This is a genomic window from Luteimonas yanweni (genome assembly GCF_039548475.1).
In the GTDB taxonomy this organism is placed as follows: Bacteria; Pseudomonadota; Gammaproteobacteria; order Xanthomonadales; family Xanthomonadaceae; genus Luteimonas.
Genome location: NZ_JBCLVC010000008.1, coordinates 284,592 through 640,265 on the forward strand (window position 1 = coordinate 284,592; position 355,674 = coordinate 640,265).

The following is a 355,674-nucleotide window of genomic DNA, read 5'->3' on the forward strand; positions in this document are numbered from 1 at the left end:
TCGTCTCGTCCCCAAGGCGCGTCGTTGCGGCACTTCGTGCTGGTCGCGCGCACGCCTGCAGGGTGGAATCGCCGTCTCCCGAACAGGTCCAGGAACATGACGCGACGCCACGACATCGATGCCCTGCGGGTGATCGCCTTCGGCCTGCTGATCGCCTACCACGTGGGCATGGTCTACGTCGCCGACTGGGGCTACCACGTCAAGGCCGGGCAGCAGGCGCACTGGCTGCAGTGGCCCATGATCGCGGTGAACCGCTGGCGGATGCCGCTGCTGTTCACGATCTCGGGCATCGCCCTGGGCCTGGCGATGACCGCCCACCCAGCCCGGTCGCTGATGGGCTCGCGGAGTTGGCGCCTGCTGCTGCCGCTGGCGTTCGGCATGCTCGCCATCGTGCCGGTCCAGGCCTACTGCGAAGCATTGTCGAACGGCACGATCGCGCCGGGCTTCGGCCCCTTCCTCATGCGCTACCTGCAGCTGCGACCGTGGCCCGGCGGCGGCTGGAGCGGCGCGCAGTACGGCGTGACCTGGAACCACCTGTGGTACCTGGCCTACGCCTGGACCTACACGGCGGTGGTGCTGGTCCTGGCCCGCGTCGCGGGCACGGCCCGCGCGGGGCGCTTCGGGGCATGGGCCTGCAGTCGCAGCGCCGCCTGTTGCGTGCTGGTCCCGGCCGCGTGGCTCTTCGCCTGCCTGTGGTGGCTGATGCCGCGGTTTCCGGAAACCCATGCCCTGGTGGGCGACTGGTACGCGCACGCCAAGTACTTCGCCTTTTTCCTGGCCGGCTGGCTGGTGGCATGCGAGCCGCGGTTCTGGGAGCGCGTAGAGGCGGCGCGCGGCCGGATGCTGGTCCTGGCGCTCGGTGCGATCACGGTCGAGCTGGGGCTGCGCGCGGCCGGGCGCAACCTGCACCCCGCCGACATCCCGGCGTGGGCACTGCACGTGGACTGGGCCATGGTCGAACGCATGGCGCGGGCGCTGTATTCGTGGACGGCGCTGCTGGCGCTCTTCGGCTGGGCACGGGCGCTCCTGGACCGACCCTTCCGCTGGCTGCCCTACGCCAGCGAAGCGGTGTATCCCTGGTACATCCTCCACCAGAGCCTGATCGTGCCGCTGGCGTTCGTGGCGCCGGCGCTGGCGCCGCACTCCTGGCTGGAGCCGGTGGTCGTGATCGCGGGAACGGTCGCCGGCTGCCTGCTGCTGCACGAATGCCTCATCCGGCGAGTGCGCTTGCTGCGACCCCTGTTCGGCCTGAAGCCCCGGCGCGAAAGGGCGCTCGAACCGCGACCACCCGGCAGCGACTCCAGGCTGGATTCGCACCCGGCGTAGCCGCCGCTGCACGCGCGGCAGCGTAAGCTTCGGCGCCTGCCGTCCGGCCGTCCCGGGGAATCCGAATGTTCGAAGCCGATCCGATCCTCTGGCTGCAGGGGCTGAGCGCGCCCTGGTTCGCCTGGTGCATGCACATGATCAGTGGGCTCGGCGATGGCCGCGCCTACGTGCCGGCCGTCCTCGTCCTGCTGTTCGGGGTACGCCTGCGGCCGGGACTCGGGGTGCTGCTGGCACTGATGCTCGTGGTGGCCGCGACCGACGCCGCCAAGCACGGGTTCGGGCTGCCGCGGCCAAGCGAAGTGGACGCGCGGATCCTCGACGAGGGCGAGGCAGGGCGGCACCTGGTGGGCGATGGCGCCGCGGACGGCTTCTGGGCGCTGCCCTCCCCGGCGGCCATCACCGCGGCCCGTGCCCGGCGCGACGCAAGCTTCGGCTTCGTCAGCGGGCACACCAGTGCCGCGACCGCCTTCGTGCTCGCGATGGCGTTGCTGTTGCGCGCCCGGCGGGCGTGGGTCTGGGGACTGGTGGTCGCCTGGCCGCTGCTGATGGGCGTGTCGCGGATGTACCTCGGCCGCCATTTCCTTGCCGACGTGCTCGGAGGGCTGGTGGTCGGCGTCGTGGGGTCACTGCTTGCGGTGGCGTTCATGCGCAGGCTCGAGGCCGGCGGCCAGGGCGCGTGGCGGGCGTGGCTCCTGGGCCTGGCCGGAACCATCGGCCTGGCGCTTGCGAGCGGCTTCGTGCCGTGGCTCGACCCCGGGCATGCCGGCGGCGTGGCGGGCACGCTGCTTTGCATCGGCGTGCTGATGCGCACCGGCTTTCCCGACGATGCCGGCGGGCCCGTCGCGCGCATGGCACGCGTCCTGATCGCCCTGGCACTGGCTTACGGGATTCTTTCGCTGCTCGAAATCGCCTACGCGGCCGGCGGCTGGCCGTCCCGGCATGTCGCCGCGTTCGTAGCGGCCGCGGGCGGCTACGTCGCGGTGATCATCGGCGCGGTCGCTCTGCTGCGCGCGCTGCGGCTCTACCGCCCCGCAGCCACTGCGACGACGGGCCCGGCCACGGGTTGATCCACGGCGGCGGTGGCGTGCTCCACGATCAGCTGGATCGCATCGCCGCCGCGGTAATCATCGGGCGCAAGCCGGTAGGCAAGATGCAGGCGCGACGGCGGCGGCTCGTTGCGCCAGCCGCCGAAATGGATCGCCGCCAAGGGCGTCCGCGCACCTGCGCAGCGCAGCCCAAGCTTGAGGTGGCGCTCGCCGACCACGCGCCACTCGACCACCTCGAACTCGCCGTCGAACAGCGGCTCCGGGAAGCCCTGCCCCCAGGGTCCGCCGTCGCGCAGCGCTTCGGCGTGGGCACGGTCGAATTCGGCGGGCGCCAGCGCGCCGTCGCTGTCGATGGTCGCCTGGAGGGTGGCGGCGTCGAGGGTGGCTTCGGCATGGGCGAGGAAGGCCGCTTCGAAGGCCCCCAGGTTGCGCGCGTCCAGGCTGAGCCCGGCCGCCATCGCATGCCCGCCGAAGCGTTCGATCAGGCCCGGGTGGCGCGCATCAACGGCGGCCAGTGCATCGCGCACGTGGAAGCCGGGGATCGAGCGCGCCGACCCGCGCAGCGCGCTCGCGCCCGGCTCCGCCGGCGCGAAGGCGACCACGGGCCGGTGCAGGCGTTCCTTCAGCTTGGATGCGACCAGGCCGACCACGCCGGGGTGCCAGCCGGCGTCATAGGCGCAGATGGCGGCGCGGACGGCGCCGCCCTGCCCGATTCCGTCAAGGGCCTGCACCGACAGGGCGCGCTCGGCCTCGTCCAGCATGCCTTGCTGCACGGTCCTGCGTTCGCGGTTGATCGCGTCCAGGCGCTGCGCAAGTTCACGCGCGCGCGCCGGATCGTCGCAGAGCAGGCACTCGATCCCCAGCGACATGTCTTCCAGCCGCCCGGCGGCGTTGAGGCGCGGGCCGACCGCGTAGCCGATGTCGCCCGCGCCCATGCGCGACGCCGTGCGACCCGCCACGTCGATCAGCGCCGCCAGGCCCGCGCAGCCGCGACCTGCACGCAACCGCCGCAGGCCCGCGGCAACCAGCGCGCGGTTGTTGGCGTCCAGGGGCACGAGGTCGGCCACGGTGCCGACGGCGACCAGGTCCAGCAGGGTCGAGAGATCCGGCCCCTTGTCCTCCAGACGGCCTTCCGAGCGCATCCGCGCGCGCAGCGCCAGCAGCACGTAGAAGATGACGCCGACGCCGGCCAGCGACTTGCCGGCAAAGCCATCACCGGTGCGATTCGGATTGACGATCGCGTCCGCGGCCGGCAGCTGCTCGCCGGGCAGGTGGTGGTCGGTGACCAGCACCTGCCACCCGAGCGCCTTGGCGGCATCGATGCCCGCGTGGCAGGCGATTCCGTGGTCGACGGTGACCAGCAGGTCCGGTTGCAGCGGCGCCAGCTCGGCCACCAGCGAAGGCGACAGGCCGTAGCCGTGGGTCACGCGGTTGGGCACCGCGTGCAGCACTCCGCGCGCGCCCAGCATGCGCAGGCCACGCACGGCGACAGCGCAGGCGGTGGCGCCGTCGGCATCGAAATCGCCGACCACGAGGATGCGGCGTCCCTCGGTGATCGCAGACGACAGCAGCTCCGTGGCGCGATCCAGGTCGAGCAGGCCATCCGGCGGCAGCAGGCCGGCCAGGCGCGGGCGCGCGGAATCGATGTCCATGGCCCCGCGCGCGGCGTAGATGCGGCGCAGCAGCGGCGGGATTTCCGCCGGCCAGGCAGCGGCGCCCGACCCTGCACCCCGGGGAGCGGCGTCCGCCGGCGTCCGCCGCCGGATGGTGCGCGGCGTCGTCACGTTGCCGGCCACGACGCGGCGCCGCGCCAGAAGCGCAGCAGGTGCCGGCGGCCCAGCACGAGGCGCCAGCCATCGCCGTCATCCAGGCACAGGGTGCCGATGCGGCCCGTGCGCAGCGCTCCCAGCGCGGGCAGCAGCCACTCGCGCTCGATCCACTGCAGGTCGCGGGTGCCTTCGATGTCGTAAACACCGGGCTCGCCCATGAACCGCGCCGGCAGCGCCGCGCCGCGTCCGCTGGCGGCGGCCAGTGCGCGCGCGGTGTCATCGTCGCTGAAGCCCGTCGCGCCATCCTTGCCGCTCGCCGAAGGCAAGCGGCCGCCGCCCCAGAACCACAGCGCATTCACCGGCGCCTGGCCGCGTGCCACCCGCCGTGCATTGAGCGGATGGTTGTGCAGGGTGACCTGGGCCTCGCTTTCCAGGTTGCGCCAGCGCCGGCCCTCGGGGCTGATATCCAGGTGCTCGAAGACGTCCTCGCCCAGGGCGTCACCGGGATCCGAGAACTCCGGCACCTTCGTGTCCTTCGGCAGGCGCAGGTACCAGCGCGCCGGATCGGGCGCATCGAGTTCGAAGCCCGCATCGCCGAACAGCGGGCGCAGGGCGGGCAGCAGCTCGTCGCACTCTTCGCGCGTCAATGCCAGTGCCTCGCCATGCGCGAGCAGGCGCACGCCGTTGATGTCTGGGCGCAGCCACACCGGGTCGGCGCGCAGCCAGGCGGACCCGACGGCGTCGCCGACCTCCGCCTGCCGCGACAGGGCGGCGATCGGCCAGCCATCGCCGCGCAGCGGGAAGTGCCGCAGCAGTTGCGCGCGTCGCCCGGCCATGCCATCGGCCAGGCGCGTCCCGCGGCCAAGCGGCTTCGCGCTCGCAGCGGACAGGCGTTGCCGCCCCAGCCGGGCGGCGGCGGGGAGCAGCAGGATGATGGTGTCGGGCGCCGGCATCGCCGGATCAGCCGTAGCTGACCTCGACGATCTCGTACTCGCTGGTGCCGCCGGGCGCCTCGATGGTCACCACGTCGCCGGCATGCTTGCCGATCAGCGCGCGCGCCACCGGCGACGAGATGGCGATCATGCCCATCTTGATGTCGGCCTCGAGGTCACCCACGATCTGGTAGCGCTTCTCTGCGCCGCTGTCCTCGTCGGCCAGCAGCACGGTGGCGCCGAACACCACCTTGTCGCCCACCTTGAGCGTCGTGACGTCGATGACCTGCGCGTGCGAGAGCTCGCTCTCGAGCTGCTTGATGCGGCCCTCGATGAAGCCCTGCTGCTCGCGCGCGGCGTGGTACTCGGCGTTTTCCTTCAGGTCGCCGTGCGCACGCGCCTCGGCGATCGAATTGATGACGGCAGGCCGCTGGACGCTCTTCAGCTCTTCCAGCTCCGCGCGCAGACGCTGCGCACCCTGTGCCGTGATCGGAGGTCTCATGTCTTCTTCAACTCCTCGTGCAGTTCGTGCAGCGCCCACACCGGGCCGCTGCCGCGATATTCAAGAGAATGCAGCAAGGCCTTCGCACCGGCAATGGTGGTCGAGTAGGTCACCCGCTGCTGCAGCGCCTCGCGGCGGATCGAGAACGAGTCCGCGATCGCCTGGCGCCCTTCGGTCGTGTTGACGATGTAGGCGATGTCGCCGTTCTTGATCAGGTCGACGATGTGCGGCCGGCCTTCGGCGACCTTGTTGATCGACTCGCAGTCCAGGCCATGCTCGCGCAGCCAGTTGGCCGTGCCGGACGTCGCGACCAGAGAGAAGCCGCGGTCCAGCAGCGCACGCGCGACGGGCAGCACCCGCCGCTTGTCCGGGTCGCGCACCGAGACGAAGGCCTTGCCCGGCTCGGGCGCCCTGATCCCGGCCGCTTCCTGCGCGCGCGCGAACGCGGCGCCGAAGTCGTGGCCCACGCCCATCACCTCGCCGGTGGAGCGCATTTCCGGGCCCAGGATCGGATCCACGCCCTGGAACTTGGCGAAGGGAAAGATCGCTTCCTTGACCGAGTAGTAGCCGGGCACGACCTCTTCGGTCATGCCCTGGTCGGCCAGCGTGCGCCCGGCCATGCAGCGCGCCGCGATCTTGGCCAGCGGCACGCCGGTGGCCTTGGACACGAAGGGCACCGTGCGCGAGGCCCGCGGGTTGACCTCGAGCAGGAAGATCGTGTCCTGGCCGTCCTCGTCGGACTGCACCGCGAACTGGGTGTTCATCAGCCCGACCACGCCCAGTGCGCGCGCCATCGCGGTGACCTGCTCGCGCAACCGGGCCTTCGTGGCCGCGGACAACGAGTACGGCGGCAGCGAGCAGGACGAATCGCCGGAGTGCACGCCCGCCTCCTCGATGTGCTCCATCACCCCGCCGATCAGCACCTGGCCGTCGGCATCGGCGATCACGTCGATGTCCACTTCCACCGCGTTGTCCAGGAAGCGGTCGAGCAGCACCGGCGAGTCGTTGGACACCTTCACCGCCTCGCGCATGTAGCGCTCGAGGTCGGCATCGGCATGCACCACTTCCATGGCGCGGCCGCCAAGCACGTAACTCGGGCGCACCACCAGCGGATAGCCGATCTCGCGCGCCAGCACCAGCGCCTGCTCGGCGCTGCGCGCGGTGCGGTTGGGCGGCTGCTTCAGGCCGAGTTCGTCGACCAGGTGCTGGAAGCGCTCGCGGTCCTCGGCCAGGTCGATCGAGTCCGGCGACGTGCCGATGATCGGCACGCCGTTGGCTTCCAGGGCGCGCGCAAGCTTGAGCGGCGTCTGGCCACCGTAGTGCACGATCACGCCCTTCGGCTGCTCGAGCTCGACGATCTCCAGCACGTCCTCGAGCGTCACCGGTTCGAAGTACAGGCGGTCGGATGTGTCGAAATCGGTCGAGACGGTTTCCGGATTGCAGTTGACCATGATGGTCTCGTACCCGTCCTCGCGCAGGGCGAGGGCCGCGTGCACGCAGCAGTAGTCGAACTCGATGCCCTGGCCGATGCGGTTGGGGCCGCCGCCGAGCACGATGATCTTCTCGCGGTCGCTCGGCGCGGCCTCGCACTCTTCCTCGTAGGTCGAATACAGGTAGGCGGTGGTGGTTGCGAACTCGGCGGCGCAGGAATCCACGCGCTTGTACACGGGCTTGATGCCGAAGGCGCGGCGCAGGGCGCGCACGGCCTTCTCTTCCACGCCGACCAGCCGCGCCAGGCGGGCGTCGGAGAAGCCCATGCGCTTCATCGCGCGCAGGCGCGACGCGTCCAGCGCCTCCACGCCACCCGCCTCGACCTCGCGCTCGGCGGCCACGATGTCCTCGATCTGGTCGAGGAACCAGGGATCGATCCAGGACAGGCCGAACACCTCGTCCACGCTCATCCCGGCGCGGAAGGCGTCGGCGACGTGGAACAGGCGCTCCGGGCCGGGCTCGCGAAGTTCGCGGCGCAGCGCGGACTGGCCTTCTCCACTCTCCAGGTCAAGGCCGGTGGGATCCAGGCCGACCTTGCCGGTCTCGAGCCCGCGCAGCGCCTTCTGCAATGATTCCTGGAAGGTGCGACCCATGGCCATCACCTCGCCCACCGACTTCATCTGCGTGGTCAGGCGCGAATCCGCCTGCGGGAATTTCTCGAACGCGAAGCGCGGGATCTTGGTGACGACGTAGTCGATCGTCGGCTCGAACGAGGCCGGGGTCCTGCCGCCGGTGATCTCGTTCTTCAGCTCGTCGAGCGTATAGCCGACCGCCAGCTTGGCCGCGACCTTGGCGATCGGGAAGCCGGTGGCCTTCGACGCCAGTGCCGACGAGCGCGACACGCGCGGGTTCATCTCGATCACCACCACGCGCCCGGTCTCGGCGTTTATGCCGAACTGCACGTTGGAGCCACCGGTGTCGACGCCGATCTTGCGCAGCACGTCGATGGAGGCCTGGCGCAGGCGCTGGTACTCGCGGTCGGTGAGGGTCTGCGCCGGCGCGACGGTGATCGAGTCACCGGTGTGCACGCCCATCGCGTCGAGGTTCTCGATCGAGCAGACGATGATGCAGTTGTCCGCGGTGTCGCGGACCACCTCCATCTCGAACTCCTTCCAGCCGAGCACGGATTCCTCGACCAGCACCTCGTTGGTCGGCGACAGCTCGAGGCCGCGCTTGACGATCTCCTCGAACTCTTCCTTGTTGTAGGCGATGCCGCCGCCGCTGCCGCCAAGCGTGAAGCTGGGCCGGATGATGGTCGGATAGCCGACGGTCGCCTGGATCTCGACCGCCTGCTCGAACGTCTTCGCGACCGCCGCCTTCGGGCACTCCAGGCCGATCTCGCCCATGGCCACGCGGAACAGCTCGCGGTCCTCGGCCATCATGATGGCCTCGCGCCTGGCGCCGATCAGCTCGACGCCGTACTTCTCGAGCACGCCGTTGTCGGCAAGATCCAGCGCGCAGTTGAGCGCGGTCTGGCCGCCCATGGTCGGCAGCAGCGCGTCCGGGCGCTCCTTGGCGATGATTTTCTCGACCATCTGCCAGGTGATCGGCTCGATGTAGACCGCATCGGCCATCTCCGGGTCGGTCATGATCGTGGCCGGGTTGGAGTTCACCAGCACCACGCGGTAACCCTCCTCGCGCAGGGCCTTGCAGGCCTGGGCGCCGGAGTAGTCGAACTCGCAGGCCTGGCCGATGACGATGGGGCCGGCGCCGATGATGAGGATGGTCTTGAGGTCGGTGCGCCTGGGCATCAGTGCGCCTCCATCAGCGCGACGAATTGGTCGAAGAGCGGGGTCACGTCCTGCGGGCCGGGAGCGGCCTCGGGGTGTCCCTGGAAGCTGAAGGCCGGCGCGTCGGTGAGCGCGATGCCCTGGTTGCTGCCGTCGAACAGCGAGCGGTGGGTGACACGCACGTTGCCGGGCAACGTCGCCTCGTCGACCGCGAAGCCGTGGTTCTGCGAGGTGATCATCACCCTGCCCGATTCGAGGTCCTGCACCGGATGGTTGGCGCCGTGGTGGCCGTTGGCCATCTTCAGCGTCTTCGCGCCGACCGCCAGCGCCAGCAACTGGTGCCCCAGGCAGATGCCGAAGGTGGGCACCTTCGCGGCCAGCACGTCGCGGATGGCTTCGATCGCGTAGTCGCAGGGCTCGGGATCGCCGGGGCCGTTGGAGAGGAACACGCCGTCGGGCTTCAGCGCCAGCGCCTCGGCGGCGGTGGTGCGCGCCGGAACCACGGTCACGTGGCAGCCGCGGTCGGCGAGCATGCGCAGGATGTTGCGCTTCACGCCGTAGTCCCAGGCCACGACGCGGAAGCGCGGCGCCACCTTGCGGAAGGTGCCGGCATCAAGGTCGAGGCCGCCCTCGTTCCAGTCATAGCGGGCGTCGGTGCTGACCACGCCGGCCAGGTCCATGCCCTTGAGGCCGGGGAACTTGCGCGCGGCCTCGACGGCCTTGTCGATATCGATCTCGCCGGCCATCACCGCGCCATTCTGCGAACCGCGCGCGCGCAGCAGGCGGGTCAGGCGGCGGGTGTCGACGCCGGCGATCGCGACCACGCCGCGGTCGGCCAACCATTCCGGCAGCGCCGCGCGGCTGCGCCAGCTGCTGGGGCGGCGCGGGACGTCGCGTACCACCAGGCCTGCCGACCAGACCTGTCCGGACTCGTCGTCCTGGGCGGTGCAGCCGGTGTTGCCGATGTGGGGATAGGTCAGGGTGACGATCTGGCGCGCGTACGAGGGGTCGGTCAGGACCTCCTGGTAGCCGGTCATCGCCGTGTTGAACACGACTTCGCCGACCGAAAGGCCGGGCGCGCCTACGGAAACGCCTTCGAAGACGGTGCCGTCTTCAAGCGCGAGGATTGCGGGTGGGGTCACTGGCGGTCGCCTACGTGGGGTTGCAAGACACCGCCGGCCCGGCATCGGCCGGCCCGGAGGCAAGTGGTTCAGGCGAGCGGGAATGATACCGGCGCGGCCCCGCACGCGCCAGCACGGCGCACGCCGACGCTGAACGTCACGGCGCCTGCAGCAGGTCGCGCAGGCGCCAGGCGCCCGGCCCCATGGCCCGCAGGCGCGAGGCCGCGAGCAGGGCGCCGCGCGCGAACACGTCGCGACTGGTGGCGCGGTGGACCAGTTCGATTCGCTCGCCGGGGCCGGTGAACTGCACCAGGTGCTCGCCGACCACGTCGCCGGCGCGGAGGCTGGCATAGCGCGGCCCGGCTCCGGCCTGCTCTGCGGCGGCCCCGAGGGCCAGCGCGGTGCCCGAGGGGGCATCCTTCTTGTGCACGTGGTGGGTCTCCACGATGTCGCAGTCCCAGCCGGCCAGGGTGCCGGCGGCGCGCTCCACCAGCTCTTCCAGCACGGCCACGCCGAGGCTGAAGTTGGCCGCCCAGAGCACGGGGATGCCGGTCGCGGCGTCGGCCATCGCCTGCCGCTGTTCCCCGGACAGCCCGGTGGTGCCGGAGACCAGCGCCGCCCCGCGCTGCCGGCACAGGGCCAGCAGCGGATCGAAGCCCTCGGGCAGGCTGAAGTCGATGGCCACGTCGAACCGGGGAACGCCGGACAGCTCGCTCGTGGAGAATTGGGGCACGCCGTCGACCACGCGCTGCGGCGGCCGGCGCGAAACCGCCGCGACCACGGTGCAGCCGGCCGGCACGCCTTCTGCGCAAAGCCGCAGCAGCGCGCGGCCCATGCGGCCGCTGCCGCCGTGGATCAGGAACCTGACTGGATCGCCCATGCAGGCAAGGCTAGCGACGCGGCACGGCGCCGACAAGCACGTTCATGCGCATCACGCACTCGAACGCGCTCCGCATCCCGGCGTCAGGACGTCATCCGCTCCCAGAAGCCCTTCACGCCGTCGACGAAGGTGCTCGAGCGCGGTGAATGGCGGCGTGCGCCCTCGCCGGCAAACGTGGCCTCGAACTGGTCCAGCAGCTCGCGCTGCGCGGGAGTCAGGTTGACCGGCGTCTCCACCACGACCTTGCAGTACAGGTCGCCGGGGGCGCGACTGCGCACGGACTTCACGCCCTTGTCGCGCAGGCGGAAGACCTTGCCGGTCTGGGTCTCGGCCGGCACGCGGATCTCGGCCTCGCCACCCAGCGTCGGCACGCGCACGGTGTCGCCGAGCGCCGCCTGGGAAATGCGGATCGGGACCTCGCAGTGCAGGTCGTCGCCGTCGCGCTCGAAGATGTCGTGCGGACGCACGCGCACCTCGACATAGAGATCGCCGGGCTGGGTACCCGCGGGGCCGGCCTCGCCCTCGCCTGACAGGCGGATGCGGTCGCCACTGTCGACGCCGGCGGGCACCTTGACCGACAGCACCTTCTCCTCCTCCACGCGGCCGTTGCCGCGGCAGGCCGGGCACGGGCTCTTGTAGGTCTTGCCGCGGCCGTTGCACGACGGGCACGGCTGCTGCATCGAGAAGATGCCGCGCTGGAACCGGACCTGGCCGTGGCCCTGGCAGGTGTCGCAGGTCTCGAGCTGGCCGTCCTCGGAGCCGGTGCCATCGCAGGGCTCGCACTCCACCAGGGTCGGCAGCTCGATGCGGCGCTCGACGCCGGCGACGGCATCCTCCAGGTCGAGCTCCATGACGTAGCCGATGTCGGCGCCGCGACGCGGGCCGCGGGAGCCGCCGCCACCGAAGATGTTGCCGAAGATGTCGCCGAAGATGTCGCCCACGTCCGGGCCGCCGCCGAAACCGGGACCGGCGTTCCCGCCGCCCATGCCGTGCTCGAAGGCGGCGTGGCCGTGCTGGTCGTACATGCGGCGCTTGCCGCCGTCGGACAGCACCTCGTAAGCCTCCTTGCACTCCTTGAACGCAGCCTCGGCGGCGTGGTCGCCGGGGTTGCGGTCAGGGTGGTGCTTCATCGCGCAGCGGCGATAGGCCTTCTTCAGCTCGTCCTCGGTGGCGTTGCGGCCGACGCCGAGGACTTCGTAGTAATCGCGCTTGCTCATCGATCAGGTCCGTGCTGCCTGGTGGACCCATCGGTACGGGGTCCGGATACGCGGCGGGAACCGGAGTTCATCCGGTCCCCGCCACGGCGTGGCCATCGCGGCCATGGCCGCTCCCACATTCGAGTGGCCATTGCGGCCATGGCCGCTTCACTGGCTCAGGGGCGGTCAGGCCTTGCTGTCGTCGTCCTTGACCTCGGTGAACTCGGCGTCGACGACGTCGTCCGCCGCCTGGCCGGCGGGATCCTGGCCCGCATCGCCCTGCGCGTCGCCGCCCTGGCCGGCGGCACCGGCCGCGGCGAACAATGCCTGGGCCGCTTCCTCCAGCGCCTTGGTCCTGGCCTCGATCTGGCCCTTGTCGTCGCCCTTCATCGCGGTCTCGACGTCGGCGATGGCGGACTCCACGCGGCCGATCACGTCACCCGGCACCTTGTCGCCGTTGTCCTTGATCGCGCTGCGGGTGCCGTGCACCAGCGCATCGGCCTGGTTGCGCGCGCCGACCAGCTCGTGGAACTTCTTGTCGTCCTCGCGATGCGCCTCGGCGTCGGCGACCATCCGCTGGATCTCGTCATCCGACAGGCCCGAGCCGGCCTTGATCTCGACCTTCTGCTCCTTGCCGGTCTTCTTGTCCTTGGCGGTCACGTGCACGATGCCGTTGGCGTCGATGTCGAACGACACCTCGACCTGCGGCATGCCGCGCGGCGCGGCGTCGATGCCGCTGAGGTCGAACTTCGCCAGCGACTTGTTGTAGCGGGCCTGCTCGCGCTCGCCCTGCAGCACGTGCACGGTCACGGCCGACTGGTTGTCCTCGGCGGTGGAGAAGGTCTGCGAGGCCTTGGTCGGGATGGTGGTGTTCTTCTCGATGATCTTGGTGAACACGCCACCCAGGGTCTCGATGCCGAGCGACAGCGGAGTCACGTCCAGCAGCAGCACGTCCTTGACGTCGCCGGCCAGCACGCCGCCCTGCACCGCGGCGCCGATGGCGACCGCCTCGTCGGGGTTCACGTCCTTGCGCGGCTCCTTGCCGAAGAACTCGGCCACCGCAGCCTGCACCTTGGGCATGCGGGTCTGGCCGCCGACCAGGATCACGTCGTTGATGTCGCTGGCGCGCAGGCCGGCGTCGTTGAGCGCGGTGCGGCAGGGCTCGATCGTCTTCTTGACCAGGTCTTCGACCAGCGCCTCGAGCTTGGCCCGGGTCAGCTTGATGTTGAGGTGCTTCGGACCGGATGCGTCAGCGGTCACGTAAGGCAGGTTGACCTCGGTCTGCTGCGCGGTCGAGAGCTCGATCTTGGCGCGTTCGGCGGCGTCCTTCAGGCGCTGCAGGGCCAGCGGGTCCTTGCGCAGGTCGATGCCCTGGTCCTTGTTGAATTCCTCGACCAGGTAGTCGATGACGCGCTTGTCGAAGTCCTCGCCGCCGAGGAAGGTGTCGCCGTTGGTGGCCAGCACCTCGAACTGCTTCTCGCCGTCGACTTCGGCGATCTCGATGATCGACATGTCGAAGGTGCCGCCGCCGAGGTCGTACACGGCGATCTTGCGGTCGCCGCCGTCCTTGTCCAGGCCATAGGCCAGCGCGGCCGCGGTCGGCTCGTTGATGATGCGCTTGACGTCGAGGCCGGCGATGCGGCCGGCGTCCTTGGTCGCCTGGCGCTGCGAGTCGTTGAAGTAGGCCGGCACGGTGATGACGGCTTCGGTGACCTTCTCGCCCAGGTAGTCCTCGGCAGTCTTCTTCATCTTCTCGAGGATGCGCGCGGAGACTTCCTGCGCCGAGAGCTTCTTGCCGTCGCTGGTCTGCACCCAGGCGTCGCCGTTGTCGTGCTCGACGATGGCGTACGGCACCAGGCCAAGGTCCTTCTTGACCTCGGCATCGGTGAACTTGCGGCCGATCAGGCGCTTCACCGCATAGAAGGTGTTCTTGGGGTTGGTGACGGCCTGGCGCTTGGCGGACGCGCCGACCAGCACTTCGCCGTCCTTGGTGTAGGCGACGACCGACGGGGTGGTCCGGTCGCCTTCGCTGTTCTCGATGACGCGGGCCTTGCCGCCGTCCATGATCGCCACGCAGGAGTTGGTCGTGCCGAGATCGATGCCGATGATCTTTGCCATGGGAATATGCCTCTGTGTCTGGATTCGGGGGGCGGCGATGCCGCCGATGACTGCTATCTGGGGATGGGCCGCCGTGGCTTCAAGCGCCGGCGGCCATCCGGTGCGGCCTGCACTCAGTCGGCGCTGGATACCGCGACCAGGGCCGGGCGCAGCAGCTGCTCGTTGAGCCGGTAGCCCTTCTGGAACACCTGGGCCACCGCGCCGGCGTCGACGCCGTCGGCCTCGATCACGCTCATGGCCTGGTGCAGGTCCGGGTTGAATGCATCGTTCGCGGCCGGGGCGATCTCGTACAGGCCGTGGTTGCCGGTGACCCGCCGCAGCTCGCGCAGGGTCAGCTCGATGCCCTCGCGCAGGGGCCCGTTGCCCCCCGCCGCGGCCAGCGCCGCGTCCAGGCTGTCGAACACGGGCAGCAGGTCGCCAAGGATCTGCTTGTTGGCGAAGCGGCAGGCGTTCTGGACGTCGCGCTCCAGGCGGCGGCGCTGGTTCTCGAGATCGGCCCGGTCCACCAGGGACTGCGCGCGCACCTGTTCAAGCTCGGCGCGCAGGGATTCGATCACATCGTCCAGGGGAAGGTCTTCGGCGGGCGCCTCGGCGGCGTGGTCGGGCGTCGGTTCGGTGGTCATCGCTCTTCTTGGTCCGGAATGGCTCGGTCCGGAATCAGTGGGGATGGCGCGTCGGGATTCAAGGCGCCGCCGAGGACCTGGGCGGTGGCCTGGACCACCGGGATCACCCGCTCGTAGGCCATCCGGGTCGGCCCGATCACCCCGAGCACCCCCAGCACGCGGCCGTCGGCGCCGTAGGGAGCGGTCACCAGCGACATCCCGGCCATGGACGCGACCCCGGTCTCCTCGCCGAAGAACACGCGCACGCCCTGGGCCTTCACCGTGCGCTCGAGCAGCTGCAGGATCTCGCGCTTCTCGGCGAACGCCTCGAACAGCTCGCGCAGGCGGTCGAGGTCGGCAAGGTCCTGCAGGCCCAGCAGCCGCGCCTGACCGGCCACCACCATGTCCTCGCCATCGGGCACCAGCACCTGCCCGGCGATCTCGGTGGTCGCCCGCAGCAGGCCCTCCATTTCGCTGCGGGCGCCCTTCAGCTCGCGCAGCAGGGTCGCGCGGATGCCGGCCAGCGGCTGGCCGGCGAAGTGGGCGTTGAGGTAATTGGCCACCCGCTCCAGCTCCCCGGCGTCGTAGGCGCGGCGGGTCTGCACGATGCGGTTCTGCACCTCGTTGTCGGCGAAGACCACGATCGCCATCACCCGCTGCCCGTCCAGCGGCAGGAAATCGATCTGGCGGAAGGCGAACTGCTCGCGCCCCGGCACGCTGACCACGCCGACGAAGCGGGTCATCGCCGACACCAGCTCCGACGCGCTTCCCAGCAGCGACTGCGTGCCGCCACCCGTGGCCAGGCCACCGCGGAGGCGGTCGAATTCGGCTTCGCCCAGCGGGCTCAGCTGCAGCAGCGAATCCACGAACACCCGGTAGCCGCGCGCCGTGGGCACCCGCCCGGCCGAGGTGTGCGGCGCGGAAAGCAGGCCCACTTCCTCCAGGTCGGACAGGATGTTGCGCACCGTGGCCGCGCTCACGTCCAGCCCGGCGTGGCGGACCAGGGTCTGCGAACCGACCGGCTCGCCGTCGCGGATATGGCGTGCGATCAGGGTGCGCAACAGCTGGCGGGCACGCGGGTCGAGGGGATCGGAAGGGCGTCGGGACATGCCGCGGGTATACGTCCGACGGACGCTCGTCGCAAGCTGCGAGATTGGTCGATGGCAGGCTGCGCGTCTCCACGGCACAATTCGCGCACCATGCTCAAGCGCCTATCGATCAAGGATTTCGCCGTCGTCTCCGCCACCGAGCTCGAGTTCGGGCCGGGGCTGACCGTGGTCTCGGGCGAAACCGGCGCGGGCAAGTCGCTGATCGTCGATGCGCTGGGCTTCCTGTCCGGCCTGCGCGCCGACTCCGGCATGGTCAGCCACGGTGCCCAGCGCGCAGAGCTCAATGCCGAGTTCGACCTCGCCGATTCGCCGCTGGGCCTGGACTGGCTGCGCGAACAGGAGTTCGACGACGGCCAGGCCTGCCAGCTGCGGCGCACCCTGCGCGCAGACGGCGGCTCGCGCGCGTGGATCAACGGCCGCCCGGCGACGCTGTCGCAGCTGGCCGCCCTGGCGGCGCTGCTGGTCGAGATCCACGGCCAGCACGAACACCAGGCGCTGCTGTCGCGCGGCAGCCAGCTGGCGCTGCTCGACGCCTTCGGGCGCCACGAGGCCGAGCTGGCCGCGGTGGCCACGGCGGCGAGGGCCTGGTCATCGCTGCTGCAGGAGCGCGAGCGCCTGAACGCCGCGGGTGACGTCACCGATCGCATCGACTTCCTCGGCCACCAGCACGGCGAACTCGAGCGCGAGATGCTGGAGCCCGACGCGATCGCGGAGCTGGTCGCGGCCCACCGTCGCCAGGCCCACGGCACGGAGCTGGTGGAGGCCTGCGACATCGCACTTGAGCGCCTGGGCGGCGACGGCGACGCCCTGCCCGGCGCCGTGCAGCAGCTGCGCAGCCTGCTTGGCCGCATGCAGGCGCACGAGCCGCGCCTGGCCGGTGTCGATGCGATGCTCGAGGGCGCCGCCATCCAGCTCGACGAAGCCGCGGTGCTGCTTGACCGCGTCCGCGCCGACCTCGACATCGATCCCGAACAGTTGCAGGAGCAGGAGCGCCGCCTCGCCCGCCTGCACGAACTCTCGCGCAAGCACCGGGTCGCACCGGACGAGCTGGCCGCGCAGCGCGATGCGCTGGCCGCCGAGCTCGAATCCCTGGTCGGCTCCGCCGATCGCCTGGGCAGGCTGGAAGGCGAAATCGAGGCCGCCGCCGGCGCATGGCGCTCTGCCGCCGCGGACCTCGCCAGGGCCCGGGCCAAGGCGGCTTCCGCGCTGGGCGAGGCCACCACCACGCTGATCGCCGAGCTCGGCATGGGCGGCGGCCGCTTCGAAGTGGCGCTGGAGCCCACCGCCGGCGACGCACCGGACGCCCAGGGGTCCGAGCGCGCCGAATTCCTGGTCACCGCCAATGCCGGCCAGCCGCCGCGACCGCTGCGCAAGGTGGCCTCGGGCGGAGAACTGTCGCGCATCTCGCTGGCGATCGAAGTCGCGGCCCTGGGCCTGGACGCGGTCCAGACCATGGTCTTCGACGAAGTGGACTCGGGCATCGGCGGCAACGTGGCCGGCATTGTCGGCCGCAAGCTGCGCGACCTCGGCAGCCGTCGCCAGGTGCTGTGCGTGACCCACCTGCCGCAGGTCGCGGCCCAGGGCCACGCCCACTACCGCGTCAGCAAGGCCGAAAGCGCGGGCATGACCCAGAGCGCGGTGCGCCTGCTCGACGACGCCGGGCGCCAGGAGGAGCTGGCGCGGATGCTGGGCGGGATCGAGGTCAGCCGCGAGGCCCGGGCGGCGGCCAGGCGCCTGCTGCGCGAGGCCGGGGAAGCCGCCCTCGGCTGACGGGCCCCGCGCCGGTTGGACGGCCCGCTCAGCGCTTCTTGCGCACGTAGAGCACCAGCGAATGCTCTTCCAGGATGTACCCGTGCTTGTCGGCGACCTCGTGCTGCAGCGCCTCGATCTCCGGGCTCTCGAACTCGATGATCTTGCCGGTGTCGACATCGACCATGTGGTCGTGGTGGCCACCGCGGTCGATCTCGTAGACCGCGGTGCCGCCCTCGAAGTTGTGCTTGAGCACCAGGCCCGCGGCTTCGAACTGGGTGAGCACGCGGTAGACCGTGGCCAGGCCGATCTCGTCGCCGCCGTCCAGCAGCTGGCGGTAGATGTCCTCGGCGGACATGTGGTGGTGCGAGGTCTCCTGCTCGAGCAGCTGCAGGATGCGCATGCGCGGATGCGTGACCTTCAGCCCGGCCTTGCGCAGCTCGTTGGTTTCCATGCGTTTCCCGTTCATTGGCGATTGCAGCGCCAGCTGCCGTGGACCGGTCGCGGCGGCGCGGCGAGTGTATCATCGCCCCATGACCGTCCCGACCTGGCCACCGATGCGCAACCTGATCGTTCCCGTCCTCGCCGCCTGCCTCTGCGCGGGCTGCAGCTTCGTCTACAAGCAGCCCGTCTACCAGGGCAGCCTGGTCTCGCCCGCCAACGCCGCGCAGCTGCAGGCCGGGATGAACCGGCAGCAGGTGTCGGCGCTGCTGGGAACGCCCTCGATCCAGGATCCGTTCCACCACGACCGCTGGGATTACACCGCCACCGAACGCGTGGGCCGCGCCGGCAAGACCAAAGTGCACAACCTCGTGCTGTTCTTCGAAGGCGACTCGCTGCAGCGCTGGGAGGGTGACTACTTTCCCGACCGCGACAAGGAGCTGATCGGCAACGTGCGCCGCCAGTTCGGTCCCAACCTGCCGCGCCAGGACGCCAAGCGCCGCCGCTGAGGTCCGCGCGCGCTCAGCCTTTGGCCGCCCTCGCGGCGCGGCGGCGGCGCGCATCCTTGGGATCGACCACCAGCGGCCGCAGCAGCTCCACCCGGTCGCCGTCGCGCACCGGCGCGTCACCCGCCACCCTTACGCCGTACACCGCGTAGGCGTCGATGCCCTCCAGCGGCAGGCCGCTGGCCGCCACGGCGTCGGCGACAGACGCGGGCGCGGCCACGTCCACCACCACCGCGCGATGCGCGCGGGGCAGGGCCAGGACCACCTCCACACGCACCGTTCAGTTCCCCGCGTCGGCGACGCGCACGAAATCATCGACCATGCGGTCGGCCAGCCCCTGCAGCCCGAGCTTCAATGCCGGCAGCAGCAGGCGGCTGCGCGGTTCGAAGTCGAGCTGGAGCGTCACCTTGCACGCGGACTCGTCGAGCGCGTGGAACTCCCAGCGTCCCGCCAGCTTGCGGAACGGGCCGTCACGCAGCTCCATGTCGATGCGCTGCGGCGGGAGCAGCTTGTTCTCTGTGGTGAACCAGGTGCTGATGCCGCCGATGCCGAGTTCGAGCCGGGCCAGCATGCGCTTGTCATCGGCTTCCAGGACCTGCGCCCCGCTGCACCAGGCGAAGCGCCGCGGATATGCGGCAACGTCGTTGACCAGCGAGAACATCCTGGTCGCGGAGTGTTGCACCAGTGCGGTCCGTGTGATGGTGGGCATGGGGGGCGTGCATCCGTTCCTATCGCGCCCGGCGCCGTGGGACAATGGCGCGATGGGCAAGAGCGCAAAGGATAAGGGAAAGGCCAAGGCCGGGGGCACGATCGCGCTCAACAAGCGCGCGCGCCACGAATATCACCTGGGCGACCGATACGAAGCCGGGCTGGCACTGCAGGGCTGGGAACTGAAATCGATCCGCGCCGGCCGCGCCAACATCGGCGAGAGCTACGCCGTGGTCCGCGGCGGCGAACTGTTCCTGTTCGGCGCCCAGGTCACGCCGCTGATCCAGGCGTCGAGCCACGTGGTTGCCGACGAGCGCCGCACCCGCAAGCTGCTCCTGCACCGGCACGAGATCGACAAGCTGGTCGGCCTGGTGCAGCGCGACGGCTTCACCATCGTGCCCACGGCGCTGTACTGGAAGGCCAACAAGGTCAAGATCGAGCTCGCGCTGGCCAAGGGAAAGCAGTCGCACGACAAGCGCGACGCCGCCAAGGACCGCGACTGGCAGCGTGACAAGCAGCGCGCAATGCGCCGCCACAACCCGAACGCCTGACGCGCATCCGGCGCAGGCCGGGGACCGGCCCCGCACGGGGCCGCCTCAGGCGCTCGCGGGTTCGTCCGGCAGGGTGAACCGGAACCGCGCGCCGCCTCCGGGAACGCCTTCGCCGGTGATTGTGCCGCCGTGGCGCTCGATGATGCGCTTCACCGAAGCCAGGCCGATGCCCTCGCCGGCGAACTCGTCGGCGGCATGCAGGCGCTGGAACGGACGGAACAGCTTGCCGGCATAGGCCTGGTCGAAGCCGATGCCGTTGTCCGAGACCTCGAACCACTCTTCCCCGCCCTGCTCGACCCGCCGGAAGCCGATCCGCGCGGGGCTGGTGTCGCGGGTGAACTTCCAGGCGTTGCCGAGCAGATTGCCCAGGAGGTTGCGCACCAGGGTGCTGTCCCCCGACGCCACCATGCCCGGCTCGATCGCGAGCTCCACCTGGCGCGCGGGTTCGCCCTGCGCCAGCTCGCCGACGATGTCGTGGGCCATGGCTGACAGGTCCAGCGGCTCGCGCCTGAGCTCGCTGCGCGAGACCCGGCTCATCTTCAGCAGCGCGTCGATCAGCTCGCTCATGCGCAGCGTGGCCGCGCGCACCCGCGCCACGTAGCCGCGGCCGACGTCGTCGAAGGCGTCGGCGTGGCGCTCGGCGGCCATGCGACTGAACCCGTCGATCGCGCGCAGCGGCGCGCGGAGGTCGTGGGAAATCGTGTAGGCGAAGGATTCCAGCTCTTCGTTGGCGCGCGTCAGTTCTCGGGTACGCAGCGCGACACGCGTCTCCAGGGTGCGGTTCAGCGCCCGCACCTGGGCCTCGGCACGCAGGCGGTCGGTGATGTCCTCCACCTGGACCAGGCTTGCCAGGTCCTGGCCCTGCTCGCCCGGCACCTGGGCATAGGTCAGGTGCACGTGGCGGATGTCGCCGTCATCGCGGTGGAGGTCGCGGGTCACCCGGTAGACGCTGCCCGAGGCGGCCCGCCCACGCGCCTCTGCGGCGTTGTCGCCGCCGGTGAACAGGCTCCCGAACACGCGCCCCATCAGCTCTTCCGGCGACGTGCGCACGACGTCGGCCAAGGCGAGGTTGGCATCGATGATCCGGCCGTCGCGGTCGAGCAGGGCCTTGCCGATGGCCGAGAACCGGATCGCGCTGCGGAAGCGGAGTTCGCTGCGGCGATAGGAATCGCTCATCCGCGCCGCGATGTCCTGGGCACGCGACTGGGTGCGCGCCAGGATCATGGCCAGCGCGAACAACAGCAGCGAGGCGAGCACCCCCAGGGCGATCGTCCCGGCCGGGCCAAGCAGGCCACCGCCGCCGCCTGTCCGCGCCTGGTGGAAGTCGAGGCGCCAGCGGCGGCCATACACCTGCTCGACCAGGCTGTGCCGCACGCCATCGGCGTCGGCATCGGGGAACGCCGCGGAGTCGAGCGGGAACACCGGCAGGTCGTCGGCTTCGGCATCGTCCTCGCCGATGTCGACGATGCGCACAGACAGCCCACCGCCACCGGCCGGCAGCGCGGAGGCGACGAACGGATCGATGCTGAAGGGTGCGCAGACCCAGCCCGACAGCGCGGCCGGCCGTGCCGCCGGGTTCGCGGGCACGATGCCCGAACGGTAGACCGGCGCGTAGATCACGAGGCCCGACCCGGCACCCTCCTGCATCATGGGCAGTGGCGCCGTGATCCGCGCGGCCGCACTGCTCCGCGCGGCTTCCATCGCGACCGCCTGCACCGGCTCGGTCAGCATGTCGAAGCCGACGACATCGGCGTTGGCCATGGTCTGCGGTTCAAGCAGGATGATGGGACCGTACTCGGCGCGCGCGCCCGCGGGATCCACGCGAAACAACTGGCGCGATGTCGCGCGCTGTTCGAGCTGGAAATCCTGCAGCTCTGCCGGGGACATGGCCGCGGCGTAGCAGAGCCCCAGCATTGCCGGGAACCGCTGCGACAGGTCGAGGCCGTCGGTGTAGTTGCGCCATTGGCGTTCGTTCGGGCGCTGGATCGCGGCCAGCAGGGACACACCGCCGCGGGTGACCAGCTCATAGGTCAGCAGCTGCTGGCGGAGGCGCGCCACGACCTGGTCGGCCTCGGCGGAGAGCCGCGCTTCGGACATCGCGCGCTCCCGGGTGCCGGCACCGGTCGCGTAGATCGCGACCAGGGTCAGCGCGGCCACCAGCACCAGCACGGCAAGCACGTATCCCTGGCGGGCCGGGAGGGGTTCGCCGGGGGGCGTGTCGTCTGGCATGGCCATGGGCGACGAGCATACCGCTTGATGGCCGGATGCCGTTCAGCGCGGTGACCGGCCCTGCTGAACGCGCGGTGCGGCTGGTGTACGTGCTCACTTGCGGTCGCGGCCGCCGTCCCTATACTTGGTCTTGTCACGCGCGTTCACTGCCACCCGGCAGGCGCCAGGTTTCCCGGAACACGGGGGTGCACTGGCTTCGACGGGGGTCGCGAAATCGCCTGGTGCATGCCGAGGGGGCGGCTTTCCTCGTTAATCCAGCAGCAAACTTCTAGTTGCCAACGACGACAACTACGCTCTCGCCGCTTAAGGCGTAAGCCCCGAACCCACTTGTTCCCGTGCTCGTGGATGTAGGGTCATCATCACGGGAATCCAGCCGCGGCGGCCGCCTGTCTGCCGCGGTTGAACTCACAGGCTGGTTTCCTGGTGCGCTTCGCACGCCGTGCTGTCAGGGAACGAGATCCAACGGCGGGCTAAGCATGTAGGACCGGGGATGGAGTGCCTTCGGACGGCGGTTCGATTCCGCCCACCTCCACCACCGCAAGACCAGGAAGCCCGCAGCGATGCGGGCTTTCTGCCGTCTGCAGGGCGGCACCGCTCCCCGCCAGCGCCGATTGCGGCATCCTAGGCACATGCCGCACGCCGCGTCCCCTCCCCTCGAACCCGTCACCACAACCGGTAGCGTCCTGCGCCCCGTCGAACGCTGGCGGGACGGCGCCCGGCAGCTGCTGGACGACCACATTGCCGAAGAAGTGCCCGTGGCCTTCGTCTACAACGACGAACCCTTCGCCGTGATGATGGCCACGCCGGCGGACCTGTCCGACTTCGCCACCGGGTTCGCGCTCAGCGAGGGCATCGTCGAAGCCGCGGGGGACGTGACGATCGAGCGCATCGAGGAGTTCATCGAGGGCATCGAGATCCGCCTGCGCATCCCGGCCGCGCGCGCCGACGCACTGGCCCTGCGCCGGCGGAGCATGGGCGGGCGCAGCGGCTGCGGCGTCTGCGGCAGCGAACTGCTGGAAGCCGCGCTGCGCTATCCGGCGCCGGTCGCGATTGAACCGGTGGTCGACACCGGCGCGCTGCGCCGCGCACTGCGCGGCCTGCGCGCCGCGCAGGCGATCAATGCGCGCACCGGCGCCGTCCATGCCGCCGGCTGGGCGTCGCTGGACGGCACGCTGCTGCTCGCCCGCGAGGACGTGGGCAGGCACAACGCACTGGACAAGCTGATCGGGGCCATGCAGGCCGCGGGGCGGGATCCGGCCGCCGGCTTCCTGGTGGTCACCAGCCGCGCCAGCTACGAAATGGCGATGAAGGCGGCCAGCGCGGGCATCGCGCTGATGGCGGCGATATCGGCCCCGACCGCGCTGGCGATCTCGCTGGCGGACCGCGCCAACCTCACCCTGGTGGGATTCGCACGCGACGACGGTCACGCGGTGTACACGCACGGGCGGCGCCTGGTCGCCGGATCCGCGGGCGATGCGGTCGGGCACGGCGACGCGCGCGACCACGGGGACGACGCCACATGAGCGACAAGGGCACGATCCGGACCTACGACGGGCCGGCCGGCGGCTGGGACGCGCTGAAGAGCGTGGCCCGGCAGCTGGTGAAGGAAGACGTGGGCGTCGGCGGCGCCCGCACCCTGCTGCGCACCAACCAGCCCGACGGCTTCGACTGCCCCGGCTGCGCCTGGCCCGACCGCGACCACGCCTCCACCTTCGAGTTCTGCGAGAACGGCGCCAAGGCCGTCGCCGCGGAGGCCACGCGGCACCGTGCCGGCCCGGAGCTCTTCGCACGCCACAGCGTCGCGCAGCTGGCCGGGTACAGCGATCATTGGCTCGAAAGCCAGGGCCGGCTGACCACGCCGATGCGCTACGACGCGACCAGCGACCACTACGTACCGATCGGCTGGGACGAGGCCTTCGCGCTGATCGCGCGGCACCTCAACGCCCTGCCCTCGCCCGACGAGGCGGTCTTCTACACCTCGGGACGGACCTCCAACGAGGCCGCGTTCCTGTACCAGCTGTTCGTGCGCGAGTTCGGCACCAACAACTTCCCCGACTGCTCGAACATGTGCCACGAATCGTCCGGCACGGCGCTCAACAGGCAGATCGGCGTCGGCAAGGGCACGGTGTCGCTGCAGGATTTCGAGCAGGCCGACTGCATCCTGGTGTTCGGCCAGAATCCCGGCACCAACCATCCGCGCATGCTCGGCGAGCTGCGCGACGCCGCCAGTCGCGGCTGCAGGATCGTTGCGTTCAATCCGCTGCGCGAGCGCGGCCTGGAGCGCTTCGCCGACCCCAAGGACACGCTGGAAATGGCGCGCGGCGGATCGACGAGGATCGCGTCCGACTACTTCCAGCTGAAGATCGGCGGCGACCTGGCGGCGCTCAAGGGCATGGCCAGGCACGTGCTCGAGCGCAATGCGGAGGCGATCGCCAGGGATGGGGTGCCGCTGCTCGACGAAGCCTTCATCGCCGCGCACACCGTGGATTTCGATGCCTTCGCGGCCGACGTGCTGGCTGAATCCTGGGACACGATCACCGCCGAGTCCGGCCTGGACGAGGCCCAGCTGCGCCAGGCCGGCGAGATCTACCTGCAGTCGGACCGCGTCATCGCCTGCTGGGGCATGGGCATCACCCAGCACCGGCACTCGGTGGCGACCATCCACATGATCGCCAACCTGATGCTGCTGCGCGGCAACATCGGCCGTCCCGGCGCCGGCCTATGCCCCGTGCGCGGGCACAGCAACGTGCAGGGCGACCGCACGATGATGATCTGGGAGAAGCCGCCGGCGGACTTCCTTGACCGCCTGCGGGACGTCTTCGGCTTCGAACCTCCGCGCGGGGCCGGCCATGACACCGTGGGTGCGATCGAGGCGATGGTCGATGGCCGCGCGAAGGTGTTCTTCGCCATGGGCGGCAATTTCGCCCTCGCCACGCCCGACACCGAAGCCACGGCGCGCGGCCTGCGCGGCTGCGCGCTTACCGTCAACGTCACCACCAAGCTCAACCGCAGCCACCTCGTCCACGGCCGGGAGGCACTGATCCTGCCCTGCCTGGGTCGCACCGAGATCGACATGCAGGCCTCGGGGCCGCAGGGCGTGACGGTCGAGGACTCCATGAGCATGGTGCACCTGTCGGCCGGCATCCATGCGCCGGCCTCGGACACGCTGCCGTCGGAGCCGGCGATCGTGGCGCACCTGGCGCAGGCCACCCTGGGCGCGCGTTCGAAGGTCCGCTGGGCCTGGCTGGTCGAGGATTACGACCGCATCCGCGACCTCATCGCGCGGGTGTTCGATGATTTCCACGATTTCAACGCGCGCGTGCGCGTCCCGGGGGGCTTTCGCCTCTCCAACGGCGCGCGCGACCGCAGCTGGGCGACCATCGGGGGCAAGGCGCGTTTCATCACCGCCGCCGTGCCCGTTGACGGCCCCATCCACCGCGCCCGCCGCGAGCGCGGCACGCAACCGGTATTCACCCTGACCACCATCCGCTCGCACGACCAGTACAACACCACGGTGTACGGGCTGGACGACCGCTATCGCGGCGTGTTCGGCGAACGCCGCGTGCTGTTCGCCCACGCCGCCGACATCGCTGCGCTGGGCCTGGCGGCGGGCGACCGCGTCGACCTCGAAAGCCTGGGCGACGACGGCACGCGGCGCTGGGCCAGGTACTTCCAGCTGGTCGAGTACGACATTCCGCGCGGCTGCCTGGCAGCCTACTACCCGGAGACCAATCCGCTGGTGCCGCTGTCAAGCTTCGCCGTCGGATCCCGCACGCCGACCTCCAAATCCGTGCCGGTGGTCGTGACCGCGCACCAGCCCGGCGCCGGCATGCCGCGCCAGCGCGACATCCACGCCGCCCTTGCCGACTGAGCCCGCGCCGGCGGTCGACGCCGCCCTGCTGCACGCGCTGCTGGCCGAACTGGCGGCGCATCCCGGGGGCCTGTCCACGGCGCGGCTGTGCAAGCGCCTGGGCCTGCGCATGAGCCTGCTGCTGCGCGCGCTGGCCTGGATGGGCGAAGGCAGCATCGGCGGCGTACCGGGGCCGGGCTGGGTCGCCACGCGCCGGGATGGTGCACGCGTGATGGTGGTGCTTACCGGGACCGGGCGACGGCTGCTGGATTCACTCGCCCCGTAGACGCGCGGGCGCCCGGCGCACCGCCCTGTGCGATGCTGTCCGCCCCCTCGAACCGGCCCGAACGCCTTGCCGCGATGAACCGCGACGCCACCGCATCCAACGCCGCCGCGCGGTCCGGGCCGGACGTGCTCGTGGTCGACGACGACCTCGAGATCGCCGCGCTGATCGAACGCTACCTGGGCCGGCACGGCTTTCAGGTCCGCACCGCGCACAGCGGCGCGGCGATGCACGAGGCGCTTGCACGTGGCGCCCCCGACGTCGTCCTGCTCGACCTCGGCCTGCCCGACGCCGACGGCCTGTCGCTGTTGCAGCACCTGCGCACGCACTGGCAGGGTCCGGTGATCGTGGTCAGCGGCCGTGGCGAAGCGGTCGAGCGCGTGGTCGGGCTGGAGCTGGGCGCCGACGACTACGTCGCCAAGCCCTTCGATTTCCGCGAGCTGCTGGCGCGCATCCGCTCGGTGCTGCGCCGCGCGGCGCCGCTGGAGCCACCGGCGGTGACCGCGCCACCGCGCCGCCTGGCCTTCGCCCACCTCGTCATCGACCTCGGTGCCAGGAGGCTGCACGATGCCGACGGCAGCGAGATCCCGCTGACCACCGGCGAGTTCGACCTCTTGCGTGCCCTGCTCGAACGGCCCAACGAGGTCCGCAGCCGCGACGAACTCATGAACGCCCTGCATGGCCGCGAGGCCGGGCCCTTCGATCGCGCGATCGACGTCGGCATCGCCCGCCTCCGGCGCCGGGTCGAACTCGACCCCGCGACCCCCGGACTGATCCGGTCGGTGCGCGGGATGGGCTACCTGCTCGCGGCGGACGTGCAGCCGGCATGAGTGGCGGCCCGCTTCCGCCCCTCGGCATCCCCGGACTGTTCGAAGCGGTGCCCGACGCCCTGGTCGTGATCGGGGCGGATGGCCGCATCATCCACGCAAATGCCCACACCGAGGCCCTGTTCGGGCACGCCCGCGGCAGCCTGGAGGGTCGCGAGATCGAGGACCTGGTGCCGGCCGGGGCGCGCGTGCGCCATCGCGCCTACCGCGACCGCTACATGGAGCAGCCGCACGTGCGCCCGATGGGCGCGAGCGGACAAACGCTGGTCGGCCTGCGCAGCGACGGCAGCGAGTTCCCCATCGAGATCGCCCTCAGCCCGCTGCAGTCGCCGCAGGGTCCGCGCTACCTGGCATCGGTCCGCGACATTTCCGGTACCCAGCGCGTGCGCCAGGCGCTGGCGCGCGCGCGCCACGACGCGATCGCGGCGCGCATTGGCCAGCTGGCGCTGGAAACCAGTGCCGAGCAGGAGCTTCTGGAGATGCTGCCGCCGCTGCTGGCCGAAGCCCTGGGTGCGGAATCGGTGGCGGTCATCGCGACCGTGCACGAATCGCAGCGGGCCGAAGTGCGCGCGGCGGCGGGGCCGGCCTGGCAGGTCGGCAGCACGCCGCCCCGGCCGTTCGCGGGCCAGCACCGCGAAGCGTGGACCATCGACGACATCGCCGCGGACCCGTCCGCGGCCGCGCTGTTCCCGCTGCCGCTGCCGCGCTCGGGCAGCGCGGTGATGGTGCCCGTGCTGGAGCGCCACCAGGTCTTCGGCGCCCTGCTCGCCACCGCGCGCGATCCGCTGCGCTTCGACCACGACGCACGCCACCTGCTGCAGTCGACCGCGGCCACCCTCTCCGCCTTCGTACGCCAGCGGCGCGCCGAGGAGCAGCTCGCCCACGCGCACCGGCTGGACGCGGTGGGCCAGCTGACCGGCGGCATCGCGCACGACTTCAACAACCTGCTGACGGTGATGTCGGGCAGCCTGCAGCTGCTCGAGGAGGAGGTCGACACGGAGCCCGGCCGCGAGCTTCTGGCCAGCGCCCTGCGCTCGGTGGGCCGCGGCGCCGAACTCACCGCCAAGCTCCTCGCCTTCGCCCGCCGCCAGCGGCTGCTGCCGCGCGAGGTCGACGTGCCGGCGCTGCTGCGGGACGTCGAGCGCGTGCTGGGCCGCACGCTGGGCGATGACGTGCGCCTGCGCGTGGACGTCGCCGACGGCCTGTCCACCGCCTACGTCGATGCCGGCCAGCTCGAGGCTGCGCTGCTGAACCTGGTGCTCAACGCCCGCGACGCGCTGCTCCACGGCGGCTCGATCGTGGTCGCCGCCGGCGAGGAGCAGGTCGCCGCCTCCCGCGCCGGGCTCGCACCCGGCCGCTACCTGCGCGTGAGCGTGCGCGACGACGGCCGCGGCATGTCGCCCCACGTGCTGGCGCGGGCGATGGAACCCTTCTTCACCACCAAGCGTGGAGAACGCGGCAATGGCCTGGGCCTGAGCATGGTGTACGGCTTCGCGCGCCAGAGCGGCGGCGACCTCGAGATCGACAGCAGCCCGGGCGCCGGTACGGAGGCCCGGCTCTACCTGCCGGTGGCCGATGGGTCCGGCACTGCGCCATCGGCCACCGCCGGTGCAGCCGCCGTGGCGGCGGCCACGTCCGGCCGTGGCCAGCGGATCCTGGTGGTCGAGGACGATGCCGCGGTGCGGTCGATCACCGTCGCGTTCCTGCGCGACGCGGGCTACGCCGTGGACGCGGTGCAGGACGCGGAGCAGGCGCTCGCGCGCCTGGCCTCCGACGCCGGCGTCGCACTGTTGTTCACCGACGTGACCCTGGGCCCGGGCATGGACGGCAAGGCGCTGGCACGCCGCGCTCGCGAGCTGCACCCGGGGCTTCCCGTGCTGCTGACATCGGGCGACGAAAAGCACGTCGCCGATGCGGAGGGCACGTCCGGGCTGCAGCTGCTGCGCAAGCCCTGGCGGCGCGAGGACCTGGTCGACGCGGTGCGCGGCGAACTCGCACCGCGGGCGTGATCCGGTGCCCCGGCGCGCGTCCGAGCCTGGCGCCGGCCGTCAGGGCCAGCGGTCGCCGTCGCCCGCGAGCACCTCGCGCAGGCCCGCTTCGTCGATGATGCGGATGCGGCGGCCGCTGACCTCGATCATCCCGCGCGACTGCAGGCGCGACAGCGCCCGGGTCACGGTTTCAAGCGTCAGCGCCAGGAAGTTGCCGAGTTCGGCGCGGGTCATGCGCAGCAGCAACAGCTCCTGGTCAAGCCCCATGGTCGCGAAGCGCGCCGACAGGTCCAGCAGGAAGGCGACCACGCGCTGGTCGGCGCCAAGCGTGCCCAGCGCCAGCATCCAGCGCCAGTCACGGCGGATCTCGCCGGCGAGCATCGCGGTCACCCGGACCTGGATGTCGGGCAGCATGTCCTGCAGGTTCGCGCAGGGCAGCTCCCAGACCTCGGCCGCGTCCAGCGCGACCGCGTCGCAGGCGTGCGCAGGCATGTCGACGGCGTCGAGCCCAAGCAGGTCGCCACGCATGCGGAAGCCGGTGATCTTCTCGCGCCCGTCCTCGCTCAGCACGCTGGTCTTGAAGCAGCCAGAGCGGACGTAGAAGAGGGAGGCGCGCGGCTGCCCCGCGTGGAACAGCGCCTGGCGCGGCTCCAGGCGATGCACGCGCGGCGGCCAGCGCAACAGGAGCGATTCCAGCGCCGGCGCGGCGTGCTGGCGCCGGTCGTCCGCCCAGTTGCCGGCGCTCGCGGCGCGGTCGGGGACGTGGCTGGTCAGCGCGTTCTGGAACATGGTGCGACTCCGGATCTCCTGCGATGCCCCACTCTATTCAGCCGTGTCCTGCGTACGGGCAGCCCCCGGTAACGGTTGGTAACGGAATGTAACGGGGCGCCTGCGGCACGTGACCTTCCGGCGTGGCGACCCGTGCCGTCTTGCGTCAAGCTGCGTCGCGACGCCCACCGGAGAGACCCATGCAACGCCGCGACTTCCTCGTCCTTGCAGGAACCACCACCCTCGCGCTCGCACTGCCCGGCGGGCGGGCCATCGCCGCCGCCGAACTCGCGTCCACGCTGGATCCCGCGCTCAAGCGCGCCCTGGCCGACGTCGCGCTGCAGGCCGCGCGCGACGCAGGTGCGAGCTACTGCGACGTGCGCATCGGTCGTTATCTCAGGCAGTCGTTGTCCACGCGCGAGTCGCGGGTGCAGAACGTGGTCAACAGCGAGTCCACCGGCGTTGGCATCCGCGTGCTTGCCAACGGCGCCTGGGGCTTCGCCGCGACCAACGCGCTGCGTCCCGATGCCGTGGCCCGGGCCACCCGGCAGGCGACGGCGATCGCGCGCGCCAACGCCGGCATCCAGGACAGTCCCGTCCGACTTGCGGCCGCACCCGCCCTGGGGGAGCGCAGCTGGCGCACGCCGCTGCGGCGCAACGGCATGGAGGTGCCGGTGCAGGAGAAGATCGAGCTGCTGCTGGGCGTCAATGCCGCGGCCATGGCCGCAGGTGCGGACTTCGTCGAATCCAACCTGTTCCTGGTCAACGAGCAGAAGTACTTCGCTTCCACCGACGGCAGCTACGTCGACCAGGACATCCACCGGATCTGGGCGCCGTTCACGGTTACCGCGGTGGACAAGGCCAGCGGCCGCTTCCGCACCCGCCACGGACTGGGCGCACCGGTCGGCATGGGCTACGAGTACCTCGACGGCGATGCCTCGGGCAAGCTGCAGCTGCCGGGCGGCGTGGTCCAGTACCGCGACTCCTACGACATGCGCGAGGACGCGGTGGCCGCGGCCGGCCAGGCGCGCGAGAAGCTGCGCGCGCCCTCGGTGAAGCCGGGCCGCTACGACCTGGTGCTGGACCCATCCAACCTGTTCCTGACCATCCACGAGTCTGTCGGCCACCCGCTGGAGCTGGACCGCGTGCTCGGCTACGAAGCCAACTACGCCGGCACCAGCTTCGCCACCGTCGACAAGCGCGACGCGGGTTTCCGCTTCGGCAGCGAGCGGGTGAACTTCATCGCCGAACGCACCACCCCCGGCACGCTCGGAGCCGTGGGCTACGACGACGAGGGCGTGCCCGCCAAACGCTGGGACCTGGTGCGCGACGGCGTCCTGGTCGATTACCAGGCCACCCGCGACCAGGCGCACATCCTGGGCAAGGACGAATCCGACGGCTGCTGCTATGCCGACTCCTGGGCGAGCGTGCAGTTCCAGCGCATGCCCAACGTGTCGCTCGAGGCCGGGCGCGACGGGCTGTCGGTGGCGGACATGGTCAAGGACGTGGAGAACGGCATCTACATCCACGGCCGCGGCTCGTACTCGATCGACCAGCAGCGCTACAACGCCCAGTTCGGCGGCCAGCTGTATTACGCGATCAAGGACGGGGCGATCACCGGCATGGTCGAGGACGTCGCCTACCAGATCCGCACGCCCGAGTTCTGGAACGCATGCAGCGCGATCTGCGACGCCCGCGACTTCAGGCACGGCGGCTCGTTCTTCGATGGAAAGGGACAGCCGTCACAGGTGTCGGCGGTGTCGCATGGCTCCAGCACGACGCGCTTCGACGGCGTGAACATCATCAACACCGCACGCAACCTGGGTTGAGCGCGGTAACCGTGCCATTAGTTCATTGACCCCCCGCTGCGGACACCGCAAGAATCGGCGGGTCCCGTGGCTGCGCACGCGTGCGCACCTTCCGGAACTTCCAATCCATGCGCACACACCGGGGAGCCAGCCTTGGACAGACGTGATTTCCTGACTTTCAGCAGCATCGGCCTGGGCGGCCTGATGGTGCCCTCGCTGTTCACCCGGGCAATCGCCGCGGAGGACCTCGCCACCTCCATCGACGTCGTGCGCAAGAAGGCGCTCGCCGACGCCGCGCTGTCGGCGGCGCGCGAGTCCGGCGCAACTTACGCCGACGTCCGCATCGGCCGCTACCTGCGCCAGTTCGTGGTCACCCGCGAGGACAAGGTGCAGAACGTGGTCAACACCGAATCCACCGGCGTCGGCGTGCGCGTGATCGCCGGCGGTGCCTGGGGCTTCGCGGCCACCAACGACCTGAGCGCCGACGGCGTGGCCGGCGCCGCGCGCCAGGCCGCCGCGATCGCCCACGCCAACGCGAAGATCCAGACCGCGCCGGTGCAGTTCGCCGCCGCGCCAGGCTACGGCGAAGTCTCCTGGCGCACGCCCATCCGCCGCAATGCCATGGACGTGCCGGTCAAGGACAAGGTCGAGCTGCTGCTGTCGGTCAATGCCGCGGCCACGAACGCCGGGGCCGACTTCGTCAATTCCACCCTGTTCGCGGTCAACGAGCAGAAGTACTTCGCCTCCACCGACGGCTCCTACATCGACCAGGACGTGCACCGCATCTGGGCGCCGATGAACGTCACCGCGATCGACAAGTCCAGCGGCAAGTTCCGCTCGCGCTCGGGGCTGTCCTCGCCGATGGGCCTGGGCTACGAATACTTCGATGGCGACCCCTCGCAGAAGTACGTCTCGCCCAACGGCGTGGTCAACTACGGCCATTCCTACGACATGGTCGAGGATGCCGTGGCCGCGGCGAAGCAGGCGCGCGAGAAGCTGTCAGCGCCGACCGTGAAGCCCGGCCGCTACGACCTGGTGCTCGATCCCTCGCACACCTGGCTGACGATCCACGAATCGGTCGGTCATCCGCTGGAGCTCGACCGCGTGCTCGGCTACGAGGCCAACTACGCCGGCACCAGCTTCGCCACCCTCGACAAGCGCGAGGAAGGCTTCCGCTACGGCAGCGACGAAGTCACGATCTTCGCCGACAAGACCCAGCCTGGCAGCCTGGGCGCCGTGGCCTATGACGACGAAGGCGTGAAGTGCAAGCGCTGGGACCTGATCCGCGACGGCATCCTGGTCGACTACCAGACCATCCGCGACCAGGCCCACATCGTCGGCAAGACCGAGTCCGACGGCTGCTGCTATGCCGACTCCTGGTCGACCGTGCAGTTCCAGCGCATGGCCAATGTCTCGCTGGCGCCGGGCAAGCAGACGCTCTCGGTCGCGGACATGGTCAAGGACGTCGAGGACGGCATCTACATCGTCGGCGACGGCTCGTTCTCGATCGACCAGCAGCGCTACAACGCCCAGTTCGGCGGCCAGCTGTTCTACGAGATCAAGGACGGTGCCATCACCGGCATGGTCGAAGACGTGGCCTACCAGATCCGCACGCCGGAGTTCTGGAACGCCTGCGTCGCGGTCTGCGACGAGTCCGACTACCGCCTCGGCGGCTCGTTCTTCGACGGCAAGGGCCAGCCCTCGCAGGTGTCGGCGGTCTCGCACGGCTCCAGCACCGCGCGCTTCAACGGCATCAACGTCATCAACACCGCCCGAAACCTCGGCTGACCGGACACAGGAACCCACAACATGCCCATGCTCACCGAAGCCCAGGCCAAGGCCATCCTCGACAAGGTCGTCGCGCTGTCGACCGCCGACGAATGCACCGCCACGCTCAGTGGCTCGACCGCCGGCAACATCCGTTTCGCGCTCAACAACGTCTCCACCAGCGGCATCGTCGACAACACCGAACTCGCCGTGCAGGTCGCGTTCGGCAAGCGCGTCGGCACCGCCAGCATCAACGAGTTCGACGACGCCGCGCTGGAGCGCGTGGTGCGCCGCGCCGAGGACCTCGCCCGCCTGGCGCCGGAGAACCCGGAGTTCATGCCGGCCATCGGGAAGCAGGAATACCGGCCCAGCGCCACCTGGGACGACGCCACCGCGGCGATCACGCCCGAGTACCGCGCGCAGGTCGCCGCGGATTCCATCGTCCCCAGCCGTGCCGACAAGCTCATCGCCGCCGGCTTCCTCGAAGACAGCCGCGGCTTCACCGCGTTCGCCAACAGCAACGGCAACTTCGGCTACCAGACCTCGACCAGCGCCGACTACACCTGCACCGTGCGCACCGAAGACGGTACCGGTTCGGGTTGGGTCGGCCGCAACGTCACCGCCATCGGCCCCTTCAACGCCGGCCGCGACGTGCGCACCGCGATCCGCAAGGCCAGCGCTTCGGCCAACGCGCGTGCACTGGAGCCGGGCAAGTACACCGTGATCCTGGAGCCGCACGCGGCAGCCGGGCTGATCTCGTTCATGATGAACTTCTTCGACGCCCGCCAGGCCGATGAGGGCCGCAGTTTCCTGTCGAAGAAGGGCGGCGGCAACAAGCTGGGCGAGCAGGTCTTCGATCCCCGCGTCAGCATCCACGCCGATCCCTGGGACCAGGACGCACCGGTCATGCCCTGGGACGGCGAAGGCCTGCCGCGCACGCGGATCCCGGTCATCGACCAGGGCAAGATCGCCAACCTGCTGTACTCGCGCTACTGGGCCAAACAGCAGGGCCGGCAGGAAGTCGCGCGACCGGGCAACCTGATCATGGCCGGCGGCGACGCGTCCACCTCCGACCTGGTGCGCGGCACCGAGCGCGGCATCCTGGTCACCCGCACCTGGTACATCCGCATGGTCGATCCGCAGACCGTGCTGCTCACCGGCCTGACCCGTGACGGCACCTTCTACATCGAAGACGGCGAGATCAGATACCCGCTGAAGAACTTCCGCTTCAACGAGTCGCCGGTGATCATGCTCAACAACATCGACGAGCTGGGCAAGCCGGTGCGCGTCAGCGGCGACGAGTCGCGCTTCAGCATGATGATCCCGCCGATGCGCCTGCGCGACTTCACCTTCACCTCGCTCTCTGACGCGGTCTGAGGGCGGAGGCCGGGACGACGTGGACCGCCGCGGCGCCCTGCGCCTGCTCGCCGCCGCGCTCGCGGCCTCCGTCCTCCCGGCGATTGCTCGCGCCAACGCCGGTTACGACTTCTGGTTCACCCGCCTGAAGTACGACTCCGGCAACTGGGACGTCGACCAGCGCATGCCGGCCAACCTGGCCACCGCGCTGGTCGACTACACCAGCCTGCGGGTGGACCCGAAGGAGCACGTAGTCGCGCTGGCCGATCCGAAGATGCTGCTGGCGCCCTTCTGCTACCTCGCCGGGCACAAGCTGGTGGAGTTCAATCCGGCCGAGCGACGCAATTTCGAGCGCTACGTACGCAACGGCGGCTTCGTCTTCGTCGACGACTGCAACCACGACATCGACGGCCTGTTCGCGAAATCCTTCGAACGGCAGATGGTCGACATCTTCGGCGGCGACGCCCTGCGGAAGCTCCCGGACAGCCATCCGCTGTACTCGAGCTTCTTCCGCTTCCCCGACGGCCCGCCCGCGACCAGCTACGAGCTCAACGGCTGGGGCGACGACCTGGTGCACGACTACCTCAAGGGCATCGAGATCGACGGCCGCCTGGGCGTGCTCTACAGCAACAAGGACTACGGCTGCGAATGGGACTACGACTGGCGCAACAAGCGCTTCCTGGCCGAAGACAACACGAAGTTCGCGGTGAACATCGTGGTGTATGCCCTCAGCGCATGACACCCACCGCGACGCCACGCCGTGGGAGCAGCGACAGCTGCGACCCGGTCCGCCAGATTTTTTTTTCCCCATGTCATTCCCGTGGCCGCACGATCGCAGCTGTCGCTGCTCCCACAGTCCAGACGAAGAACCGGAAGTGATTTGCCAATGAACGCCACGCTCGACGAATCCGGGATCCGCGAACAGATGGCCCGCCTCGACGCCCTGCGCGCCGCCATCGCCCAGGCCGTGGTCGGCCAAGAGGCGGTGGTCGAGCAGATGCTGGTCGCCCTGCTCGCCGGTGGCCACTGCCTGCTCGAGGGCGTGCCCGGCCTAGGCAAGACGCTGCTCGTGCGCTCGCTTGGGGAGGCCCTCGACCTCGGCTTCCGCCGCATCCAGTTCACCCCGGACCTCATGCCAAGCGACATCCTCGGCACCGAGATCCTGGAAGAGGAGCACGGCACCGGCCGGCGCAGCTTCAAGTTCCAGCGCGGCCCGGTGTTCACCCACCTGCTGCTGGCCGACGAACTCAACCGCACCCCGCCGCGCACCCAGGCGGCGCTGCTGGAAGCGATGCAGGAGCGCACCGTCAGCTACGCCGGCACCACCCATGCCCTGCCCTCGCCCTTCTTCGTGCTCGCCACCCAGAACCCGCTGGAGCAGGCCGGCACCTATCCGCTGCCCGAGGCGCAGCTGGACCGCTTCCTGCTGCACGTGCGCGTGGAGTATCCGGACGAAGCCGGGGAGCGCGAGATCCTGCTGCAGACCACCGGCAGCGCCCGGCCGGTCGTCCCGAAAGTGATGGACGGCGACGACGTGCTGGCGCTGCAGGCGCTGGTGCGCGAAGTGCACCTGGGCGAGGACCTCTTGGCCTGGATCACGCGCCTGGTGCGCGCCAGCCGCCCGGGCCCGGATGCGCCGCCGGCGGTGCGCGACTGGGTGCGCTGGGGCGCCGGCCCGCGCGCCGGCCAGTCGCTGGTGCTGGCGGCCAAGGCGCGCGCGCTCCTGCAGGGGCGCTACGCGGCCACGCGCGAGGACGTGCATGCCATGGCCGCGCCGGTGATGCGCCACCGCCTGCTCCTGTCCTTCGCCGCCGAAGCCGAGCAGAAGGACGCCGACGACGTGGTGGGGGCCCTGCTGCAGGCCGTGCCCGCACCGGCCGCCTGAGCGCCCGCGCGATGCCCACGCCCGGTTTCCTGCCGGCCGATGTACGCGCGCGCCTGCGGCAGATCGCGATCACTCCGCGACGGGCCCGGGGCGATCGCGGCTTCGGCCAGCACGCCAGCCACAGCCGCGGCGCCGGCATCGAGTTCGCGCAGTACCGCCCCTACGAGCCGGGCGACGAGCCGCGCCAGGTGGACTGGAAGCTCTATGCGCGCTCCGACCGCTGGTTCGTGCGCGAAGCCGAGCGCGACAGCCCGCTGGCGATCTGGATCCTCATCGATGCCAGCGCGTCGATGGCGCAAGCCGATCGTGCGCGTCCCGACTGGACAAGGCTGGATGCCGCTCGCGGACTTGCCGCCGCGGCCATGGACATCGCACTTCGCCAGGGCGACCGCTTTGGACTGGCCATGGTCAACGGCGAGGGCCTGGCGATGCAGGCGGCTTCGGCAGGCGCGCGGCACCGCGACCGCTGCCTGCTCGCGCTCGATCGCCTGCGCGCCGGCGGCAGCTGGCCGGCCACGGGCGCGCTCGCGCCGCTGCACGGGCGTATCGCCCCGCGGGACCTGGTGCTGCTGCTGACCGATGGCTTCGATGCGGAGGCGCTGGCGCTCGGCATGCGCCTGGCAGCGGCGCAGCGCGAAGTCTTGGTGATCCGCCTGCTGACCGTGGAGGAGCGTGACTTCCCATTCGAACGCGGACACGTCTTCCGCGACGTCGAAGCCGGCACGGAGCTCCGCGGCGACGGCGCCGCCATGCGCGCGGACTTCCTGCAGCGCTTTGGCGCCGCGCGGCGCGAGCAGACCGCCCGCCTGGCCGCCGCCGGTATCCGCCAGGTGGAATACGTGCTCGACGAGTCACTCGACCTGCCGCTGCGGCGCCTGTTCGACGGGAGCGCGGGCGCCGGAGGCGGCGCACCGTGAATCCGAGCCTGCTGCTGCCCGCCGGCCTTGCCGCACTGCTCGCCCTTGCCGTGCCGCTGCTGCTGCACCTGGCGCGACGGGACGAGCAGCAGCCGGTCGACTTCGCAGCGCTGCGCTGGCTCAGCACGCGACTGCGCCCGCGCAAGCGGCTGCGTTTCGAGGAGCGGCTGCTGCTCGTGTTGCGGCTGCTGCTCATCGTCCTGCTGGCGCTGCTGCTGGCACGTCCTGTGCTGCCGCTTGCCGGCGGCGGCGCGCCGTGGATCGTCGCAGCGCCGGGCGTGGGTGACGACGCGCTTCGCGATGCCGTGTATTCCACTGCGGACGCTGCTGCAGCGGATGCGGGCGGCGATCACGGCGGCGATCAAGATGTCGCTTCCGCCGACATCCAACGTCGCTGGCTTGCCCCGGGGTTTCCATCACTGGACGAAGCTCCACCACCGCCCGACGCACGCACGGGCATCAGCCTGCTGCGCGAACTCGACATGCAGATGGAGACCGGCGCAGCGCTGGTCGTGCTCGTACCGCCCGTTCTGGAAGGCGTCGATGCCGAGCGCCCACGGCTGTCGCGTCGGGTGGAATGGCGCGTGCTTCCCGATGCGGGCGCGTCGCCAGCCGGCGCGCTGGAGGGAGCCTCCCCGGCATCGCCCGCGCCGCGGCTCATCATCGAGGATGCAGGGACCGGTGACGGCGCGCGCTACCTGGAGGCCGTGGCCGTCGCCTGGCGGGCCACTCACGGCGGCGACGACCAGGACGAGCCGCGCAACAGCAGTGACCAGGCCGGCGAAGACGCCGCCGACGGCACCAACGGCACCAACGGCACCAACGGCAACAGCGGCAACAGCGGCAATAACGGCAATAACGGCGACGACACGAGTGCTGCCAGCGACGCCGATACCAGCGTCCCGACCGGCCTGGAAGTTCGCGCCTGGCTCACGCAGGGGGCGCTGCCGCCGGAGGCGATCGCATGGATCGAAGCCGGCGGCACCGCGCTGCTCGCCCACGACACGCTGCTGCCTGCGCTGGAACACGCCACAACCGCGTGGGTAGACGAACAGGGCATTCCGCTGCTGCGCGAAGCCACAATCGGCCGCGGTCGCACCCTGCAATGGACGCGGGCGCTGGCCCCCCAGGCGCTCCCGGTCCTGCTGGACGCCGACTTCCCGCACCGGCTGCGCATCGCCCTCGAGCCGCCGCCTGCGCCCTCGCGCGTGCTCGCCGCCGAACATGCGCCGCTGCTGGCGGATGTCGGCCCGTGGCCGCAGGCCCTGCGCGAGCTTTCCCCCTGGCTGGCGCTGGCCATCGCCCTGCTGTTCCTGTTCGAGCGCTGGCTGGCGGCAGGACCGCGCGGGGAGCGCGGGGCATGAGCAGGGACGCCTTCGCGCAGTTGCTGCGCGCCGCACGGCGTCGCCGGTTCGCGGCCACGCTGGCGCCCGCCCTGCCCTGGGTGGCCGTCGCGGGCGTCCTCGCCTGGCGCCTCGGCGATGGACGCGCGGTACCGACGCTGGGCACCGCAGTTGTCACCATGCTCCTGGCGATGGCGATGGCCCGGTGGTCTTCCCGGACGCTCGACCGCACCTGGCTGGAGCGCCATCTCGACGCGAACCATCCACAGCTCGAAGACAGCAGCGGCCTGCTCGCCGCCGAGGCGTCACGCCTGCCGCCGCTGGCGCGCCTGCAGCGCGATCGCATCCTGCAGCGCCTGCCCTCCGCCGAGGTCGCCGGCGTGCGCGCACCCTGGCCACTGGCCCGCATCCTGGCCAGCGTCGCGATCGCCGCCCTGCTGATCGCAGCCATCCTGCTGTGGCCCGCCCGATCGACCGTCGATGCTTCGGCGGGCAGGAGCGACTCCCACGCCGCCGCGGCCGCCGCGTCGGCCGCGACCGGGCTGGTGGAACACCGCCTCGGCATCACCCCGCCCGCCTATACCGGCCTGCCAGCCCGTGAGGACACCGCGCTGGACGCGAAGGTCCCCGAGGGCACGACGCTCGCATGGACGCTGCGCTTCAACACCCTGCCGGACGCGGTGGCGCTGGAATTCGTCGACGGCCGCCGGATCGCGCTGGAGCATGATGGCGAACGCTGGCACGGGGACGCCGTCGCGGAGCAGCCCGGCCTCTATCGCATCGTCGCCAGCGCCGCGCGGCCATGGCGGGACGAAACCCTGCACCGCATCGACGTCACCCGCGACCTGCCACCAACGATCCGGGTCACCGCGCCGGCTCACACCCTGAGCCTGCGTACGCCCGGGCAGCGGCGCTGGACGCTGGCCTTCGAAGCAGAGGACGACCACGGCCTGGCCGCCAGCGCCGACATGCACCTCACCATGACCGAAGGCAGCGGCGAGAACATCCGGTTCCGCGATGAGGTGCGGCGACTCGGCGGTCGTGGCGACCGCCACCGCCGGCGGTTCACTCAGCAGCTCGATCTCGATGCGCTCGGCCTTGCCGAAGGCGACGACCTGATCGTCTATTTCGAGGTGCACGACAACCGCCCCGGGCGCGCGCAGTCGGCGCGCAGCGCCAGCCACATCCTCCGCTGGCCGATGCCGCAGGCGCGCGACGACGATGGCATGGACGGCGTGCTGCAGAAGGTGCTGCCCGCCTACTTCGCCAGCCAGCGCCAGATCATCATCGATGCCGAAGCCCTGATCGCCGAACGGCCGCGACTCCAGGACGAGGCCTTCGGCGCGCGCTCGGATGCGATCGCGGTGGACCAGCGCCTGCTGCGGCTGCGCTATGGGCAGTTCCTGGGCGAAGAGAGCGAGAGCGCCCCGACGCTGCCGACCCGCGGACAGGTCGATGCCGACGACCTGCCGCCGCCGCCCATCCTGCTGCCGACCAGCGACGCCGAGGACGAAGCCGACGCATGGCGCGAGATGGTGTCCGCCGCGCAGGAGGAGGCCCGCGAACACGACGGCGTCAACGACGGCGGGCATGGCGGAACCGCGACGGCGGACGGACCCGGACACGACCATGCGTCAGGCGATGCCCCTCCACCGGGCGAACCCGGCCGCAGTGGATTCGGCGAGGCCGGCGACGTGCTCGAGGAATTCGGCCACGTCCACGACATCCCCGAGGCGGCGACCCTGCTCGACCCTGGGACCCGCGCCCTGCTGCGCCGCGCGCTGGGCGAGATGTGGCAGTCCGAACTCGCCCTGCGCCAGGCACGCCCGCGTGACGCGCTGCCGCCAGCCAACCGTGCCCTGGTCCTGGTCAAGGAGATCCAGCAGGCCGACCGCATCCATCTCGCACGCACCGGCACCGGGCTGCCGCCCGTCGACTTCAGCCGGCGACTTTCGGGCGATCGCGCGGGAATCGCCAGTCGGCGCGCCCCGCTGGCGCGCGCCCGGCTGGACGAAGACGTCCCCGCCGCGCTCTGGCGCGCACTCGCCACGCCGCCCGTCGATGACGGCATCGACCTCGGCGCACTGCAGGCCTGGCTGGCCACGAACAGCGAGCGGAGCAGCGACCCACTGGCCGTGATGGCCGCAATCGATGCGGTGCAACGCGACCCCGCCTGCGACGACTGCCGTGAGCGCCTGCGCGCCCTGCTCTGGCCGCTGACCCGGCCGCCAGCCGCGGCGCCGCTCCAGCGCACGCGCCCCGATGCCATCGGCAAGGCCTACCTCGATGCGCTGGAAAAGGACGACAGCGAATGAGCCTCGCCACGACCATCGCGCTCGTGCTGGCAGTGGCGGCAGTGGCCGGATCGCTGCGCCGCATCCTGCGCTGGCACCGCCTGCCGGCAGGACGGCGGCCGGGCGCAGGGCGCCTGGCCGCCATGCTGCTCCTGCAGTGCGCCTGCGCGGCCCTCCTGTATGCAACGCTGCTTCCACCCGGGCGCCCGGTCGGACCGGCCAGCCTGGTGCTCATGACCGCCGGGACCGACGCGGCGCAGGCGCGCCAGGCCGTGCGTGACGGGGCCCTCCTCGTCGCCCTGCCCGAAGCAGGCAGCGATGCGGTCCACGCCGCGGCGGCACAGCGCGTGCCCGACCTGGCCACGGCGCTGCGCCTGCATCCGCAGGTGGGCCACCTGCACGTCCTGGGCAGCGGGCTGGCCACACGCGATCGCGAGGCCACGCGCGGCCTGCCGCTCATCTTCGATCCGCAGCAGCTGCCGCCGGGCCTCGTCGAGCTGCGTGCGCCCGCGCGCGTGGCCAGCGGTGGCGTGCTGCAGGTTTCCGGCCGCGTGCAGGAGGCTGCGGAAGGCGCCGTGGAATTGCTGGACCCCGCCGGTACCGTCCGGGACCGCGCCACGCCGGACGACGCGGGCCGCTTCAAGCTGCAGGCCCCCGTGCGGGCATCCGGCCCCGCGATCTACAGGCTGCGCCTCCCGGGCAAGGTCGAAGCCGAAGCTGAAATCCCGGTCGACCCGCGCCCTGGCGACGGCGCACGCCTGCTGCTCCTCTCCGGCGCACCCAACCCGGAGCTGAAGTACCTGCGGCGCTGGGCCAGCGATGCCGGCCTGTCGCTGCACAGCCACATGTCACTGGGCCGGGGAGTGGCCACGGGCGACGCGCCGCCGACCTTCGACCCGGAGAGCCTCTCGCAATTCGACCTGGTCATCGTCGACGAGCGCGCCTGGAACCGGTTGGGAGCACCCGCGCGCCGCGCCGTGCTTGCCGCGGTCGAACAAGGCCTGGGCCTGATGCTGCGCCTCACCGCCGCGCCGGACGCCGCCACGCGCGACGCCCTGCGCCAGCTCGGCTTCACGCTCGGACGCGCCGATCCCACGCTCGACGCGGACGTGCTCCTGGATGCAGGCAAGGCGTCGGGGGCCACCGCCTCCACCACCGCTGCCGCTGGCAGGGCCGCTCCCGTCCCTGTCGACGACGCCACCGACGAAGCACCCCCTCCGCTTGCACGCCAGCCCTATCCGATCCTCGCCGACGGCTCGCTGTCCCTGCTAGACGACGCCTCCGGCACGTCACTCTCGCGCTGGCGCCCGTCGGGACTCGGCCGGATCGCGATCTGGAACCTCGACCAGAGCTTCCGCCTCGTGCTCACCGGCCATGGCCAGGGACACGCGCGTCTGTGGAGCGAAGCAACGGCCACGCTCGCGCGCGCCGGCGCCGCCAGGCGGCCGCGCTTCGACGGCATCGCACGCGCCGGCCGGCTCGCCACGCTGTGCGACGTGACGCCCGGCTCCGCCCTGCTGGCCCCGGATGGCAATCGCCTGCATCCGCAGGCCGACCCGCTCGCCGGCGGCTGCGCAGCGGTCTGGCCGCGTGACAGCGGATGGCACCGCATCGGCGAAGGCGACACCGCTCCCATGCTGTACGTGCACGCGTCCGATGCATTGCCGGGCCTCGCTGCGCGAGCCCGGCGGGACGCCACGCTGCGCCTGGCCCGGACCGCCACGCCCGACGCGTCCGAGGCCGCGGCCGAAGGGAATGCCACGTCAACCGCCGACGCCGGCCCGCGCTGGCCATGGTTCCTGGCCTGGCTGCTGGCCGCGGCAGCGCTGTGGTGGCTGGAGCGCGCCGCACGCCGAAGCGAGGCCGCGACGCTACCGCCCGACCGCTCAAGGCGCGCCGGACCATGAAAAAGGGCCGCATCCCTGCGGCCCGTCGTACTCGCAACGCCCGGGCTGAAGATCAGCCCTGCAGCGGCACCACGCGGATTTCCACGCGCCGGTTCAGGGCGCGGCCCTGCTCGGTCGCGTTGTCGGCGATCGGCATCGTCTTGCCGAAGCCCACGATCTCGAAGCGCTCGCGCTGCAGGCCCTGGCCGATCAGGTAGTTGCCCACCGAGGACGCGCGCTGCTCGGAGATGCGCTGGTTGACCGCATCACCGCCGACGTTGTCGGTATGCCCCGCAATTTCGACGATCGTCTGGTTGTAGTCAGCGAGCGTGGCGGCGACGTTGTTGAGCGCCGGGTAGAACTGCGGCTTCAGTTCGGTCTTGTTGAAGTCGAAGGTCACGCCGTCCGGCAGGTTGAGCTTGATGACGTCGCCCTCGCGGTCGACCACGATGCCGGTGCCCGCGGTCTGGCGGCGCAGTTCGGCTTCCTGGCGATCCTGGTAGGCGCCGACCGCGCCACCGGCGAGGCCACCCACGCCGGCGCCGACCATGGCGCGCTGGCGGCGCTCGGTCGCGTCGGAACCGCTGAGCAGGCCCGCGACCGCGCCGATGCCGGCGCCGACCAGGGCGCCGGTGCGCGTCCGGTTGGGGTCATTGGGATCGCTGGTCTGGCCGGTATAGGTGGCGCAGCTGGTGAGCATGGCCGCGCCGGCGGCCAGCGAGACGAGCAGGACTCGGGGAGAAGTGCGCATCGGGAAGGACTCCTGTGGCGGGCGGCGGGGCGCCCTGTGTGAATGGACGCGGCCAAGCTACCCGCGTTCGCGTCCGCAGGGAGTGACGGCTGCCGGGCCTATTCAGGGTCCAGATAGGCGCCGAGGTGGACGCGCGGGATGCGCTCGTTGAGCCCGACCAGGACTTCGTAGGAAATCACGCCGGCCGCAGCCGCCACCTGCTCGACGCTCAGCGCGGCGTCGCCCTGGCGGCCGATCAGCACGACCTCGTCCTCGTTCCAGGCGCTGTCGGAGCCGATGTCGACCATGAACTGGTCCATGCAGACGCGGCCCACGATCGGGTATTCCCGCCCGCGGACCAGCACCTTGCCGCGCGAGGACAGCGCACGCGGATAGCCGTCGCCATAGCCGATGGGCACGGTCACCACCCGGGTGTCGGACTCCGCGGTCCAGGTGCCGCCGTAGCTGACCGTGTGCCCCTCTTCGACGACCTTGAAGTAGACCACCCGCGAAACCAGGGACAGCGCCGGCTGCACGGGCACTGCCGGCCGGGAGTCGGGTCCCGGCAGCACGCCGTACAGCAGGATGCCCGGGCGCACCATGTCGAGCCGGGTCTCCGGGAAATGGAGGATGCCGGCGGAGTTGGCGATATGCCGCGGCGGCACCGGCACGCCCAGGCGCGCGAAATGCGCGCAGGACTCGTCGAAGCGTTCGAGCTGCAGGGCGGTCATCGGCGACGCCGGATCGTCGGCACAGGCCAGGTGCGAGTAGATGCCGGCCAGCGTGATCCAGCGCGACGCGACCGCGGCCTCGATGAAGGGCCCGGCGCTCCAGGCATGCACGCCGATGCGCTCCATGCCGGTGTCGACCTTGAGGTGCACGGTGGCGCGGCGCCCCAGCGCCTCCGCCGCCGCTTCGACCTGGCGCAGCTTCTCCAGCGAGGACACCGTGATCGCCAGGTCGTGGCTGATGTACTGCGCGACCTGCGGGCCGAAGATCCCGCCCAGCACCAGGATCGGCACGGTGATGCCGGCGCGGCGCAGGGCGATGCCCTCTTCCGGGAACGCGACGCCCAGGTGCTCCACGCCCCGCTCCTGCAGGTACCTCGCCACCGGCACCAGGCCGTGGCCGTAGGCGTTGGCCTTGACGATGGCCATCACCGGCACGCCGGCGTGGGCGCGGATGGCGCGCAGGTTGCCGACGATACGGTCGAGGTCGACCAGGATCCGCGTCGGGCGCTCGGCGAGGTGCAGGCTCACGCGGCTACTCGAAGCTGCCGACCGAATCGTGGGACAGGTTGTCGAAGCGGGTGTATTCGCCGAAGAACTTCAGCTTCACCGAGCCCGTCGGACCGTTTCGCTGCTTGCCGATGATCACCTCGGCCAGGCCCTTGTCCGGCGAATTTTCCTTGTTGTAGTACTCGTCGCGGTAGATGAAGACGATCACGTCCGCGTCCTGCTCGATGGCGCCGGACTCGCGCAGGTCGGCCATCACCGGGCGCTTGTCGGTGCGCGTTTCGAGGGAGCGGTTGAGCTGCGACAGCGCCACCACCGGCACGTTGAGCTCCTTGGCCAGGCCCTTGAGCGATCGCGAAATCTCCGAGATCTCGGTGGCGCGGTTCTCGTTGTTGCCGGGCACCGCCATCAGCTGCAGGTAGTCGATCACGATCAGGCCCAGGCCGTGCTCGCGCTTCAGCCGGCGCGCCTTGGCGCGCAGCACGTCCGGCGACAGCGCCGGCGTGTCGTCGATGAAGATCTTGGTTTCCTTCAGCAGCCGGATGGCGCTGGAAATGCGGCTCCAGTCCTCGTCCTCGAGCTGGCCGGTACGCAGGCGGGTGGCGTTCACCCGGCCCACCGACGAGATCAGGCGCAGCGCGAGCTGGCTGGCCGACATTTCCATCGAGAACACCGCGACCGCCTTCTTGGTCTTCATCGCCGCGTACTCGGCGATGTTGAGCGCCAGGGTGGTCTTGCCCATGGCCGGGCGCGCCGCGAGGATCAGCAGGTCGGTCGGCTGCAGGCCGGCGGTCATCTCGTCGAACTCGACGTAGCCCGTGGGCAGCCCGGTGATGCCGCCGCCATTGGCGTAGCGCGTCTGCAGCACGTCGAAGGCCTCGGCCATGGCCTGGTTCACCGCGGTGAAGTCGCTGCGCCCGCGGTTGCCCGCCTCGGCGATCGCGAACACCTCCTGCTCGGCCTTGGCCAGCAGTTCGGCGCTCTCGCGGCCCTCGGGCTGGAAGCCGTCGTTGACGATCTCAGTGCCGACCTCGATCAGCTGCCGCAGCACCGCCTTGTCGCGCACGATTTCGGCATAGGCGACGATGTTGGCGGCGGACGGCGTGGTGCTGGCGAGCTCGACCAGGTAGGCGCCGCCGGCGACGAGCTCGGAATGCCCCTGCGACTCGAACCACTCGCCCAGGGTCACCGCGTCGAAGGGCCGGCTGCGATCGGCGAGCTCCTTGATGGCGCGGAAGATCAGCTGGTGGTCGCGACGGTAGAAGTCCGCCTCCACGAGCTGGTCGCCAACGCGGTCGTAGGCCTCGGGCGACAGCATCAGGCCGCCAAGGACGGCCTGCTCGGCCTCGACCGACTGCGGGGGCACGCGGAGCTGTTCGATCCGGCCTTCGCCGCGACCCTTGAAGTCGCGGTCCTGGTGATGGAAGCCGGCTCGTGCGCTCATCTGTATCGGGACTCCCCTGCGGGGCCCGTGGGTACGGCCCCCTGTTTTGTGTCGGACTGCCATCGTAGTCGCCTCGACGCCCTGAGCGTTGCAGACAACCCTGTGGATAACCGGTGGGCATCGCAGCGGCTGCGACCGCGGCCACCCCGAAACGACGACGGGCGCCCTGGGGCGCCCGTCGCGTGACTCCGGCGAAACGCCCGGATCAGTTGGCTTCGGGCTCGATCACCACCTTGACAGTGGTCTCGACGTCCGCGTGCAGGTGCACGATGACCTCGTACTCGCCGATGGCGCGGAACGCACCCTCGCCCATCACCACCTCGGACTTGTTGACCGGCGTGCCGGCCTTCGTCAGTGCCTCGGCGATGTCGCGCGGGCCGACGGAACCGTAGAGCTTGCCCTCGGTGGACGCGTTGGCGTAGATCGTGACGCTGGCGTCCTCGAGCGCGGCCATGCGCTTGTTGGCATCGTCCAGCTGGCCCGCTGCCTTGGCCTCGTACTCGGCGCGGCGCGCCTCGAACCCGGCCATGTTGGCTTCGGTGGCCGGCACGGCCTTGCCCTGCGGCATCAGGAAGTTGCGGCCGTAGCCAGGCTTGACGGTGACCTTGTCGCCAAGGTTGCCGAGGTTGATGACCTTCTCGAGAAGGATCAGATCCATGGGGTATCTCCGTATTCGTTAGCGGCGCGCAGGCGCGCCGCAACCGGTGCTGTCCGAACGGACGGTGGCCGGGCCGCCCATGCAGGGCGGCCGCGGGATCAGATGTTGTGGTTGTCGGTGTACGGAATCAGGGCCAGGAAACGCGCGCGCTTGACGGCGGTGGCGAGCTGGCGCTGGTACTTCGACTTGGTGCCGGTGATGCGGCTGGGAACGATCTTGCCGTTCTCGGTCACGTTCTGGCGCAGGGTGTTGAGATCCTTGTAATCGATCTCCTTGACGCCCTCGGCGGTGAACTTGCAGAACTTGCGGCGGCGGAAGAACTTGGACATGTCGGTGATCCTCAGGCGGCTTCGGAGTTGTCGTTGGACTCGGCGGCGGGCTTCTCGCCCTCGCCCTCGCCCGCTTCGTCGTCACGGCGGCGGCGCTCGCCGCGCTCCGGACGGTCGGACTTCTCCGGCTTCTCGTCCTTGTTCTTCATGATCAGGGACTGCTCGGTCTCGGCCTCTTCGCGGCGGACCACGAGGTGGCGCAGGACGGCGTCGTTGAAACGGAAGCCTTCGATCAGCTCGTCGAGCACGGCCTGGCCGACCTCGATGTTGAGCATCACGTAGTGGGCCTTGACCAGGTTGTCGATCGGGTACGCCAGCTGGCGGCGGCCCCAGTCCTCGAGGCGATGGATCTTGCCTTCGGCACCTTCGATCAGGGTCTTGTAGCGCTCGACCATGGCCGGCACCTGCTCGCTCTGGTCCGGATGGACCAGGAACACGATTTCGTAATGACGCATGTGTTGTTCCTTGTGGATATCGGCCGCGCGGCATGCCGCGGGCCCGGATAGCCCCCGGGACGGTCCAGGCGGACGCCGTGGGGCAAGGGTCTCCCGCAAAACGGGAGCCGGACATTGTTGCATTGTCCCGAGGTCCCGACAAGTCGCAGGAGCGGCTGCAGCTGCGAGCCACCCAGCCACCGGCCATTCGCTGGTCACGTAACTTCGCCGTGAATGCGAGAGCTGTTCCCGCAGGCGCGCGGTACGGCGACTGGCGGGTACTCCGTGGGCTGTCCCGCCTCGCGGGCCTTTATGCCACTCCGCAGCCCCCAGCCGCCTCGCAGCGCTTGACCGCAAGCCGCCAAAAGAGCAAAAGCGGGGCGCTTTCCCGCTATCTACCCGCCGCGGAAACGTCGAAAAAGCGACGCGCTCCTGCACTCCCTACCAATTCACCCCAGCGCTGGCAGCAGAGGGTGGGCGGGTACTCCGCCGGCAATAAGGAGCAGCTCCACCGCGACGCCGGCGGAGTACCCGCCCACCCTCAGCCCCGGCGAATCCGCAATGAGCACTCAGCGATCAGCGATCCAGGCCCAGCCCCAGCCCCGCAACCCCCTCAGGCCGCCTTGTCAGCGTCCGTGGTAAAGCTCTCGCCACAGCCACATTCCGCAGCCGCCTTCGGATTGCTGAACGTGAACTGCTCGTTCAGCCCCTGCTTCAGGAAGTCCATCTCGGTCCCGTCGACCAGCTCCAGGCTGTCGGCATCGACAAAGATGCGCACCCCGTCCTGCTCGAACACCGTGTCCCCGGCCTGCTCATCGCGCGCCAGGTCCACCGCATAGCCCCAGCCCGAGCAGCCGGTGCGGCGCACGCCAAAGCGCAGCCCGAGGGCGTCGGGTGCCGAAGCGAGATAGCCCTTCACGCGTTCAAGGGCGGCGGGAGCAAGAGTGATGGCCATGGCGTCGATTGTACTCCGAAGGGGCAGGTACGCCCGGGATGCGTCCGGTAAACTGCACAACAAGTATCGGTCCCCTCCCCAAGGATTCAAGGCATGACGGTGGTCAGCGTCGAACATGCGCTCTCGGGCAAACTGCCCGCCGGCGGCGAAGTCACGGTCCGCGGCTGGGTGCGCACCCGCCGGGACTCCAAGGCGGGCCTGAGCTTCGTCAACGTCAGCGATGGCTCCTGCTTCGCCCCCGTGCAGGTGGTCGCCCCCAGCTCGCTGCCCAACTACGAGGACGAAGTGAAGCGCCTGACCGCCGGCTGCTCGGTGGTCGCCACCGGCATCCTGGTGGCGTCGCAGGGCCAGGGCCAGGGCTTCGAGATCCAGGCCACCGCGATCGACGTGGTGGGCTGGGTAGACGACCCGGAAACCTACCCGATCCAGCCCAAGGCGCACTCGCTGGAATTCCTGCGCGAAGTCGCACACCTGCGCCCGCGCACCAACCTGTTCGGCGCCGTCACCCGGATCCGCCACTGCCTGGCGCAGGCCGCGCATCGCTACTTCCACGAAAACGGCTACTTCTGGGTCAACACCCCGATCATCACCACCTCCGACGCCGAAGGTGCCGGGCAGATGTTCCGCGTGTCCACGTTGGACATGGCCAACCTGCCACGCGGGAAAGACGGCGCGGTCGACTTCAGCCGCGACTTCTTCGGCAAGGAGACCTTCCTCACCGTCTCCGGCCAACTCAATGTCGAAGCCTTCGCGCTTGCGATGAGCAAGGTCTACACCTTCGGCCCGACCTTCCGCGCCGAGAACAGCCACACCACGCGCCACCTGGCCGAGTTCTGGATGATCGAACCGGAGATCGCCTTCGCCGACCTCGACGACACCGCGCGCATCTCGGAAGAGTTCCTGAAGTACCTGTTCCGCGCCGTGCTCGACGAACGCGGCGACGACATGGCCTTCATCGCCGAACGCGTGCAGAAGGACGCGGTCACGCGCCTCGAGGGCTTCGTCAACGCGCCGTTCGAACGCATCGAATACGGCGATGCGATCACCCTCCTGCAGAAGTCCGGGCACAGGTTCGACTTCCCGGTCGAGTGGGGCCTGGACCTGCAGACCGAGCACGAGCGCTGGCTGACAGAGCAGCACGTCGGCCGCCCGGTGGTGGTCACCAACTACCCCGAGCACATCAAGGCCTTCTACATGCGGCTCAACGACGACGGCAAGACCGTCGCCGCGCTGGACGTGCTGGCGCCGGGCATCGGCGAGATCATCGGCGGCTCGCAGCGCGAAGAGCGGCTGGACGTGCTCGACGCGCGCATGGACCAGTTCGGCCTCGACCGCGAGCTGTACGACTGGTACCGCGACTTCCGTCGCTACGGCACCGTGCCGCATGCCGGCTTCGGCCTCGGCTTCGAGCGCCTGGTGGTCTATGTCTGCGGCCTGTCCAACATCCGCGACGCGATTCCCTACCCGCGCGCGCCCGGCACCGCGGAGTATTGAGGCCGTGCTTCTTTTCTTCGCCCTGTGCTTCGTCGGCGTCGCCATCGCCGGCGCCTGCGCCTACATCATCTTCTGGCCGCTGTCGCTGGTGCACCTGCGCGACCGCCATCCCGATGTACGCGCACGCCTGGGCGACGGCGCCTTCCTGAAGCCGGCAGTGATGTGGTGGCTGCTGGGCGGCGAATACCGCGACACGCGCGACCCGACCTTCACCGGCCTGGCCACGCCCGCGCGCATCGCGCTGTCGACCGTGATCTTCGGCCTGGGTGGCGCCGCCATCATGTGGCTGTGGTCGGTGGCGCTGTCATGACCGGCCCGACGGACGCGGGACAGCGCGACGAATGGTGGCTGGCGAGCCTGGGGCGGATCGTGATCTGGGCGCGGCTGCGCGTGCGCGAAGCGGGCACCGCCGAAGTCCTCGACAGTGACGGCAACACCCTTGTCTACGACAGCGAGGACACGGCGCGCGCGATGCTGCTCGACGCCGAGTTCGTGGCCTTCGAGGGCATCGACGATGCCGACGCGGCCGAACGCGGCTTCATGCTCGACGAACTCGCGCCACCGAAGGGCGACGACGACGCCGTCCTGCAGGCCGGCATGGTGCAGACGCTGCGCGGCGGCAACGCCTGACCGGCACGATCACACGGCTTCAACGGAGGACAGCATGGATCTCGATCTCAAGGGGCGTCATGCCCTGGTCTGCGGCGCGTCGGAAGGCATCGGCCGCGCCACCGCTGTGGAGTTGGCCGCGCTTGGCGCCAGCGTCACCGTGCTGTCCCGCCGCGAAGACGCGCTGCGCGAGGTGATCGACGGGCTCTCCGCGGGCGGCGGCCAGGACCACCGCCTGGTCGTGGCCGACAGCGCCGACACCGATGGCCTGCAAAAGGCCGTGGCCTCGGTGGTCGCCCGGCGTCCCGTGCACATCCTGGTCAACAACACCGGTGGCCCGCCGGGAGGCCCGGTCGCCGACGCGCCGCTGGCGGCCTTCGAGGAGGCCTTCCGCCGCCACCTGCTCGCCAACCAGGTGCTGCTGCAGGCCGTGCTGCCTGGCATGCGCGACGCGCGCTGGGGGCGCATCGTCAACGTTGTCTCGACCTCGGTGCGCGAGCCGATCACGGGCCTGGGCGTGTCCAACACGACCCGCGGCGCGGTGGCCTCCTGGGCCAAGACCCTGTCGCGCGAACTCGCTCCCGACGGCATCACCGTGAACAACGTGCTGCCCGGCTTCACCGAAACCGGGCGCATCCGCCAGATCATCAGCGACCGCGCGGGCAAGGAAGGCCGCAGCGAGGACGACATCCGCCGCGACATGGAGGCTGCGATCCCGGCCCGCCGCTTCGCCACCGCCGACGAGACCGGCGGCGTCATCGCCTTCCTGTGCTCGCCGGCCGCCGCTTACGTCAACGGCGTCAGCCTGGCGGTGGACGGCGGTCGCATGGCGTCGATCTGAGGTCGTGCCGGAAGGCCCGGAGATCCGCCGCGCCGCCGACCGGCTGGCTGCGGCGGTGGTCGGTGCACCGCTGGTCCGCGTGGAGTTCGCGTTTCCCGGGCTGAAGCGCTTCGAGCGCGAGCTGGTCGGCCATCGCATCGAGTCCATCACCGCGCGCGGCAAGGCCCTGCTCACCCGCTTCGACCAGGGCTGGACGCTGTACAGCCACAACCAGCTGTACGGCGTCTGGAAGGTCGCAGGAACAGGCGAGCGCCCGGAGAGCAAGCGCTCGCTGCGCGTGGCGCTGGAAACGGCCGGGAGCGCGATCCTGCTCTACTCCGCATCCGATGTGTCGATGTGGCGCAGCGACGAGGTCGAGTCACACCCCTTCCTGCAGGGACTCGGCCCGGACGTGCTCGACACCGGGCTGGATGCCGCTGCGGTGGCCGCGCGATTGCAGTCCACGCCCTTCCGCGGCCGCGCGCTCGGCGGGCTGCTGCTGGACCAGGGCTTCCTGGCCGGCATGGGCAACTACCTGCGCTCGGAGGTGCTGTTCGCCGCCGGGCTGCGACCCGCGCGGCGTCCAAGGGAGCTTGACGCAACGGCGACCGCGCGCCTGGCCCGGGCCCTGCTCGACATCCCGCGCCTGAGCTACGCCACCCGCGGCATCGCGCCGGCCGACCGCATGCGCGACGACTACCTCACCGACACGCCGGACGCGTACCGCTTCCAGGTCTTCGGCCGCGAGGGTCAACCCTGCCCCACCTGCGGCAGCGCCATCGAGCGCGGGATGGTCGGGTCCCGCCGCCTGTACCTGTGCCCGCGCTGCCAGTCCTGACGTCTCCGGCCCGCGCGGGTAAGCTTGCGTGATGCGACGCCATACGCACGTCATCGGCAGCGGTCCCCGCGATGCCGCCCCCAGCGCGCGCTGGCGCGAAGTCTTCGACCCCGCCACCGGCCTGGGCCACGCGGAAGTCGCCGACGGCGATGCCGCCGATGTCGACGCCGCGGTCGCTGCGGCATCGGCCGCCTTCCCCGGCTGGTCGGGCCTGCGCAACAGCGAGCGTGCCGGGCACCTCGAGCGCTTGGCCACGGCCCTCGAGGCCCGCCTGGATGACTTCGCCCACGCAGAGGCGCAGGACGGGGGCAAGCCCTATGCCCTGGCGCGCGACGCGGAGATCCCGCGTGCCGTGTCGAACCTGCGCTTCTTCGCCCACGCGGCCACGCAGTTCTCCAGCGAATCCCACCACGGCGAAGCCGGGCTCAATTACACCCTGCGCCAGCCGCTGGGCGTGGTCGGCACGATCTCGCCCTGGAACCTGCCGCTCTACCTGTTCACCTGGAAGATCGCGCCCGCGCTGGCTGCCGGCAACACCGTGGTCGCCAAGCCGTCCGAGGTCACGCCCGCGACCGCGACCATGCTCGGCGAACTGGCGCTCGACGCCGGTCTGCCGCCTGGCGTCCTCAACGTGGTCCACGGCAGCGGCCCGGACGTCGGCGAAGCGATCGTCCGCCACGCCGCGGTCCGGGCGATTTCATTCACCGGCAGCACCGCGGTCGGGAAGCGCATCGCCGGTATCGCCGGACCGCTGCTGAAGAAGGTGTCGCTGGAGCTCGGCGGCAAGAACCCGACCCTGGTCTTCGCCGACAGCGATTGGCGCGACCACCTCGACACCATCGTCCGCTCCGCGTTCCAGAACAGCGGCCAGATCTGCCTGTGCGGCTCGCGCATCCTGGTCGAGCGCACGGTGTACGCCGAGTTCCGCGAAGCCTTCGTGGCGCGCACGCTGGCGCTGCGACCGGGAGATCCCATGGACAGTGATGCCAACTTCGGGCCGCTGGTGTCGCAGGCGCACTTCGACAAGGTCGTCGCCGCGATCGCGCGCGCCCGCGACGAGGGCGGCCGGCTGCTGTGCGGTGGCATGGCGCTGGAGCGCCCGGGCTGGTTCGTGGCGCCCACGGTGTTCGAAGGCCTGGGCCCCGACTGCGTCAGCAACCGCGAAGAGATCTTCGGACCCGTCGCCACCCTGCAGCCGTTCGACGACGACGAGCATGCGCTGGCGCTGGCCAATGCCGGCGACTACGGCCTTGCGGCCTCGGTGTGGACCCGGGACCTGGCTCGCGCGCACCACTTCGGCGCACGGCTGCGCTGCGGCATCGTCTGGATCAACGCGTGGCTGCTGCGCGACCTGCGCACGCCCTTCGGCGGCATGGGCCAGTCGGGCCTGGGTCGCGAAGGCGGCCTGGAAGCCATGCGTTTCTTCACGGAGCCGCGCAACGTCTGCATCGCGACCTGAGCATCGTCTCCTTCTTGGACCCCACTTCCCCGCCCCCACGGATTCCCATGTACAGACTGCACGACCTCCTCGAACGAAACCGGATCTGGGCCGAACGCGTCGAGGCCGAGGACCCCGGCTTCTTCACCCGGCTGTCGAAGATCCAGAAGCCGAAGTACCTGTGGATCGGCTGCTCCGACTCGCGCGTGCCGGCCAACCAGATCATCGACATGAACCCGGGCGAGGTCTTCGTCCACCGCAACGTCGCCAACGTGGTGGTGCACACCGACCTCAACTGCCTGTCGGTGATCCAGTACGCGATCGACGTGCTCGAGGTCGAGCACATCCTCATCGTCGGCCACTACGGCTGTGCCGGCGTGGGCGCCGCGCTCACCGGCCAGCGGGTGGGCCTGGCCGACAACTGGATTCGCCACGTCAAGGACGTCAAGCACAAGCACCGCGCGATCGTCGAGGCGATCGAGGACGACGGCATACGCCACGACCGCCTGTGCGAACTCAACGCGCTCGAGCAGATGATCAATGTCTGCGAATCGACCGTGGTCCGCGAGGCGTGGGCACGCGGACAGAAGCTCGCGGTGCACGCCTGGGTGTATTCGCTGCGCGACGGCCGCGTGCACGACCTCGGCCTGTCGATCGATTCGGCGGCCGCGCTGCCGGAGCAGTATGAACCGGCGCTCGAGCGCATCCGCGACGACCGCGAGGACCGCTGAGGTGGCTGACCATGTCGTCCAAGCCCACAGCGCGCCCAGGCCGGTCGGCGCCTACCCGCACGCACGCCGCGTGGGCGAGCTGCTGTTCCTGTCCGGCATCGGCCCGCGCGACCCGGCCACCGACGCGATTCCCGGCAACGACCATTTCGCCGATGGCCGCGTGCGCGATTACGACATCACCGCCCAGGCCCGCGCCGTGTTCGCCAATGTCCGCACGGTGCTCGAGGCCAGCGGTGCGCGCTGGGACGACCTGGTCGACGTGACCGTCTACCTCACCGACATGGCGCGCGACTTCAAGGCCTACAACGCCGTCTGGGCCGAACACTTCCCGGACATCGCCACCGCGCCCTGTCGCACCACGCTGGGCATCACCGCGCTGCCGACGCCGATCGCGATCGAATTGAAGTGCGTCGCCGCGCTGCCGGCGGCGCGCGCCTGAAGCCTCCACGGGAGACCGAGCATGATTCCCGCACCGCTGAACTTCCAGAAATGGATCGATGACAACCGCCACCTGCTGAAACCGCCGGTGGGCAACAAGTGCATCTACGACGGCGACTTCATCGTGATGGTGGTCGGCGGCCCGAATGCGCGCACCGACTACCACTGGGAGGAAGGCCCGGAATGGTTCCACCAGCTCGAAGGCGAGATGGTGCTGCGCATCCAGGAGGACGGGAAGGTGCGCGACGTGCCGATCCGCGCCGGCGAGACTTTCCTGCTGCCGCCGCGCGTGCCGCACTCGCCGCAGCGCGCCGAGGGCTCGATCGGCCTTGTGATCGAGCGCCGCCGCCTGGCGCACGAGGACGACGGCCTGATGTGGTTTTGCGAGGTATGCAACTCGAAGGTGTACGAGGAGTTCTTCCACCTCGAGGACATCGAGCAGGACTTTTTCCGCGTGTTCGAGAATTTCTACCGCTCCGACGAACTGCGCACCTGCAGGGCCTGCGGGCACCTCAATCCGCGCCCGACGCGCTACGAGATGCAGGCCGACTCCCAGGCCGACATCACCTGACCCGCCCAGCCTGCTCCCCTGTGGGAGCGGCCATGGCCGCGACTGCACCTCCAAGGACAGCACATTGCTGAAAATCGACATCCACGCCCACTACCTTCCCCGCGACTGGCCCGACCTCGCGCGCAAGTACGGTGACGAACGCTTCCCCGTCATCCACCACACCGACGACGGCCGCCATCGCATCTACAAGGACGGGCGATTTTTCCGCGAGATCTGGTCCAAGACCTGGGACGCACAGGAGCGCATCGACGATTACGCCCGTTTCGGCGTGCAGGTACAGGTGATCAGCACGGTGCCGGTGATGTTCAGCTACTGGGCGAAGCCCAACCAGGCGCTGGAACTGCACCAGGCGCTCAACGACCACATGGCCGAAACCTGCCGCGCACATCCGCGCCACTACGCCGGCATCGGCACGGTGCCGCTGCAGTCGCCGCGGCTGGCGGTGCAGGAGCTCGAGCGCTGCATCGACGAGCTGGGCCTGCAGGGCGTGCAGATCGGCTCGCACATCCAGCTCGCCGGTGGCCAGCACTGGAACCTGGACGCGCCGGAACTGTTCCCCTTCTTCGAGGCCGCCGCCGACCTTGGCGCCGCGATCCTCGTGCACCCCTGGGACATGATGGGCACCGACTCGATGCCCAAGTACTGGCTGCCATGGCTGGTGGGCATGCCGGCGGAACAGTCGCGTGCGGCCTGCTCGCTGGTGTTCGGCGGGGTGCTGGAGCGGCTGCCGAAACTGAAGATCTGCATGGCGCACGGCGGCGGCAGCTTCCCCTACACCATCGGCCGCATCGAGCACGGCTTCAACATGCGTCCGGACCTGGTGGCCACCGACAACCCGCGCAACCCGCGCGAGTACCTGTCGCGCCTGTACTTCGATTCCTGGGTCGCCGACCGCCGCGCGCTCGAGTACCTGATCGAGACCTGCGGCGTCGACCGCGTGATGCTCGGCACCGACTACCCCTTCCCCCTGGGCGAACAGGAACCCGGCGCCGGCATCGACGCCCTCGAGCTTGACCCCGCCGGCCAGGCCCGCCTCTACCACGGCACTGCCCTGGAATGGCTGGGACTGCCCCGGTCGAGATTTTCCTGAAGAGTGTTTTGGCCACGGATTTACGCGGATAAACGCGGATCAAGCGAAATGATCGGATGCATCTCCCCTACCATCTGCTTTTGCCCTATCCGCGTTCATCCGCGTAAATCCGTGGCAAAAAAGGCCTTTCCATGACCGACCAGTACACCGACCAACACGCCGAAGCGCTCGACGCCGCCGATCCGCTGCGCGGGCTGCGCCAGGAGTTCCACGTGCCGCGGCACAGGGATGGCGAGCAGGCCTACTTCGTGGGCAACTCGCTGGGCCTGCAGCCGAAGTCGGCGCGGGCGCACGTGGTGGATGTCCTCGATAAATGGGCCACCGAGGCGGTGGAAGCGCACTTCACCGGCACCACGCAGTGGATGCCCTACCACGCGCTGCTTCGCGAGCCGCTGGCGCGGGTCGTCGGCGCGGAGCCCGAAGAAGTGGTGGCGATGAACTCGCTGACCGCGAACCTGCACTTCATGCTGGTCAGCTTCTACCGCCCCACCAAGGAACGACCTGCGATCCTGATGGAGGCTGGCGCGTTTCCGTCCGATCGCTATGCGCTGGAGTCGCAGCTGCGCTTCCACGGTTTCGATCCGGCCACCGACCTCATCGAACTGCAGCCGGACCAGCCGGAGGGCCGGTTCTCGATGGAGGCGATCGCGCGTGCCATCGAGCAGCACGGGCCGCGGCTGGCGCTGGTGCTCTGGCCGGGCGTGCAGTACCGCAGCGGGCAGGCCTTCGACGTCGCGGAGATCACGCGCCTGGGGCACGCCGCCGGCGCGGTGGTGGGCTTCGACCACGCGCATGCCGCCGGCAACCTGGCGCTGCGCCTGCATGACGACGGCCCGGATTTCGCGGTCTGGTGCCACTACAAGTACATGAACGCGGGGCCCGGCGCGGTGGCCGGCTGCTTCGTGCATGCGCGCCACGCGCGTACCGACCGCCCGCGCTTCGCCGGCTGGTGGGGACATGACGAGGCCACGCGCTTCCGCATGGAGCCGCAGTTCGAGCCGACGCCGGGGGCCGATGGCTGGCAGCTCAGCAATCCCCCGATCCTTGGCCTGGCGCCGCTGCGTGGTTCGCTGGAGCTGTTCGACCGCATCGGCATGGAGGCGCTGCGCACCAAGTCGCGCTCGCTGACGGGCTATCTGGAAACCCTTATCGAGCAGCGGCTGTCGGAATCGCTGGATATCGTCACTCCGCGCGACCCGGCCCAGCGCGGAGCGCAGCTTTCCCTGCGCGTGCTCGAGGGCCGCGGGCTGCGCGGCCGCGACGCCGGTCGCTCGCTGTTCGAGTCGCTCTCCGCGCAGGGCGTGCTGGGTGACTGGCGCGAGCGCGACGTGATCCGGATCTCGCCGGCGCCGATGTACAACAGCCATGCCGACGTGCTGCGCTTCGTGCGCGCCACCGAGGCCTGGCGGGAGGGCCGCGCGTGACCACCGCAACCTCCGCAAGCAGCGCCGGGCAGGGACAGCGCGAAGCCACCATCGTCGGCGCCGGGCTCGCAGGCGCGCTGATGGCCACCCTGCTCGCGCAGCGCGGCTGGAAGGTCGAGGTCTACGAGAGCCGCGGCGATCCGCGCGTGCACGGCTTCGCCGGCGGACGTTCGATCAACCTTGCGCTCGCCGAACGCGGCCTGCATGCGCTGCGCGCCGCCGATGCGGACCGCGACGTGCTGGCGCAGGCGGTGATGATGCGCGGGCGCATGGTGCATCCGCTCCAGGGCGCACCGCAGCTGCAGCGCTATGGCCGTGACGACAGCGAAGTGATCTGGTCGGTCAGCCGCGGCGAGCTCAACATCACCCTGATCAACGCCGCCGAGGCCGCAGGGGCGGAGCTGCATTTCGACCGCCGCCTGGAAGCCGTGGATTTCCCTGCGCGACGCGCCTTCTACCGCGGCGACGGCGAGCTCCATCGCGTGGGATTCGACACCCTGATCGGATGCGACGGCGCCGGCTCCACGCTGCGCGCCCAGATGCAGCAGCATCGCGAACTGGGCGAACGCACCGAATGGCTCGGCCACGGCTACAAGGAGCTGGAAATCCCGCCCGCGGCCGACGGCGACTTCCGCATCGAACCCAACGCGCTGCACATCTGGCCGCGCGGCCGCTATATGTGCATCGCCCTGCCCAACGACGAGCGCACGTTCACCGTCACCCTGTTCATGGCGATGGAGGACGAAGGCCACGGCGACCCGAGCTTCGAGACCGTCGTCGATGCCGCCGCTGCGCGCGCCCTGTTCGAGCGCGACTTCGCCGACACCCTGCCGTTGATCCCCGAGCTCGAGCACGACTTCGGGGCCAACCCGATCGGCAGCCTGGGCACGCTGTACCTGGACCGCTGGCATGTGGGCGGCGATGCGGTGCTGATCGGCGACGCCGCGCATGCGATGGTGCCCTTTCACGGCCAGGGCATGAACTGCGCCTTCGAGGACTGCGTGGCCCTGGCGACGCAGCTTGATGCCTCGCCGGACCTCGCAGCGGCCTATGCCGCCTTCGAGGCCGAGCGCATGCCCGACGCCGCGGCGATCCAGCGCATGGCGCTCGACAACTACATCGAGATGCGCGATCTGGTCGATGACCCGGATTTCCTGCTCCAGCGGGAACTGGAGCTGGCGCTGCAGGCGCGGCACCCGACCCGCTTCATCCCGCACTACGCCATGGTCACCTTCATGCGCATCCCCTACTCGCTGGCGCTTGCGCGCGGCGAAGTCCAGCGGCAGATCCTGGAGGACGCGACCCGCGGGCTTTCCACGCTGGAACAGGTCGACCTCCCGGCCCTGGACCCGGTGGTCGAACGTGCGCTCCCTCCGCTGGAGGCCACCCAGTGACCGCGACCGCAAGCACCAGCGGAAGCGGCTACAGCCGCGATCGCCGCACCTGTGGGAGCGGCTACAGCCGCAATTGCACACAAGTGAACGCCATCGCGGCTATAGCCGCTCCCACAGTGTGCAATGAGGTCCCCAAGGCATGAGCGACAGCTTCCTGTTCTACGATCTCGAGACCTGGGGCACCGATCCGCGGCGCACGCGCATCGCGCAGTTCGCCGCCATCCGCACCGACGCGGAGCTGCGTGAGCTGGGCGAGCCGATCGACTTCCTGGTCCGTCCCGCGAACGACCTGCTGCCCTCGCCCGGTGCCTCGATGGTCACCGGCCTGGCGCCGCAGGACACGCTGGCCACGGGCCTGTCGGAGACCGAAGCCTTCGCCCGCATCGTCGATGAGATGGGTCGCCCCGGCACCTGCACGCTGGGCTACAACTCGCTGCGCTTCGACGACGAATTCGTCCGCCATGGACTGTTTCGCAACTTCCACGATCCCTATGAGCGCGAGTGGCGCAATGGCAACTGCCGCTGGGACCTGCTCGACGTGATGCGGCTCGCGCACGCGCTGCGCCCCGATGGCATCACCTGGCCCACGCGCGAGGACGGCGCGACCTCCTTCAAGCTGGAACACCTGGCCGAAGCCAACGGCGTGCGCACCGGCGACGCCCACGAAGCGCTGTCCGACGTGCGTGCGCTGATCGGCCTGGCGCGCCTGTTCCGCGATGCGCAGCCGCGGCTCTGGCAGTACGCGCTTGCGCTGCGCAACAAGCGCCACGTCGCCGGCATGCTCGACCCGATCGCGATGACACCGTTGCTGCACATCTCGCAGCGCTATCCAGCGGCGCGGATGTGCGCCGCCCCGGTGGTGCCGATCGCGGTGCATCCCCGGATCGGCACGCGGATGATCGTCTACGACCTCGACACCGAGCCCGACGCGCTGTTGTCCCTGTCGCCTGAAGAGATTGCCGCGCGCCTGTACGTGCGCTCGGCGGACCTTCCCGAAGGCGTGGCCCGGGTGCCACTGAAGGAGATCCACACCAACAAGTGTCCGGCGCTGGTCCAATGGGATCACCTCCGCGCGCCGGACTTCGAACGTCTGGGCATCGATCGCGACGTCGCCGAATCGCGCGTGGAACGCATTCGCGCCCACGGCCCCGAGCTTGCCGAAAAGGTCCGTCGCGTCTTCGCCGGCGACCGCGCTGGCGACCGCACGCCTCCCGACGTCGATGCCGCGCTCTACGACGGCTTCATCGGCGATGGCGACAAGGCCCGGCTGGCCAGGGTCCGGGCCACACCGGCCGCAGAGCTCGGAACGCGTGACTTCGGCTTCCAGGACCCGCGGCTTCCGGAGCTTCTGTTCCGCTACCGCGCCCGCAACTGGCCCGACACCCTTGATGCTGCCGAACGGCTGCGCTGGGACGACTACCGCCGCCGGCGCCTGTGCGACGACGCGAGCTTGTCGGAATGCGTCTTCGACGACTACTTCGCCGACATCGCGCGCCTGCGCGGCGAACATGCGGGCAGCGACGAGCGCGTCGCCCTCCTAGACCGACTGGAACGCTGGGGTCGCGACCTGGCGGATGACCTGGCTCCCGCGAGCGCACCCCCCGCGGCTGTAGCCGGCTCCGACCACGAAAACGACAGCTGCAACATTTTCACGACGCCCGACAAGCGCGCTGCAGACCGATGAGCGCCTACTTCAGTGACAGGACCTTCCGCTTCTTGCGCGCCCTGGCGCGCAACAACGCGCGCCCCTGGTTCCATGAGCACAAGCAGGACTACGAAACGCACGTGCGCGCGCCCCTGCAGCAGCTCATCACCGACCTCCAGCCCGACCTGGCCGAGGTGAGCCTGCAGTTCCGCGCCGATCCGCGCACGGTGGGCGGATCGCTGTACCGGATCCAGCGTGACACGCGCTTCGCCAACGACAAGCGGCCCTACAAGACATGGCAGGGCGCACGGCTGTTCCATGCCAGGCGCAAGGAGCTGGCATCGCCGCTGTACTACCTGCACATCGAGCCGGGCAGTTGCTTCGTCGGCGCCGGGATCTGGCGGCCGGAGTCGTCCGTGCTGCGCCAGCTCCGCCAGTTCATCGTCGATAACCCTGCCGGCTGGAGCGCCGCCGCGCACGCGCCCGCATTCAAGTGCCGCTATGCGCTGGACGACGGGGACATGCTGGTGCGCCCGCCGCGCGGCTTTCCCGCCGATTTCGAATTCATCGACGACCTGCGGCACCGCAGCTTCGTTGCGTGGCGCGCGCTCGATGACGCCACCGTGACCGGACCACGCCTGCGGCAGACGCTGGCGAAGGACCTGCACAACCTTGCGCCCCTCGTCGACTATCTCTGCGCCGCGCTGGACCTGGAGTTCTGACCATGGCAACACGACGCGAGCTTCGCTGGCTCCCCTGGGCCGCCACCGCGCTGTTGCTGGCGCTGCTGGCCTGGGTCGGCAGCGGCCCATGGCGCACCATCGAAGGCATCCGCCAGGCGGTGAAGACCGAGGATGCGCGGGCGTTGGCGCGGCACGTCGACTTCCCCGCGCTGCGCGCCAGCCTCAAGCCCCAGCTGCAGGACCGGATCGTGCGCGCAGCCGGCGCCGAGGCGCAGTCGGGCCCGTTCGCCGCCTTCGGCCTGACCGTGGCCACGGGCCTGGCGGGCGGACTGGTGGATGCGATGGTGACGCCGGCCGGCCTGGGTGCGCTGATGGAAGGCCGCAAGGTCTGGAACCGGGTCGGCGGCATCCCGCCGCCCACGCGCAGCGACACCGGCGCGCAGCCGGAGCCGATACCTGATCCGCGCCTGCGCTTCGAGTCGCTCTCGCGCATGTCGGCCACAGTCACGCTGGACGACCGCAGCGAGCTGGTGCTGGTGCTGACGCGCAAGGGCACGCGCTGGCGACTTTCGGAGATCCGCCTGCCGGCACCGGACGCCCCGCCAACGGCGGCACCCGGCGGCCGGAACTGATCAGGCGGACTCGCGCAACAATTCCGGAACGGGCACGGGCGCGCGTTCCGGACGCAGCTTCGGCATCACGCCAGGCGGCGCGGCCACGGCACCGTTTCGAGGTTCGCCGCGCGCCGCGCCCTGCGCTTCGCCCGGCTGCGCTTCGCCCGGCGCTTCGCCCTGCCCCAGGAACGCCTCCAGCGAATCATCCATCGCCTCCATCCACGGCGTGTGGTGCGGCGGTGCGAGGGTGCCGGTGATGGCTGAGCGATAGCTCCTGTTGCGGTAGTCGAGGATGCCCGCCTGCTTGTCGCGCAGCCATTCCTTGAACATCTGCGCAACGCCTTCGATCGCGAACTCCGGATAGTCGGTGCGGTCGACGAGGTCGCGCACATAGGCGGCCTGGAAGTCGATGTCTTCGTCGGCGCTGGTCGTGGCGTTCTCGCGCGCGAACCATTCCGCGCTGTCGGCGCGCATGGCCTCCGCGTCCGGCAGTGGCGTGCGCCCGAGGATCACGTCGCGCGCGAACCACGCCTGGGCGTCGAACATGTTGAAGGTGTAGTACTGGTCCTGCATGCCGAGGTAGATGAGCTTCGGGTTGTCGATCCAAAACACGCCCTTGTACAGGCCTTGCGGGTAAAGACGGTTGCCGGTGCGCAGGGTCAGTTCATCGGGCAGGAACGGGAAGTGGTGCTGGTAGCCGGTGCACAGGATGATCGCGTCGACCTCCTGGCTGCTGCCGTCGACGAAATGCGCGGTGTTGCCCTCCACTCGAAGCAGCAGCGGACGCTCGCTGAAGGCTTCAGGCCAGTCGTAGCCCATCGGCGCGCTGCGGTAGCTGAAGGTCACCGACTTCGCGCCGTATTTGTGGCACTGGGTGCCGATGTCCTCGGCCGAGTAGCTGCTGCCGACGAGCAACAGGTCCTTGCCGGTGAACTCGCAGGCGTCACGGAAGTCGTGCGCATGCAGCACGCGGCCCGGGAATTGCGACAGGCCTTCGAACGCGGGCGCATTGGGCGTGGAGAAATGACCGGTGCCGACCACCACCCAGTCGAACTCCTCGCTCACCATGCGGTCTTCCTCCAGCTCGCGCACGGTGACGGTGAACTTGCCGGTGTCCTCGCTGTATTCCACCGAATGCACGGCGGTGTTGAAGCGGATCTGGTCGCGCAGGCCGCTGCGTTCAATCCGCCCCATGATGTAGTCGCGCAGCACCGGCCGGGGCGGATACGACGCGATGGGCCGGCCGAAGTGCTCTTCGAAGCTGTAGTCGGCGAACTCCAGGCACTCCTTCGGGCCGTTCGACCACAGGTAGCGGTACATGCTCGCGTGCACGGGCTCGCCGTGCTGGTCCAGGCCGGTGCGCCAGGTGTAGTTCCACATTCCCCCAAGATCGGACTGCTTCTCGAAGCAGACGATTTCAGGGACCTCGGCACCCGCGCGGCGGGCGGCATCGAAGGCGCGAAGCTGGGCCAGGCCGCTGGGGCCGGCGCCGAGTACGGCGATACGCTGGGTCATGTGGTTTGTCATCTCCTGTCAGGGGCACGCCCAACCGGAGCGTGCCCACGCGCGAAAGGCGCGAAGCACCGGCCGGGGATGGAAACCACGCCGACCGGCGTGCGAAGGCCCGCTCTGCGGGCGACACGCGGCGGACCGCGCGAAAAATCGTGGAATGCCGGAGGGAGGCCGCCCGGAGCCCGGCGGATGCCGGACATGCACGCGGGCTGCGGAATCCCCTTCGACGGCACGCGTAAAATCATCGAAACAGACGCGATCTGCCGTCATCTGCACGAAATGCCGCGCAATTATAACACGCACGCACAGCCGCCACGGTGGCGGCTTCAACCGGCGTTCGAGACCCCGTGCGGAACATGCCCCGTTGTCACGTGCATGCGTGCCGAGTCGATGTTGTGCAGCGAGTCATCGAAGAAGATGTCGGCGCCGAACACGTCCAGGAACGGGCCCTTGGCGCGCCCGCCGAGGAACAGCGCCTCGTCCAGGCGCACGCCCCATTCGCGCAGCGTGCGGATCACGCGCTCGTGCGCAGGAGCCGAGCGCGCGGTCACCAGCGCCGTGCGGATGGGAGACGCCTCGCCCGGTGGATACGCCGCCTGCAGGTGGTGCAGCGCGTCGAGGAAGCCGCGGAACGGGCCGCCCGAAAGCGGCTCACGCGCACGCTCCACTTCGTGGAGGTGGAAGGCCTCGATGCCGGATTCGCGCGAGACACGCTCGCCCTCGTCGCCGAAGATCACCGCGTCGCCATCGAAGGCGATGCGCAGCTGGTCGTGGCGGTGGGCGGGAGCCTTGGCCGGCAGGATGGTCGCGGCGGCCACGCCGTTCTCAAGCGCTGCGCGCACCGAATCCGGGTTGGCCGACAGGAACAGCTGCGCGCCGAAGGGCCGGATGTAGGGCCAGGTCGGCTCGCCCGACGTGAAGGTGGCGCGCGAAATCGCCAGCGCATGGTGCTGGATGGAGTTGAAGATCCGCAGGCCGGTATCGGCCGAATTGCGCGACAGCAGGATCACCTCGACCCTGGGCGCATCGGCTGCCGCGCCGTCGTTCAAGGCCAGCAGTTTGCGCACCAGCGGGAAGGCGATGCCGGGCTCGAGGATCTCGTCCTCCTTGGCGCGCTGGTGCTCGGCGTAGGCGTCGATGCCATCGCTCTCGAACAGGGCGTGGCTGTCCTCCAGGTCGAACAGCGCCCGGGAGGAAATGGCAACGGTCAGCGGCGGCAGGACATCGGAAGGCATGCGCCGAGTATGCGCGATGGCGGTCGCAGGGCGCGAGACGCGCGCCGGGCCGGCCGCGACTCAGGTTTCGAACTGCTCGCTCAGGATGCGCTCTTCAAGATTGTGCTCGGGATCGAACAGCAGGGTCACGGTGCGCTCGCGCGACTCCTGGATGGTGACTTCGACCACGTCGCGCACCTCGTGCGAGTCGGCCGTCGCGCTCACCGGCCGCTTGTATGGATCAAGCACGCGGAAGCGGACCACAGTATCGGCCTTGAGCAACGCACCGCGCCAGCGCCGCGGGCGGAACGGCGCGATCGGCGTCAGCGCGACCACGCTGGACCCGAGCGGCAGGATCGGCCCGTGCGCGGAATAGTTGTAGGCGGTGCTGCCGGCCGGGGTGGCCAGCATCACGCCGTCGCAGACCAGCTCGTCCAGCCGCACCTGGCCGTTGAGTTCGATCGAGACGTGCGCGGCCTGCCGCGTCTGCCGCAGCAGGGAGACTTCGTTGTAGGCCAGTGAACCGACGCTGGCGCCCGATTCGGTCGCGACGACCATCTCGAGCGGCCGCAGCACCGCCGGCTCGGCGGACTCGAGCCGCGCCATCAGGTCCGGCAGCACGTCGCCGCGCTGGTAGTGGTTCATCAGGAAGCCCACGCTGCCCAGCTTCAGGCCGTACACCGGCTTGCCAAGCGCACCGTGCCGATGCAGCGTCTGCAGCATGAAGCCGTCGCCGCCGAGCGGACAGAGCATGTCGGCCTCGTCAGGCGTGCACTGGCCGTGGCGCGCGGTGAACTGCGCAAGCGCGGCCTGCGCCTCCGGGGCGTTGCTGGCAAGAAAGGCGATGCGCGGCGATCCGGTCATGCCCGGAGCATACCGCGCAGGCGTTGCCGATGAAGCCTGTCCGCGCGTCCATCGCGCGGACAGGCCGGCCGATCGCCCCTCCCCCTGACCCACTGCCCGGGAAAGGGAGGCAGGCCGGGGCCCGGCTAGGGGCCCTGGCTCAGCTGGCGCTGGCGAGCTGCCCCAGCCGGCGCACCGCCACCGATGCCGTCGGATAGTCGAGCGTCTTCTGCGCGGCCAGCTCGTCGAGCATGCCCAGCGTGAACTTCAGCGCCGCATCGTCGCGACCGATCCACTGCGCGACCTTGGCGTCGGCGTCGCGGCCCGGCATCGACAGCACCTGCGCGACCAGGGCGCGGTGCTGCGCGGCAAGTTCGTCGCGCAGCGCACCGTGGGCGACTGCGTGCCAGCGGCCGTCGACCACCAGCGAATCGATCTGCTGGAACAGCCACGGCAGGTTGAGCGCGTCGGCCAGACGGAAGTGCACGCGTGCCACGTCCACAGGCTTGCGCCTGCGCTCACGCGCCAGCTCGATGATGTCCGGGCTGGCCTCGAGGTAGGGCAGCGCCGCGAGCTGGCCACCAAGCGTGTCCGGAACGCCCCTGGCGCGCCAGTCGGCAAGCGACTGCTCGTAGGCCGGGCGCTGCGCGGCGGTGAGGATGTCCTCGCCGGCATGGATCGCCTGGAAGCCGTCGTGGTAGCGGTCGACCGCGCTGGTAATGGTGGGCAGCGCACCCGGCCGCGCCAGCAGCCAGCGGGTGAACGAGCGCTGCAGCGCCCAGATCACCTGCAGGGCATCGATCTGCACCGACTCGTGCACCTTGCCGTCCAGCGCGTCGATCTGCGCCCACAGCGAGCGCGCCTCGAGCGTCTCGCGGGTGACCGTGTAGGCCTTGGCAACCTCGGCCGGCGTGCGCCCGCTGTCTTCCTGCATGCGCAGCAGGAAGGTCGCGCCCATCCGGTTGATGGTGGAGTTGGTGACCGCGGTGGCGATGATCTCGCGCTTCAGGCGGTGCTGCTCCATCGCCTTGGCGTACTTCGCCTGCAGCGGCTGCGGGAAGTAACGCTGGAGCTCGCGCGACAGGTACGGATCTTCGGGGATGTCGGAATTGAGCAACTGCTCGAATGCGACCAGCTTCGAATACGACAGCAGCACCGCCAGCTCCGGCCTGGTGAGGCCCTGGTTGCGCGCCTTGCGGTCGGCGATCTCGGCGTCGCTGGGCAGGTATTCGATCTGGCGATCGAGCAGGCCCTGCGACTCCAGGGTGCGGATGAAGTGCTGCTTGGAGCCCAGGCGCGGCACGCTCATCCGTTCCATCAGGCTGATCGCCTGGTTCTGGCGGTAGTTGTCATTGAGCACCAGGCCGGCGACCTCGTCGGTCATGGCCTTGAGCAGCTTGTTGCGCTCTTCGATCTTCAGCTTGCCGGCCTGCACCTGCGCGTTGAGCAGGATCTTGATGTTGACCTCGTGGTCGGAGGTGTCCACGCCCGCGGAATTGTCGATGAAGTCGGTGTTGAGCAGCACGCCCGCCTGCGCGGCCTCGATGCGGCCGCGCTGGGTCATGCCGAGGTTGCCGCCCTCGCCCACGATGCGGCAGCGCAGCTCGCCGCCGTTGACGCGGATGGCGTTGTTGCCGCGGTCGCCGACGTCGGCGTGGGTCTCGCCCGCGCCCTTGACGTAGGTCCCGATGCCACCGTTCCACAGCAGGTCGACCGGCGCCTTCAGCACCGCCGACATCAGCTCGTTCGGGGTCATGGCCGTGGTGCCTTCCGCCAGGCCCAGCGCTTCGCGCATTTCCGGCGAGACCGCGATCGACTTGACGCTGCGCGGGAACACGCCGCCGCCCTTGCTGATCAGCGACTTGTCGTAGTCGTCCCAGCTCGAGCGCGGCACCTTGAACAGGCGCTGGCGCTCCTTGTACGACGTCGCCGAATCCGGGGTCGGGTCGACGAAGATATGGCGGTGGTCCATCGCCGCGACCAGACGGATGTGCTTCGACAGCAGCATGCCGTTGCCGAACACGTCGCCGGACATGTCGCCGATGCCGACCGCGGTGAAGTCCTGCTTCTGGCTGTCGTGGCCGAGCGCGCGGAAGTGGCGCTTGACCGACTCCCATGCGCCGCGCGCGGTGATGCCCATGCCCTTGTGGTCATAGCCCACCGAGCCGCCCGACGCGAAGGCATCGTCGAGCCAGTAGCCGTAGTCGCGGGAAATGCCGTTGGCGATGTCGGAGAAGGTCGCGGTGCCCTTGTCGGCGGCCACCACCATGTACGGATCCGGATCGTCGTGGCGCACCACGTCGGCCGGCGGCAGGATGTCACCGTCGATGGACAGGTTGTCGGTGACGTCCAGCAGGCCGCTGATGAAGCGCCTGTAGCAGGCGATGCCTTCGGCCTGCACGGCGTCGCGGTCGCCGCCCACCGGCGGGCGCTTGACAATGAAGCCGCCCTTGGAGCCGACCGGCACGATCACGGTGTTCTTCACCATCTGCGCCTTGACCAGGCCCAGAACCTCGGTGCGGAAATCCTCGCGGCGATCCGACCAGCGCAGGCCGCCGCGCGCCACCGGGCCGAAGCGCAGGTGGGTGCCCTCGACGTGCGGGCCGCAGACGAAGATCTCGCGGTACGGGCGCGGCTTCGGCAGGTCCGGCACCGCCGCGGAGTCGAACTTGAAGGCGATGTAGTCCTTGGCCGCGCCGTCGGCGCCGGACTGGTAGTAGTTGGTGCGCAGCGTGGCCTCGATCACGCCCACGAAGCCGCGCAGGATGCGGTCGTCGTCAAGGCTGGCGACGCCTTCCAGCATGCCCTTGATCGCGGCGTTGGCCGCGGCCATGGCGGCCGGCCGGCCCTTGTCGGCGGCCGGATCGAAGCGGGCCTGGAACAGCTCCACCAGGCCGCGTGCGAGCAGCGGATAGCGGACGAGGGTTTCTTCGACGTAACTTTGCGAGAACGGCACGCCCAGCTGCAGCAGGTACTTGCAGTAGCCGCGCAGCATCGACACCTCGCGCCAGCCGAGGCCGGCGGCGGCGACCAGGCGATTGAAGCCGTCGTTCTCGGCATCGCCGTGCCAGATGCGCGCGAAGGCCTCTTCGAACGCGGCCGGGTTCGGCTCGGCGCCGCCGACCACTTCAACCTCGAAGTCCTGGATGTACACGACCCGCTGGCCGGCGTCGCCGGTGGCCGGGCCGAGCAGGCGGTGCGGGTGCTCGGCGATCACGCGCAGGCCCATGTTCTCCATCATCGGCAGCACGTCCGACAGCGGCACGTCGTGGTCGGCGCGATACAGCTTGAGCCGAAGCGCGCTCTCGCCCGGTTGTTGGAGCGCGGAGCGCCGCAGGCTCAGGCGCAGGTCGTCGGCACCAGCCAGGGCGTCGAGCTGGGCAACGTCGGCGGCGGCGACCGCCGGGGTCGCGCGTTCGATATAGGGCGCAGGCAGCGCCCGGCCCCAGCCGGACGCCAGCGCCAGGCCCTTGGCCTCGCCGTGGTCGCCGATCAGCGCCTCGCGCAGGTCGTCCTGCCAGTTGCGCACGATCGACGCCAGCTGCGCCTGCAGCGCGGCCTCGTCGACCTCGATGGCCTCGCCGGTGCGCGGGCGGACCAGCATGTGCAGCTGCGCCAGCGGCGACTCGCCCAGGGTGACGTTGGCATCGACATGGTCGGCGCCCAGCGCGTCCTTGAGCATGGCCTCGACGCGCAGGCGTACCTCGGTGTTGTAGCGGTCGCGTGGCACGTAGGCGAGCACGGAGTAGTAGCGGCCGTAGTGGTCGCGGCGCAGGAACAGGCGGCTGCGCACGCGCTCCTGCAGGCCCAGGATGCCGCTGGCGACCCGCTGCAGCTCACCGCTGGAGGCCTGGAAGAGCTCGTCGCGCGGGAGGGTCTCGAGGATGTGCTTGAGCGCCTTGCCGCTGTGGCCGGTGTCGGCCAGGCCGGACGCGCCCATGACCTGCTCGTGGCGGTCGCGCACGATCGGGATGTCCCAGGGCCGGCGGTTATAGGCGCTGGACGTGTACAGGCCGAGGAAGCGCTTTTCGCTGACGGCCTTGCTGCCGCTCCGGTCGAAGCCGAGCACGCCGATGTAGTCCATGTAGCCCGGGCGGTGGATCGTGGAGCGCGCGTTGGTCTTGGTCAGGATCAGCGGTTCGACGGTGCGGTCGGTGCGCTGCGCACCCACCGTGCGCAGCAGGCGCGGCTTGCCGACGTCGCGGCCACGCAGCAGGCCGAGCCCGCTGCCGTCGATCGCCTGCAGCACGTCGTCGCGGCCCTTGCGGACCACTTCGTACTCGCGATAGCCGAAGAAGGTGAAATGGTTGTCCGCGGCCCAGCGCAGGAACGCCTGGATCTCGGCGCGCTCGGCGTCGGACACCGGCAGCGGCCCGTCCGACAGGCCTTCGGCCACCTGCTCCATGCGCGCGCGCATCGCGGACCAGTCACCGACGATGCTGCGCACGTCCTCAAGCACGCGGCGCACGGCGGCCTCGACGCGGGCGCAACCTTCCGGCGACTGGCGGTCAATTTCCATGTGCATCAGCGATTCGGTCGAGCCCTCGCCCACGCCCTGCAGCTTGCCGGCGCGGTCGCGCCTGAGCGACACCACCGGATGGCCCAGCACGTGCACGCCAACCCCGAGCTCGGCCAGCGCCATGGTCACCGAGTCGACGAGGAAGGGCATGTCGTCGTTGGCGATCTGCAGCACGGTGTGCTGCGTCTCCCAGCCGTGCGTGGCCAGGGTCGGGTTGAACAGGCGGATGCTGGCCGTGCCCGGCTTGCGCTTGCCGAGGAACGCGAGGAAATCGGCCGCCAGCGCGGCCCAGCCGTCGGCCTCGTGCACGCCGATCTCGTCATCGCCCATGCGCTCGTAGAAGGCCGCCGCGAACGCGCTGGCGTCGTCACCGCCGGCCTTGCCAACGCGCTTGCGCACGGCGGCGAGGACCGGGTCGAGCAGCTTGCCGCCACGCGCCTGGCCGCGGCGTTCGCTGACGGTGCTGGTGGCGTTGCCGGCCCTGGGGGCCTTGGCGTTCTCGGCGGTCGTGGAGCGTGCGGGGGCCTTCTTGCGAACAGTCATGTCGTCATCCGGATGCAATGAGGCCCGCACACAAGGCGCGGGCCGGGGGGTTATCGGGGTACCGCGGACAGTCCGGCGCCCGGCAGGGGAACCGGCTCGGGACGCGGGCAATGGCAGCTCTTCGGCACGTACTTCGGCCTGGTGGCGTCAGCGCAGCCCGGTCTCGTTCCGGGCAATCACCAGGCGTTGGATCTCGCTGGTGCCTTCGTAGATCTCGGTGATCTTGGCGTCACGGAAGTAACGCTCGATCGGCATTTCCTTCGAGTAGCCCATGCCGCCGTGGATCTGCAGCGCCTGGTGGGTGATCCACATCGCGGCCTCGGAGGCGGTGAGCTTGGCGATCGCGGCCTCGTTGCTGAAGCGCTGGCCCTGGCCCTTCACCCACGCCGCGCGCAGCGTCAGCAACAGCGATGCGTCGAGCTTGCACTTCATGTCGGCGATCTTGGCCTGGGTCATCTGGAACGCGCCGATCGGCTGGCCGAAGGCCTTGCGCTCCTTCACGTACTCCAGCGTCGCTTCATAGGCCGCGCGGGCGATGCCGATGGCCTGGCTGGCGATGCCGATGCGGCCGGCATCCAGCACGCCCATCGCGATCTTGAAGCCCTGCCCGTCCTCGCCCAGGACCTCGTCGGCCTGGACCACGTAGTCGTTGAACTCGATCTCGCAGGTCGCCGAGGCGCGGATGCCGAGCTTGGGCTCGGTCTTGCCACGGCCGAAGCCGCCGCGGGCGGTGTCGATGATGAAGGCGGTGATGCCGCGTGCGCCCTTGTCCGGATCGGTCATCGCGAACAGCACGATGTACTTGGCCACCGGGCCGGAGGTGATCCAGCTCTTCTTGCCGTTGACCACGTAGCTGCCGTCGGCCTGCTTCACGGCGCGGCAGCGCATGGCGGTGGCGTCAGAGCCCGACTGCGGCTCGGTCAGCGCGAACGCGCCGATCTCTTCGCCCTCGGCGATCGCGCGCACGTACGTCTGCTTCTGCGCCTCGGTGCCGTGGGTCAGGATGCCGTTGCAGAACAGCGAATTGTTGACCGACATGATGGTGGAATGCGCGGCGTCGGCCGCGGCAATCTCGACCATGGCCAGCACATAGGCGACCGGATCCATGCCGGCGCCGCCGTAGGCTTCCGGCACCTCGATGCCCATCAGTCCGTTCTGGCCCAGCAAACGGATGTTTTCGAGCGGAAACTCGCCGGTCTGGTCGTGGTGCTCGGCGCTCGGCGCGATCTTCTCCTGCGCGATGCGCCGGGCGACGTCCTGAAGCATCAACTGCTCTTCGGTAAAGCTGAAATCCACGCGCGGCTCCTGGTCGTGCCGCACATGCGCGCGGCAGCTGTTGGCAAGACCGCCATTCTAGCCTGCCTGCCGCGCCGCTTCGAGGGTCGGGCTCATGGACCGCGCGGCGGGCGTGCATGCCGCACCTGCTTGACCCTGCCCGGATCACGTCGGACAATGCATCGCTATATCGCGATGGGAAGATATATATGGATCTGGAAGCCTGGTCGAGCCACCTCAAGGTGCTGGCCGACGCGACCCGGGTGCGGCTGCTGGCGCTGCTGGACGGCGAGGAGCTCACGGTTGCCGAGCTGTCCGCCATCACCCGCCTTGCCCAGCCCCGCGTATCGACCCACCTGGCGCGCCTCAAGGAGGCCGGCCTGGTACGCGACCGGCGCGCCGGCGTCTCCGCCTATTACCGCTTCGACGAAGACCGCCTTGATCCCGCCCAGCGCGCGCTGTGGCAGACCCTCCGCGAGGGCAGCGACGACCCGCTGCTGCGCCAGGACGCCGAGCGCGTGGCCGGCGTGCTGGCGATGCGCGCCGCGGACCAGAACTGGGCCGATTCGGTCGCCGGTGACATGGAGCGCCATTATTCGCCCGGGCGCACCTGGGAAGCCATGGCGCGCTCCGCGCTGCCGCTGCTGGAGACCGGCGACGTGCTGGACATCGCCTCGGGCGACGGCGTCCTGGCCGAACTGCTGGCGCCGCACGCGCAGCGCTATGTCTGCATCGACGCCAGCCCGCGCGTGGTGGCCGCGGCGCAGGAGCGCCTGAAGCGCTACCGCAACGTCGAGGTGCGCGAGGCCGACATGCACGCCCTGCCCTTCGCCGACGGCAGCTTCGACCTGGTGGTGCTGATGCACGCGCTGACCTATGCGGCCAAGCCCGCGCTGTCGGTCGCCGAGGCGGCGCGCGTGCTGCGCCCCGGCGGGCGCCTGCTGCTCAGCAGCCTGGCGCGCCACGGCCATCGTGCCGCCGTCGAGGCCTTCGGACACATCAACCTGGGCTTCACCGAGAAGGAGCTGCGCCGCTTCGTCGACAAGGCGGGGCTGGCGCTGCAGTCGTCCGAAACGGTCACCCGCGAGAAGCGCCCGCCGCACTTCGAAGTCGTCTCCCTGATCGCGGGCAAGCCGTGAGCGGGCGTCCGTGGCTCCATCCCGCGCGCATGGCCCTGCTCGAGGCCGCACTGGCCGAACGCATCCTCGTCATCGACGGCGCGATGGGCACGATGATCCAGCGCCATCGGCTGGAAGAGGCCGGCTACCGCGGTGAACGCTTCGCCGGAGGCTTCGACAGCCTGCACCCGGGCGACGGGACCGGCCATGACCTGAAGGGCAACAACGACCTGCTGACCCTCACCCGCCCGGACATCATCGCCGGCGTGCACGCGGCCTACCTGGACGCCGGCGCGGACCTGGTCGAAACCAACACCTTCAACTCGACCGCGGTCAGCCAGGCCGACTACCGCCTGCCGCACCTGGTGCGTGAGCTCAACCTTGAGGGCGCGCGCCTGGCCCGCGCCTGCTGCGACGCCGCGGAAGCTGCGTCGCCCGGCAAGCCGCGCTTCGTGATCGGCGTGGTCGGGCCGACCAGCCGCACGGCCTCGATCAGCCCGGACGTCAGCGACCCCGGTTTCCGCAACACCAGCTTCGACGCCCTGCGCGAGGACTATCGCGTGGCCATCGACGGGCTCATCGACGGCGGCGCCGACGTGCTGATGGTGGAGACCATCTTCGATACCCTCAACGCCAAGGCCGCGCTGTTTGCGATCGAGGAAGCCTTCGACGCCCGCGGCGCGCGCCTGCCGGTGATGGTCTCCGGCACCATCACCGACGCCTCGGGGCGCACGCTCTCCGGCCAGACCGCCGAGGCCTTCCACATCTCGGTCTCGCATTCGCGGCCGCTGGCGGTGGGCCTGAACTGCGCACTGGGCGCAAAGGACCTGCGCCCGCACGTCGAGACCCTGGCACGGGTGGCGGACTGCTTCGTCAGCGCCCATCCCAACGCCGGACTGCCGAACGCCTTCGCCGAATACGACGAGACGCCGGAAGAGACCGCCGCCACCCTGGAAGAGTTCGCGCGCTCCGGGCTGTTGAACCTCGTCGGCGGCTGCTGCGGCACCACCCCCGACCACATCCGCGCCATCGCCGAAGCAGTCCGGGGACTCCCGCCGCGCCGGTTGCCCGGGCTGCTGGAGGATGCGGCATGAGGCTTTTTGCCCTGAACCGCGCGAATCCGTGGCAAAAAAACAGCGAGGTATCGCGATGAGCACGCCCAGGTACACGCGGCTCTCGGGGCTGGAGCCGCTGGTGATCACGCCGGAGCTGCTGTTCGTCAACGTAGGCGAGCGCACCAATGTCACCGGCAGCGCGAAGTTCAAGAAGCTGATCAAGGAGGATCGCTTCGAGGAGGCGGTCGAGGTTGCGCGGCAGCAGGTGGCGAGCGGCGCGCAGATCCTCGACGTCAACATGGACGAGGGGCTGATCGACTCGGCCAAGGCGATGACGCGCTTCCTGACGCTCATCGCATCCGAGCCCGATATCGCGCGCATCCCGGTGATGGTCGACTCCTCGAAGTGGGAAGTGATCGAGGCCGGGCTGAAGTGCCTGCAGGGCAAGGGCGTGGTGAACTCGATCTCGCTCAAGGAGGGCGAGGCGCAGTTCGTCGAGCAGGCGCGCAAGGTGCTGCGCTATGGCGCCGCGGCCGTGGTCATGGCCTTCGACGAGGACGGCCAGGCCGATACCACCGAGCGCAAGGTCGCGATCTGCACCCGCGCTTACCGGATCCTGGTGGACGAGGTCGGGTTCCCGCCCGAGGACATCATCTTCGACCCGAACATCTTCGCGATCGCCACCGGGCTGGAGGAACACAACAACTACGCGGTGGATTTCATCGAGGCCACGCGCATCATCCGGGCGACGCTGCCGCACTGCCATGTCTCCGGCGGCGTCTCCAACGTCTCGTTCGCGTTCCGCGGCAACGAAACCGTGCGCCAGGCGATCCACTCGGTGTTCCTGTACCACGCGATCGCGGCCGGCATGGACATGGGCATCGTCAACGCCGGCGCGATGACGATCTACGACGACATCGATCCCGAGCTGCGCGAGCACGTCGAGGACGTCGTGCTCAATCGCCGCCCCGACTCCACCGAGCGCCTGCTGGCATTGGCCGAGCGCTACAAGGGCAGCAAGGGCAACAAGCAGGAAGAGGATCTTTCCTGGCGGGACCGGGACGTGCGCGCGCGCCTCAGCCATGCGCTGGTGCACGGCCTCGACCAGTACGTGGTCGAGGACACCGAGGAGGCGCGGCTGCTGTCGACGCGCCCGCTGGACGTGATCGAGGGCCCGCTGATGGACGGCATGAACGTGGTCGGCGACCTGTTCGGCGCCGGCAAGATGTTCCTGCCCCAGGTGGTGAAGTCGGCGCGGGTGATGAAGAAGGCCGTGGCCCACCTGCTGCCCTTCATCGAGGCCGAGAAGCTGCGCACCGGCGACACCGGCAAGAACAATGGCAGGATCGTGATGGCGACCGTCAAGGGCGACGTCCACGACATCGGCAAGAACATCGTCGGCGTGGTGCTGGCGTGCAACAACTTCGAGGTGATCGATCTCGGGGTGATGGTCCCGGCGCAGAAGATCATCGATACAGCGGTCGCCGAAAACGCGGACATGATCGGCGTGTCCGGCCTGATCACGCCCTCGCTCGAGGAGATGGGCCATGTGGCGCGCGAGATGCAGCGCCAGGGCCTGACCATCCCGCTGATGATCGGTGGCGCCACGACGTCGCGCGCGCACACCGCGCTCAAGATCGACCCGCATTACAAATCGCCCACGATCTGGGTCAAGGACGCCTCGCGCGCGGTGGGCGTGGCGCAGTCGCTGGTCTCGCCGGAGCTGCGCGCGCCGTTTGTCGCAGCGAGCGAAGCCGACTACGCCGAGATCCGCCAGCGCCACCGCAACCGCGGCGACGCCAAGCGGCTGGTGTCGCTGGAGAAGGCGCGCGCGCAGCGCTTCGATGGTGGCTGGGGGGGCTATGTCCCGCCGCAGCCGGCCAAGCCGGGCATCACCGCGTTCGACGACTACCCGATCGCCGACCTGGTCGACACCATCGACTGGACGCCCTTTTTCCAGGCCTGGGAACTTGCGGGCCGCTATCCGGCGATCCTGACCGACGAGGTTGTCGGCACCGCCGCCAGCGAGCTGTATCGCGACGCCCGCGAAATGCTCGACACCATCATCCGCGAAAAGTGGCTGACCGCGAAGGCGGTGTTCGGCCTGTTTCCCGCCAACAGCATCGGCGATGACGTCGAGCTGGAGCTGGCCCCGGGCGAGGCGACCATGGTCCCCTTTCTCCGCCAACAGGTCGACAAGCCCGTCGAACGCCCCGATTTCTGCCTGGCCGATTTCATCGCGCCCAAAGACACCGGCCTGCGCGACTGGATGGGCATGTTCGCGGTCACCGCCGGCATCGGCATCGAGCCGCACCTGGAGCGCTTCCGCGCCGACCACGACGACTACCGCGGCATCCTGCTCAAGGCCTTGGCCGACCGCCTGGCCGAAGCCCTGGCCGAGCACCTGCACCGCCGCGTGCGCTCGGAGTTCTGGGGCTATGCGCCGGATGAAGCGCTGGACAACGAGGCCCTGATCGCCGAGGCCTACCGCGGCATCCGGCCCGCACCCGGCTACCCGGCCTGCCCCGACCACAGTCCCAAGGAACAGCTGTTCGCACTGCTCGATGCCACCGGCAACGCCGGCATGGAGCTGACCCACGGCTTCGCGATGCTGCCGACCGCCGCGGTATCCGGCTATTACTTCAGCCATCCCGGGAGCAAGTATTTCGTGGTCGGGCGCGTGGGCAAGGACCAGGCGGCCGACTACGCCAGGCGCCGTGGCGTGCCCCTGGCCGACGCCGAGCGCTGGCTGGCCTCCAACCTCGACTACGATCCGGAATAACCCGGCCCACGGCAGCGCGATGACCCCGGATCCACGCACGACCGCGACCGTACCGGCGGTACGGCTGTCGAGTTTCTATTTCACCTATTACGCGGCGCTGGGTGCGTTCACGCCGTACTGGGCGATGCACCTGCAGTCGCGCGGCATGTCCATCACCACCATCAGCGTGATGATGAGCCTGTGGTACGCGACGCGCGTCCTCGCGCCCAGTGCCTGGGCAACACTTGCCGCCACCTCGCCTCGCCCGATCCGCTGGCTGCGTATCGGCAGCGTGCTGACGGCTGCAAGCTTCGCCTGCTTCCTGCCACAACAGCCGGAATGGACGCTGTTCGGGGTAATGGTCGCGTTCTGCTTCTTCTACAACGCGGTGATGCCGCAGTTCGAGGCGATCACGCTCGGCCACCTTGGCGCCGAGGCCCACCGCTACGGCGCGATCCGGGTCTGGGGCTCGATCGGCTTCATCATCGTCACCACCAGTTTCGGCTGGCTGATCGAACACTACGGCGCAGCGATCCTGCCGTGGGCGATGCTGCCCCTGTTCGTGCTGATGGCGGTGAGCGCGTTTGCGAACTCGGACGCCGGCCACGTCGGGCCGAGGGGACGCGCGGGTCCGGACTTCTGGAAGATCGTGCGCCAACCTCGCGTTGCGGCCTTCCTGGTCGCCTGCTTCCTGGAACAGCTGTCCTTCGGCCCGTACTACACCTTCTTCTCCGTCTACATGGACAGCCTCGGCTATGCGACCTCCACCCTGGGGCTGATGTGGACCGTGGGCGTGGTGTTCGAGGTCGCGGTGTTCTTCACCATTTCCGCCGTGTTCCGGCGCTGGGACCCCAGCTGGCTGCTGCTGGGCTCGATGGCCAGCGCCGTGCTGCGCTGGTGGGCGACCGCACTCTGGCCGGAAAGCATGCCGGTGATGCTGGTCGCCCAGGCCACGCACGCGCTGAGCTTCGCGGCCTTCTTCGCGGCGGCGATGCAGCTGCTCGCACGCCACTTCCCCGGCCGCCTCAACGGCCACGCCCAGGGCCTGTTCTACGGATTCTCGTCAGGCCTCGGCGGCGTCCTGGGCGCCCTCATCGCCGGCCAGCTCTGGCCCTACGGCGACGGCCGCGTTGCCTTCCTCGCCGCGGGCTGCTTCGCCCTGGTCGGCTGCGTCATCGCCTGGATCTGGGTCGTGCCCGGGCGGGTGCGCGCCCGGTAGAGCAAAAGCTCTTGCCAAGGATTTACGCGGCAAAAAAGCTCTTCAGCCCTACCAGATCAAGTCGTCCGGCACCTGGTACTTCGGATCGGCATACGGGTCGTCGGCGGCCGGCGCGTCCGGGTCGACCCTCAGGGCCACCGCCTTCGCGAACACGGCCTCGGCTTCGGCCAGCGTGTCGAGGGTCACCACGAGGTAGCGGCCGTTGAGTTGCACGACGCCGAGCTCACCGGCGTTGATCGCGCGCAGCTGCGCTTCGGTCACGTGCACGCGCTTGATCTTGCCGCCGTATTCGAAGTGGCGGACGTGTTCCGCATCGGCGACGTTCAGGCCCTTGCCTTCCAGCAGTGCGGCGAGCTTCGCCTGGGCTTCGCGACGCTGGCGCGCGGCTTCCTGCTTCTCGCGCTCGGCGCGGATGCGATCGTCCTTCTCGCGCTGGGCGCGGATGGCGAAGGCCTTGGCGAGGTCGATGTCGCCCTCGGGAGCCGCGGCGCGGCGACGCCCGCCCTCACCCGGCCCCCTGCCGCCCTGCGGGCCTTTCGCACGCTGCGGGCCCGTACCGGCACGCGGGCCGCGCTCGTCCTGCGGGCCCTTGCCGGCTTGCGGACCCCGCCGGTTCCTGTGCTGTGCGCCAGGCGCGGCCGCGCCGCCACCCCTGGCATCCCGGCCGTCCTTCCCGCGGGGGCCCTTGGGCCGGTCTGGAGCCGGGGCCGGCTTGAAGCCCAGGCCCAGCAACTGGTCTTTCAGCGAATCGCTCATCGTTCTTCAGTAATGCGGCGGGGGTGGCTCATCGGCGGGATCGCCGGTCACCCCGGGACGGTTGGCGTGCAGTTCGTCGAGCGCGCGGCGCAGCAGCGCGTCGTTCCGGGCCAGTTCGCGCCGGGCGTCGGCCAGCGCATCGCTGAGCTCGGTCAGTGCATGCTCCTGGAAGGCCAGGCGGGTTTCCAGCTCGACGACGCGTGTTTCAAGGCCTGCGGACACCGGTCAGGACGCCCGCACCGAACGGCCGCGGCCAATGCCGTAGTAGGCCAGGCCCACGCCCTCGGCGTCCTCGGGACGGTAGATGTTGCGGCCATCGAACACCACCGCGTCGGCGAGCCGGGCGCGCACCTGGGCGAGGTCGGCGCTGCGGAACTGCTTCCATTCCGTCACCACCACCAGCGCGTCCGCGCCCTCGAGCGCCTGCTGCGCGGAATCGCAGAACCGCAGGTCGTCGCGCTCGCCGAAGATCCGACGCGCCTCGTCCGCCGCCTCGGGATCGTAGGCCTGCACCCGCGCCCCGGATTCCCAGAGCTGGGCCAGCAGGCGGCGGCTCGAGGCCTCGCGCATGTCGTCGGTGTCGGGCTTGAAGGCCAGGCCCCAGACCGCGAACGTCTTGCCGGCGATCCCGGCCTCGCCGTAGTGGCGCTGCACCAGCTCGTGCAGGTGGCCCTTCTGGCGTTCGTTGACCGCTTCCACCGCGTCCAGCAGCAGCGGCTGGTGGCCGACCTGCTGGGCGGTGCGCGCCAGTGCCTGCACGTCCTTGGGGAAGCACGAACCGCCGTAGCCGGCGCCGGGATAGATGAAGTGCCAGCCGATGCGCGGGTCCGAACCGATGCCCTTGCGCACCATCTCGACGTCGGCGCCGACCTTCTCGGCGATGTTGGCGATCTCGTTCATGAAGCTGATCTTGGTCGCCAGCATCGCGTTGGCCGCGTACTTGGTCAGTTCGGCCGAGCGCACGTCCATCACCACGAACCGGTCATGGCTGCGGTTGAACGGCGCATAGAGGCGCTTGAGCCGCTCTACCGCTGCCGGGCTGTCGGCGCCCAGCACGATGCGGTCGGGGCGCATGCAGTCCTCGACCGCGGCACCCTCCTTCAGGAACTCGGGGTTGGACACCACGTCGAACGCGATGTCGACGCCACGCGCGGCCAGCGCCGCTACAATGGCTTCGCGCACGCGGTCCGCGGTCCCGACCGGCACCGTGGACTTGTCGACCACGATCACCGGGCGCTCCATGTGTTCGCCGATGGTGCGCGCCACCGCGAGCACGTACTGCAGGTCGGCGCTGCCGTCCTCGTCGGGCGGCGTGCCCACGGCGATGAACACCACCTCGCCATGGGCCACGGCGCGCGCGGCATCGGTGGTGAAGTCCAGCCGGCCGGCGGCGTGGTTCGACTTCACCAGCGGCTCGAGGCCCGGCTCGTAGATCGGGATGATCCCCTGGCCCAGCCGCTCGATCTTGCCGGCGTCGACATCGACGCAGACCACTTGATGCCCGACCTCGGCCAGGCAGGTCCCTGTCACCAGGCCGACGTAGCCGGTGCCGAAAATGCTGACGCGCATGCCTTACTCCGCCGGGGAATCCAGGATTTCGAGCAGTTCGACTTCGAACACCAGCGCGCTGCCCGGGGCGATCGGACCGCCCGGGGTGCCCATGTCGCCGTAGCCGAGGTCGCTGGGCAGCCACAGCATGTACTTGCTGCCGGCCGGCATCAGCTGCAGGCCTTCCTGCCAGCCCGGGACCACGCTGGACAGGGTGAACACGGCGGGCTCGCCGCGGTCATAGGAGCTGTCGAACACGGTGCCGTCGACCAGCGTGCCCTTGTAATGCACGCTCACCCGGCTCTCGGGTCCGGGCTTGGGGCCGTCGCCCTGCTCCAGCACCTTGTACTGCAGCCCGGATGCGGTGACCTGCACGCCTTCCTGCCCGGCGTTGGCGGCGAGGAAGGCCTCGCCCGCCTCGCGGTTGCCCGAGGCCATCTTCTCCTGCATGCGCTGGCCGAAGGCTTCGAAGGCCTGGCGCGCCTGGGCTTCGTCCATCAGCGCATCCTCGCCGTTCATCGAGGTCCGCATGGCCTTGACCAGGGCGTCGAAGTCGACCTCGTCCTTGATCTCGGACAGCGTGGCGCCGATCTGCAGGCCGATGGCATAGCCCGCCTGGTGCTTCTCGGTCGGCAGGCCCTTGATCTCGAGGGTCGCGGGCGTCGCGTCGTCGGCGGCAGCGGCCGTTTCGGCCCCGGGCTCGATCTTCTTGCAGGCGGCCAGGGCGACAAGGAGCGATGCGGCCAGCAGGCTGGTCGCGATGGTGCGGGCGGCGGTATTCATCGGTGTACCTCGGGAAGGGGACGGAGCGCCGCGATCAGCGGAGCTGCAGGAGTTCGACATCGAAGACCAGGGTGGAGTTGGGCGGAATGCCGCCCGGCGAGCCGTTGCGGCCGTAGGCGAGATCCGATGGGATCCAGAAGCGGTACTTGGCGCCCACCGGCATCAGCTGCAGGCCTTCCGTCCAGCCGGCGATCACCTGGCCGAGGCCGAAGGTGGCCGGGTCGTTGCGTTCGTATGAGCTGTCGAAGACGCTGCCGTCGAGCAGCTTGCCCTCGTAGTGCACGCGCACCTGCGAATCAGCGGTCGGGCGCGGGCCCGAGCCCTGGCGCAGCACCATGTACTGCAGGCCGGAAGCCGTGGTCACCACGCCCTTGGCGGCCTTGTTGCCCGCCAGGAATTCGGCGCCAGCGGCGCTGTTGGTCTGCGCGGCGGCTTCGCTTTCGGCACGGGCGCGTTCCTGCATGCGCTTGCCGAAGGCCTCGCGGACCGTAGCCAGCTCGCCGTCGGCCAGGAGCGGCGCGCTGCCGTCGAACCGCGTGGCCACGCCACGGGCGAACATCGCCATGTCGAGCTCGTCCTTCACCGGCGCGAGCGAGCGCCCGACGTCGGCACCCACGATCAGCCCGACCTTGTCGCGGTCCACCGCCGGCGGCACGCTGCCCGGCGCCATGCCCGGGATCTGCTGCCCGCTGCGCGCGGCCACCCGCTGCATCAGGGTGGGAGCGATCGTGGCCGCCTCGGCCTCGGTGACGAGCGGCTCGCCGCCGTCGAGGGCGTGGGCCACCGCGCGCATGAATGCGTCGCGGTCGATGTCGGGGCCGACGGCCTCGATCGACTGCCCCACGTCCATGCCGATCATGTAGCTGTTCTTCTCGCGTTCCGTTGACGGCACTGCGTTCTCCTGTGCGATTGCCGGGGCCAGCGCTACGGCCGCGGCGAGGGACAGCGCGGCCAGGCCGCGCAGCGTGGAATTCATCGGGGAGGCTCCTGGACTCTGGCCGCGGTCCGTGGCGGCGAAGCGCCTATTGTCGCGGGCGCGGGCTGTGGCGGCAATCGCGGCGGACCCTGCCATCAGTTGGGGTCGCGGGGGCTTGATCCTGCGTGTGGTGGTGTTATAGTTGCATACAACACCAGTCTTCCAGAGCAGGACGTTCGTCATGGACCGCAAGCTCAACCACACCCTCACCGCGCTCTCCGCCACGGGCCTGCTGCTGGCCGGTTTCCTGCTGGTGGCGGATCCCGTCGGGCACACGGCCCGGACCGCAGGCACCCCGGGAACCGCCGCGGACGCCGTGGACCCGCCTGCTGACGACGCCGCCGAACCCCGCCGTCGCGAGGGCGGCGCCGCGAAAGGCGCGCGACGTGGACTGGCGCTTCCCTATTTTTCCTTTGCCCACGGCATGCGCCGTATCGGAGGCTGAGCCATGTCCGGCATCCAATGGAGCGATGGCGCTCCCATCTACCGCCAGCTGAAGGAGCGGGTCATCGCGATGATGCTCGATGGCCAGCTCAAGCCCGGCGACGCGCTGCCCTCGGTGCGCCAGGTCGCGGCGGAATACCAGCTCAACCCGATCACCGTGTCGCGCGCCTACCAGGAGCTGGCCGACGAGGCCCTGGTCGAGAAGCGCCGGGGCCTGGGCATGTTCGTCACCGAGGAGGCTTCGAGGAAGCTGCTCGGCAACGAGCGCGACCGTTTCCTTACCGAAGAGTGGCCGCAGGTGCTGGAGCGTATCCGGCTGCTCGGCCTCTCGCCCGAAGACCTCCTGCGCGAAGGACACTCTGCATGAACGCACACGACACCGCCGTCATCGACGCCCGCGGCCTGCGCAAGGCCTACAAGGGCAAGCCGGCCCTGGACGGCGCCAGCTTCCGCATCCAGCCGGGCCGCATCGTCGGCCTGATCGGCCCCAACGGCGCCGGCAAGACCACGGCGCTCAAGGCCATCCTCGGGCTGGTCCCCTTCCAGGGCGAGCTCTCGGTGCTCGGCGGCGACCCGAGGACCGGACGCAACCTGCTGATGAACGACGTCTGCTTCATCGCCGACGTCGCCGTGCTGCCGCGCTGGATGCGGGTGCGCGAGGCGATCGCCTTCGTCGAGGGCGTGCATCCGCGCTTCGACCGCGCCCGCTGCGAGCGCTTCCTGGCCAACACCAAGCTGACGCCCGACATGCGGGTGCGCGAAATGTCCAAGGGCATGATCGTGCAGCTGCACCTGGCCCTAGTGATGGCCATCGACGCCCGCCTGCTCGTGCTGGACGAGCCCACGCTTGGCCTCGACGTCCTCTACCGCAAGCAGTTCTACCAGCGGCTGCTGGAGGACTACTTCGACGAGGAGAAGACGATCGTCATCACCACCCACCAGGTCGAGGAGGTCGAGCACATCCTCACCGATGCGCTGTTCATCCGCGACGGCCGGATCGTGCTGGACGCGCCGATGGACGACCTCGCCCAGCGCTTCACCGAGGTGCTGGTCGACGCCGGCCGGGCCGAAGGCGCGCGCGCGCTCGGGCCGCTGGACGAACGCGCCCTGCCATTCGGCAAGACCGTGATGCTGTTCGACGGCGCCGATCCGGCCGCCCTGGCCGCCTTCGGCGAAACCCGCACCCCGGGGCTCGCCGACCTCTTCGTCGCCACCATGAAGGGAACCTACTGATGAACGCCACGACTGACAGCCTGCCGGTGGCACGGACCCCGGCGCGCGGCACCCGTCGATTCAGCCTGCTGCTCCGGCGCGAGTACTGGGAGCACCGGGGCGGATTCCTCTGGGCACCCCTGATCGCGGGCGCGATCTCCCTGCTGCTGACCGCGGTGCTTTTCGTCATCGCCATGGTCGGCATGCGCAACGCCGCCAGCGATGCCGAGATCCACCTGGACGACGGCAGCACGATGTCCATCAACGGCCTGGACCTGGGCCTGCTTGCGCAGCAGATGAGCGCCGACGACAAGGCGCAGCTCGCCAGCGGCATCGACCTGACGATGATGCTCGCGTCGGCCTGGCCCTACATCGTCATGGTCTTCGTGATGTTCTTCTACTGCCTGGGCGCGCTGTACGACGAGCGCAAGGACCGCAGCGTGCTGTTCTGGAAATCGCTGCCGCTGTCTGACGGCGAAACCGTGCTGTCGAAGGTGGCCAGCGCCGTCCTGGTGATCCCGCTGATGGCAACGCTGGCCGCCATCGCCACCATGTTCGGCTTCCTGCTGCTGCTGAGCGTCACGGTGATGATCCACGGCGGCAGCCCCTGGGAGCTGATCTGGGGCCCGGGCAACCCGCTGGCGATCTCGCTGTCGGTGCTTGCGGCGATCCCGGTGTACGCCCTGTGGGCCATGCCCACCGTCGGCTGGCTGATGCTGTGCTCGGCCTGGGCGCGCAGCGTGCCCTTCCTCTGGGCGGTCCTGGTCCCGGTGCTGGCCGGCGTCTTCGTCAGCATGTCCAGCGTCACCCGGATCTTCGGCGTGGAGTCCGATTGGTTCTGGAGCAACATCGTGGCCCGCATGCTGCTTGGCGTGGTGCCCCTGACCCGGCACGACATCAGCCGCCTCGGCCACGCCGACATCGAATCCCAGGGCCTGCTGCACATGATCCAGCCCTCCGCCGTGTATTCGAACCTGATGCAGCCGGAGCTGTGGATCGGCGTCGCGGTCGGCATCGCCATGCTGTTTGTCGCCACCCGCCTTCGCCGCTGGCGCGACGAAGGCTGACCCAGATGACCACCCCGGGAGGAATACCGATGACGATCAGGATGCGCGCATCCCACGCCCTTTCAGCCGCCCTGCTCTGCGTGCTGGCCGCCGGCTGCAGCCCGGCACCGGACGCACCGCCCGCCGCGGACGCACCGCCCACCACCGGGGCCGAGGCCGGCAAGACCTTCATCGGTCGCCAGGCCGCCAAGGCGATCGCCAAGGCAGGCCAGGCGCTGCAGGCGGAGAACCTGGACATCGGCGACGGCTTCGCGATCACCATCGACGGGCGCAGCTATGGCGGCGGACAGGACGCCAAAGGACTGCCCAAGGCCGAACTCACGCCCGACGGCGAGCTGCTGATCGAAGGGAAAGCGGTTCCCACCACCCCGGAACAGCGTGCCCTGCTGGTTGCGCACCGCCGCCACCTCGAGGGCGTGGCGCTGGCCGGGCTGGCCATCGGCGCCCAGGGCGCGGACGTCGCGGGCACCGCGCTGACCGGGATCGGCGACGCGCTGTTCGGCGGCGACGCGGGGCGCCAGGCCTACGAGGCACGGATCGAGGCCGAAGCCGACAGGATCAAGGACGAGGCGCTCAAGCTCTGCGCGCTGTTGCCGGCGCTGTACGACAGCCAGCAGTCGCTCGCCGGCGCGCTGCCGGCCTTCGCCCCCTACGCGACGATGACGCCGCGCGACATCGAGGACTGCGGGAACCACGCCGGCGACGACGCTCCCGCTGCCGACGCAGGCGAGACCATCACTGCCTGATCCGCCCATCAACCGCGCCCACCGCGCGACCCGGGCTCTCCGGCCCCTGCAAGACACGAGGTCATCCATGCGCATTCCAGCCACCACGCTCTCCCTCGCCCTCCTCTCCCTGGCGGTCGCGTCGGCCCCGGCCCTGGCCGACGGCGACCGCGCGTGCAAGCACAGCGCCCCTCAGTCGCTCGCACTCGACCTCGGCGATGCGCGCCTGGTGGAGTTCCGCGTCGGCGCCAGCAAGCTGCGCCTGGACGGCGCACCCGGGCGCGCCGGCAGCCTGCAGGGTCGCGCCTGCGCCTCGAGCGCGGACGACCTCGCCCGGCTGAAGCTGGAGCAGGCGCGCGAGGGTGACCGCCTGGTCGTGCGCCTCAACCGCGAGGAGCGCAGCGGCTGGTCGTTCTTCGGTGACCACTACGCATATTTCGACCTGTCCGGCACCGTGCCCGACGGCATCCCCGTGGAAGTGACGGTCGGCTCCGGCGATGCGTGGCTGAGCGGCCTGTCCCGACTCGGCCTGATCGTGGGCTCGGGCGATGCCGAGGTGCGCGGCATCCGCGGCGAGGCCAGGGCGACGGTCGGCTCGGGCGACATCTCGCTGCAGGACATCGGCAGCCTGGACGGCGGGTCGGTCGGCTCCGGCGACCTCTCGGCCCGTAAGGTCCGCGGCGACGCGCGCGTAGGCAGCATCGGCTCCGGCGACGTGGAACTGCGCGACGTGGGCGGCGGCGTCGAGCTCGGTTCGGTCGGCTCCGGCGACGCAAGCCTTGAGCGCATCGGCGGTGGCGTCGAAGTGGGCTCGGTGGGCTCGGGCGACATCGAAGCCCGCGTGATCGGCGGCGACCTGCGCGTGCGTTCGCTGGGCAGCGGCTCGGTTGACCACCAGGGCGTGGCCGGCCAGGTCGACATTCCGCGCAAGCGCTGAGCCGCGGCGGCGTGCGTTGTCGCGGCCGCGTACCGGCCGCGCACCGCAACCGGACGCCTCGACGGCCTGCGGCTAGACTCGGATGGACACGCCGCAGCGACGCGAGGCCACAAGCCACATGAGCGACATCGTCTGGAAGCGCGGCGCGCCGCGCGCCATCCTGCTTGCCACCGACCTTGACGGTCGCTGCGACCGCGCCCTGGACCGCGCCGTTGCGCTTGCGCGCGCATGGCGGGCCAGGCTCGTGGTGCTGACGGTAGTCGAGCCCACGCCCGCGCCGCCGCCGCGCCGCGACCTGCCGCCGTCGCCACAGGCCAGCCAGGCCGCCCTGCGCGCCGCCGCCCGCCTGCGGCGCGACGTCGGCCCGGTCGGTGACGGGCTCGAACTGGAACTGCTGGTGCGCGAAGGCCAGGTCGGCAGCTGCGTCGAATCCGTGGCCACCGAAACCGGCTGCAGCCTGGTGGTGACCGGCATCGCCCACGATGCCCTGTTCGGACGCCACCTGCTGGGTTCGACGGTCACCTGGCTGTCGCGCCACGGGCACCTGCCGCTGCTGGTCGTGCGCGACCGCGTGCATGCACCCTACGCGCGGATGGTCGTCGCCAGCGACTTCTCCACGTCCTCGGCGCATGCGCTCGATGTCGCGCGCGGCTTCTTCCCCGAGACCGCCGCCAGCCTGTTCACCGCCTTCGAACCGCCCTACCTCGGCCTGCGCGACGGCGACCGCGAACGCGGCGTGGGCGACATGCACGAAGCGATCATGCAGAAGGCCCGCGATTTCGTCGCGGCCCACGGTCACGCCGGGCTGCCGGTCGCCGCCGCGCACGGCGATGCCGCGCGCCGCATGGCCGAGCACGCCCTGGCGATCGATGCGGGCCTGGTGGTGGTGGCGACCCACGGCCGCGGCGCCCTGTTCCACCTGCTGATCGGAAGCGTTGCCCGTGAAGTCCTCGACGCCAGCCCCTGCGACACGCTGCTGGTGCCCGAACCCGGGGCGCGCCGCCAGGACCAGCCGTAGCTGCGGCTGCCGCACCTGCGGCCACGGCATCAACCGGCGTCGTGGATCCCGCCGCGGGTCAGCGCCAGCGGATCGAGCAGCGCACGCAGCTTCGCCTCCGGCATGCCCGTGGCCCCCATCGCCACCTCCAGCACCGGCCGTCCCTCGCGATAGGCCTGCTTGGCGATCGCCGCGGCCTTCTCGTAACCGATCACCGGATTGAGCGCGGTCACCAGGATCGGGTTGCGTTCCAGCGCCGTCCCGACCACGTCGCGCCGCACCTCCAGCCCGTCGATCACCCGGTCCGCCAGCAGCCGCGACACCGCCGCCAGCAGACCGACCGAGTCCAGCAGGTTGGCCGCGATCAGCGGCAGCGCCACGTTGAGCTGGAAGTTGCCACTCTGTCCCGCCACCGTCACCGCCACGTGGTGGCCCATCACCTGCGCGCAGGCCATCACCGTCGCCTCCGGGATCACCGGATTGACCTTGCCCGGCATGATCGAACTGCCCGGCTGCAGCGCCGGCAACTCGACCTCGCCCAGCCCGGCCAGCGGCCCGGAATTCATCCATCGCAGGTCGTTGGCGATCTTCATCAGCGCCACCGCCGCCGCATTGAGTTGGCCCGACAGCTCCACCGCGTCGTCCTGCGAGGCGATGCCCTCGAACTTGTCGGCGGCGGACTCGAATCGCGTGCCGGTGGCATCGGACAGCGCCTTGGCGACCGCTTTCCCGAAGCGGGGATCCGCATTGATGCCGGTGCCGATCGCCGTCCCTCCGATCGGCAGCCGGCGCAGGCGCTTGAGCGTGTCGGCCAGCCGTGCTTCGGCCGACGCCAGCTGCGAAGACCAGGCTCCGAACTCCTGAGCGAACGTCAGCGGCATCGCGTCCATCAGGTGCGTACGACCGGTCTTCACCACCTTTCGCAGCGAGCGTCCCTTCCGATCGATGCTCTTGCGCAGGTGCTGCAGCGCCGGCAGCAGATCTTCCACCACCGCCAGCTGCGCCGACACCCGCAGCGCCGTGGGCACCACGTCGTTCGAACTCTGCCCGAGATTGACGTGGTCATTGGGATGCACCGCCCGCTTGCCCGCGCGCGTCGCCAGCGTCGCGATGACCTCGTTGGCATTCATGTTCGACGAGGTACCTGATCCCGTCTGGTAGACATCGACCGGAAAGTGCGCGTCATGTTCGCCGGCCGCGACCTCGTTGGCAGCCTTGCGGATCGATGCCGCCAGGCCCTTGGGCAGCAGCCCGAAGCCCGCGTTGGCCTCGGCCGCCGCGGCCTTGAGCAGCCCCAGCGCACGGATGAAACCACGCGGCATGGGCCGCCCGCTGACCGGGAAATTCTCCACTGCGCGCTGCGTCGACGCGCCCCAGAGTGCATCGGCGGGCACTTCCAGCTCGCCCATGCTGTCGTGTTCGATCCGGAAATCCTTGGCAGCCATGACGTCCTCCACTAGTGATGCATTGGAGGATACGCCGGCGATCGTAGGCTCCCTGATGACGGGGAGGGGCATGGCAATCCCTGGATGGCGACACCGCCTGGATGACGGCATTTGGATGGTGTGCGCCGCGGGAGGGGGCTGGCGGGGGGAGTGCTCCGCCCCGCCGCCAGCCATCCATGGCTGGAAGCAGGGGCGTGGGCCATCCATGGCCCACTCTCCGCACTCCCCCCGCCAGCCCCCTCCCGCACGACCGTCGAGGGTTTGCTGGAAGATGGCCGGCCCAGACCCCGCGATCGAGTGTCGCCGGCAAGCCCAGCTTCCGTGCGAAAGGCTGCGTGCTCTGCGCCCCGAAGCCAACTGATCGCGAAAACCCGCGAAGCGCGGCGCTGCGGGGCGGCGACACGCTCCCGCCCGAAGCCGCGCGACCACAACCCGCCGAAGCCGTGGCGCCCAAAACTGGCAGAAGCGTGCTCCTGCGAGGGGGGGTATGGACAGCGCACATGGATGTGCGCGGTAGGCGATTCAGCCAAGGATGGCTGCGTCGCCGGTCCATGCACCCGCCGGGTAGAATGTCCGGCCGCACACGACGAAAGCCCGCCATGCCCGCCCTCGACCCGCTGCTCGCCCTCTCCCCCCTGGACGGCCGCTACGCCGGCAAGGTGGAGGCGCTGCGACCGGTGTTCTCCGAGTTCGGGCTGATCCACGCCCGCGTGCGCGTCGAGATCGAATGGCTGCTGGCCCTGGCCGCCGAACCCGGCATTCCCGAACTGGCCCCCTTCGACGAAGGCGCCACCGCCAGCCTCCGCGCCCTGGCCGATGGCTTCTCGCCCGCCGACGCCGCGCGCGTCAAAGAGATCGAACGCACCACCAACCACGACGTCAAGGCAGTCGAATACTTCATCAAGGAACGCCTGGCCGACGACGCCGCGCTGGGCCCCGCGCTGGAGTTCGTGCACTTCGCCTGCACCAGCGAAGACATCAACAACCTCGCCTACGGCCTGATGCTCGACGCCGCACGCCGCGAGGTGATGCTGCCGGCGCTGGACGGCGTCACGGCCACGCTGCGCGGCATGGCGCACGAATTCGCCGCGCTGCCGATGCTCTCGCGCACCCATGGCCAGACCGCCTCACCGACCACGGTCGGCAAGGAGCTCGCGAACGTGGTCGCGCGGCTGGAGCGCCAGCGCGCACAGCTGGTCGCGGTGTCGCTGACCGGCAAGGCCAATGGCGCGGTCGGCAACTACAACGCGCACCTGGCCGCCTATCCCGACGTCGACTGGCCTGCGTTCTCGCGCCGCTTCGTCGAATCGCTGGGGCTGGACTTCAATCCGTACACCACCCAGATCGAACCGCACGACTGCATCGCCGAGATCGCCGACGTGCAGAAGCGCATCGCGACCATCCTCATCGACCTGTCGCGCGATGTCTGGGGCTATATCTCGCTGGGCTATTTCAAGCAGGCGGTGAAGGCCGGCGAAGTCGGCAGCTCGACCATGCCGCACAAGGTCAACCCGATCGATTTCGAGAACGCCGAAGGGAATTTCGGCATCGCGGTGGCACTGTTCGAGCACTTCGCCACCAAGCTGCCGGTCAGCCGCTGGCAGCGCGACCTCACCGACTCCACCGTGCTGCGCGCGCTCGGCACCGCCTTCGGCCATGCCCTGGTCGGCTTCGATGCGCTCGGGCGCGGCCTTGGCAAGCTCAGCGCCAATCCCGAGCGCCTGGCCGCCGACCTCGACGCGTCCTGGGAAGTCCTGGCCGAAGCCGTGCAGACGGTGATGCGCCGCCATGGCCTGCCGAGTCCCTACGAGCAGCTCAAGGCGCTGACCCGTGGCCAGGGCATCACCGCGGACTCGATGCGCGCGTTCATCGCCGGGCTGGAGTTGCCGGACGACGCGAAGCAGCGCCTCCTCGACATGACGCCCGGCGGCTACACAGGCCACGCGAGCACCCTTGCCCGCGGGATCTGACCGACGCACCCCACATCGCGAACCGCACGAGACCCGCACCATGACGACCCGCAAGGCACCCCCCGGACGCAAGGCCTCCAGCAGCGGGAAAGCGCCCGCCAGCCGTGCCACGACCCGCCCTGCCGATGCGTCACAGCCCACCGGCGCGGCGTCCCCGGTCGCCACCCGCGAACTGCCGCTCGAGATCGACGCCAGCGGCAAAGGCCTGCTGGGCATGCCGCCCGCCGATTTCCTCCGCGGTTACTGGCAGAAGCGTCCGCTGCTGATCCGCAACGCGATTCCCGGCTACGTCTCGCCAATCGCACCGGAAGACCTCGCCGGCCTGGCCTGCGAGGACGGCGTGCTGGCGCGCATCATCGAGCATGATCGCGCGGCCGACGCCTGGACCGTGCGCCAGGGCCCGTTCCCCGAAGACGTCTTCCCGGCGATGCCGCGGCAGGACTGGACCTTGCTGGTGCAGGACGTGGACAAGTGGGATTCGGACATCGCCGGCCTGCTGCAGCACTTCGGCTTCCTGCCGCGCTGGCGCCTGGATGACGTCATGGTCTCGTTCGCCGCGCCGGGTGGCTCGGTCGGCGCGCACGTCGACCAGTACGACGTCTTCCTGCTGCAGGCGCTGGGCCATCGCCGCTGGATGATCGACGCCAGCGTGGCCATGGGCGGGGCGGAGCCGCCGCTGGCCTTCCGCGACGACGTCGACATCAAGCTGCTACGCGAATTCACGGCCAGCCACGACTGGGTGCTCGGTCCTGGCGACATGCTGTACCTGCCGCCCAACGTGCCGCACCACGGCGTGGCCGAGGACGCCTGCCTGACGTTTTCGGTCGGCATGCGCGCGCCGTCGGCGGCCGAACTGCTCGGCGATTTCGCCGACAGCCTGCTGGCCGATGCCGACGACGACCTGCGCTACGCCGACCCCGACCTGACCCTGCCGGGCGACCCGGCGGAAATCGACGCGGCGGCGATGCTGCGCGTGGCCCGCGCCCTGGAGCTGCTGCGCAGCGACGATCCGCAACGCCTGGGCGACTGGTTCGGCGGCTTCATCACCCGGTACCGGAACGCCGGCGAGGTCGCCCCCGGTGACGGCGAGGAGCCGCCGCGCTCGCGCATCGAAGTCGAATGGGACCTCGAGCACGGCGCGGAACTCCACCGCCATCCCTACTCGCGGATGGCCTGGCGCCGCGCCGACGTCGATGCGCGGCTCTACGTCAACGGCGAAGCGCACCCGCTGCCCGCCGAAGACGCCATCACGATCGCCAATGCGGCGGTGATCGGCGGCGATGCGTATACGACCCTGTCCGCCGGCGCGCGCGGCTGCGTGCTGGCCCTGCTCGAGGCCGGCCATTACCAGCTGGTGCTGGAAGGCCACGGCGACGGGGACGACGGCGACGACGGCGACGACGACGGGACGTAGGCACATGGCCCAGGCGCAGGCATTCCACATCCAGGCGGCCGGTTACGAAGCGGGCCTGCCCGACCTGCGCAGCGTGCGCGAAGCGGTGTTCGTCCGCGAGCAGGGCGTGCCGCTGGCGCTGGAATGGGACGAACTGGACCCGGCATGCCACCACGTCATCGCCCGCGACGACGCCGGCAACGCCATCGGCACCGGCCGGCTGACGCCCGCACGCAGCATCGGCCGGATGGCGGTCCTGCCGGCGTGGCGGGGGCGCGGTGTCGGCGATGCGCTGCTGCAGGCCCTGCTGGAGCAGGCGCGGGCGCTGGGCTGGCCCGAAGTCACCCTCCACGCACAGGCCGCGGCGGTCGGCTTCTATGCGCGCGCCGGCTTCCTGCCCGTTGGCGATCGCTTCCAGGAAGCCGGCATCGAACACCAGGGCATGCGCCTGCTGCCGGGCGCGCTCAACCTGGTCGACACGCGCGCCGCGGCGATCGCGGCCACGTCGGGCGTCATCGCGGGCGCCCGCCGCCGTCTCGACATCTACAGCCGCGAGCTCGATCCGGGCCTGTTCGACCAGCCCGAGATCGTCGCCGCGATCCGCCGCCTCGCCACCGGTGGCGAGTGCGCGATCCGCATCCTGCTGCAGGAGCCGGCCGTCCCGCAGCGCGCGCTTGCGCCGCTGATCGCCCTGGGCCAGCGGCTGCCCAGCGCGATCGCCTTCCGCGCGGTGGAAGAACAGGTCGATCGCGCCTATGCATCGGCCTTCGTCGCCAACGACCGCGGTGGCCATTTCTTCCGGCCCCTGGGCCAGCGCTGGGAAGGGGAGACCCGCCTTGACGGTCCCGGCCGCGCGCGCCATCTGCACGGGGTGTTCAATGCCTTCTGGGAGCGCGCCCGCGCCTGCACCGAATATCGCGCCCTCGGGATCTGAACGTGGGCGCCCGCGCGCGGGGCCGGGCAACAATGCGTTTCACGCCCGCCGCAGGCGCCTCAATCGCGCCCGGAGGGCTATAATTGTCCGGATCGCGCGCCTGAACAGGGCCCGCTCCCGCGCATGCGGAACATCCCTCCCCCATTCCTGAGCTTTCCTACGCCATCGTGGCCAATCTATTGAAGCAGTTTGCGCAGTCCTCCCAGCTCGGCGCCAATGCCGCCTTCATCGAGGACCTGTACGAGCAGTATCTCGTTGACCCCGACAGCGTCGGCGACACGTGGAAGGCCTGGTTCGACGGCTTCAAGGGCCGCGAGGCGGGCGACGTGCCCCACTCGGTGGTCATGGACGCGGTCGCACGCGCCGGCCGCGAGGCCAAGGCCGGCGTGGTGGTGGCGCCCGGAGGCGGCGGTGACGTCGACGCCCAGCGCAAGCAGGGCTCGGTGCTGAAGCTGATCACCGCCTACCGCTCGCGCGGCCACCTGCAGGCGGATACCGATCCGCTGGCGATGGCCGAGAAGATCGACGCCCCGGACCTCGAGCTGCCCTTCCACGGCCTGTCCGACGCAGACCTCGACACCGAGTTCGCGACCGGGCCCGCCGCCGGCGGCACCAGCACCTTTGGCGGCGCCCCGCGCATGCGCCTGCGCGACCTGCTCGCCCTGCTGCGCGCGACCTACGCCGGCCCGATCGGCGCCGAGTTCATGCATATCCCGCAGGCCGACCAGCGCCGCTGGATGTACGAGCGCATGGAGCAGGCCGGCGGCCGCTACAGCCTGACCGCCGACGAGCAGCGCCGCATCCTCGAGCGCCTCACCGCCGCCGAGGGCCTGGAACGCTACCTGCACACCAAGTACGTGGGCCAGAAGCGCTTCTCGCTGGAAGGCGGCGACTCGCTGATCCCGCTGCTCGACACCGTGATCCGCAACGCCGGCAAGGACGGCGTCAAGGACATCGTGATCGGCATGGCCCACCGTGGCCGCCTGAACGTGCTGGTCAACACGCTGGGCAAGAACCCGCGCCGGCTGTTCGACGAGTTCGAGGGCAAGTTCGAGCACAACGAGCTCGCCCACGCCGGCGACGTGAAGTACCACATGGGCTTCTCCGCCGACGTCGCCACCGAGGGCGGCCCGGTGCACCTGGCGCTGGCCTTCAACCCTTCGCACCTGGAGATCGTCGACCCGGTGGTCGCGGGCTCCGTGCGCTCGCGCCAGGAGCGCCGCCAGGACACGGCCCGCCGCAAGGTGATGCCGATCCTCATCCACGGCGACGCCGCGTTCGCCGGCCAGGGCGTGGTGATGGAACTGTTCCAGATGTCGCAGGCGCGCGGCTTCGCCGTCGGCGGCACGCTGCACGTGGTGGTCAACAACCAGGTGGGCTTCACCACCAGCGCCCGCGAGGATGCACGCTCCACCCTTTACTGCACCGACGTGGCCAAGATGATCGGCGCGCCGGTGCTGCACGTGAACGCCGACGATCCGGAAGCCGTGGCCTTCACCGCGCGCCTGGCCTACGACTTCCGCCAGGAATTCAACAAGGACGTGGTGATCGACCTGGTCTGCTACCGCCGCCACGGTCACAACGAGGCCGACGAGCCGGCGATCACCCAGCCGGTGATGTACCAGGTGATCCGCAAGCACAAGACCACCCGCGAGCTCTACGCCAGCCAGCTGGAGTCCGCCGGCGTGCTGCCCGGAAAGGGCGGCCAGGCCCTGGTCGACAGCTACCGCGACCGGCTCGACGCCGGCGAGGTCACGACCGAACTCGCCGAGGTGGAGAAGACCCCGCCGGAGAGCCGCCTGTTCGTGGACTGGGGCGCCCTGGTCGCCGGCACGCTGGCCGACACGGCCAGCACGGTCGTGGAACCTGCGAAGCTCAAGGCGCTGGCCAAGGCGATCACCACGATCCCCGAAGACGTGCAGCTGCACTCGCGCGTGTCGAAGGTCTACGAGGACCGCCGCAGGATGGCCGCCGGTGAAATCCCCGCCGACTGGGGCTTCGCCGAGAACCTCGCCTACGCCACCGTGCTCGACGACGGCTTCGGCCTGCGCCTGGTCGGCCAGGACGTCGGCCGTGGCACCTTCACCCACCGCCACGCGATCCTGCACGACCAGAAGACCGACAGCTATTACCTGCCGCTGCGCCAGCTGGTCGACTCGCCGGAGCGCGCCACCATCATCGATTCGCTGCTCAGCGAGGAAGCGGTGATGGCCTACGAATACGGCTTCTCCACCACCGACCCCAACACCCTGTGCATCTGGGAGGGCCAGTTCGGCGACTTCGCCAACGGCGCCCAGGTGGTGATCGACCAGTTCATCGCCTCGGGCGAAGCCAAGTGGGGCCGCATCAGCGGACTGACGCTGCTGCTGCCGCACGGCTACGAAGGCCAGGGTCCCGAGCACAGCTCGGCGCGCCTGGAGCGCTTCCTGCAGCTGTGTGCGCTCGACAACATGCTGGTCTGCGTGCCGTCCACGCCTGCCCAGGCCTTCCACATGCTGCGTCGGCAGATGCGCATGACCACCCGCAAGCCGCTGGTGGTGATGTCGCCGAAGTCGCTGCTGCGCCACAAGCTCGCCGTGTCGACGCTGGATGAGCTCGCGAATGGCGAATTCCAGCACCTGATCGGCGACGCATCGGCCAACGCGAAGAAGGTCAAGCGCGTGGTGCTGTGCTCCGGCAAGGTCTACTACGACCTGCTGGAGGACAAGGAAAAACGCGGCCAGGACGACGTGGCGCTGGTGCGCGTCGAGCAGCTCTATCCCTTCCCGCGCGAGGCGCTTGTGGCCGAGCTCGGCAAGTACGGCAAGGCCACGTCGGTGGTCTGGTGCCAGGAAGAGCCGCAGAACCAGGGCGCGTGGTACCAGATCCGCCACCACCTGCAGCACTGCGTTCCCGACGGCATGGAGCTGCACTACGCCGGCCGCTCGCGCTCGCCCTCGCCCGCCGTCGGCCACTTCGCCGACCATGTCGCCGAGCAGCAGCAGCTGGTCGCCGACGCACTCACCTCCAAGGCCGGCAGCGTTTTCGCCGCCGACTGACCCCCACACTGCTGACAGCAACGACCAGGACGCATCAAGACCATGGCCACCGAGATCAAGGTACCGGTACTCCCCGAATCCGTTTCCGACGCCACCATCGCCACCTGGCACAAGAAGGTGGGCGACGCGGTTGCACGCGACGAGAACATCGTCGACCTCGAGACCGACAAGGTCGTGCTCGAAGTGCCCTCGCTCGTCGACGGCGTGATCAAGGAACTGAAGTACGCCGAAGGTGACACCGTCACCAGCCAGCAGGTGCTGGCGGTGATCGAGGAAGGCGCCGCGCCGGCCAAGGCCGACGATGGCGACGCTGGCAAGGCCAAGGGCGATGGCGCCAAGGCCGAGCCGGCCGCGGGCGCCCAGGAAGTGCAGCCGAAGGCCGACGCCGCGAAGGCCGAGGCCAAGGCGCCTTCGTCGACCCGCCCCGCGCCCGCCTCCGGCGGCACCGGCGAGCTGCCTCCGGGCGCGCGCTTCACGGCGGTCAAGGACGGCATCGATCCCTCGCAGGTAGAAGGCACCGGCCGCCGCGGTGCGGTCACGAAGGAAGACCTCGTCAACTACGCCAGCGGCAAGACCGCCGGCGTGTCGGGAGGCGCGCGTCCGGAAGAGCGCGTGCCGATGACCCGCATCCGCAAGCGCATCGCCGAGCGCCTGATGCAGTCGAAGGAATCGATCGCGATGCTGACCTCGTTCAACGAGGTCAACCTGGGCAAGGTCATGGCCATGCGCAAGGAGCTCGGCGAGAGCTTCCAGAAGCAGCACGGCGTCAAGCTCGGCTTCATGAGCTTCTTCGCCAAGGCCGCGGCCAACGCGCTGCAGAAGTACCCGGTGGTCAACGCCTCGGTCGACGGCGACGACATCATCTACCACGGCTACGCCGACATCTCGATCGCGGTCTCCACCGACCGCGGCCTGGTCACCCCGGTGCTGCGCAACGTCGAGCGCATGGGTTTCGCCGACGTGGAGAAGGCGATCGGCGATTACGCCACCAGGGCGCGCGACGGCAAGCTGTCGCTGGATGACCTGCAGGGCGGCACCTTCACCATCACCAACGGCGGTACCTTCGGTTCGCTGATGTCAACGCCCATCGTCAACCCGCCGCAGTCCGCGATCCTGGGCATGCACACCATCAAGGAGCGCCCGATCGTCGAGAACGGCGCCGTGGTCCCCGCGCCGATGATGTACATCGCGCTCAGCTACGACCACCGCATCATCGACGGCAAGGACGCGGTGCAGTTCCTGGTCGACATCAAGGACCAGCTCGAGAATCCGCACCGCATGCTGCTGGGGATGTAAGCGACCGCTCCGCGAGGTTGCCCCGGCCTGTCCCGCGCGTGGTTGCCCCCATCCGCCCCCTTCCGGGGCACCTTCCTCCGCCCGGCGCGGGAAGGGATATCGAGGAATAGAAATGGCTGAACAGTTTGACGTTGTCGTGATCGGTGCCGGCCCCGCCGGCTACCATGCCGCGATTCGCGCCGCCCAGCTGGGCATGAAGGTCGCCTGCATCGATGCCGGCGTGGGCAAGGACGGCAAGCCGGCCCTGGGCGGCACCTGCCTGCGCGTGGGCTGCATTCCGTCGAAGGCATTGCTGGACAGTTCGCGCCAGTTCCACAACCTGCAGCACGTGTTCGGCCAGCACGGCATCACGGCCAAGGACGCGAAGATCGACGTCGGCACGATGGTCGGTCGCAAGGACGCCATCGTGAAGCAGTTCACCGGGGGCATTGCGCAGCTGTTCAAGGCCAACAAGGTCACGCCGTACTACGGCTTCGCCACCCTGCACGCCGACCGGCTGGTGAAGGTCGCGCAGCACGAGGGCGGCGAGATCGAGCTCACCGGCACCAACGTGATCATCGCCGCGGGTTCGGACTCCATCGAACTGCCCTTCGCGAAGTTCGACGGCGACACCATCGTCGACAACGTCGGCGCGCTCGACTTCACCGAGGTGCCCAAGCGCATGGCCGTGATCGGCGCTGGCGTGATCGGCCTGGAGCTCGGCAGCGTGTGGAAGCGCCTGGGCGCCGAGGTCGTGATCCTCGAAGCCCTGCCCGACTTCCTGGCCGCGGCGGACGCCGAGGTCTCGAAGGTCGCCGCACGCGAGTTCAAGAAGCAGGGCCTGGATATCCGCCTGGGTGCCAAGGTCTCGAAGGCCGAAGTCACCGGCAAGGGCAAGAAGAAGGAAGTGCAGGTCACCTTCGCCGACAAGAAGGGCGAGGAGACGATCACCGTCGACAAGCTGCTGGTCGCCGTGGGCCGCAAGGCCGCGTCCAAGGGCCTGCTGGCCGAGGGCAGCGGCGTGAAGCTGACCGAGCGCGGCCAGATCGAGGTCGACGGGCATTGCCACACCGGCGTCGACGGCGTCTGGGCGGTGGGTGACTGCGTGCGCGGGCCGATGCTGGCGCACAAGGGCTTCGAGGAAGGCATCGCGGTGGCGGAACTCATCGCCGGCCTGCCCGGGCACGTCAACATGGACACCATTCCCTGGGTCATCTACACCGAGCCGGAACTCGCCTGGGTCGGCAAGACCGAGCAGCAGCTGAAGGAAGAAGGCGTCCCGTACAAGTCGGGCAGCTTCCCCTTCGCCGCCAACGGCCGCGCGGTGGCGATGGTCGAGCCGGCGGGCTTCGTGAAAGTGCTGGCGCATGCGGAAACCGACCGCGTGCTCGGCATGCACCTGGTCGGCGCCAACGTCTCCGAGCTGGTGCATGAGGGCGTGCTGACGATGGAGTTCAAGGGCTCCGCCGACGACCTGGCCCGCATCTGCCACGCGCATCCGAGCCTGTCGGAGGCGATCCACGACGCCGCGATGGCGGTCGACAGGCGCGCGATCCACAAGGCGAACTGAGGGCACGAGCGGGACAGCGCACGCCGTCCCGCCGCACACTCAGCGAACACCGGCGCCGGGCCCTGCCCGGCGTCGTCCTTTCCGGAACATGACACACGGGTTTCAAGGCATGAAGAGTCTCTGCGTCTACTGCGGTTCCAACAGCGGCGCCCATCCCGCCTATATCGAGGGTGCGATCGCACTCGGCACGCGCATGGCGCGCGATGGCATCCGCCTGGTCTACGGCGGCGGCAACATCGGCCTGATGGGCACGATCGCCGACGCGGTGCTGGCCGCGGGCGGCGAAGTGGTGGGCGTGATCCCGAAGCACCTGGTCGACATGGAGGTCGCACACGGCGGCCTGACCGAGCTGGAGGTCGTCGATTCGATGCACCAGCGCAAGTCGCGCATGTTCGACCTGGCCGACGCGTTCGTGGCGATGCCCGGCGGCTTCGGCACGCTCGAGGAAATCGTGGAGATGTTCACCTGGCGGCAGCTCGGCATCAGCGAGAAGCCCTGCGCCCTGCTCGACATCAACGGCTACTACGGGCCGCTGGTCGCGATGATGGACCGCATGGTCGAGGAGCGCTTCCTGCACCCCGGCCAGCGCGAGGACATGTGGACCGGCGACGACATCGACGCGATGTTCGAATGGATGCGCGCCTACCAGCCCGCACAGGCCTCGAAGTGGCTCGACGAGAAGCGCAGCCGCGAACTGCGCTGAAACCGGCCGCGGGAAGACATCGCCGCTGTAGCGGCTCCCACACCTGAGAGCACGTCATGACGATCCCACGAAGCTTCCGCGCCTTCCGCATCCACAACGACGACGCCGGCTATCGCAGCGGCATCGAACAGGTCGGCATCGACCAGCTTGCGCCCGGCGAAGTCGTGCTGAAGACCGCGTTTTCATCGGTCAACTTCAAGGATGCGCTGGCCGGCACGGGCCAGGGCAGGATCCTGCGCCGCTTCCCGCTGGTGGGCGGCATCGACGTCGCAGGCCACGTGGTCGCCTCCAGTGATCCCGCCATCCGCGAAGGCGACCAGGTGCTGGTCACCGGCTGCGGCCTGAGCGAGACCCGTGACGGCGGCTACTCCGAATACGCGCGCGTGGAATCGAAGTGGGCGATTCCGCTGCCGGCCGGCCTGTCGCTGCGCGAATCCATGATCCTCGGCACCGCTGGCTTCACCGCCGCCCTGGCGCTGCTGCGCATGGGTGAGAACCGGCAGCATCCCGCGCTCGGCCCACTGGCGGTCACCGGCGCCACCGGCGGCGTCGGTTCGCTTGCGGTCGACATCTTCTCCAGCGCGGGCTACGACGTGCACGCGATCAGCGGCAAGCCGGACCAGTCCGGCTACCTGAAGGAGATCGGCGCAAGCGAGGTCCTTGGGCGCGACGCGCTCGCGACCACGCGGCCGATGGAGTCCGCCCGCTTCGGCGGCGGACTCGACAACGTCGGCGGCGCCATGCTCGCGAGCCTGCTGGCGCAGACCGCGGCCTATGGCAACGTCGCAAGTGCCGGCCTCGCCGCAAGCCACGACCTCTCCGCCACGGTCATGCCCTTCATCATCCGCGGCGTCTCGCTCCTGGGCGTCGCTTCAGCGGGTACGGCGCGCGACATCCGCGACGAGGTCTGGCGCCGCCTGGGCAGCGACTGGAAGCCGCGCCACCTCGAGCGGATCTGCACTCGCGAAGTGGCGCTCGACGAACTGCCGGGGGTCTTCGAAGGCATGCTTGCCGGCGGTTCCCACGGGCGGACGCTGGTCACGCTGTGAGAACGCGGGCCGCGCGGCGGCCGCCGCTTGCAGGCCAGCCGCCGCGGGCTACAATCGCGGGAACTGAACGGGGAACACCATGGCGCGCATCCTGATCGTCGACGACTCGCCGTCACAGCTGATGGGCATCCGCCGCATCGTCGAAAGCCTGGGCCACGAGGCGCTGACGGCGGAGGACGGCGCCGCCGGCGTCGAGGTGGCGAAGCGCGAGCTCCCCGACCTGATCCTGATGGACGTGGTGATGCCGAACCTCAACGGTTTCCAGGCCACGCGCTCGATCACCCGCGACCCGACCACGAAGCACATCCCGGTGATCCTGGTGACCACCAAGGACCAGGAGACCGACAAGGTCTGGGGCATGCGCCAGGGTGCGCGCGCCTATCTCACCAAGCCCTTCAGCGACACCGAGCTGTCGGCGACGATCGTCGAGGCGATCGCGACCGAACCCACGCCGCCTACCGCGGCCTGAGCCGGCGCGCCGGACGCCGGCGCTGCCGCTGGACCCCGGCTCGCGCCGCGTCCACGCGCCGCCGCGCGGGTGCTACTCGCGTTTCCATTCACCCGAAAACGCTTCGCGCAGGGCCTCGTAGGCCGCCCGTTGCGCATCGTCCCGCGGCACCGGGGCCTGCACCTCCAGCTCCACGATCTGGTCGCCATCGGGCTGCCCGCCGGTTCCCGGCAGTCCGCGGCCGCGGAGGCGCAACCGGCGCCCGGCCTCGGACCCCGCCGGCACCTTGAGCTCGACCAGGCCACCCAGCGTAGGCACGCTGACGGCCGCGCCAAGCGCCGCCTCCCAGGGCGCGACCTGCAGCGCATAGACGATGTTGCGGCCGTCGACCTCGAAGCGGGCGTGGGTGGCGTACTCGACCTCGAGCAGCAGGTTGCTGCCCTGCCCGCCCTGCCCGGCCAGGCGGATCACCTGCCCCGGCCGGATCCCGCGCGGCACCTTGACCTCGAGCGTGCGGCCGTTGACCGAGATGCGCATCGCGCCGCCGCGGTGCACGGTTTCCAGGGGCACGGCCAGGCGTGCGCGGGTATCGCCGCGCGGCGGGTTGCCGAAGCCCGGCCCGCCCCGCTGCTGCTGCGCCTGGCGGCGGAACAGGCTCTCGAAGAAGTCGCTGAAACCGCCGTTGCCGCCGCCGCCGAAGACTTCCTCGTAGTCGAAGTCCTGGGCACCGCCGCCATTGCCGCGGAAGCCTCCCGGCGGCGGATGGATCTCGTCACCGGGCCGGTAGCCGCGCCCGCGCAGCTGGTCGTAGGCCTTGCGGCGGTCGGGGTCGCGCAGCGCCTCGTAAGCCTCGTTGACGGCCTTGAATTTGTCCTCGGCGCCCGCCTCCTTGCTGACGTCGGGGTGGAACTTGCGCGCCAGCCGACGGTAGGCGGTCTTGATCTCGGCCTCGCCGGCGGTGGCCTCGACGCCAAGCACGGCGTAGTAATCCTTGAACTGCATGCGATCTCCACAAGCGCGGCCTTCGCGCCGGCCGCGGCAGGGTAGCAATATCGGGGCGAACGGCCGTGACGCAAGCCCGCGCCGCCCGCGGCATGGCACCATGGTGCGAGCGGCGGCGATTCCCCGCCACCCATGCGAACACGGAGTTAACCCCATGACCATCCAGACCGGCGACGCCATCCCCGAGGTCACGCTGAAGCACATCGACGACGGCGTGCAGACCATCGACACGCCCACCCTGTTCGCGCACAAGAACGTGGTGCTGTTCGCGGTGCCGGGCGCGTTCACGCCCACCTGCTCCGAGCGCCACCTGCCCGGCTTCATCGAGCACTTCCAGGCGTTCCGCGAGCGCGGGATCGAGGTCGCGTGCATGGCCGTCAACGACCCCTTCGTGATGCAGGCCTGGGGCGAAAGCCAGGGCGTTCCGGCGGGGCTGCGCATGCTGTCCGACGGCAACGGCGACTTCGCCCGCGCGCTCGGCCTGGAGATGGACGGCACGGCTTTCGGCATGGGCATGCGCAGCAAGCGCTTCGCGCTCTACGCCGAGGACGGCGTGGTCAGGCAGCTGTTCGTCGAGGCCCCGGGCGAGTTCAAGGTGTCGTCCGCGGAACACGTGCTCGGCGCGATCTGAGGCCTCAACCGCCGACGTCGAAGACCAGGCTGGCCCATGCGCCGCCTTCGGCCAGGGCGGTCAGCTGCTGGTGGCCGGGCTCGCTGAATTCGCGCCACAGCAGTTGGCGGCCACGGGTCTCGCCGACCCAGCGGCCGTTGAGCAACCACTGCACGTCGCCGTCGATGCCAACCGCGCGCAGGGCCAGACGCGGCGGCCTGGCCGAGCCGGGTGCACGCAGCAGCAGCGCGCCATCGTTGACGCCCTCGATGCGCATTGCCACCGCCTGGCCGCGGCCATCGTCACTGCAACCCGTCGCCAGCGGCGGCAGGCGCGAGGCTTCGCGTTCGGCAGCGCCCAGCCACGGTGACGCCAGCGCCGGCCAGCGCGCGACGTGGCGTATGCGGCGCTCATGCGCCCCGGCACAACCGGCGGTGAGCCGGCGGCCCGTGCCGGCATCCACTTCGATCCGCTCGAACGCCGGCGCCCAGCTGCGCGCGTCACGCTCGGGCAGCGTGGGTGGCACGGCGCCATCGAGCACCCAGGCCTGCATCCGTCGATGGCACGCGCCTTCGGGCTGCGCCTCGGCAGCCGTGCCCAGCGGCCAGCAGACTTCGCGCCCGGCGACGCCTGGCGGCGGCGCCAGGGGCGCCCCGTCGCCGGGACGCTGCGGCAGGCTGTCGACCACCTCGAACATCAGCGGCAACGCGGTCACCGCACCGTACTGGCCCGGCAGCGGCGTGCCATCCGGACGCCCGACCCACACGCCCACGGTGTAGCGGCGCGTGGTGCCGAGCGCCCAGGCATCGCGATAGCCGTAGCTGGTGCCGGTCTTCCAGGCCACGCGCGGGCGCCGGCCCGTGTCGAACGTACCGGCGCGCTCGCCAGGGCGCGGGTTGGCGGCCAGGATCCCGTGCACGATCCAGGCCGCGCCCGGCGACAGCAGGCGGCGTTCGACCAGCGGCTCGTCGGCGGAGTAACGCACGCGCCCGGCGATCCCGCCGCGCGACAGCGCCGCCTGCGCGCCGACCAGGTCCTCCAGTCGCGCGCCGGTTCCACCAAGGATCAGGGCGAGGTTCGGCTGCGCTCCGCGAGGGAAACGCAGGCTGATCCCGGCATGGTCCAGGCGCGCGGCGAAGCGCGCCGGCCCGACCCGGTCGAGCAGGTCCACCGCAGGCACGTTGAGCGACAGGCGCAGGGCATCGGCCACCGACACCGGCCCGTTGAATGCGGCATCGAAATTGCCCGGCCGGTAGCCGCCGAACGACTGTGGAGCATCGACCAGCAGGCTTTGCGAATGCACCAGGCCGTCGTCGATCGCCATGCCGTAGACGAAGGGCTTGAGCGTGGAGCCTGGCGAGCGCCAGGCGCGCACCATGTCGACGTGGCCCAGGCGCGCGGCATCGCCGAACGAGGCCGTGCCGAGGTAGGCGCGCGCTTGCATGGTGTCGTTGTCGACAACCAGCAGCGCCGCCGAGGTGCGTTCGGGCAGCTGGGCGACGTAGTTTCCAAGGCGCTCTTCCAGCGTGCGCTGCAGGGCGGCGTCGATGGTCGACTCGATGCGGTCGGCCTGCGGATCGCGCGAGCGCAGCCGCTGCGCCAGCAGCGCCGCGGACAGCGGCGGCTGCAGCGCGCGCGCGACCACCGGTTCGACCTTGGCGTCGTCGACTTCGGCGCGGCTCCAGCGTCCACTGGCGACCATGCGTTCAAGCACCTTGTCGCGCGCGCGCCGCGCCGCCTCGGGCGCGCGGTCGGGTCGCAGCCGCGTGGGCGCCTGCGGCAGCACCGCCAGCAGCGCGGCCTCGGCGTGCGACAGCCGCGCGGCGGGCTTGCCGAGGTAGGCCCAGCTCGCCGCTTCCACGCCTTCGATGGTGCCGCCGAAAGGCGCGCGCTCGAGGTACAGCGCGAGGATATCGCGCTTGGACAGGTGCGCCTCGAGCTGCAGCGCTCGCAGGATCTGTCTCGCCTTGCCCGGCAGCGTGCGCCGGTGCGGCTCGAGGATGCGCGCCACCTGCATGGTCAGCGTCGAGCCGCCCGACACGATGCGGCCGCTGCCGGCTGCCTGCCAGGCGGCACGCAGCAGGGCCACCGGATTCACGCCGGGATGGCGGCGGAACCAGCGGTCCTCGTAGGTGAGCAGCGCATCGACGTACAGCGGCGAGACGGTCGCTTCGGACGCCGGGTAGCGCCACACGCCGTCAGCGTCTGCGAAGGCGCGCAGCGGCGTGCCGTCGCGCGCGGTGACCAGGGTGGCATGGTCACGTGATTCGGGCAGCGGCGGCGGGAATGCGAAGTCGAGCGCCAGCAGCGACAACAGCAACGCCACCGTGCCCCAGCGCAGTACCGCCAACAACCGGACCCTCGCGCCGGCGGACCTCGGCGATGGCACCCCATTCACTGGTCGGATCCCCGCGCGCTATGCCGCGCCCTGCGCCGCTGCGTTCGCAGCTGCAGCTGCCGCGACATCACTGCATGCCGCAGGGCGCCCGCTCACGGCTGCACCACGCTCATCCGCGCCGGCTGGGCGCGGCCCACGCCGCGCAGCTCCGGCCGGTACATGTCCTGCACCATCGGCGGCGGCACGGTGTACTCGCCCGGCGTGACCGCACGCACCAGGTAGAACACGTCTGCGCTGCGCCCGGCGTCCAGCTTGATGGCCGCCACGTAGCGGTCGTCGCGGAACTCCTCGTGCAGCAGTTCGGCGGCGCTGCCGCGCTCGTCAAGGCGGATGCCACCGACCACCACGTCGGCCCACGTGGACGCGTCGCCCAGGTTCATGTTCTCGACCTCGAGGCCCGCCGGCAGCAGGTCGGTGACCAGCGCGTCCGGCATGTCGCGGTCGGCGGTGACGGTGACGCGCACCACCAGCGCCTCGCCCTCGCGCAGCGCACGCGGCGTCCACGCCTTGCCGTCGGTGGTGTACCAGCGACGCTCGACGCGCAGCACGCTGTCGTCGGGCTCGGGCGCGGCACGGGGAATGCCCGCCACGTCCATGCTCGCGTACAGCGGCGCCTCGCCTTCGGGCACCAGGCGCACGCCTGCGGCCAGCGCCTGGTGGCCATAGCTCCGCGAGAACCGGCGCATCGGCTCCAGCGCCTCCTCCAGGCGGCCTTCAGACAGCGTGCCCGCGAACGTGCGCCCCGGCGTGCCGGCCAGCGCACGCCCGAGCCGCGCCAGCGCCGACTGCTCCTGGGTGCTCAAATAGAACCAGCGCGCCTTGCGGCGGGCATCGAGCTCCAGCCCGAGCGTGCGCAGGCCGGCGCTCCGCTTCGGGGTGGCCAGGTCGTGCTCGCGCACCAGGGCCTGCATCAGCGCGGCGTCGCGCAGTGGCGTGCCGTAGTCGCCCAGCCAGCCGGGCCGTTCGCCCTTCCAGGCGAAGGCCGCGTCCAGCGCCTTGCCGCCGCGGGCCGCATCACCCTGCAGCGACAGGGCAAGCCCGAGGTGTGCCAGCGGCATCGCGCTGCGCGCGACCCCGCGCTCGCCGTCGTACAGCGCGCGCAGGGTGCCCAGGGGCGCCCGGTTCACGCGGGCAAGTACGTAGCCCGCGTGCGCCTTGTAGGCCAGGCGCAGGTGTTCGCGATTGTCCCGGCCGTAGAACTGCTGGCCGTCCGAGAGCAGGTCTTCGGACATGCGCGACAGCGCCTTCTGCAGCATCGCGTCCGGCACCTGGAAGCCCCCGTCGCGGGCATCGAGCAGGAACTCGGCGATGTACGGCGTCAGCATCGGCTCGGTGCCGCCGCTGCCACCCCACATCGCGAAATGCCCCGAACTGGACTGCAGCGCGGCCAGCCGGCCGAGCGCGCCCTCCATCCGCCGCTGGCGGTCGTCGCCGGGCAGCGGCGACATGCCGTAGGCCTCGGCGGTGGGCGCATCCAGCATCAGCGCCGCGTAGCCCTTGCTCGCCGTCTGCTCGGCGCAGCCATAGGGATAGCGCAGCGCGCCCTCGAGCGCCGCGGCGAAGGCGATCGGCGGCGTGGCACTGAGACCCAGGCGGGCGTTCACCGACGAGGGCAACATCCCCTCGGCCAGCGCGGCATCCAGCACCACCGGTGCCAGCGGATCAACCACCAGGCTGCGCGAACGCAGCACCTGCGGCCAGGGCGCACGCACCGGCAGGTCGTAGCTGCGGTCGACCGCCACGCCCGGTCCGTCGACCCGCACGCGGACCTTGCCGACCGCATGGCCGTCCAACGCACGCAGCGGGAACGACAGGGTCGAGCGCCCATCGGCGGCAAGCTTCGCGTTGCGCACGCCCTCGTCCACCTCCAGGGGCCCCACGCCCTCCACGCGCACGCGGAAGTCGCCCGGCTTTCCGGTGAAGTTGGCCAGGTCCAGCGTCACCGTGCCGCGGTCACCGGGCGCCATCACCCGCGGCATTCCGGCTTCCGCGACCAGCGGCGCGCGCACCAGCAGCTCCGCGTCACGGTTGCCGTAGGCCTCGTCGCCGAACACCAGCGCCGACACGCGCAGGCTGCCGTTGAAGTCCGGCAGCGTGAACTCGACCGTCGCATTGCCCTTGCCGTCGAGCTTCACCGGCCCCGAGAACAGGTCGACCGTCTGCACCCGCGCGGTTGGCCGGCGCGCCTGCGGCAGCGCCTCCAGACCCTGGTCGCCGCCGAAGCGCAGGCGCGCGGTACCGCCTTCCAGGCTTTCGATCACGCGTCCGTAGATGTCGTAGGCGTCCACGCCCAGCCTGCGCTGGGCGAAGAAGTGGCGGTTGGCGTCGGGTACCGGGTAGCGGGTGATGTTGAGGATGCCGACGTCGACCGCGGACACAGTCGCATGCGCGGCCTTGCCCGCCAGCGCCGGGACCGCGAGCGTCACGCGGAGCCTGTCGCCGGGCCTTGCCTGCTTCGGCAGCGAGAGGCCGACCGCGACCCGCCGGTCGCCGCGCTCCATCGGCACGTGCGCCACGCCGACCGCGCGCGCGGGCGTGACCTTGCTGGCCGCGCTGCCGCCACGGAACACCAGCGCGGTCACGTACACATCGTGGCGCTCCCAGTCGGCGGTCACCGGGATGCGGTAGGTGCTTCCGGCCTTGGCGTCGATCGCCTGCACGTAGAGCAGGCGGTCGCTCTCCACCAGCAGCAGGCCCTTGCCGGCATGCGGCGGCGTGACCGTGACCTCCATGGTGTCGCCGGCACGGTAGCCGGTGCGGTCCAGGGCCAGCTTGACCCTGTCGGGACGGGCATCCAGTCCGCGGTTGTCGTCGTTCCAGCTCCAGCCTGCGTTGAAGGGGTAGCGCGTGACCAGGCCGGTTTCCGGATCACGCACTTCAACGCGGTAGCCGCCCCACTCCACCGGCAGGTCGACGCGAACCGCGGACTGGCCGGCGTCCACGGCCTTCGTTTCGACCACTTCGAAGCGACTGGTGTGGCTGTAGTCCCAGCCCGAGTCCTCGTCGAAGCTCCAGTGGTAGTCGCGGTGCTCGCGCACCAGCTTCAGCTCGAGCCCGGCCAGCGGACGCGGCGTGCCGTCGGCGTCTACGCGCAGGATCTCGAAGCCGGCGCGTGCGTTGGCGTCGCTGCCCTCCCTGTCGTCGAACAGGGGACGTACGCCGACCAGCGCGTCGGCCGGCCAGAGCACGCGCTCCAGGCTGCGGTCCACCGTACGGCCGCCGCTCTCGTACAGGCTGCCGGCCAGCACCACCGACACCGGCGTATCGCCGCGCACCTCGGCGGGCAGCGGCAGCGTCTGCGTGAGCCTGCCTGCATCATCGAGCGTGGCGTCGATCACGTCGCGCGCCTCGCGCGGCAGGGACACGGTGGGATCACCGAAGAAGTAGCCCGGCAGCGAATCGACCGGGTGCTGTTCCACCGCGACCGCGAGGCGTGCCGTGAAGCGGTTGCCGGCGGCCGGCGCACCGTACAGATAGGCACCGGTGGCCTCCAGCCGCAGCGACTCGCCCTTGGCCAGGCGTGCCTGCGCGCTGTCGAGCTCGAGCTTCATGCGCTCGGGCAGGAACTCCTCGATCCGCAGCGCCATGCCCTGGACCGCATCCTTGTCGGCGGGATCGGTGCGGAACTCGATCTGCCATCGGCCAGTGGGCGCCTCGGCGGGGATTTCCCTCTCGAAGCGGTAGTAGCCCTGCGCACCGGCCTCCAGCCGCGTTTCCACGAAGGTCTTGCCGTCGGGCTGCTTCAGGCGCGCGAACAGTGGCTGCGCCTTGCCATCGCTAGCGGCGGACACCGGCTTGCCGTCGGCATCGCGCAGCAGCGCCGAGACGCGCACGGTTTCACCAGGGCGGTACAGGTCACGGCCCGACCACGCGAAGACCTCGAACCAGGCCTGCCGGCGGCCTGCCACCGCGAATTCGGAAAGATCCAGCGCAGGCTGGTTGAACGGCAGCAGCGAGACGTCGTTGCCGCGCGTCGCCACGAGGACCTGGGCGGCGTCGAGCTTGTGCTTCAGCACGGCGTTGCCGTTGCCGTCGGTCCCGGCCTTGAACACGGCCTCGCCCTTGCCGTCGAGCACGCGCAGCTCGACGCCGCCCAGCGCCCCGCCGCCCTGCAGCGACGCCGTGTGCACGAACAACTGGTCGGCGTAGGCGCGCACGTGCAGGCCGATGTCACTCACGGTGAAGAAAGCGGTGTCGTACATGCCCTCGAAGCTGCCGGCGCGCTTCATGGTGGCGAAGTACAGGCCGGGCTGCTGCAGCTCGGTGATGTCCTGCAGCGGCAGGTAGGTGACCGCGCGTTCGTTGCGCTCGCCGCCCAGCACGAAGCGGTTGACGTAGACCGGGTCGGCCATCCGCGCCACGCTGCGATCACCGTTGTAGCGGTTGTCCAGTTCCCAGCCGCTGCGCCGGCCACCACGCTGGTACTCGGAGAAGAAGCGCGCCAGCTCGGAGTCGCGCACGCGCAGGAACTCGACGTCGACCTCCTCCACGTTCACCGACACCACGGGCAGGCCGCGGGATTCGCGCGCGGGCAGAACGCTGCCCTGGGAGGCGAAGCCTGCGGCGGGGTCCAGCTCCCCGGTATGGACCTTCTGTTCGATGTCGCGGCCAAGCGTACTGCCGTCGGCGGCGGTGAGCGCGGCGGAGATGCGCAGCGTGTACTCGCGATCGGCCTGGGCGAAGGGGAAGCGCAGCACGCGGCCTTCTTCGTCCAGGCTCCAGCCGCTGTCGGCCGCCACCGGCTCGGCGAAGGTCAGCAGTTTGTCGAAATCCTGGGTGCCGACCAGCGGCTGCGAGAACTCGACCGCAAGCGCGAGCGCCCCTTCGCCCTGGTCGGGCCAAGCGCGTACCAGGCCGAAGCCCTGCACCTCCGCGCGCTCGGCGACGATGGCCTCGCCGCCGGGGGCGGGCAGCTGGCCGCCTTCATTCCGCTTGCAGCCCACCGGCAGCAGCGTCAGGAACAGCAGCACCATGGCCGCGGCGAAGCGCCGCAGGCCGACCGAACGATTGCTTCCCTTCATTGTCAGCCCGCCCTCAGGAGTCACCGGCAGTATAGAAGCGCCGGCAGTCCCGTCGACAACGCGCCACGGCGCGAAACGGGGTTCCGCCTTCGCCGCAGCTGCCGCCCGCAACAGCGTCGGTGGCAGCCGCTCCTGATGGACTGGCGGGACCGCAGCTGCGGTCCCGACCGATCAACCGGCGTCGCTGGCGCCGTCGCCTTCACCGGCCGCGGGCGCGGTGCCAACGCTTGCGACTGCATCGACGCCAACGTCGGCATCGACATCGATATCGCCGTCACCGTCGCCGTCCACGATCGAGCCGTCCACGCGCTCGATCGCCTGCAGGCGCTCCCCATCGCCCAGGCGGATCAGGGTCACGCCCTGGGTGTTGCGGCTGACCACCGAGATCTCGGCGGCGCGGGTGCGGACCAGGGTGCCGCCGTCGGAGATCAGCAGCACTTCATCGTCGCGGCTGAGCAGCACGGCGGCCACCAGCGCGCCGTTGCGCTCGGTGGTCTGGATGCCGATCACGCCCTGGGTGCCACGGCCCTTGCGCGGGTATTCCGCCAGGCGCGTGCGCTTGCCGTAGCCATTGGCCGTGGCGGTGAGGATGTAGGCATCCGGCTCGCCCTCGAGCTCGCCTTCGACCTCGACGCCCTCGGCGACCACGTCCTCGTCGTCCTGCTCGATCACGTTGTCGGCGGGATCGGCCACGATCAGGCCGACCACGCATTCGCCGTCGGCCAGGCGGATGCCGCGCACGCCGGTGGCGGTACGGCCCATGGCGCGCACGGCGGACTCGTCGAAGCGCACGGCCTTGCCGTTGCTGGCGAACAGCATGATGTCGCGGCTGCCGTCGGTCAGCTCGGCGCCGACCAGGGCATCGCCATCCTCGAGGTTGATCGCGATCTTGCCGCGTTGCAGCCGGTAGGCAAACTCGGTCAGCGGGGTCTTCTTGACCGTGCCGCGGCGGGTGGCGAAGAACACGTACTGGTCGTCGCGATACTCGCGCACCGGCTGCACCGCCTGCACCTTCTCGCCCTCTTCCAGCGGCATCCAGTTGACCAGCGGGCGGCCGCGCGCGCTGGCGCCGGCCTCGGGCAGCTGGTGCACGGGCAGCCAGAACACGCGCCCCCTGCTGGTGAAGGCCAGCAGCGTGTCATGGGTATTGACCAGCCACAGCTGGGCGATGAAATCTTCGTCCTTCGTGGCCGCCGCGTTGCGGCCGCGGCCACCGCGCTTCTGCGCGCGGTAGGCGCTGACCGGCTGGCGCTTGGCATAGCCGGCCTGGGACACCGTGACCACCACGTCCTCGGGCTCGATCAAGTCGAGGATGTCGAGGTCTTCCTCGCTGGCGCGGATCTCGCTGCGGCGCGGATCGCCGTACTCTTCCTTGACGTTGCGCAGCTCGGTGCGGATCACCTCCAGCAGCACTTCGGGATCCTCGAGGATCTCGATCAGGGCGCGGATGGCTTCCAGCAGCTGGCGGTATTCCTCGGTGAGCTTTTCCTGCTCCAGGCCGGTCAGGCGGTGCAGGCGCATCTCGAGGATCTGCTGCGCCTGGACGTCGGTCAGCTGATATCCGCCCTCGAGCAGGCCCACGCCCTTGGGCAGGTCCTCCGGGCGCGAGGCCTCTGCACCGGCCGCGGCAAGCAGGCTTCCGACGAGGCCCGGCTGCCACAGGCGCGCGAGCATGCGCTCCTTCGCTTCCTGCGGGTTGTCCGAGGTCTTGATGAGCTCGATCATCTCGTCGATGTTGGCAAGCGCGACGGTCAGGCCCTCGAGGATGTGGGCGCGGTTGCGCGCCTTGCGCAGCTCGAAGATCGTCCGGCGCGTGACCACTTCGCGGCGGTGGCGCAGGAAGGCTTCGAGGAATTCCTTCAGGTTCAGCAGCCGCGGCCGGCCGTCCACCAGCGCCACCATGTTGATGCCGAACACCGACTCCATCTGGGTCTGCTGGTACAGGTTGTTCAGCACCACGTCCGCGGAGTCGCCACGCTTGATCTCGATGTAGATGCGCATGCCGTCCTTGTCGGACTCGTCGCGCAGCTCGCTGATGCCCTCGAGCTTCTTCTCCTTCACCAGCTCGGCGATCTTCTCGATCATCCGCGCCTTGTTCACCTGGTAGGGCAGTTCGGTGACGATGATCGATTCGCGGCCGTTGTCGGCCACTTCGATGTCCGCCTTCGCACGCATGCGCACGCGGCCGCGGCCGGTGCGGTAGCCCAGGTGGATGCCGCCGACGCCGTTGATGATGCCGCCGGTGGGGAAGTCGGGGCCGGGGATGTATTCCATCAGGCCATCGATGTCGATGTCCGGATCGGCGATGAGCGCGATCAGCGCATCGATCACCTCGCCCAGGTTGTGCGGCGGGATGTTGGTGGCCATGCCGACCGCGATGCCGGCGGAGCCGTTGACCAGCAGGTTCGGGAACCGGGTCGGCATGACCGTCGGCTCCTGCTCCTTCTCGTCGTAGTTGGGCTGGAAATCGACGGTATCCTTGTCGATGTCGGCCATCAGTTCGTGCGCCATGCGCGACATGCGCGCCTCGGTGTAGCGCATCGCCGCGGCGGGGTCGCCGTCGACCGAACCGAAGTTGCCCTGGCCGTCGACCAGCATGTAGCGCAGCGAGAACGGCTGAGCCATGCGCACCAGGGTGTCGTACACGGACTGGTCGCCGTGCGGATGGTATTTACCGATCACGTCACCGACGATTCGCGCCGACTTGTAGTAGGGCTTGTTGCTGTGCGCGCCAAGCTCGTGCATCGCGAACAGCACGCGGCGGTGCACCGGCTTGAGCCCGTCGCGGACGTCGGGGAGCGCGCGGCCCACGATCACGCTCATGGCGTAATCGAGATAGCTGCGACGCATCTCGTCCTCGAGGTTGATCGGGATGATTTCCTTGGCGAGCTCGGCCATTGCGACCCTTTGAAGTGGTTCGGGAAAGCCGCCGGACGGGAGGCTCGGAACACAGCATGCACGCGCCGGCAGAACCTCGGGATTCTACCATGAATCGGGCTGCTTTTGGCCTGCGATTCCGCTGGAAATCAATGGGTTGCAGGACTTCAGGGCCGGCAGTCGCGCCTCGCCGCGTGCGTCGGAAGCTGCGGTGGGAGCGCCATGGCCGCGATCGCGCTGCCGCAAGCCATCGCGGCCATGGCCGCTGCCACAAGCGGGGCGGCTCAGCTGCCGAACAGCGCCTGCATGGAGGGCGCGTCCGGGCGCGCGACGATGCCCTTCTCGGTCACGATGGCGTCGACGAGCTCGGCCGGCGTGACGTCGAACACCGGATTCCATGCCTGCACGCCCTCGGCCACGGTGCGGCTGCCGCCGGCGCCGAGCAGCTCGCCGGGATCGCGCTCTTCGATGTCGATCAGGTCGCCCGAGGGCGTGGCCATGTCGACTGTCGACGACGGCGCCACGACCATGAACTTCAGCCCGTGGTGGCGCGCGGAAATCGCCAGCTGGTAGGTGCCGATCTTGTTGGCGACATCACCGTTGGCGCAGATGCGGTCGGCGCCGACCACCACCCACTGCACACCGCCGCACTTCATCAGGTGCGAGGCCGCGGCGTCGGCGATCAGGGTGGCGTCGATGCCGTCCTGCTGCAGCTCCCACACCGTCAGCCGCGCGCCCTGGTTCCAGGGCCGGGTCTCGCCGGCGAACACGCGATCGATACGCCCCTGGGCAACGCCTGCGCGGATCACACCCAGCGCGGTGCCGAAGCCGGCGGTGGCCAGCGAGCCGGTATTGCAGTGCGTGAGCACGCCGCTGCCGGCATCGATCAGCGATGCACCCAGCACGCCCATGGCGTGGTTGGCCGCGAGGTCTTCGGCTTCGATCGCGCGTGCCTCGGCCTCGAGCGCGGCGCGCCAGTCACTGCCCTCGCCGGCCTGTGCGCGGAACAGCGCGGCGCGCATGCGGGCCAGCGCCCAGGCCAGGTTCACGGCGGTCGGGCGCGCGGCGTTGAGGCGCAGCAGGGCGGGCTCGAGGCGCTCGGCAGCCTGCGCGGCATCATCGGCTTCGATGTCGCGCGAGGCGAGCACCGCACCCCAGGCCGCGGCGATGCCGATCGCCGGCGCACCGCGCACCGCAAGCGCGTGGATAGCGTCGGCCACCGCGTCGCTGTCGGCGCAGGTGACGTATTCGGTGTTGAAGGGAAGCTTGCGCTGGTCCAGCAGTTCCAGCGCGTCGCCGGTCCAGCGGATCGGACGGATGCGGTCGTAGCGGGCGTAATCGATGGGGGTGTCCATCGAGCGAGTTTAGCGCCCCGCGCGGTGCGACCGTCTTGCGGGGACGGGCACTCAGGCCTGCGCGAAGTCGTAGGCCAGCACATCGGCGATGGCGCCGGTGCCGAGCATCGCCATCAGCAGGCGGTCGATACCCAGGGCCACGCCGGAACTGTCGGGCAGTCCGGCGGCCAGCGCATCGAGCAGCGTCTCGTCGATGGGCGGCAACACATCGCCGCGTGACCGGCGCACGTCATGGTCGCGCGTGAAGCGTGCACGCTGTTCGGCGGCGTCGGTGAGCTCGTGGTAGCCGTTGGCCAGCTCGAGCGGGCCGAGGTAGAGCTCGAAGCGCTCGGCGACATCGACGTCATCGCGCCGCACGACCCTGGCCAGCGCGCACTGCGTGGCCGGGTAGTCGTGCATCGCCAGCAGCTGTCCGGCGGGGAACGCCGGCTGGATGCGATGGGTCATCAGCAAGTCCAGCCAGTCGTCGCGTGTGAGGCCCTCCGGGTCGACCTGGCACGGGAACGCCGCCTGCAGTTCGTCCAGCGGCGCGGTCATCGGATCGACGCCGAGCGCCTCGCGGTAGACGTCGCGGAAGGACGCCTTGCGGAGCGTCGCGTCGCGACCGACCAGCGCCAGCGCGGCCTGCACCAGGGCCGCGGTCTCGTCGATCAGCGGATCCAGCGTCCAGCCCACGCGGTACCACTCGAGCATGGTGAACTCGGGGTTGTGGCGACCACCGGCTTCGCCGTCGCGGAACACGCGGCCCAGCTCGTAGCAATCACCGAGACCTTCGGCCAGCAGGCGCTTCATCGGGTACTCGGCGGACGTGCGCAGCCAGCGCGTGCGCGGCGCGCCGTCGGTGCGGCCACCGAACTCGACCGTGAACGAGGCGATATTGGGATCGGTATTGCCAGCGCGCGACATCACCGGGGTCTCGACCTCGAGCACGCCGTGGGTGGCGAAGAAGTCGCGCACCAGGCGGTTGAGCCGCGCGCGCAGGCGCAGCGCCTCGTGGTTCATGCGCCGTCTCCCGCGAATGCACGGCTGAGGATGTCGCGGTCGTCGTCGCGGAAGCCGTGGCGAAGATAGAGCGCCTTCGCGCGGGGGTTGTGGCGGTTCACTTCCAGCCGCGCGAGTTCGGCGCCCTGCCCGCGCGCCAGGTCGCAGGCCGCCGCCAGCAGCGCGCCACCGAGGCCGCGACCACGCGCAGCCGGCTCCACGTACAGCTCGTCGATCAGCATGTGGCGGCCGCCCTGTTCGATGCTGAAGCACCAGCCCAGCACGAGGTAGCCCACGCGCTCGCCGCCGACCTCGGCAAACAGCGCGCCGCCGAGCGAGGCATCGCCCAGCAGCTGTTCGAGCCCGCGACGTACGCGCGGCTCGTCGAGCGGAATCCGGTCCTCGGCATAGAAGCGGCGCAGCATGCCGAGCAGTGCCGGCAGTCCGTCGTGCGTGACCGGTCGCAGCACGAGCGGCGCCCGGGCCGCCGCGCTCACGGATGCTCTCCCAGGAACGCCAGCAGCCGCGCCTCGTCCCAGACCTCGATGCCGAGCTCCGTGGCCCTGGCCAGCTTGGAGCCCGCCTCGGCGCCGGCGACCAGGAAGCCGGTCTTCTTCGAGACGCTGCCCGAGACCTTGGCGCCGAGTGCCTCGAGCTTCGCCTTGGCTTCGTCGCGACCCATCGCGTCGAGCGTGCCGGTGATCACCACCGTCACGCCGTCGAGCGGGCCGGCGGCCGCCACCGCGTCTGCCGGCAGCGCCGCCAGCAGCTCGGCCTGCATCGCTGCGGCAGCCAGCAGCATGCGCTCGTTGGCGTCGTCCGACAGCCAGTCCGACACCGCGTAAGCGGTGTCGTCCGGCAGCCCTGCGCTCACGAAGTTGTGCCGCTCCTGGCCGAGCAGCGTCGCCGCATCGGGGAAGGCATCGGCCAGCTGCTTCGCGCGCAGCGGCGTCAGCTTCGGGATCGCGAAGTCGGCCAGTAGTTGCGCCAGCGTCAGCCCTTCGCGCAGCTTCGGCGACGGCGGATGCGCGTCGGTGATGCGCACGCCGGCGGCCAGCAGGTCGTCGATCACGGCCTGGTTGCCGGGCTGGTCGAGGAAGTGGCCCAGCGCGCGCGCAACTTCGTCGCCGATGTCGGGCACGCGCTTGAACAGCGGCCAGGGCGCGCGGCGGATGCGGTCTAGGTCGCCGAACCAGGCGGCCAGCGCCTTGGCCGTGCTCTCGCCGACGTGTTCGATGCCGAGCGCGAACAGCAAGCGCTCCAGCGTGGTCTCGCGGCTGCGATCGATCGCGGCCACCAGGTTCTCCGCCCACTTCGTCGCGACCTTGCCCGACTTCACCGTTTCCGGCGTAGTGCCGTCGCGCTCGTCGGCGCGCCGCTTCATCTCGACGAAGTCGTCGACGCCCAGGCGGTACAGGTCGGCGACGCTCTTCGCGCAGTCGAAGTCCACCAGTGCCTGGATCAGACGCTCGCCAAGGCCTTCTATGTCCATCGCGCGCCGCGAGGCGAAGTGGAACAGGCCCTGCACGCGCTGCGCCGGGCAGACCAGCTCACCGCTGCAGCGAGCGACCACCTCGCCCTCCTCGCGCACGATTTCCGAGCCGCAGACCGGGCAGTTCACCGGCATGCGCCAGGCCGTGGTCCCTTCCGGCCGGCGCTCCGGGATCACCCGCAGCACTTCGGGGATCACGTCGCCTGCGCGCCGCACGATCACCGAGTCGCCCACGCGCACGTCCAGGCGCGCGACCTGGTCGGCGTTGTGCAGGGTGGCGCGGGTGACGGTCACGCCCCCCACGTGCACCGGCTGCATCAGCACCCAGGGCGTGACCGCGCCGGTGCGGCCGACGTTGACCTCGATCGCCTCGACGATCGTGGCCTCCTCCTGCGCCGGGAACTTGTGCGCGATCGCCCAGCGCGGCGCGCGCGAGACGAAGCCGAGGTCGACCTGCAGCTCGTGGCTGTCGACCTTGTAGACCACGCCGTCGATGTCGTAGGGCAGCGTGTCACGCGCCTCGCCGATGCGGCGGTAATAGTCGAGCACGCCGTCCAGGCCGGTCGCGCACTCGACCAGCGGCGACACCGGCAGGCCGAGGGCGCGGAGCCAGTCCAGCACCCCGGAATGGGTGGCCGGAACGCGCGCGCCCACGACTTCGCCGAGGGAATAGGCGAAAAACGCCAGCGGGCGCTTGGCGGTGATCGAAGGATCCAGCTGCCGCAGCGAGCCGGCCGCGCCGTTGCGCGGATTGGCCAGCGGCTTGGCGCCGTGCGCCAGCGCCCAGTCGTTGTAGGCCTTGAAGCCGGCGCGCGGCATGTAGACCTCGCCGCGCACTTCGAGCACGTCGGGAACGCCGGGCATGCCGTTGGCGCCGCCGCTTTCGCCCGCTTCGGCGCCGTCAGGATCCCGTAGCCGCAGCGGTATCGCCTTCACCGTGCGCAGGTTTGCGGTGACGTCTTCGCCGGTGGCGCCGTCGCCACGGGTGGCGCCACGCACGAACAGGCCGTCCTCGTAGCGCAGGCTGATCGCCAGGCCGTCGAACTTCGGCTCGACGGAAAACACCGGTGCGTCCTCATCGGTTTCGCGCACGATGCGGGCGACGAATTCGGCGACCTCGTCATTGCTGAAGGCATTGGCCAGCGACAGCATCGGTACCGCATGGCCGACCTCGGCGAACTTGCCCGAAGGCAGCCCGCCCACGCGCAACGTCGGCGAGTCGGGCGTCTGCAGCGATGGATCCGCGGCCTCAAGCGCGGACAGCTCGAGCATGAGCCGGTCGTACTCGGCGTCCGGCAGCGCCGGATCGTCGAGCACGTGGTAGCGGTGGTTGGCGTCGTCGATCAGGCGGCGCAGTTCGGCGGCGCGCTGCTGGGCAGTCTCGGGCATGCCCGGATTGTCCCCCGGAAACCGTGGGAGCCGCTACTGGAGGAGCCGCTGGTGTGGGAGCCGCCATAGCGGCGATCGCGGCTGTAGCCGCTCCCACGGGGAATCGCAGCCATGGCCGAACGCTCCACCGTGGGAGCCGCTATAGCGGCGATTGCGCTACGACCCGGCTGCAGTGGCGGGTGTCGGCACGGCCAAGTCGCAGCTATAGCTGCTCCTACCGGGAGGACCCGAGGGCTTACCAGTCGGGGCTGCGGGTGATCGGCACGTCCTGCTCGCGGTCGTAGGTTCGCAGCTCTTCACGCAGGTGCGAGATGCGCTGGCGGCCGAGCGCGTTGCGCTGCTCGTCGAGCAGCACACCGTCGAGCAGTTCGGCCATGCGCTCGGCCGTGGGCAGCATCGCGTCCCAGGCGTCGAGCGCCGACATCGGCGCGGGCAAGGTCAGGAAGAAGGCGATCGCAGGCGTTTCCAGCGCCTGGATCTCCGCCATCTCGAAGCTGCCGGGACGGCGGATATTGGCGACGCTGAACACCGGGCCGCGCTCGGGATGACCGGCCACCAGGCGGTGAAACACATTGAGGTGGCCATAGGTCAGCCCGGCCTTTTCGGCAGCGACCACGATGTCCGGGCCGCGCAGCACGTGGCCCGCGCGCGCCGCGATGTAGAGGGTGACGATCTTGTCGAAGTCATCGCTGACGCGCTGGCCGTATTGGCTGACGGTCGCGCCCGCGGTGCCGCCGACGGCGCCGTCGAGCAGGTCCATCTCGGCCTGCATGGCGTCATCGACCGGCGTCTCGCCACCCAAGCCCAGTTCGCGCTCAAGCTGCGCGCCCAGGGTCGGCTCCAAGCGCTCCTCGCGCGCCGCCGGCGTGGACCTGGCCGGCACGCGGCGTCCCTGCGGACTGCGCGGCCTGGTGCCGAAGTACCAGATCGCGCCGAACAGCAGGACGCCCGCGAGCAGGATCCCGATCCGCAGCAGCCAAACGTCGCTCATCGTGCTCTCCCTTGTTGGTTCAGGCGGCGCCGACCAGGCGTGCGGCTTCCGCAAGATCGACCGACACCAGCCGGCTGACGCCGGGCTCGCGCATGGTAACGCCCGAAAGCTGCTTCGCGGCCTCCATCGTCGACTTGTTGTGGGTCACGAACAGGAATTGCACCTTCTCGCTCATCTCGGTAACCAGCGCGCTGAAGCGGCCGACGTTGGCCTCGTCCAGCGGCGCGTCGACCTCGTCGAGCAGGCAGAACGGCGCCGGGTTGAGCTGGAAGATGGCGAACACCAGCGCCACCGCCGTCATCGCCTTCTCGCCGCCCGACAGCAGCGAGATATTGGACACGCGCTTGCCCGGCGGCCGCGCCATGATCGCGACGCCGGTGTCGAGCAGGTCCTCGCCGGTGAGCTCCAGGTAGGCGTGGCCGCCGCCGAACAGACGCGGATAGATCTCCTGCACGCCAGAGTTGACGCGGTCGAAGGTGTCCTTGAAGCGGCCGCGGGTCTCGCGGTCGATCTTGCGGATGGCGTCCTCCAGCGTGTCCAGCGCCGAGGTGAGGTCGGCGTCCTGGCTGTCGAGGTATTCCTTGCGCTGCGCGGCTTCGGCATGCTCCTGGATCGCGGCCAGGTTGACCGGCTCCAGGCGGCGGAGCTTGGCGTCGAAGTCGGTGACCATGCGGCCCCAGGCGCCGGCTTCGGCATCGTCGGCCAGGCCCGAAACCACGTCGTCGAGGACGAAGCCAGCCTCCACCACGGCGGCGGTCAGCTGTTCGGCGTGGATCACCAGGGCCTGCTGGTCGAGGCGGCGCTGGGCGATGGCCTCGCGCTGGGCGATGGCCTGCTCGTCGCGCTGGTGGCGCACCTGTTCGTTGCCGCGCAGCACGGCGTCGACGGCGTCGAGCGCGGTGCGCGCCTGCGCCAGGACCTGTTCGGCATGGACGCGCTGGGCGAGTGCGGCCTGGCGCTGCTGCTCAAGCTCATCGATCGGGGTATCGCCGGTGGCGAGCTGGGCGCTGATCTCGCCCAGGCGACCGTCGAGCTGGCCGCGCTGGCCGCCCATGCGCTGCAGGGCCTGGCGCAGTCCGCTGGCCTGCGTGCGCTGGGTTTCCAGCTGCAGCGCCAGGGCATGGGCCTGTTCGCGCGACTCACGCGCCGCGGTGCGGGCCTGGTCGCGGGCGGTGGCCAGGCGCGTACGCTCGGCCTCGAATTCCCGGCGCGCGCCTTCGAGTTCGGCCATGCGCGACACCGCCTGCTCGAGCACGCCGCGCGCCTCGCGCGCCTGCTCGCCGCTGCCGGCGATGGATTCGCCGAGCTGGGCGAGCTCGGCATCGATGCGTTCTATGCGGTTGCGGGCGGCGTCGAGCCGGCCCTGCTGGCCCTGCAGCCGGCCGGCAAGCTCCGATACGCTGCGATGGGCGTGGTACAGCTGCCGCTGCGTGTCCTCGCGCGCCTGTTCGGCCGCCAGCAGGCGCTCGCGGCCATTGGCCAGCGCCTCCTCCAGCTCACCTTCGCGGCCCTGCAGCGTTTCGATGCGCTCGCGCAGGGTCTGGATCTCGCGCTCGCGCAGCAGTGCGCCCTGGCGTGCGGCGCCCGAACGCAGCACCCGCAGCCAGCCGGCGCCCAGGCGCTCGCCGTCCTGCGTGATCACCGAATCACCGGGATCCAGTCGCGCCTGCAGTTCGCGGGCCTCGGCCAGCGAGCCCGCCACGTGCAGCCGCGACAGCAGCCGGCGGATCGCCAGCGGCCCGCGCACGCGCGCGGCCAGCGAGGTCGGCGCGAACGCGGCCTCGCCGCCGGCGGCCTGCGCCGACGACACCAGCGCGAGGCGGCCGTCGCCGAGATCGGCCAGCGCGTCGACCAGCGCCTCCGGACTCTCGACCAGCACGCCTTCGATCATCTGTCCCAGCGCGCCCTCGACCGCGTTCTCCCAGCCGGCCTCGACTTCCAGCACTTCGCCCACGCGGGTGGCCGAATCCAGGCCGTGCTGGCGCAGCCAGGCCATGGCCGCGCCCTGCTCCTGCCCCAGCGCCGCGTGCTGCAGGGTCTCGAGCGAGGACAGCCGGCCGCGGGCTTCCTGCGCCTGCTTGCGGACGTCGGAGATCTCCTGCTGGCTGGCACGCTGCTGGTCCTGCAGGTCGAGCGCGGCCTGCTTGCGCGCGTCCAGGCCTTCGTTGAGGCCTTCCAGCGCGAATTTCTGCGCCTCGTGTTCTTCGGCAACGCCGGCGAACGCCTCGGCCAGCGCGTCCAGGTCCAGGCCCGCGCGTTCGGCGGACAGCACGCCGCGGCGGCGATCATCGTCGAGTGACTGGCGGTCGAGGTAGTCGACGCGGGTGCGCTCGACATCGGCCGCGCGCGCGGCCTCGGCGGATTCGCGGCTGTGCGCGTCCCAACGCTCCTGCCAGTCGGCCAGCGCGGCCTCCGCCTCGCGCAGGGCGTCCTGGCGGGCTTCGTCGCTTTCACGCAGGGCGTCCAGCGCCGGCTCGGCTTCGGCGACCGATTCCTCCAGGATCGCCAGTCGCTCCTCGTCGCCGCTGATGTGCTGCGCCAGCTCGGCGATCGCATCCTCGGCCTCTTCGCGGGCGCGCAGCAGGCGCTGCGACAGCTCGCGCTGGTGGGTGATCTGCTGCTCGATGCGCGCCAGCGTGCCGCCCACTTCGTAGCCGGCGGCCTGGGCGCGGTTGAGCGCCTCCATGGCGTCCTCGCGCTCCACGCGGCCTTCTTCGAGCGCGCGCTCGGCCTCGCGCTGCTCGGCGATCAGCTGCTGCAGGCGGGTCTCTTCCTGCGCCAGCCCCTCGCGCAGCACGCCCAGCTTCGCGTCCAGCGCGCGGTACTCCAGCGCCTTCCACTCCGCGTCGCGGATCCTGCGTTCGGCCTGGATCGCGGTGTACTGCTCCGCCTGCCGGGCCTGCCGCGCCAGGTGGCCGAGCTGCTTGCCGACCTCCTCGCGCAGGTCGTTGAGGCGGTCGAGGTTCTCGCGGGTGTGGCGGATGCGGGTCTCGGTTTCCTTGCGCCTTTCCTTGTACTTGGAGATGCCGGCGGCCTCCTCCAGGTACACGCGCAGGTCCTCGGGCCGGGCCTCGATGATCTGGCTGATCATCCCCTGCTCGATGATGGAATAGCTGCGCGGGCCCAGGCCCGTGCCCAGGAACAGGTCGGTGATGTCGCGCCGGCGGCACTTGGCGCCGTTGAGGTAGTAGTTGCTCTGCCCGTCGCGCGAGACCAGGCGCTTGACCGAGATCTCGTTGAAAGCGGCGAACTCGCCGGTGATGGCGTGGTCGCTGTTGTCGAAGATCAGCTCGACGGTCGCCTGCGAGACCGGCTTGCGCGAGGTCGAGCCGGAGAAGATCACGTCGGTCAGCGAATCGCCCCGCAGCCGGCTGGCCGAACTTTCGCCCATCACCCAGCGCACGGCGTCGATGATGTTCGACTTGCCGCAGCCGTTGGGACCCACCACGCCGGTCATGTTGGTCGGCAGGTGGAGGGTGGTCGGATCGACGAATGACTTGAAGCCGGAGAGCTTGATGGTGGACAGGCGCATGCGGCGGTCGGTTGCCTCGGCGGCGCACGGGCGGGCCGTGGCGGCGGTCGGTTGCAGGGACGGACAGGAAGAATGCGGCGCAGGGCCGCATCGCCAGGGAGTATAACGGCAGGCGGCAGGCCCGACCGGGCGGGCGGACCCGGGCAGGCGGGGCCGCCGGGACGGCGCCGGGCCGGTTCACGGAGCGCCCGCCGCCGGATCCACGCCACGCACGCGGACCTACGGCATCAGGAGGGCTGCGCCGATGGCCGAACGCGAGAAGGGCCGATGCCCGCCCCGCGATGCGGCGGCGAGGATCCGTCCATGACACGCCATCGCACCCGGATCCATACGCCTTCAACTGCACCCGCCCGCCTGTTCAGGGCCACCGCCCTTGCGCTGGCGCTGGCCGCGGGCTGGGCGGCCCCGCCACTGGCGGCGCGCGACACCCCGGATGCCCGGCCGGCCGGTCCGGATATCCGCGCGCTGCTGATGCAGGCCACCACGCCGCCTGCGGGTGCCGGCGCCGGCACCGGGCAGCCCGTATCCGAATACTGGGTCAGCGAGAAGCTGGACGGCGTCCGCGGCCGCTGGGACGGACGCCGGCTGTGGACGCGGGGCGGGTTTCCGGTGGACGCGCCTGCCTGGTTCACCGCCGGCTGGCCGGAGGTGCCCATGGATGGCGAGCTGTGGCTGGGTCGGGGCCGCTTCGCGGAGGCGAGCAGCCTGGTGCGCAACCCTCCCGCCGATGACGCACCATGGCGCGCGATGCGCTTCCTGGTGTTCGACCTGCCCGGGCACGCCGGCACCTTCGAGCAGCGGGTCCACGCCATGCGCACGCTTGCCGGCCCGGATACGCCGCCCTGGCTGCGTCCGGTGGCGCAGTCGCGGGTCGCCGATGCGGCCCAGCTGCAGGCGCGCCTGCGCGCGGTGCTCGACGCCGGCGGCGAAGGCCTGATGCTGCAGCATCGCGACGTCCGCTACATGCCCGGCCGCAGCGACGGGCTGCTGAAGCTCAAGCCGCACGACGACGCGGAGGCGCGCGTGGTGGGGCACCTGCCCGGCCGTGGCAAGTACGCAGGCCTCGTCGGCGCCCTGCTGGTCGAGCGCGACGACGGCGTGCGCTTCCGCCTTGGCAGCGGCCTGAGCGACGCCGAACGCGCCGCGCCGCCGCCGCTCGGCAGCCTGGTGACCTATCGCTACAACGGCCTGACCGCCAATGGCCTGCCGCGCTTCGCCCGTTTCATGCGCCTGCGGGAACCGGCTTGGGCCACGGGCCCGGATCCGGTCCCGGACCGCAGCCTCGACTGAGCGCCAGCATCCTGCTGGATCGGCCGTGGTTGCGACCCCGTTGGCACGGACGGCCGCTCGCCCAGCCGCAGCCCTTGCAGGGCGCGTCATTCAACGATGCTGCAGGTCCCCCAGCGGATCCAGCCGCCTCCCGTCGCCGGGGTCGAAGAAATGCAGCTGCCCGACGGCCACCCGCAGCGGCAGCGCTTGGCCGGCACGCGGGAGAGCGCCGGGCGGCAGCCGTGCGACCAGCGCGTGCCCGGCAAGGTCCAGGTTGACGAAGACCTCGCTGCCCACCGGCTCGACCACGTCCACCCGCGCCTCGAAGACGACCCCCATATCGACATCGCCATCGACGGCATCGCCGGCGCGCAGCAGGTGCTCGGGCCGCAGGCCCATGTCCAGCTCCCGGCCCTCCCAGTCGGCGGGGACGCGCAGCCCCGGCAGCGGCACGCACAGGTCGCCATCGCCCAACAGGGCCGGCGCATCGCCAAGGCGCTCCAGGCGGCCCCGGATGACGTTCATCGCCGGACTCCCCAGGAACGTGGCCACGAACAGGTTCGCCGGCCGCTCGTACAGGGCCATCGGCGTGTCGACCTGCTGGATGCGGCCACCGTCGAGCACCACGATGCGCTGGCCCAGGGTCATCGCCTCAACCTGGTCGTGGGTCACGTAGACCATGGTGGTGCCCAGGCTGCGGTGCAGGCGCGCGATCTCCACCCGCATCGCCGCGCGCAGGCGGGCATCGAGATTGGACAGCGGCTCGTCGAGCAGGAAGACCTGCGGCTGCCGCACCAGCGCACGTCCAAGTGCCACCCGCTGCCGCTGGCCGCCCGAAAGCGCCGCCGGCTTGCGCTCGAGCAGGTCTTCCAGGCCCAGGGTTTTCGCGGCGCCGGCGACCCGCCGGGCGACCTCCGCCTTGCCCATGCCGCGCAGCTTCAGGCCGAAGGCCAGGTTCCCGGACACGCTCATGTGCGGGTACAGCGCATAGTTCTGGAACACCATGGCGATGTCCCGGTCTCGCGGGGCGACGTCGTTGACCACGCGGTCGCCGATGGTGATCGTGCCGCCGTCGACCGTCTCCAGGCCGGCGATCATCCGCAACAGGGTCGACTTGCCGCAGCCGGAAGGTCCCACCAGCACCAGCAACTCGCCGTCGCCGGCTTCGAAGCTCGCGTCGTGGACGGCGATGAAGCCGTCGGGATAGACCTTGCGGACCTGTTCGAGCCTGACCTGCGCCACCGCCACTCCCACTCCGGGTTTCCCCGTCGATGCGACAGCGGGGCCTGTGCGTTATCCTCGCAATGTAACCGTTTTCAGCGCATTCCTGCGCGCCGACCCTCCCGGAGCCCCCTGCCCCATGTCCGATTCCGCCGGTCCTGCTCGCGACCCCGTTTTCCCCGATGGTTTCCTCTGGGGCGCGGCCACCGCCGCACACCAGATCGAAGGCTCGCCGCTGGCCGATGGCGCCGGCCCCAGCATCTGGACGCGCTTCGCGCACACGCCGGGCATGACCCTCAACGGTGATACCGGCGACGTCGCCTGCGACCATTACAACCGCTGGAAGGACGACGTCGCGCTGATGCGCGAGCTCGGCCTGAAGGCCTACCGCTTCAGCGTGTCCTGGTCGCGCATCCATCCCGAGGGCACCGGCCGCGTCAACCGGAAGGGCCTGGACTTTTATTCGCGCCTGGTCGACGAGCTGCTGGCCAACGACATCGAGCCGCTGGCCACCCTGTTCCACTGGGACCTGCCCGCGGCGCTGGACGACCGCGGCGGCTGGCTCAACCGCGACTGCGCCGACTGGTTCGCCGAATACGGCACGACGCTCTACCGCGCGCTCGACGGCCGGGTGAAGAAGTGGGCCACGATCAACGAGCCTTGGGTGGTCACCGACGGCGGCTATCTGCACGGCGCGTTGGCGCCCGGCCACCGCAGCCGCTACGAAGCACCGATCGCCGCGCACAACCTGATGCGCGCGCATGGCGCGGCCGTGCAGGCCTACCGCGCGGAGGGCAAGCACGAGATCGGCCTGGTGGTGAACATCGAGCCGAAGCACCCGGCCAGCGACTCGGCCGAGGACGCCGCGGCCGTACGCCGCGCGCATGCGTACATGAACGAGCAGTTCCTGCACCCCGCGCTGCTCGGCCATTACCCGCCGGAGCTGAAGGAGATCTTCGGCGACGCCTGGCCGGACTGGCCGGCGGAGGATTTCGAGCTGATCCGGCAGCCCCTGGACTTCGTCGGCATCAACTATTACACCCGCAGCGTGACCGCCGCCGGCGACAGCTACCCGCTGAAGACCAGCGTGGTGCGGCAGCCGCTGGGCACCTATACCGAGACCTCGTGGGAAGTGTTCCCGCAGGGCCTGACCGACCTGCTGGTCTGGTTCAAGGACACCTACGGCGCGCTGCCGGTCTACATCACCGAGAACGGCGCCGCCTTCTTCGACCCGCCCACGGCCGAGGGTGGCCGCGTGCGCGACCCGCTGCGCATCGACTACCTGCGCAAGCACATCGGCGCGATCCGCGACGCGATCGATGCCGGGGTGGACGTGCGCGGCTACATGGCGTGGTCGCTGCTGGACAACCTGGAGTGGTCGCTCGGATACTCGAAGCGCTTCGGCATCGTGCACGTGAACTACGGCACGCAGGAGCGCACGCCCAAGGACAGTGCGCGCTGGTATTCCGACGTGATCGCCAGCAACGGACGCACGCTCTCCGACCCGCTTCCCTACTAGAGGATCCCGGCGCACGGCATGCATGCATTTTCCAGCCAGCGCCGGGGAGCCGCCGGATGAGTGCGACCGGCGCCAAGGGGGGCATCGAACCGCGCGACGGGGTCGAGTTCCAGGCGTTCCAGGACAGCACGCAGTGGGCCTGGGCGGCGGCCGTGACGCTGGCCGCGGCCCTGCGCCGCAGCCTGGAAGCCGAACCCAGGACGCGCCTGCTGCTGTCCGGTGGGCGCACGCCGGCGCCCGCCTACGCCGCGCTTGCGCGCGCCCCGCTGGACTGGGGCCGGATCGATGTCGCCCTGGTCGACGAACGCTGGCTGCTGCCCGACGATCCCGACAGCAACGCGCGCCTGGTGCGGGAGTCGCTGCTCGCCGACCGCGCCGTCGCCGCGCGCTTCGAGTCGATCACCCGCCCGGGGCGCAGCATCGAGGACGCGGTCACGGCCGCGAACATGCATGCCGCGCACCCGGCCGGAGTGGTCGTGCTGGGCATGGGCCAGGACGGCCATGTCGGTTCGCTGTTCCCGGACATGGCCGGGTTGGCCGCCGCCCTCGCCTCGCCGCGGCCCTACGTCGCCGTGGATGCCACCGGCTGCCCGGGCGCGGGCCCGTGGACGCGCCGCATAAGCCTGACGCCCGCGGGCCTGGCCCCGGCGCACACGCGGCTGCTGCTGATCCGCGGCACGCGCAAGCGCGAACTCCTCGACCGCGTACTGGGCGGCGACGACCCGATGGAATTCCCGGTGCGCATGGCCTTCCTCACGCCCGGCGCGCCGCTGCGGATCCTCTGGTGCCCCTGAGCGGGTATCGGCAGCTGCAGAGCGTCCGGGATACCGACGCGCGGCGGCCACGCAATGGCGCGGCCGGGCGCGCCATTGCGCTGGCGCCCGTCGTCAGCGCCCGCTTGCTGCACCTCCTATTTCGATCCGCGCCGGCACCTGCATGATCCGCAGCTCGCCGCCCTCCCACGAGGCCGGACGTCCGTTGATGGTGGTCGCGCCGGGCGCACCCTTGGCCCACGGCCATGGCAGCACCAGCCCACCGGCCGGTGGCTCCAGCCCGTCTTCGAGGTCCAGCACCAGCACGTCCGCGGTGCGGCGCAGCGAATAGGCCAGCGTGCCCCGTGGCGTGTCCAGGCCGCGCACGCCCACGCCGTCGTCGAGCCAGGCGGCAGGCACGCCGGCGGCCAGCACCAGGCTGTCGTCGGACTCGCGTGCGTAGGCGAACATGTCCAGCGCGGAGCGCACGAAGTCTGACGCCACCCACGCGTGCGGCAGGTCGCCCAGGAAGAACGGCTTGCGCGGCGTCGGCGTGACCACCTCGGCCCACTGGTTCCAGGCCGGCGGCGCGCGATCGTCAAGGAACCACTGCGCTGCGTCCCAGGCGCGTTCGCGCCAGCCCAGGCGCACGAAGGCGCCGACGTTGCGCCATTCGTAGGGCGTGTAGTCCTTCCATTCGCGCTCGCCGTCGCGGCGCTGGGCGAATTCGCGCCAGTAGCGCTCGAAAGTGTTGCGCACGCGATCGGCGGGCAGGTGGGCGAGCTCGCCTCCCGGCGCCAGCGCAATCGTGGTCGAGGTGGCGTCGAAATCGCCCAGTTCGGCCGCGCCGGGCAGGAAATCGATGCCGTGGCGGGCAGCGGCGGCGTCAAGCGAAGCCAGCAGGTCGGCGCGGAAGCGGTCGCGCGATGCGGCCATGCGCGCTGCGTCGGCATCCTTGCCCAGCGCCCGGGCCACGTGCACCGCGTCCTTGTAGCCACGCAGCGCCCAGAAGTTGTCCCAGTACGAGTGCATGGGCTTGGCCGAATAACCCTCGTGGCTGATCGAGGCCGGCATCATCCCGAAGAAGGCGGGATCGATGGCGCGGTTGGCTTCACTGCGTTCGCTCAGCGCCAGCGCCTCCATGTATTCGTGGGCGGCCAGGACGCGTGGCCACATGCGTTCGAGGAAGGCGTGGTCGCCGGTGTAGCGCCAGTACTCGGCGATGTTGAAGATCAATTCGCCATGGCTGTCGTTTTCCGGCACCGGGTCGCTGCCGCGGTCGTCGACGCAGCACGGCACCTTGCCAGTGTCGAACTGGAAGGGCGCGTACCACTCGACGTAATCACGTACGGCGTCGGCACGCCCCATCCGCAGCAATCCTTCGGAAATCATCGCGCCGTCGCGGATCCAGCTGCGCGAGTAGGAGCGCGTTCCCGGCTGCAGCCGCGGACCGACGCGCGAGATCAGCATGTGCGCGAGCGCGGTGCGCAGGCTGTCCGCCAGTGCACGGCCCTGCGGCGGCAGGTCCAGCTGCACCTGGTCGAGCCGGCCGCGCCAGTCGGCCGCGACCCGGTGCTGCAACTCTTCCCCGTCCCACCAGCGCCGCGCCGGGCCGCTGCCGCCGGTCATCGGCACCATCACGTCCACGCTGCCGACTTCGCCCGGCCCCAGCTTCATGCGATAGACCAGCGCCGCCGAGGCCAGGCCCGTCGGGTCGTCGATGACGCGCATGGTCGACGGCAGCTTGCCGGCGGCCAGGTGCTGCACGACATCGCCGGCGTCGAAGGCCGAGGCGAACGAGGCCGTGGGCACCTGCTTGGCGAACACGCGCGGCACGCCGGCCACCGACACCATGCCGCCGTCGACCGCGATGCCGCTGATCCGGCTGACGCCGCCGACGGTATTGAGGAACTGCGACGGCGGATTGACCTGCAGCGGTCGCGTGGCCAGCGCCAGCTGGAGCTCACGTGCGCGCCCGCTGGTATTGGCCAGGTGGTAGCGCAGCACCAGCTGCGAGCGCGCCGGCTCCCCGGCGGCGAACGCGGTGACCCGCAGCGAGAACCCGTCGTGGCGCCAGTCCACGCTCGGGATCGGCAGGTAACCGTCCTGCAGCGACTGCCGGGGTGCGGCGTCCGCCCAGGAGACCAGGCGACCGCCGGCGACCACGAAGGGCTCGATGCTGAAGCCGCCGCGGCCCACTTCGACCGCGCCGTCCTCGCCGATCAGGCCCTGCTGCAGCCCGCCGTCCAGGCCAAGGATGGTCCAGTACGGCTGCTCGCCACTGAAGCCGCGCGGATAGCGGCCGCGCGGCAGGTCCGCGGCCACGGCGCGTACGAAGTCGTTCGGGTGGGCGCTGAAGCCCAGCGGTCTGGCGGTGGCTTCGGCAAGCGCGAATTCCGGTCCCGGACCGGCCAATGCATCCAGCGCCACGTAGCGCGCTTCGGATTCCGGCAGCGCGATCCAGTCCCGGCCGCCGTCACCGTCGGCCACGTCGCGCGCATCCCGCCACGCGACGCCGTCGGCTGACAGCTGGATACGGTAGCGCGCGGCCTGCGCCCCTGGCAGCCAGTCGAGCACCAGGCCACCGAATTCGCGGACGCTGCCGAGGTCGAGCACCAGGCGCTGCCCGCCCGTGACCACCGGCGCGCGCCAGGCGCTGGATGGATCGCCATCGACCGCGGCGCCGGCGTCGCCCGCGGTGGCCAGCGCGGTCGCCGCCAGAGGGCTGTCGTCGGCGGGTGCAAGTTCGCTGAAGACGAGCTCGTCGAAACACACCGAGCCGCGGCCACCGACGCGGTTGTAGACCACGAGCTCCAGCTTCGCGCTGGCGTGCAGCACGGGATCCGGGCCCGGGCCCCAGGCCTTGCCGATGTGGCGCGCCTTGTACTGCGTCGGGGTCCAGCGGGCGGGCGGCTCGACCGAGGCCCGATTGACCCACCACACGTTGTCGCCGCTGGCGTCCACCAGCTTGAACTGCAGGTCGTTGGCGGGTGCATCGCCGCGAAGGCGCAGGTCGAAGCGGTAGTTTTCCGGATACTCCAGCGGCAGCGGGCGTTCGATGCCGGCATGGCCGGAGACGCCGTTGAAGTCGTAGTCCAGGCACAGCGCGCGGCCTTCGTCGCCCCCGGCAACCCGGATCGAGGCGCTGACCTGGTCGGATGCCACGGTGCTCCAGGCGCCCGCGTCCTCGAAGCCGTCCAGGAGTCTCGCAGACAGCGCTTCCTGCGCCGCGGCCGGGCCCATCGCCACGCTTGCCGCCAGCAGCACCACCCTCGCGATGCGACCGGCGTCCCCGCGCCGGCGCCTCTTTCCCTGGCCGCGCCCGCGCTCATGCCCGCCTCCGCAGCCGCCCGACACCGTGGAAGCCATCGTCTCCATCCTCCTCAACCTTTCACGCTGCCCATGAGCAGCCCCTGCATGTACCAGCGCTGCAGCACCAGGAACAGCAGCAGCACCGGCAGCACCGTGACCACGGCGCCGGCCATCATCATCTCCACGTCCATGATGTGCTCGCGCGACAGTGCCGCAAGTGCCACCGGCAGCGTGTACTGCTGCTGCTCGGCCAGCACGATCAGCGGCCACATGAAGTCGTTCCATGCCGCCATGAAGGTGAAGATCGCAAGCGTCACCAGCACCGGCTTCAGCATCGGCAACACCACCTGCACGAAGATGCGCACCTCGCCGGCGCCGTCGATCCGCGCGGCCTCGACCAGCGCGTCGGGGATCGAGCGCGCGTACTGGCGCACCAGGAAAATCCCGAACACGCCGGCCAGCGCCGGCACCACCACGCCGCCGAGGCTGTTGACCAGGCCTAGCTCCTTCATCAGCAGGAACAGCGGCAGCATCGCCACCTGGGCCGGTACCACCAGCGCCGCCAGCAACACTTGGAACAGGCGCTCGCGGCCACGGAAGCGGAGCTTGGCGAAGGCGTAGCCGGCGGCGGTGTTCACCACCAGCGAGCCGAGCGTGATCGCCAGCGACACCACCAGGCTGTTGGCGAAGGCGCGCCCGAAGCCGGTGCGCGCGAAGAGCTCGCGGTAGTTGTCCAGCGTGGTCGCGGCGGGCAGCAGCGGCGGCGGGAAGCGGCTCGCTTCGCCCATCGGCATGAACGACACCGAGACCATCCACGCCAGCGGCGCCAGCGCCAGCAGCGCGAACAGCAGCAGCGCGCCGTTGACCAGCAGCGCGTCCAGCCGCGTGCCACCGACCGACCGGCTCATACCAGGTCCCGCCGGCGCCCGGCGCGCAGCAGCAGCGTGGTCACGCCCAGGATCACCAGGAACAGCATGAAGGCCACCGCCGACGCGCGCCCGAGGTTCCACCATTTGAAACCTTCCTCGAACATGAAATACAGGACGCTCACGGTCGACTGCAGCGGGTCGCCGCGGGTCATGACGTAGGGCTCGGCGAAGAGCTGGAAATAGCCCGACACCGTGATCACCGCCACCACCAGCAGTACCGGCCCCAGCGACGGCAGGGTGATGTGCACCAGCTGCCGCCAGGTGGAGGCCCCGTCGATGCGCGCAGCCTCGTAGAGCTCGCGCGGAATCGCCTGCAGGCCGGCGAGCAGGATCACCATGTTGTAGCCGAAGTTCTTCCAGACCGCGAAGCCGATGATCGTCGGCATCGCCCACAGCGGATCGCCCAGCCAGTCGACCGGGCTGATGCCGATGTGTCCCAGCGCCCAGTTCACCAGGCCGTAGCTTGTGTGAAACAGGTAGCGCCAGATCACCGCCACCGCGACCAGCGTGGTCACCACCGGGGCGAACAGCGCGGTGCGGAAGAACGCCTTTCCGCGCGCGAGCTGCGAGTCGAGCAGCAGCGCCGCGGCCAGCGACACCGCGATTGAAAGCGGCACGCCGACCACCACGAAGTAGCTCGTGTTCCACAGCGCCTTCCAGAAGATCGGCGTGCGCAGCAGGTCGATATAGTTGTCGAGCGCGACGAAGCGCAGGTTCTCCGGGTCGGCCAGCGCATAGAGGTCGAAGTCGGTCAGGCTCAGCAGCAGCGCCGAGGCCACCGGCAGCGCGAAGAACACGCCCAGCACCAGCAGCGCCGGCGCCACGAAGACCCAGCCCGCGGCGTCAGCGCGCATCAACGCGCTCCTGCGCCAGGATCCAGCGGCGCTTGGCGAGGATGGCGTCGACGCTGGCATCCAGTTCGCGCACGGCCTGGTCCTGCGCCAGCCCGCCGCGCACCACGCGTTCGGTCACCAGGCGCATTTCCTGCGCGATGCGCTCCCACTCCAGCACCTTGGGCGTGGGCTCCACGCGCTCCAGCTGGTCGCGGAACGCGGCCGCCAGTGGATCGCCGGCGAGTTCAGGATGCTCCCAGGCGCTGCGGCGCGGCGGCAGGTTGCCGCTGAGAGCGTGGAAGCGGCGCTGCACGCCGGGCCGCGAGAGGTATTCCACCAGCAGCCACGCGGCATCGCCCTGCGTGCCGCCACGCGGCAGCACCAGGCTGGTCCCACCCGCGATGCCCGCACCCGGTCCGTCGGGGCCGGGCAGCGGCATCGTCCCCCACGCGTCCGCAAGCTCCGCCGGCGCGCGCCTGCGGAACTCGCGGATGTTCCATGGCCCCGACAGGTAGAACGCGTTGTAGCCGCGGAAGAACTCGTCCCAGACATTGGAGATCTGGGTCTCGGAAAGCACCGGCGCCCAGCCCTCGTCGAACATCCGCACGTAGAACGCCAGCGCATCGCGGAAGCCGGGGCTGTCGAAATTGCCGCGGGTGCCGCGCTCGCGCAGCAGCGGATCGGGCTGCTGCAGGGCCAGCGACAGCTGCGGCTCGAATTCGTTGAGCGGCAACAGGATCGCGTAGCGGCCCGGCCCGACATGGCGCTTGACCGCGGCCATCGCCGCCGCCCATTCGTCCCAGGTGCGCGGCAGCGCGGCAACGCCGGCGTCGCGCAGGATGTCCTTGCGGTAGAACAGCAGCCGGGTATCGACGTACCAGGGCACGCCGAGCACCGTGTCGTCGATGACGTTGGTGTCGCGGATGCCGGGGAAATAGTCGTCCGGATCGATCGTGCCGGAGGCATCGATCCGCGCCTGCAGGGGCTCGAGCGCGCCGAGCGCGGCGAACTCCGGTATCCAGGTGTTGCCCAGCTGCAGCAGGTCGGGCATGGCGTCGGCGGCATAGGCGGTAAGCAGTTTCTCGTGCGCCGCGCTCCAGGGCACCGCCTGCAGCTCGACGCGCACGCGCGGGTGCTCGCGCTGGAAATCCGGCAGCAGCTGCGCGACGAGTTCGGCTTCGCGGCCCATGGCCCAGAAGCGCACCGTGGTCGTTGCGTCGCCAGCCTCGCGCGCGCAGCCTGCCGCCAGGCCGGCCACCGCCGCCAGCAGCAGGACGACCGCGAGGCCGGTGTGGAACCGCGCCATCCCCGCTCAGCCGGCCGGCGGCGAAGGCGGCGCATCGCGGCCTGCCGGCACCAGGCTGGCATCCGCGGCGCCCTCGCCCGCCGCGCCTTCGCCGGTGGCGGCCCCGTTCGGCGCCTCCGCCCCCGCGCGCGTTGCAGCCTCGTCCTGGGCCTGCAGCTCCGCGAGCCAGCCGCCGGTGAAGCCCGCGCGCTCCAGGCCGGCGCGGATGTATGGATTGCGCTTCATCACGTTCCAGACGAACTCGTGCCGGTAGTTGGCGATGCCGATCAGGATGGGTCCCTGGTCGATGCCGATGTAGTCGCTGGCCACCCAGCCCTTGCCGGGGACGATGCGCCCGGTCTTGAGCGGGATGTCGTAATCGAAGCTGGGGTTGAACGAATCCAGGAAGCCGTAGCTGGAGTAGAGGTATTCACCATGCTGCTCGACCAGCGCCTGCGTGGCCGGGATCACCAGCTCGGGCGCGAAGGGCAGCGAGGCGATCGCCGCGGTCGGCGCGATCGTGCCGTCGTCGAAGGCGACCGCGATGCCGGCACCGCGAGCGCTGTAATGGCGGAACTCGCGCATCACGCCGTCGTACTCCTGGTCGGTGCGCTGCGGCCCGTCGCTCGCCGTCAGGCCCCAGATGTCGGCGCCATAGCCCTTCCAGCCCAACGGGTTCTCGATCGCGTACGAGCGCTGGGCGTAGGTGGCACGCCGCGAATTCTCGAAATAGTCGATGCCGCGGCCGCGCATGTAGGCGTCGCGGATGCCGCGGAAGTCGATCCAGGCGTGCGTGTACTGGTGGCCGAACTGCGGCGCGAAGCTGAGGTACTCCTGGCCCTGGAAGATTCCCCAGCTGTCGTCGTAGGTTCGCGTCCAGGCCTTCCAGGCCTCCGCTTCGATCGGATGCGTGGGCGAGGCCAGCGCCAGGATGTAGACCAGCATCGCCTCGTCGTAACCCGTCCAGTCGTGCTCGATGAAGCCGCGCTCGGGATACCAGCCCATCGAGACCAGCGGCGGCCGCTGCTGCAGCCAGGGCCACTCGATGCGCCGGTACAGTTCGTCGGCGACCTCGCGGATCCGCTGCTCGCGCGGATCGTCGCCGTCGTAATAGCTCTGCGCGAACAGCACGCCCAGCATCATCAGGCCGGTGTCGACGCTTGAAAGCTCCACCCATGGCTCGTAGCGGTGGCCGCTGCGCATGTCGAGGAAGTGGTAGAAAAACCCGCGATGGCCGATGGTGCCGGTCTCTTCCGGCCCCTGCGGCGATTCAAGCAGGAACTCCAGCGTCAGCAGGGTCCGGTCGACCGCCTGGCGCCGGCTGATCCAGCCGTTCTCGATCCCGATCGGATACGCCGTCAGCGCGAAGCCGATCGCCGCCACGCTTGCGAACGGACGCGACGGGAAGCGGTCGGGCGTCATGCCGTTGCGCTCGTCGGTGGTGTCCCAGAAGAACTGGAAGGTGCGCTTCTCGATGTCGTCGAACAGCGGCGGCAGCTGCCCGGCCGCCGGCGGCTGCGCGTCGGGCGGCGGCGCGGTCACCACGACCTCCTCGATCGGCCCCGGCCGCGGCGGCGGCACCTCCGATTCCGGCGCGTCCCGCCCGCAAGCCGCGAACAGAAGCACGGCAAACAGGGGCAGGACGCATTTCAGACGATGGAATCGGTTGGCTCGCATTGCCTGGATCGGCTCCTACCAGTCGAAGCCCAGGGACAGCTTGAACATCCTCGGCGGCCACACGGTGCTGTTGCCGTTGCGGCGGCCGAATTCAGGGTCTGGATTCCCCGGATTGCCGCGGCCGGTGTTGTAGTCGATGTGGTTCTGCCAGTTGAACACGTTGAGCACGTCGCCGCGGACCCGGAACCTGATGTCGGTGCCGGTCTCCCAGACTTTCTGGATCGCGATGTCGAACTGCTTGAAGCCGATCGAGCCATCCGGGATGAACTCGTCGAAATAGCAGTTGCCGGGGACGTCGACGTCGTAGCAGTTGACCGAGTCCTTCGGCGACGGGCTCGCCAGCGTCAGTTTGCTGGAGAAGGTGACGCCGGCCCACTCCGCGATGCCGGTCGCGACCAGGCGATGCTTCGGCACGCCGACCGCGGTCAGGAACCTCTGCCCGGCCAGGTCCGGGGCGTCGAACAGGTAGTGCTCGTCCGCATTGGCCGCGTTGAAGCGGTTCTCCTTCGCGTCGCTGTAGGTGTAGGCGACCGTCAGGCTCCAGGGCGACTCGCTGGTGAAGGGCTTGTCGAGCGAGAACAGCAGCGAGTTCAACTTCGTCTCGATGCCGTTGTCGGCGATGATCAGCGTGCCGTAGCCGGGGATCGGTTGCCCCCAGGGTTGCCCGCCCCAGGTCGCGTCGGGATTGGCCGGGTCGCGGAAGCTGCCGTCCGGCCAGCGGTTGCCGAGGGTGAACAGGATTCCTTCGTAGCTGCGCACGTGGGCGAGCGTGGTCGAGGTGTTCCAGTCGTTTCCGCCCAGCGTGAAGCTGTTGCGGATGCCGATGCTGAGCTGGTCCGAGTACGGCGTTTCGAGGTCGTTGTTGATCAGGTTGACCTCGGCACCCAGGTTCGGATTGTCGGCGACCAGCGCGTAGAGGTTCTGGATGTCGAAGTACGCCGGATCCCACTCCAAGCACGTGGGTCCCGCCGCCGAGCAGTCATGTGCCGGCGTGTCGAAGAAATAGGTGTAGCCGGGGAAGGTGTTCTTGGTCTGTTCCAGCGCCAGGTAGTCGAACAGGTTGCGGTCGTAGGACCGGCCGATGCCGCCGAACAGCACGTGGCGCTGGTCGGCGAAGAGGTCGTACGAGAAGCCCAGCCGCGGCGCCCAGTTGTCCTTGTCGGGGCTGCGGTTGCGCCCGTTGCTGATGTAGTCCTCGATGTCGTAGTCGACATTCGGCCCCTGCAGGTTCGGCCAGGCCCTGAGGGCGGCCGCCAGGTCCGCGGGCGTGACGAAGTCCTCGAACGCGGGCGTCTCCTCGTAGTCGTAGCGGATGCCGGCGTTGAGGATCAGCTTCTCGTTCACCTGCCAGTCGTCCTGCAGGTAGATGCCGAACTGCCTGTTGTCCGAACGCACCGCGCGGTCGTCCACGCCGCCCAGCGGCGCGCCGAACTCCACGCGCCAGGGCACGAACGCGTCGACACTGGTGCGCCCGGCCGCCAGGTTCTCGTAGTAGTCCACCCGGTACTGGGCGTTGTAGGGCTGCTGCTCCAGCGATTCGACATCCACCGACTTCAGCTTGATGCCGGCCTTGATCGTGTGCGCCTCGAATCCGGTGAACGTGAAGTCGTTCTGCAGCGAATGGCCCTTCTGTCCCTTGTTCTGGTAATCGCGGCCGCCCCCCAGGTTGAGGATGGTGTTGCCGTCGCCCTGGCTGACCAGGTTGTTGCGGATGTCCAGACCGGGGCCGATGGTGATCGGCCGCGGGCTCCAGAAATCGTCCTCCGAGGTCAGGTGGAAGTCGTTGATCCAGGTATCACCGGTCCACTGCCAGCGCAGGTCGATGCGGGTGCTGTCGTTGGTCTTGCTGGAGCCGTACGAAGGCGTGTTGGGACCGTCGCCGATTCCCTGCAGCTCCTCTTCGTCGCGGCGCCTGACCGACAGGTCGAGCATGTGGTCGTCGCTGGCATACCAGGTGAGCTTGCCGAAATACATGTCCTGCTGGAACGGGGCGGTGTACGACCCGAGGTTGGCGGCGAGCTCCGGCGTCAGGTGCGCCGGATTGAAGGCCGTGTCCCCGATCCGGACGTCGCGCGGGCGGTCGATTTCCTTGGCCTCGTAGGTGACGAAGAAGAACAGCCGGTCGCGGACAATCGGGCCGCTGAAGGCGATGCCGTACTGCTCCTCGCTCGATGGGACCTTCGCGCCGTCCACCTCCTCGCGCAGGGTCTTCGAGCGCCAGGTGTCGGATGTGTAGTCGCGGAAGAAGCTGCCTTCGAACTCGTTGCTGCCCGAGCGCGTCACCGCGGTGACCGCGGCGCTGCTGATCTGGTCGTATTCCGCCTTGTAGTTGGAGGTGATCACCTTGTACTCGCCGATCGCGAGCTGCGGGAAGGGGTTGCCGCTGGTGGAGTCCTGGCCGCTGACGCCGCCCTTGAGCACGTAGTTCTTCTGGCCGACGCCGTCGATGAAGACGTTGATGCCGTTCGAACTCTGGGCCCCGCCGCGCAGCTTGGTGGAGCCGTCGGACCCGGTCTCGAAGATCATTCCCGGCACCGTGTCCGCGAAGGCGAGGAAGTTGCGCGAGGCCTGGGGCAGCGCCTCGATCTGGCGTTGCGAGACGTACGTGGCGACCTCGGAGGTGCGTGCCTCTAGCAATGCCGGCGCGGTGACGCTGACGGTCTCCATCTCCGTCATTCCGTCCGCGGGGGCGGCTTCGGCGACGCCGCCCGCCTGCAGGTCGAGCGTCGCTGTCTGGCCGATGCGCAGGGACACGTCCTGGCTGCTGGCCTGGCCGCCTGCCTGCACTTCGACCCGGTAGGTGCCTGGCGGCAGGCCGGCCAGGCTGTAGCTGCCGTTGCTGGCCTGCACGCTGCGCGTAAGCCCGGTTGCCGTATTGGTCACCGTCACCGTGGCCTCCGGCGCTGGCGCCGAATCGACCATGACCTGGCCACGCAGCGTGGCGCTGGTCGACTGGGCCATGGCAGGTGCGGACAGCAGCATGGCCGCGGCCAGTGCGCAGCAGAGCAGCGAGCGTCGCGGGCCGCGGTTCCGCGGCTGGTTGTGATGCTGGTTCATGGCGTGTCCCCTCCCAGGGCGGTCTGGCGATTGACGATCGGCGGCCGCGGCCGCGAGCGGATGTTCAGGAACTGTCATGGGAAAGAGCGTGAATGCGGCGTGCAGCACTGGACGCACGCACCACCAGGGTCGGCGACAGCGCGGCGCCAGGCGCGGTGGCGGAACGCGCGGAATCCGCCCCCGGAAACTCCAGCAGCGCCGTCAGCGCACGCCCGCCCAGCTCGGCGATGTCGACCCGCATGGTGGTGAGCGCGGGATGGACGTAGCGCGCCAGGGGGATGTCGTCGAAGCCGGCCAGCGCGACGTCGCCCGGCACGTCCATGCCGGCCGCGGCGAAGGCCTGCAGGCAGCCGACCGCCATCGCATCGTTGGCGGCGAACACCGCGTCCGGCAGGCCTCCTTCCCCCAGCAGCTGGCTGGCAGCGCGCGCGCCCGACGCTTCGCCGAAATCGCCCGGCAGCACCCGCGGCATGCCGCCGGGAACGCTGGCGGCCAGTTCGTCGCCGTAGCCCCGCTGGCGCTCCCGGGCGTCATGGTTGTCCGCCGGGCCGGACACGAAGGCGATCCGGCGATGCCCGTTGGCCACCAGGTGCCGCACCATCGCCCGCGCGCCGGCGTAGCCGTCCACGGCGACGGCAGGCCATGTGCCACCCGGGTCGACGGTATTGATCAGCACGGCGGGCAGCGCGGGCGTCAGGTGTCCGGCAAGGAAGCGTGAACCCTCGTCGGTCGGCGCCATCACCAGCACGCCGTCGACGCGCCCGCGCATCGCCTGCAGGGCCGCGCCCTGCTCCGCCGGGTCGCCGTGGTCGCTGGACACCAGGAGGTGCAGGCCATTGGCGCGCGCCACCTGGCCGATGCCGCGGATCAGTTCGGAGAAGAACTCGCCGTGCAGGTCCGGCAGCACCACGCCCACGGTGCGGGTGCGCCGGCTGCTCAGTGCACGCGCGGCCTGGTGCGGGGCGTAGTCGAGTTCGCGGGCGACCCTGAGCACGCGCTCGCGCACGGCGGGGGCAACGCTGCCCTGGCCGTTCACGGCCCGCGACACGGTGGCCACCGACACCCCGGCTTCGCGCGCGACATCCTTGATCGTGATCGCCATCGACCCTCGCCCCTGCCTGGACCGGATCAAATGTAAACGTTTACATCCCGCGCCGGCAAAGGCCGCGCGTGCTGCGCCGCAGCAGCGGGCCGCGTGCCGCGGCCGGCGTACGGACGCGTCCCGACCGCGGGGTTCAGGGCAGGACGCGCCGGAACGGACGCACTTCGACGCTGCCGTAGACGCCCGCTTCGACATAGGGATCGGCGTCGGCCCAGGCCTTCGCCGCGTCCAGCGACTCGAAGCGCGCGATCACGATGCTGCCGCTGAAGCCGGCCGGCCCCGGGTCTTCGGAATCGATCGCCGGGCAGGGACCGGCCACCAGCAGGCGGCCTTCGTCGCGCAGCGCGTGCAGTCGCGAAAGGTGCGCGCCGCGCGCCGCGGCCCGCCTGTCCAGCACGTCCGGGCCGTCACGCCCTTCGATCGCATACCACATCGGTCACGCTCCACTCGCGGCAATGGCCGACATCCTAGCCGCAACCGGCGATGAAGCCGCGACAGCGCAGGCTGGACAATCCATATTCCCTGCCCGTACCCTGAAGCCCGGTTCCGGATGCCGGAACGCAGCGGCGGCGCGATCCCGGCCCGTCCTGCCCCCACCGGCCGGCCCATGACTTCACTGCCACCGCATCGCCACGGCGCCCGCCGTCGCGCCCGGCCGGAGTGGTCAGGCTGCACTACCCGCGGCTTCCGCTGCACAGACGTGTTCCGCGGTTCCATGCCGGAGCCCGGTGCGTGACGTCCCACAGTTCCAGTGGCCCGGAGGGGGCCGCGACCCGATGACCCAAGCCGGTTCACACACCGCCGCCGCCACCGCGCCCGACGCCCACGCGTCCGGGAGCCATCCGCTGCAGCAGGAAATGCCGCTGGCGATGGTGCACGGCCAGCCGCTGCTCCAGGTGCCGCAGGACCTGTACATCCCGCCGGACGCGCTCGAGGTCATCCTCGAGGCCTTCGAAGGGCCGCTCGACCTGCTGCTGTACCTGATCCGCCGCCAGAACCTCGAGATCCTCGACATTCCGGTGGCCGAGATCACGCGCCAGTACGTCGCCTACATCGACGTGATGCAGGAGCTGCGCTTCGAACTGGCCGCCGAATACCTGGTCATGGCCGCCATCCTGGCCGAGATCAAGTCGCGGATGCTGCTGCCGCGGCCGCCCGCGGAGGACGGCCTGGAGGACGACCCGCGGGCCGACCTCGTCCGCAGGCTGCAGGAATACGAGCGCTTCAAGCAGGCCGCGGAGGACATCGACACCCTCCCCCGCCAGGACCGCGACACCAGCATCGCCAGCGCGCATGTCCCCGAGCGCGCCGAGGTGCGCCTGCCCCCGCCGGTGGACCTGCGCGAGATGCTGATGGCCCTGCACGACGTGCTCAAGCGCGCCGAGCTGTTCACCGGGCATGCCATCAAGCGCGAGGCGCTGAGCGTGCGCCAGCGCATGGGCGAGCTGCTTTCGCGCCTGGGCGACGGCGCCTTCCACCGCTTCGAGCAGCTGTTCGAGGCGCGCGAAGGCCGGCTGGGCGTGGTGGTGACCTTCCTGTCGATCCTCGAGCTCGCCAAGGAGCAGCTGCTCGAAGTGGTGCAGGAGGAGGCCCTCGGGCCGATCTACGTCAAATCGCTGGCCGTGGCCCGTGCCGACGACCCGCCTCTGGAGTTCGCAAGCGAATTCGACGACGCCCCCGGCGCTGCCGCGGACGATGCCCCCGCGGCACGCTGACGCAGCGCCTTCCGCAACAGGACGCACATGGATCCACAACTGATCAAACGCATCGTCGAGGCCGCCCTGCTGGCCAGCAGCCAGCCGCTGACGGTGGTCCAGCTCAACGGCCTGTTCCCGCTGGACGAGCCGGCGCCCGACGGTGGCGTGGCGCGGGCGCTCGAGGCGCTGCAGCAGGATGCCGCCGATCGCGGCGTGGAGCTGGTCGAGGTCGCCTCGGGCTGGCGCTATCAGGTCAAGGCCGACGTCCACGCCTGGGTGGCGCGCCTGTGGACCGAACGCCAGGTGAAGTACACCCGCGCCACGCTGGAGACCCTGGCGCTGATCGCATACCGCCAGCCGATCACCCGCGGCGAGATCGAACAGGTGCGCGGCGTGGCCACCAACAGCAACATCATCAAGGCGCTGGAAGAGCGCGAGTGGATCCGCGTGGTCGGCCACCGCGACATGCCCGGCCGGCCGGAGCTCCTGGGCACCACCAAGGGTTTCCTCGACTACTTCGGCCTCAAGCGCCTGGACGAACTGCCGCCGCTGTCGGAGCTGAAGGATTTCGGCGAGCTGGAGCCGCAGCTACGCTTCGAGCCGGAAGCGAAGGATGCCGCCGACCGCGAAGGCGAGCCCATGCCGGTCGGCGACATCGCCACCGGAACCGAAACTGGAACTGGAACTGGAATCGACACCGAAACCGACACCGAAACCGCCGGAGCCGTGGACGCCACGGACGCCGGATCACGCCTGCCGCACGACGCGGCACAACAACAAGAAGATGCCCTCGCCGTTGACGGCGACAGCACCGGAGTGGAACAGGAATGACACAGGACAAGACGGGCGGCCGCAAGCTGTCGCTCAAGCGCAACACCACCGCGGGCAACGATCCCGCCGCCGACACCGATGCCCCGCGCCTTGAAGAACGCCTGCACAAAGTGCTGGCACAGGCCGGCCTCGGTTCCCGCCGCGCGCTCGAACAGCGCATCGCGGACGGCCTGGTGAAGGTCAACGGCGAAACCGCGCAGGTCGGCATGAGCGTCGGCGGCGGCGACCGCGTCGAGCTCGACGGCAAGACCTTCGTTGCCAGCGCGCTGACCGAACCGGCGCGCGTGCTGCTCTACAACAAGCCCGAAGGCGAAGTCACCACGCGCGAGGACCCCGAGGGCCGGCCCACGATCTTCGACTCCCTGCCCGCGCTGAAGGGCGCGCGCTGGATCGCGATCGGCCGCCTGGACATCAACACCACCGGCCTGCTGCTGCTCACCACCGACGGTGAGCTGGCGAACGCGATGATGCATCCCTCGTTCGAACTCGAGCGCGAATACGTGTGCCGCGTGCGCGCCCCCGAAGGCCATGACACGGTGCCGGAAGGCGTCGTCGACCAGCTCCGGCGCGGCGTCGCGCTGGACGACGGCCCGGCGAAGTTCGACGACATCAAGCGCATCGGCGGCACCGATTCCAACGAGTGGTTCCAGGTGATGCTGAAGGAAGGCCGCAACCGCGAAGTGCGCCGCCTGTGGGAGTCGCAGGGCTGCCAGGTGAGCCGCCTCAAGCGCGTCCGCTACGGGCCGGTCGAACTGCCGCAGCCGCTGCTGCGCGGGCAATCGCAGGAGATGGTGGATGACAGGGTCCAGTCCCTGCGCAGCAAGCTCGGGCTCGAGGACGGCGCCCCGGCCGCGCTGACGCTGCAGCCGGTGATCGGCCAGCGCCGCGCGGCCAAGTCCACCGTGCAGGTGGGTGGCCAGCACCGCAGCCACGGCTATGTCGGTGGCCACACCACGGCCGATGAAGGCCGCGAGCTGCGCCGCTTCGACCACGTCCGCGAAGACCGCGGCCGCCGCGGCCAGCGCAAGCCTTCGGGCGGACTCACGGTCACCGGCGAGGCGGCGGCGCGGCAGTCGCACAACCCGCTGAAGCAGCGCAAGGACAAGCGTGCCCTGCCCGAGGGCAACCCGGCCGCGTTCCGCAGCTGGTACGTGCCCGATGGCGTCGACACCGGCCCGACCGGGCACCGCAACGCGGGGCCGGGCGCAGGCAAGCCCGCCGGCCGCAAGCCGGGGGGCGGTCGCCCTGGCGGCACGGGGCGGCCCGCGCGCGCCGGCAGCCCCTATGGCAATGCGCCGGTGTTCCCCTCCGACCATGCAACGCCGGGCGCCGGTCCCCGTGGTCCCGGCGCGGGACGTGGACGTCCGGGCGGCGCCGCCGGTGCGGGCAGGCCTGGCGGCAAGCCCGGCGGTGCCGGCAGGCCGGGCGGCGGCAAGCCCGGCGCCGGACGCCCGGCGGGTGGGCGCCCGGGTGGCGGCCGCCCCGCGGGCCCGGGCGGCAATCGTGGGCCCCGCGGCGGTGGCGGTGGCGGGCGGCGCGGCGCCTGAGGAAGGTCAGCCGGTCGCGAGGCTGAAGGCGTCGCCGTCAAGCAGTGCCGGGAAATGCTCGCGATGAGCAGCGAGCGTTTCGGCGAGGAGGGTCGTGGTCACCACGACCTCCTCGTCGGCGCATTCGCTGAGCGGCGCGCCCATGAAGTCGATCACGGCGCTGTCGCCGCTGTACGCCAGGCCGTTGCCATCGCGTCCCACGCGATTCAGGCCAGCCACGTAGCACAGGTTTTCGATCGCGCGCGCGCGCAGCAGCGTCTTCCAGGCGTACGCGCGCGTCGCCGGCCAGTTGGCCACGTACAGCTGCAGGTCGAAGGCGGGCCGGCCATCGGCATCGAGCGTGTTGCGCGCGAACACCGGGAAACGCAGGTCGTAGCAGACCAGCGGATTGATCCGCCAGCCCCTGAGCTCCACCACTAGGCGGTCGCGGCCGGCGGCGTAGCGCTCGTGTTCGCGCGCGTAGGTGAACAGGTGGCGCTTGTCATAGTGCTGCAGCCCGCCGTCGGGCGTGGCCCAGATCATGCGGTTGTAGACATCGCCGCCGTCGCGCAGCTGCACGCTGCCGCTTACCACCGCGCCCAGCGTCGCGGCCTGGTCGCGCATCCACTGCACGGTCGGCCCGTCCATGCCTTCGGCCTGGTCGATGGCGTCGTTGCTGAAGCCGCTGGTGAAGGTTTCCGGCAGCAGCACCAGGTCGGTGAGGCCGCGCAGCGATGCGATCAGGCCGCCGTAGTACTCACGGTTGCCGGCGGGGTCGTGCCAGAGCGTTTCGCCCTGGACCAGGGAAATTCGCAGGTTGTCCATGGGGTGATCCTAGTCTGCCCGGACGCCGCGGGCTGCGATGGCCGCAATGTGGGGCTGCGGTCGCAGCGATAGCTGCTCCTACAGGTGGGTGAGGCGGTTGATGGCGGCGTCCAGGGTCGGCTGGGCCTTGGCGAAGCACAGCCGCGCCAGGCGCTGCCCGGGCGGTGGGCTTTCGTAGAACGGCGACAGCGGGATCGACGCGACGCCGTGCTCGATGGTCAGCCAGCGGCAGAATTCGATGTCCGCAAGGTCGCTGACTTCGGAGTAGTCGACCAGCTGGAAGTAGCCGCCGGACACCGGCAGCGGCCGCAGCCGCGTGGCCGCGAGCTGTGCGCGGAATGCATCGCGCTTGGCCTGGTAGAAATCGCCCAGGCCGAGATGGTGCTCCGGCTCCTCGCGCAGCATCTCCGCGAACGCGTGCTGCGCCGGCGCGAAGCTGCAGAACACGTTGTACTGGTGGACCTTCCTGAACTCGAGCGACAGCCCCGGCGGCGCGATGCAGTAGCCGAGCTTCCAGCCCGTGCAGTGGTAGGTCTTGCCGAAGCTCGACACCACGAAGGCGCGCTCGCGCAGCGCCGGATAACGCAGCGCGGACTCATGGCGCGCACCGTCGAACACGATGTGTTCGTAGACCTCGTCGGAAATCAGCCAGATTCCGCTGTCCTCGACGATGGCGGAAAGCTCGGCCATGTCGTCGGCGCCGAGCGTCGCGCCGGACGGGTTGTGCGGCGAGTTGACGATCAGCATGCGCGTCTTCGGACCGATCGCGGCCCGCACCTGCGCCCAGTCCGGGGCGAAGGTGGCCGGGTCCAGCGGCACGTGCACGGCGCGCGCGCCGGCCAGGTCGATCGCCGGCTCGTAGCAGTCGTAGGCGGGGTCCAGCACCACCACCTCGTCGCCGGCGCGGACCACCGCGTGCACGGCGTTGAAGATCGCCTCGGTGGCGCCACTGGTCACGGTGACCTCGGCGTCCGGGTCGGGGCGATAGCCGTACAGCGCCGCGGTCTTGTTGGCGATCGCCTCGCGCAGCGCGGCCACGCCGGTCATCGGCGGGTACTGGTTGTGGCCGGCACGCATCGCCTTGTCCACGCCGCCGACCAGCCGCGCCGGCACGTCGAAATCCGGGAAGCCCTGGCCGAGGTTCACAGCGCCGTGCTCGGCCGCGAGCTGCGACATCACCGTGAATATGGTCGTTCCCACCTTCGGGAGCTTGGTGCCCGGCATCTGCGTCTCCTTCGGCCGGCCACGTGCCGGTGCACGCCGGAGTTTACGCAGGCCTCCAGCTGGCGTTAAATCTGAAGCATGTCGAAGCCCCTGCCTCCCGCCTCCGGCGCCGACCTCCAGCGCCTCGCCACCGCGTACCTCGAGGCGGAATACCGCTGGGGGCGCGACGGTGACTGGCACGACATCCGCATCGGCCTGCCGGTGCCGGGGCTGGAACTGCTGCATCCGCAGGTGCGGAGCTTCGGGCTGCTGTCGGCATGGAATCCGTTTTCCCAGCCGCGCGGGGAGGCTTCCAACCGCCAGGAGGACGCAGCACTCGAAGCCGAGCTCGGCGCGCGTGGCCTGGGCCACCTGCCCGCGTTCTCCTCGGCGACCAACCGCAGCTGGCGCGAGCCCGGCTGGGTGATCTTCGACATCGGCCGCGACGACCTCGACGCCCTCGCCCGGCGCTTCGGCCAGATGGGCGCGCTGTGGTGGCTGCGCGGTGATCCGGTGCGCCTGCGCATGCAGGCTCCGCGCCCCGCGCAGTTCGGGCCCGCGGCCATGATCGACTGGCTAGAATAGCGGCCCTCCGGTCGCCGTCGCGGCCCCGTGCCGCACGATGCCCCCAGCCACCAGCCACGCACCGCTGCTCTCCGCACAGGCCTTGCGCTTCACGCGCAACGAGATGCCGGTGTTCGGCCCGCTGGAATTCGAGGTCGGCGCGGGCGAGGCCCTGCTGGTCCAGGGCGCCAACGGCGCCGGCAAGACCACGCTGCTCAAGGTGCTGGCGGGACTGCTGCGCGCCGACGCCGGCGCGATCCGGCTCCAGGGCCAGCCCGCGCTGCCGGCACTGCGCGCGCGGGTGATCGGCTACCTCGGGCACCTGCCCGGACAGAAGGCGGACCTGAGTGCGCTGGAAAACCTGCGCTTCCTGTGCGGCCTGCACGGCAGCCGCCCCGGCATGTCGCTGGAGGATGCGATGGCGACCGTCGGCCTGGCCGGTTACGAGGACGCGCTCGCGCGCCAGATGTCGGCCGGCCAGCGCAAGCGCCTGTCGCTGGCACGGCTGTGGCTGTCGCCGGCGCCGCTGTGGCTGATGGACGAGCCCTACGCAAACCTCGACCTCGAAGGCATCGAACTGGTGAACCGGATGGTGCAGGCGCACCTGCGCGAAGGCGGCGGTGCCATGGTCACCACCCATGGCGCCTATGCCGCGCCGCCGGTGCGCACCCGGCTGCTGGTGCTGGAGCGGCCGGCGTGATGTGGTCGGCCGCGCGCGCGCTCGCCACCCGTGACCTGCAGCTGCTGTGGCGCAGGCGCGGCGATGCCCTGCAGCCGGCGCTGTTCGCACTGCTGGTTCTCGTACTGTTCGCGCTGGCGCTGGGCAATGACCGGGTGATGCTGGCGCGGGTTGCGCCGGGCGCGCTGTGGGTGGCGGTGCTGCTGTCCGGGCTGCTTGCGCTGGACACCCTGTTCCGCGGCGACGCCGAGGATGGTTCGCTTGAACAATGGCTGCTGGCACCGGTGCCCCTGGCCTGGCTGGTGCTGGTGCGCGTGACCACGCACTGGGCGACTACGGCGCTGCCGTTGCTGATCGCCATGCCGCTGCTGGCCGAGCTGATGGCCCTCCCACGCGAGCACTGGCCGGTGCTGTTCGTGGCCCTTGCGCTGGGCACGCCCCTGCTGGCGCTGCTCGGCGCGGTGGTCGCCGCGCTCACCGTGGGCATGCGCCGCTCCGGGATCCTGGTCGCGCTGCTGGCGCTGCCGCTGTATGTGCCGGTGCTGGTGTTCGGTGCCGGCAGCGTCACCGCCGCGGCGCAGGGCTTCGACCCGGTGGGCGGCCTGTTGCTGCTGGCCGCGGGGCTGGTGGCCACCCTGGTGCTCGCGCCGCTTGCCGCCGCCGCGGCGATCCGCATCGCACTGGAATAGCCGGTGCAACCCCTGCGATGGCGGGGATCGCCGCTGCTGAACCGAGTGCAACGTGCACGGTGCGGCCCGCGGTCCACTTGACCCGGATCAGGTGGTCGCCAAGCCCGCCTCCCTATCATTCTCCTGCAGCAAGTCATCCTCTGTCCTACCAAGGAGTCACCCATGATTCGCAAGATCCTCTTTGCTTCCGTCCTCATGCTCGGCGCCCCTGCGGCCATGGCCGCGGCCTGCTCGGTCGATATCGAAGGCAATGACGCAATGAAGTTCAACGTCGCCAACATCGACGTCAGCAAGAGCTGCAAGGACTTCACCATCAACCTCAAGCACACCGGCCAGCTGCCGAAGGTCGCGATGGGCCACAACGTGGTGATCGCCGCCACCGCCGACATCAAGGGCATCGACGCCGACGGCATCAAGGCCGGCGCGGCCGCGGACTACGTCAAGGCCGGCGACAGCCGCGTCATTGCGCACTCGAAGCTCGTCGGCGGTGGCGAGAGCACTTCGGTGACCTTCCCGGTCGCCAAGCTCGGTGCCGGCCCGAATTCGTTCTTCTGCAGCTTCCCCGGCCACTCGGCGCTCATGAAGGGCACCATCACCCTCAAGTAAGTACCGCTGCGTACCCTCCGCGGAACGGCCCGGTGCCGTTCCGCGTGCTTGGCCCGGGGGGCCAAACCTGAAAGAATGGCCTGCCTGGCCAAGGCCCCCGGCAGGCCTTGAGCCGGCGAACAGCGGGGCCAGCCCCACCTCCTGCCAGCGAAAACGATGTCCGACATGAATCCGGTGATCCGCTGGTTCCACCAGCTTGGCTCACCGCCCTATTTCGACCGCTTTGCCGCCAGATGGTCCCCCTGGGGCTACGCGCTGGGCGCGCTGGTGATGGCCTGGGGCGTGTACGGCGCGCTGTTCCAGGTGCCCGCCGACTACCAGCAGGGCGACAGCTTCCGCATCCTGTACATCCACGTGCCCGCGGCATGGATGAGCCTGCTCGTATTCGGGCTGATGGCGCTCTATTCCGCGATCGCGCTCATCTGGCGGATCAAGCTCTGCGAGATCCTCGCCATGGCCTGCGCGCCCATCGGCGCGGCCTTCACCTTCGTCACCCTGGTCACCGGTTCGATCTGGGGCAAGCCGATGTGGGGCACCTGGTGGGACTGGGATCCGCGCCTGACCAGCCAGCTGGTGCTGCTGTTCCTCTACCTGGGCGTGATCGGCCTGTACCAGGCCATCGACGACCGCCGCACCGCCGCGCGCGCCGCGGGCCTGCTGGCGCTGGTCGGCGTGGTGATGCTGCCGATCATCCGCTATTCGGTGGTGTGGTGGAATTCGCTGCACCAGGGCCAGACCATCCGCGTGTTCGGCGAGTCCTCGATGGACCCGAGCATGCTGCCGCCGCTGGTGTGGATGCTGATCGGCACCAAGCTCTGGTTCGCAGGCTCGCTGCTGGCGCGCGCGCGCGCCGACAACCTGCAGCGCGAGGCCGGCAAGGACTGGGTCCGCCGGATCGCAGCAGCATCCGCGGCAGGGGCACGCGAATGAGCTACCTCGAGTACGTCATCGCCGCCTATGCGGTGTTCGCCCTGATGCTGCTCTGGGACCTCATCGCCCCGCGGCTCGCCATTGCGCGCCAGCTGCGCGCCGCACGCCGGCTCGCGGCGCGCCGCACCGTTCGTCCCGACCGACCCGACCGTTCCACGGAGCTTCGCCGATGAATCCCACCCGCCGCCGACGCCTCTGGTTCGTGCTCGCCATCGTCGCCGCCTCCGCGCTGGTGGCCGTCCTGGTGGCCATGGCCCTGCAGCGCAACGTCGCCTACCTGTTCACCCCGGCCGAAATCCTCGACGGCCGTGCCGGCGCCGACGTCGCCTCCGGCGCCACCCGCTTCCGCCTTGGCGGCATGGTCGCCGACGGTTCGCTTGAACGCACGCCCGGCTCGATGGAGGCGCGCTTCATGGTCAGCGACGGCGATGCGCTGATGCCGGTGGTGTTCTCGGGCATCCTCCCGGACCTGTTCCGCGAGAACCAGTCGGTGGTCGCCACCGGCCGCATGCGCGCCGACGGCACCTTCGTCGCCGAAGACGTGCTGGCCAAGCACGACGAGACCTACGTGCCCAAGGAAGTGGCCGACAAGATGGGCCTGGCGCACGAGAAGCACAACGTCGACGTGCCCGCGCCGCAACCCGAAGGCGCCCTCTAGGTGCTGCCCGAGATCGGCCAGGCGGTCCTTGCCCTGGCACTGGTATTCGCGGTCCTCCAGGGCATCACCGGCCTTGCCGGCGCGGCGCGCGGGCGCGAGGACCTGGCCGCGGTTGCGCGCCCGGCGGCGCTCGCGCAGCTGGTGCTGGTGCTGACCGGCTATGTGCTGCTGACCCTGGCCTTCGTGATGCAGGACTTCTCGGTCAAGTACGTGGCCGACAACTCCAATTCGCTGCTGCCACTGGTCTATCGCTACACCGCGGTCTGGGGCGCGCATGAAGGCTCGCTGCTGCTGTGGGCGCTGATGCTGGCGGTGTGGAATGCCGCAGTCGCGTTGGCATCGGGCCGCATCCCGTGGAGCTTCCGGGCGCGCGCGCTCGGCGTGATCGGCCTGGTGGCGGTCGGCTTCCTGTCGTTCATGGTGTTCACCTCCAATCCCTTCGCGCGGCTGCTGCCGGCGGTCGCCGAGGGGCACGACCTCAATCCGTTGCTGCAGGACCCGGGGATGATCATTCACCCGCCCCTGCTGTACATCGGCTACATCGGCTTCGTGGTGCCGTTCGCGTTCTCGCTCGCGGCGCTGCTTGAGGGCGCGGTCGACGCGCGCTGGCTGCGCTGGTCGCGGCCGTGGACCAACGTCGCCTGGGCCTTCCTCACCGTCGGCATCGCCATGGGCAGCTGGTGGGCCTACTACGAACTCGGCTGGGGCGGCTGGTGGTTCTGGGATCCGGTCGAGAACGCGAGCTTCATGCCCTGGCTTGTGGGCGCGGCGCTGATCCATTCGCAGGCGGTCACCGAAAAGCGCGGCAGCTTCGGCAGCTGGACGATGCTGCTGGCAATCGCGGCGTTCTCGCTTTCGCTGCTGGGCGCGTTCCTGGTCCGCTCGGGCGTGCTGACCAGCGTGCACTCCTTTGCCGCCGACCCTTCGCGGGGTCTTTTCATCCTGGTGTTCCTGGGCGCGGTGATCGGCGGCGCGCTGCTGGTCTACGTGACCCGCGCGCCGCGCCTGGCGCAGGGCAAACCCTTCGCGGCCTCCTCGCGCGAGACCCTGCTGCTGGTGAACAACCTGCTGCTGGCGTCCGCCTGCGCGATGGTGCTGCTGGGCACGCTGTATCCGCTGATCGCCGACGCGCTGGACCTGGGCAAGGTTTCGGTCGGCCCGCCCTACTTCGGCACGCTGTTCCTGGTGCTGATGGCGCCGCTGGTGATGCTGGTGCCCTTCGGGCCGCTGACGCGCTGGCAGCAGGAACAGGCCTCTAAGCCGCTGGCGATGCTCGCGCCCTGGCTCGGCCTGGCCGTGCTTCTGGGCGTCATCGCCTGGTTCAAGGCGCCGCAGGGGGCGCTCAAGACCGGCCTTGGCGTGGGCGCCGCGGCCTGGGTCGCACTGGGCACGCTGCGCTTCGCGTGGACGCGCATGCGCGCCAAGGGCCGCAGCTTCACTCCGGAAATGTTCGGCATGGTGCTGGGCCACCTCGGCGTCGCGGTGTTCGTGCTGGGCGCGATGCTGGTCGAAGCGCAGAACGTGCTGCGCGAGGTGCCCATGGTGCCGGGTGAAACGCAGACCATCGGCCGCTATGCGTTCCGCTTCGACGGCGTCGAACGCGTGCCGGGTCCGAACTACATGGCCGACCGCGGCCTGGTGCAGGTGTTCCGCGACGACAAGCCCCTGGTGCTGCTGCATCCGGAGAAGCGCGCCTACGCCAGCGGCGGCCAGGTGATGACCGATGCCGGCATCCACGCCGGTGTCCGCGCCGACATCTTCGTTGCCCTGGGTGAACCGCTGGGCGGCGACGCATGGGCCGTCCGCCTGCACATCAAACCCTTCATCCGCTGGATCTGGGCCGGCGCCGTGCTCATGGCGCTGGGCGGCCTGGTCACTGCCTGCGACCGCCGCTTCCGCCTGCCGCTGAAGAAGGAAGAGGCGCGATGAACGCGCCGCGGCCTCCCGGCACCGACGCCGACGGCGGTAGCCGCAAGCTGCTGACCGTGCTCCTGTTTGGTGGATTCCTGCTGCTGCTGGTGCTGCTGGGCTGGGGCGTGAGCCGCTCCGACCGCCCCGATCGCGAATCCCTGCCCTCGCCGCTGATCGGCAAGCCCGCGCCCGAGTTCTCGCTGCCGGTGCTGCACGACGCCAGCTACCGCGTCGGTACCGCCGAGCTGCAGGGCAAGCCCTATCTGATGAACGTCTGGGGCAGCTGGTGCCCCGCCTGCCAGGTCGAGCACCCGGTGCTGGCGCGCTACGCGGAAACGAAGAAGATCCGCGTGGTCGGCTACAACTGGAAGGACGAGCCCGAGGATGCACTGCGCTGGCTGGAACAGTTCGGCAATCCGTACTGGGTCGTGGTCACCGATTACGACAGCGACGCCGCGATCGAATGGGGCATCTACGGGGCACCCGAAACTTTCCTGGTCGACGCCGACGGGATCGTGCGCTGGAAGCACGTGGGCCCTCTGACCGACGAGATCATCGATACCGTGGTTGCACCGATGGTCGAAGCCATGGAGACCGGCGGATGAACATGCGCACGACGCTTTCCGGCGGGTTGCTGGCGCTGCTGCTGGTCGCACTGTCGATCGCCCTGGTGCCGGCACCTGCTTCGGCCCAGGCCGCGCGCAACGCGCAGCCCCTCGAGTTCCGCGACCGCGCCGAGGAACGGCGCTTCCACAAGCTGACCCTCGAACTGCGCTGCGTGATGTGCCAGAACCAGTCGCTGGCCGATTCCGACGCGCCGATCGCGTATGACCTGCGCCGCGAAGTCTTCAACCTGATGCGCGAAGGCCGCAGCGACGCCGAGATCAAGACCTTCCTGGTCGATCGCTACGGCGAGTTCGTGCTCTACCGCCCGCAGTTCGGCGGCGGCACGCTGCTGCTGTGGCTGGGACCGGGGATCGTGCTGCTTGGCGGTGCCGTGGTCCTGGTGGTGGTGGTGCGCAAGCGTGCGGCCCGCAACCGCGTCGCGCTGGATCCCGTCGACGACGGACAGGAGTGGTAATGACCGTGGTCTTCATGCTTGTCGTGCTGTTCGGGTCGCTGGTGGCCGCCGCGCTGGTTGCCGCACCGCTGCGCCGTGGCTCGCCGCGCACCTGGCTTGCCGTGCTGGCCGTGGTTCCCCTGCTTTCAGTCGGCCTGTACCAGCTGCTGGGCACGCCCGCCGCGCTTGATCCGAGCGCGCGCGCGCCGGTGGCGATGGCCGGCGGCGATGCAGCCCACGCCGATCCCGCCGAGTTCGCCGAAGCCGTGATCCAGCTGCGCGCCGAGCTCGAACGCAATCCGCAGCAGCCGGAAGGCTGGGCACTCCTCGCCCGCTCGCTGTCGGTGCAGGGCGATGCCGCCGGCGCGCGCGACGCGTATGCAAAGGCGCTCGAGCTGGTCCCCGATGAGCCGGCGCTGATGGTCGAGTTCGCGCAGGCCAGCGCCCAGGCCCATCCGCAGAATCTGTTCGAAGACGAGGCGCTCGCCCTGCTGCAGCGCGCCGCAACGCTGCAGCCATCAAACCAGCGCGCGCGCTGGTTCATCGGCGTTGCCCAGCGCCAGCGCGGCATGGACGCGGAAGCGGTCGCGACCTGGGAAGCCATGCTGAACGAGGTCGATCCCGCCACCGCCGCCAGCCTGCGCACGCAGATCGGAGATGCGCGCGCGGCAGCGGGCCTGCCAGCGGCAACCGGATCCGCCCCCGGATCCGTGGCCGCGCCGCCGGTCGCAAGCGCTGCCGGCCGAGGCACCGGTGCGGGATCTTCGGGCGGCCTGCGCGTACGCATCTCGCTGACCCCCGGCCTCGCCGAACGGCTCGGCGGCGAAGGCATCGTGTTCGTCATGGCGCGCGCTCCCGATGGCCCGCCGATGCCGGTGGCCGCGGAGCGCCACCCCGTGTCCGCACTGCCGCTGGACATCGTGCTCGATGACGCCGACAGCCCGATGCCGACGCAGGTCCTGTCGCAGCTCGACACCGCCCTGGTTTCAGCGCGCATCTCCGCCTCCGGCACGGTCGAGCGCAGCGCGGACGACGTCGAATCGGCCGCCGTCCGCGTCTCCATGCCGGGCGACGAGGTGATCGAGCTGATCCTCGGCACGGAGTGACCTGCGCTTGACATGATTGATGCTGCGCTGCAGCATCGATTCATCCGCCCCGGGAGCATGTCACGCATGAAACATGAATCCTCCGCGGATTTCCTGGCCCGCGTCGAACAGCGCAATCCCGGCCAGCCCGAGTTCCTGCAGGCGGTCACCGAGGTCGTGGACAGCCTCTGGCCGTTCCTTTCCGCGCATCCGCGTTATGCCAGCCAGGGCCTGCTCGAGCGCCTGGTCGAACCCGACCGGACGGTGCTGTTCCGGGTCACTTGGGTCGACGACCACGGCGAAGTGCGGGTCAACCGCGGCTATCGCGTGCAGCACAACAACGCGCTGGGACCCTACAAGGGCGGCCTGCGCTTCCATCCCTCGGTGAACCTGTCGGTGCTGAAGTTCCTCGCCTTCGAGCAGACCTTCAAGAACGCGCTGACCACCCTGCCGATGGGCGGCGCCAAGGGCGGATCGGACTTCGACCCCAAGGGCAAGAGCCCCGGCGAGGTGATGCGCTTCTGCCAAGGCTTCGTTACCGAGCTGTCCCGGCACATCGGCGCCCACACCGACGTGCCCGCGGGCGACGTCGGCGTCGGCAGCCGCGAGATCGGCTTCATGGCCGGGATGATGAGGAAGCTCAGCAACCGCGCCGACTGCGTGTTCACCGGCAAGAGCCTGGCCTCTGGCGGCTCGCTCATGCGGCCGCAGTCGACGGGCTACGGCACGGTCTATTTCGCGCAGGAAATGCTGGCGCGTCAGGACGCCGAGCTCGACGGCCTGCGGGTGTCGGTGTCAGGCTCGGGCAACGTCGCCCAGTGCGCGATCGAAAAGGCGATGGAGGTCGGCGCCAGGGTGGTGACGGTCTCCGACTCCAGCGGCACGGTCATCGACGAGGACGGCTTCAGCACGGACAAGCTGGCCGAGCTCATGGAGGTGAAGAACCACCTCTACGGCCGGGTCAGTGACTATGCCGACCGCGTCGGCGCGCGCTTCGAGGCCGGCATGCGGCCGTGGTCGGTGCCGGTCGATGTCGCCCTGCCCTGCGCCACCCAGAACGAGATCGACGCCGGCGACGCCAAGCGGCTGGTCGACAACGGCGTGCGCTGCGTCGCCGAGGGCGCCAACATGCCTTCCACCCCGGAGGCGGCGAAGATCTTCGAATCAGCGGGCGTGCTCTACGCACCGGGCAAGGCCAGCAACGCGGGCGGGGTCGCGGCGTCGGGACTGGAGATGAGCCAGAACGCGATGCGCCTGGGCTGGAGCGCCGACGAAGTCGACGGGCGGCTGCGGCAGATCATGAGGGACATCCACGCCACCTGCGTCGAACACGGCCGCCGCGACGACGGTACGGTGAGCTACCTCGACGGCGCCAACATCGCCGGCTTCGTGCGCGTGGCCGACGCGATGCTGGCCCAGGGCATCACCTGATCCCGGACGACGCCGGCGCACCACCGACGCCAGATGCGGTCCGTCCCGACCGACACGCGCGGTGGCGGCCGTTAAACTTGTGGCCATGACCGAATTCATCCCGCCCGGCACGCGTTTCATCGGCCTCCCCTCGCCCTTCGCCATGAAGCGCGGCGGCGAGCTGTTGCAGGGCCGCATCGCCTGCGAAACCTGGGGCCGCCGCAGCGCCTCGGGCGACAATTCGATCCTCATCCTCACCGGCCTGTCGCCGGACGCGCATGCCGCGGCCAGCGCGGATAACCCGTCGCCGGGCTGGTGGGAGGCCATGCTGGGCCCGGGCAAGGCGATCGACACCGACCGTTGGCACGTGGTCTGCGTCAACGCACTCGGCAGCTGCAAGGGTTCAAGCGGACCGGCGTCAATCGATCCCGCGACGGGTCGTGCCTATGGCCTGTCGTTTCCGGACGTCGCCATCGAGGACATCGCCGACACCGCCGCCCACGTGGTACGCGCGCTTGGCATCGAACGACTGGCCTGCGTGATCGGTAACTCCATGGGCGGCATGGCGGCGCTGGCCTTGCTCGCGCGCCATCCCGGCATCGCCCGCAGCCACGTCAATGTCTCCGGAGCCGCGCGCGCGCTGCCGTTCTCGATCGCCATCCGCTCGCTGCAGCGCGAGGCCATCCGCCTGGATCCGAACTGGAGCAACGGCGAATACGACGAGGAGTCCTATCCCGAAAGCGGCATGCGCATGGCGCGCAAGCTCGGCGTGATCACCTACCGTTCGGCGCTGGAATGGGACGGCCGCTTCGGTCGCGTGCGCCTGGATTCCGACCGCCGCGACGACGAGGACCCTTTCGGCCTGGAATTCGAGGTCGAAAGCTATCTTGAAGCGCATGCGCGGCGCTTCGTGCGCAACTTCGATCCCAACTGCTATCTCTACCTCAGCCGCTGCATGGACTGGTTCGATATCGGCGAATCCTGTGGCGGCACCACGGCGGAAGGCCTTGCGCGCATCCGTCTCGAGCGCGCGCTGGCGATCGGCGTCCATACCGACATCCTGTTTCCTCTGCAGCAGCAGGAAGAGATTGCCGACGGCCTGCGCGCCGGCGGCGCCGAGTCGACCCTGCTGCCGCTGGAGTCGCCGCAGGGCCACGACGCCTTCCTGGTCGATTTCGCGCGTTTTTCCCCGGCGATCGGCGACTTCCTGGCTGGGCTCTGAGGCTGGGCTCAGCGTCTGCGCACGGGCCCGTGGACCCCGCCGCGCATGCTGCAGCGCGGCGACCCGCCTGCCCGGGCCGTCGTACACTCGGGCCATGACCCGACCCCGCGAACGCGCCCCCGGCGCGCTGCCCGACATTGATTTCCCCGGCCGCGAGCTGCTTGTCGCCGGCATCGACGAAGCGGTCGGCGCAGGCGATGGCCATGCGGTCACTGCGGCGCTGCGCAGCTTCCTGTGCGGGGTGATCCGCGATCCCGCGGTGCGCCTGCCCGCCTTCATCCATGAGCCGGTCACCGACCACTACGCCCGCCGCGAGCTGTATCGCAGCGCCAGGCACGGCTACAGCGTGGTCGCCATGACCTGGGGGCCCGGCCAGGGCACGCCCATCCACGACCATGCCGGCTGCTGGTGCGTGGAAGGCGTCTGGGCAGGCGAGCTGGAGATCAACCAGTACGAGCTGCTCGAGCGCGACGGCGAGCGCTTCCGCTTCCGCTCCGCGGGCGGTATCCAGGCGGGCCCGGGCAGCGCCGGCAGCCTCATTCCACCGCACGAATACCACACCATCCGCAACGCCGATCCGCATGCGATCGCGATCTCCCTGCACGTCTACGAAGCGCCGCTGGAGCTGTGCTCGCGCTTCGAGGCGGTAGCCGGCGAATGGCACCTGCGCCGCGACAACGCCCTGCGCACCGACGCGGCCGCCTGAGCGGCACGCGACCCTCGGCACACGACGCTCGGCAAGCCGCGCACAGCCGCTATACTTGCCGCCCGCGCCGAAGTGGCGGAATCGGTAGACGCAGCGGATTCAAAATCCGCCGGCCTTAAAACCGTGTGGGTTCGAGTCCCACCTTCGGCACCACTACTGCGTGTTCGCGCCGTATGACGCGCAGCCCGCGGCCTTCAGTAGGGGGTAGGAGTTTCCTGACCCTGATTCAGGACCCACGCCGATACCGGCAAGCGCCGCTTGCGGCGATCCTGTGCTGACCGGCAGCACAGCGCACCAACGGATTGGAGCGCCGCCTACACGGAATTACGGCCGTGGCCATTGGCCACGGTGCTGGGCCGGCGCCTCTCTTCAAGCCTCCCGTGCCGCATGCCCGGCGCGGCACCCGCCAGACCTCGCTACCATGGCGACATGTGCCTGATTGCGCTCGCCTGGCGCCAGCATCCCCGCTATCCGCTGGCCATCGCCGCAAACCGCGACGAGGCCCACGCCCGACCGACTGCGGCCGCGGGTCTCGATCCCGACGATCCCGCGGTCTATGGCGGCCGCGACCTGGTACAGGGCGGCGGCTGGCTGCAGGTGTCCACCTCCGGCCGCCTGGCGGCGGTCACCAATGTCCGCAACGGCCTGCAAACAGGCGTGGCGCCGCGCTCGCGCGGCTGGCTGGTGCGCGATTTCGTACGTGGAACCGCAGCCGCACCGGCGTTTGCAGCCGGGATCGACGAACGTCCCGACGAATTCGGGCCATTCAACCTGCTGGCCTTTGACGGCGTCCGCCTGGCATTCGCGAGCAACCGGCCAACAGCTTCCAATATTCTGGTGGCACCGGGCCTGCACGCCATGTCCAACGGCGCCTTCAACGCCGCCTGGCCCAAGAGCAGGCTGGCCACCCGCGCGCTGGCTTCGTGGCTGGAATCCGGACTGTCGAAGCGCGACCCGCTGTCAGATCCAGAGTCGCTGGAACCGCTGTTCGCCGCGCTCGCCGATACCGCGCTGGCACCCGACGACACCCTGCCCGATACCGGCATCGGCCTGGAACTGGAGCGAAGGCTGTCGCCGCCCTTCGTCAGCAGTGATCACTACGGGACGCGCTGCAGCACGCTGGTGCTGGCCGGGGAGGATGGCTTCGTGTTCGCGGAGCGCCGCTTCGGGCCCCGGGCGGTCGTGCTGGGCACCAGCCTCGCCTTCGTGCCGCGACCGCCGCCTTGAAGCCCTTGCGCGTCAGGGCGAGCTTGCGCGGCAGCGCAGTGGCGCATTGTCTTCCAGCCCCTGTTCCCAGCCATTCGGCCGGCGCATGGCGATGGTGTCGTTGATGCAGGCGCGATCGGCCCCCTCGCGCATCGCGGTCGACGGCCCGGGCAGCAGCACCACGCCACCACCGCTGGAGGCACCGACCTCGACCAGCCCCGTCGCTTCGGAATGCATGTCGTCCGTGTCATCGCCCTCGTCTTGATCCGGCTTTGCGACGGCAGCGACCGTCGGCTGCTGCGGCTCCTCTGGAGCGAAGGCGGCACCGGCGACGTGACGGACGATGTCGGCAAGCAGGACTCCGCCCGCCACCGCGAGCAGCATCGGCAGCAGGAACGACCAGGGCGTGACGTCGGCGCGCAGGCGGACAGGACTCATGGGCTTTCGCTCTCCGGTTCGCGGCCAGGCCTGCAATCGTGCGGTCGGTCCGGCCCCATGTCGTCAGACTAGCCCTTCGCCATCCCGGACGCGCCTCGGGAAAACCCGTACGGGGCAGACATATGAAAGGCCCAGTCGTCCAGGTTTCCCTGGTCGGCTGAGCCTTTCGTCGTCGAAGCGATTGCGTACGGGCCGGAGCCTTTCCGCTTTTTCTTCGACGCCTGCGACGATAGCGCAGGGCCCGTTATGCGAACGTCAATCGAGGCGACCGTTCGTCGGCGGTGCCGGCCAGGGCCACCAGCCACGGCCACTGAGCGCATAGCGGTCGGCCGCACGCTCGAAGCGGTTGCGCACGCCAATCCCGCCACACGCGAAGTACAACGGCAGGAACAGGGGACCCAGGACCATGTACTGCAGCACGTGCGCGCGCTCGTGATCGGCAAGCCGCACCGCGGGCTGCTCGCACAGACCCGCGCGATGGGCGTAGGTCATGCAATCGCAGTCGATGCTGCCACCGGTATGCAGTATCACGTTGCCCAGGGTCATCGCACCGCCCGGCCCCCACGGCACGCGGTCGAAGACCAGGGCGAAATCGCGACTGCGCAGGCTGCCGCGCGCGCCGAAAGGAAGCGCGGCAATGCCGACCAGCAAGCCGGCCAGGGTGTTCGGCAGCGTCCACGCCACGCCCGCAGCGCCCACGACCAGCCGAAGCGCCCGCATCGCGGACGCGGTCAGCCGTCCTCGGGCATCAACAGCCACAGCACCAGGTACGCGAGGATGCCCGGGAACGCGATCGACGCCGCAGAGAACACCACGTAAAGCACGCGCAACAGGGTGGAATTCCAACCGAACCTGCGCGCAAGGCCGCCGATCACGCCGGCGAGCACGCGGTCGTCAAGCGGACGGCTGAGGCTGGGCCGGTCCGCGCTCATCGCTGCCCCAGCCACTCGTGGATCGCGCCCGGGACTTCCTTCTGCGCGCGGCCGGACACGTAGATGCCGATGTGGCCGCCGCGGAAGGAGAGTTCGGAATAGTCGCTGGTGCCGACCAGCCCGCCGAGCGGCCTGGACGCCGACGGCGGCACCAGGTGGTCCTGTTCGGCGTAGATGTTGAGCACCGGCATGTCCACCAGGCCCAGGTGCACTTCGCGGCCGCCGATTTCGATGCCGCCATTGACGAAGCCGTTGCCCTGGTAGAACTGCTTGATGAACTGGCGGAAGGCTTCGCCGGCCTGGTCGGGCGAATCGAAGATCCACTTTTCCATGCGCAGGAAGTCCTCCATCGCCGCCTTGTCGTCGAGGATGTCGACCATGCCCACGTACTTCTGCACGAACAGCCGCCAGGGCTTGAGCGTCAGGTAACACATGTTCATGAGGTCGGCGGGTACGTTGCCCAGGGTGTCGACGAACAGGTCAACGTCCATCCCGCGGGTCCAGTTGGACAGCATGTTGTCCGGCGTGTGGAAATCCACAGGCGTGACCATGGTGATCAGGTTGCGCACCTTGCCGGGATTGAGCGCGGCATAGCTGAGCGAGAACGCGCCGCCCTGGCAGATGCCGAGCAGGTTGACTGCATCCAGGCCGTACTCCGCGCGCAGGTGGTCCACCGCGCCGCCGATGAAGCGCTCGATGTAGTCCTCGAGGGTGAGGAAGCGGTCGGAGCGGTCCGGGTAGCCCCAGTCGATGATGTAGACATCCTCGCCGCGGGCGAGCAGCTGGCGCACCAGCGACTTGTTGTCCTGCAGGTCGACCATGTAGGGGCGGTTGACCAGCGCGTAGGCGATGAGCAGCGGCACCTTCGCGGTGGGTGCGCGATCGCCGATGAAGCGGTAGAGGACGACCTTGCCGTCGCGCCAGACCTCTTGCTTGTCGGTGGCGCCGAAGTCGACGTCGTCGACCTGGCGCAGCACCTGCATGCCGGCGGAGAGCTTCTGCTGCAGCCGCATCGCTTCTTCGGCGAGTCCCGCCGGAGTGATGTTGAGCGGACCATACATGTCAGCGCTTCCCCTTCTTCGCAGTGCCGGTCACTGTTTTCCGGGCGACCTTGCCGGGGGACTTCCTCGCCACCGCTTTGCTCGCCTTCTTGGTCAATTTCCTGGCCGCCTTCTTCGCCGCCTTCTTCGCCGTCTTCTTCGCTGCTTTCTTCGGGACCTTCGACGTCGGCCCTGGTTCCGGCTTCGATCCAATCGGCTCCGGCGCGCGCGGCATCGCACCGGCTATTGCGCCGCCAAAACTCCCTGCCGATGACCGCGACGTCCTTTTCGCGCCCTTGGCGGCGGCAGTCGCGGTGCGTTTCACCGCTGGCGTCGCCGCGCTCCTGGCAGCCTGCTTCGGGCTTCCTGCAGCAGCCTTCCTTTTCGGGTTGGCATCGCGCGCCGGCGGCGATGCCGGTGCGCCGGCAGGTACGCGTCCAGCCGCGGTTCCGCCACTGCCACCCTGCGCCCGGGCCACCACGTCACGCAGCGCCCTCACTTCGCGCTCGAGCTGTGCGAGCTTGCGGTGCGCACCATCCAGCTCGCTGCGCGTGGGCATGCCCCATTGCGCGCACGCGTCCTCGACCAGGCGCTGCATGCCGGCTCGCACGCGCATCTGGGCATTGACCAGGCGTCCATAGACCGCACGGAACTCCGGCGACAGCGCGACCACGGCATACGCCTCCTCGGCGGCGTCGATCCACAGGTCGAACAGCGCGCGCGCGGACTGCAGCTGGCGCCCGGGCTCTTCGCGCTCGACCAGCTTCGTTTCGAAGATGGCGAACGCGTCCTGCTGGGCCTTGAGCATCAATGCGCTGTACGCGCCGGACGCCTGCTGGTACTCGGCCATGTGGGCCGCGAGCGCCTGTGCGCGCTCCTGCTTTTCCCGGTCGGCACCGAAGGCCGGCAGCCGCAGCCAGGACAGAGCGTCGTCGCGGATCGAATCCAGCCACGGCGATGCGCCCTCCATCCACTGCTCCAGGCCCTCGAGGCCGTTGCCGCGCAGCGTGCGCAGCATCTCCGGGAACGGATTTTCGCCGGCAGGGCCGAGCGCGTCCTTCCAGGCGCGGGCGACGTCGGCCGCACTCGACTCCTGGCCCGAAAAGCGCGCCGCGACTTCCTGCATCCGGGCATACCACTGCCGCGCCTGGCTGTTGAAGTGCGCCAGGGCGTCGTTGGTTCCGGTGCCATCGCCCTGTGCCAGCCGCGTCCACCAGTCCAGCGATTGCTGCAACGCTTCCGCGCCGGGGATCGAGGCCTGCGGACCGCCCATGCCGGGCATCCCGCCCAGCCCCGGGACTGCGCCCAGCCCGAACATCCCGGCCATGCCTGGAGCTCCCCGCATGCCCGGGATGCCGCCTGCGCCCGGCGTGCCGCCCGGGCCCGGGAATCCTGCCATGCCCGGCGCCCCATCAACGCCCGGCACCGTGTTGCGCAGCGCGTCGCCCAATGCGGCCCAGTAGCGCCGTGCCAGCGATTCGAAATCGTCCCGTGGATTCCCCGACATCACGCGCCTCCGTCTGTTCGCTCCGATCATAGCAACCGCCGGCGGCGGTGCCTGCGTGGCTCAAGGCTTGGGGATGCGGATGGTCTTGCTGATCATCAGCGAACCCGACAGCGCGTACACCAGCACCAGCGGGTGCAGCTGCCACGGCCCGAGTTGCCACTGCCCGAACCACACATCACCGCCCAGCGCACCCTGCCAGGCGGCCACGGCCAAGAGCAGGACGATGCCGACGCTGCTCGGGATCGGCGTGCCTTCGAAGTACTTCACCTTGTCGCCACCGTCGGCCAGGGTCTCGGCGGTAACGTTGTAGCGCGCGAGCCGGCTGACGCCGCAGCCTACGAAGTAGCTCAGGACCACCCAGTCCCAGCCGCCCTGCAGCCCGCAGGCATAGCCCAGCGCCGCCGGAGCGACGCCGAAGGAGATCACGTCGGCCAGCGAATCCAGTTCACGACCGAGCGTCGATGCGACCTTGCGCCAACGGGCGACGCGGCCGTCCAGCGCGTCGAACACGAAGGCCAGCGGGATCAGCGCCATGCCCAGCATCAGGTCGCGGATGCCGTTCGTGCCCGCACCCTCCTGCAGGTAGCGCATGGCCGCGAAGATCGCGCCGGTGCCGCAGACGGCGTTGGCGAGGGTGAACCAGTCGGCGAGGTGGAAGTCGCGGATCATCGAGAAATGGCGCTGGCGGGTCATCGCCGCTCCGTCGCGGGGGAAAGGACTGCCAGCATGCCAAATCCGCCGTTGCCGTGGAGTAGTCGCAACCGGAAGCCCCGAGTCGCGGCCACAGCCGCTCCCGCAACGGCACAGGCCGCTGTACAGGAGCAGCCATAGCTGCGAACGGCATCTCCGATCAATCTCAGCGCGGAATCGCCAGGTGCGAAGCCTCCAGCATCCCGGCGCCGCGCGGCGTCGTGTCAATCACCGCGTCCACCGGCAGCGGGGCGCCGTCGAGGTGGGCATCGATGCGGTCCAGCGCTTCGTACACATAGGGCAGCAGCGGCAGGTAGCGGGCGCCGTAGTCGGGCAGCGGCAGGAAGCCGTCGAAGTGCTGCACGTTGCGCACCTGCCAGTAGCGCACGTCGCGGCCGGCGGCGCGGGCGTGGGCGACGTAGGGCGCGCTGCTGAACGCGACCGGGATCAGGCCGTCGTCGAGGCCATGCACCACGATCACCGGCAGCCCGACCCGCGGCGGCGCGGCGCGGGTCGCCGCGATGCCGGCGCGCACGCGGTCGGCGTCGGCGCCCTCGCCCGTCCACAGCGCGCGCAGGCACTGCAGGCCCTTGAGCGTGAGGTCGGGCGGCGCCATGCCGGCGTCCAGCAGGCCCACGCCCGAGCCCGGGGGGATGCCGCTGGCCTCGGGCCACCATGCGGCGCGCTCGGCGGCCGTGGCCGCGCGCGGCATGAAATCGGCGCCCTGGGCCGCGAACGAGAAGCCACAGGCACCCTCGCCCACGCCATAGCGGCCGTAGGCGCTGGCGTAGGTCGCAGCCACCGCGCGCCACAGGTCGAAGCCGGCGGAGAGCGCGCCGGCGCGCAGCGCCTCATCGCTCCAGCCGGCGCCGCGCAGTGCCTCGTGCGCCGCGCGCGCCTGGGTTGCGGTGTCGGCGCCTGGCAGCAGGCCCTCGGCCGCCAGCGAGGCGCAGCGCGCCGCGTACAGCGGCCGGACCTGGTCGAGCAGCGGCGGCTGCGGCAGGTTTTCCATATCCAGCAGCGCGCAGGGCATCAGCAGCGCGGCCTCGGTGGTGTAGTCGTACAGCGTGCGCGCGCCGGGCGCATCGACGTGGACGTTGGGCTCGCCCGCCACCACGGCGTCGAGCCAGTTGCCTTCGATTTCGGCCGCACGAAGCACCGCGCCGCCGCCATTCGAGATACCGACCGCGATCACCCGCGTGTTGTCGAAGGTGAAGGGCGCCTGCGCCGGCAGCGCCTCGTCCAGGGACTGCAGCGCGAACTCGGCGGCCTGCTTCACGTGCCGGCCCCAGTCGGCCTCCGGGTTGTCCTGCGAATGCGCGTGCTTGAAGGCGACGCCGGTGGCGGCGTCCGCGGCGGCGGGCACGAAGGCGAGGTCGTCGGACGCGCCCTTGGCCACCGCGCGACCATCGGCGCCGAAGCCGATGCCGGCGTCGAGGTCGAAGTAGTCGCTGCCCGCGCCCTTGTCGGTATAGGCCACCGCGCAGCCGCGCGGCAGGCCCCAGGCGCCGGCGACGGCGATCGAGCCGTAGATGCCGCGCGAGCCCGAGGAGGCGGTCACGACCACGCAGCGCTTCGCGGCGTCGAAGGCATCGGGCACCTGCACCAGCACGCGGTGCGGGTGCGTTGCGCCCTGGACCGTGGCGTAGGAGGAAAATTCGCGACCGGGCACCGCCGCGACGCTGCCGTAGAGCTCGCCGTAACCACCGGCCGGGCCAAGGTCGGCGATGCCGCGCCAGTTGCTCCACAGCGCGCGGCGACGGAGTTCGGCGGCGGTCGGCGCTTCGGCATCGGCAAATGCCGGCGGCACCATCTGGCGCAGGCCGTCGATGCCCAGCCCGGCGGTGAGCAGGTCGTCGCCGTCGCGATGGGTGCTGCTGCGCTGGTGTTCGAACATCAGGGTCTCCGTGGTCGCGTCGAGCACCGCCACCGCGTCACGCGTGCCGGTGGAAGCGCAGCCGGCGATGATCGCGGCGGTGGCCAGCGCAGCGAGCGCGAACAGGCGCGTCCCGGGTGCGGTCGGGGTGTGGTCCGGAGTCTTGCGCACGCGCGCCACCTTTTTCAGCAGGGAATGCAGGCACCGTAGCAGCGGCCGGTCCTGCCGGCATCGTACTTTCGTACGCAGTGGCGCGACGCATGGATTTGCTACCGTGGACTTCCCCCCGCCCCGCAAGCCACGCCGACATGACCGACACGTTTCTTTCCGGCCGCACCGCGCTGGTGACCGGCAGCACCTCGGGCATCGGCCTGGCCATCGCCTGCTCGCTGGCCGAAGCCGGGGCCCGCGTGGCCATCAACGGCCTCGGCGACAAGGCCCAGGTGGACGCCGCGCTCGACGCCGTGCGCACAGCCGGCGGCGGCGACGTCCGCCACTTCGACGCCAATCTCCTGGATTCCGAGGCCGTCGCCACGATGATGGCCGACATCGACGCCTGGTCGCCCATCGACGTGCTGATCAACAACGCCGGCATCCAGCACGCGGTGCCGCTGGCCGAGATGCCGGTCGACAAGTGGAACGCGATCATCGCCATCAACCTCAGCGCCGCTTTCCACACGATGCGCCTGGCGATGCCGGGGATGGCGGAGCGAGGCTTCGGCCGGGTGGTGAACATCGCCTCGGTGCACGGCCTGGTGGCCTCGAAGGACAAGGCGCCGTATGTCGCCAGCAAGCACGGCATCGTCGGGCTGTCCAAGGTCGCCGCGCTGGAGTACGCGGCCGCGGGCAGCCGTGACGGCGGCGGCGTGACCGTCAACTGCATCTGCCCGGGCTGGGTGGAGACGCCGCTCATCGAGCCGCAGATCGAGGCGCGCCGCGGCGGCGGCAGCCGCGACGAAGGCGTGCGCGCCCTGCTGTCCGAGAAGCAGCCCAGCCTGCGCATGACCCTGCCCGCCGAGATCGGCGCGCTTGCCACCTGGCTGTGCCGCCGCGAGGCGCACAACGTCACCGGCGCCTCGTTCCCGGTCGACGGCGGCTGGACCGCGCAGTAACGACGACCCCCGTCCCCACGCCAGCATGGCCACCCTGCTCATCGCCGACGACCACCCCCTGTTCCGTGCCGCCATGCGCGGCGCGGCGGTAGAGGTCGAGGCCGGCACCGAAACCCTCGAGGCCGGCACGCTTGACGCGACCGTGGCGGCACTGGAGTCGCGCCCTGACATCGACCTGGTGCTGCTGGACCTGCACATGCCCGGCAACCACGGGCTTGCCGGCCTGGCCGCGATCCGCGCGCAGTTTCCCGCGGTCGCGGTGGTGCTGGTCTCGGCCAACGAGGATCCGCAGGTCGTGCGCCGGGCGCTCGACCACGGCGCCGCCGGCTACATCCCCAAGAGCGCCAGCCTGGACGAGATGCGCGACGCGATCCGCAGCGTGCTGGCCTGCGAGGAGTGGCTGCCGCCGGCACTGCGCGGCGCGGTGGCACGCGCGCAGTCCGCGCCCGGTGATGCCGATCTCGCCGCGCGCCTCGCCAGCCTCACCGCGCAGCAGTTCCGGGTGCTGGCGCTCGTGGCCGAGGGCCTGCTCAACAAGCAGATCTCCGACCGCCTGGACGTGCAGGAGCGCACGGTGAAGGCGCACGTCTCGGCGATCTTCGAAAAGCTCGGCGTGCGCAACCGCACCCAGGCCGGCGTGATCCTGCGCGAACTGGAACTCAGCGATCCCGCGCGCCAGGTCGAGCGCGCGGACTGAGCCACCGCGCTCAGATGCGCGAGAACGCCCAGGACTGCATGCGCCCGTCGCGGTAGGGCATCACGCCATGGAACGCGCGCGGGTCGTCGTCGAACACCAGCGGCACGAAGTGGCGATCGCCCTCCCACAGCGGCAGCTCAAGCACGCGGTCGACGTCGATCCATTCCAGGGTGCCTTCCGGGTTGGACGCCGGAGGCGTGCCGGTGAACTGCGTGACAAGGAAGACGAAGGCGAACCAGTCCTCGCCGTGCTTGCCGAAGCCCGGCCAGCTGATGGTGCCGCGCAGCTGCAGCTGCGTGCATTCGATCGCGGCCTCCTCGCGGATCTCGCGGCGCATGCCGGCCAGCGCGTCCTCGTCGGCTTCGAGCTTGCCGCCCAGGCCGTTGTACTTGCCCAGGTGCTGGTCGCCGGGGCGCGCGTTGCGATGGACCATCAGCACGCGGCGGCGGTCGGGCGAGAGGACGTAGCCAAGCGTGGCCAGGATCGGGGTATAGGGCATCGGACCTGAGAGTGCGAGCGGCCGGTGATTGTAGGCGCTCAGCCCGCGGACCCGGCCGTGACCCGCATCCGGCCAAGCATCGATTTCAGCGCCAGCGGCCGCACCGGCTTCTGCAGCAGGCCCAGGCCGTGCTCGGCGACCTCGCGGCGCACCGCGTCGGTGGCATCGGCGCTGAGCACCAGGGTGGGAACGGCACCATGGCGCGCCGAAAGCTGCAGCCAGGCGCCGATGCCGGTCTCGCCATCGTCAAGGTGGTAATCGAGCAACCACAGGTCGGCGGGATGCGCGGCATGCGCCGAGAGCGCCGCCCCTGCATCGGCGGCCAGGTCGACGCTGCAGCCCCAGCCGCGCAGCAGCGCCGCGAGCGACGCCAGCGCCATCGGGTCGTTGTCGAGCAGCAGCACGCGGGCGCCATCGAGCCCTGCGCGCGCCTTCGGGACGGCGGGCGCCTCGGCAGGCGCCGCCACCCGCGGCAGCGCGATGGCGAACACGGTGCCCACGCCCGGGCGACTGCGCAGCTCGACCCTGGAACCCAGCAGCCGCGCGATGCGTTCGGCGATCGCCAGCCCAAGCCCAAGGCCCTGCCCGTCCACGCCGTCGCCGCGACGGAACTCCTCGAAGATCAGCGCCTGCTGCGTCGGGTCGATGCCTGGGCCGGTGTCGTGCACCTCGATGCGCAGCTGGCCGCCGGCGCGCCGCACCCCCAGCACTACGCGCCCGCGGCCGGTGTAGCGCACGGCGTTGGCAAGGAAGTTCTGCAGCACGCGGCGCAGCAGCTGCGGATCGCTGTGCGTCCAGGCGCCGCTGGCGACATGGTCGAAGCCGAGGCCACGATCACCGGCCAGGGCGCGGAACTCCGAGGCCAGGGGCTCCAGCACTTCAGCCAGCGGGAAATCGCGCCGCTGCGGCACGAGCCCGCCGGCCTCCAGGCGGGCCATGTCGAACAGGCCGGTCAGGAGGTCGGTGGTGGAATCCAGCGCGCCACGGATCTGTCCGAGCGAGTCCTTCTGCCGGCCGTGAACCTGACCGGCCAGCGCGTCGGTGAACAGCTGCGCCGCGTGCAGCGGCTGCAGCAGGTCGTGTCCGACCGCGGTCAGGAAGCGGCTCTTGGCCTCGTTGGCGCGCTCGGCCTCGCGCCGCGCCTGGTCGAGGCTGGCGGTGCGCTCCTCGACCCGCTGCTCAAGGGTCTCGTTGCTGCGCTTGAGTTCGGCCTCGTTGCGACGGAATGTGGTGACGTCGGTGAACGTGGCCACGAAGCCGCCACCGGGCATCGGGTTGCCGCGGATCTCGACGATCCCGCCGTGCGGGAACACGCGTTCGCTGACGTAGGGCGTGCCGGCCTGCATGTGTCCCAGGCGCTTGCCGGCCTCGCCCTCGACCCGCCCGCGGACGTCGCCGGCGAGCCCGCGGCCAAGGTTGTGCAGGACCAGGTCGGCCACCGGCACGCCGATGCGCAGCAGCCCCGGGGGATAGCCGAACAGCTCCGCGTACGGCCGGTTCCAGGCCACCAACCGCAGTTCGCGGTCGACCACGCTGATGCCCTGGCTCATGTTCTCCAGTGCCGCCTGCAGCACGCGCTGGTTGAAGCGCAGGTCCTGCGAGGCCTCGCCGACGATCTCGGCCACGGTGTCGAGGTCGGGGCCGGCCTCGCGGCGCGCGGCATCGAGCAGCAGCCGCGCCGAGGCGCTGCCGAGGACGGCCGCGAGTTCGCGCTCGAAGCGCGCTTCGATCGGTACCGGGACCGGGCCGCTCTGCGGCGCGCCGCGCAGCAGCTCGTCCACCGCCCGGGCCGGCAGGAAGCGCCGTCCCGCCTGGCGCAGCGTGCGCAGGTCGGAGCCGCGCGCCACGTCGCGGTCGGGCGAGGACAACCAGGCCGACAGCACCAGGGTGGTGGCCGCGCCCACGAACAGGCTGGCGCCCACCGCCCGTCCCAGCCGGCTCCAGCCGGTCAGCCCGAACATCGTGTCCGGCGCCAGCCACGCGATTCCCCAGGGGCCCGTGGCCAGCCAGTCGCCGCTGCCGCCGGCGAGTTCGACCTGCATCGGCGCCAGCGTCACCCAGGCCCAGGCCAGGAACCCGGCCAGCACCCCCCACGTGGCCGCGACGGCAGGCGTGCGCGTGCGCCAGACGGCGCAGAACAGAGCCGGGGCGAGCGTGGCCAGGGCCGAGAACGAGACCGCGCCGACGTCGGCAAGCGACTGGCTGCCGCCGATCACCCGGCTGTAGGCCCAGGCCAGCAGCATCACGCCCAGGATGCCAGCGCGGCGCAGCGCCAGCACCGCGCCGCGGCGATCGTCGCCACCGCGCCCGGCCGACCACGCGCCGCGCAGCAGGCCCGGCGTGAACCAGTGGTTGCCGATCATCAGGCTCAACGCGAGCGTGCTCACCACCACCATGCCGGTGGCCGCGCTCAGGCCGCCAAGGAACGCGAACAGGGCCAGGCCGTGGTGGCCGAGCGCGGCCGGCAGCGCAAGCGCATACATGTCCGGGGGCACACTGTCGCCCAGCAGCGCCGTGCCCGCCCGGGCCAAGGGCAGCGTCGGCAGCGCGATCAGCACCAGGTACAGCGGGAACTGCCAGCGCGCGGCCAGCACGTGGCGCTCGTCGCGGCACTCCACCACGCCGACGTGGAACTGGTGCGGCAGGATGAACATCGCCAGCGCGCCCAGCAGCACCAGGGGGATGAAGCCGCCCACCGGCGCCGGCGGCGGCGGCACCCGCGCGACCTCGATCTCGCCCAGGCCGAACCAGACCAGCGCGCCCAGCGACAGCATCGCCACCAGTTTGAACAGCGACTCGAAGGCCATCGCCAGCACCAGGCCGCGGTTGTGTTCGGCCGCACTCGCGCGCCGGGTGCCGAAGGCCATCGCGAACACCGCCATCGCCAGCGCCACGTACAGCGCGCCGTCGCGCCACGGCGCGATCGCGCCCCCGGTCCCGCCGCCCGTGGTGAGGGTGGCGAAACTCATCGTCACCGCCTTCAGCTGCAGCGCGATGTACGGAACCATGCCCAGCAACGCGACCAGGGTGACCACGGCGGCAAGCCACGGATCCTTGCCCAGGCGGGTGGCGATGAGGTCGGCGATCGACGTCGCATTGCTCTCGCGCGCCAGCCGTACCAGGCGCAGCATGAAGGCGAAGGCCACGATGTAGAACACGATCGCGCCGAGGAAGGTCGGCGGCAGCGGCCAGCCGTAGCGCGCGGCCTGGGTGACCGTGCCGTAGAAGGTCCAGGAGGTGCAGTGCACCGCCAGCGACAGCGCATAGACGTGGCGCCAGTGCCGCGCAAGCACGCCGGGGTGGCGTTCGGCATGCACAGCCACGCCGAACAGCAGCGCGAGCCACAGGACCGCGGCCGCGACCACCACGCCGACGCTCAGCATGCCCGCCGGCCTCCCGCACGCGTGTTCCTCAAGCGCCTGCCCCCGATCATCCGGACCCAGAATAACGCAGCGGCGGGCCGAAGCCCGCCGCCGTGGTCACCGCCCGATGCCTGGCGATCAGAAGTTGTAGCGTACCGACATGTACCAGTTGCGCGGCAGGCCGTAATAGGCGGTCTGGATGTTGCCCACGCTTGCGAATTCCTGGCCTTCGGTCTTGTAGACCTCGTCGGTCAGGTTGCGCACGCCGGCGCGGACCTGCCAGACGTACTGCGGCGAGTCCCACACGCCGAACGCGCCCAGCAGCGTGTACGCGCCCTGGCTCAGCACGTCGCGGTTGTCCACCGACAGCCAGGTCCTGCTGCGGTAGGACGCATCCACGCCAACGCCCAGGTTCCCGGCCTCACCCAGCGAGAAGCCCTGCTGCAGCGCGATGCGCGCGGTCAGCTCGGGTGAGAACGGCACGTGGTCGTGGTTGAGGTTGGGGTCGTAGCCGGGATACGCCGGGTCGAGGCGGAAGTCGTCGAAGCGGTCGTAGTCGGCGTCCATCCAGCCCACCTGCGCGCTCAGCACGGTGGCATCGCCAAAGCGTGCGCTGCCCTCGAACTCGACGCCCATGATGTCGAGCTCGGCCGCGTTGAGCACCGGGAAGGTCCCGACGTCCTGCGACACGCGCGCCTGGAAGTCCTTGTAGTCGCTCTTGAACGCCGCGACGCTGCCGCGCAGGCGGCCATCTTCGGAGCTCGCCTTCAGGCCGAGTTCGTAGGTCCAGACATACTCGGGGTCGAACTTCGCGTTCTGGGTGTCGTACACGGTGTTGGCGCGGCCGTTGAAGCCGCCCGACTTGAAGCCGCGGTTGGCGGAGACATAGCCCATCAGGTTGTCGCTGAAGGCCTTCTGCAGGCTCACCGACGGCGTCACCGCGGTCCAGTCGGCCTTGGCCGTGAATGCCACGGTTTCGTTGATGCCGGAGAACGGCGCGCCCCAGAAGGTGCTGGTAGTGCGGTCGTATTCCTTCTCGTCGCGCGTCCAGCGCACGCCGCCGGCGAGGTTCCAGCTCGGGGCGAACTCCCAGTTGGCGTGGGCGAACGCGGCCACGCTGGTGGTGGTGAGGTCGTCGTCGATGGTGCGCAGGAAGGACAGCGGCGCGCCGAACAGCGCGAACAGGTCGTCCGCGTAGGCTTCCTGGTAGGACGGCACGTCCTCCTTCATGTAGTACGCGCCGAAGGTGGCCTGCAGGTTGCCGCCGTTGTCGTACTGGAGCTGGAACTCCTGGCTGGTCTGCTGCTGGTCCAGCGCGACCAGCACGTCGCCGAGTTCGAACTCGCTGGCATCGATGTCGATGAACGAATCCGTCTTCAAGCGGCGGTGCGAAGTGATGCTCTTGAACAGCCACTGCTGGTTGAGGTCCCACTCCATCGAGAGCGAGGCACCGGAATGCTCCAGCTGCTGGCCGTGGCCCGGCGGCAGGAACGAGGTCTGCGAACGGTGGTTCCATTCGCCGGTCTCGCCCGGCTGCAGCACCACCACGCCCAGGCCGAGGTCGGTCTGCAGCAGCGGCGCCATCGGCCGGCCCAGGGTCGGCGCGACATCCTGCTCGGTGTGGTCGAATGAGAGCGTGGCGCTGAACGCGTCGCTGGGCTGGAAGGCGATCTTGGCGCGGATGGCCCGGGTGTCGTCGTTGTTGTAGTGGCGGCCGGTCACCGTGTCCCGCACATAGCCGTCATTGCGGATCGAGGCCGCCGCGACGCTTGCCGCGACGGTGTCGCTGAGCTGGCCACTGGCGTAGCCGCGCACTTCCTGGCGGCCGTAATCGCCGATGGTCAGCTCGGCCGCGCCGCCGCTGTGGTCGAACGGGTCGCGGGTGGTGATCTTGATCGCGCCGCCGGTGGAGTTCTTGCCGTACAGCGTGCCCTGCGGGCCGCGCAGCACTTCAACCTGCTGGACGTCGAACAGCGAGAACATCGAGCCGTTGATGCGCGAATAGTAAACGTCGTCGACGTACATGCCCACGCCCGGGTCGAAGCTCTGCAGCGCGTCCGGCTGGCCGATGCCGCGGATGAAGACGTTGACGCTGTTGGCCGAGCCGCGGCCCTGGACGATGTTGAGGTTGGGCACCGCGCCCTGCAGGCCGCTGACGTCGCTGGCCTGGAGGTCCTTCAGCTCCTCCTCGCCGAACGCGCTGACCGCGACCGGCACGTCCTGGATGGATTCGACGCGGCGGCGGGCGGTGACGGTGATGGCGTCGAGGTCGGTGGCGCTGCTCGCGGGCTGGGCCTGGGCCGGGGCGGAGTCCTGCGCATGCAGCGCGGGCGCGGCCAGGGCCACGACGATCGCCAGGCTGAGGGAAGTGGCGCGGATGTTGGCAGGCTTCATGGTGTCCCCCGGGAAATGCTGGTGGCGCGCGGCCGATTGCCGCGTGGTGCCAAGACTAGGGACGCGGCGCGCGCGGCGGCATCGTACCTTCGGACAATGGGCCGCGACGGCGGCGCGCGGGAACACTGTCGCCCGTGGAGTCGTGCGCCGCACGACCGAAGGGTTGCCGATGTCGTTCCTGATCGTGCTCGCAGCGCTGGTCTTCCTGATGTACGTCGCATACCGCGGCCACAGCGTGATCCTGTTCGCGCCGATCGCGGCCCTGGGCGCGGTGCTGCTGACCGATCCGTCGCTGGTGGCGCCGATGTTCACCGGCCTGTTCATGGACAAGATGGTCGGCTTCCTGAAGCTGTACTTCCCGGTGTTCCTGCTCGGGGCGGTGTTCGGCAAGCTGATCGAGATCTCGGGATTCTCGAAGTCCATCGTGGCTGCCACCATCCGCGTGGTCGGTGCGCAGCGGGCGATGCTGTCGATCGTGATCGTGTGCGCGCTGCTGACCTACGGCGGCGTGTCGCTGTTCGTGGTGGTGTTCGCGGTGTATCCGTTCGCCGCCGAACTCTTCCGCCAGAGCGACATCCCCAAGCGCCTGATCCCGGGCACCATCGCGCTGGGTGCCTTCACCTTCACCATGGATGCTTTGCCCGGCACGCCGCAGATCCAGAACATCATCCCGACCGCGTTCTTCGGCACCGATACCTGGGCGGCGCCCCTGCTCGGCACGATCGGCGGCGTGTTCATCATCATCGCCGGCCTGTCCTATCTCGACTGGCGTCGCCGCGTTGCGCAGCGCGCCGGCGAGGGGTATGGCGACCCGGCCACCCTGCTCAACGAACCGGCACCCTTCGTCGGCGAACGGCTCGCGCATCCCCTCATCGCGCTGCTGCCGCTGGTGATGGTGGGCGTTGCAAACCTTGCGCTGACGCGGCTGATCCCGGGCTGGTACGGCGACAGCCACAGCTTCATCCCGGCGGTGGTCGGCAACCCGGCGCCAGTGGTGCAGGAAGTGGCGAAGATCGCCGCGATCTGGGCAGTCATGGGTGCGCTGCTGATCGGTATCGTGACGGTGATGGTGTTTGCCTGGAAGACGGTGTTCAAGCACTTCGCCGAGGGCACGAAATCCGCGATCGGCGGTGCACTCCTGGCATCGATGAACACCGCTTCGGAATACGGCTTCGGCGCCGTGATCGCGGCGCTGCCAGGCTTCCTGCTGGTCGCCGACGCGCTCGGCGCCATCCCCGACCCGCTGGTCAACGAAGCGGTCACCGTAACCGCGCTGGCCGGCATCACCGGCTCGGCTTCGGGCGGCATGTCCATCGCGCTGGCGGCGATGGCCGACAGCTTCATTGCCAACGCCGAAGCCGCCGGCATTCCGATGGAGGTCCTGCATCGGGTGGCATCGATGGCGTCCGGCGGCATGGACACCCTGCCCCACAACGGCGCGGTGATCACCCTGCTGGCGGTCACCGGCCTGACCCATCGCCAGGCCTACAAGGACATCTTCGCGATCACGATCATCAAGACCATCGCCGTATTCGTGATCATCGGCGTTTTCTACGCCACCGGGCTGGTCTGAGCCCCGGCGACAGCGCGAACCGCGGGCCCGGCGCGTCGATTCGGAGCTGGGAAAGCGGTCACGGTTGGCAGCCCGGCTTCGGGTAGTCTGGACCCGGTTTGGCGGCGGGGTCCCGCCGCCGGGGAGACCGTCCATGAACAGCCAGCTGCCGAACGCCCAGGTGGACGCCCTGCGCGACGCCTTCACGCACCGCTACAAGCTCCGGGGCCAGCCGCGCTACGCGCCGGCACCGGCACCGGCGCCTACCGCGCCGGCGTCCGCGCCAGAGTCCGACCCCGGGTCCGGCCCGATGCTTGCGCCGCCGGGCACCGGTGGTTCGACGCGTCCCGGGGTGATGGTCCCGGCCACCAGGGCGCCGTTCGCGGTGCGGGTGCTCAACAACCTTGGTTACGGTGCCACCCCGGCATCGATCGCCGAGTTCAACGCCCTGGGCGGCAACGACGCCGCGCGGCTCAACGCCTACGTGGACCGCCAGCTGGCCTGGTCCTCGATCGACGACAGCGCGGTCGAGGCACGCCTGTCCGCCGCCGGCTACCAGACCCTGGGCAAGAGCCTGCAGCAGCTCTGGCAGGACCATTCGCAGAACACCACCGACCACAACGTCCGCATGCGCCCGGCCTTCGAGGTGCAGCGCTCGGCGCTGGCGCGCGCCGCCTATTCGCGGCGCCAGCTGCTTGAGGTGATGGTCACCTTCTGGCACGACCACTTCAACGTCATGGTCAGCGACTATTCGGCCGGCCCGGTCTACGTGCACTACCACCGCGACGTGATCCGGCAGCACGCCACGGGCAACTTCCGCGCCATGCTCGAGTCCGTCGCCCAGAGCACGGCGATGCTGTACTACCTGGACAACCTCTCCAACACCCGCTCCGGCCCCAACGAGAATTTCGCCCGCGAGCTGCTGGAGCTGCACACCTTCGGCGCGGAGAACTACCTCGGCTTCATGGATCCCTTCCAGGTGCCGCCCTGCCCGGAGGATCCGTCCTACCCCATCGGCTATACCGACATCGACGTGTACGAGACTTCGGCGGCCTTCACCGGCTGGTCGGTTCGAAACGGCCACTGGCAGTATCCGGGCGAGGACGACGGCGCCTTCACCTACCGCGCGGCGTGGCACGACACCGGACCGAAATACGTGCTCGGCAGCTTCATCTACCCCGAGCAGCCCGCGCTCAAGGACGGCCGCGACATCCTCGACCGCATCGCCAGCCATCCGCGGGTGGCGAAGTTCATCTGCGGCAAGATCATCCGTCGCTTCTTCGCGGACGATCCGCCAAGCGGCCTGGTGGACAGCGCCGCGGCGGTGTTCCGGAGCCACTGGCAGGCGCCCGACCAGATCGCGCGCACGCTGCGCCATGTGCTGACCTCCGACCTGGCGCACAACGCCTGGGGCTTCAAGCAGCGTCGCCCCTTCGAGGCGGTCGCCGCTGCGATGCGGGTGCTCGGCTGCGACTGGACGCCGCGCGTGGGGCACGACGCCTCCGACACCCTGATGTGGCGGATGGGGTTCACCGGCCACCTGCCCTATGACTGGCCGGCGCCCAATGGCTATCCGGATACCTCGAAGGACTGGATGGGCGGCAACCGCTACGCCATGACCTGGAAGCTGCTCGGCTGGCTCACCGAATCCAGCGACGACGGCGTGCCGCTGGCACCGATCCTGGCCACCACGCGCGCCCACATCCCCGCCGGCGAGTGGACCGCGCGGCGCCTGGTGGATTTCTGGTGCCTGCGCATCCTGGGCTACCTGCCCGAGGCCGCGCGCCGGCAGGCGCTGCTGGACTTCATGGCCCGCAATGGCAATCCCGAGACCTATGTCATCACCGATACGGACACGTGGGCCATGAGCGACCTCAAGCGGCACTACAACCAGCAGCGGCTGCGCAGCATGGTATCGCTGCTGTTGATGTCGCCCGAATTCCTGGGCCGCTGAGGAGCCACGACATGTCTTCCATCGAATTCCAGCGCCGCGACTTCCTCAAGGGCTGCTGCGCCACCGCGGCCATCGGCGCCATCGGTCCCGGCCTGCTGTTCTCCCCGGCCGCGCACGCCGCGGCCAACGGCTACGACACGATCGTGCACGTATTCCTGCGCGGCGGCATCGACGGCCTCAACCTGGTGGTGCCGGTGTCCGGCGAGGACCGCGTGCACTACGAGCAGGCGCGGCCAGGCCTGGCGATCGCGGCCAGCGGGGCCTACGGCGCGCTTCCGCTCACGCTGGGCAACGGCAGCGGCACCGGCTTTGGACTGCACCCATCGGCTTCGGGCCTGCACGAGCTCTGGGGCGATGGCCGGCTGGCCATCGTCCACGGCTGCGGCATGCAGACCGCGGTGACCCGCAGCCACTTCGACGCCCAGCTCTACCTCGACCTCGGCACGCCCGGACGCCAGGGCGGCAATACCGGCTGGCTGGCACGGGCTTGGGCCAACCATCCCGGCGCCAGTGAATCGGTTCCGATCCCCGCGCTGGCGGTGAACAGCCGTACGCCGGCGAACCTGATCGGCGCCACCCAGGCACTGACGATGGGCAGCCCGACCGACTTCCGCCTCGACTCCGGGGCCTGGGGCTGGCAGACCTGGCGCGAGGGCATGCCGGCCGGCACGCGCGGGGTCAACGAGACCCTGGAGCTGCTCTGGAACGGCCCCACTTCGCTTGAACTCGGCGGCAAGCGCGCAGACGCGTCCCTGCGCCTGGTACGGCAGCAGGACTTCCAGTCAACGCCACCGGCGGGCTGGCCCACCAGCACCTTCGCACGCCAGCTGTGGACCGTAGCGCAGTCGATCCGCTTCGACCTGGGCCTGCGCTACGCCACCGTCGACCTCGGCGGCTGGGACACGCACGACGGCCAGGGCACCGCCGGCAGCGGCTACCACTACTACCAGAACAAGATCGCCGAACTGTCGCAGGCGCTGGCGGCGTTCTACGCCGAGATGCACGCCGGCGGCGAGGCCTCGCGGGTCACGGTGGTGGTGCAGTCCGAGTTCGGGCGCCGCGTGCGCCAGAACGGTAGCGGCGGTACCGACCACGGTTACGGCAATCCGATGCTGGTGCTGGGCGGACCCGTCGTGGGCCGGCGCTTCTACGGCAGTTTCGCCGGACTGCACCCGGAGATACTGTCGCCGCACTTCGGCGACATCCCGGTGACCACCGACTTCCGCCGCGTGCTGTGGGACATCCTGCAGCGGCGCATGGGGCACACCAGCGCGCAGGCTGTGTTTCCCGGCTACACGGGCCACGTGCCGCTGGGAATCGTGCAGGCCGCCGGCGCCACGGCCATCGCCAACCTGCCGCGCCACCCCGAGCCGGACTACGGCGCGTCGCCATATCCCCGCGGGCCGGCGGCGGACGCCCTGGGCTCGCCGACCGCAGGCCCGGCCGCGGCCAAGCGGCCGGCCGTGCCCAGGCAGCGGCGGCGATCGCAGCCGCTCCCGATGCGCATCGTGCGCTGGCACATGGAATTGCTGCGCCACCTGCTTTCGCGCGCCGCTCCCTGAGCCGTCCGGCCGCCGGACGCGCCCGGCGGCCGGACCGGAAAATGGTGGTTCCGAACGCAGGAGAGCGGGCCGTAGCCCGCTCTCCCGGTGACGCCATGGCGCGCCTTGCGACGCGCCGGACCCGCCAGCCCTTACTCGGCCGGGGTGCCTTCGCCTTCCTCGACGGCCTTCATCGACAGGCGGATGCGGCCCTGCTTGTCGACTTCCAGCACCTTGACCTTGACGATATCGCCTTCCTTGAGCACGTCGCCGACCTTCTCGACGCGTTCGTTGGAGATCTGCGAGACGTGCACCAGGCCGTCCTTGCCGGGGGAGATGGTAACGAACGCACCGAAGTCCATCAGCTTGACGACCTTGCCCTCGTAGATGCGGCCCGGCTCGACGTCGGAGGTGATCTGCTCGATGCGGTCCTTGGCGGCCTTGCCCGCGGCGGCGTCGACCGACGCGATGGTGATCGTGCCGTCGTCCTGGATGTCGATCTGGGTGCCGGTTTCCTTGGTGATCGCCTGGATGACCGAACCGCCCTTGCCGATCACTTCGCGGATCTTGTCGGGATGGATCTTGATGGTGATCAGGCGCGGCGCGAACTCGGAGAGCTCCGAACGCGGCGAGGTCAGCGCGGACTCCATCTCCTTGAGGATGTGCAGGCGACCCTGCTTGGCCTGCGCCAGCGCGACCTTCATGATCTCTTCGGTGATGCCCTGGATCTTGATGTCCATCTGCAGCGCCGAAATACCCTTCTCGGTGCCGGCGACCTTGAAGTCCATGTCGCCCAGGTGGTCTTCGTCACCGAGGATGTCGGACAGCACGACGTAGTCCTCGCCTTCCTTCACCAGGCCCATCGCGATGCCGGCAACCGGTGCCTTGATCGGCACGCCCGCGTCCATCAGCGCCAGCGAGGAGCCGCAGACCGAAGCCATCGACGAGGAACCGTTCGACTCGGTGATCTCCGACACCACGCGGATCGTGTACGGGAAGGCTTCCATCGTCGGCATCACGGCGAGCACGCCGCGCTTGGCAAGGCGGCCATGGCCGATCTCGCGACGCTTCGGGCCCATCATGCGGCCGGCTTCACCCACGGAGTACGGGGGGAAGTTGTAGTGGAACAGGAAGTGCTCCTTGTACTCGCCGGAGACCGCGTCGATGATCTGGCCGTCGCGGGCGGTGCCCAGCGTGACGGCGACGATCGCCTGGGTCTCGCCGCGGGTGAACAGCGAGGAGCCGTGGACGCGCGGCAGCACGCCGACCTTCGAGGCGATCGGGCGCACGGTGTCCGGCGCGCGGCCGTCGATGCGGACCTTGGTCGTCAGGACCGAGTTGCGCATGGTCTGGTATTCCTGCTCGCTGAACTCCTTCGACAGGTCGCCGGTCGCCCATGCCTTCGTCTCCGCTTCGGGGGCGATGGCGGCGAGGATCGACTTCTTGAGGTTGGAGATCGCGTCCTTGCGCGCGAGCTTGTCGCGCACCTGGAAGGCCTCGGCGAGCTTCTCGCCGACAGCGCTGCGGATCGCGCTGACGATGCCTTCGTCGGCGGCGGGCGCGCTCCAGGTCCACTTCGGCTTGCCGGCTTCGGCGACGAGTTCGTTGATGGTGTCGATCGCGACCTGCATCTGCTGGTGGCCGAACATCACCGCGCCGAGCATCACGTCCTCGGACAGCTCGTCGGCCTCGGACTCGACCATCAGCACCGCGTTCGCGGTACCGGCGACGACGAGTTCAAGGTCGGATTCCTTCAGCTCCGACACGGTCGGGTTGAGCAGGTACTGGCCGTCCTTGTAGCCGACCTTGGCGGCGCCGATCGGGCCGTCGAAGGGCGCGCCCGAGAGCGACAGCGCGGCCGAGGCGCCGATCAGGGCGAGGATGTCGCCGTCGACCTCGGGATTCATCGACATCACGGTGGCGATGATCTGGACCTCGTTGCGGAAGCCGTCGGGGAACAGCGGACGGATCGGGCGGTCGATCAGGCGCGACGTCAGCGTCTCCTTCTCGGTCGCGCGGCCCTCGCGCTTGAAGAAGCCGCCCGGGATGCGGCCACCGGCGTAGAACTTCTCCTGGTAGTCGACGGTGAGCGGGAAGAAGTCCTGCCCTTCGCGTGCGGTCTTGTTGGCGACCGCGCTGACCAGCAGCATGGTGCCCTCGCACGAGATCATGACCGCGCCGCCGGCCTGGCGTGCGATCTCACCGGTCTCGATGGTGACCGTGCGACTGCCGTACTGGAAGCTCTTGGTAACTTTCGCCACGTTGGTGATTCCTTGGTGTCTCTAGCGATGAACCGGACGGGACCCTTGCCCCGTACCGGGTGGCGCGCCCGCGGCGCGCCGGAAAAAGAACCGCGGCGCATTTCTGCGCCGCGGCGGGATCCGTATCAGCGACGCAGGCCGAGCTTCTCGATCAGCGCCTTGTAGCGGGCGATGTCCTTGCGGTGCAGGTAGTCGAGCAGGCTGCGGCGGCGGTTGACCATCTTCAGCAGGCCGCGGCGGCTGTGGTGGTCCTGCTTGTGCAGCTTGAAGTGCTCGGTGAGGTGCACGATGCGCGCGGTCAGGAGGGCGACCTGGACTTCGGTGGAGCCGGTGTCGTTTTCGCCGCGCTTGTTGTCTGCAATGATGGTGCTGGTGTCGATGGACATCGTTTCTTTACCTTTCTGGTGATGCGTGGACCGCAGGAACGCTCCCATGCCGTTGGCACGGGCGCACACCACGAGAACCGCCGCTTGCTGTGGGAACGCCTGGCGCCCGTCACGGGCGCCCGAAGTGCTTGGAAAAAGCCGCGAAATTGTACCGCGCCGGGGTATCCCGGACAAGGCGCGGGCTCAGGCGGTACCCGCGGCCTGCGTGGAAACAGGCTGCGCACAGGCCCAGCTGAACATGCGCCGCGGGCGCAGGCCACCCTCGCCGTCGGTGGTTCCGAGCCCGAGGACCCGCGCACCGGGCCCGAACACGGCGACCTCGCCGGCGGCCGCGAATACCCCGTCGAGGCCCTGGCCGTGCGCCAGGCGTGCGGCGCCGGCGGCGTCCACCTCCACCCGCGGCCAGGCGTCCATGCCCGCCTCCACCGGCAGCAGGCAGGCCTCGAGGCTGCGTTCGCCCCGTTCAGCCAGCGCCTCCAGCTCGGCGAAGGTCCACATCCGCGGATTCCTGAACGGGTCCACCCACAGCCGCCGGAGCTCCGCGACGTGGGCGCCGCAGCCCAGCGCCTCGCCCAGGTCGCGCACCAGGCTGCGCACATAGGTGCCCGAACCGCATTCCACCCGCAGGCGCAGGATGTTGCCGGGCGCGATGCCGTCGGTGGCATCGAGCAGGTCGGCGGCCGACAGCAGGCTGAACTCGTGCACGTCGACCGCGCGCGGCTCGACCTCCACCTCTTCGCCGCGGCGCGCCTTCGCGTACAGCGGCTCCCCGCCGCGCTTGAGCGCGGAATAGATCGGCGGGCGCTGCATCACCGCACCCGTGAGCCGCGCAAGCGCGGCGTCGATGGTGGCGATGTCCAGCAGCGGCACCGGGCGCTCGCGCAGCACCTGCCCGTCCGCGTCGTCGGTATCGGTGACCTGGCCCAGGCGCGCGACCGTGTCGTAGGCCTTGCGCGCGCCCAGCAGGCCGCCTGCGATCTTGGTGGCCTCGCCGAAGCACAGCGGCAGCAGGCCGGTGGCGAGCGGGTCGAGGCTGCCGGTGTGGCCGCCCTTCTCGGCGCGGAACAGGTGGCGCGCACGCTGCAGCGCCTGGTTGGAACTCGGTCCACGGGGCTTGTCGAGCAGCAGGATGCCGTCGAGCCTGCGGAACTTCGTTCGCGATCGTTGCTTCATCGGGCCATTGTAGGTGGCGTGCCCTTGATGTGGTGATGCTGATGCGCGCCGCGGAGCTTGTCGCGATCGAGTTCAGGACGATCGCCGAAGCCAACGACCATTGGCGCGACCGCGGTGCCGGCGCCGACTGAGGCGGAGCCGACTGAAGCAGAGGAGGAGAGGCTCCTCCCGGGGTCTAGTCGTTGCCGCTCGCGTCCGGCAGGTCGCGCAGCAGGTTGTCGATGCGTTCGCCGCGATCGACCGAGTCGTCGTAGTGGAAATGAAGCTCGGGCACGTGGCGCATCTTCACCGCGCGCGCCAGCCGGTAGCGGATCTCCGGCGCCACCGCCTTCAGCCCCTTGAGCGCCTCCGCGGCGCGTTCGGACTGCAGGGCGGTCACGAACACCTTGGCGTGCGCCATGTCGCGCGTGACCTCGACGTCGGACACGCTCACCGACGGCAGGCCGTGTTCGGACACCGCCTCGCGGACCAGCGTGCCCAGCTCCCTGCGGAGCTGGGCCGAAACGCGGTCGGTGCGATGGAAGGTCTTCTGCGACATCAGAGCGTGCGCTGCACTTCGACGCGCTCGAAGCACTCGATCTTGTCGCCAGGCTTGATGTCGTTGTAGGCCTTCACGCCGATGCCGCACTCGGTGTTGACGCGCACCTCGTCGACGTTCTCCTTGAAGCGGCGCAGCGATTCCAGCTCGCCCTCGAAGATGACGGTCTCGTCGCGCAGCACGCGGATCGGCTTGTTCCGCCGCACCACGCCCTCGATGACCATGCTGCCGGCCACCGCGCCGAACTTGGAGCTGCGGAACACCTCGCGGACCTCGGCGGTGCCGATGATCTCTTCGCGGATTTCCACGCCCAGGATGCCGGACGCCACCTGCTTCACCTGGTCGATGACGTCGTAGATGATCGAGAAGTAGCGCAGGTCCAGGCCACTGCCTTCGATCACCTTGCGTGCCGACGCGTCGGCACGGACGTTGAAGCCGATGATGGTGGCCTTGGACGCGGCCGCGGAGTTGGCATCGGACTCGGTGATGCCGCCCACGCCCGAGCGGATGATGTTCACCCGGATGTCGTCGTTGGACAGCGCGACCAGCGCCTGGCGGAGTGCTTCCACCGAACCCTGCACGTCGGCCTTGATCACCAGCGGCAGCTCCAGCTGCTGGCCGCCGCCCATCTGCGCCATGATGTCTTCCATGCGGTTGCCCGCGGCCTGCACCAGGCGCAGCTCGCGGCGCTTGGTCTCGCGCTGCTGCGCGACTTCCTTGGCCAGGCGCTCGTCGTCGACGACCACGAAGTCGTCGCCGGCGTCGGGCACGCCCGACAGGCCGAGCACCTGCACCGGGATCGACGGGCCCGCCGAGGGAACCTGGCTGCCGGTTTCGTCGAACAGGGCGCGGACGCGGCCGTACTCGACGCCGCACACCAGGAAGTCGCCCTTGTTGAGCAGGCCCTGCTGCACCAGCACCGTGGCCACCGGGCCGCGGCCCTTGTCGAGCGAGGACTCGATGACCGTGCCGCTGGCGCGGCCCTCGCCGATCGCCTTGAGCTCGAGCACTTCGGACTGCAGGTTGATCGCGTCCAGCAGGTCGTCGACGCCGTCGCCGGTCTTGGCCGACAGCTCCACCATCTGCGTGTCGCCGCCGAACTCCTCGGACACCACGTCGTGGGCGAGCAGTTCGTTCTTGATCCGCGACGGATCGGCCTCGGACTTGTCGATCTTGTTGATCGCCACGATCAGCGGCACCTGCGCCGCCTTCGCGTGCTGGATGGCCTCGATCGTCTGCGGCATCACGCCGTCGTCGGCCGCGACCACAAGCACCACCAGGTCGGTGATCTTCGCGCCGCGCGCGCGCATCGAACTGAACGCGGCATGGCCCGGGGTGTCGAGGAAGCTGATGACGCCCTTGGGCGTTTCGACGTGGTACGCACCGATGTGCTGGGTGATGCCGCCAGCCTCGCCGGTGGCGATCCTGGTGCGGCGGATGTAGTCGAGCAGCGAGGTCTTGCCGTGGTCGACGTGGCCCATGATGGTCACGACCGGCGGACGCGGGGTCTCGTCGCCCTTGATCTCGTCGACGTGCGCCAGCAGTTCGCTCTCGGCGTCGTCGGCGTCGGCGCGCACGGCCTGGTGGCCGAGTTCCTCGGTGACCAGCACCGCGGTGTCGTGGTCGATGGACTGGGTGATCGTGGCCATCACGCCCATCTTGAACAGCGCCTTGACCACGTCGCCGCCCTTCATGGCCAGCTTCTGGGCAAGGTCTGCGACGGTGATCGCCTCGCCGATCGCGACTTCGCGGACCACGGGGGCCGTCGGGCGGGTGAAGCCGGTGCCGGTGCGCGACTGGTCGCGCTGCTGGCCACGCGGCGCGCCGCGCTTCGGGCGCGCGGTGCTGCGGCGCGCGCGGTCGGCGGGCGACAGGTGCATCTGCCCGGCGAAGCGCGCCGCGGCGCCCTCCTCGTCCTCGACGCCGGCGACCATCGCGTGCGAACCGCGGTGCTTGCCCTTGGCAGCGCTGCGATCGTCGCGCGCGGGCGCGGGCTTGGGATGGCCATGGCCATGCGTCTTGCGCGGAGCCGCGTCCTCGGTCGCGACCGCGGCGACCGCGGCCTCGGCTTCGGTACGCACGCGCTCCGCCTCTTCGGCCTCGCGACGCTTGGCTTCTTCGGCCTCCTCCACGCGACGACGGTCGGCGTCGGCGAGGCGCTGCTGCTCGTCGAGGTTGCGCTGGCGCGATTCCTCGAGCTTGCGCAGGATCTCGGCGCGCTCGTCGTCCTCGCCGCCACCGGCGGCGCCTGCCGCACCGGCGGCATCGGGCTTGACCAGGGTGACCTTCTTGCGGACGACCACGTCGACGGTCGGCTTGTTGCGGCCGCCGCCCACGGTGAGCGTGCTCTTGCGCTGCAGGGTGATCTTCTTGGGTGCGACCGGATCCACGGCGGCCTTCTCGGCACGGCCATGGGTGCGGCGCAGGAAGCCCAGGAGCTTCACCTTTTCGGTACTGGTCACGACCTGGTCGGGATCGTTGAACGGCATGCCCGCCTCGGACAGCTGTTCAAGCAGTTTCTCGACCGGTGTGTTCACCAGTGCGGCCAGCTTGCGGATGGTGGTTTGCTGCGACATTCGGATTCCGGTTCCTCTGGCGTCGGCAGGTGCCGCGCTATGGATGGATCAATTCTGGGTGCTTGCCATGCTCGGGGGCCACGACGGCCCCGGCCTGTCAGCCTTCGCCTTCCAGGCGCGCGATCTCACCCGCGCGCGCGGCCAGCACCAGTGCGGCGGCGCGCTCCTGGTCGAGGCCCTCGATGCCGAACTCCAGCACCTCGTCGACGGCCAGGTCGGACAGGTCCTCGGCGGTGCGCACGCCGCTGGAAGCGAGTGCGAAGGCGATTTCGTCGTCCATGCCCTCGAGCGCCAGCAGGTCGTCGGCCGGCACGTTGTCGCCGAGCTCCTCCTCGACCGCGAGCGCGTCGTTGAGCAGGGCGTCGCGGGCCCGGGCGCGCAGTTCCTCGACGATGTCCTCGTCGAAACCCTCCACCGCCAGCAGCTCGCCGACCGGCACGTAGGCGATTTCCTCGACCGTGCTGAAGCCCTCGGCCACCAGGATGCCGGCGATCTCCTCGTCGACCTCCAGCTTCTCCTGGAACAGGGCGCGCGCGGTGGCCTGCTCGGCCTCCGACTTCGCGGTGACCTGGTCCTGGGTCATCACGTTGAGCTGCCAGCCCGACAGGCGGCTGGCGAGACGCACGTTCTGGCCGCCCTTGCCGATGGCTTGGGCCAGGCGGTCTTCGGCCACGGCGAGGTCCATCGAGTGCTTGTCCTCGTCGACCACGATCGACTGCACTTCGGCCGGTGCCATCGCGTTGATCACGAACTGCGCCGGGTTGTCCGACCACAGCACGATGTCGACGCGCTCGCCGTTGAGCTCGTTCGACACCGCCTGCACGCGCGAACCGCGCATGCCGATGCAGGCGCCGATCGGATCGGTGCGGGTGTCGTAGGCGACCACGGCGATCTTGGCGCGGTCGCCCGGGTCACGGGCGCAGGCCTTGATCTCGACCAGTCCCTGGCCGACTTCCGGCACTTCGAGCTTGAACAGCTCCATCATGAATTCCGGCGCGGCGCGGCTGATGAACAGCTGCGGGCCGCGCGGCTCGGTGCGCACGTCGTACAGGTAGCCGCGGATGCGGTCGCCGGCGCGCACGACGTCGCGCGGGATCGCCTTGTCCTTGGGGATGAAGGCCTCGGCGTTGCCGCCCAGGTCGACGAAGACGTTGCCGCGCTCGACGCGCTTGACCACGCCGGTGACCAGCTCGCCGACGCGGTCCTTCCAGGCATCCACGACCTGCTGCCGCTCGGCCTCGCGCACGCGCTGCACGATCACCTGCTTGGCGGCCTGGGCGGCGATGCGTCCGAAGTCGACGTTCTCGATCTGCTCTTCGATGTAGTCGCCGATCTCGACGCCTTCGGCCTCGTCAACGGCGTCCATCATGCGGATCTGGCGGTCCGGCGACTCCATCACCACGTCGTCGGCCACGACCTCCCAGCGGCGGAAGGTCTCGTAGTTCCCGTCCTTGGAATCGATGGCCACGCGGGTCAGCACGTCCTGCTCGAGATAGCGCTTCTTGGCCGCGGTGGCCAGGGCCGCTTCGAGGGCTTCGAGGATCACCGACTCCGGCACGCCCTTCTCATGGGCGACCGCATCGACGACCAGCAACAGTTCCTTGCTCATCTTCTCTATTACTCCGCACGGGACGGCTTCGACGCCGCCGGCTTGTTGTTGGTTGTTTGTTTGTCGCCAGGCTTGCCCTTGCCCTTGCCAGGGCGCGCATCGCGCCCGGAGGCGTCCTTCGCAGGCCCGTAGCCAAGCGCGACCCAGTCGGGCACCAGGCGCGCCTTGTCGATATTGCCGGCGGCGACCGCGAACGGCTTGCCGTCGAGTTCGAACGTGACCGTTCCGTCCTCCACCGCGGAAATCCGCCCCAGCAGCCTGCGGCGCCCGTCCTGCGGCAGCTTCAGGCTGACCTTGGCCTGCTCGCCGAGGAAGCGCTCGAAGTGCGCCGGCGTGAACAGCATCCGGTCTACGCCGGGCGACGACACCTCGAGGGTGTAATTGCTGCTGATCGGGTCCTCGACGTCGAGCTGGGCGGAGACCTCGCGGCTGACCGCCTCGCAGTCCTCGATGCCGACGCCCTGGCCATCGGCGGCGGGGTCGGCGCCGGGGCGGTCGATGTAGAGCCGCAACAGCGCCCCGCCACCGGGCGACGGGAGGTATTCAACGCCAAGCAGTTCCAGGCCGAGGGCGGCAACGGTCGGCGAAAGGAGATCCGCGATGTCGGTCGACTTGTCGGCCACGATGCCTCCTCTGTCCTGGTCCATTGCCTGCCGCGCCGGGCGCAAAAAATAGAAAAGGGCCCGGCGGGCCCCTTGTCCGATGCTGCTGGATCCGGTGCCGGCGCGCCTCGATGCGCACCGCGCGAGCCCGATTCCCGCAATCGAAAAAAGCCTCCTGGGAGGCTCTCCGTCGACCGCGAAAAGCTTGCAGCGGGGCTGGACCGGCGCCGATGGCGCCTGCGATGGTCCGGCAGGTTCCGCTGAGCCGCTGGAGTATATGCCCGGCACCGCCGTATCGCAAGCCGGCCAGCCCGCGCGGCCTCGCGCGCGGACGCATCGGTTAATCTTGCCGCACTCCCACGACAAGCAGGCAGCAGGCCAGATGAAACGTTCCCGGAAGACCGCCCTCGTGCTCATGGGCTCCACGCCACTGCTCCTGGCGGCCTGCGCCGGGCAGCCCGAGGTGCAGACGTCGGAAGGCCTGTTCACCTCGGTCGAGGCCTGCACCACTGAAACCATGAACCCGTCGATGTGCCGCCAGGCCTTCGACCAGGCCCAGGAACAGGCCGACGCCGTGGCGCCGCGCTACGCCTCCACCGCCGAATGCGAAGCCGAGTTCGGCGAAGGCCAGTGCGCGACCCGCCAGCAGGCCGGTGGCGGCAGCTTCGTCGGCCCGATGATGGCCGGCTTCTTCCTGTCGCAGATGATGAACACCCGCGGCGGCGCGATGGCCCCCGCGCCGGGCGCCGGCCCTGCGGCGGCAACGCCGGGCGCCACGCGCGCCGCGCCGGCCTTCCTCTCCAACCAGTCGGGGTGGCTGCGCCCGCAGGCCGGGCCCGGCGGCGCCACCACGCTCGCCCGCACCGGCCTGCAGCCCGACCGCGCGCCTACCGTGCGCCGCGGCGGCTTCGGCCGCGCCGGCGCCGGCCGCAGCGCCGGCGGCTGATGCGCCGCGTCGCGATCGAGCCGCGCCCCGAATGGCGGCGGCGCGCGGAGGACTGCGGCTTCGCCTTCCACACCATCGACGGCGCCGCATACTGGGACGAAAGCGCGTACTACGCCTTCACCCTGCGCCAGGTGGAGGACGACATCGAGGATCCAACCGCCGAACTGCACGCGATGGCGATGGACCTCGCCGGCGAGGCCGCCGGCAGCCAGGAGCTGATGGAGCGACTGGCGATCCCGGCAGACGCGCAGGACCAGGTCGCCGACAGCTGGCGGCGCCGCGATCCACACCTCTACGGCCGGATCGACCTGGCATACGATGGCCACGGTCCGGCAAAGCTGTACGAGTTCAACTACGACACGCCGACATCGCTGTTCGAGGCCGCGTTCTTCCAGTGGGACTGGCTGGAGCAGCAGCGCGGGACGGGTGCCCTCCCCCCCGGTGCCGACCAGTTCAACGCGATCCACGAGACACTCGTCGCGCGTTTCATCCAGGTCGGTGGGCGCCTGCCGCGGCCGCTCTACTTCGCCGCCTCGCAGGACAGCCCCGAAGACCAGGGCACCGTCGATTACCTGCGCGACTGCGCGGCCCAGGCCGGCATCGAATCCGGCTCGGTGGCGATGGAAGACATCGGCCTTTCCGCCGACGGACGCTTCACCGCGGGCGACGACGTGCTGATCGCCAGCCTGTTCAAGCTGTATCCACTCGAGGACCTGTTCGCCGACGAGTTCGCGCAGGCCCTGCCCGGCTCCGGGCTGCAGCTGCTGGAACCCGCGTGGAAGCTGCTGCTCAGCAACAAGGGCGCACTGCCGCTGCTGTGGGAGCGCCATCGTGGCCACCCCAACCTGTTGCCGGCGGAATTCGACGATGGCGGCGGGGCGCTGCCGCCCGGCTGGGTCCGCAAGCCGCTGTTCTCGCGCGAGGGCGCCAACATCGAAATGCACTTCGCCGACGGCCGCAGCCTGCACCAGCCCGGACCCTACGGTGGGCCTTCGATCCGCCAGGCGCTGCACCCGCTGCCCGAACACGCCGACGCGTATCCACTGGTGGGCAGCTGGGTGGTGGGTGACATTGCCTGCGGGATGGGCATCCGCGAAGACGACTCGCCGATCACGCGCGACAGCGCGCGCTTCGTTCCCCACGCCATCATCGGCGAGGGGCGCGGGCAGCGGATGGTGCTGGAAGCCTGAGGCCGACGCGGCAGGCACTGCGGCTGCGGCCGCTGTTGGATGGACGCACAAAAGCAAACGGCGTCCCTGTTTCCAGGAACGCCGCCGCAGGTGTAAATGGTAGCGGGGGCAGGATTTGAACCTGCGACCTTCGGGTTATGAGCCCGACGAGCTGCCAGACTGCTCCACCCCGCACCAGAGCCGACTATTATGGAGCACAGTCGGATTACTTGCAAGCCATCGCCGCACTTCGCGGCATGGCCCCGCTTTCGATCAGGCAAACGCCGCCTGGCACCAGGCCATGACCGGGTTCCAGGCAATGCCCAGCACGAGCAGCGCGATCGCATTTGCGCCGAACAGCAGCTTGAGCGGCCCGTTGTCACGCACTTCGATGGCCACGCCTTCGGGCTCGTCGAAGTACATCACCTTGATCACGCGCAGGTAGTAGAACGCACCCACCACCGCGAACACGATGCCGACGATCGCAAGCCACAGCATGTCACCGCCGATCGCCGCGCGCAGCACCACGAGCTTCGCCCAGAAGCCGAGGAACGGCGGCACGCCCGCCAGCGAGGCCATGATCACCAGCACCATCGCCGCCATCCACGGACTGCGCGCATTGAGGCCCTTGAAGTCGCTGATGCGATCGGCTTCGAAGCCGCGCCTGGACAGCATCACGATCGCGCCGAAGCCGGCGGTGGCCATGATCGCGTAGCTGATGGCATAGAACATCGCCGCGGCATAGCCCTCTGCACCACCACCGGCGAGGCCCAGCAACAGGAAGCCGACGTGCGACACCGTCGAATACGCGAGCATGCGCTTGAGGTTGGTCTGCGCGATCGCGAACACGTTGCCGACCACCAGCGACAGCGCCGCAAGCAGGGCCAGCATCACCTGCCACTGGTCCTGCAGCGGACCAAGCCCGGATTCGAGCAGGCGGTAGGCCATGCCGAACACTGCGAGCTTGGGCGCGGAGCCGATGAACAGGGTCATCGGCGTGGGCGCGCCGTGGTACGCATCGGGCAGCCACATGTGGAACGGCGCGGCGCCGAACTTGAAGCACACGCCCACCACCAAGAACACGGTGCCGGTCAGCAGCAGGGTGCGGGTGCCGCCGTCCACCACGGTCGCCGCGCTGCTGATCGTGGCCAGGTCGAGGCTGCCGGTGGCCCCGTAAACCAGTGACATGCCGAACAGCAGCAGGCCCGAGGCCAGCGAACCGAGCACGAAGTACTTCATCGCGGCTTCGGAGCCGGTCGCGTTGTCGCGGTCGAAGGCGACCAGCGCGTACTGGCACAACGCCAGCAGCTCGAGGCCCACGTAGATCGTGGTCAGGTTCGGCGCGGACACCAGCAGCATCATTCCCAGCGCGGCGAACAACATGAGCACCGGCAGCTCGCCCTTGTACAGGCCGCGCTCGCGCATGAAAGGCCAGGCATAGCCCAGCGCCACCGCCGTCAGCACCAGAATCAGCACCTTCAGCACGTCGGCCATCGTGTCGCGCACGAACATGTCCGCCAGCACCATGCCCTGTCCGCCCACCCCGGCCACGATCATCGACGCCGCCGCCAGCAGCACCACGACGGCGAGGCCATGGGTGACCACGCGGCGGCGCTCGCCGATGAACAGGTCCAGCATCAGCAGCGCGAACGCGCCGATCACCACGACGAGCTCGGGCGCCAGCGGCGCGATGTCGGCCAGCGTCCGGACAGGAAGGTTCAATTCACCAGGCATCATCGCGTCACGTTCCTCAAAGCTTGCTGTTGGCGAGCATGCCCGCCAGCTGCGCGATGGACGGTTCCATCAGGTCGGTCAGGGGCCTGGGCCAGAGGCCGATCAGCAGCACGCCCGCGGCAAAGACGCCCAGCACCAGGGCCTCGCGGCCGTTGATGTCCTTCATTTCCGCGACGTGGGCGTTGCCGACCTCGCCGTACATGACGCGCTTGACCAGCCACAGCGTGTAACCCGCGCCCAGGATCAGGGTGATCGCGGCAACGAAGGCGATCAGCGGATGGCTCTGGAACGCGGCCAGGATGACCATGAACTCGCCGACGAAGCCGGACGTGCCCGGCAGGCCGGAGTTCGCGAAGGCGAACAGCACGTAGAACGCCGCGAACCAGGGCATCACGTTGGCCACGCCGCCGTAGTCACGGATCATTCGCGTGTGCATGCGGTCGTACAGCACGCCCACGCAGGTGAACATCGCGCCCGACACGAAGCCGTGGGAGACCATCTGCACCATCGCGCCCTGCAGGCCCAGGCGCGCCGCTTCCGGGTTGCCCGTGTCGCGCACCAGCGCGAAGGCGATGAAGGTGCCGAGGGTGACGAAGCCCATGTGCGACACCGACGAATACGCGATCAGCTTCTTCATGTCCTGCTGGGCCAGCGCCACCAGGCCGACATAGACCACCGCGATCAGCGACAGCGCGATCACGAGCCAGGCCCACTCATGTCCGGCGTCGGGCGTGATCGGCAGGCTGAAGCGCAGGAAGCCGTAGCCGCCGATCTTCAGCATGATCGCCGCCAGGATCACCGAGCCGCCGGTCGGCGCCTCCACGTGCGCGTCCGGAAGCCAGGTGTGCACCGGGAACATCGGCACCTTGACCGCGAACGCGATGAGGAAGGCGAAGAACAACCACGTCTGCTCGGTCGCGTCGAGCGGCAGCGCGTACAGGTCGGCCAACTGCCAGCTTCCGGACTGCAGGTACAGGTACACCAGGCCGACCAGCATGAACACCGAGCCGAGGAAGGTGTACAGGAAGAACTTCACCGACGCATACACGCGACGCGGCCCGCCCCAGACGCCGATGATGATGAACATCGGGATCAGCATGCCCTCGAAGAACACGTAGAACAGCATCGCGTCCATGGCCGAAAACACGCCGATCATCAAGCCCTCGAGGATCAGCATCGCGGCGTAGTACTGGCTCACTCGCTTGTCGATCGAGCTCCAGGAGCTGATGACCACAAGCGTCGTGACCAGCGTGGTCAGCAGGATCAGCGCGACCGAGATGCCGTCCGCACCCAGGTGGTACTGGATGTCGTAGGCCGGGATCCACTCCCGCGCCTCGACGAACTGCATCGTGGCCACCGCCGCCGAGGCGTCGTAGCCGGTGAACAGGGGGATGCTGATGGCGAACACCACCAGGGTGATCGCCAGCGACAGCCAGCGCGCCGCGCCGGCGCGATTGCCAAGCGCGAGCACCATCGCGCCACCGAGGATCGGCAGCCAGATGAGGATGCTGAGGAGGGGCCAGTTCGACACGTATCGTCTTCCGTCAGGTCCAGTAGTGGATGAGCACGGCCAGGAGCACGATCAGGCCGACGATCATCGCGAATGCATAGTCGTACAGGCGTCCCGACTGCAGGCGGCGGACGACGCCCGCGAGCAGGCCGACGAAGCCGGCGGTGCCATTCACGGCCACCCCGTCGATCACGCGGTTGTCGAGCGCGCTCGACGCCTTGCCAAGCTGCAGGCTGCCGCCCGCCAGGCCACCGATCCAGAGATCGTCGGCCCAGTACTTGTTCTCCAGCACCTTGACGGGCAGCGCGAACGCGCGGCGCGCCTTCGCCGCCAGCTCCGGGCGCCACCAGTACATGATGGTCGCCAGGGCGAAGCCCGCGAACGTCAGCCAGAACGCCGGCGTCATGAAGCCGTGCAGCGCGAACGCCACCGGGCCGTGCCAGAGTTCCGCCGCAACCGCTGCGAGGGTGTCGTTCTGCGGCAGAAGGTCGATGGCGCCGAGGAAGAACGGCATCACCTGCTCCTTGCCCGACCAGTCGGTCCCGAACAGCATCGGGCCAGCGGTGACGAAGCCGATCGCGATCGAGGGGATCGCCAGCAGCACCAGCGGCAGGGTCACCACCCAGGGCGATTCCCTCGGCTCATGCGCGCCGTGCCCGTGGTCGTCATGACCATGGCCATGGTCGTCGGCGTGCGCATCGCGGAAGCGCTCCTTGCCGAAGAAGGTCATGTAGAGCAGGCGGAAGCTATAGAACGAGGTCACGAAGGCGCCCAGAAGCACGGCCCAATAGCCGTAGGTGCCGACCCAGCCCATGCCCTCGGCGCCGAACTTCGCCGCCTCGATGATCGTGTCCTTGGAGTAGAAGCCGCTGAAGAACGGCGTCGCGACCAGCGCCAGGGTGCCGATCAGCATGGTGATGAAGGTCACCGGCATGTACTTGCGCAGGCCGCCCATGCGGCGCATGTCCTGCTCGTGGTGCATGGCGATGATCACCGAGCCCGCGCCCAGGAACAGCAGCGCCTTGAAGAACGCGTGCGTCATCAGGTGGAAGACCGCCGCCGAGTACGCGGACACGCCCAGGGCCACGGTCATGTAGCCCAGCTGCGACAGCGTGGAGTACGCGACCACGCGCTTGATGTCGTTCTGCACGATGCCGATCAGGCCGGTGAAGAAGGCCGTGGTGGCGCCGATGAACAGGATGAACTGCAACGCGGTCGGGCTGAGTTCGAACAGCGGCGACATGCGCGCCACCATGAAGATGCCGGCGGTGACCATGGTCGCGGCGTGGATCAGCGCGGAGATCGGGGTCGGGCCTTCCATGGAGTCGGGCAGCCACACGTGCAGCGGCACCTGCGCCGATTTGCCCATTGCGCCGATGAACAGCAGGATGCAGATCAGGGTCGCGACCGACCAGGCGTGGCCCTCGAAGACCTCGACCACCTGCCCGCCGCCGATGGTCGGCCCGGCGTTGGCGAACACCGTCGCGTAGTCGAGAGTGCCGAACCAGTACGCGACGCCGGCGATACCCAGCAACATGCCGAAGTCGCCGACGCGGTTGACCAGGAAGGCCTTGAGGTTGGCGAACACCGCCGTGGGGCGCTTGAACCAGAATCCGATCAGCAGGTACGAGACCACGCCCACCGCTTCCCAGCCAAAGAACAGCTGCAGGAAGTTGTTGGCCATCACCAGCGCCAGCATCGAGAAGGTGAACAGGCTGATGTAGCTGAAGAAGCGCTGGTAGCCCGGGTCGTCGGCCATGTAGCCGATGGTGTAGATGTGCACCAGCAGCGACACGAAGGTCACCACCACCATCATCATCGCCGTCAGCCGGTCGACCAGGAAGCCGATGTGGATCTCGTAGCCGGCGACCTGGAACCAGGTGTAGATGTTCTCGTTGAAGGGCGATGCACCCTGCCCCACCAGCTGCCACAGCACGTGGCAGGACAGCGCGCAGCTGACCGCGACGCCCAGGATGGTGGCCGATTGCGCCCCGACGCGGCCCACCTGGCGTCCGAACAGGCCCGCCACGATGGCACCAAGCAGGGGCGCGAGCACGATCGCAAGCAGCACCGATTTCGAAATCACGATTTCCATGCCAGGCATTCCGTCAGCCCTTCAGCGTGTCGAGTTCGGCGACGTTGATGGTGCGCCGGTTGCGGAACAGGGTGACCAGGATCGCCAAGCCGATGGCGGCCTCGGCCGCGGCCACGGTCAGGATGAAGAACACGAACACCTGGCCGGCGGCGTCGCCGAACTCGCGCGAGAACGCGACGAAGTTGATGTTCACCGAGAGCAGCATGAGCTCGATGCACATCAGGAGGATGATCACGTTCTTGCGGTTGAGGAAGATGCCCGCGACGCTGATGCAGAACAGCGCGGCGGCAAGCGCGAGGTAGTGTCCGAGGGCGAGGCCCTGGCCGAGGAACTCCATTACTTCACCTCCCCGCCGGTGGCGGCATCGGATGCCGGCGCGTCATCGGCGACATGCACGGAGCTCGGCATGTCCACCATGCGCAGGCGGTCGCCCGGGCGCGTGCGGACCTGCTCGCCGGGGACCTGGTGCTTGGTGCCCTCGCGGCGGCGCAGGGTCAGCGTGACCGCGGCGATCACCGCCACGGTCAGGATCACGGCGGCGACCTCGAAGGGCAGCAGGAAGTCCGTGAACAGCCGGCGCGCGAGCCACACCGTGTTAGGCACGCCCGCGGCCTCGACCGGGTCGGCCGCGAAGGGTGTCTCGACGAAGGCCATGATCCCGATCAGCGACAGCAGCTCCAGCAGCATCACCACGGCCACCAGCAGGCCGACGGGCAGGTAGCGCACGTAGCCCTCGCTGAGCGGGGCCAGGTCGACGTCGAGCATCATCACCACGAACAGGAACAGGACCATCACCGCGCCGACGTAGACCAGCACCAGCGCCACGCCAAGGAACTCGGCGCCGGCGATGATCCAGGTGACCGCCACGGTGAAGAAGGTCAGCACCAGGAACAGGGCCGAATGCACCGGGTTGCGCGCGCCGATGACGCCGATCGCGGCGGCCACCGCGACGGCCGCGAATGCAAGGAATGCGAGCTGTACGAAGTCCATGGCTTACCTGTATGCCGCGTCGGCGGCGCGACGCTCTGCGATTTCCGCTTCGAGCCGGTCGCCCAGCGCCAGCAGCTGCGGCTTGGTGACGATGTTCTCGCCACGGTGCTCGAAGTGGTATTCGTGGATATGGGTCTCGACGATCGAGTCCACCGGGCACGACTCCTCGCAGAAGCCGCAGAAGATGCACTTGAACAGGTCGATCTCGTAGCGCGTGGTGCGCCGCGTGTTGTCCTCGCGCTGCTCGGAGTCGATCGTGATCGCCAGCGCCGGGCACACCGCCTCGCACAGCTTGCACGCGATGCAGCGCTCCTCGCCGTTGGGATAGCGGCGCAGCGCGTGCAGCCCGCGGAAGCGCGCGGACTGCGGGATCTTCTCCATCGGGTACATCATCGTGTACTTCGGACGCCACAGGTACTGGAACGTCAGCTTCAGGCCGCTGATGATCTCGATCAGCAGCAGGCTCCTGGCCCAGGAAACGAACTTGCCCATCACACACCTGCCTCGAACGCGCCGAAGTACGCCATCAATGCCGTCACCGCGATCCATGCGATGGACAGCGGGATGAAGACCTTCCAGCCCAGGCGCATGATCTGGTCGTAGCGGTAGCGCGGGAACGTCGCGCGGGACCAGATGAAGCAGCTGGCGAAGAAGAACATCTTGGCGAACAGCCACCACCAGCCGTCGCCCAGCACCACTGCGAGCACCGGGATGTCCGGGATCCACGCGGCCGGGACCGGCGACAGCCAGCCGCCCAGGAAGAAGGTCGCGGTCAGGATGCTGACCAGCATCATGTTCGCGTACTCGGCGAGGAAGAACAGCGCGAACACCGCGCCCGAGTACTCGACCATGTGGCCGGCCACGATCTCGCTCTCGCCCTCGACCACGTCGAAGGGCGCGCGGTTGGTCTCGGCCACGCCCGACACGAAGTAGATGATGAACAGCGGCAGCAACGGCAGCCAGAACCATTCCAGGAAGCCCGCGTCGCCCGACTGGGCCAGCACGATCTCGCTGAGGTTGAGGCTGCCGGCGGCGACCATCACGCCCACCAGCGCGAAGCCCATCGCGATCTCGTAGCTCACCACCTGGGCAGCCGAACGCATGGCGCCGAGGAAGGCGTACTTCGAGTTCGAAGCCCAGCCGGCGATGATCACGCCGTACACGCCCAGCGAAACCATCGCCAGCAGGTACAGGATGCCGGCGTTGGCATTGGACAGCACCAGCTGGGCGTCGAAGGGCACCACGGCCCAGGCCGCGAACGCCGGCGCCAGGGTGATCAGCGGTGCAAGGATGTACAGCACCTTGTGCGCCGCGGCCGGCCGGATGACTTCCTTGAACAGCAGCTTGAAGACGTCGGCGAAGGCCTGGAGGATGCCGAAGCCGACGTACATCGGCCCGTGGCGCACATGCATCCAGGCGATCAGCTTGCGCTCCCAGACCACGTAGAAGGCGACGGCGATGATCACCGGCATCGCAATCGCCAGGATCAGCAGCACCAGCCAGATGACGGTGCCGATGGCGCCGAGCGAATCGAGCCAGGCGCGGAAGGGTTCGAGCCAGCCGAGGAGCACGGTGCTCGTATTGGTCGTCGTCGTGCTCATGCGGCCTCCACCCGCACCGCGCCGGCGCCGAGCGCCGCGGTGGCGCCATAGCCGGATTCGATCAGGGCGGCGCCGCGGGCCACGCCCGTGCTGGTCGCCACTGGCAGGGTTCCGGTGCCGGTCCCGTTGGCCACGCGCGCCATGGTGCCTTCGCGCAGGCCAAGGGCGGATGCGTCATCGGGATTGAGCGTGATCCGCGGACCCACCGTCAGGGGGTGTGCCTGCAGCGCGGCGGCGCGGCGGGTCACGCCGTCGACGCGATAGATCGCCTGCGAGACCGCCAGCTCGAGGCCTTCGCCCGCGGCCGTGGCGGCGTCTCCACGCACGACCTCGACCTGGCGCGGCAGCATCAGTGCGCGCGCACCCGCGAAGTCGGTGAAGTCGAAGCCGGCCACGCCGAGGAGGCCGCCAAGCGCGCGCAGCGCCTTCCAGCCCGGACGCGCCTCGCCCGGCAGCTTGCCGCCGGCGACGCTGCGCTGGTCGCGCCCGTCGAGGTTGGTCAGGGTGGCATCGAGTTCGGGCAGCAGGCCGATCGGCAGGATCACGTCGGCCACGCGGCGCGTGGACGCACAGGCGAAGTGGCTGAAGGCCACCACCTGTGCGCCGCCCAGCGCCTGCATCGCCTTCGCCTGGTCGGCGAAGTCCAGACCCGGCTCGATGCCGTAGATGACGTAACCGGCGCGCGGCCGGGCCAGCATGGCGCCGGCGTCGAGCGAGACCGGAAGCACGCCATGCCGCGCCAGGCCGACCGCGTTCGCGCCCTGGGGCACGCGGCACAGCGCGGCGTTGGCACGGGCGGCAAACGCGGACGCGGCGGCGCGGATGGCGGCGGCATGGATGCCGCACTCGGCCACCGCACCGACGATCACGACCGGGCGCGACGCGCCCTGCAGTGCCTGGTCGAGACCGGTCGACGCCAGCGCACCGGCGATCGCCGACGGCGCGACGATCGCCTTGTGGCTGATGTCGAAGGTGAACTCGAAGTCCACCGGGTTGACCACGTGCACCTTCGCACCGGCAAGCCAGGCCTTGCGCACGCGCTGGTGGACCAGTGGCAGCTCGTGGCGCAGGTTGCTGCCGACGATGACGATGGCGTCGGCCTTCTCGATCGCGTCCACCGGCATGCCGAAGGCTTCGCCCACGGCGCCGTCGGACAGGTCGTGCTGGGCGATGCGATGGTCGAGGTTGCCGGTGCCCAGTCCCTCGGCCATGCGGGCGAGCAGCGCGCCCTCCTCGTTCGAGGTCGCCGGGTGCACCAGGATTCCGATGTCGTCGGCGGCGTTGTCGCGCAGGACCTGCGCGGCCTTCGCCAGCGCTTCGTCCCAGCTCGCCTCGCGCCAGTCGGCGTCATCGCCGTTGTAGGCCACGCGCAGCATCGGCCGCATGGCGCGGTCGTCGGCGTACATGCCCTGGTGCGAATAGCGGTCGCGGTCGGACAGCCAGCACTCGTTCACCGCGTCGTTGTCGCGCGGCACGGTGCGCATCACTTCGCCGCGGCGGGTGTGCAGGAACAGGTTGCTGCCGAGCGCGTCGTGGTAGCCCAGCGACTCGCGCGCGATCAGCTCCCAGGGGCGCGCACGGAAACGGAACACCTTGTTGGTCAGCGCGCCCACCGGGCAGACGTCGATCACGTTGCCCGAAAGCTCGGTGGTCAGCGGCTTGCCGTCGTAGGTGCCGATCTGCAGGCTTTCGCCGCGCTGCATGCCGCCCAGCTCGTAGGTGCCTGCGATCTCGCCGGTCACGCGGATGCAGCGCGTGCAGTGGATGCAACGCGTCATCTCGCTGGCCACCAGCGGACCAAGGTTCTCGTCGGCCACGGTGCGCTTGCGCTCGGCGAAGCGGCTGACCGAGCGGCCGTAACCCAGCGACAGGTCCTGCAGCTCGCACTCGCCGCCCTGGTCGCAGACCGGGCAGTCGAGCGGATGGTTGATCAGCAGGAACTCCATCACGTTGCGCTGGGATCGCAGCGCCTTGTCGCTGCGCGTCTGCACGCGCATGCCATCCATCACCGGCGTGGCGCAGGCCGGGGCGGGCTTGCCCATCTTCTCCACCTCGACCAGGCACATGCGGCAGTTGGCCGCGATGGCGAGCTTGTCGTGGTAGCAGAAGCGCGGGATCGGGATGCCGGCCTTGTCGGCGGCCTGGATGATCATCGAGCCCTTGGGCGCGGCCATTTCCACGCCGTCGATGAAGACGGTGACGTGGTCGGGCGGCAGGTTGGGGTTCACCGGCTGCGCGCTCATGCCGTGGCCTCCGGGCGTGCGTCGACGATCGAACGGCCGTGCTCGATGAAGTATTCGAACTCGTGCCAGAAATGGCGCAGGAAGCCCTGCACCGGCCACGCCGCGGCCTCGCCGAACGCGCAGATGGTGTGGCCCTCGATCTGGCCGGCGGACTCGCGCAGCATCTGGACGTCGGCCATCGTGGCCTTGCCCTCGACCATGCGGCTCACCATGCGGTACATCCAGCCCGTGCCTTCGCGGCAGGGCGTGCACTGGCCGCAGGACTCCTGCCAGTAGAAACGGGAGATGCGCTGGCACGCGCGGACCATGCAGGTGCTGTCGTCCATCACGATCACCGCGCCCGAACCCAGGCCCGAACCCGCCTTCTGCAGCGCGTCGTAGTCCATGGTCAGGCCCATCATGGTGTCGCCCGGCAGCACCGGCATCGACGAACCACCCGGGATCACGCCCTTGAGCGTGCGCCCCGGGCGCAGGCCACCGGCCATCTCCAGCAGTTCGGAGAACGGCGTGCCGAGGCGGATCTCGTAGTTGCCCGGCTTCATCACGTGTCCGGACACCGAGAAGATCTTGCAGCCGCCGTTGTTCGGCTTGCCCAGGCCCGCGAACCACTCGGGGCCGTTGCGGATGATCGCCGGCACCGAGGCGTAGGTCTCGGTGTTGTTGATCGTGGTCGGCTTGCCGTACAGGCCGAAGTTGGCCGGGAACGGCGGCTTGTAGCGCGGCTGGCCCTTCTTGCCTTCCAGCGACTCCATCAGCGCGGTCTCTTCGCCGCAGATGTAGGCGCCGGCACCCAGCGCGTTGTGGATGTCGATGTCCACGCCGCTGCCGAGGATGTCACGGCCCAGCCAGCCGTGCGCATAGGCTTCCGCCAGTGCCTCTTCGAGATGCTCGAAAGGCTCGTGGTGGAATTCGCCGCGCAGGTAGTTGTAGGCGACCGTGGACCCGGTGGCGTAACACGCGATCGCCATGCCCTCGATCACCGAGTGCGGGTTGTAGCGCAGGATGTCGCGGTCCTTGCAGGTGCCCGGCTCCGACTCGTCGGAGTTGCAGAGGATGTACTTCTGCACGTCGCCCTTGGGCATGAAGCTCCACTTCAGGCCGGTCGGGAAACCCGCGCCGCCGCGGCCGCGAAGGCCGGACTGCTTGACCATCTCGACGACGTCGGCCGGCGGGATCTTCTCGCCCAGGACCTTGCGCAGCGCCTGGTAGCCGCCGGTCTTCAGGTAGTTCTCGTACGACCACGGCTTGTCGAAGTGCAGCGTCGTGTAGACGGCCTGGTGCTCCTTCGGCGCGGGGCCGACGGGGCCGTAGCCTTCGGAGACGTGGGTGTTGTGATGCGCCATGCCTGCGTCCAGCCTCACTTCAGTCCGTCGAGCAGCTCGTCCACCTTCGCGGCGTCGAGCTTCTCGTGGTAATGGCCGTTGATCACGACCACGGGGGCGCCGCAGCACGCGGCCACGCACTCTTCCTCGCGCTTGAGGTAGACGCGGCCGTCGGCGGTGGATTCACCCACCCTGCAGCCGAGCTTCTTCTCGGCATGCGCGACCAGGTCCTCGGCGCCGTTGAGCCAGCAGCTGATGTTGGTGCAGAAGGCGACGTTGTTGCGGCCGACCTCCCTCGTCTCGAACATCGAATAGAACGTGGCGACCTCGTAGGCCCACACGGGCGGGATGCCAAGGTACTTCGCGACGCCCGCGATCAGCTCGTCGGTCAGGAAGCCGCCGTTCTGCTGCTGGGTCGCGAACAGGCCCTGGATCACGGCCGAACGCTTGCGATCGGGCGGGAACTTGGCCACCCAATGGTCGATATGCGCGCGCGTGTCGTCGCTGAGCACCACCAGCGGGTCCACGTTGCGGGCATTCTCGAAGTTGCCGGTCGCTTTCATCGGTCCACTTCTCCGAAGACCAGGTCATAGGTGCCGACCATCGCCACCACGTCGGACAGCATGTGCCCCTTCACCACCGTGTCCATCGAGGACAGGTGCGCGAAGCCGGGCGCGCGCAGGTGCACGCGGAAGGGCTTGTTGGCGCCGTCCGAGACCAGGTAGCAGCCGAACTCGCCCTTGGGCGCCTCGACGGCCTGGTAGGTCTGGCCCGCGGGCACGCAGTAGCCTTCGGAGAACAGCTTGAAGTGGTGGATCAGGGCTTCCATGTCGTCCTTCATCTCCTCGCGGGAGGGAGGGGCGACCTTGAAGTTGTCGACCATCACGATGCCGGGGTTGGCACGCAGCCACTCCACGCACTGGGCGATGATCCGGTTGGATTCGCGCATCTCGGCCACGCGGACCAGGTAGCGGTCGTAGCAGTCGCCGTTGGTGCCCACCGGCACTCTGAAGTCGACCGCGTCGTACTTGGCATAGGGCTGCTTCTTGCGCAGGTCCCACTCGACGCCGGAGCCACGAAGCATCACGCCCGACATGCCCAGGGCCATGCCCTGCTCCGGCGGGACGACGCCGATGCCGACGGTGCGCTGCTTCCAGATCCGGTTCTCGGTCAGCAGGGTCTCGTATTCGTCGATGCGGCCCGGGAAGTCCTTCGTGAAGGCCTCCAGGAAGTCCAGCATCGAGCCTTCGCGCCACTCGTTGAAGCGCTTGAGCTTGTTGCCCTTGCGCCACGGCGATTCGCGGTACTTCGGCATGTGGTCGGGCAGGTCCCGGTACACGCCGCCAGGGCGGTAATAGGTCGCGTGCATGCGCGCGCCGCTGACCGCCTCGTAGACGTCCATCAGCTCTTCGCGCTCGCGGAACGAATACAGCATCACCGCCATCGCGCCGAGGTCGAGCCCGTTGGAGCCGATCCACATCAGGTGGTTCAGGATGCGCGTGATCTCGTCGAACATCGTGCGGATCCACTGCGCGCGCTCGGGCGCCTGGATGCCGAGGAGGTTCTCGATCGCGAGCACGTAGGCGTGCTCGTTGCACATCATCGACACGTAGTCCAGGCGGTCCATGTAGCCGATCGACTGGTTGAACGGCTTGGACTCCGCCAGCTTCTCCGTACCCCGGTGGAGCAGGCCCACGTGCGGATCGACGCGCTGGACCACTTCGCCGTCCATTTCCAGGATCAGGCGCAGCACGCCGTGCGCGGCCGGATGCTGGGGACCGAAGTTAAGCGTGTAGTTGCGGATTTCCTGGCGGGCCTCGGACGGGTTGCTGGCCAGGAGTTCGCTGGGGGGCTGCATGCTCACTTGGCGCCTCCTGCCGGCGCGACGCCGCGCACGGGACCGACCTTCAGGTCGCGCGCCTCGCCGGTTGCGGTCGCGAGGCGGGCGTCGTCGCGGATCACCCGCGGCACCAGCACGCGCGGCTCCACCGAGGTCACGGGCTCGTAGATCACGCGCTGCTTCTCGGCGTCGTAGCGAACTTCGACGTTGCCGATCAGCGGGAAGTCCTTGCGGAACGGATGGCCGATGAAGCCGTAGTCGGTGAGCAGCCGGCGCAGGTCCGGGTGACCCGGGAACACGATGCCGAACATGTCGAAGGTCTCGCGCTCGAACCAGTTCACGCCTTCCCAGACATCGCACAGCGAATCGACGGTCGGAAGCGCGTCGTCGGGTGCGTGGCAGGTCACCCGCAGGCGGCGGTTGTTGGCGATCGAGAGCAGCTGCACAACCACCGAAAAGCGGTTCTCGGGCAGCGGGATCGCGCCGACGCCATCGGGATCGTCAAGCTGCTGGCTGGGCACCTCGCCATAGCGGAAACGGCCAGGGCCCTTGCCCTCGACCCCGCGGCTGAAGCCTTCGGAGGACGTGTTGGTGTCCCATTCGTCGGTGCCGTAGCCCAGGTGGTCCACGCCGCAGAGGTCGATCAGCACCTCGAAGCCGAATTCGTCGCGCAGCACGCGGCAGCCTTCGCGCCACGCTGCGGCGGACAGCACCAGGCCGACCTCGCCGCGCGGCAGCGCGACCTCGACCAGGTCCTGCGGGAAGCGCGCACGCAGGCGCGCGGCGAACGCCGTCGCGGACTCAGACATTGCGCTGCCCCGTCTTTTCATCGCCGAAGTTGCTGGACCGGCGGATCTTGCGCTGCAGCTGCAGGATGCCGTGCACCAGGGCTTCGGCCGTGGGCGGGCAACCCGGCACGTAGATGTCGACCGGGACCACGCGGTCACAGCCACGCACCACTGCATACGAGTAGTGGTAGTAGCCGCCGCCGTTGGCGCAGCTGCCCATGGAGATCACCCACTTGGGGTTGGGCATCTGGTCGTAGACCTTGCGCAGCGCCGGGGCCATCTTGTTGACCAGGGTGCCGGCCACGATCATCACGTCCGACTGCCGCGGCGACGGGCGGAACACCACGCCGTAGCGGTCGAGGTCCATGCGTGCCGCGCCGGCATGCATCATCTCGACCGCGCAGCACGCCAGGCCAAAGGTCACCGGCCACATGGAGCCGGTACGCGCCCAGTTGAGCAGGATGTCCGAGCTGGTGGTGACGAAGCCCTGGTCCAGCAGCGGGTTTTCGCCTTCCGGACGCAGGATGTCGTCGACGCGCCCCTCGGACAGCGGGTTGCTTGCGGCGTTCGCAAGGCTGCGGGCCGCCTGGATCACTCCCATTCGAGCGCTCCCTTCTTCCACACGTAAATGAAGCCGATCAGCAACATGCCGACGAAGATGCCCATCTCGATCAGGCCGAGCACGCCCAGCTCGCGGAACACGGTGGCCCAGGGCACGATGAAGATGATTTCCAGGTCGAAGACGATGAACTGGATGGCGATGAGGTAGTAGCGGATGTCGAACTGCATCCGCGAATCTTCGAACGGGGCGAAGCCGCATTCGTAGGCCGTGAGCTTCTCGGCGTTGTAGAACTTCGGGCCCAGGGCATTGCCTATGACGACCAGGGCAATGCCGATTCCGGTTGCGACAAACAGAAACAGCAGGGTCGGCAGATATTCGGCCAGCACGGTGTTCCCTCGGCTGAGGGGCGCATGCGCGCCCCTTTGCTAGCTGGTGCCAGGCGCGGCCGTGACCGGCCGCGCCTGGCGCTTGTATGGTGCCCAAGGGGGGACTCGAACCCCCACGACCTAAGCCGCTACCACCTCAAGGTAGTGCGTCTACCAATTCCGCCACCTGGGCAAGTTTTTACACTCTCTCCGTACGCTTGTACGAAGGCGCGATATTGTAATCGCTATCAGCCGCCCTGCGGGACTTCCTGCCCCGTTTCCCCCTGCGCGGGGGGCGATGCGGCGGGCGGCTGGGCCTCGGGCGCGGCGGGAACCGCCGATCCGGGGGCCGGGGGCGCCACGGCCGGGGCCGCGGGCACGTCGCCGGGGACGGCAGGCGCCGCCGGGACATCCGACATCACGCCCAGGTCCACCGCGGAGGGGCCGGCCTGGCGTGCCATTTGCGTGGCCTGCCAAGCCATGAACAGGGTCAGCGCGAAGAACACGATGGCCAGCCACTTGGTGGACTTGCTGAGGAAGTTGGACGCGCCGCGCGCGCCGAAGACCGTCGCGGACGCGCCGCCGCCGAAGCCCGACCCGGCCTGTGCGCCCGCGCCGCGCTGCATGAGGATCAGCGCGATCAGCGAGATGGCGACGAGCACGAAGGCGATGTGGAGGATGAGCTGCAGCATGGTTGCGTTCTCTTGAGCCCGGCGGTCAGCGCGCCGCCGCGGCCACGATGGCCATGAAGTCCGTGGCCACCAGCGAGGCTCCGCCGATAAGGCCTCCATCGACGTCGGCCATGGCGAACAGCTCGGCGGCGTTGGCGGGCTTCACACTGCCGCCGTAGAGGATCGGCAGTGAATTTCCAATGGTAGCACTCCGCGCGGCAACCTCGCTACGGATGAACGCATGGACATCCTGCGCCTGCTGCGGCGTGGCGGTCAGGCCGGTGCCGATCGCCCACACCGGCTCGTAGGCCACCACGGCGTTTTCGAAGCCTTCCGCACCCACCAGGTCGAGCACCGGGCGCAGCTGGGCGGCGATCACCGATTCGGTCGAGCCGCCTTCGCGGTCCTGGCGCGATTCACCGACGCACAGGATCGGGCGCAGGCCGGCGGCAAGCGCCGCGGCGAACTTGCGCGCCACCAGCCCGCCGTCCTCGGCGTGGTACTGGCGGCGCTCCGAGTGCCCGACCAGCGCGAAGCGCGCGCCGACGTCGGCCAGCATCGCGGCCGAGACCTCGCCGGTGTACGCGCCGTCGGCATGGGCGCTCACGTCCTGCCCGCCGAAGCCGATGCCGCGCGCGCCCCAGGCGGACACGAGGCCCTCCAGGTAAGTGGCGGGCGGCAGCACCACCACGTCCACCCCAGCGGCCGGCAGGCCGGCGGCGATATCCGCCAGCAGGCCTGCGGCCAGGCTGCGGCTGCCGTTGAGCTTCCAGTTGCCGGCGACGATGCGTGCGCGCATTTTTTCAGACCTCGGGATGGACGGGGGGCCGGAGAGTCTAGGCGTTCGCGCGCATTCCTGCATGCGCGCGCCGCGCCGCCACGCTCAGGCCAGCTTGATCTCGCGCAAGCGCTCTTCGAGGTAGCCGTGGGCGGTGATCGGCTCGGGGTAGCGGCTGGGATTGTCGTCGCTCACGCACGAAGGCAGGACGTCGATCAGGAAGTCCGGGTTCGGATGCAGGAAGAAGGGCACCGAATAGCGCGGCTGGCGCGCGAGCTCGCCCGGCGGGTTGACCACGCGATGGATCGTGGACGGATACACGTGGTTGGTCAGGCGCTGCAGCATGTCGCCGATGTTGACCACGATGGTGTCCGCGTCCGAGGTGAAAGGCACCCACTCGCCCTCGTGCGACTGCACTTCCAGGCCCGCCGCGCTCGCACCGACCAGCAGCGTGATCAGGTTGATGTCGCCATGCGCGCCGGCGCGCACGTTGGGGATGTCGTCGGCGGTGATCGGCGGGTAGTGGATCGGGCGGAGGATGGAATTGCCGACGTCGGTCTTGTCGGCGAAGTAGTCCTCCGGCAGGTCGATGTGCAGGGCGAGCGCGCGTAGCACCTGCGAGCCGAGGTCGTCGAGCGCCTGGTACAGGGCGTAGCCCTTCTCGCGGAACCCCGGGACTTCGGCGGGCCACAGGTTCGGCGGCATGACGTCGCGGTATTTCGAGTCGTCCGGGATCTCGCGGCCGATGTGCCAGAACTCCTTCAGGTCGAAGTGCTTCGAATCCTTCGCGGTCTCGACGCCGAACGGCGTGTATCCGCGCGCACCGCCGCCGCCGGGCACGTGGTACTGCTTCTTGGTGTCCTCGGGCAGCGCGTAGAAGGCCCTGAAGGCCTCGTAGGCGTCGTTGATCAGCGGCTGCGGGATGCCGTGGTTGCGGATGCCGGCGAATCCCCACTCGCGATACGCGGCGCCGAGCTCGTCGATGAAGGCCTGGCGGTCTTCCGGGCTGGCGGGATGGGTGAAGCGGCGGATGTCGAGGGTCGGGATGCGCGGGGCCATGGCTCACTCGGTGGCGGCTCGCCCCCGGACGGGGGCGATGGCCGGCCATGATACCGCCGGGGCCCGGTGGGAGCGCTCAGGCCGCCGACTGGACCGCGGCGGCCAGCGCCTCGAGCGTCGACGCCACCAGCGCCTCGTCGTCGGCCTCGACGGTCACGCGCACCACCGGTTCGGTGCCCGAGGGCCGCAGGAACGCCCTGCCCCGCCCTTCGACGGCGCGCTGCGCCTTGGCGAGCGCGGCCTGCACGCTCGCGGCCTCCGCCGGCCTGGCGCCATTGGCGACGCGCACGTTGACGGTGCGTTGCGGCACCTTGCGCAGGTCGCGCAGCGCGCTGGCCAGGGACACGCCGCGTCTGTGCAGCACTTCCAGCACCTGCAGGGCACTGACGATGCCGTCGCCGGTGGTGGACCGGTCCAGGCACAGCAGGTGGCCGGAGGCCTCGCCGCCGAGGATGCCGCCGTGTTCGACCAGTGCCTGGTGGACGTAGCGGTCGCCCACCTTCGTGCGCATGAAGCCGATGCCGCGCGCGGCCAGCGCCTGCTCGAGGGAGAAGTTGGTCATCAGGGTGCCGGCCACGGGGCCGCGCAGGCGGCCGCTCTCCTGCCAGTCGCAGGCCAGCAGGTAGACCAGGTCGTCGCCGTCGCGCACCTGGCCGTCGGCATCGACGAACAGCACCCGGTCGCCGTCGCCGTCGAAGGCGATGCCGAGTTCGGCGCCCGTCTCGCGCACCCGCGCCGCAAGACCGTCGGGATAGGTCGAACCGACGCCGTCGTTGATGTTGACGCCGTTGGGATCGACGCCGATCGCGTCGACCCGCGCGCCCAGCTCGCGCAGCACCATCGGACCGATCTGGTAGGTCGCGCCGTGCGCGCAGTCGACCACGATGCGCATGCCGTCGAGGTCGAAGCTGCGCGGCACCGAGCCCTTGCAGGCCTCCACGTAGCGGCCGATCGCGTCGCGCGTGCGCACCGCCTTGCCCAGGCGGTCGGAGGCGACGGTCGAAAACGGCTGCTCCAGCGCGGCCTCGATCGCGAGTTCGGTGGCGTCGTCGAGCTTCTCGCCCTCGGCGGAGAAGAACTTGATGCCGTTGTCGTGGTGCGGGTTGTGCGAGGCGGAGATCACGATGCCGCCGTCGGCGCGCATCGAGTGCGTCAGGTGCGCGACGGCCGGGGTCGGCATCGGGCCCATCAGCTGGACGTCCACGCCGGCGGCGACCAGGCCGGCCTCGAGCGCGGCTTCGAACATGTAGTTCGAGATGCGCGTGTCCTTGCCGATGATGACCATCGGCTTGCGCCACTCGCCGCCGGCCTTGACCCGCGCCGTCAGGGCGTGGCCGTAGGCATTGCCCAGGCGCAGCATGAAGTCGGCCGAGACCGGCGTCTCGCCGACCCGGCCGCGGATGCCGTCGGTACCGAACCAGCGGCGCCTGGCGCCCGCGGTCGTGCTGCCCGCAGCGCTCATGGCGCCACTCCCGCGTCGGACTGTTCGGCGGGTGGCGCGGGCTGGCGCATCAGCATCGCCAGCAGCGAAGCGATGCGGCCGCGCAGCTCGCGGCGGTCGCAGATCTGGTCGATGGCGCCGTGCTCGACCAGAAACTCGGAGCGCTGGAAGCCTTCGGGGAGCGTCTCGCGCACGGTCTGCTCGATCACGCGCGGGCCGGCGAAGCCGATCAAGGCCTTGGGCTCGGCCAGGTTGATGTCGCCCAGCATCGCGAACGAGGCCGAGACGCCGCCGGTGGTCGGATGCGTCATCACCGAGATGTAGGGCAGTCCCGCCGCGCGCAGGCGTCCGAGCGCGGCCGAGGTCTTGGCCATCTGCATCAGCGAGAACAGGCTTTCCTGCATGCGCGCGCCGCCGCTGGCGGAGAAGTTCACGAAGGGCGAGCCGATCTCGAGCGCGCGTTCGGCGCCGAGCGTGAAGCGCTCGCCGACCACCGAGCCCATCGAGCCGCCCATGTAGGCGAAGTCGAAGGCGCTGGCGACGATCGGGCTGCCTTTCAAACGCCCTTCCATCGCGATCAGCGCGTCGCGCTCGCCGGTGGACTTCTGCGCCGCCTTGATGCGGTCGGCGTAGCGCTTCTGGTCACGAAAGCGGAGCACGTCGACCGGGCCGAGCGCGGCGCCGATCTCGCGGCCACTGCCGACGTCGAGGAAGGCCGCCAGGCGCGCGCGGGCGCGGATCGCCATATGGTGGGCGCACTTCGGGCAGACCTCGAGGTTTTCCTCGAGCTCGGGCCGGTAAAGCACCGCGCCGCAGCTGTCGCACTTCTCCCACAGCCCCTCGGGCACGCTGCGCTTGCGTGCGGGGCCGCCCTCGGTGCGGATGCGGGCAGGCATGATTTTCTTCAGCCAGGACATGCGTTTGCTGTGATCCTTTGCGGACTGGGCCGCGAACCGGGGGAGTTTAGCCCACTGGCCCGCCGGCACCGGCGTCGAGCGCCTGCCGCAGGGGCGAGAGGAAGGCCGCGGCGGCATCGGCGGCGCGCCCGGCTCCGGCGGCCTGCATGGCCTTGACCAGGGCGCTGCCGACGACCACCCCGTCGGCGTCCACTGCCATGGCAGCGGCGCTGGCGGCGTCCTGGATGCCGAAGCCCACCACCACCGGCACCGGACTGCGCGCGCGGATGGCACGCAGGTGCGCGGCCGCGGCGGCGGTGTCCAGGCGCGCGGAATCGCCGGTCACCCCGGCCATGCTCACGTAGTAAAGATAGCCCTGCGCCAGCCCGCACAGCATGTCCATGCGCGCCGCGTCGGTCGTCGGGGACGCCAGCAGCACGAGCGCGATGCCATGGGCGGAGAAGGCCTCGCGGAACTCGGCGGCTTCTTCCGGCGGAAGGTCGACCAGCAGCACGCCGTCGACGCCGGCATCGGCCGCGGCGGCCGCGAAGACCCCCGCACCACGGATCTCGATCGGGTTCAGGTAGCCCATCAGGGTCACCGGCGTGTCGTCGTCGCGCTGGCGGAACTCGCGCACGCGCTCCAGCACCCAGGCCATGCCGGCACCGCGGGCGATCGCGCGCTCGGAGCTGCGCTGGATGGTCGGGCCGTCGGCCATCGGATCGGAGAACGGCACGCCGAGCTCGATCGCGTCGGCGCCAGCCGCGACCATGGCATGCATCACCGGGACCGTATCCTCAAGCCCCGGATCGCCGGCGGTGATGAAGGGCACCAGTGCCTTGCGCCCGGCTACGCGGAGCGCGTCGAAGCGGCGCGCGATCCGCGGCGCGACTTCGACGACGCTCATACCTCCACTCCTTCGCGCGCGGCGATCGTGTGCACGTCCTTGTCGCCGCGCCCGGACAGGTTGCACAGCACCAGCGCGTCCTTCGGCATGTCGCGTGCCAGCCTGATCGCCTGCGCCACTGCGTGGCTCGACTCCAGCGCGGCGAGGATGCCCTCGGTGCGCGCCAGCAGGTGGAAGGCCTCCAGCGCCTCGTCGTCGCTCACGCCGACGTACTGCGCGCGGCCCGTATCGGCGAGGAAGGCATGCTCCGGGCCGACGCCCGGATAGTCGAGGCCTGCCGAGACGGAGTGCGTCTCGATCACCTGGCCATCGTCGTCGCAGAGCACGTAGGTGCGGTTGCCGTGCAGCACGCCCACGCGCCCGGCCGAAATGGACGCCGCGTGCCGGCCGCTGTCCATGCCCTCGCCCGCCGCCTCGGCGCCGACCAGGCGCACGTCGCGGTCGTTGAGGAAGGCGTGGAAGATGCCGATCGCGTTGCTGCCGCCGCCGACGCAGGCGGTGACCACGTCCGGCAGGCGGCCGTGGCGCTTCAGCATCTGCGCCCTCGCCTCCTTGCCGACCACCGCGTTGAAGTCGCGCACCATGCGCGGGTACGGATCGGGGCCGGCCACCGTGCCGATGATGTAGAAGGTGTCGCGCACGTTGGTCACCCAGTCGCGCATCGCTTCGTTGAGCGCGTCCTTGAGCGTGGCCGAACCGCTGGTCACCGGCACCACCGTCGCGCCGAGCAGCTTCATCCGGTAGACGTTGATCTTCTGGCGCTCGATGTCGGTCGCGCCCATGTAGACCACGCACTCGAGCCCGAGGCGCGCGGCGACCGTGGCGCTGGCCACGCCGTGCTGGCCGGCGCCGGTCTCGGCGATGATCCGGGTCTTGCCCATGCGGCTGGCGAGCAGCGCCTGGCCGATGGTGTTGTTGATCTTGTGCGCGCCGGTGTGGTTCAGGTCCTCGCGCTTGAGCAGGATGCGCGCGCCGCCGACGTGGCGCGACAGGCCCACGGCCTCGTAGATCGGGCTCGGACGGCCGACGTAGTCGGCGAGGTCGGCGTCGAAGGCGGCGACGAAGGCGGGATCGGCACGCGCGCCGTCGTAGGCCGTGGCCAGCTCCTGCAGCGGGCCGGCCAGGGTCTCGGCCACGAAGCGGCCACCATGGCGGCCGAAATGGCCGCGGGCGTCGGGAAAGGCATGGAAATCGGCCGGCATGTCACTCATCGCGCATCTTCTCCAGGGGGGACCACGCCATCATTGTCGGCACGGCCGTCGGCGCGGCGCACCTCGGCCACGAAGGCCCGCATCAGTTCGCCGTCCTTCTGGCCGGGCGCCGATTCGATGCCGCTGCTCACGTCGACGCCCCAGGGCATGGTCGCGACCACGGCATCATGGACGTTGGCGGGCGAGAGCCCGCCGGACAGCAGCAGCGGCCGGGTCAGCGCGCGCGGCAGGGCCGACCAGTCGAACGCACGCCCGCTGCCTCCGTCATGGCCGCCACCATGGCTGTCGAACAGGAACGCCGACGCACCGGGGAACGCGGCCACCAGGGCCGGGCCTTCCACGGGTGTCGCGGCGCCCATGCCCACCGCCTTGAGCCAGGGCAGGCCGAAGCGGCGGCAGAAGGCATCGTCCTCGTCGCCGTGGAACTGCAGCAGGCTGGGCCGCACGTGCTTCACCACCTCGCGGACCTCGTCGGCGGTGTTGTCGCGGAACACCGCGACCGCGTCGACCAGCGGCGCCAGCGCCTCGCGCAGCGCGCGGGCTTCGCTGACGTGGAGGCGGCGCGAACTGCCCCGGGCGAAGACGAAGCCGATGGCGTCGACGCCGAGCTCGCCCGCCAGGCGGACGTCCCCGGCACGGGTCAGGCCGCAGAATTTGATGCGCGTGCGGAACAGGGTGCGTGGCATGTCAGGGTCGTGGCAGGGGCAAGGGGCCGGTCGCGACGCCGGCGGTATCCAGCGTCACCTCGGGCGGAAGGCCGCAGCCCGCCGGATACAGCGGGCCGAGGAAGACCAGCCCGCCCGACGGCGCGGTGGGGCCGGCGCGCCTGCGGTCACGCGCCGCCAGCACGTCCGCGACCCACGCCTCCGGGCGGCGACCGCCGCCCACCTCGAGCAGCGATCCGACGATGTTGCGAACCATATGATGAAGGAAGGCGTTGGCCTGGACGTCGACCACCACCACGTCGCCCTCGCGCGCCACGCTGATCCGCTGCAGGTCCCGGCGCGCGTGCGGGGCCTGGCAGTGCACGGTGCGGAACGAGGTGAAGTCGAGTTCGCCGACCAGGGCCTGGGCCGCCCGGTGCATGGCCCGGGCGTCCAGCGGATGCCGGCTCCAGGCCAGGTACTGGTGGCCCAGCGCGGGCCGCACGGGGCGGTTGAGGATGCTGTAGCGATAGCGGCGCGCGCGCGCCGAGAAGCGCGCGCTGAAATCGTCGGCCACCTCGCGGCACCAGCGCACCGCCATCGACGGCGGCAGCAGCGAGGTCGTTCCCAGCATCCAGCTGCGCGGATCGCGCGTGGCATCACTGTCGAAATGAACCACCTGGCAGCGGGCGTGGACCCCGGAATCGGTGCGCCCGGAGCAGATGGTGGCCACCGGCGCATCGGCCACTTTCGACAACGCCGCCTCGAGCGTCGCCTGCAGGGCCCGCGCCTCTCCGGCGCCGGCCTCTCCCAGCCGCTGCCATCCCAGGAAGTCGCTGCCGTCGTATTCGATGCCCAGTGCGTAGCGCATGGTGTGCAATGACCGGCCGCGCCGCGGACAGCGGCGGCGGCACGGGCCTCAGGCGAGTCCTTCCAGCAGTCGCGAGGCCTCGGCACGCGCGGCAGGATCGCCGGCGTCGGCGACTTCCCGCAGCAGGTCACGGGCGGTATCGGTGTCACCGAGATCGATGTAGGCGCGCGCCAGCTCGATGCGCTCCGCGCCGCCCGGGGACGGGTCGAGCGCGGCAATCACGGCGGCCACCGCGGCGTCCCGTCCGGCAACGGCGTCCACGCCTGGTGCATCGTCCGCGCGGTCAGCCGAAGGCTCCGCCGCGTCCGGGCCGGTCGTGGTCGTGGCCGCATCGGCGCCCACGGCGTCGGCATGCCAGGCGGGGGTGACCGGTCCGGGCGACCGTGGCGCCGCCATCCCGGCGGACGAGGCCCGCTCCTGGACCGGCGGCGCGGCGTCGGCAAGCGAGGCTGCGTCGAAACGCGGTCGTGGCGCGGGCTTCGGTGCACGGCGGATCAGCAGCCAGGCGACTGCGGCCACCAGCAGCAGGCCCAAGCCGATCCACGCCCACGGCAGGCCACCGGCCTCGGCCGGCGCGGCCGGCGCCACGTCGGCGGTGGGTTCGGAGGTTGCCGCGAGGCGCTCCTGCACCGCGGCCAGCTCGCTGTCCTTCATGGTGATGAGCTCGGCCTGCTGGGCCTGCAGGCGCTCGAGGTCCGCGACGCGGGCCTTGAGCTCGTCCACTTCGGCTTCGCGCGCGGCCAGGGTCTCCTGGTTCTGGTGCAGTTCCTGTTGCAGTTCCTGTCGCAGCATTTCGCCCTCGCCACCGGCCTGGATGCCGGATCGTATTCCTGCCTGCTGCCCACCCGCCGCCGATGGCGGCACGATTTCCAGGCGCGCGTCGGCGGTGCGTGCCGCGGCATCCGCCCCCGGAGCGGCCCCGGCCTCGCCGGCCTGCGCCGGCGCGGCGCCAGGCGTCGTGGCGCTGGTGGCCGCGTCGGCGGCGGCTTCGGGCTGCGGAGCCGGGCGCGTCATGTCGCGCCACGCCGCCACCTGCTCGCGCATCAGGGCGCGCGATTCGCGCAGGTCGAGCCCGGCGATCTCGCTGCGCTCGGGGATGCGCAGCACCGCCCCCTCGCGCACAAGGTTGAGGTTGTTGGCGATGAAGGCTTCGGGATTGGCTCGGAACAGTGCCACGATCGCCTGCTCGCGGGTGATGCCATCGCCCGCCAGCTGCCCGGCGATCGCACCGATCGTTTCGCCGGCCTTCACCGGGCCGTACTCGCCGGACGGCGCGGCGGCCTGCGCGACCGGCGCCGGGGAGGCGACGGGCGCGGGCGCACTGCCGGCCGGGGTCGCGGGCACCTCGGCGGGCGCGTCGCCGGCCTGCCCGGCGGAGACGGCATCGGCAGCCGAGGCATCGGCAGCCGCAGGGTCGTCTTCCGTCGCGGCACCGGCGGTCTGTGCGGCATCGCCGGTCGTGTTCGACCCGGGCGCGCGCACGATGGTGTTCGCGGGCGCGGCGGCGGGCGCCTCGATCGCCGGCTGCGCCGGCGCCGCCACGGTCTGCGGTGCGTCGACCAGCGCGGAATACTCGCGCACCAGGCGCCCCTGCCCCCAGTCGACCTCGACCAGGAAGGTCAGCATCGGCTGGGTGACGGGCTCGCGCGTGGTGACGCGGATCACCGGTTCGCCGCGGGCGTCGAGCGCGACCCTGAACTCCAGGCCTGCCACCACGCTGTCCGGCGCCGGCAGGCCGATGCGCCGGAACGTGTCCGGCGAGGCCAGGCGCGCGCGCAGCTGGTCGAGTTCGGCGGAATCGTTGGAGATCACCTGGATCTCGGCCAGCAGCGGCTGGCCGGCGCGCGACTTGACCTCGATCCGTCCAAGGCCCAGCGCAAGCACCTGGCCCGCGAACAGCACCAGCAGCACGCCGCACATGGCGGCCCAGCGGATCGCTCGCATCATTCGCGGTGTCGTGTGCACTCGTTCCCCCGTTGCATCGCGTGGACTCTAGCGGCCCGCGGCCTCGAATGGCAACGCAAGGGCCGCATCAGTGCCCGCCGATCACCAGTTCCGCGACCTGCACCGCGTTCAGGGCCGCGCCCTTGCGGATGTTGTCGGCCACCACCCACAGGTTGAGCCCGCGCGGGTGCGAGAGGTCCTCCCGGATGCGGCCGACAAAGACCGGATCGGCGCCGGAAGCGTGCGTGACCGGCGTCGGGTAGCCCCCCGCAACGCGTTCATCCACCACCTCGACTCCCGGCGCGGCTTCCAGCAGCGCGCGTGCTTCGGCGGCGCTGATCTTTTCGCGGGTTTCGATATGCAGCGCCTCGGCATGGCCGTAGAACACCGGCACCCGCACCGCGGTCGGGTTCACCTGGATGCTGTCGTCGCCCAGGATCCTGCGCGTCTCCCACACCAGCTTCATCTCCTCGCGGGTGAAGCCGTTGTCCATGAATTCGTCGATCTGCGGAATCAGGTTGAAGGCGATCTGCACCGGGAAATGCGCCGGCTCCGCGCCCCGGAACCCCAGCAGCGACGCGGTCTGCCTGCCGAGTTCCTCGAGCGCTACGCGGCCTGCGCCCGACACCGACTGGTACGTCGCGACGTTGATGCGCTCGATTCCCACCTTGCGATGGATCGGCGCCAGCGCCACCAGCATCTGCGTGGTCGAGCAGTTGGGGTTGGCGATGATGCCGCGCGGGCGCTGCTTCACCGCCTCGGGGTTGACCTCGCTGACAACCAGCGGCACGTCGTGGTCCTGGCGGAAGACGGACGAGTTGTCGATCACCACGGCGCCGGCGGCGGCGAACTTCGGCGCGTATTCCCTGGAAACCACAGCACCCGCGGAAAACAGGGCGATCTCGACGCCGGCTGGATCGAAGGTCGCCAGGTCGCGGACAACGACGTCATCCTCGCCGTAGGCGACCGTTCCGCCGGCCGAGCGCTCGCTGGCCAGCGCGACGAGCTCGCTGACCGGGAACCCGCGTTCGACCAGGATCGAGAGCATCGCTTCGCCCACCGCACCGGTCGCGCCAACCACGGCCACCTTGTATCGCCTGCCCATGGACACTCCGTTCATTGAGGGCGCGACCGTTGCCGCGCAGCCCTGCATTATCGCGCGCGGCTGGCGGAATGTGCGGAGCACCGGGGCGCGGCCGCAAGCGCGGTTCACCTGCGCCCTGGCCGCGGCCCCGCACTCGCCGACCCGGGCGGCTCAGGCGGCTCCGGCGGCTCCGGCGGCTCAGGCCAGCGTCGTAGCGTCGTCAGCCGCGGCGCGCAGGCCCGGATCCAGCGCGATGCGCTCGTCGAAAACAAAGCAGCGGCCTTCATATCCGGCGCCGCCCGTGGCTTCGAAGTAACCGAGGATCCCGCCGTCGAGCTGCAGGGCGTTGCCGAAGCCCGCGTCGCGCATCCAGCGCACGGCTTTTTCGCAGCGGATGCCGCCGGTGCAGAACCCGACCACGGTGGCATCGGCGAGCGCCTCGCGGTGCGGCTCGAGGGCCGCCGGCAGGTCGGTGAAGTTGTCGATCGGCAGCGTGAGCGCGCCGGCGAACGTGCCGTGGCCGACTTCCTCGCGGTTGCGGGTGTCGAGCAGTACCAGCCGCCGACCGTCATCGTCACGTCCGCGCGCGATCCAGCGTGCCAGGTCCACGGGCGCCACTGCCGGCGCGCGACCCTCCAGTGGCGAGACCCCATCGCGGCGGAAACTGATGATCTCGGGCTTGTGCTTGACCTTCAGGCGCGCGAACGGCTGCGTGTGGCTGTAGCTGACCTTGGCCTGCAGGCCAGCGAAGCGTGCATCACCGCGCAGCAACGCAAGGAAGGCGCCGATGCCGGCTTCGCTGCCGGCCAGGAACAGATTGATGCCCTCGTCCGCGACCAGCACGGTCCCGAGCAGATCCTGCGCTTCGGCCCAGGCGCGGATACGCACGACAACGGCGGCGGGATCGTCGACAACGACGAAATGATAGGCGGCGATGCTGGTGTACATCGCCTCATTCTACGGAATGCGTGCTGCGGCAGCCGCTGCGCGCGGTTTCAGGCAACGGCTGAAGTGACCGGATTCGGCGGCCGTCCGGCATCGGGGCCGACGCCCATCGCCGCGATCAGGTTGTCCACCGCCAGCGAGACCATCGCGCGCCGCGTAGGCAGGCTCGCGCTGGCGATGTGCGGCGTCAACACCACGTTGCGGCAGGCGGTAAGCCGCGGGTTCACCACGGGCTCGCCCTCGAAGACGTCCAGCCCGGCAGCCGCCAGGCGCCCGCCCTGCAGCGCCTCCGCGAGCGCGCCCTCGTCGACCAGCCCGCCGCGGGCGATATTGGTCAGCGTGGCCCCGGGCTTCATCCGCGCCAGCGCGGCGGCATCGATGATGTGGCGGTTGGCCGCCGTGTACGGCAGCACCAGCACCAGGTGGTCGGCCGCCGCCAGCAGCGCGTCACGCTCCACCCAGGTCGCGGCGCAGTCGCGTTCGACCGCCGCCGGCAGCCTGCTGCGGTTGTGGTACAGCACGCGCATGCCGAAGCCGCGCGCGCGCCGCGCGATGCCCTGCCCGATCCGGCCCATGCCGAGGATGCCCAAGGTGCTGCCGTGGATCTCCGCGCCAAGCAGCTCGTGGAAGCCCCAGCCCTGCCAGTTGCCCGCGCGCAGCCAGTGCTCGGCCTCGGTAATCCGTCGCGCCGCGGCCATCATCAGCGCGAAGCCGAAGTCGGCGGTGGTTTCAGTGAGCACGTCCGGCGTGTTGGTGGCGACGATGCCGCGCGCGGCCAGCGCCGCGACATCGAGGTTGTTGTAGCCCACGCCGACGTTGGCGATGGCGCGCAGCCTCGCGGCGCCGGCGAGTTCGGCCTCGCCGATGCGGTCGTTGAGCGTGACCAGCGCGCCGTCGGCATCCGCCAGCGCGGCAGCGATCGCCTCCGGCGCGTGGTCGGTGACGCGCGCCGTTCGCGTGACGTCGAACCACCGGTCCAGCCGCGCCTCGATGTCTTCGTACAGCGGCTGCGATACCCACACCTTCGGCCTGGTGTCAGCCATCCACGGACCCGTCGCGCGACGCCGGTATGCGCGGTGACACATCACCCACGTCGCCGCACTGCGCGCGGTGGCGCAGCGCCTGGTCCATCAGCTCCAGGGCCAGCATCGCCTCGCAGATGGGGGTCGCGCGGATGCCGACGCAGGGGTCGTGGCGGCCGGTGGTGACGATGTCGACAACGCCGCCCTCGACATCCACGCCCGGCACCGGCAGGCGCAGGCTGGAGGTCGGCTTGAACGCGACCGAACACACGATCTGCTGGCCGCTGCTGATCCCGCCCAGTACGCCGCCGGCGTGGTTGGACAGGAAACCATCCGGCGCCATCGTGTCGCGGTGCCGGCTGCCTTTCTGCGCCACGCTTGCGAAGCCGGCGCCGATCTCCACGCCCTTGACGGCATTGATCGACATCATCGCCGCGGCGATGCCGGCGTCGAGCTTGCCGTAGACCGGCTCGCCCCAGCCTGGCGGCACGCCGTCGGCGACCACGGTGACACGCGCACCGGCCGAATCCCCGGACTTGCGCAGCGCGTCCATGTAGGCCTCGAGCTCCGGAACCTGCGCGGCGTCGGGCCAGAAGAAGACATTGCTCTCGACCGCATTCCAGTCATGAACCTGCGGCACGAGCTCGCCGATCTGCGCAAGGTGGCCGCGCACGTGCACGCCGTGGCGTTCGGCCAGCCACTTTTTCGCGATCACGCCCGCGGCGACGCGCATCGTGGTCTCGCGCGCGGAGCTTCGGCCGCCGCCGCGCGGGTCGCGGATGCCGTATTTGTGCCAATAGGTGTAATCCGCGTGCCCGGGGCGGAACTGCGTCGCGATGCGCTCGTAATCCCTGCTGCGCGCGTCCGAATTGCGGATCAGCAGCGCGACCGGGGTGCCCGTCGTCAGGCCGTCGTACACGCCCGACAGGATCTCGACCACGTCGTCCTCGCGGCGCGCGGAGGTATGCCGCGAGCGTCCGGTGGCACGACGCTCCAGGTCGTGCGCGAAGTCTTCCGCGGCCAGCGCGATGCCCGGCGGGCAGCCATCGACCACGCAGCCGATTGCCGGGCCGTGGGATTCGCCGAAGGTGGTGACGCGCAGCAGCTGGCCGAAGGTGTTCAGGGCCGCGCCCTGCGGCGATCCGGCTGGCCCGCTGGCGCGCGCATCAGAACAGGCTGTCCGGCTCGGTGCCGGCAACGCCCGCGCCCGCTGAGGGCACGCCCGCCGCGATGGCGGCAGCCGCCGCTGCGCCGCCCTCGCGCTCCGCCGCCAGCGCGGTGATGCGCGCGCTGTGGCTCACCAGGTCATGGCGCTCGACCACGAACACGCCCATCTGCCCGACCTTGAACTCCACCCACATCAGCGGCAACTCGGGCAGCAGCTTCGACAGCGCGCGCTCGGCCTCGCCGACCTCGCAGATCAGCACGCCCTCGTCGGACAGGTGCAGCGGCGCGTCGCGCAGGATCTTCAGCACCAGGTCCAGGCCGTCGTCGCCGGCGCGCAGGCCCATTTCGGGCTCATGGACGTACTCGGCCGGCAGCGCGTCGGTCTCGTCGTTGGTGACGTAGGGCGGATTGCTGACGATCAGGTCGTAGTGTTCGCCCTGCAGGGCGGAGAACAGGTCGGACCTGAGCAAGCGGACGTTGTCGGCCATCAGCCGGCGCTCGTTCTCGCGCGCAAGCTGCAGCGCGTCGTCGCTCAGGTCGACGCCGTCGACGTGCCAGTCCGGGTTGTAGTGCGCCATGGCGATGGCGATGCAGCCGGAGCCGGTGCACAGGTCCAGCGCGCGACGCACCTCGCGGCCGGCAAGCCAGGGCTCGAAGCCCGACTCGATCAGCTCGGCGATCGGCGAACGCGGCACCAGGGCGCGGCTGTCGCTCTTGAAGCTCAGGCCCGCGAACCAGGCTTCGCCGCACAGGTAGGCCGCGGGCACGCGTTCCTCGATCCGGCGGATGAACAGCGCGAGCACGTCTTCCTTCTCGGCCTCGGTCAAGCGCGCGGTGCCGTACACCGGGCTCAGGTCGTGCGGCAGGTGCAGCGCATGCAGGGTGAGCTGGGTCGCTTCATCCAGGGCGTTGTCGTAGCTGTGGCCGAAGGTCAGGCCGGCCGCGTTGAAGCGGCTGGCACCGTAGCGGATCAGGTCGATGATGGTCTGGAGCTGCTGGGTCGTCATGGCGCGCATTCACGGCGCTTTCGCCGGGGCGGGCAGTATAGCGAAGCGGCCGCGGACTCCGGCGCCGCCCGTTATCATGTCCGGTCACTCCCGGCGTCCGAGGCACCATGTTCAACCGCACCGTCCTGATCGTGCTCGTGGCCGCGCTTGCCGCCGGCCTCGGCCTTGTCGCCTCGCAGAAGTGGTTCGGCCGCGACCGCGCCCCGGCCCACCCCGAACTCGAGACCGTGCGCCTGTTTCCCCAGGCCCGCGAGCTGCCGCCGTTCGCGCTGCAGCAGTCCGACGGCACCCAGCTGGTTCCCGGTGAACTGCACGGACACTGGACCCTGGTGTTCCTGGGTTTCACCCACTGCCCCGACGTCTGTCCCACCACGCTCGCCGACCTGTCGCGGGCACAGAAGGCCTGGGAACCGCTGCCCGAGGCGCAGCGGCCGCGGGTGCTGTTCGTGTCGGTCGACCCGGAGCGCGACAGCCCCGACCGCATCGGCGAATACGCCGCCTTCTTCCACCGCGACACCCTCGCCGCCACGGCCGACATCCCGGCGCTGGAGGAATTCGCGCGTTCGCTGTCGCTGGTGTTCATGAAGGTCCCGGCCTCGGCTGACGCGCCGGCCGACCAGTACACGATCGACCACTCGGCCGCGCTGGCGCTGCTCGACCCGGCCGGGCGGATGGCGGGCGTGATCCAGGGACCGCTGGACCCGGAGGCGATCGCCGCCGACCTCGCCACGCTGACCGGCTCACCCCGGTGAGCCTGGTCACCCGGCTGAGCTACGCCCTCCCCCATCGCCTGCTCTCGGGGGCGGCGCGCCGCCTCGCGTATTCCGACCATCCACGCCTGCGCCGCTGGCTGATCGACACGGTGGTCAGTCGTTTCGGCGTGGACCTGTCCGAGGCCGCCGACCCCGACGCGGCGGCCTATCCCACCTTCAACGCCTTCTTCACCCGCGCGCTGCGCCCGGGTGCGCGCGTGGCCGATCCCGACCCGGCCGCCATCCTGATGCCGGCCGACGGCCGCATCAGCCAGTGCGGCCCCATCCGCGACGGGCGGATCTTCCAGGCCAAGGGCCAGTCCTTCACCGCCGCCGAGCTGCTGGGCGACGACACCGCCGCCGCGCCCTACGCCGACGGCCTGTTCGCCACCGTCTACCTGTCGCCGCGTGACTACCACCGCGTGCACATGCCCTGGGATGGCCGGCTCCTGCGCACGGTGCACGTTCCCGGCCGCCTGTTCAGCGTCGGCCCGGCGGCCGTGGCCCGCGTGCCGCGGCTGTTCGCGCGCAACGAGCGCCTGGTCTGCCACTTCGCCACCGACTTCGGGCCGATGGCGGTGGTAATGGTCGGTGCGCTGTTGGTATCAGGCGTGGAAACGGTCTGGAGCGGGGAGGAAATCCCCGCCTACGGCGACCGCGTGGCCAGCAAGGATTACATGGGCGAGACGGTGGATCTGGCGCGGTTCGAGGAGATGGCGCGCTTCAACTACGGCTCCACCGTGATCGTGCTGCTGCCCCCGGGCGTGGCCGAACTGGCGCCGGCGCTCGGCGCCGAAACGCCGGTGCGGCTCGGCCAGCGCCTGGCAACGCGCACGTCCTGACGCCGCGAAGGCGCTGCTGCGCGTAGAATCTTCCACCCCGCAGGCCATCCGGCCCACCAGAGGCCGCTTGATGAGTTCCGACGCCCCAACCCCGCTGTTCACCGATCTCGGCCTGCCGCAGCCGTTGCTGCAGGCATTGACCGCCGTCGGCTACGAAGCACCCTCGCCGATCCAGGCCGCGACCATCCCGCCGCTGATGGCCGGCCGCGACGTGCTCGGCCAGGCCCAGACCGGCACCGGCAAGACCGCTGCCTTCGCCCTCCCGGCGATGGCGCGCCTTGACCCGGCTGCGCGCAAGCCGCAGGTGCTGGTGCTGGCACCGACCCGCGAGCTCGCGATCCAGGTCGCCGAAGCCTTCCAGACCTACGCCGCCTTCCTGCCCGGTTTCCAGGTGCTGCCGATCTACGGCGGCCAGGGCTACGGCCCGCAGCTGCAGGCCCTGCGCCGCGGCGTGCAGGTCATCGTGGGCACGCCCGGCCGCGTGATCGACCACATGGAAAAGGGCTCGCTGGACCTGTCCGAACTGCGCATGCTGGTGCTCGACGAGGCCGACGAGATGCTGCGCATGGGCTTCATCGACGACGTCGAGGCGGTGCTTGCGCGCACCCCCGAAACGCGCCAGGTGGCGCTGTTCTCGGCCACCATGCCGCCGCCGATCCGGCGCATCGCGCAGAAATACCTGCGCGACCCGGTCGAGGTCGCGATCAAGTCCTCCACCAGCACGGCGCGCAACATCCGCCAGCGTTACTGGATGGTCAGCGGCACCAACAAGCTCGACGCCGTGACCCGGATCCTCGAGGCCGAACCCTTCGACGGCATGATCGTGTTCACGCGCACCAAGCTCGCCACCGAGGACCTGGCCGCGCGCCTGCAGGCCCGGGGCTTCGCCGCCGCCGCCATCAACGGCGACGTGGTGCAGGCCCAGCGCGAGCGCACCATCGCGCAGCTGAAGGACGGCAAGATCGACATCCTGGTGGCGACCGACGTCGCCGCGCGCGGGCTCGATGTCGACCGCATCAGCCACGTGCTGAACTACGACGTGCCTTACGACACCGAGAGCTACGTCCACCGCATCGGCCGCACCGGCCGCGCCGGGCGCAGCGGCGAGGCCATCCTGTTCATCGCGCCGCGCGAGCGCAACATGCTGCGCTCGATCGAGCGCGCCACGCGCCAGCCCATCGAGCAGATGGAGCTGCCCAGCGTGGAGACCGTCAACGACGCCCGCATCGGCAAGTTCAAGCAGTCGATCACCGATACCCTGGCGGCCGGCGAGCTCGGCCTGTTCCAGTCGCTGGTGGAGGACTACGAGCGCGAATTCAACGTGCCCGCGATCGAAGTCGCGGCGGCGCTGGCGAAGATGGCGCGCGGCGACGTTCCACTGCTGCTCGATCCGCCGCGCGCGAAGCCCGCGTCCGCTCCGACGGCCTTCGGCCAGGAACGCGAATACCGCGAACGCCCTGCCCGCCATGAGCGCGCGGACCGCGGCGAGCGCCCGGCGTTCCCGAAGAAGGAGCGCGTGGCACGCGCTCCGTCGCCGGGCATGCAGACCTTCCGCGTCGAGGTCGGCTACGACCACGGCGTGAAGCCGGGCAACATCGTGGGCGCGATCGCCAACGAGGCCGCGCTCGAATCGAAGCACATCGGCCGCATCGAGATCTTCGAGGACCACAGCCTGATCGAGCTGCCCGAAGGGATGCCCGAGCAGACCATGACCCACCTCAAGGGCGTCTGGTGCGCCGGTCAGCAGCTGCGCATCACCCGCGACGGCGAAACGCCCGACACCTCGGGCGCCAAGGGCCCCGGCCGCAAGCCATTCGAGAAGAAGCCCTTCGCGAAGAAGCCGTTCCCGCCGCGCAAGCCGCACCGCAAGGGGCCGCGGGAGGGCTGAGCCGCCGGCCCCCGCGACGAAGCCACGGCCGAACGGCTGTCGGCTTTACGGCTTTACGGCTTGACGGCTTGACGGCTTGACGGCTTGACGGCTTGACGACTGTACGACCGGACAGCCGGATTCGCGGCGCGCGCCGCGGTCGCGCGCTGCACCTGCCTTTGTGGGAGCCGCTATAGCGGCGAACGCGGCCACGCCCGTACCGAAAACCCACGCGTCGCCCGCAGCGTTGGCCATGGCGCTGCCCGGACGGGGGCCCCTCAGGGGCCGAGGACGTGGATCACTTCCTCGAGCGGTGGCCAGCCCAGCATCGGCGCCAGCCACCAGTAGGCGGCGACCACGATGAGCAGCCACAGCGCGATCTTCAGCACCACGCCCGCGACCTTGAACGCCAGGTAGAGGCCGATGACGATGGCGACCAGGCCGAGCCAGGTCACGTTCGCACCCTGGCGCACTCCGCGCACGCCGCGACGCTGGACGGAAGGTGGTGAGGCTGGCGGATGCAAGCGTGCATCCACGCATTCTACGTGGGCGCTGCGCCTGCGTGCCGACGTGCGCGGGAAAGGGCTGGCGGGCGGCGTACGGAACGTGGGGGGGCGTGATGCCATTGCCGGAGGCTTCGCCGCGCCAGCCCCGGGCTATCCTGTCGCGATGACGATCTCCTGCGACGTGCTGGTCATCGGGGCCGGCGCAGCCGGGCTGATGTGTGCGATGACCGCCGGCCGGCGTGGCCGGCGCGTGCGCGTGGTCGAGCGCGCCAACAGGCCCGGCAAGAAGATCCTGATGTCGGGCGGCGGACGCTGCAACTTCACCAATACCGGCACCGGGCCCGCGAACTTCATCTCGGCCAACCCCCACTTCTGCAAATCGGCGCTGGCGCGCTACACGCCCGCGGATTTCATCGAACTGGTCGACCGCCACGGCATCGCCTGGCACGAAAAGGAACTCGGCCAGCTGTTCTGCGACGACTCGGCCAAGCTCATCGTGCGCATGCTGCTGGACGAGTGCGCCGATGCCGGCGTCGACGTCGACATCGGCTGCGACGTCCATGGCGTCACCCGCACGGACACCGGGTTCCTGGTGGACACGGCACGCGGACAGATGGCCGCCGGATCGCTCGTGGTCGCCAGCGGCGGGCTCTCGATCCCCAGCCTCGGCGGCAGCGGCCTGGGCTATGCGCTGGCGCGGCAGTTCGGGCACGCGGTCCTTCCCACGCGAGCCGGGCTGGCGCCGCTGGTCCTCACCGGCAGCCATTCCGAACGCCTGCAGGGCCTGAGCGGCGTGGCGCTGGAGGTGGCTGCCTCGAGCCGCGGGCAGTCGTTCCGAAACGCCATGCTGGTCACCCACCGCGGCCTCAGCGGCCCGGCAATCCTGCAGGTGTCATCGTACTGGGATGCCGGCGAACCGCTGTCGATCGACCTGCTTCCCGGCACCGATGCGCTGGCCTTCCTGCGCGAACAGCGCGCGGCCCGCCCGGCCACCGAGTTGCGCAACGTGCTGGCCGAGCGCATGCCGCGGCGCTTCGCCCAGCGTCTGTGCGAGCACTGGCTGGGCGACCGCCCGCTGCGGCAGTTCGATGAGCCGGCGCTGGCGCGCGCCGCGGCCGCGCTGTCGGCGTGGCCGGTGGTGGCCAGTGGCACCGAAGGCTATCGCACCGCCGAAGTCACCCTGGGCGGGGTCGACACCGACGGCCTGTCCTCGTCGACCATGATGTCGCGTCAGGTACCCGGGCTGTTCTTCATCGGCGAAGTGGTGGACGTCACCGGCTGGCTTGGCGGCTACAACTTCCAGTGGGCCTGGGCGTCGGGGCGCGCCGCGGGCGGCGTCGCCTGACCAGGCTGCGTCGGGGATCTCCGGCGGCTCAGGCGCCGGATTCGTAGCTGGCCGCGGCGCACAGTTCCGTGTCCCGGGCCGCGGCGGCTGGAATGCCATCGCCCTGCAGCGCGATCAGCTTGACCACGCGCATGTCCTGCTCGACATAGCTGGCCAGCGCCAGGAAGCCGGTCTTCATGCTGCCGCAGAAGCCCTGGCCGTCATCGGCGCGGGTCTCGTCAAGCACGCGCCTGAGCTCCACGGGGTGACGGGCGTCGATCATCATCATGTCCGCGTAGCGCTGCCCCGCGCTGAACTCGTCGCCACCGCGGACGATGGCCACCCGCTCGGTGACGAACAGAGCGCCGTTGTCACCGCGGATCCGCGAATCCTCGATCTCCAGCGCCCCGGTCATCGCGGTGGCCACCCGGTCAGCAGCCACGAAGCGGCCAAGCGCCACCGGCTGCAGCGTGGGCGGCGCGGCGCGCTCGATGGGAGCGTTGGCGGTGTCGGGCTCAAGCGAGGCACGGGGTGCCGGCGGCGGTGCGCTGGTCACCGGCGGCTGGCCCGCACCGGGTCCAGCGGCGACACCCTCGTCGCGCGCGCAGCCGGCCAGCGCGAAGGCCACGGAACAGGCGAACAGACCCCAGGCCAGGGCGGAGCGGCAGGTACAGAGGTTCAATTCGGGGTCCGGCGTTCTGGTGACAGGCGCCGATGATAAGCGTCCGGCGTTCAGCGCGCGTCAGGGGCTGACCCGAGGTCGGGCGGCGTCGGCAGTTCCGGCGTGTTCTCGCTGAGGATGCGCAGGCTTTCCTGCTCGCGGCGGCGACGCTCCGCGGCGGCCTCGGGACCCTCCCCGTCCTGCACGCCATCTCCGCGCACGGGACCGGCCGGCCGCAGCGACGTCCCTGGAAACACGCCCCGCGGCCTCGCTTCGGAAGTTGCCGTCCCGCGCTTGCATTCGGCCTGCACCGCGCCGGCCGCCACCGCGCCACCGGCGACTTCCTGCACGCGCACCGCCAGCCCGGACACGTCGCCGTGCGCGGCCAGCGTCCGACAGGCCACAGCCACCGTCGACTGCGCCGCCCCGCGCCCGGATACCACCAGCAGCACGGTCATGCGATCGACCCAGCCGGCGCCGCGCACGCCCGGCATCGCGGCCAGGTCGCGGCGCGCGGCCTCCCGGCGCACGGCGGCGCCGCGATCGGCCAGCAGGATGTCACGATGGACCTGGGCACCGAGGTCGGCCAAGCGCGCGGTCGCGCCCTCTCCGTCACCGGCACGCGCATCGCGGCCGATCGCCTCGACTTCGTCGGCCACCACCGCGTCCGCTGCGCGGTCGACCGCGGCCGGCGCTGCCGCCACGAGCGGTCGCGCGGCTACCGCGGGCTGCACGACGGCCGCGGCCGGCGCCGCCACCCCCGCTGCCGCCACCGACCCGTCCACAAGCGCGGGTTCCACCGATGGCGCTGCGCCGGGCCCCAGCCAGTCGCGGACCTGCCGGTATCCGAACCACGGCAGCACGAGCACGAGGACGACCACGATCCGGAACGCGAGGCGGCCACGCTGCTTCATGCGATGCGCCGTCCGGTCCGGCCAGTGCGCCGCCTTCGCCGGGCGCTCGGGCTTCACGTCCAGGCGCGCCACAGCAGGACCACCGGCAGCGCCGCCAGCGCAAGCAGTAGCACGATGCCGGCGGCCGCCCGCGCCACGCGGGCCGGCTCATTGCGCAGCACATCGGCGAAGGTCTCCGCGCTGCCCGTGCGCAGCGCTTCCACGCGCTCGGCGCGGGCACGCGCCTGGCGCGCCGCCTGGTACTCGTCCATCAGCTTGCGGGCCCGGGGATAGTCGGCGTCCTCGCTGACCCAGATGCCGCCGTAGGAGATGCCCCATCGGCTGGGCAGGGTCTCGTGGAACGCGATGTCATGGGCATCCAGGAATCCGCGGACGTCGTCCGCTTCGTCGTCCGGAACCATCCTCATGTTGAGCAGCAGCTTGGCCATGGGCGAAGGATACCCGGCGGCCGGCTTCAGCCGTCGATGCCCAGGCGCCGGCGCAGGTTGGCGCGCGCGGCAGCGTCCAGGCGGTCGTGGAAGTACTCGCTCAGGTAGATGCGATCACGGCGCAGCAGCGCGCGCAGGAAACGGCGCCGGTTGATGCGGTACAGCGGGCCCGGCACGGCGTCGCGGTATTCCTCGTCGATGGCCCGGTCGTAGGCGTCGAAGGCCGCGGCGTCGGCGCCCAGGATGGCCATGTCGCAGTCCAGGAAGTGGCGGCGGTCGTCGCCATCGGGGCCCTCGCCGAGCGCCCCGGGCCGGAGGGTCCCGTGGCGCGCGGTCAGTTCGATCAGGTCCACGACATGCTCCAGGTCGACCCCTGCATCGGGCAGCCAGCGTGCGATTTCGCCAGCGGCCAGGCGCGCGGAGCGGGCTTCGTTGTCGCTGCGGCCGGCCTCGTGGATGGCGTCGTGGTAGAGCACCGCCAGCCACGCTTCGACGGGACGCGCCCAGCCGCGTCCAGCGGCCACCTCGTCGAAGTGGCCGAGCACCACCTCGACGTGTCCGAAGTGATGGTAGGCGCGTGGCGGCGATGCATAGGCGGCCTGCAGCCGCGCGCGCATCTCCGGTGGCAGCGCGATCAGCTGGCGCACGCCGGATCCGAGCGCAGCGCGAGTTCGCGCGCCACCTGCTGGAACGCCGGTGCCAGCTCATGCCATCCATCGCCGTCGAGCGCGGCGCGCGCCGCCTGCAGATCCGCATCGTCCCCGCGCGGGCCTTCGCCAAGCCATGCGAACACCACGCGATTGCTCATCTTCGCCTCCTGCACCACCAGGACGCGATCGCCACCGAACACGTCCCTGAGCTGCATGATGTAGGGCGCGCAGCCGTCGCCGTGCAGATTGCTTGCCATCACGCCGCCCGCGGCCAGCGCGTCGCGGCAGGCGCGATGAAAGGCCGCGGTGGAGAGCGCGGCGGGAATGCCGGCGGCATCGTAGCCGTCGACCAGCAGCAGGTCGTAGCGCGCGGGGCGCGCGGCGATGAAGCGCGCCCCGTCGTCCAGCCTGACGTGCAGCCGCGCATCGTCATCCGGGATGCCGAAGGCACGCCGCAGCCCGATCACGCCGGGATGGTTCTCCACCACCTCCAGCCGCGCCTGTGGCAGGTGCCGGTGCAGGAACTTCACCTGCGACCCGCCACCAAGCCCGACGATGCCGATGCACCGCGGCCGCGGCCGCCACAGCAGCGCTCCCAGCATGGTCCGGGTGTAGTCGATCAACAGGCTGTCCGGCGCGTCACCACGCATCCGGCTCTGCGTCTGCCCGCGCCGGAAGTGCAGCGACACATAGCCCTGCCGGCTCTGCAGCCGCGCCGGCGGCAAGCGCACGCCGGTGGGATCCAGCGGGCCGGCCCCGCACAGCCGGGCGCACGCTTCTTTCAGCTTTCCGAACCAGCCGCCGTCGCCCGCCACCCACACCTCCCGCAATCGATCCCGAGAGCGTAGCGCAGCCCGTCCGAAGCGTCAGAAGCGGCTGCAAACGTTTACAGGACATGAAACCTGAACGCGGATCCGCCGAACGGTGGATTATCAGAGCGCGTTAAGCCTCGGCGACGTGAAGTGGACGCGGACGACTCCGGGAGCACCCCCATGACCTTGCATCGAATCTCCATGTTCCTGGCCATCCTGCTGGCCGCAAGCGCGGTTCCAACCGTCGCCGACGCGCAGGAGCGTCCCCGGGCGCGCGATGCCGTCACGCAGCGCGCCGACGACGCCCGCTCCGGTACGCACGATGCGGACCGCAAGGCGCGCGACCAGCGTGCCAGGCCGTCGCGCGCCAACGGCGCGCGCGGAGCGGATCGACGTGACAACCCGCCCCAGCAGCGGCGCCAGGCAGAACCGCAGCGGCGCGACGCACAGGCGCGGCAGCAGCAGCATCAGCAGCAACGGCAACGGCAACGGCATGAGCAGCAGCAGGCAAGGCAGCGCCAGCAGCAGGGCCAGCAGCAGAAGCGCCGGCAACAGGAGGCTCGCGAACGGCGGGACGCGCAGGCACGGCAGCGCGGTGCCGAACAGCCGCGGCAGTCCCAGGCACGTGCGCGCCTGCAGCAGGTCGGGCAGGAGCAGGCTGCGCGGCGTCAGGCCGAGCAGCGCGAGACCCGAGGTCGCCGCGAAGCAAGCCGGCGTCGCGCCGGGGACAACCGCGATGCGGACCAACGCCGCCTGGCCGACCAGCGCCGTGACGCGGAACAGCGTCGCGATGCTGGCCAGCGCCGCGATGCCCAGCAGCGCCGTCTCGCCGAACAGCGCCGGGACTCCGAACGGCACCGCCAGGCGGATGGACGCGACCGTCGCGCGGTCGACCAGCGCGAGCGTGAACGACGCGTCGCCCAACAGCGGCAGCGAGACGCCCGGCACCAGCGCCACCTGCGCGAGATGCGCGACGCCCAGCGCCGCCACGAGCAGCGCCTGGCCCAGCAGCAGCGGCTGAACCAGCAGCGCTACCTGCGCGACTATTACGCCCGGGTGCGCGCACGCGACCAGCGCTGGGGCAGCTACGACCCGGGCTGGTACTCGGCGCCGGTGGCCTACCGCTACCAGCGCGCCGGCAACTACCACGACATCAACCGCTACACCGCCAACCTGCTGCAGCAGGCCGTGGACCTCGGCTACAGGGAAGGACGCCACGCCGGCCGCGCCGACCGCGACGACGGCTGGCGGCCCGACCACCGCAACAGCTACGCCTGGCAGGACGCCAGCTACGGCTACAACGGCTGGTACGCCGACAGCGCCGAGTACACGCACTACTTCCGCGAGGGCTTCGAGCGCGGCTACGAGGATGGCTATTACGAGCGCAGCCGCCACGGCCGTCGTGGCGACAACGGCGAATACCTGATCCTGGCCGCGGTGCTCTCGGCGATCCTGGGCTTCCAGCAGCTCTGACGCGACGATCGGATGGCGCCGGAACATTGGCGCCATCCCTTTTTCAGCGGAGCTGGCTGTCCTTGCTCCCGCGACGGTTGTAGCCCGCCTGCCCCGCCTCTTCCTCGTCCTGCGCGGCCTGGCAGGCCACGCACAGCCGGACACCGGGCACGGCCTTCCGCCGCGCCTCCGGGATCGGCTCGGCGCACTCCTCGCAGTCCTCGCGTCCGGGGCCCGTGCGCAAACGCCTGCGCGCACGCTCGATGGCGTCCTTCACGGTCGCGTCAATCTGGTCCTGCACGGCACCGTCGCCGGCCCAGCCGGTGGCCATTGCTGATTCTCCACGGGAGGATATCGCCTGTTATCGGGGTCCGGGCCGCTCCTTGCAAGTCCATATGCCACATGGCACATGTCTTGCTTACATCGATGGCGATGACCTGCCCGTGCACTCCCGCAGTCGCCCTTCGCCGGCGCCGCCGCATCGTCGCGGCGGCCCTCGCGCTGCTGGCGTGCCTGGGCGCCCGAGCGGAACCCGCCGGCGTGGTCCGCCTCGAATCCCATGGTCCCGAACAGGGGCTGCCGCAGTCGACCGTGAACGCGATGGTCAACGACGACCTCGGCTTTCTGTGGGTGGCGACGCAGGACGGGATCGCGCGTTTCGACGGACACCGCTTCCAGGCATGGCGGGGCGAGGACGAGGCGGCGGACGGCAAGGAGGCACAGCGCATCGTCAGCGGAAGCATCGACACGATGGCTTTCGATGCCGGTACCCGACGTCTGTGGCTGGGCAGCAACGACGCGGGGCTGGAGATCCTGGCGCTGCCCGACTGGTCCCGCGTGCGGATCGACAGGTCGCGGGGCCTTGCCCACCACCACGTCAACCGGCTCGCGCTTGACGGTGCGGGCGGGGCCTGGGTCGGCACCGGCAAGGGGCTGGACCATGTGGTCGCCGCCACCGCGGCGGTGACCCACCTGGGAGGCGACGCCGAAATCGTCGGGCTCGCGCCCCTCGCCGACACCGGCACGGCCCTGGCGCTCGGCCGCGACTGCCGCCTCTGGCGGGCGACCCGTACCCGCCTCGACCTGCTGGCCCGGCTGCCGGCAACCGCCGATGACTGCGTCGCCCTGCAGGTCGGTCCCGAGGGTGCCTGGGCTGCCAGCGGGCGCGATGGCCTGTTCCTGCTGGACACGGACAACGGCCAGGTGCTCCGCAGCCTGCCCCTCCACGCGCTGCTGCCCGATGCGCAGCCGGCCACCAGCCTGCTTCGCCGGCGCGACGGCAGCGTCCTGGTGGGCTTCCGCGGCGGCCGCGTCGCGCAGCTTGCCGGTCCCGCCGCCACCCCCGCCAGGCTGGAGCTGGAACGGCGCCTGGACAGCGCGGTGATCGCGCTGCACGAGGACCCCGCCGGTGCGCTCTGGATCGGGACCTATACGTCCGGGCTCCACTACGCGCGCCCGCTGTCGGCGGTGGTGCGAGCCGGCAGCGCCGAAGCCGGGGCCCCCGGCGGCTGGCCCCGGGGCAGCATGCGCGCGATCCGGCGCGTCGGCGGCCACATCCTGCTGGGTACCGATACCGGCCTGTTCGAACGCCGGCCGGGTGCCGTGGATTGGCAGGAAGTACCGGCATTCGCCGGCCAGTCGGTGCGTGCGATCGCGCCGGCCGGGGACGGCGGCTGGTGGATCGGCAGTTACGACGGTCTCTGGCATTGGCCGGGCCGCGGAGCCGCGCGCGCCATCCCGGGGCTGCCCGACCAGCGCATCGACGCGATGCTGGTCGAGTCGGGCGAAGGCTGGATCGGCACCCGCGGCGGCCTGGCACGGATGCGCGAAGGCCGCATCATCGACGGGCACGCGCTCGAGCCCCTGCTCGGCAGCCAGGTCACGTCGCTGGCGCGTTCCGACGGCAGGCTCTGGATCGGGACCAATGCCGATGGCCTCTGGCAGCTCGACGACGGGGGAGCGGGGACGCCGGTCCGGGTGTCGCCCGGGGCCCTGCACCATTCGTTGTGGTCGCTGGCCATCGAGGGAGGCGCGCTGTGGGCGGGCAGTTTCTCCCGGGGCGTGTACCGCATCGACCTGGGCAATGGCGGCATCCGGCGCTACGGCGTGAGCGACGGGCTCGGCAGCAACGTGGTCTACGCAGTCCTGCCTGACGCGCTGGGCCGGCTCTGGGTCAGCACGAACGACGGGCTGTCCGTGATCGACCCCGCCAGCGACAGCGTCCAGGTCCTGGGGCCGCGCGACGGCCTGGCCAACCGCGAGTACAACAGCAGTTCGGCCTTCCGCGACAGCGACGGAATGCTGTATTTCGGCGGGACCCGCGGCATCGACGTGCTGGATCCCGCGGCACTCCCCCGGCAGAGCCCCGCCGCGCGGCCGGTCCTGACGACGCTGCGCACCACGCCGCTGGACGCCAACGTGGGCGGCCCGCGCGAAACCGACATCGTCTACGCCAGGCAGCTGCAGCTCGCGTATCGCGATCGCATGGTCAGCATCAGCATGGCGGCGATCGACTTCGCCGCGCCGGAGGCGGCGCAGGTGCGCTACCGCGTCCTCGGCCTGCACGAGGACTGGGTCTACGCACACGCGCCCCGGGCTGAATTCTCGGTGACCGACCTGCCCCCCGGGCGCTACGTGCTCGAGGTGGAGGCCGCGGGCCGCGATGGCCGCTTCGGCGAGCCACGCCGCCTGGGACTGGCCATGGCGCCGCCCTGGTGGCGTCACCAGCTGGCGTACACGGCCTACGTGCTCGCCCTGCTCGCGCTGCTGGCCCTGGTCGCGCGCCGCGTCGACACGGCCATGCGGCGCGAGCGCAGGCAGGTGGAGTTGCTCGAGCGCACCGTGGCCGAGCGCACCGCCCAGCTGCAGCTCGCCAACCAGCGCCTGAGCCGCACCAACGCGCAGCTCACGATCGCCACCCGCCGCGACCCGCTCACCCGCATCTCCAACCGGCGCGACCTGCAGGAATGGCTGGGGCGCGAAGCCGCGTCGCTGCTCGGCCGGATGGAGGCCGCCGACGGCGGCAGCGACCGGCTCGTGTTCCTGATGATCGACATCGACGACTTCAAGCGCGTCAACGACATCCACGGACACCAGGCGGGCGACGAGGTCCTTGTGCACTTCGCCGACCGCTTGCGCCTGCTGAGCCGCGACGACGACCTGCTGGTCCGCTGGGGCGGCGAGGAGTTCCTGCTGATCTCGCGCTTCAACTGCATGGAGCATGCGGCGCTGCTGGCCGAGCGCATCCGCGACGTGATCGCCACCCAGCCGATCCGCCTTGGTCGCGGCGTGGCCCTGGACCTGAGCTGCTCGATCGGATTCGCGCCGTGGCCGTTCTCGCTCGACTGGCCGGGCATCGGCGACTGGAGCGCCTGTGTGGGCCTGGCCGACCGCTGCCTGTACGCGGTCAAGCGCGGCCGCAAGAATGGCTGGGTCGGGATCGTGCCGGGCGATGCCCCTCAGCCGGACGCGATCCAGGCGCTGCTGGCCGGCGCGCATCCCGACGACGTGGGCACCGGCACCGCGCGCGTGCTGCAGTCGGATCCGGAACCGCCGCCCTTCGCACGCTGACGCTCCGCTTGGCACGGGCTTCACCATGCCATGCGACCATTGCGGCATGCGCTTGACCCCCACTGTCCATCTCGCTGCACTGCTGTTCCTGTTGCTGACCCTGGCCCCCGATGCGTTCGCACCGGCCTATGCCCAGGCGCCCCCAGCCGAACCGGCGGCACCGGCGATACCCGCGGCGGCGACCGACGCCGCCGACGCCGAGCGCGACCTCGCCGACAGCCGCCGCGTCGCTGCGCGCCTGCAGGAGGCCGACGGCCTGGCCGACGTCACCGTGACCGTGCGCGACGGCGTGGCCGAGCTCCACGGCGTGGTCCTCGCACCGGAAGACCGCGAACGCGCCGCCCAGGTCGCGGAGCAGCAGCCCGGCATCACCCGGGTCGAGAACCGCGTGATGCTGAGCACCCGCATCGCCGACCGCATCGGAACCGCGTCGGCGCTCGCGCTGGACAAGGTCGTGCGCCTGGTGGCCGCCCTGCCGCTGCTGATCGTGGCCATGCTCGTGGTCTGCCTGGCGTGGTGGTTCGGGAAATGGCTGGGCCGGCGCTTCGGCCAGCGCATCCAGCGCCGCAACTGGCAGTCCGAGAACCCCTATTTCGCGAGCCTGGTGCAGCAGCTGGTGCAATGGCTGGTGCTGCTTGGCGGCGTGCTGGTGGCGCTTGACCTGCTCGGGGCGACCGCGCTGGTGGGCGCCGTGATGGGCTCGGCCGGCGTGATCGGACTGGCGCTCGGCTTCGCATTCAAGGACATCGCCGAGAACTACGTCGCCGGCGTGCTGCTGAGCATCCGCCGCCCGTTCGCCCCCGGCGATTCGCTGCGCATCGATGGCAGCCACGAGGGCAAGGTCGCGGCGCTGACGCCGCGGGCCACGGTGCTTGTGACCCTTGACGGAAACCGCCTCACCCTGCCCAACGCGCTGGTGTTCAAGTCGGTGGTGCTGAATTTCTCCAGCAATGCGAAGCGGCGGCTGGACTTCGCGATCCCGGTCGACGTCGCCGAATCGATCCGCTGCGTGCAGGACCTGGCAATGGCGGCGATACGCGACGTGGACGGCGTGCTCGCCGATCCCGGCCCTTCATGGACCGTGGACGCCTACGACGCGTCCGCGATCACCCTGCGCTTCTTCGCCTGGGTCGACCAGCGCAGCAGCGACCTGGGCAAGGTGCGCAGCGAGGCGATCCATTCGGTGCGCACCCGCCTGGCCGAAGCCGGCATCAATACCCCACGCATGATCCAGTACGCGGCTGCGCTGCCGGAGGATGGCGCAGTTGCCCCCCCTGGCCTGGCGGCGCAGGCAGCGTTGGCCGACGAAGCGGCGGCCGACACTTCGGTCAACCGCGACCTCGACGCGCACATCGCCGCCGAGCAGCAGGCGTACGCCAGCGAAGACCTGCTCCCGGTGGATGCATCCACGCCGCCGGCCTAGGCGGCGGGCTGCCGGGCGGTCGACGCGACCCCGGACGTCATCCTGCCGGGTGGCACGTCCCCGGGTCCGGGCAAAGGTTTCGGATTTTTCCTACCCGCGAATCGCCAAGTCGCCGACGGGAAGCCGGGCCGCCCCGGCGCATGCTGTCGGAGCCCCGGCAGCACGGCCTTGCACCGGTCACGGATGCCGCTCAGCAACGGAACTGGCCGCGACCTTGAGCAAGTCGTGAAGCTGGGCCGGGGCTCACCCTCCACCAGGACGCGCCAATGGTCGAGATCAAAGAAGTCACGGCGGGATTCCAGGTTTCCGGAGCGCGCTTCGACGAAGTCTTCCACAGCCGCTTCAAGGCGATGATGGCCGCGCATGCGGTCGCGCTCGGGGACGCCACCGTCTCGGGCCGGACGGTCGCCATCACCATGCCCGTCGACTGGGGCGAAACCGTGCTGGTGGAGCCCGGCACCGCACTCGCTCACGACAGGGGCTGAATCCATCCCGACGCGGCCCCGGGCCGCCAGGCCTGGCGGCCGGCACATCGCCCGCCCCGACGGCTCACAGGCCCGAAGGCGCCGGCGGGGGCGTGCCGGCGGGACGCGCGCAGCCCGGGACCGGGCCGATGCCGTCGATGACCAGCTCGGCCGCCTGGGGGAACACGGCGCCCGACATGCTGTCCTCGCAGGGGCCCGGCGTCAGCGTCACCGAGATCGTCCCGGCATCGTCGCTGGCGTGTACCAGCCTGGCGCCATCGGCCTCGTTGTCGGCATCGATCGCGAATCGCCGGCCCTCGACGTCCGGCCCGCTGAGCACCACTGCACCTCCCTCCACGATCGCCTGCCAGAACGGCTCGTTGGTCAGCACAACGAATCCGGCGGACAGGCCGGGCGCCTGGTCGCCAGGCTGCGCGACACCGGGCGCGGCGCCCGCGCCGTCACCGCCCTCTCCGGGCAACGGTGCGCCCCGTCCACAGGCCGCCAATGGCAGGGCAAGCGCTAGCAGCATCGGAATCAGTTTGCGGTCCATCGTTGTCCTTGTGCGGCACCAGGAGGGGGGACAGCATGGCGCACCCGCGCCCATGCCTGGTTAACCGCCGCGGGCGAGCCAGCGCAGGGCGCCGTACGCGGCCACCCGTGCGCTGGCGAAGCAGGCGGTGAGCAGGTAGCCGCCGGTCGGCGCCTCCCAGTCGAGCATCTCACCCGCTGCGAAGACGCCCGGCCGCACGCGCAGCATCAGCCCGTCGTCCAGCGCCTCCAGGCGGACGCCACCGGCGCTGCTGATCGCCTCCGCCAGTGGCCTCGCGGCGACCAGCCGCAGCGGCATGCGCTTGATGGCGCCGGCGACGGCCGAGGGATCCTGCATGGCGGCCGCGTCGAGGGCCTCGCGCAGCAGGCCGGCCTTCGCGCCGTCGAGCCCGGCCGCGCGACGCAGGTGCTCGGACAGGCTGCGCTTGCCGCGCGGACGCGCGAGCTCGCCCTGCAGGCGGGCAAGCTCGCGCCCTGGCGCAAGGTCGAGTTCCAGCAACGCATGCCCGTCGCGGGCGACAAGCTCGCGCAGGTCCGCCGAAATCGCATAGACCAGGCTGCCTTCGATTCCATGCACGGAGACCACGCACTCGCCCTGCAGCGCGTGGGCGCCGCCATCGGGACCACGCCAGTGGGCAATCACCGGTTTCAGCGGCGCACCCGCGTGGCGGCCGGCGAAATGCGCCGACCAGGCGATATCGAAGCCGCAGTTGGACGGCTGCAGCGCGGCGACGTCTACGCCCTCGTCGCACAGCAGTACCTGCCAGGCCCCGTCCGAACCCAGTTGCGGCCAGCTGCCTCCACCCAGGGCCAGCACCGTGGCAATGGCTTCGAACGCGACCTCGCCATCCGGGGTGGAGAACCGCAGCGCGCCCGCGCTGGTCCATCCGAGCCAGCGATGGTGGACGTGGATTTCAACCCCCTGCCCGCGCAGCCGGCGGACCCAGCCGCGCAGCAGCGGGGCAGCCTTGAGGTCAAGCGGGAACACCCGCCCGGAGCTGCCGACAAAGGTCTCGATGCCGAGCCCGAGCGCCCAGTTCCGCAGCGCATCGGCGTCGAAGGCGGACAGCCAGCGGCCGACCTCGGCGCTGCGTTCGCGATAGCGCGCGGCGAACAGCGGCGGCGGATCGGAATGGGTGAGGTTCAGGCCGCCCTTGCCGGCGACCAGGAACTTGCGACCGACCGACCCCTTGGCTTCGAAGAGATGGACCTCGCAGCCCGCCGCGCGCAGCAGCTCGGCGGCGAACAGCCCGGCCGGCCCGCCGCCGACCACGGCGACGCGGCGACCGCCGGCAGGTGCTGCCGCGGGCATTCCCGGTCAGGCCTTGCGCAGGAAGCAGGTCTTCAGCACGAGGTCGCGGATCCTGTCCGAATGACCCTCGATGTGCTCCGCGTCGTCCTCGACCAGGCGGATGTTGCGGATCATCGTGCCCTGTTTGAGCGGGATCGATGAGCCCTTGACCTTGAGGTCCTTGATCACGACCACGGTGTCACCGGCCTCGAGCGGGTTGCCATTGACGTCGCGCACCACCGTCCCGGCGCCACCCGCGGCCTCGGCGTCGCCGACAGCCCACTCGTGGCCGCAGTCCGGGCACACGTACAGCGCGCCGTCGGGATAGGTGTTTTCCAGCCCGCATTGCGGGCAGGCGGGAATGGCGGACATCGTGACTCCAGGGCGTGCATGGGCCATCCATTGTAGCCAGCGTCCATCGAACGGGCCGCCGGCCACCACCAGGCCTCGCGCGGGCGTCCCGCGACGCTGGTGGCGCGCGGGCAGCGCGGGATGCGCCGGACGCCCTGGTCGCAGTCAAGCCCCGGAACGGCTCCGCGCCGCGGCGTGCACCGCCGGCTCCGCCAGGAAACGCCCGACCTGGAACCAGACCAGAAGCGCGCTGCCGGCGATCAGCAGCGCGCACAGCCCGTTGCCCGGCTGCGCAAGGTGCAATGCCACGGCCACTCCCATCGTCAGCGCGAGCCAGGCCCACGCCTGCCAGCGCCCGACCAGCGCACGCCTGGTTTCACGCCCGATGATCTCCCGTGCCTGCGCCGGGGGAATTCCATACTCCTCGCTGATCACTTGCGGCTGCATTGCGTGCCTGGCTCCTGTGGACGTGCGGAATCGCGTACCTCGTGGATACATGGACGACGTGGGGTGGGTCGATTACGCCACGGATCGGCGCGCGAATAAAGGGCGGCGTCCGACAAAAAAAGAGGGGGCGGAAATCCGCCCCCTCGTTGCTTTACCAGATACGGACCCGATCGTCCGGTGCAATCCACAGCGGATCGCCCTCGGCGACCTCGAAGGCCTCGTACCAGGCATCCATGTTGCGCAGCGGCGCGAACGCGCGGATGTGGCCAGGCGAATGCGTGCCGTTGACCAGCTGCTGGCGCAGCGCATCGTCGCGCCACAGCGTGCGCCAGACCTGCGACCAGCCCATGAAGAAGCGCTGCTCGCCGGTGAAGCCGTCGATCACCGGCGCGTCCTTGCCGTCGAGCGAGCGGCGGTAGGCCTCCAGCGCGATCGTCAGGCCGCCAAGGTCGCCGATGTTCTCGCCCATCGCCACCTTGCCGTTGATGTGCATGCCTGGCAGCTGCGGGAACTCGTAGGCCTCGTACTGCGCGCCCAGCTTCGCGGCCTGGACCTCGAACTTGGCGGCGTCGTCGGCCGTCCACCAGTCGCGCAGCAGGCCGGCGCCGTCGGACTTGCGGCCCTGGTCGTCGAAGCCGTGGATGATCTCGTGGCCGATCACGCCGCCGATGCCGCCGTAGTTCACGGCCGGGTCGGCATCGGGATCGAAGAACGGCGGCTGCAGGATCGCCGCCGGGAACACGATCTCGTTCTTCACCGACGAGTAGTACGCATTGACCGTCTGCGGGGTCATGCCCCACTCGGCCTTGTCCACCGGCTTGCCGATGCGCGCGCGGTCGTAATCCCACTCGAACGCCGCCGAACGCAGGGCGTTGCCGAGCACGTCGCCATCCTTGACCTCCAGCGCCGCGTAGTCGCGCCACTGGTCCGGATGACCGATCTTCAGGCCGAAGCCGGCCAGCTTGGCGCGGGCTTCCTTCTTGGTGTCCTCGCCCATCCATTCAAGCTGGTCCAGGCGCGCGCCCATGGCCGCCTTCACGTTGGCCACCAGGTCGTCCATCTTGGCCTTGGCGTCCGGCGGGAAGTACTGCGCCACGTAGTCGCGGCCGATGGCCTCGCCCATCGCGCCCTCGGCGTGGGCCACGGCGCGCTTCCAGCGCTCGCGCTGCTCGGGCTGGCCGGAGAGGAACTTCGAGCGGAAGTCGAAGTGAGCGTCGACGAAGGCCTCGGACAGCAACGGCGCTGCCTGGTCGGCGACGTGGAAAGCCTGCCAGGCCTTGAGCGTGTCGAGGTCGGCGGCGGCGAAGAGCTTCGCCATCTCCGGAATCGCGCTGTCCTGGCGGACCACGGCGCGCGTGGCCTGGTCGACGCCGGCGGCGGCGAAATAGCGCTCCCAGGCGAAGCCCGGCGCGGTGGTCGCGAAGTCCGCGCGCTCGACCGGGTTGTAGGTGCGGCTGCGGTCGCGGCTCTCGGCGCGGGTCCAGTGCGCCCCGGCCACAGACGTCTCGAAGTCGAACACGCGCTGCGCGCTGCCTTCCGGATCGTCCCAGCCCGCGAGCTCGAGCAGCTGCGCGATGTAAGCCACATAGCGTTCGCGCTGCGGCTCGAACTTCTCGTCCAGGTACATCTGGCGGTCGCCCAGGCCCAGGCCCGACTGGCTCATGTAGAGCGTGTAGTTGTCGGGGTCGCGCTGGTCGTCGGACACGCCCAGGCGGAACAGGGTGGCGCCGGCGCCGCCGGCGGCCTTGCCCATCAGGTCGGCCATGGCGTCCCTGTCGGCCACCGCGCGGATGGCGTCGAGATGCGAAGCGAGCGGCATGGCGCCCAGCGATTCGATCGCGGCTTCGTCCAGGAAGCTGCGGTACAGCGTGGCGACCTTGGCGGCGTCGCCGGTCGCGGCGTTGCCCTGTGCGACATAGCCTTCGACCAGCCCGCGCACGCGCGCCTCCGACAGGTCGCGCAGCACCAGGAACGAGCCGTACATCGACTTGTCCGAGGGGATTTCGGTGGTGTCGGCCCAGGTGCCGCTGACGTAGCGGAAGAAATCGGCGCCGGGCCGCACGTCCCGCGCCATGCCCGCGGTATCGATGCCCCAGGTGCCGTAGCGGGTAGCGGAGACGGTGCCGCCGGCGCCAGCGGCGGAGTCGTCCGCCTCGAACAGCAGGCTGGTATCGCAGGCGATGTCGATGCATTCGCCCGCCGCGCGGGCGTCATGGGCGGACACAGGGGCTGCGAACGACAGGGCAAGTGCCGTCGCCGCGGTGAGAAGGCTGGTCTTCAAGCTGGGAATCTCCGGACTGGATGCGATGGGCGGGCGCCCCGCGGGACGCCAACCCGCCAAGCATACCCAACGGCCGCGTCCTCGCCCCCGGTCGCGCCAGCTTGCCGATCTGGGACAATCACCACCACGACGGCCCGTTGCCGCCGGGGAGTGGTGATGAGCGGACATCTGCCCGTATGGCTGCAGGAGTGGCTGGGGGTGATCGTGCCCCTGGGCCAGGTGGCGCTGATCATCCTCGCCGCCTGGCTGCTGCGCGTGCTGGCACGTCGTGCCGGCGACCGGCTCTGGCAGCGCTACGACGCGCCGCGTGAGCTTGTGCTGGGATCCCGGCGCGTGGTGACGTTCCTGATCTCGGCCGCCGCCCTGCTTCTGGTGCTGCAGCGCCTTGGCGTATCCGGCACGGTGTTGTGGACCGCGTTCACCGGCTTCGCCGCGGTGGCCGCGGTGGCCTTCTTCGCGGCGTGGAGCGTGCTGTCGAACATCTTCTGCACGATGCTGATCCTGGCCACGCGCCCGTTCCGGCTCCACGACCACGTCGAATTGCTGGAGGGCGGCGACAAGCCCGGCCTCGGCGGCCGCGTCACCGACATCAACCTCGTCTACACCACGCTGCAGGAAGTCGACGACACGGGCAAACCTCGTGGCAGCGTGCTGCGCGTGCCCAACAGCCTGTTCTTCCAGCGCAGCGTGCGTCGCTGGCGGAGCCTGGAGGACCGCCAGCGCGCCCTGCAGGCCGGCAGGCGCACGGAGCCGGCCCTCGACCTCTGAGGCTTGACTGCGCCGGGTCGACACAGGGCCTAGACTCGCGGTTCCACCGAGGAGTCCGCCATGAACCGCATCAAGCGCAGCTTTGTACTCGCCGCCCTCGCCCTGGCCTCGGCCTGCTCGCCGCAAGCGCGCGCCACGCTTCAGCCCGGCGACCCCGCGCCCGACTTCACCGCACCGGCGTGGCTTGCCGGCGAAGCGTTCGAGTATTCGCTCTCCAAAGCCCTGCTGGACGGACCGGTGGTCGTCTATTTCTTCCCGGCCGCGAACACGCCCGGCTGCAACATCGAGGCCGCGCTGTTCTCGCAGGCCGTGGACGACTTCCGGGCGCGCGGCGTCTCGGTGATCGGCGTGACCGCCGGCAACACCGACCAGCTGCGCGATTTTTCCGCCGACAAGGCGACCTGCGCCGGCAAGTTCCCCGTCGCCGCCGATGAAGGCGCGAGGATCGCCACCCGCTACGCAGCGGCGCTCGAGCGCAAGCCCGACGTGTCCAGTCGCACCTCCTACCTGGTCGGCAGCGACGGCCGCATCCTGGCGGTGCATTCGGACATGAATCCGCAGCGCCACGTCACGCGCATGCTCGAGAGCATTCCAGCCGTCGACAGCGACGCCGGTAACGCCGGCCGCTGAGCACGGCACCCCGCCCAGGGATCCACGAGGGGGTCGCGGCCTCCCCAAAACCACGCGGCAACGTGCTAATACTCCGCAAAGGGCCCATCGGACGTGGAAGGATGGAAACGGACGGCGAGCGCGGAAGGCGGGGTCGCGCGTTGCGGCGGGGGGTCACGGCAGCGGCCTTGGCACTGCTTGCGGTGTCGCTTGCGGTCGGCGCCGTGGCCACGGCAGGCTCCGGGCACGCCCCGGGCGGAAGCCTGCGCGTTGGCGGCGACGCCAGCTACCCGCCCTATCACTTCATCGATGTCCATGGTCGTGCCGGCGGCTTCGATGTCGAACTCGCGCGCGGCGTCGCGGCGGACCTGGGCCTCGACCCGGTGTTCGAACTCGGCGAGTGGGACGTCGCACTCGAGCGCCTAGCGCGCGGCGAACTCGACGTCGTCCCGATGTTCTGGTCTGCCGAGCGCGAGCAGCGATACGGACTCACCGAGCCGATCCTGCTCCGCCACCACGCGCTGTTCGGGCACTACGAAACACCGACGGTCGCTTCGCTGGAAGGGCTCACCGACGTGCGGGTGGCGGTGCAGCAGTCCGGCCTGGCCTGGGAGGCGATGCGCGAGCTCGCCAAGCCCGGCGTCACCCTGGTGGCGATCGACAACGAGGCCCAAACCCTCGCCATGGTCGCGCGCGGCGAGGCCGACTATGCGTTGACGCCGACGGGCATCGGGTACTACGCGATCCAGCACTCGGGCCTGCGCGACATGGTCGCGCTCAGCCCACCGCTGCTGGAGCGCAAATACGTGTTCGCCGTCCGGCCCGGGGCGCCCGGGTTGGTTGCCAGCATCAATGGATCGCTCGATCGCCTGCGCACCAGTGGCGCGCTGAACCGCATGTACGTCGAATGGCTCGGCAACCCCGCCGCTGGCGGCACGCGGCGCGAAGAGGCCACGCGCTTCGCACGCGCCCTGCCCGCGACCTTGGCGGCGCTTGCCGTTGCGCTGCTCGCCGGCATCGCCCTGTTCGCCTGGCGCCGCAGGACGCGCCGCGCCTCCCCTGCCGCCGCCCGCCGCCACGTCGCCAGCACCGTGCCCGGCGACGACGATCCCTTGATCCTTGCCGAGCTGCGCGCAGCGATCGCCGGCCAAACCCTGGACTTCGCTTTGCAGCCGAAGGTCGAGCTGCGCAGCGGGCGGGTGGTGGGCGCCGAGCTGCTGGTGCGCTGGCAGCATCCGCGCCTGGGGGCGCTGGAACCGGATCATTTCGTGCCGATCATCGAACGCATGCAGGCCATCGGGGAGATGACGCTCTATCTCGTGCGCAACGGCCTGGCCCGGTGCCGCGACTGGCCGGACACCGGCGACCCGCTGCATGTCTCGATCAACGTGTCGGCCAACGACCTGGCCGACCGGAACCTGGTCGACGCGATCATCGAGGCCAGCGGCGGGAGCGGCCACTGCCTCATGCTGGAAATCACCGAGACCGAGGTCATGCGCGAACCCGAGCGGGTGGCCGAAGCCCTGCCGCGGCTTCGCAGGCACGGCATCGGGATCTCGGTTGACGACTTCGGGGTCGGCCATTCCTCGCTGGTCAACCTGCGCCGCCTGGCGCCGGAGGAACTCAAGATCGACCGCTCCTTCGTGCATGCGCTGCTGGCCTCGCGCTCGGACCGCGCCATCGTGCGCGCCACGATCGACCTGGGCCACGAGCTCGGTGCGAGCATCGCCGCCGAAGGCATCGAGAACGAAGCCACGCGCCGATGGCTGCTCGAGGCCGGCTGCGACGTCGGGCAGGGGTTCGGCATCGCCCGCCCCATGTCGCCCGCGGAGTTCATGGCCCTGCTGCGCTCACAGCCATGAGCCCGGCGCTTTCCGCCATGCCACGGCGGAAAGCTGGCGTCAAGTACCCGCGAACACTTTGTTAATGTGCGATTTGTATAATGGACGCAAGGACCTCCGTGCATCCGGCACGTCGCGTCCCCATCCGGCAGTCCCTCCTCCGGCGCGCCTGCAGCAGCAGTCGCGCGGGCCCAGTCGCCCACTGCCCACGACCGCCCTCCGCCGGCCCCCAGCCGCTCGCCTCGCTGGCCGGGCCAACAACGACAGGAGTCGAGATGTCTCGCAGCAGCACCCAGAAGGCCACCACGGCCGCCGCCGCTCCCACGTCCACCACCGCCCCCGCACGCGCCCGCGCCTCGGCGCCGCTTCGCCGGTCATCCTCCAGTCGCGCCAACAGCGCGGCCACGCACCTGACCAGCCAGCGCATCGCCGCCGACCTCGCTTCGTTCAAGAAGTCCGGCGGGCGCATCGAAGTGCTCGGCAACACGCCCTTGCGGCCGTACACCTCGCGCACGACCAGCCGCAAGACCACCGCCGCCGCGGCGCCGGCGGCCAAGGCCAAGAAATCCTGACCGGTCGGTCCTGACCCCAGGATCGTCAGACCCGGCGGCGCGCGATCTTCGCGCGCCGCTTTTGCATCACGCCCCCGGGCCGCTGCCCGGGACACCACCACCGATGGGCGGGGCCGGATCGCCAGGGTCCGCGACCAGCACGTCGCGCCCCGAGGTCGCGCCGCAGGCGGCGGCGATGAACACCACGTCGGTGGACGAGTTCAGTGCCGTCTCCGCCGAGTCCTGCACCACCCCCACGATGAAACCGATCGCCACCACCTGCATGGCGATGTCGTCGCTGATCCCGAACAGTCCGCAGGCCAGCGGGATCAGCAGCAGCGAGCCGCCCGGCACGCCCGAGGCGCCGCAGGCACCCACGGCCGCGATCACGCTCAGGAGCAGCGCCGTGGGCAGGTCCACGGAAATGCCCAGCGTGTGCACCGCGGCCAGGGTCAGCACGGAGATCGTGATCGCCGCGCCTGCCATGTTGATGGTGGCGCCCAGCGGCACCGCCACCGCCGCGGTCTCGCGATGCAGCCCCAGCTTGCGGCAGAGCTCCAGGTTGACCGGGATGTTGGCCGCCGAGGACCGGGTGAAGAAGGCGGTGATCCCGCTCTCGCGCAAGCAGCGCAGCACCAGCGGATAGGGATTGCGCCGGGTCACCGCCAGCACGATTATCGGATTGGCCACCAGCGCCACGAACAGCATCGCGCCCAGCAGCACCCCCAGCAGGTGCGCGTAGTCCAGCAGCGCCGGGAGCCCGCTGTCGACCAGCATCGAGGCCACGATGCCGAACACGCCCAGCGGCGCCAGCCTGATCACCATGCGCACCACGCGCGTGATCGCCTCCGAGCAATCGGACAGCACCTGCCTGGTGGCGCCCCCTGCCTGCCGCAGCGCCAGGCCGCCGACGATGCCCCAGGCCAGCAGGCCGATGTAATTGGCGCTGACCAGCGCATTGATGGGGTTGTCGAACACCTGCAGCACCAGGGTGCGCAACACCTCGCCGATGCCGCCGGGCGCGCTGAGCGCGACGTCGACGGGCACGTCGAGCGCCAGCGTGGTCGGGAACGCGAAGCTTGCCGCCACCCCCGCCAGCGCGGCCATCACCGTACCGGCCACGTACAGCCCCAGGATGGGCCGCATGCGCGAATCCTGCCCCTGGTGATGGCCGGCGATCGACGCCGCCACCAGCACCAGGACCAGCACCGGCGCCACTGCCTTCAGCGCGGAGATGAACACCGTGCCCAGGAGGCCGGCGGCCGAGGCCGCGCCGGGGGACAGCAGCGCGAGCAACACGCCGGCCACGAGACCGATCACGATCTGCGTGACCAGGCTTGGCCGGCGGAGGAAGGTCGGAAGAATGGACATGGTCGTGCTGATCCCGGGAAAGCGGCAGCGCGCATGATAGGGCGCGCGGGGCGTGCGCGCGCCGGCCTGACCCAGGTCAATGCGCATGCCGGCCGCGGATGCGAGCCTGAAACGTGTTCCCGACGCAGTGGAGGACGCCATGGGCGACGCCATTTCCCTTCAGTTGGCCGACCAGCCGGACATCGAGGTCGACGGTGCCCTGGTGGCGCAGGGCCTGGGCCTGGACGTTGTGCGCTTCCGCGAGCTGATGGCGATCCGCAAGATCAGCGTGCTCTGCGAACGTGGCACCGGCGAAGACGCCGGTCTCTACCGCGCCAGTTTCTACCACCAGGGCCGGCGCGTGCGCCTGGTCGTGGACGCGGAAGGGCGCCCAGTCGACCACCCCTCGCAGGCGCCGGCGTTCACGCACGCTGAAGGCCGCTGAAGTCCATCATTGCCCGTATTTCCAAACACAGAGGTGCACGATGAAACTCCATGCTTCCCTGCTCGCGGCCGCCTGCGCCCTGGTCCTGTCCGCATGCGGTGGCGAATCCCCGCCGTCGCGTGACACGGCTGCCGATGCTCCGCCCCCGGCGCCCGTCGCGGCCACGGGCGACGACGCCAAGGTCGACCCGGCGTCGGTGCCCGAAGCTCCGTGGGGCCAGGTGCCGGCGGACGGGACCATGGACGGCGCGGGCGACCCGGGTGACTCGGCCGGCAACGGCGGCGACGGCGATGGCGCGGAAGCCGGAAATGCCACGACCCCCGCCGACGACGCGCCCGGCACGAGCGCCGATGCCGGCGATGCGACGGCCGCGGGCACCGGCTGCGCCGTGGACATAGAAGGCAACGACATGATGAAGTTCAACATGTCGTCGATCACCGTGCCCTCGAACTGCAGCGAGTTCACGATCAACCTCACCCATACCGGCAAGCTGCCCGAGGCCGCGATGGGCCACAACGTGGTCGTCACCGCGACGTCGGACATGGCCGGCATCGCCGCCGACGGGATCTCCGCCGGAGCCTCGTCGGGCTACTTGAAGGCGGACGACGACCGCGTCATCGCCGCCACCGAGATGATCGGCGGTGGTGAAAGCACTTCGGTCACCTTCGATGTCTCGAAGATCACCGGCGGCGGCCCGTACCAGTTCTTCTGCAGCTTCCCGGGTCACGCGGCGCTGATGAAGGGCACGATCAGCGTGCAGTAAACGCGGGCTCGCAGCCGGGTCACGCTGACGAACGGTACGCCGCAGGCCGCGCACCGCGGCGCCATCAGGCGTATGTTTCGACTCCTGTCCCGGCGTCCACGGCAGCCCTTGCTCCGTGGCCGCCCCCGCTGATGCCCGGAGTCACGCATGGCCTACTACACCGGTTTGATCGCAGCCGTCCCGACGGCCCGCAAGCAGGACTACATCGACCACGCCGCCGCGACGTGGCCCATATTCAGCCGCTACGGCGCCACCCGGATGGTCGAGACCTGGGGCATCGACGTGCCCAGGGGCAAGGTGACCCATTTCCATCGCGCGGTCGAGGCGAAGGACGACGAGAGCATCGTGTTCTCCTGGATCGCATGGCCCGATCGCGCGACATCGGATACCGCCTGGCAGACGATGCAGGCGGACGGAGCGATGGAGCAGGCGGGCGAGATGCCTTTCGACGGCAGCCGCATGGTCTACGGCGGCTTCGCACCCGTGTACGAACCGGGCGACGCGGCCCCGGCCGGCTGGTACCAGGGCTTCGTGCTGGCGGTTCCGGAGGCGAATCGCGCCGCGTACATCGACATGGCCAGGCAGGGCTGGGACATGTTCGCCAAGGGCGGCGCGCTCGGCATGGTGGAAGCCTGGGGCGAGGACGTGCCGCGCGGCAAACGCACCGATTTCTATCGCGCCGCCAAGGCGGTTGAAGGCGAGGTGCCGGTGTTCAGCTGGATCACCTGGCCGGACCGCGCCACCTGCGAGGCGGCCTCTAAGGCCATGGAGGCTGAGATGGCCGCTGCCGACATGCCCGAGATGCCCTTCGACGGCATGCGGATGATGTGGGCGGGCTTCGAGCCGGTGTTCGATTCCGGCGCCTGAAAATGAACAGGATGATGCCCGACGGCCGCGCGACCCGGCTCACAGCGTGTTCGTGACCTCGGCGCCACGGGCGGTCAGGAACTCGCTGGCGCGCGCCTGCTGCTCGCGCGACAGGGCGTGCACGACCACCGTGGTGCGCCGCGCATCCATCGCGTCGTGCGTGGCATGGACATAGCGGTCGTGGTCGGGCCGGATCGAGACCAGCCCGCCCAGCAGCAGTCCGCCCACCGCACCGAATGAGATCGTCACCAGGGCGGCCGCCACCGGCGACCGTGCCACGAAGGGAACGCCCATCCACATCATGATGCCGAACGCGAGCGCGCCCGCGACCGCGCCGGCGATGCCCAGGCGCACGTGGGCCACGATGATGGTGTGCCAGATGCCGCGGCCCTCCGGCTCGAGCTTGATGTTGGCGTCGGGCTCGCCGGGTTCGATGACCTTGACCTGCGCAGGCTCCAGGCCGGTTTCGGCGACCAGCGCCGCGGCGGCGTCGCGGGCCGCGGCAACGGTGTCGAACACGGCCGCGAGCTTGCTGTTGGACACTTCGCCGGTGAGTGGATTGTCGGACATGGTGCGGCTCCAGGAGGCCTGGACCGATCATTCCAGACCCGCCGTACTCCGCACGTGAGCAGGCGGAACGCGAACTGTCAGCCGTCCGGCCGCCCCATCCGCCAGCGCGGCCTGATCGCGACGCCGCCGCGCTCGCCCAGCAGCTGCATCTCGCCGTCCTCGATCATCGCGGTCAGGCTCATGCTGCGCTCCAGCAGGTCGGCGGACGCCTCCACCGCCGCGGCGTCCAGGTCCACCACCGCCAGGTTCTTCAGTCGCGACAGCGCGCTTGCGGCCTTGCTCCACCAGACCTCCGCGGCCCCGCCTGCGTAGTTGACCACCGTGACGTCACGGGCGCGGCCGCAGGCCTTGCGGATGCGGCTTTCATCGGGCTGGCCGAGGTCGATCCACTGCTCGACGTCACCGGTGTAGTCGCGCCGCCACAGGTCGGGCTCTTCCTCGTTGCTGAGGCCGCGGCCGAACTCCAGCTTCTCGTGGGCGTAGAGGGCGAACGCGATCACGCGCGCCATCAGTCGCACCGGTGTTTCCGACGGATGCTGGGCCAGCGTCAGCGCATAGCCGGCGTAATGGTGCCGGTCCATGTCGCTGACCTGGAGGTCAAGCCGGTAGATCGTGGCATTGGGAGCCATGTGCGCGCCATCTCGGGGAAGGCGCGATTGTAGACGCTGTGCTCAGCTGCAACCGCCGCAGCAGGTACTGCCGCCGCTGACGTGAAGCTCGTGCACCGCCGGCTGGGCCTGGTAGCCGACCTGCTTCAGCGCGCCCAGGATCTGGGCCTGGCTGGCGACGGACACCACGTCCAGGCGCCCGCTGGCGCTGTCGATGGTGATCCTGGCATCGGGATCGATCGGTCGAATGGCCGCGGCCAGGGTGGTGACGTCGAAGGTTCCGGCGGACAGGTCGAACTGCATGGGGATCTCCTTGGAAAGCCGCCGGAACGTCCGGCCCGGCCATGATGTCGACGCGCCCAGCCGAGGGCCTTGACGCGGGTCAAGCGGGCGCGGCGCGGCGCCTCCGCGATTCCGTTCATGCGCCGCACGCTAAGCTGCAGCTCCCACCGCGTGCGAATCCATGCCCCCCACTATCCAGACCGGCACGCCCGAGGCTCCGGCCAGTGCGGTCGACTGCGCGTCATGCGACGCCGTCTGCTGCCGCATGACGGTCGTGCTGCAGCCCGGCGACAACGTCGCCGAGCACCTCACCGACTACACCAGCGCGGGCCTGCGCGTGATGGCCCGCGACGAGTTCGGCTGGTGCGTCGCGGTCGATCCTGCGGGCGGCGGCTGCTCGATCTACGGGTCCCGACCCGACGTCTGCCGACGCTTTCCGATGGGTGGGCCCTACTGCCGCGCGGTGCGCGAGGACTATGCCGATCGCAACGCCCGCGGGATCCCGCTGCAGATGTTCTGAGCCGGGGCGGTACACTGGGGCCTCCATAACTGACCGGTGACCCATGGCCAAGCCCAATTACTCATTTGAAAAGCGCCAGCGCGAGCTCGCGAAGAAGAAGAAGCAGGACGAGAAGGACGCCCGGAAGCGCGCCGAGCGCGAGGCCGCCAAGGCCGCCGCCGAGCCTGCACCGCCCACGGGCGAGTGAACCGGCCGCCGTCGCCGCCCCGGCGCGACGGTCTCAACGATTCCCGGCGGGCTCCAGCAGGCGCTGCATGTCCGCATCCTTGTCCTGCCACAGCCCGTTCATCCACTGCTGGAAGCGGGCGCGGACGACGCGGTCGTCCTGGTAGCGGGCACCCATGACCTCGGTCGGTATCGGCCGTTGCCGCAGCAATACGCGGACTTCCGGGATGCGCCCTGCCATCAGGTCGACCATGGTCGGGCGCCCCGACGGATAGGCGATGGTGACGTCGAGCACCGCATGCAGCGCATCGCCCATCGCATCGATCACGAAGGCCACGCCGCCCGACTTGGGCTTCAGCAGGTGCCTGTAGGGCGATGACTGCGCATCATGCTTTTCGGGGGTGAAACGCGTGCCCTCGACGAAGTTCATCACGGCGACCGGCATCGCCCTGAACTTTTCGCAGGCGCGCCGCGTGGCGTCCATGTCGCGCCGGCCGAGCTCCGGGTTCTTCGCGATCTCGCGCCGCGTGTAGCGCCCCATGAACGGGAAATCCAGCGCCCACCACGCAAGCCCCAGCACCGGCACCCAGAACAGCTGGCGCTTGAGGAAGAACCGCAGCAGCGGAATCCGCCGGTTGAGCACCTTCTGCAGCACCACGATATCCACCCAGCTCTGGTGGTTGGCGAGCACCAGGTAGTGGCCATCGGCATACAGGGCCGCGTCCCCCTGCACGGTGACGCGGGTGCCGGAAAGCCTGTCAACCATCGCCGAGTTCGCGCCGATCCAGCTTTCCGCCAGCATCGCCAGCACCCTGTTGCAGCCGCGCCGGAAGCCGGCCAACGGCAACACCGCTTTCAGCAGCGCCACCAGCAGCAGCGGCAACGCGTGCAGCAGCGTGTTCAGCACGATCAGCGTCAGCACCAGCGCGGCGCGCAACCTGCCGATCACAGGGGCACCCCGCCGCGCCCGCCCACCGGTGCCGCGTCCGGCCCGGCGTGATGCATGCCCGGAGCCATCGCTCCCGCTGCCCGTGTCCTGCTGCCCGTCATTGTTCCATTCCCGATTCTTGAGCCGCGCACGAACCGCCCTCCGTCCTGTCGCCGAAGGCCGCGCCGCGCTGTGGTTTACCTGTTCACCGGCGAAGTCTATCCTGCGTTCTGGAGTTCCACGCGTCTGCCCACCGGGCGCCGCGCGGCACCCCAGCAAGATGGGTCCACGAACCGACGCCGCCATGCGCCCGCGTGCGCAAACGGCAGACGCGAGCGGACCGTCCAGCCACTTCGACGCGAGGATCGCTTCATGGTCAGCATGAATCGACGGCAGTTCCTCAAAGTCTCGGGCACGGGCCTCGCCGGCTCAAGCCTGGCGCTGCTCGGTGCCAGTCCGGCACCGGCCATGGCCGAAGTGCGCCAGTTCAAGCTGGCGCGCATGACCGAGACCAGGAATACCTGTCCCTATTGTTCAGTCGCCTGCGGCATCCTCATGTACGGACTCGGCGACGGCGCGAAAAACGCGGCCGCCAGCATCGTCCACATCGAGGGCGACCAGGACCACCCGGTGAACCGCGGCACGCTCTGCCCCAAGGGCGCGGGCCTGCTCGACTTCGTCAACAGCCCCAACCGCCTCAAGCAGCCGGAATACCGCGCGCCCGGCTCGGACAAATGGGAGGCGGTGTCCTGGGATGACGCCATCGACCGCGTCGCCCGGCTGATGAAGGACGACCGCGACGCCAACTTCGTCACCACCACCGAAGACGGCAAGACGGTCAACCGCTGGCTCACCACCGGCATGCTCGCGGCCTCGGCCAGCCCCAACGAAGTCGGCTACATCACCCACAAGGTGATTCGCAGCCTCGGCATCCTCCCATTCGACAACCAGGCCCGCGTTTGACACGGCCCGACGGTGGCAGGTCTTGCCCCGACGTTTGGCCGTGGAGCGATGACGAACCATTGGGTCGACATCAAGAACGCGGACGTTGTACTGATCATGGGCGGCAACGCAGCCGAGGCCCATCCCTGCGGGTTCAAGTGGGTCACTGAAGCCAAGGCGCACAACGCCGCCAAGCTGATCGTGGTCGATCCGCGCTTCAACCGCTCGGCATCGGTCGCGGACTATTACGCCCCGATCCGCACCGGCACCGACATCGTGTTCCTGGGCGCGGCGATCAAGTGGCTGATCGACAACGACCGCATCCAGCACGAGTACGTCCGCAACTACACGGACATGAGCTTCATCGTGCGCGAGGACTTCGCGTTCGACGAAGGCACGTACTCGGGCTACAACGCGGAAGCGCGCACCTACGACAAGTCCAGCTGGGACTACGAGCGCGGCGCCGACGGCTTCGTCGCCACCGACCCGACGATGCAGCACCCGCGCTGCGTCTACCAGCTGCTGAAGAAGCACTACGAGCGGTACACCCCGGAGATGGTCGAGCGCGTCTGCGGCACCACCAGGGAAGAGTTCCTGACCGTGGTCGAGATGCTGGCGACCACCGCCACCCCCGACCGCGCCGGCACCATCCTGTATGCGCTGGGCTGGACCCAGCACTCCATCGGCTCGCAGATCATCCGAACAGGCGCCATGCTGCAGCTGCTGCTGGGCAACATCGGCATCGCCGGCGGCGGCATGAACGCATTGCGCGGGCATTCCAACATCCAGGGCCTGACCGACCTGGGCCTGATGACCAACCTGCTGCCGGGCTACCTGACCCTGCCCAACGAGGGCGAGCAGGATTACCAGGGCTATATCCAGGCGCGCACCCAGAACGCGCTGCGGCCCAACCAGCTCAGCTACTGGCAGCACTACTCGAAGTTCCACGTCAGCCTGATGAAGACATGGTGGGGCGATGCGGCGACTGCGGAGAACGACTGGGCCTTCGACTACCTGCCCAAGCTCGACCGCCCCTACGACATGCTGCAGACCTACGAGCTGATGGATGCCGGCAAGGTCAACGGCTACATCTGCCAGGGCTTCAACCCGCTCGCGGCCGCGCCCAACAAGGCGAAGATGAACTCGTCGCTGGCGAAGCTGAAGTACATGGTCGTCATGGATCCGCTGGTGACCGAGACCTCCGAGTTCTGGAAGAACTACGGCAAGCACAACGACGTCGACAGCGCCGCCATCCAGACCGAGGTCATCCGCCTGCCCACGACCTGCTTCGCCGAGGAGGAAGGCGCGCTGGTGAACTCGGGACGCTGGCTGCAGTGGCACTGGAAGGGCGCCGAACCGCCGGGCCAGGCCAAGAGCGACATCGAGATCATGGCCCTGATCCACATGCGGCTGCGCGAGCTGTATGAAACCGAGGGCGGCGCCTTCCCCGACCCGATCCTCAACCTGACCTGGGACTACGCCCAGCCCCGGCATCCCAGCGCGACCGAGCTGGCGATGGAGTACAACGGCCGCGCGCTGGACGACCTGCGGGCGGCAAACGACCCCTCGCGCATCACCCGCCGCGCGGGCGAGCAGCTGTCCGGCTTCGGCGAGCTGCGCGACGACGGCAGCACCGCCAGCGGCTGCTGGATCTATGCCGGTGCCTGGACCCAGGACGGCAACATGATGGCGCGTCGCGACAACAGCGATCCGACCGGCATCGGCCAGACCCTCAACTGGGCCTGGGCGTGGCCGGCCAACCGCCGCATCCTGTACAACCGCGCCTCCGCGGACACGGCCGGCCAGCCCTTCGACCCGAAGCGGCCGCTGGTCTGGTGGGACGGCGAACGCTGGGGCGGCGCCGACGTGCCGGACTACAAGGGCGACGAGGACCCGGCCGACGGCATGGGGCCCTTCATCATGAACCCCGAAGGCGTGGCCCGCTTCTTCGCGCGCAGCGCGATGGCCGAAGGCCCGTTCCCGACCCACTACGAGCCGTTCGAAACGCCGCTGGGCTACAACCCGGTCTACCCGGACTCGCAGCAGGCCACCAGCAACCCGGCCGCGCGCCTGTTCGACAGCGACCGGGCGACGATGGGCACGGTGGCGGACTACCCGTACGTGGGGACCACCTACCGGCTCACCGAGCACTTCCACTACTGGACCAAGCACGCGAAGCTCAATGCGATCCTGCAGCCGGAGCAGTTCGTGGAGATCGGCGAAGGCCTGGCGCACGAGATCGGCGTCGGCAACGGCGACCGGGTGCGGGTCTCGTCCAAGCGCGGCCACATCGAGGCCGTGGCGGTGGTGACCAAGCGCATCCGCGCGCTGAAGGTCGACGGCAAGACCGTGCACCACGTCGGCATCCCGATCCACTGGGGCTTCGTGGGCCTGGCCAAGCCGGGCTACCTGGCCAACACGCTCACGCCCTCGGTCGGCGACGGCAACTCGAACACACCCGAGTTCAAGTCGTTCCTCGTGAACGTGGAAAAGGCATAGGAGACGCGCAATGGCCCTGCAATCGCTCGACATCAAACGCGTTTCCGCCACCACCACCCAGCCGCCGGTCATCCGTGAACCGGTCACGGGCGGGGTCGCCAAGCTGATCGACGCCAGCAAGTGCATCGGCTGCAAGGCCTGCCAGGTGGCGTGCATGGAGTGGAACGACCTGCGCGACGAGGTCGGTGACAACGTGGGCGTGTACGACAACCCGGCCGACCTGACCCCGCACTCGTGGACGGTGATGCGCTTCGCCGAGCACGAGAACGAGGACGGCGGCCTGGAATGGCTGATCCGCAAGGACGGCTGCATGCACTGCGAGGACCCGGGCTGCCTGAAGGCCTGCCCTTCCCCCGGTGCGATCGTGCAGTACACCAACGGCATCGTGGATTTCCACGAAGAGAACTGCATCGGCTGCGGCTACTGCGTCACCGGCTGCCCGTTCGACGTGCCGCGGATCTCGAAGAAGGACAACAAGGCCTACAAGTGCACGCTGTGTTCCGACCGCGTCGCGGTCGGCCAGGCGCCGGCCTGCGCCAAGGTCTGCCCGACCGGCGCGATCGAGTTCGGCACCAAGGAGCGGATGATCGAGCACGCCGCGCTTCGCATCACCGACCTGAAGTCGCGCGGCTTCGAGAATGCCGGGCTGTACGACCCGGCCGGGGTGGGCGGCACGCACGTGATGTACGTGCTTCACCACGCCGACAGGCCGGGCCTGTACAGCGGCCTGCCGGAAGATCCAAAGATCAGCCCGATGGTGGCGCTGTGGAAGGGTGCGGCAAAGCCCCTGGGCCTGGCCGCGATGGCGTTGACCGCCGTGGCCGGGTTCTTCCATTACGTCCGCGTCGGCCGCAACGTGGTCAGCGAAGAGGAAGAGCGCGAGGCCGCGAAGTCACTCGCCGAGGGTCCGCCCGCGGGTAGCCGCGCAGAGGAGCATCGCCATGACTGAGCATCGGCCACCACGCGAGATCCTCCGCTACAGCGCCAACGAGCGCACCAACCACTGGCTGGTGGCGATCAGCTTCGTGCTGGCCGGACTGTCCGGGCTGGCGCTCTACCATCCGGCGATGAGCTGGTTGTACGCGCTGTTCGGCGGCGGTCCCTGGACGCGCATCCTGCATCCCTTCATCGGCGTGTTCATGTTCGTGGTGTTCTTCCTGTTCGCCGCGCGCATGTGGGGCTCCAACCGGATCGATGCGCGCGACCGGCAGTGGCTGCGCCAGATCGACGACGTGGCCGCCGGACGCGAGGACAGGCTGCCTGAGGTGGGTCGCTACAACGCCGGGCAGAAGCTGCTGTTCTGGGGCCTGGTGGCGTGCATGCTGGGCCTGCTCGCCACCGGCGTGGTGATGTGGCAGCCGTGGTTCGCACCCATCTTCCCCGTCACGATCATTCGCGCGGCTTCGGTCGTCCACGCGATCCTGGCCACGGTGATCATCTGCATGATCATCTTCCACGCGTATACCGGCTTCTGGGTCAAGGGCGCGATGCGCGCGATGCTGCAGGGTCAGGTCACCCGTGGCTGGGCGTGGAAACACCACCGTGGCTGGCTGCGCGAACTGGACCGCGACACCGAGGGCAAGTAACACGGGCCGCGGCGCGACCGCGGCTTTGCCCTTGCCGACGGCAATGACCTAACCTGCCCCATCGGGGTCAACGGCGCGCCCTGGCGCGCCGTCCTTTTACTGCTGCCCATGGAGGCACCGTGCCGCGCATCCTGCCGCGAGGCGAGATTGAAAACCTCGACCACACCCGCATTCCCCGCATGCGTATGCCGCAGCGCGCGGGCTTCTTCTCCGATCGCGCCGCGCGCCTGCGCAGCTTGGCCGAAACCAGTGCGGTCGGCGACTACCTCCGGCTGATGGCAAGCCTGGCGGAAGCCCAGCACCGCGCGCTGAAGGGCTTCACGCCGCCGGCACCCGACCCGGACGCGGTCGCATTGGCGAAAACGCACGACATGCCACCGCTGCCGGCCACCAGCCTGGCGCGCGGCGCCGAGTGGCGCATGCTGCTGGCGCTGCTGCTGGATGACGTCGGCGGCCATGGCGATACGCCCGCGCAGGCCGTCGAAGCCTGCACCGCCCTGCGCCGCACGCTCGAGTCCACCCCGCAGCGGGTCGAGGAGATGGCCGATGCGCTCCTCGCCGGCCGCGTCGAAGGCGCGGACGTGGCGCCTGCGCCCTTCGTCATGGCTGCGCTGCAGGTGTACTGGACGGCGATGGCGATCGGGTTCGAGGAGTCGCAGCTGCCCGTTGGCAGCTTCGGCCTTTGCCCCTGCTGCGGCACGCCGCCGGTGGCCAGCGTGATCCGCGTCGGCGGCGCCCACGACGGCTACCGTTACCTGTGCTGCCCGCTGTGCAGCTGCGAATGGCACCTTGAGCGGGTGAAGTGCTCCCACTGCACCAGCACCAAGGGCATCGCCTACCACTTCATCGAGGATGGCCCGGAGGCGATCAGGGCCGAGTCCTGCGACGCCTGCAAGAGCTACCGCAAGATCTTCCACCAGAACAAGGACCTGTACGTGGAGCCGGTGGCAGACGACCTTGGCAGCCTGGCGCTGGACATGCTGATGGGCGAAGAAGGCTACGCCCGCCGCAGCGGCAACCCGCTGCTGTGGCAGGACACCGGGGACTGAGCGATGCGCGCGGCTGGCGATGACGGCGCAGCGGCATCGGCGAGCGATATCCCCTCGCTCGACCGGCTGCTCAAGGACCCGGGGCTGCGGGAGCTGCTGGCACGGCACGGACCGGGCCGCGTGACCGCCGTGCTGCGCACCCGGCTTGATGCCTTGCGCGAGACGGCGCTGGCAGGAACGCTGCCGCGGCACGCGCTGGAACCGGAGGCGCTGGCCGCGGACCTCGCTCAGGCGCTGCAGCGTGATTCGCAGCCGCGCCTGCGCACCGTATTCAACCTCACCGGCACCGTGCTGCACACCAACCTCGGCCGCGCGCTGCTGCCGGACGAGGCCGTGGCCTCGGTGGTGCGCGCGCTCACCGCGCCGGTGGCGCTCGAGTTCGACCTCGAGCGCGGCGGCCGCGGCGACCGCGACGCGCTGGTCGAAGGCCTGCTGTGCGAACTGGCCGGCGCCGAAGCCGCCACCGTGGTCAACAACAACGCCGCCGCGGTGCTGCTGATGCTGAACTCGCTGGCCAATCGCCGCGACGTCGTCGTCTCGCGCGGCGAGCTTGTCGAGATCGGCGGCGCCTTCCGCATTCCCGACATCATGAAGCGCGCCGGCGCGCGCCTGGTCGAAGTCGGCACCACCAACCGCACCCATCCCGCCGACTACGCCGACGCCATCGGCCCGCGCACGGCGATGCTGATGAAGGTCCACTGCAGCAATTACGCGATCTCGGGCTTCACCCGAAGCGTAGGCACCGCCGAAGTCGCGGCGATCGCGCGCGGACACGGCCTGCCCCTGGGCGTGGACCTGGGCAGCGGCAGCCTGGTCGACCCGGCCCGCTGGGGCCTGCCGCACGAGCCCACGGTGCGCGAGACGCTCGCGGCCGGCGCCGATCTCGTCACCTTCAGCGGCGACAAGCTGCTTGGCGGTCCGCAGGCCGGCCTGCTGGTCGGCCGCGCTGACCTGATCGCGAAGATCCGCAGGAACCCCCTCAAGCGCGCCCTGCGCGTGGGCAAGCTGACCCTGGCCGCGCTGGAGCCGGTGCTGGCGCTGTACCGCACGCCCGAATTCCTGCCCGAGCGCCTGACCACGCTGCGCCTGATGCTCCGGCCGCAGGCGGCGATGCAGGCGCAGGCGGCGCGGTTGTCAGCGCCGCTGCAGCATGCGATCGGCGAATCCTGGACCGTTGCTGCCGCCCCCATGCACAGCCAGATCGGCAGCGGCGCGATGCCGGTCGAGGCCTTGCCGAGCTGGGGGCTGTCGCTGCGCTTTGCCGGCAAGGGCAGTCGCGGGCGCGCGCTCAGCTCCCTCGCGAAGGCGCTGAGGGAACTGTCGCGGCCGGTGATCGGGCGCGTTGCCGACGATGCGCTGTGGCTGGATCTGCGCTGCCTGGAAGACATCGACGAGGCCGCCTTCATCAGCCAGCTGGAGGAGCTGCGCGCGTGATCGTCGGCACCGCCGGCCACATCGACCACGGCAAGACCAGCCTGGTGCGTGCACTCACCGGCGTCGATACCGACCGGCTGAAGGAAGAGAAGGCGCGCGGGATCTCCATCGAACTCGGTTATGCCTATACGCTCCTGCCCGACGGCGGCGTGCTCGGCTTCATCGACGTCCCCGGCCACGAGAAGCTGGTGCACACGATGGCTGCGGGCGCGTCGGGCATCGACTTCGGCCTGCTGGTGGTGGCCGCCGACGACGGCGTGATGCCGCAGACCCGCGAGCACCTGGCGATCCTCGGGCTGCTGGGCGTGGCCCGCGGCGCCGTTGCGCTGACCAAGGCCGACCGCGTCGACGCCGCGCGGCTGGATGAGGTGCGTGCGCAGCTCCGGGCACTGCTGCAGGGCGGACCGCTGGCCGATGCACCGGTGTTCGCCGTCAACGCCACCAGCGGCAACGATCCGGGCATCGACGCGCTGCGTACCCACCTGCAGCGGTGCGCGAAGAACCATCCAATGCGCGACGCTGGCGGGCTGTTCCGCCTGGCCGTGGATCGCGCCTTCACCCTCCCCGGCCACGGCACCGTCGTGACCGGCACCGTGTTCGGCGGCCGCACCAGCGCAGACGATAACGGCGCCAACCTGGTGCTCGCACCCGCCGGCCGGCCCGTGCGCATACGCGCCATCCATGCCCAGAACCAGGCCAGCGCCGATGGCCACGCCGGCCAGCGCTGCGCGCTCAACCTTGCCGGCATCGACAAGGGCGCGATCGCACGCGGCGACTGGATCGCCGATGCGCGCGCCTTTCTGCCCAGCCGCAACATCGACGTCGAGCTGCGCCTGCTTGCCGACGCCGGCGGCGCGGTCGGCAACTGGGCGCCGCTGCACGTCCACCTGGGCACGGCGCGCAGGCTGGCGCACGCCGTGCCGCTGTCGATCGGCGAGATCACGCCCGGCGGCAGCGGCCGCGTGCAGCTGGTGTTCGATGAAGCGCTGTGCGCGACGCCCGGCGACCGGTTCATCGTGCGCGACGCCCAGGCCAGCCGCACTATCGGTGGCGGACGGGTGCTCGACCCCAACGCGCCGGCCCGACGCCGGCGCTCGCCGCAGCGCCTGGCCTGGCTGGACGGCATCGCAGCGATGCTTGATGGAGATGGCCTGGCCGCCGTGCTGGACCAGGCCCCGCACGGCGTGGACGAAGCTGCCCTGGTGCGCCTTACCGGCATCCCACCCGAACGCTTGCAGCTGCCCCACGGTGCGCACTGGCTCTCGCCAAGGCTCGCCGCGCGCGTCGCCATCGCCGATGAACACCTGCAGGCGCTGCAGGCCCGCATCGGCCAGGCACTTGCCGACTTCCATCGCGACAGCCCCGACGAGCCCGGTCCCGATGCAGCGCGACTGCGTCGCATCGCCCTGCCTACGGCGCCCGCCGCGCTGTGGCATGCGCTGCTCGACGAACTCGCGGCTGCCGGTCGCGTACGCCGCAACGGCCCCTGGCTGCACCTGCCCGGCCACAGCATCACCTTGGACCCGGCCGACAGCGTCCTCGCCGGCCGCCTGCTGGCAAGACTCGCCGAAGGCGGCTTCGACCCGCCGTGGGTGCGCGACCTCGCCCGCGTCGAGGACGTAGCGGAAGAGCGCGTGCGCCGCCTGCTGCGCACGCTCGCACTGCAGGGGGAGGCCTACCAGGCGGTGCGCGACCTGTTCTACCACCGCGACCGCACGCGCGAGCTGGCCACGCTTGCCTGTGGCATCGCCAGGCGTGACGGCAGCATCGAAGCCGCGCGTTTCCGCGACGCCACCGGCCTTGGTCGGAAGCGCGCGATCCAGCTCCTCGAATTTTTCGACCGCGCCGGCCTCACCCGGCGCGTGCGCGACAGCCACGTGCTGCGCGAGGACAGCGCCTGGCTGCAGGCCCTGCGCGACGAACCGGGGTAGAGTTGCACCATGGAAGGCAAGCGCGCCCGGTGGCGCGGCCGGGCTTCAAACCCGGTTGGGGGCGTCAGCCGCTCCCAGGCAGGTTCGACTCCTGTTGCCTTCCGCCATGCCCCGCCGGCCCCGCCAACGGCTGCCCCGTCCGGATGACCACGCCATGCCCCAAAGCCCCCAGACCCCGGACGCGCCCCGCGTCGACCCGACCGATGCGCCGCGCCTGACCTCGCTGTCCCACGGCGGCGGCTGCGGTTGCAAGATCGCGCCCGGCGTCCTCGCCGACCTGCTCAGGCGCGCGGCACCCGCACCCGTCTGGCCGCAGCTGATGGTCGGCACCGACACCGCCGACGACGCCGCCGTCTACCGCCTAAACGACGCACAGGCGCTGATCGCCACTACCGACTTCTTCATGCCGATCGTCGATGATCCCTACGACTTCGGCCGCATCGCCGCCACCAACGCGCTGTCCGACGTCTACGCCATGGGTGGCACGCCGATCCTGGCACTGGCGATCGTCGGCATGCCGATCAACGTGCTGCCGCACGCCGTCATCGCCGAGATCCTGCGCGGCGGCGAGGACGCCTGCGCCGCAGCCGGCGTGCCGGTTGCCGGCGGCCACAGCATCGACTCGGTCGAGCCGATCTACGGCCTGGCGGCGATGGGCATCGCCCACCCGGATCGTATCCGCCGCAACGCCGACGCACGCCCCGGGGACCTGCTGGTGCTGGGCAAGCCGCTGGGCGTCGGCATCCAATCGGCAGCGCTGAAGCGGGGCCTGCTCGATGCCGCCGGCTACGAGGCGATGATCGCCACGACCACCCGCCTCAACACCCCCGGCCCGCTGCTGGCCGCGCTGCCCGGCGTGCACGCGATCACCGACGTCACCGGCTTCGGCCTGCTGGGCCACTCGCTCGAGCTCGCGCGCGGCGCCGGCCTCGGCGTGCGCCTGCGCTTCGACGACCTGCCCTGGCTCGCGGGCGTGCGAGAACTTGCCGCCGCAGGCGTGGTCACCGGCGCCTCCGGCCGCAACTGGACCGCCTATGGCGACGGCGTGCGGCTCGCGCCCGGGATCGACAAGACGGCCCGCGACCTGCTCACCGACCCGCAGACGTCCGGCGGCCTGCTGGTGTCCTGCACGCCGCAGGCGCTGGACCAGGTCCTGGACGCCTTCCACGGCGCGGGATTCACCGACGCCGCCGTCATCGGCGAGACCCGTGCCGGCCCGCCGCGGGTCGAGGTGGGCTAGGCGCGACGCGCCCCGGGATAGCTTACGGCGCGCCTCGGTTGCGCACGCCGGTCCTGTGGTCCGCCGGTCCCGCCGCCGCGCTTGCGGCATCACCCGGGTCCGCGGCCTCGCGCAATTCGCCCAGCGGCGGAATGACCAGGGTGGTGTACTCCTCGTAACGCGCTCCCGGCAGGTCGGCCAGGCGGAGCCGCTCGATCCGCGGCTGTTCGATCGGCAGCCGCGCCGCTTCATACAGCACCACCTCGTGGTCCGCGGGATACCAGCGCAGCAGCCTGTCGACCAGCGCCTGCAGCCCCTCGCGTTCGGCGTGCAGGCGGGTGCAGCTGAGATCGCCGGACAGCGCGACCTGCCACAGCAGCACCAGGCCGGCGGTATCGGGCGTGCGGTCGTAGACCATGAAGTGGGTCGCTTCCAGCGACTGCACGCCGCGTCGCCCGGGGTCGATGCCCAGGTCCGCGTACAGACAGGCCTCGGCGGACACGCCGGGCTCCATCCGCGCCGGGATGCCTTCCGCGCGTGCCTTGCGGATCACCGCATGCGGCACGTCGGCGAATACGCCGGGATGGCCATAGAACACCGCGCACACCTGCTTGCCGGCACGCACCTCGGCCATGATCGCGGCGTCGATGTCGCGATAGATCGCGCGGCGGTCCTTCCCGGGCAGGTAGTAGGCACCCAGGTTGACCGCATCCGGACGGAAGCTGGTGATCATCGCCAGCGCGAACGGATCGGTCAGGCAGAACACCACCTGCGCCTCGCGGATCTCCGACAGGCAGCGCTCGCTGACGTGGCGTCCGAACTCGATGCCGCTGCCCACCACGACCAGGCCCGGCGTCGCGGGCGCGGCGGCGTCCCTGCGCACGACGCGATCGCGGCCATCGCGCTTGGCGCGATACAGCGCCTGGTCGGCTTCGTGGATCAACTGCTCCAGGCTGTCGATGTGGCCATCGTCCCTGCAGATGCCGGCGCTGAGGTTGAAGCGGAAGGTCTGCCCGAACACCGTGATCGGCTCGATGCGCTCGCCAAGGCGCCGCAGCAGCGCTTCGGCCTCGCCCGCGTCGCCGTCGAGCAGCACCATGAACTCGTCGCCACCGCTGCGGCCGGCGATGCCCTGCCCGGCCACGACCTCGCTGATCCACGACCCCAGCGAACGCAGTGCCTCGTCGCCGGCGGCGTGGCCGTGGCGGTCGTTGACCTGCTTGAACATGTCGATGTCGGCGACGATCGCGGTGAACGGGCGCTGCGCGACGCGAGCCGCCGCGAACGCAGCCTCGCCGAGCTTGCGCACCTGCTGGTAGTTGTACAGCCGGGTCAGGCTGTCGTGCTCCGACTGCCAGCGGTAGCGGCGGCGTTCGCGGGCCGAGCGCCGGAGCAGGCCCCACAGCAGGATGGCGGTGACCAGCAGCCCCACCATGCCGACGGCCAGCAGCAGCTGGGTGCGCTTGGTCGCAGTGACCTGCACCGCCGCGAGCTCCCGCCCGGCTTCGAGCAGAGCGATCTGGTGCTCCTTCAGCCGGGTGTCGAATTCCACCTGCAGGTAGGCCAGGCGGCGTTCGCGGCCGTCGCGCTCCGCGGCTTCGGACGCCGCCATGGCGGTCCGGATATGCGCAAGCGCCGCGCCCAGGTCGCCGCGCCGCTCCGCCAGCCTGGCCAGCAGCTCCTCGGTCTCCGCGATCGCGAAGTGGGAGTCCTGCCTGCGGTAATAATCGAGTGCGTCGTCGAGCAGCTCCTGCGCCTCGCCGAGGTTGCGGCCGGATTCGACCAGGCTTTCCGCCACCACCAGCTTCGCACTCCACGCGCCAGCGGCGAAGCCGGCGCCCTGGAACTCGGCAAGCGCCTCGCGCGCCCAGTCGAGGGCTTCGTCGTGACGGCCCTGGCCGGCCAGCATCTTGCCCACGCCGTACTTGCCGTTGGCCACGAACACCTGCTCGCCGGCGCGGGTGCAGGCGTCGATCTGGCGCCGCCGCCAGGTCTCGGCTTCGCGATAGTTGTGCGCGTGGTCCTCGGCCAGGGCCACGTCGGCCAGGGCCAGGCACAGGGCGCGGCCGTCGCTTCCGGTTTCGACCACTTCCAGCGCGCGCAGCGCGAGTTCGCGCGCCTTGCCGGTTTCGCCCACCAGGGTGTGAAGGTAGCTGGCGACCCCAAGCAGGCCGGCCGCCTCGGAAGGTGCCTCGGGCAGGTGCGACAGGCCCTCGCCCAGCCATGCGAACGCCTGCGGCCAGTCCTCGACGTTGGCGGCCATGCTGATGGCGGTGGCGTAGACACGCATGCGCAGCTGCGGCGGCAGCTCCTGCTCTAGGAGCCTGGTGGCGGCCATGAGCGCGGACGCCTGGTCGCCGGCCAGCCCCAGGTTGCGCAGGCGCACGAACTCCAGGCGCTGGCGCTGCTCCTGCGTGAGCTCACCAAGCCGCGGGGCCAGGCTCCGGATGCGCGCGTTGGACTCTTCCCAGTGCGCGCTGACCGCCAGTTGCTCGATCTCCGCGACGTCCGCCTCGAGCACGTCGGCAAGGACCGGCATGCTGAAGGCCAGCCACAGGAATGCAATGGAGACCAGCCGGTACATGCACGATCGCTCGGCTAAGACCGCACGCCTATTTTTCGTAGGATTTGATGATGTGGTTGGTTGCGAACTGCCCCGCCTCCAGGCCACTCAGGCGCTGGACGGCGCCGTAGTCGCAATCCAGCATCGCCCGGCATTCCTCGGAGGACAGGCCGGCACGCTTGACCACCGTATCCGGGTCCTTGGCATAGTCCGCGGCGAGCGCGGCATCGCTGCCGAGCTTCCTCATCAGATCAAGCAGTTTCGACACGCCCCTCTCCCTATTGAACAGTCACGTCCACCCCATCCGGCGGACATTAACACAGCGTCGTGGCTCCTCGATGGACCCTGGGCAGGGTCAGCCGCCCCACATCCATCACGGACCGGTCATTGCGTGCTTGCGAGCATCGCTTCGCATGCAGACAGACTCCGGACACCACGCCTGGGACATCACCGCGACCAACGGCCCGGTGATGGCCACCGCGATCCACGACGGCCATGCGATCCGCCCCGCCCTTCGCCCGCTACTCGCCCTGCCCGATGCCGAGCGGCTGCGCGAAGAGGATCCGCTCACCGGCTTGCTGACAGCGGTCGGCGACGTGCGCATCCGGGTGCCGACCTCGCGCTTCGAAGTCGACCTCAACCGCCCCCGCGACGGTGCCGTCTATGCAAAGCCGGAGGACTGCTGGGGACTGCAGGTCTGGAACCAGCCACTCCCCGACGACGCGATCGCCGGCTCGCTGGGCGCCTGGGACCGCTTCTACGCCATGGTCACCGAGCGGATCGAGCAGATGCTGGAACGCTGGGAGGCGGTGCTGCTGATCGACCTGCACAGCTACAACCACCGCCGTGACGGCGCCGACGCCGTGGCGGCGCCGCAGGCCGACAACCCCGACATCGAGCTTGGCCTGACCACTGCGGACCCGGAGCGGTGGGCCGATGTCACCGCGCGCTTCGCCGACACCCTGCGCGCTTGGCCGCTGGCAGGTCGCGAACTGGACGTCCGTGCCAACGTGCGCTTTCCCACCGGTGGCCATTTCCCGGAGTGGGTGTATGCACGCTGGGGCGCACGGGTGTGCACCATCTCGCCCGAGTACAAGAAGATCTTCATGGACGAGTGGACGGGCCAGGCCGACATCGCCGCGCTGTACACGCTCCGCGACGGCCTGCAGGCGGCGGTCGATGCGGTTCGCCCCGCGTTCGAGGCGCGGCGATGAGCGCCGGGACGCACGCCACCGCCGCGGCCGCGGCGCCTGCGCTGCAGCCGCTGCCACCGGTCGCCGCCGAAGTCGATGCCGCGCTCGTCGCGATCGATGCCGAACTCGACTGGCTGCTTGCACTGAATCCACTCGACAGCGATGCCCTGTGGGACCACTTCGACGCCAGCGGGCGCACCGACGTGCCGGCCCTGCGCTATGCCGAGCCTGCGAGCGACCTTGATGCAATGCGCAAACAGCTGTTCGCGCTGCCCACGGAGCGGATCGAATCCCCGCTGCTGGCCGGCGTACTGGCGGAGAAGCAGCGCGACCTGGACCGCACGATCGAGCTGGTCCGCCTGCGCGGCACCGACGGCTTCCTGGGCGCCAGCATCGAACTGTTCGGAAACGTCGAGGCCGGGCTGCTGGAACTGGCCAACGGCATCCTCGCCACGGTGGATGTGGGCGACCCGCTGCCGGGCGACCTCGGCGTGGACGCTGTGGTCGCGGCGGTCGAGGACGAAGTGGCGTGGTACTGCGACCGGGCGCCGGACTTCGACCTGCAGGTCGTGGTCGATGCCGACGTCGGTTCGCTGATGATGGTTTCGCACGGCACGCTGTACCTCGACGCGCAGCTGCGCCTGCCCGAGGCACGGCTGCAGCCGCTGGTGCAGCACGAAATCGGCACCCACGTCGTCACCCGCTACAACGGCCTGCGCCAGCCGCTGCGGCAGCTCGCGGTCGGCCTGGCGCAGTACGACCCGCTGCAGGAAGGCCTGGGCGTGCTGGCCGAGTTCCTGACCGGCTACCTGCCCGGCGAGCGCCTGCGCATCCTCGCCGCACGCGTGGTTGCCGCCGACATGGCCATCCATGGCGAGCACATCCCCGCGATCTTCGCCTGCCTGCACGGGCAACACGACCTGCCCACCGACGACGCCTTCGACATCGCCGTGCGCGCGCGCCGCGGCGGCGGCCTGACCAAGGACGCGGTGTACCTGCGCGGCCTGCGCGACCTGCTCGACCATCTCCGCGGCGGCGGAGCCTTCGAGGCGCTGTTCGCCGGCAAGTTCGCGCTGTCGCACCTGCCGGTGCTTGAGCAACTGGCCGATTCGGGCTGGGTGGCGCCGCCCGCGCTGCTGCCACGGTATGCCAGCGCCGACGGTTTCGCCGACGCCCTTGCGCACTGCCGCACGCTCGGCGTCGAAGCCCTCTACCACCCCCACCTCCCCCTGAACTCCCTCCAGGAGCAAGCACCATGAGCGACCGGCCGATGCGCCTGGGCTTCGTCGTCAACGACGTTGCGACCGAAAAGAACAACTACACCACCATCCGCCTGGCGCGGCGGGCGGCGAACATGGGCCACCAGGTTGCGCTGATCGGCCTGGGCGAGTTCCTCTATGACGCCAACGGCACGGTGCGCGCGAAGGCGCACGTGCCGCGCGGCGACAGCTATGCCGACGACGACGCCCTGCTTGCGGAAATCCAGGGCGAAGACGCCGACACCGATCGCATCAACGTCGAGGAGCTCGACGTGCTGATGCTGCGCAGCGACCCCGCCGAGGAACTGGTGGACCGCCCGTGGGCGCCCAACAGCGCGCTGCTGTTCGCACAGCTCGTGACCCATCGCGGCGTGATCGTCCTCAACGATCCGACCCACCTCACCGATGCCTCCAACAAGACCTATTTCCAGCACTTCCCGGAAGCGGTGCGCCCGGTGACCTGCATCAGCCGCGACGCCGACGAGCTCAGGTCCTTCATCACCTCGCACCAGGGCCGCGGGGTGATCAAACCGCTGCAAGGCTCCGGTGGCCAGGGCGTGTTCGTGCTCGACGGCGACGACGGCGCCAACCTCAACCAGATGATCGACGCGGTGATCCGCGACGGCTACGCGATCGCGCAGGAGTACCTGCCCAAGGCCGCCGACGGCGACCTGCGGCTGATCACCCTCAACGGCCGCCCGCTGAAGGTCGAAGGCCAGTACGCCTGCTTTCGCCGCTACAACGACAGCGGCGACGCGCGCAGCAACATCAGTGCCGGCGGCAAGATCGAACTGGTCGAGCCCGACGCCGACGCCCTGCGGCTGGCGGAGCTGGTCGCACCCAAGCTGATCCGGGACGGCATGTACATGACCGGCCTCGACATCGTCGGCGACAAGCTGATGGAGGTGAACGTGGACACGCCCGGCGGCATCAACATGGCCGAGGAGCTGACCGGCGTGGACTTCAGCGGCCATATCATCAGCGACCTCGCGCGCAAGGTCCGCCTGCGCGACCAGTACGGCGGCAGCCTGACCAACGTCGAGCTTGCGATGCTGTAGGCGGGTTCACTTTGGCGCGCCGACCTCCACCCAGGTCGGCGCGTGGTCGCTGGCCTTCTCCTGAAGACGCACCCAGCGGTCCACGCCGGCGGCCTTCAGGCGCTTGGCGAGCACCGGATTGAGCAGCATGTGGTCGATGCGCAGCCCGCGGTCGCGCTCGGCGTGCTGCCGGAAGTAGTCCCAGAAGGTGTAGATCGTTTCATCGCCCGAAACCTGGCGCAGCGCATCGGTCCAGCCCTGCTCCAGCAAGCGCTCCCAGGCGTCGCGCGTCTCCGGCTGGATCAGCGCATCCTTGCGCCAGGCCTTCGGGTCGTACACGTCCTGGTCGGTGGGGATCACGTTGAAGTCGCCCAGGAGCGCCACCGGATGCGGCAGGTCGACCAGAGACTTCGCGTGCCGGCGCAGGCGCGCCATCCACTTCAGCTTGTAGTCGAATTTGGGCCCGGGCTGCGGGTTGCCGTTGGGCAGGTAGATCGCCGCCACGATGACGCCATGCACGGCGGCCTCGATGTAGCGGCTCTGGGTGTCCGCCGGATCGCCAGGCAAGCCGCGCCGGCTCTCCGCCGGGTCGACGCCCCGCCCCAGGATCGCCACGCCGTTCCAGGAGCGCTGCCCCTGCCAGACGGCCCCGTATCCGGCGTCCGCAAGTTCGGCCGCGGGAAACGATTCGTCCTGCGCCTTCAGCTCCTGCAGCGCCACGGCGTCCGGCTGTTCCTTCGCCAGCCAGTCCAGCAGCTGGGGCAGGCGCGTGCCGATGCCGTTGACGTTGAACGTCGCCAATTTGAGTGTCTTTGCGCGTGCCATTGGCGGTTCTCCTCGGCCCCGGGGCCGGTGTCAGGGATTCGCGGTGACACCCGCCGCGCAGCAGGATGCCCCGCCCGCGACCGGCACCGGGCAAGCGACCGCCTGGATGATCTCCGCCAGCAGCCCATGCAGGGCGTCGCGGTGCCCGGTGCGCGCCGACGCCCCGGTGTCGTCCGAGGTCATCGCCACCGTCAGCTCCAGCGATGGCACGACGTACAGCATCTGCCCGCCATAGCCCCAGGCATAGCGCACCGGTTCGCCTGCGATGTCGCGCATGAACCAGCCATAGCCGTAATCGTCGCCGGTGAAGCGCGACTGCGTTCGCGGCTGCCAGGACGCGTCGATCCACGACTGCGACAGCAGCCGGCTTCCGCCCAAGGTCAGGCCGCCGTTTCGATACAGCTCGCCGAACGCGAGCAGTGACCGCGTCGACATCGCCATGTTGTTGCCGCCGAAGTAGACGCCCTGCGGATCGCGATCCCAGCCGGTAATGACGAAGCCCGCCTGCGGACCCAGCCACTCGCGCGCGAGCTCCAGCGTCGAGCGCCCGCTGGCGCGGGTCAGGATCGCCGAAAGCAGGTGGGTCGATCCGGTCGAATACAGCATCGCCCCGCCGGGCTCGTCCACGAAAGGTCTGGCCAGTGCGTCAAGGACCCAGTTGTCGCTGGTGACCCAGCGCCCGTAGTACGGCCCCGACGTGCGCTCGAGCCCCGCCTGCATTGACAGCAGGTGGCCGACGGTCACCTGCGCCAGGCGCGGGTCCGGCTCCGCTGGCAGAACGTCGTGCAGCAGGGGCGCGATCAGCTGGTCCGTGCCTTCCAGCACGCCCTTGTCGATGGCGATGCCCACCAGCGCCGACATCACGGTCTTGGACGCCGACTTGATGTTGGCCGGCGTGTCCGGGCGCGCGCCGCGGTAGCCGCGCTCTGCAATCACCGCGCCGCCTTGTGCGATGACCACGGCCTTCAGCGGCTCGATCACACTCGCCTGATCAAGCAGCGCCGTCATGGCCTGCGCCGCATCGGCCGCGGAAGGCCGCGACAGGCAGGGCTCTTCGACGATGACGTCCGCCCCGGTCACCGGTGCTGCTTCTGCCGGCGTCGACGCAGGCTGCGGCGCCTGTCCGCAGGCCGGACTCACGACCGCCGCCAGGATCAGGAATAGAACTCGCCATGACATGCCTGGATAGTCGCAGGCCCTGTGTCGCGATGACGTGCCCGCCTGGCGGGGCCACCGGCGGCTCGCGCGAAATCTTCGCCGGAGTCAGGTGTGGAGGATTGCATTTCGCACCCCAAAAATGAGAAACCCCGTACCCGCCGCCGCACCCAGTGCGGCCCCGGCCACCACATCCCGGACGGTATGACGATGCAGCGCCAGGCGTGACCACGACACGATTGCCGCCAGCGCCAGCAGGGCCCCAGCGACCCATGCCAGGGGCCACGCCAGGAAGGCGGAGAACACGATGAAGCCGACGTGCAGCGACGCCTTGAACCAGGCCCGCAACAGGTGGCAGGCGCCGACCATGGCGGCTGCCATCGCGAAACCAGTGGAGACCTGCGCATCCTGCCCGGCAGCAAGCAAGGCCATCGCGGCGATCATGAGCGCGATGGCGAGCAGCGGGTTGAGCTGGCTGCGCTCACTGGGAACGGACGCATCGATATGGGCCCACTTCCCGGACCTCACCTGCGCGAAGCTGTACACCAGGGCGCCGACAGCGACTGCCAATGCCGCGAACAGGATGACCCCGACCGCTGCGGGCGTGGCATCCCGCCGGGCTGCAGCCAGCGTGATGGTTGCCGGGACCACGATCGCGGGGTGGCCGGCAATGGACACCGCACGCGCCACGATGGTCCGTGACGCCTGGCTGTCGAAACGTTCAGATGGGCGCATGAAGGAACGCTGGCCCACAGGCAGCTCGTGCTGTCGCAGGGGCCGTCGGAGCAGCGCGCCTGTGCAAAGACAGCCAGCGTCCGGAGCCGGCGAACAGCGCGGGCGATTCCTTGATCAGGTCAAGCGGGCTGGCCATGTCGCATGGATGTTAGCGCGGACTCGGGCTGATGGGTGTGGGCGGCAAGGTCCGGTTGCCGGGCGCTGGATTCTGCGCGTTCACGGAAGCCTTGCAGGCGCGCCAGCGAATCAGCGACCGGCGTGTTGATCGCCTCGATCGTCGACATCCAAGCTCGCCGCTGCGCCGGATCATCCAGCCGCCCCTGAACCACGAACACGCGCTCGCCTGCGGCCGCTCCGGGCGCAGCGCCAAGAAGCACATGGTCGACCGATTGCAGCCGATGCCCGGCCGCGAGCCCCGCCAGTGAGTGGGCCATGCGTTCGCGCTGGGCGTCGGTGAGTGGCAGCCCATCGACGGCGTCGAGCGCGCTGACGCGCCCCCGGATCCTGTCCAACAGGCCATCCTGCGCAGTCGATTGGACACCAGGTGGACCATCGACCACCGGCGGCGGAAGGGTCGGCTTGCCCAAGGTCAGGTCCAGCGCGTGGCGCCAGGTCGGGGCGTCGATATCACCGGACGGGTCAAGCCCATTGTCATGCTGGAACTGCAGCACGGCTCCTTGCATGGACAGGCGGTAGACGCCATCGACCGGGACCGCAGCATCGTGCACGGCACGATAGCCGCCGGCCACCAGGGCACGCTGCACAGCGGCCACCCGTGCACCCGCCTCACCGACGCGCTGTATCCCGTCGTCAACGACAGCGCGGGGCTCCACGCCTGCACGATGCTCCGCCTGCACCGGAAGGCGCCCCTCGACCAGGTCCAGCATGTAGTGGTCGAACTGCTGGTGATAGCGCGTGTCCATTTCGATATGGACGTGCTTGCCGGCGGTTCGCTGCAGGCCGAGATTGCTCTGCGTGCCCAGCGACTGGCCATAAACCACGTCCTCGCCTGCCTCCACGGCAATCGGACCAAGATGCCGGATACGCGCCAACAGGCGACCACCCGCGGGATCACAAATGTCGACGACGCCATTTGGCGCATCGACACGGCCAATGACGCCTGCCATTGGAGCGGGAACATCCACCCGCCGCGTGTTGGCGGCGGTCATGTCGTCGAGGATGAAGTCCTTGATCAGCAGGACCTGGTCGGGCTCGAGACTGCGGTATTTGTCAACGCGCTCGACCATCACCTCCTGGAACTCACCACCCACTACCGCGTATGCACGCGTGGTGATGTTCTCGGCACTTTTCGGCAAGCCTTCCACCAACGCTGCGTGATAATTCCGCTTCGGGTGATGCGTGAACAGGCTTTCGAGATCGTTCACTGCAGCGTTCGGAACAAAGGTCCCTGGTTCTGCCCTGCCGGATTGAGTGACTTGGTACGGGCTCGGATCTGACTGGGGCATCTGACTGTCCTTGTCGGTGCCATCGATTTATTTGCAGCGGATGTAGGTATACGACCGCTCACCGTTGGTAATCGTCATCACATCCTCGCGCAAGACGTAGATGTCTGCTTCGCCCTGGATTTCGGTCGGCGCAGCGTCCGAAATCGTCACCATTCGCCAGGTCGCTGGATCTTCCGCGATCTTCTGAACCGACTTCAGCGCGTCGTTGGTCTCATAACCACCAAGCGTCCGGGCCTCGATCAGGATCCGCATATCGCTGTCGGAGGGACCGTCGTCTATACAAGGCAAGGGATAGGCGTCCCAGACACCGAGGAGCTCGGCCGGGAAACGCAGTTCGACAGGTTCGGAATCGGCCGCTGCCGCAACCGGCAAGAGACACAGCAGGGACAAGGCGACCACGATGGTGCAAATACGCATGACGTCCTCCATGACATTCGACAGCGCTCCGAGCCTAGCATCGCCCACGGCCGGATTGAAGTCGGGGATGGCCGCAAGCGTTGGCGGTTCCCGTCCCGCAGCTTCGACAGGTGCGGTGCCGCTCTGTAGCGACATCGTCGGCCTGACCGCCCAGCACGGCTAGCGCCTGCGCAGCAGCCGCCCCGGGCGTTGTTTGTGTACTTCGCCGTCCTCAAGCGCGGGCTGGCCGTTCACCATCACCAGATCGAAGCCTTCGGCCATCGCGGTCGGGTTCACGTAATCAGCGCGCGCCCGCACGCGCGCCGGATCGAACAGCACCAGGTCGGCCTTTGCACCGGTGCGGATGGTGCCGCGATCGGCAAGCCCCAGGATCGAGGCCGGCAGCGAGGTCGCCCTGCGCACCGCTTCCTCCAGCGTGACGCGTGGCTGCCCGACCACGAAGTCCTCGATCCACTTGGCGAAGGTGCCCGCCCCGCGCGGGTGGCTGCCGCCCGGCGAGCCATCGCTCGCCACCGCCACCCGCGGATCCAGCAGCAGCCGGTCCTGCAGCGCCCGATCCATGACGAAGTGCGCGGCTTGGCCACCGCCGGGGCCGATGTCGAGCAGGACATCGGCGAACGGCATGTCGCGGGCTTCGGCCACCTGCAACAGCGTCTTGCCGGCGTGCGGGCCCTCGCCGAACAGCAAGGCCCCGGGGCCGCCGCGCTGCGTCATGCGCTGCTGCAGGTATGCGCGCAGTTCGTCGCGCCTCGCCGCCAGCACGGCGGCGTAGTCGCTCGGCGGCAGCGCCCATTCCGGGAACAGGATCGAGACCCCGGTGTAGCTGGCCTCGTAGGGATAGGCGTCGGCGGTCAGCGGCTGACCGGGCCCGCGCAGCGACTCAAGGAACGCGAGCAGTTCTTCCGCGGCGGCCTCGCCTTTGCCATAGACCATCTTGAGGTGCGAAACGTGGGCGCGCGCAGGGCCGGCGGCGGCGACCAGCTCGCGGATGGACGCACGCACGTCGTCGACGTCCTCGGAGCGCATATGGCTCATGGCCACGCCGTTGTAGCGGGCGATCACCGGGCCCAGGCCGGCGAGCTCGCGCTGTCCGGCATAGCGGCCGGGTACGTACTCGAGCCCCGTGGACATGCCGAAGGCACCGGCGCGCAGGTCGGCTTCAAGGATGGCCCGCATGCGCGCCAGCTGCGCGTCGGACGGTTGGCGCGTGCCGTCGTCGATGCCGGCGCGGCGGCGCAGCGTGCCGTGGCCGGACAGGGTGGCGATGTTGATGTCCGATGCCGCGCGCTCCACCGCGTCCATCCACGACGGCAGGCTGCCGGCATCGTGGCGCGTGCCCGGCAGCGCGGGACTGCCGCCGTCCTGGCCCAGCACCACGGTCGTCACGCCCATGGCGAGGAACGGCGTGAACGCGGTCTTGAGCGGATCGCCGTGCGTATGCAGGTCGATGAAGCCCGGCGCCAACACGCGGCCGCCGCCCTCGACCACCCGCAGGCCGCGCATGTCCGCGTCTGGCAGGCGGCCGATGTGGTCGATGCGATCGCCGCGAACCAGCACGTCGGTGCGCTGCCCCGGTGCGCCGCTGCCGTCGACCAGCAGCACGTCGCGCAGCACGTAACCCGGCGCCTGCCCGCCGGTTCCCGCGCGCAGGTGATGCAGCGGCAACATCGCGCAGGCAGCGCCCGCCGCCATTGCGCCCAGGAACTTCCGCCTGGAGTCTTTCGATGCACGAGTGCTCATGTCATCCCCGCCAGTTGGCATGCGTGCGCCAGAATTCCACGCTGCGCCGATAGGCCTCGCGGTCCACCGGCACGCCCGAGCCGCCCTCCTCCACGCCCAGCGCGTTGCGCATCATCGTGATCGGCGCCATCGGCGTTTCCTCGGGCTCCGCGGTGTACATGCAGCCGACGACACCCCAGTCGGCGTCGATCACCGTGCCTTCCTTTGCCAGCTGGTCACGGCTGTACAGGATGACGATCAGGTAGTCGGCCACCGGCGGCTCGAGGCCCTCGAACCAGCGCACCAGCACCGGCAGTTCGTCTCGGGTACGGGCCTCGTAGTCCGAGCGCAGCAGATGGCGGTTGGCGTCGGTGACGGGTACCGCCAGGCAGCGGGTCGACGTCCAATTGCGATGCACGTGCAGCTTGCAGAACGGCGCGTAGCCGTCAAGCACCTTGAGCGGCGGCACCGCGTTCAGATGCTGCTCGAACGCCTCGGGCGTCACATCCTGGATGGTGTTGCGGCGGCGTTCGCGGAACAGCCGGCTGCGTGCGAATCCGGTGAGGGCGACTGACATGGGGCGGCAGTCTAGCAGCGGTGCGTGCTGACGTAGCGGCGGCGGCCGCCGTCGATCGGATCATCGAATTCCAGCGCATGCGCGAAGAGCTGCAGCGCACGTGCCGGATCATCGGCACCGCGTTCGAGCAGCTGCGGATAGAAGGGATCGTTGTGGATCGGCGCGCCCAGCGCCGCCATGTGCACGCGCAGCTGGTGCTTGCGGCCGGTGACCGGCTGCAGGCGATAGCACCACGCTGCGGCACCGCGTTCGACCACATCGATATGCGTTTCGCTGTTGGCCTCGCCCGGCGCTTCACGCATGCGGAAGAACGGCTCGCCGCGTTCAAGCCGGCTGCGGTGTACGTGCGGGAACGCCAGCCCGGGCAGCGGCGGTGCCAGGGCCAGGTAGTCCTTGTTGATGCCGCGCTCGCGAAACAGCGCCTGGTAGCGGGCACGGCTGTCGCGGCGCGCGGAGAACAGCACCAGCCCCGCCGTGTCGCGGTCGATGCGGTGCAGCGGTACCAGGTCGGGATTGTCCAGGCGTTCGACCAGGCGGGTCAGCAGCGTCTCGCGCACATAGGCCCCGGTGGGCGCGACGGGCAGGAAGTGCGGCTTGTCCGCGACCACCAGATGCTCGTCGGCGTAAATCACGGACTCGCGAAACGGAATGGGCGCTTCGTCGGCCACTTCGCGGAAGTAGTAGACCTCCGCACCGGGCCGGCAGGCCGCACCGGCGCCAAGCGGGCGGCCATCGGCGTGCAGCACCATGCCGCGCGCGAAGCGCTGCCGCCAGGTGTCGCGATCAATCGCCGGGAAGCGTGCGCACAGCGCGTCCAGCACCGTGGCCCAGGGGCCTGGCGGCAACTGCAGGCGACTGGCGGGGATACCGTTGCGGACCGGGCGCGACATCTGGGTGCTGCGGCCGGTCAGGCCTGGAACACCGGCTCCAGCAGGCGGAACGTGCCGGCATCGGCGTCCATCTCGACCCGGCCGCCCACCGGCACGATGAACTGCTGCCGGATGTGCCCGATCATCGCGCCGCGATACGCGGGGATGCCCAGCGGCCTGATGTAATCGTCGAGGATCTGTCCCAGCGTCAGCGACCCGTAGCCGTCGCCCGGCTCGCAGTCGGTGCATTCGCCGAAGATGATTCCGGCGACCTTGTCCAGCGCGCCCATCAGCTTGAGCGTGCTGAACATGCGATCGACGCGATACGGCGCCTCGGACACGTCTTCCAGGAACAGGATCCGGCCGCTGAAGTCCGGCAGATAGGGCGAGCCGGCCAGGGCCGTCAGCACCGCCAGGTTGCCGCCGACCAGCTCGCCGCGGGCCTTGCCCCCGGCGATGGTGACGGTGCGGTTGCGGCGCTGCACCAGCTCGTCGCCGGCATCGGACACGTTGCGGTACTGCATCAGCTCACGGTCGAAGAACAGGCGCCTGAACTGGTCGGCATTGAAGCGGTTCCAGCTGCCGGAGCCGTTGGGCCCGTGGAACGTGACCAGGCCGGTCTGCGCGTGGATGGCATTGTGCAGCGCGGTGATGTCGGAATAGCCGAGCAGCACCTTGGGATTGGCGCGAATGGCGTCGTAGTCCAGCAGCGGCAACAGGCGCGCGGCCCCGGAGCCGCCGCGCACCGCGATGATCGCCTTGACCTCGCTGTCGGCGAACATCGCATTGAGGTCGCCGGCGCGCTCGTCGTCGGTGCCTGCCAGGTGGCCGCGCCGGGCCGCGTAGTGCGCCCCGGTCCGGACCTTGAAGCCAAGCGCTTCCATGACCTCCTGGGCCAACTGCAGGGTGAACCCGTCGTCGACCGGCGATGACGGGCTGACCAGGCCGACGGTGTCGCCGGCCCTGATCGCCATCGGCAGCAGGCGCCCGCCGGGGGCTGCCGCCATCGCCCCGCGGCCACCCGCCAGCGGAAGCAGCAAGGCCATCAATGCGGCGCGTTCGATGAATGTCCGTCTGTCCACGCTGTCCTCCGGTCAACTAACGCAGGGGCACCAGGCGGTGCGACGGGTCCTGGCAGACCACCAGGCGGCCCTCCCCGGCCGCGGCGCCCACCGCGCTCACGCGCATGCCCACGGCCAATTCCTCCATGTCCACGGACGGCGCCTGGCACAGGTTCCAGCGCGCCGGCAGCTGCACGGCCACGCGGCCGCGGTCAGCCGTGTCGACCTCGATCACGGCGTTGCCGTCGTAGGTCCATGGCCGGGTGTCGATGGAGGCGATCGCACCTTCGACCGAAACCGCCCCCGTCGCTGAGGATGTCGCCGGCACTGGAACACCGGCACAGCCGGCGCTGGCCAGGGCCAGGCCCAGCACCACGGGCATCATCGAACATCGCGGTCTGGACATGGTCACCTCGCTCTGATGGGGAATCACGGACGAAGGCGCGCGCGCAGCCGACCCTGACCCGTTATCGTAACGCCCGTCGCGACCACTCCGTACGAGGCACCAGCGTGAGCAAGCCAGCAACCGGGATCGACACCCATGTCGCTCCGGCGCAGTGCGAGAACTGCGCCGCGGAGCTGCATGGCGAGTTCTGCCACGCCTGCGGGCAGTCGGTGCACAACCCGATCCGGCACGCCGCGCACGCCGTGGAGGAATTCTTCGAGGCGTTCTGGCATCTCGACGGGCGCGTCTTCCGCACCTTGCGCGACCTGATGTCGCCCGGGCGGGTCGCGATCAACTACCTGGCCGGGCACCGCGCGCGCTACATCGCGCCGCTGCGGCTGTTCGTGATCCTGAGCCTGCTCACATTCTTCATCGGCGCGGCGGCGGTGCACGTGGAGGAAAGTCCGGTCAGCATCACCGGGCTCAGCGAGATCGCGGCAGCGAGCACGGTGGCCGAAGTCGAGAGCATCCGCGATCAGGCGGTCGCCGACATCGAACAAGCGCGAGCCGACGCCGGCAACGCGCCCGGAGTCGATCCCACACTGGTAGCGGCAGAGGTGCGGATACGCAGCGCCGCGGCCAATCGCGTGGTGGAATTGACCGGCAGGCCCGCAGCCGGAAGCACCGGTGACACCGCTCCGCAGTCCGAGCGCCGACGCATGCAGATCAACCTTTTCGGCCACAAGGGCGAATGGGACGCCAGGACCAACCCGCTGGTGATCGGCTGGTGGCCACAGTTCGCGAATGACTGGCTCAACCGCAAGGTCGGCAACCTTGAAAACAACATGCAGTCCTTCGACGGCGCCACCATCGACGCGTGGCTGCAGGGGGCAATGGCGGCGGCGCCCTCGGCGCTGTTCCTGCTGGTACCGGTGTTCGCGCTGCTGCTGAAGCTGGCCTATCTGTTCACGCGACGGCTGTACCTCGAACACCTGGTGGTGGCGCTCTACAGCCACAGTTTCCTGCTGATCATGCTGACGCTGGCCTTCCTGCTGTCGGCGCTCGACGGCCTGGTCACGTCCAGGCCGCTTGGAATCCTTCTCGACCTCGCGTTCGCCGCCGTGCTGCTGTGGATGCCGGTCTACCTGCTGCTGATGCAGAAGCGGGTCTACATGCAGGCGTGGTGGCTCACCGTGCTCAAGTACCTGGTGATCGGCAACATCTATTTCGTGATGCTGACGTTCGCCGCGGTGCTGGTGTTCCTGGCCAGGCTCACGTCGGCCTGACGCTCCACCCTGAAGTCGATCGGCTTGTAGCTGAAGTTGTTGGACTGTCCCGCCGAACACGCCGTCATCGCCACCACCAGCGGCATCTCCGCCCGCAGGCGCACGAAGTCGCCGGCGCGGCTCAGGGGCGGAAGCACGGCCACGGCACCGGTCTCGCCGTCCACCGTCACGTTCATGAAAATATTGAAGGCGACCGGAATGCGGTCGATGCCGATGCCATAGGGCTCGAGCGCGGCGGCCAGGTTGCCCTCGCAGCCGGGCCGGCCCTCGGCCTCGCCGTACAGGATCTCGAACATCCGCTTCGAACACGGCGTCAGGGTGAAATCGTGCCGCCCGCAGGTGTCCTCGATGATGGTGAACATCGGCTGGCTGCGGTTGGAATACAGCACGTCGCCGGTACTCAGCCAGAGCTTCGATGCGTAGTCGATCGAGCGGCCGGAGGACAGATACTCGGCAAGATCGTCACGGGCGAATGCCGTCAGGTCGCTGACCTGCTGGCCCATCGGGTCGATGACGATGAGCTCGTCGCCCGTCTCCAGTTCGATCGCGTGTCCCGAGCACGGCTGGATGCGCCGGGTCCTGGTCCCGGCGCTCAACGCGGCGCCCTCACGCGCATCGGACAGGTCCAGTCCGCCTCGACCTTGCGGCCGCTGTACTGCCGTGTTTCGGCCGCCATGCCGAAATCGGAGAGGTTGGGATTGATCGAGCCCTGCAGCGCGATATCGCGCTCGCGCGTGGCCGCCTGCATCTTCCGGTAGCGGCCATCGGCGCGCAGGCGCTCGAACTGGCGGTGGGAATTGAACACCAGCACGGGCCAGCCGAACCGGCGTGCGGTGCGCGACGCGCCCGGATGCAGTCCGATCAGGAAGAACGGATGCCCTGCCAGGCTGAGGCTGAAATTGGCGCTTTCCGGGTTGCGGCTGACGTCATCGGCCCAGCGCGCGCCGCGACGCACGTCAAGATCATGCAGACGCTGCAGCTGTGCCCACAACAGCGCCTCGAAACGACGCTCGTCGGTATCGCGCGGCCCATCGAACACGGCCACGAACGAGTGGACCGTGGATTCCTCGGGATCCGTGGCGTCCAGCATCGCGGCGAAGGCGCTGAGCCCATCCAGCAGCGGCGCGTCGTTGGCACGATCGCCGAGCGGCCCGAATTCATGCGCCTGTATCGCATCGCGCGCCAGCGCGGCCTTGGAACCGACGCAGGGGAACGAAGCACCGCCGACGTGCTCAAGGAATGCGGCAGCGAGAGGGCGGCCGTCGCCTTCAGGTGTTCGCGGGCAGCGGGCAGCTGCCGGCGAACCGTTTGCATCTGTGTAACGTCGCGCAGCGGCGAGGGAATTCATCGGTCGGGGTGCTCCTGTCAGCGGGCGTCGTGGCCGGATCCGGCCATGACGCAACGCTACAGACCCGCCCGGCAACGCCGCGTGCAGGCCGGCCCCTGCGCTGCCGCAGGGCCGCACCCGCGGAAGGGGCCCGTCGCTGCTGCGAGCGACGGGCCGGCCTCGCTCAGAACCTGACTTCGGCGCCCAGCATCAGCGTGTCGGCGCTGTTGATGTTTTCGTAGTCGTAGCCATAGCCGTCGAAATAGGCGTAGCTGGTATAGACCACGTTGAGGTTGAAGTGGCGGTTGAAGTCCACGCCCAGGCCCACGCCGACGTAGCCGCCGTCCGCATCGGCATAGCCCGCTTCTTCGGCGTTGAAGTAGCCCGCGCGAACAAGCGCATACACCGGGCTGGTACGGCCGAAGTTGAAGCGTGCATTCGCACCGATGCTGGCGTAGTCGACCTTGGCATAGGGCACGCCGCGGTCGGTGGTGTTGTCCAGCTTGCCGCCGGCCACTTCGATGCCTACCAGCGTCACCGCGCCGGCCTGCCAGCGGTAGCCGGCATTCACCATGCGCGCGGACTGGTCGATATCGTCATACACCCAGCCCTTGCCACCCTGCACGCCGATGAAGAAGCCGCCGCGGCCTTCCTCATACGAGACACCGGCGGGGGCTGCCGGAGCGTAGGGCTGCGGCGTCGCGTAGGGCTGGGCCTGTGCAGCGGGCTGCGCCTGGACAGACTGCTGCCCGCTCGCCTGCGGCGCATGCTGGTGGGCGGCCGGCGGCGGCACGCGCTTGGCGGGATCCAGCTCACGCGGCTGCGGCGGCGCATTCTGCAGCGGCTTGCTCTGCGCGTGGACGGTGGTGGATGCCAGAACGGCGCTTGCGATCACGGCGGCCAGTGCGGCCGTCGACAGGGTCTTGCTCATGTGTCCTCCTTGATGGACATGACCGGCGCGCTCCTGCGCACCTTCGATCCGGAAGACGGTGAGCAGGTTGCGTGCCACACCTGGAGGCGCTGCGGACGGAGGGATGGAGCCGGCCGGTCGTGCCATCCACGGCGAATGGTGACGCCACGCGTCGCAAGCGGCCCAGCGCCCGGCGCCTGTTGCCCGTTGCCTGTTGCCCTACCATGCGGCGTCGTGCCCGTCCCGGAGTTCACCCCATGCGCCGCGTCCCCGCCCTGTCGTTGCTGTTCGTGCTGGCCACGCTTCTGCTGCCGTCGCCTGCCCGCGCCGCCCCTGCGATGCCGCCACCGCCTGCGTGGCTGGACGACCTGGACACGCTCTACGACAGCCGCATCCGCGTGGCTGGACTCGACGACCGCAGGTTCTCGCCGGAGCAGTGGTGGGACGTCGCCATGCCGCTGGCCTCCGGCGCGGCCGGCTTCCGGACCGAGGCCCTTGGCACCAGCGTGGAAGGCCGGCCGCTGCGCCACGTGTCATGGGGAAATGGCGACACCCGCGTGCTGCTGTGGTCGCAGATGCACGGCGACGAAAGCACCGCCTCGATGGCGCTTGCCGACCTGCTCCATTTCCTCGGCGGCCAGCCGGCGCACCCGCTGGTGCAGCGCCTGCGCGAACGCACCGCGCTGCACGTGTTCCCACTGGTGAACCCCGATGGCGCGGCCCGCTTCCAGCGTCGCAACGCGCAGGGGATCGACATCAACCGCGACGCACGCGCACTCGCCAGCCCGGAGGCTCGCGCCCTGCATGCACTGCGCGAGCAGGTGAAGCCCGCATACGGCTTCAACCTGCACGACCAGCAGGTCGGCTACCGCGCCGGCGACTCCGACCGCGGCACCGCCATCGCGCTGCTCGCGCCCGCCTTCAACGCCTCCCGCGACGTCGACGCCAACCGCGCCCGCGCCATCGAAGTGACCGTCGCCATCCGCGCTGTGCTCGAGCCCTACATTTCCGGCCATATTGCCAAATGGGACGACACCTTCAACCCGCGCGCCTTCGGCGACCTGACGGCAGCGTCAGGCGTATCCACCGTACTGATCGAATCCGGCGGCATCGAAGGCGACCTGCAGAAACAGCAGCTGCGCAAGCTGAACTTCCTCGCCCTGGTCGGCGCGCTCGACGCCATCGCCACCGGCGCGCATGCCGGCCTGCCGCGCGAACGCTATGACGAGCTGCCCGAGAACGGCAGGGTCTGGCCGGACCTGCTGGTCACGGGTGGCACGCTGGCGCTGCCCGGCCAGCCGCAGGCGCGGATGGACCTGCTGGTGGACTTCCAACAGCCGCTCCTCGAGCGCGGCGGCACCATCTCGGATATCGGCGACCTGGGCGAAGTGCGGGCGCGGCGGACCATCGATGCCTCAGGGCTGTACATCGTGCCGTTCAACCCGCCGGGCGAGACCGGGGGCGAGGCGCACTGGATCCTGGCCCCGGACACGCCGGCGTACTTCCACCTCAGCCGCGACCCGGCGGGCCGCGACGTGGTCTGGACGCTGGCGGGCGACGTGGATGCGGCCGGTCCCTGAGCCCAGCGCCGCCCTACTCGCGGAACAGCGGGACCAGGCTCTCGCGCGACAGCGGCACGAACACGTGGCTGCGCTCGCCAAAGCGCAGCGTCACCTCATAGCGGTCCGGTTGCTGCCACAGGGCGTCGTCGATGGCGGCCCTGGCGCCGGTATCGCGGTGGGCGACCGACACCTGCAGCGCCGGGGCGCCGGCCTGCTCGTTGCGGCGCAGGAACGCGATCACTTCATCGCGCTGCGCCTGTGCATCGGATGCCTCGCGCACCCGCTCCCATGCACTGTCGAACTCACTGGCTGTGGTCATGCTGCCTCCGGCTGCCTGGTTCCCGCAGGCTAGCAGCAGGGCCAGTGCGCAGGTGAGTGCGATCGATTTCATGCGTTGCGTCCGCGACGTGCGTCAGGTGTTGTCCTCCACCCAGTCCTCAACGAGGTCAAGGTGGCGGTCGCGCACTTCCATGCCCGAGTTCATGATGCTGTTGTCGTCGCCTTCGTGTTCGTGCCCCTCGTGGTATTCATCGGGCAGGCCGATCATGTGGCCGAACTCATGCGCGGTGCCGACCTGCGGCATGTCCGCGCCCTTGTTCACGGCGCGGTTGTCCTCGCTGTCGAGGTGCGAGATGTTGCCCGGGCCGACCGAGCTACGATGGAAGTCTCCATCGGGGATCCGCAGCACGTTGATGTTGTAGTTCTCGCTCGGGTCCATCACGTCGCGGAAGCGGCCCATGAACCCGCTTTCCTGCTCGCTGACGTCAAGCTTCACGTCCAGGGTGACGTCCATGCCGTCATCGGTGGTGAAGGTGCGCCCGCTCCATGCCTTCTCGACCTCGGCCACGTAGTCGTCCATGAAGGCCTGTTTTTCTTCGGGGGTCCAGTTCAGACCGTCCGCCCCATCCTCGAAGTTGAATTCGATCTTCATGTGCAGCTCGAGCGTGTAGCTGCCGTCCGACTCGCGGTAGAGGTGCAGCTCGTATGCATCGCGATGCCCGCCGACGTCGACGCTGTCCTCGGTCGCCACGAGCTCGCGCTCACCGGACGCTCCGCCCTTACCACCAAACCGCTCCGGGCCCAGGGCATCGGCGACGGCCTTGCCGGCCTCGCGGACCGTGTCGAACATGCGCTCCACGCCGTCAGCCACCGGCGCGCGCTGCAAGGTGGTCTGCATCGCGTCCGGACGCCAGTTCGCCGCCTCGAGAGCGGCGTGGGAGATGCGGCTGGAAAGGTCGACGAAGGTCATGGCGGGCCACGCGGGTAAGGGGGTGACCCGAAACTAGGGGTGACCGGAGGGGCGGACAATCCGGGGCCGACCCTAGCCCGCCCTGATCCTCATTCGCTTTGCGCAGCCTCTTCCGGGCCCTCGTAGATCCCCACCAGCACGCCCTTGTCCACCACGTGGTCCCGCATCGCTCCGAGCAGGGCATCACGGCCTGCACCGGGTTCGACCTCGAGCATGGTGTCCAACGCGAAGACCTGGACGTGATAGCGGTGGATGCCGGTTCCAGCCGGCGGCCTGGGCCCGAAATAGCCGACCGATCCGCGGTCGTTGGTCCCCTGCAGCATGCCGTCCGGCTCGGCCAGGCGTGGATCAGCCGTGAGCCCTTCCGGTAGCGAGGTCACGCCAGCCGGGATATTCCACGCCAGCCAGTGCAGATAGGGCTCGGGCCTGTCGGCGTCGGGATCCTCCATCAGCAGCGCATATGATTTCGCGCCCGCTACCGGCTGCCAGGACAGCGGCGGCGAGACGTCGTCGCCGTACGCGCTGTAGCGGAGCGGGATCGGCTGGCCGTCGACGAACGCCTGCGATTGCAGCGCCAGGGCGGCGGCAGAGGCTGTACGGGTTTCCGCCCGGTCGAAGGCAACCGGAGATTCACCGGCGCCGCAGGCTGCGAAGGTTGTCGCGACAAGCGCGAGCGTGATCATGAAGATGTTGCGCTGGAGCAGGGCAGCCATGGCGTGATCCTCTGGAGATGCAGGTTTGGCACGGAGCCATGGTGTCCGGATGCGGGCAGGCTGTCGAGACACCGGTTGAGCCGCGAACCTGAACCCGCCCACGGCCCGGAATGCCGCGGCTGGCGCATACTGCACACGCCGACTGCAGCCGCAGCCCAGCGCCAACGCGTCGAGGAGACCGAGATGAGCAAGGGACTGGACAAGAAGAAGGAACAGAAGAAGAAGCCGCTCAAGACCATGAAGGAAAAGAAGGCCGAGAAGCGCGACAAGAACGCGTCCAAGCCATTCGCACCGGCGTGAGCATGCGTCGCCCGACAGACGAAAAAAGGCCCGGCATTGCCCGGGCCTTTTTTCATTGGCGGGCCAATGCCACTGGCGCCGCTGGCCCGGCGCGCGCTTACGGCAGCAGCGCGGTCCATTCCGCGGTGGCGAACTTCTCCCGCGCCAGCGCCTCGGCGCGCGCCAGCTCGTCCGCATGCAGCACGTCCGCCACCATGCCACCGTGGCGGCTACGGAAGGTTTCGATCATGTGTTCGATCACGGCGCTGCGCGGCAGGCCGGTTTGCCGGCGCAGCGGATCGACGCGCTTCAGCGCGCTGGTCGTCCCTTTGTCGGACAGCTTCTCGCGGCCGATGCGCAGCACGTCGAGCATCCTGTTCGCATCGATGTCGTAGGCCATGGTGACGTGGTGCAGCACCGCCCCGCGGCGCCGGGTCTGCGCCGCACCGGCGATCTTGCCGTCGCTTGAGGTGATGTCGTTCAGCGGCTGGTACCAGGCCTTGACCCCCAGGCCGGCAAGCGCCTCGATCACCCACTGGTCCATGTGCGCATAGGCCTGCTCGAAGGTCATGCCCGCCACCAGCGTGTCCGGCGCGACGATCGAGTAGGTGATGGTATTGCCCGGCTCGATGAACATCGCACCGCCGCCGCTGATCCGGCGCACCACCTGGATGCCGTGGCGATGCGCGGCCTCGGCGTCGACCTCGTTGCGCAGCGACTGGAAGCGGCCCATCACTACCGCGGACCCGCCCCACTCCCATATCCGCAGCGTCGGCGGGCGGCGCCCGGCGGCCACGTCGTCCAGCATCACATCGTCCAGCGCCATGTGCAGCGCGGGCGCCTGCGGCCCGACATGGATCAGGTGCCAGGCATGGTCCTCCCAGCCGGTGCGCTCCGACCCGTTCAAGACGCGCCGCCTTCGCCTGCATCCACAGCGGCATCCGTGGCCATGGAATCCAGCGCGCGGCGCACCGCGATCGCGACGCCCTCGGCCGTGATGCCGAACAGCTGCGGTTCCGGGCCCAGCGCTCTGGTCACCGCGGCGACAAGCGTCGCCTCGCCGGCATCGACGGGCTGGCCCTCGAGGGCCGCATCGATGTCGTCCAGCGCGCTGGCGGGCTCCAGGAAGAAGTCACCGCTGACCTGGACCGCCGTCATCCGGTCGTCGACGATGGCCAGATCCACCACCACCAGCTTGCCGCCGGGGACCTTGTATTCGCCGTGCGCGGTGCTGTCTGTCTTGTCCATGCGCGCAGTCTATCCAAACTGCCGGCGACCACAGCAGCCAGCCGGCAAATCGAACGGGCCGAACACCGCAAACCGGGGAGGCCGCGAAGGGCCAGGCGGTACACTGCAGTTCCTGTTTCCGCGGCACTGATCCATGTCCGATCCGATCCGCCTGGCCAAACGCGTCACCGACCTCGCCCGCTGCTCGCGCACCGACGCCGAGCAGTACATCAAGGGTGGCTGGGTCTCGGTCGACGGGCGCGTGATCGAGGATCCGGCATATCCCGTGTCGACCGAGGCCGTCGAAATCGATGCCGCTGCACGGCTGGAAGCCGTCGAACCGGCCACCATCCTGCTGCACAAGCCGGTGGGCTACGACACGATCAGCGGCCTGCAGCCGGCGACCGACCTCGTGTGTCCCGAAACGCGCTGGTCCGAAGATCCCTCGGGCGTGCGCCTGCTGCAGCGGCACTTCCACCGCCTGACGCCGCTGGTGCCGCTGGATGCCGAGGCCAGCGGCCTGATGGTGCTCACCCAGGACGGCCGCGTGTGGCGCCGGCTGACCGAGGACCGGGACGAAATCGAGCAGGAATACGTGGTCGAGGTGAGCGGCGAGATCGCGCCCTATGGCCTGCAGAAGCTCAACCACGGCCTGTCCTATGGCGGCCGGGCGCTGCCGCCATGCAAGGTCAGCTGGCAGAACGAGATCCGCCTGCGCTTCGCCCTGAAGGGCGTACAGGGCGGGCAGCTGCGCGACGTATGCGCACAGGTCGGCCTGGAGGTGGTCGCGATCCGGCGCATCCGCATCGGCAAGGTGCCGCTGGCGAAGATGCCGGTCGGCTGCTGGCGCTACCTGCCGGTCGGTGAGCGGTTCTGAGTCCTGGACACCCGGCATAGCCGCCCTTTTTGTGGGAGCGGCTGTTTTTGTGGGAGCGGCTATAGCCGCGATGGCGGCTCGCTATTCGCGGCTATAGCCGCTCCCACAAAGGCAGCGGTACCTGGCTCAAGCACACACTCTTTCGTGCTGGAGCCCTCACCGGCGATGGCGTATCAATGGCCATCCCGCCCCAGAGGAGCCATGACGATGCGCCACACCGGCATTTCCAGCTCGATCCTCGACGCCATCGGCGATACGCCCCTGCTCGAGATCGATGGCGTTTTCGCAAAGCTCGAATTCATGAATCCCTCCGGCTCGATCAAGGCGCGCATCGCCTGGTACATGGTCGAGAAGGCCGAACAGCAGGGCTTGCTCAAACCCGGCGACACGATTGTCGAAGCCACCAGCGGCAACACCGGCAACGCGCTGTCGATGGTTGCCGCCGTGAAGGGCTACAGGATGCTGGTGGTGATGCCCGAGGGGCTGTCGAACGAGCGCGTGGCGATCTCGCGCGCCTACGGCGCCGAAGTGAAGTTCGTCGGCCACTTCCACGTCAATGGCGCGCTGGATGAGGCCAAGCGCCTGGGCGCGCTGCCGGGGTACTTCGCGCCCAGCCAGTTCGAGTCGGAATACAACGTCGAGGAGAACCGGGAGATCCTGGGCCCGGAAATCCTGGCGCAGCTGCAGGGCCGTGTGCCGGATGCGCTGGTGATGGGCGTGGGCACCGGCGGCACCCTGATCGGCGTCGGCCAGGCGTTCCGCGCGGTCAATCCGAAGGTGCGGCTGTTCGCGATGGAACCTTCGGAATCGCAGACCATCCTCTGCGGCGAGATCAGCACGCACCATATCGAAGGCATCTCCGACGGCTTCGTGCCCGGGATCTTCGACCGGCATTCCGAACTCGTGGACTCGACGCTGTCGGTCTCCAGCGAGGATGCCATCGCCGAGATGCGCCAGCTGGCGCGCAGGCACGGCTTGCTCTGCGGCCCGAGCTCGGGCGCCCACCTGCTTGCGGCGCGGCGCGTACGCGAGCAGCATCCCGGGTTCGCCACCGTCGTGACCCTGTTCTGCGACGAGGGCGAGAAGTACCTGCAGGAACACTTCAGCCAGCCGGCGCCGGACGTCGTCGGCGACGCGTTCAACTGATCACCCATCCGGGCCACACATGCGGACATTCGTACTCAGGGCGCGCGCGGCGCCCACCGACAGCCAGGCCCTGCTGGCCTCGGTCGGCCAGGCCGCGCACACCGAAATCCTGGCGCACACGCTGATGAACGCCATCTTCGTGGCCCAGTCGCACCGGCCGGACGTGGTCGTGTACCTGGTGCTGGAAAGCACGCAGGATTTTTCGCGCACCATCCGCTTCGAAGCCAATGCCATGACCGACATCGGCGGCTTCAACGAACGTGCGCTGCTGGGCAAGGTCGCGGCCGCGCTGGACGCGTCCAGGGGAATGGGCAAGGAAGAAACGCGACCAGTGGAGCCCGGCGTCACCGTGCAGACGCTGAGCTTCGAGCGCCTGGTGCAGGCGCTGTCCGCGGACCACCAGCTCTACATCATGGACAGGAAGGGCGCGCCGATCCGCGAGCAGGCCTTCGAGGACAACCCCTGCTTCCTGCTGACCGACCACATCCCGATGCCGAAGAAGGCCCTGCCGGGCCTCGAGCGCATGGGCGCGAAGAAGATCACCCTGGGCCGCACGATGCTGTTCGCCTCGCAGTGCGTCGTGCTGATCCACCACGAACTCGACCAGCACTGAGGTCCGGTCAGGCGCCGCGCACGCGCAGCGTCAGCCCCTTCAGGAAATTGCGCAGCAGCTGGTCCCCGCAGGTGCGGAAGTTCTTGTGCCCCGGCTGGCGGAACAGGGCCGACAGCTCCGGCTTGGAGACCGGGAAGCCCGCATCCGCGAACACCTGGTGCATGTCCACGTCCTTCAGCTCGAAGGCCACCCGCAGCTTCTTCAGCACCACGTTGTTGCTGATGCGCTTCTCCACCGGCCGCGACGGCACGCTTTCGTCCCTGCCGCGCAGATGCACGATCAGCCCGTCCAGGAAATGTGCCAGCACGGTATCGCTGCAGGCCAGGTAGCCGGGTTCGTCCTCTTTCAGCAGGAATGCGCGCGCATCGTCCTTCTCGATGACGAACGCGGGATCGGCCAGCTGGGCGATCTCGACCACTTTGTTGTCGCTCAGGTCGAGCATGTAGCGGATGCTGCGCAGGACGTCGTTGTTGATCATGGGTCCATCATGCGACCAGGGGGCCTGCAATTCTACCGGTGCCGGCGCCCTGCCTACCTGATCGAGCGCTCAACGATGATGCGTTCCGCCAGCCACCGGTTGTTTCCCACCCGACGCGCCTGGACCCGCACCAGGTCACCGCGCTCCAGATCCTCCGGGCGATAGCGGCGACCCCGGTATTCGACCGTGGTGCGGCCGTCGTAGGCCAGCTGCACGCTGTCGCCGTACCGGTCGCCGTCAAGGCGGATCAGCCGCGACCGCGTGTCGACAAGGGCGACCGGGCCGCGCAGGTCATTGCCGTAGTCGTCGCCGTAGTCGTCGCCGTAGCCATTGCCGTAACCGTCTCCGTAGTCGCGTCCGTATCCGCGCTCACGGACGTTGCGCACGACCTCGATCGAACGCGCCCAGAGGTCGCGTCCTGACTCCGTGACATCCATCCGGATCACGTCGCCACGCTCCAGTCCTTCCACCGCGCTCTCGCGCCCCTGGTAAAACAGGCGCGTGCGCTGGTCGTAACGCACCTCCGCCTGTTGCATGCGGCCACTGCGCGGATCGTCGACACGCAGGAGAATGCGCTTGTAGCCGCGATCAACGCTGTCGACGACGCCCTGCAACTGGCCACCGTACTGCGCCGGATAACCCCGGTCCGGTTGCCCATAGTCGCCGGGATAGCTGCCACTGCCATAGCCGCCCGTGCTGGCGCAGCCGGCGAGCAGCAGCACGCTGGTGGCGAGCAGCATTGCAATGCCGCGGATCGTGTGGCGCATCAGATGCTCCCAGGGTCGTTGGAACGTGTCATATGCCTCCAGCGTCCGTGAACACAGGATCAGTGGCCGATGACGCCACGACGTCCGGAGCGTCCGCACTCCGAAAAGAAGCGCAGCATCTGTGCCGAGGCGTCGGGCCCTTGTGGATCGGTGTAGCTGCCACCCGCATCGCCGCCGGACCAGGCGTGGCCGGCGCCGTGGACAACCCAGTGTTCGGCCGCGATGCGGCCATCGGACGTGCGGTGCACGGTGCGGGTCGAGCTGCGCCCGCCGGGCCTGGTGTCGCGCTCGACAGTGCTGGACGTGGGATCGCCCGCTGTCCCGCTACCGCTACCGTCGCGGCTGCCGCTGCCGCCGCCATTGCCGAGGCTCTGCTCCACCACCCCCTGGCCGTTGCCCGGGTGTACCGTCGTATCGCTGTCGCCATGGAACACGATCGCAGGCACGGCAGCCGCGCCAGCAGCACGTGGATGCGAACACCGTCCACCCCCTTTGCGCATCGCTGCGAACGCCGACGGCATGTCGTTCGCCAGTCCGACCGGAAGGCCCGAGTGCACGCCGATGGCCGCGAAGACATCGGGATGCGTGCCGGCCAGCACCGCGGCCATCGCACCACCGGCGGACAGGCCGGCCACATATACGCGACGGGCGTCGAGCCCGTAGGTGGCCACCAGCTGCCGGGTCAGTGCGGCCAGGATCGCGGGCTCACCCTGCCCGCGCTGCTGGTCGCTGCCGCGGAACCAGTTCCAGCAGCGGTTCGGGTTGCGCTCGACCGACTGCGCGGGCCAGGCGACTACGTAGCCCTGCTCGTCCGCGAGCATGTTCATGCGCGTCCCGCGGGAAAAATCCTCGGGCGTTTGCGTGCAGCCGTGCAGCATGAGCAACAAGGGCGCGTCGGTGGTATCGAGGCCTCGTGGAATGTGCAGCAGATAATCCACCTCGCCGGCGTCACAGGAAAAGCGGTGGCGCGCACCGCTGGCACCGGTGCGCCCAAGCGGCGCCTTGGCTGCAGGTGCCTCGGCTGCAGGTGCCCTGGCAGGGGGCGCCTTGGCAGCCGGCGCCTCCGCTGGTCGCGACTTGCCGGCGTTGACCACCCGGAACTCGCCCTCGATGTACGGACTACCTGTGTCATCGCCACGCGCGTCGTGCGCGCGTGGTGCGGGTGCAGGGTCGGCCTTGCCACCGAGCGCATGCTGGATGGTCCGTGTCGCGGCTTGCAGATTGCCGGCCTGCATCAGGCGCATCGCCTGGCGCATGCTGTCGTTGCGAGGGTTCATGGGTGTCCTGTCAGTGGATGCGGCCGGCCAGCGCGGCCTTGACCTTCGGGCTTGCCTGGAGCACGCCAAGCACGGTGACCGACTCGATCGCCTCCAACGCCAGTTCCGGGGTGACGTCTCCGGCGATACGCACCAGGCCCAGGGCCTGGATCCGCAGGCGCTCGCCGGCATCGCGCGCGGCCTCGAGCTCGCGGCGACCGTAGTCCTGCAGTCCCATCACCAGGGTGCGGCGGGCGACGGTGTGCCGCAGCACGTCTCCATGCGCGGTGAGCTGGTTGCGGATGGCGGTGCGGATCAGGTCGGTGCGGTTGGAATAGAAGCCTTCCTGCACCAGCAGGTCGATCTGGCCCAGGTCGACGACTCCGAGGTTGATGGTGATTTTCTCGCTGTCTGCGGTGGTACGGGCACGCGGGTCGGCGGTCACGGGATCGCATCCGGGGAAGGCGGGCGCCATCCTAACACCATCCATATGGATGGTGATGGCCTGCGTCCGGTCCGGATTCGCCAGGGAGCCGTCCACATCGCGCCGGCCGTCCACCCTGGGATCCGGTGTACCTTGCTCCGCCCTGATACCTGGCTCCGACCACGCCGCGCCCATGAAGCCCACGCCACCCGTCCATGCACGCCCGGCCAAGGCGCGTGCCCACCCCGCGCTGCACCCGCGCAACCGGCACCAGGGCCATTACGACTTCGCACGCCTGATGGCGGCGTGCCCTGCCCTGTCCCCACACCTGGTGACCACCCCGCGCGGCGACAGCAGCATCGACTTCAGCGACCCCGCCGCGGTACGCGAACTCAACCGCGCCATCCTCCGCTGTGACTACGGCGTCGCCCACTGGGACCTGCCCGACGGCGCGCTTTGTCCGCCGATTCCCGGGCGCGCCGACTACCTGCACGGACTCGCCGACCTGCTCGCAGAATCCTGCAACGGCGCGATCCCGCGCGGCATGACGATCCGCGTGCTGGATGTCGGCGTCGGCGCCAGCTGCATCTATCCGCTGCTGGGACATGCCGAGTACGGCTGGCGCTTCGTCGGCTCCGACATCGACGCCACATCGCTGCAGGTCGCAGCGACCATCGTCCGCGCGAACAGGCTCGACAAGGCGATCGCACTGCGGCACCAGCCGCGGCCCGGCCACGTGTTCCGCGGCGTGGTGCGCGAGGAAGACCGCTTCGACCTGACCATGTGCAATCCACCCTTCCACGCATCCGCCCGCGAGGCTGCAAGCGCCAACCAGCGCAAGCTGCGCCAGCTCGGCGCGGCCTCGGCGCCTGCTTCGCGAGCGACGCCGGCAGCAACGCAAGCGCAAGCGCAAGCGTCCAACTTCGGCGGCCACGCCCACGAACTGTGGTGCCGGGGTGGCGAACCGGAATTCCTGCGCCGGATGGTCCGCGAAAGCGCCGAGTTCCAGCATCAGGTGCGCTGGTTCAGCAGCCTCGTCGCCCGGTCGGAGCACCTGCCGGCTCTGCGCAGGCAACTGCACCAGGTTGAAGCCGCCGCGGTCCGCGAAATGCCCATGGCCCAGGGCAGCAAGCAGAGCCGCTTCGTCGCCTGGACGTTCCAACGCACTCCCCCGGACAGCTGAGGGAGCGGCAAAGGACGCAACGCTCCGGGCGAGCCGCTGAAGCCGGCGGTTGCCGGCTGATCCATCGCACGCCGGGTCGTGCTTTGAGCGATGATGGCGGCACTCCGCCTGAATTGCCGTCCGCAACGTGCCCTCTTCCAATGCACCACAGCGTCGCGGCCTTGGCCGCAGGCCCTCGATCACCCGCGAGGACCTGATCGCGGCGGCGCTTGCGCTTCTTGGTCCCAACCGCAGCGTGTCCACCCTCGGCCTTCGCGAGGTCACCCGCGAGGCCGGGATCGCGCCCAACAGCTTCTATCGCCACTTCCGCGACATCGACGAGCTGGCGGTCACCCTCATCGATCGCGCCGGCAGTTCGCTGCGTACGATCATCGGCCAGGCACGCCACCGCGCAAGCACCGGGCACGGCGTCGTTCGCAGCTCCGTGGAAGCGTTCTTCGACCGGCTGCGCGCCGACGACAAATTCCTGAACCTGCTGCTGCGCGAAGGCCTGGCCGGATCGGACGCCTACAAGCAGGCGGTGGACGCGCAGCTCCGTTTCTTCGAAGAAGAGCTGCACGTGGATCTCATCCGGCTTGCCGAAGCCACCGGCATCCCGCTGCACGCACCGGAGCTGGTGGCGCGTGCGATCACCCGCCTGGTGTTCGCCGTGGGCGCCAGCGCGATGGACCTTCCGCCCGAACGCGACGCGGAACAGATCGACGAGCTGACGTCGATGGTCAAGATGATCGTTATCGGTGCGCGCGGGATGCACGCCAGCGCGAGTACCGGTGCTTCCGCAAGCGCCGGTTGATCCCCGGACGCAACAGCGCCGGACCTTCATCCGGCGCTGTCGTCTTGCCGCCACCCCGACGCAGTGGCGACCGGGGCCCTGTGGCCTCTACTGCGCGCTGCAGGTCGGCGCGTAGGTCCAGCCCGACCAGTCGTTGCAGCGACCGGAGCTGACCGAGTAGGGCTGTCCCCGCACCGCCCTGACCTGGACCGAAGAATCGTCATGGCAGTTGTGGCGCCCGCCCATCGCGACCGCCCAGTAGCCCGTGGAACAGGTGTGCCCACCCGCATCCGACCGGCGCGAGGGCACGCGGTAGTAGGTCAGGCGCGGACCGGTGAACGTGCACTTGTGGGTCATGGGGCTGGACCCGGCGCAGGTGCCGTGGTTGCAGTAGCTGGTCCAGCCCTGGTGGGTCTTCACGCTGGAGGTCGCGCTGTTGTAGCGCCACTTGCCCACCCGGGTGCCCGAATGCTCGGCGATGACGACGAAGGGCTTGCGCCACACCTGGATGTAGGTCTGGTACCGCCCACCGGCCGCGCGCGTGACATCCCGCTCTGTTGTCGCCTGGTCACGCACGGGCAGCAGATGCGTGGCCAGGCCCTGCGCCAGGCGCTGCAACGAAGCCTGTTCGTCTTCCTGGCTGAGTGCCACGCCTTCGCTCCTGGCGCCGTAGGCCAGCGCATTCAAGGCCGATGCCGCGCGGCCGAAGTCGGCGGCCAGCGCGCTGTGCTCGCGGCGATTGTCGAGTTCCATGGCCTCCGACCAGCCCTTGGGGATCGTATCGCCACCCAGCTCGGTCGCCATGACATAGCCATCGCCCGCCTTGACCATCGAATAGGTGTCGAAGCGACCCATGCGGCCCTCGGCATCGGGTTCGTCGGCGACGAACTGCTGCGAAGCCCGCAGCTCGATGCCGTTGCCGAGGTTGGCCACCAGTGCGCCGTCCGTCTGCCGGTCAAGCGCGACGTACCTTGCCGATTGCAGATAGAAGTCGGACACCTGCGCGGCATCGGGCGCGGCGTATGTCATGACGTCCACGTTCGCGCGCAGCGGGTAGCCCGACGCGCCTGCCGCCTGCCTGGCCACCGCCGCCAACGCGGCCTTCTCGGCCGCCAGCGAGGCATGCAGGTCGGACGCCCCCAGGGCGTCGCCCAACCCGGAGAGCATCCCGGTATAGGCGGAACCGTCCGCTGCCGTGAACTCGCCGGCCTGCGGCGCCCAGTGCTTCGCATACGGCTCGCCGCCCAGCGCCAGGGTGCGCGCTTCCGCGTCGATGACGCGAACGCTCAATGCGCCGGGCGCACCGGTCTTCTCGTCAAGCACCCTGCGCGCTTCGAAATACAGCTCGGTGCCGTTGACGTTGTAAACGCCAACCAGGCCCAGTTCCGGATCCGCCAGGAAGAACTTGACGTTCCCCTCCGGAGATCCGGTGTTGACGCTGCCGGCCGTCCCCACGTTGCCGGCGGCGGCGGTACCGGCCAGGGCCATGCCCGTGGCCAGCGTGATGCAGATTGCGATCCTGCCAATGCGATTCATGTCTGTTTCCCCGAGAGTGTGTTGTTGGACCACTGGAACGCGGACAACCAAGCAGCAACTCGACGCGAGCTTCCCGACATGCCCCGGACTGGCGACCCGCATGGGGGTTCCGGACAGCTCATGCACGACTGTACACAAACTATACATATGTGCATTTTGCATTGCAGCAGACGTGGGAGACGCTCGAACCGCATGCAGGCGCCAGCACGATCGCTCGCGCTGCCAAACGCTAGCGCTGCCGCCAGGCCTCCACCAGCGCCAGCATCCGTTCCTGCTGGGCGGGCGCCCAGCGACGGATCCGCTGCGCCACGCCTTCGTCGCTGCGCCAGTCCGGCTCACCCGCCGCCGCGACGTCGTACCACTGGAGTGCGAGCTCCGACTGGCCGGTGGTCCAGTACAGCAGCGCCAGGCTGTAGGCCGCCCAGAACGGCTCGCCGCCGTGCAGTGCGATCGCACTCTGCCAGTCCGCGAACGTGGCCGCGTAGTCCTCCTGGTCGTAGCTCGCCCAGCCCCTGGACCACAGCAGGTGCCGCTCGTGCGGGCTGCCCGGCTCGGACGCGGCCAGTGCCGCGTCGAAGTCCCGGCGCGCGCGCACCAGGTCGCCACTCTCCATGAACACGTAGGCCCGGCTCGAAAGCGCCACGACGTTGCGCGGATTCTTCTGGATGTTCGCGTTGAGGAGCCGGCGAAAGCGTGCCCGATCGCCGGGCGGCGTGGGCCGGTACCTTGCCGCCCGATCCTCGTCGAGGTAGCTGCCGTCGGGCGCCATGGCAGGCAGCGCGTCAGCCGCGGCGGTGGCGCCGGAGAACAACAGCAGCAGGATCAGTCCAAGGCGATGCGTCATCGCATGTCTCCGGAATGATCCGGCGGGCGCGGCACCCGGCGGGTGCCCACACGCAGAATCACGGGGTGGCTGGAACGGTACGACATGGCTCCGCGGGTGTCAGGACCCGCGCTTGAGCAGGGATTTCAGATCCGCGAACGGCGTGGCCCGGGCGGCGGCCGGCGCGTCTTCCGCGTCGCGCGCGCTGACGCCGGTGTGGTCGAGCTGGCGCGAGTGCTCGTTGTCGTGGCAGTACACGCACAGCAACTCCCAGTTGCTGCCGTCGGTCGGATTGTCGGAGTGGTTGTGGTTGCGATGGTGGACCGTCAACTCCTGCAGGTTGGCGCGGGTGAACTCGCGCGCGCATCGGCCACAGATCCACGGGTACATCTTCAGCGCGCGTTCGCGGTAGCCCTTGGCCCGCTCATCCGCGCTGCGTCGGGCGTCGGCGACGATGCGGTCTAGGCGGGCGTTGTCTGGCGTTGACATGGTCACAGGGTCACGTGGGAGCGGCCGGGACAAGGTAGCACCGGCTGCAACCACCTGAAGGCCCGAATGCGGCACCAGTGCGTCCACCCTATCTACACTCGCGGAATGCGGAGGGAAACAGGCATGCACAAGGGAGGGGCCGGCAGCGGCGGCGCAGGAACGGCAGGCACCGCCGATGACCGCCAGCTGCTGCGTGGCATCCTCGTGCACGATATCCGGCTGGACCTGCGCCGACACCTGCGTCCGATGCTGGCCTGGTACCTGTTGTTCACCGCCTTCGCGACGGTGGCGGCCGCACCGCTGACCACGTGGTCGCTCGCCGCCCTCCTGCACTGGATCGAGCGGCCGCTCGCCGGCGACTTCGACGGCGTCCGCGACAACCTGCTCGCGCTTGCCTGGCTCATGCTCGCCGGTGCGCTCAGCTGGTACGTGGTCATGCTGCAACAGGCCGGCATGCTGCTGGTCTCGGCAAGCCACGGCTGCCGCTACCGCACGGCCGCGGCGGCGCTTGTGGGCATGCTTCGGCGTGCGGGCCCGCTTGCCGTGCTCGCGGCCTGGCAGGTCCTGGCCCATGCGCTGCTGGCCGTGCCCTGGCTCGCGACAGGTGTCGTGCTCTACCGGCTGCTCCTGGCCAGCTACGATCCCTATTTCGTGGTGACCGCGCAGCCGCCCGCGCTGTGGTGGTTCCTGGGCGGCTTCCTGCCGGTGCTGGCGATCGGGCTGCTACTGCACGCGACGCTCTACTTCCGATGGCTGCTGGCCACGCCCGCACTGGTGCTGGAAGGCCTGTCGCCGGTGGCCGCACTGCTCCACAGCCGCAGGCTCACCCGTGGCCGGCACCTGCGCATCGCGATGCTGGTGGTGGGCGTCGCGCTCAGCGTCGCCGCCATGCCGCTGGTCGTGACCGAGCTGTACGACCGCGCCGCCACCCCGCTGCTGGACTGGCTGCCGGATCATCGCTTCCTGGTCAGTGCCGGCATGGTGGCCTACCTCACGTTTTACGCCGTCACCGTGCTGGGCGTGCTGCTGCTTGGCAGCACCTTGAACACGCTGCTGGTCCGCGCGCTCTTCCACCGCCTTGGCGGCGCCCGTGGCGCCCGCGCGGTGGACGCCACCCCGCGCCGCCCCGGCCGGTTCGTGTGGGGCGCGGAAATCGCGTTCCTCGCCGTGGCGCTGGTGCAGGCGACGATCGCCGTGGCAAGCATGAACCTGCGCAGCGACGTGTCGGTCACTGCGCATCGCGGCGCGGCCCTGGTTGCACCGGAGAACACGCTTGCGTCGTTCCAGGCGGCCATCGATGCCGGGGCGGACGCGATCGAACTCGACGTCCGGCTCAGCGCCGACGGCGCCGTGGTCGTGTTCCACGACAGCGACTTCCGGCGCATTGCCAGCGATCCACGTGCTGTCGTGGACACGCCGCTGTCGGCCATGCGCGACATCGATATCGGCAGCTGGTTCGATCCCGCATTCGCTGGCGAACGCATCGCGACGCTGGGCGAAGCCCTTGCCTTCATCGACCGACGCGCGCTGGCGCTGATCGAGCTCAAGCCCGACGCAGGCAACGCGCAGGCCCTGCTCGACGCCAGCCTGCGCGAGGTCGCGCGCGGCGGCTACGGGGACGTGGCCATGTTCGCTTCGCTCTCCCCCGAGCTGGTGCGCGCGGCCCGCGCCGCTGCACCACAGGCCCGGCTGGCCCTGTTCGCGAATGCCGCACTGCCGGGCACCGCCCGTCGGACCGACTTCGACATGCTGGGCCTCAACCACCTGCGGATCGACGCCGAAGCCGTGGCCGACGCGCGCCGCGGGGGCTACCTGCTGCAGGCGTGGACCGTCAACGATCCAGGGCGCATGGCGCGCTACATGGACCTGGGCGTGGACGACATCAGCACCGACGTGCCGGCAGAGGCGGTGCGGCTGCGGGCGGAGCGGTCGGCGCTGACAGACGTGGAGCTGCTGCTGGTGCGCCTGCACAGCTGGTTCCGGCGCTGACCGGGATCGGGAAGGTCACGCCGGGCAGTCCGTGGCTTGATACAGCGCAGGGACCGGTGCTGCGCGGCGTTTATGGAACCGCGGGCGCGCGCTTCAGCGCGTCCGGGTCCAGGACGCGGTCGACGCTGCTTACCAGCGCCTCCCGCGGCATCGACGCGAACTGCTCCACCTCGGCCAGTCCGGGCTCCACCATCGCGAGCGTGACCCGGAAGCGGTAGGGCGGCTGCAGCGCCAATGCTTCGGCAGCGGCGGCGATCTTCTCCTGGGTGATGTGGACCTGCAGTTCACGGGTGCCCGGCCCCAGGCTGTGCTCCGCGCGGTGCAGCGTCCCGACGGCCGCGCCCGCTTCGCCCACCATGGCCACGGTCAGTTCGTAGCGATGCCTGTATGAACCCGAGAACGCGATCCGGACATCCATGTCACGACCATTCCCGTTGCGGAGGTACTCCACCTCCGCCAGGCGATAGGGATCGCGGATGAGCACCGGGGGCGTAGCGCGAATCTTCTCCGCCACGCTCTGCATGCAGGCCTCGCGCGAGATTCCCGACCCATCGAAAAACAGCGAATCGCGCTCTCTGACGTCCTCGCACAACGATGCATCCAGGTACTTCACCGCCGCCGCCTGCAGGCAGGACGAGCGCTTGAAGTAGCTCTTCTTCCCCGGCGAACCGAACAGCAGCCCGGTGGCGTACTCCGACGGATCCATGCGCAGGCAACGGTCCACCGCGGCGGCCTTGCGGTCACAGGCACTGCAGCTGAAGTCGCGCGCATGCGCAGACCCCGTCCCGGCAACAAGCAGGACAGGTGCGAGGAAGACCACCGCGGACAACGAGGCTCTTCCACGAATGACTGTCGACTTGCCGATGTCCTGGAACGGGTCGACGCGCATCTCAGAACACCGACAGTCCCGTCATCCGCGTAAAACGATGCAGCGCGTAGCGGCCGAGCTGCGAGTTACCCTTCTGGTCCAGGCCGGGCGACCACACGCACAGGCCCATCACGCGCGGCACCACCGCGACGATGCCGCCGCCAACGCCGCTCTTCGCGGGCAGGCCGACATAGAAGGCGAAATCTCCGGCGGCGTCGTAGGTGCCCGCCGTCATCATCACCGAATTGATGCGGGTCGCCCCCTCGGACGTGGTCACCTGCTCGCCCGATGCCCCACAGCGCCCGCCATCGGCCAGGAACTGCACGCTGCGGGCCAGGTCCACGCAATCCATGCACAGGGAACACTGCAGGTAGTAGAAATCCAGCACGTCCTCCACGCTGTTGTGCAGGTTGTCGTAGCTGCGGATGAAGTTGGCCATCGCCACGTTGCGGTAGCCGCTCTCGCGCTCCGACTTCGCCACCACCTCGTCGGTGCCGACCTCCGGATTGCCGGAGCGCGCACGCATGAACTCCAGAAGCGTGGCTTCCGCATCGCGGTAGCCCGACAGCACCACGTCCGCCGTGACCAGGGCACCCGCGTTCATGAATGGATTGCGCGGGATGCCTTTCTCGAGCTCGAGCTGGATCAGTGAATTGAACGGGTCGCCCGAAGGTTCCCGATCCACCCGCGTCCACAGCTGGTCGCCGGCCGCTTCCAGCGCCAGCGTGAGCGTGTGCACCTTGGAGACGCTCTGGATCGAGAAGCGCTCGCGCGAATCCCCCACTTCGTGGACCTCGCCATCCAGCATCGCCAGCGCCATGCCGAAACGATCCTTCGGCACGTTGGCCAGCGGGGCGATGTAGTCGGCCACCTCGCCTTCACCAAAACGCTTGCGGACCTCCTCGTTGATGGTGCCGAGGATGTCGTCCAGGTCAAGGCGACCGAGTTCCTCGGGATTCGGTGGAAGCTTGCGCATGCGGTGTCCGGTGGCTGCGGGTCAACTAATGTACGTCAACGCGCCAGGCCGGTCGCTGCGTGGACATGCGTGTCGCAAGGCCGCGGAATACCAGCGCCCCGCCGTCGGCATCCTATTCGAAGGGCGCTTCGTCATAGGGGCCGCGCAGTGGCGCGTCGCGTACGGCGGCCGCCATGTCGTCGCGCTGGATGCCGGCGCCGCGCAGGGTCGCGGCCAGCAGCACGGCGCGCCGCTCGCCTTCCAGATCGGATATCCGCGCGATGTAGTTCACATAGGTCGGCGCCGGCACGGAAGCCATAACGGCACCGACGAGGTTGTATGGCCGCAAGCCCTGCAGCGCGCCCTCCTCCGACTGGGGCAGACCCTCCAGCGCCTGGCCGACGTCCCGGTACGGCAGCTCGGACATCGCTCCCAGGTGCAGCATGCGCGCGGCGAACAGGTTGAGCGTCGCCTGCTCCTTGAACAAGGGGCGCTGCAAGCGCTCGGCCAGCCCCGCCGCCGCACCCGCCTGCGCTTCGGGCGACATGGCCATACGCAGCGAGGCGCCGATGACCTGCCACTCTCCGCCAAGGGGGCGCGCAAGGGAGCGCTCGGCCAACGTCAGCGGCTGTCGCCACGACGGCGGCACGGCCGCGCTGGCGAGATCCCGCGGAAGCTCGCGCAGGGCAAGGTTGCCGAACGCGAAATTGCGCCTTACCGCGGCCACGGCAACCATCTTCGAAATCAGCAGATCCGACGAGGCCAGTACCTCTCGCCAGAACACAAGATCCTGCTCCAGGAGATCCCGCACCGCCGCTGGATCCGGCGCCAGCGCCTGTTGCCACGCTGCCAGCAGATGCAGCTTCTGGCCCTCCAACGCGTGCTGATAGCCCGCCAGTGGCGTGTTCGCATCAACCGGAATCGCCTCGCGCCAGGCCGCGGTGGCGAGCATCCGGCGATACCGGTCCAGCAGCCACTGCTCCGACGCCAGCCACTGCGCAAGCGCACCGGGATGCGCGCCCAAGGTCTCCGCACATGCGGGGTGGTCGTCGCCACATGCCGCGGCCAGAGCGACGACCTCGGGACTCCGGCCTGCCCGGTATTCCGCATTCCTGCCGGGCAACGCGGGATAACCATCCGCAGCCGAGGTTGAAACGAAGGTTTCAATGTATGCATTGCGGGCGCCGCCCAACTGCACCGGGTCCATGTCTGCCGTGGCGGCGATGCCCAGCGCATGGATGTATCCGTTGGCGGCATCGGCCAGCGGTGGGCGATCGCGCTTCATGGCGACCAGCTGCTCCGTGCCCGCCGACGGCGGCTCGTCGTTCCAGTTGATGGCGAGCAGTGCCAGGTACGCGATGACCGGAAGCGCCACCAGCGCCGCCACCGCCCACGCGATCGACTGCAGCATGCCCCTCGCTTTCATCCACACCCCCTGTGCGCCGTGCCCATGTCAATGACGCCGTGCGAGCGCCATTCGTGACCGCAGGGTTGTAGTCTTCCACATGGGCGCATGACAGCGCGGAAAACCGCGCGTGCTCACGGGTACCGCGCTGCGATTTCCTTGCCGTTCCCACCGACGCCGGCGCGCGACAGCGACCGCAGCGCCTCGCGTGGCTCAGTGGCGCCCTTCAGCGAACTCTTCCACCAGCTTGCGGCAGAACGCCGGCAGATCCTCGGGCTTGCGGCTGGAGACCAGGCCCTGGTCCACCACCACCTCCTCGTCCACCACTTCGGCACCCGCATTACGCAGATCGGTGCGCACGCTCGGCCACGAGGTCATGCGGCGGCCGCGAACGACGTCAGCCTCGATCATCACCCACGGCCCGTGGCAGATCACGCCGACCGGCTTGCCGCTTTCCACGAAGTCGCGCACGAAGCCGACCGCCTTCTCGTCCATGCGCAGCGTGTCGGGGTTCTGCACGCCGCCGGGCAGGATCAGCCCGTCGTATTTATCCACGCGCGCGTCCGCCACGAGTCCGTCCACGGACAGCTTGTCGCCCTTCTTGTCGTGGTGCATGCCCTGGATCTCGCCGGGCTCCAGCGACAGCAGGCGCACGGTGGCGCCCGCGGCCTCCACCGCCTTGCGCGGCTCGGTCAGTTCCACCTGCTCCACGCCGTCGGTGGCGAGGATGGCGATGGTCTTGCCTTCAAGGAACTTGCCCATGAGTGCTCCCGGTTGTTGTTGGAGGCGCTCCAGATTGGCCGGGTGGTCATCGCCGTCGCGTGATCGATCTTGAAAAACAGTCAAAGCAGGACGCGCAGTCGATCGGCTGGACCGTCGAAGATCCGGCCATCCCAGGCGACCCTGGGCTTCGACCAGCAATTGCGGATCGTGGGACCGCAGGCCACGCCTTTGCGGATGCTTCATCCGCGCTCGGCTAAACAGGGGACCCCGCAAGGAGTTTTCCCGATGAGCCAAAACGACGCCCCCGCCACCGTTCCCGCCGTGGACCTGCAGCGTTACCTCGGCACCTGGTATGAGATCGCACGGCTGCCGATGCGACACGAGCCCGAGGACTACCGGGACATCACCGCCACCTACAGCCTGCAGGACGACGGCAAGGTGCGGGTCGCCAACCGCGCCATCGACGGCAAGGGCGAGCGGCAGGAATCGATCGGCGAAGCGACGCCGGTGGACGGCAGCAGCAACAGCAAGCTGGAAGTGACGTTCCTGCCCGAAGGGCTGCGCTGGATTCCGTTCACCAAGGGCGACTACTGGATCCTTCGCCTGGATCCCGACTACCGCGTTGCCCTGGTCGGCAGCCCGGACCGCAAGTATCTGTGGCTGCTCGCGCGCGACCCGCGCCTCGACCCGTCGACCCGTGACGACTACCTCGCCACGGCGCGTGCGCAGGGCTTCCAGCTCGACGACCTGATCCACACCCCTCAAGGCGGCCCGCCGCCCTACCCGTAACCGCGGCTTACCCCCTACCGCACGGGCCTGGCGCTTTCCGGGTCGCGTCGCCGGCCCCGGTCAGTCCACGGCGTGGTCGAGATCTCCACCGCCTCCTGCAGCCGGAAACCTCAGCGGTCGAAGTGGCAGAGAGTCACGATCTCGTCCGGGTTGAAGCCCGGGTAGTGGATCGCGAGCTGGGCGAACAGGCCCGCCGGCCTGCGGCACGCGGGATCGTGCTCGAAGCGCAGCGCGGCCTCGTCGAGATCGCGGAACGCCCGCTGCTCGGTCTCCAGCGCGACCGGCGGCGAGAGGCTGCCATCGCGCAGCCGCAGCCGCACCACCGGGACTCCCAACCAGCGCGTCCCGCGGCGCACGGTGGTGTTGCGCCCATCCAGGAAGACCGCATTGGCGAATTCGAGTACTGGCAGTGCGTCGTGCATGGGAGCTCCGTCGGGCTGTCGATGCTAGTCCAGCCGGAGGTCCAGCCCCGTGAGGTCGCTGTCCGGGCCCAGCACCCGGTCACCGTGGCTCTGGTCGCACGGTGGCTGATGCCCGCGAAAAGGCGGGCGGCCTGGCCGTAGCCTTCGGTGGCCGGCGGGGCCGATGCACAGCGTCAACAGCCTGGGCTCGATGCAGGCGGATGGCTACGGGAACACGACACTGGATCGTTCGAAAGCCAGCTGAGGACTCCGGTGGTGCTGTGCCGATATTTATGTTGCGGGGTCCGGGAAAGGGTTTCCCGCCGCCGCTGGCATGCCTCTTGCATGGCACAGCACGGCAGGTGGATACCTGCTTTCGTTCTTGTTGGCGGGTTCACGCCTTGCCTGCGCGTGAAACCTGCTTTTTCTCAAGCAGGCTAATCAGGGGGACAAATGAAATTTCGTGTATTCGTTCTTGGCATCGCCGTGTGCCTGGCGTCCGGCTGCGCAACCATCGTGGGCGACTCTACCCAGATGATTCCGATCACCAGCACACCCGGCGATGCGGAAATAGCCATCACTGATGAAACCGGCAGCGTGGTCTATCAAGGCCGTACGCCTGCCTCCGTGGTCCTGCACAAGAGCGATGGCAGCTATTGGGGCGGAAAAACGTACAGCGTCGCCATTTCCAAGGCGGGTTATCGCCAGCAGACAATTACTTTGGAATCATCGGCGAACGCCTGGTACATCGGCGGGAACTTCATCTTCGGTGGGCTAATCGGGTGGTTCGTCGTCGATCCGCTGAGTGGGAAGATGTACACCCTGTCGCCGCAGGCGATCAGCTCCACGCTTGGAGCAGAAGCGGCGCACAACAACACGTCGACAGATGGCAGCATTTCAGTTGTCCTGCTCGAGGACGTTCCGCAGGCCCTGCTTTCGCAGATGGCGCCCGTAAACTGAACTGACATAGCGACCGCCGGCACGGTGCGCACTTCATCGTGCCGGCGGCCAGGCGCCCGCAGCCGTGCGGCGCGGCGGCAGCCCGGCCCGGGCGATGCGGCGGCGCAGGCGCACGATGTCATGGACGGCTATCAGGGCGGAGCCACGCGCCGCACGTTGACGCGCCATTGCCCCGGTCCGCGGCACGATCGGCGCTCCCCTGCGCACATTCCCGTCATGAAACTCGAAGGTTCCTGCCATTGCGGATGCATCCGCTTCCAGTGCGAGGCCTACGCGCCCGTGCCGTTCCTTCACTGCTACTGCTCGATCTGTCGCAAGACGGCGGGCGGCGGCGGCAGCGCGGTCAACCTGGGCGCGCGCGCCGACACCCTGGAGGTCGAGGGCGGCGAGCACCTCGGTGTGTACCAGGCCCGGATACGCGATGACGACGGCGGCTGCCGGATCAGTTCGGGCCAACGCCACTTTAGCACCCGCTGCGGGAGTGCGCTGTGGCTGTGCGACCCGGAGTGGCCCGACCTCGTCCACCCGCACGCCTCGGCCATCGATACGCCCCTGCCCGAGGCTCCAGAGCGGGTGCACATGCTGCTGGGATCGAAGGCGGACTGGGTCAAGGTGCCGGAGGGATCCGGGGAGGTGCGGATAGAGGGCTTTCCGGAAGAGTCGCTCGAGGACTGGCATCGTCGGCATGGTCTACTGCAGGCTGCGCGTTAGCTTCGATGCGTCCCGAAGGCCGACCATCCATGTCACGCGAACCCACGCCCACGCCGCGCACCGGGCAACCGGATCCCAAGCTCACGCGGGATGAGTTCGAGCGGCGCTACCGCATCGCGTTCGTGGACCCTGCGTTCGACGCCCACCGCGACGCCATCGACCGCCTTGCCGCAGTGGCCTGGAAGGCGTACGACGAGGGCCGCAAGGCGCCCCGCACGCACCCCGCGGGGCCCGGCTTCCACGATCCGACGTACGACCTGTCGGACGAATGGCGGGCGGCGCGTGACGCCATCCACGCCGCCGAAGCCCGCCAGCGCGACCCCGGCACGCCCGATCGGATCCTGCTGGTGTGCGCCTCGCCGCGCAGCGAGCACACCTGCCCCGGCGAGATGTCCAAGACCTGGCGCCTGCTGGAGGCCGCGCGCGATGCCGCGACCAGCGCCGGCGCCGAGTGCGACGTCCTCGAGCTCAATCGCCTCGCGTCCGAATACGGCCGCACCATCCATCCCTGCAAGGCCTGCGTCTCGACCGCCATGCCCCTGTGCCACTGGCCCTGCTCCTGCTACCCCAACCACGGCCTGGGTCAGCACCAGGACTGGATGAACGCCATCTACCCGCGCTGGGCCGAAGCCCACGGCGTGATGATCGTGACGCCGGTGCACTGGAACCAGGCCACTTCGCCGCTCAAGCTGATGATGGACCGGCTGGTCTGCGCCGACGGCGGCAACCCCGACCCCACGTCCACGGCCGGCAAGGATCCCGAGCGCGCGAAGCGTATCGAGCTTGACGGCTGGGACTATCCGCAGCACCTGGCCGGCCGCGCGTTCGCGGTGCTGGTGCATGGCGACAGCGAAGGCACGCAGGCGGTCCGCCACGCGCTGGCCGACTGGCTGCGGGGCATGGGCCTGGTGGATTCGGGCGCGCTGTCGCAGGTGGACCGCTATGTCGGCTACTACGCGCCGTATGCCACCAGCCATGCCGCGCTCGATGGTGACCAGGCGCTGCTCGAGGAGAGCCGGAACGCGGCGCGCGCGCTGGTCGAACGCATCCGCCAGCTGCGCACGGGCCAGCGCGAGGCGGGCGACGGCCTCCGGCTGCCGCGGCAGAAGTGAGCGGCCTGAGTCCGTTCGCTCCCCCCGCGGCCACCCCAACGATGCGCGCGTTCCTGGCTATGCTTCCTCGCAGACGTCGCTGCCGGCGCGCCCCACCCTGAGGACTCCACATGGATCGTCGCCGCTTCCTTGGCGTGACTGCAGTTGCCGCCGCTTCGCCGGCCTTGTCCGCGCTGGGCGCGCCTGCCACGGCCGACAGAGCCGAAACCTTGTTCAAGGGCGTGAACTTCGCCTCCGACGGCCTTGGTCTCAATCCCGCCGAGTACGCCACGCTGCTGGGCGGGATCGTGGCGGAAGACGGCTTTGCCCCGGACTACTACTCGCAGGGCGGCGTTATCCGCGAACTCGAACGCAGGTTCGCCCGCCTGCTCGGCAAGGACGACGCCATCTACCTGCCCACCGGAACGCTGGCGAACCACCTCGCGGTGCGCAAGCTCGCCGGAGCTGACCGCCGCGTGCTGGTGCAGGCGGAAAGCCATCTCTACAACGACAGCGGGGACTGTGCGCAAACCCTCAGCGGGCTGAACCTCGTGCCTCTCGCCGAGGGAAGCAGCACCCTGCCTGTCGACGAGGTGGAGCGCTGGCTGCGGCGCGCCGACAGCGGCCGGGTCGAGACCCGCGTCGGCGTCATTGCCATCGAGTCACCGGTGCGGCGACGGCACCATGAGATGGCCGACTTCGATGAACTCCGCCGCGTCAGCAGCCTTGCCCGCGAGCGCGGCATCCGCCTGCATCTGGACGGGGCGCGGATGTTCAACCTGCCACTCCACTCGGGCAGGAGCCTCCACGAGTACAGCGCGCTGTTCGACACGGTGTATATCTCGCTGTGGAAGCACTTCAACGCCGGGTCCGGCGCGATCCTCGCCGGGGATGCCGGCTTCATCGAGGGCCTGTACCACCAGCGGCGCATGTTCGGCGGCGCCCTGCCCCATGCCTGGCCGGCGGCCGCGGTGGCGCTGCGCTACGTCGATAGCTACCTGGAGGACTACGCGAAGTCATGGCAGGTCGCCGACCGGTTGATTGCACTGCTGCAGGACGACAGCCGGTTCTCGTTCGAGAAACTTCCTCACGGTACCAGTCGCTTCTTCATGACGGTGACCGGGGTGGGCGCTGACCTGCTCCGCGAACGCCTCGCGAAGCAGGGTGTCGTACTGTCCCACGGCCATCCGGACAGCGGCAGGTTCGCGATGCAGGTCAACCCGACGCTGCTGCGGGTATCGGCGGACACCCTGGCCGGGATGTTCATCAACGCGGCTGGTGGTCGAGAAGATTGATCGCGGCGGGGACGGTGCCCGGAAGCAACCGTCAGGTAACCCCGCTGCGCCGCGAGACCCAGGCATGGATCAGCCCGGCCTGGAAGAACTGGACCGGCGTATCGAAGCCGCCGGACGCGATGATGGATGCAACATCCGCCGGAGGCAGGACCGCCACGTCCCGGGTATAGGCCACGCGGGCGCGTTCTATGGCCTCCGCCGGCACCTCGGCCGCGGACATCATCCGCAGCCAGGCCGGCAGCAGCACCCCATACGCGGGCGAGGCCACGTCGGAGGCGAGGTCCGAACTCGCCAGCAGGCCGCCGGCGCGCAGGCGTGCGGCAATCTCGGCGAAGAAGCGCACGCGCTGTGCGCGGTCGACAAGGAACTGCGAGACCAGGAAGCAGGTGGCGGCGTCGTAGTGCGCCCCGGCCGGCAGCGAGTCGACGAAGCCTTCGTGGAAGTGGCAGCGATCGGCGAAGCCTTCCGCTTCGGCGCGTGCACGGCAGGCTTCGAGCATCCGGCCCGATGGCTCCAGCGCGGTGAAGGTCCACGTCGGGAACGCCTGCGCAAGATGCGCCATTTCCACGCCCGTGCCCGCGCCCACGCACAGCACCCGCGCATCGGCAGGCAGCCCGGCGAGCATTGGATCGAGCAGGAAGTAGAGGCAGTCGCGGATGGCGGCGGTGCGCGACCACTGCTGGTCGTATCCCGGCGCCATCTGGTCGAACAGTTCAACGATCTGGCTGGCATCCATGTGGGCGATGTTAACCGCCCGCGAACTACACTCGGAACCGACTGGGGGTCGTGGACGTCATAGCCGATCACATGGCCAGGATCGCCAATCCGCAGCGTGCTTCCCTTCGCGCGACGTCGCGCGTTGCCGGACGCCGCGGGGTTTCGCGTTAAGGTCTGCTCACGCAACCCCGGAGAACATCATGGAACGATCCGCCGCTGCCTGCCTGGCCGCCCTGTTGGTCGTGGCGCTGGCCACCGCCTGCGCGCCGACCGCCGATGACGATGCCGCAACCGCCACCGTACCCTCCGCGTCGTCCAACGCCAGCAACGCGAAGGACAGCGCTGCCCGCCCAGCCGTCCTGACCGACGCCAACCTCGACGCCTACGGCCGCGCACTCGCCAAGCAGGCCGAAATCATCCGTCGCCCCGGCCGCGGCACCCACTACGGCGTGACCATAAGCATCCACGACCTCGATGGTGAAACCGGCGAAGTGCTGGAAGCCGCCGGCATGACGGTCGACGAGTACCGCGCCGTGGAGCAGCAGGTCGAGCCGGTGTTCACCATCCTCAACTTCAAGGGCGAGATCGGCCCGCCGCGCTCGATCGACCTGGAGGCCGCGCCGGAGTGGAAGGCGAAGCTGGAAGGCGATCCCTTCGCCACCCTGCCGCCCGAATCGGCCGCCGCGCTCCGCCGCAGCATGGACACGCTGGTGCCGCTCTGGAGTGACGTGATCGGGCTGACGGCGCAGCACGGGCGCTGACAACGCTGCACTGGGCCGCGTTCGTCTCCTGCACATTTTTCCCATTCCTCCAAGACGAGCCACTGCCATGCGCCCATGGATGATCACCGCCCTCCTCCCGCTGTTCTCCGCTGTAGCCCTGGCCGGCACGCCACTCCCGGACGCACCGCACGTGGTCGTCCAGGGCGAAGGCTTGGTCAGCGTGGCGCCCGACTCGGCCACGGTGTCCATGGTCGCGCGTCACCGCTCCGCGGATGCGGGCGAAGCCAAACGAGTGGTCGACCGCGCGGTCGCTGCCTTGCTCAAGGTGGCGCCCGACTACGACGTGGCAGCCGACGACATCACCGCCTCCGACCTGGCCCTGCGCGAGGACGAGGAGTACGACGACAACGACCGCCGCCTGCCCTCGGCCCACGTCGCCAGCCGCGAAGTGAAGGTGCGCATCGATGACCTCGAGCGGCTGGGTGCGTGGATGGACGCCGCGATGGCAGCGGGCTTCACCGATGTGTCGGACGTCAGCTTCAAGTCCAGCCGGGAAACCCGCCTGCGCGAAGACGCGCGGGCGCAGGCGGTGGCGGATGCCCGCGAGAAGGCCGGCGGCCTGGCCGTGGCCTTCGGCGGCCGCCTCGGGCCGGTGTACAGCATCAACAGCCTGAATTCGATGCAGGCGGATGGGTACGGAAACACAACGCTGGATCGCATCCAGGTCACGGGCACGCGCATGGACAGCGGGCGATACCTGCAGCCCAGGATCGACTTCACCGAGCGGGTGTCGGCGGTGTTTGAAATCGTGCGGTAAGCCGGAGTCCCTGGTGCAGGCGAAGCGACCCGCGCAGCGCCAGAGGCTCGGAGCATGCATTGATCTTCAATCCGGGAAGTCCCTACGCGGATTCGCGACCATGGCGAGGTTTCCGAACGCCAGAACAGACTAGGCTCGGGATTGCCCAGGGGGCCATTGCACCAAGCGGTGATGCCCCTCGTCGACATGGAGGATCGACTTGACCGGCTCAAGCACAGCCCGCCTGCCGTCGGACCCGCTGCACCCGGACCACGAGATGTACCAGCGACTCCTCGCGGGTGTCGCGGCGCTCGACCGCTGGGATCCGGCGCAGGCTTCAAACCTGGCCGCCGCCCTTTATGCGGATCTCCGCACCAAGCAGCCGCACATGCTGGCAAGCGATTTGGGCCGCGTGCTTGCCGGCGACCCGATGGCCCAGCGACCATCCCTGTTCGCGGCCCCGCAAAGCGGCTACCACTCCCACACCAGTGATCCCAGCATCCTCCTCTTCAGCACGCCGATAACGGCCGGGGATCGCCCTGCAAACCGGACCCTGATGCCATTCGGCCGTCACACGACGATCGACCACACGGGCTACCTGACGGACCCTGGCATTACGCAGACGCCGATTCCCGCCATCTCCCACGCGCCCATACCCCAGGTCAACGGCGTTGTCCTGCATCGCACGGAATCGAGCACGGCTGCCAGCACGCTGTCCACTTGGCGCTCCCGGGACGCGGGAACCGGCGCGCATTTCCTGATCGACCGCGACGGCACGATCCACCAGACCGTCAGCGTCGACCGCCAGGCCTGGCATGTCGGCGCGATCCGGTCGCGCGGGGAAGTCGAGGGCACCATCACCATGGACGACCGGCGCGAACTCGATGCCGCACGCAATGGCCAGACTGAATGGCGTGGCCCCGCCGTGCGCGCCGTCAGCCGGATCGAATCCAGCCGGCCCTACCCGGAACGCTATCCGGGCAACGCCGACAGCATCGGCATCGAAGTGGTCGGCCGCTATCACCCGGCGACGCAGCGCTGGGACGAGCCGACGCCCGAACAGACCGCTGCAATCAACCGTCTGATGGAATCCCTGCAGCGCAACTTTGGACTGACCGACGAGGATGTTTACGAACATGACGCCATTTCACGCAAGACACCCGGCGAAGGCGCCGGCCTTTACGTTCCTGCCCCACCTGGCTTGGGTCCTGATGCTGCCGATGCTGGGCGCGTGCCAGCCGCAGGCCCGCAACGATAGCGCCAGCCCCCGCGCACCTGATTCCCTGACAGACGTCAATGTGCTGGAGATTTCACCGGCCCGCTACCAACCCACAGACGCTTCCCGGGCATCCCAGGCCGAAGCGGACGCATGTGGTGCCTGGTCGCTCGACCATCATCAGGCAGAGACCTTCTTTGGCCTGAGCGAGCAACTTCCAGAAGGCCGGCTCAACGATTTCCACTGGCTGCCGTGCTCGATCAAGGGCCGCCTGCAGGCCGAAGGCCGCGAGTGGACGTTCGAGATCAACGGCGCGGGCACCAGCACCTGGCGCTCCGGTGAGGATGTCCGCCTGCTGGGATGCGCTCGCAGCGCGTGCGAGCCACTGGTGATCCTCATGCCGGAAATCGTCTCCGAGAACTGAGCGGCGGCGGCGTCAAGACCAACTAAACGAGCGCCGCGGTATCACCGCGGACACCGCCGCGCGCCTGGCGCGCCACTTCGGCGGCAATCCCGCCTCGTGGCTGGCGCTGCAGAATGTCTACGACCTGAAAACGCTTGCCACGCTGGCCGAGATCGAACGCACAGTGCGTCCGCGCGCGGCATAGCCGGCGCAGCACCACGCCGCAGTACAAAGGGACGGCACCCGCCTGCTCCGGTGCGGAGTGCGGTTCACAGCCCGAACAGCCGGGCCGCGTTGCCCCGGCGGATCTTTTCCTTCTCCGCCCCGGTCAGATCAAGCCGCTCCAGCGCATCCACCGCCGCGCCCAGGCCCATCTGCGGGTAGTCGGAGCCCAGCAGCACGTGGTCGATGCCCACGTTGCGGAGCGTCCAGACGAACTCGTCCTCGATCGGCGAGCCCGGCGCCAGCAGCACCGGTCCGGAGATGTCGAAATACAGGTTGTCCATCGCGAACCCGTCGGCGGTCCGCGCCAGCGCCACGATGTTCCAGTAGCGGAAGTTCATCCCGCCGATGTGGGCGAGGATGAACTTCGTGCCCGGCACCCGCAGCACCAGGTTGAACAGCTTCTCGGTGTCGCCGGGCAGGATGTTGGCGTTGTCCGTCAGCACGACCATGTCCAGCTCCCCGGCCCGACGCACCAGCACCTCAACCCTGGGATCGGACACGTCGAAGCCCTGCGTGTGCGCGTGCAGCTTCAGCACGCGCACGCCTGCGGCGGCGACACGCTCCAGCTCGGTGATCGCGGCGGCTTCGTCGTAGGGATGGACGGTGGCGATGGGCACCACCTGCGGATGCGCCTTGGCCAGTGCGATGATGCTGTCGTTGCCGGTGCGGATCGCGTCCAGTTCGCCATGGCGGGCCTGGTGCGGACCGCCGAACCACATCGCGCCAAGGCCGGACAGCTCCACTCCGGACGACTCGACGTCCGCCAGGTAGTCCTGGAGCGACGGTTCGCCATTGCGAATGTGTACGTGTACGTCGAAGACGGGGCCGGAGGCGGCGGCGCCGCCGGTCAGCAGTATCAACAGGAAGAACAGCAGTCTTGGCATGGGCGTCTCCGGCGTGGTCACGGGACGATACCGCCCGGCGGCGTTCGGTGCGCGGGACAGGCAGGTAACCGCCAACACGCACTCTTCCCCGGCAGCTCCCGCACCCGACATCGCTGCGTCAGCGGATCTCCTCCACCTTCACCACCCGACCGCCGGTAACCGTGAAGTTCACCTGTTTGTCGCGAAGGTGATATTCCCAGCGCTCGCCGACCGCAGCACCGCGATGATTCTCGAGGGTGACGATGCGATCAGGATTACCGCCGCGCTGGATCAGCGCCGATGTGCTGTCGCCCGTGGTGACCACGCCACGGGAAAACGCGTAGCTGTCGAAGGCGACGGCCGGCCCTGAAAGCGCGACGAGGAGCAATGCAGACACGAGCAAATTCGTACGCTGTGACATGTCGTTCTCGTCCATGGAGGAACAGGGTTCCGGCAACTTGCCCGGAACCGGTCTCAAGCAGCGAGACGCCTGCGTATCCGCCGAAACAGCTCAGCAGTTCCTGCGTCGTATCCGGCCGACGCGGCTCAGCCTTCCCGCACCCAGGCCAGCGCTTCGTCCCGCTCTGCCGGCTTGAACACCCGGTAGCTGACGAACGGCAGCAGCGCGCTCTCGATGCGCGTCCCCGCGCGCACCCAAGCCTGGTCGGCGACCACCGCGACCCGCCCGAAGCGTCGCAGCTGACCGAACAGAGGCATGGCCCGGGCAATGTGCGCGCCCAGGCCGGAGACCTCGATGGCATCCAGCGAACGGGTTTCCACGAACACGTGCACCGTGTCGTTTGCTGCCAGGCAGGCATCCAGCCGGTCCATCATGGCGACGAGATCGGCGCTGGTGATCCGGTGCTCGATGGACACCGCGATGACGTTGTCGGCGCTGGGGATGAATTGAAGCATTGCGAGCCTCCGTCGAATGCCGGCCGCGGAAACCGTGCCCGGACGTTGCATGGGGATCGACAGGTTAAACGGGCCCGGCCTCGGGAAAGCGTAGGGGTATTGTCGACGGAAGCCACCAGCCCGGCGGCCGCATCGTGGGCCTGGTGCGCCCGCGGGCACACATCGCGCCCTGACCGGCGGCTAGACTCCGACCATCCCCTTCCGATCGAGGCACACATGCGCATCCTGATGACGGGCGGCACCGGACTGGTCGGCCCGATCAACCGGGTGGGCGCTGCCTCCAACGGTGGGCGGGTTGCGTAGGGAGGCGGCCCCAGGGCCTGCCGCCGACCGCGTCACCCTCGCCCGCATCAACCGCGAGGCCTACATCTACTTCGGCGCCGGCGCCACCGTGGCCTGGCAGATGGCGAACCCCGGCGTCGGCCGCGGCGTGGCCGGGCACAGCGCCACCCTGGAGCGCCCGCTCGAGCGCCTGCGCGCCACCATGGCCTACGTCTACGCCGTCACCCTGGGCAGCGACGCACAGCGCGCGGCCGTCGCGCGCCACGTCAACCGCGCGCACGTGCCGGTGAAAGGCCCGGGCTACAGCGCGTTCGATACCGGCCTGCAGCTATGGGTCGCCGCCACGCTCTACCGAGGCGCGCTGGATGTGTTCCACCTCTTCGAAGGGCCGGTGCCGGAGGCCGATCGCGATGCCCTCTACCGCGAGGCCTGGGCGTTCGGCCGCACGCTGCAGGTCGACGACAGCAGCTGGCCGCCCGATGCGGCCGCGTTCGACCGCTGGTGGCACGCGCAGCTGGCGCAGCTGTCCGTCGACGACGACGTCCGCCGCTACATGCAGGCCGTGCTGCACGGGGGCCACGCGCCCTGGTACCTGCGTCCGGCCATGCCGCTGCAGCGTTTCGTGACCCGCGGGTTGCTGCCACCCCCACTGCGCGCGATGTACGGCCTGCCGTGGAGCGCACGCGACGAACGGCGCTGGCAGCGGTTCACGCACTGGGCGCCGAAGGTCTACTGGAGGATCCCGGAGGTGCTGCGCCACTGGCCGGCGAAGCATTACCTGGCGCAGGTGGGGGACTGAGGTCGAAGGCGCGCGACTGGCCCTGCTGACGAACGCGCGCTCGGCATCCGCGAAGCTGAATTCAAGTGACAAGACCCTACCTCAGCTTCAGCTCACTCCGGTCCCTGAGCACCAGCTGCGGAATCCCCTCTCTCTGGCCGACCTCGGCGAACGCGCAAACGTCGCGGCCTTCCAAGCCCTGCTCAAGCAAAGGGAGGAACTCGGAGCGCGTGTCCTGCCAGATCACAAGGTCCACCCGCTGCCGTGAAGGGAACGCTTGTCCCATCGTGATGAACACCGGCCGCCCGCGCACGTCATCGCGGATGCCGACCCGAACCACGGGTCCCGCTATCGCGACCACCTTGCCAACATGGTCTCGGGCCATACCCCAGGGAAGCGGTTGCTCGCAGGAGCTGCCTGCCAATGAAGGCGCAGGTTGGGCACGTGCCGCTGCGGCGTCGAGGTCCGCCGCCACTTGCGCCCCCTGCAGTTGCGAAACGTCGCGACCGGCTGCTGCTTGATCATTCGACGGGACGCGGCCTTGGAACACCAGGACCAGCACCACAACAAGCAGCAGCGTGAACGCCCAGATCGTGGTCTTCATGATGTTTGTCTCCCTCTCCAGCATCTTGACCTGCAGCTGGGCCTGCTCAAGTTCCTCAAGCCGCCTGCTCTCTTCCTGCGACAGCTTCCGGGTCTGCCTGGCCTGCACCAGCTCCGCCTTCAGCAGCTCGAGCTCCTTGCGCTCCTCCCCGTAGCTGGCGCGCTCCTCGGCAACCTTCAACTGCTGCGCCGTCTCCAGCTCACGGATTCGCTGTTCAAGGCTTCGCGAGTGCGACTCCTTCGATCGCTCGTCGCGAAGCAACAGACCGAGCAGCTCGGCGCACCGCAGTGCGTTGTCCCTTACATCCACGTTCGCGAACCGGATCACCCGCCAGCCCTGGGCCACCAGGCTTGCCTGCCGCCGCTGCCAGTCCAGGAAGTCGCTGCGCGACATCCCGTGGCCGGTGCCGCGCTTGTCGTACCCGTCCACCTCGATCGCGATCCGGACCCCCTCTCCTTCCTGGATCACAAAGTCGCAGTATCGGGTTCGTCCGTCATCGTCCATGAAACGGTACTGGGCGCTCAGCGCGCGGAAATCGAGTTCTCTGACGCGTGTCAGGACGTTCTGGACGAACATCTCTTCGTACAGGCTGCCCTTGAGGTGATGCCCGTTGCAGGCCAGCCAAACCGTGACATCCACTGCGTCCCCCTTGAACGCTGCCTACTGGGTGGATTCTCTCTCATTCCGCACGGTGACGGCCCCGCAATGCGCACAGGCGCGGTCCTGTGCAGCGTGAACCCGTTATCTGCAGCCGAGAATCGACTTCATCAAGCGGGCGCCGGCGGTGTCCGGGATTTCGCAGTAAGCCGGCGCGCTACTGCAGCACGCTTCGGCGGCGAGGATCGTCCGGGAGCTCCGGTGTAGATGCGCTGAGGATTTCCATCGATTCCGCGCTGCGGCGACGCTGATCCTCGATCTCCTGGGGTGTCGGCAGGTGGATCGTGGCCGTAGGCGGTGCCCGGGTCGGGGACTCGTGCACCAGCGTCGAGTCGGCAGGGCCCTGCTGCCGGGTCGCCTGCGTCGTAGAAGCCTGCGGCTGTACCGGCGCAATGCTCCGGATGGCGCGCTGCAGAGCCGCGCTCATGAAGAACAGCAGCGCGATCGCCAGAATGAACTTGATCAGGATGGCAGCCAGCCCGGACCACGCGCCGGCGGCGACAATGGACATTCCGCGTCGCTTTCCGCCGCCACGGATCCGGTCTTCGGCCGCGGACACAAGGCGCTCTGCGGCCCATGTGCCGAACGATCCGGACCTTTCCTTCCAGCGATCATCACGTCCCGCAGGCGCCCATGCCCCCGCGGCTGGCCGGTTGAAACCGGCTCCCAGCATCCTGCGGAGATCGTCGCCATCGACCAACTGCACATGGCCGTGGCGCGTGGCCGCTTCGATCGCCGCGCGGGTGAATTCACCGCTGGTCACCACGATCGCACCGGTCGCCTGCTCGTTGACCATGATGCCGAGCAACTGGTGCACAGCGTTGTGCGGGACCTGATAGGCGTTCCAGTGCTTGCATTGGACGAGGATGGTCTCGCCGTCACGCCGGAGCCGGAGGTCGACCCCGCCGTCGAAGCGCGCAGCGCGGCCGCCCGTGCCGCAGTGCTCCACCGCATAGCTTTGGCCCCGGTAGTAGTCCGCCAGCAGGCGTTCGACCCGGGCCCAGTCCTCGCCGGCCAGTGCATCGTTCCGTCGTTCCCTGACGCGCTTCAGTCCCATCGCCCACATCTCCATTTCCGTTGCCGGTATACAAGCAGATGGCATGCCATCGACGTCAGCCATGACAACCACGGATGAAACTTGAGAGATCCCGGATTCGGCGATCTCTGGCAGACTTCGCACTCCATGACCAAGGGGGAAGATGGGGATGAACAAGGTATTCAAGTCCGTGACGGGCGCGAGCGTGCTCCTGCTGGCCGCCTGCGCGAGCACGGGCAACGACCGGGGTGCGGACGCGCCGCGCGGGGTGGAGACCCGATCGATGGATGGCAGCTTCACTGGCGAGGTCATCGGCCAGGCGGCGCCCGACAGCGGCTTCGCAAAGCTGCGCATCGGAATGTCACCGCAGGAAGTGCAGGAGATCATGGACCGCGTGCCAGATCGCCATCACAGCTATGAATCCGGCAAGCGCTGGATCCCGTTCTACTACGGCAACGACGCACGTCGCATGCAGGCGCTCTACCGCGGCGAGGGCTGCCTGATCTTTACCGACGGCAATATCTGGGGCGGTGCCGGCGGCGACCTGGTCCAGATCGAAGTGGATCCCAGCGGGGCGTGCTATCAGCCCTGACATGACTCCGGCGCCCCTGGGGCGGCGCTAGCTGCGTTCGCGCGAAGTCGGGCTGGTCTGGCCGTCACGCAGCGCCAGCCGCTCCGGCGCGAGCGCGCCGCTCCGCCAGGCCAGCTCCACCATCTCCTCGAAGAAGTCGATCTTCGCGCCCGCGCTCACATGGTCGGGACAGCAGCTGTTCAAAGCCGTCGTGCGCCAGCGGCGTCGCGTGAGGGCCATCCAATTCCAGCGCACAGGGTAACGCGGACGGCACCCCTCGCCGGGCACGAGTTGCTGGCGTCGGCTAGAGTGACCGCTGACAGAACCGACCCGCTCAATGGGGTCAAGCAACGGAGAAAGCGATTGAAGATCCAGCTGAACACAGATAACCAGATTGACGGCACCGACGCGCTTGAGGAGCGCGTGAGCGAGATGATCGAGCAGTACCTGGAGCGCTTTTCCACCCGCATCACCCGGCTCGAGGTGTTCCTGTCGGACAACAATTCGCCGGTCAAGGGCGGCCCTCACAACAAGCGCTGTGCGCTTGAAGCGCGCCCGCGCGACGGCGACCCGATCGGCGCCAGCCACGACGACGAAGACATGGAAAAGGCCATCCGCGGCGCCGCCGACAAGCTCCGCACCAAACTCGACGCCTGGGTGGAGAAACAGCGGGGCTACTGAGCCCCCAGGTTTCCATGAAGCCAACCCCACCCAGTCGACTCGCAGCGCCCCCACGCAAAGCCCATGGCGCCGACGGCTACCGCCTGCTCAGTCCAGCACCCCCGCAAACGGCTCCGGCCCATCGATATCCACCCCCAGCACCCGCGCCATGCCCTCCTCGCTGCGGTCGGTGGTGAACTCCACCCACAGCGGCAGGTGATCGCTCACGCGCGGTGAGACCTGGCTGTTGGACAGCTCCTGGTACACCGCGCCGGCGAAGTCGATGCAGCCGGCGCGGCCGCTGGGCTTCAGGCCGAAGTCCTCGCCCTGGAACCAGGCGATCTGGTCGTAGTGCTTGGCGGTTTTGCCGGTCGTGGTCTTGACCGTCTGCAGCGGCTCCGGCACCCACAGGCCGGTTTCAACGAAGGCGTCGAACAGCGGGTTGCCTAGGGCGGACAGGCTCGCTGCGTATCCTAGCGCTACGCGCCGTTCGACAGCACCCAACATCGTTCATTCCCAAGCTGCGAGCCCGGCGCCACGCGTGTTCGCGGTATTCTGCGCCCAAGGGACGGGGGTGAATCATGCTGATCAAGGATGCGGACGGACAGACCGCGCAGCTGGAGGCGCTCGGGCGCCTTGCGGCGGAGAAAGGACCGAATGCCAAGCAAGCTGCGGACGAACTGCGCCGACGCAAGGCCGGGATCAAGGGCGAGAAGGATTCGGCATACCTGATCAATTTCGACTATGCGCAATCGCCCAACTGGGCCGTCATCCATGACCTCAGGCTGGAGCACGGTGGCCGGGTCGCTCAGGTCGACCACCTCCTGATCAACCGCTGGATGGACGTCTACGTCCTGGAGACCAAGCAATTCCACGCCGGCTTCAAGATCACCGAAGATGGCGAATTCCTGCGCTGGAACAATTTCCGGCGCACTTTCGAAGGGATGGCGTCGCCTCTCGAGCAGAACGAACGCCATATCCAAGTGCTCAAGGGCGTCATGTCCGACATCGAGTTGCCTACGCGCTTGGGCGTCAGGATCCCCCCAGCGTTCCAGTCCTTCGTGCTGGTTGGCCCGAACGTCCGCATCGATCGGCCGCGGAAATTCGATACCTCGAGGGTAGTCAAGGCAGACCAGCTCAAGAAGGCCATCTGGCGCGACTTCGACAGCGAGAACCCGCTGATTGGCATGATGCGGATGGCCGCGAAGATCGTCTCAGGTGAAACGGTGGAGTTCGTGGCCCGCCAGCTCGCGGCTCTGCACCGTCCGGCCGCTGGCGCGCGGTTCGCTGAGACCGGGCCGGTACCGTCCGCCGTTGCAGTTCCCCCGGAGAGAGTCGACCGACGGGTTCCGCGCATAGAACCGACTTGCGGCGCGGCGCCAGCCCAAGCGCCTGCGGCGCTTTCCGGCCCCACCTGCAAGAAGTGCGGAAACGCGTCCGGGCAGATCCAGTACGGGCGCTACGGCTACTACTTCCAGTGCGGTGGATGCGGCACGAACACAGCAATCCGCTTTAGCTGCAAGCCCGGGCACTCGCCCCGGTTGCGCAAGCAGAAGGAATGCTTCTATCGGGAATGCGACGCGTGCGGCAGCAGCGACCTGTTCCACACCAACGACTCCGGATCCGCAACGCCATGATCCTCACGATCCCGGTCCTGCTGTACCAGCTGCTCTTCGTCGTGATCCTGGTGGTGGCGCACAGACTCGGCCGCGCCTGGCTGAACGTTGCGGCCGGCCTCTGCCTCCTCTGGACAGCAACCCATGTGTTCTTTCTGCCGCTGGCGGTGCTCCAGGCCACCGTCATTGTCACGACCTACTTTGTCTTGCGCAGGCGGGCGGGTGCCACGCGATGAGCCGAATTGACCGCGATGAGCCGAGCCTCGGTTCCGTCGACATGAGCGAGCTTGAGTTCCGACGTCCTCGTCCACGCAGTGGACGGCTCGAAGAGGAGCACCGCTCTGCAGGTCTTTGGTGGCGGATCGCCCTGGGCGTGTTCGTGGGAATGATGGCCCACAGCCTCGTGGTCGGACTCCTTGTTCGATGGGAGCTGCAACAACTCATGAAGCAATGGGAGGCCGAAACAGCGGCGACGCAGCGGCAGATGGAGCAAGTCTTTCGTGAGATTTCGCTGACCCCGGCGCCCTCGCCGACGACGCGCGCCACACCGTCCCGTATCCGAGCAGCGTCCACTCGCCCGTTGGCTGCCGACGAGCGTTGTGTCAGTGGAAAGCGGTTCCGCAAAGTCGATAACGGCTGGGTCCAGATCCTCGAGGCGTGTCGCTAGGCCTTGGGTGGGATCCCTATAAGTTGGCCAGATCAGCAGCCGGCCGCAGATCGCGGGCTGGGCGTGGCCGAGCCTGAGCGTGACCGAAGCTCGCTCCGACTGCGGGGCCGACGTCCCCTTTTTGCTCGCCTCGTTGCATAGCAGACGCCGCATCATCGGTTGCCTTCCGCAAAGGCCACGATTCCGTCTCTACCCTGATACCCTGGCGCGGCGCCGGGGGACGCCATGACAAACGCCGTATTCATCGCTTCTGAAAGTTCGGTCTACGACGACCTGATCGAAGAGCGCTACCACTTTCCGCGAACTTACTTGCGGCAGGTCGAGGCGACGCTCGGCGACTGGATCATCTACTACGAGCCGCGTCGGACGACTGGACCCAACAGCGCAACCGGACGTCAGGCCTACTTCGCCATCGCCCAAGTCGCCGGCGTCATCCAGGACACAAAGCTTCCCGATCACTTCTACGCACTGATGCGCGGCTACATCGCGTTCGACACGGCGGTCCCCTTCCGGGACGCCGACGGCTACCGCGAGAGCAAGTTGGTTCGGGAAGACGGCAAGACCAACAAGGGTGCGTTTGGACGAGCGGTCCGCGAGCTGCCTCGGCAGGAATTCGATGACATCGTGCGGCGGGGCATCAACCTGCGAGCTGACCCTTGGGAGCAGACCGCCGCGGTTGCCGAGGAGGTGCCTGAATATGTCACCAGACCCATCATCGAAGTCGTCACTGCACGCAAAGTGCGCGACATCGCTTTTCGTCGACAGGTGCGTGCGGCATACACAAACACCTGCGCAGTCACCGGCCTTCGCTTGATCAATGGTGGAGGGAGGCCTGAAGTTCAGGCGGCCCACATCCGCTCAGTTGAAGCGGACGGCCCCGACGCAGTGCGGAACGGGATCGCGCTGACGGGCACCGCGCACTGGCTGTTCGACCGCGGCCTAATGACGTTTGGTGACGACTACCAGATCATCCTGTCACCGCATGGCGTTCCGGCGGACGTGGACAAGCTGATCCGACCAGACCGGAGGCTCGTCGTTCCGGATGCGCCGGACCTTCGCCCTCATCCGACGTACTTGCGTTGGCATCGGGACAACTGTTTCAAGGCGTAGCCCCAAAGCCGGCTCACAGATCGCAGTTAGGTGAAAGCGCGACATCCCATTTGCGTGCTGCCGCCTGCATTCTCTCAACCATCGCAGTGAGGAACCCCCACTCGCGCAACGTCATGTCAGCCTTTCTCGCCGGCCGCAACCGGACGAACTCGTGATAGGCGTGGTCTAGCTCAGAAGGACCTTCTCCCACCGAATCCCAGTGCTGCTGGCACAAAGCCGGAACACCAATTTGCTCGGCCACGAATTGGTCTGACCATTCCAGACAGCCGCGGATTGCAGCTTCGGCGTTGGCATCCTGGCCCGAGAGCAATAGGCGTCCCGCGGTTTTGAAGTTGCCTGCGTCTCGGTACATGTACTCGAACACGGTGAACTTTCCTTCCATGAAACCCGTCTCCCAGGTTCTACCCATGGAAGGAGGCTAAGAACTGTCGGTCTCACAACCTGCGAGGGGTCCGATGATCCGAGCGCTTAACCTGCTAGCCTGGCGCCCCTATGTCAGGACTCAATCGCGGCCTATATGAGCAGTTGGTCACCGAAGGGCTCGAAGAGGCCCTGTCGGCGCTGTACCCGAAGCATCGAGCCCAACGTGCCGATCTCCACCCAGAGGAGGCCGCCGATCGCATCGCCTTCCACCTGGCAGCCCTCGTCCGCCGCAGCGTGGCGGCGCTCGACGCCCGCCAGCGGACGGAAGTTGGAGCCCGGCTCGCGCGTGAGGTGACCCGGCTGTTGGCGGCCGAGAGCAAGGGCGTCGATGCCACCGATGCCCTCTCCACCACCGGCGACGTCCTCCGCGCCATCGCCGCCCTCCGCCCCGACGGCCAGCCCGAGGATGTCCCGCTTCCGGCCACGCCGCTGCTCGACACCACCCTGCTGACGAATGCGCCCGGCGAGCCGCGCATCGGCTTCCAGCTCAACTCGGAAGTCGCATCGGCCGACCGCATCGACGTCTTGATGGCCTTCGTGCGCCAGACGGGCATCCGGCCGATGCTCGACCTGCTGCGCCGGCACCTCGACGGCGGCCGACCGCTGCGTCTGCTGACCACCACGTACACCAATTCCACCGAGCTCGCCGCGCTCGAAGCGCTGCGCGACCTTGGCGCCCAGATCCGGGTGTCTTACGACACCTCCAGCACCCGGCTCCATGCCAAGGCCTGGCTGTTCCACCGCCACTCTGGGTTTTCCACCGCGTACATTGGTTCGTCCAACCTGACCTACTCGGCCCAGGTCACCGGCCTGGAGTGGAACGTCCGGGTGTCAGGCGCCCGCAACCCGGACGTCATCGACAAGTTCTCGGCAGTCTTCGAAAGCTATTGGCAAAACGACGATTTCCGGGACTTTGATGCGGAGGAGTTCCGCGATCTCACCCAGACGCGCGCTGAGGGCCCCCGGGTCTACCTGAGCCCCGTCGAGATCCGCCCCGAGCCATTCCAGTCCCGCCTGCTGGAGCTGATCGAGCTCTCCCGCTTGCAAGGCCACCACCGCAACCTGTTGGTCTCAGCCACCGGAACCGGCAAGACGGTCATGGCCGCCCTGGACTACCAGCGGCTGCGCAAGCGTCTGCCGCGCTCAAGGCTGCTGTTCGTTGCCCATCGCAAGGAGATCCTCGACCAGAGCCTGGCCACCTTCAGGCACGCGCTCCGGGATGCAGCCTTTGGCGAGCTGTGGGTGGGCGGCGACCGCCCTGCCCGCTTCGAACATGTCTTTGCGTCCATCCAGAGCCTCAGCGCCCGAGGACTCGACAACCTGTCGGCCGATCACTTCGATGTCGTGATCATCGACGAGTTCCACCACGCGGCCGCACCCACCTACAAGGCACTCCTGGACCACCTGCTGCCGCGGGAGCTGCTCGGCTTGACTGCAACGCCTGAGCGCGGCGACGACGAACCCATCCTGCAATGGTTCGGCGGCCGGATTGCCGCAGAGCTGCGGCTCTGGGATGCGATCGACCAGCACCGGCTAGTGCCGTTTGCCTATTACGGGATCGCCGATGGCGCCGACTATCGAAACGTCAGCTGGCGCCGTGGACGCGGGTACGACCCACAGGAGCTCAGCCAACTCGTCACCGGCGACCACGTGCTGGCGCGGCGAATCATCGCCAACGCGCTCCAGACGCTCCCCAACCCGGAGACCATGCGAGCCCTCGGATTTTGCGTCTCCGTGGCGCATGCAAGGTTCATGGCGGAGCAATTCAATGCCGCCAACCTCCCCGCCGTGGCAGTTTGGGCCGACTCCCCGCGCGAAGAGCGGCGGCAGGCGCTGCAGGCGCTGGCCGCCGGGGAGATCCGTATCGTCTTCTCGGTGGACCTCTTCAACGAGGGCGTCGACGTCCCTTCGGTCGACACCCTGCTACTGCTGAGGCCGACCGACAGCCCCACCGTCTTCCTGCAGCAGCTGGGGCGCGGGCTGCGGCGCGAGCCCAACAAGAATGTCTGCACCGTGCTGGACTTTGTCGGCCAGCACCGCAAAGAGTTCCGGATGCACCGTCGCTACGGCGCGCTGCTTGGGGGGAGCCGGAAACAGATCGAGCGCACCATTGAAGAAGGCTTCCCGTACTTGCCGAGCGGCTGCCATATGCAGCTCGATGCCGTGGCTTCGCAACATGTGCTGGAGAACATCCGCCAGAGCCTGCCGAACAACTGGCCGGCCCGAGCGCAGGAGCTGCGGCGGGTCGCCGAGGCTGACCCGACGGTTACGCTGAAGAACTTCCTCAACCAGACTGGGATCGAATTGGAGGACGTTTACGCCAACAACAGGGGCTGGTCGGATCTCGTCGAGGCCGGTGGCGTTGCCACGCTTCCTGCGGGACCACATGAAACACCGCTGCGCCGGGCACTCGGCCGCCTGCTTCATGTCGACGACGCCTTGCGCATCGAACACTATCGATTCTTCTCCGAAGCACTTACTGCGCCTGACGTTGGCACACTGGATATTCGGACGCGCCGACTGCTCCACATGCTCGCAACCGTTCTCACCGAGACCGTGCTTAAAAGTGACGAGACGCTACAGGAAGCAGCCGACCTCATCTGGGCGCATCCTCAAGTCCTGGCCGAGCTGCGCCAGCTGCTGGATGTGTTGTCCGACCGCGTCGAGCATGTGCAGCAGCCTCTTTCGACGCATCCTGACGTACCGCTCTGCGTCCACGCCAGGTACACCCGCAGAGAAGTACTGGCCGCATTCACGAGCGGAGATGACCTCAAGGTGCCCGAATGGCGGGAAGGCGTGCGTTGGCTACCCGAAGCTCAAGTCGACTTGCTGGCCTTTACCCTGGACAAGACCAGCGGCCACTTCTCGCCTACGACTCGCTACCGCGATTACGCGATCAGCCAGACGCTTCTCCATTGGGAGAGCCAGTCGGGAACTCGCGAAACAAGCGAGACAGGACAGCGTTATCAGACTCATGAGGCCAAGGGCAGCGTAGTGTTGCCTTTCGCTCGCCTGACGACCGACGACCGCGCCTTCTGGCTTCTGGGGCCGGCTATCTACGTGAGACATGAGGGCGAGCGGCCAATGGCTATCACTTGGCATCTCTTGCACGAACTTCCTGGCGATCTATTCGCCAGCTTCGGCGCCGCAGTTTCTTGACGTCACCACCGCAGCAACGCATCGCCGAATGCACCACTGCAATGATCTTAGCCAGCCACTGGGCATGAAGACGCCCGCTGAGGCTATGCTTTAGCGGCTTGACCTGTGCTGATACCGCTGGGTGGTTACATTCGCACCGCATCCCGCGTGGCGCGCGCTTGGTACGCTGCCCGAAGCACGATCCACCGCGCACCGCGGACTGCTGGCCGAAGCATTTACCGCCGAACAGATCGACGCGATCCGGCTCTACCTGCAGCAACAACGTGCTTGGGGCCGCGACGACTTCCGTGCAATGGTAGAAGCTAGGGCCCGGCGCTTCGCGGGCACCCGGCCCGGCCTACCGCCCACGCAACGCCGCGCGCAAAAGTGAACCCGACCCCGCTACAGCCCCGTTACACGTCCTGCCTAACTGACCTGGTGGTGAGGGCTATCCCACCACCAGGACGCTGTGGCTAGCTGCGATTGGCACGTGCGATTATGCCCGCCTTTTGCTTAGGCGGCAGCTGCCTGAAAAGGGATTCGCGCGTAGAGCAAAGTCGGATGATCGCGACAATGGTTCCAGCCATCCCGGCGAGGCCACCGATCATCATGGCGGCAGTCGACCCCATCAACATCGCGCCGTTCGATGCATTCTCGCTGACGGCGTACCTGAGAACGAGCATGATGAGGAATAACGCCCCGAAGGAGATGCCTGCTCCCAACAGCGGCCAGATCACAAGGGGCTTGAAGACGAGCCACGCCTTATGGGCGATGCTTACCTTGTGAACCGGTTCGACGTGCACCGAGTATGCATCGTTCTCCTTGATTTGCGTCTCGAGGTAGGCGCGATCAATCTCGGTCTTTTCCGAACGTCCATGCTCGTCTTCAAATTTGTGGAGCTCGGCCAATCGTGCCATGAGCACCCTGCGACGCTCGGCCGCTTCAGCCCGACGAGCTTGATAGATAGAACTGAGTGCCGCCTCACGCTGAGCATTTGGACCCACTGTTGTAACCCCCCTGAAGAAAAACCACATCGTCGTTCATCACAGCAGCGATGGAGGATAGATGGCCGGCATGCTGCCAATATCACTCACTCTCTTCCTCAAGCGGCGGCACCTCAGTGTCCGACGCCTCCTGAGTGGCCCTCTCGGCGGCGCCCTGCATCTCGCGATCGGCAAGCTCCTGCCGATCGCGATCGAATGCCTCGTACCCTTCGATGAATGAGTCGGAGTTGCCTCGAAGACGCTTCCTAATGCACGAACTAGACGTTCGCACTTCGGGCGTGCCCGAACGTAGTCCTGAATTTCCGACCTCACGGCGCCCCCTCAGGCAAACTACATATTCCGCCGATACTCCCCACCCACATCATAAAGCGCATGGCTGATCTGCCCCAGGCTATGCGTCTTCACCGCCTGCATCAGCGCCTCGAACACATTCCTGCGCTCCCGCGCCGTCTTCTGCAGATACCCCAGCCCATGCCCGTCATGCGGCTCCGTCGCCGCCGCGGCATCGTCCTCCACCACGTGCGCATGCTCGGTCTCCCCGACCGGCGCCAGCACGTTGCGGGCCGTCTGCCACAAGCGCACGTTCTCGATCTGCTGCCCCTTCTCTTCTTCCGTTGAGCGGATCAGCTCGATCTCGGTGGTCACCTCGCCCGCGTGCTCCTTCGGCAGGAACGTGTTCACGCCCACCAGCGGCAGGCTGCCGTCGTGCTTCTTGTGCTCGTAGTACAGACTTTCTTCCTGGATCTTGCCGCGCTGGTACATGGTGTCCATGGCGCCCAGCACGCCGCCGCGCTCGCTGATGGCTTCGAACTCCCTGTACACGGCCTCTTCTACCAGGTCGGTCAGGTAGTCCACGGCGAAGCTGCCCTGCCAGGGGTTCTCGATGAAGTTGAGCCCCAGTTCCTTGTTGATGATCATCTGGATGGCCACGGCGCGGCGCACGCTCTCTTCGGTCGGCGTGGTGATGGCTTCGTCGTAGGCGTTGGTGTGCAGGCTGTTGGCGTTGTCGAACAGGGCGTACAGGGCCTGCAGCGTGGTGCGGATGTCATTGAACTGGATCTCCTGCGCGTGCAGGCTCCGGCCGCTGGTCTGGATGTGGTACTTCATCATCTGGCTGCGGTCGTTGGCGCCATAGCGCTCGCGCATGGCGCGCGCCCAGATGCGGCGGGCCACGCGGCCGATGACGGTGTACTCGGGGTCCATGCCGTTGGAGAAGAAGAACGACAGGTTGGGCGCGAAGTCGTCGATCTTCATGCCGCGCGCCAGGTAGTACTCGACGATGGTGAAGCCGTTGCTGAGGGTGAAAGCCAGCTGGCTGATCGGGTTCGCCCCGGCTTCGGCGATGTGATAGCCGGAGATCGACACCGAGTAGAAGTTGCGGACCTTCTGGTCCACGAAGTACTGCTGGATGTCGCCCATCATGCGCAGGGCGAACTCGGTGCTGAAGATGCAGGTGTTCTGCGCCTGGTCCTCTTTCAGGATGTCGGCCTGCACGGTGCCTCGCACGGTGGCCAGCGTCTCGGCCTTGATGCGGGCGTAGGTCTCGGCGTCCACCAGCTGGTCGCCGGTCATGCCGAGGAAGGCCAGGCCGAGGCCATCGTTGGTGGGCGGGAGTTCACCGTAGTACTTCGGGCGCTCGCGGCCTTCGAAGAAGGCGTCGATCTTCTGCTGCGCCTCCGCCCAGCGGGCGTCGTCTGCCTTGAGGTATTTCTCCACCTGCTGGTCGATGGCGCAGTTCATGAACATCGCCAGGATCATCGGCGCGGGGCCGTTGATCGTCATCGAGACGCTGGTGGTGGGCGCGCACAGGTCGAAGCCGGAGTACAGCTTCTTCATGTCGTCCAGCGTGGGGATGTTGACGCCGGAGTTGCCGATCTTGCCGTAGATGTCGGGGCGCGGCGCGGGGTCCTCGCCGTACAGGGTGACGCTGTCGAAGGCGGTGGACAGGCGCGCGGCGGGCTGGCCCACCGAGAGGTAATGGAAGCGGCGGTTGGTGCGCTCGGGCGTGCCCTCGCCGGCGAACATGCGGATCGGGTCCTCGCCGGTGCGGCGGTAGGGGTACACGCCGCCGGTGTAGGGGTAGCTGCCCGGCAGGTTCTCCTTGCCCAGGAACACCAGCAGCTCGCCCCAGCTCTTGTAGGTGGGGGCGGCGATTTTCGGGATCGGCTGGTGGCTGAGGGATTCGCGGTAGTTCTCGACGCGGATGGACTTGTTGCGGACCTGGTATTCGGTGACTTCGTCGGTGATGGACTTGAGGCGCGCGGGCCAGTCGCGGAGGTTGCGGAGGTTTTCGCTGGTCAGCGACTGCACGGCGTCGTTGTAGCGCTGGCGCAGGGTCAGGAGAGTGCGGTCCCCCTCACCCACCAGGTCGTCGCCGCTGTAGAGGTCCAGGGCCTTGGGGAGCTTGTCGTCGCCGAGCTCGTGCAGGGACTGCCAGAAGGACTGGGCGCGGTCGGCGGCTTCGGCCTGCTTTTCAATGCTCGCGTTGATCGCGCGGCCCTGCTCGGCGATCTCGGCCAGGTAGCGGATGCGGGCGCCGGGGATGAGGACGGTGGCGCGGGGTTCGCGCAGGCTGGTGTCGACGCTGGGATTGAAGTCGCAGCGCGCACCTGCTCCTGCAGGCTTCGCGGCTATAGCCGCCCCCACAGTCGCTTCGCCGAGGACTTTTTCGCGCAGCAGTCGGCACAGGTTGGCGAACATCCAGCTCACGCCGGGGTCGTTGAACTGGCTGGCGATCGTCGGATACACCGGCACGTCTTCGTCGGCCGTCTGGAACGCGACGCGGTTGCGCTTCCACTGCTTGCGGATGTCACGCAGCGCGTCTTCGGCGCCGCGCTTGTCGTACTTGTTGAGCACGATCAGCTCGGCGTAGTCGATCATGTCGATCTTCTCGAGCTGGCTGGCGGCGCCGTAGTCGCTGGTCATGACGTACATCGGGAAGTCGACCAGGTCCACGATCTCCGAGTCCGACTGGCCGATGCCGGCGGTCTCCACGATCACCAGGTCGTAGCCCAGGCCCTTCAAAAACCCGATGCAGTCCTTCAGCACGGCATTGGTCGCCACGTTCTGGCGGCGGGTGGCCATGGAGCGCATGTACACGCGGTGCGAGCGCAGCGAGTTCATGCGGATGCGGTCGCCCAGCAGCGCGCCGCCGGTGCGGCGGCGGGTCGGGTCGACCGAGATCACCGCGATGCGCATCTCCGGGAAGCTGGCCAGGAAGCGGTTCAGCAGCTCGTCGGTCACCGAGCTCTTGCCGGCGCCGCCGGTACCGGTGATGCCGATTACCGGCGTCGGGCCGGCATGCCCGGCCGCGCCGGACGCCCACTGCTTGCGCAGCATGGCGAGCTCGCTCTCGGAATACGTACCGTCTTCCAGCGCCGACAGCACGCGGCCGATAGCGATCTCGTCTTCCAGCGCCGGGCGCGTGGTGGCGACCTCGGCCGCCTCGGCGGCGCGGGCGTCGCGGGCGCCGGAGACGCGCTTCACCACGTCCTCGATCATCTCCACCAGGCCCAGCTTCATGCCGTCGTTGGGGTGGTAGATGCGTTCGACGCCGTAGTCCTGCAGCTCGCGGATCTCTTCCGGGGTGATGGTGCCGCCGCCGCCGCCGACCACGCGGATATGGCCGGCGTCGCGCTCGCGCAGCATGTCGACCATGTACTTCATGTACTCGACGTGCCCGCCCTGGTAGCTGGACAGGGCGATGCCGTCGGCGTCTTCCTGCAGCGCGGCGCGCACGACGTCTTCCACCGAGCGGTTGTGGCCGAGGTGGATGACCTCCGCGCCCTGGGCCTGGATCAGCCGCCGCATGATGTTGATGGCGGCGTCGTGGCCGTCGAACAGGCTGGCGGCGGTGACGAAGCGGAGCGGCGGCCGCGCGTCGGCACTGGCGCTGGCGGAACGGAGCTGGCTGGCGGGGGTGCTCATGCTGAACTCGACTGCTTGGAACGGATGCCCCGATTGTAGCGTCCGGGCCCCCGGCCCTGCCCCGCGCCCCCGACGAACTGGCCCAGGCCATGGGCGCCGGCCCGGAGCTGGCGGCGATCGCCCACGACGGGCACGACCGCGTCTACGCGATGCCGCTGCGCTAGTCCTCCGCGCCGGCCAGCGCGCCCAGCTCTTCTTCCAGCCGCGACAGCAGCGGGCGCATGCGCGCCAGGCGCTCGCGCCCGGGGCGCGAGCCGGCGAGCAGGTCGGCCAGGCGGCGCAGGCGCGCGGCCTGGTCGCGGGCCTCGACGCCCATGAGCCGGTCGTCGGCGTCGCGTCCGCGCGAGTGCACCGCGGGCGCGGCTGGCAGGTGGCGGTCGATCACCAGCCGCAGGCGCTGGGCGAGTTCGATGTCGCGGGCGGTCCAGGGCGCCGAGGTGCCGAGCACCTGCTCCTCCCAGGCGGCGAAGCTGGTGCGCGGGCCGATGCGGCCGCCGTCGGGGTCGATCTGGAAGGGCTGGTCCGGGCGGCCGGCCCAGCGCACGGTCTGGCGCTGTTCGCGGCGGAACAGCAGCAGCCAGTCGTTGTGGGCGGCGCCCAGCGGCAGCGCGAGCAGGCCGGCGGCCTCGGGCGTGGGCGCGCCGCTCCAGTCCTGGCCGACATGGGTGCAGCCGGACGCGGCGCGGCCGCGGTCGCGGGCCCACTTCAGTGCGGCGTCCACGCCCTCGGCCTGGGGCACGCTGCCGCAGGTGTGCAGCGTGCCGTCCAGGCACAGCGCTGCGCCATCTGCGGGCATCGCCGCCAGCACGGCGTCCAGCTGCGCTGGCAGCGCGGCGACCGGGTCCGCGACGCCGTGCAGCAGGTGCTCGAGCGCGTCGCGGCGCTCGCGAATGGCGTCCTCGCGGCGCACGCGGGCGCGCAGTTCGCGCGCGTCGAGGATCATCGAGACGTGGCGACCAAGCATGTCCAGGGCGCGACGGGCGCGTGCGCTCACCGGGCGCGGCTCGTGGTGGTGGCAGGCCACCAGGCCCCACAGCCGCCCGTCCACCACCAGCGAGACCGACATCGAGGCCGCAACGCCCATGTTGCGCAGGTACTCCAGGTGCACCGGCGACACCGCGCGCAGCACGTCGAAGCTCATGTCCAGCGGCACCTCGAGCGAGGGGTGCTGGTGCACGGGCACGGGCGCGTGCTGCACCTCGGCGATCACCCGCACGCGGTTGTGCACGTACAGCGCGCGCGCCTGCGGCGGGATGTCCGACGAGGGGTATCGCAGGCCGAGGTAGGACGCGAGCGGGCCCGCCAGGGATTCGGCCACCACCTCGCCGGTGCCGTCGGGCAGGAACCGGTACACCATCACCCGCGCATGGCCGGACACCGCCTGCACCTGCCGTGCCACCGCCTCGAGCACGTCGCCGCCGGCCGCCGCAGCGTCGATCCGGGCGATGGCGGCATGGCCGTCGCCGCTGTCCATCAGCGGCGCCAGCGCAGGCTCGAGCTCCACGTGCACCAGCTCGCCGGACACGTGCGCGGACACTTCGTGCAGCGCACCCATCGGGCCGACGTTGGTCATGCCCACGAAGCGCGAGGCGCCGGCCTCGCGCGGCACCAGCACCGCTTCCACGGCCTGGCGCGTGGTGCCGTCGAGCAGTTCGTCCACCGGCTGGCCGAGCAGCGCGTCGATGCCGGGCGCCTCGAACAGCGCCGCGGCATTGGCCGAGGCCGCCACCAGCTGGCGCGTGTAGGCATGGAACACCAGCAGCACGCCGGGGGGCTGGATGCCGCCGATGATGTGGATGGGCTCGGCGCCGCAGGCGTCGAGGGCGCGCTGGAATTCGGGGGGGAGCGTCATGCGGGGCGTCCTTCGCGGGCAAGTGCGGCGGCGACGAGGGCGAAGCCGTGCGCGGCGCCGCGCAGGGCACCGGGCAGGCCGTCGGGCGACAGGGTGCCGACGGCGGCGCGGAAGCGCGGCCAGCGGCCGGGGTCGCCGAGGTGGCGATCGAGGAAGCCGCGCGGCAGCGGGCCCTCGGCGGGCGTGCGCGGCAGCGCGGCGACATCGCGCGCCAGCAGGCGGGCGCCGAGCGCGGAGCCTTCCATCACGTAGCAGCCGCCGAGCCATTCCTCGGGGCTGGCATGGGCGGTGGGGGTGTCGATGGCGTCGGGCGCGCCGAGCGCGCGGAGATCGGCGGCGATGCAGGCGGCGCGGCCGGGGTCGCGCCAGCAGGCCAGGTGCGGCGGCCAGTCGTCGCGCCACGCGACGTCGAGCCAGTGCGCGAGCGGCAGCAGCGAACGGAGGTAGCGACGGTAGTCGTCGAGGCTGCGCAGGCCGCCGTCGAAGGCACCGTCGATGGCGAGGTGCGCCGGGCGCGTTGCGTTGCGAAGCGCGGCCAGGGTGGCCGCGCGGGGTGAGTCGGTGCGTGGTGCCATACAGGAGCCTGAAGGGCGCGGGTTCCACGCCGGTGGCCGGAATCTAAGCACAGCCGATGCGCGCCGCGGTGAATCGCGACGGCGCCCCGTTCAGGCTTCGCCGCCGAGCGCTTCAGGGTGCGAGGTCGGCCAGTGCGGTGTTGACGCGACGGCGGCGCGTGTCGAGCGCGCCCTGTGTCGGCTGCACGTCGACGGCGGCATCGCCGGCGCCACGGCCGAGGATGAAGGCGATCAGCGCCTGCACCGTGGCGGGGTCGTCGTCGAAGCCGCCATGGGTGGTGGCGCGCGATGCGTCGGGCGTGCCCAGCGGCCGGTCGTTGGGCGCCTGCACCCACGCCAGCCGCCCGCGCGTGATCAACTCGCGCACGCGCTCGTGTCCCCAGGCCTGGTCGCCGGGCGTCGCCGCTTCGATGAAGCGCGCCATGCCCGCGATCGGCGTGCCCTGGCGCAGGCGGTTGTCGATCCAGCTGCGCGGCTGCTTTTCGAACGCGCGCGCCACCAGGTACAGCAGCGACTTGTTGTAGATGCGCAGGCAGTGGTCGTCCTGCTCGGCGCTGTCGGTGAGGGTGAACAGCGCGCCGCGCGCCACCTGGCGCGAACTCAACGCCGGGACATAGGCCTGGATGAAGGTGTCCATGTCGACCGCCGGCGCCCACAGGGTGACGCTGGCCAGGCGCCCGCCCATGCCGAGCATGCCGTGCGCCGGCCCGCCGATGACCTGGCCGGGGCGCGTGAACAGCTGCACCAGCGGCGCCATCAGGATGCTGCCGGCGCTGTGCGCGGCGACGTGGATCTCGACCGAAGGATCCTCGCGCCGCCATTCGTCGAGCAGGCGCGCGACCTGCGCCGCGCCGCCGTGTTCGATGGTGCCGCCGCCGGGCTGCGCGCGCACGGCGGTGGTGGCCAGCAGCGCGTTCTCCTTCATCTCGTCCCACATCGCCTTGCCGCCGATGGCGCGCGCCAGCGGTTCGATGGTGTCGTCGAGGCGGTCGAGCAGCAGGTCCCTGGCCTTCTCCACCAGCCCCTCGCTGCGCGGCCGGGCGGCGTCTTTCAGGATGTTGCCCAGCGTGGTCCAGAGGTCGGTCTTCCAGACGAAGCACAGCGGGTAGATGTCCTCGCGCAGCATGGCTTCGCGGTAGTCGGCCACGCGCTGGATGGCGGCTTCTTCCGGCACCAGGCCGCCGTGTGCGTACAGCAGCACGCGCTTCTTCTTCCAGCCGGCGGTGGCCGCGCGCATGTCGCGGCGCACGATGTTGCGCACGTCGTCCTGGGTGCAGGCGAAGCGGCCGTCGCAGCGCAATGCGCCGTTGTTGCCGAGGCTGATCACATGCGGGCGCAGGTCGGCCTGGGAGTAGCCGACCGACTGCCGGCCCAGCGGCGAGTTGCTGACCGCGGCCGAGCTGGCGCGGTCGAACTCCACCGGCACCGCAAGGCGCGCGACCCAGACGTCGCTGCCGCGTTCCAGCCATTCGTCGTAGCTGACGTGGCCGTAGCCGGCGCGGCCCCAGCGCGTGCCCCAGGAGTTCTGGATCCAGAAACCGTTGCGGTCGTAGCCGACGATGGCGAAGGCGTGCCAACCCACCACCGGCTGCCGCGCCCAGGCGATGCGGCCGCTGGCTGGCGGTGCGTGCCAGCCTTCGTGCACGGCGGCGGAGGCGTAGAGCACGCCGGTTTCGGCGAAGGCGGCGTGCATCGCGACCAGGTCGCGGTGGTTCACGCGCGCATAGGCGCCGAGCGGATTGCGCAGGGCGTCGCGGGCGCGTTCGTCGGTATAGGGCTCGACGTGGAGGCCGGGCGTCCACGGCCAGAGCTCCGCGGCGCAGACGCCGTGGCGGTGCCAGGCCTTCATCGCGCCGCGGCAGCTGGAGCCGGAATAGCCCTCGCCTTCCCACTCGTCGTAGCGGCGGGCCATGTCGTAGAACATGCGCGTGCTGACGATGCCGGGGTCGGCTTCCGGGCGCCGGCGGCGCAGCAGCGCGTGGGCGACGGTGGCCAGGCCGAAGGCAGTGCAGGCGCCGTCATCGCCCTGGTCGAGCACGGGCACGCCCTGCTCCATGAAACGTTCCAGCGGCGCCAGCGTGGGCACGTCGACCAGGGTGGGCTCGAACATGCGGTCGCGGAAATCGGCGGTGTCCGGGCGGGCATCGAACAGCCGCTGCCTGCCGGTGTTGAAGCCGTTGATCGCGGGCGGTACGGCCGGTCGCATGGCGGAAGCTGCAGTGGGCGGTACAGCGGGTGTGGAAGCGGCCATGTCGGGTATCTCCCTCGTCTACCTCAGCCAACCAGCCCCCTGCAGGAGCAGCTATAGCTGCGGCCCGGGGCCGCCGCAAGCCCTGTGGCATCGGCGGGATCGGTCGCAGCTATAGCTGCTCCCACAAAAGCACTAAAGTGCTGCAATTCGCGGATGGGGGTGGCGGTGATCACACGGGCACGGCGCATTGCGCTCTGGGGGGCGTTCTCGCTGCTGGCGCTGGTCGGCAGCGGCCTGCTGCTGGCCGACCACCTGACGCCGCCCAACAGCGGCACGCCGTCCCGGGCGCTGCCGGTGGCGGCGGATCACACGCCGCTGGACCGCGAGCTCGAACCATTGCTTGCGGGCAATCCGGGCAAGACCGGGGCGCTCACGCTGGTCGACGGCATCGATGCCTTTGCCGCGCGCGCGATGTCGGCGCGGCAGGCCGGACGCAGCCTCGACCTGCAGTACTACATCTGGCACGACGACCTCACCGGCCGCCTGTTGGCGCGCGAGGCGTGGCAGGCGGCGGAGCGTGGCGTGCGCGTGCGCCTGCTGCTCGACGACATCAACGCCGGCGGCAAGGACACGCCGCTGATGGTGTTCGACGGCCACCCCAACATCGAGGTGCGCCTGTACAACCCCTTCCGGAATCGCAGCGGCATCGCGCGGCTGCTGGAGATGCTGCAGCGCGGCTTCAGCCTCAACCACCGCATGCACAACAAGGCCTGGATCGCCGACGGCCGGGTCGCGATCGTGGGCGGGCGCAACATCGGCCTGGAGTACTTCAGCGCTTCGGAAACCAGCAACTTCCACGACCTCGACCTGCTGCTGTTCGGGCCCGAGGTGGCGCAGGCGAGCGTGATCTTCGACAGGTTCTGGAACAGCGAGGCGGTGGTTCCGCTGTCCGACCTGGGCGGGCTGAGCATGCAGGACATCCGCGACATCGTCGGCCTGATCGGTACCGAGGCCGACACCGCGGACGCGCAGCGCTACCTGCGGCGCGTCGACTCGTCGCCCAGCGTTCGCGCCTACGTGGACCAGGCGCTCACGCCGCACTGGAGCGACCGCATCCATATCGTCTCCGACCCGCCGGTGAAGGGCCGCGGCGACGACAGCTCGGACTGGCTGGTCGGGCAGGTCGATGCCAGCCTGCGCGCCGCGAAACGGGCGGCGCTGCTGGTGTCGCCCTACTTCGTGCCGGGGGAGGACACATCCGACGTGCTCACCGGCCTGGCCGCGAACGGCGTGCACGTGGGCGTGGTCACCAACTCGCTGGCCGCCAACGACGTCGTGGCCGTGCACGGCGGCTATGCGAAGTACCGCAAGCGCCTGCTGGCCGGCGGCGTGCACCTGTACGAGCTGCGCCCCGAGGCCGCGACCGGTGACGCCAATGGCGACGGCAACGGCGGGAGCGATGACGACAGCGGACGCCCGCGCGCCGGCCGGGTCGGCAGCAGCGGCGCCAGCCTGCACACCAAGGCCTTCCTGGTGGATGACACCCACGGCTTCATCGGCTCCTACAACCTCGACCCGCGCTCGGCATATCTGAATACGGAAATGGGCGTGTTCTTCGATGATCCCGGCCTCGCCGCGGACCTCCGCGCCGAATACCTGCACCTGGCAGGATCCGGCATCAGTTGGAAGGTGGGCCTGGACGCCGACGGCGACCTGGCCTGGCTGGACGCCGCAGGTCCGGAGCCACGCCTGCTGCACCGCGAACCCGAAGCCAGCCGCTGGCGCCGCCTGCAGGCCCTCGTGTTCCGCCACCTCCCCCTCGAATCGCAGCTGTAGCGACGGGAGATCGACCGTGGGAGCAGCTATAGCTGCTGCCACAGGCGGGCCCGCGATGCTGCGCTGCGCCATGGAGTCCGGCGCCCCATCGCGGGCAAACGGGCTGGCGGCAGCGTAGAATGCCGCGCCTGTCGCCCCTGCCTGCGTGTCCTGCGGCCCGGCGACTGGAAAAACAGCCATTTACCCCTAACCACCGGCAGTCGCCCGCGTCCAGCGCGGCAGCGCGCGCCGGCTGCGGAGTCCGGAATGATCTTCGAGCACCTCGATACCTACGGCCACGAGCAGGTCGTGTTCTGCCACAACAAGGACGCGGGCCTGAAGGCCATCATCGCGATCCACAACACCGTGCTGGGGCCGGCGCTGGGCGGCACCCGCATGTGGCCCTACAAGAGCGAGGCCGAGGCGCTCAACGACGTGCTGCGCCTGTCGCGCGGCATGACCTACAAGAACGCGGTCGCCGGCCTCGACATCGGCGGCGGCAAGGCCGTGATCATCGGCAACCCGGCCACCGACAAGTCCGAAGCGCTGTTCCGCGCCTTCGGCCAGGCCGTGCAGTCGCTGGGCGGGCGTTACATCACCGCCGAAGACGTCGGCATCGACGTCAACGACATGGAATACGTGTACCGCGAGACCGAGTTCGTCACCGGCGTGCACCAGGTGCACGGTGGCTCGGGCGACCCCTCGCCGTTCACCGCCTACGGCACGCTGCAGGGCCTGATGGCCGCGCTGAACGCGAAGTTCGGCGACGAGGAAGTCGGCAAGTACAGCCATGCCGTGCAGGGCCTGGGCCACGTGGGCATGGAGTACGTGAAGCTGCTCAAGGAGCGCGGCGCGAAGATCTTCGTCACCGACATCAACCAGGCGCTGGTCGACAAGGCCGTGAACGAATACGGCTGCGAGGCCGTGGGCCTGGACGAGATCTACGACGTCGACGCCGACGTGTACTCGCCCTGCGCCCTGGGCGGCACCGTCAACGAAGAGACCCTGCCGCGCCTGAAGGCCAAGATCATCTGCGGCTCGGCCAACAACCAGCTGGCCAACAACGCGATCGGCGACGAAGTCGAGAAGCGCGGCATCCTGTATGCGCCGGACTACGCGGTCAACGCCGGCGGCGTGATGAACGTGGCGCTGGAGATGACCGGCTACAACCGCGAGCGCGCCATGCGCCAGATGCGTTCGATCTACCACAACGTGTCGCGCATCTTCGAGATCGCCAAGCGCGACGGCATCCCGACCTACAAGGCCGCCGACCGCATGGCCGAAGAGCGCATCGAGGTCATGGGCAAGCTCAAGCTGCCGATGGGCCGCACCACGCCGCGCTTCCACGGCCGCATCCGCGGCGGCGCGTAAGCAGCCGCGATTTCGACAAGACGACGGGGCCTGGCGCCCCGTCGTTGTTTCAGCACACCGGGCCGCGCGCAGGATGCGCCGGTCGCACTGTATGGAGTCACCGACATGCGCACCTTCCCCCTGGGCGAAGAGCTCGACGCACTGCGCGAGGCCGTCCGCCGCTTCGCCGCGGCCGAGATCGCCCCGATCGCCGAAGCCGTGGACCGCGACAACGCCTTCCCGCAGCAACTGTGGCCGAAGCTGGGCGAGATGGGCCTGCTCGGCCTGACCGTGCCCGGCGAATACGGCGGCAGCGAGATGGGCTACCTGGCCCACCTGGTGGCGATGGAAGAGATTTCGCGCGCCTCGGGCTCGATCGGCCTGAGCTACGGCGCGCACTCCAACCTCTGCGTCAACAACCTGCACCACAACGGCAGCGACGCGCAGCGCACGAAGTACCTGCCGAAGCTGTGCAGCGGCGAATGGAAGGGCGCGCTGGCGATGAGCGAGCCGGGCGCGGGCTCCGATGTGGTCGGTTCGATGGCCTGCCGCGCCGAGCTACGAGGCGACACGTGGGTCGCCAACGGCAACAAGATGTGGATCACCAACGGCCCCGAGGCCGACGTGCTGATCGTCTACATGCGCACCGCGGACAAGGAGGCCGGCAGCCGCTCGATGACCGCGTTCATCGTCGAGCGTGGCATGACGGGCTTCAGCACCGCGCAGAAGCTGGACAAGCTCGGCATGCGCGGCAGCAACACCTGCGAGCTGGTATTCGAGAACTGCGAAATCCCGGCTGACAACGTGCTGGGCGAGGTCAACCAGGGCGTGAAGGTGCTGATGAGCGGCCTGGACACCGAGCGCCTGGTGCTGAGCGGCGGACCGATCGGCCTGATGCAGGCCGCGCTTGATGCCGCCCTGCCCTATGTGCGCGAGCGCAAGCAGTTCGACGCGGCCATCGGCACCTTCGGCCTGATGCAGGGCAAGATCGCCGACATGTACACCGCGCTGCAGTCCAGCCGCGCCTATGCCTACCAGGTGGCGCGCGACTACGACGCCGGCCACCGCTCGCGCATCGACCCCGCCAGCTGCCTGCTGCATGCGTCCGAAGCCGCGGTGCAGGTGGCGCTTGAAGGCATCCAGGCGCTGGGTGGAAACGGTTACATCAACGAATACCCGACCGGCCGGATCCTGCGCGACGCCAAGCTGTACGCCATCGGCGCGGGCACCAACGAGATCCGCCGCATGCTGATCGGCCGCGAGCTCTTCGAAGGCCGCGCCTGAAGGGGGCATCCTTGCGGGAAGCCCAGCCTTAGCGGCGGCGTCGGACCAATGGCCGGTGGCGGGCCGATGCTGCAGTGCGATAATGGCGGGACACACCCACCGGAGTCCTCCCCATGACCGACGTCGTCATCGTCGGTGCCAAGCGCACCGCCATCGGTTCCATGCTCGGCCAGTTCACCGGGGTGCCGACCCCCACCCTCGGCGCGGCCGCCATCAGCGGCGCGCTCGAGCACGGCGGCGTGGCCGCCGACCAGGTCGATGAAGTGATCATGGGCTGCGTGCTGCCGGCCGGTCTCGGCCAGGCACCGGCGCGCCAGGCCTCGCGTGCGGCCGGCATCCCCGATGCCGCCGGCGCCACCACCATCAACAAGGTCTGCGGCTCGGGCATGAAGGCCATCATGCTGGCGACCGACATCATCAAGGCCGGCTCGGCCAAGGTGGTCGTGGCCGGCGGCATGGAGTCGATGACCAACGCCCCGCACCTGCTCAACGGTTCGCGCACCGGCATCCGCTACGGCACCGCCGACTTCCTCGACCACATGGCCCATGACGGCCTGACCAACCCCGACGACGGCCAGGCCATGGGCGTGTTCGGCGACGCGACCTGCGTGAAGCTCGGCTTCAGCCGCGAGGCCATCGATGCGTTCTCGGCCGAGAGCGCGCGCCGCGCGCAGAAGGCCATCGCCGACGGCACGTTCAAGGACGAGATCGCCCCGGTGACGGTCAAGACCCGCAAGGGCGAGGTGGTGGCCGATACCGACGAGGAGCCGGGCAAGGTCAACCTGGAAAAGATCCCCGGCCTGCGCGCGGCCTTCGGCAAGGAAGGCGTGCTGACCGCGGCCTCGTCCTCGAAGATCTCCGACGGCGCCGCCGCCGCCGTGCTGATGTCGGCCGCCGAGGCCACCGAGCGCGGACTCCAGCCGCTGGCGCGCATCGTCGCCCACGCGACCCATGCGCAGGCGCCGGAATGGTTCACCACCGCGCCCATCCAGGCGATCGAAAACGTGCTTCAAAAGGCGGGCTGGAAGGTGGGCGACGTCGACCTGTTCGAGATCAACGAAGCGTTCTCCGTGGTCGCCATGGCGCCGATGCAGGCGCTGGGCATTCCCCACGATCGCGTCAACGTCAACGGCGGCGCGGTTGCGCTGGGCCATCCGATCGGCGCCAGCGGAGCGCGCCTGGTGGTGACCCTGCTGCACGCCCTGAAGGCGCGCGGCGGCACGCGCGGCGTTGCGTCGCTGTGCATCGGCGGAGGCGAGGCGACGGCCATCGCGGTCGAGCTGGCCTGACCGTAACGCCTTCTTTACGGGGCCCGCCCCAAACTATTGCTTGACAGTCGTTTGAGGCTTGTCATCATGATATCCGGCGCACCTGTGTGCGTTGTCTATATCCACGACGAGGAAACGTAACAATGAGCATGAACAAGCTGCTGATCGCGCTGGTGCTGGGCCTGGGCCTCGCCGCCTGCTCGAACCAGGACCAGGCTGCCAACGCCGCCGCCGACGCCGCCGAGGCCGCTGACCAGGCTGCCGCGGACGCCGCGCTGGCCGGTACCACTGCCGCCGACGCCGCTGCCGAAAGCGCCGCTGCTGCTGCCGACGCCGCTGCCGACGCTGCCGCCGACGCCGCCGTTGCGGTTGACGGCGATGTTGCCGACGCCGCTGCCGACGTTGCCGGCGCTGCCGCCGACGCCGCCGACGAAGCCGCCGAAGCGACCGAAGAAGCTGCCGACGAGGCGACGGACGGCCAGTAATACCGGCTGTTCCACCGCTCCAAGGCACGATGCAACATCGGAGAGCCGCTGGTTTCCAGCGGCTTTTCCGTATCCACCGCCGGCCACGACGCCGGTCCCTTCGATGACAAGGACCTATCAATCATGAAGATGAAGACCGCACTTCTCGTTGCCGCCTGCACGCTGGCCATGGCCGCCTGCCAGAACGACACCGCCACCGCGCAGCAGGAGGCCAACGAAGCCGAAGCCGCCATGGAGCGTGCCGGTGATGCCACCCGTGACGCCGCATCCGCCGCCGGCGATGCCGCTTCCGAAGGCTGGGACGCCGCTGCCGCCGCGACCGGCGAAGCCGCCGCGGAAGCCGAGGTCGCCGCCGACCAGGCCGCTGCCGACGCCGAAGCCGCCGCGCGCAACATGACCGAAGAGGCGCGTGCAGCCGCCGCCGAGGCCGAAGCCAAGTCGCGCGAAGCGACCGCCGACGCCCTGGACAACGCGTCCGATGCCGCCGACCGCGCCGCGGAAGACGTCCGCAACTGATCCACGCAAGCCGTACTTCAAGGGCCCGCTCCGGCGGGCCCTTTTTTTTGCTTCGCCACCTTCGTGGTGGGAAGAGTCAGGCATGCCTCGAAGCCCGAACCCTGCCCAGGCCCGGGTGATCTCAGGACCAGCGCACTGCCGATGCGCTGCGCAATCGCATGGACGATCGCCAACCCGAGACCACTGCCATCCTCGCGCTTTCCCGCGCGTTCGAATCGATTCGCCAGCCGGGCCAGGGTTTCGTCCGGCACGACGGGCCCTTCGTTTGCGACCGTCAGCACGCCATCGCTGGCCAGCGAAACATCGATGGGCGCGCCGTCCGCGCCATGGCGCAGGGCGTTTTCGACGAGGTTGCGATAGAGGATCGCGAACACGTCGGGGTCGAGATCCGACATCACGGGATCGGTCGGCAGCAGCAGGGAGATTCGATCCGCGTTCGTCGTGCGGGACAACTCGTCCGTCAGGATGCGCGCCACGGGCCGCAGGTCCGAGGCGGACTCCAGGCGCAGGCGCCCGCCTTCGGCCCGTGCCAGTTGCATCAGGCGTTCGGAGAGCCGGGTCAGGCGCTTGAGCGTCGCTTCGATATCCGCCGCACGGACCCTGGCCGCCGGGTCGCCGGTCTCTGCCTGCAGGCGCTGGGCCTGCGCGATGGCGCCCGCCAGCGGCGTGCGCAGTTCATGGGCGGCATTGGCCGCGAAGCTGCGCTCGGCCTCGAAGGCGGCGTCGAGTCGCCCGAGCAGGCCGTTCAGGGTGTCGGCCACCGGCGCCACCTCTGCCGGCAGTCCATCCACCGGGATCAGCGACAGATCGCGTACCCCACGTGCCGCCAGCCGTTCGCGAAAGCGCCGCAAGGGGGCCAGGCTCGTGCGCACGGCCAGCACGATGGTCAGCAGCGCAACGGGCAGGAAAACCAGCAAGGGCAACACGAGGCCCATCTGGATCCCGCGCGCCACGGCCATGCGATGCGCCAGCGGCTCGGCGACAGTGAGCCGGACAGAGCCCTGCAGCGCCTCTTCGCTGTAGAAGCGATGGGTGGTGGACTGGCTGAATCCGATGCCGCTCCACTCTGGGAAGACCAGCGGGTCGGCATCGTGCGAAAGCAGCAGGATGCGTCCCCGGGCATCGCGCACGGCATAGGTGAGGAGTTCGTCGTGCTCGCGGATTTCGGCCAGGCGCTGGGTCAGCCCTTCTTCCTCACGCCCGAGGATGTCCGCGACGGCCAGCGGCAGGATCCTCTGCGCCGTTTCCTGGAGGCCCGAGTCGAAGACCTCCTCCATGGCATGGCGGACCAGGACCGCCGTCAGCGAAGCGACACCGATCCAGAGCGCCGTCAGCAGGACTCCCAGCGAGAGCCCCAGGCGCCGCTGCAGGCTCCCGGGCATCCTCACGCCTGCCCCAGGCGATAGCCCAGTCCGCGTTCGGTCGCGATGATCCCGGCGCCCAGCTTCTTGCGCAGGTGGCTGACATGCACCTCGATGGTGTTGCTCTCCACTTCGCTGTCGAAGGCATAGAGCTTGTCCTCCAGCTGCGCTTTCGAAAGCAACTGGCCGGGCCGGGACAGGAATGCCTCGAACAAGGCCCATTCGCGCGCCGTCAGCGGCACCAGGCGGCCGTCACGACGGATGCTGCGTGCGGCCAGGTCGATCTGGAGCGGGCCATGGATGACGACGGGATTGGGGTTGCCGCTGTATCGACGCGCAACCGATCCCACGCGCGCCGACAGCTCTGCCAGATCAAAGGGCTTCACGAGATAGTCGTCGGCGCCGGCATTCAGTCCCTCGATCCGCTCTGACACCTGGTCAAGGGCCGTCAGGATGATGACCGGCGTGGCCGCGCCCCGCGCGCGCAGGCGTCGCAGGAAGGGAATGCCCCGGCCATCGGGCAGCATCAGGTCCAGCAGGACGAGGTCGTAAGGCACGACCGCGATCGCATGGTCTCCAGCATCAAGGCGGCGCACCCAGTCCACGGAATGGCCATCGCCCGCGATCTGGTCGCGCACGGCTGCGCCCAGCACCTCATCGTCTTCAATCAGCAGGACACGCATGGGCCTTTCCTCGACAGGGGCACGCAGCGGCGTACCTGACGGCAACCTGACGCCTTTTCCGCTCGGGGCTCAGGCCGCGATCACGTTGGCAGAGCAACCTCGACGCATCAAGGACAAGGGAGCCCACCATGAAACCATTCCTGCCGACCGCCGTAGCGATCGCGCTGACCGCCTCTGGCGCCGCGCTGGCCGGTGACGATTGCCGCCGGCCCATGGCCGAGTGGCAATCCCGCGAAACCGTTACGGCCCTTGCAACGGAGCTGGGGCTCACCACAGAGCGCTTGCGCATCGACGATGGCTGCTACGAAGTCCGTGGCCGGGATGGCGATGACAACCAGGTCGGCCTGAAGATCGAGCCCGCATCGCTGGCCATCCTGAAGCTGGAGGTTCGTTTCCGGCCCGGCGCCGACGCGTCGCGCTATCTGCCAGCTGCGCGCGTCCAGGCGCACACACGCCCGGGAGCGCGCGGTGTGCAGCGCTAGGGCGCCCGCACCTCCCCGGACCCCATCGTTGTATTGCAAAGGAACCATCATGAAGAAACTCCTCTCCTGCCTGGCCCTGTCTGCAGCCTTGGCACTGCCTGGCCTGGCTGCGGCGCGTCCGGTCACACTCACCACCACGCTGAAGAACTACGGGGGCGACGGCGCCTATCTGGCGCTGTACTTGACCGATGCCGGCGGCGCCCATGTCCGCACCCTGTGGGTCGCGGGCAAGAAATCGAAGTACTACAAGCACCTGACCGACTGGCATCGCGCCACCGGCGGCAACCGCTCGCGGATCGACGGCATCACCGGCGCCAGCGTGGGCGCAGGCCGCAGCCTGAAGGTGACGGTGGAGCTGGCCGACGCCCTGTTCGATGCGGGCTACAAGTTGAACGTGGATGCCGCCGCCGAGGACATGCAGGACAGCCCGCGTGATGTTTCGGTGCCGCTGACGACCGCCGGGGCGGGCAAGTCCGTCGCCGGGCGGCGCTATGTCGCCGGCTTCAGCTACGGACCCTGATCCTGGACCGGAGGCCACCGCGATGATGCGCATCCTGCACCGCTGGCCGGGTCTCGTCCTGGCCGTCCTGCTCCTTGTCACGGCGCTGAGCGGCGCGGCACTGTCGCTGTTTCCGGCGCTGGAGACCGCGCGAACCTTGCAGCCGGAGGCCACGCTGACAGTGGCCGACTTGGCCGAGCGGGTGCAGGCGGCCCATCCCGGCCTGGAACAGATCAAGCGCGCACCCTCGGGGCGGATCAGCGCGTGGTGGTTCGATGGCGACCAGCCAGGTTCGGCCGTGATCGACCCCGCCACGGGCCATGACGTGGCCAGCGCCGACCCGGATCCGGTGCGGCGCTGGCTCACCAACCTGCACCGCTCGCTCTTCCTGGGCGACGGTGGCCGCCTGGTCGTCACGGCGGGCGCGCTGGCGATGCTGCTGCTGGCCATCTCCGGCGCGGTGCTGGTGGCCCGCCGCATGGGTGGCTGGAGACACTGGTTCGCACGCCTGCGTGGCCCGCTCGCTGGACGCCTGCACACCGAGATCGCGCGTGTCGCGGTGCTGGGACTCCTGCTGTCCTGCGTGACCGCGCTGTGGATGTCGGCCGAGACTTTGGAGATCGTCACGATCGACGACGCCAGTCTGGAGACTGCGGCCAGGCCCAGCGGCCAATCCGGCATGGCGCTGGCCGCGATGGACGCCCTGCGCGCCACGCCGGTGGCCGAGCTGCGCGAGCTGGGCTTTCCCGCAGCAGACGATCCGCAGGACATGTTCACCCTCAGGACCGACCGGGGCATGGGGTATGTGGACCAGGGTACCGGCACCCTGCTGGAGTGGCAGGACCTGGGCTTCGGGCAGCGTGCGTCGGAGACGATCTACATGCTGCACACCGGGCAGGGCGCCGCCGTGCTGGGACTCGTCCTGGGAATGATGGCGCTGGGGGTGCCGGTGCTGGCGATGACGGGGTTGCTGGTCTGGCTGCAAGGATGGCGCCGCCGCCCCAGGCTCACGGGCAACGCACCGGCCGCGCAGGCCGACACCATCGTGCTGGTGGGCTCCGAAGGCGGCAGCACCTGGGGTTTTGCCGCAACGCTGGCCCGTGCCCTGCGTGATGCGGGGCAATCGGTCCATGTGGCCGCCATGGCAGCCTTCAGGCCCGCGCGCTATGGCCAGGCACAGCGCTTCCTGATCCTCGCCGCCACCTATGGCGAGGGCGACGCTCCCGCCTCGGCCAAGGGCTTCCTGGACCAGCTCCGGGACCTGCAGGCAGCACCCACCGCACCGCTGGCGGTACTGGGCTTTGGCGACCGCAGCTTCCCGGCCTTCTGCGCATTTGCCCGCGCCGTGGACAACACCGCCCGCGCCAGGGGGTGGTCCGCCTTGTTGCCCTTCGACACCATCGATCGCCAGTCGCCGCAGGACTTTGCGCGCTGGGGCCGCGCACTGGGCCAGGCCCTGGGCACAGAACTGGAACTCGCCCACCAGCCGGTGCTTCCCGCCATCCAGACTCTGACCCTGCTGGAGCGTCGCGACTACGGCGCCCAGGTGCAGGTGCCGATGTCGATCCTGCGCTTCGCACTGCCCGAAGCCACGTTCCGGCAGCGCCTGGCAGGCCGCTGCTTCACGCGATTCGAGCCAGGCGACCTGCTGGGCATCGTGCCCGAAGGCTCGGCAATCCCGCGCCTGTACTCCCTGGCATCGGGGTCCCGGGACGGCTACATCGAGATCGTCGTGCGCCGGCACATCGGCGGCCTGGCGTCGGGTCAACTGACCAGCCTGGAACCCGGGCAGACGGTTCGCGGTTTTTTGCGGCCCCATCCGGACTTCCATGCGGGCCGCGACCGGACACCCCTGATCCTGATCGGGGCGGGTACGGGCGTGGGGCCACTGGCGGGTTTCATCCGCAACAACGAGTCACGTCGTCCCATCCACCTGTTCTTCGGGCTGCGCCACCCCGACAGCGATTTCCTCTATCGCAATGAACTGTCGAGCTGGCAGGACGATGGCAGGCTGGCCCACCTGTCCATCGCTGCCTCGCGCGGGGAGCGGCCGCAGTACGTGCAGGACGCCCTTCGGCAGCAAGCGCCAGAGGTCGCGGCGGCCATCCGCCAGGGCGCCAGCATCATGGTCTGCGGAGGGCGCGACATGGCGCGCGGCGTGACTGATGTACTGACCGACATCCTGAAGCCTGCCGGACTGACGCCTGCGATGCTCAAGACCAGGGACTGCTATGCCGAAGACACCTACTGAGCTGGTCCGGCATGCGCTGAGCGGCCCCACCATGGGCACGCGCTGGTCCGCCCTGTTTTTCAGCGCGCCGGGCTTTGACACCGGCCCGGTGCAGGCAGCACTGCAGAAAGCAGTGGGCGACGTGGACGCGCAGATGTCCACCTGGAATCCCGACAGCAACCTGATGCGCCTGAACCGGACGCCGGCAGGCACATGGGTGGTGGTGCCCGACGACCTCGCCCGCGTGCTGGCCCTGGGCCTGGCCATCGGGCGCGCCTCGGGCGGAGCCTTCGATCCCGGCATGGGGGATGCCGTGCAGGCCTGGGGCTTTGGCCCGGAGGCCGCCGATGAAGAGGGTGTGCGTCGCGCCCTGGCCGCAGCGCGACGCCCGGCGCATGAGGCGCTGGAACTGGTGGGCAACCAGGTGCGCAAGCGGGCTGCCATCACGCTTGATCTCAATGGCATCGCCAAGGGCTACGGAGTGGACCGGCTGGCGCAGACCCTGCGCGGTTCGGGCATCGAGGCGGGACTGGTCGGCATCGACGGCGAGATGCGCGCGCTGGGCCTGCGACCCGATGGCGACGCCTGGACGATTGCGGTCGAAGCGCCCGATCCGGACTGCCGTGCGCCGCACTCGCTGTTGTCCCTGCAGGATGGCGCCGTCGCCACCTCCGGCGACTACCGGCATGGCGTGACCGTACAGGGGCGCCGCCTGTCGCACACGATGGACCCGCGTCGGGGCGCGCCGCTGCTGTCCTCGCCCGCATCCGTCACCGTTCTCGCCCCGACCTGCGCCGAAGCCGACGCCTGGGCCACCGCCCTCATGGTGGCCGGCCCCGAAGCCGGGACCGCGCTCGCGGCGCGGCAGGGACTGAGCGCGTTGTTCCTGATGCGGGATGGCAGGCATGGGCTACGGTCCGAAGGGTGCGGGGTGTTCCAGGCCCTTGATGCCGACCCGGCCATCCGCGGGAGCGCTCCCGGTATGCTGTTGCGCCTTCCTTGCACGTGACCGGCCACCGCATGCCCGCACTTGGTTCCAGCCTCGATCCGCGCTCGCAGGACTTCCAGGACAACGTCGCCTGGCACCGCGCCCTGGTGGACGAACTCGACAGCCGCCTGGCGCGCGCCGCCGACGGTGGCGGCGACAAGGCCCGCGACCGGCACGTGGCCCGCGGCAAGCTGCTGCCACGCGAGCGCATCGCCGCCCTGCTCGACCCCGGTTCCCCTTTCCTCGAGATCGCGCCGCTGGCCGCGGAGGAGATGTACGACGGCGCCGCGCCCGCGGCCGGCATGGTCTGCGGCATCGGCCGGGTGATGGGCCAGGAAGTGGTGGTGGTGGCCAACGACGCCACGGTCAAGGGCGGCACCTACTTCCCGATGACAGTGAAGAAGCACCTGCGCGCGCAGGAGATCGCGCGCGAGAACCACCTGCCCTGCGTCTACCTGGTCGACTCCGGCGGCGCCTTCCTGCCGCTGCAGGACGAGGTCTTCCCCGACCGCGAGCACTTCGGCCGCATCTTCTACAACCAGGCGCGCATGAGCGCCGAGAACATCCCGCAGGTCGCGGTGGTGATGGGCAGCTGCACCGCCGGCGGCGCCTACGTGCCGGCGATGTGCGACGAGAGCATCATCGTCAAGGACCAGGGCACGATCTTCCTCGGCGGCCCGCCGCTGGTGAAGGCGGCCACGGGCGAGGTGGTCGATGCCGAATCGCTGGGCGGCGCCGACGTGCACACCGCTGTCTCCGGCGTGGCCGACCATTTCGCCGAGGACGACCGCCACGCGCTGCAGATCGCGCGCGACATCGTCGGCACCTTCAACCGCCGCAAGCTGCTGCCGGTGGCGACGCGCCCGGTGGTGGAACCGCGGTTCGCGGCCGAAGAGCTGTATGGCATCGTCCCGAAGGACACGCGCCGGCCGTTCGACATCCGCGAGGTGATCGCGCGCATCGTCGACGGCAGCGAGTTCCAGGAGTTCAAGGCGCGCTACGGCAAGACGCTGGTCACCGGCTTCGCGCACCTGCACGGTTACCCGGTCGGCATCGTCGCCAACAACGGCATCCTGTTCGGCGAGAGCGCGCTCAAGGGCGCGCACTTCATCGAGCTGTGCAACCAGCGCGGCATCCCGCTGGTGTTCCTGCAGAACATCACCGGCTTCATGGTCGGGCGCAAGTACGAGAACGCCGGCATCGCCAAGGACGGGGCCAAGATGGTCACCGCCGTGGCGTGCTCGAGCGTGCCCAAGTTCACGGTGGTCATCGGCGGCAGCTTCGGCGCGGGCAACTACGCGATGTGCGGCCGCGCCTACGGCGCGCGCTTCCTTTGGATGTGGCCGAACGCGCGCATCAGCGTGATGGGCGGCGATCAGGCGGCCAGCGTGCTGGCGACGGTGAAGCGCGACGGCATCGAGGCCCGCGGCGGCGACTGGAGCGCGGACGAGGAAGAAGCCTTCAAATCGCCGATCCGCGAGCAGTACGAACACCAGGGCAGCCCGTGGTATTCGACCGCGCGGCTGTGGGACGACGGCATCATCGACCCCGCCGACACCCGCCGGGTCCTGGGCCTGGCCGTCTCCGCGTCCCTGAACGCCCCGATCGAACCAGCGCGCTTCGGCGTCTTCCGGATGTAGACCTTCGGATTTGGTGAGCCGCGTCACAGGCGTGTGAAGGCGGCTGCGTGCTAGTGTCGGATTCCCCTGATCCACCGACCGCACCGAGGAATTACCGCGCCATGGCCATCTTCCCGCAAGGCTCCGCCAAGAAAGACAGCTCCCTGCCCTTCGGCAAGGATGCTTCCCCCGCATCGCGCGAGCCCAACCCCGCCGTGGCCGATTTCCAGCCGGTCGAATCGCCCTTCCAGCACCAGCAGCAGGCCTCCAGCCGGCCGGAGCCCGCCACGGCCGCGCCGCAGGCCAGGGAATCGGTGATCGCCTCCGACCTCACCATCGAGGGCAAGATCTCCGGCAGCGGCCATGTCCGCATCGCCGGCAAGTTCAAGGGTGACGTCAACGTCGAGGGCGACCTGACCCTCGATGGCGGCGCCCGCCTCAACGGTGGCGTTCGCGCCAAGCGCGTGACCGTGGCGGGCGAGCTCGAAGGCAATATCGAATCCGCCGAACGCGTCGAGCTGCAGCCCTCCGCCGTGGTCATCGGCGACATTTCCGCCGGCACCCTGACGGTCGCCGCCGGCTCGCGCATCCGCGGCAACGTGGAGTGCGGCTGGGACGATGGCGCCACGACCCCGGGCAAGGGCAAGGACGACAAGGCGCAGAAGGACAAGGACAAGGCCGGCCTCGACCTGGTCTCGTGAATTCGCGCCCCGGCGCGGCAGGTGCAACGCGCACCTGCCCGCACTGCAAGACCACGATCCTGGAGAGCGCGACGGTCTGCCCGTCGTGCCGCCATTACCTGCGCTTTGACGACAGGTCCGAGCCCAGCCAGGTCACGCGCGCGCTTCAGGTGGAAGGCGAGATCCGCCATCCCGCCGAAGGCGGCGCCTGGGAGTATTCGGTGGTGCTGACCATCCGCGATGACGAAGGCACCGAGGTCTCGCACCAGGTGGTGGGTGTTGGCGCCATCCAGCCCGGCGACGCGCGCACCTTCACCCTGGCCGTCGACCTCACGCCGACCAACGACATGCGCCGCACGCCGAAGAAGCCGAATTCGCGCGCGCGGCACTGACGGCCCGGCGGCTCAGTCGCAGCCCCCGCATGCCCCGCAGCCCTTCCCGCCGTGCAAAGCCGGCGGCGCGATCCATCGGCCCATCGTCCGCATCCACGCCGGCCTCCCTTCGCGCACCAGCGGAATCGCCACGGCCACGCGCACCCGCCGCGCGGCCACGGGGAACTGCCGGCGCAGCACCATCCAGGCGCTGAGCGCGACCACCGCCGCGACCACCACGTACTGCAGCGCCAGCCCGGCATCCATCAGCCGGCGCCCAGCGCCACGGCGGCCTGGTAGGTGACCAGGGACGCGAGGTAGGCCAGGCCGAACAGCAGGCCCGCGTTGACGGCCATCAGCGTCCAGGACCCGGTCTCGCGCCGGATCGCCGCCCAGGTCGCGATGCACTGCGGCGCATAGATGAACCACACCAGCAAGGACAGGCCGGTGGCGAGCGACCAGCCGTCGCTGATGATCGGCAACAGGGCTTCGCTGGCGGCTTCGTCGTTCGCCGCCGACAGCGCATACACCGTGGCCAGCGACGACACCGCGACCTCGCGCGCCGCCAGCCCGGGGATCAGCGCGATGCAGATCTGCCAGTTGAAGCCGATCGGCGCGAACACCACTGCCAGCGCATGCCCGATGCGGCCGGCGAAGCTGTAGTCGATCGCCGGCCCCACCGCGTCCGCCGGCGCCGCGGGGAACGACAGCAGCACCCACAGCAGAACCGTCAGCGCGAAGATGATGCCGCCCACCCGCTTGAGGAAGATCATCCCGCGCTCGTACAGGCCGATCAGCAGGTCGCGCGGATGCGGCAGCCGGTACGAAGGCAGTTCGAGCATCAGCGGATGCTCGCGCTGGTCGCGGCGCCAGCGCTTCATCGCCCACGACACCGCCAGCGCGCTCAGGATCCCGGCCATGTACAGGCCGAACAGCACCAGGCCCTGCATGTTGAACAGCCCGCCGACCTGGCGCTGCGGGATGAATGCGCCGATCAGCAGCGCGTACACCGGCAGCCGCGCCGAGCAGGTCATCAGCGGCGCGACCATGATCGTGGCGATGCGGTCGCGCGGGTCCTGGATTGAACGCGTGGACATGATGCCGGGCACCGCGCAGGCGAAGCTCGACAGCAGCGGGATGAAGGAGCGGCCCGACAGGCCCGCCGCCGCCATCATGCGATCGAGCAGGAAGGCCGCGCGCGGCAGGTAGCCGGATTCCTCCAGCGCCAGGATGAAGGCGAACAGCACCAGGATCTGCGGCAAGAACACCACCACGCCGCCGAGGCCAGCGATGAGGCCGTCGACCAGCAGGCTGCGCAGGGGGCCTTCGGACATGGCCGCGCCCACGGCCTCGCCCAGCCACCCCGTGCCGGCCTCGATCAGGTCCATCGCCGGCGTCGCCCAGGCGTACACGGCCTGGAAGATCAGGAACATCACCACCGCCAGCGTCAGCAGCCCGAACACCGGATGCAGCAGCCAGCGGTCGAGCGCGTCGTCGATGTGCGCGGTACGCGTGGGCATGGTCACCGCCAGCGCAAGCAGGCGCCGGGTTTCGGCGTGGAGCGCTTCTTCGCCGGGCAGGGGCGGAATCCCGGACGTGGCGTCCCCACGGGGATTCGAACTCCCGGCGCCCACCGGCCCGTCGCCGCGGATGCGCTTCGCCGGCGGTCGCGGCGACCGGGACATGGCCTCGATGCCTTCGATCAGCGCGGTGGCCCCGTCGTGGCGCACCGCGACGGTCTCTACCACCGGCACGCCCAGCTCGGCCTCCAGCGCCGCGCGGTCGACGCGGATGCCGCGGCGCCTGGCGACGTCGACCATGTTCAACGCCAGCACCATCGGCAGGCCCAGCTCGCGCACCTCCAGCGCGAAGCGCAGGTGCAGGCGCAGGTTGGTGGCATCGACCACGCAGACGATGACGTCGGGCGCGGGCTCGCCGGGATAGAACCCGCGGCAGAGATCGCGCGTGATCGCCTCGTCCAGGCTCGAAGGCGCAAGGCTGTATGCGCCCGGCAGGTCCAGCACCGCGTAGGCGCGCCCGGACGGCGCGAGCAGCCGGCCCTCCTTGCGCTCCACCGTGACGCCTGCGTAGTTGGCGACCTTCTGCCGGCTGCCGGTGAGCTGGTTGAACAGCGCGGTCTTGCCGCAGTTCGGATTACCGACCAGGGCCAGGCGCACCGGCTGCGCGGCCGCGCTCATGTCGAAGCGCCCGCGTCGGGGGCGACGTCCGCCAGCACTACGCGCGCGGCCTCATCCCGCCTCAGCGCGAATCGGGTGTAGCCGACCTGCACCAGCAGCGGTTCGGCGCCGAACGGGCCGGTCGCGGTGATCCTGACCTCCTCGCCGGCGACGAACCCGAGGTCGCGCAGGCGGCGCGCGGTCGCGTCCTTGTCCGATCGCGCCTCGACGCGATCGACCACGCCACGGACCCGGCGCGGGAGTTCTGTGAGCCTCACGGGCGGGTCCAAATGGGAACTGTTCTCATCATAGCGCAGCCTCGGGCCACGGCTATCATCTGGTTTTCCCCCGGGAACCCTCCGATGACAGCCAGCCTGACCCTTGCCCGCGACGGCGCGATCGCCCGCGTGCGACTGGACCGCCCTGCCCTGCACAACGCCTTCGACGACGTGCTGATCGCCGACCTGACCGGGGCCCTCGAAGCCCTGGGCGGCGACCGTTCGGTGCGTGCCGTGGTCCTGGAAGGCGCTGGCGCCTCGTTCTCCGCCGGCGCCGACCTCAACTGGATGCGCGGCATGGCCGCCGCGGGCGAAGCCGCCAACCGCGAGGACTCGCTGCGCCTGGCCAGGCTGATGCGCACCCTGGACGAACTGCCCAAGCCCACGGTCGCGCGCGTGCACGGCGCGGCCTTCGGCGGCGGCGTGGGCCTGGTGGCCTGCTGCGACATCGCCATCGGCGTGCCGGAGGCGAAGTTCGGCCTGACCGAAAGCCGCCTGGGCCTGCTGCCGGCGGTGATCTCGCCCTACGTCATCACCGCGATCGGCGCGCGCAACGCGCGTCGCTACTTCGCCACGGCGGAGGTCTTCGACGCGACCGAAGCGCTGCGCATCGGCCTGCTGCACGAAGTCGTCGCCGCCGGGGATCTGGACGCCGCCGTCGACCGCCAGCTCGCCCTCCTCCTCAAGGCCGCCCCGCACGCCTCGGCCGACGCCAAACGCCTGGTGCGCGAAGCCGCCGCCGCAACCGACCGCGACCGCCTTGACCACGACAACGCAGCCCTCATCGCCGCCCTGCGCGTCTCCGCGGAAGGGCAGGAGGGGCTGGGGGCGTTCCTCGACAAGCGGAAGGCTTCGTGGGTAGGGTGAGGGAAAAGCTTCTTTGCCACGGATTTGCGCGGATAAGAGCGGATTCACACGGATAAAGCCGGAAAGGAATGGGGCAAGGCCAATGGAAGGAATAGCGCATGGATGCGGCTGGTGGTGGGTTGGTGTTTGGGGGCCTGAGTGGGCGGGTGATCGGGGCTTTCTTTGATACCTATAACGAGTTGGGGCACGGGTTCCTGGAGAGCGTGTACGAGGCCGCACTGGCAGTGCGGCTCGAGGAATGCGGTTTGGAGGTGAGACGGCAGGTACCGATCGCCGTCAGGTTTCACGGCCAGGTCGTCGGACATTTCCGGGCCGACATGCTCGTCAACGATCACCTGCTCATCGAAATCAAGGCCGCTCTCCAGATTGCGCCTCCCCACGAAGCCCAGCTCCTGAACTACCTCAAGGCGACCGGCATCCGCCTCGGCCTGCTGCTCAACTTCGGTCCTCGCCCTGAATTCCGCCGCCGCGTTTTCTCTTAGACTCTCCCGGATCCCTGTTTTTCCGCCTTTCCTGCTCTATCCGTGTAAATCCGCCCTCATCGGCGCAAATCCGTGGCTAAAAAAATGCTCTCGAAAATCCTCATAGCCAACCGCGGCGAAATCGCCTGCCGCGTCATCCGCACCGCCCGCCGCATGGGCATCGCCACCGTGGCGGTGTACTCGGAGGCCGATGCCGATGCGCAGCACGTGAAGCTGGCCGACGAGGCGCATCCGATCGGGGGGCCGCGGCCACAGGACAGCTATCTGCGCGGTGACGCGATCATCGCCGCGGCGCTGGCCAGCGGCGCGCAGGCAATCCATCCCGGCTACGGCTTCCTGAGCGAAAACGCCGACTTCGCCGATGCGGTCGAGGCGGCGGGCATGGTCTTCATCGGGCCGAAGGCGGAGTCGATGCGGCGCATGGGCAGCAAGGCCGGCGCCAAGGATCTGATGGCGGCGGCGGGCGTGCCGGTCGTGCCGGGTTATACGGGCGAGGACCAGTCGCCGGAGCTGCTGGCACGCGAGGCCGAACGCGTGGGTTTCCCGCTGATGATCAAGGCCGCGTTTGGCGGCGGCGGCAAGGGCATGCGCATCGTGCGCGCGGCCGATGAATTCCTGCCGGCGCTGGAGAGCTGCCAACGCGAGGCGCGCAACGCCTTCGGCCGCGACCGGGTGCTGCTGGAGCGCTACATCGAGTCGCCGCGGCACATCGAGATCCAGGTGTTCGCCGATGCGCAGGGCAACACCATCCATCTGAACGAGCGCGAGTGCTCCGCGCAGCGTCGCTACCAGAAGGTGCTGGAAGAGGCGCCCTCGCCCTTCCTGACGCCGGCGCTGCGCGCGCGCATGGGCGATGCCGCGGTGCTGGCCGCGCGCGCGATCGGCTACCAGAACGCGGGCACGGTGGAGTTCATCGTCGCGCCCTCGGGCGAGTTCTTCTTCATGGAGATCAACACGCGCCTTCAGGTGGAGCATCCGGTGACCGAGATGGTGACCGGGCTGGACCTCGTCGAATGGCAATTGCGCGTGGCCGCCGGCGAGCCGCTGCCGCTGGCGCAGGACGAGGTGCCGCGGCGCGGCCATGCGATCGAGGTACGCCTGTACGCGGAGGATCCCGACGCCGGCTTCCTGCCGGGCTCCGGCCGCCTGCAGCGCCTGCGCCTCCCGCGCGACGCCGAGGGCGTGCGCATCGACTCGGGCGTGGTCGAAGGCGACGTGGTGACGATCTTCTACGACCCGATGATCGCCAAGCTGATCGTCCATGCCGCCGACCGCGACGGTGCGCTGGCGCGGCTGCGCGCGGCGCTGGCGGCCTGCGTGATCGAGGGGCCGAAATCGAACATCGCCTTCCTCGAGCGCCTGGCGCGGCATCCGGCCGTGGTCGAGGGACGCATCGACACCGGCTACCTGGACCGGCACCTGGACGAGTTCATCGGCGACGACGGCGACGTCCAGGGCCACGCCGACGCCCGCGCCGCCGCGGCCGTGGCGATCCTGCTCGGCGCCGAGGCCGAGGCGCGCTGCGGGGGGGGGGGGGGGGGCAGAAAAAAAGCTCCCCTCCCGCTCGC

General features: G+C 69.7%; 318 protein-coding genes, 4 tRNA genes, 1 other RNA gene and 4 pseudogenes. 156 read left to right on the forward strand and 171 right to left on the reverse strand.

Translation table 11 applies throughout. The annotated features are described in order from the left end of the window. Nucleotides 1-96 precede the first annotated feature (96 nt). Both WCE39_RS05375 and WCE39_RS05380 read left to right on the forward strand, forming a co-directional pair. Nucleotides 97-1,326: an acyltransferase family protein gene (locus WCE39_RS05375; protein ID WP_343275660.1), complete on the forward strand. Its 1,230-nt coding sequence runs from the start codon at nucleotides 97-99 to the stop codon at nucleotides 1,324-1,326. A gap of 65 nt (nucleotides 1,327-1,391) precedes the next feature. Further along, on the forward strand, nucleotides 1,392-2,393 hold the full coding sequence (locus tag WCE39_RS05380; RefSeq protein ID WP_343275661.1) for a phosphatase PAP2 family protein: 1,002 nt from the start codon (nucleotides 1,392-1,394) through the stop codon (nucleotides 2,391-2,393). Here WCE39_RS05380 and recJ read toward each other — a convergent pair. The 10 genes from recJ to hrcA form a co-directional block, all read right to left on the reverse strand. Then, nucleotides 2,348-4,156: a single-stranded-DNA-specific exonuclease RecJ gene (gene recJ / locus WCE39_RS05385; RefSeq protein ID WP_449283986.1), complete on the reverse strand. Its 1,809-nt coding sequence runs from the start codon at nucleotides 4,154-4,156 to the stop codon at nucleotides 2,348-2,350. The two genes, WCE39_RS05380 and recJ, sit on opposite strands and share 46 nt — an antisense overlap. Continuing rightward, a complete protein-coding gene (locus tag WCE39_RS05390; protein ID WP_343275662.1) occupies nucleotides 4,153-5,094 on the reverse strand; it encodes a phosphoglycerate mutase in 942 nt (313 codons plus the stop codon). The genes recJ and WCE39_RS05390 overlap by 4 nt, the downstream gene beginning before the upstream one ends. 7 nt (nucleotides 5,095-5,101) lie before the next feature. Then, nucleotides 5,102-5,575 (reverse strand): transcription elongation factor GreA, encoded by a 474-nt coding sequence (gene greA, locus WCE39_RS05395; RefSeq protein ID WP_343275663.1) that lies wholly within the window; start codon nucleotides 5,573-5,575, stop codon nucleotides 5,102-5,104. Next, a complete protein-coding gene (gene carB / locus WCE39_RS05400; protein WP_343275664.1) occupies nucleotides 5,572-8,817 on the reverse strand; it encodes a carbamoyl-phosphate synthase large subunit in 3,246 nt (1,081 codons plus the stop codon). The genes greA and carB overlap by 4 nt, the downstream gene beginning before the upstream one ends. Continuing rightward, on the reverse strand, nucleotides 8,817-9,938 hold the full coding sequence (gene carA / locus WCE39_RS05405) for a glutamine-hydrolyzing carbamoyl-phosphate synthase small subunit (protein ID WP_343275665.1): 1,122 nt from the start codon (nucleotides 9,936-9,938) through the stop codon (nucleotides 8,817-8,819). The genes carB and carA overlap by 1 nt, the downstream gene beginning before the upstream one ends. Before the next feature lie 136 nt (nucleotides 9,939-10,074). Further along, entirely contained in the window at nucleotides 10,075-10,797 is a 723-nt protein-coding gene (dapB, locus tag WCE39_RS05410; protein ID WP_343275666.1) for a 4-hydroxy-tetrahydrodipicolinate reductase, read from the reverse strand. A gap of 83 nt (nucleotides 10,798-10,880) precedes the next feature. Beyond that, a complete protein-coding gene (dnaJ, locus tag WCE39_RS05415) occupies nucleotides 10,881-12,014 on the reverse strand; it encodes a molecular chaperone DnaJ (RefSeq protein ID WP_343275667.1) in 1,134 nt (377 codons plus the stop codon). Between the two features lie 165 nt (nucleotides 12,015-12,179). Next, on the reverse strand, nucleotides 12,180-14,111 hold the full coding sequence (gene dnaK, locus WCE39_RS05420; RefSeq protein ID WP_343275668.1) for a molecular chaperone DnaK: 1,932 nt from the start codon (nucleotides 14,109-14,111) through the stop codon (nucleotides 12,180-12,182). 113 nt (nucleotides 14,112-14,224) lie between these two features. Then, nucleotides 14,225-14,734, reverse strand: coding sequence for a nucleotide exchange factor GrpE (gene grpE, locus WCE39_RS05425; protein WP_343275669.1), 510 nt, complete (start codon nucleotides 14,732-14,734; stop codon nucleotides 14,225-14,227). Beyond that, entirely contained in the window at nucleotides 14,731-15,822 is a 1,092-nt protein-coding gene (gene hrcA / locus WCE39_RS05430; RefSeq protein ID WP_343275670.1) for a heat-inducible transcriptional repressor HrcA, read from the reverse strand. Before hrcA ends, grpE begins: the two co-directional genes overlap by 4 nt. A gap of 90 nt (nucleotides 15,823-15,912) precedes the next feature. On the opposite strand from hrcA, the gene recN reads away from it, so the two are divergent. Beyond that, the gene (gene recN / locus WCE39_RS05435) at nucleotides 15,913-17,592 is read left to right on the forward strand and encodes a DNA repair protein RecN (RefSeq protein WP_343275671.1); all 1,680 of its coding nucleotides are present in this window, start codon (nucleotides 15,913-15,915) and stop codon (nucleotides 17,590-17,592) included. 28 nt (nucleotides 17,593-17,620) lie between these two features. On the opposite strand, the gene fur is transcribed toward recN, so the two are convergent. Then, complete coding sequence (fur, locus tag WCE39_RS05440; RefSeq protein ID WP_343275967.1) at nucleotides 17,621-18,025, reverse strand: ferric iron uptake transcriptional regulator; 405 nt, start codon at nucleotides 18,023-18,025, stop codon at nucleotides 17,621-17,623. Between the two features lie 103 nt (nucleotides 18,026-18,128). Between fur and WCE39_RS05445 the strand changes: the two genes are divergently transcribed. Beyond that, nucleotides 18,129-18,521, forward strand: coding sequence for an outer membrane protein assembly factor BamE (locus tag WCE39_RS05445; protein ID WP_343275968.1), 393 nt, complete (start codon nucleotides 18,129-18,131; stop codon nucleotides 18,519-18,521). Between the two features lie 13 nt (nucleotides 18,522-18,534). Here the strand turns inward: WCE39_RS05445 and WCE39_RS05450 are convergent, their stop codons facing one another. Both WCE39_RS05450 and WCE39_RS05455 read right to left on the reverse strand, forming a co-directional pair. After that, nucleotides 18,535-18,795, reverse strand: a complete 261-nt coding sequence (locus WCE39_RS05450; RefSeq protein ID WP_343275672.1) for an RnfH family protein — start codon at nucleotides 18,793-18,795, stop codon at nucleotides 18,535-18,537. A 3-nt stretch (nucleotides 18,796-18,798) separates the two neighbouring features. After that, nucleotides 18,799-19,227 carry a type II toxin-antitoxin system RatA family toxin gene (locus WCE39_RS05455; RefSeq protein ID WP_343275673.1) on the reverse strand — a complete coding sequence of 143 codons (429 nt, stop codon included), beginning with the start codon at nucleotides 19,225-19,227 and terminating at the stop codon, nucleotides 18,799-18,801. Between the two features lie 52 nt (nucleotides 19,228-19,279). Between WCE39_RS05455 and smpB the strand changes: the two genes are divergently transcribed. Beyond that, a complete protein-coding gene (smpB, locus tag WCE39_RS05460; RefSeq protein WP_343275674.1) occupies nucleotides 19,280-19,777 on the forward strand; it encodes an SsrA-binding protein SmpB in 498 nt (165 codons plus the stop codon). 45 nt (nucleotides 19,778-19,822) lie between these two features. Here the strand turns inward: smpB and WCE39_RS05465 are convergent, their stop codons facing one another. Continuing rightward, complete coding sequence (locus WCE39_RS05465) at nucleotides 19,823-22,012, reverse strand: CHASE domain-containing protein (protein ID WP_343275675.1); 2,190 nt, start codon at nucleotides 22,010-22,012, stop codon at nucleotides 19,823-19,825. A gap of 175 nt (nucleotides 22,013-22,187) precedes the next feature. Here WCE39_RS05465 and ssrA point away from each other — a divergent pair. The 6 genes from ssrA to WCE39_RS05495 all read left to right on the forward strand — a co-directional run bounded on the left by ssrA (nucleotide 22,188) and on the right by WCE39_RS05495 (nucleotide 28,975). Further along, nucleotides 22,188-22,541: a transfer-messenger RNA gene (gene ssrA / locus WCE39_RS05470) on the forward strand. A gap of 94 nt (nucleotides 22,542-22,635) precedes the next feature. Beyond that, nucleotides 22,636-23,529: a formate dehydrogenase accessory sulfurtransferase FdhD gene (fdhD, locus tag WCE39_RS05475; RefSeq protein WP_343275676.1), complete on the forward strand. Its 894-nt coding sequence runs from the start codon at nucleotides 22,636-22,638 to the stop codon at nucleotides 23,527-23,529. After that, on the forward strand, nucleotides 23,526-25,877 hold the full coding sequence (locus tag WCE39_RS05480) for an FdhF/YdeP family oxidoreductase (RefSeq protein WP_343275677.1): 2,352 nt from the start codon (nucleotides 23,526-23,528) through the stop codon (nucleotides 25,875-25,877). Before fdhD ends, WCE39_RS05480 begins: the two co-directional genes overlap by 4 nt. Then, nucleotides 25,867-26,142, forward strand: coding sequence for a hypothetical protein (locus WCE39_RS05485; protein WP_343275678.1), 276 nt, complete (start codon nucleotides 25,867-25,869; stop codon nucleotides 26,140-26,142). Before WCE39_RS05480 ends, WCE39_RS05485 begins: the two co-directional genes overlap by 11 nt. Nucleotides 26,143-26,174: 32 nt before the next feature. Beyond that, nucleotides 26,175-26,969: a response regulator gene (locus WCE39_RS05490; RefSeq protein ID WP_343275679.1), complete on the forward strand. Its 795-nt coding sequence runs from the start codon at nucleotides 26,175-26,177 to the stop codon at nucleotides 26,967-26,969. Then, nucleotides 26,966-28,975, forward strand: coding sequence for an ATP-binding protein (locus tag WCE39_RS05495; RefSeq protein WP_343275680.1), 2,010 nt, complete (start codon nucleotides 26,966-26,968; stop codon nucleotides 28,973-28,975). Before WCE39_RS05490 ends, WCE39_RS05495 begins: the two co-directional genes overlap by 4 nt. Nucleotides 28,976-29,014: 39 nt before the next feature. On the opposite strand, the gene WCE39_RS05500 is transcribed toward WCE39_RS05495, so the two are convergent. Further along, entirely contained in the window at nucleotides 29,015-29,743 is a 729-nt protein-coding gene (locus WCE39_RS05500; protein WP_343275681.1) for a helix-turn-helix domain-containing protein, read from the reverse strand. A 179-nt stretch (nucleotides 29,744-29,922) separates the two neighbouring features. On the opposite strand from WCE39_RS05500, the gene WCE39_RS05505 reads away from it, so the two are divergent. The 9 genes from WCE39_RS05505 (at nucleotide 29,923) to WCE39_RS05545 (ending at nucleotide 42,999) form a co-directional block, all read left to right on the forward strand. Further along, nucleotides 29,923-31,551 (forward strand): TldD/PmbA family protein, encoded by a 1,629-nt coding sequence (locus WCE39_RS05505; protein WP_343275682.1) that lies wholly within the window; start codon nucleotides 29,923-29,925, stop codon nucleotides 31,549-31,551. A 132-nt stretch (nucleotides 31,552-31,683) separates the two neighbouring features. Then, entirely contained in the window at nucleotides 31,684-33,318 is a 1,635-nt protein-coding gene (locus WCE39_RS05510) for a TldD/PmbA family protein (RefSeq protein WP_343275683.1), read from the forward strand. A gap of 21 nt (nucleotides 33,319-33,339) precedes the next feature. Beyond that, nucleotides 33,340-34,674 carry a TldD/PmbA family protein gene (locus WCE39_RS05515; RefSeq protein ID WP_343275684.1) on the forward strand — a complete coding sequence of 445 codons (1,335 nt, stop codon included), beginning with the start codon at nucleotides 33,340-33,342 and terminating at the stop codon, nucleotides 34,672-34,674. Further along, nucleotides 34,661-35,392, forward strand: coding sequence for a DUF4159 domain-containing protein (locus tag WCE39_RS05520; RefSeq protein ID WP_449283987.1), 732 nt, complete (start codon nucleotides 34,661-34,663; stop codon nucleotides 35,390-35,392). Before WCE39_RS05515 ends, WCE39_RS05520 begins: the two co-directional genes overlap by 14 nt. A gap of 147 nt (nucleotides 35,393-35,539) precedes the next feature. Continuing rightward, nucleotides 35,540-36,538: an AAA family ATPase gene (locus WCE39_RS05525; RefSeq protein WP_343275686.1), complete on the forward strand. Its 999-nt coding sequence runs from the start codon at nucleotides 35,540-35,542 to the stop codon at nucleotides 36,536-36,538. An 11-nt stretch (nucleotides 36,539-36,549) separates the two neighbouring features. Then, complete coding sequence (locus tag WCE39_RS05530) at nucleotides 36,550-37,455, forward strand: DUF58 domain-containing protein (RefSeq protein WP_343275687.1); 906 nt, start codon at nucleotides 36,550-36,552, stop codon at nucleotides 37,453-37,455. Continuing rightward, nucleotides 37,452-38,819, forward strand: a complete 1,368-nt coding sequence (locus tag WCE39_RS05535) for a BatA domain-containing protein (protein WP_343275688.1) — start codon at nucleotides 37,452-37,454, stop codon at nucleotides 38,817-38,819. The genes WCE39_RS05530 and WCE39_RS05535 overlap by 4 nt, the downstream gene beginning before the upstream one ends. Beyond that, entirely contained in the window at nucleotides 38,816-41,113 is a 2,298-nt protein-coding gene (locus WCE39_RS05540; RefSeq protein ID WP_343275689.1) for a hypothetical protein, read from the forward strand. Before WCE39_RS05535 ends, WCE39_RS05540 begins: the two co-directional genes overlap by 4 nt. Beyond that, nucleotides 41,110-42,999 (forward strand): carboxypeptidase regulatory-like domain-containing protein, encoded by a 1,890-nt coding sequence (locus WCE39_RS05545; RefSeq protein ID WP_343275690.1) that lies wholly within the window; start codon nucleotides 41,110-41,112, stop codon nucleotides 42,997-42,999. The genes WCE39_RS05540 and WCE39_RS05545 overlap by 4 nt, the downstream gene beginning before the upstream one ends. Before the next feature lie 52 nt (nucleotides 43,000-43,051). Here the strand turns inward: WCE39_RS05545 and WCE39_RS05550 are convergent, their stop codons facing one another. From WCE39_RS05550 to WCE39_RS05580, 7 genes are all read right to left on the reverse strand, one after another. After that, entirely contained in the window at nucleotides 43,052-43,729 is a 678-nt protein-coding gene (locus WCE39_RS05550) for an OmpA family protein (protein ID WP_343275691.1), read from the reverse strand. Nucleotides 43,730-43,827: 98 nt separating this feature from the next. Next, nucleotides 43,828-44,967 carry an alanine racemase gene (gene alr, locus WCE39_RS05555; protein ID WP_343275692.1) on the reverse strand — a complete coding sequence of 380 codons (1,140 nt, stop codon included), beginning with the start codon at nucleotides 44,965-44,967 and terminating at the stop codon, nucleotides 43,828-43,830. 4 nt (nucleotides 44,968-44,971) lie between these two features. Then, complete coding sequence (locus WCE39_RS05560) at nucleotides 44,972-46,387, reverse strand: replicative DNA helicase (protein WP_343275693.1); 1,416 nt, start codon at nucleotides 46,385-46,387, stop codon at nucleotides 44,972-44,974. Between the two features lie 205 nt (nucleotides 46,388-46,592). Continuing rightward, nucleotides 46,593-47,045 carry a 50S ribosomal protein L9 gene (gene rplI, locus WCE39_RS05565; RefSeq protein WP_343275694.1) on the reverse strand — a complete coding sequence of 151 codons (453 nt, stop codon included), beginning with the start codon at nucleotides 47,043-47,045 and terminating at the stop codon, nucleotides 46,593-46,595. Nucleotides 47,046-47,143: 98 nt separating this feature from the next. Then, nucleotides 47,144-47,374: a 30S ribosomal protein S18 gene (gene rpsR, locus WCE39_RS05570; protein ID WP_132984793.1), complete on the reverse strand. Its 231-nt coding sequence runs from the start codon at nucleotides 47,372-47,374 to the stop codon at nucleotides 47,144-47,146. A gap of 11 nt (nucleotides 47,375-47,385) precedes the next feature. Continuing rightward, nucleotides 47,386-47,829, reverse strand: coding sequence for a 30S ribosomal protein S6 (rpsF, locus tag WCE39_RS05575; protein ID WP_343275695.1), 444 nt, complete (start codon nucleotides 47,827-47,829; stop codon nucleotides 47,386-47,388). Between the two features lie 592 nt (nucleotides 47,830-48,421). Beyond that, nucleotides 48,422-48,763, reverse strand: a complete 342-nt coding sequence (locus tag WCE39_RS05580; RefSeq protein ID WP_343275696.1) for a HesB/IscA family protein — start codon at nucleotides 48,761-48,763, stop codon at nucleotides 48,422-48,424. Nucleotides 48,764-48,856: 93 nt separating this feature from the next. Between WCE39_RS05580 and asnS the strand changes: the two genes are divergently transcribed. The 15 genes and pseudogenes from asnS to WCE39_RS05655 all read left to right on the forward strand — a co-directional run bounded on the left by asnS (nucleotide 48,857) and on the right by WCE39_RS05655 (nucleotide 62,570). Beyond that, a complete protein-coding gene (gene asnS, locus WCE39_RS05585; protein ID WP_343275697.1) occupies nucleotides 48,857-50,257 on the forward strand; it encodes an asparagine--tRNA ligase in 1,401 nt (466 codons plus the stop codon). A 4-nt stretch (nucleotides 50,258-50,261) separates the two neighbouring features. Continuing rightward, nucleotides 50,262-50,567 carry a hypothetical protein gene (locus WCE39_RS05590; RefSeq protein ID WP_343275698.1) on the forward strand — a complete coding sequence of 102 codons (306 nt, stop codon included), beginning with the start codon at nucleotides 50,262-50,264 and terminating at the stop codon, nucleotides 50,565-50,567. After that, nucleotides 50,564-50,887 carry a hypothetical protein gene (locus WCE39_RS05595; RefSeq protein WP_343275699.1) on the forward strand — a complete coding sequence of 108 codons (324 nt, stop codon included), beginning with the start codon at nucleotides 50,564-50,566 and terminating at the stop codon, nucleotides 50,885-50,887. Before WCE39_RS05590 ends, WCE39_RS05595 begins: the two co-directional genes overlap by 4 nt. A gap of 34 nt (nucleotides 50,888-50,921) precedes the next feature. After that, nucleotides 50,922-51,707 (forward strand): SDR family oxidoreductase, encoded by a 786-nt coding sequence (locus tag WCE39_RS05600; RefSeq protein ID WP_343275700.1) that lies wholly within the window; start codon nucleotides 50,922-50,924, stop codon nucleotides 51,705-51,707. A gap of 4 nt (nucleotides 51,708-51,711) precedes the next feature. Next, on the forward strand, nucleotides 51,712-52,524 hold the full coding sequence (gene nei, locus WCE39_RS05605; RefSeq protein WP_343275701.1) for an endonuclease VIII: 813 nt from the start codon (nucleotides 51,712-51,714) through the stop codon (nucleotides 52,522-52,524). A 31-nt stretch (nucleotides 52,525-52,555) separates the two neighbouring features. Beyond that, complete coding sequence (locus WCE39_RS05610) at nucleotides 52,556-53,983, forward strand: aldehyde dehydrogenase (RefSeq protein WP_343275702.1); 1,428 nt, start codon at nucleotides 52,556-52,558, stop codon at nucleotides 53,981-53,983. Nucleotides 53,984-54,030: 47 nt separating this feature from the next. Next, nucleotides 54,031-54,693, forward strand: coding sequence for a carbonate dehydratase (can, locus tag WCE39_RS05615; protein WP_343275703.1), 663 nt, complete (start codon nucleotides 54,031-54,033; stop codon nucleotides 54,691-54,693). Nucleotide 54,694: 1 nt separating this feature from the next. Beyond that, nucleotides 54,695-55,132: a RidA family protein gene (locus tag WCE39_RS05620; protein WP_343275704.1), complete on the forward strand. Its 438-nt coding sequence runs from the start codon at nucleotides 54,695-54,697 to the stop codon at nucleotides 55,130-55,132. A gap of 21 nt (nucleotides 55,133-55,153) precedes the next feature. Then, nucleotides 55,154-55,702, forward strand: a complete 549-nt coding sequence (locus tag WCE39_RS05625) for a 3-hydroxyanthranilate 3,4-dioxygenase (RefSeq protein ID WP_343275705.1) — start codon at nucleotides 55,154-55,156, stop codon at nucleotides 55,700-55,702. Between the two features lie 64 nt (nucleotides 55,703-55,766). After that, nucleotides 55,767-56,792 (forward strand): amidohydrolase family protein, encoded by a 1,026-nt coding sequence (locus WCE39_RS05630; RefSeq protein ID WP_343275706.1) that lies wholly within the window; start codon nucleotides 55,767-55,769, stop codon nucleotides 56,790-56,792. 131 nt (nucleotides 56,793-56,923) lie between these two features. Continuing rightward, nucleotides 56,924-58,216 carry a kynureninase gene (gene kynU / locus WCE39_RS05635; RefSeq protein ID WP_343275707.1) on the forward strand — a complete coding sequence of 431 codons (1,293 nt, stop codon included), beginning with the start codon at nucleotides 56,924-56,926 and terminating at the stop codon, nucleotides 58,214-58,216. After that, complete coding sequence (locus tag WCE39_RS05640; RefSeq protein WP_343275708.1) at nucleotides 58,213-59,610, forward strand: FAD-dependent oxidoreductase; 1,398 nt, start codon at nucleotides 58,213-58,215, stop codon at nucleotides 59,608-59,610. The genes kynU and WCE39_RS05640 overlap by 4 nt, the downstream gene beginning before the upstream one ends. A gap of 139 nt (nucleotides 59,611-59,749) precedes the next feature. Continuing rightward, nucleotides 59,750-61,192, forward strand: a pseudogene (sbcB, locus tag WCE39_RS05645) (exodeoxyribonuclease I); the annotation flags it as partial. A 98-nt stretch (nucleotides 61,193-61,290) separates the two neighbouring features. Beyond that, nucleotides 61,291-61,977: a DUF2461 domain-containing protein gene (locus WCE39_RS05650; RefSeq protein WP_343275709.1), complete on the forward strand. Its 687-nt coding sequence runs from the start codon at nucleotides 61,291-61,293 to the stop codon at nucleotides 61,975-61,977. A 2-nt stretch (nucleotides 61,978-61,979) separates the two neighbouring features. Further along, nucleotides 61,980-62,570: a DUF2939 domain-containing protein gene (locus tag WCE39_RS05655; RefSeq protein ID WP_343275710.1), complete on the forward strand. Its 591-nt coding sequence runs from the start codon at nucleotides 61,980-61,982 to the stop codon at nucleotides 62,568-62,570. Here the strand turns inward: WCE39_RS05655 and WCE39_RS05660 are convergent, their stop codons facing one another. From WCE39_RS05660 to WCE39_RS05680, 5 genes are all read right to left on the reverse strand, one after another. Beyond that, entirely contained in the window at nucleotides 62,571-64,067 is a 1,497-nt protein-coding gene (locus WCE39_RS05660; RefSeq protein WP_343275711.1) for a flavin-containing monooxygenase, read from the reverse strand. 323 nt (nucleotides 64,068-64,390) lie between these two features. Then, nucleotides 64,391-65,299 carry a 5'-nucleotidase gene (locus tag WCE39_RS05665; protein WP_343275712.1) on the reverse strand — a complete coding sequence of 303 codons (909 nt, stop codon included), beginning with the start codon at nucleotides 65,297-65,299 and terminating at the stop codon, nucleotides 64,391-64,393. A 60-nt stretch (nucleotides 65,300-65,359) separates the two neighbouring features. Next, nucleotides 65,360-66,142 carry an NAD kinase gene (locus WCE39_RS05670; RefSeq protein WP_343275713.1) on the reverse strand — a complete coding sequence of 261 codons (783 nt, stop codon included), beginning with the start codon at nucleotides 66,140-66,142 and terminating at the stop codon, nucleotides 65,360-65,362. A 139-nt stretch (nucleotides 66,143-66,281) separates the two neighbouring features. Beyond that, complete coding sequence (locus WCE39_RS05675) at nucleotides 66,282-71,183, reverse strand: NAD-glutamate dehydrogenase (protein ID WP_343275714.1); 4,902 nt, start codon at nucleotides 71,181-71,183, stop codon at nucleotides 66,282-66,284. 147 nt (nucleotides 71,184-71,330) lie between these two features. Then, a complete protein-coding gene (locus tag WCE39_RS05680; RefSeq protein WP_449283978.1) occupies nucleotides 71,331-72,503 on the reverse strand; it encodes an acyl-CoA dehydrogenase family protein in 1,173 nt (390 codons plus the stop codon). A 164-nt stretch (nucleotides 72,504-72,667) separates the two neighbouring features. Here WCE39_RS05680 and WCE39_RS05685 point away from each other — a divergent pair, with 164 nt between their 5' ends. Genes WCE39_RS05685 through WCE39_RS05700 form a run of 4 tightly spaced genes read left to right on the forward strand, consistent with a single transcriptional unit; the run spans nucleotide 72,668 to nucleotide 78,611 of the window. Beyond that, on the forward strand, nucleotides 72,668-73,597 hold the full coding sequence (locus WCE39_RS05685) for an ArsR/SmtB family transcription factor (protein ID WP_343275716.1): 930 nt from the start codon (nucleotides 72,668-72,670) through the stop codon (nucleotides 73,595-73,597). A gap of 29 nt (nucleotides 73,598-73,626) precedes the next feature. Then, nucleotides 73,627-74,670, forward strand: a complete 1,044-nt coding sequence (locus WCE39_RS05690; RefSeq protein WP_343275969.1) for a homocysteine S-methyltransferase family protein — start codon at nucleotides 73,627-73,629, stop codon at nucleotides 74,668-74,670. A 55-nt stretch (nucleotides 74,671-74,725) separates the two neighbouring features. Continuing rightward, nucleotides 74,726-77,413 carry a methionine synthase gene (gene metH, locus WCE39_RS05695; RefSeq protein ID WP_449283979.1) on the forward strand — a complete coding sequence of 896 codons (2,688 nt, stop codon included), beginning with the start codon at nucleotides 74,726-74,728 and terminating at the stop codon, nucleotides 77,411-77,413. Nucleotides 77,414-77,432: 19 nt separating this feature from the next. Then, the gene (locus WCE39_RS05700; protein ID WP_343275718.1) at nucleotides 77,433-78,611 is read left to right on the forward strand and encodes an MFS transporter; all 1,179 of its coding nucleotides are present in this window, start codon (nucleotides 77,433-77,435) and stop codon (nucleotides 78,609-78,611) included. A 48-nt stretch (nucleotides 78,612-78,659) separates the two neighbouring features. Here the strand turns inward: WCE39_RS05700 and WCE39_RS05705 are convergent, their stop codons facing one another. Genes WCE39_RS05705 through WCE39_RS05725 form a run of 5 tightly spaced genes read right to left on the reverse strand, consistent with a single transcriptional unit; the run spans nucleotide 78,660 to nucleotide 82,674 of the window. Next, on the reverse strand, nucleotides 78,660-79,367 hold the full coding sequence (locus WCE39_RS05705; protein ID WP_343275719.1) for a DUF2058 family protein: 708 nt from the start codon (nucleotides 79,365-79,367) through the stop codon (nucleotides 78,660-78,662). 6 nt (nucleotides 79,368-79,373) lie between these two features. Then, nucleotides 79,374-79,589, reverse strand: a complete 216-nt coding sequence (locus tag WCE39_RS05710) for a SlyX family protein (RefSeq protein WP_343275720.1) — start codon at nucleotides 79,587-79,589, stop codon at nucleotides 79,374-79,376. A gap of 3 nt (nucleotides 79,590-79,592) precedes the next feature. Continuing rightward, entirely contained in the window at nucleotides 79,593-80,936 is a 1,344-nt protein-coding gene (locus WCE39_RS05715) for a UDP-glucose dehydrogenase family protein (protein WP_343275721.1), read from the reverse strand. Between the two features lie 3 nt (nucleotides 80,937-80,939). Next, entirely contained in the window at nucleotides 80,940-81,698 is a 759-nt protein-coding gene (locus WCE39_RS05720; RefSeq protein WP_343275722.1) for an FKBP-type peptidyl-prolyl cis-trans isomerase, read from the reverse strand. 34 nt (nucleotides 81,699-81,732) lie between these two features. Continuing rightward, complete coding sequence (locus WCE39_RS05725; RefSeq protein ID WP_343275723.1) at nucleotides 81,733-82,674, reverse strand: FKBP-type peptidyl-prolyl cis-trans isomerase; 942 nt, start codon at nucleotides 82,672-82,674, stop codon at nucleotides 81,733-81,735. Between the two features lie 181 nt (nucleotides 82,675-82,855). On the opposite strand from WCE39_RS05725, the gene WCE39_RS05730 reads away from it, so the two are divergent. The 7 genes from WCE39_RS05730 (at nucleotide 82,856) to WCE39_RS05760 (ending at nucleotide 88,077) form a co-directional block, all read left to right on the forward strand. Then, the gene (locus tag WCE39_RS05730) at nucleotides 82,856-83,119 is read left to right on the forward strand and encodes a hypothetical protein (protein ID WP_343275724.1); all 264 of its coding nucleotides are present in this window, start codon (nucleotides 82,856-82,858) and stop codon (nucleotides 83,117-83,119) included. A gap of 3 nt (nucleotides 83,120-83,122) precedes the next feature. Further along, nucleotides 83,123-83,485: a GntR family transcriptional regulator gene (locus WCE39_RS05735; protein ID WP_343275725.1), complete on the forward strand. Its 363-nt coding sequence runs from the start codon at nucleotides 83,123-83,125 to the stop codon at nucleotides 83,483-83,485. Next, the gene (locus tag WCE39_RS05740; protein WP_343275726.1) at nucleotides 83,482-84,351 is read left to right on the forward strand and encodes an ABC transporter ATP-binding protein; all 870 of its coding nucleotides are present in this window, start codon (nucleotides 83,482-83,484) and stop codon (nucleotides 84,349-84,351) included. The genes WCE39_RS05735 and WCE39_RS05740 overlap by 4 nt, the downstream gene beginning before the upstream one ends. Then, nucleotides 84,351-85,397 carry a hypothetical protein gene (locus WCE39_RS05745; RefSeq protein WP_343275727.1) on the forward strand — a complete coding sequence of 349 codons (1,047 nt, stop codon included), beginning with the start codon at nucleotides 84,351-84,353 and terminating at the stop codon, nucleotides 85,395-85,397. The genes WCE39_RS05740 and WCE39_RS05745 overlap by 1 nt, the downstream gene beginning before the upstream one ends. A gap of 29 nt (nucleotides 85,398-85,426) precedes the next feature. Continuing rightward, nucleotides 85,427-86,143 (forward strand): YggN family protein, encoded by a 717-nt coding sequence (locus WCE39_RS05750; RefSeq protein WP_343275728.1) that lies wholly within the window; start codon nucleotides 85,427-85,429, stop codon nucleotides 86,141-86,143. Between the two features lie 67 nt (nucleotides 86,144-86,210). Then, nucleotides 86,211-87,059: a DUF4097 family beta strand repeat-containing protein gene (locus WCE39_RS05755; RefSeq protein ID WP_343275729.1), complete on the forward strand. Its 849-nt coding sequence runs from the start codon at nucleotides 86,211-86,213 to the stop codon at nucleotides 87,057-87,059. A 118-nt stretch (nucleotides 87,060-87,177) separates the two neighbouring features. Continuing rightward, nucleotides 87,178-88,077, forward strand: a complete 900-nt coding sequence (locus WCE39_RS05760) for a universal stress protein (RefSeq protein WP_343275730.1) — start codon at nucleotides 87,178-87,180, stop codon at nucleotides 88,075-88,077. Nucleotides 88,078-88,106: 29 nt separating this feature from the next. Here WCE39_RS05760 and WCE39_RS05765 read toward each other — a convergent pair whose 3' ends face one another. Further along, the gene (locus WCE39_RS05765) at nucleotides 88,107-89,501 is read right to left on the reverse strand and encodes a class II fumarate hydratase (protein ID WP_343275731.1); all 1,395 of its coding nucleotides are present in this window, start codon (nucleotides 89,499-89,501) and stop codon (nucleotides 88,107-88,109) included. Between the two features lie 599 nt (nucleotides 89,502-90,100). On the opposite strand from WCE39_RS05765, the gene purB reads away from it, so the two are divergent. The 9 genes from purB (at nucleotide 90,101) to pilH (ending at nucleotide 101,902) form a co-directional block, all read left to right on the forward strand. Further along, nucleotides 90,101-91,471, forward strand: a complete 1,371-nt coding sequence (gene purB / locus WCE39_RS05770; RefSeq protein WP_343275732.1) for an adenylosuccinate lyase — start codon at nucleotides 90,101-90,103, stop codon at nucleotides 91,469-91,471. 40 nt (nucleotides 91,472-91,511) lie between these two features. Continuing rightward, nucleotides 91,512-92,885 (forward strand): JmjC domain-containing protein, encoded by a 1,374-nt coding sequence (locus WCE39_RS05775; RefSeq protein ID WP_449283988.1) that lies wholly within the window; start codon nucleotides 91,512-91,514, stop codon nucleotides 92,883-92,885. A 4-nt stretch (nucleotides 92,886-92,889) separates the two neighbouring features. Then, nucleotides 92,890-93,798, forward strand: coding sequence for a GNAT family N-acetyltransferase (locus WCE39_RS05780; protein ID WP_343275733.1), 909 nt, complete (start codon nucleotides 92,890-92,892; stop codon nucleotides 93,796-93,798). Nucleotides 93,799-93,965: 167 nt separating this feature from the next. Next, nucleotides 93,966-96,836, forward strand: coding sequence for a 2-oxoglutarate dehydrogenase E1 component (locus tag WCE39_RS05785; protein WP_343275734.1), 2,871 nt, complete (start codon nucleotides 93,966-93,968; stop codon nucleotides 96,834-96,836). Between the two features lie 42 nt (nucleotides 96,837-96,878). Continuing rightward, complete coding sequence (gene sucB / locus WCE39_RS05790) at nucleotides 96,879-98,132, forward strand: dihydrolipoyllysine-residue succinyltransferase (RefSeq protein ID WP_343275735.1); 1,254 nt, start codon at nucleotides 96,879-96,881, stop codon at nucleotides 98,130-98,132. A gap of 112 nt (nucleotides 98,133-98,244) precedes the next feature. Further along, nucleotides 98,245-99,681, forward strand: coding sequence for a dihydrolipoyl dehydrogenase (lpdA, locus tag WCE39_RS05795; protein ID WP_343275736.1), 1,437 nt, complete (start codon nucleotides 98,245-98,247; stop codon nucleotides 99,679-99,681). 109 nt (nucleotides 99,682-99,790) lie between these two features. After that, on the forward strand, nucleotides 99,791-100,384 hold the full coding sequence (locus tag WCE39_RS05800) for an LOG family protein (protein ID WP_343275737.1): 594 nt from the start codon (nucleotides 99,791-99,793) through the stop codon (nucleotides 100,382-100,384). A gap of 56 nt (nucleotides 100,385-100,440) precedes the next feature. Further along, nucleotides 100,441-101,433 (forward strand): YhdH/YhfP family quinone oxidoreductase, encoded by a 993-nt coding sequence (locus WCE39_RS05805; RefSeq protein ID WP_343275738.1) that lies wholly within the window; start codon nucleotides 100,441-100,443, stop codon nucleotides 101,431-101,433. 79 nt (nucleotides 101,434-101,512) lie between these two features. After that, complete coding sequence (gene pilH, locus WCE39_RS05810) at nucleotides 101,513-101,902, forward strand: twitching motility response regulator PilH (RefSeq protein WP_343275739.1); 390 nt, start codon at nucleotides 101,513-101,515, stop codon at nucleotides 101,900-101,902. A 72-nt stretch (nucleotides 101,903-101,974) separates the two neighbouring features. On the opposite strand, the gene WCE39_RS05815 is transcribed toward pilH, so the two are convergent. Continuing rightward, nucleotides 101,975-102,883 carry a DnaJ C-terminal domain-containing protein gene (locus tag WCE39_RS05815; protein WP_343275740.1) on the reverse strand — a complete coding sequence of 303 codons (909 nt, stop codon included), beginning with the start codon at nucleotides 102,881-102,883 and terminating at the stop codon, nucleotides 101,975-101,977. A gap of 154 nt (nucleotides 102,884-103,037) precedes the next feature. Here WCE39_RS05815 and WCE39_RS05820 point away from each other — a divergent pair, with 154 nt between their 5' ends. Beyond that, complete coding sequence (locus WCE39_RS05820; protein WP_343275741.1) at nucleotides 103,038-103,514, forward strand: peroxiredoxin; 477 nt, start codon at nucleotides 103,038-103,040, stop codon at nucleotides 103,512-103,514. A gap of 4 nt (nucleotides 103,515-103,518) precedes the next feature. On the opposite strand, the gene pbpC is transcribed toward WCE39_RS05820, so the two are convergent. From pbpC to smc, 9 genes are all read right to left on the reverse strand, one after another. Further along, complete coding sequence (pbpC, locus tag WCE39_RS05825) at nucleotides 103,519-105,891, reverse strand: penicillin-binding protein 1C (RefSeq protein ID WP_449283989.1); 2,373 nt, start codon at nucleotides 105,889-105,891, stop codon at nucleotides 103,519-103,521. A 92-nt stretch (nucleotides 105,892-105,983) separates the two neighbouring features. Further along, nucleotides 105,984-110,912, reverse strand: a complete 4,929-nt coding sequence (locus tag WCE39_RS05830; protein WP_343275743.1) for an alpha-2-macroglobulin family protein — start codon at nucleotides 110,910-110,912, stop codon at nucleotides 105,984-105,986. Between the two features lie 171 nt (nucleotides 110,913-111,083). Further along, entirely contained in the window at nucleotides 111,084-113,810 is a 2,727-nt protein-coding gene (gene gyrA / locus WCE39_RS05835; RefSeq protein WP_343275744.1) for a DNA gyrase subunit A, read from the reverse strand. A 263-nt stretch (nucleotides 113,811-114,073) separates the two neighbouring features. Further along, nucleotides 114,074-115,144, reverse strand: coding sequence for an S-methyl-5-thioribose-1-phosphate isomerase (gene mtnA / locus WCE39_RS05840; protein WP_343275745.1), 1,071 nt, complete (start codon nucleotides 115,142-115,144; stop codon nucleotides 114,074-114,076). 51 nt (nucleotides 115,145-115,195) lie between these two features. After that, entirely contained in the window at nucleotides 115,196-116,146 is a 951-nt protein-coding gene (gene epmA, locus WCE39_RS05845; RefSeq protein ID WP_343275746.1) for an EF-P lysine aminoacylase EpmA, read from the reverse strand. Continuing rightward, nucleotides 116,143-116,622, reverse strand: coding sequence for a GNAT family N-acetyltransferase (locus WCE39_RS05850; protein WP_343275747.1), 480 nt, complete (start codon nucleotides 116,620-116,622; stop codon nucleotides 116,143-116,145). Before WCE39_RS05850 ends, epmA begins: the two co-directional genes overlap by 4 nt. Continuing rightward, nucleotides 116,619-119,006, reverse strand: coding sequence for an NAD-dependent DNA ligase LigA (gene ligA / locus WCE39_RS05855; RefSeq protein ID WP_343275748.1), 2,388 nt, complete (start codon nucleotides 119,004-119,006; stop codon nucleotides 116,619-116,621). Before ligA ends, WCE39_RS05850 begins: the two co-directional genes overlap by 4 nt. A gap of 235 nt (nucleotides 119,007-119,241) precedes the next feature. Beyond that, nucleotides 119,242-119,997, reverse strand: a complete 756-nt coding sequence (gene zipA, locus WCE39_RS05860) for a cell division protein ZipA (protein WP_343275749.1) — start codon at nucleotides 119,995-119,997, stop codon at nucleotides 119,242-119,244. 19 nt (nucleotides 119,998-120,016) lie between these two features. Beyond that, nucleotides 120,017-123,529: a chromosome segregation protein SMC gene (gene smc, locus WCE39_RS05865; RefSeq protein ID WP_343275750.1), complete on the reverse strand. Its 3,513-nt coding sequence runs from the start codon at nucleotides 123,527-123,529 to the stop codon at nucleotides 120,017-120,019. 303 nt (nucleotides 123,530-123,832) lie between these two features. On the opposite strand from smc, the gene WCE39_RS05870 reads away from it, so the two are divergent. Next, entirely contained in the window at nucleotides 123,833-124,819 is a 987-nt protein-coding gene (locus tag WCE39_RS05870; RefSeq protein WP_343275751.1) for a DNA ligase, read from the forward strand. 90 nt (nucleotides 124,820-124,909) lie between these two features. Here WCE39_RS05870 and WCE39_RS05875 read toward each other — a convergent pair whose 3' ends face one another. Continuing rightward, the gene (locus tag WCE39_RS05875; RefSeq protein WP_343275752.1) at nucleotides 124,910-126,040 is read right to left on the reverse strand and encodes an ABC transporter ATP-binding protein; all 1,131 of its coding nucleotides are present in this window, start codon (nucleotides 126,038-126,040) and stop codon (nucleotides 124,910-124,912) included. Nucleotides 126,041-126,158: 118 nt separating this feature from the next. Between WCE39_RS05875 and WCE39_RS05880 the strand changes: the two genes are divergently transcribed. Both WCE39_RS05880 and pgl read left to right on the forward strand, forming a co-directional pair. Beyond that, nucleotides 126,159-127,538, forward strand: coding sequence for a GH1 family beta-glucosidase (locus WCE39_RS05880; protein WP_343275753.1), 1,380 nt, complete (start codon nucleotides 126,159-126,161; stop codon nucleotides 127,536-127,538). Nucleotides 127,539-127,594: 56 nt separating this feature from the next. Next, nucleotides 127,595-128,332, forward strand: a complete 738-nt coding sequence (pgl, locus tag WCE39_RS05885; protein ID WP_343275754.1) for a 6-phosphogluconolactonase — start codon at nucleotides 127,595-127,597, stop codon at nucleotides 128,330-128,332. 93 nt (nucleotides 128,333-128,425) lie between these two features. Here the strand turns inward: pgl and WCE39_RS05890 are convergent, their stop codons facing one another. The 8 genes from WCE39_RS05890 to WCE39_RS05925 form a co-directional block, all read right to left on the reverse strand. Further along, on the reverse strand, nucleotides 128,426-131,551 hold the full coding sequence (locus tag WCE39_RS05890; protein WP_452299570.1) for a discoidin domain-containing protein: 3,126 nt from the start codon (nucleotides 131,549-131,551) through the stop codon (nucleotides 128,426-128,428). 122 nt (nucleotides 131,552-131,673) lie between these two features. After that, on the reverse strand, nucleotides 131,674-132,510 hold the full coding sequence (locus tag WCE39_RS05895) for a carbohydrate ABC transporter permease (RefSeq protein ID WP_343275755.1): 837 nt from the start codon (nucleotides 132,508-132,510) through the stop codon (nucleotides 131,674-131,676). After that, nucleotides 132,507-133,385, reverse strand: coding sequence for a carbohydrate ABC transporter permease (locus tag WCE39_RS05900; RefSeq protein WP_343275756.1), 879 nt, complete (start codon nucleotides 133,383-133,385; stop codon nucleotides 132,507-132,509). The genes WCE39_RS05895 and WCE39_RS05900 overlap by 4 nt, the downstream gene beginning before the upstream one ends. Further along, nucleotides 133,375-134,670 carry a sugar ABC transporter substrate-binding protein gene (locus WCE39_RS05905; RefSeq protein ID WP_343275757.1) on the reverse strand — a complete coding sequence of 432 codons (1,296 nt, stop codon included), beginning with the start codon at nucleotides 134,668-134,670 and terminating at the stop codon, nucleotides 133,375-133,377. Before WCE39_RS05905 ends, WCE39_RS05900 begins: the two co-directional genes overlap by 11 nt. Nucleotides 134,671-134,676: 6 nt before the next feature. Further along, complete coding sequence (locus WCE39_RS05910) at nucleotides 134,677-136,326, reverse strand: glucoamylase family protein (protein WP_449283990.1); 1,650 nt, start codon at nucleotides 136,324-136,326, stop codon at nucleotides 134,677-134,679. A 15-nt stretch (nucleotides 136,327-136,341) separates the two neighbouring features. Continuing rightward, nucleotides 136,342-139,383: a TonB-dependent receptor gene (locus WCE39_RS05915; RefSeq protein ID WP_343275758.1), complete on the reverse strand. Its 3,042-nt coding sequence runs from the start codon at nucleotides 139,381-139,383 to the stop codon at nucleotides 136,342-136,344. Between the two features lie 64 nt (nucleotides 139,384-139,447). After that, nucleotides 139,448-140,485 carry a LacI family DNA-binding transcriptional regulator gene (locus tag WCE39_RS05920; protein ID WP_343275759.1) on the reverse strand — a complete coding sequence of 346 codons (1,038 nt, stop codon included), beginning with the start codon at nucleotides 140,483-140,485 and terminating at the stop codon, nucleotides 139,448-139,450. 133 nt (nucleotides 140,486-140,618) lie between these two features. Further along, entirely contained in the window at nucleotides 140,619-140,918 is a 300-nt protein-coding gene (locus WCE39_RS05925; protein ID WP_343275760.1) for a YciI family protein, read from the reverse strand. A gap of 424 nt (nucleotides 140,919-141,342) precedes the next feature. Between WCE39_RS05925 and WCE39_RS05930 the strand changes: the two genes are divergently transcribed. The 3 genes and pseudogenes from WCE39_RS05930 (at nucleotide 141,343) to WCE39_RS05940 (ending at nucleotide 144,560) form a co-directional block, all read left to right on the forward strand. Next, entirely contained in the window at nucleotides 141,343-142,200 is an 858-nt protein-coding gene (locus tag WCE39_RS05930) for a segregation and condensation protein A (RefSeq protein WP_343275973.1), read from the forward strand. 27 nt (nucleotides 142,201-142,227) lie between these two features. Next, a pseudogene (gene scpB, locus WCE39_RS05935) lies at nucleotides 142,228-142,773 on the forward strand (SMC-Scp complex subunit ScpB); the annotation flags it as partial. Nucleotides 142,774-143,009: 236 nt separating this feature from the next. After that, nucleotides 143,010-144,560 carry a pseudouridine synthase gene (locus tag WCE39_RS05940; protein ID WP_343275761.1) on the forward strand — a complete coding sequence of 517 codons (1,551 nt, stop codon included), beginning with the start codon at nucleotides 143,010-143,012 and terminating at the stop codon, nucleotides 144,558-144,560. A gap of 6 nt (nucleotides 144,561-144,566) precedes the next feature. Here WCE39_RS05940 and WCE39_RS05945 read toward each other — a convergent pair whose 3' ends face one another. After that, nucleotides 144,567-145,364: an amidohydrolase gene (locus WCE39_RS05945; protein ID WP_343275762.1), complete on the reverse strand. Its 798-nt coding sequence runs from the start codon at nucleotides 145,362-145,364 to the stop codon at nucleotides 144,567-144,569. Nucleotides 145,365-145,442: 78 nt separating this feature from the next. Then, the gene (locus tag WCE39_RS05950) at nucleotides 145,443-146,588 is read right to left on the reverse strand and encodes a pyridoxal phosphate-dependent aminotransferase (RefSeq protein ID WP_343275763.1); all 1,146 of its coding nucleotides are present in this window, start codon (nucleotides 146,586-146,588) and stop codon (nucleotides 145,443-145,445) included. A 78-nt stretch (nucleotides 146,589-146,666) separates the two neighbouring features. On the opposite strand from WCE39_RS05950, the gene WCE39_RS05955 reads away from it, so the two are divergent. From WCE39_RS05955 to WCE39_RS06030, 16 genes are all read left to right on the forward strand, one after another. Next, nucleotides 146,667-147,152 (forward strand): DUF3293 domain-containing protein, encoded by a 486-nt coding sequence (locus WCE39_RS05955; RefSeq protein WP_343275764.1) that lies wholly within the window; start codon nucleotides 146,667-146,669, stop codon nucleotides 147,150-147,152. A gap of 37 nt (nucleotides 147,153-147,189) precedes the next feature. Next, nucleotides 147,190-147,831, forward strand: a complete 642-nt coding sequence (gene ccmA, locus WCE39_RS05960) for a heme ABC exporter ATP-binding protein CcmA (protein ID WP_343275765.1) — start codon at nucleotides 147,190-147,192, stop codon at nucleotides 147,829-147,831. After that, nucleotides 147,831-148,499 carry a heme exporter protein CcmB gene (gene ccmB / locus WCE39_RS05965; protein WP_343275974.1) on the forward strand — a complete coding sequence of 223 codons (669 nt, stop codon included), beginning with the start codon at nucleotides 147,831-147,833 and terminating at the stop codon, nucleotides 148,497-148,499. The genes ccmA and ccmB overlap by 1 nt, the downstream gene beginning before the upstream one ends. Nucleotides 148,500-148,661: 162 nt before the next feature. Then, entirely contained in the window at nucleotides 148,662-149,105 is a 444-nt protein-coding gene (azu, locus tag WCE39_RS05970) for an azurin (RefSeq protein ID WP_343275766.1), read from the forward strand. 165 nt (nucleotides 149,106-149,270) lie between these two features. Then, nucleotides 149,271-150,035 (forward strand): heme ABC transporter permease, encoded by a 765-nt coding sequence (locus WCE39_RS05975; protein WP_343254418.1) that lies wholly within the window; start codon nucleotides 149,271-149,273, stop codon nucleotides 150,033-150,035. Beyond that, complete coding sequence (gene ccmD / locus WCE39_RS05980) at nucleotides 150,032-150,208, forward strand: heme exporter protein CcmD (RefSeq protein WP_343254419.1); 177 nt, start codon at nucleotides 150,032-150,034, stop codon at nucleotides 150,206-150,208. The genes WCE39_RS05975 and ccmD overlap by 4 nt, the downstream gene beginning before the upstream one ends. Then, nucleotides 150,205-150,693 carry a cytochrome c maturation protein CcmE gene (ccmE, locus tag WCE39_RS05985; RefSeq protein WP_343254420.1) on the forward strand — a complete coding sequence of 163 codons (489 nt, stop codon included), beginning with the start codon at nucleotides 150,205-150,207 and terminating at the stop codon, nucleotides 150,691-150,693. Before ccmD ends, ccmE begins: the two co-directional genes overlap by 4 nt. Then, nucleotides 150,694-152,622, forward strand: coding sequence for a heme lyase CcmF/NrfE family subunit (locus WCE39_RS05990; protein WP_343275767.1), 1,929 nt, complete (start codon nucleotides 150,694-150,696; stop codon nucleotides 152,620-152,622). After that, entirely contained in the window at nucleotides 152,619-153,209 is a 591-nt protein-coding gene (locus WCE39_RS05995; protein WP_343254422.1) for a DsbE family thiol:disulfide interchange protein, read from the forward strand. Before WCE39_RS05990 ends, WCE39_RS05995 begins: the two co-directional genes overlap by 4 nt. Next, a complete protein-coding gene (locus WCE39_RS06000) occupies nucleotides 153,206-153,685 on the forward strand; it encodes a cytochrome c-type biogenesis protein (RefSeq protein ID WP_343275768.1) in 480 nt (159 codons plus the stop codon). The genes WCE39_RS05995 and WCE39_RS06000 overlap by 4 nt, the downstream gene beginning before the upstream one ends. After that, nucleotides 153,685-154,770 carry a tetratricopeptide repeat protein gene (locus WCE39_RS06005; protein ID WP_343275769.1) on the forward strand — a complete coding sequence of 362 codons (1,086 nt, stop codon included), beginning with the start codon at nucleotides 153,685-153,687 and terminating at the stop codon, nucleotides 154,768-154,770. Before WCE39_RS06000 ends, WCE39_RS06005 begins: the two co-directional genes overlap by 1 nt. A 66-nt stretch (nucleotides 154,771-154,836) precedes the next feature. After that, on the forward strand, nucleotides 154,837-156,180 hold the full coding sequence (gene gdhA, locus WCE39_RS06010; protein WP_343275770.1) for an NADP-specific glutamate dehydrogenase: 1,344 nt from the start codon (nucleotides 154,837-154,839) through the stop codon (nucleotides 156,178-156,180). Between the two features lie 85 nt (nucleotides 156,181-156,265). Continuing rightward, a complete protein-coding gene (gene metX, locus WCE39_RS06015) occupies nucleotides 156,266-157,381 on the forward strand; it encodes a homoserine O-acetyltransferase MetX (protein WP_343275771.1) in 1,116 nt (371 codons plus the stop codon). A gap of 94 nt (nucleotides 157,382-157,475) precedes the next feature. Continuing rightward, nucleotides 157,476-158,087 carry a cysteine dioxygenase family protein gene (locus tag WCE39_RS06020; protein ID WP_343275772.1) on the forward strand — a complete coding sequence of 204 codons (612 nt, stop codon included), beginning with the start codon at nucleotides 157,476-157,478 and terminating at the stop codon, nucleotides 158,085-158,087. 66 nt (nucleotides 158,088-158,153) lie between these two features. Continuing rightward, nucleotides 158,154-158,240 (forward strand) — tRNA-Leu (locus tag WCE39_RS06025). A 276-nt stretch (nucleotides 158,241-158,516) separates the two neighbouring features. Next, the gene (locus tag WCE39_RS06030; protein WP_343275773.1) at nucleotides 158,517-159,314 is read left to right on the forward strand and encodes an NRDE family protein; all 798 of its coding nucleotides are present in this window, start codon (nucleotides 158,517-158,519) and stop codon (nucleotides 159,312-159,314) included. A 12-nt stretch (nucleotides 159,315-159,326) separates the two neighbouring features. On the opposite strand, the gene WCE39_RS06035 is transcribed toward WCE39_RS06030, so the two are convergent. The 7 genes from WCE39_RS06035 to WCE39_RS06065 all read right to left on the reverse strand — a co-directional run bounded on the left by WCE39_RS06035 (nucleotide 159,327) and on the right by WCE39_RS06065 (nucleotide 165,947). Further along, a complete protein-coding gene (locus WCE39_RS06035; RefSeq protein WP_343275774.1) occupies nucleotides 159,327-159,731 on the reverse strand; it encodes a hypothetical protein in 405 nt (134 codons plus the stop codon). A 255-nt stretch (nucleotides 159,732-159,986) separates the two neighbouring features. After that, the gene (locus tag WCE39_RS06040; RefSeq protein ID WP_343275775.1) at nucleotides 159,987-160,451 is read right to left on the reverse strand and encodes a hypothetical protein; all 465 of its coding nucleotides are present in this window, start codon (nucleotides 160,449-160,451) and stop codon (nucleotides 159,987-159,989) included. 11 nt (nucleotides 160,452-160,462) lie between these two features. After that, nucleotides 160,463-160,663, reverse strand: coding sequence for a PspC domain-containing protein (locus WCE39_RS06045; protein ID WP_343275776.1), 201 nt, complete (start codon nucleotides 160,661-160,663; stop codon nucleotides 160,463-160,465). Next, entirely contained in the window at nucleotides 160,660-161,724 is a 1,065-nt protein-coding gene (locus WCE39_RS06050) for a class III poly(R)-hydroxyalkanoic acid synthase subunit PhaC (RefSeq protein ID WP_343275777.1), read from the reverse strand. Before WCE39_RS06050 ends, WCE39_RS06045 begins: the two co-directional genes overlap by 4 nt. A gap of 1 nt (nucleotide 161,725) precedes the next feature. Continuing rightward, entirely contained in the window at nucleotides 161,726-163,210 is a 1,485-nt protein-coding gene (gene phaE, locus WCE39_RS06055; RefSeq protein WP_343275778.1) for a class III poly(R)-hydroxyalkanoic acid synthase subunit PhaE, read from the reverse strand. A 60-nt stretch (nucleotides 163,211-163,270) separates the two neighbouring features. After that, nucleotides 163,271-163,903, reverse strand: a complete 633-nt coding sequence (locus WCE39_RS06060) for a CDP-alcohol phosphatidyltransferase family protein (RefSeq protein WP_343275779.1) — start codon at nucleotides 163,901-163,903, stop codon at nucleotides 163,271-163,273. Between the two features lie 163 nt (nucleotides 163,904-164,066). Next, entirely contained in the window at nucleotides 164,067-165,947 is a 1,881-nt protein-coding gene (locus WCE39_RS06065) for a 3-hydroxybutyrate oligomer hydrolase family protein (RefSeq protein WP_343275780.1), read from the reverse strand. Between the two features lie 137 nt (nucleotides 165,948-166,084). Here WCE39_RS06065 and WCE39_RS06070 point away from each other — a divergent pair, with 137 nt between their 5' ends. Then, a complete protein-coding gene (locus WCE39_RS06070) occupies nucleotides 166,085-166,888 on the forward strand; it encodes a 3-hydroxybutyrate dehydrogenase (protein ID WP_343275781.1) in 804 nt (267 codons plus the stop codon). Between the two features lie 25 nt (nucleotides 166,889-166,913). Beyond that, on the forward strand, nucleotides 166,914-167,585 hold the full coding sequence (locus WCE39_RS06075) for a response regulator transcription factor (RefSeq protein WP_343275782.1): 672 nt from the start codon (nucleotides 166,914-166,916) through the stop codon (nucleotides 167,583-167,585). A gap of 10 nt (nucleotides 167,586-167,595) precedes the next feature. On the opposite strand, the gene WCE39_RS06080 is transcribed toward WCE39_RS06075, so the two are convergent. The 3 genes from WCE39_RS06080 to WCE39_RS06090 all read right to left on the reverse strand — a co-directional run bounded on the left by WCE39_RS06080 (nucleotide 167,596) and on the right by WCE39_RS06090 (nucleotide 173,840). After that, nucleotides 167,596-168,084, reverse strand: coding sequence for an NUDIX hydrolase (locus WCE39_RS06080; RefSeq protein ID WP_343275783.1), 489 nt, complete (start codon nucleotides 168,082-168,084; stop codon nucleotides 167,596-167,598). Between the two features lie 38 nt (nucleotides 168,085-168,122). Continuing rightward, nucleotides 168,123-171,467: a PAS-domain containing protein gene (locus tag WCE39_RS06085; protein ID WP_343275784.1), complete on the reverse strand. Its 3,345-nt coding sequence runs from the start codon at nucleotides 171,465-171,467 to the stop codon at nucleotides 168,123-168,125. Nucleotides 171,468-171,584: 117 nt separating this feature from the next. Further along, on the reverse strand, nucleotides 171,585-173,840 hold the full coding sequence (locus tag WCE39_RS06090) for a TonB-dependent receptor (RefSeq protein WP_343275785.1): 2,256 nt from the start codon (nucleotides 173,838-173,840) through the stop codon (nucleotides 171,585-171,587). 169 nt (nucleotides 173,841-174,009) lie between these two features. Here WCE39_RS06090 and WCE39_RS06095 point away from each other — a divergent pair, with 169 nt between their 5' ends. The 3 genes from WCE39_RS06095 to WCE39_RS06105 all read left to right on the forward strand — a co-directional run bounded on the left by WCE39_RS06095 (nucleotide 174,010) and on the right by WCE39_RS06105 (nucleotide 178,908). Beyond that, on the forward strand, nucleotides 174,010-175,413 hold the full coding sequence (locus WCE39_RS06095; protein ID WP_343275786.1) for a GntP family permease: 1,404 nt from the start codon (nucleotides 174,010-174,012) through the stop codon (nucleotides 175,411-175,413). Nucleotides 175,414-175,546: 133 nt separating this feature from the next. After that, nucleotides 175,547-177,346: a DUF1800 domain-containing protein gene (locus WCE39_RS06100; RefSeq protein ID WP_343275787.1), complete on the forward strand. Its 1,800-nt coding sequence runs from the start codon at nucleotides 175,547-175,549 to the stop codon at nucleotides 177,344-177,346. 11 nt (nucleotides 177,347-177,357) lie between these two features. After that, complete coding sequence (locus WCE39_RS06105; protein WP_343275788.1) at nucleotides 177,358-178,908, forward strand: DUF1501 domain-containing protein; 1,551 nt, start codon at nucleotides 177,358-177,360, stop codon at nucleotides 178,906-178,908. 131 nt (nucleotides 178,909-179,039) lie between these two features. Here WCE39_RS06105 and pnp read toward each other — a convergent pair whose 3' ends face one another. From pnp to truB, 3 genes are all read right to left on the reverse strand, one after another. Continuing rightward, complete coding sequence (gene pnp, locus WCE39_RS06110; protein WP_343275789.1) at nucleotides 179,040-181,148, reverse strand: polyribonucleotide nucleotidyltransferase; 2,109 nt, start codon at nucleotides 181,146-181,148, stop codon at nucleotides 179,040-179,042. A 125-nt stretch (nucleotides 181,149-181,273) separates the two neighbouring features. Then, nucleotides 181,274-181,534 carry a 30S ribosomal protein S15 gene (gene rpsO / locus WCE39_RS06115; RefSeq protein ID WP_343275790.1) on the reverse strand — a complete coding sequence of 87 codons (261 nt, stop codon included), beginning with the start codon at nucleotides 181,532-181,534 and terminating at the stop codon, nucleotides 181,274-181,276. 183 nt (nucleotides 181,535-181,717) lie between these two features. After that, nucleotides 181,718-182,707 (reverse strand): tRNA pseudouridine(55) synthase TruB, encoded by a 990-nt coding sequence (gene truB / locus WCE39_RS06120; RefSeq protein ID WP_343275791.1) that lies wholly within the window; start codon nucleotides 182,705-182,707, stop codon nucleotides 181,718-181,720. Nucleotides 182,708-182,742: 35 nt separating this feature from the next. Here truB and WCE39_RS06125 point away from each other — a divergent pair, with 35 nt between their 5' ends. After that, nucleotides 182,743-182,838, forward strand: coding sequence for a hexameric tyrosine-coordinated heme protein (locus WCE39_RS06125; protein WP_343275792.1), 96 nt, complete (start codon nucleotides 182,743-182,745; stop codon nucleotides 182,836-182,838). A gap of 44 nt (nucleotides 182,839-182,882) precedes the next feature. On the opposite strand, the gene rbfA is transcribed toward WCE39_RS06125, so the two are convergent. From rbfA to WCE39_RS06145, 4 genes are all read right to left on the reverse strand, one after another. Then, nucleotides 182,883-183,245 (reverse strand): 30S ribosome-binding factor RbfA, encoded by a 363-nt coding sequence (gene rbfA / locus WCE39_RS06130; RefSeq protein WP_343275793.1) that lies wholly within the window; start codon nucleotides 183,243-183,245, stop codon nucleotides 182,883-182,885. Beyond that, a complete protein-coding gene (gene infB / locus WCE39_RS06135; RefSeq protein WP_343275794.1) occupies nucleotides 183,245-185,821 on the reverse strand; it encodes a translation initiation factor IF-2 in 2,577 nt (858 codons plus the stop codon). Before infB ends, rbfA begins: the two co-directional genes overlap by 1 nt. 97 nt (nucleotides 185,822-185,918) lie before the next feature. After that, the gene (gene nusA, locus WCE39_RS06140; protein ID WP_343275795.1) at nucleotides 185,919-187,430 is read right to left on the reverse strand and encodes a transcription termination factor NusA; all 1,512 of its coding nucleotides are present in this window, start codon (nucleotides 187,428-187,430) and stop codon (nucleotides 185,919-185,921) included. An 8-nt stretch (nucleotides 187,431-187,438) separates the two neighbouring features. Beyond that, entirely contained in the window at nucleotides 187,439-188,053 is a 615-nt protein-coding gene (locus WCE39_RS06145; RefSeq protein ID WP_343275975.1) for a ribosome maturation factor RimP, read from the reverse strand. A 361-nt stretch (nucleotides 188,054-188,414) separates the two neighbouring features. Here WCE39_RS06145 and WCE39_RS06150 point away from each other — a divergent pair, with 361 nt between their 5' ends. Then, a complete protein-coding gene (locus WCE39_RS06150; protein WP_343275796.1) occupies nucleotides 188,415-188,978 on the forward strand; it encodes a DUF1190 domain-containing protein in 564 nt (187 codons plus the stop codon). Continuing rightward, entirely contained in the window at nucleotides 188,978-190,168 is a 1,191-nt protein-coding gene (locus tag WCE39_RS06155; protein WP_343275797.1) for a glutathionylspermidine synthase family protein, read from the forward strand. The genes WCE39_RS06150 and WCE39_RS06155 overlap by 1 nt, the downstream gene beginning before the upstream one ends. Nucleotides 190,169-190,265: 97 nt before the next feature. Here the strand turns inward: WCE39_RS06155 and WCE39_RS06160 are convergent. The 31 genes and pseudogenes from WCE39_RS06160 to prmB all read right to left on the reverse strand — a co-directional run. Next, nucleotides 190,266-190,342: transfer RNA gene (locus tag WCE39_RS06160), tRNA-Met, on the reverse strand. 78 nt (nucleotides 190,343-190,420) lie between these two features. After that, the gene (nuoN, locus tag WCE39_RS06165) at nucleotides 190,421-191,881 is read right to left on the reverse strand and encodes an NADH-quinone oxidoreductase subunit NuoN (protein ID WP_343275976.1); all 1,461 of its coding nucleotides are present in this window, start codon (nucleotides 191,879-191,881) and stop codon (nucleotides 190,421-190,423) included. A gap of 16 nt (nucleotides 191,882-191,897) precedes the next feature. Then, nucleotides 191,898-193,412, reverse strand: a complete 1,515-nt coding sequence (locus tag WCE39_RS06170) for an NADH-quinone oxidoreductase subunit M (RefSeq protein WP_343275798.1) — start codon at nucleotides 193,410-193,412, stop codon at nucleotides 191,898-191,900. A gap of 13 nt (nucleotides 193,413-193,425) precedes the next feature. Next, the gene (gene nuoL / locus WCE39_RS06175) at nucleotides 193,426-195,486 is read right to left on the reverse strand and encodes an NADH-quinone oxidoreductase subunit L (protein ID WP_343275799.1); all 2,061 of its coding nucleotides are present in this window, start codon (nucleotides 195,484-195,486) and stop codon (nucleotides 193,426-193,428) included. A gap of 13 nt (nucleotides 195,487-195,499) precedes the next feature. After that, nucleotides 195,500-195,823 (reverse strand): NADH-quinone oxidoreductase subunit NuoK, encoded by a 324-nt coding sequence (gene nuoK, locus WCE39_RS06180; protein WP_343255756.1) that lies wholly within the window; start codon nucleotides 195,821-195,823, stop codon nucleotides 195,500-195,502. Then, on the reverse strand, nucleotides 195,823-196,476 hold the full coding sequence (locus WCE39_RS06185; protein ID WP_343275800.1) for an NADH-quinone oxidoreductase subunit J: 654 nt from the start codon (nucleotides 196,474-196,476) through the stop codon (nucleotides 195,823-195,825). The genes nuoK and WCE39_RS06185 overlap by 1 nt, the downstream gene beginning before the upstream one ends. A gap of 3 nt (nucleotides 196,477-196,479) precedes the next feature. Continuing rightward, a complete protein-coding gene (nuoI, locus tag WCE39_RS06190; RefSeq protein WP_343275801.1) occupies nucleotides 196,480-196,968 on the reverse strand; it encodes an NADH-quinone oxidoreductase subunit NuoI in 489 nt (162 codons plus the stop codon). Continuing rightward, on the reverse strand, nucleotides 196,968-198,077 hold the full coding sequence (gene nuoH, locus WCE39_RS06195; RefSeq protein ID WP_343275802.1) for an NADH-quinone oxidoreductase subunit NuoH: 1,110 nt from the start codon (nucleotides 198,075-198,077) through the stop codon (nucleotides 196,968-196,970). The genes nuoI and nuoH overlap by 1 nt, the downstream gene beginning before the upstream one ends. After that, complete coding sequence (gene nuoG, locus WCE39_RS06200; protein ID WP_343275803.1) at nucleotides 198,074-200,320, reverse strand: NADH-quinone oxidoreductase subunit NuoG; 2,247 nt, start codon at nucleotides 200,318-200,320, stop codon at nucleotides 198,074-198,076. Before nuoG ends, nuoH begins: the two co-directional genes overlap by 4 nt. Beyond that, nucleotides 200,317-201,663 (reverse strand): NADH-quinone oxidoreductase subunit NuoF, encoded by a 1,347-nt coding sequence (gene nuoF / locus WCE39_RS06205; protein WP_343275804.1) that lies wholly within the window; start codon nucleotides 201,661-201,663, stop codon nucleotides 200,317-200,319. The genes nuoG and nuoF overlap by 4 nt, the downstream gene beginning before the upstream one ends. Before the next feature lie 14 nt (nucleotides 201,664-201,677). Continuing rightward, nucleotides 201,678-202,205 carry an NADH-quinone oxidoreductase subunit NuoE gene (nuoE, locus tag WCE39_RS06210; RefSeq protein ID WP_343275805.1) on the reverse strand — a complete coding sequence of 176 codons (528 nt, stop codon included), beginning with the start codon at nucleotides 202,203-202,205 and terminating at the stop codon, nucleotides 201,678-201,680. Next, nucleotides 202,202-203,500, reverse strand: a complete 1,299-nt coding sequence (locus WCE39_RS06215) for an NADH-quinone oxidoreductase subunit D (RefSeq protein WP_343275977.1) — start codon at nucleotides 203,498-203,500, stop codon at nucleotides 202,202-202,204. Before WCE39_RS06215 ends, nuoE begins: the two co-directional genes overlap by 4 nt. A gap of 2 nt (nucleotides 203,501-203,502) precedes the next feature. Beyond that, nucleotides 203,503-204,291: an NADH-quinone oxidoreductase subunit C gene (locus tag WCE39_RS06220; protein ID WP_343275806.1), complete on the reverse strand. Its 789-nt coding sequence runs from the start codon at nucleotides 204,289-204,291 to the stop codon at nucleotides 203,503-203,505. Continuing rightward, nucleotides 204,284-204,871 (reverse strand): NuoB/complex I 20 kDa subunit family protein, encoded by a 588-nt coding sequence (locus WCE39_RS06225; RefSeq protein WP_343275807.1) that lies wholly within the window; start codon nucleotides 204,869-204,871, stop codon nucleotides 204,284-204,286. The genes WCE39_RS06220 and WCE39_RS06225 overlap by 8 nt, the downstream gene beginning before the upstream one ends. Beyond that, nucleotides 204,862-205,218 (reverse strand): NADH-quinone oxidoreductase subunit A, encoded by a 357-nt coding sequence (locus WCE39_RS06230; RefSeq protein WP_343255747.1) that lies wholly within the window; start codon nucleotides 205,216-205,218, stop codon nucleotides 204,862-204,864. Before WCE39_RS06230 ends, WCE39_RS06225 begins: the two co-directional genes overlap by 10 nt. Nucleotides 205,219-205,305: 87 nt before the next feature. Beyond that, nucleotides 205,306-205,390: transfer RNA gene (locus tag WCE39_RS06235), tRNA-Leu, on the reverse strand. Nucleotides 205,391-205,445: 55 nt separating this feature from the next. Further along, complete coding sequence (gene secG / locus WCE39_RS06240) at nucleotides 205,446-205,889, reverse strand: preprotein translocase subunit SecG (RefSeq protein WP_343275808.1); 444 nt, start codon at nucleotides 205,887-205,889, stop codon at nucleotides 205,446-205,448. A 25-nt stretch (nucleotides 205,890-205,914) separates the two neighbouring features. After that, complete coding sequence (gene tpiA / locus WCE39_RS06245; protein WP_343275809.1) at nucleotides 205,915-206,667, reverse strand: triose-phosphate isomerase; 753 nt, start codon at nucleotides 206,665-206,667, stop codon at nucleotides 205,915-205,917. An 84-nt stretch (nucleotides 206,668-206,751) separates the two neighbouring features. Beyond that, complete coding sequence (locus tag WCE39_RS06250; protein WP_343275810.1) at nucleotides 206,752-207,705, reverse strand: isopenicillin N synthase family dioxygenase; 954 nt, start codon at nucleotides 207,703-207,705, stop codon at nucleotides 206,752-206,754. 76 nt (nucleotides 207,706-207,781) lie between these two features. Beyond that, complete coding sequence (gene glmM, locus WCE39_RS06255; protein WP_343275811.1) at nucleotides 207,782-209,167, reverse strand: phosphoglucosamine mutase; 1,386 nt, start codon at nucleotides 209,165-209,167, stop codon at nucleotides 207,782-207,784. Further along, on the reverse strand, nucleotides 209,164-210,063 hold the full coding sequence (accD, locus tag WCE39_RS06260; RefSeq protein ID WP_343275812.1) for an acetyl-CoA carboxylase, carboxyltransferase subunit beta: 900 nt from the start codon (nucleotides 210,061-210,063) through the stop codon (nucleotides 209,164-209,166). Before accD ends, glmM begins: the two co-directional genes overlap by 4 nt. Nucleotides 210,064-210,109: 46 nt before the next feature. After that, entirely contained in the window at nucleotides 210,110-210,949 is an 840-nt protein-coding gene (gene trpA / locus WCE39_RS06265; protein ID WP_343275813.1) for a tryptophan synthase subunit alpha, read from the reverse strand. Continuing rightward, on the reverse strand, nucleotides 210,946-212,160 hold the full coding sequence (gene trpB, locus WCE39_RS06270; protein WP_343275814.1) for a tryptophan synthase subunit beta: 1,215 nt from the start codon (nucleotides 212,158-212,160) through the stop codon (nucleotides 210,946-210,948). The genes trpA and trpB overlap by 4 nt, the downstream gene beginning before the upstream one ends. Then, nucleotides 212,157-212,846, reverse strand: a complete 690-nt coding sequence (locus WCE39_RS06275; RefSeq protein WP_343275815.1) for a phosphoribosylanthranilate isomerase — start codon at nucleotides 212,844-212,846, stop codon at nucleotides 212,157-212,159. Before WCE39_RS06275 ends, trpB begins: the two co-directional genes overlap by 4 nt. Before the next feature lies 1 nt (nucleotide 212,847). Beyond that, on the reverse strand, nucleotides 212,848-213,675 hold the full coding sequence (gene truA / locus WCE39_RS06280; protein WP_343275816.1) for a tRNA pseudouridine(38-40) synthase TruA: 828 nt from the start codon (nucleotides 213,673-213,675) through the stop codon (nucleotides 212,848-212,850). A gap of 48 nt (nucleotides 213,676-213,723) precedes the next feature. Next, entirely contained in the window at nucleotides 213,724-215,622 is a 1,899-nt protein-coding gene (locus WCE39_RS06285; RefSeq protein WP_452299564.1) for a type IV pilus assembly protein FimV, read from the reverse strand. 85 nt (nucleotides 215,623-215,707) lie between these two features. Further along, nucleotides 215,708-216,724, reverse strand: a complete 1,017-nt coding sequence (locus tag WCE39_RS06290) for an aspartate-semialdehyde dehydrogenase (RefSeq protein WP_452299565.1) — start codon at nucleotides 216,722-216,724, stop codon at nucleotides 215,708-215,710. A 177-nt stretch (nucleotides 216,725-216,901) separates the two neighbouring features. Continuing rightward, nucleotides 216,902-217,651, reverse strand: coding sequence for a sulfurtransferase (locus tag WCE39_RS06295; protein WP_343275818.1), 750 nt, complete (start codon nucleotides 217,649-217,651; stop codon nucleotides 216,902-216,904). Between the two features lie 47 nt (nucleotides 217,652-217,698). Beyond that, nucleotides 217,699-218,691, reverse strand: a complete 993-nt coding sequence (locus WCE39_RS06300) for a 2-hydroxyacid dehydrogenase (protein ID WP_343275819.1) — start codon at nucleotides 218,689-218,691, stop codon at nucleotides 217,699-217,701. Beyond that, nucleotides 218,684-219,793: a chorismate synthase gene (aroC, locus tag WCE39_RS06305; RefSeq protein WP_343275979.1), complete on the reverse strand. Its 1,110-nt coding sequence runs from the start codon at nucleotides 219,791-219,793 to the stop codon at nucleotides 218,684-218,686. The genes WCE39_RS06300 and aroC overlap by 8 nt, the downstream gene beginning before the upstream one ends. Nucleotides 219,794-219,929: 136 nt before the next feature. Continuing rightward, nucleotides 219,930-220,844 (reverse strand): annotated as a pseudogene (gene prmB / locus WCE39_RS06310) (50S ribosomal protein L3 N(5)-glutamine methyltransferase); the annotation flags it as partial. 107 nt (nucleotides 220,845-220,951) lie between these two features. On the opposite strand from prmB, the gene WCE39_RS06315 reads away from it, so the two are divergent. The 3 genes from WCE39_RS06315 (at nucleotide 220,952) to WCE39_RS06325 (ending at nucleotide 224,326) form a co-directional block, all read left to right on the forward strand. Then, complete coding sequence (locus tag WCE39_RS06315; protein ID WP_343275820.1) at nucleotides 220,952-221,596, forward strand: SCO family protein; 645 nt, start codon at nucleotides 220,952-220,954, stop codon at nucleotides 221,594-221,596. After that, nucleotides 221,593-222,438, forward strand: a complete 846-nt coding sequence (gene asd, locus WCE39_RS06320) for an archaetidylserine decarboxylase (RefSeq protein ID WP_343275821.1) — start codon at nucleotides 221,593-221,595, stop codon at nucleotides 222,436-222,438. The genes WCE39_RS06315 and asd overlap by 4 nt, the downstream gene beginning before the upstream one ends. A 70-nt stretch (nucleotides 222,439-222,508) precedes the next feature. Beyond that, complete coding sequence (locus WCE39_RS06325) at nucleotides 222,509-224,326, forward strand: DEAD/DEAH box helicase (RefSeq protein WP_343275822.1); 1,818 nt, start codon at nucleotides 222,509-222,511, stop codon at nucleotides 224,324-224,326. A gap of 257 nt (nucleotides 224,327-224,583) precedes the next feature. On the opposite strand, the gene WCE39_RS06330 is transcribed toward WCE39_RS06325, so the two are convergent. Next, on the reverse strand, nucleotides 224,584-224,760 hold the full coding sequence (locus tag WCE39_RS06330; protein WP_343275823.1) for a hypothetical protein: 177 nt from the start codon (nucleotides 224,758-224,760) through the stop codon (nucleotides 224,584-224,586). Nucleotides 224,761-224,974: 214 nt separating this feature from the next. Here WCE39_RS06330 and WCE39_RS06335 point away from each other — a divergent pair, with 214 nt between their 5' ends. Continuing rightward, nucleotides 224,975-226,156 (forward strand): BaiN/RdsA family NAD(P)/FAD-dependent oxidoreductase, encoded by a 1,182-nt coding sequence (locus WCE39_RS06335; RefSeq protein ID WP_343275824.1) that lies wholly within the window; start codon nucleotides 224,975-224,977, stop codon nucleotides 226,154-226,156. Nucleotides 226,157-226,184: 28 nt separating this feature from the next. On the opposite strand, the gene WCE39_RS06340 is transcribed toward WCE39_RS06335, so the two are convergent. The 6 genes from WCE39_RS06340 to WCE39_RS06365 form a co-directional block, all read right to left on the reverse strand. Next, complete coding sequence (locus WCE39_RS06340; protein WP_343275825.1) at nucleotides 226,185-226,817, reverse strand: hypothetical protein; 633 nt, start codon at nucleotides 226,815-226,817, stop codon at nucleotides 226,185-226,187. 50 nt (nucleotides 226,818-226,867) lie between these two features. Next, on the reverse strand, nucleotides 226,868-227,710 hold the full coding sequence (locus WCE39_RS06345) for a hypothetical protein (protein WP_343275826.1): 843 nt from the start codon (nucleotides 227,708-227,710) through the stop codon (nucleotides 226,868-226,870). Nucleotides 227,711-227,763: 53 nt separating this feature from the next. Further along, nucleotides 227,764-228,138: a DUF6164 family protein gene (locus WCE39_RS06350; protein WP_343275827.1), complete on the reverse strand. Its 375-nt coding sequence runs from the start codon at nucleotides 228,136-228,138 to the stop codon at nucleotides 227,764-227,766. Nucleotides 228,139-228,164: 26 nt separating this feature from the next. Further along, a complete protein-coding gene (locus WCE39_RS06355) occupies nucleotides 228,165-228,755 on the reverse strand; it encodes a hypothetical protein (RefSeq protein ID WP_343275980.1) in 591 nt (196 codons plus the stop codon). Between the two features lie 17 nt (nucleotides 228,756-228,772). Then, nucleotides 228,773-229,603 carry a spermine/spermidine synthase domain-containing protein gene (locus WCE39_RS06360; protein ID WP_343275828.1) on the reverse strand — a complete coding sequence of 277 codons (831 nt, stop codon included), beginning with the start codon at nucleotides 229,601-229,603 and terminating at the stop codon, nucleotides 228,773-228,775. Between the two features lie 117 nt (nucleotides 229,604-229,720). Then, nucleotides 229,721-230,590 (reverse strand): hypothetical protein, encoded by an 870-nt coding sequence (locus tag WCE39_RS06365; protein WP_343275829.1) that lies wholly within the window; start codon nucleotides 230,588-230,590, stop codon nucleotides 229,721-229,723. Between WCE39_RS06365 and WCE39_RS06370 the strand changes: the two genes are divergently transcribed. Continuing rightward, nucleotides 230,567-231,073: a hypothetical protein gene (locus tag WCE39_RS06370; RefSeq protein WP_343275830.1), complete on the forward strand. Its 507-nt coding sequence runs from the start codon at nucleotides 230,567-230,569 to the stop codon at nucleotides 231,071-231,073. The genes WCE39_RS06365 and WCE39_RS06370 overlap by 24 nt on opposite strands. Nucleotides 231,074-231,116: 43 nt before the next feature. Here WCE39_RS06370 and WCE39_RS06375 read toward each other — a convergent pair whose 3' ends face one another. After that, complete coding sequence (locus WCE39_RS06375) at nucleotides 231,117-231,383, reverse strand: DksA/TraR family C4-type zinc finger protein (RefSeq protein ID WP_343275831.1); 267 nt, start codon at nucleotides 231,381-231,383, stop codon at nucleotides 231,117-231,119. A gap of 209 nt (nucleotides 231,384-231,592) precedes the next feature. Between WCE39_RS06375 and WCE39_RS06380 the strand changes: the two genes are divergently transcribed. From WCE39_RS06380 to WCE39_RS06390, 3 genes are all read left to right on the forward strand, one after another. Then, nucleotides 231,593-234,622 (forward strand): diguanylate cyclase, encoded by a 3,030-nt coding sequence (locus WCE39_RS06380; protein WP_343275832.1) that lies wholly within the window; start codon nucleotides 231,593-231,595, stop codon nucleotides 234,620-234,622. A 52-nt stretch (nucleotides 234,623-234,674) separates the two neighbouring features. Beyond that, complete coding sequence (locus WCE39_RS06385; protein WP_343275833.1) at nucleotides 234,675-236,045, forward strand: mechanosensitive ion channel domain-containing protein; 1,371 nt, start codon at nucleotides 234,675-234,677, stop codon at nucleotides 236,043-236,045. Between the two features lie 266 nt (nucleotides 236,046-236,311). Then, entirely contained in the window at nucleotides 236,312-236,530 is a 219-nt protein-coding gene (locus WCE39_RS06390; protein WP_343275834.1) for a hypothetical protein, read from the forward strand. 64 nt (nucleotides 236,531-236,594) lie between these two features. On the opposite strand, the gene WCE39_RS06395 is transcribed toward WCE39_RS06390, so the two are convergent. The 5 genes from WCE39_RS06395 to WCE39_RS06415 form a co-directional block, all read right to left on the reverse strand. Continuing rightward, a complete protein-coding gene (locus WCE39_RS06395; protein ID WP_343275835.1) occupies nucleotides 236,595-237,062 on the reverse strand; it encodes a hypothetical protein in 468 nt (155 codons plus the stop codon). Between the two features lie 60 nt (nucleotides 237,063-237,122). Continuing rightward, a complete protein-coding gene (locus tag WCE39_RS06400) occupies nucleotides 237,123-238,373 on the reverse strand; it encodes a TIGR03862 family flavoprotein (protein WP_343275836.1) in 1,251 nt (416 codons plus the stop codon). A 6-nt stretch (nucleotides 238,374-238,379) separates the two neighbouring features. Then, nucleotides 238,380-238,724, reverse strand: a complete 345-nt coding sequence (locus WCE39_RS06405) for a zinc ribbon domain-containing protein YjdM (protein WP_343275837.1) — start codon at nucleotides 238,722-238,724, stop codon at nucleotides 238,380-238,382. Between the two features lie 144 nt (nucleotides 238,725-238,868). Beyond that, entirely contained in the window at nucleotides 238,869-239,150 is a 282-nt protein-coding gene (locus WCE39_RS06410) for a hypothetical protein (RefSeq protein WP_343275838.1), read from the reverse strand. 151 nt (nucleotides 239,151-239,301) lie between these two features. Continuing rightward, nucleotides 239,302-241,431, reverse strand: coding sequence for a M13 family metallopeptidase (locus tag WCE39_RS06415; protein ID WP_343275839.1), 2,130 nt, complete (start codon nucleotides 241,429-241,431; stop codon nucleotides 239,302-239,304). A 156-nt stretch (nucleotides 241,432-241,587) separates the two neighbouring features. Between WCE39_RS06415 and WCE39_RS06420 the strand changes: the two genes are divergently transcribed. The 4 genes from WCE39_RS06420 (at nucleotide 241,588) to WCE39_RS06435 (ending at nucleotide 245,221) form a co-directional block, all read left to right on the forward strand. Further along, on the forward strand, nucleotides 241,588-242,199 hold the full coding sequence (locus WCE39_RS06420; protein WP_343275840.1) for a mechanosensitive ion channel family protein: 612 nt from the start codon (nucleotides 241,588-241,590) through the stop codon (nucleotides 242,197-242,199). A gap of 60 nt (nucleotides 242,200-242,259) precedes the next feature. Next, entirely contained in the window at nucleotides 242,260-242,829 is a 570-nt protein-coding gene (locus tag WCE39_RS06425; RefSeq protein WP_343275841.1) for a peroxiredoxin, read from the forward strand. Between the two features lie 167 nt (nucleotides 242,830-242,996). Further along, on the forward strand, nucleotides 242,997-244,670 hold the full coding sequence (locus WCE39_RS06430) for an EAL domain-containing protein (protein WP_343275842.1): 1,674 nt from the start codon (nucleotides 242,997-242,999) through the stop codon (nucleotides 244,668-244,670). A 254-nt stretch (nucleotides 244,671-244,924) separates the two neighbouring features. Next, a complete protein-coding gene (locus WCE39_RS06435) occupies nucleotides 244,925-245,221 on the forward strand; it encodes a hypothetical protein (RefSeq protein ID WP_343275982.1) in 297 nt (98 codons plus the stop codon). Between the two features lie 66 nt (nucleotides 245,222-245,287). On the opposite strand, the gene sstT is transcribed toward WCE39_RS06435, so the two are convergent. Further along, the gene (gene sstT, locus WCE39_RS06440; RefSeq protein WP_343275843.1) at nucleotides 245,288-246,571 is read right to left on the reverse strand and encodes a serine/threonine transporter SstT; all 1,284 of its coding nucleotides are present in this window, start codon (nucleotides 246,569-246,571) and stop codon (nucleotides 245,288-245,290) included. Nucleotides 246,572-246,710: 139 nt separating this feature from the next. On the opposite strand from sstT, the gene WCE39_RS06445 reads away from it, so the two are divergent. The 4 genes and pseudogenes from WCE39_RS06445 (at nucleotide 246,711) to WCE39_RS06460 (ending at nucleotide 248,625) form a co-directional block, all read left to right on the forward strand. Then, nucleotides 246,711-246,995, forward strand: a complete 285-nt coding sequence (locus WCE39_RS06445; RefSeq protein WP_343275844.1) for a DUF6522 family protein — start codon at nucleotides 246,711-246,713, stop codon at nucleotides 246,993-246,995. Between the two features lie 40 nt (nucleotides 246,996-247,035). Beyond that, nucleotides 247,036-247,758: an azurin gene (azu, locus tag WCE39_RS06450; RefSeq protein ID WP_343275845.1), complete on the forward strand. Its 723-nt coding sequence runs from the start codon at nucleotides 247,036-247,038 to the stop codon at nucleotides 247,756-247,758. 147 nt (nucleotides 247,759-247,905) lie between these two features. Beyond that, a pseudogene (locus WCE39_RS06455) lies at nucleotides 247,906-248,250 on the forward strand (DUF1428 domain-containing protein); the annotation flags it as partial. Nucleotides 248,251-248,289: 39 nt separating this feature from the next. Continuing rightward, nucleotides 248,290-248,625: a DUF1428 domain-containing protein gene (locus WCE39_RS06460; protein WP_449283995.1), complete on the forward strand. Its 336-nt coding sequence runs from the start codon at nucleotides 248,290-248,292 to the stop codon at nucleotides 248,623-248,625. A 39-nt stretch (nucleotides 248,626-248,664) separates the two neighbouring features. On the opposite strand, the gene WCE39_RS06465 is transcribed toward WCE39_RS06460, so the two are convergent. The 3 genes from WCE39_RS06465 to WCE39_RS06475 all read right to left on the reverse strand — a co-directional run bounded on the left by WCE39_RS06465 (nucleotide 248,665) and on the right by WCE39_RS06475 (nucleotide 250,106). Then, nucleotides 248,665-249,195: a hypothetical protein gene (locus WCE39_RS06465; protein WP_343275846.1), complete on the reverse strand. Its 531-nt coding sequence runs from the start codon at nucleotides 249,193-249,195 to the stop codon at nucleotides 248,665-248,667. 77 nt (nucleotides 249,196-249,272) lie between these two features. Continuing rightward, the gene (locus WCE39_RS06470) at nucleotides 249,273-249,824 is read right to left on the reverse strand and encodes a YaeQ family protein (RefSeq protein ID WP_343275847.1); all 552 of its coding nucleotides are present in this window, start codon (nucleotides 249,822-249,824) and stop codon (nucleotides 249,273-249,275) included. A 42-nt stretch (nucleotides 249,825-249,866) separates the two neighbouring features. Then, nucleotides 249,867-250,106, reverse strand: coding sequence for a hypothetical protein (locus WCE39_RS06475; protein WP_343275848.1), 240 nt, complete (start codon nucleotides 250,104-250,106; stop codon nucleotides 249,867-249,869). A gap of 160 nt (nucleotides 250,107-250,266) precedes the next feature. Between WCE39_RS06475 and WCE39_RS06480 the strand changes: the two genes are divergently transcribed. Together WCE39_RS06480 and WCE39_RS06485 are read left to right on the forward strand one after the other, a co-directional pair. Further along, nucleotides 250,267-250,605 carry a YkgJ family cysteine cluster protein gene (locus WCE39_RS06480; protein WP_343275849.1) on the forward strand — a complete coding sequence of 113 codons (339 nt, stop codon included), beginning with the start codon at nucleotides 250,267-250,269 and terminating at the stop codon, nucleotides 250,603-250,605. 43 nt (nucleotides 250,606-250,648) lie between these two features. Continuing rightward, nucleotides 250,649-250,792 (forward strand): hypothetical protein, encoded by a 144-nt coding sequence (locus WCE39_RS06485; RefSeq protein ID WP_343275850.1) that lies wholly within the window; start codon nucleotides 250,649-250,651, stop codon nucleotides 250,790-250,792. 33 nt (nucleotides 250,793-250,825) lie between these two features. Here WCE39_RS06485 and WCE39_RS06490 read toward each other — a convergent pair whose 3' ends face one another. Further along, a complete protein-coding gene (locus WCE39_RS06490; RefSeq protein WP_343275851.1) occupies nucleotides 250,826-251,719 on the reverse strand; it encodes an acyltransferase in 894 nt (297 codons plus the stop codon). A gap of 351 nt (nucleotides 251,720-252,070) precedes the next feature. Here WCE39_RS06490 and fdnG point away from each other — a divergent pair, with 351 nt between their 5' ends. The 8 genes from fdnG (at nucleotide 252,071) to selD (ending at nucleotide 262,379) form a co-directional block, all read left to right on the forward strand. Beyond that, nucleotides 252,071-255,139: a formate dehydrogenase-N subunit alpha gene (gene fdnG, locus WCE39_RS06495; protein ID WP_343275852.1), complete on the forward strand. Its 3,069-nt coding sequence runs from the start codon at nucleotides 252,071-252,073 to the stop codon at nucleotides 255,137-255,139. Between the two features lie 10 nt (nucleotides 255,140-255,149). Further along, nucleotides 255,150-256,088 (forward strand): formate dehydrogenase subunit beta, encoded by a 939-nt coding sequence (gene fdxH / locus WCE39_RS06500; RefSeq protein WP_343275853.1) that lies wholly within the window; start codon nucleotides 255,150-255,152, stop codon nucleotides 256,086-256,088. Then, nucleotides 256,081-256,725 carry a formate dehydrogenase subunit gamma gene (locus tag WCE39_RS06505; RefSeq protein ID WP_343275854.1) on the forward strand — a complete coding sequence of 215 codons (645 nt, stop codon included), beginning with the start codon at nucleotides 256,081-256,083 and terminating at the stop codon, nucleotides 256,723-256,725. Before fdxH ends, WCE39_RS06505 begins: the two co-directional genes overlap by 8 nt. Nucleotides 256,726-256,844: 119 nt before the next feature. Next, the gene (gene fdhE / locus WCE39_RS06510) at nucleotides 256,845-257,774 is read left to right on the forward strand and encodes a formate dehydrogenase accessory protein FdhE (protein ID WP_343275855.1); all 930 of its coding nucleotides are present in this window, start codon (nucleotides 256,845-256,847) and stop codon (nucleotides 257,772-257,774) included. Nucleotides 257,775-257,777: 3 nt separating this feature from the next. Continuing rightward, complete coding sequence (gene selA / locus WCE39_RS06515) at nucleotides 257,778-259,208, forward strand: L-seryl-tRNA(Sec) selenium transferase (RefSeq protein WP_343275856.1); 1,431 nt, start codon at nucleotides 257,778-257,780, stop codon at nucleotides 259,206-259,208. Next, complete coding sequence (gene selB / locus WCE39_RS06520; RefSeq protein ID WP_343275857.1) at nucleotides 259,205-261,139, forward strand: selenocysteine-specific translation elongation factor; 1,935 nt, start codon at nucleotides 259,205-259,207, stop codon at nucleotides 261,137-261,139. The genes selA and selB overlap by 4 nt, the downstream gene beginning before the upstream one ends. 11 nt (nucleotides 261,140-261,150) lie before the next feature. Continuing rightward, a tRNA-Sec gene (locus WCE39_RS06525) sits at nucleotides 261,151-261,246 on the forward strand. 47 nt (nucleotides 261,247-261,293) lie between these two features. Then, a complete protein-coding gene (selD, locus tag WCE39_RS06530) occupies nucleotides 261,294-262,379 on the forward strand; it encodes a selenide, water dikinase SelD (protein WP_343275858.1) in 1,086 nt (361 codons plus the stop codon). A gap of 22 nt (nucleotides 262,380-262,401) precedes the next feature. Here selD and WCE39_RS06535 read toward each other — a convergent pair whose 3' ends face one another. Then, a complete protein-coding gene (locus WCE39_RS06535) occupies nucleotides 262,402-264,942 on the reverse strand; it encodes a diguanylate cyclase (protein WP_343275859.1) in 2,541 nt (846 codons plus the stop codon). 28 nt (nucleotides 264,943-264,970) lie between these two features. Beyond that, nucleotides 264,971-265,189, reverse strand: coding sequence for a hypothetical protein (locus WCE39_RS06540; RefSeq protein ID WP_343275860.1), 219 nt, complete (start codon nucleotides 265,187-265,189; stop codon nucleotides 264,971-264,973). A gap of 145 nt (nucleotides 265,190-265,334) precedes the next feature. Here WCE39_RS06540 and WCE39_RS06545 point away from each other — a divergent pair, with 145 nt between their 5' ends. Genes WCE39_RS06545 through WCE39_RS06555 form a run of 3 tightly spaced genes read left to right on the forward strand, consistent with a single transcriptional unit; the run spans nucleotide 265,335 to nucleotide 268,431 of the window. After that, nucleotides 265,335-266,135 carry an N-formylglutamate amidohydrolase gene (locus WCE39_RS06545; protein ID WP_343275861.1) on the forward strand — a complete coding sequence of 267 codons (801 nt, stop codon included), beginning with the start codon at nucleotides 265,335-265,337 and terminating at the stop codon, nucleotides 266,133-266,135. Continuing rightward, on the forward strand, nucleotides 266,132-267,373 hold the full coding sequence (locus tag WCE39_RS06550; protein ID WP_343275862.1) for a flavohemoglobin expression-modulating QEGLA motif protein: 1,242 nt from the start codon (nucleotides 266,132-266,134) through the stop codon (nucleotides 267,371-267,373). Before WCE39_RS06545 ends, WCE39_RS06550 begins: the two co-directional genes overlap by 4 nt. Next, nucleotides 267,370-268,431 carry an ATP-grasp domain-containing protein gene (locus tag WCE39_RS06555; protein ID WP_343275863.1) on the forward strand — a complete coding sequence of 354 codons (1,062 nt, stop codon included), beginning with the start codon at nucleotides 267,370-267,372 and terminating at the stop codon, nucleotides 268,429-268,431. The genes WCE39_RS06550 and WCE39_RS06555 overlap by 4 nt, the downstream gene beginning before the upstream one ends. Nucleotides 268,432-268,437: 6 nt before the next feature. Here the strand turns inward: WCE39_RS06555 and xth are convergent, their stop codons facing one another. The 10 genes from xth to WCE39_RS06605 form a co-directional block, all read right to left on the reverse strand. Continuing rightward, nucleotides 268,438-269,235, reverse strand: a complete 798-nt coding sequence (xth, locus tag WCE39_RS06560; protein WP_343275864.1) for an exodeoxyribonuclease III — start codon at nucleotides 269,233-269,235, stop codon at nucleotides 268,438-268,440. A 30-nt stretch (nucleotides 269,236-269,265) separates the two neighbouring features. Beyond that, nucleotides 269,266-270,315, reverse strand: coding sequence for a serine hydrolase domain-containing protein (locus WCE39_RS06565; protein ID WP_343275865.1), 1,050 nt, complete (start codon nucleotides 270,313-270,315; stop codon nucleotides 269,266-269,268). Between the two features lie 183 nt (nucleotides 270,316-270,498). After that, a complete protein-coding gene (locus WCE39_RS06570; protein WP_343275866.1) occupies nucleotides 270,499-271,143 on the reverse strand; it encodes a phosphoesterase in 645 nt (214 codons plus the stop codon). Nucleotides 271,144-271,244: 101 nt separating this feature from the next. Further along, nucleotides 271,245-272,510, reverse strand: coding sequence for a peptidoglycan-binding domain-containing protein (locus tag WCE39_RS06575; RefSeq protein ID WP_343275867.1), 1,266 nt, complete (start codon nucleotides 272,508-272,510; stop codon nucleotides 271,245-271,247). Nucleotides 272,511-272,618: 108 nt separating this feature from the next. Then, nucleotides 272,619-273,143, reverse strand: a complete 525-nt coding sequence (locus tag WCE39_RS06580; protein ID WP_343275868.1) for a hypothetical protein — start codon at nucleotides 273,141-273,143, stop codon at nucleotides 272,619-272,621. A gap of 24 nt (nucleotides 273,144-273,167) precedes the next feature. Then, nucleotides 273,168-274,748 carry an N-acyl-D-amino-acid deacylase family protein gene (locus WCE39_RS06585; protein WP_343275869.1) on the reverse strand — a complete coding sequence of 527 codons (1,581 nt, stop codon included), beginning with the start codon at nucleotides 274,746-274,748 and terminating at the stop codon, nucleotides 273,168-273,170. 1 nt (nucleotide 274,749) lies between these two features. Further along, complete coding sequence (locus WCE39_RS06590) at nucleotides 274,750-275,304, reverse strand: DUF3228 family protein (RefSeq protein ID WP_343275870.1); 555 nt, start codon at nucleotides 275,302-275,304, stop codon at nucleotides 274,750-274,752. Between the two features lie 11 nt (nucleotides 275,305-275,315). Then, nucleotides 275,316-276,194 carry a pseudouridine synthase gene (locus WCE39_RS06595; protein WP_343275871.1) on the reverse strand — a complete coding sequence of 293 codons (879 nt, stop codon included), beginning with the start codon at nucleotides 276,192-276,194 and terminating at the stop codon, nucleotides 275,316-275,318. A 17-nt stretch (nucleotides 276,195-276,211) separates the two neighbouring features. After that, nucleotides 276,212-277,255 carry a S66 peptidase family protein gene (locus WCE39_RS06600; protein WP_343275872.1) on the reverse strand — a complete coding sequence of 348 codons (1,044 nt, stop codon included), beginning with the start codon at nucleotides 277,253-277,255 and terminating at the stop codon, nucleotides 276,212-276,214. A 16-nt stretch (nucleotides 277,256-277,271) separates the two neighbouring features. Next, nucleotides 277,272-277,640: a hypothetical protein gene (locus tag WCE39_RS06605; protein WP_343275873.1), complete on the reverse strand. Its 369-nt coding sequence runs from the start codon at nucleotides 277,638-277,640 to the stop codon at nucleotides 277,272-277,274. A 104-nt stretch (nucleotides 277,641-277,744) separates the two neighbouring features. On the opposite strand from WCE39_RS06605, the gene WCE39_RS06610 reads away from it, so the two are divergent. Beyond that, nucleotides 277,745-278,905: a DUF3667 domain-containing protein gene (locus tag WCE39_RS06610; RefSeq protein WP_343275874.1), complete on the forward strand. Its 1,161-nt coding sequence runs from the start codon at nucleotides 277,745-277,747 to the stop codon at nucleotides 278,903-278,905. On the opposite strand, the gene WCE39_RS06615 is transcribed toward WCE39_RS06610, so the two are convergent. The 3 genes from WCE39_RS06615 to WCE39_RS06625 form a co-directional block, all read right to left on the reverse strand. Beyond that, nucleotides 278,842-279,501 (reverse strand): urea carboxylase-associated family protein, encoded by a 660-nt coding sequence (locus tag WCE39_RS06615; protein WP_343275875.1) that lies wholly within the window; start codon nucleotides 279,499-279,501, stop codon nucleotides 278,842-278,844. The genes WCE39_RS06610 and WCE39_RS06615 overlap by 64 nt on opposite strands. After that, nucleotides 279,498-280,253 carry a guanitoxin biosynthesis heme-dependent pre-guanitoxin N-hydroxylase GntA gene (gene gntA / locus WCE39_RS06620; RefSeq protein WP_343275876.1) on the reverse strand — a complete coding sequence of 252 codons (756 nt, stop codon included), beginning with the start codon at nucleotides 280,251-280,253 and terminating at the stop codon, nucleotides 279,498-279,500. Before gntA ends, WCE39_RS06615 begins: the two co-directional genes overlap by 4 nt. 163 nt (nucleotides 280,254-280,416) lie before the next feature. Further along, nucleotides 280,417-281,163 (reverse strand): outer membrane protein, encoded by a 747-nt coding sequence (locus WCE39_RS06625; protein WP_343275877.1) that lies wholly within the window; start codon nucleotides 281,161-281,163, stop codon nucleotides 280,417-280,419. 236 nt (nucleotides 281,164-281,399) lie between these two features. Between WCE39_RS06625 and WCE39_RS06630 the strand changes: the two genes are divergently transcribed. Next, nucleotides 281,400-282,722 (forward strand): M14 family zinc carboxypeptidase, encoded by a 1,323-nt coding sequence (locus WCE39_RS06630; protein WP_343275878.1) that lies wholly within the window; start codon nucleotides 281,400-281,402, stop codon nucleotides 282,720-282,722. A gap of 13 nt (nucleotides 282,723-282,735) precedes the next feature. Here WCE39_RS06630 and WCE39_RS06635 read toward each other — a convergent pair whose 3' ends face one another. The 5 genes from WCE39_RS06635 to WCE39_RS06655 all read right to left on the reverse strand — a co-directional run bounded on the left by WCE39_RS06635 (nucleotide 282,736) and on the right by WCE39_RS06655 (nucleotide 286,193). Further along, complete coding sequence (locus WCE39_RS06635) at nucleotides 282,736-283,023, reverse strand: hypothetical protein (RefSeq protein ID WP_343275879.1); 288 nt, start codon at nucleotides 283,021-283,023, stop codon at nucleotides 282,736-282,738. 93 nt (nucleotides 283,024-283,116) lie between these two features. Further along, on the reverse strand, nucleotides 283,117-283,953 hold the full coding sequence (locus WCE39_RS06640) for a hypothetical protein (protein WP_343275880.1): 837 nt from the start codon (nucleotides 283,951-283,953) through the stop codon (nucleotides 283,117-283,119). An 89-nt stretch (nucleotides 283,954-284,042) separates the two neighbouring features. After that, on the reverse strand, nucleotides 284,043-284,666 hold the full coding sequence (locus WCE39_RS06645) for a YbhB/YbcL family Raf kinase inhibitor-like protein (RefSeq protein ID WP_343275881.1): 624 nt from the start codon (nucleotides 284,664-284,666) through the stop codon (nucleotides 284,043-284,045). A gap of 397 nt (nucleotides 284,667-285,063) precedes the next feature. Continuing rightward, entirely contained in the window at nucleotides 285,064-285,852 is a 789-nt protein-coding gene (locus tag WCE39_RS06650; protein ID WP_343275882.1) for a lipoate--protein ligase family protein, read from the reverse strand. Continuing rightward, entirely contained in the window at nucleotides 285,849-286,193 is a 345-nt protein-coding gene (locus WCE39_RS06655) for a biotin--protein ligase (protein WP_343275883.1), read from the reverse strand. The genes WCE39_RS06650 and WCE39_RS06655 overlap by 4 nt, the downstream gene beginning before the upstream one ends. A 133-nt stretch (nucleotides 286,194-286,326) precedes the next feature. On the opposite strand from WCE39_RS06655, the gene WCE39_RS06660 reads away from it, so the two are divergent. The 3 genes from WCE39_RS06660 (at nucleotide 286,327) to trmY (ending at nucleotide 288,808) form a co-directional block, all read left to right on the forward strand. Beyond that, nucleotides 286,327-287,049 carry an rRNA pseudouridine synthase gene (locus WCE39_RS06660; RefSeq protein WP_343275884.1) on the forward strand — a complete coding sequence of 241 codons (723 nt, stop codon included), beginning with the start codon at nucleotides 286,327-286,329 and terminating at the stop codon, nucleotides 287,047-287,049. A 201-nt stretch (nucleotides 287,050-287,250) separates the two neighbouring features. Beyond that, complete coding sequence (locus WCE39_RS06665; RefSeq protein WP_343275885.1) at nucleotides 287,251-288,195, forward strand: PLP-dependent cysteine synthase family protein; 945 nt, start codon at nucleotides 287,251-287,253, stop codon at nucleotides 288,193-288,195. Nucleotides 288,196-288,214: 19 nt separating this feature from the next. Further along, complete coding sequence (gene trmY, locus WCE39_RS06670) at nucleotides 288,215-288,808, forward strand: tRNA (pseudouridine(54)-N(1))-methyltransferase TrmY (protein ID WP_343275886.1); 594 nt, start codon at nucleotides 288,215-288,217, stop codon at nucleotides 288,806-288,808. Nucleotides 288,809-288,815: 7 nt separating this feature from the next. On the opposite strand, the gene WCE39_RS06675 is transcribed toward trmY, so the two are convergent. Genes WCE39_RS06675 through WCE39_RS06690 form a run of 4 tightly spaced genes read right to left on the reverse strand, consistent with a single transcriptional unit; the run spans nucleotide 288,816 to nucleotide 291,754 of the window. Beyond that, entirely contained in the window at nucleotides 288,816-289,286 is a 471-nt protein-coding gene (locus WCE39_RS06675; protein WP_343275887.1) for a YehS family protein, read from the reverse strand. 53 nt (nucleotides 289,287-289,339) lie between these two features. Next, complete coding sequence (locus WCE39_RS06680) at nucleotides 289,340-290,053, reverse strand: DUF5666 domain-containing protein (protein WP_343275888.1); 714 nt, start codon at nucleotides 290,051-290,053, stop codon at nucleotides 289,340-289,342. A 59-nt stretch (nucleotides 290,054-290,112) separates the two neighbouring features. Next, nucleotides 290,113-291,330 (reverse strand): extracellular catalytic domain type 1 short-chain-length polyhydroxyalkanoate depolymerase, encoded by a 1,218-nt coding sequence (locus tag WCE39_RS06685; protein ID WP_343275889.1) that lies wholly within the window; start codon nucleotides 291,328-291,330, stop codon nucleotides 290,113-290,115. 10 nt (nucleotides 291,331-291,340) lie between these two features. After that, nucleotides 291,341-291,754 (reverse strand): hypothetical protein, encoded by a 414-nt coding sequence (locus WCE39_RS06690; protein ID WP_343275890.1) that lies wholly within the window; start codon nucleotides 291,752-291,754, stop codon nucleotides 291,341-291,343. A gap of 172 nt (nucleotides 291,755-291,926) precedes the next feature. Here WCE39_RS06690 and rlmF point away from each other — a divergent pair, with 172 nt between their 5' ends. Both rlmF and fabR read left to right on the forward strand, forming a co-directional pair. Next, complete coding sequence (gene rlmF, locus WCE39_RS06695) at nucleotides 291,927-292,916, forward strand: 23S rRNA (adenine(1618)-N(6))-methyltransferase RlmF (protein WP_343275891.1); 990 nt, start codon at nucleotides 291,927-291,929, stop codon at nucleotides 292,914-292,916. Nucleotides 292,917-293,043: 127 nt separating this feature from the next. Further along, complete coding sequence (gene fabR / locus WCE39_RS06700) at nucleotides 293,044-293,709, forward strand: HTH-type transcriptional repressor FabR (protein ID WP_343275892.1); 666 nt, start codon at nucleotides 293,044-293,046, stop codon at nucleotides 293,707-293,709. An 87-nt stretch (nucleotides 293,710-293,796) separates the two neighbouring features. Here the strand turns inward: fabR and WCE39_RS06705 are convergent, their stop codons facing one another. The 3 genes from WCE39_RS06705 to WCE39_RS06715 form a co-directional block, all read right to left on the reverse strand. Then, on the reverse strand, nucleotides 293,797-295,224 hold the full coding sequence (locus WCE39_RS06705; RefSeq protein ID WP_343275893.1) for a hypothetical protein: 1,428 nt from the start codon (nucleotides 295,222-295,224) through the stop codon (nucleotides 293,797-293,799). Nucleotides 295,225-295,453: 229 nt separating this feature from the next. Then, nucleotides 295,454-296,068: a tetratricopeptide repeat protein gene (locus WCE39_RS06710; protein WP_343275894.1), complete on the reverse strand. Its 615-nt coding sequence runs from the start codon at nucleotides 296,066-296,068 to the stop codon at nucleotides 295,454-295,456. A gap of 99 nt (nucleotides 296,069-296,167) precedes the next feature. Next, nucleotides 296,168-296,536: a YajD family HNH nuclease gene (locus WCE39_RS06715; RefSeq protein ID WP_343275895.1), complete on the reverse strand. Its 369-nt coding sequence runs from the start codon at nucleotides 296,534-296,536 to the stop codon at nucleotides 296,168-296,170. Between the two features lie 123 nt (nucleotides 296,537-296,659). Here WCE39_RS06715 and WCE39_RS06720 point away from each other — a divergent pair, with 123 nt between their 5' ends. After that, on the forward strand, nucleotides 296,660-298,525 hold the full coding sequence (locus tag WCE39_RS06720; protein WP_343275896.1) for a glycerophosphodiester phosphodiesterase: 1,866 nt from the start codon (nucleotides 296,660-296,662) through the stop codon (nucleotides 298,523-298,525). 70 nt (nucleotides 298,526-298,595) lie between these two features. Here the strand turns inward: WCE39_RS06720 and WCE39_RS06725 are convergent, their stop codons facing one another. From WCE39_RS06725 to WCE39_RS06740, 4 genes are all read right to left on the reverse strand, one after another. Continuing rightward, nucleotides 298,596-299,414, reverse strand: a complete 819-nt coding sequence (locus tag WCE39_RS06725; protein ID WP_343275897.1) for a hypothetical protein — start codon at nucleotides 299,412-299,414, stop codon at nucleotides 298,596-298,598. Nucleotide 299,415: 1 nt separating this feature from the next. Next, nucleotides 299,416-300,369: a glutaminase gene (locus WCE39_RS06730; RefSeq protein WP_343275898.1), complete on the reverse strand. Its 954-nt coding sequence runs from the start codon at nucleotides 300,367-300,369 to the stop codon at nucleotides 299,416-299,418. Nucleotides 300,370-300,481: 112 nt separating this feature from the next. After that, nucleotides 300,482-301,759 (reverse strand): hypothetical protein, encoded by a 1,278-nt coding sequence (locus WCE39_RS06735; protein ID WP_343275899.1) that lies wholly within the window; start codon nucleotides 301,757-301,759, stop codon nucleotides 300,482-300,484. A gap of 207 nt (nucleotides 301,760-301,966) precedes the next feature. Continuing rightward, a complete protein-coding gene (locus WCE39_RS06740; RefSeq protein ID WP_343275900.1) occupies nucleotides 301,967-302,515 on the reverse strand; it encodes a type 1 glutamine amidotransferase domain-containing protein in 549 nt (182 codons plus the stop codon). 246 nt (nucleotides 302,516-302,761) lie between these two features. Between WCE39_RS06740 and WCE39_RS06745 the strand changes: the two genes are divergently transcribed. Beyond that, nucleotides 302,762-303,265 carry a lipocalin family protein gene (locus WCE39_RS06745; protein ID WP_343275901.1) on the forward strand — a complete coding sequence of 168 codons (504 nt, stop codon included), beginning with the start codon at nucleotides 302,762-302,764 and terminating at the stop codon, nucleotides 303,263-303,265. Nucleotides 303,266-303,375: 110 nt separating this feature from the next. Here the strand turns inward: WCE39_RS06745 and WCE39_RS06750 are convergent, their stop codons facing one another. Beyond that, nucleotides 303,376-303,687 carry a hypothetical protein gene (locus tag WCE39_RS06750; protein WP_343275902.1) on the reverse strand — a complete coding sequence of 104 codons (312 nt, stop codon included), beginning with the start codon at nucleotides 303,685-303,687 and terminating at the stop codon, nucleotides 303,376-303,378. Nucleotides 303,688-304,119: 432 nt separating this feature from the next. Between WCE39_RS06750 and WCE39_RS06755 the strand changes: the two genes are divergently transcribed. The 4 genes from WCE39_RS06755 to WCE39_RS06770 all read left to right on the forward strand — a co-directional run bounded on the left by WCE39_RS06755 (nucleotide 304,120) and on the right by WCE39_RS06770 (nucleotide 307,723). After that, nucleotides 304,120-304,626: a hypothetical protein gene (locus WCE39_RS06755; RefSeq protein ID WP_343275903.1), complete on the forward strand. Its 507-nt coding sequence runs from the start codon at nucleotides 304,120-304,122 to the stop codon at nucleotides 304,624-304,626. 216 nt (nucleotides 304,627-304,842) lie between these two features. After that, nucleotides 304,843-305,337: a GFA family protein gene (locus tag WCE39_RS06760; RefSeq protein WP_343275904.1), complete on the forward strand. Its 495-nt coding sequence runs from the start codon at nucleotides 304,843-304,845 to the stop codon at nucleotides 305,335-305,337. A gap of 29 nt (nucleotides 305,338-305,366) precedes the next feature. Further along, nucleotides 305,367-306,449: a flavodoxin family protein gene (locus WCE39_RS06765; RefSeq protein WP_343275905.1), complete on the forward strand. Its 1,083-nt coding sequence runs from the start codon at nucleotides 305,367-305,369 to the stop codon at nucleotides 306,447-306,449. A 110-nt stretch (nucleotides 306,450-306,559) separates the two neighbouring features. Next, on the forward strand, nucleotides 306,560-307,723 hold the full coding sequence (locus tag WCE39_RS06770) for a threonine aldolase family protein (protein ID WP_343275906.1): 1,164 nt from the start codon (nucleotides 306,560-306,562) through the stop codon (nucleotides 307,721-307,723). Between the two features lie 31 nt (nucleotides 307,724-307,754). On the opposite strand, the gene WCE39_RS06775 is transcribed toward WCE39_RS06770, so the two are convergent. After that, nucleotides 307,755-308,459 carry a class I SAM-dependent methyltransferase gene (locus tag WCE39_RS06775; protein ID WP_343275907.1) on the reverse strand — a complete coding sequence of 235 codons (705 nt, stop codon included), beginning with the start codon at nucleotides 308,457-308,459 and terminating at the stop codon, nucleotides 307,755-307,757. A 181-nt stretch (nucleotides 308,460-308,640) separates the two neighbouring features. Here WCE39_RS06775 and WCE39_RS06780 point away from each other — a divergent pair, with 181 nt between their 5' ends. The 4 genes from WCE39_RS06780 to WCE39_RS06795 all read left to right on the forward strand — a co-directional run bounded on the left by WCE39_RS06780 (nucleotide 308,641) and on the right by WCE39_RS06795 (nucleotide 311,598). Beyond that, a complete protein-coding gene (locus tag WCE39_RS06780; RefSeq protein WP_343275908.1) occupies nucleotides 308,641-309,201 on the forward strand; it encodes a hypothetical protein in 561 nt (186 codons plus the stop codon). Nucleotides 309,202-309,280: 79 nt separating this feature from the next. Next, a complete protein-coding gene (locus WCE39_RS06785) occupies nucleotides 309,281-309,979 on the forward strand; it encodes an SIMPL domain-containing protein (RefSeq protein ID WP_343275909.1) in 699 nt (232 codons plus the stop codon). 256 nt (nucleotides 309,980-310,235) lie between these two features. After that, nucleotides 310,236-311,216 carry a peptidoglycan recognition protein family protein gene (locus tag WCE39_RS06790; RefSeq protein ID WP_343275910.1) on the forward strand — a complete coding sequence of 327 codons (981 nt, stop codon included), beginning with the start codon at nucleotides 310,236-310,238 and terminating at the stop codon, nucleotides 311,214-311,216. Next, nucleotides 311,170-311,598 carry a hypothetical protein gene (locus WCE39_RS06795; RefSeq protein WP_343275911.1) on the forward strand — a complete coding sequence of 143 codons (429 nt, stop codon included), beginning with the start codon at nucleotides 311,170-311,172 and terminating at the stop codon, nucleotides 311,596-311,598. Before WCE39_RS06790 ends, WCE39_RS06795 begins: the two co-directional genes overlap by 47 nt. A gap of 248 nt (nucleotides 311,599-311,846) precedes the next feature. On the opposite strand, the gene WCE39_RS06800 is transcribed toward WCE39_RS06795, so the two are convergent. The 3 genes from WCE39_RS06800 to WCE39_RS06810 all read right to left on the reverse strand — a co-directional run bounded on the left by WCE39_RS06800 (nucleotide 311,847) and on the right by WCE39_RS06810 (nucleotide 313,580). Next, nucleotides 311,847-312,686, reverse strand: a complete 840-nt coding sequence (locus WCE39_RS06800) for an amidohydrolase family protein (RefSeq protein ID WP_343275912.1) — start codon at nucleotides 312,684-312,686, stop codon at nucleotides 311,847-311,849. Between the two features lie 118 nt (nucleotides 312,687-312,804). After that, the gene (locus WCE39_RS06805; RefSeq protein ID WP_343275913.1) at nucleotides 312,805-313,101 is read right to left on the reverse strand and encodes a hypothetical protein; all 297 of its coding nucleotides are present in this window, start codon (nucleotides 313,099-313,101) and stop codon (nucleotides 312,805-312,807) included. 110 nt (nucleotides 313,102-313,211) lie between these two features. Further along, nucleotides 313,212-313,580, reverse strand: a complete 369-nt coding sequence (locus tag WCE39_RS06810; RefSeq protein WP_343275914.1) for a SpoIIAA family protein — start codon at nucleotides 313,578-313,580, stop codon at nucleotides 313,212-313,214. A 295-nt stretch (nucleotides 313,581-313,875) separates the two neighbouring features. On the opposite strand from WCE39_RS06810, the gene WCE39_RS06815 reads away from it, so the two are divergent. Further along, nucleotides 313,876-314,661: an oxygenase MpaB family protein gene (locus WCE39_RS06815; protein ID WP_343275915.1), complete on the forward strand. Its 786-nt coding sequence runs from the start codon at nucleotides 313,876-313,878 to the stop codon at nucleotides 314,659-314,661. 76 nt (nucleotides 314,662-314,737) lie between these two features. On the opposite strand, the gene WCE39_RS06820 is transcribed toward WCE39_RS06815, so the two are convergent. Together WCE39_RS06820 and WCE39_RS06825 are read right to left on the reverse strand one after the other, a co-directional pair. Then, nucleotides 314,738-315,883, reverse strand: coding sequence for a hypothetical protein (locus tag WCE39_RS06820; protein WP_343275916.1), 1,146 nt, complete (start codon nucleotides 315,881-315,883; stop codon nucleotides 314,738-314,740). 175 nt (nucleotides 315,884-316,058) lie between these two features. Next, the gene (locus tag WCE39_RS06825; protein ID WP_343275917.1) at nucleotides 316,059-317,021 is read right to left on the reverse strand and encodes a restriction endonuclease; all 963 of its coding nucleotides are present in this window, start codon (nucleotides 317,019-317,021) and stop codon (nucleotides 316,059-316,061) included. Between the two features lie 85 nt (nucleotides 317,022-317,106). Between WCE39_RS06825 and WCE39_RS06830 the strand changes: the two genes are divergently transcribed. Next, entirely contained in the window at nucleotides 317,107-317,529 is a 423-nt protein-coding gene (locus tag WCE39_RS06830) for a hypothetical protein (RefSeq protein ID WP_343275918.1), read from the forward strand. A 27-nt stretch (nucleotides 317,530-317,556) separates the two neighbouring features. Here the strand turns inward: WCE39_RS06830 and WCE39_RS06835 are convergent, their stop codons facing one another. Then, nucleotides 317,557-317,748 carry a hypothetical protein gene (locus tag WCE39_RS06835; protein ID WP_343275919.1) on the reverse strand — a complete coding sequence of 64 codons (192 nt, stop codon included), beginning with the start codon at nucleotides 317,746-317,748 and terminating at the stop codon, nucleotides 317,557-317,559. 123 nt (nucleotides 317,749-317,871) lie between these two features. On the opposite strand from WCE39_RS06835, the gene WCE39_RS06840 reads away from it, so the two are divergent. After that, nucleotides 317,872-318,189: an HPF/RaiA family ribosome-associated protein gene (locus WCE39_RS06840; protein ID WP_343275920.1), complete on the forward strand. Its 318-nt coding sequence runs from the start codon at nucleotides 317,872-317,874 to the stop codon at nucleotides 318,187-318,189. Nucleotides 318,190-318,276: 87 nt separating this feature from the next. Here WCE39_RS06840 and WCE39_RS06845 read toward each other — a convergent pair whose 3' ends face one another. Then, the gene (locus WCE39_RS06845) at nucleotides 318,277-318,675 is read right to left on the reverse strand and encodes an exonuclease/endonuclease/phosphatase family protein (RefSeq protein WP_343275921.1); all 399 of its coding nucleotides are present in this window, start codon (nucleotides 318,673-318,675) and stop codon (nucleotides 318,277-318,279) included. A gap of 74 nt (nucleotides 318,676-318,749) precedes the next feature. Between WCE39_RS06845 and WCE39_RS06850 the strand changes: the two genes are divergently transcribed. From WCE39_RS06850 to WCE39_RS06865, 4 genes are all read left to right on the forward strand, one after another. Beyond that, nucleotides 318,750-319,805, forward strand: a complete 1,056-nt coding sequence (locus WCE39_RS06850; protein ID WP_343275922.1) for a nuclease-related domain-containing protein — start codon at nucleotides 318,750-318,752, stop codon at nucleotides 319,803-319,805. Beyond that, a complete protein-coding gene (locus WCE39_RS06855; RefSeq protein WP_343275923.1) occupies nucleotides 319,802-320,020 on the forward strand; it encodes a hypothetical protein in 219 nt (72 codons plus the stop codon). The genes WCE39_RS06850 and WCE39_RS06855 overlap by 4 nt, the downstream gene beginning before the upstream one ends. Beyond that, entirely contained in the window at nucleotides 320,017-320,451 is a 435-nt protein-coding gene (locus WCE39_RS06860) for a hypothetical protein (protein ID WP_343275924.1), read from the forward strand. The genes WCE39_RS06855 and WCE39_RS06860 overlap by 4 nt, the downstream gene beginning before the upstream one ends. Nucleotides 320,452-320,676: 225 nt before the next feature. Beyond that, entirely contained in the window at nucleotides 320,677-321,561 is an 885-nt protein-coding gene (locus WCE39_RS06865; protein WP_343275925.1) for an HNH endonuclease, read from the forward strand. A gap of 13 nt (nucleotides 321,562-321,574) precedes the next feature. Here the strand turns inward: WCE39_RS06865 and WCE39_RS06870 are convergent, their stop codons facing one another. After that, complete coding sequence (locus WCE39_RS06870) at nucleotides 321,575-321,943, reverse strand: hypothetical protein (protein ID WP_343275926.1); 369 nt, start codon at nucleotides 321,941-321,943, stop codon at nucleotides 321,575-321,577. 110 nt (nucleotides 321,944-322,053) lie between these two features. Here WCE39_RS06870 and WCE39_RS06875 point away from each other — a divergent pair, with 110 nt between their 5' ends. Next, on the forward strand, nucleotides 322,054-325,143 hold the full coding sequence (locus WCE39_RS06875) for a DUF3427 domain-containing protein (RefSeq protein ID WP_343275927.1): 3,090 nt from the start codon (nucleotides 322,054-322,056) through the stop codon (nucleotides 325,141-325,143). 452 nt (nucleotides 325,144-325,595) lie between these two features. Here the strand turns inward: WCE39_RS06875 and WCE39_RS06880 are convergent, their stop codons facing one another. The 5 genes from WCE39_RS06880 to WCE39_RS06900 form a co-directional block, all read right to left on the reverse strand. Then, a complete protein-coding gene (locus WCE39_RS06880) occupies nucleotides 325,596-326,156 on the reverse strand; it encodes a hypothetical protein (protein WP_343275928.1) in 561 nt (186 codons plus the stop codon). 300 nt (nucleotides 326,157-326,456) lie between these two features. Continuing rightward, nucleotides 326,457-330,053 carry a methylmalonyl-CoA mutase family protein gene (locus tag WCE39_RS06885; RefSeq protein WP_343275929.1) on the reverse strand — a complete coding sequence of 1,199 codons (3,597 nt, stop codon included), beginning with the start codon at nucleotides 330,051-330,053 and terminating at the stop codon, nucleotides 326,457-326,459. Between the two features lie 160 nt (nucleotides 330,054-330,213). Next, a complete protein-coding gene (locus WCE39_RS06890) occupies nucleotides 330,214-331,905 on the reverse strand; it encodes a GAF domain-containing protein (RefSeq protein ID WP_343275930.1) in 1,692 nt (563 codons plus the stop codon). After that, nucleotides 331,902-332,480 (reverse strand): biliverdin-producing heme oxygenase, encoded by a 579-nt coding sequence (locus WCE39_RS06895; protein ID WP_343275931.1) that lies wholly within the window; start codon nucleotides 332,478-332,480, stop codon nucleotides 331,902-331,904. Before WCE39_RS06895 ends, WCE39_RS06890 begins: the two co-directional genes overlap by 4 nt. Before the next feature lie 112 nt (nucleotides 332,481-332,592). Then, nucleotides 332,593-334,686: a C1 family peptidase gene (locus tag WCE39_RS06900; protein WP_343275932.1), complete on the reverse strand. Its 2,094-nt coding sequence runs from the start codon at nucleotides 334,684-334,686 to the stop codon at nucleotides 332,593-332,595. Between the two features lie 198 nt (nucleotides 334,687-334,884). Between WCE39_RS06900 and WCE39_RS06905 the strand changes: the two genes are divergently transcribed. From WCE39_RS06905 to WCE39_RS06930, 6 genes are all read left to right on the forward strand, one after another. After that, nucleotides 334,885-336,507 (forward strand): phospholipase D family protein, encoded by a 1,623-nt coding sequence (locus tag WCE39_RS06905; RefSeq protein ID WP_452299566.1) that lies wholly within the window; start codon nucleotides 334,885-334,887, stop codon nucleotides 336,505-336,507. Nucleotides 336,508-336,753: 246 nt separating this feature from the next. Beyond that, nucleotides 336,754-337,857 carry a Glu/Leu/Phe/Val dehydrogenase dimerization domain-containing protein gene (locus WCE39_RS06910; RefSeq protein WP_343254104.1) on the forward strand — a complete coding sequence of 368 codons (1,104 nt, stop codon included), beginning with the start codon at nucleotides 336,754-336,756 and terminating at the stop codon, nucleotides 337,855-337,857. Nucleotides 337,858-337,962: 105 nt separating this feature from the next. Continuing rightward, complete coding sequence (locus WCE39_RS06915; RefSeq protein ID WP_343275934.1) at nucleotides 337,963-339,120, forward strand: isovaleryl-CoA dehydrogenase; 1,158 nt, start codon at nucleotides 337,963-337,965, stop codon at nucleotides 339,118-339,120. A gap of 113 nt (nucleotides 339,121-339,233) precedes the next feature. Further along, nucleotides 339,234-340,409 carry a thiolase family protein gene (locus WCE39_RS06920; protein ID WP_343275935.1) on the forward strand — a complete coding sequence of 392 codons (1,176 nt, stop codon included), beginning with the start codon at nucleotides 339,234-339,236 and terminating at the stop codon, nucleotides 340,407-340,409. A 122-nt stretch (nucleotides 340,410-340,531) separates the two neighbouring features. Continuing rightward, the gene (locus WCE39_RS06925) at nucleotides 340,532-340,873 is read left to right on the forward strand and encodes a hypothetical protein (protein WP_343275936.1); all 342 of its coding nucleotides are present in this window, start codon (nucleotides 340,532-340,534) and stop codon (nucleotides 340,871-340,873) included. Between the two features lie 123 nt (nucleotides 340,874-340,996). After that, nucleotides 340,997-341,389: a hypothetical protein gene (locus tag WCE39_RS06930; protein WP_343275937.1), complete on the forward strand. Its 393-nt coding sequence runs from the start codon at nucleotides 340,997-340,999 to the stop codon at nucleotides 341,387-341,389. A gap of 17 nt (nucleotides 341,390-341,406) precedes the next feature. Here WCE39_RS06930 and WCE39_RS06935 read toward each other — a convergent pair whose 3' ends face one another. After that, nucleotides 341,407-342,771, reverse strand: a complete 1,365-nt coding sequence (locus WCE39_RS06935) for an ATP-binding protein (RefSeq protein WP_343275938.1) — start codon at nucleotides 342,769-342,771, stop codon at nucleotides 341,407-341,409. 2 nt (nucleotides 342,772-342,773) lie between these two features. After that, nucleotides 342,774-343,433, reverse strand: a complete 660-nt coding sequence (locus tag WCE39_RS06940) for a response regulator transcription factor (protein ID WP_343275939.1) — start codon at nucleotides 343,431-343,433, stop codon at nucleotides 342,774-342,776. A gap of 128 nt (nucleotides 343,434-343,561) precedes the next feature. On the opposite strand from WCE39_RS06940, the gene WCE39_RS06945 reads away from it, so the two are divergent. The 7 genes from WCE39_RS06945 to WCE39_RS06975 all read left to right on the forward strand — a co-directional run bounded on the left by WCE39_RS06945 (nucleotide 343,562) and on the right by WCE39_RS06975 (nucleotide 350,323). Further along, on the forward strand, nucleotides 343,562-343,915 hold the full coding sequence (locus tag WCE39_RS06945; protein ID WP_343275940.1) for a PepSY domain-containing protein: 354 nt from the start codon (nucleotides 343,562-343,564) through the stop codon (nucleotides 343,913-343,915). Nucleotides 343,916-343,964: 49 nt separating this feature from the next. Then, on the forward strand, nucleotides 343,965-344,435 hold the full coding sequence (locus tag WCE39_RS06950; protein ID WP_343275941.1) for a DUF2271 domain-containing protein: 471 nt from the start codon (nucleotides 343,965-343,967) through the stop codon (nucleotides 344,433-344,435). A gap of 22 nt (nucleotides 344,436-344,457) precedes the next feature. Continuing rightward, nucleotides 344,458-346,665 carry a PepSY domain-containing protein gene (locus WCE39_RS06955; RefSeq protein ID WP_343275942.1) on the forward strand — a complete coding sequence of 736 codons (2,208 nt, stop codon included), beginning with the start codon at nucleotides 344,458-344,460 and terminating at the stop codon, nucleotides 346,663-346,665. 31 nt (nucleotides 346,666-346,696) lie between these two features. Further along, nucleotides 346,697-347,653 carry an FAD:protein FMN transferase gene (locus WCE39_RS06960; RefSeq protein ID WP_343275943.1) on the forward strand — a complete coding sequence of 319 codons (957 nt, stop codon included), beginning with the start codon at nucleotides 346,697-346,699 and terminating at the stop codon, nucleotides 347,651-347,653. An 11-nt stretch (nucleotides 347,654-347,664) separates the two neighbouring features. Continuing rightward, entirely contained in the window at nucleotides 347,665-349,272 is a 1,608-nt protein-coding gene (locus tag WCE39_RS06965; protein WP_343275944.1) for a carboxyl transferase domain-containing protein, read from the forward strand. A gap of 101 nt (nucleotides 349,273-349,373) precedes the next feature. Further along, the gene (locus WCE39_RS06970; protein WP_343275945.1) at nucleotides 349,374-349,952 is read left to right on the forward strand and encodes a bactofilin family protein; all 579 of its coding nucleotides are present in this window, start codon (nucleotides 349,374-349,376) and stop codon (nucleotides 349,950-349,952) included. Then, nucleotides 349,949-350,323 carry a hypothetical protein gene (locus WCE39_RS06975; protein ID WP_343275946.1) on the forward strand — a complete coding sequence of 125 codons (375 nt, stop codon included), beginning with the start codon at nucleotides 349,949-349,951 and terminating at the stop codon, nucleotides 350,321-350,323. The genes WCE39_RS06970 and WCE39_RS06975 overlap by 4 nt, the downstream gene beginning before the upstream one ends. A 12-nt stretch (nucleotides 350,324-350,335) precedes the next feature. Here the strand turns inward: WCE39_RS06975 and WCE39_RS06980 are convergent, their stop codons facing one another. From WCE39_RS06980 to WCE39_RS06990, 3 genes are read right to left on the reverse strand one after another with little or no spacing between them, the layout of a single operon-like run. Continuing rightward, nucleotides 350,336-350,569 carry a DUF6587 family protein gene (locus WCE39_RS06980; RefSeq protein WP_343275947.1) on the reverse strand — a complete coding sequence of 78 codons (234 nt, stop codon included), beginning with the start codon at nucleotides 350,567-350,569 and terminating at the stop codon, nucleotides 350,336-350,338. Beyond that, nucleotides 350,569-352,500, reverse strand: coding sequence for a ferrous iron transporter B (gene feoB, locus WCE39_RS06985; protein ID WP_343275948.1), 1,932 nt, complete (start codon nucleotides 352,498-352,500; stop codon nucleotides 350,569-350,571). The genes WCE39_RS06980 and feoB overlap by 1 nt, the downstream gene beginning before the upstream one ends. After that, nucleotides 352,497-352,757, reverse strand: a complete 261-nt coding sequence (locus WCE39_RS06990) for a FeoA family protein (protein ID WP_343275949.1) — start codon at nucleotides 352,755-352,757, stop codon at nucleotides 352,497-352,499. The genes feoB and WCE39_RS06990 overlap by 4 nt, the downstream gene beginning before the upstream one ends. A gap of 84 nt (nucleotides 352,758-352,841) precedes the next feature. Between WCE39_RS06990 and WCE39_RS06995 the strand changes: the two genes are divergently transcribed. The 3 genes from WCE39_RS06995 to WCE39_RS07005 all read left to right on the forward strand — a co-directional run. After that, nucleotides 352,842-353,624 carry an enoyl-CoA hydratase-related protein gene (locus tag WCE39_RS06995; protein ID WP_343275950.1) on the forward strand — a complete coding sequence of 261 codons (783 nt, stop codon included), beginning with the start codon at nucleotides 352,842-352,844 and terminating at the stop codon, nucleotides 353,622-353,624. Nucleotides 353,625-353,722: 98 nt separating this feature from the next. Next, nucleotides 353,723-354,106 (forward strand): GxxExxY protein, encoded by a 384-nt coding sequence (locus tag WCE39_RS07000; protein ID WP_343275951.1) that lies wholly within the window; start codon nucleotides 353,723-353,725, stop codon nucleotides 354,104-354,106. A gap of 84 nt (nucleotides 354,107-354,190) precedes the next feature. Beyond that, the coding region (locus WCE39_RS07005) for an acetyl-CoA carboxylase biotin carboxylase subunit (protein WP_343275952.1) at nucleotides 354,191-355,674 on the forward strand (1,484 nt) is incomplete at its 3' end.

Coding starts and splice junctions, on each gene's coding strand:
- WCE39_RS05375 (WP_343275660.1), top strand. CDS start 97: ATGACGCGACGCCACGACATCGATGCCCTGCGGGTGATCGCCTTCGGC.
- WCE39_RS05380 (WP_343275661.1), top strand. CDS start 1,392: ATGTTCGAAGCCGATCCGATCCTCTGGCTGCAGGGGCTGAGCGCGCCC.
- WCE39_RS05390 (WP_343275662.1), bottom strand. CDS start 5,094: ATGCCGGCGCCCGACACCATCATCCTGCTGCTCCCCGCCGCCGCCCGG.
- greA (WP_343275663.1), bottom strand. CDS start 5,575: ATGAGACCTCCGATCACGGCACAGGGTGCGCAGCGTCTGCGCGCGGAG.
- carB (WP_343275664.1), bottom strand. CDS start 8,817: ATGCCCAGGCGCACCGACCTCAAGACCATCCTCATCATCGGCGCCGGC.
- dapB (WP_343275666.1), bottom strand. CDS start 10,797: ATGGGCGATCCAGTCAGGTTCCTGATCCACGGCGGCAGCGGCCGCATG.
- dnaJ (WP_343275667.1), bottom strand. CDS start 12,014: ATGAGCAAGCGCGATTACTACGAAGTCCTCGGCGTCGGCCGCAACGCC.
- dnaK (WP_343275668.1), bottom strand. CDS start 14,111: ATGGCAAAGATCATCGGCATCGATCTCGGCACGACCAACTCCTGCGTG.
- grpE (WP_343275669.1), bottom strand. CDS start 14,734: ATGACCACCGAACCGACGCCCGACCACGCCGCCGAGGCGCCCGCCGAA.
- hrcA (WP_343275670.1), bottom strand. CDS start 15,822: ATGTCCCGACGCCCTTCCGATCCCCTCGACCCGCGTGCCCGCCAGCTG.
- recN (WP_343275671.1), top strand. CDS start 15,913: ATGCTCAAGCGCCTATCGATCAAGGATTTCGCCGTCGTCTCCGCCACC.
- fur (WP_343275967.1), bottom strand. CDS start 18,025: ATGGAAACCAACGAGCTGCGCAAGGCCGGGCTGAAGGTCACGCATCCG.
- WCE39_RS05445 (WP_343275968.1), top strand. CDS start 18,129: ATGCGCAACCTGATCGTTCCCGTCCTCGCCGCCTGCCTCTGCGCGGGC.
- WCE39_RS05455 (WP_343275673.1), bottom strand. CDS start 19,227: ATGCCCACCATCACACGGACCGCACTGGTGCAACACTCCGCGACCAGG.
- smpB (WP_343275674.1), top strand. CDS start 19,280: ATGGGCAAGAGCGCAAAGGATAAGGGAAAGGCCAAGGCCGGGGGCACG.
- WCE39_RS05465 (WP_343275675.1), bottom strand. CDS start 22,012: ATGGCCATGCCAGACGACACGCCCCCCGGCGAACCCCTCCCGGCCCGC.
- fdhD (WP_343275676.1), top strand. CDS start 22,636: ATGCCGCACGCCGCGTCCCCTCCCCTCGAACCCGTCACCACAACCGGT.
- WCE39_RS05480 (WP_343275677.1), top strand. CDS start 23,526: ATGAGCGACAAGGGCACGATCCGGACCTACGACGGGCCGGCCGGCGGC.
- WCE39_RS05490 (WP_343275679.1), top strand. CDS start 26,175: ATGCTGTCCGCCCCCTCGAACCGGCCCGAACGCCTTGCCGCGATGAAC.
- WCE39_RS05495 (WP_343275680.1), top strand. CDS start 26,966: ATGAGTGGCGGCCCGCTTCCGCCCCTCGGCATCCCCGGACTGTTCGAA.
- WCE39_RS05500 (WP_343275681.1), bottom strand. CDS start 29,743: ATGTTCCAGAACGCGCTGACCAGCCACGTCCCCGACCGCGCCGCGAGC.
- WCE39_RS05505 (WP_343275682.1), top strand. CDS start 29,923: ATGCAACGCCGCGACTTCCTCGTCCTTGCAGGAACCACCACCCTCGCG.
- WCE39_RS05515 (WP_343275684.1), top strand. CDS start 33,340: ATGCCCATGCTCACCGAAGCCCAGGCCAAGGCCATCCTCGACAAGGTC.
- WCE39_RS05525 (WP_343275686.1), top strand. CDS start 35,540: ATGAACGCCACGCTCGACGAATCCGGGATCCGCGAACAGATGGCCCGC.
- WCE39_RS05530 (WP_343275687.1), top strand. CDS start 36,550: ATGCCCACGCCCGGTTTCCTGCCGGCCGATGTACGCGCGCGCCTGCGG.
- WCE39_RS05540 (WP_343275689.1), top strand. CDS start 38,816: ATGAGCAGGGACGCCTTCGCGCAGTTGCTGCGCGCCGCACGGCGTCGC.
- WCE39_RS05545 (WP_343275690.1), top strand. CDS start 41,110: ATGAGCCTCGCCACGACCATCGCGCTCGTGCTGGCAGTGGCGGCAGTG.
- WCE39_RS05550 (WP_343275691.1), bottom strand. CDS start 43,729: ATGCGCACTTCTCCCCGAGTCCTGCTCGTCTCGCTGGCCGCCGGCGCG.
- WCE39_RS05560 (WP_343275693.1), bottom strand. CDS start 46,387: ATGAGCGCACGAGCCGGCTTCCATCACCAGGACCGCGACTTCAAGGGT.
- rplI (WP_343275694.1), bottom strand. CDS start 47,045: ATGGATCTGATCCTTCTCGAGAAGGTCATCAACCTCGGCAACCTTGGC.
- rpsR (WP_132984793.1), bottom strand. CDS start 47,374: ATGTCCAAGTTCTTCCGCCGCCGCAAGTTCTGCAAGTTCACCGCCGAG.
- rpsF (WP_343275695.1), bottom strand. CDS start 47,829: ATGCGTCATTACGAAATCGTGTTCCTGGTCCATCCGGACCAGAGCGAG.
- WCE39_RS05580 (WP_343275696.1), bottom strand. CDS start 48,763: ATGGCCATCACTCTTGCTCCCGCCGCCCTTGAACGCGTGAAGGGCTAT.
- asnS (WP_343275697.1), top strand. CDS start 48,857: ATGACGGTGGTCAGCGTCGAACATGCGCTCTCGGGCAAACTGCCCGCC.
- WCE39_RS05595 (WP_343275699.1), top strand. CDS start 50,564: ATGACCGGCCCGACGGACGCGGGACAGCGCGACGAATGGTGGCTGGCG.
- WCE39_RS05600 (WP_343275700.1), top strand. CDS start 50,922: ATGGATCTCGATCTCAAGGGGCGTCATGCCCTGGTCTGCGGCGCGTCG.
- WCE39_RS05610 (WP_343275702.1), top strand. CDS start 52,556: ATGCGACGCCATACGCACGTCATCGGCAGCGGTCCCCGCGATGCCGCC.
- can (WP_343275703.1), top strand. CDS start 54,031: ATGTACAGACTGCACGACCTCCTCGAACGAAACCGGATCTGGGCCGAA.
- WCE39_RS05625 (WP_343275705.1), top strand. CDS start 55,154: ATGATTCCCGCACCGCTGAACTTCCAGAAATGGATCGATGACAACCGC.
- kynU (WP_343275707.1), top strand. CDS start 56,924: ATGACCGACCAGTACACCGACCAACACGCCGAAGCGCTCGACGCCGCC.
- WCE39_RS05650 (WP_343275709.1), top strand. CDS start 61,291: ATGAGCGCCTACTTCAGTGACAGGACCTTCCGCTTCTTGCGCGCCCTG.
- WCE39_RS05655 (WP_343275710.1), top strand. CDS start 61,980: ATGGCAACACGACGCGAGCTTCGCTGGCTCCCCTGGGCCGCCACCGCG.
- WCE39_RS05660 (WP_343275711.1), bottom strand. CDS start 64,067: ATGACCCAGCGTATCGCCGTACTCGGCGCCGGCCCCAGCGGCCTGGCC.
- WCE39_RS05665 (WP_343275712.1), bottom strand. CDS start 65,299: ATGCCTTCCGATGTCCTGCCGCCGCTGACCGTTGCCATTTCCTCCCGG.
- WCE39_RS05670 (WP_343275713.1), bottom strand. CDS start 66,142: ATGACCGGATCGCCGCGCATCGCCTTTCTTGCCAGCAACGCCCCGGAG.
- WCE39_RS05675 (WP_343275714.1), bottom strand. CDS start 71,183: ATGACTGTTCGCAAGAAGGCCCCCGCACGCTCCACGACCGCCGAGAAC.
- WCE39_RS05685 (WP_343275716.1), top strand. CDS start 72,668: ATGGATCTGGAAGCCTGGTCGAGCCACCTCAAGGTGCTGGCCGACGCG.
- WCE39_RS05690 (WP_343275969.1), top strand. CDS start 73,627: ATGGCCCTGCTCGAGGCCGCACTGGCCGAACGCATCCTCGTCATCGAC.
- metH (WP_449283979.1), top strand. CDS start 74,726: ATGAGCACGCCCAGGTACACGCGGCTCTCGGGGCTGGAGCCGCTGGTG.
- WCE39_RS05700 (WP_343275718.1), top strand. CDS start 77,433: ATGACCCCGGATCCACGCACGACCGCGACCGTACCGGCGGTACGGCTG.
- WCE39_RS05705 (WP_343275719.1), bottom strand. CDS start 79,367: ATGAGCGATTCGCTGAAAGACCAGTTGCTGGGCCTGGGCTTCAAGCCG.
- WCE39_RS05715 (WP_343275721.1), bottom strand. CDS start 80,936: ATGCGCGTCAGCATTTTCGGCACCGGCTACGTCGGCCTGGTGACAGGG.
- WCE39_RS05720 (WP_343275722.1), bottom strand. CDS start 81,698: ATGAATACCGCCGCCCGCACCATCGCGACCAGCCTGCTGGCCGCATCG.
- WCE39_RS05725 (WP_343275723.1), bottom strand. CDS start 82,674: ATGAATTCCACGCTGCGCGGCCTGGCCGCGCTGTCCCTCGCCGCGGCC.
- WCE39_RS05730 (WP_343275724.1), top strand. CDS start 82,856: ATGGACCGCAAGCTCAACCACACCCTCACCGCGCTCTCCGCCACGGGC.
- WCE39_RS05735 (WP_343275725.1), top strand. CDS start 83,123: ATGTCCGGCATCCAATGGAGCGATGGCGCTCCCATCTACCGCCAGCTG.
- WCE39_RS05740 (WP_343275726.1), top strand. CDS start 83,482: ATGAACGCACACGACACCGCCGTCATCGACGCCCGCGGCCTGCGCAAG.
- WCE39_RS05745 (WP_343275727.1), top strand. CDS start 84,351: ATGAACGCCACGACTGACAGCCTGCCGGTGGCACGGACCCCGGCGCGC.
- WCE39_RS05750 (WP_343275728.1), top strand. CDS start 85,427: ATGACGATCAGGATGCGCGCATCCCACGCCCTTTCAGCCGCCCTGCTC.
- WCE39_RS05755 (WP_343275729.1), top strand. CDS start 86,211: ATGCGCATTCCAGCCACCACGCTCTCCCTCGCCCTCCTCTCCCTGGCG.
- WCE39_RS05760 (WP_343275730.1), top strand. CDS start 87,178: ATGAGCGACATCGTCTGGAAGCGCGGCGCGCCGCGCGCCATCCTGCTT.
- WCE39_RS05765 (WP_343275731.1), bottom strand. CDS start 89,501: ATGGCTGCCAAGGATTTCCGGATCGAACACGACAGCATGGGCGAGCTG.
- purB (WP_343275732.1), top strand. CDS start 90,101: ATGCCCGCCCTCGACCCGCTGCTCGCCCTCTCCCCCCTGGACGGCCGC.
- WCE39_RS05775 (WP_449283988.1), top strand. CDS start 91,512: ATGACGACCCGCAAGGCACCCCCCGGACGCAAGGCCTCCAGCAGCGGG.
- WCE39_RS05780 (WP_343275733.1), top strand. CDS start 92,890: ATGGCCCAGGCGCAGGCATTCCACATCCAGGCGGCCGGTTACGAAGCG.
- sucB (WP_343275735.1), top strand. CDS start 96,879: ATGGCCACCGAGATCAAGGTACCGGTACTCCCCGAATCCGTTTCCGAC.
- lpdA (WP_343275736.1), top strand. CDS start 98,245: ATGGCTGAACAGTTTGACGTTGTCGTGATCGGTGCCGGCCCCGCCGGC.
- WCE39_RS05800 (WP_343275737.1), top strand. CDS start 99,791: ATGAAGAGTCTCTGCGTCTACTGCGGTTCCAACAGCGGCGCCCATCCC.
- WCE39_RS05805 (WP_343275738.1), top strand. CDS start 100,441: ATGACGATCCCACGAAGCTTCCGCGCCTTCCGCATCCACAACGACGAC.
- pilH (WP_343275739.1), top strand. CDS start 101,513: ATGGCGCGCATCCTGATCGTCGACGACTCGCCGTCACAGCTGATGGGC.
- WCE39_RS05815 (WP_343275740.1), bottom strand. CDS start 102,883: ATGCAGTTCAAGGATTACTACGCCGTGCTTGGCGTCGAGGCCACCGCC.
- WCE39_RS05820 (WP_343275741.1), top strand. CDS start 103,038: ATGACCATCCAGACCGGCGACGCCATCCCCGAGGTCACGCTGAAGCAC.
- WCE39_RS05830 (WP_343275743.1), bottom strand. CDS start 110,912: ATGAAGGGAAGCAATCGTTCGGTCGGCCTGCGGCGCTTCGCCGCGGCC.
- gyrA (WP_343275744.1), bottom strand. CDS start 113,810: ATGGCCGAGCTCGCCAAGGAAATCATCCCGATCAACCTCGAGGACGAG.
- mtnA (WP_343275745.1), bottom strand. CDS start 115,144: ATGGACACCCCCATCGATTACGCCCGCTACGACCGCATCCGTCCGATC.
- epmA (WP_343275746.1), bottom strand. CDS start 116,146: ATGAACCACGAGGCGCTGCGCCTGCGCGCGCGGCTCAACCGCCTGGTG.
- ligA (WP_343275748.1), bottom strand. CDS start 119,006: ATGCCCGAGACTGCCCAGCAGCGCGCCGCCGAACTGCGCCGCCTGATC.
- zipA (WP_343275749.1), bottom strand. CDS start 119,997: ATGAGCGACGTTTGGCTGCTGCGGATCGGGATCCTGCTCGCGGGCGTC.
- smc (WP_343275750.1), bottom strand. CDS start 123,529: ATGCGCCTGTCCACCATCAAGCTCTCCGGCTTCAAGTCATTCGTCGAT.
- WCE39_RS05870 (WP_343275751.1), top strand. CDS start 123,833: ATGACACGCCATCGCACCCGGATCCATACGCCTTCAACTGCACCCGCC.
- WCE39_RS05880 (WP_343275753.1), top strand. CDS start 126,159: ATGTCCGATTCCGCCGGTCCTGCTCGCGACCCCGTTTTCCCCGATGGT.
- pgl (WP_343275754.1), top strand. CDS start 127,595: ATGAGTGCGACCGGCGCCAAGGGGGGCATCGAACCGCGCGACGGGGTC.
- WCE39_RS05895 (WP_343275755.1), bottom strand. CDS start 132,510: ATGAGCCGGTCGGTCGGTGGCACGCGGCTGGACGCGCTGCTGGTCAAC.
- WCE39_RS05900 (WP_343275756.1), bottom strand. CDS start 133,385: ATGCGCGCTGACGCCGCGGGCTGGGTCTTCGTGGCGCCGGCGCTGCTG.
- WCE39_RS05905 (WP_343275757.1), bottom strand. CDS start 134,670: ATGGCGCGGTTCCACACCGGCCTCGCGGTCGTCCTGCTGCTGGCGGCG.
- WCE39_RS05910 (WP_449283990.1), bottom strand. CDS start 136,326: ATGCGAGCCAACCGATTCCATCGTCTGAAATGCGTCCTGCCCCTGTTT.
- WCE39_RS05915 (WP_343275758.1), bottom strand. CDS start 139,383: ATGAACCAGCATCACAACCAGCCGCGGAACCGCGGCCCGCGACGCTCG.
- WCE39_RS05920 (WP_343275759.1), bottom strand. CDS start 140,485: ATGGCGATCACGATCAAGGATGTCGCGCGCGAAGCCGGGGTGTCGGTG.
- WCE39_RS05925 (WP_343275760.1), bottom strand. CDS start 140,918: ATGTGGTATGCGATCGAAGGGCGTGACGGCCCGGACGTGCTGGACAGG.
- WCE39_RS05930 (WP_343275973.1), top strand. CDS start 141,343: ATGCCGCTGGCGATGGTGCACGGCCAGCCGCTGCTCCAGGTGCCGCAG.
- WCE39_RS05940 (WP_343275761.1), top strand. CDS start 143,010: ATGACACAGGACAAGACGGGCGGCCGCAAGCTGTCGCTCAAGCGCAAC.
- WCE39_RS05945 (WP_343275762.1), bottom strand. CDS start 145,364: ATGGACAACCTGCGAATTTCCCTGGTCCAGGGCGAAACGCTCTGGCAC.
- WCE39_RS05950 (WP_343275763.1), bottom strand. CDS start 146,588: ATGCCGGGCACCAAGCTCCCGAAGGTGGGAACGACCATATTCACGGTG.
- WCE39_RS05955 (WP_343275764.1), top strand. CDS start 146,667: ATGTCGAAGCCCCTGCCTCCCGCCTCCGGCGCCGACCTCCAGCGCCTC.
- ccmA (WP_343275765.1), top strand. CDS start 147,190: ATGCCCCCAGCCACCAGCCACGCACCGCTGCTCTCCGCACAGGCCTTG.
- ccmB (WP_343275974.1), top strand. CDS start 147,831: ATGTGGTCGGCCGCGCGCGCGCTCGCCACCCGTGACCTGCAGCTGCTG.
- azu (WP_343275766.1), top strand. CDS start 148,662: ATGATTCGCAAGATCCTCTTTGCTTCCGTCCTCATGCTCGGCGCCCCT.
- WCE39_RS05975 (WP_343254418.1), top strand. CDS start 149,271: ATGAATCCGGTGATCCGCTGGTTCCACCAGCTTGGCTCACCGCCCTAT.
- ccmD (WP_343254419.1), top strand. CDS start 150,032: ATGAGCTACCTCGAGTACGTCATCGCCGCCTATGCGGTGTTCGCCCTG.
- ccmE (WP_343254420.1), top strand. CDS start 150,205: ATGAATCCCACCCGCCGCCGACGCCTCTGGTTCGTGCTCGCCATCGTC.
- WCE39_RS05995 (WP_343254422.1), top strand. CDS start 152,619: ATGAACGCGCCGCGGCCTCCCGGCACCGACGCCGACGGCGGTAGCCGC.
- WCE39_RS06000 (WP_343275768.1), top strand. CDS start 153,206: ATGAACATGCGCACGACGCTTTCCGGCGGGTTGCTGGCGCTGCTGCTG.
- WCE39_RS06005 (WP_343275769.1), top strand. CDS start 153,685: ATGACCGTGGTCTTCATGCTTGTCGTGCTGTTCGGGTCGCTGGTGGCC.
- gdhA (WP_343275770.1), top strand. CDS start 154,837: ATGAAACATGAATCCTCCGCGGATTTCCTGGCCCGCGTCGAACAGCGC.
- metX (WP_343275771.1), top strand. CDS start 156,266: ATGACCGAATTCATCCCGCCCGGCACGCGTTTCATCGGCCTCCCCTCG.
- WCE39_RS06020 (WP_343275772.1), top strand. CDS start 157,476: ATGACCCGACCCCGCGAACGCGCCCCCGGCGCGCTGCCCGACATTGAT.
- WCE39_RS06030 (WP_343275773.1), top strand. CDS start 158,517: ATGTGCCTGATTGCGCTCGCCTGGCGCCAGCATCCCCGCTATCCGCTG.
- WCE39_RS06035 (WP_343275774.1), bottom strand. CDS start 159,731: ATGAGTCCTGTCCGCCTGCGCGCCGACGTCACGCCCTGGTCGTTCCTG.
- WCE39_RS06040 (WP_343275775.1), bottom strand. CDS start 160,451: ATGCGGGCGCTTCGGCTGGTCGTGGGCGCTGCGGGCGTGGCGTGGACG.
- WCE39_RS06045 (WP_343275776.1), bottom strand. CDS start 160,663: ATGAGCGCGGACCGGCCCAGCCTCAGCCGTCCGCTTGACGACCGCGTG.
- WCE39_RS06050 (WP_343275777.1), bottom strand. CDS start 161,724: ATGTATGGTCCGCTCAACATCACTCCGGCGGGACTCGCCGAAGAAGCG.
- phaE (WP_343275778.1), bottom strand. CDS start 163,210: ATGTCGGGGAATCCACGGGACGATTTCGAATCGCTGGCACGGCGCTAC.
- WCE39_RS06060 (WP_343275779.1), bottom strand. CDS start 163,903: ATGACCCGCCAGCGCCATTTCTCGATGATCCGCGACTTCCACCTCGCC.
- WCE39_RS06070 (WP_343275781.1), top strand. CDS start 166,085: ATGACCGACACGTTTCTTTCCGGCCGCACCGCGCTGGTGACCGGCAGC.
- WCE39_RS06075 (WP_343275782.1), top strand. CDS start 166,914: ATGGCCACCCTGCTCATCGCCGACGACCACCCCCTGTTCCGTGCCGCC.
- WCE39_RS06080 (WP_343275783.1), bottom strand. CDS start 168,084: ATGCCCTATACCCCGATCCTGGCCACGCTTGGCTACGTCCTCTCGCCC.
- WCE39_RS06085 (WP_343275784.1), bottom strand. CDS start 171,467: ATGCTGAGCGTCGGCGTGGTGGTCGCGGCCGCGGTCCTGTGGCTCGCG.
- WCE39_RS06090 (WP_343275785.1), bottom strand. CDS start 173,840: ATGAAGCCTGCCAACATCCGCGCCACTTCCCTCAGCCTGGCGATCGTC.
- WCE39_RS06095 (WP_343275786.1), top strand. CDS start 174,010: ATGTCGTTCCTGATCGTGCTCGCAGCGCTGGTCTTCCTGATGTACGTC.
- WCE39_RS06100 (WP_343275787.1), top strand. CDS start 175,547: ATGAACAGCCAGCTGCCGAACGCCCAGGTGGACGCCCTGCGCGACGCC.
- WCE39_RS06105 (WP_343275788.1), top strand. CDS start 177,358: ATGTCTTCCATCGAATTCCAGCGCCGCGACTTCCTCAAGGGCTGCTGC.
- rpsO (WP_343275790.1), bottom strand. CDS start 181,534: ATGTCCATCGACACCAGCACCATCATTGCAGACAACAAGCGCGGCGAA.
- truB (WP_343275791.1), bottom strand. CDS start 182,707: ATGAAGCAACGATCGCGAACGAAGTTCCGCAGGCTCGACGGCATCCTG.
- WCE39_RS06125 (WP_343275792.1), top strand. CDS start 182,743: ATGCTGATGCGCGCCGCGGAGCTTGTCGCGATCGAGTTCAGGACGATC.
- rbfA (WP_343275793.1), bottom strand. CDS start 183,245: ATGTCGCAGAAGACCTTCCATCGCACCGACCGCGTTTCGGCCCAGCTC.
- infB (WP_343275794.1), bottom strand. CDS start 185,821: ATGTCGCAGCAAACCACCATCCGCAAGCTGGCCGCACTGGTGAACACA.
- nusA (WP_343275795.1), bottom strand. CDS start 187,430: ATGAGCAAGGAACTGTTGCTGGTCGTCGATGCGGTCGCCCATGAGAAG.
- WCE39_RS06150 (WP_343275796.1), top strand. CDS start 188,415: ATGAAACGTTCCCGGAAGACCGCCCTCGTGCTCATGGGCTCCACGCCA.
- WCE39_RS06155 (WP_343275797.1), top strand. CDS start 188,978: ATGCGCCGCGTCGCGATCGAGCCGCGCCCCGAATGGCGGCGGCGCGCG.
- nuoN (WP_343275976.1), bottom strand. CDS start 191,881: ATGCCTGGTGAATTGAACCTTCCTGTCCGGACGCTGGCCGACATCGCG.
- nuoL (WP_343275799.1), bottom strand. CDS start 195,486: ATGGAAATCGTGATTTCGAAATCGGTGCTGCTTGCGATCGTGCTCGCG.
- nuoK (WP_343255756.1), bottom strand. CDS start 195,823: ATGGAGTTCCTCGGCCAGGGCCTCGCCCTCGGACACTACCTCGCGCTT.
- WCE39_RS06185 (WP_343275800.1), bottom strand. CDS start 196,476: ATGGACTTCGTACAGCTCGCATTCCTTGCATTCGCGGCCGTCGCGGTG.
- nuoI (WP_343275801.1), bottom strand. CDS start 196,968: ATGGGCAAGTTCGTTTCCTGGGCCAGGAGCCTGCTGCTGATCGAGATC.
- nuoH (WP_343275802.1), bottom strand. CDS start 198,077: ATGAGCACGACGACGACCAATACGAGCACCGTGCTCCTCGGCTGGCTC.
- nuoG (WP_343275803.1), bottom strand. CDS start 200,320: ATGAGCGCGCAGCCGGTGAACCCCAACCTGCCGCCCGACCACGTCACC.
- nuoF (WP_343275804.1), bottom strand. CDS start 201,663: ATGGCGCATCACAACACCCACGTCTCCGAAGGCTACGGCCCCGTCGGC.
- nuoE (WP_343275805.1), bottom strand. CDS start 202,205: ATGAAAGCGACCGGCAACTTCGAGAATGCCCGCAACGTGGACCCGCTG.
- WCE39_RS06215 (WP_343275977.1), bottom strand. CDS start 203,500: ATGCAGCCCCCCAGCGAACTCCTGGCCAGCAACCCGTCCGAGGCCCGC.
- WCE39_RS06220 (WP_343275806.1), bottom strand. CDS start 204,291: ATGTCTGAGTCCGCGACGGCGTTCGCCGCGCGCCTGCGTGCGCGCTTC.
- WCE39_RS06225 (WP_343275807.1), bottom strand. CDS start 204,871: ATGGGAGTGATCCAGGCGGCCCGCAGCCTTGCGAACGCCGCAAGCAAC.
- secG (WP_343275808.1), bottom strand. CDS start 205,889: ATGCTGCAGCTCATCCTCCACATCGCCTTCGTGCTCGTCGCCATCTCG.
- tpiA (WP_343275809.1), bottom strand. CDS start 206,667: ATGCGCGCACGCATCGTCGCCGGCAACTGGAAGCTCAACGGCAGCCGC.
- WCE39_RS06250 (WP_343275810.1), bottom strand. CDS start 207,705: ATGGCCCCGCGCATCCCGACCCTCGACATCCGCCGCTTCACCCATCCC.
- glmM (WP_343275811.1), bottom strand. CDS start 209,167: ATGAGCGCTGCGGGCAGCACGACCGCGGGCGCCAGGCGCCGCTGGTTC.
- accD (WP_343275812.1), bottom strand. CDS start 210,063: ATGTCCTGGCTGAAGAAAATCATGCCTGCCCGCATCCGCACCGAGGGC.
- trpA (WP_343275813.1), bottom strand. CDS start 210,949: ATGAGCGTCGTCGAAGTCGCGCCGCGGATCGCGCGCCGCTTCGACGCG.
- trpB (WP_343275814.1), bottom strand. CDS start 212,160: ATGAGTGACATGCCGGCCGATTTCCATGCCTTTCCCGACGCCCGCGGC.
- WCE39_RS06275 (WP_343275815.1), bottom strand. CDS start 212,846: ATGCCACGCACCCTGTTCCGCACGCGCATCAAATTCTGCGGCCTGACC.
- truA (WP_343275816.1), bottom strand. CDS start 213,675: ATGCGCTACGCACTGGGCATCGAATACGACGGCAGCGACTTCCTGGGA.
- WCE39_RS06285 (WP_452299564.1), bottom strand. CDS start 215,622: ATGATGCGAGCGATCCGCTGGGCCGCCATGTGCGGCGTGCTGCTGGTG.
- WCE39_RS06290 (WP_452299565.1), bottom strand. CDS start 216,724: ATGGGCAGGCGATACAAGGTGGCCGTGGTTGGCGCGACCGGTGCGGTG.
- WCE39_RS06295 (WP_343275818.1), bottom strand. CDS start 217,651: ATGTACACCAGCATCGCCGCCTATCATTTCGTCGTTGTCGACGATCCC.
- WCE39_RS06300 (WP_343275819.1), bottom strand. CDS start 218,691: ATGGCTGACACCAGGCCGAAGGTGTGGGTATCGCAGCCGCTGTACGAA.
- WCE39_RS06315 (WP_343275820.1), top strand. CDS start 220,952: ATGTTCAACCGCACCGTCCTGATCGTGCTCGTGGCCGCGCTTGCCGCC.
- WCE39_RS06325 (WP_343275822.1), top strand. CDS start 222,509: ATGAGTTCCGACGCCCCAACCCCGCTGTTCACCGATCTCGGCCTGCCG.
- WCE39_RS06335 (WP_343275824.1), top strand. CDS start 224,975: ATGACGATCTCCTGCGACGTGCTGGTCATCGGGGCCGGCGCAGCCGGG.
- WCE39_RS06345 (WP_343275826.1), bottom strand. CDS start 227,710: ATGAAGCAGCGTGGCCGCCTCGCGTTCCGGATCGTGGTCGTCCTCGTG.
- WCE39_RS06350 (WP_343275827.1), bottom strand. CDS start 228,138: ATGGCCAAGCTGCTGCTCAACATGAGGATGGTTCCGGACGACGAAGCG.
- WCE39_RS06355 (WP_343275980.1), bottom strand. CDS start 228,755: ATGCGCGCGCGGCTGCAGGCCGCCTATGCATCGCCGCCACGCGCCTAC.
- WCE39_RS06370 (WP_343275830.1), top strand. CDS start 230,567: ATGCGCGACGCCCAGCGCCGCCACGAGCAGCGCCTGGCCCAGCAGCAG.
- WCE39_RS06375 (WP_343275831.1), bottom strand. CDS start 231,383: ATGGCCACCGGCTGGGCCGGCGACGGTGCCGTGCAGGACCAGATTGAC.
- WCE39_RS06390 (WP_343275834.1), top strand. CDS start 236,312: ATGGTCGAGATCAAAGAAGTCACGGCGGGATTCCAGGTTTCCGGAGCG.
- WCE39_RS06395 (WP_343275835.1), bottom strand. CDS start 237,062: ATGGACCGCAAACTGATTCCGATGCTGCTAGCGCTTGCCCTGCCATTG.
- WCE39_RS06400 (WP_343275836.1), bottom strand. CDS start 238,373: ATGCCCGCGGCAGCACCTGCCGGCGGTCGCCGCGTCGCCGTGGTCGGC.
- WCE39_RS06405 (WP_343275837.1), bottom strand. CDS start 238,724: ATGTCCGCCATTCCCGCCTGCCCGCAATGCGGGCTGGAAAACACCTAT.
- WCE39_RS06410 (WP_343275838.1), bottom strand. CDS start 239,150: ATGCAGCCGCAAGTGATCAGCGAGGAGTATGGAATTCCCCCGGCGCAG.
- WCE39_RS06420 (WP_343275840.1), top strand. CDS start 241,588: ATGAGCGGACATCTGCCCGTATGGCTGCAGGAGTGGCTGGGGGTGATC.
- WCE39_RS06425 (WP_343275841.1), top strand. CDS start 242,260: ATGAACCGCATCAAGCGCAGCTTTGTACTCGCCGCCCTCGCCCTGGCC.
- WCE39_RS06435 (WP_343275982.1), top strand. CDS start 244,925: ATGTCTCGCAGCAGCACCCAGAAGGCCACCACGGCCGCCGCCGCTCCC.
- sstT (WP_343275843.1), bottom strand. CDS start 246,571: ATGTCCATTCTTCCGACCTTCCTCCGCCGGCCAAGCCTGGTCACGCAG.
- WCE39_RS06445 (WP_343275844.1), top strand. CDS start 246,711: ATGGGCGACGCCATTTCCCTTCAGTTGGCCGACCAGCCGGACATCGAG.
- azu (WP_343275845.1), top strand. CDS start 247,036: ATGAAACTCCATGCTTCCCTGCTCGCGGCCGCCTGCGCCCTGGTCCTG.
- WCE39_RS06465 (WP_343275846.1), bottom strand. CDS start 249,195: ATGTCCGACAATCCACTCACCGGCGAAGTGTCCAACAGCAAGCTCGCG.
- WCE39_RS06470 (WP_343275847.1), bottom strand. CDS start 249,824: ATGGCTCCCAATGCCACGATCTACCGGCTTGACCTCCAGGTCAGCGAC.
- WCE39_RS06475 (WP_343275848.1), bottom strand. CDS start 250,106: ATGCAGTTCGACCTGTCCGCCGGAACCTTCGACGTCACCACCCTGGCC.
- WCE39_RS06480 (WP_343275849.1), top strand. CDS start 250,267: ATGCCCCCCACTATCCAGACCGGCACGCCCGAGGCTCCGGCCAGTGCG.
- WCE39_RS06485 (WP_343275850.1), top strand. CDS start 250,649: ATGGCCAAGCCCAATTACTCATTTGAAAAGCGCCAGCGCGAGCTCGCG.
- fdxH (WP_343275853.1), top strand. CDS start 255,150: ATGGCCCTGCAATCGCTCGACATCAAACGCGTTTCCGCCACCACCACC.
- WCE39_RS06505 (WP_343275854.1), top strand. CDS start 256,081: ATGACTGAGCATCGGCCACCACGCGAGATCCTCCGCTACAGCGCCAAC.
- selA (WP_343275856.1), top strand. CDS start 257,778: ATGCGCGCGGCTGGCGATGACGGCGCAGCGGCATCGGCGAGCGATATC.
- selD (WP_343275858.1), top strand. CDS start 261,294: ATGCCCCAAAGCCCCCAGACCCCGGACGCGCCCCGCGTCGACCCGACC.
- WCE39_RS06535 (WP_343275859.1), bottom strand. CDS start 264,942: ATGTACCGGCTGGTCTCCATTGCATTCCTGTGGCTGGCCTTCAGCATG.
- WCE39_RS06545 (WP_343275861.1), top strand. CDS start 265,335: ATGCAGACAGACTCCGGACACCACGCCTGGGACATCACCGCGACCAAC.
- WCE39_RS06550 (WP_343275862.1), top strand. CDS start 266,132: ATGAGCGCCGGGACGCACGCCACCGCCGCGGCCGCGGCGCCTGCGCTG.
- WCE39_RS06555 (WP_343275863.1), top strand. CDS start 267,370: ATGAGCGACCGGCCGATGCGCCTGGGCTTCGTCGTCAACGACGTTGCG.
- xth (WP_343275864.1), bottom strand. CDS start 269,235: ATGGCACGCGCAAAGACACTCAAATTGGCGACGTTCAACGTCAACGGC.
- WCE39_RS06580 (WP_343275868.1), bottom strand. CDS start 273,143: ATGTCGCTACAGAGCGGCACCGCACCTGTCGAAGCTGCGGGACGGGAA.
- WCE39_RS06585 (WP_343275869.1), bottom strand. CDS start 274,748: ATGAGCACTCGTGCATCGAAAGACTCCAGGCGGAAGTTCCTGGGCGCA.
- WCE39_RS06590 (WP_343275870.1), bottom strand. CDS start 275,304: ATGTCAGTCGCCCTCACCGGATTCGCACGCAGCCGGCTGTTCCGCGAA.
- WCE39_RS06595 (WP_343275871.1), bottom strand. CDS start 276,194: ATGTCGCGCCCGGTCCGCAACGGTATCCCCGCCAGTCGCCTGCAGTTG.
- WCE39_RS06605 (WP_343275873.1), bottom strand. CDS start 277,640: ATGTCCAGACCGCGATGTTCGATGATGCCCGTGGTGCTGGGCCTGGCC.
- gntA (WP_343275876.1), bottom strand. CDS start 280,253: ATGAATTCCCTCGCCGCTGCGCGACGTTACACAGATGCAAACGGTTCG.
- WCE39_RS06625 (WP_343275877.1), bottom strand. CDS start 281,163: ATGAGCAAGACCCTGTCGACGGCCGCACTGGCCGCCGTGATCGCAAGC.
- WCE39_RS06630 (WP_343275878.1), top strand. CDS start 281,400: ATGCGCCGCGTCCCCGCCCTGTCGTTGCTGTTCGTGCTGGCCACGCTT.
- WCE39_RS06635 (WP_343275879.1), bottom strand. CDS start 283,023: ATGACCACAGCCAGTGAGTTCGACAGTGCATGGGAGCGGGTGCGCGAG.
- WCE39_RS06640 (WP_343275880.1), bottom strand. CDS start 283,953: ATGACCTTCGTCGACCTTTCCAGCCGCATCTCCCACGCCGCTCTCGAG.
- WCE39_RS06645 (WP_343275881.1), bottom strand. CDS start 284,666: ATGGCTGCCCTGCTCCAGCGCAACATCTTCATGATCACGCTCGCGCTT.
- WCE39_RS06655 (WP_343275883.1), bottom strand. CDS start 286,193: ATGGACAAGACAGACAGCACCGCGCACGGCGAATACAAGGTCCCCGGC.
- WCE39_RS06660 (WP_343275884.1), top strand. CDS start 286,327: ATGTCCGATCCGATCCGCCTGGCCAAACGCGTCACCGACCTCGCCCGC.
- WCE39_RS06665 (WP_343275885.1), top strand. CDS start 287,251: ATGACGATGCGCCACACCGGCATTTCCAGCTCGATCCTCGACGCCATC.
- trmY (WP_343275886.1), top strand. CDS start 288,215: ATGCGGACATTCGTACTCAGGGCGCGCGCGGCGCCCACCGACAGCCAG.
- WCE39_RS06675 (WP_343275887.1), bottom strand. CDS start 289,286: ATGATCAACAACGACGTCCTGCGCAGCATCCGCTACATGCTCGACCTG.
- WCE39_RS06680 (WP_343275888.1), bottom strand. CDS start 290,053: ATGCGCCACACGATCCGCGGCATTGCAATGCTGCTCGCCACCAGCGTG.
- WCE39_RS06685 (WP_343275889.1), bottom strand. CDS start 291,330: ATGAACCCTCGCAACGACAGCATGCGCCAGGCGATGCGCCTGATGCAG.
- rlmF (WP_343275891.1), top strand. CDS start 291,927: ATGAAGCCCACGCCACCCGTCCATGCACGCCCGGCCAAGGCGCGTGCC.
- WCE39_RS06705 (WP_343275893.1), bottom strand. CDS start 295,224: ATGAATCGCATTGGCAGGATCGCAATCTGCATCACGCTGGCCACGGGC.
- WCE39_RS06710 (WP_343275894.1), bottom strand. CDS start 296,068: ATGACGCATCGCCTTGGACTGATCCTGCTGCTGTTGTTCTCCGGCGCC.
- WCE39_RS06715 (WP_343275895.1), bottom strand. CDS start 296,536: ATGTCAACGCCAGACAACGCCCGCCTAGACCGCATCGTCGCCGACGCC.
- WCE39_RS06720 (WP_343275896.1), top strand. CDS start 296,660: ATGCACAAGGGAGGGGCCGGCAGCGGCGGCGCAGGAACGGCAGGCACC.
- WCE39_RS06725 (WP_343275897.1), bottom strand. CDS start 299,414: ATGCGCGTCGACCCGTTCCAGGACATCGGCAAGTCGACAGTCATTCGT.
- WCE39_RS06730 (WP_343275898.1), bottom strand. CDS start 300,369: ATGCGCAAGCTTCCACCGAATCCCGAGGAACTCGGTCGCCTTGACCTG.
- WCE39_RS06735 (WP_343275899.1), bottom strand. CDS start 301,759: ATGCTGCAGTCGATCGCGTGGGCGGTGGCGGCGCTGGTGGCGCTTCCG.
- WCE39_RS06740 (WP_343275900.1), bottom strand. CDS start 302,515: ATGGGCAAGTTCCTTGAAGGCAAGACCATCGCCATCCTCGCCACCGAC.
- WCE39_RS06745 (WP_343275901.1), top strand. CDS start 302,762: ATGAGCCAAAACGACGCCCCCGCCACCGTTCCCGCCGTGGACCTGCAG.
- WCE39_RS06750 (WP_343275902.1), bottom strand. CDS start 303,687: ATGCACGACGCACTGCCAGTACTCGAATTCGCCAATGCGGTCTTCCTG.
- WCE39_RS06755 (WP_343275903.1), top strand. CDS start 304,120: ATGAAATTTCGTGTATTCGTTCTTGGCATCGCCGTGTGCCTGGCGTCC.
- WCE39_RS06760 (WP_343275904.1), top strand. CDS start 304,843: ATGAAACTCGAAGGTTCCTGCCATTGCGGATGCATCCGCTTCCAGTGC.
- WCE39_RS06765 (WP_343275905.1), top strand. CDS start 305,367: ATGTCACGCGAACCCACGCCCACGCCGCGCACCGGGCAACCGGATCCC.
- WCE39_RS06770 (WP_343275906.1), top strand. CDS start 306,560: ATGGATCGTCGCCGCTTCCTTGGCGTGACTGCAGTTGCCGCCGCTTCG.
- WCE39_RS06775 (WP_343275907.1), bottom strand. CDS start 308,459: ATGGATGCCAGCCAGATCGTTGAACTGTTCGACCAGATGGCGCCGGGA.
- WCE39_RS06780 (WP_343275908.1), top strand. CDS start 308,641: ATGGAACGATCCGCCGCTGCCTGCCTGGCCGCCCTGTTGGTCGTGGCG.
- WCE39_RS06785 (WP_343275909.1), top strand. CDS start 309,281: ATGATCACCGCCCTCCTCCCGCTGTTCTCCGCTGTAGCCCTGGCCGGC.
- WCE39_RS06790 (WP_343275910.1), top strand. CDS start 310,236: ATGTACCAGCGACTCCTCGCGGGTGTCGCGGCGCTCGACCGCTGGGAT.
- WCE39_RS06795 (WP_343275911.1), top strand. CDS start 311,170: ATGCTGCCGATGCTGGGCGCGTGCCAGCCGCAGGCCCGCAACGATAGC.
- WCE39_RS06800 (WP_343275912.1), bottom strand. CDS start 312,686: ATGCCAAGACTGCTGTTCTTCCTGTTGATACTGCTGACCGGCGGCGCC.
- WCE39_RS06805 (WP_343275913.1), bottom strand. CDS start 313,101: ATGGACGAGAACGACATGTCACAGCGTACGAATTTGCTCGTGTCTGCA.
- WCE39_RS06810 (WP_343275914.1), bottom strand. CDS start 313,580: ATGCTTCAATTCATCCCCAGCGCCGACAACGTCATCGCGGTGTCCATC.
- WCE39_RS06825 (WP_343275917.1), bottom strand. CDS start 317,021: ATGGCTGACGTCGATGGCATGCCATCTGCTTGTATACCGGCAACGGAA.
- WCE39_RS06830 (WP_343275918.1), top strand. CDS start 317,107: ATGAACAAGGTATTCAAGTCCGTGACGGGCGCGAGCGTGCTCCTGCTG.
- WCE39_RS06835 (WP_343275919.1), bottom strand. CDS start 317,748: ATGGCCCTCACGCGACGCCGCTGGCGCACGACGGCTTTGAACAGCTGC.
- WCE39_RS06845 (WP_343275921.1), bottom strand. CDS start 318,675: ATGTTGGGTGCTGTCGAACGGCGCGTAGCGCTAGGATACGCAGCGAGC.
- WCE39_RS06850 (WP_343275922.1), top strand. CDS start 318,750: ATGCTGATCAAGGATGCGGACGGACAGACCGCGCAGCTGGAGGCGCTC.
- WCE39_RS06855 (WP_343275923.1), top strand. CDS start 319,802: ATGATCCTCACGATCCCGGTCCTGCTGTACCAGCTGCTCTTCGTCGTG.
- WCE39_RS06860 (WP_343275924.1), top strand. CDS start 320,017: ATGAGCCGAATTGACCGCGATGAGCCGAGCCTCGGTTCCGTCGACATG.
- WCE39_RS06865 (WP_343275925.1), top strand. CDS start 320,677: ATGACAAACGCCGTATTCATCGCTTCTGAAAGTTCGGTCTACGACGAC.
- WCE39_RS06870 (WP_343275926.1), bottom strand. CDS start 321,943: ATGGAAGGAAAGTTCACCGTGTTCGAGTACATGTACCGAGACGCAGGC.
- WCE39_RS06875 (WP_343275927.1), top strand. CDS start 322,054: ATGTCAGGACTCAATCGCGGCCTATATGAGCAGTTGGTCACCGAAGGG.
- WCE39_RS06880 (WP_343275928.1), bottom strand. CDS start 326,156: ATGTGGTTTTTCTTCAGGGGGGTTACAACAGTGGGTCCAAATGCTCAG.
- WCE39_RS06885 (WP_343275929.1), bottom strand. CDS start 330,053: ATGAGCACCCCCGCCAGCCAGCTCCGTTCCGCCAGCGCCAGTGCCGAC.
- WCE39_RS06890 (WP_343275930.1), bottom strand. CDS start 331,905: ATGACGCTCCCCCCCGAATTCCAGCGCGCCCTCGACGCCTGCGGCGCC.
- WCE39_RS06895 (WP_343275931.1), bottom strand. CDS start 332,480: ATGGCACCACGCACCGACTCACCCCGCGCGGCCACCCTGGCCGCGCTT.
- WCE39_RS06900 (WP_343275932.1), bottom strand. CDS start 334,686: ATGCGACCGGCCGTACCGCCCGCGATCAACGGCTTCAACACCGGCAGG.
- WCE39_RS06905 (WP_452299566.1), top strand. CDS start 334,885: ATGGGGGTGGCGGTGATCACACGGGCACGGCGCATTGCGCTCTGGGGG.
- WCE39_RS06910 (WP_343254104.1), top strand. CDS start 336,754: ATGATCTTCGAGCACCTCGATACCTACGGCCACGAGCAGGTCGTGTTC.
- WCE39_RS06915 (WP_343275934.1), top strand. CDS start 337,963: ATGCGCACCTTCCCCCTGGGCGAAGAGCTCGACGCACTGCGCGAGGCC.
- WCE39_RS06920 (WP_343275935.1), top strand. CDS start 339,234: ATGACCGACGTCGTCATCGTCGGTGCCAAGCGCACCGCCATCGGTTCC.
- WCE39_RS06925 (WP_343275936.1), top strand. CDS start 340,532: ATGAGCATGAACAAGCTGCTGATCGCGCTGGTGCTGGGCCTGGGCCTC.
- WCE39_RS06930 (WP_343275937.1), top strand. CDS start 340,997: ATGAAGATGAAGACCGCACTTCTCGTTGCCGCCTGCACGCTGGCCATG.
- WCE39_RS06935 (WP_343275938.1), bottom strand. CDS start 342,771: ATGCCCGGGAGCCTGCAGCGGCGCCTGGGGCTCTCGCTGGGAGTCCTG.
- WCE39_RS06940 (WP_343275939.1), bottom strand. CDS start 343,433: ATGCGTGTCCTGCTGATTGAAGACGATGAGGTGCTGGGCGCAGCCGTG.
- WCE39_RS06945 (WP_343275940.1), top strand. CDS start 343,562: ATGAAACCATTCCTGCCGACCGCCGTAGCGATCGCGCTGACCGCCTCT.
- WCE39_RS06950 (WP_343275941.1), top strand. CDS start 343,965: ATGAAGAAACTCCTCTCCTGCCTGGCCCTGTCTGCAGCCTTGGCACTG.
- WCE39_RS06955 (WP_343275942.1), top strand. CDS start 344,458: ATGATGCGCATCCTGCACCGCTGGCCGGGTCTCGTCCTGGCCGTCCTG.
- WCE39_RS06960 (WP_343275943.1), top strand. CDS start 346,697: ATGGGCACGCGCTGGTCCGCCCTGTTTTTCAGCGCGCCGGGCTTTGAC.
- WCE39_RS06965 (WP_343275944.1), top strand. CDS start 347,665: ATGCCCGCACTTGGTTCCAGCCTCGATCCGCGCTCGCAGGACTTCCAG.
- WCE39_RS06970 (WP_343275945.1), top strand. CDS start 349,374: ATGGCCATCTTCCCGCAAGGCTCCGCCAAGAAAGACAGCTCCCTGCCC.
- WCE39_RS06980 (WP_343275947.1), bottom strand. CDS start 350,569: ATGGATGCCGGGCTGGCGCTGCAGTACGTGGTGGTCGCGGCGGTGGTC.
- feoB (WP_343275948.1), bottom strand. CDS start 352,500: ATGAGCGCGGCCGCGCAGCCGGTGCGCCTGGCCCTGGTCGGTAATCCG.
- WCE39_RS06995 (WP_343275950.1), top strand. CDS start 352,842: ATGACAGCCAGCCTGACCCTTGCCCGCGACGGCGCGATCGCCCGCGTG.
- WCE39_RS07000 (WP_343275951.1), top strand. CDS start 353,723: ATGGATGCGGCTGGTGGTGGGTTGGTGTTTGGGGGCCTGAGTGGGCGG.